We start from the raw sequence: 457,430 nt of genomic DNA on the forward strand, positions 1-457,430 counted from the left end.
CCCGGGGAGCGAAGACGGCTGACCGGACGACGGCCAAGGCCCGAACGGGGTATTCGTGCCGGGTGAATCTAACGCATCGTGTCCAGTGGCCGTCCAGTGCCACCGGTCAAGAATGCTCCTTGCGCAGCCGCTCCAGCGCCGCTTCGGCCTCGTGCATCTCCTGTGCCGCGCGCACGAGGTCCGCCACGAGCGGCCGACGCCGCGGGGCGGCCGGTCGGGGCCTGCGCCTGCGCAGCGCGATGAAACCGGCCACGACGCCCGCACCGGCGGGGAGGGCGAGCAGCGCCGCGGGGCCGAGGTAGGCCGTGGCGAGCAGCCAGATGGCGAGGAGCCCGGTGAGGATGCCTCCGCCGATGACGAGCAGCAGCATCTGCTGCCAGCTCGGCATCGGGCGCCACGATCCGTCGGCGGCGGCCGGAGCCGCGGCGGCTTCCTTCAGGGCGCGGTAGCGGGCGGCGGCGGCCTCGGCGGTCTGCTCGGCCGCGCGCAGCATCCGCGCGGCACGTTCATCCGAACGCGTCCGGGCCCGCTGCCACGTCATACCGACGGCCCGGCCGGACTCGCGTCGGTCGGACATGGTGCGGCTCGACACTCCCATGGCCACCCTCGTTCACCTCCACCCCTCGTCAACGACCAGTACCCGGCGGCCCTGAAGCCCAGCTCGCTCGATCCGGTGTAGATCCCGATCCCGTTGGGCACCGAACGCGGCGACGGGTCGGACGGATCGTTGACGATCACTGCGGCGGTCGCGCCTGGATCGCGGAAGACGAGCGTCGACGAGCCGCCGCCGTCGAGGTTGACCGCGGCCTCGACCCCCAGCTCGCGCACCAGCTTCCCGAGCTCGTTCAGGGTGGCGCCGACGCTGTCGGACTGGCGGCCGTCGAGGGTCAGGAGCCACAGGTGGCGACCGTTGCCGCTGATCCCGGCCACGCTGCGGGGCGCGCGCTCCCGGTCGTCGAGGCCCGGCACCGGCGTGCCCCCGCGCATGATCGGGCTGCCGCCGACGGCGAGCTCGGGCGCGTGCCCGCTCTCCGGGACGAGCGCGTACTCGACGTCGACCCGGTCCCCCACCTGCAGCGACCGCACCGCGGCCGCCCCTTCGTCCCGCCCCGTGAGCGCCAGCTCGCCGTCGGGGATCCGGCCGGCGCCCGGCGGCCCGGCGCGCACGACGGTGCCGTCGCGCACCAGCACCTCGGCCTGTTCCGCCGCGCACGGCGCGTCGCGGTCGACATCGGTGCCGCAGAGCGTGCGGGCCCGGTCCACGTCGCCCCATTCGGGTGTGAAGATGCCGATGCCTCCGACCGGCACGGCGTACTGGTTGAGCGCGACGACCGGGTGCGTTCCGGACGGTCCGCTCGCGCTCGCCTCCAGGCGCAGGCGGTCGATGCGGGCCACCCCGTCGGTCCCGACGCTGAACACGGAGTCGATCTCGGCGCTGGGCACGACCGGCCCCATCCGGCGCCCCGGCGGCACCGCGGCCTTCAGCGGCCGACCGTCGGCCACGGCAGGGCCGGCGGGAGCGTTGGTGCGGCCGATGTCGAAGAAGTCGCCGTTGATCGCCGCCACGGCGCCGGAGCGGTTCGCCATGTCCGCCACGGGGCTGCGGGCGGCGACCGCCCCTGGCGTGATCAGGTCGGCGTGCACCGCGGGATCGGCGAGGTCGACCTCGACGACGTCACCGAGCACCTGGCCGGCGGCCGCGGTCGTGCTGAGCGCGCGGTGCGTGACACCGGGGGCGAGCTGGGTCCGCGGCCCGAGCTCGGCGAGGGCCCGCTCGGCGCCGCGCTCGGGCGGCGGCTCACCGACACCGGTGCTGAACGTCAGCACCGCGGCGAGAACCGCAGCCATCACCGCAGGTCACCCCCCAAACGACGCCCGTCGAGACCGTTCGGATGGGATCACGGAGCGCGGGCGGGAGCCACCGCCTCGCGGCAGGGTTCACCCTCAGGGGTCCCGCACGGCATCCGATCCGGTGAGCAGCCGGTTTCACTCCCGGTTCCGGCGGGTAGCACCGATCATGAACGTAATCCGGGCGTTCATCCTGGGTGCCACGGTCGCGATGCTCGCGGGGTGTGCCGCGACGGAGCGCCCCGACGTCGAGCGGGTGGCCGAGGACTTCGCCTCGGGAGATCCCCCCGCCCGCTGCGCCCTGCTCGCGCCGGCGGCCCTCGCCGCGGTGGAACGCGAAGGCCCCTGCCTCGCGGAGGTTGCGGCGGCAGCACCCCCGGGCGGAGAGGTGCTGCAGAGCTCGGTGTGGGGCGACGAGGCCCAGGTCCGGCTGTCGGACGACACGCTGTTCCTCACCCGCACCAGTGCCGGCTGGAAGGTCGTCGCCGCGGGCTGCACCGCCAACGGCGAACTGCCCTACGTGTGCCGCTTGGAGGGGCCATGAATTCCGTGCGCGCGCTGTTCGTCGCCTACCTGGCCGTGATCGGGGTCGGGCTGGCCTACTTCACGTTGCTCGGGCTGCTGGGGAGGTGAGCGGCATGCGGCGAGTCCTGCGCGACAACGGCATCGGCCTGGTGTTCGGCGGCCTGTTCCTGCTCATGCTCCTCGGGCAGGCGGTGTCCGGGCAGGCGCAGTACAACGACCAGCAGGTCGCATACGGCGCCGAGCCCGTGTCGTTCCTCCAGTACGTGACGTCCTCGACGTTCGCGGTGGACGTCGTGGAGAACTGGCAGTCGGAGTACCTGCAGTTCTTCCTCTACATCTTCCTCACCGTCTGGCTGGTGCAGCGCGGTTCCCCCGAGTCGAAGGACATCGAGAAGGTGGGGACCGAGAGCGACGAGGACCAGAAGGTGGGCGAGCACGCCAGGGACGACTCCCCGGCGTGGGCGCGGTTGACGGACTGGCGCGGCGGGCTCTTCTCCCGATCCCTCGGGATCGTGATGGGCACGATCTTCGTGTTGTCCTGGCTGGCGCAGTCGGTCGCCGGCTGGGCGGCCTACAACTCCGAGCAGCTCGGCAACCGGGAGGACCCGGTCACGTGGCTCGGTTATCTCGGCGAGCCCGACTTCTGGAACCGCACCCTCCAGAACTGGCAGTCGGAGATGCTGGCGGTGGGCTCCATGGCCGTGCTCGGCGTGTACCTGCGCCAGCGCGGCTCGCCCGAGTCGAAGCCGGTCGGCGCCGCACACGCGGACACGGGCGAAACGGGCTGATCAGGCGACGGGCGGGAGCGCCGCGGTCAGCTCGAGCTCCACGAGCTGGTCCGGGAACCCGAGCGCGGCCACCCCGAGCAGCGTGCTGGCGCTGGTGAACGCAGCGCCGATCGACGACTCCGCGAAGCGGTGCCACGCCCGGGCGGCCGCCGCCTGGTCACCCACCACGTAGACGACCGACCGCACCACGTCCTCCGGGCGCGCCCCGGCGATCGCGAGCGCCTTCTGCGTGTGCTCGACGGTGACGTCGACCTGTCGGTCGAGGTCGTCGACACCCACGACCTGCGTCCCGGTCTCGTCCATCGGCATCTGACCGGCGAGGAAGGCGAGCCGGCCGGGGTTCGCGATCGTCACGTGGTGGTAGCCCGAGGTGGGGTGCAGGTTGCCGCTGCGTCGCTCGATCACGCCGTCCACGATTCCAGCGTGGTCAACGGGATTGACGGGCGACGGGTCAGCCGGCCTGGTTGACGTCGATCACCCTGGGCGGCTCCGGCGCGGAGCTCGGCGGGTCGACGGGGCGGACCACGGCCTCGACGCCCGAGGTGAGCGGCGGCATCTGCCCAGCGGCCCCCGCCGCCTGGATGACGCCGACGCCCGCCGTGAAGAGGACGACGACCGCGAACCACAGCGCTCCCCACGCCAGGGTGTGCGGTCGCAGGAGTCCGGACACCCCGGATCCCGGTGGACCGGCTGCGGTCATGTCGTCGTCCTTCCCCCGACCCTGCCGGGCGCCTCGTCGGCGGCCGGCACGGGGACGGGCGCGAGCCCCACTCGTGATCCGTCCCCCTTGATCTGCCATCGCCCGATCAGGGGGCGCCATTACGAACGGCATCGTCCTGGCGGGCGGATTCACTCGGTCGGCCGCAGAGCCGTCACCCGACCCAGGGATGCGGGCCGTCGGGGGCCGGCCCGCTACGGCGTCCGAACCGGTTGCCGCCCGCCTCCGACGACGGCCACCGCGAGCAACCCGACGATCACGAACAGCGGGACGGTGCTGATCAACCAGCTCAGTCCGAGCGGCGGGCCGGGCTGCTCCAGCACCGGGACCGTCATCGTGGCGGTCGCGGGCCCCTGATCGCCGTCCAGCCCCAACGTGAAGGTCCAGTCGCCGGGCTCCTCCAGTGCGAACACGTCGAGGCCCCACACGTCGGGCTGCCTCGGGTGGCGGGGCAGCCCCTGGAGGCCGGGCGGTCGGCGCGCGTTGATCTCCTCGCCGCTGGGCGATGCGACGACGAGCGTTCCGGTGAAGCGGTCGATGCCCCCGGTCGGCTCGAACGTGAAGTCCAGCGACTGCTGCGCGCGCACCGGCCACGTGCTGAACCCGACCGTCAGCTCGTAGGGCCCGACGGCGAGAACTTCCTGGTGCACGATCTCCACCGGCGTGTAGTCCTGTGCCGTGGCGGTCTGGGCGGTGGCGGCCTGCGCCGGAGCGGCGAACCCGAGCAACAGGCCGAGGGTGACGAGGCCGGCTGCAAGGCGCCGCACTCAGACCACCTCCCGCGTCCGCGCCGGCACGAGCAGCCGGAGCGCTCCCCCGAGCCGGTCCCCGACCGACGCGCCCACCGCGCCGAGCAGCGCCCCGGCCGCGATCGTTGCCGCGGCCTGCAGCGGCGGCTGGAGCGCGACGCCGAGCAGGGCTGCCTGCAACGGGAACGTGGCGGCGAGCGCCGCACCGCCCAGCGCACCGCCGAGCACGGACGTGCGTGCCCGCCGGGCGAGCGCCAGACCCGCCACGCCGAGCAGGAGCGTCGCGGGCATGAGCAGCGACATGCGCGGCAACCCGTTGGCGTAGTCCCGCAGCGGCAGGCCCTCGGACGCCGCGTACACGCGGGTGGCCCACGGGCTGAACAGGGCGAGCACCACCTGCGCCGCGAGCAGCGTCGTGGCCGTTGCGACCACGGCGCGCAGGCCGCGCGTGAACGAGGCCACGCAGGCCAGCGCCGCCATCGACAGCAGCGACACCGTCACCGTGCGCTCGTCGACGACGCTCCCGTCCGGGAGGGCGACCAGCACCACCATCGAGAAGCCCAGCAGGACCGCCACGCTCGCGACCAGCGCCGGACCGGCCCAGCGCTGCCCAGCAGCCGCGGCGCACGTGATCACGGATCCGAGCATCGCGAGCATCACCGAGGTCAGCAGGCCGACGTGCGGGGGCGATGCGATCACGGCGTCGAACCCGTACAGGCCGTGCCACCACTCGTCCCACAGCCCGTAGAGCAGGAAGAGCGCCGACCCGACCCCGGACACGAGGTAGCCGACCGGAGCCTGGAACACGCCGAACACCGCCACCCGGCGGCCGCCGACGGCGGTGTCGACCGTGCGGCCGGAGCGCGTCGCGCCCGTGGCGGCGAGCACGACGGCGAGGCTCACCAGCCCGGAGACCGCCGAACCCGCGTAGATGAACAGGTGCGGCAGCGTGTAGAAGGTGTCCGGCCCGACGTCGTTGTGCCATTGCAGGTCCCACGAGAGGCCGACCAGCGTCGATGCCGATCCGATCAGCAGGATCCACGCAGGGACCCACGGTTTGTCGATCATGACTCTCTTCCTCTCGGAGCGATGAGAACGGGGAGGACGACGTCCTCGGTGCCGCCGGGGCCGTGGACGGTGACCGCCACGTCCCAGCGGCCGGCCATGAAGAACTCGACGCCTGCGGCCCGGTACCGGCCGGGCGCTGCGGGCGCGGCGGTCACGGGCGCGACCGCGTGCCCCATCTCGGCCATCGTCGGGGCGACGACCACCCGCTCGACGGCGCCGGTCACGTCCACGGTGACGTCCCGCGCGCCGACGCTCGGCGACCCGACCACCAGGCGGACCTGGTGCGCCCCGGCCTGCCCGGCCACGTCGACCGGCTCGAGCGGGCGGGGCCAGAACAGCAGCGCGAGCGCGGCGACGGCCGCGAGCGCCGAGATCGCCACGGCCCACCGGCCGCGGACGGTCACGAGCCGTCCTCCGCTGCGGTCACGTCGACCTCGACCGGCACGGTGACCACCTGGTAGTCGCGCTCGACCTGGAACCAGACGCGGTGCCGCCCTGCGGTCGGGAACGTGTAGACGAACTCGACGCGGGGCCCACCCGTGGCCACCGTCTCGTCCGGCACCGCGGCCGTCGGGTCCGGCATGGCGTGCACGTGCCCGAGCGTGCCGTCGGGGCCGGTCGTGATCAGGTGCCCCGCCATGCCCAGCCACGGCTGCAGGTCCCGCACGGGCTGCCCGGCCGCGCCGAACTCGGCGGTGAGCACCGACGGCTCCCCCGCGACGAGGGTCGACGCCGTGATCCGGGCGGTCATGCCGCCGGCGTCGTGGTCGCCCGGACCACCGGGAAGGGGTTCGGCGACCGGTGGGCCGGTGGCCCGGACCGTGGCGTCCGGCAGCTGCACTCCCCCACCCCGGCGCTCCAGCTCCGCGTGGACCCGGTGCTCGCCGCCGGAGGCCGGCCGGAACCAGACCCGGAACTCGCCGGGCGCGACCCGCACCGGGTGCAGGTGCGCGAACTGCCCACCGGGCCCGATCACCACGAGGTGGACGAGCGCGTCGTGGTGCAGCACGAGGTCGTCGACGGGGCGTCCGGTGGCACCGTCGACCAACCGCAGGTCGAGCGGGGACCGCTCCCCTGCGGCGAGCGTCGCGTCGACCAGCAGGTTGACGTGCGGCCGGCCCGCATCGGGTGCGTCGATGCTGAGCGGGCGCCCGGTCACGGGGTCGATCTCCTGCTGCGGGGGAAGGCTGGAGGAGAGCAGGGCGGCGGTCGTCGCCACCACGACGGCCGCCGCAGCCCCGCCACCGAGCACGAGCGGTGGCCATGCCCGCCGCCCGAACGCCGCCCCGGCCAATGCCGCGAGCAGCAGCCCACCGGCGGTGGTGAAGCCTGCGGTCGTCGTCCACTCGGCCGCAGGCGGCACGTCGTCGGGCACCACGAAGGGGAACCGGGCCGTCTCCCGGCCGTCGTCGACCAGGAGCTCCCACGCGCCGACGCGGTCGACCTGCAGGTCGAGGCCCGCGGAGCCCCCACCGTCGGTCAGCCGCAGCTCGCGGGCGGTGGCGGGCCCGCCGTTCTGCGGCACGGCGCCGACCCGCAGCGTCCCGCCGCGGCTGCCGGCGTGGTTGACGACGTCGACGCGCAGGGGGCCCGGCACCGCGGCGACCCGGCGGATGATCACCGTCAGCTCCCGGTCGCCGAGGGACGCCGCGATCCGCAGGTCGGCGCCGACCACACCGCCGTGCGCGAGCGCCGGGGTGGCGCTGGTCAACATCACCGCCGCCACCACGAGCAGACCGCCGATCCATCTCACGGGGTACAGCCTGTGGCCGGTCCCCAAGCATCGACAGCGAGCCGGCACGCAGCCCCGGGACGGTCAGCCGCGCCTGCCGGGTGCGGCTACCCGCACCCGGATCGGGTCAGGCGTTCAGGTAGCGCAGGACGGCGAGGACCCGGCGGTGGTCGTCCGGGCTCGCCGTCAGGCCGAGCTTGGTGAAGATGCTCGTGCAGTGCTTCTCTACGGTCCGCTCGGCGATGTCGAGCCGGTCGGCGATGGCCTGGTTGGTCCGGCCCTCCGCCATCAGCGCGAGCACCGCCCGCTCGCGCTCGCTGAGCGCGTGCAGCGGGTCGTCGTCACCCGCCCGCCGCTGGACCAGCTGGTTGATCACGATGGGGTCGAAGGCGGATCCGCCCGTGCCCACGCGCCGCACGGCCTCGGTGAACCCGGCGATGTCGGTGACGCGGTCCTTGAGCAGGTAGCCGACCCCATTGGCGCCGCCGTCGAGCAGTTCGACGGTGTAGCTCACCCGCACGTACTGCGAGAGCACGAGAACCCCGGTGCCGGGGTAGCGCCTGCGGATCTCCCTGGCCGCGCGCAACCCCTCGTCGGTGCGGGTGGGCGGCAGCCGGATGTCCACGATCGCCACGTCCGGCCGGTGGCGACCGACGTCAGCGAGCAGCGCCGTGGCGTCCTCGACGCCCGAGAGCACCTCCAGGCCTGCCTCGGCGAGCAGCCGGACGAGCCCCTCGCGCAGCAGGACGTTGTCCTCGGCGAGCACTACGCGCACGGCAGCTCCGCCCGCACCCGGGTGCCGCCGCCGACGGGGCTGGTGACGCGCAGGGTGCCGCCGTTGTCCTCGGCCCGCGTCGCGAGTCCGCGCAACCCGGACCCCTCCGGGTCGGCACCGCCGCGCCCGTCGTCGGCGATCTCGACGACCAACCGGCCGCCCGCCTGCTCGATCCGGACGTCGGCCCGGCTCGCGTCGGCGTGCTTGGTGACGTTGGCGAGTGCCTCGGCCACGACGTAGTACGCGGTCGTCTCGATCTCGGCCGAGAGCCGGGCCGGCAGGTCCACGGCGAGCGCCACCGGCACGGGTGCCACGAGCGTCAGCTCGCGGACCGCGCCGTCGAGGCCGCGTTCGGTGAGGATGGTCGGGTGGATGCCCTGTGACAGCGCGCGCAGCTCGTCCAGCACCGCGAGCGACATCTCCTTCGCCTCGGAGATGAGGGCGCGAGCCCGCTCGGTGTCATCCGGGAGGGACGACTCGGCGACGCTCAGCGCCATCGGGATGGACAGCAGCCGCTGCTGCACGCCGTCGTGCAGGTCGCGTTCCAGGCGCCGCCGTTCGGACTCCGCCGCCTGCACGACGTGTCGCCTGGACTCCGCGAGCTGGATCAGGCGGGCCCGCAGGTCGGCCGTCAGGCGCTCGTTCTGGAGGGCGAGGGCGGCGGCCGTGCACGCGGCCTCGATCAACGTGGGCTGTTCGAGCAGCGCCGGGTCGTGCATCAGCAGCGCGACCGGCTCGCCCGCCCGGTCGACCCGGGTGGCCACCCGGCCGGGAGGCGGGGTCACCGCGTGCCCGTCCGCATCGACGTACTGCCCCGACTCCGCCACCCAGTAGCCCACCGTCAGCGTCGGGTCGTGCAGCGCCTTCGCGAGCGCCGCCTGCAGGCCCGCCGGTTCCGGTGCGCCGCCCAGCTGGACCACCAGGTCGGCCACGCCGCCACGCTCGATCCGGGTGCGCAGCTCGGTGGCGAGGTAGGCCAGCGGGACGGCCACGAGCCCGAGCTTGAGCACGCCCATGTCGAGCAGCGACTCCTCGGGCGTCCACAGGGGGCTGCCCGCGAGCAGCAGCACCACCACGACGGCCACCGCGGCGAGCACCGGAGTAAGCGACCGGCGACCCGGCACGCTGGCACGTCGCCACCGCACCCACTGCATCCCCGTCACCGCTGCGCCGACGACCACGGCGACCGAGGTGGCGGCGTCCTTGACCAGGTCGTCCGGCAACCCGCCGACCAGGAGGGCCGAGAGCATGAAGAACTTGTTCAGGTAGGCGAGCCCGACCACGACCCGCATCGCGGGCGTGCCCAGCCGGCCCGTCGGCAGCGATGCCACCAGGTGGATCAGCACCGCGGCCCAGGCGACCGAGCACACGCTGTGCAGCGCGGGATGCAGTGGCAGCTGCGCCAGCAGCACGAGCACCCCGACGGCCACCGCGAGCGCACCGACCGGGCTGCGCGGGTGCTTGCGCCAGGCCACCGCGCCCATCGCGAGGAAGCTCGCGGCGAGCACGACATCGGCGGCGAGATGCATGCTGACGAAATCTCCCTCTCGGCCGATCCCGCCCGCAGCGTAGTCGCCCCGAGGCCTTCCCTTTCCGACGAACGGCGCGTTCGTCGGATAGGTTCCGACGAACGCGCCGTTCGTCGGACCCTCGGTTGCGGCGTCAAGCGCCGGCCCGCACCGCGCGTGGTGATCCGCCCAGCTCCCGGCGGCAGGCCTTGTTGAACGCCTGCAGGTCGTGGATGCCGACGGAGGCGGCCACCGCGGGGATCGACATCGTCGTGGCCGTGAGCAGGTGGCGGGCGCGGGCCATCCGCCGCTGCCGGATCCACCCGACCACCGGGAGGCCGGTCTCGGCGCGGAAGAGCCGGGTGAGGTGGTTGTGCGACACCCCGGCCGCGCGGGCCACGTCCGGGACGGAGAGCGGGCGGGCCAGGTTGGCCTCGATGTAGGCGGTGGCCGTCGCGACGGCGGTGTTCCGCGTGCCGCCCGTGGTCGGCTCCGGGAGCTGGGCGATCCGCCACAGCGCCGTCCACACCTCGGCGGCGGTGCGGGCCGATCCGCCGGGTGAGGCGGATATCGCCGCGCGCATCAGCTCGGAGAGCCCGGCCGCGGCCGGGCCCGCATCCCGCACGACCGGCACCGTCGACGGCTCGCCGGTCTCCTCCGGCCGGAAGTGGGCGAAGAGGTGCTCGGAGCGGCCGGTGTAGTCGAACCGGACCTCCACGCCCGCCGGCACGAAGCTCACCCAGCCCGGCGCCACCGAATGGGTGCGCCCGCCGATCGTGACGTCGGCCGAGTAGCCGTACAGGTGCACCTGCCAGAGGTCCGGCAGCCGGAACACGTCGTGCAGGCTGCGCACGCCGTGCACCCCGACGCCGGCGTTCGCCACGAACGGGGGCCGCTCGAGGTGCAGGGGGACGCGGTCCACACCCATGGTGAGAAATTACCACCAGTGGCGAGTCAGGCCCACGCGCTTCGGCCGACCTGCGTCCTAGCCTCGGTGCGCGAGAACCACTCGGATCCCGAGGAGGAACGTGCACCGCAAACACCTGCTGACGTCCGTGCAGATGGCCCGGTTCGTCGCCCACGGCTCACACCGCATCGACGGCGTCGTGCCGGCGGAGATGAACGCGGAGGCGATCGACGTGCTCCGCGCCGGCATCCCGGCGGTGCCCTACGGCACCCCGCTCGCGGAGACCTTCGCCGATGGCTCGTTCGCGCAGCGGCTCGTCCGGCTGCCCGAGGTCGCCGGGGCGATCCACAGCCTCGTGGGCCCGGACCCGCTCGTGGACCACCACGCCGTGCACATCAGGAAGGCGCACGAGGGCGAGGCCCAGAACCTGCACGGCGACGCGATCATCGACGTCCGGCCGGACGCGTTCGACGTGCAGCTCATGTACTACCCGCAGGAGGTCACCCTGGAGATGGGCGGCACGCTGTCGGTTCCGGGGAGCCACCTGCGGCGCACCAACGAGTCCGACACCGGCCGCTACCAGAACCTCCTCGGGCAGACCCGCCTCGTCTGCCCCGCCGGCACCGTGGTCTTCCTCCACCACGGGATCTGGCACGGCGGGCGGCGCAACGACAGCGACGTCGACCGCTACATGTTCAAGATCCGGTTCAACCCGACGGTCCGGCAGCTCCGGCTGTGGAACACCGACGACCTGTACGACCCGGCCGTCGCCGCCGAGCTGGGCGCCCGGTTCCCCTGGTACGAGAACGCCACCGGGCGGCTGGAGATCTACAACCGGGTCCTGCTGTGGCGCGCGCTCATCGGCGACGACAGCTACGACCCGGACTACTGGGTCACCCGCGTGAGCAACCGCCCCAGGCGCATGGTCGCCGGACGCAGCCTCAACCCGCACGCGCCCGCCCCCGTCGAGGAGATGGCATGACGACAACGCCACAGCGGGCTACCCGCCAGCAGGTGCTGGTGCTCTACCTGGCCTCGTCCGCCCTCGACGCGAAGGTCGTGGGCTGGTCGCGCTACGACGGAACCGGGGAGACCACCCCGACCACCGGCGACAGCGACCTCCCCCCGTACGAGACGGGGCTCGACGCGCTCAAGGACGGCTGGCGTCTCTTCCAGGCGTCGCAGCTCCTCCCGCCGCAGCCGGGACACGAGTACGACGTCTCGTTCCTCAAGCACGAGTTCTTCTTCGAAAAACTCGCTTGACATCTGATCTTTAGTCGGCGTGGGCCCTTGACGCGCGGCAAACTTGGCGCCAAAGTGGCCCGAACATCGGATGTCTCACTCAATGCCGAGGAGCACCATGACGGTCAAGACGATTCGGAAGCGCGCGCTCGCGGTGGCAGCTGCCGCCGCCCTCGCCCTGGCCGTGGCCGCCTGCGGCTCCGACGGCGGCGGGGGCAGCACCACCAGCGAGGGCAAGACCACCATGGTCTGGAACATGTGGAGCGGCTCCACCGCCGAGGTGGACGCGTGGAACCACCTCTCCCAGATGGTCACGGCGAAGCACCCCGACCTCGCCCTCGACTTCCAGACCAGCAGCTTCAACGACTACTGGACCAAGCTCGCCGCGCAGGCGAGCGGCGGCGACGCGGGCTGCATCCTCGGCGTGCAGTCCTACCGGGCACCGAGCATCAGCCAGCTGCTCGTGCCGCTCGACGACATGCTGGCCGGGGCCGGGATCAACGCCGCCGACTACGACCCGTCGATCTGGAAGGCGCTGCAGGTCGACGGCCAGCAGCTCGCCGTGCCGTACGACTTCGGGCCGCTGCTCATGTTCTACAACGCCGACCGCTTCCGTGAGGCAGGCGTCCCGATCCCGACCACCAGCTGGACGGTGCAGGACTTCATCTCAGCGGCCCAGAGCCTGACCAGCGGCGGGAAGCACGGGTTCGCGGTCTACCCCACGATCGACAGCGTCACCCCGTGGTCGCTCTCGCTGGAGGGCACCGGGCCGCTCAACGCCCAGGGCGAGCTCGACCTGACGCAGGAGGGCTTCGTCAAGGCCGTCCAGTGGTACGCCGACCTCGTCACCCAGCTCAAGGTCGCACCCCAGGTGGTGGCCACCAACGACGCCACACCGGCGCTGAACTCGTTCATCGCGGGCGACGCCGCGATGGTCGTCGACGGGCCGTGGCAGCTGGTCAACGTGATGGACCAGGCGCAGTTCGAGGTCGGCGTGGCGCCGATCCCGGCTGGCGACTCCGGCTCGCACAGCCAGGTGGCCGGGTCCGGGTTCGGGATCTCGCAGACCTGCCCCGACCCGGACAAGGCGCTGCAGGCCATCGCCGTGCTCACCGGCCCCGAGGCGCTGCAGTACCTCGCCGAGCAGGGCCGGGCGTTCCCGGCGCGTACCGCCCAGCAGGACGCGTGGTTCAGCCCGGAGCTCGCCGGGGCGAAGGACGGCCTGTTGGCAGCGATCAAGAACGGCGTGCCGGCGCCGGCCACCGAGAACTACCAGCAGGTCAACCAGCTGTTCATGCAGTACGGCGTCGAGGCGGTGAACGGCCAGCAGAGCGTGCCGGACTTCCTGAACTCGGTGCAGCAGCAGGCGGGGTGACGGCGAGGTGACCCTGTCAGTACCCGCGCCGCCCGCCGCGCCACCCACTGCCCCACCGAGCAACGTCGTGCGCCGCGGCGACGGCCGCGCCGCACTGGGGTTCCTCGCACCGAGCACGAGCGGGTTCCTGCTGTTCACGCTGATCCCGCTCGTCGGGTCGCTGGCCATCAGCTTCTTCGCGTGGCCCGTGCTCGGGCGCAGGCGGTTCGTCGGGCTCGACAACTTCGTCGAGCTGCTGACCGACCCGATCTTCCACCGGGTCATGCTCAACACGCTGGTGTTCGTGGTGGTCTACGTGCCGCTCAACATCGTGGTGTCGCTCGGGCTGGCCCTGTGGATCTCGCCCCGCATCCGCGGGCGCGGGATCTACCGCCTGCTGTTCTTCATCCCGACCGTCACGCCCATGATCGCGAACGCGCTCGTGTGGCGGCTGCTGTACCAGCCGGGCGGCGCGATCGACCAGGCGTTCCAGACCGTGCTCGGCATGCCCGCGCCCAACTTCCTCGGTGACAACCGGTGGGCGATGGCGGCGGTGATCCTCATGTCGGTCTGGCAGGGGTTCGGCTACAACATGCTGGTCTTCTCCGCCGGGCTCGACGCGATCCCGCAGAGCCTGCACGAGGCGGCCTCGATCGACGGGGCCGGGCCACTGCGCCGGTTCTGGAGCGTCACGCTGCCGATGCTCTCGCCGTCCATGTTCTTCGCGATGATCATGACGCTGATCACCTCGTTCCAGGTGTTCGTCCAGCCCTACGCCCTCACCGCGGGCGGGCCGGGCGTCGCCACCGAGACGATGGTGCTCCACCTCTACAAGGAGGGTTTCCAGCAGTTCGACCTCGGCACCGCGTCGACGATCGGCTGGTTCCTCTTCATGATCATCATGCTGGTCACCGCGCTGCAGTTCCTCGGCCAGAAGCGGTGGGTCCACTATGACGACTAGAACAGCGACCCCCCGCGCCGTCGTGTCGCAGGTGCTGCTCACCGCCGTGCTCCTGCTGTTCCTCATGCCGTTCGTCTGGATGGTCGCGACGGCGCTCAAGCCGCCCGCCGAGGTTTTCGGCGTCGGCAGCGGACTCGTCGGGTCGGAGATCCGCTGGTCCAACTTCGCCGAGGCGTGGAGCTACCTGCCGTTCGGCCGGTTCATGTTCAACGGCCTCTTCGTCGCGGTGGCGGGCACCGTCGTGGTGTGCGTGACGTCGGTGCTGTCGGCGTACGCGTTCGCACGGCTGCGCTTCCGGTTCCGGGACCGGATCTTCCTGCTCTACCTGGGCACGCTGATGGTGCCGCAGGAGGTCACGGTGGTCCCGATGTTCATCCTCATGCAGCAGTTCCGCTGGGTGGACAGCTACGCCGCACTGATCCTGCCGTGGGCGTTCACGGCGTTCGGCACGTTCCTGCTGCGCCAGTTCTTCCTCACGATCCCGCGCGAGCTGGAGGAAGCGGCCACGATCGACGGCGCGAGCCGGATCCGCATCCTGCTGCAGGTGGTGATGCCGATCGCGCGGCCCGCCATCGCCGTGCTCGCCGCGTTCACGTTCATCAACTACTGGAACAGCTTCCTGTGGCCGCTGATCGTCGTGAACAGCCGCGACATGTCGACGGTGCCGCTCGGGCTCAACCTGTTCCTGTCCCAGAACGGCAACCAGTGGCACCTGCTCATGGCCGCGGCGGCGATCTCGATGCTGCCGACCGTCGTCATGGTCGTGCTGCTGCAACGCCACCTCGTCCGCGGCATCGCCATGTCCGGCCTCGGTGGCCGGTGACCTCCCGGGAGGACCTCTTGACCGTCGACTGGAGCCGGTTCCAGCGCCCGCTCCCCGGCTGGTACGCCGACGCCAAGTTCGGCATCTTCATCCACTGGGGCGCCTACTCCGTGCCCGCGTGGGCGGAGCCGAGCGGCGAGCTGGGCACCGTCGACGAGCACACGTGGTTCCGGCACAACGCCTACGCGGAGTGGTACTGGAACACGATCCGGTTCGACGACAGCCCGGCCCGCAAGCACCACCAGGACACCTACGGCGACGCCCCCTACGACGACTTCCTCGACGCATGGCGCGCCGAGGAGTTCGACCCGCAGGACTGGTGCGCCCTCTTCGCGCGGGCCGGGGCGCGCTACGTCGTTCCGACCACCAAGCACCACGACGGCATCGCGCTGTGGGACGCACCGGGGACGGCGGCGCGCAACACCGTTCACCGCGGCCCCCGCCGCGATCTGATCGGCGATCTCGCGGCCGCCGTGCGGGAAGCCGGGATGCGGTTCGGCGTCTACTACTCGGGCGGGCTCGACTGGAACGTCACCCCGCACCTGCCGGTGATCGACACCTCGGCGAACGTACGCGCGCTGCGGCCGAACGACGCGGCCTACGCCGCCTACGCGTACGTCCACGTGCGCGACCTGGTCGACCGCTACCGCCCCGACGTGCTCTGGAACGACATCGAGTGGCCCGACGGCGGCAAGCACGACGGCCGGCTCGGGCTCGCCGAGCTGTTCCGGCACTTCTACGCGACGGTGCCGGACGGCGTCGTCAACGACCGCTGGGGCGACACGCACTGGGACTTCCGCACCAGCGAGTACCAGCACCACCTCGACGCCGAGGGCGCGCCTGCGTGGGAGAACTGCCGCGGGATCGGGCTGTCGTTCGGCTACAACCAGGTGGAGGACTCCCGGCACCTGATGAGCGGGCCCCGGCTGGTGCGCCACCTCGTCGACGTCGTGTCCCGCGGCGGGAACCTGCTGCTCAACGTCGGCCCGACCGCGAGCGGCCTGATCCCGGATGGGCAGCGCCGGACCCTGGAGGGGCTGGCCGGCTGGATGGCGGTGCACGATGGTGTCGTGCACGGTTCCCACCCGCTCGACGCAGGCATCGCGGAGGCGTCCGACGATCCGTGGGTGCGGTGGACCCGCACCGGCGACCGCGCGTGGGCCGTCGTCGACGCGCCCGGTCGCGTCGTACTACCGGCCCGCGCCGACCGGCTGGAGCTCTCCTCCGCCGCCCTCGCCGACGGCACCCCCGTCGCTGCGCAGGCCGACCCGGCCGGGGTCGCCGTGGAGCTGCCGTCCCGAGACGCGCCGGTGGCGGTCGGGTTCGACGTCCGCTGATGGCGGTCACCGACGAGGCCATCCTCAAGATCAAGGAGATGATCCGAGCAGGCGAGCTGGGGCCGGGCGACCGGCTGCCCCCGGAGAAGGAGCTGTCCGAGGCGCTGGGCCTGTCCCGCAGCTCGTTGCGCGAGGCCGTCAAGGCGCTGGAGATCATCCGGGTGCTCGACGTCCGCCGGGGCGACGGCACCTACGTCACCAGCCTCACGCCGGACACCCTCCTCGACGCGATGTCGTTCGTGGTCGACATCCACCAGGACTCGTCGCTGCTGGAGCTGTTCGAGGTGCGCCGCATCCTGGAACCTGCGGCCGCCGCGATGGCCGCCGCACGCATCGCACCCCCGGACGTCGAGGAGCTGCGCGGCCTGCTGACCGCGCTGGGCGACTCCCCCTCCGTGGACGAGCTCGTGGCGCACGACCAGGTGTTCCACCGCCGCATCTCCGAGCTGGCCGGCAACGCCTACCTGACGAGCCTGCTCGAGACGCTCTCCAGCAGCACGCTGCGGGCGCGGATCTGGCGCGGCCTCTCCGAGGACGGGTCGACGGAGCGCAGCCTCACCGAGCACCGGCTGATCGTCGAAGCGCTGGCGCGGGGCGACGCGGCGCTGGTGGCCGCCCGCGCGACCGTGCACATCGACGGGGTCGCGGAGTGGCTGCGGCGGGCGATCGTGTGACCATGGCCGCGCGGCCGATGATCGGCAGGTCGCTCAACCCCTGATCACGGGCGCGTTCCGCGGAACGTGGTCGGTGCCGTTCTGGTGGTGAACCGTCAGTTGCCTTCGGCTGCGCCGCGAGTCCTGACCAGTGCCTCCGCCAGGCGATCCACCGAGGCGAGCATCTGGGCACCGTCGATCACCGGGAGGTGGTCGAGCATCTCGACGTGGGAGAACCGGGACCAGCCGTAGATCTGGCTCACGACGGTGCGACCGGCGTCTGCCGGAGCCATCCGCCACGTCCACGTGTGGCCCGCCGGAGGGTGGCCCGGCTCGGCGGGTGCCCACCCGATCGCGCGGCCGGGCTCGTAGACCACGACGTGGTTCTCCACCTGGTGGTCGCCCTTGAACGCGTTGTGCATGTTCATGACGAACACGTCGCCCGCGCCGGCGATCATGGCACCGGTCGCGGCTCCGCGCACCGTCCCGCTCGTGTCCAACGCGACGTGGTTGGCCGGTTCCGCCAGGAACGCGAACACCCGCTCCACGGGAGCGTCGACCATGCGGGACACCTCGATCGACCGCTCGTCGCAGTTCTCATCCATGCAGTACGGACTCGCCGGGACTCGGGAAATCACCGCGCGCGGGTCCCACCCACCCGGGTGGCAGGCGCTCGCGTTCCCGCTCTCCGGGTGATCAGGTCGGTAGCCTCGGGTCGGCCGGCCACCACCCGCTCGTGACGGGAGACAGCAACCCATGCCGCGTTCCCGGGCTCGCCTGATCGCGGCCGTCTCGGCCCTGTTCGTCACACTCGCCGCCTGCACCACTCCCGCACCCGAGCCGCCTCCGGCTCCCCCGGGTCCCCCTGCGGTCCCCGGCGACGTGCTGAACCTCGCGAACTGGAAACTGACGCTGCCCGTCGGCTCCGGCGACGAGCCCGACGAGATCCTCCCGCCGCAGCTGCACTCGTTCACGGGCGACTTCTTCCGCCTCGACTCCGCCGGCAGTGGGGTGGTGTTCACCGCCAACGCGGGCGGCGTCACGACCGAGGGCAGCGGCTACCCCCGCTGCGAGCTGCGGGAAATGGACGGCGGCGAGCTGGCGAGCTGGTCGAACCTCAGCGGCACCCACACCATGACCGTCCGCGAGGCGATCACCCAGGTGCCGCAGGTCAAGCCGCACGTCGTCGCGGCCCAGATCCACGACGCCGAGGACGACGTCGTGATGGTGCGCCTGGAGGGCACGCACCTGTTCGTCGAGTACGCCGACGGGGAGAGCGAGTTCACCCTCGACGAGCACTACCGGCTGGGCACGCCGTACGACCTGCGGATCACGGCCGCGGGCGGCCGCGTCCAGGTCGACTACAACGGGGTGCGGAAGGGCGACGTCCCGCTCGCCGGCAGCGGTTGGTACTTCAAGGCCGGCACCTACACGCAGTCCAACCCCTCGCGCGGCGATGCCCCCGACGCGGCGGGGCAGGTCGTCATCTACTCGCTGGACGTGCAGCACGCGCCCTGAACCCGAGCACCAAGGAACACCGCGCATCGCGATCGACTCGATCGCAATCCATCGCTTTTCGTGATGAGCTGCTCGGCCTAGCGTGACGTCATGACCCGACTGCGTTCGGCGCTCTGGCTGCCGATCTTCGACGAGCTCGCCGAACCGGCGTTGGTGGCACGGCTGGCCGCCGAGGCGGAGGAGGCCGGCTGGCACAGGATGTTCGTGTGGGACCACGTGCGCTGGCGGGCGCCGGTCCGGCAGGTGGCCGACCCGTGGATCACGCTGGCCGCGATCGCCAGCGCCACCGAACGCCTTCGCCTCGGCCCGATGGTCACACCGCTCGCCCGCCGCCGGCCGGCCAAGGTCGCCAGGGAGACCGCGACGTTGGACCGGCTCAGCTCCGGGCGCCTCACCCTCGGCGTCGGTCTCGGCAGCGACCGCTTCGCCGGCGAGCTGCGCGCGACCGGCGAGGAGCTCGACGACCGGCGACGGGGGCAGATGCTCGACGCGTCACTGGAGATCCTCGCCGCCGCGTGGTCCGGCGAGCCGGTGCACCACCACGGCCCGCACTACACCGTCGACGGCATCTCCTTCCTCCCCCGACCGGTCCAGCGGCCCGGCGTGCCGGTGTGGGCCGCTGCACTCCCCGGCAGCGTCAAGCCGCTGCGCCGCGCCGCCCGCCACGACGGCTTCTTCCCTGTCAATCTCGAACACCCCGACCAGCTCGCCGAGGTGGTCACCACCGTCACCGAACTCCGCGAGGGGAAGACGACGCCGTACGACGTCGCCGTCGCCCTCCCGGCCGGAGCCGATCCGGCGCCCTACGCCGAGGCGGGCGCCACCTGGTGGCTCGCGGAGTTCGAGCCGGACACGGTGTCGCTGGACCAGGTGCGAGGCGTACTCCGCGACGGCCCGGTAGGCGTGTGACCGTCAGCGGTAGCAGTACGAGTCCGAGGACGCGTCGCCACCCTGCAGGCGGATCTGGTGGGGCCGCAGGCCCCGGAAGTCGTCCCCGTGTGGGAAGAACCGCTCGTCCACCGAGAGGCCACCGGCGGGGTCGACGTCGAGCTTCGCCATCCACGCGCCCACGCCGTCGGGGAAGAACTGGTCGTCCCATGCGCCGTAGAGCGAGTTGGTGAAGTAGACCCGGCGCCCGTCGCGGCTGACCTCGACCATCTGGGGTCCACCGGCGAGCGGCAGGTCGGGCCGGGCGGGGTGCGCGGCCCGGTCGACGATCCCGCCGAGCCGTACCGAACCCGTCTGGCGGGGGTGCGCCGGGTCGCTGACGTCGAACTGCTTCATCTCCCCGGTGCCCCAGCAGGAGACGTAGAGGAACCGGTCGTCCACGGACAGGTCGATGTCGGTGATGAGCGGCGGCACGGCGCCGAAGGGCTTCAGCGCGGGAGGCAGCCGGTCCGGGTCGGCGGGCTCGGCGGGAACGCTGATGACCTTCTCGACCTTCCACTCGTCGCCGTCGCGGAACCACCGCCAGATCGAGCCGGACAGATCCTCCGTGGAGATCACGACCCCGACGAAGCCCCAGGTGGCGTCCGGGTCGTGGGACGGGCGGACCTCAAGGACCATCTGATGCTGGGCACCCAGGTCGACGCTCTGGACGTGCCTGCCGTCGGCCAGGTCCCAGAAGTGGAGGGCGTGGCCGTACTTCCCGCCGAGCAGCAACTCGGGGACGACGCCGTCCTCGATCATCGACGGGCTGCCCCACTCGCTGGAGATCAGCGTGTTCTGGTTGAGGTGCCACCAGGCGTCGTATGCGAAGTGCTGCGGGCCGCGGTCGGTCTCCCACGCCCGCAGGACGTCGAACGTCGTGTGGTCGAGCAACGCGATCCCGCCGGGTCCGTCGTCGTCGCCCTCCGGACCCCCGATGCAGGTCAGGAACACCCCGTCCGGCCCGCAGTGCATCGTGTGCGGGCGCGAGTAGCCGGCCTTGTCGGACAGCTCCTTGCCGCTGATCGTCCGGACCAGGCGCGGAGCGCGCGGGTCCGGCTGGGTGTCGAGCACGTGGATGTCCGACGAGCGCAGGCCCGGCACCAGCAGGTACCGCCGGGCGAGCTCGCCGCCGTGGCCCTCGTGCCGCAGTGCGCTCGAGCACGCGTTCCAGCCGAAGTGGTGCAGCTCGTGGCCGAGGCCCGGGACCTCCGTCCAGCCGACCACCTGGCCGTAGGCGTCCGACGCCGGGTTCACGTCGACGACGGTCATGGCGTCGTGCTTCTGCGCTGCCCGGTCGAACGCGACGACGTAGGCCAGCTCCTCCGGCGGGGCGGCCGCCGCCTCGGCGGGCGAGCGGTAGAACGTCGGGTCCACGGTCGACTGGCTCATGCTGGGCCTCCTGCCCGGAGTTACCGACGATCGGACGGGCCCTCGGCCGCTGGACGCGGCGCCGGGCGACCTGAGCCGGCGCAGCCGTGTCTAGCAGCGCGGCGGCGACGGCACAATCGCCCGCCTGCCTCACCGAGGTCGCGTTGCTCGATGCGTGATCACGGCGTAGATCGGTCGCTGGACGCCCTGACCCGCAGCTGTGGAGGCAGCCGGATCGAGCCGGGCCGCTCGCCGTCCAGGATCTCGACGAGGAGCTCCACTCCCCTGCGCCCCATCTCGAGGTTCGGGGTGGCGACGCTGCTCAGCGGGATCGGCAGCTCCGCGGCGAGGGACACGTCGTTGTAGCCGACGATCGCGACGTCCCGCCCGACGCGCAGCCCGGCGTCGCGCAACGCGCCCATCGCCCCGATCGCCGCGAAGTCGTTCACCGCGAACACCGCGGTCGGCGGCGGGCCGGGCGTGTCCAGGACCCGCTGCATCGCCTGCCGCCCGCCTGCGGCGTCGAAGGGCCCGTGGACGACCCGATCCGCGGGTACCGTCCGCCCCGCGGCCGACCACCGCTCCAGGAACGCCCGGGTCCGGTCGCTGCCGGTGCTGGCGTAGGGCTCACCCGCGAGGACGGCGACCCGGACGTGGCCCCGGTCGAGGAGGTGCTCCGCGACGAGACGACCGCCCGTGACGTCGTCCCCCGTCACCGCCGGGTGGGCGCCGGTCCGCCTGCTGACGAGCACGAACGGGACACCCCTGCGCTCGAGGTCGTCGAGCAGGTCGCCGCGCTCGGAGGCGTCGCCGATGATCAGGCCCTCCACGCGGTGGTCGAGCATGACCTCGGCGCGGGCCCGCTGCTCGTCCGGGTCGTCGTAGGTGTTGGCGACGACGGTGCGGTACCCGGCCTGCCGCGCGGCCTCCTCGACGCCCTCGTAGATCGTGGCGAGGACGTAGTCGGACAGGCGCGGGACGAGCATCCCGAGCAGGCGGCTGCGCCGGGTCCGCAGGCCGCTGGCCAGCTGGTCGCGGGAGTACCCGAGCCGGGCCGCGGCCGCGCGGACCCGCTCCGCCGTGTTCGCCGAGGGAGCCCGGGCCCCACCGGTCGCACCGTGGAGGGCGCGGGACGCGGTGGTCACGGAGACGCCCGCGTCCTGCGCGATGTCCTTCAACGTGACCCGGCGGTGTCGAGCTGCCGGCACCGTCACCCCTTGACGCGCGCGTGCACACTGCGGTTCAGTGGCTGTACAAACGATAGTACAAGATCGGGGCGGTCGGACGTGTACATCTGCAGCACCTGCGCGGTGGAGCACGAAGAAGCGGTCGAGGTCTGCGCGATCTGCGCCGACGAGCGGCAATGGGTGCCCGCCGACGGGCAGCGGTGGACCACGCTCGACGAGCTCGCCGCCGCGGGGCACGAGGTCCGGGTGCGGGAGCTCGAGCCGGACCTGTTCGGCATCACCGTCGAGCCGAAGCTCGGCATCGGTCAGCAGGCCCACCTCGTGCGCACCCCTGCCGGCAACGTCATCTGGGACATGGTGGGCTACGTCGACGAGGACGCTGCCCGCCAGGTCAGGGAGCTGGGCGAGGTGGCCGCGATCGTGGCCAGCCACCCGCACATGTACGGCGTGCAGGTCGAGTGGAGCCGCGCGCTCGGCGGCGCGCCGGTACTCGTCTCCGAAGCGGACCAGAAGTGGGTGGCCCGCTCCGACCCGGCGATCCGCACGTGGTCGGGCACCCTGGAGGTCGTACCCGGGGTCACGCTGTGGCAGTTGGGCGGCCACTTCCCCGGCAGCGCGGTGGCCCACTGGACGGCCGGGGCGGGCGGCGGGGGCGTACTACTGGGCGGCGACACGATCCAGGCCAACCCCGACCGGGCGACGATGACCTTCATGCGCAGCTACCCGAACCGCATCCCGCTGTCGGCTGTCGTGGTGGAACGGATCACGCGCGCGGTCGAGGTGCTCGAGTTCGACCGGCTGTACGACAACTTCGGCAAGACCGTCGACTCCGACGCCCGCGCCGCCCTGCGCCGGTCCGCCGACCGCTACATCGGCTGGGTGCGGGGCGACTTCGACCACCTCACCTGAGCCGGCGGGATCAGGCCGCCGGCCGCGTCGCCAGCTCGGCGGCCTGGCGCAGCGCCTCGACCATGCTGCCGGGCTCGGCGACGCCCTTCCCGGCGATGTCGAACGCCGTGCCGTGGTCGACGGAGGTGCGGATGACCGGCAGGCCCACGGTGATGTTGACACCCGACTCGATGCCCAGCACCTTGACCGGGGCGTGCCCCTGGTCGTGGTACATCGCGACGATCAGGTCGTAGTCCCCGCGCCCTGCGAGGAAGAACGCGGTGTCGGCCGGCAGCGGGCCGCGGGCGTCGATGCCGTCGGCCTGCAGCACCTCGAGCGCCGGTACGATCTTCTCCTCCTCCTCGCCGTAGCCGAAGAGGCCGTTCTCACCCGCGTGCGGGTTGATGCCGCAGACACCGATCTTCGGTTCGGCCACCCCGGACCGCACCAGCGCGTCGTGCCCGCGCCGCACCGTGCGCTCGACGAGCCCCGGCTCGATCCGCGCGACCGCGTCGATCAGGCCGATGTGCGTGGTGACGTGCACGACCTTCACCTTGGGCGTGGACAGCATCATCGACACCTCCTCGGTGCCGGTGAGGTGGGCGAGCAGCTCGGTGTGGCCCGGGAAGCGGTGCCCCGCTGCGTGCAGCGCCTCCTTGTTCAGCGGCGCGGTGCAGATGCTCTGCACGGCCCCGGAGACGGCGAGCTCCGCCGCGACCCGGATGTACTGGAAGGCCGCCTCGCCCGCGACGGCCGACACGGCACCCCAGGGCAGGTCGTCCGGCAGCAGCCCGAGGTCGATCACGTTGATCCGGTTGCCGCCGAACTCGGCCTGCGCCGGCTCGTCGATCGTGACGATCTCCACGTCCTGACCGAGGATCCCGGCGGCCAGCCGGAGCCGCGCCGCGTCACCGATCACCACGGGCCGGCAACGGGCGATGGTGTCGGGGTGCACGACGGCCGGGACGATCACCTCCGGCCCGACGCCCGCGCCGTCGCCCATCGTGACGGCGACGAGGGGGCGGGTGTCGGTGGATGCTGCGGTGGCGGTCATGGTGCCTTCCTGGTCTGCTGGCGGAACGGACTGCAGCTCGGTGACGATGTCGCGCAAGGAGTCGACCCCGCCGAAGCTGCCCGGCCGGGTGACGACGTGGCGCCCGTCCACCGTGCGGCTACGGACGGCGCCGTGCCCGATCTGGACGAGCGGTTCGAGCTCGACGATCCCCAGCTCGTCGAGTACCCGGCGGGCGGTCTCGCCACCGGTGAGGACGAGGTCCGCGCCTTCCGGACCGGGATCGAGGTCGGCCACGGCACGGGCGAGCGCGGCCACGACGGCCCGCGGGTCGGCGTCGCCGGGGCCGGGACGCAACACCGTGACCCCCGGTTCGAGGGCGTGCCCGGTGACGGGCAGCCGGATCTCCCGCGCCCCTTCGGCGAGCAGCCGCTCCACCTGCTGGGCGGCGACGTCCGCCGCCGACCCGACCACGACGAGCACCGTCGGGGGTCGTGAGCGGGCACGCGAGCCCTGGCGCGCACGTCCGCTCCCGACACTCCTGCCGATGGCAGCGGCGAACCCGCCCGAGCCCGCGAGCACGACGTCGGGCCGGGCGAGGGCGGCGGCGGCCAGCACGTCCAGGTCGGCGTCGGTCGTGGCGTCGCAGATCACGACCGGCGCCCGCTCCAGGGCGGCGGTCAGCTCCGCGGCGACGTCCCCGCGCACGGCGTCGAGGCCGAGCACGGTGGTGCGCAGCGGCGCGAGCGCCGCCGCCACGCTCGACGGGGCGGGTGCCGGCTCGACCCGCCACGCGTCGGTCTCGTGCAGCGGGATCCCGGAGAGGTGCACGACACCGTCCTCCACGGTGCGACCGGCCACCGGCAGGGCGGGGACGAGCACGACGGGCCGGGTCTCGGTCAACGCCCCGACCTCGGCCGCGAGGTTGCCGCGGAGCAGCGAGTCGATCTTCTTGAACACCCGCGCCGTCGGCGGCGCACCCACCACCGCTTCCCGCACGGCGCGGGCCGCCTCGGCGGGCGGCGCCGTGCGGCTGTCGAGGTCGACGACGGTGAGGCCGGACGCCGCCGGCAGCGGCCGTCCCCGGCCGGCGAGCACGACGCGGGCGGCACCGGGCAGCACCGCCGCGGTTTCCGCGGCCCCGGACAGGTCGTCGGCGATGACGAACAGCTCGGGCAGCTCCGGCACCGTTCCTCCCCTCCCCGTACCGGGCCCATCATGCGTCACGTCCCGCCGGAGTGAGACGCCGATGGTCCGTCCCGAGGGAGGAGGAGCGACCGCTCAGGCGCCCTCGACGGAGCCCGGCGGCAGGAAGTCGACGTCGTGCTCCGCCGAGAGGCGCACGACCTCCTCCGGGTCGGTGAGGTTGTGCAGGTGGTCGAACAGCGCCGGGAGCTTCCCGGTCGGGCTCACCCAGAACAGGCCACGGGTGGGGGCCTCGCTGCGGTTGTAGTAGGCGTGCGGGAGGTTGCGCGGCATGAGCACGGTGTCGCCCGGACCCGCCGTCGTCCACTCGCCGTCGAGGTAGAGCGTGAACACCCCCTCCAGGACGTAGATGTGCTCCTCCTGAAGCGGGTGCACGTGCGGCGGGACGCCGGTGCCGGGCGGGTCGAAGGTCTCGAAGGCGAAGCTGGACTCGCTGGCCGCCTTCATCCAGTACGTGTGGCCGAGGACGCTCCACACCTTCTTGCGCATCCCCTCCTTGGCGAGGGTGATGCCCTTGGGCAGCGGGCCGAGCACGATCTCGTCGCCGGTCATCATCGTCCGAATCATCCTCGCGGTCCGTGGCCCGTCAATCCGCGATCAGGTGTCGGCGCTGTAGCCGTCACGCAACTCGATCAGCGTCTCGCGTGCGTCCGCGCCGAAGTCGGCCACCTCGGTGAGGGACTCGAGCATGTCGATGTGCAGGCGGACGTCGGCCGGCTCCGTGATGATCGCGGTGGTGGCGACGGTGCCGACGATGACCGCGCGCTCGTCGTAGACGTCGAATCCGTGGAGCGGGAGGACGCTGACCGGCCGGCGGGCGGGGATCACGCCGATGCGGACACCGTCGAGCCGGCTGACCGCGATGATCCGGTCGATCTGCTCGATCATCGTGGCGGCCGAGCCGGCACACCAGAGCAGCGCGCCGGTCGTGAGGATCTGCGTCCACCGATGTCCTGGCCGCCCGAGCAGTTGCTGTCGTTCGAGGCGGGCCGCGATGACCCCGTCAGCGATCTTGGGATCGGCTCCGCTGGTGAGCACCCGCATGTAGGCCTCGGTCTGCAGGATCCCAGGGACCACAGCCGGCTGGAACGTGGTGACGTGCTTCGAGGACGCCTCGATGTCGCGGATGCGCCGCTGGAACGCGGGAGCGTTCTTCCGGTGCACGACGACTCGGCGGTTCTCCGCGCGCAGGTCGCGGACCATCGCTCGCAGTCGACCCCCGACGGCGGGCGAGGCCTGGTACGTGTCCAGGAGAGCCTCCAGCCGCGCGGGTGTGGGCACGAACTTCCCCGTCTCGTAACGGGAGAGCGCGGCCTGCCCGATGCCGGCAGCCGCCGCCGCGGCCGCGCTGGTCAGGCCGGCTGCCCTGCGGAGCTCGCGGAGGGTGCTGGACAGCTCGTCTCCGGTCTCACTGGTGCTCACTGCCCCAGTGTCGCGGCTACCGAACAGCGGCCGACCGGTGGTGCTCGGGATGTCGTGACCACCATCGGTCGAACGGCTCGGCGTTCGACCACGCTGCTCGAACGGCGGCGCGATAGACCTCGGCATACGGGTCACCCACAGGTTCGGCCCCGGTGAACACACCAGCCTGGTCGTAGCGCATGGCCACAACGCGGGTGTCGTCGAGCAGGTAGAAGTCCCCGACCCCGACAAGGGCACGTGCGCCGACCGGAGCACCTGACAGGTCGAGCACGCGGACCTGCTCACCGGCGGCGGTGTTGTCCGTGTAGCCCCACTCGCAGGCGTACCGCACGTAGTCGGTCAAGGGGGGATCGACGACCCGGAGCCTGCGCCAGACACGACCGGCATCCGTGTCTACGCGTATTCGGTTCAACCAGCTGGCCTTGGCCGCACGGTCCGGCGCGGGCTCGCCCCTGAGGAATCGCTCCAGTTCGGAGCCGTCGCTCGCCGAGACATACCGATCCAGTGTCTCCACCCGGATCAAGTCCCGGCTGTGGTGCTCGGCGATGAAGGCAGCAAGCCCAGCGAGGTCGAGCACGGTCAGCCCGCCTCGCGTGCACAGAGCAACTCCGGCACCAGCCGACGCTCGATGAGCACGTAGGCCTCACCCGGCGGAGGCACCGGCAGACCGAGCGCGGCCCGAACGGCTGGGTCGGTCACGATGCGGCCCTGCACCACGATGTCCGGCCCGCTGGTGTCGAAGATCCGGTCGCAGTCGATTCCCGACGGGCAGCTGTCACGGAGCACTCGGGTGATCTTCATCAGGCATCCATCCGTCGCAGGGCTGCGGGAAGCGCCAGTGTGGCCCAACAGCTCATCTCAGTCAATCTCAGAGTGGATGGACCGGACCAGCACTGCTACGGTCATCCATTCTGGGAATGGATGAGCGAGGAGGGCGCCGTGCCGATGAGGCGAGCCACCGGCTTGAGAAAAGCGATCGTCGACGCCCTACGGCGGATTTGCCGTCGCCGCCGACACCGGCGGCTGGCGGCACGGATCGACCGCGTGACCCTCGGCGAGCACCTCGCGTACTGGCGTGCCCGACTCGGCAACCACCGGTGAACCGCCCAGATCATGCTGCGCAGGACTGCATCGAAGCCGCGGCGGAGTACCTGGCACACGAACCGGCCGCCGTTGCCCGAGCCCTCAGCACGCACCGCGCGAGGACAGACGGACGGTGCCGCGCTTGCGGGTACCGCGGGGTCAAATGGCCATGCCCAGTAGCGGTCAGCGCGCAGCGAGCACGGCCACTGTCCGCTCCACCAGGCCGGCGATGACCTGGCGTGCAGCGTGTTCTGGGCTTTGCCTCTGCTCGCGCACCGGCAGCAGCGTCGGCCCAGACAAGTCCTGCCGGGGGAGCTCGACCAGCCGCAACCCTTCGACGTCCAGCTCGGCAGGCGCTTCGCCGATTGGTCGCGCCCAGCCTGTGACCTCCGGTAGCCTCCGCCCGTGGCCGACGCGCTCGACCGCGAGCAACAGCTCCTCTCCGCGCTCACGACCGAGCACTTCACCCTCCAGGGCGCCCGCGCGCAGACGCTGACCGAGAGCGCCTCGCGGGCCACCGTCTACGTCGGGGCGGTGTCGAGCTCGCTCATCGCGCTCGGCTTCATCGGACAGATCTCCGAGGTCGGAGCCCCGTTCCAGGTCTTCGCCCTCATCGTGCTGCCGACGCTCTACCTGCTGGGCATCGTCACCCACATCCGGCTGGTCGAGTGCGGCGTCGAGGACGTCCGGTACGGGATGGCGATCAACCGCATCCGCGGTTACTACCGTGAGCTGGCCGGCGACCACGCCCGCCTGTTCCTCCTCACGGCCCACGACGACCCGCGCGGCGTGTTCGAGAACGCGGGCGTCCCGAGCGGCCGCCGCCCGCAGGTCTTCAGCTTCGCGAGCGTCGTCGCCACGATCAACGCGGTCGTCGGCGGCAGCACGGTGGGGATCGCGGTCGCGGCGGCCGCCGACCCACCCCTCGCCGTGACGGCGGCCGCAGGCGCTGTCGCGGGCCTGGCGTCGATCGTGGTGTGGTTGCGCGTCGCCGCACGGATCCTCGCGCGCCGGGTGCCGCGCGATGCTCCGCTGTTCCCGACGCCGCCGACCGGGAACGGCTAGCGGTACTCGGCCACCACGCCGGCCGCGCCCCTACGCACGCACAGGGGCGAGCCGAACGGCGTCGTGGATGCCGGCTGCGTATCGGGCTGGTTGTTCCCACGCGGCGAAGTGACCGCCGTGGGATTCCTCGCGCCACATGCGTACGTCGAAGAATCGCTCGGCGAACTCGCGCGGCGCGTTCACCAGGTCGCGGGGGAAGATCGTGAAGACCGCTGGCGGCGTGACAGCGGCCGGCTTGGGGCCGGCCGCGGCGTACGGGGTGAAAGACGTCCCGATGGAGCCGGTCACCCAGTACGCCGTCACCCAGGTCAGCAGTTCGTCGCGGGTGAACACGGTCTCCACGTCGCCGTTGCAGTCGGTCCAGCCGCGCAGCTTCTCCACCAGCCAGGCCGCCAGCCCCGCGGGGGAATCGCCGAGAGCGGCGGCCAGCGTGTGCGGCTTGGTGGACTGCTCGTGCATGTACCCGCCCTCGCGCGCCTGCCAGTCGCGGCCGTGCTCGACGTAGGCGCGCTCGGTCGGCGACAGGTCGGTGGGCAGGCCGGTCAGGAAGTGGAGCTGCGATACGTCGGTGAGGTGCAGCGCGGCGACCCGCTCGGGATGGCGGGCGGCCAGCGCCTCGGCGACGTCGCAGCCGATGTCGCCGGCCGAGACCACGTACCGGTCGTACCCGAGTGCGGCCATCGTCTCCGCGACCGGGCCGACCATGTCGTCGACCGACATCCCCTGCCCGGCGACCGGCGTGGCGAACGGGAAGCCGGGCAGGCAGGGCGCGACCACGTGGTAGTCCGCGAGCAGAGGCAGGACGCGCTCGAAGCGGAGTACCGAGTCGGGCCAGCCGTGCAGCAGGAGCACCGCGGTGGCATCGGCGCGCTCGGACCGCTGGTGGATCGCTCGGGTGGCGGGCGTCAGCGCCCACGGCAGCCGCCGGATGCGGTCCTCGTGGATGCACCAGTCGTACGAGTGCGCCCAGTAGGTCACGAGGTCGGTGAGGTACTCCGGGTCGACGCCGCGCCGCCATCCCCAACCGCCGGGAAGGGGCACCGGCCGGTACGCACGCAGCCGGGTCCTGAGGTCGTCGACGACGTCCTGGGTGACCGCCGCGGGTGCCGCGCTGTTCTCGTTCACCGCTCACCCCCGGCCAGCGGGCGGAAGAAGGCGGTCAGGTCGTCGGCCAGCAGCTCCGGCTCCTCGTGCGGGGCGAAGTGGCCGCCGCGCGGCATGACGGTGTACCGGGTGAGCCGGTAGGCGCGCTCGACCCAGCTGCGGGGTGGCGGGGCGCCGATCTCGGCGGGGAACAGCGCAACCGCGGTCGGGACCTCGACGGGGCCGCCGTCCGGCACGAGTCCGCGGTCGCCGTCGTAGTACGGGCGGAACGAGGTGGAGATCGAGTTGGTGAACCAGTACAGCGAGGCCTGGGTGAGCAGGAAGTCGTCGCTGAACCGGGTGGAGACGTCGCCGTGGCAGTCGCTCCACGCCCGGTACTTCTCGAGGATCCAGGCGAGCAACCCCGACGGCGAGTCGGACAGGCCCTGGGCGAGGGTCAGCGGACGCGTGCGCTGCTCGTGGGAGTAGCCACCCTCGGTGGCGTGCCACGCCGCCTTCGCGTCCAGGTAGGCGCGTTCCTCATCGGTCAGGTCGGCCGGGTCGTACTCGGGCGGGTCCGCGGCGGTCAGGACGTGGATGCCGACCACCGCCTCCGGGTGGGTCTGCCCGAGCCGGGCCGTGATGCCCGCGCCGAGGTCCTCGCCGTGTGCGCCGTACCGCTGGAAGCCCAACTCGTCGTGCATGAGCCGGTGCCAGATCTCGTGCGTGGGCGAGGTGTCGTCGGGGAAGGTGGGCCGTTGCGGGGACAGCCCGAAACCGGGCAGGGACGGGACGATGACGGTGAACGCGTCGTCCGGGCTGCCGCCGTGGCGTGACGGTGTGGACAGCCGCTCGGCCAGTGCGGTCAGCTCCAGGAAGGAGCTGGGCCACCCGTTGGTCAGGACGAGCGGCAGCGCTCCCTCGCGCTCGGCGTCGTAGCGCAGGTAGTGGACCGGGGTCCCGTCGATGTCGGCGAACCGGGACGGCAGCGCGTTGATGGCGGCCTCGTGCTTGCGCCAGTCGTACGCCGAAGCCCAGTAGCCGACCAGCCGGCGCAGCTCGTCACCGTCGGTGCCGGCCTCCCACCCGCCGACCGGCCAGGGAGTGGCCCACCGCGTCCGGCGCAGGCGCTCGCGCAGATCCTCGAGTTCGGCATCGGAGACGTTCATCGGTTCCTCCCTTGCATCGAGGTGCAACACCGTTGAACGCTAACAGTGGTGTCGCAGGCGTGCAACACCAGTTATGCCGTATGGTGGTGTCGTGGCTCCGCTGGACCTCATCGAGGACTTCCTCAACACCGTCGACGAGCGGACGTTCAGCCGGCACGGTGAGAGCCACGTCGCCGGCGAGCACCTGACCTCCCCGCAGGCGCTGTCGGACTGGCTTGCGGCCCACGACCTGCCGGGCGCGGGGGTCGAGCTGCAGCCGGCCGACCTGACCGCCACCGTCGCCCTGCGCACGGCGCTGCGGCAGGTGCTCCTCGGCGAGACCGATGCCACGGCCGCCTTGACCGACCACCAGCTGCGACTTATCCCGGATCAGTCGGGCGGTCTGCGGATCGCCGCCCGCTCCGGGAAGCCGTGGCTGGACGCCATCGTGGAGACGGTGGCGCAGAGCGCGGCCCGGGGTGAATGGCAGCGGATCAAGCTCTGCGCGGCGCCGGACTGCCACTGGGCCTTCCACGACACCTCACGCAGCGGCCGGGGCCGCTGGTGCTCCATGGAGATCTGCGGCAACCGCCACAAGACCCGCACCTACCGCGAGCGCCACCGACGAGCCGGGTGAGGCATCTTCGGCACGTGCCGAGAACGGGTCAGTCCCCGAAGGCTGCCTGGTGGGCCGCGGCGCAGGTGTGCGGGAGGTCGACCGGTACCACGACGCTGCCGGTGATCGTGGTCTGCGGGGTGATCGGGATCGCCCGCACCCGGGTGGAGCGGATCTCCGCAACCTGATCGGCCGGCAGCACGGTCCAGCTGCGCTGGTTGGAACCAACCTCGACGATCGTGTCCTGGACCGTCCCACCCGCGCAGCCCAACCGGTCCTCCACCCCGGCCTTCCGCATCGCGGCGGTCAACGCTTCCGGCAGGAACAGGCCGTGGTCTCGCGACGGGATCCGCAGGTCGCCGACGGCGAGATCGGCGAGGTCGACCACCGGGCGACCGGCGGCGGGGTGCTGCGCGGACACGACCGCGAACAGCTCCTCCGTCCACGCCGGCAGCACCTCCAGCCCCGGCGCCGAACGCACCCCCCGGGCCAGTGCCAGATCGATCTCCCCTCGTCGCACCGTATCCAGGCGGGCCGCCAGTGGGAGGTCGACCAGCACGACGTCGACGCCGAACGCCGAAGGGTGCTCGCGCAGCGCGTCGATCCCGCGCTCCAGGCGGGCGGTGAACCCGGCGGCGGTACCGATGCGCATCGTGCGCGCCGACACGCCGGCGGCGGCCTGGACGCGGTCCGCGGCCGCGAGCGCGTCACGCGCCGCGGCGAGCACCCGGTGGCCCGCAGCGGTGAGCCGCACCCGGCGCGGTGAACGGTCCAGCAGGCGGACTCCCAGCTCGCGTTCCAGCTGGGCGATCTGCCTGCTGACCGCGGGCTGGGCGATGTGCAGCCGCTCGGCGGCCCGCCCGAAGTGCAGTTCGTCGGCGACCGCGACGAAGTAGCGCAGTGCGCGCAGTTCCACCGAGCCGCCCCCCGTCTGCGACGATGCCTCCAGGTTATCGAGCGCGTCGGAACTGGTCCTGGTTCCCGACGGGGCGCGGTGCTGGGGTCGGATCATGGACATCGACCTGGGTCTGCTCGGCGCCCACCTGCGCGAGCACGAGGTGAGCCCGGAGAGCGCGGTGGAGGTGGAGCGGGCCGGCTACGGCACGCTGTGGCTGGACGCGTCGCCACCGGCCGACCTCGCCTTCGCGGAGGAGCTGCTCGACGCCACCACCCGGTTGGTGGTCGGCACGAGCGTGGTCAACGTGTGGACCGCCGACGCCGATACCGTCGCCGCCTCGTACCACCGGATCGCCGCCAGGCACCCCGGCCGGTTGGTGCTCGGCGTCGGGATCGGGCACCGCGAGGTCCACACCGAGTGGGCCTCGCCGTACGACACCCTGGTGGCCTACCTGCGCCGGCTGGCGCTGGCCGGCGTGCCGGCCGAGCGGGTGGTGCTGGCCGCCCTCGGTCCGAGAATGCTGCGGTTGGCCCGCGACCGCACCGCGGGCACCATCCCCTGCCTGGTCACGCCCGAGCACACTCGCCGGGCGAGGGAGGTCCTCGGTGCGGGCAAGCTGGTACTGCCCGGCCACTTCGCGCTGCCGGAGCCCGACGTCGACCGCGCGCGCGCCGTCGCCAGGGCCGCACCGCCGGGGAACGCCTTGCAGGTCGTCAACTACGCGAACAACCTCCGGCGGCTCGGCTTCACCGACGAGGACCTCGCCGGCACCGGTAGCGACCGCCTCATCGACGCGCTGGTCGCCCACGGCGACCCGGCCGACCTCGCGCGAAGCCTGACCGCGCACCTCGACGCCGGCGCGGATCAGATCGGCGTCTACCCCCTCGGCGACGACCCCGTCGCCACCCTCCGGGCGGTCGCCGATGCCGTGTGGCTCGCACGGTCCGCCTGAGGTGACCGGTACTGCCAGTGCCTCCCGCCAGTTCGAGTGCACACCTACCGTGGACTCATGGGCTCCATCGACCCCCGCAAGGAGATCCGGGAGTTCCTGAGCACGCGACGTGCCCGGATCACCCCCGAAGAGGCAGGTCTGCCCGCCTACGGTGTCAACCGCCGCGTGAAGGGCCTGCGTCGCGAGGAGGTCGCCATGCTCGCCGGTGTCTCGGTCGACTACTACGTCCGCATGGAGCGCAGCAGCCTGGCCGGCGCCTCGGACAGCGTCCTCGAGGCCCTCACCGACGCACTGCGGCTCGACGAGGACGAGCGCGCCCACCTGTTCACCCTGGCCCGCGAGAGCCGAACACGCAGCAGGCGCGCCGCCCCCTCCACCATCCGCCCCGCGATCCAGCGGGTGCTGGACGGGATGACCGACGTACCCGCGTGGGTGAGCAACGGCCGACACGACGTCGTCGCGATGAACCAACTCGCCCGGGCGCTCTACTCCCCCGTGCTCGCCGATCCCCGACGGCCGGCCAACACCACCCGGTTCGTCTACCTGAACCCGGAGGCAGCCCAGGAGTTCTTCGTCGACTACGACCGGATCGCCGACGACGCCGCCGCCATGCTCCGCCTGGAGGCCGGCCGCAACCCCCACGACAAGGCACTCATCGAGCTGGTCGGTGAGCTGTCCACCCGCTCCGAGCGGTTCCGCCGCCGCTGGGCATCCCAGGACGTGAAGTTCCAGCGCAGCGGCCGCAAGCGGCTGCGCCACCCCGTCGTCGGACAGCTCGACCTCGACTTCGAGTCGATGGAGCTCGCCTCCGCGCCAGGGCTCCAGCTCTACGTCTACACCGCGGCCGCCGGCACACCGACCGCCGACGCGCTCAAACTGCTCGCCTCCTGGGCCGCCTCGAACGACAGCCTCCCGACCGAGGCCGTGCAGGCCGGCACCAGCTGAGGGAGCGGGACCCGTGCGACCGGCCGCATCGCGACCGGCCGCACGGGAGTGGGTCACGGCGTGACGAGGACCTTCAGGGCGGCCCGCTCGTCCATGACGCGGTAGCCGTCGGGCACCTCGTCGAGGCCGATGGTGCGGTCGAACACCTTGCCCGGGTCGAGTCTGCCCTCGAGGACGTCGGGCAGCAGTTCGTCGATGTAAGCCCGCACCGGCGCCGGGCCACCGGTGAGGGTGACGTTCGGGCGGAACAGGCTGCCCATCCCGACCGGGGCTTCCGCGTACTGCGGCACACCGACCCGACTGATCACACCGCCCGCGCGGACCACGCCGACCGCCTGGTCGTACGCCGGGCGGTGGCCGACGGCCTCGAGCACGGCGTGCGTGCCGTGGCCACCGGTCAGCTCGCGCACCTTCTCGACGCCCTCGTCACCGCGCTCGGGCACGACGTCGGTCGCTCCGAACTCGCGGCCCAGATCGGTGCGGTCCTCGTGGCGGCCCATCAGGATGATCCGTTCGGCGCCGAGCCGCTTCGCCGACAGCACAGCCATCAGGCCCACCGCACCGTCACCGATCACGGTCACGGTCGTCCGCTCGTTCACGCCGGCCTTCACCGCCGCGTGGTGGCCGGTGCCGAACACGTCGGCGAGGGTCAGCAGCGACGGCAGCAGCGGCGAGTCCTCACCGACCGGGATCGGCACGAGGGTGCCCTGCGCCTGCGGCACCCGAACCGCCTCGGCCTGGGCGCCGGCGAAGAACCCGCCGTTCGGGCACGAGGTGTGCAGCCCCTCCCGGCAGAACTCGCAGGTGCCGTCCGCGTAGGCGAACGGGCTGACGACCATGTCCCCCTTCTTCAGCCCCGACACCTCCGAGCCGATCTCCTCGACGACACCGAGGAACTCGTGGCCCATCGGCGAACCCTCCGCGCTCGCCGGCATCGAGTGGTAGGAGTGCAGGTCGGTGCCGCACACGCACGCCCGCACCACGCGCACGACCGCGTCGGTCGGCTCCTGCAGCACCGGGTCGGGCAGGGTCTCCAGCCGGACGTCGCCGGCGCCGTACATGACAGTTGCTCGCATCAGGTCCTCGGAACTGGTCGGTCGGTTCTCGACGTCCAGAAGACCTCCGTACTTCGCGCCGAGGGAGTGCCTGATGTGCCAGGTACTGCGAGGGCCCCCAGCTGATGAGCTGCTTGTCAGCGCGGTGTCCGCCCCGTGTCAGCGACTCACCTCAGTCTTCGCACGTCGAACGACAGGAGGCGACCATGAACGACATCGGGCGGCGCCGTGCAGCGGGGGCAGCGCTCGTCGCCAGCGGAGGCATCTTCTTCACCGCCGAGTTGATCGCCGCGGCGGCGTGGACCGATCCGCCCTACAGCTACACGCACCACTTCATCAGCAACCTCGGCGTGCACGGACCCGCCACCGCGTTCGGGCAGTTCATGTACTCGCCGCTCGCATGGGTCATGAACACCGGCTTCTTCCTGTTCGGGCTCGCAGCGCTGGCCGGCGTCGCCATGTTGCGCGGGCTGCCGAGCAGGCGGCGCTGGGTGATGACCGTGACAGCTGCGCTACTGGCGGCAGGCGGCGTCCTCGTGGCGCTGTTCCCGGGATCCGGCGACAACGGCACCGCCGACTACCACGGCCTGGGCACCGCCCTCGCCTTCATCTCCGGCAACGTGCTGTCGATCCTGATCGGCCGCGCGCACGGGCCTCTCGGCGTCTCCCCCGGGCTCGGCGGGGCGCTGGTGATGTTCGGGATACTCGGCCTGGTCTCGCTGGTCGCCTTCGGGACCGTCCTCGCATCGGACGCCGGCGTGCTCATCGGCCTCTTCGAGCGCGGCATCCTGTATCCGTTCCTGATCGGATTCATCGTCGCGGGCTGCGCGGTGTGGAAGCGCCGTGCGCACGAAGTCAGCAGCGGCTGATCGAGTCAGCACCAGAACCGGGGCGCAGGAGACGCCTCCCCGCGCCGCTTGCAGTTCCCGCAGACGCCCCAAACCGCAAGGGATTCGAATCAGCACGCGGGACGGGCTGCGCAGGTGGTCGATCTTGGGTCGCATCCCCATCAGGCCTCTGACCTGGGGTTCTGCTCCTCCGGTTGGACTCGAACCAACAACCCTGCGATTAACAGTCGCATGCTCTGCCAATTGAGCTACGGAGGACCGTACGGGTGCGGGGCGGAGCCCCGCTGGCAGGAAGAACCTTAGCGCACGGCCCCTGCCCGCCCGCGGGCCCCCTCCCCGTGCGTGTCGTGCTTGTGGCCGTTCACGGTCTCCTCGACGCGGGCGCGGACGACGCCCGCGGCGCCCTGGACGGCCGGGTGGTCGGCGATCCGCTGGTAGGCGCGGTGGAGCTGTTCGTAGTGTTCACGGCCGGCGCGGGAGCCCAGCACGTACCCGACGGCGGCGCCCAGCAGGAACTTCCACATCTCGTCTCCCCGGTTGATGCGTCCCCCGTGCATCCATGGTGCCCGGGATGGGAGCGCGGTAGACGTTCGATCGCCGATGGGTACTTTCGGCGCTGCAGCCGGAGGGTGCGCCGTCCGGCTTGACACATGCCGGACGTCACACCAGGGTCGCTTGGGTTTCTGTTCGGATGTGTTGTCTTGTGTGCGAGTCACCCGACGAGAGGACGATGTGCTCCCCTTCCCCGGCATCGCGATGGGCTGCGACTACAACCCCGAGCAGTGGGACCCCTCGGTGTGGCGCGAGGACGTTGCGCTGATGCAGGAGGCCGGCGTCGGGTTCGTGACTCTCGGGGTGTTCTCGTGGGCGTGGCTCGAGCCCACGCCCGACGAGTACGACTTCGCCTGGTTCGACGAGGTGCTGGGGCTGCTGCACGACGCCGGGATCGCCGTGGACCTGGCAACGGCCACCGCGTCGCCGCCGCCGTGGCTCACGACGAGCCACCCGGAGGTGCTGCCGGTCGACGTCGAGGGGCGCACGCTGTGGCAGGGCAGCCGGCAGTCGTGGTGCCCCAGCTCCCCGGTGTTCCGCGACCACGCTCTGCAGCTCGTCGGCGAGCTGGCCCGGCGGTACGGCAACCACCCGGCGGTGAAGCTGTGGCACGTCAGCAACGAGCTGGGCTGCCACGTCGTCAGGTGCTACTGCGACGTGAGCGCCGCGGCGTTCCGGCGCTGGCTGGTGGGCCGGTACGGCTCGGTCGACAAGCTGAACGACGCCTGGGGCACAGCGTTCTGGTCGCAGCGCTACTCCTCGTTCGACGAGGTGCTGCCACCGCGGCTCACGCCGACCATCAGCAACCCGAGCCACGAGCTGGACTTCTCCCGCTTCTCCTCCGACGCGCTGCTGGACCACTACCGCGCCGAGCGGGACGTGCTGCGCCAGCTCTCGCCGGACGTGCCCGTCACGACGAACCTGATGGTCAACCCGCGGCAGCACGGCACCGACTACTTCCGCTGGGCGCCTCAGATGGACCTGGTCTCCCAGGATCACTACATCGACACCCGGCTGCCCCGGCCGCGGGCCGAGCAGGCGTTCAGCGACGACCTCACCCGCGGGGTGGCGGGCGGCGCGCCGTGGATGCTCATGGAGTCGGCCACGAGCGCGGTGAACTGGCAGCCGGTCAACCCGGCGAAGAAGCCCGGGGAGCTGCTGCTCGACTCGCTGCGCCACGTCGCCCGCGGCGCCGACACGGTCGGGTTCTTCCAGTGGCGGGCCTCCAGGGCGGGCGCCGAGAAGTACCACTCGGCGCTGGTGCCGCACGCCGGGCCGGACTCGGCGCGCTTCCGCGAGGTGGTGGAGCTCGGCGGGCAGCTGCAGAAGCTCGGCGAGGTGGCGGGGAGCCGGGTCGAGGCCGACGTGGCGCTCCTCGTCGACTGGGAGGCGTGGTGGGCCTGCGACCTCGGCTCGCACCCCAGCTGCCAGGTCCGATACATGGACGCCGCGCTGCGCTGGCACCGCGCCGTCACCGAGGTGGGCGCAACGGCCGACGTCGTGCATCCCTCCGCCGACCTGTCCGGCTACAAGCTCGTGATCGTCCCGACGCTGTACCTGTGCACCGACGAGACGGCCGCCGCGCTGCAGGCGTACGTCGAGGGCGGCGGGCACGTCCTCGTCACCTACTTCTCGGGGATCGTCGACGAGCACGACCACGTCCGGCTCGGCGGCTACCCCGGTGCGTTCCGCGACCTGCTCGGCGTGCGCACCGAGGAGTTCGCCCCGCTCATGCCCGGGGTCACCGTGGCGCTCGACGACGGCAGCACCGCCGACGTCTGGACGGAGCTGCTCGAGGCGCGGGACGCGGAGGTCGTCGCGAGGTACACCGACGGGCCGCTGCCCGGCACGCCCGCGCTCACGCGCCGCGCCGTCGGCGACGGTGCGGCCTGGTACCTCGCCACCTGGCTCGACGACGAGGCAACGGCCGCGCTGGCCGACCGGCTCACCCGGGAGGCCGGGGTCACCCGGCTCGACGCGCCGCAGCCGGGCCTCGAGGTCGTGCGGCGCGGCCGGTACCTGTTCGTGCTCAACCGGGGCGACCTGCCGGCGAGCGTCCCGGCCACCGGTGTCGACCTGCTCACCGGTGACCGTGCCGACGGCGAGTTGCGGGTCGCGGCGGGCGCGGCCGCCGTGATCAAGTCGGACGAGGGCTGATGCTCGCCCGCCAGCGCCAGGAGCTGATCCTGGACTCCGTCCGTGCCACGGGCGGTGTGCGGGTGTCGGAGCTGGTCGACCGGCTGGGCGTCTCGGACATGACGGTGCGCCGCGACATCGACGAGCTCGCCCGGCGCGGGCTCGTCACGCGCGTGCACGGCGGCGCGACCGCGGCGGGCAGCAGCGTGGAGGAGCCCGGGTTCGCGGTGAAGTCGGCGCTGCACACGGCGGCGAAGCAGGCCATCGCCGAGGCGGCGGCCGCGCTGGTCGAGCCGGGGGCGTCCGTGGCGCTGTCGGCGGGTACGACGACGCATGCCGTCGCGTCGGTGCTGCTGGGGATCCCGGGGCTCACGGTCGTCACGAACTCGCTGCGGGTGGCCGAGGTGCTGCACGCGGCGCCGCGCCCCGACCTCACGGTCGTGCTCACCGGCGGTGAGCGCACCCCGTCGGACGCGCTGGTCGGGCCGGTGGCGGTGGCGGCCCTGCGCGGCCTGCACGTCGACTGGTTGCTGATGGGGGTGCACGGGATGGACGTCGATGCCGGCTTCACCAGCCCCAACCTGGCGGAGGCCGAGACGAACCGGGCGCTGCTCACCAGCGCCCGTCAGGTGGCCGTGGTGGCCGACAACTCGAAATGGGGAGTAGTGGGGTTGAGCACGATCGCGACCCTCGACGAGGCCGACGTCGTCGTGAGCGACGACGGCCTCGATCCGGAGGCACGTCAGGCCATCGAGCAGAGCTGCGGACGGCTGGTGTTGGCGGCATGACCACGATCCGTCGCACGACCGCTCGCATGGCCGACGGCCGCGAGCTGATCTACTTCGACGACGTCACGCCCGACCGCGTGCCGGCGCCCGACACCCGCGACCTGCCGACCGTGCAGACCGGGTCGATCATGCGCTACGACGTGCTCACCGGTGAGTGGGTGGCGATCGCGGCCCACCGGCAGGACCGTACGTTCCTCCCGCCCGCCGACGCGTGCCCGCTGTGCCCGACGCGGCCCGGGCGCGCGCCGTCGGAGATCCCGGCGTCGGACTACGACGTCGTGGTGTTCGAGAACCGCTTCCCGTCGTTCGCCCAGGACGTCGCCACCGACGTGCCTGCGGAGGTGGACGGCGACCCGCTGTGGCCGCAGCGCCCGGCGGTCGGGCGGTGCGAGGTGGTCTGCTTCACGAGCGACCACAACTCCTCGTTCGGTGCCCTGCCCGTCGAGCGGGTCCGCACGGTGATCGAGGCGTGGGCCGACCGCACGGCTGCGTTGTCGGCGATGTCGAGCGTGGAGCAGGTGTTCCCGTTCGAGAACCGCGGCACCGAGATCGGCGTGACGCTCGAACACCCGCACGGCCAGATCTACGCCTACCCGTTCGTCACGCCGCGCACCGCGCAGCTGCTGAACCGGGCGGCCGAGCACCGCCAGCGCACCGGCCGAGACCTGTTCGACGACGTGCTCGCCGCCGAGCGCAAGGCCGGCACCCGCGTCGTCCGCGAGGGCACCCACTTCACCGTTTTCGTCCCGGCCGCGGCACGGTGGCCGGTGGAGGCGCACCTCGTGCCGCACCGGCCGGTCCGCGACTTCGCCGACCTCACCGAGGAGGAGCGCACCGAGCTGGCGGAGCTGTACCGCGACCTGCTGCACCGGTTCGAGGTGTACTTCGACGAGGCGCCGCACCCGCCGTACATCGCGGGCTGGCACCAGGCACCCGTGCACACCGGGCGCGACCTCACCCGGCTGCACCTGCGGTTGTTCTCGCTGCGCCGGGCGCCCGGGAAGCTCAAGTACCTCGCCGGCTCGGAGTCGGGGGCGGGCGCCTGGATCAACGACGCGCTGCCGGAGCGGATTGCCCAGCGGCTTCGGGAGGTCGGATCGTGAGTACGTTCTCGGAGTTCTTCGGCCGCGAGCCGGACGGCCGCTGGGCGGGCCCCGGCCGCGTCAACCTGATCGGCGAGCACGTCGACTACGCCGACGGCCTGTGCCTGCCGTTCGCGATCGCGCAGCGCACGATCGTGGAGGTCGCGAAGCGCTCGGACGATCGGCTGCGGCTGTGCAGCCTCTCGGAGGAGGGCGGCTTCGACGGCGAGCTGGGCGACGTCGGCCCGGGACGCCCGGAGGGCTGGTCCGGCTACGTCGCGGGCGTGTTGTGGGCACTGCGGGAGGCGGGCCACGCGGTCGGCGGGATCGACCTGCTGGTCACGGACACGGTGCCGCTCGGGTCCGGCCTCTCCTCGTCCGCTGCCCTCGAATGCGGGGTGGCGCTGGCCGTCGACGACCTGTACGGGCTCGGCCTCGGTGGCTCGGCCGATGGCCGCAAGGTGCTCGTCGACGCGTGCCGCCGCGCGGAGAACGACGTGGTGGGCGCACAGACCGGCGGGATGGACCAGGCGGCCTCGCTGCTCGGCACCGCCGGCCACGCGCTGCTGCTCGACACCCACGACGAGTCGACCCGGCAGGTCCCGTTCGCCCCCGTCGAGGTGGGCCTCACCCTGCTCGTCATCGACACCAAGGTGCGGCACAGCCACTCCGACAACGAGTACGGCGCCCGCCGCGCGTCCGTCGAGAAGGCCGCTGACGCGCTCGGCCGGCCCAGCCTGCGTGACGCCACGCTCGACGACCTCGCCGGGCTCGACGCCGACCTGCTCCCCCGCGCCCGGCACATCGTCACCGAGATCGACCGGGTGCGGCGCACCGTCGCGTTGCTGGACGCGGGACGGATCGCCGAGATCGGTCCGCTGCTCGACGCCTCGCACGCGTCGCTGGCCGGGGACTACGAGGTGTCCTGCCCCGAGCTCGACCTGGCCTGCGCCACGGCCCGCGCGGCCGGGGCGCTGGGCGCCCGGCTGACCGGCGGCGGGTTCGGCGGCTCCGCCATCGCCCTGGTGCCGACCGACGACGTCGACACGATGTCGGGCGCCGTGCGGGCGGCGTTCGCGGCAGCGGGCTACCGCGAACCGGACATCCGCGCCACGGAGCCGTCCGCGGGCGCGGAGCGCATCGCGTAGGCCAGCTCCTCGTAGGTCGGGGCGAGCCGGGTGAGCAGCTCGATCACGCCCTCCCGGTCGCCCCGCACCAGCGGGTACTGCAGCCCGCCGACGAGCCGCGCCTGCCGGTCTGCCACGGCGGCCGCGCCGTCGAGACCGAGGCGGCCGAGCCACAGCGCGGCGTCGGCGAGGCGGTGGGCGCCGACCCGGACCGCGAAGTGGACGAGGTGCCCCTCCTGGTGTGGGGTCAGGCCGTCCCTGACGAGGCCGGCGAACCGCTCCACCGCCGCACCCGGGCTCTCGCCGTCGGGGTCGAGCAGGCGCAGGGCTTCGGGAAGGGATGCGCGCAGCGCGTCGACGACCGCCACCTCGCGGACGCGGCGGAAGCCGGAGCGCATCGTGAACGGCTCCGCGGAATATTCGAACGTGACCGATTCCCAGGCCGCCACGAATTCGTCGACGGGCAACGTGGCGTGGGGAAATCCGTGCGGGTCGTGAAAATGTACGACGCCGTCGGTGACGTCAGTGACGACCATGAAGTGGTCGGACTCGATCACGGTCCCCGATCCGGGGTGGTGCAGCAGCAGGCCGAACTCGACCGGTCCGACGAACACCGGGCCGCCGGCCGCGCGGAGGCGCTCCACGGCGTCGGCCGCCGAGCCACCGGAGACCTGCTCACAAGTCCATCCCAGCAGGTCGATGGCCGTGCCGAAGCCCTGGTTCGGGTCCCAGCCGAGCGGGTCGAACCACGGCAGGCCGCCGCCGAGGTGGAACCCGAACGGCGATCCGGTGAGCACCTCGATCGCCGACGGCGGCGGGGCGCCCTCCCCGAGGACCATCGCGAGAGAATTCGCGTAGCAATAGGGACCGGAACCGACGTAATTTACATCCACGCCGGCAGCATGCCCAATTTCGACGAATTACGCCAGCGGCTCCCCGGCGTGCTCGATCTGCGTGCGGATCGAGAACGCGGGCTTGAGCATCATCGTCACCTCGGTGCGCTCGAGCGCCGCGGCGAGGCGGTGCGCCTCGTCCCGGTCGAGGCGGAACGCGAGCAGCACCCGCCGGTAGAGCAGGGTGGGCGGGCCCGCGTCGAGGGTGACGACCACCTCGATGTCGCCCGGGTCGCCGTCGCGCTCCAGGTGGGTGCGCGCCGACATCGCGCTGCACGCCGCGAGCGCACCCGTCATCAGCTCGAGCGGGCTGGGTCCGGCGCCGGCACCGCTCGCGGCGTGGTCGGCGGTGACGGTGTGCGGCCCCAGCTTCAGGTCGACGGCCCGGCCGGCGTCGGACGCCAGCCGGGCGCCGGCCGAGGCGAGCGGGATCTGCATGGTCACGAGCCGGGCTCCTCGGTGATCGGCAGGCGCACCCGGAAGCGGGTGTCGCCCGGCTGCGAGGTGACGGTGATGTCGCCGCGATGGCGGTTGACCACCACCCGGTAGGAGACGTCCAGCCCGAGGCCGGTGCCGCGCCCCACCGGCTTCGTGGTGAAGAACGGGTCGAAGATCTTCTGCCGCACGTCGGGCGGAATGCCCGGTCCGGTGTCACCGATCTCGACGAACACGCACTCGTCGACCCGGCCGGTGCGGACCGTCAGCGTGCCCTTGCCGCCCATGGCGTCGACCGCGTTGTCGATGATGTTGGTCCACACCTGGTTGAGCTCGGCCGGGTACGCCGGGATCAGCGGCAGCGTCCGGTCGTACTCCTTGACGATGCCGATCCCGGCCTCGGCCCCGAGCTTGCGGCCGAACATCACGAGCGTGGCGTCGAGGCCCTCGTGCACGTCGATGAACCGGTGCGGCGCGCGGTCCATCTGCGAGTACTGCTTCGCGGCGAGCACCAGGTCGGAGATGCGGGTGGTGGCGTCGAGGATCTCGCGCAGCAGGCTCTCGGTCTCCACGGTGTAGGCGAGCCAGCGGATCGCGCCCTCGAGCGTGGTCTCGCTGGCGGCCGCGTACACCGCGTCCAGGTCCTCGACGCCGAGCCCGCCGGCCACGAACACCGGGGCGAGGTCCCAGCTGCCCTCGATGCCGTGGTCGTCGAGCCACTCGCCGAGCTCGTCCTCGCGGTCGGTGGCCTCCAACGGCGAGAGGGAGGGCGCGTGGCGGACCTTCTTGACGAACTCGTCCTGCGCCATCACCAGCTTCTTCAGCTGGTCGCCCGCGATCTTGCCGTCGGCGATCATCGCGAGCTTGGCCCGCATGCCGGCCACCTTGTCCCGCAGCGCGTCGGCCGCGCGCCCGGCGGCGGCCGCCGGGTTGTTCAGCTCGTGGGTGAGCCCCGCGGACAGCCTGCCGAGCGCGAGCAGCCGCTCCCGCTCGGCGAGCACGTGGTTGCCCCGCTTCATGCCCAGCCGCAGGCCCTCGAGCAGGTGCACCGCCATCGGGTACCAGCGGGAGAACTCGGCCGCGAACTCGCGGGCCGGCAGCGCCAGCGCGGTGCAGTCGGTGATGGCCCGCACCGACGCGGGGTACTCCTCGGTGGTCTCGTCCACCACGTAGAACTGGACGGCGCCGAAGTACACGCCGCGCTGGTCGGTGCGCGTGGTCTCGACGTTGTCCCCGCCGACCAGCCTGCTCATCGCGAGCGTGCCCGACAACAGCACGTGGAAGCAGTCGGCCGGCTCGCCCTCGGCCACGATGTTCTCGCCGGCAGGCACCGAGATCACGTCGCCGTGCTCGGCCACCCAGGCCAGCTGCTCATCGGTGAGCTCGGCGAACAGGAACAGGGTGCGCAGCTCCTCCGGCGTGAGCCGGGCGGGAGCCGTCTCCTCGATCGCGGTCATCGCTGCTCCTGCCCGGTCACTGCTCGGCGAGGTAACGGTGCACGAGCGTCACGGCCATGGCGCCCTCTCCCACCGCGGACGCGACCCGCTTCACCGAGTCGGCCCGCACGTCTCCTGCCACGAACACCCCTGGCACGCTCGCCTCCAGGTGGTAGGGATCCCGGTCCAGTGTCCACCCCGGTGGGCGCTTGCCCTCGACGACGAGGTCGGGGCCGGTGGGGATGAAGCCGCGCTCGTCGCGCTGGACGAAGCCGTCCAGCCACTCCGTGCGCGGCGCGGCACCGATGAACACGAACATCGAGCCCGCCTTGACCGACTCCGTCGTCTCGCCCTGGCGGAGGGTGACCGACTGCAGGTGGTCGTCGCCGTGGGCCTCCACGACCTGGCAGCCGGTGCGCACGGTGATGTTGTCGATCGTCTCGATCTGCTTGATCAGGTACGACGACATCGACGCCTCGAGGCTGGGCCCGCGCACCACCAGCGTGACGGTGGCGGCGTGCTTGGCGAAGAACACCGCCGCCTGGCCCGCCGAGTTGGCGCCGCCGACGATGTAGACGTCCTCGCCGCGGCAGGCGGGCGCCTCGGTGGCGGCCGAGCCGTAGAACACGCCGCGGCCGGTGAGGTCGGCGACGCCGGGCGCCTCCAGGCTGCGGTAGGAGACGCCGGTGGCGAGCACGACGGAGTGCGCGGCGATCTCGCTGCCGTCGCCGAACCGCACGACCCGCGCCGAGCCGCGCGCCTCCAGCCCGACGACGTCGCGGGCGGTGAGCACCTCGGCGCCGAACTTCGCGGCCTGCCGCCGCGCCCGGTCGGTGAGCTGCGCTCCGGACACCCCGTCGGGGAAGCCCAGGTAGTTCTCGATCCGGGAGCTCTGACCGGCCTGACCGCCGGTGGCGTGGCGTTCGACGAGGACGGTGCGCAGCCCCTCCGACGCGCCGTACACGGCCGAGCCCAGCCCTGCCGGGCCGCCGCCGATGACGATCAGGTCGTAGAAGTCGGACACCGGGTCGGTGGTGAGACCGCACGCCGCGGCGATCTGGGCGTCGGTGGGCGAGCGCAGCGCCGTGCCGTCGGTGGTGATCAGCACCGGGACGTCGTCCGGCCCGGCACCGGCCGCCTCGAGGAGCCGCGCGCCCTCCGGCTCGTCGATCGAGTAGTAGCGGTACGGCACGGAGTTGCGGGCGAGGAAGTCGCGCGCCGAGAAGCACTCCGCGGACCAGCGGTGCCCGACGACGCGGATCTCGTCGATCGGGCGCTGGCCCACCGCCCGCCACGTCTCGACCAGCGCGTCGACGACGGGGTAGAGCTTCTCCTCCGGCGGGTCCCACGGCTTGAGCAGGTAGTGGTCGACGTCGACCAGGTTGATCGCCTGGATCGCCGCGTCGGTGTCGGCGTAGGCGGTGAGCAGGGCCCGGCGCGCGTGCGGGGCGATGTCCATGGCCTGCTCGAGGAACTCGATGCCGTTCATCTCGGGCATCCGGTAGTCGGCGAGGATCGCCGCCACCGGCTCGCCGCGCAGCGTGAGCTCGCGCAGCGCGTCGAGCGCGTCGCGGCCGGACTCGGCGCGGACGATGCGGTGGTCCTGCCCGTAGCGGCGGCGCAGGTCGCGAGCCACGGCACGGCTCACGCCCGGGTCGTCATCCACGGTCATCAGGACGGGCTTTGTCGAGCGGGGCTCGATCGCGGTCATGCAGGCTCCAGCGGACGTGCTTCCGTTCCCCGGTGGGGGACGAGATCGCTGCCGAACCTACGCGCTCGACGCCCGGTACGGCGAGGTCACGAATGCGACGAACGGCGCGTTGGTCGGATAGGTTCCGACCAACGCGCCGTTCGTCGAACGGGATCAGGCTCCCGTGAGGACGCCGTCCACCCGCCTGGGCAGGCCCAGCGGGTTCCCGTCCTGCAGCGCCTCGGGGAGCAGGGCCTGGGGCGTGTTCTGGTAGCACACCGGGCGCAGGAACCTGCGGATCGCCGTGGTGCCCACGCTCGTGTGGATCGACGCCGTCGTCGACGGGAACGGGCCGCCGTGGTGCATCGCGTGCGCGACGGCCACGCCGGTGGGCCAGCCGTTGTAGACCAGCCGGCCCGCGCGGTCGCGCAGCGCGTCGACCAGGGGCTGCAGGGTCGCGGCGTCGGCGTCCTCGGCGTGGACGGTGGCGGTGAGGTTGCCGCCGAAGGCCTCGGCCGCGGCGAGCATCTCGTCGCCGTCGGCGTACTCGACGACGATCGACGTGGGCCCGAAGCACTCCTGCAGGATCGGGTCCGGGTCGGCGAGCAGCTCCTTGGCCGTGGTGGCGAGCAGCGTGGGTGCCACGCCTGCGTCGCCGTCGCTGCCGTGCACGAGGGTGCGCACCGGGCCGAGGCCCTCCAGCCGGTCGCGCTCGTGGGCGTGCCCCTCGCGGATGCGGTCGTTGAGCATTCCGGCGGGGGCCGTGCCCCGCACCGCCTCGACCAGCCGCTCCTCCAGGCCGTGGCCCTCGGGCAGGAACAGCAGGCCGGGCTTGGTGCAGAACTGCCCGGTGCCCAGCGTGAACGAGCCCACGTAGCCGTCGGCGATGTCGTCACCGCGGGCCGCGATCGCCGAGGGCGTGACGAACACCGGGTTGAGGCTGCCCAGCTCGCCGTAGAACGGGATGGGCTCCTCGCGCCGGGTGGCGATCTCCAGCAGGGCGAGCCCACCCTTCACCGAGCCGGTGAACGCGCCTGCCTTGATCCGCGGGTCGGTGAGCGCGGACGTGCCGGCGTCCATGCCGTGGATCACCGCGAAGGTGCCCTCTGGGGCGCCTGCGGCACGCAGCGCCTCGCCCAGCACCTCACCGGTGCGCTGCGAGAGCCGCGGGTGCCCGGGGTGCGCCTTCACGACGACCGGGCTGCCGGCCGCCAGCGCGGACGCGGTGTCGCCGCCGGGCACGCTGAACGCGAACGGGAAGTTGCTAGCGGCGAACACCAGCACCGGACCGAGCGGCACGAGCATGCGGCGCAGGTCGGGCCGGGGCACCGGCTTGGCGTCCGGGTCGGCCGAGTCGAGGATCACCTCGAGGTAGGAGCCCTCCTCGAGCGCGTCGGCGAACAGGCGCAGCTGGCCGCTGGAGCGGGCCACCTCGCCGGTGAGCCGGCCCTCCGGGAGTGCCGACTCCTCGATCGCGATCGGGACGAGCTCGCCCGCCGCCGCGTCCAGCGCGTCGGCGGCCGCGCGCAGCAGCCGGGCGCGTTCGGCGGGGCGCAGCGCGGCGAGCGGCCCGGCGGCCTGCGCCGCCGCGGCGAGCACGCGCTCGAGCTCCTCTGGGGTGGTATCGGTGACGGTCACAGCTGGCCCTTCCTCCTGGCCGCGGGACGCTCGATGGCGTCGACGAGCCAGGACAACGGTTCGCGGCCCCGTACGACGGGGTTGGACAAGGTGCCGACCTGCGCGATCTCGATGTCCACGCGGTCGCCCTCCGTGAGGGAGAAGCTCAGCTCGGGGACGATCCCCGTGCCGGTGGTCAGGATCGCGCCGTCGGGGAAGTCGCTGGGGGCGTAGAGCACCTCGACCAACTCCTCCAGCGTGCGGTGCAGGCGGGCGGTGCTCGTCTCGCCCTCGAACACGACGGCGTCGTCGCGCACGATCTTCATCGTGATCGCGAGGTCGGCGGTGTCGACCTCCCACGCCGGCCGGATACCCGTCGCCAGCGAGCAGGAACCGTTGAAGATCTTCGCCTGCGGGATGTAGAGCGGGTTCACGCCCTCGATGGAGCGCGAGCTCATGTCGTTGCAGACCGTGTAGCCGACGATCTCGCCGCGGCTGTTGGCGACGACCGCGAGCTCCGGCTCGGGGACGTCGACCTCGGAGTCGGCGCGCACGCCCACCGGCTCCCCGTCGGTGACCACCCGCCAGGCCACCGCCTTGAGGAAGAGCTCCGGGCGCGGGGCGTCGTAGACGAGCTCGTAGACCGAGGCCTGCACGCTCTCCTCGACCCGGCCCTCGCGCGAGCGCTCGTAGGTGACCCCGGACGCCCACACCTCCGTGCGGCCGTCGACGGGCGGGAGGTAGGTGACCGAGTCGGCGTCCACCTCGGAGCCGGCGGGCTCCAGGCCGGCGCGCAGGGCGTCGAGCGGTTCACGCAGGAGCTCGGCGACCGAGCCGAAGCGGACGGGGGCGATCTTGCCGTCCCGCCGCACCCCCACGCGCGGCTCGGCGGCTCCCTGCTCGACGTAGCGGACGATTTCCATGCTCTTCACCGGCTCCTGTCCGTCGCGTCAACGCTGCCTCGGAAATCCTATAGGATCTGGGCGATGTTGCCAGGGCGACTGGTCGACGACGTCCACGAGACGATCAAGGCGCGGATCATGGACCACGCGATCGCGCCGGGTGCCCGCCTGTCCATCGACGGGCTCGCCCGCGAGCTCGGCGTCTCCCCCACCCCGGTCCGCGAGGCGCTCGCCCGGCTGGAGTCGGCGCAGCTGGTCGTGAAGGAACCGCTGCGCGGCTACCGCACCACGCCGCTGCTCACCGCCGACCAGCTGGCCGACCTCTACCGGTTCCGGCTGCTCATCGAGCCGTGGGCGGCCGCCACCGCAGCCGAGCGGGCCACCCCGGCCGGCCGCGCCCTGCTGAAGGCAGAGCTCGCCACCGCCGACGCGCCCGAGTCGGACACCTACGCCGCCTACCGCGCGTTCTCCGCCCACGACGCGCGGTTCCACCTGCTGCTGGCCGAGCTCGCGGGCAGCGACCAGGTGCGGGAGGCCTTCCAGCGCACCAACTGGCACCTGCACATCTACCGCCAGTACTACCACCGCGGCATCGGCCCGCAGGCGCTCGCCGAGCACCGGCGGATCGCCGACGCCGTACTCGCCTGCGATCCCCGTGCAGCAGCTGACGCGATGCGGGAACACCTGGAGCAGTCGCACGCCCGGCTCAGGCAGCCGGACGAGGATGGAGAGCCGTAAGTAGAGCGAGCAGGGCGGCGCCTCAAAAGGCCCGCGAGCCCGCCGGAGCGGAGCGGAGGCAGATGAACACGGTCCTGGATGAGCTCGCCGCAGGCCTTCCGGCCGACGCGCTGATCACCGATCCCGCCAGCACCGACGCCTACCGCTTCGACGAGGCGAGCTTCTGCGCGGCGGGCGCCCCGCTCGCTGTCGTCCGGCCGACGGAGACCGAGCAGGTGCAGCACGTGCTGCGGGTGGCGTCGGCGCACCGGGTGCCGGTGGTGCCGCAGGGCGCGCGGTCGGGACTGTCGGGTGCCGCAAACGCCGTGGACGGCGGCATCGTGCTCTCGCTGACCCGGATGGACCGCATCCTGGAGATCGACCCGGTCGACCAGGTGGCCGTGGTCGAGCCGGGGGTGCTCAACGCGGTGCTGTCCCGCGCGGTGCTGGAGCAGGGCATGTACTACCCGCCGGACCCGTCGTCGTGGGAGCTCTCGACCATGGGCGGCAACCTCGCCACCAACGCGGGCGGCCTGTGCTGCGTCAAGTACGGGGTCACGGCCGACTTCGTGCGCGGGCTCGAGGTCGTCACCGCGTCCGGCGAGCTGCTGCGCACCGGCCGGCGCACCGCGAAGGGCGTGGCGGGCTACGACCTCACCAAGCTGGTCGTCGGCTCCGAAGGCACCCTCGGGGTGATCACGAAGGCCACGCTGGCGCTTCGCCCCGCCCCCGAGGCCGCCCTGACCATGGCGGCCGCGTTCGCGTCCGCCGCCGACGCGCTGTCGGCCGTCACGCGGATCATGGCGGCGGGCCTGCAGCCCTCGCTGTGCGAGTTCCTGGACGGGGTCACGGTGCGCGCCATCCAGGACTACCGCGACATGGGCCTGCCCACCGGCGTCGGCGCGCTGCTGCTCACCCAGTCCGACCGGGGGCCGCGCGCCGCCGCGGACGTCGAGGCGATGGGCGAGATCTGCACCGAGCTGGGCGCGCTCGACGTCGCCGTCGCCTCCGACGCCACGGAGTCGGAGATGCTCATGCAGGCCCGCCGGATCGTCCACTTCGCGGTGGAGAAGCTCGGCTCCACGCTCATCGACGACGTGGCCGTGCCGCGCGCGAAGCTCGTGGAGCTGCTCGACGGCATCACCGCGATCGCCGAGGAGCACGACGTCGTCGTGTCCTGCCCCGGCCACGTCGGCGACGGCAACATGCACCCCACCGTGATCTTCGACCGCGGCGACCCGGCCGCCGTCGAGCGGGCCCAGAAGGCGTTCGACGCGATCATGCAGCTCGGCCTCGCGCTGGGCGGCACGATCACCGGCGAGCACGGCGTCGGGGTCCTGAAGCGCGGGTGGCTGGAGACGGAGCTGGGCGAGCTGAGCCTGGGCCTGCACCGCAAGATCAAGGAGGCCTTCGACCCGCTCGGCATCCTGAACCCGGGCAAGGTCCTGGCTGCCGACTGATGTCAGCAAAGCCACTTTCCTGACGCCCGACGTCCTGAAAGTGGCTTTGCTGACACTCGGTCAGCCCAGGGCCGCCACCAGCGCCTGCGTGGCCTCGGCCGTGGTTGCCGTTCCGCCCAGGTCCCTCGTGCGGGTCTCGGGCTTCGACAGGGTCGTCTCCATCGCCCGCAGGACGTCGGCGGCCGCCGCCCCGTGGCCCAGGTGCTCCAGCATCATCGCCGCCGACCACACCGCTCCGACGGGGTTGGCGATGCCCTGGCCCGCGATGTCCGGTGCCGAGCCGTGCACGGGCTCGAACATGGACGGGAACTCCTTGGTGGGGTCCAGGTTCGCCGACGGTGCGATGCCGATCGAGCCGGCGACGGCCGCGGCGAGGTCGGACAGGATGTCGCCGAACAGGTTCGAGCCGACCACCACGTCGAACCGCTGCGGCTGCAGCACGAACTTCGCGGCGAGGGCGTCGATGTGTTCGCTGTCGACGCGGACGTCCGGGTGCAGGGCCGCGCGTTCGGCCACGACCTCGTCCCAGAACGGGAGGGTGTGGACGATCCCGTTCGACTTCGTGGCCGAGGTGACGTAGCCGCGGCGGGTGGCGGCCAGCTCGAACGCGAAGTCGGCGATCCGGCTCACCCCGACCCGCGTGAAGATCGACTCCTGGATCGCCATCTCGTCCGGGAACCCGCGGTTCATCCGGCCGCCGACCTCGGAGTACTCGCCCTCGACGTTCTCCCGGACCACCACGAAGTCGACGTCGTCGGCCACCCGCAGCGGGCTCTGCACGCCGTCGAACACGCGGATCGGGCGCAGGTTGACGTACTGGCGGAACGCCCGGCGGATCGGGATGAGCAGGCCCCACAACGACACGTGGTCCGGCACGCCCGGCCACCCGACGGCGCCGAGCAGGATCGCGTCGAACCCGCGCAGCGTCTCGATGCCGTCGGCGGGCATCATCGCGCCCTCGCGCTCGTACCGCTGGCAGGACCAGTCGAACTCGGTGTACTCCAGCGAGACGCCGTGCCGCGCGCAGGCGGCGTCGAGCACGGTGCGGGCGGCCTCGATGACCTCGGTTCCGATCCCGTCGCCGGGGATCACGGCTATTCGACTCACATCCCGAATCCCATCACAGCGACCATCAGCGGCAGGAGCACGATGATGAGGATCGCTCCCAGGACGTCGAACGAGAACCCGGACCGGATCATCGTGGTGATCGGGACCGCACCCGAGCCGTAGACCACGGCGTTCTGCGGCGTCGACACCGGCAGCATGAAGCCGAACGACGCCGCGAACGTGGCCGCCAGCGCGGGGACGAACGGGTTGACACCCGCTGCCATCGCCACCGGGATGACGATCGGCACCACCACGGCCGCCGACGCCGTGTTGCTCGTCGTCTCGGAGACGATGATCGCCAGCACCACGGCGAAGATCGTGATCGGGATGATGCTGGTGAGCCCCAGCGCGTTCGACACCCCGGTCCCGATCGTCTCGGCGAGCCCGGTGGACGACAGCAGACCGCCGAAGATGATGCCCGTGCCGAAGAGCACGATCGTGCCCCAGTCGATCTCGGCGGCGTCCCGCCAGCGCAGCGTGAACTCCCGGTTCTTCCAGTCGGTCGGCAGCAGGTACAACAGCGACGCGCCGAGCACCGCGACCATGCCCTCGTCGAGCCGGTCGGTGACGGCCGTGTAGAAGTCGGAGTCGGTGCCGGCGAACACCGCCACGACACCGGGGAAGATCCACAACGCCACGGTGATGCCGAACGCGATCAGCGTGTTCTTCTCCGCGCGTGACAGCGGCCCCATCTCGGCGCGCTGCTGGGCGACGAACTCCTCGACGCCCTCGATCCGGCGGATCTCCGGCTTGTTGAGCAGCAGCAGCATCAGCGCCAGCGCCACGAACATCAGCAGGCAGATCGGGACCGCCATGCCCACCCAGGCCGCGAAGCTGATGCGCTGCCCGGTGGCCTCCTCGATCAGCCCGCGACCGATCAGGTTGGGCGGGCTGCCCACCGGCGTGAGCAGGCCGCCGACGCTCGCACCGTAGGCCAGCATGAGCATGATCGCGGCGCCGACGCGCAGCCGCAGCGGGTCGAAGTCCTCGGCCACCAGCCCGCGCTCCTGCAGCAGCTTCGCGACCACCGCGAGGATGCCCAGCGCAGTGGGCAGCAGCATCGCGACGGTGGCGGTGTTCGACACGAACGCCGAGAGCAGCGCCGTGATCGCCCCGAACGCGATGATCACGCCGAACGTCGACTGCCCCACCCGCGGCAGCGCGAGGATCCGGAATGCGAACCGCCGCGCCAGGCCGTGCTTGAGCATCGCCTGGGCGAGGATGAACGCCCCGATGAACGTGAACACCGTGGACGAGCCGAACCGGGCGAGCACGTCATCAGCCGGTTCGACCTGCAGGAACACGATCACCGCGACCCCGAGGAGGCCGCCGATCGGGATCGGCACCGCCTCGGTGACCCACAGGATGACGACGCCGAGCAGCACGGCCGCGAGCGTCTTCTGCGCCGGTTCGAGGGGCAGCGGCAGCAGCAGGAAGACGATCGTGACGATCGGCGCGAGGAAGAGCCCGATGGTGCGTCGGCCCTTCTCGAACCGTTCCTCGGCAGGCGATAGCCGCTGCTCACCGAGGCTGCGGTAGGTGGCGTGGCCGAGCAGGGCCTTGTCGACGTCGGTCCGAACGCGCTCGCTCTCCGCGGTCATACCCGGAAGGGTGACACCAATCACTCGCGGAGTCACTGGTCTCGGCGCCGGCCGGCCCCGGCAGCGGGGCCGGCCAGCACCACCGGATCACGACGTGACGCAGACCTGCCCGCGGTCGGTGTGGCGCGGGCCCTCGGCGTTCGGCCGGATGTCCGTGTCGAAGATCTCCGTGGGCAGGAACACCGAGCAGCAGGCGTTCGGGATGTCCACGACCCCGCCGATGCGGCCCTCGACGGGTGCTGTGCCGAGGATCAGGTAGGCCTGCTCGCCGGTGTAGCCCCACTTCTTCAGGTAGTCGATGGCGTTGAGGCAGGCGTTGCGATAGGCCTGGGTGGCGTCCATGTACAGGTTGGTGTCGTCCCGGTGGTCCACCGAGATCCCGATGAACGTGAGCCACTCCGAGTAGAGCGGCGCCACCCGCCCGGGCATGAACACCGGGTTGTTCTGGATCGCGTACTTCTCCATGCCGCCCTTGATGAGATCGACGTGCATGTCGATGAAGCCACCCATCTCGATGGCTCCACAGAAGTTGATCTCGCCGTCGCCCTGGCTGAAGTGCAGGTCACCGCCCGACAGCAGGGCGTTCGGGACGTGCACCGGGTAGAAGATGCGGCTACCGCGGGTGAAGTTCTTGATGTCGTGGTTGCCGCCGTTCTCGCGGGCCGGCACCGTGCGGGCGCCGTCACGGGCGATCCCCTCGGCGGCGGCGCCGGTCGCGGTGCCGGGCAGCACGCCGTCGGGCAGCGGGGGCAGCGCGAGTGGCGGCACGCGGTCCGGGTCGGTGCCGATCAGGGCGCGCTCGCGGTTGTTCCACCGCGAGAGCAGCTCCGGCGACGGTGCCGTGCCGAACAGGCCGGGGTGGGTGATGCCGGTCATCCGCACGCCGGGGACGTGGCGGGACGTGCACTGCTGGCCCTGGAAGTCCCAGACCGCCTTGTAGGCGTCGGGGAAGTAGTCGGTTAGGAAACCACCGCCGTTGACCTTCGAGAAGATGCCCGAGTAGCCCCAGCCCTGGCCGCAGTGGTCGCCGACCTCCTGGGGCACCGGCCCGAGGTCGAGGATGTCGACGATCAGCAGGTCGCCGGGCTCGGCGCCCTCCACCCCGATCGGGCCGCTCAGCATGTGGGCGACGTCGAGGTTGACGTCCCGGACATCGTTGGCGGAGTTGTTGTTGCCGATCTGCCCGTCGGTCCACTCCTTGCACTCGATGCGGAACGTGTCGCCGGGCTTGACCATCGCGGCGGGTGGGATGTCGGGGTGCCACCGGTTGTGCCCGGGCACCCGCTGGTCGCGCATCGACTTCGCCTGCTCGACGCTGAACACGACCTCCGGCATGACGATCTCCTTCTTCTCAGGCGTGGTGGGGGACGGACGCGGACGCCGCTGGGCGGCGAGCGAGGGCGAACCAGAGCCCGCCGAACAGCAGGACTCCGACGACGAGGTAGGTGACGGCGAGTCCGGCCGAGTCCGACCAGTGCCCGGTGACGAGCAGGAACGCCGGCACGGCCGCGGTGCCGAACGCCTCGACGAGCGTGACCCAGCCGGTGAAGCGGGTGAGCCGCTCGATCCCGAGGCCGAGCACGAGGAAGAACAACAGCCACAGGAAAGACCAGAAGAGCCAGATGACGCCGAACGTCCGGTCGCCGAGGTCGGCGAACGAGTGCACCGCGAACCCGACCGCGCACAGCGCCACGAACAGCGAGAACCAGCCGAGGCCTGCCTGCGGCCAGCCGGCGATGGCGTTGACGCCCACCCAGAGGTAGGTGAAACCGAACAGGTACAGGCCGGCGGCCAGCGAGATCGCGCGGGCGTCCCCGGCCGCTGCGATGATCAGGTAGGTCGGCGTGACGACCTGCAGCGCGCCGACGAACAGGTTGATCGGTGCCGCGGCCCGTCCGTCGACGACGCCGAGGAGCAGCAGCCCGTTGACGAACAGCACGGCCCCGACGTAGAGCAGCCCGACGTTCCCCATCTCACGGCCTCGGCAGCCGGGCGTGCAGGGGGTGGGCGTGCCGCGGCGCCTGCGGGGCGGGTTCCCGGGTGACGACCCGGGGGTTTTCCGCGCTGGTTCCCGCGGCGTCGAGCGCGGCGACCAGTCCGCGGGGGACGAGGCGCGTGCGCGGGCTCGTGTAGACGCGGCGGGCGTCGTCCCCGCAGCGTGGGCACGCCAGCCGGGACGTGGCTGCACCCATCGGGCGGCGGACGTCGACGTCGCCACAGCCCGCGCACCGGTACTGGTAGGTGACCATGTGACCTCCGTTATTTCCATTTGAAACTTATCCAGATGGAAGGGAAAGTCAAGCCGCCAGGTGCGCGGGACGAGCGCGGCGCTCGGCGATCAGCCGGTGGCCGGGGTGCCCGTCAGGCGGCTGAGCAGCGCGGACAGGGTGCTGCGCTGGTCATCGGTGAGAGCGGAGAGCGCGGCCGCCTCGGCCTCGGCCACCGCGGGCTGCAGCGACCGGCGCAGCCGCTGCCCGCGCGGCGTGAGGTGCACGAGCACGCGGCGGCGGTCGTGGGCGTCGACCTCGCGGTGCACGAGCGCCTTCGTGGCGAGGTCGTCGACGATTCGGGTGAGGGTCGGGCCGGTGACGACGACGGCGCTCGCGATCTCGCTCATCGTCATGCCCTCTCGGTCGGCGAGCAGGTCGAGGATCCGCCACCGGTCGAGCGTGAGGCCGCTGCCGCGCAGCACCTTCTGGACGGCGGAGGAGACCTGCACCGCGGCGCGGTCCAGCAACAGGGACGGCGCCACGGCAACGTCTTCCTCGTCGGTGGCTGCCACGGCTCTCCCTCGATCCACTCGCCGGACCCTCTACCCAACCTAGTGCTTCCATGTGAAAGTAGCCGGGCGAGCCCGTCGCCGTGCCGCACGTCACCTCGAGAGGGGGGACATGCCCGTCACCGATCTGCCGGACGTCCCCGCCGTCCGACCGCACCGTGCAGAGCGTCCCTACCGGGTGGCGCTCGTCATCCCGCTGCAAGGCCCTGCCGGCCTGTTCGGGGCGTCGTGCGAGGCCGTCGCCGAGCTCGCCGCGGCCGAGCTGAACGCGGGGACCGGCCTGCTCGGCCGCCCCGTGGAGCTGGTGGTGGTGGACGGTGGCGCGGCGCCCGCGGTGATCGCCCGGCAGGTCGCCCGCCTCGTCGACAGCGACCTCGTCGACGCCGTCACCGGCTGGCACATCTCCGCGGTCCGCGAGGCGGTGGTGCCCACGATCGCGGGACGGGTGCCCTACGTCTACACATCGCTTTACGAGGGCGGCGAGCACCGGCCCGGGGTGTTCTGCTCGGGGGAGACCCCGATCGACCAGCTCGCGCCCGCCCTGCGCTGGCTGCGCGACCAGCTCGGGTTGCGGCGGTGGGCGATCGTCGGCAACGACTACGTGTGGCCGCGGCGCTCGAGCGTCGCGGTCCGCTCCTACGCGGCAGCGCTGGACCTCACCCTGCTCGACGAGCAGTACCTCCCGCTCGGCACGGGCGACTTCGGCGCGGCCGCGGAGCGGGTGGGACGCAGCGGGGCGCAGGCGGTGCTCATGCTCCTGGTCGGGCAGGACGCCGTCGCGTTCAACCGCGGCTTCGCGCAGCGCGGCCTGCAGGACCGGATCGTGCGGTTCAGCCCGCTGATGGAGGAGAACATGCTGCTGGCCAGCGGGCCGGACGCCACGACGGGCCTGTACGTCGCCGCGTCGTACTTCCGCTCGCTGACCACCGCGGGCTCGCTGGACCTGGTGGGCCGCTACGTCGACCGGTTCGGGCCGCACGCCCCGCCGCTGAACAACGCGGCCGAGTCGTGCTACGAGGGCATCCGCACGCTGTTCGCGCTGGCCCATCGGGCCGGCTCGACGCGGGTGAACCGCATGCTCGCGGTCGCCGACTCCGTGGGCTACGACGGCCCTCGCGGCGTCATGCACCTGCGCGACGGGCACGTGCGCCAGCGGGTGCACCTCGCAGTGGCCGACGACGTCGACTTCTCGGTGCTCACCAGCATCTGAGCCGTCGGTGGCGTCAGGACGGCGCGCCGCCCTCCTCCACCGGGGGCATGAGGGCGCGCAGCCACCGCTCCGTCTGGGCGACGTGCGCCTCGGCCGCACCTGCGGCGGCGCCCGGGTCGCGGTCGGCGATCGCCGTGGCAAGAACCCGGTGGTCCTCGTCGCTCTTGTGCCGCAGGTCCGGGCCCTCGGGGAGGGTGAACACCTGGTACTTGCGGGAGCGGGAGCGGAAGACCGCGAGCAGGGAGGCGAGGGCCGGGTTCCCGCCCGTCCGGGCGATCTCGGCGTGGAAGCGGTGGTCGAGGTCCGATGCCTCCGCGGGATCGTCGGTGGCCTCCATCGCCTCGATGAGCGCGAACAGGGTCTCCACGGTCTCCGGGGTCCGGCGCGCGGCGGCCTTGGCCGCGACGTGGGCCTCCAGCACCCGTCGGATCTCGTACATCTCCAGCAGCCCGGACAGCGGCAGGAGCTCCAACGTGAGCGAGAGGCTGCCGATGACGTCCTCCGGCTGCAGCGGCGAGACGTAGGTGCCGGAGCCGTGCCGCGGCTCCAGCACGCCGAGGGCCGCGAGCATCCGCACGGCCTCGCGCAGGGACCCGCGCGAGACGCCCAGTTCCGCGCAGAGGTCGGCCTCGGGCGGGATGCGCTCGCCCGCGCCGAGGCGGCCCGTCCCGATCATGTGCCGTAGCCCGTGGAACGCCTTGTCGACTGCGGACATCGGTCTCCTCCCGGCCCTCGAGCGACCGTCCTGCATTCGGGGTGCGACTGTACCGAGTCATCGGACCTGTCGGGTGCAGCAACCAGAAGTCATCTAATGACTACTCGCGCCACTGCCCTTGCGCGTGCTGTTTCGACCTGTCAAAGTCCCCGGTCATCCGATGTGTTGTCGCGACTGTCGAACGTCTCCGGCAGCCAGCCCGTCAGATGTGGAGTTCCGTGAGCGAGACCGAGGTCCTCACCGCCCCGCGGCCGCTGCGGCTCGCCGGCGGCAGGCCGGCCACCGAGGCGTGGTCCCTCGACCCCGGCATGAGGCACCTGAACCACGGTTCGTTCGGCGCGGTCCCGCTGGTGGCGCAGGAGCTGCAGAACCAGCTGCGCGCGGAGATGGAACGCGCCCCGGTCGTGTGGTTCCCGGCGCTGCCGCAGCGGATCGCGGCCGCCCGGCGCGAGATCGCCGCTTTCCTGAGTGTCGCCCCCGGCGACCTCGCGCTGGTGCCGAACGCCAGCGCGGGCGTCAGCGCGGTGTACGCCGCGCTCCCCCGCCGCCGTGGCGGCGAGATCGTCGTCACCGACCACGGATACGGCGCCGTGACGATGGGGGCCGAGCGGCTGGCCCGCCGCTGGGGCGGGACCGTCCGCACCGCCCGCGTGCCGCTGGACGCGGACGACGAGCAGGCGTACGAGGCGGTGCTCGCCGAGGTCGGCGACGCCACCGACCTGATCGTCGTGGACCAGATCACCTCGGCGACCGCGCGCCGCATGCCCGTCGCGCGGATCGGCGCGGAGGCCCGGCAGCGGGGTATCCCGCTGCTGGTCGACGGCGCGCACGCCCCCGGCCTCATCGAGGCCCCGCTGGCCGGCCTGGACTGCGACTTCTGGGTCGGCAACCTGCACAAGTGGGCCTGTGCGCCGCGCGGCACGGCCGCCCTCATCGCCCGCGGCCCACTGCGCGACGCGCTCCACCCGCTGATCGACTCGTGGGGTGCCGCCGAGCCGTACCCCGAGCGGTTCGACCACCAGGGCACGGTCGACGCCACCAGCTACCTGGCGGCGCCGGAGGCGCTCGGCTTCGTCGAGCGGACCTGGGGTTGGGGAACCGTCCGCCGCTACATGGACGATCTGGCCGGCTACGCCGAGCGCGTCGTCGGAGCCGCGTTCACCGAGCTGACCGGCGCCGGCAGCGCCGTCGACGTCGGCGAGCCGGTGCCCGGCATGCGTCTCGTACGGCTACCCGACGGCCTGGCCGACGGCCGCGTCGCCGCCGACGAGCTGCGCGACCGTGCGGCCCGGGAGCTCGGCGTCGAAGCCGCCTTCACCAGCTTCGGCGGAGCCGGCTACCTGCGCCTGTCCGCCGCCGTCTACAACACCGCCGCCGACTACGAGCACTTCGCCGACGCCTGCGTCCCCGTACTCGGCGAGTGGGCCCGCGCTGCTCGCCGGCAGCACCCCGCGCCCTAGCCCGTCCCCGAGCCGCCGCAGCGTGGCGGCACGACCCGGAAGGAAGGTCAGCCCATGAGGAGAAGGACGGCAGTGCTCGCGCTCGGCGTGGCCGCCGCGGTTGCCCTGTCCGGCTGTTCCGCCCTGACCGGCGGCGACAGCGGGAAGGTCACCCTCAACATGGTGGAGAGCCTCACGAACCCCACCCGCACCGACCTGCTGAAGCAGCTCATCGGGGACTTCGAGCAGCGACACCCGAACATCGACGTGAACCTGGTCTCGCCCCCCACCCAGCAGGCGGACCAGAAGCTGCAGCAGATGCTCGTGTCGGGCAGCGGCGTCGACGTGCTCGAGGTGCGCGACATCACCGTCGGCCCCTGGTCGACCAACGGCTGGCTGCACGACATGACCGCCGACCTCGAGGGCTGGGCCGGCTGGCAGGCGATGACCGACAACGCCGTCAGCGCCGCCAAGGACGCCCAGGGCAAGACCTACCTCGTGCCGTACGGCTTCTACGGGCTGAGCCTCTTCTACCGCAAGGACCTGGTCACGCAGGCCGGTTTCGCCGCACCACCTGCCAGCTGGGCGGAGCTGCTCCAGCAGGCGTCGGCCATCCACGACCCCGCCCAGCGCCGGTACGGCTACGCCTTCCGTGGCGGCGCCAACGCCAACAGCAACGTCACCGCGGCCATCTCGGCGTACGTCGCCGACGAGATCGACCCCGAGAACGCGTTCCGGGTGAAGAGCGGCGCCACCATCTTCTCGACCCCGGCGGCCCGCGACGCCGTCGAGACCTACTTCGAGCTGTTCCGCAAGGCCTCCCCCGAGTCGTCCGTCGCCTGGGGATACCCGGAGATGGTCGAGGCCTTCTCCAACGGGTCCACCGCCTTCCTGCTGCAGGACCCCGAGGTGATCGCCACCGTCGGCGAGTCCAAGGCGATCTCGCCGGACCAGTGGACCACGGCCCCGCTGCCGACCGGCCCGAGCGGCAAGACCGTCCAGCCGCTCGCCACGGCGGGCTGGGGCATCGCCGCCACCAGCGCGCACAAGGCCGAGGCGCTCGAGCTGGTGCGGTTCCTCTCCGAGGGTGACGCGGCCACGAGGTTCGCCAAGGGGAACAGCCTCGTGCCGATCCTGGCCTCGGCAGGCCAGGACGAGTTCTACCGGACCGGTCCGTGGGCGAGCTACGTGACGATGACCCAGCACCCCGAGACGTACATCAACGTCACCCAGCCGCGCGGCGTCGCGTGGTGGACCGAGTGGGAGCAGAAGGCCGACGCCGACGTGCAGAAGGTGCTGCTCGGCAAGATGGCGCCCGCCGAGCTGCTCACCGAGTGGGACGCCTTCTGGACCAAGAAGTGGCAGCAGGGGAAGTAGGCGTGGCGGCGACGTCCCCGACGACCGGGCCCGCGCAGACGCGCCGCCCCCGCCCCGCGACCACGTCGCCGGGCCGGGGCGGCCGCAGGCGCGAGTTCACCACCCGCCGCGGCCTGGTCATCGCCGCGTACCTGGCCCCGGCCGCGATCTTCGTCGCGATCTTCACGTACTACCCGGTGCTCGCGGGCGGCCAGATGGCCTTCCGCAACTGGAAGCTGACGGACCTGACCGACACCTCGTGGGTGGGTCTGGACAACTTCCGCGCCATCGTCGCCGACCCGGCCTGGGGCACGGTGCTCGGCAACACCGTCGTGTGGGTGGTCGGCTCGATCGTGCCCCAGCTGGTGATCGGCTTCGCGCTCGCGCTGTGGCTGCGCCGGAGGTTCCGCTTCCGCGGCCTCTACCAGGCGTTGATCTTCTTCCCGTGGGCGGTCTCCGGGTTCCTCATCGGCATCCTCTTCCGCTGGCTGTTCAACAGCGAGTTCGGCGCGGTCAACGACCTGCTGCAGAAGGCGGGCCTCATCGACGAGCCGATCCCCTGGCTGGCCTCGCCGGGCACGGCGATGACCGCGGTGGTGATCGCCAACATCTGGTACGGCGTCACCTTCTTCGCGATCATGATCCTGGCCGCGCTGCAGTCCATCCCCGACGAGCTGTACGAGGCGGCCGCGCTCGACGGAGCCGGCCGGACGCGCACGCTGTTCCAGATCGTCATCCCCTACATCCGCACCACGCTGGTCCTGACCGTGCTGCTGCGGGTCATCTGGACCTTCAACTTCCCCGACCTGATCTTCGGCATGACCGGCGGGGGCCCGAACGACGAGACGCACATCGTGACCACGTGGATGATCAAGACGACGCAGCAGGGCGACTACGGCAGGGCCTCCGCGCTCGGCCTGATCGTCGTCGCCGGGCTGCTGGTGTTCGCGGTCTTCTTCCTGCTGGCCACCCGCGAGCGGCGAGAGGTGAGGTCGTGATCGGCAAGGAGACCACGGCCGGCCGGGCCACGAGGTTCGCCTTCCTCGGGCTGTGGCTGCTCTTCACCGCCTTCCCGCTCTACTGGATCGCGGTGACCTCGCTGAAGGCGCCCGGCGACATCTTCTCCTACCCGATCGCCTACTGGCCCGAGCCGTTCTCCCTCGAGAACTACCGCGGCCTGTTCGACAAGGCCGACTTCGGCGTCTACCTCACCAACAGCCTGCTCGTCTCGACCGTGGCCGCCACGCTGGCCACGGCGATATCGATGCTGTCGGGGTACGTGCTCGCCCGCTTCGAGTTCCGCACGAAGTCCGCGCTGCTGATGGCCGCGCTGGTCACGCAGATGATCCCGTCCTTCATCGCGCTCGGGCCGCTCTACCTGCTGATGACCGACCTGGGCCTGGTCGACAACCGGATCGGGCTCGTCGTCGTCTACGTCGCGGTGTGCATCCCGTTCTGCACCGTGATGCTGCGCGGGTTCTTCGCCAACATCCCCGAGGCCCTCGAAGAAGCGGCGATGATCGACGGGCTGTCCCGGTTCAGCGCCCTGTTCCGGGTGCTGCTGCCCGTCATGCGGCCCGGGATCGCGGCCGCGTTCATCTTCAACTTCGTGAACTGCTGGAACGAGCTGTTCCTGTCGGTGACGCTCATGAACAGCGACGCCAACAAGACCGTCCCCACCGCGCTCAACGGCTTCATCTCCAGCTTCAACATCGACTGGGGCTCGATGTCGGCAGCGGCTGTGCTCACGATCGCCCCCACGATGCTGCTGTTCGCCTTCGCCAGCCGGCACATCGTCCAGGGCCTCACCTCCGGCGCGGTCAAGGGCTGAACGTGTCCGTGATCGACGTACCCCTCCCCGACTCCGTGCACGTGGTCACCGGGGCGGACGAGGTGCCGCGCGCCGCGGCAGCAGCGCGACCCGGCCGCTGGACGGCGCCCGGCGTCGAGGTGACCGCCCGCCACGAACCGGCCGGCGCCCTGCGGGTGGTGCTGCGCGCGCCCGGCACGGACGGGCTGTCCACGGTCGCGCTGCGCTGGCGGCACCACCCCGGCGGCCGCCGCCCGGCCCTCGTGCTCGGCGACGCATGGGAGCGGTCGTACGGCGAGCTGCAGTGGCGCGGCATCCAGCCGGAGCGGCCGCTGCCCTGGTACTGGCTGGGTACCGACCCGTCCACCGGCACCACCGCCGGTTTCGGCGTACGGACCCGCGCCGGCGCGTTGTGCTGCTGGACCGTGGACGAGGACGGCACGACCCTGTGGCTCGACGTGCGCTCCGGCGGCCTGCCCGTGCTGCCCGGGAACCGGGAGCTCGCCGCCGCCACGGTCGTCGGCGTCGCGGCCGGCGCCGACACCACCCCGTACGCGGCACTGCAGGACCTGTGCGCCGCCATGTCCCCCGATCCGCTGCTGCCCGAGCACCCGGTCGTCGGCTGCAACAACTGGTACTACGCCTACGGGAGGGACTTCGGTCCCGACGCCGTGCTGCGCGACGCCACCACCATCGCCGAGTACGCGGGCGACCACCCGGTGCGCCCCTTCTGCGTGGTCGACGACGGCTGGACGGAGGGGGGCGGCACCGCTCCCGGCGGCCCCTGGGACAGCGGACTGCCCGGGGTGTTCGACGACATGGCTGGCCTGGCCGCCGACATCGCCGCGCGGGGCGCACGGCCGGGCCTGTGGTTCCGGCCGCTGCTGTCGCGCGTCGCGACCGCGGGGACGCGCGCGGACGCCGCCGGGCCGGGCCCGTTCCCCCTCGACCCGTCTCAGGAGGCCACCCTGGCCGCCGTCGCGGCCGACGTCGCCCGATTCCGCGACTGGGGCTTCGAACTGGTCAAGCACGACTTCAGCACCTACGACGTCTTCGGGCGCTTCCACCCGGGAACACCGGCGCGGATGGCCGAACCCGGCCGGGGGTTGGCCGACCGCGGCCGCACCAGCGCCGAAGTGCTCGTCGCCCTCTACCGCACCATCGCCGAGGCAGCAGGCGACGCGCTGGTGATCGGCTGCAACACCGTCGGGCACCTGGCCGCGGGCCTCGTGCAGATCCAGCGCACCGGCGACGACACGTCGGGGCGGCACTGGGAACGCACCCGCCGCATGGGCGTCAACACGCTCGCGTTCCGGCTGGCCCAGCACGGCCGCTTCTACGCCGTGGACGCCGACTGCGTGCCGTGCACCCCGGCCACCGAGTGGGCGCTGAACCGGAGGTTCCTCGACCTGGTGGCCCGCTCCGGCACCGCGCTGTTCGTCTCCGTCGACCCCGCGGCCCGCACCCCCGAGGTCGACGCCGACCTCACCGCAGGGATCCGGCTCGCCCTCGACGGCGGGCAGCCGGGCGGGATCGAGCCGCTGGACTGGCTCGAGACCACGGCCCCGCGCCGGTGGCGCGCCGGCGGCCAGGACCTCGCCCACGACTGGTCGCAGCCCTGGGGCGCGTGGCCGCTGCTCCCGCCGTAGGAACGCACGTCCGGCTCACCCGAAAGGTCGGGATGCCCGCGCTCGCGGCGCCTCGCCACGTGCCCGCGCCGTTCCCGACAAGGCAACATGATCGCCGTGCAGTCGTCGATCGCTCACCTGTTCCCGGTCCCCCGCTCGCTCGAGGTGCTCGGCGAGCCCGGACCTGCTCCGGATGCGCCCGTGGAGGTGCACGTCGACCCGGACCTGCCCGAACAGGGATACACCCTCGTGCGCGACGCCGACGGCACGCGGATCGGCCATCGCGACGACGCCGGGCTGCGCTACGCCCGCCAGACCCTCGACCAGGTGCGCGCCGACCCCGAGCTCGCCGGCCGCGCGGTGCGCGTGCGCGACTGGCCGGACTTCCCCGTGCGCGGCTTCATGCTCGACATCAGCCGCGACCGGGTGCCCACCCGCCGCACGCTGCGCCGCTACGTCGAGATCCTCGCCGCCGCGCGGATGAACCAGCTCGAGCTCTACACGGAGCACACCTTCGCCTACGCCGACCACGCCGAGGTGTGGGCGCGGGCCAGTCCGCTCACCGCCGACGACATGCGCTGGCTGGACGCCCTGTGCGCCGCGCACGGGATCACGCTCGTGGCCAACCAGAACACGCTCGGGCACATGGAGCGCTGGCTGGCCCACGACCGCTACCGGGACCGAGCGGAGTCGCCGGACGGGTTCACGCTCGGCGGCCACCACCGCTCGCCCAGCACGCTCCAGCCCACCCCCGACAACGCCGAGTTCGCGCTCGCGCTGGTCCGCGAGCTCGCGGACACGGTCCGCGCACGCCGGGTCAACATCGGCGCCGACGAACCGTGGGAGCTGGGGAAGGGACGCAGCGCCGCCGACGCCGCCGAGCGCGGCCTCGGCCAGGTGTACCTCGACCACCTGCTGCGCGTGGCCACCCCGCTGCTCGAGGACGGCTACGAGGTCCAGTTCTGGGCCGACGTACTCGCCGACCACCCCGAGGTCGCCGAGGCCCTGCCGGCGGCCGGCCTCATCCCCGTCGTCTGGCAGTACGACGGCCCGGCGCACGCCCGCGCGGCGCTCGACCGGGCCACCCCGGAGCAGCGCGAGCAGTGGGCGGCCGACGGGTTCGACATGGAGCCGCTCGCCGGGGGCTTCCGGGAGCGGGCCAAGTCGCTCACCTCGGCCGGGCGGCCGTTCTGGGTGGCGCCGGGCACCGGGGCGTGGAACTCGATCGTGGGGCGGCTGGGCAACGCGGTGGAGAACCTCGTCGACGCCGCCGAGATCGGCCGCGAGCACGGCGCCGGTGGGTACGTGGTCACCACCTGGGGCGACCACGGCCACGTGGAGCCGCCGCCGGTGACGTACCCGGGGCTGCTGTACGGGGCGGCCGTGAGCTGGTGTCTGGACAGCAACCGGGACGTGGACCCGGCAGCGGCGCTGGACCGCGTGGTCTTCGACGGCCCGGGCCTGGGTGCCGCGCTCGCCGCGGCTGGATCGGTCGCCGACCTGGTCGACGCACCGCTCCTCAACGGCTCCGTGCTCGCCTCGGCCCTGTTCGGGAGCGAGGACGCGCCCGCCGTGGCGCCCGAGGCGTTGGCCGAGGCCGAGCGCGTGCTGGCCGGCGCGGCCGACGCCCTCGCCAACGCGCGGCCGGCCGCCGCCGACGGGGACGTCGCGGTGCGGGAGACCGCGCAGGCGGTCGCGCTCGCCCGCTTCGCGGTGGCGCTGCTCGCCGCGGGTGGGATCACCGCGTTGACGCCCGCGGCCGCCGGCGAGCTGCTGCACCGCCTGGACGCGCTGGTCGTCGAGCAGCGCGCCTGCTGGTTGCTCAGCGCCCGCCCCGGCGGGCTGGACGACAGCATCGCGAAGTTCGCCCCGCTGCGGTCCGCCCTGGCACGACGAGCCGCTCAGTAGGGAGAGGCGGCCGCTGCGTACTGGGCCGCCGGGGAGGCCTTGCCCGTCGGGTAGGAGATCACCGCCGGGTTGCCGTCGGAGGTGTAGCGGGTGCCGGGGCTCGCCGCCATCTTGTCGAGCCACACGCTGGACCCGAACTCGGCCTCGCTCCCGTTCGGACCCTGCGAGCGGATTCGCGGGATGGCGAGCGGCGTGAACTCCTCGGCGAACGGGGACGGCGCCGGGTTCGCGCCCACCAGCAGCACGCCGGAGTAGTCGTAGCCGTTCCCGCGCGCCGCCAGCTGCGGGTCGCGCGGCCGCGCGCCGAACGGGAGCGCGAGCGTGACGGGCTGGTAGCCGGGGACCGCCTGCCGGATGGCCTGGTCGCCGCGGGCGATGTCCTGCCGCGCCTTCTCCGGCGACGCCGTGCGCAGGTTCAGGTGGCCGAACGTGTGGTTGCCGATCTCGAAGCCGTTGTCGTGCAGCCAGCGCAGGGCAGCCGCGCCGGCAGGACCCCCACCGAACGGCTCGGCGTTGACGTACATGCTCGCCACCGGCCGGAACCCGGGATGGGCGGCGGCGACGTCGAGGAGGATGCGCACCGCCGAGTTCGGCGCGGGCTTGCCGTCCGGGCCGAGGGTGATCTGGGTCGGGTCGCCGTCGTCGAACGTCAGCACCACCGGGTGGGCGCCGGCCGGGATGTCGATGCGCCCGGCCGCCATCTCGGCCGTGGTGACGGGCACGTAGTTCTCGCGCGCGAGGCGTTCCAGCTCGGCGCGGAAATCGTCGGGAGTGCGGTCGTAGACCGATACGGGTGTGGTGATGATCCGGTGGTACATGAGCACCGGGATGCGGCCGAGCTCGTTGGCCTGAACCTGCGCGGGATCGACGGGCGCAGGAGCCGGGGCCGGGGCTGCAGAATTGGATTCGGCGGGGTCGGAATCCGTTCCACAACCGGCGGCGAGAAACACGGCGACCGCCGCCGCGACGATACGCAACCGAGGCATGAGGCGACGCTACCCGGGCCACCACCCGGATTATCCCTCGATCACACCATTGTGTTGTTCCAGCACACGGACCGTCCGGGAACTGGGACAGTGATCACCTTCAACCGTGTCGAAGGAGTTCCGATGGACCGCCCGGTGTCCGCCCCCCACCGGTTCCTGGTGCCGGGTGCGATCGCGCTGATCGTTGCCGGCATGCTGGTTCTGGTCGTGGCATGGCTGCAGCCGGACGTCACCGTGACCGGAGTGGCCGACGGCGGGTCCTACACCCCCGCAGCCCTGCGTGACGTCCAGATCACCGCGCTCGCCGATCCGGCGGAGGTCGAGGTCCTGCTCGACGGCGCCCCGGCACCGGTGCGTCGCGACGGGCCCCGTTTCGTGCTCGACGCGTCCGCGCTCCCCGAGGGGGAGCACACCCTCGCCGTCAACTCCCCCGACGCGGCCATGCCGCTGCCCGGCCCCGGCACGACCATCGACTTCACGGTGGACGCCACCCCGCCCGCCCTCAACGTCGATCCGGTGCCGCCGACGGCGCTCGACGCGTCTGCCGAGGTGAAGGGCCGGGCCGAGGGCGCCACGGAGCTCCTCGTCAACGGCGCGCCCTTCGAGCTGGACGACGACGGGGCCTTCTCGGTCACGGAAGCGGCCGGCGCCGCCGACGTCGACCTGCTCGCCCGCGACGCGGCCGGCAACACGACCGCGCGGAAGGTGCCGATCCCCGTGCAGCACCCGGGCATGCGGGCGGTGCACATGACGGCACAAGCGTGGAGCGCTCCGTCGCTGCGCGAGCCCGTGCTGCAGCTGGCGAAGGAACGCGCCATCGACACGATCCAGCTCGACATCAAGGACGAGAGCGGCGAGGTGGGGTACGCGTCAGAGGTGCCGCTGGCCGTCGAGGTCGGCGCGGCCAAGGGCTACTACGACGCGCGCGCCGTGCTCGACCAGCTGCACGCCATGGGCGTGCGGGTCGTCGGGCGGATCGTGGCGTTCCGCGACCCGGTGCTCGGGGCGGCCTCCTGGCGCGACGGCCACCGCAACCGGCTGGTGCAGAACGCAGGCGGTGGCCCCTATTCGGGTGGTTACGGTCAGCATTCTTTCCTGAACTTCGCCAATCCCGAGGTGCGGGCCTACAATATCGCGCTCGCCGCGGAGGCGGCCGCCCTCGGGTTCGACGAGATCCTCTACGACTACGTCCGACGGCCCGACGGCGCGATCAGCGGAATGCATTTCGAGGGCCTCACGGTCTCACCCGAACAGTCGATCGCCGACTTCCTCGCGGAGACGCGTCCGGAGGTGCGCAAGCACGGCGCCCTGCTCGGCGCGTCGGTTTTCGGGATCGCGGCGACACGCCCCACCCAGATCGCGCAGGACATCACGATGATGGCGCCGTACACCGACTACGTGGCGCCGATGGTGTACCCGTCGCACTGGGGTCGCGGGGAGTACGGGGTGGCGAGCCCGGAGTCGTCGCCCTACGACATCACCGCCCGCTCCCTCGGCGACTTCGTGAAGCTCACCCAGGGCACCCCCACCTCGGTGATCCCGTGGCTGCAGGCCTTCAGCCTCCGGGTGCCGTACGGGGCGGCCGAGGTGCGGGCGCAGATCGATGCCGCCGAGTCCACCGGCATCCGCTCGTTCATCCTCTGGGACCCCAACTGCCGATACACCCAGGCCGCCGCGCTGCGGCCCGCAACCCAGTAGTAAGTGCCCCCGACCGGACGTCCTGCACGAATCTCGACGGCCCAGCTCCCCGCTGGCCGCAGCGGCGAACCGGCCGAGTACGCCCGGTACGAGGCCGGTCCGCCGCCGCACCCAACGGAAACCTGGATCCGCCGATATCCACACAGCACGTCCGGTCGGGGGCACTGATCAGGGCGCGACGAGCGGTTCCGCCTCGTAGGCCCGGTGCAGGAGCTCGAGGAACTCGGGCGCCTCCGGCACCGGCACCGGGCCGATCCGGCGCACCGCGACCCCGGGCGTCCACGAGTTCATGACGACGGCGCCGCGGAGCGCCGGCAGGTCGGCGAGGGTGATCTCCTTCTCCCGCTGCGGCACGCCGAGGCGGTCCAGCTGCCTGCGCAGGATGCCCATCGTGATGCCGCGCAGCACCTCGGCCTCGGGCCACACCACCGCGTCGCCGTCCCAGAACGCGAGGTTCCAGATCGTCGCCTCGCTGAGCCGCCCCCCGCGGTCGACGAAGGCGGCGTCGTCGAACCCCTGCGCGACGGCCTGGCGCAGCAGGTAGGTCTTGGCGACCTCGCCGACGTGCTTCACGGCCGGGACGTCGCGCTCGTGTTCGACGGCTGTCAGCGCCAGCGGGCCCTCCGGGCCGGACGCGGGCGGCCCGGTGCGGACCAGCACGTCGAGCCCAGCGCCCTCGCCGGCGAACTCACCGGCCGGCTGGTACGCGAACGCCTGCAGCGACGCGTCCGCCGGGCCCGCCTCGACGGCCGCGCGCAGGTAGGAGCGCACCTGTTCGTCGGGCAACGCGTTGCCGAACAACAGCACCGACGCCGTGCGCAGCCGCTCCAGGTGCAGGTCGAGCGCCCGGACCCGGCCCCCGCGCACCTGGGCGGCGGTGAAGTGCGCGTAGCCCGCGAACGCGAGCGGGGCCAGGTCCTCTGTGGTGGCCGGGCGGCCGTTGCGGTGGACGACGAAACTGCTCATGGCCCGAACGTAAGGGCTGACATCCGTGTCAAGGTCAAGCCGTCAGTCGCCCTTCACGTTCAGCACCTGGCGCAGCGTGTGGTCCACGGTCACCAGATCCTTCGCGTCCTCCATGATCTGGTCGATGTCCTTGTACGCCGAAGGGATCTCGTCGAGGAACGCCTCCGCGTTCGTCGCCCGCCACTCGATGCCCCGCATGGCCTCGGCGAGCTGCTCCACCGTGAACCTCTCCCGCGCGGCCCGCCGGGAGAAGTTGCGGCCCGCGCCGTGCGGCGCCGAGTTGAACGACGCCGGGTTGCCCAGGCCGGTCACCACGTACGAGCGGGTGCCCATCGAGCCCGGGATGAGCCCGCGCCGACCGGCGGACGCATCGATCGCCCCCTTGCGGGTGAGCCAGACGTCGGTGCCGAAGTGCCGCTCCTGCTCGGTGTAGTTGTGGTGGCACTGGACGTCCTCGGCCCGCTCGATGTCCCGGCCCGCCCACTCGGCGATGCAGCCGACGATCCGGTCGAGCATCTCGGCGCGGTTCTCGAGCGCGAAGCGCTGGGCCCAGCGCAGCTCCCGGATGTAGTGCCAGAACTCGTCGATCCCCTCGGGCAGGTAGGCGAGGTCGCGGTGCGGCAGCTCGATCCACCACCGCTCGCACAGCTGCTGCGCGATGCGGACGTGCCGCTGCGCGATCTTGTTGCCGACCCCACGCGAGCCCGAGTGCAGGAACACCCAGAGCCGGTCGGCCTCGTCGAGGCACAGCTCGATGAAGTGGTTGCCCGAGCCGAGGGTGCCGAGCTGCAGCCGCCAGTTGCCCGCGTAGGAGGCCGGGTCGAACTCCGCCCGCTCCGCGAGCGCCTCCAGCTCGGCGACGCGGGCGGCGGCGGTGTCCGTCAGCTTCCGGTTGTAGCCGCCCTTGGAGACGGGAACGGCCGCCTCGATGGCCTTCCGCAGCGCCGGCAGCTCACCACGCTCGGCGATGTCGTCCTTCGTCAGCCGGGTGCGCACCGCCGCCATGCCGCAACCGATGTCGACGCCGACGCTCGCCGGCATCACCGCCTTCACGGTGGGGATCACGCTGCCCACGGTCGATCCCATGCCGAGGTGCGCGTCGGGCATCAGCGCCACGTGCGGTCGCACGAACGGCATCCGGGCGGTCTGCAGCGCCTGCTCACGCGTGGCGGACTCGAGGATCGACGCCCAGTTCAGCAGGCCCTTGGTGATCTGCTCCACTGCAGTGGTGTACCAGCCGCTCGTCAGCAGTACGCGCGAGTTGCCTCCCGGGGTCGAGTAGCGGCGCGTATCGAGACCGGGTCTCACGGGTCAGGGCCTCCTGGCGGCGCCGCGCATTGTGCGGGGCCCGCTTCGCGGGCAAGCCCGTGCCTGCCCCTTCTGGCGCGCGACGCCGCCAGGAGGCCGGTCTTCGGCGATCTCCTTGCCACCGCGCACCCGGTCCCCGCTCAGGCACCCCGAGCAGCACACCACGGTGCCGCCCGCGACCGGAAGTACTGCTCGCGCCGGCCAGACCACCTCATGATCGGCGACTGGGCGCGTTTCCCGACGCAGGGCGTCGGTATTCGCACCGAAACGCTGATCATGCCCGCGAGACCAGCCTTCGGTGGCGCCGCGCGCAAAAAGGGCAGGCCCGATGGCCTGCCCGCGAGGCGGGCCCTCAGGGGTCGACCACCTGGTCAACTCGTCTGCGCCACCGCGAAGATGCGGCGGAACGGGAACCAGGTGCTCCCGTCCGGACGCATCGGGTACGCGGCGCGGAGGCGGGGCGCCAGCGCGCCGCGGAAGGCCTCGTAGTCGCCCGGGTCGAGGGCGTCGCGCACCGGGCGCAGCGCCGTGCCGCTGATCCACTTCAGCACCGGGTCGGGGCCCGTGAGCCGGTGCAGGTAGGTGGTCTCCCAGACGTCCACGTCCGCCGCCTGCGAGGCGAGGAGCTCGGCGTAGTGCGCCGGTTCCGGCACCGTCGAATCCCCGCGCACCTCCGCGCGCCCCCGCCACCGCGGCTCGGCCAACAGCTCGCGGACCAGCGCGTGCGACGGGGCGCCGAAGTTGCCCGGCACCTGCATCGCGAACCACGCCCCGGACGGCAGCGCCTCCAGCCAGCGCGGCAGCAGCTGCGGGTGCGACGGCACCCACTGCAGCACCGCGTTGGTGACCACGACGTCGGTGTCCGGGGCGGGCACCCAGTCGACGACGTCGGCCAGCTCCGCGTCGATCCCGCGCTCCCGGGCGGCGGCAACCATGTCCGAGGAGGAGTCGAGGGCGCGCACGTGGGCGTCGGGCCAGCGGGCGGAGAGCACCGAGGTGAGGTGGCCCGGCCCGCAGCCGAGGTCGACGACCCGGCGCGGCGACGTGGCCCCCACCCGCGCGAGCAGGTCGCGGAACGGGCGCGAGCGGTGGTCGTCGAAGTCGAGGTAGAGCGCGGGGTCCCAGGTGGGGGCGGTCATGCGCGACCCAGGGTGCGCTCGACGTCGGCCACGACCTGGCGCACGACGGCCGGATCGGTGCCCTTGTCGGGCCGTACCTGCAGCACGACGCCGTCGCGGCCGGCCACCTTGCGCTGCACGAACCAGGCACCACCGCCGGGCAGGTCGCGGTGGTGGCGGCTGCGGATCGACCCCTCCACCCGGGCGTGCACCGTCTCCGGCACGCGGCCGGGGTCGACCAGCCGCAACCGGCGGGGCGGCAGGTCGGCCAGTAGGACGGCGCCTCCGATGCTCTCGGTCTCCTCCGCCTCGACGACGGTGAGCGCACCGTTCCCCCAGCTGGCCTTGCTGACCAGGTGCCACCCCACGAGCCGCGACCCGTCGGCACCCGGCAGCCACAGCCCGTGGGAGGTGACGACGAGGTGCGAGTCGTCGGCGAGCGCGGCGACCGCGAGCACCCGCTCGTCGGCGGAGAGCCGCCCTGCGACCTCGGCGGGTATCTCCTCGCGCCCCAGCAGCTTCCGGAAGAGCTTCATCGCGCCGCCTGCTCGCGCAGCGCGATCCGGTACTGCTCCAGCGGCACCAGGTCGCCGAAGAGCTGGTGGTAGGCGTCGGACTCCTCCACCGGGTTGGTGCGCTGCAACCGGGCCTTGAGCTCCGCCACCTGCGCCTCCACCAGCGCCAGCCGAACCCCGGCGATGACACTGCCGACGTAACGGGCCTCGTCGGTGTTCCGCCTGGGCAGCTCGAGGGGCTCCACGGCCAGCTCGGTGACCAGCGGGCGCGCCTCCTGCGAGCACTCCGCGAGCACCGCCTCCAGCCACACGTGGCCCTCGCGGCCGCTGCACACGCCACCCGCGGCCTGCACGGCGCGGTGCACCGCGGCGAACACCGGGTGGACGAAGACCTGCTCGGGCAGCTCGTCGTAGCTCGGACCGGCCACGGCCGGGATCTGCAGGGCCGCCTTGAGCGCCTCGCGCTGCAGGTGCAGCCGCGGGTCGTCCTTGGGTGGCGGGGTGGGGGCCTCGCGGCGCCCATTGCGGGCACCGCGCACCGGCTCGGGCGGGGCACCTGCCGCCTCCCGGACCCGCCGGACCACCATCGCGATGTCGTCCCAGCTGGTCCAGCCCGCGAGGCGGCGGGCGTACTCGTCGCGCAGGTCCTCCCGCTTGATCCGCGCCACCAGCGGCACCGTGCGCTGCAGCGCGGCGACCCGGCCCTCCGCGGTGTCCAGGTTGTGGTCCCGCAGCATGCTGCGGATCGCGAACTCGAACAGCGGCTCGCGGCGCGCCACCAGGTCGCGCACGGCCGTGTCGCCGTGGGCCTGGCGCAGCTCGCACGGGTCCTGCCCGTCGGGTGCGACCGCGACGAACGTCTGCGCCGCGAAGCTCTGGTCGCCCTCGAACGCCTTGAGCGCGGCCGCCTGCCCCGCCGCGTCGCCGTCGAAGGTGTAGATCACCTCGCCGAGGTCGAACGAGTCGTCGCCGATGAGGCGGCGGATCACGGAGATGTGCTCGGCGCCGAAGGCCGTGCCACAGGAGGCGACGGCGGTGGGCACGCCGGCCAGGTGCATCGCCATGACGTCGGTGTACCCCTCGACGACCACCACCTGACGGCGCTTGGCGATCTCCCGCTTGGCGAGGTCGAGCCCGAAGAGCACGTGCGTCTTGCGGTAGACCGGCGTGTCGCTGGTGTTGAGGTACTTGGCCTCGATGCCGTCGTCGTCGAACAGCCTCCGCGCGCCGAACCCGACGACGTCACCGCCGAGGTCCTTGATCGACCACAGCAGCCGCCGGTGGAACCGGTCGATCGGCCCGCGCCTGCCCTCCTTGGACAGACCGGCCTTCATCAGCTCGTCGAGCGTGAACCCGGCGGCGAGCAGGTGGCGCGTGAGGTTGTCCCAGCCGGCGGGCGCGTATCCGCAGCCGAAGTGCTGGGCCGCCGCGACGTCGAAGCCGCGACTGGTGAGGAACTGGACGGCCGGTGCCGCTTCCGGCGTGTGCAGCTGCGCGGCGTAGAACTCGGCGGCCTTCTTGTTGGCCTCGAGCAACCGGGAGCGCGTGCCGCGGTCGCGCTGCACCGAGCTGCCGCCGCCCTCGTAGGTGAGCCGGTAGCCGACCCGCTCGGCGAGCCGCTCCACGGCCTCGACGAACGAGATGTGGTCCATCTTCATGAGGAACGCGATGGCGTCGCCGCTCTCGCCGCAGCCGAAGCAGTGGAACGTGCCGTGGCTGGGCCGCACGTTGAACGACGGGGTCTTCTCGTCGTGGAACGGGCAGAGGCCCTTCACCGAGCCGGCCCCGGCGCGGCGCAGGGTGACGTACTCACCGATGACCTCGTCGACGCGGACGCGGTCGCGGACCTCCGCGATGTCACTGTCCCGGATCCGGCCCGCCACATGCAGGAGTCTAGGCAGACCCACCGACGAGCCGGCGCGCTACCGGCGGTGCCGCTCCGGCGCGCGGTCCCGGTCGAGCATCAACGGCACCGCGGCCATCACCAGGAGTACGGCGAGCCCACCACCCGCAGCGAGGACGGTGAGCAGTTCCCCGAAGTTCGTCATGCCTCCACGATCCGCCCGGCATGCGAAGAGCGGCCTCAGCCAGAGGTATGGATTCCGCAAGAACAGTCGGCCGTTCGGCCGATGAATCGGGCCACGGCGCCCTCGACCCCGTACGGGTGACGCACCACGTGCATCATATGACGGTGCGTAACCGGGGGTGCACTGGCTTCATCCTGATGATCCTGACCACCGCACTGCTGACGGGCTGCGCCGAGTTCCAAGTGCGGATCGAGCCCAGGCAGGCCCCGACCGGCGACGCCGCAACGGCACTAGCCGCGCTTCCGGTCAAGGGCAGGGCACCGCTCACCGGGTACGACCGCGACCAGTTCGGCCAGAGCTGGCGCGACATCGACCGCAACGGCTGCGACCAGCGCAACGACGTGCTCGCCCGCGACCTCACCGACGTCGAGTACAAGTCCGGCACCCGCGACTGCGTGGTGCAGTCCGGGACGCTCGCCGACCCGTACACCGGCCGCACGATCCCGTTCCGGCGCGGCCAGGACACCAGCGACGACGTGCAGATCGACCACGTCGTCGCGCTCTCCAACGCGTGGCAGACCGGGGCCCAGCAGCTCGACATCGGGGCCCGCGAGCTGTTCGCGAACGACCCGCTCAACCTGATGGCCACCGAGGGAGCGGTCAACCAGTCGAAGGGCGACGGCGACGCGGCGACGTGGCTCCCACCCGCCCGGGACTACCGCTGCACCTACGTGGCCCGGCAGGTGGCGGCGAAGGCCAAGTACCACCTGTGGGTCACCGCCGCGGAACGGGACGCGATCGCCGGCGTGCTGAGCGACTGCCCCGGCCAGGAGCTGCCGCCGGACTCGGGTGTCCCGGGGCCATAGACGAGTGAACGCCCGCCCGATGGGCGTGCACATCGTGTGGTGTCGGTGCACATGGCCGGCGGTGTGTGTCGTGGCGGGAAGGTGTGCACGGTGCCTCTTGTGCGTTCCGCGGAACGCGCGCGGTGCCGTTGTGGTGGGGAGACCGTTCCGGTGGGCGCGCCGTACCCGGCTCGGGCCTCCCAGCCTCACCTGTCCGCCCCCGGCTGCTGGTGTGGCGATCCGGTTCACCTCTCCCCCCCTTATGGAGATGGCTGGGTTGGGTTCACTACCGAATTCCGTGGTTGCGCTGGCGGCCGTCCCCGACGCGGGGGCACGGCGGTCCCTGACGAACACGAAACCTGGGAGCGACGCAACCGGCTGTGGTCCCGTTCCCACCCCGACCACCCCGGCTGATCATGGACGTTTTGTGCGAGAAGCCTCATCCCTGGATTGGTCTGACCTGACCGTGCGGGATGGGCTTGGGTGTGAAGGTCGGGACCACAGCAGGTCGCGTGGCACGCAACCGCGGCGGTCTCGTCCTCGAGGCCACGTCCGCGGAGGTGGTGTACAAGATCGCCCCCGCGTGATCTTGGTGAAGGTTATGCGGTGAGCGCCTCGGTTGTCACCGGTGGCTCGCTGGTGGCCGGGTTGGGTTCGGTGGTGATGATGCGGATGCGGGACTTGGCCAGCAGTTCCAGGCCCATGTAGCGGCGGCCTTCGGTCCATTCGTCGCTCTGCTCGGCCAGGACGGCGCCGACCAGGCGGATCAGGGCGTCGCGGCCGGGGAAGATCCCGACCACGTCGGTGCGGCGGCGGATCTCCTTGTTCAGCCGCTCTTGCGGGTTGTTGGACCAGATCTGGCGCCAGATCTCGCGTGGATAGCTGGTGAAGGCCAGTAGCTCGGCGCGGGCCGCTTCGAGGTGTTGGGCCGCGTCGCGGAAGCGGGGCTCGAGGGCGTCGATGACGCGGTCGTACTGGGCGTGCACGGCGTCGGTGTCGGCCTGGTCGAAGATGGTGCGCACCTGGGTGGCCACGTGCGGCTGCGCGCTCTTCGGGACGCGGGTGAGCAGGTTGCGCAGGTAGTGGGTGCGACACCGCTGCCAGGCCGCGCCGGGCAACGCGGAGCCGATCGCCGCGACCAGGCCGGGGTGGGCGTCGGAGATGACCAGCTGCACCCCGGACAGGCCGCGGGCGACCAGTCCGCGCAGGAACGCCAGCCAGCCGGCGCCGTCTTCGGCGCTGGCGACGTCCAGGCCGAGGATCTCCCGATGGCCATCGGCGTTCACCCCGGTCGCCACGAGCGCGTGCACGTTGACCACGCGGCCGTCCTCGCGGACCTTCACCACGAGAGCGTCGACCCAGACGAACGTGTAGGGCCCGTGATCGAGGGGGCGCTGCCGGAACGCGGTGACCTGGGCGTCGAGGTGGGTGGCCATCTCCGACACCTGCGATCGGGACAGCGACTTGACGCCGAGCTGCTCGGCGAGGCGCTCGACTCGGCGGGTGGAGACGCCGAGTAGGTAGGCGGTGGCCACGACGGTGACCAGGGCCTGCTCGGCGCGGCGGCGGTGGGTCAGCAGCCAGTCGGGGAAGTAGGAGCCCTCGCGCAGCTTCGGCACGGCGAGCTCGACGGTGCCGGCGCGGGTGTCCCATTCCCGGGCCCGATACCCGTTGCGCCGGTTGACCCGCTCCTGGCTGCGTTCGCCGTAGTCGGCGCCGCAGGCCTGGTCGGCCTGGGCGGACATCATCGCGTTCGCCAGCGAGGCGATCATCTGCCGGAGTAGATCCGGCGACGCGCCCTGCAGCTGCTGCTCCAACAGTTCGGTGACCTCGATATGGTGCGGTGCGGCCATCGTGGTGATCCTCTCGGTGAGTTCCTTGGTCGGTACTCATCAAGATCACGCGGTGGCCGTCTCACATCACGACGCCACGCCGCTCACCAGCGAGGGACTCGTACACCACCTCTGAGGACGCAGCCGTCCTCGACCGCCGTGCCCCCAAGTCGGGGACGGCCGGCGACGCAACCACAGAATTCGGTAGTTGACCCAACCCAGCCACCCTCACAACTGAAGGGGCCGACCGGAACCTGGGGAACACCCGAGAGGCCGAGGAACGGGGCCGGGCGCCGAGAGGCCCGAGCCGGGAACGGCGCGCCCACCGGCGACTCACCGACCAGGTCGACCCGATGAGAACCGATCAGGACGCAGGGACCGCGCCGCCGGGCGACCATGATCCGAACTGGCGGTTGCCCATGGCTGTACCGACAACCATGACCGCCCGATACACCGGATCATGCCCACCAAGATCGCGTGTATCGGTTGCCCATGGCTGCCGCCACAGCAATAGCGAACCGATACACCGGATCATGCCGCGACCACCCAGCACGAGCACCGACGCACTGGCTAGTCCGCACCCAGCGCCAGCATGAACGCGTCGGCGAGGTCCGAACCGGACGGGGTGGCGTCCGGGTCGAGCAGCCACTGCACGAGCAGGCCGTCGCAGACCACGATCTGGAAGGTGGCGAGCGCCCTCGCCGGACCCGCGGGCACCCCGATGATCTCGGTGATCATCGCCGCGACGGACGCGCGGCTCTGCTCGTAGATCGCCGCGAGCTGGGCACGCAGCTCGGGTTGGCGTTCGGCCTGGGCGAGCGCCTCGGTGAACGCCACGGCGAGCCCGCGGTACTCGGCGAAAGAGGTGATCATCGCGTCCCAGGACGCCGCGAGCAGCGTCTTCGTGTCGGCGGTCGGCTCGACGGCGAGCGCGAGCGACCGGACTCGCTCGGCCCACTCCTGGAACGACTCCCCCAGCGCCGCGTTGAGCAGTGCCTCCTTGGAGCCGAAGTGGTAGCCGATCGAGGCGAGGTTCGTGCCCGAGTCGGCCACCAGGTCCCGTGCGGTCGTGCGCGCGTACCCGCGTTTCTCCAGGCAGCGGCGCGCCGCGGCGAGCAGGTCCTCCCGGTGTCCCACGCGGCGATCCTAGTCACCGGATCTATACGTACGTATGATCGGCCGACATGGACACCGTCCCGGGCCCCCGCCTCCCACTGGCCGTCCAGACCCCGCTGCTCTGGGGACTCCCCCGCTGGTGGCTCGCCCGCTGCCACCGCCGCTACGGCGACACCTTCGCCGTGCGCGTGGCGCCCATCGGCACGGTCGTGTTCCTCGCCGATCCCGACGACATCAAGACGGTCTTCGCAGGCGACCCCGCGACCTACCGCGCCGGCGAGGGGAACACCGTGGTGGGCGGTGTCCTCGGCGAGAGCTCCCTGCTCCTGTTGGACGGGCAGGAGCACCGCGAACGACGTCGGCAGATGCTGCCCCCGTTCCACCGGGACGCGGTGCGCCGCCAGACCGAGCAGATGGCTGCGATCGCCGCCGCGGACGTCGCGACGTGGCCCGTCGGTCGCGAGTTCCGGGTGGCACCGCGGATGTCCGCGATCACGCTCGAGGTCATCCTGCGCATCGTGATCGGCACGCGGGACGAGCGCCGCCTCGACGCGCTGCGCCGGGCGCTGCCGCCCGTCGTCGACACGGGGTTCATGGCGGCCGCCGCCATGATCCGTCCGAGCGTGCTCGGCCTCAGGCCGTGGGCCGGTGTGCGCCGCGCGCGTGCCGAGGCCGGCCGGCTGCTCCGCGCCGAGATCGCGAACTGCCGCACCGACCCCGAACTGGACGAGCGGACCGACGTCCTCGCGATGCTGGTCCGCTCGGCGGACATGACCGACGACGAGCTGCGCGACCAGCTCATGACGCTGCTGCTGGCCGGTCACGAGACCACCGCCACCGCGCTGTCCTGGACCCTCGAACGGCTCGTGCGCCACCCCGCCGCGCTCGCCCGTGCGGTGCGCGCCGCGGACGAGGGCGACGACGACTACCTGGACGCGATCGTCCGGGAGAGCCTGCGGGTGCGTCCCGTGCTCTTCGACGTGGTCCGCAAGCTGACCGCACCCGTCGAGCTGGCCGGACGCAGGCTGCCCGCGGGGGTGACCGTCTCGCCGGCCATCGGGCTCGTGCACAACTCGGCGAGGCACTACCCCGACCCGCTGCGCTTCGACCCCGACCGGATGGTCGGCGCCACGCTCACCCCGACCACGTGGCTGCCGTTCGGCGGCGGTGCGCGGCGCTGCCTCGGTGCGACGTTCGCGCAGGTGGAGATGCGGGTGGTGCTGCGCGAGATCCTGCGCCGCGTCGAGCTGGCCCCCACCACCGCCCGGTCCGAGCGCCAGCGGGCCAAGCACATCACGCTCGTCCCGCACCGCGGGGCCCGGATCCGGGTCCTCGCCCGCCGCCCGGCGCCGGTGGCCGCGGGCGCCGGCGGCGTAGCGTCGGGATCATGCTGACCGACGAGCGGGTGTTCGAGGAGCATCGGGCACATCTCGTCCGGGTCGGCTACCGCATCACCGGCAGCGTCGCCGACGCGGAGGACGCGGTGCAGGAGGCGTGGCTGCGGCTCGCCGGGCTCGACGAGGAGACGCGGGCGAAGATCCGCGACGAGCGCGCCTGGCTCACCACCGTCGTCGGCCGGCTGTGCCTCGACCGGCTCCGCTCCGCCGCCGCCCGCCGCGAACGGTACGTCGGCCCGTGGCTGCCCGAGCCGCTGCTCACCACCGGCGAGGCCGACGAACCGCTCGCCGCGGTGGTGCGCGACGAGGGTGTGCGGATGGCCGCGATGGTGGTGCTGGAGCGGCTGACCCCGCCGCAGCGGGTGGCGTTCGTGCTGCACGAGGCCCTGGCGCTGCCGTACGCGCACATCGCGGACGTGCTCGGCTGCTCGGAGCCCGCAGCCCGCCAGCACGCGGCACGGGCCCGCCGGATCGTCGCCGACGCCGACCCGCCGCCACGCGCATCCACGGCGGAGCAGGAGGCCCTGCTGACCCGGTTCGCCGAGGCGATGTCACGGGCCGACGGAGCCGCGCTCGTCGAGCTCCTGCACCCGGACGTCGTCTGGCTGAACGACTCGGACGGCAAGACGCGGGCGGCCCGCCACCCGGTCGTCGGCGCGGAGAAGGTCACCCGGCTGCTGCTCGGGCTCCTCGACAGGTACGGCGAGAACATGCTGCGCGGCACGCCCGTGCAGGTGAACGGCGAGCCCGGCATGCGGCTCCCGGCGGGCGTGTCACCGGCCGGCGCGGTCGGGGTCTTCGCCGTCCGCGACGGCCGGATCGCCGCCATCTACTACCAGGTCAACCCCGAGAAGCTGGCGCACCTGCCGGCTTGAGGCGCACCTTGCAGGCCGCGTCGAAGCCCTGGTCGGTGATACCGAGGGCGTGGTTGAACCGGCCGCGCATGTTCTCCAGCGCGATGGAATGGGTGAGCTCCACGACCCCGGCCCGCCCGAACTCGGCCTCCAGCTCGGCCACCTGCACGTCGGTCACCGTCATCGGCTGGGCGGTCATCGCGTCGGCGTAGGCGATCGCGAGCCGCTCGGCCCGGTCGTAGAGCGGGCTGGTCCGGTACTCGTCGATGTGCTGCAGCCGCTGGACGTCGAGCCCGTCGAGGCGCTGCAGCATGGTGCCGAAGTCGACGCACCACGAGCAGCCCACCACCGTGGCCGTCCGGTACACGGCCAGCTCGCGCACCCGCTTCGGCAGCACGCGGGGCGCCCACTCCTGCACGCCGTCGGCCACCAGCGACGCCCAGAACAGCCGAGGGTTGTGCCGGACCACCGCGAACGGCTCCGGGACGTCGCCGAACATCCGGCGCGCCAAGCGGTACACGAGCCGGCCGAAGAACCCGGCCTCGGACTCGGGAACCGCGGGAATGCGTGGCATGTCGCCCTCCTCGATGTCGATGTCATCAGGAGGACGAGACGGTCCGGGAGTTCGTGACGGCTCGGGGCGCCGATCCGTTCGTGAACGTGTCGGTTAACGAGCGTTGCCCACTTCACCGTTGATCGCCACCGCCCTCGGGCCCGATCGTGGGCAGACCGCCACGTGGGGAGACCGACATGACCGAGACCAGCAACGACCGACCGGCGCTCGGGCCATGAGGCTGCGATCCTGGCAGGCCGCCAACCTCTTGCCGGCCACCATCGCCATGGGGCTGGTGGCCGGCGTGTTCGGCGACTGGGCCGTCACGATCATGCCGGGCCTGCGAGCCACCGACGACCGCACGTTCGTCGGCGCGTTCCAGGCCCTCGACCGGGCGATCTACAGCCCCCTGTTCATGCTCACCTTCACGGGCGCGCTGGTGTTCACCGCCGTCGCCGCAGTCCTCTACGTGCGCGGCGACGACCGCTCGCCGCTGCCGTGGGTCGCGGTGGCGTTCGGCCTCTACCTGGCGACCTTCGTCATCACCATGGCGGTCAACGTCCCGCTCGGCAACGGCCTCGTCGCGGCAGGCGCTCCCGACCGCATCGCCGACCTGGCGGCCGTGCGCGACGCCTTCGACGAGACCCGCTGGGCCCGCTGGCACGTGGTCCGCACACTCGCCACCGCTGCCGCTTTCGGGTGCCTCGTCCGGGCCCTGGTCCTCCATGCACGAGCTAGCGTCCCCGGTGGACCGCGATGGCTCGATGACGGGCGACGGCCTGCTGGTCGGTGAGGATCGCGACCTGGTCGAGCACCACCCGCAACCGGGCGGCGTCGTCGGCGGCGCTCTTCCACTCGGCGGCGAACACCGGATCGAGGGACTCCGGGGCGCCGTCGCGGAGGGCCGTGGCCAGCTCGACGAGCAGCTCGCGCTGGCGGGCCTGCATCGCGAGCCGCCCGGGGTCGCTCATCACGTACCGCAGGGCCACCGCCTTGAGCAGGGCGACCTCGGCCGCGGCCCGGGCCGGGACGACTAGGTCGGCGGCGTAGCGCAGCAGCGCGCGGTCGCCGTGAGCGGCGATCGTGGCATCGACGGCCGCGTGTACGAACCGGCCCACCAGCTCGCTGGTGAGCCGCTTGAGCGCCACGTGGTCGACGGCGGACGCGGACGCCGCCGAGAACCCGCGCACGGCGGCGACGACCGGCAGCGCCATCAGCGCGTCGGCCGCGTCGGCCAGCGCGCCCGGCTCGCCCCCGAAGTGCCGCACCGCGAGGTCGACGAGCGCGGCCCGCTCCCCCGGGACGCCGAGCGCGGCGAGGTCGATGCGTCCGGCGAGGATGCCGTCCTCGACGTCGTGCACGGAGTACGCGACGTCGTCGGACCAGTCCATGATCTGGGCCTCGAGGCATCGCCGTTCCGGCGGAGCGCCCTCGCGGACCCAGGCGAACACGTCCGCGTCCTCGGGGTAGGCGCTGTACTTGCGGTCGCCGGGCCGCCGCACCCACGGGTACTTGCAGGACGCGTCCAGCGTGGCCCGCGTGAGGTTGAGGCCCATCCCGTCGATCTTCGGCTCCAGCCGGGTGAGGATGCGCAGCGTCTGCGCGTTGCCCTCGAAACCGCCGTGCAGCCCGCAGCCGGCGGCGAACTCGTCGAGCGCGCGCTCCCCGTTGTGCCCGAACGGCGGGTGCCCGATGTCGTGGGCGAGCCCCGCGGTGTCGACGACGTCCGGGTCGCAGCCCAGCTCCTCGGCGATCCCCCGCCCGATCTGCGCGACCTCGAGGGAGTGGGTGAGCCGGGTGCGCGGCACCCCGCTGATCTCGGCGCCCTCCCCCGGCCCGACGACCTGGGTCTTGCCGGCCAGGCGGCGCAGCGCGGCGGAGTGCAGCACCCGGGCGCGGTCGCGGGCGAACGGGCTGCGCCGCTCCGTGCCCGCACCCTTCGCCGGCTCGGGCGCGGGGCGGGCGCGGTCGTGCGCGGAGTACTCGAGCACTAGCCGAGCCCCGTGGACTCGGTGTCCACGGACGCGTGGGTGAGCTGGTAGTACAGCAACGCGGCGGTCTCGCGGACGATGTAGCGCAGCTGCGTCTCCCGGGTCTGCACGACCGGGCCGCTGCGGGTGGGTGAGGTCCATGCGTCGAGGCCGCTTTCGCGGGCCATCGTGCGGGCGCGCAGCGAGTGCCACGGGTCGCTCACGACCAGCGCGCTCGACCAGCCGTCCTGCTCCGCCCGCGCCGCCACGGCCTGCATGCTGCCGAGGGTGTCCGATCCCTCCGCGACGGCGATCACGGCATCGGCGGGCACCCCGCGCTCGATCAGGTAGCGGCGCCCGGCCTCGGCCTCGGTGTAGACGTCGCCCGCGCGGTTGCCACCGGTGGTGACGATCCGCGGGGCGAGGCCCTCCTCGTACAGCGCCTCCGCGTGCCGCAGCCGGTAGGCGAAGATCGAGCTGGGTTCGCCGTCGTACTGCGCGGCCCCGAGCACGATCACGGCGTCGACCGGCTGCCGGTCGTCGACCCGCGCCACCTGCCACACGCGGAAAGCGGTGCCCCCCACCACCAGCGCGGCCATCAGCACGGCGCCGACGACCAGCCGGAAGACCCAGCCCCGCCGCCGTGGCGGAGGGGGGAGGTCGCGGAGCGGGAGGGTGGGCGCCTCGGCCGCCACCAGGTCCGCGGCGCGGCGGGGTGACCCGGCCGCGACGGCCCTGCTGAAGTCGTGGCGCGCCGTCATCAGCCGATCCGGCCCTCACCGGCGACGAGCGCGGTGCCCGCCCGCCCGGACCGGGCCGCCACGACCTGCGCGACGATCGACACCGCCGTCTCCGCCGGGGTGCGGGCGCCGAGGTCGAGCCCGACCGGGCCGTGCAGCCGGGCCAGCTCGGCCTCGGTGAGGCCGGCCGCCAGCAGCCGCTCCCGGCGCGCGGCCTGGGTGCGGCGCGAACCCAGCGCGCCGATGAAGCCCCGCCCTCGCCGCAACGCGTCGACCAGCACGACGTCGAACGCGGGCGCGTGGTCGAGCAGCACGAGGACGTCGGCGTCGGTGAACTCGGCGACGGCGGTGTGGACGGCATCGAGGTCGGTCTCGGCGCGCGCCGCCCAACCGAGCAGCCCGGCCTGCGCGAGCAGCGCCTCCCCGATCGCGCCCGCCCCGGCGACCAGCACCGACGGCACCGGCACCCAGATGTCGACCAGCAGCTCGACCTCGCCCGCCGGCACCCGCTCGGTGGCCGTGGCACCGCGGCGGAGCAGCCCGCGAGCGGCCCCGGTGGCCTCCGCGTCGAGCTCCGCCGTGCCCAACGACCCGTGGACGGACTCCAGCTCGGGCCCCGTGAGCACGACCGCCCCGGTGCCCTGCACGGTGGAGACCAGCGCGGCCGGCACACCCCGTTCGAGGGCCTCTCCCAGCGCCGCGGCCTGTTCGGCCGGCAACGGGTGGCCCAGCAGCGTGGCGCCGCCCGCGCACGCGAGCCCGGCGTCGAGCGCCGCGGCCTCCGCCACGTGCGCCTCCCGGGTGTGCGGTCCGGACACCGCGGCCGCGGCCAGCGGCACGACCGCGTCGTCGAGCGTGCCGCGGTACAGCGCGCCGGCCACCGAGCCACCCGTCGTGCCTGCGACGAGCTGCCCGCTCTCGACGGTGCCGAAGCCGTGCCGTGCGAGCACCCGCACCACCCCGACGCCGTCCGGCGCCCACTTCCGCAACGCCGCACCGAGCTCCCGGAGCCCCGACAAGGAGGCAGCCCCCGCTTCCGTCACGAGGCCAAGGGTAGCGATCGGCGGCGACGGGGATCGGGCGCGAACACGCCGATCGTGTGACGTGATCCTCCACCGGGCGGGGAACGCCCTGGTGATCTCCAGCGTTGCGCGAGAGGAATCTCCATACCCACCGGCACAGGAATCATGGATCCCGCAGAAAGTACCGGCGCCGTCCTCGCAGGACGGCGTTCTCGACGGGCGGCTCGCCCGTGACCATCCTCTCCATCCTCCTCGGCGTGCTGACCGTCGGCGCCCTCACCGTGCTCACCGGCTACTTCGTGGCCCAGGAGTTCGGCTACATGGCCGTCGACCGCTCCCGCCTCCAGGCCCGCGCCTCCGCCGGCGACGCCGGTGCACGCCGCGCACTCGGCATCACCCGCCGCACCTCGTTCATGCTCTCCGGCGCGCAGCTGGGCATCACCGTCACCGGCCTGCTGGCCGGCTACGTGGCCGAACCGATGATCGGCGACGGGGTGGCGGAGCTGCTGGGCGACACCGGCCTCGGGGTCGCCGTCGGCGCCCTGGTGGCGCTGGTCGTCGTCACGGTCGTGCAGATGGTGTTCGGCGAGCTGTTCCCCAAGAACCTCGCGATCGCCCGGCCCGAACCGGTGGCCCGCGCACTCGCGCTCTCCACCTCGATCTACCTGGCCGCGTTCGGCTGGCTGATCCGGCTGTTCGACGCCGCCTCGAACGTGCTGCTCAAGGCGCTGCGGATCGAGCCGGTGCACGACGTCGAGCACGCGGCCACCCCGCGCGACCTGGAAGCGATCATCGACGAGTCCCGCGACAGCGGCGACCTCGACGACGACCTGTCCACCCTGCTGGACCGCGTCCTCGACTTCACCGACCGCACCGCGCGCGCCGCGATGATCCCGCGGCCCCGGGTCACCTCGATCCGAGCCGACGCCCCGATCTCCGAGCTGGTCGAGGTGATGGCATCCGGCCACTCGCGCCTCCCGGTGATCGGCGAGAGCCCCGACGACGTGGTGGGCGTGATCTGCCTGCGCGACCTCCTCGCCTGCGAGGGCCGGGCCGACCTGGCCACCCTGCGCGTCTCCGACGTGGCCCGCACGCCCGTGCTCGTGCCGGCATCGCTGCCGCTGCCCACCGTGCTCGACCGGCTGCGCGCGGCCGACGACGAGTTCGCCGTGGTCGTCGACGAGTACGGCGGCCTCGCGGGCGTCGTCACGGTCGAGGACATCGCGGAGGAGCTCGTCGGCGAGATCACCGACGAGCACGACCCGGCGGGCGCCGACGGCCTCGCCGCGGGCGACGGCGAGTGGACCGTGCCCGGCACGCTCTCCGTCGAGGAGGTGGAGCGCTTGCTCGACGCCGATCTGCCCGAAGGCGGCTACCAGACCATCGGCGGCCTCGTGATCGACGAGCTGCAGCGGCTCCCCGAACCCGGCGACGGCGTGCGGCTCACCCTGCAGAACCCGTCTCTGTCCGAGGAGGGCGAGCCGCCCCGCACGCTCGCCATCACGGTGCTCGCCGTCGAGCGGCACGTGCCGTCCTCGGTGCGGCTGGCCTGGGCCGAAGCGGAGGTGCCGGCATGAGCATCGGTGTCTCGCTCGGGGTCTCCGTGCTGCTGGTCGCGCTCTCGGCCTTCTTCGTGGCGATCGAGTTCGCGCTCGTCGCGGCCCGCCGCTACCGCTTGGAGGAGGCCGCCGTCACCAGTGCGTCGGCCAGGGCGGCGCTGCGCTCGGCGCGGGACCTCTCGATGCTGCTCGCCGGCTCGCAGCTGGGCATCACGCTCTGCACCGTCGGGCTCGGCGCCATCGGCAAGCCGGCAGTCGAGGAGCTGCTGCACCCGCTGTTCGGCGGGCTCGGCGACCCGTGGGCCACGGTCGTCTCGTTCCTGCTGTCGCTGATCGTCGTCACGTTCGTGCACCTGGTGGTCGGCGAGATGGCGCCCAAGTCATGGGCGATCGCCCACCCCGAACGCTCCGCCACCATGCTGGCGCTGCCGATGCGCGCGTTCATGCTGCTCACGCGCCCGGTGCTGGTCGCGCTGAACGGCATGGCGAACTGGTGCCTGCACCGGGTCGGCGTCGAACCGGTCGACGAGCTGGCGAACGGGCGCAACCCGGACGACCTGCGCGAGCTGGTGGAGCACTCCGCCACGGCGGGTTCCCTCGACCCGGGACGGCGCGATCAGATCGTCACCGCGCTCGAGCTGGACCGGGCACCGCTGCGCGAGGTCGCACGGCCGCGGTCGGAGGTGGCAGGCGTGTCCACCAGCGCCGACGCCGCCGCGATCCGCGCCGCCGCCCGGGAGAGCGGCCACCTGCGGCTCGTCGTCGGCGACGGCGAAGGGCACGCGGTCGGGGTGGTGCACGTCCGCGACGCGCTGGCCGTGCCGCCGGGCACCACGGCGGGCGAGCTCATGCGCCCGATCCGCACGCTCCCGGCCGACCTGCCGATCCACGACGCCCTGTCCGCCATGCAGGCCGGGCGCAACCAGATCGCGCTGGTGGAGTCCGACGGCGCGGTCGTCGGGCTGGTGACTCTGCACGACCTGCTGGACCGCCTGCTGCCGGCCCCCGCCTGAACCGACGAGCGGCGCGTTCGTCGGATAGGTTCCGACGAACGCGCCGCTCGTTGGAACGTCAGCAGCCGATGAGGCGAGCAGCCAGGTAGGACTCCACCTGGTCGAGCGCCACGCGCTCCTGCGCCATCGAGTCGCGCTCCCGGATCGTGACGGCCTGGTCGTTCAGGGTGTCGAAGTCGACCGTGACGCAGAACGGGGTGCCGATCTCGTCCTGGCGGCGGTAGCGGCGGCCGATCGCGCCCGCGTCGTCGAACTCGACGTTCCAGTGCTTGCGCAGCTGGGCGGCGAGGTCACGGGCCTTCGGCGAGAGGTCGGCGTTGCGCGAGAGCGGCAGCACCGCGGCCTTGACGGGCGCGAGCCGCCGGTCCAACCGCAGCACCACGCGGGTGTCGACGCCGCCCTTGGCGTTGGGCGCCTCGTCCTCGGTGTAGGCCTCGACGAGGAACGCCATCATCGAGCGCCCGACGCCCGCCGCGGGCTCGATCACGTACGGCCGGTACCGCGCGCCGGAGGCCTGGTCGTAGAACGACAGGTCCACACCGGAGTGGTTGGAGTGCGTGCTGAGGTCGAAGTCGGTGCGGTTGGCGATGCCCTCCAGCTCGCCCCACTCCTGGCCCTGGAAGCCGAACCGGTACTCGATGTCGACGGTGCGCTTCGAGTAGTGGGAGAGCTTCTCCTTCGGGTGCTCGTAGTGGCGCAGGTTGTCGCGCGCGATGCCGAGGTCGACGTACCAGCTGGTGCGCTCGTCGATCCAGTACTGGTGCAGCTCCTCGTCGGAGCCGGGCTCGACGAAGTACTCCATCTCCATCTGCTCGAACTCGCGCGTGCGGAAGATGAAGTTGCCGGGCGTGATCTCGTTGCGGAAGCTCTTGCCCATCTGGCCGATGCCGAACGGCGGCTTCTTGCGCGACGTGGTCTGCACGTTGAGGAAGTTCACGAAGATGCCCTGCGCCGTCTCGGGGCGCAGGTAGTGCAGGCCCTCCTCGGACTCCACCGGGCCGAGGTAGGTCTTGAGCATCATGTTGAAGTCGCGCGGCTCGGTGTACTGGCCGCGGGTGCCGCAGTTCGGACACGGCACATCGGACAGGTCGTCCTCCGACACCTGCTTGCCCGTCCGCTCGGCGTACTCCTCGGCCAGCTGGTCGGCCCGGAACCGGCGGTGGCAGGACAGGCACTCCACCAACGGGTCGGTGAACACCCCGACGTGGCCGGACGCCACCCACACCTGGCGCGGCAGGATCACCGAGGAGTCGAGGCCCACGACGTCCTCGCGGCCGGTGACCGTGGCCTTCCACCACTGCCGCTTGATGTTCTCCTTGAGCTCGACGCCCAGCGGCCCGTAGTCCCACGCCGACCGGGTACCGCCGTAGATCTCCCCCGACGCGAAGACGAAGCCGCGACGCTTGGCGAGCGCGACGATGGTGTCGATCTTTGCGGACGAGGGCTTGCTGGCCACGGGTGACTCCAGGTGGACGGACGGTGAGATCTCAGGGTATCCGGCGCACTCCACCGCATTGCCCGCCCCCGCCCGCCACCCGAGCAGTCGCCGGCCTGCAGGCGCGTTCCGCGGAACGCTGCTGATCTCAGCGCGGACGTGGGCGGCCCCGCGTTCCGCGGAACGCGGTGAACGCCCTGCTCGTGGGGAGCCTTCCATGGCGCCGCACATTTCCGAGGCCCACCCCACCGGGCCTTCGGTGGCGCCGCGCATCCTGCGGGGCCGCCCCTTCCTGCGCGCGGCGCCACCGAAGGCCGGTCTCACCACCATGATCAAGGCTTCGGCGCAAAGCCGGCGAAAACAAGCCGGGAACGCGCCGAAACACCGATCATGGGGCGCGAGCCGGGTCGCGGGTCAGGCTGATCGGCGCGAGGAGCACGCCAGGGTCGCGGGCGAGGCCGTCGTGTACTGCTCGCGGTGATCCGCAAGGTTCACGCACCCGTTCTCGTCCCACGCTGCCCGTCGACCGGCTGCCTGGACCGACAAGGGGTGCGCGAACACAAACCCGGTGCGCGACGGCAAAGAGATCGCCGACACCGGCCTCCTGGCGGCGCCGCGCGCCCAAGGGGCAGGCCCCCGGCCTGCCCCCACCGCATGCCCCAGGGGCCGCAGAGGCTCACAGGTCAAGGGGCGCGCAGCGCTCGCGAAGCGACGCCGCAGGCGCCCTTGAGCTGTGAGGGGCGGCCCCGCACAATGCGCGGCGCCGCCAGGAGCCCCGGAAAGGGCAGACCTTGCGACGGAAGGCCTTGACCGAGCACGGCACGGGCACCGAGGGAAAGACTGGACTTATATAAGTGCCAGCTGTAGCTTGAGCCCCGTGCACGCGTTCGACGTCCTCGGCGACCCGGTCCGCCGCCGGATCCTCGAGCTCCTCGCCGACGGCGAGCAGACCTCGGGTGCGGTCACCGCAGTCGTCCGCGCGGAGTTCGGCATCTCCCAGCCCGCTGTGTCGCAGCACCTCAAGGTGCTGCGGGACAGCGGCTTCGCGTCCGTGCGGGCCGAGGGCACCCGCAGGCTCTACGCCGTGCGGCCCGAGCCGCTGCAGGACGTCGACGCGTGGCTGGGGCGCTTCCGCCGGATCTGGACCCCTCGCCTGGCCGCACTGGCCACCGAGATCGAGCGCGGCAAGCGCGAGCGCAGGTTGCGCCACGACGACCCCGAGGAGTGACATGTTCGACATCGACCCGCAGATCAGCGCGGTGAGCCGCATGGTCGGCAGCAGGGAGCGCGACGGCCGCGAGGCCAAGGTCGTGACGATCAGCCAGGCCTACGACACCGACGTCGAGGACCTCTGGGTGGCCTGCACGACCTCCGAGCGCCTCGCGCGCTGGTTCGCCCCGGTCTCCGGGGAGCTGCGGCTCGGCGGGCGCTACCAGATCGAGGGCAATGCGAGCGGCACCGTCGAACGCTGCGACCCGCCCAAGAGCTTCTCGCTCACGTGGGAGTTCGGCGGCGGGGTCAGCTGGGTCGAGGTGCGCCTCTCCCCCGAGCCCGGCGGCGGTTCGCGCTTCGAGCTGGACCACATCGCCCACCCCGAGGAGCACTGGAACCTGTACGGGCCGGGCGCGGTCGGGCTCGGGTACGACATGGCTCTCGCGGCGCTGGCCCTGCACCTGGCCACGGGCGCGGTCACCAACGACCAGGACCACGCCGGTTGGTGGGCGTCGGACGAGGCGAAGCGGTTCCTCGCCGCGGCCGGGGATCGCTGGTACGAGGCCGATGTGGCGGGCGGCGCCGACCCCGAGGCCGCCCGGGCGGCGGCCGACCGCACCGTCGGGGCGTACACCGCCTGAACCGCGCGCTCGGGCGTGCCACGCTGACCGGCGTGCATGTTCGACACATCGACGTCGCCGAGCGGCGGAACCGGCTTGCCGCGCGCCACCTCCTCACAGCCGGGACCCGCACCGACGACGTCGTCGCCATCGCCGACGCGCTCTCCGGGCTGCACTCCACCGACCCCGTCACCGTGCACCTCTCGGTGGCGGCGCGGATGCGCCACCCGGTCCTGCCAGCGGCCGACGATGCGCTGTACGCGGAGCGGTCGCTGGTGCGCCACCACGCCATGCGGCGCACGCTCTGGGTGTTCGGGCACGACCTCGCGAGGGCGGCGCACCACTCGTCCACCGTCACGCTGCTGGCCCGGCAACGGAAGCTGCTGCTCGACGCCGTGACGGGGGCCGGGGTCGGGCCCGACCCGGAGCGGTGGGTCGACGCGGCGTCCACCGAGATCCTCGACGTCCTCGCCGACAAGGGGCCGTTGAGCGCCCGCGACCTGGGGAAGCTGGTGCCACACCTCGCCGTGCCGATCAGGATCGGCACCGGGCGGCAGGTCGCGGAGATGGCGGCACACTCGCGGCTGCTGCTGGTGCTCGGGTTCGAGGGCCGGGTGCTGCGGGCCAGGCCAACCGGCACGTGGATCAACGGGCAGTACCGGTGGGCCGCGACGGCGGCATGGGCGCCGGTGTTCTCCGAGCCGCTCGACCCGCGCACGGCCGCGGCGGCGCTCGCCCGCTCCTGGCTGCGGGCGTACGGACCCGGCACCCGGGCCGACCTGCAGTGGTGGGCCGGCTGGACGGTCGCCACCACCAAGCGGGCGCTCGACGACGTGGGCGCCGTCGAGGTCGAGCTGGCCGAGGGGCCCGGCTACGTGCTGCCCGACGACGTCGAGCCGGCCGCGACCGCCGAGCCCTCCGTGGCGCTGCTGCCCGGGCTCGACCCGTCGACGATGGGCTGGAAGCAGCGCGACTTCCACCTCGACCCGGTGCACGGGCCGCTCCTTTTCGACCGCAACGGCAACGGCGGCCCGACGATCTGGGTGGACGGCCGGATCGTCGGCGGGTGGGTGCAGCGCACCGACGGCACCATCGCCCTGCGGGTGCTCGAGGACATCGGCGCCGAGCGGCACGCCGAGGTCGAACGCAAGGCCCACGAGCTGGAGCGGCTGCTGGGAGAGGTCCGCTTCACACCGCGGTTCCCGGCGCCGCTCCAGGCCGAGCTGCGCGCCTAGGCCAGCAGGCTGCGGTGCGTCCGCGCCGTGCCCGCCTCGGCCGTCACGAGCGTCTCGAACGTCGCAGGCTCGTCCGCGATGGCCTCCGACAGCAGCGGCACCACGTGCTCGCGCACCGGGAACGGGGAGAGGGCGCGCCGGTAGGCGTCCACAGAGGAGAACCGGACGGTCAGCACCCAGCGGTCGGACTCGTCGACGGAACGCCCCAGCTCACCGCCGAGACACCCGTCCGCGGCGGTGAGCAGTTCCAGCGCCCTCCGGGCGCGGGAGAGGAGGTCGGGGCTGGTGGTGAACCGGCAGACGAGCAGCACGGCCCCACCCTTCCACCACGCGCCTACGATGGAGGTGCGGCCCGCACGCACGACCGACCGGGGAGCGCGGCCGCCGCTCCCGGGGATGGGGACGCTGATGTCGATCGTCGCAGGTGCGGGGCCCGCCGGCCGAGCCGCCGACGCCGGGCCGCCCACCGACGATCACGCCGAGCACGCGGCCGGCCGGCCCCGCAGCACGCCAGCGCCGGTGCGCACCCCGCGCACGCTCGCGGCCGCGGGCGACCTGCTGCGCGCGCTGGCCGCCCCGGTGCGCATCGCGATCGTGCTGCAGCTCCTGGAGTCCGACCGCTGCGTCCACGACCTCGTCGATGCGCTCGCGGTCGCCCAGCCGCTCATCAGCCAGCACCTTCGGGTACTCAAGTCGGCCGGGGTGGTGCACGGCGAGCGCCGCGGACGCGAGGTGGTCTACTCCCTGGTCGACGACCACCTCGCACACATCGTGGTCGACGCGGTCGCGCACGTGGAGGAGGGGTGATGGACACCGGGACCAACGGGGTCACGACGAGAGCGCTGCGCGCCACCCGACAGCGGGCGGCGGTGTCGGCGCTGCTGGACCGGCTCGAGGACTTCCGCTCCGCCCAGGAGATCCACGAGGAGCTGCGCCGCGCCGGTGAGGGAATCGGCCTCACCACCGTCTACCGCACGCTGCAGACCCTCGCCGACGGCGGTGAGGTCGACGTGCTGCGCACCGGCTCGGGCGAGGCCGTCTACCGCCGCTGCGCCTCCGCGGAGCACCACCACCACCTCGTCTGCCGCCGCTGCGGGCACACCGTCGAGATCGAGGGCCCTGCCGTCGAGACCTGGGCGCAGCGGGTGGCCGAGGACCACGGGTTCGTGGAGCTGAGCCACACGGCCGAGGTCTTCGGGCTCTGCAAGGACTGCGGCGCCGCGCGCTGAGGCCGAGAGCCCACGCAGCAGCCCTCCGACCCTGACGGCCCCTGGACCCCGGCCCCCCGCTGCGGGAGCATCGGGGCTCAGCCCGAGTCGAGAGGGGATGACCTGCCGATGGAGGCCAAAGCGGGCGACCACATCGTCGTCGAGGGCACGATCGTCGACCAGGGGCGGCGCGAGGGCGAGGTCCTCGAAGTGATCGGCTCCGGCGACCGGAAGTGCTACCGGGTGCGCTGGGAGGACGGCCACGAGTCGGTCTTCCAGCCCGGCGCGGGCGCGCACGTCACGTCGCAGGGCTGAGCGGCACCACTACCCGGGCAGCAGCGCAGCACGCAGGCTGGAGGCCCCGCTCACCACGAGCATCAGCAGCGTGCCCATCGCCTTCTCGTCGAGCCCGGAAGCCGGGAACGCGTAGCGCCACGTCACGTCCCAACCCGCGCTGCCGGGGATCACACGCGCGCTGCCGAACAGGCCCTCGCCCACACCGAGCGCCACCTGCGTGGGCACGTCGGACTCGGCGGGCAGGTCCCACGCCACCACGCAGGTGAGGTTGAGGACGGGCAGGCCCTCCTCGATGTCCAGGCCCTGCAGCGCGCATACGACGCCGCCGTGGGCGAACGTGAGGGCGCCGTCGTCGTCGACGGTGACGTCGTGGAAGCGTTCCAGCGCAGCTTTCGCGACGCCCAGCTGGTCGGCGATGGCACCGGTCACGAAGCGGCCTCCGGGGTGTCGAGCGCCCCGCCGAAACGACGGTCGCGCCGGGCGTAGATCTCGATCGCCTGCCACAGGTGGCGGCGGTCGAAGTCGGGGAAGAGCGTGTCGAGGAAGACCAGCTCCGCGTACGCGGACTGCCAGAGCAGGAAGTTCGACGTGCGCTGCTCCCCCGAGGAGCGCACGAACAGGTCGACGTCGGGCATGTCCGGCTCGTCGAGGTACCGGGCGATCATCCGCTCGTCGACCTTGTCGGGTCTGATCCGGCCATCCGCGGCCAGCCGGGCGATCTGCTTCACCGCGTCGGCGATCTCCGCCCGCCCGCCGTAGTTGACGCACATGGTGAGCGTCAGCACGTCGTTGTTCTTCGTCTTCTCCTCGGCGATCTCCAGCTCCTTGATCACCGAGCGCCAGAGCCGGGGACGTCGGCCCGCCCAGCGCACGCGCACGCCCATCGCGTCCATCTCGTCGACGCGGCGGCGGATCACGTCCCGGTTGAAGCCCATGAGGAAGCGCACCTCGTCGGGGCTGCGCTTCCAGTTCTCCGTGGAGAACGCGTACGCCGACAGCCACCGGACCCCGATGTCGATCGCGCCGCGGGCCACGTCCATGAGGGCGGCCTCGCCGCGGCGGTGGCCCTCGATCCGGGGCAGGCCGCGGGCGTTGGCCCACCGCCCGTTGCCGTCCATGACCAGGGCGACGTGGTGCGGAACCAGCTCCGGCGGGATCGCCGGGGGACGCGCACCGGACGGGTGCGGCGGCGGGGGCTGGAACCGGCTCACGAACCAACCCTAGGGGGCGGGGTGCGGGAAACCTCAGGGTCCCTCCGGCGAGCACCCCAGTCCGGGCATACCGCCCATCCCTCTACCGTGTGAATCATGACCGCCCCCGCCCCGCAGCTCGACGGCATCGTCGGTTGGGTCGTCGATCTGATGGAGACGCTCGGCGCGCCCGGCGTCGGTCTCGCGATCGCGCTCGAGAACGTGTTCCCGCCGCTGCCCAGCGAGGTGTTCCTGCCGCTCGCCGGCTTCGCCGCGTCCCGGGGCGAGCTGAGCCTCGTCGCCGCGATCATCTGGACGACCATCGGCTCCGTCGTCGGCGCACTCGTGCTGTACGGGATCGGCGCTGCGCTCGGCCGCGACCGGCTGTGCGCCATCGCCGCGAAGATGCCGCTCGTCGACGTCGGCGACATCCACAAGGCCGAGGCCTGGTTCGCGAGGCACGGCGCGAAAGCGGTGTTCTTCGGACGGATGGTGCCGCTGGTCCGCAGCATGATCTCGGTGCCGGCCGGGGTCGAGCGGATGAACATCGGCCTCTTCCTCGCCCTCACCGCGGCCGGCAGCCTCATCTGGAACTCGGTGTTCGTCGTCGCCGGGTACCAGCTCGGCGAGAACTGGCACATCGTCGAGAGCTACGCAGGCATCCTCTCGAAGGTCGTGGTCGTGGCGATCGCGCTCGCCGTGGTGGTCTTCGTGATCATGCGGATCAGACGCCGCCGCCAGGTGGTCCCCGCCGAGCCGGACGAGGCCGCAACCGAGCGCATCCCGGTCGTGCGGGCCCGGCCGCAGCAGCCGGTGCGGCACTGGTCGGCCCAGCCGTCGTCCACGGAGTGGTCGGCGCAGCCGACCCAGCGGCTCCCGGTCGTGCAGCCCGACCAGCCACAGCGGTAACCCCGGTGCGGACGTGGGCGCGCACCGGCGCAGGCGTCGCGCTCGGGGCCGGCACGGCCGCGGTGCACCTGCTGCTCGTGCTCCCGGTTGCCGCGGCCATGGCGGCACCCGCGTTCCGGCCGGTGGCGGAGACGGTGGCCCGGCGGCTCGCCGTGCTGGAGCGCCGCCGGGTCGTGGCCCTGCTCGGCGGGACGGGCGGGAACGCGGAGCCGCCGCCCGCGCGGGCACTGCGCTACCTCGGCGCGCGGATCCCCGTCGGGCTGCTGGGCGGGGCGGTGCTCACGCTGCTCGGCATCGGCCTGACCTTCGCCGCCACCCTCCTCGTCTCGTGGGTCACGCAGACGCCCTGGATCATGGAGCGCGAGGCGGCCGTCGTCGTGAGCGGCCTGCTCGTCGCCTACTACGCGATCCCCGGCGCGGTGCTGCTCTACCTGGCGCTCGCCGGCGCCGGCGGCGTGGCCCGCTGGGAACGCACGCTGCTCGGCCGGCTGCTCGCGCCTTCGCGCGAGGAGCAGCTCACCCGTCGCGTCGAGGAGCTCTCGCGCACCCGGGACGCGATCGTCGCGGCCGTCGACGACGAGCGCCGCCGCATCGAGCGCGACCTCCACGACGGTGTGCAGCAGCGCCTCGTCGCGCTCGGCATGCTCCTGGGCAGGGCGCGCCGCCATCCCGACCGCGCCGACGAGCTCGTCGCGCAGGCCCACGACGAGGCCCAGCGCGCGCTCGTGGAGCTGCGCGACGTGTCGTGGCGCGTCTACCCGGCCGCGCTGGACACCGGTGGCCTCGCGGCCGCGCTGGAGTCGGTGGCCGAGCGGGCACCCCTGCCGGTCCGCATCCACTGCGACCTGCCCGTCGAGCCGCCCGCTACCGTGCGCGCCGCGGCCTGGTTCGTGATCAGCGAGGCGGTGACGAACGCCGCCAAGCACTCGGGAGCGCTGCGCGTGGACGTGGAGGTGGCGATGGTGGATGGCCGCCTGCACGCCGCCGTCCGCGACGACGGCCGCGGCGGCGCCGACCCGGCAGGCGGCGGCCTCGCGGGGTTGGCCCGCCGCGTCGCCGCAGCCGACGGCGAGTTCAGCGTGGCCAGCCCGCCGGGTGGGCCGACCGCAGTCACCGCGGAGCTGCCGTGCGCGTGATGATCGCCGAGGACTCCGCACTGCTGCGCGATGGCCTCGTCCGCCTGCTCGTCGACGAGGGCCACGAGGTGCTGGCCGCGGTCGCCGACGCCCGCGCTCTGCTCGGCGCGCTCGAGCGCGAGCAGCCCGACGTGGTCGTCGCCGACGTGCGGATGCCGCCCACCCACAGCGACGAGGGTGTCGTCGCGGCGCTGGAGATCCGCCGCCGGTGGCCGCAGGTGGGGGTGCTCGTACTGTCGCAGTACGTCGAGCGCCGGCACACCGCACAGCTGATCGGCGACGACGGCGGCCGCGTCGGCTACCTGCTGAAGGACCGGGTGGCGCAGGTCGGGGAGTTCCTGGACGCCCTGGAGCGGGTCGGCGCGGGCGGCGCGGCGTTCGACCCGGAGGTGGTGCGCCAGCTGCTCGCGGCCGGCCGGCGGGCCGACCCGCTCGCCCGCCTCACCCCGCGCGAGCGCGACGTGCTCGACGCGATGGCCGAGGGGCTCACCAACGCCGGCACCGCGGAGCGGCTGCGGATGTCGGTCAGCGCCGTGGAGAAGCACGTCGCCTCGATCTTCGGGAAGCTGGGCATCCCGGAGACGGCGGGGTACAGCAGGCGGGTGCTCGCGGTGCTGCGGTACCTGGGTTCGTGACCTGGTAGTACGACGCACAGGCAGCTGCTGTGATCACGGATGTTCGGCGCTCTTGCCGGGTGGTCGCGGCATGATCCGGTGTAGCGGTTCGCTACTGCTGTGGCGGCAGCCATGGGCAACCGATGCACGCGATCTTGGTGGGCATGATCCGCTGTATCGGGCGTCCATGGTCGTGCCGGCAGCCATGGACAACCGCCAGTTCGGATCATGGTCCCTGCGGCTCTGGTTGATTCCCGTCGGGTCGGCCTTGCCACAGAACCCGCCGGTGGGCGCGCCGTTCCCGGCTCGGGCCTCTCGGCGCCCGGCCCCGTTGTCGGCCTCTCGGGTGTTCCCCCCGGTTCCCGTCGATCCCTTCGGCTGGTGGGGGTGGCTGGGTTGGGTCAACTACCGAATTCTGTGGTTGCGTGGGCGGCCGTCCCCGGCTTGGGGGCACGGCAGTCGGGGACGAGACCGCCGCGGTTGGGTGCCACGCGACCTGCTGTGGTCCCGACCCTCACACCCCAGCCCATCCGCGCACGGTCAGGCCGGACCAGTCCAGGGACGGGGCGTCTGCACCTGATCACGCCCGGATGGCAGGGGTTGTTGGGTGGGAACGGGACCACAGCCGGTTGCGTGGCACCCGAGTCGCGCGCTCGTCGGGAACCGCCGTGCCCCCGCGTCGGGGACGGCCGCCAGCGCAACCACGGAATTCGGTAGTGGACCCAAGCCAGCCGCCGCGGTAGGTGCGGGGCGAGGCGAACCGGATCGACCACACCAGCAGCCGGGGGCGGATAGGTGAGGCCGGGAGGTCCGAGCCGGGAACGGCGCGCCCACCGGAACGGTTTCCCACCAGGACGGCACCGCGCTGTGCGTTCCGCGGAACGTAGCCGGCCACCGTGCACACCTTCCCGCCACGACACACACCGCCGGCCACGTGCACCGACACCGCGCGATGTGCACGCTCAACGAGCGTCTAGGTCATCGCCCGCCGCTCCACCAGCGGCAAGGACCGCAGCTGCCGCTCCATGTGCCACTGCAGGTGGGCGGCCACGAGGCCGCTGGTGTCGCGGCGGGTGACGCTGGTGGCGGTGTCGGCGGTGTCCCAGTCGCCGTGCAGCAGCGCGTCGAGCAGCGCGAACGTCTCCCGCGACGGGCGCACAGAGCCGGGAGGGCGGCAGCGGGGGCACACCGCTCCCCCGGCGGCGATGTTGAACGCGGCGTGCGGGCCGGGCTCGGCGCAGCGGGCGCACTCGGAGATCGCGGGCGCCCATCCGGCGTGGGTCATCGCGCGCAGCAGGAACGCGTCGAGCACGAGCGACGGGTCGCGCTCGTGGCCGGCGAGCGCCCGCACCGCGCCCACGAGCAGCAGGTACACGCGCAGCGCCGGCTCGCCCTCCTCTGCGACGAGCCGGTCGGCCGTCTCCAGCATCGCGCAGCCGGTGGTGTAGCGGGAGTAGTCGGAGATGATGCCGGCGCCGAACGCGTCGACGGTCTCGGCCTGCGTGACGATGTCCAGCGAGCGGCCCGTGTAGCACTGCACGTCGACGTGGTTGAACGGCTCCAGCCGCGCCCCCCAGCGGGACCGGGTGCGCCGCACGCCCTTCGCGACCGCGCGCACCTTGCCGCGGCGGCGGGTGAGCAGCGTGACGATGCGGTCTGCCTCGCCGAGCTTCTGCACCCGCAGCACCACGCCGGTGTCACGCCACAGGGTCACCGGGCAAGCCTACGGCCGTTCCGGCTTGACACCGCCTCCCCACACCGGGTGAGGTCACCCTAACCCGACCGAGGAGGTCAGTTGACCCACGTCGTGCCCGAGCACCAGCGCGCCGAGGCCCAGCGCACTCTCGCCGCGACCCCGGGGGTGCGCGGAGAGCCCAGCGACGCCGAACGCTCCCGCACGCTGATCGGCGCCGTCCGCACCGGCTCGCTCGCCACGATCGGTGAGGGCGGGTTCCCGTTCGGCTCGCTCGTCTCGCACGCGGTCGACGGGCAGGGACGGCCGTTGCTGCTGCTCAGCGACCTGGCCGAGCACACCCGCAACCTCGCAGCCGACCCGAGGGCGTCGCTGATGGCCACCGAGGCGGGTGCCGGCGACCCGCTGGCGCTGGCCAGGGTCACGGTGATCGGCCGCGTCGGGGAGCTCGCGGGCGACGAGCGCGCCGCTGCCCTCGAGATCTACCAGGCGACCCAGCCCGGCGCGTTCTACGCCGGGTTCGCCGACTTCCGGCTCTACCGGCTGGAGGTCGAGTCGGTCCGGTACGTGGGCGGCTTCGGCCGCATGAGCTGGGTGGACGCCGCGAGCTACGCGGCGGCGGAGCCCGACCCGCTGCGCCCGCACGCCGAGCGGATCATCGCGCACATGAACGACGACCACGCCGACGCGTTGGTCCTGTTCTGCCGCAAGTTCGCCGACCGGCCCGGCACGGCACAGGCGCGGATGGTGGGCGTCGACCGCTACGGCTTCGCCGTGCTCGCCGCCGACGAGCCGGACGGCCAGGAGACGGCCGTGCGGCTGCCGTTCGACGAACCCACCGACACGCCGGATTCCGTCCGGAAGGCGATGATCGAGCTACTGCGGCGGGCGCGCGCCGCCTAGTTCCGGTTCAGGTGGGACGCCGCGTCGTGCTGCTCGCCGCGGTGGCGAGCTCCTCGGCGTGCGCGCGGAGGATCCGGAGGTGCTCGGGGCACTCGTCGAGACGGTCGTGCGGGGCGCCGAGCATGTTGCGCAGCGCTGTTCGGGCCCGCTCGATCTCGCGGACGCGGTCGTCGAGCTGCCGCAGCTTCGCCATCGCGATCGCTCGCCAGCCGGGTGCGGTTCCGCCGGTCGGGGGGACGATCGCCGCGATCTCGGACAGGGTGAACCCGGCCAGCTTGAGCAGGTCGATGAACGCGACCCGCTCGACGGCGCCCTCGTCGTAGAACCGTTTGCCTCCCACGCGCCCGCTGGCACGCAGGAGGCCTTTGCGCTCGTAGAAGCGCAGCGCAGAGGCGGCCAGCCCGGTGCGGGCCCGCAGCTCGGAGATCGACAGTCCGGCCATTGACGTGAACCGTAGTTCAACCTGCAGGCTCGCTGTGGAAAGAGATCGTGTGCGAGCGGCTGGAGGATCTGGTGACGAGGAACGGGACGCGCGTGGCAGTGGTCACCGGGGCGGGGAGGGGGATCGGGCTCGCGATCGCGCGGGCGCTCGTCGAGGACGGGTTCACCGTGGTCGCCGGCAGCCGCACCGTGACCGACGTGTTGCGCGCCGTCGCACCGGACGCGCTCGAGGTGGACCTCTCGACCCCGGAGGGGCCCGCGCTGCTCGTGCGGCACGCGATCGACCGGCACGGCGGGGTCGACCTGCTCGTCAACAACGTCGCGGGCACCTCGACACCAGCCGGTGGCTTCCTGGAGCTCGACGACGACGGGTGGCGGCACACGTTCGACCTGGCGTTCCTGTCGACCGTCCGCGCGACGCGGGAGGCGCTCCCGAGCCTCCTGGAGCGCCGGGGAGCGGTGATCAACATCGGTTCGATCAACGCCCGCCTGGCGCAGCCGCGCCTGGTCGCCCTGTCGGCCGCCAAGGCGGCGTTGTCGAACCTGGGCAAGGCGCTCGCCGAGGAGTTCGCCGGCCGTGGCCTGCGGGTGAACACCATCTCCCCCGGCCCGGTGTGGACCGACGTGTGGCGGTCCGAGGGCGGCCCAGGGGACGCGCTCGCGCGGCGGGCGGGCATCGCCCCGGAGGACGTCCCCGACCGGCTCCCGGCGATGCTCGGGGTGACGACCGGCCGGTTCACCGAGCCGGATGAGATCGCGGCGCTCGTGACGTTCCTCGCCTCCGGGCGGGTGCCCAACATGAGCGGGTCGGAGCTGGTGATCGACGGCGGGATGGTGAAGACGACGTGACCGACGTCAGGCCGACGCGGCGGCGTGGCAGGCGCCCCGCCCCTCGGCCTGAGCCACGATCCGGCCGCCCGCGATCCGGACGGCCGCCTCGGTGGCGTCGCTGACCACCCGCTCACCCGCCGCCGCCGCGACGGCGCCCGTCTCGTCGTGCACCACCTGCAGCCGGGGCCACGCCGACTCGGGGAACGCCGGCCGGATGCAGCGGCAGACGTCAGCGACCACGAGCCGCGCGAGCGAGGCCAGCTCGCCGGGCTCGCCGGAGACCAGCACCGCGGTGACGACCGACCCGGGCGGCGCCGCCCGCACCGCCTCCTCTACGGCAACGAGCCGGTGCAGCCCGAGCACCGCGACGACGCCGTCGTCGGCCAGGCGGGCCGGCGCCTCCCGCACGGCGTCCACGGCGGCGGGCGGCTCCCACGCCCGGCCGGCCGGGCGGGCATGGGGCACGTACGGCAGGTGGGGCGGGGCCCACTCGTCACCCCGTCCGCTGCCGAGCTCGAGGTCGGCGAGCCCTTCGCAGGCGGTGACGACGTCGAACGGGTCGGCGAAGCCGGGCGCGGCGGCGGCCAGCTGGCCCGCCCCGTGCAGCGTGGTGAGCGCGACCTCGGCCGCGCGTACCCGGCGGCCCGCGCCCGACGGTCCGTCCACCTGCTCGAGCGCGAGCCCGAGCAGGATCGCGTCGAGCGCCATGAGCTGGGCGAACGGGGTGCGCATGCGCTCGTCGGCCAGCACCTCCGGCACGAGGTCGGCTCCCAGCGGCGTCGTGCCGTCGGGGTCGTCCGTGGCGAGGGGGAGCCGCCCGACCCACGCCCTGGCGAAGGCGCCGAGTGCCGTGCGCGCCGTGGTGCCGGGAACCACCTGCGGGATCGGGGCCCGCTCCGCCTCGGCGGCGAGCACGGCGAGGTAGAGGGCCCGCTTGCCCGGGAAGTTCGAGTAGACGGCGCCGCGGGTCAGCTCGGCGCGCTCGGCGATGATGTCGATCTTGGCGTCGCGGAACCCGCGTTCGAGGAACTCGGTGCGCGCCGCCGCCAGCACCCGCTCGCGCGTGCGCTCCTGCGCCTGGGCCCTCGTGAGCCGAGCCATCGCCCTCCCGTCGGTCGTCCGATGGGAATGCTACGGTCACCATTCAGATGATGTGAACATCTGGTCCGAACATCTGGAGGAGCCGTGCTCGCCCTGCCCGAGATCGACCTCACCGACCCGGCGGTGCTGAACGACCCGTTCACCGCCTACGCCCCGGCCCGGGAGCGCTCGCCGCTGGCCCGGCTGCGGGCGCCGGGCATGCCGCCGATGTGGGGGGTGCTGCGCCACGTCGAGGCTCGGGCGATGCTCGCCGATCCGGCGCGCTTCGCACTCAGCCCCGCGAGCTACGCCTTCCGCCTCGAGGTCTCCGACGAGCTACGGCCCTACCTGCACACCGTGCAGGAGATGGAGGGCGCGAAGCACGTCCGGCTGCGCAAGCTGGTGGCCCCTGCGTTCACCGCACGGCGGGCCGCCGAGTTCCGGCCCCGGATCGAGCGGATCGTCGACGAGCTCCTCGACGACCTGGCCGAGCACGCCGCGGATGGCCCCGCCGACCTGCTCACCCGCGTCGCGCACCCCCTGCCGATGGCGGTGATGTGCGAGCTCGTAGGCATCCCGGCCGAGGACCGGCCGCGGTGGCGCGGGTACGGGGCCGCGATCTCGGCCGGTGCCGGTGCGGTGTTCGCCGCGGCGTTCCCCGAGATCATCCGCGACGCCGAGGCGGCGGTGGAGGCCCGCAGGCGCGAGCCGCTCGACGACATCGTCTCCGACCTCGTCCGCATCCACGACGAGGACGGCGACCGGCTCACCGACGTCGAGCTCGTCGCGCTCGTCTGGCTGCTCGTCCTCGCCGGGCAGACCCCGAGCAACCTCATCGCCAACTCCGTGGAGGCGCTGCTCGCGCACCCCGACCAGCTCGCCGCGCTCCGCGCCGATCCCGGGCTGGCGCCCCGGGCCGTCGAGGAGCTGATCCGCTGGTGCAGCCCCCAGCTGCTGACGATCCCCCGCCTCGCGGCGCAGGACGGCGAGCTGGCCGGCGTGCCGATCGCGAAGGGCGACCTGGTCACCGCCGTGCTCCCGGCCGTCAACCGGGATCCTCGGGTGTTCGCCGACCCCGACACGCTCGACATCACCCGCACCGGTGCGGCGAGCCACCTCGGGTTCGCCCACGGGCCGCACTTCTGCCTCGGCGCCGCCTTCGCCCGGATCCAGACCCAGGTCGCGCTGACGGCGCTCCTGCGCCGCGCCCCCGGCCTCGCGCTGGCGGTGCCGCAGGAGGAGGTGCGGCGGGCTCCCGACGGTGGCACCTGGCGGCCGGCCGCGCTGCCCGTCACGCTCTGACGGGCGCGCCCGCCCTCAGAAGCCCAGCTTGCGCAGCTGCTTCGGGTCCCGCTGCCAGTCCTTCGCGATCTTCACGTGCAGGTCGAGGTAGATCCTCGTGCCGAGCAGCGCCTCGATCTGGCGGCGCGCGTCTGCGCCGACCTGACGCAGCCGGGCGCCGCCCTTGCCGATCACGATGCCCTTCTGGCTGGACCGCTCGACGTAGATGTAGGCGTGCACGTCCAGGAGGTCGTCGCGGCCCTCGCGGGGCATCATCTCCTCGATCACGACGGCGATCGAGTGGGGCAGCTCGTCGCGCACGCCCTCGAGGGCGGCCTCGCGGATCAGCTCCGCGACGAGCGTCTCCTCCGGCTCGTCGGTGAGCTCACCGTCGGGGTACAGCGGCGGCCCCTCGGGGAGTCGGGCGACGAGCAGGTCGGCGAGCAGGCCGACCTGGAACCCGTCGACGGCCGAGCACGGCACGACCTCGGCGAAACTCATCAGGCCCGACAGCTGCGTGAGCCGCTCGGCGATCTGGTCGGGCTGCGCCTTGTCGGTCTTCGTGACGATGCCCAGCACCGGGGTGCGGCCGGCCACCGAGCGCAGCTCGTTCACGATGAACTCGTCGCCGCGGCCCACCGGCTGGTCGGCCGGCACGCAGAAGCCGATCACGTCGACCTCGGCCCACGTCTCGCGCACGACGTCGTTGAGGCGGCTGCCCAGCAGCGTGCGCGGCTTGTGCAGGCCGGGCGTGTCGACGACGACGAGCTGCGCGTCCTCGCGGTGCAGGATGCCGCGGATGGCGTGCCGCGTGGTCTGCGGACGGCTGGACGTGATCGCGATCTTCTGCCCGATCAGCGAGTTCGTCAGCGTGGACTTGCCCGCGTTCGGCCGGCCCACGAAGCACGCGAAGCCGGATCGGAAACCCTCGGGGACCTGCGCGAACTCCATCACAGCGGCGCGACCGTCTCGCCGGTGAGCTTCTCGAGGATCTCCCGGCCGATCGGCAGCGCAGCGGTGGCCGCGGGCGATGGCGCGTTGAGCACGTGCAGCACGGAGCCGGCTCCCTTCCCCTGTTCGACGAACAGGAAGTCGTCGACCAGCGTGCCGTCGGGCTTCACGGCCTGGGCGCGCACCCCTGCGCCCGCGCGGTGCAGGTCCTCCGCACGGACGTCGGGCAGCAGCCGCTGGATCTGCTTGACCATCGCCGCGCGCGACAGCGACCGGTGCATCTCGCCGAACCCGTACTTCCAGTGGCGCTTCGCAACCTTGACCATGCCCGGGTAGGTGATGGTCTGCAGGAGCTCCTTCGGCTTGACCACGCCCCACGAGTAGCCCTCGCGGGCGAGCGCGAGCACCGCGTTCGGGCCGGCGTGCACGTGCCCGTCGATGCCGCGGGTGGCGTGGACGCCCAGGAACGGGAACGCCGGGTCGGGCACCGGGTAGATCAGCCCTTTGACCAGCCCCGCGGCGCGGTCGCTGAAGCCGGAGTACTCGCCGCGGAACGGGATGATCCGCACGCCGGGGTCGGCGCCTGCCGCCTTGGCGACCTCGTCGCAGCGCAGCCCGGCGCACACGACGACCTGCTTGCCCAGCAGGTCGCCGGTGGCGGTGCGCACGACGACGTCGTCGGCCCGCCGGGCGATCTGGTGCACCGGCCGGCCGAGGTGGATCTCGCCGCCCTCCTTGGCGACGAGCTCGCCGAGCTTCTCCGCGATCGCCCGGTAGTCGGTGATGCCGGTGGACGGGACGTACAGGGCGGCGATGCCGCGGACGTGCGGCTCGTGCTCGCGCATCCCGGCCTGGTCCAGCTCGTGGTTCTCCACGCCGTTGGCATCGCCGCGCCGCTTGAGCTCCGCCATCCGCGGCAGCTCCTCCGGCTCGGTGGCGACCACCAGCTTGCCGGTGACCTCGTGCGGCAGGTCGTGGGCGCGGCAGAACGCCACGGTCTCGGCGCACCCGGCCACCGCCAGCCGAGCCTTGTAGCCGCCCGGGGCGTAGTAGAGCCCGGAGTGGATGACGTTGGAGTTGTTGCCCGTCTGGTGGCGGGCGAGCTGCGGCTCGCGCTCGACGACGGCGACGGACCGCCCGGTGCGGACCACTGCGTGCGCGGTGGCGAGGCCGACGATGCCGCCGCCGACCACGACGACGTCGAACGAGGGGGTGGTCATGAGGCGGTCTCCGCTGTGAGGGTCTCGACGACGGCGCCCGACGGGTCGGCGCGCAGGACGTGCGCGGTGGGCGCGAGGTCGCGGACGGCGGCGAGCGAGTCGGCGTCGACGGAGTCCGACCCGGTGACGACGGCGGCCGCCTCCAGCCCCGGTGCCCCGCTGGACACCGCGGCCGCCACCGCGGCCTGCAGCGCGGTGAGCGTGAGCGACGGCAGCGCGACGGTGGCGGCGGCGTAGGTGCGCCCGTCCGTGTCGCGGACGGCGGCCCCCTCCGCTGCGCCGGTGCGCGCGCGGGCGGACCGCGCCAGCGTCACGATCTTCGCGTCCTCCGGGTCACCCAGGTCGGGCATCGCTCTCCTCCAGCCGTGCGCCGTCGTCGGATTCCGGTTCCTCGACGGGCTCCACGAGGACCGTGTTGATGCGTACCCGCCCGCGGGCGTCCTTGCCCCCCTCGGCCAGCAACCGCAGCCCGGCCACCTCGGTCTCGGCGCCGGGCAGCGGCACGCGGCCGAGCTGCTGGGCGAGCAGACCGCCGACGGTGTCGACGTCGGCGGCGGCGAGGACCTCGCTCAGGTCGTCCTCCTGCCCGGCCGGGCCGTCGGGGCCACCGAACAGTTCGAGGAGGTCCTCCACCGGGAGGCGCGCCGACACCCGGAGCCGGCCCTCGTCCAGCTCCTGGACGTCGGGCACCTCCTCGGTGTCGTACTCGTCGGTGATCTCCCCGACGATCTCCTCGAGGATGTCCTCGATGGTGACGACGCCCGCGGTGCCGCCGTACTCGTCCACCACGATCGCCATGTGGTTGCGCGCGGCCTGCATCTCCTTCAGCAGCTCGTCCACCCGCTTCGTGTCGGGCACGAGCACCGCGGGCCGCATCACGTCGGCCAGTGGGGCGTCCGGCGTCTCGACCTGGGCGCGCACGAGGTCCTTGAGGTAGGCGACGCCGATGATGTCGTCGATGTTCTCGCCGAGCACCGGGATGCGGGAGTAACCGCTCTTCAGGGCGAGCCGCAGCACCTTCTCCACGGGGGTGTCGCGGTCGGTCCACACGACGTCCGGGCGCGGCACCATCACCTCGCGCACGAGCGTGTCGCCCAGCTCGAACACCGAGTGGATCATCTGGCGCTCGTCCTCGTCGACGACGCCGCTGGTGCTGGCCATGTCGACGAGCTCGCGCAGCTCGACCTCGGACGAGAACGGCCCCTGCCGGAAGCCCTGCCCGGGGGTGATCGCATTGCCGACGAGGATCAGCAGCTTGGTCAGCGGGCCGAGGAGCGTGGCGAGCGCCCGGACGGGCGCCGCGACGAGCATGCCGATGCGGTAGGGGTGCTGGCGCCCGAGGGTGCGCGGACCGACGCCGATGAGCACGTAGCTGACCACCACCATGATCGCGGCGGCGGTGAGCCCACCCGCCCAGTCGCGGTCGAAGAGCTGGATCAGCGCGATCGCCAGCAGCACGGTGGCGGCCGTCTCGGCGGCGAGCCGCAGCAGCAGGAGCAGGTTGACGTGGCGCGGGCGGTCGGCGGCGACGGCGGCGAGCGCGCGCGAGCCGGGGCGGCCTGCGCGCACGAGCGCATCGACGCGGGCGCGGGACACCGTGTTGAGGGCGGCGTCGGCGGCTGCGAACAGCCCGGCGAGCGGGACCAGCAGGATCGCGGTGACGATCAGCGGGAGGGTGCCGTCCATGGTCGGAGCGATCAGGAGTCCTCTAGGCCCGCTGTGCCGAGCACCGCGGAGTCGCTGCGGTGCCGGGCGGCCTGGGCCGCGGCCTGCCGGCGGGCGGCCTGCCAGTCGCCCAGCAGCTTGCCCTGCAGGCCGAACATCTCCCGCTCCTGCTCCGGCTCGGCGTGGTCGTAGCCGAGCAGGTGCAGCACCCCGTGCACGGTGAGCAGGTGCATCTCGTCGGCGAGGGAGTGCCCGGCCTTGCGGGCTTGCGCCTTGGCGAAGTCGGGGCAGAGCACGATGTCGCCGAGCAGTGCGGGGCCGGTGTCGGGCGCGTCGGGCCGCCGCGACTCCTCCACCAGCTCGTCCATCGGGAACGACAGGACGTCGGTGGGCCCCGGCTCGTCCATCCAGCGCTCGTGCAGCTCGCTCATGACCTCCTCGGTCACGACGAGGATCGACAGCTCGGCCGCGGGGTTGACGTGCATCGCATCGAGGGAGAAGCGCGCCACCGAGGCCAAGAGCGACTCGTCGACGGGCACGCCCGACTCGTTGCACACCTCGATCGACACGATTTCCCCTGCTCATCTACGCCGGCAATACATCAAGCGTAGACCGTGGTCCGGAACGACCGGAGCGCGGTCAGACGCGCGTCGGTGCCCGCTGGGCGCCGCTGCGGACCGACCAGCGACCGGAGGAACGCTGCACCGTGAGCGGGTGGTCGAAGCAATGGCTGACCGCCGCCGACGTGACCACGTCGTCGATGGGACCCGCAGCGCAACAGTCCCCCTGCCGCAGCAGCAGCGCGTGGGTGGCCACGCCGGGGATCTCCTCGAGGTGGTGGGTCACCAGGACGGTCGCGAGGTCGGGGTGGTGCTGCGCGAGCACCTCCACCGTGCCCCGCGTGGGGTGCCACTGCGCACCGAGGAGGCGCAGCAGCGTGCTCTTCCCCGCGCCGTTCGGCCCCAGCACCGCCCAGTGCTCCCCGCGCTGCACCGTCACCGAGATGCGCCTCAGGAGGGCGCGGCCCTCGCGGACCACGTCGACCTCGTCGACGCGCAGCACCGGACCCGTCTCCGACGGACGGCTGTTGTTCATCTCGACCGATCCAAGATCTACGACTCGGCCCGAAGTCTCTCGAGCGTGGTGTGCACGTTCCGCTCCGTGGCTGCGGCAGCGGCGTCGACGTCGCCATCGGCGATCGCATCGGCGAGCGCCCTGTGGGCGCCGTCGGAGTCCTCCAGCTCGGCCCGGGTGCGCAGGCCCGCGTCCGCGACGAGATCGTTCGCGGCGCTGCGCAGTGCCCCGAGGAACGATCCGAAGACCTCGGAGAGCACGTCGTTGTGGGCGGCCGCGACGACCGCGGTGTGGAACTCCAGATCGGCTTCGACCAGCGCGACCGGCGACGCAGCCGCGTCCCGCTTCGCGAGGGCGGCTCGTATCCGCTCCACGTCCTCCGCGGTCCTGCGCCGGGCCGCGAGCTTGGCCGCCTCGACCTCGAGCCCGGCCCGCACCTCGTACACCTCGGCGATCGCGGCCCGTCGAAGGCTCTGTTCCAGCGCGGGCAGCGGGGTTGCCGAGACGACGACCGTCCCGACGCCGTGCCGGGTCTCGAGCTGACCGATCGCGACCAGTGCGCGCATCGCCTCGCGCGCCGTCGGCCTGCTCACCCCCAGCTGCTTGCTCAGCGCCAGTTCGCCGGGCACCCGACTGCCGACCGGCCACTCGCCGGACGCGAGCAGGCGCTGCAGCTCGCTGGTCGCCTGCTCGACCAGCGAGCGGCGCTGTACCGCGCGTACCGCCAACACCGTCTCCGTCCCGGGTCCCAGCAGGCTCCGCGGCGAACCTACAGTCCACTTCCGGGCTTCTCGGGCGCGGCGCGGTTCACGGCCGAGATCACGGCGTGCACGGACGCCGTCAGCACCGAGGTGTCGAGGCCGACCCCCCACACGTCCGAGCCGTCGACCCGGCACAGGGCGTACGCGGCTGCGCGGCTGTCCCGGGTGGGGGACGTCGCCTGCTGGTGGAAGTCGAGGATGTCGACGTCGATGCCGACGGCGCCCAGCGCGACCGCCAGGCCGGCCAGCGGTCCGGCCGCGGTTCCCTCCACTGCACGCACCGGCCCGCCCGTGCTCACCTGAGCCGCGAACAGGTGCCGGCCGTCGCGCAACGGCCACGTGCCCCAGTCACACAGCTGGACGGCGCCCTGCCGCGATGTCGTTCCGGGTTCCACGTACTCCCGCTGGAACGCCTTCCAGAGCTCGGCCGGGCTGATCTCGAGGCCGGTGCGGTCGGCGATCCGCTGGACGACCGCGGCGAAGTCGATCTGCAGGCGGCGCGGGAGGACGAGCCCGGCGTGGGACTGGAGCAGGTAGGCGATGCCGCCCTTGCCGGACTGGCTGTTCACCCTGATCACGGCCTCGTAGTCGCGTCCGAGGTCCGCGGGGTCGATCGGCAGGTACGGGATCTCCCACGGCAGGTCGGCTTCGGAGGTGCCGCGTGCTGCCGCGAGCGCCGCCTGCCGGGCGAACCCCTTCTTGATCGCGTCCTGGTGGGTGCCGGAGAAGGCGGTGTGGACGAGGTCGCCCGCGTAGGGGTGCCGCTCGTGCACCGAGATGCGGTTGCAGTGCTCGACGGTCCGCCTGATCCCGTCGATGTCGGAGAGGTCGATCCGCGGGTCGACGCCTTGCGTGTGCAGGTTGAGGGCGAGCGTCACCAGGTCGACGTTGCCGGTCCGCTCACCGTTGCCGAACAGGCACCCCTCGACGCGCTGCGCCCCGGCCATCACCGCCAGCTCGGCGCAGGCGACCCCCGTCCCGCGGTCGTTGTGCGGGTGCACGGAGAGGATGACCGAGTCACGGCGCTCCAGGTTCCGGTGCATGTACTCGATCTGGTCGGCGTAGACGTTGGGGGTGGAGACCTCGACGGTCGCGGGCAGGTTGTGGATCACCGGCCGGCCCGGGTCGGCGTCCCACAGCTCGGTCAGGCTGTTGCAGACCTCCAGGACGAAATCCGGCTCGGTGAGGTTGAAGACCTCCGGGGAGAACTCGAACCGCACGTCCCCGCCGTGCCCGTCGACCCCGCGTGCGATCCGCTCGGCGGCGTCCCGGATGCGGGCGTGCAGGGCGTCGCGGTCGAGACCGAGCACGGCGTCCCGCCACAACGGCGCCGTCGCGGCGTACAGGTGCACCACGACCCGCGGTAGCCCGGCGATCGACGCGATCGTCCGGTCGATCAGCTCGGCCCGTGCCGGGGTGAAGACCACGACGGTGACGTCGTCGGGGATGTCGCCGGCGGTGGCCAGCTCGCGCACGAAGTCGTACTCGATCTGGCTGGCCGAGGGGTAGGCGACCTCGATCTCGGTGTAGCCGATGCTCACCAGCCGGTCGAAGAACTGCCGTTTGCGGCTCAGATCCATGGGCTCCACGAGCGCCTGGTTGCCGTCGCGGAGGTCGACGGGGACCCAGAGCGGCGCCGCGGTGATCCGCGCGTCGGGCCAGGTCCGCTCCGTCAGCGGGACGTCGACCCGCTCGTGCGCCGGGCGGTATCTGTGCGACGGCATCGCACTCGGCCGTTGCCGGTTCCAGGAGGAATCACTCACGGCGCCAGAATGGCAGACCTCTGGTTGTAAGACAACAAGACATCTACTCGATCACAGGTGGCAGCGGAGCTGGGTCAACCAGCGGGGAGTCGAATAGGTTCGTTCCATGGTGACCGCGAACTGGGCCGGCAACGTCGTCTTCTCCTCGCGGGAGGTCCACCGGCCCGACTCGGTGGAGAAGCTGCAGGACCTGGTGGCGAGGAGCGACCGGGTCAGGGCCCTCGGCTCGGGGCACTCCTTCAGCCGGATCGCCGATACCGACGGCGAGCACGTCACGCTCGCCGGGCTCCCGCCGGTCGTCGAGATCGACGAGAGCGCGGCCACCGCGCGCGTGTCGGCGGGCCTGCGGTACGGCGAGTTCACCGGCCACCTGCACGAGGCCGGGTTCGCCCTGCCCAACCTGGGTTCGCTCCCGCACATCGCCGTGGCGGGCGCCTGCGCCACCGGGACCCACGGGTCCGGGCAGGGCAACGGGGCACTCGCCACGGCGGTCTCCGCCGTCGAGCTGGTGGGGGCGGACGGCGAGCTGCGCACGGTCCGCAGGGGCGACGCCGAGTTCCCCGGCTCGGTGGTGGCGCTCGGCGCGCTCGGCATTGTCACCACGCTCACGCTGGACCTGCGTCCGACGTTCGGCATCCGCCAGTGGATCTACGAGGGCCTCGCGCTGGAGGACGCCGAGGAGGCGCTGGCGGCCGGCTACAGCGTCAGCCTGTTCACCCACTGGGCGGGCGCCGGCTTCGAGCAGGTGTGGCTCAAGCAGCTCGACACCGACCCCGAGCCGCCCGTCGGCTGGCTCGGCGCGACGCGGGCCCCGGCGCCGGTGCACATGGTGCCCGGCGTGGACCCGCAGCACTGCACGCCGCAGCTCGGCGAGCCGGGGCCGTGGCACGAACGCCTGCCGCACTTCCGGCTCGCGTTCACCCCGAGCAGCGGCGACGAGCTGCAGTCGGAGTACTTCGTGCCGCGCGCCGCCCTCGCCGACGCCCTGCGCGCCGTCGACGCAGTCCGGCACCACCTGGCACCGGTGCTGCAGGTCTCGGAGATCCGCCTGGTGGCCGCCGACGACCTGTGGCTATCCCCCGCCCAGGGCCGGGACACCGCGGCGCTGCACTTCACCTGGGTGCCCGACACCGCCGCCGTGCTGCCCGCGGTGGCCGCGCTGGAGTCGGCGCTCGCCGAGTTCGGCACCCGGCCGCACTGGGGCAAGGTGTTCGGCGTCGCCCCCGCCACCGTCGCCTCGCTGTGGCCCCACCTGAACGACTTCGCGGCCCTGACGCTGAAGCACGACCCGGAAGGCAAGTTCCGCAACGCGATGCTGGAGACCTATCTGCCCCGCTGACCACCGTCGAGGATCCGCGTGGCCTCCGCGAGCGCCGCCTCCTGGTCGAACCTCTCGGCCTGCCACGTCGTCGAGCGGACCGAACCGCTGGTGCGGTAGCGGCGCATCGTCGCGACGTGGAGGGGCAGCCCGACCCAGCGGCGCATCGCCCGGACGTCGGTCCACACCGACAGGGAACCGACCTTGCGCCTGAGCGGGTCGGTCCACAGGTGGACGCCGACCGCTCCCGGCACCGCGTACCAACCGAGGCCGAGGCGCCATCCCGTCCGGGCGATACCCGGCAGCGACCGCAGCGAGTGCATGGTGAAGTCGGTCAGGCTCACGACCACCGCCCCGTCCGTGGCAGCCTCGGGGCCCGGCTGCCACGGGAACCAGACGCGGCTGGACAGCGAGGCAGCCGCACGGGCGGGATTCGTATGCACCCGCCGATCGTCTACACCTGCATATCATCTGTCAAGGACGGCTGCGCCGAATCCGCCTCGACCACCGGCGGCGTCAGGTTCCTGGTCGCCCAGGCGACCGCCACCGCGATCACCGCGATGACCAGGCCGGGGAGCACCACGGACGACGCGGTGGAGCGTTCGATCGCCACACCGCCTGCGAACGACCCGAACGCGATCCCGACGTTGACGGCGGACGCCGGCAGCGACTGCGCCAGCGCGCCACCGGGTCCGGCCAGGCTCACGACGCGGTACTGCAGGGAGGGCGCCATGCCCATGCCGAACAGGCCCATGGCGAGCACCGCCACCGCCGCCAGCAGCGCGACCGCGCCCATGAGGTGCAGCACCGCCAGTGCGGCCGTCACCCCGATGGACCCGACGATCAGCGTCCGGGCGGCGCTCCGGTCGGCGAACCGGCCGCCGCTCATCGAGCCGACCGCCGTCGCCACGCCGTAGGCCAGCAGGAACACGCTGATCCACGGGCCGGAGACCCCGGTGACCGTCTCCAGGAACGGCACGATGTAGGTCAGTGCCGTGTAGATCGCGGCGAACACCAGGACGTGCAGCACCAGCACGGCGAGCACCCGAGGGGCGAACGCGTACTTGGCCTGGGAACCCGCTCCGCCGCCGCTGCTGGGCACGGACGGGACCACCGCCAGTGTGGCGATCAGCGCGACGACGCTGACCACGACGATCGCGACGAACGATCCGCGCCATCCCAGCAGCTGGCCGGCCAGCGTGCCCAGCGGCACCCCCAGCGCGGCCGACACGGTGACACCGGAGACGACCACCGAGATCGCCCGGCCCATCCGCTCCGGCGGCACGACGGAGATGCCGACCCCGAACGCGGCGGCGATGAACAGGCCCTGGAAGGCGCCGGTGCCGACCCGGGCCGTGAGGAACAGCCCGTAGCTCGCGGTCAGCACCGTGACCAGGTTGGCCAGGATGAACAGCAGGAGCGCGCCCGCGAGGACAAGCCGTTTGTCCAACCTGATCGTGAGCGCCGCCAGGAGCGGCCCGCCGATGGCCAGGCCGAGCGCGTAGCCGGTCACCGAGGCGCCTGCGGCGGGGATGGATACCTGCAGATCGGCGGCGATCACGTTCAGCACGCCGACCACGAGCAGCTCGGCCGTGCCGAGTACGAACATCCCGAGGAACAGCGTGGCGAGGACGAGGTTCGCCCTGCCTCCGCTCATCACAGCTTGCTGGTTGCTCATGTGCACCTTCCGGGTTGGTCCACATCGAGACCAGCCGCCGGAGCGGAACCCGTCACCGCCGCCCGAGATCAGGCGGTGGCGTGTGTCACATGGCGGTCGGCTACCCCTGGACCACCGGGTTGGTCAGCACGCCGACGCCCGGGATGCGGCACTCGGCCACCGTGCCGGGGCGGATGTGCACCGCCCCCGGGGTGCCCGTGGAGATGATGTCGCCCGGGTACAGCGGCATCACCGCGCTGTGGAAGCTCACCAGGAACTGCGGCGAGTAGCGCATCCGCGAGACGGTGTTGCTGCGGTGCACCTTCCCGTCCAGCACGGTGCTGACCTCGACGGCGGCCAGGTCGCCCACCTCGGCGACCGGCACGATCTGCGGCCCGAACGAGAAGAAGCCGGGGAAGTTCTTGGAGCGGGTGAGGAAGCGCGGGTTGCGCTCCAGGATGTCCTCGGCCGTCTGGTCGAGCACGGTGGTGACGCCGAAGACGAAGTCGAGCGCATCTTCCTCGCGCACGTCGCGGCAGTAGCGCCCGATCACGAGCCCCAGCTCGGCCTCGGCGGTGGTGCGGGAGCTCTGCGGCGGGATGGGGATCTCCTCGCCCGGGCCGATCACGGTGTGGTCGCCCTTGATGAACGACGCAGGCTCGTCGGGGACCTGCTCGGAGAGGTCGGCGGCGTGGTCGACGTAGTTCAGCCCGATGCCCCAGATCAGCCGCGGGTGCCGGTAGGGCGCGCCGAACGCCACCGACGCCTCCGGCACGAACAGCGCGTCGGCGGCGGACTCGACCGCCTTCGCCAGCTCGCCCACGCGGTCCTCGACGAGGACGGCGCGGACGTCGCCTGCGTACCCGGGCAGCAGGTCGGGGACGCGGGCGACGCCGCGGGCGGGGTCGACGACGGCTGCGACCTCGGTCCCGTCGAGGCGGATGCTGGCCAGACGCATGCTCATGCTCCAGTTGTCTCACGGATGGGGCGCGGGCAGGTCGTCGGGTTCCGGTACCCCCTCAGCCCCGGGGTGCGCCCGTCGCTCCCGCGGGGAACTCCTCGACCCCGAGTACCCGCAACAGCTCCAGCCGCTCGCGGGTGTCGGCGTCCGCAGGGGTGAGCACGAGCAGCTGCTGGCGCTGATCGGGGGTCACGAGGGTCTCGCAGTCCATCAGCAGGGGGCCGACTCGCGGATGCAGGAAGGTCTTGCGGTCGGCGCGCCGGACCGCGACCTCGTGTTCGGCCCAGAGCCGGCGGAAGTCGGCGCTCGCGGCCTGCAGCCGCTCGACGAGACCGGTGACCTCCGCGTCGCCGGACCGGCGGCCTGCCGCAGCGCGGAGGTCGGCCACGACCGCGCGGGCCTGGTGCTGGTGCTCCTCGGGCGGGCGGGCCGCGCGGACCGCGGGTTCGGTGAACCAGCGGTACGCGGTGTAGCGGCGGTCGCCGGAGAAGCCGGTGTGGTCGCCTGCCAGTAGGACGGATGCCCGGTTCTGCGCGAGCACCTCGCCCAGGTCCGACACCACCAGCGCCGGGGTGTCGCCGAGCAGGTCGAGCATCCGCAGGAGGCCGGCGCGAGCAAGGCGGGCCACCCCGTCGGCGGGCGGGGGCCGGTGGCCCGCCAGGTGGAACAGGTGGTCGCGCTCGTCGTCCGACAGGCGCAGCGCCCTGGCCAGCGCACCGAGCAGCTGCGTCGACGGCTGGCTGCTGCGGCCCTGCTCGAGGCGCACGACGTAGTCGACGGACATGCCGGCGAGCATGGCCACCTCCTCCCGGCGCAGACCGGCGGTGCGGCGGCGGGGGCCGTCGGCGATGCCGACCTCGGCCGGGCGGATCGCCTCGCGGCGGCGGCGCAGGAAGTCGGCGAGCTGGTCACGCTGCACGACCCCATGCTCCTCGCGGCCTGCGACCCGATCCAGGGAGCGGCTCTCCCACGATCGACGCTCCGCTCCCGCGACGCCTCCCACCGGCACAGAGTGGGGACATGACCCCGACACGAACCCTGGGCCGCACCGGCCCGACCGTCTCCGCACTGGGCCTCGGCGCGATGGGCATGTCCGGCGGGTACGGCGCGGCCGACCGTACGGAGAGCATCGCCACCGTGCATGCGGCCTTGGAGGCGGGCGTCACGCTGATCGACACGGGCGACTTCTACGGCATGGGCCACAACGAGCTGCTGCTCGCCGAGGCGCTGCGCGGGCGGGATCGCGACAGCTACGTGCTGAGCGTCAAGTTCGGCCAGATGCGCGGCCCGGGCCCGGCGTTCGGCGGGCAGGACGGACGTCCCGAGGCCGTTCGGAACTTCCTGGCCTACTCGCTGACGCGGCTGGGTGTCGACCACGTCGACGTCTACCGCCCGGCTCGCCTGGACCCGGCGGTGCCGATCGAGGAGACGGTGGGCGCGATCAAGGAGATGATCGACGCCGGGTACGTGCGACACCTCGGCCTCTCCGAGGTCGACGCCGCCACGATCCGCCGCGCGCACGCCGTGCACCCGGTCGCCGACCTGCAGATCGAGTACTCGCTCCTGTCCCGCGCGGTGGAGGCGGACGTGCTGCCCGCGCTGCGGGAGCTGGGCATCGGCATGACCGCGTACGGCGTTCTCGGCCGCGGCCTCCTCTCGGGGCACTGGAGCGCAGGCCACGTCGCAGGCCCCGGCGACATGCGCGCCATCAGCCCGCGGTTCTCGAGCGAGAACGTGGAGCACAACCTCCGCCTGGTGGAGGGGCTGCGCGGGGTCGCAGCGGCGAGGGGCTGCACGGTCGCCCAGCTGGCCATCGCATGGGTGGCCGCACAGGGCTCCGACATCGTGCCGCTGGTCGGCGCGCGCACCCGCGAGCGGCTGGCCGAGGCGCTGCCCGCGGCGGAGCTGGACCTCACCGCGGACGACCTCGCCGAGCTGGCGAAGGCGGTGCCCGCCGGGGCGGCGCGCGGCGACCGCTACCCGTCCGCGTTCATGTCCGGGCTCGGCGTGGGCAACTGACTCCGCGGTCCTGGCCCCGCCGTGCCGGCGTTCAGCGGCGGTTGCGGCGGCGCTGGTCCTGGGGCGGGCCGTTGCGCGGGGCAGCGGCCCGCAGGTTGGGGCGCTCGTTGCCCGCGTCCCACCGCGCGTAGGCGTCGACGATGTCGGCCACCAGGCGGTGGCGCACCACGTCCTTGCTGGACAGCTGGGAGAAGTGCACGTCGTCGACGTCGCCGAGGATGTCGCGCACGACGGTGAGCCCGGAACGGGTGCCGCCGGGCAGGTCGACCTGCGTGACGTCACCGGTGACCACGATCTTCGAGCCGAAACCGAGCCGGGTGAGGAACATCTTCATCTGCTCGGGCGTGGTGTTCTGCGCCTCGTCGAGGATGATGAAGGCATCGTTCAACGTCCGGCCACGCATGTACGCCAGCGGCGCCACCTCGATGGTGCCGGCGGCCGTGAGCTTCGGGATCGACTCGGGGTCGATCATGTCGTGCAGCGCGTCGTACAGCGGCCGCAGGTACGGGTCGATCTTCTCGTAGAGCGTGCCCGGCAGGTAGCCCAGCCGCTCCCCCGCCTCGACCGCCGGCCGGGTGAGGATGATCCGGTTGACCATCTTGGCCTGCAGCGCCTGCACGGCCTTGGCCATCGCGAGGTAGGTCTTGCCGGTGCCAGCGGGGCCGATGCCGAAGACGACCGTGTGGGCGTCGATGGCGTCGACGTAGCGCTTCTGGTTGAGCGTCTTCGGGCGGATGGTCTTGCCGCGCCGCGACAGGATGTCGAGCGAGAGCACCTCGGCCGGCGACTCCCCGATGCGGGCGCGCTCGTCGGCCTCGCCGTCGCCGAGCATCTCGACGGTGCGCCGCACGGCGTCGGCGGACACGTGCTGACCCCGCTCGGCGAGGGTGATCAGCTCGGTGAAGACGCGTTCGGCGAATGCCACATCGGCCGGGGTGCCGGTGAGGGTGACCTCGTTGCCGCGGACGTGGACGTCGGCCTCGAGCATCGCCTCGGCGACGCGCAGGCTCTCGTCGCGCGAACCCAGCAGCGCGAGCAGAGCGGCGTCCGGAACGGCCATGCGGGACTGGACGGGATCCGGATGGGTCAAGGGGTGTGCCGCCTGCTTTCGGACTCTGCTGGTTGGACTCGATCGATGGTACCGCGGTCCCCCGACAGAACGCCCGCCGTTTCACCGTCGCGCCCTTGACAGCTCATTTACTCCACAGGTGGGATAAATCCCGTGCACGATGACTCGAACCTGGTAATCCCGCGGATCGCGCGGTTCGTCCGCGAGCGGCTCGTTCCCGCGATGTACCGCGAGCGCGTGCCGCTCCAGGTCACCGCGTGGACGGCGCCGGGCGAGCCGGTGCCGTTCGCCGAGGCGGTCCGGCAGGAGTTCACGCCGTTCGAGGTGGGCTCGCCGTGGGGCCGGCCGTGGGGCACGGTCTGGTTCCACGTCACGGGCACCGTGCCGGCCGGCTGGACCGACCCCGGAACGCGACCCGAGCTCGCCATCGACCTCGGGTTCGCCGGTGTGCAGCCGGGCTTCCAGTCCGAGGGGCTCGCCTACACCCCCGACGGCGTCGTGGTGGCGGCCGTCGAGCCGCGCAACGCCCACGTCCCCCTCACCGGCGGCCCGGGTTCGGCCGTCGACGTGTACGTGGAAGCGGCCTCCAACCCGGGCGTCGCGGCCGACTGGACCTACGCCCCGACCCGGATGGGCGACCCGGCCACCGCGGGCGACGACCCGCTCTACCGGCTCGTCGCCGCCGACATCGGGCTGCTCGACGTGCCGGTCTGGGAGCTGGCGCAGGACATCTGGACGCTGTCCGGGCTGGTCACCGAGCTGTCCCCCGACCTGCCGCGGCGCGCCGAGGTGCTGCGGGCCCTCGAACGGGCCGTCGACGCCGTCGACCCCGAGGACGTGGCGGGCACCGCCGAGCTGGGCCGGGCCGAGCTCGCGGACGTGCTGGCCGCCCCGGCGTGGCCGAGCGCCCACCGCGTGCACGCCGTCGGGCACGCCCACATCGACTCGGCATGGCTCTGGCCGGTCCGCGAGACGGTCCGCAAGGTGGCGAGGACGTTCGCGAACGTCCTCGACCTCATGGACGCGGAGATCGACGGGGCCGACGAGTTCGTGTTCGCCGCGTCGTCCGCCCAGCAGTACGCCTGGCTGCAGGAGCACCAGCCGGAGCTGTTCGAGCGGGTCAAGCGGCGCGTGGCGGAGGGCCGGTTCGTGCCGGTCGGCGGCATGTGGGTCGAGTCGGACACCAACATGCCCGGCGGGGAGGCACTCGCCCGCCAGTTCGTGGCCGGCAAGCGGTTCTTCATGGAACAGCTGGGCGTCGAACCGCTCGAGGTGTGGCTGCCCGACTCCTTCGGCTACAGCGCGGCGCTGCCGCAGCTGATCAAGGCGGCGGGCTCCCGCTGGTTCCTCACCCAGAAGATCTCCTGGAACGAGACGAACGTGATGCCCCACCACACGTTCCGCTGGGAGGGCATCGACGGAACCCAGGTCTTCACGCACTTCCCGCCGGTCGACACCTACAACTCGGAGCTGTCCCAGCACGAGCTGCACCGCGCGCAGCGGCAGTACTCCGAGAAGGGACGCGCCAACACCTCGCTCGTTCCGTTCGGCTGGGGCGACGGCGGCGGCGGGCCCACTCGCGAGATGCTCGCCGCGGCGGCGCGCACGAGGTCCCTGGAGGGCTCACCGGCCGTCCGGATGACCACGCCCGCCGAGTTCTTCTCCACGGCGGAGGCGGAGTACCCGCGCCCACCCGTGTGGTCGGGCGAGCTGTACCTGGAGTTCCACCGCGGCACCTACACCTCGCAGGCGCGCACCAAGCGCGGCAACCGCCGCAGCGAGCACCTGCTGCGCGAGGCTGAGCTGTGGGCCGCGACCGCGGCCGTGCGGGCCGGCCTGCCCTACCCCGCCGACGTGCTGGAACGCTGCTGGCACACCGTGCTCCTGCAGCAGTTCCACGACATCCTGCCGGGCACCTCGATCGCCTGGGTGCACCAGGAGGCCGAGCGCAACTACGCCCGCGTCGCCGAGGAGCTGGAGACCGTCATCTCCAGCTCGCTCGCCGCGCTCACCGGCGACGGGGACGGCACGGTCGCGGTCAACGCGGGGCCCTACCCCGTCGACGGCGTGCCCGCGCTGGGCGGCGGCCCGGTCGCGACGGCCCCCGACGCGGTGCGCGTCGAGGAGAACGGCGACGGCACCGTGCTGGACAACGGGGTCGTCCGCGCCGTGATCGACGACCGCGGCCTGCTCACGTCCGTGTACGACCTCGCCGCCGACCGCGAGCTGGTTCCGCCGGGCGCGGCGGCCAACCTGCTGCAGCTGCACCGCGACACTCCCACCCAGTGGGACGCGTGGGACATCGACGAGCACTACCGCCGGCACGGCCGCGACCTCGTCGAGGTCGCCGAGCTGTCGGTCGTCGGCCGCGAGCCGCAGCGGGCGTCCGTGCGGATCGTGCGCAAGACCGGCGCGTCCACGATCACCCAGGTCGTGTCCCTCGCAGCCGGGTCGGCGTCGATCGAGGTCGACACGCACGTCGACTGGCACGAGCGCCAGAAGCTGCTCAAGCTCGCGTTCCCGGTCGACGTGCACGCAGAGCGGGCCACGTCGGAGATCCAGTTCGGGCACCTGCACCGGCCGATCCACACCAACACCTCGTGGGACGCCGCCCGGTTCGAGACGGTCGCCCACCGCTGGGTGCACGTCGGCGAGCCCGGCTACGGCACGGCCGTCGCCAACGACTCCACCTACGGCCACGACGTCACCCGCTCCACCCGCCCGGACGGCGGCACGACCACGGTGGTGCGGCTGTCGCTGCTGCGCGCCCCGCTCTTCCCCGACCCCACAGCCGACCAGGGCGAGCACCGGATGCGGGTCTCGCTGCGCGCAGGCGCCACCATCGCCGACGCGGTGGCCGAGGGCTACCGGCTGAACCTGCCGCTGCGCACGGTCCGGGGCAGCTCGCCGATCGCCCCGCTGGTGACCGTCGACTCCCCCGCGGTGGTCGTCGAGGCGGTCAAGCTGGCCGAGGACGGCAGCGGCGACGTGGTCGTCCGGCTGTACGAGGCGCACGGCAGCCGGGCGAACGCGCGGGTCACCGCGGACTTCGAGCACTCGGGAGTGGTCGAGACGGACCTCCTGGAACGCCCGCTCCCGGAGCCGGTCGCCCTGGCCGCTGACGGCACGCTGCGGCTGCGCCCGTTCCGGATCGTCACGCTCCGGTATCGGCGAGCATGACGCATTGACACCCGTCCGAGGCCGGTCATAACGTCCGATCTTCGGGCAAAGGCTTTCCGCCCGCCCCACCCCGCCCCGTCAGCGACGACGAGAGGTCATCCATGCCTGCGGAGATGTCCCACCTGCCGGTGTCCACCCGGCGCACGTTCCTGTCGCTCGTCGGCGCGCTCGGCCTCGGCGGCGCGCTCGCGGCGTGCGGTGGGGACAGCGGTGGCGTCGACACCGGCGGCGGGTCCGGCGGCGGCAAGCCGACGCTCAAGCAGTGGTACCACCTGTACGGCGAGTCGGGCACCGAGCAGGCGGTGCAGCGGTACGCCCAGGGCTACGACCGGGCCACCGTCGAGGTGCAGTGGACGCCCGGTGACTACGAGTCGAAGCTGTCGTCCGGGCTGCTGTCCGACAGCGGGCCGGACGTCTTCGAGTACCAGCTCAACGTGGACATGGTGCGCAGCGGACAGATCGTCCCGCTCGACGACATCGTCGGCCCGGTGCGGAGCGACTACACCGACACCGACATCACGGCCACCTCGCTGGACGGGTCGATCTACGGCGTGAAGATCGTGGACGACACCGGCTTCCTCTACTACCGCAAGAGCCTGCTGGCCGCAGCGGGCGTGCAGCCGCCCACCACCATGGACGAGCTGATCAACGCGACCCGCGCCCTCGACCGGGGCGGCGTCAAGGGCCTGTTCATCGGCAACGACGCCGGCGTCACGCCCGCGTTCGGCGGCGGCGCCCTGCTCGACCTCGTGCTGTGGACGGCCGGAACGGCGAGCCTCACCCCCGACAACAAGGTCGGTTTCACCACGCCGGAGGCGAAGGACTCGTTGAGCAAGCTGCGCGAGCTCGCCCAGAGCGGCTCGCTCCTGCTCGGCGCGCCAACCGACTGGTGGGACCCGTCGGCGTTCACCCAGGAGCTCGCCGCCATGCAGTGGTGCGGGCTGTGGGCGATGCCGAAGATCAAGGAGGCCTTCGGCGACGACTTCGGCATCGTGCCGTGGCCCGCGCTGAGCGCCACCGTCGGCAAGCCGGCCACCTTCCTCGGTGGCTGGACCTCCATGGTCAGTGCGAAGGCCCGCGACGTCGACCTCGCGAAGGACTTCGTGAAGTGGCTGTGGATCGACAACGCCGAGGCCCAGGAGGACTTCAACCTCTCCTACGGCTTCCACATCCCGCCGCGCAAGAGCCTCGCCTCCCGGGCCCAGAAGCTGCAGGAGGGGGTGGCGGCCGACGCGCTGCGCATCTTCAACGAGTCCGCGGTGGCGCCGAACCCCATGTGGACGCCGAAGATGAAGTCGGCGTTCGCCGACGCCGCCACCGCGATCGTGCGCGGCGGCGGTGACATCGACGCGGAGCTGGCGAAGGCGCAGCAGGCGGTCGAGGCCGAGCTGGCCCGCCTCGCGGCGTGAGCGGAGCTCACCATCAGACACAGCAGCGCGGTTCAGGCCCCGCCCGCGACGCAGGTGGCCCCCGTCCGCTCCCGGCGCCGCGGGAGCATGGGGGCCACGCCGGCGTTCTGGCTCTTCATGGGGCCGTTCCTCGCGGGGCTGGTCCTGTTCGTGTACCTGCCGATCGCCTGGAGCTTCGTCCTCAGCTTCAACCGGGCGCAGAACACGGTGCAGCCCCGCGAGTTCGTCGGCCTCCAGAACTACATCGACCTGCTGCAGCCAGGGCCGTTCCTGGACAGCCTGTGGACGTTCACGATCTTCGCCGCGATCATCGTGCCGCTCACGTTCGTGCTGTCGCTGCTGCTCGCGGTGCTGCTCAACCAGATCACGGTGGCGCGGGCCTTCTTCCGGTCGGCCTTCTTCCTGCCCACCGCGTGCTCGTACGTCGTGGCGTCGCTGATATGGAAGCTGTCGATCTTCAACGGCGTCCGGTTCGGGCTGGCCAACCAGGTGCTCTCGCTGTTCGGGGTGGAGAACATCGCGTGGCTGTCGTCCGTGAACCCGCCCTGGTACTGGCTGGTGCTGGCCACCGTGCGGCTGTGGCTGCAGCTCGGCTTCTACATCATCCTGTTCCTCGCGGGGCTGCAGCGGATCTCCCCCGAGCTCTACGAGGCGGCGTACGTCGACGGCGCCAAGGCCGGGTGGCAGACGTTCCGGTACATCACCCTGCCGCAGCTGCGGACGACGTCGGTGGCCGTGCTGCTGCTCAACCTGATCGCGGCGTACCAGGCGTTCGACGAGTTCTTCAACCTGCTGAGCAACAGCTCGCTGGCGCGGCCGCCGCTGGTCTACCTCTACTACACGGCGCAGAGCAACCAGGACTACGGCCACGGCAGCGCGGGCGCCATGATCCTCGCCGCCCTCATCGTGCTGGTGACGCTCGGGCAGAACCGCATCTACGGGTTCGGGAGGCCGGAGACGTGAGGCATTCCCCGGCGTACCTCGTGGTGGCGCGCTACGCCGCGCTGGTCGTGGCGACCGTGCTGTTCCTGCTGCCGTTCTACCTGATGCTGCGCAACGCGCTCTCCACCGACCGGGAGATCACCGGCGTCAACTGGACGATCTTCCCGAGCTCGCTGCAGTGGGGGAACGTCGCCGAGGTCTTCGAGGACTCGTCGGCGAACTTCGCCCGCGCACTGCTCAACTCGGCGTTCATCGCGGTGGCCCAGACGGTCGGCACGGTGCTGCTCTCGTCCATGGCCGGGTACGCGCTGGCCCGCATCCCGTTCCGGTACGCGACGCCGATCTTCTACGCGGTGCTGCTGACGCTGATGGTGCCGCCCGCGGTGACGTTCGTGCCGAGCTTCATCATCGTCTCCCGGCTGGGCTGGGTGAACTCCTACCAGGGGATCATCGTCCCGGTGCTGTTCAGCGGGTTCACCGCGTTCCTGTTCCGCCAGTACTTCCTCAACTTCCCGCGGGAGCTGGAGGAGGCGGGGCGCATCGACGGTCTCGGCTACCTCGGCGTCTTCTGGCGGATCGTGGTGCCGAACTCGCTCGGCTTCTTCGCCGCCATCTCGGTCATCACGGTCATCTCCGCGTGGAACCAGTTCCTGTGGCCGCTCGTCGTCGGGCAGAACTCGTCGATGTGGACGGTGCAGGTGTCGCTCTCCACGTTGATGACGGCGCAGACGATCAACCTGCACCAGGTGTTCATGGCCGCGCTGATCTCGATCGTGCCGCTGGTGCTGGTGTTCGTCTTCCTGCAGCGCTACCTCGTGCAGGGCGTGGCGGAGACCGGGATCAAGGGCTGACCCCGGTCACGCGACCTACGGTGTGGGGCCTTCACTCATCTCCTGCAGCTTGCGGCTGAAGGAGCGGGCCGACACCAGCGCCCAGTACGCCACGATCAGCATCTGAGGGCCGAACGTCAACAACCGGACCCATTCGTAGCCGGTGGGAAGAATCCCGTCCGGCACGATGAGATCACGCGTGAAGGAGGCGAAAGGGGCCCCGGCGGACAGCGCGGCGACGAAGGCCACGACGCCCGCACTGCGGGATGCGCGCGTGTACTTCCCAGCAGACGCCGCCTCCACCCTGCCCAGGGCCGAATGCAGCACGTAGCCGAGGGCCAGACCGGCCGCCACGGAGGGCAGTGCCCATGGCAGCACCTGGCTGGCGTGCCGGAGCGGCTTGTCCAAGAGTGCCGCGACGACCCAGAACGCTGCGACCACGGCGGTGTTGAGCCCGACGACACGGCGGTAGATCCGCAGCGCCCGGCGGGCTTCCGCCTGCAGATCCATCCCCTCGGCCGCCTGTGCCCGTCGCTCCTGGGCGCGGCGCTCAGCGGCCTCGTCACGGGGAGGGAGCACCTGCCCGTAGATGTTCGTCGCGATGCCGTACTCCGCGAGCACGGCCCGGTGCCGGCCGATCGTCTTCCACAGCGGGACCATCGCCACCGCGGCCACCGCCAGCGCGACGACGCCCCCGCCGAGGATCAGCAGGGCCGTGCCCGAGTGCCACGCCAGCGGAACGAACAGCGCCAGGAAGCCGGGCACACCCACCAGGTAGCCCCAGCCGAGGTAGCGGGTGAACGCTCGGCCGGCGGCCTGCTGGTGCGCTTCCCGCGCCTGGGCCGCCGACGAGTAGGGGTACGGCGCGCCTGCACGGGCCACTCGCTCCGCGCGCTCCAGATCGATCGTCGTCATGACCGGTATGACCTGGGGAGCCCCCGATCGGTTGGGGCGGCTGCGGGATCGAGGGCTGATCCCCGCCAGCACCGGCGGGTCCCGGCGGCGAGACTCGGCCGCATGACCGGCGACGCACTGACGGTGCTGAAGGGCATGTACTCGGCCGAACAGGTCTACCTGGACGCGGGCGGGCCCGGACGCGCGAGCTTCGAGACCCTGGCGCCGTTCTTCGCGCCGGACGTGGTGCTGCACCAGGCCGACGCGCTGCCCTACGGCGGCACCTGGCGCGGACACGCGGGGCTGGAGCGGTTCTTCGTGGCGATGAGCACGGCCTGGGAGTCCTTCGAGATGCTGGAGCAGGAGTTCCACCCGGCAGGCGATGTGGTCGTCGTGCGCACCGAGGTGCGCGCCACCGCCCGTGCGACCGGCCGGAAGCTGGAGTTCCCGATCCTGCAGACGGTGCGCGTCGCCGAGGGGCGCATCACGGAGGTCTGGCCGTTCTACTGGGACACCGCGGCGATCGCCGACGCCTGCGCGTGATCGTGGGACCCCACGGCCGTTCATACCGCGCGGTCAGGCGCCCGGGGCCGGTGGTTCGACGAGGCGGTACCGGTAGGCCATGGCGACCAGCTGCGCGCGATCGCGGGCGCCGAGCTTGGCCATCGCGCGGCTGACGTGGGTCTTCGCTGTGGCGTGGCTGATCGTGAGCGCCCCGGCGATGTCGGTGTTGCTCAGGCCGTGGGCGACGAGCCCGACGATCTCCTTCTCCCGGGCCGTGAGCTGGTCCAGCGCGTCCGCGTTCAGCCGCGGGGTCGCGCTCCGCTCGATGAGCCGGGCGATCAACCGGCGGGTCAGCCCCGGCGACAGCAGCGCCTCGCCACCGGCGACGACGCGGATGCCGCGCAACAGCTGGACGGGTTCCGTGTTCTTGATCAGGAAGCCGGCGGCACCGGCGCCGAGCGCGTCGACGACGTACTCGTCGTGGTCGAACGTGGTCAGGATGAGCACGTGGACGCCTGCGAGGTCGGGGTCGGCGGCGATCTCGTGGGTGGCGCGCAGCCCGTCGACACCGGGCATCCGGATGTCCATCAGCACGACGTCGGGCCGGGTCCGCCGGGCCAGCTCCACCGCGGTGGCGCCGTCGGCGGCCTCCCCGACCACGACCATCCCCGGCTCGGACTCGACGAGCACCCGGAAGCCGCCGCGGACGAGGGCCTCGTCGTCGGCGATGAGCACGCGGATCGGCTCGCTCACGTCGGCCATCATCGCGGGTTCGGGATCGGCAGCTCGGCGTACACCTCGAAGCCACCCGCGGGGTGCGGCGCCGCGGTGAGCCGCCCGGACAGCGCGCGGGCCCGCTCCCGCATCCCGTCGATCCCGTGCCCGTCCGGGGAGTCCGCGGCGGCAGCGAGGCCGTCGTCACGCATCCGGACCGAGAGCCGTGACGGCTCGTGCGTCAGCGTCAGTCGCACGGTCCGCGCCTCCGCGTGGCGCAGCACGTTGGTCAGCGCCTCCTGGATGATCCGGTAGGCGGCCATGTCGACGGGGGCGGGCAGCGGACGCGGATCGCCGTCGACCTGCAGCTCGACCCGCAGGCCGGCCGCCTCGGCCGTGTCGACCAGCTCGGGAAGCCGGTCCAGGCCACCCCTGGGTGCGCGCGGTTCCTCGTCGGAGGGGTCGGAGCGCAGGATGCCGAGGATGGTCTTGACGTCGGTGAGGCCGTCGTCGCAGACCTTCTTGATCGCGGCGAGGGCCTCGCGGGCCTGCCCCGGCCGCTGCTCGACGAGGTGCAGGCCCACCCCGGCCTGCACGCTGATGGCGGCCATGGCGTGGCCGAACACGTCGTGCAGCTCCCGCGCGATGCGCAGCCGCTCCTCGGCGGCGAGGCGGCGCGCCCGCTCCTCGCGGGTCCGGGTCTCCCGCGCCAGCTCGGCGCGGGTGGCCGCGAGCAGCGCCCGGTAGTAGCCCACGGCCGTCCCGGCGCTGGCCGCGGTCGCGGACAGCAGCAGCTCGATCGGGACGACGCCCACGGTCTCGGTGTCGCCGAGCACCACCCGGATCGCGAGGATCTGGATCAACGCCGTGGGCACGGCGCCTGCGAGGCCCCACCGCCAGCCCCGGTCCGCCGCGAGGGTGTAGCAGCCGATCAGCGGCACCAGCGTGATCAGCAGGCCGGGCCCCTCCGCGAGGAACCAGAGGACGGGGACCGCGTCGAGCACGCCGAGCACCGCGACCGGGTAGCGGCGGCGCAGGGCGATCGCGGCGGCGACCGTCGCGAGCAGGGCGACCACGCCGGCGTCCACCCGGCCGCCTTCGACGACGGCGGCGGCGAGGAGCCCGACCGCCACGCAGGCACCGAGGATCGCGTCGACCACGACCACTCGCATGATGTCGACCGTCCTCCCGCCGTCCGCCCGGCCCACCATGGTCCGCGGCCGACCGCGGGTGTGCATCCACCCCGTGTGGTGTCCCGGAACTACCACCAGCGGCTGACCGTACGTCGCGCGCACCAGCCGGGAAACACCACCGGCGTCCGACGCGCACCGCCCGCCCGGCGATCAGCATCGGGGACCGAACTTCCCCCGACCGAAGGGATCTCCGATGTCCACCCCTCTCCTGCTCGCCGCACCCCAGGCCGCCGGTTACGTCCTCGGCATCGGGCGAACCGTGCCCACCGCCGCCGCGCTGATCGCGCTGGTCGGGGTGGTCGTCGGCGGGCTGGCCATGGCCCGCCGCCGCAGGCGGCAGGCCGTCATCGCCGTGGTGCTCGGGCTGATCGGCGTGATCGTCGGCGGCCTGCACGGGGCCAACGCCGCCGGCGGTCTCGGAACCGGCAACGGCCTCGCCGGGGCCCTCATTGCCGTGGCGCTCGGGCTGATCGGCGTGGTGCTCGGCTGGCTGGCGCTGGCCGCAGCGCGCCGGACGGCCGGCCGTCCGTCGTCAGGCCGCCGTTGACGCCGACGGACGCCATGGAACCGCATCGGCTGGTTGACTCGGCGCGGTGAGCTTCGACGACTACCAGCAGCTGACGTTCTCCCGCCGCCCCAACGGCGTCCTGCTCATCACGCTCGACCGGCCGGAGAAGTACAACGCCGCCGACGAGCAGATGCACAACGAGCTCGCCCGGGTCTGGATCGACGTCGCCGCCGACCCCGGCACCCGCGTCGCGGTCATCACCGGCGCCGGCAAGGCGTTCTCCGCCGGCGGCGACCTGGCGATGGTCGAACGGATGGCCGGCGACTACGACCGGGTCTCGCACATGCTCAAGGAGATGAGCGACCTCGTCTACAACATCATCAACTGTGAGAAGCCCATCGTGTCGGCCATCAACGGCGTCGCCGTCGGCGCCGGCACCGTCGCCGCACTGCTGGCCGACATCGCCATCGCAGCCGAGGACGCCCGGATCGGCGACGGGCACGTCAAGCTCGGCGTCGCGGCAGGCGACCACGCCGCCATCATCTGGCCCCTGCTCGCCGGGATGGCCAAGGCCCGCTACTACCTGCTCACCGGCGAGATGATCACCGGCGCCGAGGCCGAACGACTCGGCATGGTCGCCAAGGCCCTGCCCCGCGAACAGGTCCTCGACGAGGCACTGCGCGTGGCCGACGCGCTGGCCACCGGCTCCCAGCCCGCGATCCGGCTCACCAAGAAGGCGCTCAACAACTGGCTGCGCGCCGCCGGACCCACCTTCGACCAGTCCGCCGCCTACGAGATGCTGACCTTCCTCGGCCCGGACGTCGTCGAGGGCTACACGGCGCTGCGCGAGAAGCGCGAACCGCGCTTCCCCTCCGCCCAGCCCTGACCGACCCCGCTAGCCGCCGTCGCTCTCGGGGAGCCGGTCGAGCACCCGTTCGAGCGCCGGGCCGATGACGTCGAGCTCGGCGTCGGTGAGCGCGTCGAAGAAGTACTGGCGGACCGCCGCGACGTGAGCGGGTGCGGCCGCGACGATGGCCGCCCGGCCGGCATCGCTGAGGCGGACCATCGAACCGCGCGCGTCCTCGCTGCACTCCTCGCGGGCGACCAGGCCGCGCTTCTCCATCCGCGCGACCTGGTGGGAGATCCGGCTGCGCTCCCAGCCGACCATCCGGCCGAGGTCACGCGCCCGCAGCAGCCCGTCAGGGGCCTCGGACAGCGGCACGAGAAGCGTGTACTCCGCCCCCGACAGCCCGCCGTCCCGGGTCAACCGGCGCTCCAGCACCGCGCTCAGCCGCTGCTGCACCCCGATGATCCCGCGCCACACGCGCGCCTCCCGCTCGTCGAGCCAGCGCGCCTCGTCCACGCTCCGACCGTACCAAGAAAGTTGACGCGTCACCAAACTCGGAGTAGATGTAGATGCGTCAACAAGAGAGGAGCTTCCGATGACCGAACTCGTGCTCGGGCTCGACACCTTCGGTGACGTGCCGGAGGACGACACCGGCGCCCTCGTGTCCCACGCCGAGGCGATCCGGCAGGTCGTCACCGAGGCCACCCTCGCCGACGAGCTCGGCGTCGACGCCATCGCGCTCGGTGAGCACCACCGGCCGGAGTACGCGATCTCGACCCCCGAGACCGTGCTCGCCGGCATCGCGGCCCGCACCTCACGCATCCGCCTCGGCTCCGGCGTCACCGTGCTCAGCTCCGACGACCCGGTGCGGGTGTTCCAGCGCTTCTCGACGGTGGACGCGATCTCCGGTGGGCGCGCCGAGGTGATCCTGGGGCGCGGCTCGTTCACCGAGTCGTTCCCCCTGTTCGGCTACGATCTGGCCGACTACGAGGTGCTCTTCGAGGAGAAGCTCGACCTGTTCGTCCGGCTCCTCGACGAGAAGCCGGTCACGTGGAGCGGCACCGTGCGGGCCCCGCTCGAGGACGCCGACGTGTACCCCAAGACCGACTCCGGGCGCCTGACCACCTGGGTCGGGGTCGGCGGCTCGCCCCAGTCGATCGTGCGCACCGCCCGCTACGGCCTGCCGCTCATGCTCGCGATCATCGGTGGCCCTCCCGGGCGGTTCGCCCCGCTCGTCGAGCTCTACCGCCGCGCCACCGAACAGCTGGGCACCACCGCGTGGCCGATCGGCATGCACTCACCGGGCTTCATCGCCGACACCGACGAGGAGGCCAAGGAGGTCCACTACCCCCGCTACAAGGTCATCCGCGACCGCATCGGCGCCCAGCGCGGCTGGCCACCGCTGCGCCGCGAGGAGTACGACGCGGAGATCGAGCACGGCTCGATGTACGTCGGCTCACCCGACACCGTGGCCCGCAAGATCGCCGGCGCCGTACGGGCACTCGGTGTCGGCCGGTTCGACCTGCTCTACACCTCCGGCTCCCTGCCGACCAGCGCGCGGTTGCGGGCCGTCGAGCTCTACGGCACCAAGGTCATCCCCGTGGTCCGCGACATCCTCGGAGAGACGTCGTGATCCGCACGATCGGCATCCTCGGGGCCGGCAAGGTCGGCACCGTGCTCGCCCGCCTCGCCATCGCCGCCGGATACCGCGTGCTCGTCGCCGGCTCCGGGGACCCGGCGAAGATCGCCCTCATCGTCGAGGTGGTCACGCCGGGCGCGATCGCCACCACCGCCGCCGAGGCGGCCGCGCAGGCCGACGTCGTCGTACTCGCCCTGCCCCTCGGCAGGTACCGGACCATCCCCGCCGGCGCGCTGCGCGGCAAGCTCGTGATCGACGCGATGAACCACTGGTGGGAGACCGACGGCGTCCGCGACGACCTCACCGACCCCCGCACCTCCTCCAGCGAGATCGTGCAGGCCTTCCTGCCCGCATCCCGGGTGGTGAAGGCGTTCAACCACATGGGGTACCACGACCTCGAGGCCGAGGCCCGCCCCGCGGGGACGCCCGGGCGGAAGGCCATCGCGGTCGCGGGCGACGATCCCGCCGACGTCTCCGCGGTCACCCGGCTCGTCGACGCGCTCGGCTTCGACCCGGTCGTCGCCGGCCCGCTCGCCGAGGGCGTCCGCTTCGAACCCGGGACCGAGCTCTTCGGCGCCGACGTCCCCGCCGACGAGGTGCGCGCCGTGCTCGACCGTTTCCCCGACTCCCCGCGCGGCCGTATCGTCGCGCGAGCCCGCTCGACCGAAGCCGCCTGAGGGACTGGCCCATGAGCAACACCGAAGCGCTCCCGGCCGAGCTCACCTGCCCCGGCGGCGAGCCCGGCACCGGCACGGTCGAGGTCCTGACCGCCCGTGAGGTGCCGCTCGGCGGCCCCCGCGCGATGACGGTCCGGCGGACGCTGCCCCAGCGCGAGCGGTCGCTCATCGGCGCGTGGTGCTTCGCCGACCACTACGGCCCCGACGACGTCGCAGGCGCGGGGATGGATGTGCCCCCGCACCCGCACACCGGCCTGCAGACGGTGACCTGGCTGTTCACCGGCGAGGTCGAGCACCGCGACAGCCTCGGCACGCACGCGATCGTGCGGCCCGGCGAGCTGAACCTGATGACCGGCGGGCACGGGATCTGCCACTCCGAGGTCTCGACCCCCGGCGTCATGACCCTGCACGGCGTGCAGCTGTGGGTCGCCCTGCCCGACGCGCACCGCCGCGCCGCACGCGCCTTCCACCACCACATCCCGTCACCCATCGACCTCGGCGGTGCGACCGCACGCGTGTTCCTCGGCACCCTCGCCGGCGAGACCTCGCCCGTGCCGACCTTCACCTCGCTGCTCGGCGCCGAGATCGTCCTCGACGGCCACGCCCGCATCGCGCTCGCGGTCGACCCGACCCACGAGCACGGCGTCCTCGTCGACACCGGCACGGTCACGCTCGCCGGCACCGAACTGGCCCGCGCCGAGCTCGGCTACCTGCCCTGCGGCGCAGCGAGCCTGGAGCTGACCAACCCCGGCCCGGAGCCGGCTCGCGTGCTGCTCCTCGGCGGCGCCCCGTTCGCCGAGGACATCGTGATGTGGTGGAACTTCGTGGCCCGCAGCCACGACGAGATCGTGGCGTTCCGGGAGGCGTGGGAACGCGAGTCCGACCAGTTCGGCCGCATCGACGGCTACGCCGGAACGCCTGGCCGGCTCCCTGCACCCGTTCTGCCCAACGCCCGGATCACCCCACGGCGCCGACGATGATCCGATAATCGGGATCGATCACACCGCGAGCGACGAAGGGGGCGACGATGGCGCGCTGGCGCAACCGGCCGGAGGGTTCGACCTGGGGCGACTTCGGCCAGGACGACCGCATGGGACGCCTCAACCTGGTCGGACCGGATCAGGTCCGCAAGGGTGTGGCCGAGGTGCGCGACGGCGTCACGTTCTGCCTCTCGTTGCCGCTGAACCTGCCCGGCGGCGCGGTGCTCAACCCGAACCGGCTCCCGCCCGTCCTGCGGCCCACCTTGCGGTCCGGCGCCATCGGCTTCAACTGCGACATGATGATCGCCTTCCCCGGCGCCAGCGACGTCATGTGCGACGACCTCGTCGTGCTGCACACCCAGTACTCCACGCAGTGGGACGCCTTCGGCCACGCCGGCTCCCACTTCGACGCCGACGGCGACGGAACCGCAGAACGCGTCTTCTACAACGGGTGGCGCGCCGGGACCGACGTCGTGGGCCCGGACGACCTCGAGCTGGCCGGCATCCGCAGTCTCGGCCGCGTCGACGGCGCCACCGAGGGCACCGCCTCGACCTCGAACGCCGGCCCCGTCGACATCAGCCACATGGCACGCCACGGCGTCCAGGGCCGGGCCGTGCTCGTCGACCTCGAGGCCCACTTCGGCACGGAGCGCACGCTCGTCGGCTACGAGGCGCTCTCTCGGGTGCTCGACGCCGACGACGTCGTCGTCGAGCCCGGCGACCTACTGGTGCTGCACACCGGGTTCACCCGCCTCCTGGCCGCCCAGCACGGCAAGCCCGACCCCGACTCGCTCGATGTGTGCGCCGTCCTCGACGGCGCGGACCCCGACCTGCAGAACTGGATCCGCGACAGCGGCGTCGCCGCGATCGCCGCGGACAACTACGCCGTCGAGGCCTTCCCTCCCGACCACGAGCTGCAGGACGAGCCGGCACTGCCGCTCCACGAGCTGTGCCTGTTCCGGCTCGGCGTGCACCTCGGCGAGCTGTGGTGGATCTCCGACCTCGCGGCCCACCTGCGTGCGGCCGGCCGCTCCCGCTTCCTGCTCACCGCTCCCCCGCTCCGCCTGCCTGGCGCCGTCGGCTCACCGGTGACCCCGATCGCGACGGTGTGACGCCGCCGGATCAGATGCCGCGGCGCGCCCGCAGCACCAGCACCGTGGTCACCGCGAGCACGACGGCGCCGATGGACTCGACGACGAGCGTGGTCGGCGCGAGGTCGTAGCTCAGGCTGGACTGGATGCCGAACAGCCCGACGGTCAGCGCGAGCACGAGCGCGAGCAACGTGCCCACCAGGAACAGCAGGCTCAGCACGCTCGCCACCGGCAGGAGCCACCCCCGGACGACGAGCATGGCGATCGCGAGCACGAGCCCGCCGACGAAGTTGAGCGTGAAGAGGATCCCGAGGATGCCGCCGGTGCCGTTGAAGACGAGGTAGAGGTGGAGCCCGCCCATCGCGAGCAGGAAGAGCGCGCTGAGCGCCCGCCAGACCATGAGTGAACGCTGCCGGACTCCGGCCGATCGGGGCCTCGATGCCATGGTCATGTCTACCCGTGCGGACGGTCCGGGCGCCACACCCATATGACCGACGCCGGAACAGAGGCCGGCCCACACCCGTTGCTGGAAGGGGCAGGACGCGAGATACGCGAAGAACCTGCATCGAGGAGGCGATCACGATGGCGACCGAGCGCGCGATCCTGGCGGGCGGCTGCTTCTGGGGAGCGCAGGAGCTGCTGCGGGCCCGACCCGGCATCGTCTCCACCCGCGTCGGGTACTCGGGCGGCGACACGCCGAACGCGACCTACCGCAACCACGGCGACCACGCCGAGGCCGTCGAGATCGTCTTCGACCCCGACGTCATCAGCTACCGCGACATCCTGGAGTTCTTCTTCCAGATCCACGACCCGACCACCAAGGACCGCCAGGGCAACGACGTCGGGCGCAGCTACCGGTCGGCGATCTACTACACCAGCGACGAGCAGGAGAGCGTCGCCCGCGACACGATCGCCGACGTCGACGCCTCCGGTCTGTGGCCCGGGAAGGTCGTCACGGAGGTGGAGCCTGCCGGCGACTTCTGGGAGGCCGAGGAGGAGCACCAGGACTACCTCCAGAAGCACCCCTACGGCTACACCTGCCACTGGGTGCGGCCCGGCTGGGTCCTCCCGCGGCGAGCGGCGACCTCCGGGCAGAGCTGAGGTCACAACACTCGTCCCGGGCTGCCGGCGAGTGGCTCTTGATCACCGGGGCGCTGAGCGGGAAGCCGCTCACGCCAGCTTCTCCAGCGTCGCCCGGGCGCCGTGCTCGTAGAGCGAGTCGAGGTGCCGGCGGTAGACGCTGGTGAAGCGCTCGTCGTCGATCAGGTCGCCGAAGACCTCGCGGTCGGCGAGGAAGGCCAGCCGGTCGTCGCGCTGCCGGCGCGCGGCGGCCGTGAGCCGGTCCGCGAGCCGGTCGACCACCTCGATGGGCTGTCCCTCCTCGTCGACGCCCTCGGCGTAGCGGGCCCAGCTCGCGACGACGGCCGCGGACCTGGTGATCTCGCCGCCGTGCGCGAGGTTGTGCCGGATCACCGGTAGCAGCCACTTCGGGATGCGGTCGGAGCTCTCGGCGCACAGCCGCGCGACGGTGTCGCGGACGTGCGGGTTGGAGAACCGGGCGATCAGGTTGGGCTTGTACTCCCCGAGGTCGACGCCGGGCACCGGCTCGAGCGTCGGCGTGGCCTCGCGTTCCATGTAGGCGAGCAGGAAGTTCGCGAACAGCGGGTCCTGGCACACGTCGTGCACGAGCCGGTGGCCCGCGAGGTAGCCGAAGTAGCAGAGCGCCTGGTGGCTGGCGTTGAGCAGCCGCAGCTTCATCAGCTCGTACGGCTCGACGTCGGTGACGACCTGCACGCCCACGTCCTCGAACGGGGGCCTTCCGAGCGGGAACGAGTCCTCCAGCACCCACTGCGTGAAGGGCTCGCAGACCACCGGCCAGCGGTCCTCCACGCCGAACCGCCTGGCGATCTCGGCCCGGTCGTCGTCGGTGGTGACCGGGGTGATGCGGTCGACCATGCAGTTGGGGAACGCGACGTCGTCCTGCACCCACCTGCCGAGCTCGGGGTCGCGCAGGGCGGCGAACGCGCTGAAGCTCTTGCGCGCCGCGTCGCCGTTGCCCTGGATGTTGTCGCAGGACAGCACCGTGAACGGCGCGAGGCCGCGCTCCCGCCGCCTGACCAGCCCCTCCGTGATCAGGCCGAACGTCGTGCGCGGCGCAACGCCCGGCTGCAGGTCGTGCACCACGTCGGGGTTGGTCGCGTCGAACTCGCCGGTGACGGCGTTGAAGTTGTAACCGCCCTCGGTGACGGTCAGCGAGACGATGCGGGTGGCCTCGTCGGCCAGCTTCTCGATCACCGCCTCCGGGTCGTCCGGGGCGAAGAGGTAGTCCACGAGCGACCCGATGACGCGCGGCTCGAACGTCCCGTCCGGGTGCTTGGTCACCAGGGTGTAGAGGTGGTCCTGCGCCTGCAGAGCGTCCCGCATCCGCCGGTCGCCGGGCAGTACGCCGACGCCGCAGATGCCCCAGTCGAGCGCCTTGCCATCGTTCATCAGGCGGTCGAGGTACATCGCCTGGTGGGCGCGGTGGAACGCGCCCACGCCGAAGTGCACGATCCCCGCCCGGACGGCCCCGCGGTCGTACGAGGGAACCGCGACGGCCGGGTCGAGTGAGGCCAGCGCCCTCGCGCCGAGCGCGGTCACTTGACCGCTCCCAGCGACAGGCCGCGCACGAGCTTGTCCTGCGCGACGAACCCGGCGATGAGGACGGGCAGCGACACCAGCGTGGCCGCGGCGCACAGCTGGGCGAGGAAGAGCCCCTCGCTGGTGATGAACCCGACCAGGAAGACCGGGGCCGTGGAGGCAACGGTTGCCGTGAGGTTGACCGCGAACATGAACTCGTTCCAGCTGAAGATGAAGCAGATCAGGCTCGTGGCAGCCATGCCGGGCAGGACGATGGGTGTGACCACCCGCCACAGGGTGGTGATCAGGCCGGCCCCGTCGACCTCGGCGGCCTCCAGGATCTCCGTCGGCACCTCGGCCAGGAACGACCGCATCATCCAGACCGCGATGGGCAGGTTCATGGAGGTGTAGAGGATGACCAGGGTGTAGACGTTGTCGAGCATCCCGACCTGCTTGACGATCAGGTAGATCGGCAGCAGCGCCGCGATCGGCGGCAGGAACTTCGTGGACAGGAAGAAGAACATCACGTCGGTCCACTTCTGGACCGGCTTGATCGACAGGGCGTACGCCGCCGGCACCGCGAGCAGCAGGACGAGCAAGGTCGAGACGACGCTCGCGGTGGCCGAGTTGATGAGGAACGGTGCGATGTTGCGGCCGAACAACTCGCCGTAGTGCTCGAACGTGAGCGGCGCGAGCACCTTCGGCGGGTTGCTCGCCGCGTCGGCCTCCCGGTGGAACGAGGTCAGCACCATCCACGCGACCGGGGCGAAGAAGAACAGCGTGAGGATCCACGCCACCAACGTCCAGACCGGGCCCGCCTTCGCCCCGGTGCTGGTGTCCTCGACCCGCCGCCTGCGCTGCCGCGCCGGCTGGGGCTGCGCGACGTCCGTCCGCTCCGCGGTGCCGGCGCCGACATCGACGGTCATCGTCCAACCTCTTCCCGGAACAGCGAGGAGATGAGCCGCAGTGCGAACGTCGCCACGACGATCGTGCCGACCACCACGACGACGCCGGCGGCCGCAGCCTCGCCGTACTCGTACTTGCGGAACATCGTCAGGTAGATCTCGTAGGGCAGGTTGGTGGTGGCCGAGCCCGGCCCGCCCTGCGTGATCGTGAAGATGTGGTCGAAGGTCTGCACCACGTAGACCGATCCGAGCAGGATCCCCAGCTCCATGTACTGCCGCAGGTGCGGCAGCGTCATGTAGCGGAAGGTCTGCACGCCGGAGGCGCCGTCGACCTTGGCGGCCTCCAGCACCTCGCCGGGCTGGGACTGCAGCCCCGCGAGCAGGATCAGCATCATGAACGGCGTCCACTGCCAGACCAGGGCGATCACCACGGCCGCCATCGGGAACGTCGACACCCAGTCGATCGTGGGCCCCCGATCGCCGAACAGCTGGGCGATCCCGTTGAGCGTGCCGTTGAGCAACCCGTAGGTGGGGTTGTAGATCGCGTGCTTCCACAGCAGCGCGGCGGCGACCGGCATCACCAGGAACGGGGCGATCAGCAGGGTGCGCGCGAGGCCCCGTCCGATGAACTTGCGGTCGAGCAGCACCGCCAGCACGAGCCCGACGACCAGGCTGAGCAGCACCACCGACACCGTCAGGACGACGCTGTTCACCACGGCGGCCCGCAGGCGGGCGTCGGTGAACACGACCCCGTAGTTGGCGAGCCCCGCGAAGCTCTCCTCGCCCGGACGCAGGATGTTCCAGTGCAAGGTCGAGAGCACGAGCGTCGCCACGAACGGCAGCTGCGTGACGATGATCGCGAAGACGAGGGCCGGCAGCAGCGGCGCCCGCCGCCGCCACCTGCTCTCGCCTGCGCCCCGGTGCGGCCCGGGAGTGCGGACCGCACCGGCGGGTGGTGCCAGCGTCGTCATCTCGGCACCGCCACCGTCACTTCGGGGACTTGTACTTGTCGCCCGCGGTCTGGGCGAGCTGCTGACCGCTCTGCAGGGCGGGCCCGACGTCCCCGTCGCCCGCGATCGCGGCGCTGACGTCCTGCGAGACCTTCGTCGCGACGTCGGCGAACTCCGGGATCGCGACGAACTGGATGCCGACGGTCGGCCGCGGCTGCACGCCCGGGTTGGTAGGGTCCGCCTCCTGGATCGCCTTCAGGGTGATGTCCCCGAACGCCGCGGCGGCCTGCTTGTACTCCGGGATTTGGTAGGTCGAGGTGCGCTTGCCGGCCGGCACCCTGGCCCACCCGAGCTGCTGGCCGACCAGCGTCTCGTAGTCCTTGCTCGACGCCCACAGCATGAACTTCGCGGCGTTGTCGGCGTTCTTGGAGTCCTGCGGCATCGCCCATGCCCACGCCCACAGCCAGCCGGAGGTCTTCGTCTCCTTGACGGGCGCGTAGACGTAACCGATCTTGCCGGCGACGTTCGAGACGCTCGGGTCCTCCAGGGAACCCGCCGCGGACGTCGCGTCGTACCACATCGCGACCTGGTTCTGGCTCATCGCGTTCAGGCACTCGGTGAAGCCGGCCTGCGCCGCACCGGGCTCGCCGTGCGCGCGCACGAGGTCGACGTAGAACTTCGTGGCCGCCTGGAACTCGGGCGCGTTGACCTGCGCCTGCCAGTCCTTCGTGTACCAGGTGCCGCCGAAGGTGTTGACGACCGTGGTGAGCGGGGCGAACAGCTCACCCCAGCCGGGAAGACCGCGCAGGCAGATACCGCGCATGCCCGGCTGGGCGCCGTCGACCTGCGCCGCGAACTGCGCCACCTGGTCCCAGGTCGGGCGCTCCGGCATCGTGAGGCCCTTGGCCTCGAACACGTCCTTGCGGTACATGAGGAACGACGACTCGCCGTAGAACGGCACGGCGTAGAGCTTCCCGTCCTCCCCCGACAGCGACTCGACCATCGCAGGCAGCAGGTCGGCGTTGTCGAAGTTCGCGTCGCCCTCGGTGTAGCTCGTGACCTCGTGCAGCCAGCCGTTCTTCGCCCAGATCGGCACCTCGTAGGCCCCGATCGTCACCACGTCGTACTGGCCGGCGCCGGTCGCGATGTCCTGGGTGACTTTGTCGCGGAGCTCGTTCTCCGGGAGGATCGTGAAGTTGACCTTGATCCCGGTCTGCTTCGTGAAGTTGTCGGCGGTCAGCTTCTGGATGTCCTCCATCTGCGGGTTCCCGACCATGAGGACGCTGATGGCTTCTCCGCCGCCACCACCGCCTCCACCGCCCGCCCCGGCACAGCCGGCGAGCACCAGTGCTGCAACCGCGAAACCAGCGGTGAGGCGGCCACGACGCCACCCACGATGTCCGGACAAGGTTCCTCCTGAGGACCAGGACCACACGCAGGGCTCGGATTGTTGGCTGCCGCCATCGGGCGGTCAAGGAAAGTCGTCGAACTGTGCGCTGCTGCGCTCATATGAGCGACTTCCCGCCCTGGATCGCCGTGCGAGGATCACCCGCGTGACGAATCCCATCGGCGTGCACGCACTCGTGTGGGTGGGCGAGACCACCCCGTCCGCCCTGAGCGAGGCGGTGAGCCGCACGCAGGCGGCCGGCTACGACCTGCTGGAGCTCTCGCTCCACGACGCGAAGCAGCTCGACACCGCGGCCGCGAGGGCCGAGCTCGAGCGGGCGGGCATCGGAGTGGCGTGCTCGCGCGGGCTCGCGTTCGACGCCGACGTCTCCAGCACCGACCCCGCCGTCGTCGACCGCGGCGCGCAGCTGCTCGCCGACTCCCTGACGACCACCCGGGAGCTCGGCGGAACGATCCTCACCGGGGCGCTGTACAGCGCACTCGGCAAGTACTCCACTCCCCTGACCGACGGCGGGCGGGCCAACGTGGTGCGGGTGCTGCGCGAGCTGGCTGCCGAGGCCGCGGGTCACGGCATGACGCTCGGCCTGGAGATCTGCAACCGCTACGAGACCCACGTGATCAACACCGCGCACGACGCGCTGCGGCTGGCCGACGACATCGGCGCCGACAACGTCATGATCCACCTGGACACCTATCACATGAACATCGAGGAGGACGACCTCGTCCGCCCGGTTCACGAGGTGGGCGACCGGCTCGGCTACGTGCACATCGGCGAGAACCACCGCGGCTACCTCGGCTCCGGGCACCTCGACTTCGGCGCCTTCTTCCACGCGCTCGCCGACGTCGGCTACACCGGCCCGATCACGTTCGAGTCGTTCTCCTCGGCGGTCGTCTCACCGGGGCTGTCGAGCGACCTCGCGGTGTGGCGCAACCTGTGGTCCGACGGCGCCGACCTCGCCGCCCACGCCCGGTCGTTCATCGCCGGGCAACTGGCCGCCGCCCGCCCACGGTGACGCTCGACGACCTGGTCGCCCGTGCCGCCGCGCTCGCCGCAGGGCCGGGCCGGGCGATCCTCGGCATCACCGGCAGCCCCGGCGCCGGCAAGTCGACGCTCGTCGAGGCGCTCCTGCGCGAGCTTCCCCCAGAGCAGGTGGCACACGTGCCGATGGACGGGTTCCACCTCGCCGACGTCGCCCTGCGCGCGATCGGGCGCCTCGGCGCGAAGGGGGCGCCCGACACGTTCGACGTGGGCGGTTACGTCGCCCTGCTCCGCCGCATCCGGGCCGACGCCGAGGACGTGATCTACGCGCCGGCCTTCGAGCGGGACCTCGAGCAGCCGCTCGCGGGCGCCATCCCCGTGCCACGCGCCGCCCGGCTCGTGCTCACCGAGGGCAACTACCTGCTGGTCGAGTCCGGCCGTTGGCCCGAGGTGGCGGCACAGCTCGACGAGATCTGGTTCTGCGACCCCCGCCCGGACGTACGCCTCGAGCAGCTCATCGCCCGGCACGTCACGTTCGGCAAGCCACCGGACCGGGCCCGGGCCTGGGTGACCACCGTGGACGAGCCGAACGCTCGGCTGGTCGAGGGCACGCGTCAGCGGGCCGACCTGGTCGTCCCCGCACCGGTCCTGGAGGCGCTCCTCGTCGAGTAGTGGCTCGCGGCGATCGCGTACGTGGACCCGGGCAACTTCGCCACCAGCTTCGCCCCGAGCCGGCCTGATCACATCGGCGGCCGGATGCCCTTGGTCTCGAGTCGCGGCAGGACCTCCTGGGCGAAGTACTCGAGCTCGCCGACGTAGTCGACGAAGGACAGCGTCATCCCGCCGAAGCCCGCACGGTGGAACCGCTCGATCTCGTCCGCGACGTCGTCGGGGGTGCCGATGAGCGGGCAGCTGCCGTGACCGGCCGCGAAGCGGGCCCGGAACGTCGCGAGCATCTCCGGGGTGAACGACTGGGCGTGCAGGCCCTGCAGCCGCATGAGGTTGTCGACGGCCGCCCAGTCGGCGTTCTCGTCGGCGTAGTGGTGCAGGTAGTCCTGCGCCTCCCGGCGGGTGGGGCGGCACACGACGTGGCCCAGCGTGAACACGCCCACCGAACGGCCGTACTCCCGCTCGGCGCGCTCACGGACCGTCCGCACGACCTCCGCGCCGTCCTCCGGCCCTCCGACGATCGTGAACGCGAAGTCGGCGTTGCGGGCGGCGAACCCGCGGCCCTGCGTCGACGAGCCCGCGTTGAGCACCGGCAGCACCCCGTCGTACGGCTTCGGCATGCCCTCGACGCCGTGGAGGGCGAAGAACCGCCCCTCGTGGTCGAAGGAGCCCGGTTCGGTCCAGATCGACCGGACGACCTCCCACCACTCCTGCGCCAGCGCGTAGCGGTCGTCGTGGTCGGACGGCAGCTCGACGCCGAAGGCGCGGTACTCCGGCTCGTTCCAACCGGCCACGATGTTGACGCCGGCCCGCCCCTCCCCGATCTGGTCGACCGTGGCGAGCTGCTTCGCCGCCACGACGGGGTGGTTGAACGCGGTGTGGATCGTCGAGAACACGGTGATGCGCCGCGTGTGCGCGAGGAGGGCCGCCGCGGACGCCACCGGGTCGAGGACGCCCTCGTGGAAGTTGGTCTCCCCGCCGTAGCCGATCCACCGCGCGATGGGCAGCAGGAAGTCGATCCCCACGTCGTCGGCCAGGCGCGCGAGCCGCAGGTTGTCCTCCCAGCTGCCGGACCAGCGCTCGGGGATCCGGGTCACCGCGAGCCCCGACGAGCAGTTCGCGGAGAACAGCCCCAGCTTGAAGGCCTTCCCGTCGGTGATTGTTCTCGGCATCGTCGGATGGTCGCAGGTTTCCGGCGCGCGTGTCCCCTATCCCGCGTGCGTGCGCTGCTCGGGCACCGGACCCTCGTCGCGCACCTCGTCCTCGGCCTGCCGGACCGCCCCGGCGAGGACGGAGGCGCGCCGCTCGGCCGACTCGCGCGAGTCCTCGTACGCGACGTGGTCCGCCACACCCGGCACGAAGGTCCTCGCGCCAAGGGTGAGGACCGGCGCGAGGAGCCCTGCAGGTTCGTCCTCGACCCGTTCCCACCCGACGACCCGTCCGACGTACGGCTCGAGACGCCCTGCGACGACGACGATCGCGAACAACGGGTACGGCTGGGCCACGAAGCTGCGGATCACAATATGAAGGCGCCGGACGACCGGATGGTGTTACGCCGTCGGGCCGACGGACCCGCGGTGGACGATCGCGGGCGAGCTGATCACCGACGAGATCGTCACGAGCGCCCGGCACCCGCTGCTCGACCGGGTTCCGGCCGGGCCGGTTCGCCTGAGCGGACAAGCCGACTCGTACTGTTGCCCCCGTGTCCCTGCAGATCGCCGTCGTGCTCGCCGTGGCCTCGGCGGTCTGCTACGCGCTGTCGGCCGTGCTGCAGGAACGGGAAGCGTCCCTGCAGCAGGCGGGCGGGGTGGCCCTGGTCGCCCGGCTGGTCCGCCGTCGCGGCTGGTGGGCCGCGATCAGCGCCACGATCGTCGGCGCCCTGCTGCACCTGGGCGCTGTCGCCGCCGGACCGCTGGTCGTGGTCCAACCGATCGGGGTGTCCACCCTGGTCATCGCCCTGCTCATCGGCTCGCGGCTGGGCCGAAGCCCGGTGCCGACCCGCTCGTGGGCGGGCGCCGCCTGCGTGGTCATGGGGCTGCCCGCGGTGCTCGCCGCCGTCCCCCACGAGGCCCTGCACACCGCCAACAAGATCCACGCCACCACCGGCTACTGGCCCACCGCCGCCGTGCTGGCCGCGGTCGTCGCGGCCGCCGTGGGCGCCGCACTGGCCCTCGGCGCCGGCCACCACCGCCGCGGCTCGGCCATCGCGTACGCCGCCGCAGCCGCGGTGTGCTTCGGGTTCACCTCCGCCACCGCCAAGACCATCATCCTCGGGCACCTCGAACCCCAGCGGATCGCCGTCGGCGTCGTCGTGGTCTGCCTCGGCACCGTGCTGGCCCAGCACGCCTACCGCGACGGCGGGCTCGGCGCACCACTGGCGGTACTCACCCTGCTCGACCCGTTCACGGCCGGCGCGCTGGGCATGCTCGTGCTCGGCGAACCCTTCGGCACCACCCCGATCCGCCTCGCCCTCGGAATCACCGGCGGGCTGATCACCTGCGTCGGGGTCGGGTTGCTCTCCACCCGACCCACCGCGACACCCGCCCCGAGGCAGCCCGCCCCGATCGGCTGATTTCCCGGTTCGGCACCGGCCCCGGGCCTGCCCCGGACGTAGCGTCCCCGGCAGGTGGGAGGACCGGGATGACCACGTTCAGCAGGCGGCAGGTGCTCGGGGCGGCCGCGCTCGGCGCGTCGCTCGCGGCCTGCGCCAGGCCCGTGACCAGCCCGTTGGCCTCCCGCTCCGCGCCGGACGCCCCGGAGGAGACGAGGTCTCTCGACCAGCTGTACGCCGACGCCGTGGCGGAGGGCGGCCACCTGGTCGTGTACGCCGGTGGGGCCACCGCGACCGAGCACGACGCCACCGGGCAGGCGTTCCTGGCCCGCTTCCCCCGCATGTCGCTGACCACGGTGGTCGACTACAGCAAGTTCCACGACGTCCGCGTCGACAACCAGATCGCGACCGGCTCCCTCGTCCCCGACGTGGTGCAGCTGCACACGCTGCACGACTTCCCCTCCTGGAAGGAGGAGGGCCTGCTGCTGCCGTACAAGCCGGCGGGCTTCTCCGACCTGCACGACGCGTTCAAGGACCCCGACGGCGCGTGGCTCGCGATCGCCGTGAACGCCCTGAGCTTCGTGTACGACAACGCGAGTGTCGGCGCCGCCGCCCCCGCAGCGCCGCCCGACCTGGTCGACCCGCGGTGGAAGGGGCGGATCGCGTCGTCGTACCCGCAGGACGACGACGCCGTCCTGTTCCTCTACCGCCAGTACGTGCACGAGTACGGCTGGGACTGGGTGGCGAGGCTCTCCACCCAGGACGTTCAGTTCGCCCGCGGCACCCACGCGCCGGTCGCCGCGGTCGCCGAGGGGCAGAAGGCCATCGGCATCGGCGGTGCGGGAACGCTGAACGCGGCGCCGGGCTCCCCGACCCGCTGGGTCGCCACCGACGACGTCCCGTTCCTGGCCTGGGGGCAGCGCGCAGCGATCCTCGCGGGCGCCGCCCACCCCGCCGCCGCGAAGCTCTACCTGAACTGGCACCTCTCCCGTGATGTGCAGGAGGCCGCGTACACCGGCTGGTCGGTGCGCACCGACGTCACCCCCGCCGGCGGGCTGAAGCCGATCTGGGACCACCCGAACGCCCACGTCGACCACTTCGACCAGTTCATGGCCGACCGCGCCGAGGTCGAGCGCTGGCGGAAGAGCTTCACGCTGTACCTCGGCGAGGTCCAGGGCCCGCCGAGCTCCGGCTGGCTCGGGCTGCACCCGGGCCCATCGGTCACGTAGTCCGGGGGGCGACGCGCCGCGGTCTGCCGCTGATCCGCTGTATCGGTTGTCCATGGCTGTGGCGACAGCCGTGGACGACCGATACTCGCGATCTTGGTGTTCATGATCCGGTGTATCGGGTGTCCATGGTCGTGGCGACAGACATGGGCAACCGGCAGTTCGGATCATGGTGCGCGATGGTTCCTGCCTTTGTTGGTCGGTTCTCGTCGGCTTGGTCTGTCCAGCAAGCCGCCGGTGGGCGCGCCGAGCTGCATGAGGTGCGGCTCATGTCCCGATTCCGCTGATCATGCCCGTCTCACCGGGGTTAGTGGTGTGGGAACGGGACCACAGCCGGTTGCGTGGCACCCAGGCGACGCGTTTGTCGGGTCCGCCGTGCCGCCGCGTCGGTAACGACCGCCGGCGCAACCACAGAATTCGGTGGTGATGCCAACCAGGCCATCTCCATGAGGTGCGGGGAGAGGAGAGACCAACCAGATCGCCACATCAGCAGCCGTGGGCGGCTTGGTGAGGCGGGGAGGCCCGAGCCGGGGACGGCGCGCCTACCAACGATTCCTCACCACAACGGCACCACGACGGCACCCGCGCGCGTTCCGCGGAACTCCCATAGAGGGCACGTGACGTGTGGTGTCGTGCCGGGCGAGGCGCTCTCACCTGGGACAATCAGTGTCAAACGTGACCATGGGAGTGACAGCAGAGTGCAGCTCTGCGCCGCCCAGGTCCCACGCGTTCCCACGGCCAGATCATCGAGTTGATCACCGGCCGCGGCGGAGCTCACGTGGGAGATACCTCTCACGCGAGGAGATCCGGACCTGCCGCGTGTGCAGAGCCGAACCGGTGACGTAATCCATCACGAAGCAGCTCCCACGTGTGCGCGCTCACGGGCTCGTCCAGCCACACGCGGCGCTGCCCGTCCGGGGTGACGGTGAGCCCGAACGGTCATGAACAGGCCGGTCGTGCGCAACCCACTCCCGATGAACAGCCTCGATCTCAGCCCGACGCGAGGCGGGTGCTCGCGGCGCTCGTCGACGGGCTACGAGCAGGCGATGCGCGATGCGAGGGCTCACTGTCGGTAACGACCCCGCCACCGGCCCCGAGTGCCAGTGGCGATGAACGTCCGCTGGCTCCCCCAACCACACCCGCACCCGGCAGGAGTGCCATGAACCACCCGCAGCACGGTCACCTTCCCTACCCGCCTCCGGCCCCGCCCCCCGCTCGGCCTCGCCGGTGGCCGTGGGTGCTCCTCGGGATGCCCCTCGGCATGCTTGTGACGCTCGTCCTGGTCGTCGCGATCGGCATCGCCACGAACCCCACACTGCCTACGAACCTCTCCGCCGCGTCCGGCAGCGTCGCTGCCCCCGCCGCCACCGTGCTGCCTGCCCCGGCGCCGCCCGCACCCTCGGGGCCGTTGACAACATTTGGGGACGGCACGTGGGAGGTCGGGGTCGACATCGTCCCCGGCAAGTACAAGACGTCCGGCCCCGCCCCCAGCGGTTTCGGCAACTGCTATCACGCCCGCCTCAAGACTGGCGACGGATCCGTGGGCGACATTCTCGACAACAACAACAGCAAGGGTCCCGTCACCGTCACCATCAAAGAATCCGACGGATATTTCGAGTCCCAGGGGTGTGCGGACTGGGTAAAGGCCGACTGATGAGCCGCCACCACGACACAGCGCCGCTCATCCTCGCGGTTCTCCTCCTCGCGGCATTGGTGGGATGCGGAACAACGACGACCGCCGGTCGACCGGCACCGGCCGAACCGGTCGCCACGTCCACCCCGTCATCGGCGGCTACCGCGTCGTCGCCGACGACGACCGCCGCGCCGTCCAAGTACACACCGGCCGAATCGGCGTTCCTCGCCGCGTATCCGTCCATGAACCCGGATGCCGCACTACAGGGGGATACGCAATCTGCGCGTCCCTCAAGGCCGGGATTTCCCGACCGCAGATGATCGAGTCCGTGCAGGGCATGGCGGGCATCAGCCTTGAGTCGGCCAAAAAGATCGTATTTGCGGCAACCACCTACTTGTGTCCGCGCTGAACTAGGCGAGATCTAGCGGCGCCCCGGGCACTCCGGTCTCATCCCGGGCACCGCCCGCTCACCATGCGCAGAAGGAACCAACCCCTGCCGCTGAACCTGCATATCCCACTCCCCCAGCCCGTTCTCCTGCAACACGCGGATCGGCGGCAGCCGCAAGTCGAGCCGTCCCGGCGTCATGTTTTGGCTGATCATCGGCTGGAGGTTGATGCCGTGCTGGCGGCTGCTGCTGCTCATGTGGTGGTGCTGCAAGGTCACGTGGCGCGCCGCTGACCGGCTGCTCACCCTCGTCTGGGCGAGCAGGCCGCCGACTACCCGCTAGAGACTCGCGTTTGGCCTCGCCTGGACATCGGCGCTACTTGCGAAAACAGGCGCCGGGCTCGAAAGCTGCTCCGCGATTGCTCGGCGCTGCCCCCTAGACCAGGTGTCCCGGCCCGGGAACGCGTCGCTGTCATCCCGCCGCACGAAACGCCTCAGCGGACGGGGTCCCGTCGAACCCGTGGCGCGTGGGCGAGGTCGTGCGGGCCGCAAAGGCGCTCGGGTCCCGCGAGGCTCGTCGGCTCGGCCGGGCCGGTAACGAGCGGCTCGGGTTCGCCGACCTCCTGTTCACGGTGTCGGGAGGCGAGCGTGGTGATCACCCGGAACTACGGCCTCGCCCTGCTCGCGCTCGTCGTCGCCGCCGTCGTGGGCGGCTGCGCTGGTCCGGCCGTGGCGGGGCAGGCCGCGCCCGCCTTCTCGCCCACCGAACGGGCCTTTCTCACGGAGGTGGCGGACGGGCCGGGCATCCAGTGGTCTTCGACCAACGGGGAGAAGCTGCGAATGGGCCTAGCCATCTGCGGGGAGGCGCCGAGGACGACTCGGGGGCAGATGATTGCCAAGATGATGGCTCCGCCGAAGCCGTGGCCGCTGCGGCCGTCCGAGATCGTGGTGGACCAGGCCAAAGCGCACCTCTGCCCCACCACACCGTGGGCGGCGAGCGCCGTCACGCCGCTGCCGCCCGCTCCACCTCTCGAATCGTGGGTCGTGAAGGGCAGCGACTTCCAGCAGACGGTGGATCTGCATATGCAGACCGCGATGATGGAGCGGCTTGACATCTCCGTCGCGGAAGCGACTGTGGACGCCGCCCGCAGTCTGGCGTACTACATGTGCACGGGGATGCGGGCGGGCCAGAGGGCCGGGGATCTGCTGGTGGCGATCTACCCCGCGGCGGATGCGCCTGCGCAGCTCGGGGTGTCGCTCGCCGCAAGTGAATTCTGCCTCGACGCGGTCCCAGGCTGATTCGCCACCCGCGCCCGGCGTCACGGCGCTGGGGCGACCCCTGGGCCTCTCACCTGCGGTTTCGTATCCCGTAGTGCGTTCCGCGGAACGCACCCGAAGCCCTCATCAGCGGTTCGGCGCACCGACCGGAGCGCTTCCCCATTACAACAGCACCGACTGCGTTCCGCGGAACGCACAGGCGGCAGCCCCGCCGGCTACGCCGGCTCGGCGTGGACCCTGCTGCGGGCCTCCGCTGCCTTGACGATGATCTCGGTGCAGTCCTCCAGCGGGATCCGCGTGCTGTCCAGCACCAGGTGGTAGTGCTCCGGGCGCGCGGGGTCGGTGCGGTAGAAGTGCCGCACGTAAGCGGTGCGGGCGTTGTCGTTGCGGTCCATGGCGTCCCGCGCCTCCCGCTCGCCCACCCCGAGCAGGGTCATCGCCTGGTGGACCCTGCGGTCCGGGTCGCCGTCGAGCCGCACGTGGAGCGCGTTGGCGTGGTCGCGGAGCACGATCGCGGCCGCCCGGCCGAGGATCACCCCGCCGTGCTCGCGGATGCCCGCCCGGATGACGCGTTCGGTGCAGGCGTTGACGTGGGCGTCGGGCAGCAGCGCTCCCGGCGGTGGGGTGACGCCGATCATCCAGTCCGCCGACGCGGGGGCTGCGGCCGACAGCACGCGCGTCAGCCAGCCCTGCACCTGCTCGTCCCGGCTCAGGGCGTCCTCGAGCGGGATGCGGAGGTCGTTCGCGACCGCGACCGGGATCGCCCGGTCCAGGAAGGGCACGCCGAGCCGCTCGGCGACCGCCGGGCCGACGAACGCGCCCCCGGCACCGTAGCTGGCGGAGATCGTGACGACCTGTCGCATGACTGGCCTCCATCCGTGAAGACCCGGGGCGACAAGGTTAGATCAAACGGGGCTCCTCGGCAGCCGGAGACGTACGCCCGTCCGGGCGAACGGCATCCGGGGCACCGGCCCACCGGGACGCCTCGATGTCGCCGGAGAGGTCGCGCTGGTGCGTCGGGTTGATCAGCAGCTCCTCCACCACAGCACGCTGCGGCAGCGACGCGGCGAGCAGCACGGCGGCCGCGACGTCCTCGGCGCGGAGCATCGTGGCACGCTCCTGCTCCGAGGGCGGCTTCGGGCGGTTGTCGAGGATCGGGGTGTCGACCTCCCCGGGCAGGATCGAGGTGGCCCGGATGCCCTCGTTGCGGTACGAGGCGTTGAGGTAGTTCATGAAGTTCACGACACCCGCCTTCGCGGCGCCGTAGGCCGGGCCGCTGAGCAGGCCGGGCCGCACCGCCGCGATCGACGACACGGTGATCACGGTGCCTGTGCCGCGGGCGAGCATGTCCGGCAGGACGGCCCGGGTCAGGGCGAACACCCCGCTCAGGTTGACCCGCAGCACGTGGTCCCAGTCGTCGTCGGAGAGCCATTGGGCGTTGCGCGCCTTCGACGACACCCCGGCCACGTTGACCAGCACGTCCACCGGTCCGACCCGCTCGCGGACCCCGTCGACCAGCGAGCTGACCTGTGCGGGGTCGTCGACCGCTGCGGGGGCGACGTGCGCGGTGCCACCGGCCGCGGCGATGGTGGCCGCGACCTCGTCGAGCAGGCCCCTGCGCCGGCCGACGAGCACGGTCACCGCACCCTCAGCGGCCAGCGTGACGGCGGTGGCCGTGCCGATGCCGCTCCCCGCGCCGGTGACCAGGCAGACCTTGTCCTTCAGAGCGCTCATGGTCATCGAGTATCGCCGCTCCACCGTGCGAACTCAGCGGGCGTTCAAGAACCCGTCCGTACGATCGCCCGCATGGCTCTCCCAACAGACAACCGCACGGCCAACCGCCGGACGCTGGCCATCGTCGTGGGAGCCCTCGTCGTCGGCGGCGGGCTGTTGTGGCTGGCCCTTGGCGTGTTCAGACCGGAACCGCCTGCCGGAGGCGGCGGTGGTGGTGGAGGAGGCGGCAGCACCTCGATCGACCTCGAGGGTTGGAAGCTGACACTCCCCACGGAGGGCAAGAGCGGCAACGCCGCGAGCGTGGAGCCCGCAGAGCTCACGGAGCCGTGGCTGACCGCGGGCCCCGACGGCAGCCTCACGTTCTGGGCCCCTGCCGAAGGCGCAACCACCAAGAACTCCGACCACCCGCGCACCGAGCTGAACAGCCTCACCAACTTCAAGGCCGGCACCGACGGCGAGCACACCCTCGAGGCGTCGCTCGCGGTGAACCAGGTGCCGGGGGACTCGAAGGACATCATCGTCGGCCAGATCCACGGTGCCGACGACATCAGCTCGGTGCCGTACGTGATGCTGCACTACCGGGACGGGGAGATCCGGGTCGTGGTCAAGCAGCAGCACAAGGGGGACGAGAAGCAGGCCTTCTCCCTCCTCACCGGGGTGCCGCTGAACGACCGCTTCGACATCACGATCACCGACGACGGCAACGGCTCGATGACGATCGGCGCGAGCCACGCCGGCAACACCCAGCAGATCACCGCGCAGGTGCCGGCCGCGTTCCAGGGTCAGACGGTCCGCTTCCAGGTCGGCGACTACCAGCAGGCCGACTCGGCGCAGGGCGCCGACGACGGCGGGCGGGTCACCTTCTACAAGATCGCCGAGTCCAGCGGCTCCTGAGCTGCCGTCAGGGCACCCGAGAGCATCGGCACCGCATCACCGCAGGACCGGCTCCAGCGGGAACTCCACCCCGTCCACCGGCGGTTCCGGCATCGTCCCGGAACCGTCGGGCAGGGGCACGGCGGCCAGCAGGGCTCGGGTGTACGGGTGCTGCGGGTCGTCCCAGATCGTGCCGGCGGGCCCGGACTCGACGATCCGGCCCCGGTACATCACGGCGAGCCGGTCGGCGATCAGGCGCACCACCGTGAGGTCGTGGGAGATGAAGAGCAGGCCCGCGCCGCTCTCGACGGCGAGGTCGCGCATCAGCGCCGCGACGATCGCCTGCGTCGACGCGTCGAGCGCCGAGATCGGCTCGTCGCCGATCAGCAGGTCGGGGCGGGCGGCGAGGGCCCGCGCGATCGCGATCCGCTGGCGCTGGCCACCGGAGAACTCGTGCGGGTAGCGGCGGGCGGCGGCGCGGTCCAGCCCGACCCGCTCCAGCCACCACCCCGGCTCGGACCCCTCGGCGCCGCGGGCCACGGCGGCTCGGACGCCGTCGCCGATCTGGGCGCCGACCGGCCGCCGCGGGTGCAGCGAGCCGTACGGGTCCTGGAACACCATCTGGGCCCTGGTCAGCTCGACCGGGCGGCGCCGCAGCCCGAGCGGCGCGACCGGGCTGCCGTCGAACGTCACGGTGCCCGCGGCCGGCGTGACGAGCCCGCAGATCGCGCGCGCCACCGTCGACTTGCCGCACCCGGACTCCCCGACCAGCCCCAGCACCTCGCCCGCGCCGACGGAGAGATCGATGCCGTCGACCGCGCGCACGGGCGGCCGGCCGCGGTAGACCACCTCGAGGCCCTCGACCTCCAGCAGCGTCACGACTCCTCCAGGGCGCGCACGTCGTCGAGGGTCCGGACGCCGCCCGCCGCCCCGGGCAGGCTCGCCAGCAGCGACGCGGTGTAGGGGTGCGTCGGCGCGGTGAACACCTGGTGGCGCTCCCCGTTCTCGACGAGCGCGCCGTCGCGCATCACCGCAACCCGGTCGGCGACGGCGCTCATCACGCCGAGGTCGTGGGTCACCAGCAGCACGGCGAGGCCCATCTCGCGGGCCAGGTCGCGCAGCAGGTGCAGCAGCCCGGCCTGGACCGTGACGTCGAGGGCGGTTGTCGGCTCGTCCGCGATGAGGACGGACGGCGAGCAGGCCAGCGCGATCGCGATGGCGATGCGCTGGCGCTGCCCGCCGGAGAACTGGTGCGGGAAGCGGCGCATGGCCCCGGCGGGATCCGGGATCCGCACGCGTTCGAGCAGCTCCACTGCGCGGGCGCGCGCAGCGGCCTTGTCGAGCCGGAGGTGGTGGCGCAGGTGGTCGGTGAGCTGCGTGGCCACCGACAGCATGGGGTGCAGGCTCGTCGACGGGTCCTGGAAGACCATCGCGATCTCGGTGCCGCGCAGGTCGTTGCGTTCTCGCGGCGTGAGCGCGAGCAGGTCGCGCCCGCCGAACGTGATGCTGCCCCCGACCCGCGCGCGGTCCGGGAGGAGGCCCATGACCGCCAGCCCGGTCATCGTCTTGCCCGAGCCGGACTCGCCCGCGAGGCCCTGGATCCGGCCCTCGTCGAGGTCGAGGTCGACGCCTCGCAGGATCTCGGTCTCCCCGATCCGCAGCGTGAGACCGCTGATCCGGAGCGCGGTCACCGGGTCTCCGCCTTCCCGAGTACACCGGCCGTGCGCGGGTCCAGGGCGTCGCGCAGCGCGTCGCCGAGGAAGTTGAAGGCCATCACCACGGTCAGGATCGCGAGGCCCGGGAACACGCCGAGCCACCACGAGTCGAAGTTCTGGATCGCCGCCGCGACCATCGAGCCCCACTCCGCGGTGGGGGGCTTCGCGCCCAGCCCGAGGAACGACAGCCCGGACAGCAGGAGCGTCGCCGTGCCGATGTCCAGGCTGGCGAGGATCAGCACCGGACCGGTGACCATCGGGACGATGTCGGTGCCGAGCGACCGCAGCGGCGAGAAGCCGAGCAGGCGGTCGGCCAGCACGAAGTCGGCCTGCCGGATGCCCACCACCAGCCCGCGTGTGACGCGCGCGTATGCGGGCCATGAGACGACGAGCGCCGCCAGCACCGCGTTCAGCAGGCTCGCACCGAGCGACGCCGCCACCACCATCGCGAGGATGACGGTCGGGAACGCCATCACGAGGTCGGTCAGGCGCATCACGGTCTCGTCGACCCACCGGCCGAAGAAGCCCGCGGCGAGCCCGAGGACGCCGCCGATCAGCACCGAGAGCGCGACGAGCAGGACGGCCAGCGGCATCGTCACCCGCGCGCCGGCCAGCACGCGGCTGAAGACGTCGCGGCCGAGCTCGTCGGTGCCGAAGAAGTGGGCACCGCTCGGCGCCTCCAGGCGCGGGAAGTCCTGGACGAGCGGGTCGTGCGGCCACAGCGCCGGACCCAGCACGGCGATGAGGATCCACACCAGCGCGACCGCGGCGCCGGTGATGCCCAGCGGGGTTCGCCACGCCTGCGGGATCCGCGCCCGGAACCGGGCGCGCAGCGGCCCGTCGGCGACGGTGCTCATGAGATCCGCACCCGCGGGTCGATGACCCCGTAGAGCAGGTCGACGACCAGGTTGATCACCAGGTAGATGATGCCGACGAACAGCCCGACGCCCATCACGGCGGGCAGGTCGAGGTGGGACGCGGCCTGGTAGGCGTATGACCCGAGACCGGGCCAGGCGAAGATCTCCTCCACCAGCACGGTTCCCGAGAGCAGCGCGCCGAAGGCGAGGCCGACCACCGTCAGGATCGGCACCATCGCCGCGCGCAGCACGTACCGGAAGAGCACGGTCCGGCCGGGCAGGCCCTTGGCGCGCGCCGACCGGACGTAGTCCTGCTCCAGGACCTCCAGAACCGCGGAGCGGGTGAAGCGGGTGAGCAGGCCGACGGTGTAGAGCGTCAGCACCAGCGTGGGCAGCGTCAGGTGCGCCAGGGCGTCGCCGAACGTCTCCCACTCCCCCGCCAGGAGCGCATCGAGGGTGTAGAGGCCGGTGACGTGCGGCGGTGCTGTGGTCGCGGGCGCGAGGCGCCCCGAACCCGGCGCGAGGTCCAGCTGGAAGGAGAAGACGTAGAACGCGACCAGCGCGAGCCAGAACGTCGGCACCGAGATGCCGACCAGCGACACCACCCGCAGCGCGCTGTCGGTGAGCTGCCCGCGCCGGACGGCCGCGATGACGCCGAAGCCGACGCCGATCAGCACCGACAGCACGATCGCGCCGATCGCGATCTCCAGCGTGGCGGGCACCGCCGACTGCAGGTCGGTGAGCACCGGCCGGTGCGTCTGCTGCGACTCACCGAGGTCGCCTCGCACGAGGTTGCCCAGGTAGGTCGCGTACTGGACGGGCAGCGGCCGGTCGAGCCCGTAGTGCGCCCGGTACGCCGCCACCGTGGCCGGGTTCTCCGCAGCGCGCTGCCCGAGGTTGGCCGCGACCGGGTCGCCCGGCACCAGGTTCGTGAGCACGAACGTCACCAGCGTGACGCCGACGATCAGCAGGGCCGAGACCCCGAGCCGGCGCAGCAGGTACCGGGCGAGCGGGTTACTGACCACCGGCGGCCGCACCGACGGCGCCGAGGTCCAGCGTCCAGATCGGGTTGTAGGCGGCGCCGGTCACCGATTTCGCCGTGACGATGTTGGTGGCCGGCTGGACCAGCGGGATGAACGGCCCGCCTGCGTTCAGACTGCGCTGGAACTCCTGGTACAGGTTCGCGCGCTCCGCCGGGTCGACGACAGATGCGGCGGCCTTGGCGGCGCGGTCGATGTCGGGCGCGGCGCTCGCCGGCCAGTTCGCGCGCTTGCCGATCAGTCCGTCCGGGGCGAAGGCCAGGTAGTTGGACGGGTCCGGGAAGTCCGGGCCCCAGTACCAGAGCCCCATCTCCTCCTTGCCGTTGCGGTAGTTGTCGAGCTCGGTCGCGACCGGCGCCGGTGCCAGTTCGACCGTGATGCCGGCGGCGGCCAGCTGCGACTGCAGCCGCTCGGCGATGGTCTGGAAGCTCAGCCCGAGGAGTGTGAAGTCGCTCGGGTAGGCGAGCTTCGGCGTCTGGCCGTTGACGCCGCTCGCGGCCAGCGCGGCAGCGGCACCCGCCAGGTCCTGCTTCGGCGCCTCGCCGGCAGGCAGCGAGCCCGTGATCATCGTCGGGATCATGCTCGCCGGCTGCACCGACCCGGCGCCGGCGACCTGCAGCAGGCCCGCGTAGTCGATGGCCTTCTTCACGGCCGAGACGTACTGCTGGTTGCTGGTGGCGGTGGAGATGTCCGCGCCCTGGTTGAGGAACAGGAAGATCGTGTACGCGGACGGGCCGCTGGTGACGGTCAACTTGCCCTGGTCGAGCCCGCTGACCTGGTCGCCGGACAGGTCGAGCGCCACCTGCGAATCGCCCTTCTGGACGTTCAGCACCTGGGTGGCGGCCTGCACGTTGCGGATCACGATGGTGTCGTACGCGGGCTCGGCCGGCCCGTTGTACGCGGGGTTGCGCGCGAGCACCGCCTGGCTGGCGACGTCCAGCGACTTGAGCATGTACGGCCCGGACCCCGCCGACGTCCCGTTGAGGAACTTCTCCGCGCCGTCCTTGTCGTCCGTGGTGCCGCCGTTGGCGGTGACGACCTTCGAGTTGACGATCGACAGTGCCGGGTTGGGCAGGATGTACGGCAGGGCGGCGTTCGGCTCGGCGCTGGTGAGCACCACCGTCGAGTCGTCCTTCTTGGCGACCGTCACGCCGTCGAGCAGGAACGACGGGTTGCCCTTCACGCCGATCACCCGCTGCAGCGAGAAGACGACGTCGTCGGCGGTGACGGGGCTGCCGTCGGAGAACACCCGCCCCGTGGCGAGCGTCAGGGTGAGCGTCCTGGCGTCGGGCGACAGCTCGTAGGCGGACGCGAGGCCCGGCGCGGGCGTGCCGAGGTCGTCGCCTTCGAACGTCAGCAGCGTCTCGTACATCCCGTGCGTGAGCATCTGCCCGGTGAGCTCGTACTCGCGGGCCGGGTCGACGGTTTTGAGGTCGAACGTCGAGTCGATCACCAGGGTCGGGCCGGACCGGCCCGCGGACCCTCCCGAGCCGCAGGCCGCCACGGCGAGCACGACCGCCACCGCGGCGGCGAGCGCTCCGGAACGCCTCGCACCGAACATGTGCACCTCCACGCAGAACTGTCTCGCCACCAGCTCGCGGTCGGCGCTGCGAACTCGCGTCCACTGGACGATTCGGCGGGTATCATGCGACATTGGCTGCAGTTCGTCCAGTAGCGACCCGAATGGCCAGACGAAATCACAGCCAACGAATGAGGGGGTCCCGGAGTGTCCAGAGGCCCGGAGTCGGACGACCCTCCTGCTGGACGAATCGCCGACCTGGACGAGACCGACCAGCGGATCCTGGCCGGACTTCGCGACAACGGCCGCGTCTCCATGTCCGCCCTCGCCGAGCAGGTCGGCGTCTCCCGGGCAACCGTCTACACCCGCGTCGAGAACATGGTGGCGCGCGGCGTGATCACCGGGTTCAGCGCACGGGTCGACCCGCGCAAGGTCGGTTTCGGGATCTGCACGCTCGTGTTCGTCACGGTCCGGCCGCAGTCGTGGAAGAGCTTCCGGGGCCGGGTCGTGGAGATGCCGCAGGTCGAGTACTGCGCGGTCACCACCGGCCAGCACGACGCGATGCTGCTCGTCCGCGGGCGGGACGTCGCGGAGGTGCACGAGTTCGTCACCGAGGCGCTGTCGGTACTGCCCGAGATCAAGGCCGTGGAGTCGGTGCTCGTGATGGACGAGGTGGTGAGCCGGGCGTTCCTGCTGCCGGACGACATCCCCGCACCGGCCGCTACCACCCAGCAGGTGGGGATGACCCGCTTCATCCGGGCAGGCGACGGGCACGCGGGGCTCGAGTCGCTCTGAGGAGCCGCTCATCTGGATACGCTCATTGATGAGTGTTCCAACTATGAGTGCTTCACGGAGGATGGTTGGCCGCTCGTCGGCACATCATCCTGGACGAGCTGGCGTGGGCGGGCGATCGAGCCGGTGATCAGGGAGTCGTTGCGCCGCCTCCCCGACGTGCTACCTCACAGCACTGCGGTCATCGGCGGCTTCTGGACCCGCACCAACGATCCGGAGATCGACATCGTGGGCGCCGACCGCGAGCCGGTGGCCGAGCGGATCACGTGCGTCGGATCGGTCAAGTGGCTCGAGAACCGCGCGTTCGACGCCCGCGACCTCGCCCGGCTCATCGTGCACCGCAGCCGGCTGCCCGGCGCCGACGACTCGACGCCGCTGGTCGCCGTGAGCCGGGGTGGAGCCGCCGTCGACGGTGTGGTCCCGCTCGGCCCGGAGGACCTCCTCGGGGCCTGGCAGGCGTAGCGCCTCAGGCGAGCACCGCGACGATGCCGAAGAGCACGGGCACGCTGATCACGGTGGTGCTCAGCGCCGCGTCCCGCCCCAGCACGACGCCCTGGTCGAACCGCACCGCGTAGCCGAACACGTTCTGCGCCGTCGGCAGGGCCGCGCAGACCACCACCGCGAGCAACGCGTGCCCCTCGAGCCCGAGCACGAGGCCCACGAGCAGCGCCAGCAACGGGTGCACGACGCACTTGAGCAGCAGCACCGACGCCAGGAGCGGCGCCGTCTCCCCCGCTCCCGGGCGCTTCGCCCCGCACAGGGAGATCCCGAACGCGAGCAGCATCCCGGGCACCGCCAGGTCCGAGATCAGCTCGATCGGGGCGATCACCGTCTCCGGCGGACGCAGCCCGGTGGCCGACGCCGTGATCCCCGCGGCCGTCGCGAGCGCGATCGGGTTTCGCAGCGGCGCGGTCACCATCCGCCACAACGGCGGCCGGGCGCCGTCCGCCCGCTCGGACAGCACCCCGAGGAGTGTCGTGAAGAACGGGGTGAGCACCGCGAGCTGGAACACCAGCACCGGGACGGCCTCGGCCACGTTGCCCAGCGCGTAGGTCGCGATCGGCAGCCCGAGGTTCCCCGCGTTGACGTAGCCGCTCGCCATCGCACCCACTGCGGTCTCCCCCGCCGGCCTGCGGCGCAGCAACCCGACCGGGACGTAGAGCAGGCACGCCAGCACGCTCGTCACGGCGGTGACGACGAGGCCCTCGGAGAACACGACCGTCACGTCCGTGCGGGCGAGGGTGCTGAACAGCAGCGCGGGCGACGCGACGAAGAACGCCGCCCGGGAGAGCACCTGGGTGGCGGAGGGCCCGAGCACGCCTGCGCGACCGACCACGTAGCCGACCGCGACGACGACCCCGATCACGACGAAGGCGTCGAGCACCCCGTTCACGCAGCAGTCACGTCTGACCAGGGTAGAGCTGTGACGGGGGTCAAACCGGGTCGCGCTGGTCGAGCGGATCCCGGAGGCCGCCGCCGTCCCGGCGCGGTGGGCCTCAGCTGCCCCAGATGTCCTCCAGGAACCGGTCGCGGGCACTCATATCGGCGAGCCGGAACGGCGCGAGTCCGGTGCCCGCGCCGACCATGATCATCGGGACGGCCGGGTCGGCCTCATCCGTTCGGGCGCGGTGGGCCGACCCGCGCGAAGCAGTAGGACGACGCTCACGATCACCACCCAGGCCGGGAACACCAGGAGGACCACTGGGTGGTACGTCGTGCTGACCAGCAGGAACGCCGCGGCCAGGTAGCCGATGACGGCCAACCAGCGCGGCAGGAGGCCGGCCGCACCCGCCATGCCGATGGTCGTGATCATGTACATGCCGGCCATGCGGCCGCCGAAGACGAACATCAGGCCGTAGCCGACGGCTGCCAGTGCCCTCGCCACGTCCGGTGCCGGCAGTGGGGTCACCTGGAAGACGACGAGCAGGGACACCGCTCCGACAGCGGCCGAGCCGACGAGCATCATGCAGAGGAACAGCAGGCCCGCGGCCATCTGCAGCCACGCCTGCACGGGTGAGAACGGCCGCGGCACCGCCTGGAACATCGCCCTCGTGGCCGAGAGGTGCCACAGCAGCGCGATTCCGGCGAACGGCACGACGGTGAGCCCGAGGGTGGCCAGTGCGTCACCGCCACCGCGGTAGAACGCCTCGTAGACCGGGTCGGGGTCCCGCAATGTGGGCGCGCGTTGCACCAGCACCATGGCCAACACGAACAGTGCGGCGAAGACGATGCCGGCCAGTGCGCTCATCCGCCCGAGGGCTCGCGCCTGGCGCCACCGCGCGTCGATCGCTGCCTCGGCGCCGGGTTCTGGGCGCTGCGGGGTCTCGCCCATGTCGCCTCCCGGGCAGGTCGCCCGTCGGGTGTAGCGCCGGTCCGACGGCCGGTCAAGGCAATCCGGCCGCGCGGCGGGCGGTGAGTAGGCCGGTCAGCCGCACGCGGGCCGCCGGGCGCACGGTTTTGTCCCCCATGGGGAACGGGCACTCGCTGGGCGTGGCGACGACCAGGACGACCCGGTGGGCGACGGCACGTGCAGGCGCTCGGGGGCTGGTCGGTGCGATGGCGATGACCGGCCTCCGCACGGTCACCGCGGCGGTCGGACGGCGCGAGCAGAGCCCTCCGGAGGCCATCGTGGAGGAGAAGGCTCCCGCGCTGGTGCGGCGGCTGCCGGAGCGGACGCGGGGAGCGGTGATCGAGGCGGCGCACTGGACGTACGGCACCGGTGGTGGGCTGGTGTTCGGGCTGCTCCCGCCCGAGGTGCGCAGGCACCCGGCCGCAGGCCCGGCGTACGGCCTCGCGATCTGGCTGGCCTTCGAGCTCGGGATCGCGCCCGTCCTGGGCGTCCGCCACGTCCGGGACCGGCGCGTGCTGTGGCGCGCGCTGCTGGCGCTAGACCACGTCCTCTACGGGGTCGTCGTGGCCGGGCAGCTGGCGCCGGAGCGGCCGAGGTGATCAAGCGCTGAACCGCCTCGTCGACCGAGCCGTGTAACGGTCCGGCGGCGCCCGGCGCTGCCGGTCCGGACGGCTCCGGGCGGCGCTCCCCCACGCACCTGCCCTACCGTCCCGGAAAGGACGTGGAGGACGTGTGCGCGCAGCCGCGGGCGAAGTGATCCCACCGCGAGTCGAGACGGACCTGGAAGGAGCGCTCCGGGCGGCCTCCCGCGGCGAGGAGGCCGGGTTCGTGGCCCTGTACCGCGACCTGCAGCCCCGTCTGCTGCGGTACGCCACGGCGCTGATCGGGGCCGAGGCGGAGGACGTCACGGCGGAGACGTGGTTGCAGGTGGCCCGGGACCTGCGCGGCTTCGAGGGCGACCTCGACGGCTTCCGCGGGTGGGTCAGCACGATCTGTCGCAACCGGGCGATGGACTGGGCCCGTACCCGCAGTCGGCGGCCCGCCGACCCGACCGAGATGGGCACCCTCGCCGAGCACCCGGACTCCACGGACGCGCACGGGTCGGCCGTGGAGGGGATGTCGACCCGGTGGGCGATGGCCCAGATCCTCGCGCTGCCGCAGACCGAGGCCGAGGCCGTCCTGCTGCGCGCTGTCGTCGGGCTCGACGCGCCCACCGCGGCCAAGGTGCTCGGCAAGCGCCCCGGGGCGGTCCGGGTGGCCGCCCACCGCGGCCTGAAGAAGCTCGCCGAGGCGATCCGCAACGACGACTGGACGGGTGAGGGCGATGCGTAACGGTTTGCCGGGGTGCGGCGCTGGACGGCCCGAGATGCGCACCTCGAACCCGGACCGCCTGACCGCGGCCACCGCAGAGCAACTGCTCGACGGTGGCCCCGGCCCAGCTGGTCTCCAGCAGCTCCTCGCCGCCGCCGCGGGCCCCGGCGCGGCGAGCGAGCTCACCGGCGAGTCGGCGGCCGTAGCCGCCTTCGTCGGTGCTCCCCGCGAGACCTCGCTCCCCAGCGCACCCACCCGGAGACCCTCGATGCTCAGCACCGCCCTTTCGAAGATCCTCGCGGCGAAGGCCCTCGCCGCCGTCGTCCTGTTGGCCGGCGCCACCGGCGGCGTGGCACTCGCCGCGAACGCCTCCAGCGCCCCGTCCTCCACGGACGAGGCCGCGGCGACCTCGACGGCCACCGCCGCCCCCGAGCCCGCCGACGAGGACCGGGACGCCGACTCCGGCAGCACCGCCGCCCCCGACGCGAACTCCCCCGAACCGTCGATCATCGGCCTCTGCCGGGCCTGGGCGGCCGGCGCCACCGAGAACCCGGGCAAGGCCGCGGAGAACCCGGCCTTCCGCTCGCTCGTCGAGGCCGCGGGCTCCGAGGCGGACGTCCCCGGCTTCTGCTCCGTCCGGGAGAAGGTCGATGAGCCCGGCAAGTCCGGCACCGCGCCGGGTCACGCCGCCGACCGCCCAGGTGCCGCCGGCTCCTCCGCGGGTCAGGGCGGGCCGCCCACGGCAGCCCCCGGGAATCCCGACCACCCCGCCGGCCCCCCGGCCGGGCGAGCGGACAAGGGCGGCGACGAGGAGAGCAAGGACAACAACGGCAAGAACGACGAGGACGACAAGGGCGGCGCCGAGAAGAACGGCGACGAGAAGGGCGGCGACGCGCGTGACGCCGACTCCCAGGGCGGGCGCGACGAGTCGAAGCAGGGCGGCGGCGCCTCGGCCGACCACCGCCCCACCAGCTGACCTGCTCCGCTGAGCCTGCCGTTCGCCTCCCACCGGCCCGGAGGGGCGGACGGCAACCGGAACGGGCCCCGGCCTCTACTCCCCCCGAGAGGCCGGGGCCCGTTCACGTATGCCCTGCCACCGGTCGACGAGCACGGCCGGGATCGTGACGAGCGCCAGGCCGGCCCCGATCAGCGGGATGGTGCCGACGCCGGCGCCGCCGGCCAGCGCGGCGCCCGCGAACAGCGGGACGACGCTGATGCCGAGCTGGAACGCCGACACCGCGGTTGCGCCGGCGAGGGTCGGGGCGCCCGCCGCGATCGTGAACACCCGTCCGTAGATCGCCGGGTTCAGCACGAACCCCGCGATCCCGAGCAACACGACCAGCAGGACGACGGGCACGACGTGCGCCCCGAGCACGGCGAGCAGGAACGAGCTCGCGGCGATCCCGACGGCGCCGGCCAGTAGGGCGTGGAACGGGCGCCCGTCGGCGGTCCGGCCCCCGACCGAGAGACCGAGGAGCGCGCCGACGCCGAACACCGTGAGGATCGGGGGCACCCAGACCTCGGCGATGCCGGTGACGCCGGTCAGGAACGCCGCGAGGTAGTTGTACGAGATCATGTAGGCGGCCGTGCTCAGGAGTGTGGCGGCGTACACGAGCCACAGCCGCGGCCGCGCCATCGTGCGCAGCTCGCGCCGCACGTCGGGTCGCCCGTCCGCGCGGGTCTCGGGCACGGCGACGAGGGTCGCGATCGCCCCGAGCACGGTGAGCGCGACCACGGCCCAGAACCCGCCCCTCCATCCCGTGAAATGGCTGAGCAACGCGCTCGCCGGTCCGCCGGCGATCATGGCGAGGCTGAGGCCGCTCACGACCACCCCGGACGCCCGGGCCGTGCGATCGGGGGTGACGAGCCCGACCGCCGTGACGGCGGCTGCTGCCCAGAACCCGGCATAGGCCACACCGGAGACGAAGCGGGTGGCCAACAACGTGCCGTAGTGGTCGGTGAGCAGACCGGCCACGACGGAGGCGGCGAAGACGCCCTGCGCGGTCACGAGCGTGATCCGCCTCGGCCAGCGCAGGGTGGCGACGGCCAGCAGCGGCCCACCGACGACGACCCCGACCGCGAAGGCCGAGATCATCGCGCCTGCGGCGGGCAACGTGATCCGCAGGTCGTCCGCGATCGCCGGGAGGACCCCGGCGACGAGGAACTCCGCGCTCCCCATCGCGAACAGGCTGAATGCGAGCACGTAGACCGCCAGTGGGAGCCGCCCGCGGGCGGCTCCCACCGTTGAGTCGGTTCGGACGTCCATGCACCACAGGCTCGATCGGCCCGCTGTGCGTCGCCAACATTCGTTGCCGTTACCGGGACCGGGTAACGGCGGCGGCGCCGCTCCGAATCCTGGGGGGAGCCCATCGGAAGGGGTGCCGATGCAACACCACCGAGGGCCGTTGCTGACCCTGCTCGCCGTGGCCGCCCTCGCGGCCGCCCTGGTGGGCGTGAACATGGCCGGGCAACCCTCACCGGCGGCACAACCGGTCGCCGCACCCGCGGCCCCGGCACCTGCCCCGACACCGGCACCACCGACCACTCCGCCGTCGCCGGCCGAGGCCGCCTACGCGGGCCGCACCGCGGGGAACGAGGCCACGATCGCGATCGCCCTGAAGGACGGGCGGGCCGTGGCCTACCTGTGCGACGGCAAGAAGGTCGAGGCGTGGCTCGAGGGCACGGTCGAGGGCTCCGCGCTGTCCCTGACCGGTCCCGACGGCGCCACGATCACCGGTGAGCTGTCCGACGGCGCCGTGTTCGGCGAGGCGGCCGCGAAGGGCAAGCAGTGGCCGTACTCCGCGGCGCTCGCCACCCCACCGGCAGGCGCGTACCGGGGCCGGGTCTCGGTCGCGGGTGTGCAGAAGCGGATCGGCTGGAACGTGCTGCCCGATGGCAGCGTCACCGGCATCGTCAGCGACGCGAACGGGGCGGCTCCGGCCCCTCCGCTCGACCCGGCGGCCCGTACCGCCTCACTCGACGGCGTGCCGGTCGACGTCGAGCTCGTGACCGGGAGGATCGGATGACGCACAGCTCACCTCCCACCACCCGGACCGCTGTCGTCGCCGTCCCGGTGGCGATCGGCGTCCTGGTCGCGGTGGCACTGGGCGTGTACGGCCGCCTCCACGAGCCCGCACTGGTCTCCGTCAACGTGGCCGGTTTCTCCAGCCCGGGGGCGGTGAAGTCGTGGCTGGCCACGGCCGCGTTCGCACTGGCCCTCGTCCAGCTCGGCTCCGCGCTGGTCATGTGGGGCAAGGTGCCCCGGGTCGCGGCGCCGTCGTGGATCGGCGGGCTGCACCGCTGGTCGGGCCGGCTGGCGGTGCTCGTCACCGTGCCGGTCGCCGTGCACTGCCTCTACGCGCTGGGCTTCGACTTCTCATCGCCCCGCGCACTCGTGCACTCGCTTTTCGGCTGCTTCTTCTACGGGGTCTTCGTCACGAAGATGCTCTCGCTCACCCGGCCCAACCTGCCCGGCTGGGCGCTACCCGTGATCGGCGGCCTCACCTTCAGCGGGCTGACCGGGCTCTGGCTCACCGCGGCGGTGTGGTTCTTCACCACCAAGGGCCTGACACTCTAGGTAGGAGCGCAGACGCGTACGTTCCGGACAAACGTCGTTACCGGTAGTCAGCCGGACGATCGAGGGGGGCGTTCGCTCATCGTGCGAGTTCATTCGCGGGCACCGCGAGATCAGTGGCGAGCCGTACTGGCGGAAGACCCGCTCGCACTGCCCGAGCACACGCCGGAATGGGTCGACGCGGTCTGTGCGGGGGGCTCTTTCGCCGACGCGACCCGGCTCTACGAGCTCGCCGACGGGCGCCGGTTCGTGCTCCCGCTCGTGCGCGTGACCGGCCTCGGCGGCGTGGTCGGGCAGCTGTGGTCGCTGCCGCGGTCGTGGGGACTCGGCGGCCTCGTCGGGCCGGATCTGGATCCCGGGGCGATCCGGGCGGTCGTCGACGACCTCGCGGCGCTGCCGGCCGTCCGGGTGGTCGTCCGCCCCGACCCCCTCCGGGACGGGTGGCAGGTGGTGGCCGAGCATCCGAAGGTCTACGCGTCGCCCCGGCGGGCGCACGTCCTCGACCTCAGCGACGGGCTGGACGGTGCCCGCGCCGGCCTCACGTCGCTCACGCGCCGCAACCTGCGAACGGCCGAGCGGCACGGCGTGCGCGTCGAGGTCGACCGCGACGGCAGCCTGCTGCCGATCTACCACCGGTTCTACGACATGTCGCTCGACCGGTGGGCGGCCAAGCAGAACGAGCCCCTGCCGCTGGCGCGGTGGCGTGGCCGACGGCGCGACCCGGTCGGGAAGTTCGACCGCATCGCCGAGCACATGGGGGACGCGTTCCGGCACTACGTCGCGTACGTCGGCGACACGCCGGCAGCGTCGATCATCGTCCTGTTCGGGCGGACCGCCAGCTACTCCCGCGGTGCGATGGACCGGGACGTCGCCGGCCCGGTGCGCGCGAACGACCTGCTGCAGTGGACGGCGATCGAGGACGCATGCGCTGCGGGTTGCACGCACTACCACATGCACGAGACCGGCGACTCGGAGTCGCTCGCGCGCTTCAAGGAGCGCTTCGGGGCGGCATCGGTCGCGTACTCCGACTACCGCATCGAGCGCCTCCCGGTGACCAAGGCCGACAAGGCGCTGCGGACCGCGGTGAAGAAGGTGATCGGGTTCCGCGACACCGACAACGAGAACGCCGTCACCCGGCGTTGACGCTCGAAGCAGCGTGATCCATCTGAGACAAGGTGGAACGCCCTACCGAGGGCGCAAAGCGTGATCTCGCGGCGATCAACCCCGCATAATCGGTCCGAGATTTCGCTTCCGGCCTTGCGCCCAGCCCCTCGTTCGCCTCGACCCCACGCCTGTCGACTTGGCTGCGTTGGGTGAACTACCGATTTCCGTGGTTGCTCGGACGGCCGTCCCCGACTGGAGGGCACGCCCGTTCACGACGAGACCGTCACCGCCGCGTGCCTACGCGACTATCCGGTGGTCCCGACCCTCGATCCCACGGGGTGACCACCGGATAGTCGCCTTGCATCGCCCGGCACGTGCTCATCGCCCGGCAGGGAGACCGCGAGGGCGGGCGGGGCCAGGGATGGTGCAGCTCCGACCGACCGACGCAAGGCACGGTCGAGAATTGCGCCAACCCCACCAACCGCTCTGATCGGGCTCAGCCGCGCACCGCGACGATCAGCTCGATCTCCACGGGCTGGTTGTCCGGCAGGTTGCTCGTGCCGATGGCCGAGCGGGCGTGGCGGCCGCGCTCGCCGAAGATCTCCACCATCAGGTCCGAGAAGCCGTGGACGACCGCGGGCTGCTCGTGGAAGTCGTCGGCGCTGTTGACGAAGGCCAGCGCCTTGACGATGCGCTCGACCCGGTCGAGGTCGCCGAGGTGGTCGCGGATGCTGCGCAGCAGCTGCACCCCGGTGGCTCGGGCGGCGTCGTAGGCCTCCTCGAGGCTGACCTCGGAGCCGACCCTGCCCTTGTAGAGCAGGTTCCCGTCGTTGTCGGCCGGGCCGTGGCCGGAGACGAACAGCAGGTCGCCGTGCTGCACGCACGGCACGAGGCCTGCGCCGCGCGCCACCTTGGTCGGCAGCTCGATACCGGCGGCCTTCAGCCTGTCGTCGATGTCGCCCACTACAGGTCCTCCTTGGTTCGCATTCTCATGAGTCGTTGCAGTTCGGCGAGGACGAGGTCGTCCTCGCCGGGCTGCAGGGTCTGCGGGTTGAGCGCGATGGCGCGCGTGCCGTCCGGGGCCACCGCGATGGCGGGGTCGTTGCGCCACAGCGCCCCGATGAGCTCGTCGCGGCTCCACCCGGAGTCCGGGCCGATCTCGACGATCGCGCGGCCGTGCGGCTGGCCTGCCTCGCTCGGGTAGCCGCGGCTGACCGAGATGCCGCGCAGCCCGGACAGGCCGACGATCCACTTCTCGACCGACGCCTCGTACGCCGCGATCAGCTCCGGCTCGTCCTGCTGGAGGGTCCACTCCACGGCCGCCAGCAGCCCGAGCAGCTCCTCCTTGCCGACCTTCATCCCGCGACCCAGCGAGTGGTTGGGCGCGCCGTTCGCGCGCGCCGCCGCGATCAGCCACTCCTTGCCGACCATGAGGCCGGTCGACTGGGGGCCGCGCAGCCCCTTGCCGCCGCTGAAGATCGCCGCGTCGGCGCCGACCTCCGCGGTGAAGTGCCACAGCGACGACACCGGTGGGACCTGGGCCGCGGCGTCGACGAGCACCGGCACGCCCGCCTTGTGGGCTATCTCCACCACCTGCTCGATCGGCAGCGCTCCGGCGGCGAAGTGCGCGCCCGCGAACCAGAGCACGCACGCCGTGCGGCCGTCGATCGCCGCCTCCAGCTCGGCCGGCTCCGGCCCCACCTCGACGATCCGGACGCCGACCTGGCGCACCGCGTAGTCGTACGGGTTGCGCTGGTCGCGGTACATGATGACCGTCTTCTCGCCGGTCCGGTCCAGGTAGGGCAGGTCCTCGACCAGTCCGCCGCCCTTGGACCGGGCGATGCACGCGGTCACGCCGAGCGTGAGCAGCGCAGCCGCGCCGCTGGAGACGTACGCCGCCTCGTTGCGGGTCTTGTCCGCCAGCCGCCGCCCGACGGCGCGCCCGAGGTCGACGACGTCGACGAAGTTCCGGGCGGCCGCGGCCATCGCGGGCAGCACCGGCGGCGCGACCAGCGATCCGCCGAGTCTCGTGAGGGTTGCCGCGGCGTTCACCACCGGCCGCACGCCCAGCTCGGCGTACACCTCGTTCGCGTACCGGTTCTCGATGGTGGTCATCCGGCCGCCCTGCTGAACCGGGACATCGCCGGTGCGCCGAGCCGGCCGGCCAGCCAGGCGTCGGCCGCGTCGCTGTCGGCCTGCCCGTGGTGGGTCAGGACGTACCGCTCCGCACCGAGCCGCTCCGCGAGCGCCGACAACGGGCTCGCCGCGCCGGGGACCTCGACGCGGGCGGCCGCCGTCACCGCGGGGGCGTGCCGTTCGGCGTCGAAGAACGCCAAGGTCCGGCGCACCGCGTCGGCGTCGCCGGGACACGCCCGGAGGTGGTCGCCGAACTCGGCCGCGGGGTAGTCCGCGTCGGCCTGCTCGCCGCCCCGGTGGAGCAGGACACCCGTGAGCTGGAGCGCGGAGAACACCGGGCGCCGGGCCGCCGTGAGCAGCGCCAGGTCGTCTCCGACGACCGCCACCCGGGACGGGTCGACATCCGGCAGGCCGGACAGGTACTCCGCCGCCCGCAGGCAGTCGGCGACGATGCCGCGGTAGACGTAGCGGGCCGCGTCGGCGATCCCGTCGGTCAGCAGACCCGGGTACGCGGCGGCGTACGGCTCGTCGGCGGTGCGCTGGCCGCGATGCGCGATCGTCAGCGTGACGTAGCGGAGCCGGTCGTTGTAGTGCGGCGGGTTGTTGACGCTGCCGTACCGCGGGGTGGTGAGCAGCGCCGGGAACGGTCCCTCCCCCGTGGGCACGCTGAGGTAGCCGAAGATCCGGTACGGGCCGATGCTCGTGAGCCGGACCTCGTATCCGGTGAAGTCGGCGGTGGACCGGCGGGGGACGCGTTCCAGCACCGGTCGCGCCGGGAGCGCGGCCAGCTCGGCGTCGACCGCGTCCCAGTACTCGTCGAACGAGTACTCGTCGAGCTCCGTCACCGCGCCACCCCCAGGTGCCCGGCGAGGAACGCCTCGACCTTCTCCATCGCCCAGTGGTGCCCGGCGTCGTGGCCGCAGCGCTCGTAGGTGAGCAGCTCCTTCTCGCACTTCATCGCCTCGTGCACCGCGAAGCCGGTTTCCGGTGGGCAGACGTCGTCCTCGAGACCGATGTAGACCAGCATGGGGGCCTGGATGTTCGGGGCGAAGTTGATGCCGTCGAAGTAGCCGACGGACTCGGCGACCAGCTGCTCATGGTCGGGATGATCCCGCAGGTACTCGTTGATCTCCTCGTACGGGTAGGAGTGGGTGAGACGTGCTGACTCCATGAAACCGCACAGGTACGGAGCGCCAGCGGCGCCGCACGCCACCACGTCGGGCATCAGGGCCGCGGTGGTGATGGTGAGCGCGCCGCCCTGGCTGGAGCCGTGCACGCCGACCCGGTCGGCGTCGACCTCCGGCCGGGTCAGCACCGCCTCCACCGCCCGCACCGCGTCGACGTAGAACCCGCGGTAGGCGTAGGTGTTCGGGTCGACGATGTCGTGCACGAGCAGGCCCGGGTAGCCGGGGTTGAACCGCTGGTTGGACCGGAGCTTGCCGCGCGGCGCCACGGCGAACGCCGCGTAGCCCTTCCTCGCCCAGCTCCGCGGGATCACCGGCTCGGAGATGTAGCCGGGCACCAGCATCAGCGCCGGGTGCGGCCCCGCCTCGCGCGGGACCGCGTACCAGCCGGAGATCCGCACGCCCTCCCAGCTGTCGTAGTGCACGTCGTAGACCGCGACGTCGTCGGTGGAGCGCTCCTCCACGTACTCGAACGACGGCCGCAGCGGCACCTGCGCGACCTGCTTCAGGGTCGCGTCCCAGAAGTCGTCGAAGTCGTCGGGTCGAAGGACGTTCACAGGCTCTCCTGCCGGGTCAGGACGCTGGACCGCGCGGCCAGCACCGCGCGCCCGTCGGACGGATCGAAGAGGTGCACCTTGTCCGGTGCGATCACGACCGAGACGCCTGCGTTGACGCGGCCGTCGTACGGGGCCGGCACGCGGGCCTTCACCAGCTCCTCCCCCAGCCGGACCGTGACGAGCACGTCGGCGCCGAGCAGCTCGGCCACGAAGATCTGCCCAGCGGCGCCGCCGTCGTCCGAGAGCTGGACGTCCTCGGGGCGGATGCCGAGCACCGCGGCCCGGCCGGACAGCTCGTCGACCGCCGCGCCCGCGTGCTGGGGCAGCTCGACGGTAACGGCGCCGTGGCGGAACAGCAGCCGGCCGCCCTCGCGCTGGACCTCGCCGGTCAGGAAGTTCATCGCCGGGCTCCCCATGAACGACGCGACGAACAGGTTGGCCGGCCGGGCGTAGATCTCCTCCGGCGACGCGCACTGCTGCACGAGCCCGTCCTTCATCACGGCGATCCGGTCCGACATGGTCATCGCCTCGACCTGGTCGTGCGTGACGTAGATGAACGTCCGGCGCAGGTCGGCGTGCAGCCGCTTCAGCTCCGCGCGCATGGTCCCGCGCAGCTGGGCGTCGAGGTTGGACAGCGGCTCGTCCAGCAGGTACGCACCGGCGTCGCGGATCACGGCCCGTCCGAGCGCGACCCGCTGCCGCTGCCCGCCCGACAGCTCCTTCGGCTTGCGCTCCAGGAGGCTCTCGATGCCGAGCGACGCGGCCACCTCGTCCACCCGGGCGGCGATCTCCGCCTTCGGCACTCGCAGGTTGCGCAGAGCGAAGCCGAGGTTCTGCGCCACGGTCTTGTGCGGGTAGAGCGCGTAGCTCTGGAACACCATCGCCACGTCGCGTTTGTTGGCCGGCAGGTGGGCCACCGGCACGTCGTCGAAGAACACCTGGCCACCCGACATGCGTTCCAGCCCGCAGATCATCCGCAGCGTCGTGGACTTCCCGCAGCCGGACGGGCCCACCAGCGTCAGGAACTCGCGGTCGGCGACCGTCAACGAGACGTCCTCGACGGCGACGACGCCCCCGAACTCCTTGCGCACGTTCTCCAGCCTGACCTCGGCCATCGTCTACCCCTTCACCGAACCGGCCGCCATGCCCTGCACGATCAACCGCTGGCAGATCAGCACCAGCACCAGCGGCGGCAGTACCGCCAGCACGCCGGCCGCTGCCATCAACGTGACCTGCGTGTTCAGGTCGGTTGCGAAGTTGGCGGCGATCACCGGGATGGTCTGCGAGCTGATGCTGCTGGTCATGAACAGCGCGAACATGAACTCGTTCCACGCCGTCATGAACGAGAAGATCGCCGCCGCCACGAGCCCTGGCGCGGAGATCGGGAGGAACACCGACCACATCATGCGGAACCAGCCGCAGCGGTCGACGCGCGCGGCGTCCTCCAGCTCGCGGGGCACCGTGCGGAAGTAGTCCTTGAGGATCCAGATCGTGATCGGCAGCGCGAACGTCGTGTAGGACAGGATCAGCGCGCCGTAGGTGTCGAGCAGGTCCAGCGTCCGCATCACCAGGTAGAACGGGATGATGATCGCGATGCCCGGCACCATGCGGGTCAGCAGGTAGACGATCAGCAGCACCTGGCTGCCGCGGAACTGGATCCGCGAGAACGAGTAGGCGGCGAACGTGCCGAGCACGAGGTTCACCAGGGCCGTCGAGAGCGCCACCACGAGGCTGTTGAGCAGCGCGTACGGGGTGTCGCCCACGGCGTTCGACCCGACGAGGGCCTGGTCGGTGCTCGGGTTCACGAACCCGAGGTAGTTGGCCATCGTCGGATCCGCCGGCAGGAACTGCGGCGGCACGGATGCGGCGTCCACCTCGTGCATGAAGCTGATGTTGACGATCCAGTAGAACGGCACCACGAGGTACAGCGCGAAACCGATCGCGAGGGCGTAGAGAACGACTTTCCGCGTCATACCTCGATCCGCCCCCTCTGGTACAGCGTCGAGATGTAGCCGATCGAGATCACCAGCGTGACGATCGTGATCACCCAGGAGTACGCGCTGCCCAGGCCGAAGTCGGTGTAGGTCAGCACGGTGCGCACGTTCAGCACGGCGATGACGTTGGTGGCGTCGCCCGGCCCGCCGCCGGTGAGCACGTAGATCGTGTCGAACGCCCGGAACGCGTTCATGGTCTCCAGGATCAGCACGATCAGCAGCGGGTGCAGCAGCCACGGCAACGTGACCTGCGTGAACCGCTGCACGACTCCGGCCCGGTCCACCTTCGCGGCGTCGTACTGCTCGCTCGGGATCGTCGACAGCCCGGCGAGCAGGATGATCACGGTGAACGGCAGCGTGTTCCAGACCTGCGCGAACGCGGTGATGAAGAACGCGCCTGAGGGCGAGGTCAGCCAGGCCTGGTAGGAGTCGATCAGGCCCAACTGCAGCAAGAGGCCGTTGAGCGCACCGGTCTTCGCGTCGAAGATCGTGCGCCACATCAGGCCGTTGACCACGCCTGGCATCGCCCACGGCAGCAGCACGAGGCTCCGCAGCACGCCGCGGCCGAGGAACGTCTCGTTCAGCACGAGTGCGAGCGCCGTCCCGAGGACCACCGTCAGGCCGAGCACGACCACCACGAACGCGACGGTGACCCGCAGCGAGCTCAGGAAGATCGGATCGCCGACCAGCGCGATGTAGTTCTGGAACCATACGAACCGTTCCAGGGCCGGCAGCTTCAGGTTGTACCGGTGCAGGGAGAGCCAGAACGAGTAGCCGATCGGGTACGCGACCAACAGCCCGATGACGATCATCGCGGGCGCGTTGAGCAGGTACGCGCGGGCGGTGTCGCCGATCCCCTGCCGTGGCGGGCGCGCGCTCCCGGCGCGCGGCTTCTCCGTGTCGACCGCTGTGAGGGTCACGAGTACTTCTGCTTGAGCGACGTCACGGTCGTGGAGAGCGCCTTGACGGCGTCGTCCGGGGAGGTCTGGTTGGACAGGAGCTGCTGCACGACCTTCTGCTGCTCGTTCTCGTACTCGCTGTACCAGGGCTGCTTGATCGCCGTGCGCGGCCGGGCCAGTGAGGCGAGGCCCGAGTAGATCGTGGGGTCGGCGAAGGTGGCGAGGCCTGCCTGCACCTCGGGGTCCTGCTCCAGCTTGCGGAAGGGGAAGCCGAGGCCCTTCTTCTGGAACCAGTACTTCGCCGTGTACGGCACGCCGTCGCCGTCGAAGCCGCCGAGGTAGGTGAGCAGCCGGAACGCCTGGTCCTTGACCTCGGTGTCCTTGCTCAGCGCGTACATGCGGGTGTTGCTGACGGTGCCGACCACGTTGCCGTCGAGGCTGGGGATGTAGGCGATCTTGAGGTTGCCCGCGGTCTTCGACCGGGCCGGGTCGTTGTAGTCCCGCAGCGCGTACCGGGCGCCGATCGTGAACGCGTACCGCTCGTTCTTCATCGCGTCGTCGAGCGGCACCGGCAGCAGCTGGAGCACGGCCGGGTCGATCACCTTCGTGACGGTGGCGGCGCGCTGCAGCCAGGCGAAGACGTCGCGAACCGTGGGGTCGGGGCCGTCCATGACCGGGTTCCCCGCGGCGTCGAACACGTCGCCGCCGCTGGCGAAGACGAGGCCCCACGCCCACCCCCACCAGGTGTCCTGCAGCTGGGCCGTGAGGCCGATCGGGAACTCGAGGATGCCGGCGTCCTTGATCCGCTGCGACTGCTGCTCAAGCTCGTCGAGGCTCTTGGGAGGCGCCGAGATCCCGGCCTTCGCGAGGATGGCCTCGTTGTAGATCAGGCACTGCGAGTCGGTGTAGTACGGCAGCCCGTACCGCTTGCCGTCGACCGTCATCGCCTCGGCGTTGGACGGGTAGATCCCGGCGTAGACGTCGTCGACGCCGGGCAGCCCGTCCAGGGGCTGCAGGTACTCGGCGGCCACCCAGCCGGCAAGTGAGTCGTCGTACACGTAGAGGGCGTCCGGCCCGTCGCCCGCGGTGAACTCCGCGACGGTCTTCTGCACGTACTGGGCGCTGGTGATCGGCGTGTACTCGACCGGGACGTCCGGGTTGAGCTGTTTGAAGCGGTCGACGTTCTGCTGGACGAGGGCGGACTCGTAGTCCCAGCCGGAGAACTTCACGGCACCGGAACCGCTGCCGCCACCGCCCCCGCAGGCGGCCAGTACCGAGCTCAGCGCGGGCAGGCTCGCGGTGAGGGCGCCGAGCTGCAGCACCCGGCGACGGCTGAGGGAGGTCTCCGGCGTCATTGCACGTCCTCTCCGATCGCCGCGGCGATCGTCAGCTGGTAGAGACTGGTCGGCCTTCCCCTGCGGTTGGCCTGGGCACTGCCTTGCGGCACGGCCAGGCCGCTCGCGGTCAACTTGCGGATCAGCCGGCGCCCGCTGGGATCGGTGATGTGGAGCGCGTCGGCGAGATCGCCGGGCGACAGCGGCCGCCCGGCCAGCGTGCGGTCGAGCGCCGCGAGCCGCGAGATCGTGGCGGCGGACAGCCCGGCGCGGCGGGCGAGCCGTTCGAGATCGGGCCCGTGCTCGCGGTAGGTGAAGCGGAGCGGCGTGGCGCCGGGCCGCAACGGCCCGACCATCACGCCGTCCTCGTCCATCAGGAAGCCGCACGGCGCGCCGGTCTGCTCGGCCTGCGCCACGGCCTTCTCGGCGAGCACCACGCACTTGCGGGCCGACGACCCGAAGCCGAAGCCGGCAGCCACGCGGATCCCGAGGCTCTCGTGCGCCGTGCCGACCACGGGCAGTGCCGACCAGTTGCCGGTGACCTCGTTGAAAAGCGCCCGGTGGGCCAGCACGGCAACACCGCGACTCCCCCGCGTGTCGACCCATGCGTCCGCGAACTCCGGGGTGTTGAGCAGCATGTTCAGCAGCCCGACACGGGCGCGGTCGAGGTTGGAGTCCCCCTCGAAGTCGACCACCGAGAAGATGCCGGCCGCGAACGACATCTCCTTGGCCCGCTGCGACTGGATCCGCAGCACCAGCTCGTGCAGCTCCGCGCGCACGGTGGACTCCAGCGGCACGACGTTGAGCACGCGGTCCCGGTTGCCCAGCGCCCGCGTCACCTCGCTGCGGACCGTGATGACGAAGCCGTCCGAGTGCTCGGCCAGGAACTTCTCGTGGAACTCGATGATCTGCGGGTACGAGATGTCCGCCGCATAGGGCAGGCACGTGACCTGGTCGGGCTCCATGCCGAGCGCCGTGGTCACGTCGTCCACGACCGACCGGTCGAAGGTGTCGATGCTGACGGGCGCGGGCGCCCACCCCTGCCGCAGGGCGCGGCCGAGCGTGAGCGTGAGCTCGAGTGCCGCGTACCGGTTGATGGTCAGCGGCAGGTCCGGCGGCAGCAGGTCGCGGCACGCGTCGTAGGGCACGCGGCCCAGCAGCATCCCGTCCAGCCGGACGCGGTTCAGCAGCGCCTGGACCTTGGGCCGGATCTCGCGCTCCTGCTCGTAGACCACCAGCTCCAGCTGGACGCCGGTGAGCATCTCGCTCGCCATCGCCAGCCGAGCGCGGTGGGACGTGTGCAGGACTAGCCCGAGAACCATTCGCATGCGGCCGCCAATACGATCCACGTTCGTAAATAGTTCGTTTGAGCGATTTCCGGTACCGTGCCACGACTGGTGAAGGCGGTCAAGAGTGCGTTTTCCCGATGCGGCGTAACGCGCGGCGACCATCAGAACGAGGGCAGTAACGATCAGCCGCTGATCACCCCACCTGCCGGCCCTCGGAGGCGCGAGCATGAACGCAACCGGCGGTATCGACGCTCTCACCGCGCCGTCGATCGAGTCCGCCAAGATTGCTTTCGCGGCCATCGCGGAGACCGTCGACGTCGTCGGCGGCGACTGCCGGGCGGTGTGCGAGACGCTGAGCTCCCTGAGCGACGCGCTGAACGTGCTCACCGAGAACGAGACCCCCGACGGCGGACTGAGCGGGGCCGGCCTCACCGCCCTGCCGATGCTGGCCGCCGTCCGGGCCGCGAAGGCGATCGCGAGCAGGTACGTCGGACAGCAGACGGGCACCTCGCTCGACACGTGGGTCGACCTCGTCACCGACGCTTCGGCGCAGTTCGAGGCCTACCTCGCGCAGCTGGACACCGTCAACGGGATCGCCGAGCGGTACCGCTCGGCCGACCACGACCCGGAACAGGTGCAGGAGGACCTCGACGTCCTCGAACAGACCCGGTGGCAGACCCGGGCGTGGAAACAGATCCTGGGCCGCGTGGCGAGGCTCGGCCAGCTCGTCGACGCGATCCTGCAGGCGCAGATCCACGACGACGCCGCACCGCCGGAAGCCGCCCCCCGGACCGGCGGCTTCTCGGGGTCGCTGCAGAGGCGGCTCCAGGACGTCCAGACCCGGACCGCCGACAAGACCAGCGACCTGCGCGAATGGGTGCTGCAGCCGTTCGTCGAGATCCGGGACCGGGTGAGGGAGCTGCCCGCCCAGACCCAGCGGCTCTCCGGCCAGATCGAGACCCTCGAGATCCTGCTCGACCTCGAGGTCGCCACCATCCGCGCCTGCGCCGGGGAGATCTCCCCCGCGGCGGCGCGCGTCGTCGGCATCAGGGTGGCGGCGGCCATCGTCCTCCCGGACCTCGTCCGCAGGCGCCGCGACGCCGAGGAGACCACGGCGAGGTTCGAGAACTACCTGGCCCGCCTCGACGCCGCCCATCGCAGCGGCAACATCGGCGACCAGGTCCACGCCGTGCTGCGCGACGAGTACCGCGCCGGCCTGCACGCCGGTCGCGCCGAGCTCGCAGCGCTCGAAGCACGGGCCCAGGCGTGGCGGGCCGACGGGCCGGCCGTCCTCGCCGCGTGCGCCCACTGGATGGCCGTCGAGCTGGACGTACTCACCGCCCGGTCGCTGATCGAGCAGCAGGAACCGCCCGGTGACCGGCGGCGCCTGCTGGAACGGGAGCGGCGGCGCCTCGACGAGGCGCGTGGTCTACTCGCCTCGCTGTGACCGTCAGCCGACCAGCGCACCCCCCGCGGCTTTGTCGCTCACGATCCGGCCGTCCTGCAGCACGACGACCCGCCTGGCGAGCATGGCCACGCTGCGCTCGTGGGTGATGAGCACGATGGTGTGCCCTTCGTGGTTGAGCTCGCAGAACAGGTCCATGATCTCGGTGGTCGCGTGGGAGTCGAGGTTCCCGGTCGGCTCGTCGGCGAGGATCATCCGCGGGTCGGTGACGAGGGCTCGCGCGATGGCCACGCGTTGCTGCTCGCCGCCCGACAGCTGGTTGGGCATGTGGTGCGACCGCTCGCCGAGCCACACCCGCTCCAGCGCGGCACGCGCGCGGCGCTTGCGATCGTGGGTTCCCGCGTAGATGAGCGGGAGCTCCACGTTGGCCTGCGCGCTCGTGCGCGCGACGAGGTTGAAGGACTGGAACACGAACCCGATCCGCAGGTTGCGGATCCTGGCGAGCTGGTTCTCCGAGAGCGAGCCGACGTCGGTGCCGCCGAGCCGGTAGACGCCGGATGTGGGCGAGTCCATGCAGCCGAGGACGTTCATGAGCGTGGTCTTGCCCGACCCGGAAGATCCCATGATCGCGACGAACTCCCCCTCCGCGATCGACAGGTCGATGCGATCGAGCGCGCGCACTTCGATGGAGCCGGAGCGATAGATCTTCGAAACGGAATCGAGCTCGATCATTAACTTTCTCCTCGTCGAGAAAGTGCGAGAACTGCATCGTCCTTCCGATCACGCGGGACGTCAACGCCCCTATCCGCCCGAAGATCACGCGGACGGCGGCGTCGTACCACCCCGGAAGGCCCTAACCTCGCCGCATGCCCGACAGCCCGGTCGCACCGCCCCCGGAGTACCTGAAGATCCCGAGTGCGGCGCGGGTGTGGAACTACTGGCTGGGCGGCAAGGACCACTACGAGGTGGACCGCGCCGCCGGACGTGCGGTCGAGGCGGCCTACCCGCAGATCGTCACGCTGGCCCGCCGGTCGAGGCAGTTCCTCATCCGCGCCGTGCGCCTGCTCGCCGGGGAGCTCGGGGTGCGCCAGTTCCTCGATATCGGCACCGGGTTGCCCACGATGCTGAACACGCACGAGGTCGCGCAGTCGATCGCGCCCGACTGCCGGGTGGTCTACGTCGACAACGATCCGATCGTGCTCGCCCATGCGCGGGCTCTGCTCACCAACACGACTCCGGAAGGCGTCACCACGTACGTCGATGCGGATGTGCGCGACATCGAGACGATCGTTTCGGATGCCCGCAACGTTCTGAACTTCAACGAACCGATAGCGGTGATGTTCCTCGGCATCCTCGGCTACGTACCGGACCACGACGAGGCAAGGTCCATCGTGACGCGGGTGATGGACGCGGTCGCACCCGGCAGCTACCTCCTCGTGCGCCACAACACCGACAGCGGCGCGGCGGTGCGCGAGGCGGCCGACAGGTACGCGGAGAGCGGCGCCGACCCGTACCACCTGCGCACCGTCGCACAGCTCCACGAGCTCTTCAGCGGCCTCGAGCTGGTCGAGCCCGGCCTGGTGCCCGTGGAGCTGTGGCGCCCGGACGAGCCGGGGCCGGGCAACGCTGCCGAGCACACCGGCGACCACGGCGGTCTCGCCCGCAAGCCGATCAGCCCCGGCGCGTGACCACCTCGTACAGGCTGGTCCAGTTGTCGCTGCCGTGCCCGGCGGCGATGGCGCGGTCGTAGAGGGACTTCACCGCCTCGGGCAGGACGGTGTCGAGACCCGCCGCCGTGCCGGCGGCGACGATGTGGTCGGCGGTGGCGCCCATCATCACGACCGTGCTGAGGTCGCCCGGGTACGAGCGGGCGTCGACGTGCGCGGCGGTCTCGTCCACGAACATGGCGGCCAGCTCGAGGGTCTCCCGCATGTACGGCGCGAGCTCCTTGGCAGCGACGCCCGCAGATCCGATCAGCGCCGCCGCCTGCAGCTCCCCGGCCAGCGCGGTGAGGAACACCGTCAGCAACGCCTGGTAGAACAGCTGGGCGAGCGCGGGGTCGGACCCCCGGTAGTCCGGCCGCCCGATCACCCGCAGCGTCGCCTCGTGGGCGTCGAAGAGGGCGCGGGGGCCGCTGTAGAAGACGTACGCGCCTTCCTCCCCCACCATCGGCGCGGGCACCATGATCCCGCCCGCGAGCAGCTGCGCCCCGCGCTCCGCCAGCCACTCGGCGGCCTCGCGGGTTTTCTGCGGGCTGTCGGAGCTGATGTTGGCGATCACGCGGCCCGCCAGCGCGTCCTCTGCCTGGCCGAGGATGTCGTACATCGCCTGGTAGTCGGTGAGGGAGAGGACGACCAGCTCGCTCGCGGCAACGGCGTCGGCCGGTGACGCCGCGCGCACCGCCCCTTCCTCGACGAGCGCGTCGGCGCGGCTCGCGGTGCGGTTCCAGACGGTCGTGGGGTGCCCGGCGGCGAGGAACTTGCGCACCATCGCCTGGCCCATCGGGCCGAGACCGATCACGGTCACCGGCTTCTCGTTCGCTGTCATGGCACCAGCCTCGGCGTCGCCGCGCACGGTTCTCCGACGGTCGGCGCACGATCCTCGTGCGCCTCGGGGTCAGCGAGCGGTGGCTCCGACGTTCTCGACGTCCTCGAACACCAGCGAGGTGCGGGTGGCGATCACCTCCGGAATGGCCTGCAGCTCGTTCAGCACCACCTCCCGCAGGGCGGCGTTGTCGGCCGCGCGCACCAGCAGGATCACGTCGAACTCGCCGCCCACGAGGGCCATGTGGTGCACCTCCGGAATGGCCTGCAGCCGCGCCTTGAGCTCGCGCCACGAGTTCTGCCGGACCGTGAGCGTGATGTAGGCGGAGGTGCCGAGGCCGATCGCGGCCGGGTCGACGGTGGCGGTGAAGCCGGTGATCGCGCCGGAGGAGGTCAGCCGTTCGAGGCGGGTGTAGGCGTTGGCGCGGGAGATGCGGACCTCCTCCGCGAGCGCGCGCACAGAGAGCCTGCCGTCGCGGCGGAGCGCGTCGATGATGCGGCGGTCGATGTCGTCGAGCTGCACGGCCACCTGTCTCGCCACCCCCGGTACCGAAGGGCCGATCCCGGTCGATCGGCTCGCGCTGTCGGAGCATAGCGACAGTTCGTCTCGATCTTCGTCTCACAACTGGTGATCTGTAGCCACGGAACCGGACACTTTGGTCCGAATGTCTTCCGGGGAGGTGGCCCAGATGATGCGGCTGATCGACGAGACGGGTGCGGTCGTCGGCGACGGGGCCACGCTGCCTGCACCGGAGGCGCTGCTGGACGGCTACCGGCGGCTCGTGCTCGCCCGACGGCTCAACGAGCAGGCGGAGGCGCTCGTGCGGCAGGGCCGGCTCGCGGTGTACCCGTCCTCCCACGGGCAGGAGGCGTGCCAGGTGGCCGCGGCCGCCGTGCTCGCGGAGACCGACTGGCTCTTCCCCACCTACCGGGACGTCGCCGCGATCGCCGCGCGCGGTGTGGACCCGGTCGACGTGCTCGTGATGCTGCGGGGCGACTGGCACTGCGGCTACGACCCGCTCGCCACCCGGGTGGCACCGCAGGCCACGCCGCTGGCCACCCAGCTGCCGCACGCCGTCGGCGTCGGGCACGCGGCGCGGCTCAAGGGCGAGGACACGGTCGTGATGGCGCTCTGCGGGGACGGCGCGACCAGCGAGGGCGACTTCCACGAGGCCCTCAACTTCGCCGCGGTGTTCGCCTCGCCGGTGGTGTTCCTGGTGCAGAACAACAAGTACGCGATCTCCGTGCCGCTCTCCCGGCAGTCGGCTGCGGAGTCGCTCGCCGCGAAGGGCGTCGGCTACGGCGTGCCGGGCGTCCGGGTGGACGGCAACGACCTCGCGGCGCTCACCGTCGTGCTCTCCGAGGCCGTCGCCAGGGCCCGTCGCGGCGAGGGGCCCACGCTGGTGGAGGCCGACACCTACCGGATCCACGCGCACACCAACGCCGACGACCCCAGCCGCTACCGCGCCGACGACGAGGTCGAGAAGTGGCGTCCGCGCGATCCGCTGCTGAGGCTCAGAGCGCACCTCACCACCACCGGGGCGCTCACGTCCCGGCTGGAGGCCGAGTTCGCGGCGGCAGCCGAGGAGATGGCCGCCCACGTCCGGGCGGGGATGGGCGGGGAGAGCGTTCTCGACCCGGCGGAGCTGTTCGCCCACGTCTACTCCACGCCGACGCCGCAGCTGCGCGAGCAGGCGGCGCTGCTCGCTGCCGAGCTGAACGAGGTGCGGTCGTGACCGAGAAGCCGACGATGATCCAGGCGCTCAACCGGGCGCTGCACGACGCGATGGCCGCCGACGGGTCGGTGGTGGTGTTCGGCGAGGACGTCGGCCCGCTGGGCGGCGTCTTCCGGGTCACCGACGGGCTCACCGCCACCTTCGGCGAGAACCGCTGCTTCGACACCCCGCTCGCGGAGTCGGGCATCGTCGGGATGGCGGTCGGGATGGCGATGAACGGGCTGCGTCCCGTCGTCGAGATGCAGTTCGACGCCTTCGCCTTCCCGGCCTTCGAGCAGATCGTCAGCCACGTCGCCAAGCTCGCCAACCGGACGCGCGGGCGGGTGCGGCTGCCGATGGTCATCCGCGTGCCGTACGGCGGCGGGATCGGTGGGGTCGAGCACCACAGCGACAGCTCCGAGGCCTACTACGCGCACACACCGGGCCTGCTCGTCGTCACGCCCGCCACGAACACCGACGCGTACGGGCTGCTGCGCGCGGCGATCGAGCACCCCGACCCGGTGGTGTTCCTGGAGCCGAAACGCCAGTACTTCACGCGGGAGGAGCTCGACCCGGAGCCGGCGGTGCCGCCGATCGGCCGGGCGGTCGTACGCCGGGACGGGCGCGACGCCACCCTGATCGCCTACGGTCCGTCGGTCCCGGTGGCGCTCGCCGCCGCCGAGCAGGCCGCGACCGAGGGCCGCGACCTCGGCGTGGTCGACCTCCGCTCGATCGTCCCCTTCGACGACGAGACCGTCACCGCCGCCGTCCGCCGCACGGGGCGCGCGGTGGTCGTCGCCGAGGCGCCGGGGTTCGCCTCGGTCGCCTCCGAGATCGCGGCGCGGGTGTCGGAGCGCTGCTTCCACCACCTGGAGGCCCCGGTCCGCCGGGTCACCGGGTTCGACGTGCCCTATCCTCCGCCGCGGTTGGAGCAGCACCACCTGCCCGGGGTGGACCGGATCCTCGACGCTGTGGACGACCTGCAGTGGGAGATCGCGTGACGGAGACCGTCTTCACGCTCCCGGACCTCGGTGAGGGGCTGACCGAGGCCGAGCTGGTCCAGTGGCTGGTGAAGCCGGGCGACACCGTCGCCGTCGACGCGCCCGTCGCCGAGGTGGAGACCGCCAAGGCGACGGTCGAGGTGCCCTCCCCGTTCGCCGGGATCGTCGCCGAGCTGCACGGGGCGGAGGGCTCGACCATCCCGGTCGGGGCGCCGCTGGTCACCTTCCGGTCGCCGCAGGGGTCGGGCAACGTGCTCGTCGGCTACGGAACCACCGAGGCACCCAGCAGGCGGCGCAGGTATGCGGACGCGCCCGACCGCCCCAAGATCGTCTCGCCGGTCGTGCGGCAGCTGGCGCGCCGGGCCGGTCTCGACCCGGCGACGCTGGTCGGCACCGGGCCGGACGGCGTGATCACCCGGGCCGACGTCGAGCGGGCGATCGACGCCCGCAGGACACCGGAGGCGGAGGACGTCGACCGGCGGACCGGGCTGCCGGTGCTCACCCGCGTGCCGCTCACCGGGGTGCGCGGCCACATCGCCCGGACCATGGCCCGCAGCCGCGCCGAGATCCCCGAGGCCACCACCTGGGTCGACGTCGACGCCACCGCGCTCCTCGCGCTGCGGGAGGACATGCGCGCAGGCGACTGGAAGCCCGGGCTCCTCGCCCTGCTGGCCCGCTTCGTCGTGGCCGGGCTGCGCGAGTACCCCGCGCTGAACTCGCGGGTGGACGCCGAGCGGGACGAGGTGGTCCACCTCGACGGGGTCAACCTCGGGGTGGCCACGCAGACCGAGCGCGGGCTCGTCGTGCCGGCGGTCCGCGGCGCCGACCGCCTGAGCATCCGGCGGCTGGACAGCGAGATCCGCCGCCTCACCGGAGCCGCCCGCGAGGGCACGGCCACCGCGACGGAGCTCGGGTCCGGCTCGTTCACCCTCAACAACTACGGCGTGTTCGGCGTGGACGGCAGCGCGGCGATCATCAACCACCCCGAGGCCGCGATCCTCGGGATCGGGCGGATCCACCCGCGGCCGTGGGTCGTCGGCGGCGAAGTCGTGCCGCGGCGGATCGCGCAGCTGTCGCTTGTGTTCGACCACCGGGTCTGCGACGGCGGGGTCGCCGGCGGCTTCCTGCGGTTCGTCGCCGACGCCGTGGAGTCCCCGCTGCAGGCGGTCGCCGACCTCTAGACGCCGACGAGCTTGGCGAGGAACCGGTCGACCTGCTCGACGGCGGGCGGCCAGGGCAGGTCGGGCTCGTTGATGCGCTGCGCCAGCATGCCGTTGACGGCGGTGCGGAGGTCGATCGCCACCGTGGTGGCGTCGTCGACCGGGGCCAGCCCGGCGTCCATGCACCGTTGCACGCCCGCGATGGTGCGCTCGACCAGCACCTTCTTGAACGGCATGCCCAGTCGGCGGTGGACCTTGCTCTCGTGGAGCACCTTGTAGAGGCCGGGGTGCTGCTGGGCCCATCCCACCTGGGCCAGGATGCGCGCGCGTAGCGCGCCGACCGGGTCGCCGGAGGCCGCCTCGGCGTCGTCGCCCAGCTGGACCAGCTGCTCGTGGCAGCGCTGGAGGACGGCCAGCACGAGCGCGTCGCGGTCGGGGAAGTGCAGGTACACCGAGGTGGCCGCGATCGAGACCGCTCGTGCCACGGCGCGCAGGGACAGGGCTTCGTCGTCCGCGAGCTCGTCGAGCATCTCCGCGGCCGCCCCGATGATCTCCTCGCGCAGGAGCTCGCCCTGCCCGCGGGCATTGGGCCGGCGACGTGGTGCTGAGGCTGCGTCCATGGCGCCAGGAGTGTAACTGGACACCCATTGCGCTACAGCTGTACGGTCAGTTGGGCTACAGCCGTAGCGCTACGAAAGAACACCTAGAGGGGCACCACGTGAGCACGACAACCGGAGCGAGCAGGGCGACCAACCTGGAGCGGGTGGCGGCACTGGACCCGGTGTTCGCCCAGATGCTCGGCGCGACCGCCGGGTACGTCCGGGCGATCCCCGAGCTGACCGAGCGCGAGAAGACGTTCCTGTGCGTCGTGGCGGACGTCTGCCAGCCGAGCCTCGGGCTCGCCTTCGAAGCGCACGTCCGCACCGGCCTGGAGTCCGGCGTCACCACCGCCGACATCCGCGCCCTGCTCCGCTTCATCTCCTACGACTGCGGGTACCACGCGGCGGTCGCAGGCCTCGAACGGCTCGTCGAGTTCGAGACGGCCGCCGGCCTTCCCCGCGTCGAGGTCGAGCCGCTGGCCGACGACCTGCTGCTGACCGGCCCCGGTGCGCCACCGAGCCCGTTGCCCGAGGCGGTGCGCGGCCAGCTCGAGGAACTGGACCCGCACTTCGCCGAGTACTTCCACCTGCAGTCCCGGATGCGTTCCGGCTCCGGCCCCGGCACGCTGACCGAGCGCGAGCGCGGCTTCGCGAGCATGAGCATCGACGTGCACTACCAGACCCTGGAAGAGACGTTCGAGGCTCACATCGGCCGGGCCGTGCGCGGCGGCGCCACCGTCGAGGACCTCCGCGCCGTCCTGCGCTTCAACGCCCAGTTCGGGGTCACGCGGGCGTGGCGCGGCTGGAAGGCCCTCAACGCCCACCTGGCTCGCCAACGCCTCTGAGCGGGTCGGATCGGACCGGTATCCCAGAGTTCCGGACCGTCTCTTGGCCGCGGCGGGCCGGCAGAAGACCGTGACGCCATGACGTCTCCCGCGATCTCCGCAGGCTCGGTGCGCCGCCGCTGGCCGGCACTGGCCGGAATCGTCTTCGCCGCGCTGGTCGCCATCGGCATGGCCAACGGCGTCGAGCAGGCCCCGGTCCTCGCCGCGGCCGCGACCGTCTACATCGGTTGCGCGGCGCTGCAGAAGCCCGGTGCGGCGTGGCCGATCTTCCTGGGGACCGTCGCCGTCATCACCGTGGCCAAGCTCCTCGACGTCGACGCGACGCTGATCGTGCTGGGCTGCGGCCTGGCACTCGGGGTCTACGGCCTGCTGCGCGGCGTCCTCCGCCCCGGCTACGGGCTCCCGCTGCAGACCCTCGCGCTGCTCGGCTTCGGCGCGGTGGCCGCGATCGCCCTGTTCGTCGACACCGACCTGGGCGCGTACCTCGTGGCGGCCGGCCTGCTCGGCCACTCGGCCTGGGACCTCCACCACTACCGCACCGACCGGGTGGTGGTCCGCTCGCTCGCCGAGTTCTGCCTCCTGCTCGACGCCACGCTGGCCGTGTTGATCGTGGTCGTGACGATCGTCGGCTGACGAGTGGCTCAGCGCCGCGGCGCGGATGCAGGGATCATCACGGGATGCGTGTGATCCCCCTCGGCGACCGCGTGCCCCACGTCGATCCGTCGGCCTGGGTCGCGGACACCGCCACCGTCGTCGGCGACGTCACCATCGGACCCGGCACCGGCGTCTTCTACAGCGCGGTGCTGCGCGCCGACCTGGAGTCGGTGACCATCGGCGCCGGCAGCAACGTCCAGGACGCCGCCGTGCTCCACGCCGACCCGGGCTTCCCGGCCCGGATCGGCGACGGGGTCAGCATCGGGCACGGGGCGGTGCTGCACGGCTGCACGGTGGAGGCCGACTGCCTGATCGGCATGAACGCCACCGTCCTCAACGGGGCGGTCGTCGGCGCGGGTTCGCTGGTCGCGGCGAACGCGCTGGTCCCGGAGGGCACCGTGATCCCGCCGCGGTCGCTGGTGGCCGGTGTGCCCGGCAAGGTGCGCCGCGAGCTCACCGACGCCGAGGTCGAGCGCTGCCGCGCCAACGCGGCCGTCTACCGGGAGGTCACCGAGATGCACCGCGCCGCCACGTGACCTCCTACGGGGGCCCGGGGGCGCTCGAACCGAGCTGATCCCGGACCGTGGTGGTGAACACCCGGAGCAGGGGCCGGGCGTTCCCCGTCAGGTGGACCATCGCGATCTCGGCGTGCGCCGGTTCGCCCCGCAGCTCGCGGTAGGCGACGCCGGGGAGCGCGAGGTGACGGATGCCGCCGGGCACCAGCGCGACGCCGAGACCGGCGGCCACCAGCCCGACCACCGTCGGCATGGCGAGCGCCTCCTGGACGATGCGGGGGGCGAAGCCCGCGTCCTGGCACACCCCCACGAGGTGGTCGTAGAACTCTGGCGCCGACCAGCGCGGGAACGTCACGAAGTCCTCGCCGTGCAGGTCGGCGAGGTGAACGTCCGGTTCGGCGCAGAGCGGGTGCTCAGCAGGCAGGGCGGCGACCACGGGCTCGCGCCACACCACCTCGGTTGCGAGTCCGGCGGCCGGTGCCGGCGGCCGGGTGAACGCGACGTCGAGCTCGCCGCGGTGCAGGGCCTGCAGCAGGTCCTGGCTGCCCGCCTCGGTCAGCCGGAGGGTGGCCCCGGGCGCGGCCTCCCGGAACCGCGGCAGCACGGCGGGCAGCAGGGCGAGGGCCGCGGTGGCCAGGAACCCCAGGTCGAGGCGGCCGGCCCGCCCGGTTCCCGCCGCCCGCGCGGCGTTCGCGGCCCGTTCGGCGTCGTCGATCGCACGGCGGGCGTGGTCGAGCATGGCCAGCCCGGCGTCGGTGAGCTCGACCTTGCGCCGGTTGCGCCGGAACAGCGGGACGCCCAGCTCGCGCTCGAGCCGCTGGATCTGCTGGGAGAGCGGTGACTGGGCCATGTGCAGTCGGCGGGCCGCCCGGCTGAAGTGCAGCTCCTCGGCGACGGCGAGGAACGACCGCAGGTGCCTCAGCTCCATGAGACGCTGACCGTATCACCAGCACTCCGGTCAGTCTTTTCTGCTGCAGATCGCCCGGGTAGCCGATGACCATGACCACTGATGTCGTCGTGATCGGAGCCGGGTCCGCAGGCGGTGTGGTCGCGGCCCGGCTGTCCGAGAACCCCGAGCGGCGCGTCGTCCTCGTCGAGGCGGGGCCCGACTTCGGGTCGGAGACCGCCGACCAACCGGCCGAGATCCTCGATGCCGCCGACCCCACGGGCACCGGATTCGACTGGGGCTACACGAGCACGGCGGGCGACCCGCTGTTGGCCGGGCGGATCGTCGGCGGCAGCTCTGCCACCAACAACGTCATGGCGCTGCGCGGCGACCCCGCGGTCTACGAGTCGTGGGGATGGTCGTTCTCCGAGGTCCTGCCCGCCTTCGTCCGGCTCGAGCGCGACCTCGACTTCCCGGCCGCGCCGTGGCACGGCGACCGGGGGCCGATCACGGTGCGCCGGCCGTCCGGAACCGACCAGGAGCGGTTCCTGCAGGCCTGCGAGGAACTGGGGTGCGAGCGCATCGCCGACCACAACGCACCCGGGGCGGTCGGGGCGGGCCCGCTCCCGCTGAACGAGGTCGACGGGGTGCGCCAGTCCACGGCGCTGACCTACCTGCGGGGGGCCCGGCGGCGTCCGAACCTGACCGTCCGGGCGGATCGGCCGGTCGAGCGCGTCCTCGTCGAGAACGGCCGGGCGACGGGCGTCCAGGTGCGCGGCGGCGACCGGATCCACGCCGGCGAGGTCGTCCTGTGCGCGGGAGCGTTCGGCAGCCCCGCGATCCTGCTGCGCTCGGGCATCGGGCCCGCGCACGAGCTCGCCGCACTGGGCGTGCCCGTCCGGCACGACCTGCCCGGGGTGGGCCGCAACCTGCAGGACCACCCCCTGCTGCGGCTCCCGTACGACGCCGGAAGCCTCCCGCCTGCGAACCCACCCCGCCAGACCCTGCTCACCACCCGCGACGGCATCCAGGTCTTGCCCAGCGGCCCGACAATCGACGAGCCACAGATCCTGACCCTGCTGGTCGCGCTCATGACGCCGCGGTCCCGAGGCGTGCTGCGACTGGCGTCGGCCGACCCGGCGGTGCCGCCCCGGATCGATCCGGGTCATCTGCGGGACCCCGACGACGTCGCGCGCCTCACCGCGGGCGCCCGGCTCGCCCACCGGCTGGCGCGACACCTCGGAGTTCAGGGACCCGAACCGGTCGTGGAGGACGCCGGCAGCTACCAGCACCCGGTCGGCACGTGCCGGATGGGGCCTGCCGACGAACCGCACGCGGTGGTCGACGGCAGTGGGCGGGTCCACGGGGTCGAGGGCCTGTCGGTCATCGACGCCTCGATCATGCCGTCGATCCCCTCGGCCAACACCAACCTGCCCACGCTCATGCTGGCCGAGCGGCTCGCATGAACCCGCTCACGCGCGGCGGGATCTACGCCGGGGCGTTCCTCGGACCGTTCGGCGGTGGGCTCACGATCGCGATCCTGCCCGAGCTGGGGGCCGCCTTCGGGGTGCCGGCGGGAGCCGCTGCGCTCGGGGTCACCGCGTACATGCTGCCGTTCGCGGCCGTCATGGTCGTCTCGGGCACGCTCGGCGAGCGCTGGGGCAGGCGGCGCACCGTCGTGGTCGCGTACGGGGTGTACGCGCTCGCCGCGCTGGCCTGCGTCCTCGCCCCGACGCTCGCGCTGTTCCTGGGGGCCACGGCGCTGCTGGGCGCGGCGAACGCGTTCACCACCCCGCTGCTGATGACCGCCCTCGCCGCCGCGGTGCCGGGCGACCGGTTGGGCCGCGCACTGGGGTGGTTCGGGTCGCTGCAGGCGGCGGGCTCGACGACGGCGCCCCTGCTCGGCGGGCTCGTCGCGGAGGCCGACTGGCGGCTCGCGTTCGCGGGCGTCGCGGCGGTGGCGGCGGCCCTCACGGTGATCAGGATCCCGCCCGAGACCACATCCCGCTCCAGCCCGCCGGAGCTGGGTAGGGCGCTGCGGCCCGGTGTGCTGCGCGCCGGCCTCGTGGCCGCGCTCGGCTGGGGCTGCCTGGCGGGCCTCGGCTTCCTCGTGGCGCTGCGCCTGGACGAGCAGCTCGGGGCCGGGGCCGGGCCACGCGGGCTGGTGCTCACGGCCGCGGGGGTGGCCGGGATGCTCACGGCCCGCCTCGTGGGCGGCGCCGTCGACCGCATCGGGACGCGCGGCAGCGTGCTCGCCGGAGCCGGGCTGGGCGCCATCGCCGTCGCCTGCGTCGGGTTCCTCCCCGCGCTCTGGATGGTCGCGCTCGCCTGGGGCGCGGGCGGGGTGGCGACCCAGCTCGTGCTCGTCGGCGTCAACACGCTCGTCCTCAGCGCGGAGGAGAACCGCGGCGGCGCGGTGTCGGTGGTGCAGGCGCTGCGGTTCGGGGGCGGCGCGCTGAGCCCGGTGGTGTTCACGCCCGTCTACCAGGCCGATCCCCTCGCCGGCTTCCTGCTCCCGGCCGCGCTCCTCGCCGCGGGCGTCCCGGCGCTCAGCGTCCGCTCAGCGGGGTTGGGCAAGATCGGGTCGTGACGCACGAACCGCCGCATCGCCGGCTGGGGTCCCGCTGGCTGGCGCTGCCGTTCGTGGCCGCAGTGGCCCTCGTGACGCTTCCCGACCTGGCCCGGCTCGACCGGTTCACGCCGTTCGCGCAGCTCGTGGCGCTCCGCCCGTACCTGCTCGTCGGTCTGGTGATCGTCGTCCCGGTCCTGCTGGTGCTCGCGCGCTGGGTGCACGGGGCCGTGCTCGCGGCGGTAGGCGTGGTCGCCGTGCTGCTGGTCGCGGGCGGGATCGTCGCCCCACGTACGGTCGCGACGCCCGCGCCGGTCGGCGGCCGAACGCTCACGGTGGCCGCGTTCAACACCTACAGCGGCGACGCTGACGTCGGCGAGGTCGCCACCCTGATCCGGGACGAGCGACCGGACCTGGTGTCCCTCGTCGAGGCCGGTACGGCGTTCGGATCGAAGCTGGCGCCCCTGGTCGAGCCGCTCGGCTACCACCTGGTCACCGCCGTCGGGGAGCCCGAAGGGGATCTCGGCGGTGTCACGGCCGTCGTCGCCGACCACCTCGGTGACGTGCGCAGCAGCACCTACACCGCCACCCCGTTCCCGCGCGTCGAGCTGGTGGGTGGCGGACTCGGCGAGCTGCGGTTCGTCGCGTTCCACACGCTCGCCCCGCGCCGGGGGGACGTGCCGCAGTGGCAGTCCGACGTGGGCCTGGTGTCGCAGTGGTGCGCCGGTCCGCAGCCGGCGATCATCGCGGGCGACTTCAACGCGACGCTGGACCACTCGGTGTTCCGCTCGGCGATGGCCGGGTGCGGGGACGCGGCGGCCCAGCGCGGCGATGGCTTGACGCCGACCTGGCCCACCTGGCTTCCGGACTGGCTGGGACCCCAGATCGACCACGTCCTCGCCACCGACCCGATCGTCGCCGAGACGTTCGAGGTGCGGGAGATCGCCGGGAGCGACCACCGTGCGGTGCTCGCGCGGCTCCGGATCCCGGACGACGTCATGCCCGGAACCGGTAGCCCATCCCCGCCTCAGTGATCAGGTGTTCCGGGTGGGCCGGGTCGCGTTCCAGCTTGCGCCGCAGCTGAGCCATGTACACGCGCAGGTAGCTGGTCTCCTTCCGCTCCACCGGACCCCAGATCTCCCGTAGCAGCTGCTTGCGGCCCACGAGCCGGCCCCGGTTGCGGACGAGCAGGTCGAGCACGCTCCACTCGGTGGGCGTGAGGTGCACCTCCACACCGGATCGGCGGACGATCTTCGCGGCCAGGTCGATGGTGAGCTCGCCCGCGTCGATCGGGCCGTTCTCGGGGGCGGTGGCCGCGCGGCGGACGGCGGCGCGCAGCCGCGCCATGAGCTCGTCGACGCCGAACGGCTTGGTCACGTAGTCGTCCGCGCCGCGGTCGAGTGCGCGCACCTTGTCGCCGGAGTCGGCCCGCGCGGACAGCACGATGATCGGCACGGTCGTGAACGCCCGCAGCGCGGTGATCACCTCGGTGCCGTCGAGATCGGGGAGCCCGAGGTCGAGCACGACGACGTCGAGCTCGCGCCCCTCGGCGGCCCGCAGGCCGGCCGTCCCCGTGACGGCGGTGTGCACCTCGTAGCCCCGGGCGGTGAGGTGGATCCGCAGCGCGCGCAGCAGCTGGGTGTCGTCGTCGACGACCAGCACGGCCGTCACGACGCCGCCGCCGGCAGGCTGATCACGACGGTGAGCCCGCCTCCGGGGGTGTCCTCCGCCCTCAGCGTGCCCCCCATCGCCTCGGTGAAGCCCCGCGCGACGGACAGCCCGAGGCCGAGCCCGTCGTGGCCGCGGTCGCCGAGCCGTTGGAACGGGGCGAAGAGCCGGTCGGCGTCGCCGCCGGACACGCCCGGCCCGGAGTCGACGACGCGCAGCTCGACGACGGCGGCGTGCGCACTGGCCCGCAGGGCGACGGGTGCGCCGTTCCCGTGGCGCAGCGCGTTGTCGACGACGTTCGCGACGACGCGCTCCAGCAGTCCCGGATCGGCGAGCACCTCCGGCACCCGCTCGTCGATCTCGATCTCGGCGCGCTCGGCCCCGTCGAGCCCGCGCATGGCGAGCAGGGCGACCTCGTCGTAGCCGACGGGCCGCAGCTCGGGGGTGACGGCACCGGTGGCCAGGCGCGACGAGTCGAGCAGGTTGTTCACCAGCCCGGTGAGGCGGTCCGCTGACTCCTCGATGGTGGCGGCCAGCTCGCCGCGATCCTCCGGCGAGAGCCGGATGTCGCCGGCCCGCAGGCTGCCGGCCGCGGCCTTGATCGACGTCAGCGGCGTGCGCAGGTCGTGCCCGACCGCCGACAGCAGGGCGCTGCGCAGCTCGACCGCGTCCGCCCGCCGCCCGGCCTCGGCGGCCTGGTCGGCGATCTGCCGGTTGCGCAGGGCGATCAGCGCCTGACCCGCCACCGCCTCGAGCAGCCGGCGGTCCGCGGCCGGCAGCGTGCGGCCCCGCGCGACGAGGTGCACGTCCGGCTCCACCGCGACGTCGACGTCCGCCTGCTCGGGCTTCCCGCAGTCCGGCGGCCCGGAACAGGCGGAGATCACCCACTGGTCGTCGAGGCGTTCCAGTATCGCCACGGTGGTCATCCCGAACGCCTCGCGCACGCGCTCGAGCAGCCGCGGGAGCGGCTCGGGCCGGGTGAGCACGGTCCGTGAGAACGACGCCAGCAGCGCCGCCTCCGCACCAGCCGCCGCGGCCTGCTGCGCCCGCCGGGCGGCGCGGTCGACGACGAGGGCGACGAGCACCGCGGTGAGCACCATCGCCACGAGCATGATCACGTTCTCGCGCTCGCCGATCGTCAGCGTGTAGAGCGGCGGCGTCAGGAAGAAGTTGAGCAGCGTCGCGCCGGCGAGAGCCGCGAGCAGGGCGGGACCGAGCCCGCCGACCAGCGCGACGACGACCGTGGCGAGGAAGAACAGCACGACGTCGGTGGAGAGGTCGAAGAGGTCGCGGCCGAGCACCCCGAGCACCGTGGCGAGCACCGGCAGTGCGACGCCGAGCGCCCAGCCGACCGTCCGGCGGGTGACCGGCACCGCGCTGAACCGGCGCGGCAGCCGCAGCCCGCGACCGGCCTCGGCGTGGGTGACCATGTGCACGTCGATGGGGCCGGAGTCCTGCACCACCCGGGAACCGATGCCCTCGTCGACGGCACGGGCGAACCGGGACCGCCGCGAGGTGCCGATCACGAGCTGGGTGGCGTTCACGCCGCGGGCGAAGTCGAGCAGGGCGGCCGGGACGTCGTCGCCGACGACCGTGTGGAACGAGGCGCCGACGTCCTCGGCGAGCTGCCGCAGCCTGGCCAGCGCCGCGGCCGTCGCCCCGGCGAGCCCGTCGCCGCGCAGGACGTGCAGCGCGAACAGCTCGGCCGATCCGGACCGCTTCGCGATCCGCGCCGCGCGGCGCAGCACGGTCTCGCTCTCCCGGCCACCGGTCAGGGCCACGACGACCCGCTCGCGGGTCTCCCACACCCCGTCGGGGTCCTGGTCGGCGCGGTAGCGCTCCAGCGCCACCTCGACCTGGTCGGCCACCCACAGCAGCGCCAGCTCCCGCAGGGCGGTGAGGTTGCGCGGCTGGAAGTAGTTCGCCATGGCCGCGTCGACCTTCTCCGGCGCGTACACGTTGCCGTGGGCGAGGCGCCGCCGCAGCGCTTCCGGGGTGATGTCGACGAGCTCGACCTGACCGGCCTTGCGCACCACCTCGTCGGGCACCGTCTCCTGCTGCCTGCTGCCGGTGATCTTCTCGATGACGTCGTTCAGCGACTCGAGGTGCTGCACGTTCAGCGTGGTCAGCACGGTGATCCCGGCGTCGAGCAGCTCCTCGACGTCCTGCCAGCGCTTGGCGTTGCGCGAGCCGGGGGCGTTGGTGTGGGCGAGCTCGTCGATCAGCACGACCTGCGGCTCGCGGGCGAGCACGGCATCGACGTCGAGCTCGGTGAGGGTCACCCCCCGGTGGGCGACCTCGCGCCGGGGGACGACCTCCAGCCCGTCGAGCAGGGCGGTGGTCTTGCTGCGGCCGTGCGTCTCGACGAGGCCCACGACGACGTCGGTGCCGCGATCCCTGCGCCGCCGGGCCTCGCCGAGCATGGCGTAGGTCTTGCCCACGCCGGGCGCCGCGCCGAGGTAGATCCTCAGCTCGCCCCGCTTGCCCATGCCGCAATCTTCCGCTCTACCGCGCGACCGCGAGGTTCAGCTCCGTGACGTTCACGCCGTCGGCGCCGAAGATCCCCAGGACGGCGTGGTCGGTGCTCGCCGCGACCAGCTCCCGCACCCGCTCCTCCCCCAGGCCGGTCACCCGTGCGACGCGGGGCACCTGCAGCTCCGCGTACGCGAGGGAGATGTGCGGGTCGACCCCCGAGGCGGAGGCGGTGACGGCGTCGGCCGGGACCCGGTCGGGGCTCACGCCCTCGCGCTGCGCGATCGCGCTGCGGCGCTGCTCGACGGCCGCGAGCAGGTCCGCGTCGAAGCCGCCCTTGTTCGACCCGCCGGACGTGGCCGGGTCGCCCGACGCCGAGGGCCGGCTGTGGAAGTACGGGTCGTTCGCCGGGTCGGCCGCTACCGGGTCGATCCCGATCAGCGTCGACCCGACGGGCGTGCCGTCGGTTCCGAGGACGATCGAGCCCTCCGCCTGCGATGCCAGGCCGGGCACGTGCGCCACGCCCCAGACCGCGAGCGGGTAGACCAGGCCGAGGGCGATGGTCGCCACGACGAGCATCCGCAGGGCGGCGCCCGCCTGGCGCGTGAGCAGGGTCAGCATCTTCAGATCCCGGGGATGAGTCGCACGAGCAGGTCGATGAGGAAGATCCCGACGAACGGCGTGACCACGCCGCCGACGCCGTAGATCAGCAGGTTGCGCCGCAGCAGCTGGGCCGCGGTCGACGGGCGGTAGCGAACGCCGCGCAGCGCGAGCGGTATGAGCGCCACGATGATCAGCGCGTTGAACACGACCGCGGAGAGGATCGCCGACTGCGGCGTGGCGAGCTGCATGATGTTGAGCGCTTCGAGCTGCGGGTGGAGGGCCACGAACATCGCCGGCAGGATCGCGAAGTACTTCGCCAGGTCGTTGGCGATGCTGAACGTGGTCAGCGCGCCGCGGGTGATCAGCAGCTGCTTGCCGATCTCGACGATGTCGATCAGCTTCGTCGGGTCCGAGTCGAGGTCGACCATGTTCCCGGCTTCCTTGGCCGCCGCCGTGCCGGTGTTCATCGCGACGCCGACGTCGGCCTGGGCGAGCGCGGGCGCGTCGTTGGTGCCGTCGCCGGTCATCGCGACCAGGCGCCCGCCCTCCTGCTCCTTGCGGATCAGGGCCATCTTGTCCTCGGGCGTGGCCTCGGCGAGGTGGTCGTCGACGCCCGCCTCCTCCGCGATCGCACGTGCCGTCAGCGGGTTGTCCCCGGTGATCATCACGGTGCGGATGCCCATCGCGCGCAGCTCGGCGAACCGCTCCCGCATGCCGGGCTTGACCACGTCGGACAGCTGGACCACGCCGAGCACCCGCGCCGCACCGTTCGCACGCTCGGCGACGACGAGCGGTGTACCGCCCTCGGCGCTGATCCGGTCGACGGTGGCGCCGACCTCGGCCGGCAAGGCCGCGTCGGTCCACTTCGCGACGGCGGAGCTCGCGCCCTTGCGAACGCTGCGGCCGTCCAGGTCCAGCCCGGACATGCGGGTGTGCGCGGTGAACGGGACGAACTCGCCGCCGGCCTCCCCGTCGTCCGCCTCGGCGCACAACGCGACGATGCTGCGCCCCTCGGGCGTCTCGTCGGCCAGGCTGGAGAGCCGGGCGGCCGCGGCGAGCTCCGCCGTGGCGATGCCCGGGGCGGGGTGCAGCGCCGTCGCCCGGCGGTTGCCGAAGGTGATCGTGCCGGTCTTGTCCAGCAGAAGGGTGTCGACGTCCCCTGCCGCCTCGACGGCGCGTCCCGAGGTGGCGAGCACGTTGCGCTGGACGAGCCGGTCCATGCCTGCGATACCGATCGCGGACAGCAGCGCGCCGATCGTGGTCGGGATCAGGCACACCAGCAGCGCGGTCAGCACGATCAGCGACTGCTCCGCGCCGGAGTAGCCGGCCATCGGCTGCAGCGCCACCACGGCGAGCAGGAAGATGATCGTCAGCGTCGACAGCAGGATCGTCAGGGCGATCTCGTTGGGCGTCTTCTGCCGCTCCGCGCCCTCGACGAGCGCGATCATGCGGTCCACGAACGACTCCCCCGGCGCTGTCGTGATCTCCACGACGATCCGGTCGGACAGCACGGTGGTGCCTCCGGTCACCGAGGACCGGTCCCCGCCCGACTCGCGGACCACCGGGGCCGACTCTCCCGTGATCGCCGACTCGTCGACGGTGGCGATGCCCTCCACCACGTCGCCGTCGCCCGGGATGACCTCGCCCGCCTCCACGACCACCCGGTCGCCGACGCGCAGGGTGGGCGCGGGTACGAGCTCCTCGGTGCCGTCGGGCAGCAGGCGACGGGCGACCGTCTCGGTGCGCGTGCGGCGCAGGCTCTCCGCCTGCGCCTTGCCGCGCCCCTCCGCGACGGCCTCGGCCAGGTTCGCGAACACGACGGTGAGCCACAGCCAGACCGCGATCAGCCAGGCGAACACGCTCGGCTGCGCGATCGCGAGGCCCGTGACGAGCACGGACCCGACCCAGACGACGAACATGACCGGGTTGCGCAGCTGCGCCCGCGGGTCGAGCTTCCGCAAGGCGTCCGGCACCGCCTGCCAGAGCTGGCGCGGGGAGAACGCGCCCGCGGTCACCGTGCGGCCGGTGCGCTGCGCATGCAGCTCCCGGCGCTCGACGATGGAGCGTTCCTCTACGACGGTCATGCCAAGGCCTCCGCGATGGGCCCGAGGGCCAGAGCAGGGAAGAAGGTGAGTGCGGCGACGAGGACGACCGTGCCGCCGACGAGCACGCCGAAGAGCGGCCCGTTCGTGGGGAGCGTTCCGGCGCCGGGCGTCACGCGCTTCTGCGCGGCGAGCGAGCCGGCCAGCGCGAGCACGGCCAGGATCGGGACGAACCGGCCGAACAGCATCGCCAGGGCAAGCGTGGACTGGAAGAACGGGCTCGTCACCGTCAGGCCGGCGAAGGCGCTGCCGTTGTTGTTGCCCGTCGAGGCGTAGGCGTAGAGCACCTCGGAGAGGCCGTGCTCGCCGGTGTTGGCCAGCGCGGACGAGAGTTCCCATGGCTGGGCGAGCGCGGCCCCCGTGCCGAGCAGCACGACCGTGGGCATCGCGAGGATCGCGATCGCCGCGGCCGTCACCTGCGGGCGGCCGAGCTTCTTGCCCAGGTACTCCGGCGTGCGGCCGACCATGAGCCCGGCGAGGAACACGGCGATCACCGCGAGCACGAGGATCCCGTACAGGCCTGCGCCGACCCCTCCCGGCGCGACCTCACCGAGCAGCATGTTCAGCAGCACCACGCCGCCACCAAGACCGGTGTAGCTGTCGTGCAGCGAGTTCACCGCCCCCGTCGAAGTCCCGGTCGTGGAGACGGCGAAGAGCACCGACGAGGGGATGTCGAAGCGGACCTCCTTGCCTTCCAGCGCTCCCCCGGCGAGGAGGGCCGCGGGCCCGTTCGGGTGCGTCTCCGCCCACCAGGCGGCGGTGAGCAGGCCGCCCCACAGCACGCCCATCACCACGAGCAGCACGTGGCCCTGGCGGGTGTCGCGCACCATCACGCCGAACGCGCGGGTGAGGCAGACCGGGATCACCAGCAGCAGGAAGATCTCCAGAACGTTCGAGATCCCGTTCGGGTTCTCGAAGGGGTGCGCGGAGTTGGCGTTGAAGATCCCGCCACCGTTCGTGCCCAGCTCCTTGATCGCCTCCTGCGAGGCAGCCGGTGCCAGGGCGATCGTGTGCTGCTGGCCATCCACCCCGGTCACGTCGACCCCGGCCCGAAGGCTCATCGTCACGCCGAGCGCGACCAGGACGATCGCGGCGACGAACGAGATGGGGAGCAGCACGCGGACGGTGCCGCGGACGAGGTCGACCCAGAAGTTGCCGATCCGGTCGCTCGACGCGCGGACGAACCCGCGCACCAGCGCCACCGCGACCCCCATGCCGACGGCGGCCGACACGAAGTTCTGCACGGTCAGGCCGGCCATCTGCACCAGGTGGCCCATCACGGTCTCGGGCACGTAGGACTGCCAGTTCGTGTTCGTCACGAACGACACCGCGGTGTTGAACGCGATGCCCGGCTCGACGGGGCCGCGGCCGAGGCTCAGCGGCAGCAGGCCCTGCAGTCGTTGCAGCAGGTAGAGCAGCACGATCGACAGGAACGAGAACGCCAGCAGCGCTGCGGCGTACCCGGTCCAGCGCTGCTCGGCGTCGGGATCGACGCCGACCACGCGGTAGACGGCCTTCTCGACCCGCCAGTGCTTGCCGCTGGTGTAGACGGCGGCGAGGTAGTTGCCCAACGGGACGTACACCACGGCCAGGAGCACGAGGAGAACGCCGAGCTGCAGCAGCCCGGCCGTCGTGACGGACATCAGAAGCGCTCCGGTCGAACGAGGGCGATGACCAGGTAGACGATCAGCGCGGCCGCCAGCAGCCCGCCGATCACGTTCTCGAGGATCACAGGCGCTGCAACCCCCGCATCATCAGCAGCAGCGCGGCGAAGCCGCCGACGAGCAGCAGCGCGTAGGCCAGGTCGGCCATTGAAGGTCCTCCTCCGCCACGGCCCCGTTGGTCGTGGCGGCCGCAAGGATGCGACCCCGGAACGGCGGTTCGCCGCCACCTTGACGGCTTCCTAACGGCGGTGTGCTGCGGCTCATCCTCGACTCACCCGACCAGGTTCGAGCAGCACCACGACGGGCGAGGAGCGCTGGTCACGCCGCCAGTGGCAATAGGTCGGCAAGCGCACGATCGGCGGGCCAGTGGAGCACACGGCGCGTTCCGGAGCGCGCCGTGTGATCTAGGGATTGGGGTGAGCGTGGCCCGTTGCAGGGCCCGGGGGAACCGGGAAACCGATCAGAGGAAGCTCTGGACGGACTCGAGCAGGGCGTCGGTGGCAGTGGCCAAGCCACTCACGGACGCCACTGCGGCGGCGATGCCGGTCAGCACTCCCGTGATGGTCGTCTTGTTGGGCCGATCCTTGCCCAGCTCGTTAGCTACGACCTGCGTCGCGTCACGCACTTCTTCGGGGTTCTCGAGCCGTCCGGCATCGGCGTCGAGCCGGCGGAGCAGCTCCTCGAGACGGCTGTTGATCTCCGCGCGTGCAGGGTCGGCATGGGGATCGCGTCCTTGGACCGCCCGCGCCCCGCGACCGACGGCCAGCGCGCCTGCGTCAATCCTCCCGCCGCTCATCTGGATACCTTCGTTGGTGGCGTCACGCACGATTCCTCCTGATGCCGTGAATCGGACTCGTCACTTGCCCCTCGATGTCGACGAGGGTTGTGCGGCCCCGCTCGCGCCCCCGGATCGAGCCGCGGAGACCGCGTGACGAACGCCGGCTACAGCTCCCGTGCCGACGGCGAGGCTCTCCGCGTTGATCTGACCACCTGAGACGATCACGCCTGTATTGAGCACTGTGGTCTGACGCTTCCGAAGCTCGCTCGTGTCGATGTCGCTCTTCTCGAGGAACGTGATGATCGCATCGAAGATCTGCTGCTCCACGAGCTTCACGTACATGATCCGGTCGAGCAGTTGGAAGTAGTGTCGAGGGTTCGGCGACATCGAACGCTGCCGGACGGTGGTAACTGCTCCGTAGTCGAAGGTCGGAGACTGCCTGGCGCGGCGGCGCGTCACTACACGCTCTCGCCATCTGGTCCACCGCTCGACAATGCGGTAGAGCACGGCGAACGGGGCAATGACCAGCAAGAACGGAGTCAGGACGATGCTACGCAAAAATATCGCGCCCACCGTGCGCAGGTCGACCTCCCCGTTCATGTCGTCGACCTGGTGGTAGCGCTCCACAACCGGCGGCAAGAGGAAGTAGCTCGCTTCGCAGAATAGGTTCTCACCGGTCACCGAGAACCGGAGGAAGATCGACAGCACGAGCTCGCCACCCCACTCGACGACCTGAACCGTCAGATAGTGCCGGACCTGCTCGGACGGGAAGCGACGGAAGTGATCCACCAGGGCGTCGTCAACCCATGTCGACGGGCGCGACGCCGGGTCGTGAAGGAGCCACCGCTGTGCGCGCGCGTCACGTCCGTTGACGTACAAGCGGCTCTCGGTCCGCAGGCGGTCGAGCCGGAGATCGTGTACCCGCTGTGTCGTGCACGAGTACAGCTCGTCGAGGTTGAACGTTTTCGGTTCGAGGGTGCCCCGGATCGGGTCCTCGCGGCCCCGCCGCGTGTCGACGACGAAGGACCAGCCGCCGATGTCCAGTCCGCACCCGACGAACGGGGAGAAGCCGCTGTAGACGGTGACGTTCGTCCTGAGCCGTTGAACGAGGTCGTAGAGGAGCCGCTCGCGCCGCCCGGACATCCGCGGCCCTCGGTCCGGGTCGAACCGGTCGCGCAGCAGGCGAGGGACAACAACTTCGTAGCGGATGAGGCAGGCCATGAAGAAGACGACGGCCCAGGACAGCAGTACTAGGCGGAGCATGATCTCGAGCAGCGGGCGGGCCGTGTTGACGACCATCAGCGCAGTTGCGATCAGCATCGCCGACAGCACTAGGTCGCGGACAAGTCGTTGGCGCTGCGCGCGAACGCAGTGCCGGATGATCGGAACGATGTCGACGCCGTACGAGGGCGCAGTAGCTCGGTTATGGCCTTCGAGGAGGTCCGAGATGACCCAGCGGGCGAACCGATGATCCGAGTATGCCGCTGCGCACAGGTAGCGGGTCGCCTGCGTCGTCGGGCTCGACGAGCGCTGGGCGGAGGCCGGGTCCAACACCGCTACCCCTGCCATCCGTAGAACTCCACTTCTGGAACAGCGGTGTACGGCGACGACCCGGGTGTCGAGGACAGGATCGTCATCTGCAGCGCGGTCGTGTCGCCAGTGAGTTCGAACGTCTGCAGCTGGGGCGAGTCCAGGAAAGTGACGTCCGTGGCACGACCGTCGTCGAGTGTGAAGCGCGCGGACGCGACACGGCCGTTCTGCCCGAAGCGGTCCACCCAGCTGGCGTTGTCCGTGCTCGCATATCCGGCGATCACACCGATTCCCGCGAGACGCACCGGTCGGCCGAACGCGACCGTGATCGTCTCACCGACCCCGTCGCCGACCGTCCGCCACGCCGTGGACGCATCACCGTCCAGGGCCTTCATGGCTTCGAACGACACGACGCCGCCGCCGTCCGAGACCGGGGGCGCGGTCGTAGACGCGGCGGCCGACTGCGGCACCAGGCGAACGACCTCGCCCACTGCCGAAGGCCCCAGGGTGGGGATCGGGCCGACGGCAGTGCCGGAATCCGCCTCCCCCGCACCAGAGGTGATCGACATCGTGAGGAACGCGGTCATTGACAGCACCAGCGCGGTGAGAACACCCACCGCGGAGAAGATGATGGCAATGACGCCGTGACCTGCACCGCGCCCCTGCCGTGAATGTGCGGCGATGAGCACGACTGCCCCCACGGCGATGCCGACGATTCCCATCAGGACGGCGACGATCACGGGGACCATGCCGACGATCGCGAGGAGCACGACGCCGATCGTCGTCGCGGCCCAGCCGAGGACGTCCTCGAGCTCGCGGGAGAGCAGCCCGTCCACGCGGGCATCCCACCGACCGGTCACCGAGTCGTCCATCTCCAACCCCTGGTTTGTCGGACCAGGAGAGGGCCGGGGTTCTGCGGCTGATACGCCTCCTGCACGTCCGGCCCATCGGTATCTCAGTCGACGCCTCGTCCCTCCTGTCCTCATGGCCCGGCGTGCCGCCGCCGGCGCCGGTTCGCGCGCCGACACAGAACAACGGAGCGCCAGGAGAGCGCGGCCCGAGTACCTTGCCGATCTGAGGCCGCGATGACGACGGAGTTCTTCGGTCCTTACCAACTCGGTGCACTCATCGGTCGAGGCAGCACCGGCGAGGTGCATCGGGCGTACGACATCCGCCGGCAGCGGACGGTCGCGATCAAGCGACTGCGCGCGGACCTCAGCGCCAACCACTCGGTCCGAAGCCGATTCCTCCACGACTCCGAGCGAGCGGCCCGGGTGACCGAGCCACACGTCCTACCGATCCACGAGTGGGGCGAGATCGACGGCCGCCTTTACGTCGACATGCGCTACGTTCCGGCTCCCAACCTCGCCGACGTCCTCACGACATCGGACCCGCTGCCACCCGCACGCGCTGTGGAAATGGTGACACAGGTGGCCAGCGCGCTCGACGCAGTCAACGCGGCGGGACTCGTGCACGGCCGGGTCACACCGGCGAACATCCTGCTGGCGACGGACGTGAGCGGGACACACTGCTACCTGACCGACTTCGGTGCCTCCGCCACCACGCCCGACAGCTACACAGCGCCGGAAGTACTGCGGGGACAGGCGCCTGATCGTCGCTCGGACGTCTACTCGCTCGCCTGCGTGCTGCACACGTCTCTGACCGCAGCGCGCACGGACGACCCGAATGTCGCACCCGAGCTCGCAGGGGTTGAAGCGCGGGGAATGGCCGATGATCCCCGAGCTCGCTATGCCAGTGCGGGCGCTCTCGCCGCGGCCGCGGAGGCCGCCCTGCGCGGCCACGCCTTGCCGACGGGGATCGCACTGGCCGACAGCGCCGTCCTAGGTTCGACAACACAGGCCTTCGACCGTGGAGGGCGCCGCCCAGCCTTCGCGGCGCCCGTCCTCCTCGCCAGCATCGTCCTGCTGATCACTTTGGCGACCGCGATCGGCCTGACGTCGTTCGGAGGCCGAGAGACCGTCCAGCTCGAACCGACCGACGCGATCGGTTTTCGTGCGCCCTTCATCCCGAGGAACGGCACGCCCGGCGTTGCACAGGAGCCGGTGCCGGTCGCCTCGACCGTGTTGCTCGGAGACGCTCCGGGCCTCTACGGGGGCTCTCACGCCGAGATCTGCGATGCCCGGGGGATCGCGATCCATCTCGATGCCCACCCGGAGAAGGCAGACGCGTGGGCCCACGCCCTGGGTATCGGACCCGAGTCGATCGAAAGCCTCCTCGAGAGCCTGACCGCGGTCACCCTGCGTACCGACACCGCTGTCACGAACCACGGGTTCGAGAACGGCGCGCCTGTCCCCTTCCAATCCGTCCTCCAGGCCGGGACTCCGGTTCTCCTCGACGCCACCGGTATGCCCGTGGTCCGCTGCTACTGCGGAAACCCGCTCCTCCCACCGGCGCGTCCGGCGGGCGCCCGCTACGAGGGCCCCCGGTGGCCGGGCTTCACTTCCGAGAAGGTGGCAGTGGTCAGGGAGGCACCCGCACCGGTGACGGAGTTCGTCGTGGTGAACGCCAGCAACGAGGTGCTGGCTCGCCCGCGGGGGTCCGGCGGTCAGCGGGACCGCACCGCCGACCCGGTCATGGTCGATCGCACACTGCGGGGGCCGATCGGTGGCGGTCAGGGCACGCAGACTCCGAGGCCCGCCCCGGCGAGCGGATCGGATCCCCAACCGACTGGAACCGCACCACCGAGCGGATCAACCACGGAACCGACGATCGGGTCGACGACGGCGCCTGCGACCACAGCGCCCGAGGCCGGCCCGACGTCCGACCCGGCACCGGGGGTCACGCCAGGTCCAGGGACGCTGCCGGAGGTCACACCGGAAGCCACATCCCCGCCGCCCGCTCCTGAGCCGGAACCACCGCAACAGACCACGAGGGAACCTGCACCACCGCCCGAACCAGCACCCGAGCCCGAACCCGAACCCGAACCCGAGGACGAACCCGAACCCGAGCCCGAGGACGAACCCGAGGACGAACCCGAACCCGAGCCCGAGGACGAACCCGAGGACGAACCAGATGAGTGACCGCACGGGCGCCGGCCGTCGGAGCAGCTCAACCCCACACAGCGTTCCGCGCGGAACGCCCGGCCGGCAGAGATCGATCGAGCCTCTCATCGAGTTGCCCCGCGAGACGCCGTGCCTCTGGACTCAGAAACGCCGAGCCACAGGAAACGACGATCAGCCGGATCGGGGCCATGTCGGCGACGACCGCCCGACCGACCACGCGACGAGGAGCGCCACGCCGAGCCAGACGGCCGCCCCGGCCCCGGCCAGGACGTGCACGCCGCGGACGAACGCGTTCGGCGCCGCGGTCCCGCCGGCGACGGCGCCGAACACGGCGATTCCGAGCGCGGTGCCGGTCTGGCGGGCGGTGTTGTTGATGCCGCTGGCCAGCCCGGACCGCTCGGGCACTGCGGCCATCGCGGCCGCGACCACGGGGGCGGTGAACAGTCCGGCGCCGATCCCGATCCCGAGGAAGGCCGGTAGCAACGCCAGGTAGCCGCTGTCCGGTTCGAACAACGCGAACCCGGCGGCTCCCAGTGCGGCGACCAGCGCCCCGCCGAGCAGCGGCGGGCGCGGGCCGAACCGGGCGGTCAGCCGTCCGGCGAGCGGCGCGAGGAACGCCAGCGGCAGGAACATCGGCAGCAGCGCGACGCCTGCCGCGACCGGCCCGCGGTGCTGGACGCCCTGCAGGAACAGCGTCGTGACGAACAGCATCCCGTTGAGGACGAGGTTCATCGCGCCCGCCGCGACGTTCGGGCCGACGAATGCCGGCCTGCGCAGCAGGTCGAGCGGGAGCATCGGAGCGCTCGCGCGGCGCTCGCGCACGACGAACCCGGCCACGCAGCCGGCCGCCACGAGCAGGCCGACGACGGTCACCGCACGGAACCCGTGCTCACCCGCGTCGATGACGGTGAACACGGCGGCCGCCAGGCCGGCCGCGGCCAGCACGGTGCCGGGGGCGTCGCCCTCGCGGTCGGGTCGGCCGCACCCGGCGGTGACCAGCCGGGGGACGGCGACCAGCGCCGCGAGCACCACGGGGACGTTCACCAGGAAGACCAGCCGCCACCCACCGGAGGCCACGAGGAACCCGCCCAGCAGCGGCCCGGCGGGTAACGCCAGCGACGACACCCCAGCCCAGATCCCGAGCGCCCTGGTCCGGGCAGCGCGGTCCGGGAAGGCATCGGTGATCACCGCCAGGCTGCCGGGCAGCAGCAGGGCCGCGCCGACGCCCTGCGCGGCCCGCGCCGCGATCAGGGTGCCCGGCCCGGCCGCGAGCCCGCAGGCCGCCGACGCCGCCCCGAAGATCCCGAGTCCGGCGAGCACGACCCTGCGGTGCCCGATCCGGTCACCGATGGTGCCGCCGGCCAGCAGCAGGCCTGCGATGGCCACGGCGTAGGCGTCGACGATCCACTGCGTGGCGGCCGGGTCGGCACCCAGCCCGCTCGCGATCGACGGGAGCGCGACGTTGACGACCGTGACGTCGAGCAGCACCAGGAACATCCCGACGCACATCACTGCGAGCACAGCCATGCGACCAGGGTGACCCGCCGACACTTCAGCCGCGGCCGAAGTGTCGGCGCGCGAGACTGGTGCCATGACCCAGGCGCCCACGCCGCAGACGCGCGGCGAGTGCGACGTCGCGGCGATCGCGCGGCTCTTCGGCGATCCCGCACGGGCGCGCATCCTCATGGCACTGGCCGACGGCCGGTCGCTCCCCGCGTCCGTCCTCGCCGCCGAGGCGGGCGTCTCACCGTCGGCGACCAGCGGCCACCTCGCCCAGCTGCGCGAGGCGGAGCTCGTGGTCGTCGAACGGTCGGGCCGGCACCGCTACCACCGGCTCGCCCGCAGCGAGGTGGGCGAGGCCCTCGAGGCGCTCGCCGCCCTCGCCCCCGCTCAGCCGATCCGCTCGCTCCGGGAGCACACCCGCGCCGCCGCGCTGCGCAACGCCCGCACCTGCTACGACCACCTGGCCGGGCGGGCCGGTGTCGAGGTCACGGCGGCGCTCGTCGCCCGCCGCGCTCTGGAGACCGTCGACGGCGTCCCCGACACCCGCCGCCGCGACGGGGACGCCCTCTCCGCCCAGCTGCCCGCCCACCCCTACCGCCTCGGACCGGAGGCAGAGCCCGTGCTGGGCGCGCTGGGCGTCGACCTCGACCGGCTCCGCGCCCAGAAGTCCCGCCGCCCGCTGCTGCGCTTCTGCCTGGACTGGAGCGAGCAACGCCACCACCTCGGCGGACGCCTCGGGGCGGCGATGCTCACGGCCTTCGTCGACCGCGGCTGGGTCACCCGCACCCGCAGGCGCCGGGTCCTCGACCTCACCGACCGAGGCGCCCGCGCCCTCCACGACGAGCTGGGGATCGGCTCAGCCGGCGCGTAGCGCGAGCTCCCGGCGGTGCCGGCCGACGGTCGGGACCGGGCGGCGGGCTGCCACGACGGTCACCACCGCCAGCAGCGCGGTCATGGCCGCCGTCGCACCGAACGCGGTCCACGTGGCGGCGTCGGGGTGCACGAGGGACTGGCCACGCAGGGCCTGCCACGCCGTGATGACGAAGATCCCGGTGTAGCCGAGGATCACGACGCCGGTCAGCCGGGCGCGCACGCGTTCGCTCCGCAGCCATGTGACCCGGGCGGCGAGGACGCCGAGCACCAGCACCGCGAGCACGAAGACCTGGATGGCGTGCAGACCGAGGAAGTGCGGGACGCGCAGGTCGCCGCCCTGGGTGCTCCAGTTCGTGATCGGCATGCCGCCACCGTCGGGCACGCCCACGCCGTGCGCACCCGACAGCGTGACCGGGCGACCGTAGGCGTCCTCGACGGTCCTCCGTCCCTCGCTGCTCGCCCCGACGATGAAGAACGCCACGGCCATCCCGAGCGTGGCCAGTCCGATCCCCGCACGCAGCGCCCACGTCAGCGGCCGCTCGCCGACCTTCTGGAAGAGCAGCATGACGGCGATCAGGAGGCTCGCCCCGAACAGCCCGATCACGCCGGACGAGAAGACCTTCTGGCCGATCTGGTTGAACGGATCGGTGTTGACGTTGAAGTGGCTGTACGTGCCGCGTGCGGCCTGGATCGCGATGAACCCGACGTCGACGAGCCCGGTGGCGGCGAAGACGGTGCCGAGCGTCCACATGGTGCGCCGGGCCCTGCGCAGCTTCGGCAGCATCCACGCGAGCGTCGCGCCGTAGAGGACGAACGACACCGCGAACTTGAACGGCTTCGCCCAGATCGACTCGTGCAGGAGCTCCCGCCCGTCGACGACGAGACCGACGCCCGCGACGACGACGAGGCAGGCCATCGCGGCCACCATGACCATGAGCGGCCGGTGCCACGACCGGACCTCCGAGACGGTGATGGACAAGGGGTCCCCCAGCTGCAGCGGCCTGTTTTCCACACCGCAAATGCTGGTCGCGACCAGGGGAAAGAGCACTGGAGCGCGCAGGCGTCCCGGGGTGGGGAGAACCCCCGTTCAGCGCGCGACGGCTCCCGGTTCCAGCGCGCTCGGGTGGTGGGCGAGGACCGCGTGGTGGTCGCCGCCGTGCGGTCCGACGTGGACCGTGGCCGCCACGAGCCTGGGCACGTCGTGCAGCAGCCGGTGCTGGACGGCGGTTGCGATGTCGTGGGCCGCGACGACGTCGAGGCGGGCGTCGACGGCGACGCCGACCTCCGCACGCACCCGGTGCCCCGACCAGCGCAGTCGCAGCTCTTCGACGGCCAGAACGCCGGGTACGGCGCGGACAGCCGCTTCGGCCGTGTCGACGAGCCGGGGGTCGACGGCGTCCATGAGCCGCCGGTAGACGTCCACGGCCGCGCCGCGCAGCACCACGAGGATCGCCACCGTGATCAGCAGCCCGACGATCGGGTCTGCCAGCGGGAACCCGGCGAGCACGCCGAGCGCGGCCGCGACGACGGCGAGCGAGGTGAAGCCGTCGGTGCGGGCGTGCAGCCCGTCGGCCACCAGCGCCGCCGACCCGATGCGCCGCCCCACCCGGATGCGGTGGACCGCGACGAGCTCGTTGCCCACGAACCCGATCACGCCGGCGGCGAGCACCGCCCCGACGTGATCGACGGGTTGCGGCTCGAACAGCCGGTGGACCGACTCGTAGCCCGCGACGACGGCGGACAGCGCGATCATCGCCACGATGAAAACCCCGGCGAGGTCCTCGGCCCGCCCGTAGCCGTAGGTGTAGCGCCGCGTCGCGGCGCGGCGGCCGAGCACGAACGCGATCCACAGCGGTACCGCCGTCAACGCGTCGGAGAAGTTGTGGATCGTGTCGGCCAGCAGCGCCGCGGAACCGGACAGCACCACGACCACCAGCTGCGCCAGTGCAGTGGCACCGAGCACGAGCAGGCTGGTCCTCAGCGCACGGATGCCCTCGGCGCTGGCAGCGAGCGCGGCATCGACCGAGTCGGCGGAGTCGTGGCTGTGCGGCCGGAACACCGCACGCATCCGATCTCGGAACGAGTGCCCGTGCCCATGCCCGTGCGATTCCACGAGCCGAATGTGCAGGAATCGAGAGGAAATCGCAAGGAAACCGTCGCGATGCCAGATTCTTGCATTCAGCTCTTTCCAGCAGGTGCATCCCCATTGTTGCCGGCACGGCTGATCAGCAACGCCAGCTGCTCGGCGTAGCGCTCGACCAGCTCGGGCGAGCGGGCGTCGGCCCCGAACAGGCCGCGGGCGAGCTGCGGGTAGACGGCCAGGGCGTTGGCCGCGCTCGTGGCGATGAGGTGCAGCACCGCCGGGTCCAAACGGTCGTCGATCTCGCCGGCCCGCTGGCGCTCGCGGATCACCTCCACCTCGTGTTGGAGCCGCGCGTCGCGCTCCCGCGCCTCCTCGCCGTCGTCGTCGCCGGTGTCGGCGAGGCCGTCCCAGGCCAGCAGCCGCCCGCCGAGGTTCTCGACGCTCGCCCGCACGTACCGCTTGACCATCTCACCCATGGGCGTGTCGTCCGGGATCTCCTGCGCCTCGTAGGCCCGCCACCGCCGGTTCATCTCGCGGTAGAGGCCTTCCTTGCCGTCGAAGTAGTACGCGATGAGCTGCTGGTTCACGCCGGCGCGGGCGGCGATCTCGGAAACGCGGGCCCCGGCGAAACCCTTGGCCGCGAACTCCGCGGTGGCGGCCTCGAGGATGCGCGCCTTGGTGCGCTCCGGATCGCGCTGCCGCTCGTGCGCAGCAGGCGCCCGTCGGCCCCTCGGTGCCCTGTTCTCCGTGCTCACCCGGGGCATTCTGCCGAAGAACCGGACGATCCCGGCCAGGGCGCTCAACGTCGGAGCCGATGGCCCGAATCCGACCGTCCGGCACCGGCGTGCACATGGCGTGGAGGCCGTGCACATGGCCGGCGGTGTGTGTCGTGCCGGGAAGGTGTGCACGGTGGGAGCCTGGAGGTCCGGCGGCCTCTGCGGGACGCCTCGTCCCTGGGTTGGTCCGGCCTGACCGTGCGCGGATGAGCTGGGGTGTGAGGGTCGGGACCACAGCAGGTCCCGCCAAGAACCCGGCAGAGCACCCGAGAGGCCGGGAATGGTGGCGAGCGCCGAGAGACCCGAGCCGGGAACGGCGCGCCCACCGGCGGCTCACTGACCAGGCCGACCCGACGAGAACCGACCAGAACGCAGGGACCGCGCCGCCGGGCGACCATGATCCGAACTGGCGGTTGCCCATGGCTGTACCGACAACCATGAACGCCCGATACACCGGATCACGCCCATCAAGATCGCGTGTATCGGTTGTCCACGGTTGTCACCGCAGCCATAGCGAACCGCTACAGCGGATCATGAAGGCGAAGCGGCGGCGCGTGACCCGTCGGAGACGCGCCGCTTCGAGCGCACTGGGCCACCACGGGCCGACGACTCGTCGCCGGAACGTGGTCGCCGGTGCCGGCCATCCGCAGGCATGAGCACATTCGACCTGCCACCCACCCCGCCCCTGCCCGCCGAGGTGCGGGAGCGCGTGCTGCGGACCGTCGACGCCGGCACCGGCGGTCTCGGAGCAGGCCCCATCGCCGTGGCCGTGGTCGTGCTGCTCGCGGTGCTCGCCGTGATGAGCTCGGTGGCGCTCACCGTCGACGTGGCCGGTATCGACCCGCTCGCTCGGCCGGCCCCCACGTCCCTTCCGACGTCGCCTCCTCCGACGACCGTGACATTGAACTTGCCTTGACAGGCATATACCCGGAGAGGCATGCTCGCCACATGAAGGAGGCGGCCTGGTCGGCACTCGTCGACCCGAACCGCCGGGCGATCCTCGAGATGCTCCGGCAACGGCCGTGCGCCGTGGGCGAGCTGGCCGACGAGCTCGGCTTCAGCCAGCCGATGACGTCGAAGCACCTGCGGGTGCTGCGCGAGTCGGGCCTGGTGTCGGTGCGAGTGGATGCGCAGCGGCGCATCTACGCGATCGACCCCGGCGGCATGGCCGAGCTGGACGCGTGGCTCGCGCCGTACCGGCGGCTGTGGAACGACCGGCTCGACGCCCTGGGTCGCCACCTGGACCACAAGGAGGAGACATGACGGACCGCGGAACCTTCGTCGACTTCGACGGCCGGCCCGGGGTGAGGTTCGAGCGCACCTACCCGCACCCGCCCGAGCGCGTCTGGGCGGCGATCACCGAACCGGGCGAGCTCGTCCACTGGTTCCCCTCGGCGGTGTCGCTGGAGCCCCGCGTCGGCGGAGCCGTGACGTTCACGGCGGACCCGAACGTCGACGACGGGTCGGGGTCGGTGCTCGCCTTCGACCCGCCCCACCTGCTCGCCTACACGTGGGGCGGCGACGAGCTGCACTTCCGGCTGGAACCGACCGGTGCCGGCGGGTGCACGCTGACGCTCGTCAACGTGCTGGAGACGCGCGACGCGGCCGCGCGCAACGCCGCCGGCTGGACGGTCTGCCTCGCCGAGCTCGGCAAGCAGGTCTCGGGAGCGGTCGCCGACGGGCCGCACAGCGCCGCCGCCGAGCCGTGGGAGCCGCTCTACGACGAGTACGTGGCAGCGGGCATGCCCGCAGGTGCCCCGATCCCCGGCCGCTGATGTCCCGCGACCAGGCCGTGCGGCCCGCACCGGTCACCCGCGGCGCCTGGCTGGTGCTGGCCGCCACCGCGCTCGCCGGGATGATGGACGGGATCGACGCCACGGCGCTCGCCGTGGCCAACCCCGTCCTCGCCCGCGACCTGCACGCCGGCCTACCGGAGCTGGAAGCGCTGACCGTCGGCTACATGCTCGCCATGGCGATGGCACTGGTCCCGGCGGGCGCGCTCGCCGACCGCATCGGCCACCGCCGCGTCTTCCTCGCCGGGCTCACCGGGTTCGTGATCAGCTCGCTGCTGATCGGCCTGACCGGGGCGGTCCCGGCGATGATCGCGCTGCGCGTGCTGCAAGGTGCTGCGGGAGCCATGCTCGCGGCCAGCTCGCTCGCCCTGCTGCGCCATGCCTTCACCCCCGAGCGGCTCAAGGTCGCCATCGGGCTGTGGAGCTGCGGCCTCGCCGTCGCCCTGCTGGCCGGGCCGTTCATCGGCGGCGCGCTGGTCCAGTTCGTGCACTGGCGGGCGATCTTCTTCGTCAACGTGCCCATCGGGGCCGTCGCGTTCGCCCTCGCGCTCGTCCCGGCCGCGGCGGACGGCCACCGGCCGCAGCCGTCCCGGTTCGACACAGCGGGCGCGGTGCTGCTCACCTGTGCCGTGTTCACGCTGGTCGCCGGCATCACCCGCGCGCAGGTCGACGGCTGGACGGCGCCGGTCCCGCTCGCCGCGCTGGTCGGCGCGGCGGTGCTCACCGTCGCGTTCGCGCTTCGCGAGCGGCGCGCCGCCGACCCGCTGCTGCCACCCGCCGTCGTCCGCTCCCGGCGCCTCCTCGTCGCCCTGGCCGTGATCATGTCGGCGGGGCTGGTGCACTTCGGCACGGCCTTCTACTACGCCCTCTACCTCCAGCAGGTCCGCGGCTTCTCACCGGTCGCGGCCGGAGCCGGGCTGCTGCCGCTCATCGGGCTCGTCGCCGTGGGCGCACCGGCCAGCGGCCTGCTCAACCGCCGCTACGGCCCCGGCCTGCCCATCGTCAGCGGGCTCGGCCTGCTCTGCGCCGGCGCGGCCGGGCTGTCGGCCTTCGGTGCCGACGCCGCGCTCCCCGTCGTGCTCGCCTGCGTGCTGCCCATGGGGCTGGGGATCGGCCTCGCCAACCCCACGGCGGTGGAGGTCGCCATCAGCGCCGCTCCTCCGGAGCACGCCGGTCGGGTCGCCGGCCTGCAGCAGACCGCGCTCATGGTCTCCGGCAGCCTCGGGGCCGCGGTCTTCGGCTCGATCATCGCCGCGGACGCGCCCGAGTTCGCCGGCCGGGCCGTCGCCGTCGACGCCGGCCGTTTCATCGCCGGCTTCGGGAACGCGACGCTGTTCGGCGCGGCCCTCACACTGCTGGCCACCGCAGTCGCGGCAGCCACGTTCCGGGCGAGGACGTAGGTCAGAGCCAGAGCACGATCTGGCGGAGGACGACTGCGGCGAAGAAGACGACGATGAACGCCAGGTCGATCCCCACGGAGCCGAACCGGACCGGCGGCAGGATCCGCCGCACGGGGGCCAGTACCGGCTCCGTGACGGCGTGGGTGACGCGCTGGGCGGTGCGGCGCCACTCGGGCTCCGGACCGGACGACGCCACCGCGACCCAGTCGACCACCGCCCGCGCGACCAGCACGATCTGGAAGAGCAGCAGCACCGTTCCGAGCAACGCACCGATCGCGGACATCCCGATCTCCTCCCGGTTCCTGACCGGTGAACGTCGAACGGGGCGCCAAAGTGTCCGGATCGTCCCTCCGGGTGACGTCACCCAGCTGGGATCGTCGCGGCGCCGACGGGCGAACGGCCGGCACGGGCCAGGACCTTCTCGTAGAGCCGCAGGTAGCGATCGGCCATCCGCGCCGGGGTGAAGCGACGCGCGGCCTCCCGGCGGCACTCCCCCGGGTCCAGCCGACCGGCCTCGTCGAGAGCGGCCGCGAGCGCGTCCTCGTCGCCCGGGTCGACCAGGAACCCGGTCCGGCCGTGCTCCACCAGCTCGGGGAGGCAGCCGCGCCGGTATCCGACCACCGGGGTGCCCAGCGCGAGTGCCTCGACCACCGCGGTGCCGCCCGGCTCGTCCCAGTCGATCGGGAAGAGCGCGGCGACGGCGGATGCGACGAGCTCGTCCCGCTCCGCGCCGGCGACCGTGCCGACCCAGCGCACGCGGTTGCCGTCCACCAGCGGCTGCACGTCCTCCCGCCAGTACTGGACGTCCGGGTTGTCGCGGTCGGTACCGTCCACCTCGCTCGTGCGGTGGCACGGCCCGACCGGACCGGCGAGCACCAGGTTCCGGCCCGTGCGGTGGGCGATGCGGGCGGCCACGTGCTGCCCCTTGTAGCGGGTGACCCGGCCGAGCACGACGACGTGGTCGCCCTTCCGCGCGGCGGGGCGGTGCTCGGCGCCCACCGCGAGCGGGGTGGCCAGGTGCACGTGGCCGACGCTGAGCGCCCGCAGCGCTCGAGGAGCCCGCGCCAGCTGGGCGAACGACACGCCGTTGACCCAGAGCCCACCGCCGCCCTCGATGCCCCCGTACAGCGCGGGGTGCTTCCCCAGGTCCCAGTGCAGCGTGTGCAGCACCGGGGGCGCCTCCCGCCCGAGCGCACCGAGCACGGTCGGCCCGAGCGCCTCCTGGTGGTCGTGCACGAGCGTGATGTCGTCGCGGCGGCGCAGCTCGGTCACGACCCGGTGCAGGTGCGCCGCCGCCACCCCCATCACCCGGTTGAAGGGGCGCTGCAGCTGGGCGAACTGCCCGTCGTCGAACACGGAGATGCGTTCGTCGACGGGCAGCGTGCTCGTCCCGACCGTCGCCAGCACGACCCGGACGCCGCGCTCGCGCAGCTCGGGGACCAGCGCAGCCACGACGTTCTCGATCCCGCCGTATCCCGGCGGCGGGACGGCGAGCCACGGACCCGCGTTGACCAGGACGGTGATGCCCATGAGCGCAGAATCCCCGCTTCGATCCATGTGGATGCGCGTCCGCACCACGATGAGACGGACGGACGCAGCGCGTCAGGCAGACGCCACACCCGGCTCGTCCTGGTGCGCCATGAGCCGGGCGTAGCCGCCCCCTGCTGCCACGAGCTCGTCGTGCGTGCCGGTCTCGACGATGCGCCCACCGTCCAGCACGACGATCCGGTCCGCGTCGCGGACGGTGGACAGCCGGTGGGCGATCACGAGCGTGGTGCGGCCGAGCCGCGCCGTCTCGAGGGCCTGCTGGACGAGGCGTTCGTTCTCCGTGTCGAGGTTCGACGCCGCTTCGTCGAGCACCAGCACGGGGGCGTCGGCGAGTAGGGCGCGGGCGATCGTGAGCCGCTGGCGCTGCCCGCCGGAGAGCGTGGCGCCGTTCTCCCCGACGGGGGTGTCGTAGCCCTGCGGCAGCGCCTCGACGAAGTCGTGCGCCATCGCGGCGCGCGCGGCCGCACGGACCTGGGCGTCGGTGGCGTCGGGCCGACCGAGGCGCAGGTTCTCCGCGACCGTGCCGGCGAAGAGGTGCACGTCCTGCGCCACGACGGTGACGAGGCGGTGCAGCTCGGACAGGCGGAACTCCCGCAGGTCGACGCCGTTGACCGTGACGCGCCCGCGGTCCGGGTCCCAGAAGCGGACGAGCAGGTTCGCGCACGTCGACTTACCCGCGCCCGAGGCCCCGACCAGGGCGACGGTGGCCCCGTCCGGAATCTCCAGATCGACGTCCGACAGCGCGGGCCCGCGCCCGGGGTAGGCGAACGACACCCCCTCGAACCGGACGTCGGCCCGGTCGATGCCGGCCGCGCTCAGGCGTCCGGTGTCGGGCACGGCGGGCGGCTGGTCGAGGATCTCCAGCACCCGCCGGGCGCTGGCCCGCAACGGCGCGAGCTCGCCCGCGAGCCCCACCGCACCGCTCACCGGGCCGAACGCCGCCACGACGAGCGTGATCGCGGCGGTCCCGAGCGGCAGGCCCACCTCCCCGGCGGAGACGAGCGCCACCACCGCGACGAGGACGGCCACCGTGGTGAGCGCGGCCAGCGCGTCGGTGACGGCGTCCTGTGCGCCGGCGGCGCGGGCCTGGGCCACCCGGTGGCGGCGCAGGAGGCGGGTGCGGGTGGTGATGCGGTCGACCCAGGCGGCGAGGCGGCCGAACACGAGCAGCTCGCGCAGGCCCTGCACCCCGTCCACGACGTCGGCGTTGACCACACCGAGCTCCGCACGCAGCGCGGCGCCGCGGGCCTTGCCGCGCCGCGCGGCCCACATGGGCAGGACGACGGCCGCGAGCATCCCGGCCACCCCGATCAGGCCGAGCACCGGGTGGATCGCCACGAGCGCGGCCGCACTCACGCCCCCGGTGATCACGGCGACCGCCGCGCCGATCCCCAGGTGGGCGAAGAAGGCCTCGAGCGCGTCGACGTCGCCCATCGCGACGGACGCCAGGTCTCCCGTGCGCCGTCCGGCGATCTCCCTCGGAGCGCTGCGCGCGAGCCCGTCGAACATCTGCAGCCGCAGGTCCGCCTGCGCCTCGAACGCGAACACGTGACCGAACTGGGCGTGCAACCAGTTCCCGAGCGTCGAGACCAGTACCGCGCCGACGACGATCGCGACGGCGGTTCCCAGCCCCTCTCCACCGGATGCGGCCGTCCCGACCAGCCAGCCGGCGGCGGCGCCCGCGACGATCGCGCCTGCGTGCTCGGCGAGCGCCCCGATCAGCGCGACGGCCAGTGCGGGCCGCCCGCTGCGGGTGCGGCGCAGCACCGCCAGCAGGGGTGCGTCGTTCATCGCTGGTCCTCCAGTGCGAAGTCGAGTTCGGTGCGGGTCTGCGCGGCCACGAGCCGGGCGTACGTGCCGCCTGCCGCGAGCAGCTCGTCGTGACTGCCGATCTCGGCCACGCGGCCGCCGTCGAGCACGACGATCCGGTCGGCGTGGCGGATCGTGGACAGCCGGTGCGCGATCACGAGCGTGGTGCGCCCCGCGGTGACCTGGTCGAGCGCCGCCTGGATGGCCGCCTCGGTGGAGGCGTCGACGCTCGCGGTGGCCTCGTCCAGGACGAGGATCGGGGCATCGGCGAGCACCGCCCGCGCGATCGCGAGCCGCTGGCGCTGCCCGCCGGACAGGCCCGAGCCCCGCTCGCCCAGCACGGTGTCGTAACCGTCGGGGAGCGCGAGCACGGCGTCGTGCAGCCCGGCGACGCGGGCGGCCGCCTCGAGCTCCTCCTGCGCCGCGCCCGCGCGGGCGACGAGCAGGTTCTCGCGGACGGTGCCGCTGAACAGGTAGGTGTCCTGGGCGACGAGCGCGATCATCGCGCGCACCTGCTGGACCGGGAGCTCGCGCAGGTCCCGCCCGCCGATGCGGACCGCACCGCGGTCGGGGTCGACGAACCGCATCAGCAGCGAGACGAGCGTGGTCTTGCCCGACCCGGACGGCCCGACCACGGCGACCGTGGCACCCGCCGGGACCTCGAAGGCGACGTCGTCGAGCACCGGGCGGTCCGGGGCGTAGCCGAACCGGACCCGGTCGAACGAGACGGCGGGTACGAGATCGCGGACCGCTGGCACCGCCGCCGACGGTGGCACCGGGGGCGGCGTGTCGAGGAGGCGCTGGATGCGGGCCGCGGCGTCGTTCGCCGCGTACGTCTGGTGGAAAGCGCCGGCCAGCACCCCGATCGGGCGCAGCGCCTCCCGGGCGAGGAAGAGGGCGAGGAACATCGTGCCGACGGCGAGGCCGCCATCGGCCACCCGGAGCGCGGCCACGAAGGCGGTGGCCGCCAGCCCCCCGGTGATGGCGAGCGCGAAGATGCCCCCGGTGACCAGCGCGACCGCCATCTCCCGGTTCCACCGGCGGATCAGGCGGTCCGAGGTATCGGCCAGCTCGTCGCGCTGCCGGCCGGTGGCGCCGAAGAGCTTCAGGGTCGCCATGCCCTGCAGCACGTCGAGGAAGCGCGCACCGAGCCCGAAGTAGGCCGTCATGCGCTCGGTCGAGCGGGCTTTGAGAGGTCGTTGCCACAGCTTCGGCAACAGCAGCGCGGCCACCGCGAACGCCGCGACCAGCACCGCGAGGCCGACGTCCTGCACGGCGAGCAGCACGACGACCGACACCGGCGCCATCAGCCCGGCGACCAGCGAAGGCAGGTAGGAGCCGTAGTAGCGCTCCAGGGACTCGACGCCGTCGACGAGGGCCTCCCGAAGCTCCCCGGTCCGCGCTCCGGTGAGGTGCACCGGCCCCAGCTCGGCCAGCTTCCGGAACGCGCGGGCGCGCAGCAGCTCGGTGGTGCGCGCGCCGGTCAGCTGCGCCGTGACGCTGCCTGCCCACAGCAGCGCGGCGCGCACGACCACCAGCACCACCAGCCAGACCAGCGCCCCCACCTGCTCCCCGATCCCCCGCCCGGCCAGCAGGCCGCCGAGCACGGCGGCGAGCAGGTAGCCCTGCGCGAGGTAGCAGGCGAGCACCAGGAGGCGCAGGACGGTGCCCACCGCGATCCACGGCCGGACCCCGTGCGCGAGCGCGAGGACGGCCGATCGTGTGATCTTCATGGCGAGCACGATATGACTGGGAGTCAGTCGAAGCAAGGGACGCCTAACTTCGACCCGCTCGAGAAGCACGGCCCGGTTGGGGCAGCCGCGTCGGCGGACTTCTCGGACGGATCACCGGTGACTGATCGATGCGAGCAGCACCTGGGAGTTGCGGACGGCGCGCCGGCGCGCTTCTCGGCGCCCGTGGACAGCCAGGACCGCCGACGCGAGCTACCGCGCCTCGTCCTCGCCGGGCGACAGATAACGGCGAGCCCAGTCATGCGCCGTCATCGCGGGAACGCCAGTCCTCCGGCCGATCTCCGGCCAAGACAGACGATCACGGCGGTACAGGACCGCGATGGCTCGCCCCAGGTTCTCGGGCGCCGACCGGCGCAGATCTCCCCAAGTGCTGATCAGACGGACCAGCTCGTCGTCCGACAGCGACTCCGGATCACGGGCGATCAGGCGCGCGAGGTCCGCCACGCGCTCGGACTCGTCGCCATCGGCCATCACCGCAGTCTGGGCTTGACCTGCCTTACGAATCCCGTAAGGCCATCCGCGTGAGGGACGACGTCTACTCGGTTCACGCGACACGCCCCGACGAGACAGGGGGAGTCGAGGTCGTGTTCCGGACCGAGCGCGAAGCGATCGCCTATGCGAGAGACCGGTCGAAGGACTGGCGGGTGCTCGCAGCGTCCGTCACGCGGTTCACGATCGGGGAGCTCGGGACGCGGCACCCCGTGGCGTGGTTCGTGGACGGCGAACCACAGGGACCGCGCGCCGGCCGGCCCGGCGGCCGGTTCTACCCAGCTGGATGAGCACTGATCAAACGCCGGCGTTCGCCACCAGAAGCACGAGACGGCTGTGATCGCAGCACGGGTGGCCATCTCGTCGCGATCATGGGGTCGCTCGCCGACCGATACGATCGCATCGTGCCCCGAGCCGACCTGCCTGCTCAGCCGCGGCAGCGCTCCGGCAGCCCGCGCACCAAGCCCGCGGCGCAGCGCCGCCGCGACCTGCTGGACGCCGGGCTGGCGGTGTTCGTCGAGAAGGGCGTCGCCGCGGCCACGCTCGACCACGTCACGCAGCGCGCCGGCGTCGCGAAGGGCACGTTCTACCTGCACTTCGACTCGAAGGAGCACCTCCTCGCCGCGCTGCAGACCGACTTCGAGCAGCGGCTGGTCGAGCGCATCGACGCGCGGGTGGCGGACGCGGGCGAGAGCTGGGCGGCGCGGCTCGACACCTGGGTCGACGCCGCGCTGGCCGACTACCCGGCCGACCGCGCCCTGCACGACGTGCTCTTCCACCACCCGGTCCTGCCCGGCGACACGAAGGGCGTGCACGCCGAGCGCGACCTAGCCAGCAGCCTCACCGAGCTGATCGACGGCGGCATCGAGGCCGGGGCCTTCAGCACAGCCGACCCGCCGCTCACGGCGATGCTGCTCTGCAGCGCCATGCACCGGGCGTTCGACCGGATCTGGCACCAGGACGTGCCCTACGAGACCGAGCGCCTGTCGGCCGCGGTGCGCGAGCTGTTCCGGCGGGCGCTCGTGGTGGAGCCCGCCGTTCGCTCGGCTCAGCGCCGCACGCCGTAGCGCACCATCAGCGTGTCGCTCTCCGCGACGACGGACAGCAGCTCCAGCCGCGCCGGCTCGATCTCGACGCCGGTGGCGATCCGGCCGGCCACGCCGGACACCAGCGTTGGCGACACGGTGAGGCGCAGCTCGTCGACGACGCCGGCCGCGAGCAGCGCCCCGAACAGCTGCGCGCCGCCCTCCGAGTCCACGCGCCGCAGGCCGTGCCCGGCGAGGGTGTCGACCGCGAGCCGCAGGTCGACCTCCCGCTCCCCCGCGACCACGACGGTGGCGCCCGCCGCCGCCCACGCGGCGCGCTTGCGCTCCGGCGCCGCCTCGGTGGTGATCACGAACGTGGGCACGACCGCCTCGGTGACGACCGGTGCGTCCTCCGGCAGCGAGCGGCCGGTGGTGACCACGGCCGTCGGCGGGATCGGGGCGAGGCCGTGGCGCGCCCGGCGAGCCGCGGTCTCGTCGTCCGGGTGGACGCCGCGGAACTCCTCGACCATCGCTGTCGTAGCCCCCACCAGCAGGACGTCGGCCAGGTCGCTGCCCAGCCGCAGCACCCGCTGGTCGGGCTCGTTGGACAGCTCCCTCGCCCGCCCGTGCAGCGAGACCGCGCCGTCCGCGCTCGCCACGAAGTTGACGCAGAGCCATCGGCTCGCCGGGTAGCCGTAGAGCTGTTCGAGCTGCTCGTCGTCGAGCTCACCCGCGTCCTGCGGCGGCCAGATCCGCCGCATCAGGCGATCCACTCCGACGGCCTGGCGGGCGGCCGCCCGTGGAAGACGCTCGCGACGATCTCCAGGGCGTGGCGGGTGGGCTCCACCTCGTGGGCCCGGAAGACGCGCGCGCCCGCCTGGGCCGCGATCGTGGTGGCCGCGAGCGTGCCGGCCAGCCGCTCGCCCAGCCCGACGCCGAGCGTCTCGCCGACGAACGTCTTGTTGGACAGCGCCATCAGCACGGGCCACCCCGTGTCGACGAACCGGGGCACCGCGCGCAGCAGCTTGAGGTGGTCGGTGGTGTTCTTCCCGAACCCGGTGGCGTCGATGAGGATGCCCTCCCGCGGCACGCCCCTCGACTCGGCCAGCTCGGCGAGGTCGACGACGTAGTCGAGGACCGCGGAGACGACGTCGTCGTAGTCGGGGCGCACCGGCACCGCACGCGGCTCGCGCCCGCCGGTGTGGGTGCACACGTACCCGGCGCCGTACTCGGCGGCGACGTCGATCAGCTTCGGGTCGAAGCCCGCCCACGCGTCGTTCATCAGGTCGGCACCGGCGCGGCAGGCCGCGGCGCCCACCTCGTGGCGCCAGGTGTCGATGCTGATGACGATGTCCGGGTACCGCTCGCGGATGTACTCGACGGTCGGGACGACCCGGCGGATCTCCTCCTCGACGTCCACGTCGTCGCCGGGGCTCGCGGCCACACCCCCGATGTCGATTATGTCGGCACCCTCGGCGACGGCCCGGTCGATCGCGGCCTTCGCGGGCTCGTCGGAGAACGTGGCGCCCTGGTCGTAGAACGAGTCGGGAGTCCGGTTGACGATCGCCATGACCAGCGCGCGGTCGCGCACCGGCCGGCGCCCGCGGATCACCAGGTCGCTCGTCGCCTCAGGCATGCACACCTCTTCGCTCTCCGCGCCGCTCCCGGCGCACGTGGCCGGACTCTATCGCCCGGGCCGCCCGATGAGCCCACGTGCGAATTCGTGCATGCGAAGAAGGCCCCCTGATCGGGTGTTTCCACCATCGGTGAGACGCCGTAGCGTTTGCCCGCGTCCAGTTCATTCGAGCTCGGGAGGTTCGGTGTCACTGACGGTTCCGGCAGCCTTGCTGGAGAAGGCTCAACAAGGGACGGTCGCGGACGAGGAATTCGTGGCGTGCATCCGCGAATCACTTCCGTACGCCTGGTCGATGGTGGAGCGCTTGGCGAAGGAGCTGGAGGCGAGCGGCGCACCGTCAGCGCAGAACGTGGAGGTACCGCCGGACGAACGCTCGTGGGGTGAGGTCTTCCGACTGGTCGGCAGCGACTCCATGCGCGGGGCGGTGCAGCGGCATTTCGGCGTACGACTTGCATTTCAGAACTGTTGCCGCGTCGGATTGTTCCGCCCGGACGCGACCGCGGAGTACGAGGAATTCGTCTCGCCTCGCGCCCAGTTGCTGAACCAGAAGCCAGAACTGCTCAACTGCTGAGAGAACGCGCGCCGCGGGTGGTCGTCGCAGGGTCCGCGGGCCCTGCGACGACCGCACGCGGCACGAGCACGCCCGCTACGTGAGCGGCGTCTTCGCCCGACGCCGCCGCACCACGGCCACGACGCCGTACGCGACGGTGAGCGCGATGCTCACGGCCATCGCCCAGAGGGCGGCGTCGCGCACCTGCGGCACCGCGGCCGCGGCGTGGCCGAGCAGGACCATCCCCACCGCCCACAGCAGGGCCCCGGTCGCGTTCGCGAGGGCGAACGCGAGCGGGTGCATCCGGCCGATGCCCGCCAGCGTCGGCACGACCGCGCGGACGCCGGGGAACCACCGGCAGATCACCACCGCGAACCAGCCGTGGCGGGCGTACATCCGCTCGGCCGCCTCGACGAACCGGCGGCTCCAGCCGCGGTTGCCCCACGGCCGGCCGAACCCGCGACCGATCGCGTAGCCGAGGCCGTCGCCGAGCACCGCGCCGAGCCACGCGGACGCCGCCAGCACCGTGATCGGCACGTCGATCCGGCCCGCGCCGACGAGCAGGCCCGCGCCGAAGAGCAGCGAGTCGCCGGGCAGGAACACCCCGACGAGCAGGCCGGACTCGACCACGAGCAGCGCGAGCACCACGAGGCAGGCCACGGGCCCGGGGAACGCGAGGAGATCAGGCATCGGCTCGGGGCGTGAATCGCACGGGCAGGGCGCGCAGCGTCGGGGAGAGCCCCGGATCCCACACGAGCTCGTCCGGCGCGCAGCCGAGCCGGAGGCCGTCGAACGCGAGCACGGCCCGGAACGCGGCCTGCGCCTCGCGCCGGGCGAGCACCGCGCCGAGGCAGTGGTGGGCGCCGTGCCCGAACGACAGGTGCCCCGCGGCGCCGTCCGGGTCCCAGCCGGCCCCCGCGGTGAACCGGTCCGGGTCGCGGTTGGCCGCCGCGACGTCGACCACCACCGCGTCGCCCCGCCCGAACACCGCTCCCCCGACCTCCACCTCATCGGCCGCGTACCGCGCCTCCAGCAGCGGGAACGGCGCCACCTGGCGCAGGCACTCCTCGACGACCGCGTCGACCAGCCCCGGATCGCGGCGCAGCCGCTCGTGGCGGGCCGGTTCGGCGAGCAGCAGGGCCAGCCCGCCGGAGATCAGGTTCGCGGTGCTCTCGTACCCGCCGACCAGCAGGTCACGGCCGAACGCGAGCAGCTCGTCGGCGGTGAGCCGGTCCGCGCCGGCGAGCTCCCCGAGTACGCCGGTGGCACCCGCGGCCATCCGCTCCCGCAGGTACCGGTCGAGGGCGTCGATCGCCTCGAGGGTGCGCCTGCCGGCCTCGGCACCGCCGTCGATGCGGTGGACCTGCCGGACGAAGGGGCCGAACCGGGCGTGGTCCCCCGGCGGCAGCCCGACGACCTCGCAGAGCACGCCCACCGCGAGCGGCACCGCGAGATCGCACACCAGGTCCGCGCGTCCCGATCCCTGGCAGCGCTCCACCAGCGTCGCGGCCAGCTCGTCGATCAGCGACCCGTGCCGCTCCGCCCGCCGGGCGGTGAACGCCGGGTTGACCGCCCTGCGCACCCAGGTGTGCTCGGGGGCGTCGAGGTGCAGGAGCGTCCTGGCCCGGCCGTCGTGGGGCACCGGGTGCCCCCTCAGCCGGGCCACCCGGGCGGGGTCGCGGACGAAGCGGGGGTCCGCCAGCACGGCGCGCGCATCGGCGTGCCGGGTGACGAGCCAGCCCTCGGCTCCGCCGGGCAGGGACACCCGGTGCGGCGGGCCGCACGGGGACGGGGCGGGAAGCATGCTACAAAACGTAGCACTACAAGAGGTAGAAGCAAGTCTCGTGGAGGGGGTGCGAGGATGATCCGGTGCGCAGGGCGCGGGGCGAGCTCGAACAGGACGTGATGACCGCGCTGTGGGCACATCGGGAACCGGTCACCGCGCGGGCGGTGCTGCGCACGATCGACGACCCCGACCTCGCCTACACCACCGTGAAGACCGTGCTGGAACGGCTCACCCGCAAGCAGGTCGTGACGCGCGTGAACATCGACCGCACCTGGCACTACTCGCCCGCGGCATCCCGTGACGACTACGTCGCGGAGCTGATGCTGCGCGCGCTCGACCGCACCGGCGACCGCGACGGTGCACTGGTGCGCTTCGCCCAGACCGTGACCCCGGCGGAAGCCGAGGTGCTGCGGGCCGCGCTCGAAACCCCCGACCGATGATCTACGTCGTCCACCACGCCGTCACCCTCGTCCTCGCCGCGGCCGCGGCGTGGGCGCTCCTGAGGGGCCGTTGGCCGCTCCGCGCGCCGCGGCTGGCCCTGATGCTGTGGCACGCGACGGCTGTGAGCGTCGTAACCGGCGCGATCGGGCTGCTGCTCAGCATCGGCCTCGCGCCGTACGGCCGGGGGATCGCCCCCGCCCTCGGCGCGCTGCTCGCCGGGGGCGCCGCACCCCTCACCGGTGCGCACGTCGCCGCCGTGGCGGCCGGGCTGATCCTCGTCGCCGTGGCCGTCGGCGTGCAGGCGCACAGCTCCTGGCAGCTGTGGCGGCACCGGTCCCGCCATCGCCTGCTGTTGCGGCTCGTCGGGCGGCCCGATCCGCACCGGCGCGCCCTCCTGCTCGACCACCCCGCCGCCGCGGCCTACTACGTGCCCGGACCGGCCGGGTGCGTGGTGGTGAGCACGGGCGCCGTCGATGCCCTGACCGAGCGCGAGCTGGCCGCCGTGCTCGCCCACGAGCACGCCCACGCCCACGGGCACCACCACCTCGCGCTGGCGCCGTTCCAGGCCGCACGCCGGGCGCTGCCGATCGGGCCGGTCGTGCGGGCGGCCGCCGCTGTGGAGCTGCTCGTCGAGATGTGCGCCGACGACCGCGCCGCCCGCCACCACGGCCCCGCGCCCCTCACGACCGCCCTCCGGCGCTTCCACCAGCTGGGCGCCCGTCCCGCGCCCACGGGCACGATCGCGGCCGCGGACACCCCGATCGCCCTCCGCATCGCGCGCCTCGGCAGTGCGCCACGGCCGATCCGCCGCTCGGTGCGGTGGGCGGTCACGCTGGGCGCGCTGGCCGTCGCCACCACCCCGGCGAGCCTGTACGTGCTGCCCACGTGGTGAATCCGTTCGGCCCAGCCCCGATTGCTCGTTGCGGACCGGAACTCGCCTCACATGCAGGTGCACGTGCGAGTAATATGAGCATCACTCTGAGTTAGGGAGTGGGGGCATGGCGGAGCGAGCGTCGGATCGTCTCGCCACCCGCGTCCTGGAACGGATGGGCCGGCAGCTGTGGGGGTTCCCGCCCCGGCTGATGGGCCCGATCGTCGCTCAGCTCGGCCCGGTGTCCGCGCTCGCCTGGTTCATCGGCAACATGCCGCGCTACGAACGCACGCTCCGCACCCTCGGCCCGCTGCGCACCCACCTGGCCTGCACGCTCATCTCGCTGTACAACGGCTGCCGCTACTGCTCCTTCGGGCACCTCTACGCCGTCGAGCTGGTCTACCTGGAGAAGCGCGACCGGCTCTTCCCCCTCGACGCACGTTCGGTGCCCGAGTGGATCGGGCTGCACCCCACCGAGCTGCGCAGGCGGATGGTCGAGGTACTGCAGCAGGCCGACCTGCACGGCGAGGTGCGGTGCGTCGACACGACGCTCGCGCTGGCCACCGGGGCGCAGCACGCCGTCGACGCGCAGGAGGCCCGCATCGCCCACCTCGTCTCGATGTTCCGGGTGCTCAACGACGCCGGGATCGCGGGTGACGTCGAGCCCGACGAGGCGCACGACCCGCTCAACAAGGACGTCCGGCTGAAGGCCCGCCACGACGAGCTGCGAGGCGTGTCCCGGTAGCGTCGCCCCGTGCCCACCCTCACCGTGCACCCCGACGTCCGGGCCCGGTTCCCGGAGCTGCGCGTGGAGCTGGTCGTCGCCACCGGCCTCGACAACACCGGACACTGGCCGGAGGCCGAGTCGGCGCTCGCGGCCGCCGAGGCGGACGCCGGGACCGGAGCGATCACCTGGTCCGAGGAGGATCCCGCGATCGCCTCCTGGCACGCGGCCTACCGCGCGTTCGGCACCAACCCCCGCCGCATCCGTCCCAGCGTGGACGCGCTGCTGCGCCGCCTGGTGCGCCAGGGCCGGCTTCCCCGGGTCAACAGCGCGGTGGACGCCTACAACGCGACGTCCGTGCGGTTCGCGGTGCCGGCGGGCGCCTTCGACCTCGACCGGCTGGACGCGCACGTCGAGATCCGGCCCGCGACGGCCGACGACCGGTTCACACCCCTCGGCGAGCCCGACGAGCGGGAGGTCCCGGGCGCCGGTGAGGTCCTCTACGCACAGGGCACCGAGGTGCTCACCCGGCACTGGAACCACCGCGACGCCCACCGCACGCGGGTCCGGGAGGACACGGTGTCCGCGGTCTTCATGCTGGAACGGGTGAGCGCCGACGTCCCGGCCGAGCGACCGGCCGAGGCCGCGGCCCACCTGGCGGCACTGCTGGCCCCGCACGCCGCTTCCGTCACGAGGGCGACCCTGACGGCCGCCGCCCCCGAGGTGCGCCTCGGGGCCACCGCAGCGATCACCAGGAACGCCGTGCGGTAGCTCGGACCCGGATGGGGCACCCTGTCATCCGTGCCACGCCGGTCCGCCCCACCTCAGAGCCTCTCCCGCTACTGGAACAAGTACGTCGGCCACTGCGCGGGTTCGGTTGGGCGGTTCCGCCGGATCACCTACGCGCTGCCGGCGGGGCCCGCCCGCACGTGGCTCGGCGAGATCGCCCAGCGCCTCGACGTCGAGCTCGACGCCGTGCGCCGGCTGGCGATCGTCGGCGACTCGATCGAGCCGGCCTGGTTCCGGGTGAGCGAGGCACCGGCCAAACGCATCGCGAAGCGCCTCGAGGCCGCGCGCACGGCATTCGAGGACGCGGTGTCGCAAGCTGCGGAGGTGGCGGAACAGGTGGCTCTGGACCCCGCCCACAGCGACGTGCGCGCGCACCTGGAGGTGCTCAGCCGCCAGGCCTCGCAGCTGGCGCTGGCCCCGGCCCCACCGGACCCGGAACCGGAGCCGACCCGGCGGCGGAGGATCCGCAGGCGCGAGGGTTGAGCGGCAGCGCGTTCCGCGGAACGCGCCTGACGCGGCCACTTGCCCGGGCCAGGCCTTCGGAGGCGCCACACATATCCAGTCCCACCCCCACCGAAGGCCGGTCTCACCACCATGATCACGGCTTCGGCGCGAAAACGGCCAGATTCGGCCGGGAACGCCGAACCGCCGATCTTGGAGCGGGAGAGGCTGCAGCGGCGGTCGCGGCCAGGCTGATCGGCGCGAGGAGCACACCAGGGTCGCCCGCGAGGCCGTCGTGTACTGCTCGCGGCTGATCCGCAAGGTTCACGCACCCGTTCTCGTCCCACGCTGCCCGTCGACCGGCTGCCTGGACCGACAAGGGGTGCGCGAACACAAACCCGGTGCGCGACGGCAAGGAGATCGCCGACACCGGCCTCCTGGCGGCGCCGTGCACCAAGGAGGGCAGGCCCTTGGGCCTGCCCGCACTGCTTGCCCTCAGGGGCCGCAGAGGCTCACAGGTCAAGGGGCGCGAAGCGCTCGCGGAGCGACGCCGCAGGCGCCCTTGAGCTGTGAGGGGCGGCCCCGCACAATGCGCGGCGCCGTCAGGAGGCCGTCGAAAAGGCAGACCTTGCGACAGGAGGCCTTGCGACAGAAGGCCTCGAGACAGGAGGCCTCGATGCCTCACCCCGTCTGCCGCAGCTCCTCGTCCATCCCCGCGACCACCGCCGCCTGCGGCATCGCGATCTCCGGGAACGTGCGCCGGGTGGCGTTCCCGGGGAGGCGGGGCCGGGGCGCACGGCCGTAGGGCTGCTCCACCGGCTCGGGCGGGTCGAACGCCGGGATCGGGACGACCTGCGGTTCGCCGTCGAGGGCGATGGCCTCGCCGTGGTGGCCCAGCCGCATGGGCGGGCCCGAGACGAGGCGGTACTCCGCCTCGTCCGGCCGGATCTCCACCCGCAGCTGCCGGCCCTGCCAGTTGAGCCCGAACGAGATCCGGGACAGGGCAGGGGGCAGCCGGGGCGCGAAGTGGATCCCCGCCTCGTCCATGCGCATCCCACCGAACCCGACGACGACGGCCGTCCAGGTGCCGGCCATCGAGGCGATGTGGACGCCGTGGTCGGAGTTGCCGGCCAGGTCGTCCAGGTCCACCAGCGCGGCCTCGGCCAGGTAGTCGTAGGCCAGGTCCAGGTGGCCCGTCCACGCCGCCACCACCGCCTGCGTGCACGCCGACAGCGACGAGTCCCGCACCGTCAGGCCCTCGTAGTAGGCGAAGTTGCGCCGCATCTGCTCCGGGGGGAACGCATCCGGCCTCAGCTGCATCGCCAGCACCAGGTCCGCCTGCTTGATGACCTGCTTGCGGTACAGGTCGAAGTACGGCACGTGCAGCAGGAGCGGGTACTTGTGGGCGGGCGTGTTCTCGAAGTCCCACACCGCGTGCGAGGTGAAGCCCTCCGACTGCGGGTGGACGCCCAGCACCTCGTCGTACGGGATCCGCATGGACTTGGCCGCGTCGCGCCAGCTGGCCATCTCCTCGGCGTTGACGCCGAAGCGGGCGGCGACGCGGGTGTGGCGGGCGGCGACGTCCGCGGCGTAGCGCAGGTTCTGCTGCGCCATCAGGTTGGTGTAGACGTTGTTGTCGACGATCGCGGTGTACTCGTCGGGCCCGGTCACCCCGTCGATCCGGAACTCGCCCGCCGAGTCGTGGTGGCCCAGCGAGCGCCACAGCCGCGCCGTGGCCACCAGCAGCTCGAGGCCCACCTCCCGCTCGAACACCGTGTCGCCCGTCGCCAGGACGTAGCGGCGGACGGCGTCGGCGATGTCGGCGTTGATGTGGAACGCCGCCGTGCCGGCCGGCCAGTACCCGGAGCACTCCTGCCCGCGGATCGTGCGCCACGGGAACGCCGCACCTCGCAGGCCGAGCTGCTCGGCCCGCTCGTAGGCCTGCGGGAGGATCGACTGCCGCCAGCGCAGCAGGTCGGCGGCCGCGTGCGGGGCGAGGTGCGCGAGCACCGGCAGGCAGAACGTCTCGGTGTCCCAGAACGTGTGCCCGTCGTAGCCCTCGCCGGTGAGGCCCTTGGCCCCGATCCCGCGACGCTCGGCCCGCGCCCCGGCCTGCAGGATGTGGAAGGTCGCCAGCCGCACGGCCTGCTGCAGCTCGGCGTCACCCTCGATCTCGACGTCCGCGGTCTCCCAGAACTCGTCCAGGTGCGCCCGCTGCTCGGCGGCCAGGCCGTCCCATCCGGTGTAGCGGGCCGCCGCGAGAGCCGCCCGCACCTGGTCGTGCAGGGCCGGCAGCGACCGGCGCGACGACCAGCCGTAGGCCAGGTACTTGACCAGCCGCATCGGCTTGCCGGGCTCGAGGCGGGCGATCACCGTGGTGCGGGCGATGTCCTCGGCCGCCTCCGAGGTCACCTCGGCGGTCTCCGGCCCGTGCACCTCGTGGTCCATCGCCGCGGCCACCCGCAGCCCGGAGCGCCGGGTGCTGTGGATCAGGTACGCCCCCGCTCCCGCGCTGGCGTGCTGCTCGGCGACCAGCGGGTCGGTGAGGGCCGCCTCGACGCGCGGGTCGGCCTCGTTGCGGCTGGGCAGCTGCTCGTTGGCCACCAGCTCGGACTGCAGCACGACGAGGGCGGGGGCGTCGAGCACCTCCACCTCGTACTCGATAGCGGCGATCGCGCGCTGGGTGAGCGACACCAGCCGCGTGGACCGCACGCGCACCACCCGCCCGGCAGGGGACTCCCACTCCACGTCCCGCGAGAGCGTGCCGGCCCGCAGATCGAGCACCCGTTCGTGGCGCCGAAGGCGCCCGTATCGCAGGTCGAACGGTTCGTCCTCCACCAGCAACCGGATCAGCTTGCCGTTGGTGACGTTGATGATCGTCTGCCCGGACTCGGGATAGCCGTACCCGCCCTCCGCGTACGGCAGCGGCCGCCGCTCGTAGAACGAGTTCAGGTACGTGCCCGGCATCGCGTGCGGCTCGCCCTCGTCGAGGTTGCCCCGCAGCCCGATGTGCCCGTTCGACAGCGCGAACACCGACTCGACCTGGCCCATTCGGTCCAGATCCAGCCGCGGCTCGCGCACGACCCACGGCTCCACAGCGAAGACGCGACCGGTCGACATCAGCGGGACCTCCATGCTTCGGGGAGCGAGCTCGGATCATCGTGCAGGAGGCGTTCCGGGCTCATTTCGTCGACCCCGCAAGTACGCCCTGCACGAACGCGCGCTGGAAGGCGAAGAACACGACGAGCGGCACGATCATCGAGACGAACGCACCGCTCGCCAGCACGTCGACGTTGTTGCCGAACTGCCGCAGCTGGCTCCGCAACGCCACCGTGATGGGGGCGGAGCCCTCGTCGGCGAACACGAGCGCGACGAGCAGGTCGTTCCACACCCAGAGGAACTGGAACGTCGCGAGCGCCGCGACGGCGGGCCGCGAGATCGGCAGCACCAGCCGCCAGAAGATCCGCAGCTCCCGCCCGCCGTCCAGCCGCGCGGCCTCGAGCAGGTCGCGCGGCATCCCGACGAACGAGTTGCGCAGCAGGAACACGGCGAACGGCATCCCGAACGCGACGTGGAACGCCACCACACCGGGGATCGAGCCGTACAGGCCGATCCCACCGAGCAGCTTGGCCACCGGGACGAGCGCCACCTGGACCGGCACGACCAGCAGCGCGACCACACCGAGCGTCACGAGGTCCCGCCCGGGGAACTCGATCCAGGCCAGCGCGTACGCCGCGAACGCGCCGATGACCACCACCAGAACGGTGGACGGCACGGCGATCAGCACGGTGTTCCACAGCGAGCCGAGCACGGCGCGGTCGGCCATGAGATCGGCGTAGTTGGCGAGCGTGAGCTGCGCGGGCGCGGTGAGGACGGTCCACCAGCCGCTGCGCGCGTTGCTCGCCTCCGGCCGCAGCGACGCGACGAGCAGGCCGACCACCGGGAACATCCAGACGAGCGCGACGGCGACCAGCGCGACCCGGACCACCGGACCACCCAGGCGGGCGACCACGCGCCGGATCACGACCGGTCCCCCCGGAACCGCCTGATGTTGAACACCATCGCCGGCAGCACGAGCAGGAACAGCAGCACGGCGAGCGCGCTGCCCAGCCCCTGGTCACCGCCGCCGGCCCCGAACGACACCTGCCACACCTGCAGGGCGAGCACGTTCGCCTCCTCCTGCACCGAGCCCGGCGCGATGACGAACACCAGGTCGAACACCTTCAGCACGTTGATCACCAGCGTGACGAACACGACGAGCAGCACCGGCGAGAGCAGCGGGACCGTCACCCGCCGGAACACCTGCCACTCGGTGGCGCCGTCCACCCGCGCCGCTTCGAGGGCGTCGCGCGGGATGCTCGCGAGCCCGGCCACGATCAGCGTCATCGCGAACCCTGACATGATCCACAGCCATGCGGTGATCACGACGGGGGTGACCAGGACGGGGCCGAGCCAGGTCAGCCCCCGGAACGGCTCGGCGAAGTTGGCCGCGGCCAGGCGGACCGCGTAGGGCCCGCCCACGAGGTCGGGCACGGTGAACCGGCCGTCGTCACCGGTGGTCGTGGTGGCGACGACCCGATCCCCCTCCAGCACCTCGACCGCGATTCCGGGCACCCCGCGTTCCCCCGCGTCCACCTCGGCGGTGCGGTCCGGGATGCCGCCGACGTCCAGCCAGACCAGGCCACGCAGCCCGGCGCCCGGTTCGGGCAGCACCGCGGGGGCGGCCCGCCCGGGCAGGTCCACGGGGTCGAAGCCGGTGACCGGCAGGCCGACCGCGCCCCGCGCATCGACCGGATCGGCCGTGACGAGCGCGCCGTCCGGCCCGGCGACGAGCCCTCCGCCCTCCCGCGGGCGCACCCCGGGGTAGGGCGAGGCCGGGCTGAACACGTCGTGCACGGACACCATCGCCGCGTTGACGACCCCGCGGTCCGGGTCCTCCTCGTAGACCAGCCGGAAGATGATCCCGGAGGCGACCAGCGAGATCGCGAGCGGCATGAACATCACGAGCCGGAACGCCGTGGCCCACCGGATCCGCTCGGTGAGCACGGCGAGCACCAGCCCGATCGTGGTCACCAGGGTCGGGGCGACGAGCACCCAGATCACGCTGTTGCGCAGGGCGACGAGCGTGCGGTCGTCGGTGAACGCGGTGACGTAGTTCTCGGCGCCGACGAACTCGGTGCCGCGCGCGTCGAACAGGCTCCGCACCAGCGAGTACGCCGTCGGGTACACGAGGAAGACGACCACGAGCAACAGCGCTGGGGTCAGGAAGAGCGCGGCGATCCGCGGGCTGCCGCCCGAGAGCGGGCCCGTCGGCTCGGCGGTCACGAGTCGCCGCGCTGGTAGGCGGCGGTGGCCTCGACCTCGAGCTCGGCGAGGATCCGGTCGATCTGCGCCGGGTCGGCCAGGTAGTCCTGCATCGCCCGCCAGAAGCCGTCGCCGCGGGTGGCGCCCAACGCGCTCGGCATCAGGTCGGACATGTCGAAGCGGAGGTTCTCCGCGCCGACCAGCTCCTCGGCGATCTCCCGGGTGCTGTCGTCGGGGTACTCCCCCAGCTCGACGTCCCGGTTGGGCGACACGAACCCGCCCTCCGCCGCCCAGATCGACGCCGCCTCCGACCCGGCGAGGAACTGCATGAGCGCCCGCGTGCCCGGCTCGTCGGTGAGGGCCACGAGCGTGTCGCCGCCGCTCACCACGGACGCCGCGGGCCCGATGCGCGGGAACGGGAACACGCGCGCGTCCACGCCGACCGTCGCCGACGTGCTCTGCGCGATCACCCCGGCCACGAAGTCGGCCTCGAACACGATCGACGCCTTCGGCACCTCGCCGAACACGTTCACGACCGACTCGCTGAACTCGGTCTGCAGCGCACCGGAGGTGCCGCCGGGCAGGTTCTCCGGGCGGAGCACGCGCCCCAGCGTCTCGAGGGCGGTGCGGACCGAGGGGTCGGTCCAGGGGATGTCGTGGCGGGCGAGGCGGTCGTACATCGGGCCGCCCGCGGTCTGCAGGTAGACGTTCTCGAACCAGTCGGTGAGCGTCCACCCGTCGGCGCCGCCGACCGAGAGCGGTGTGTCCCCGGTGTCGGACAGCTTCCGCAGCGTCTCGACGAACTCCTCCCACGTGTGCGGCGGCACGAAGGCGGGGCCGAGCTGCCTCGCGTCGTACCAGAGCGTGGACTTGTTCGCGGCCTTGAACACGAATCCGTAGAGCCGGCCGTCGACGGTGCCCAGGTCCTTCCAGACCGGCGCGAACTGCGCGTCGATCACGGACTCGGTGCCGGGGTCGACCGGCACGAGCGACCCGGCGCGGGCGAGCGTGCGCACCAGTGCGGGCTGTGCGATGCCCGCGACGTCCGGGGGCGAACCGCCGGCCAGCCGGGTCGCGAGCACCGTGGGCACCTCGTCACCGCCCGAGACGTAGGTGACGGTGGCACCGGTGCGCTGCTCGAAGACGTCGAGCACCCGCTCGAACGCCGTCTGCTCCTCGTCCGACCACACGGCGAGGACCTCGATGGTCTGCCCCGACAGCGGGCCGGGTCGCGCCGGCGCGGGGCGGGGAGCACCGCATGCGGCCACGACGAGAACGGCCGTCACCAACCCGCCGAGGCACCTCTTCCCGCGCACGCGTCACCGCCGGATCGAGTGGCCGGTGTCGAGGTCGAAGAAGTGCAGGCGCTCCGTGTCGACGCGGACCGTGATCGGCTGCCCCTCGAAGATCCGGGTGCGTGGTCTGAACCGGCCGACGAGCAGGGCGCCGCCGCCCGGCGCGCGCACCCGGCCCGACTCCCGGTCGAGCGTCTCGTGCTCCTCCGTGCGGGCCTGCTCCGCTCTCACCGGGAAGTGCACCATCACGTCCGCGCCCATCGCCTCCACCAGGTCCGCGACGGACCGGAGCGTGGTGCCCTCCGGCCCGTCGGCGATCGCGGCGTCGTCCATGTCCTCCGAGCGGATGCCGAGCACGAGCTGCCTGCCGGAGTAGGCCGCGAGCGCGGGCCGCTTGCGCAGCACGATCTGCGGCACGGCGAGGCGGTGTCCGCCGAACGAGACCGAGGCCCCGCCGTCGTCGTCGACGTCGAACCCGGCCACGACCATGTTCATCGGGGGCGACCCGATGAACGCGGCCACGGACGTGTCTACCGGCTCGTCGTAGAGCTCCTGCGGCGACGCGATCTGCTGCAGCACGCCCGCGCGCATCACGGCCACCCGGTCGCCGAGCGTCATCGCCTCGGTCTGGTCGTGCGTGACGTAGACGGTGGTGGCTCTCAGGTCGCGTTGGATCCGGGCGATCTGGGCGCGCATCTGCACGCGGAGCTTCGCGTCGAGGTTCGACAGCGGCTCGTCCATCAGGAACGCACGCGGCTCGCGCACGATCGCCCGTCCCATCGCCACCCGCTGGCGCTGGCCACCGGACAGGTGGCGGGGCTTGCGTCGCAGGTGCTCACCGAGCTCCAGCAGCTCCGCCACCTCGCGGACGCGACGTTCGACGACGTCGCGCGGTGTCTTGCGGAGGGTGAGGCCGAACGCGATGTTGTCGAACACGGTGAGGTGCGGGTAGAGCGCGTAGGACTGGAACACCATCGCCACGTCGCGGTCGCGGGCCGGCATCGTGTTCACGACCTCGCCGCCGATGCGGACCTCGCCGTCGCTGATCTTCTCCAGTCCCGCGATCATCCGCAGCGCCGTGGTCTTCCCGCAGCCGGACGGGCCGACCACCACGAGGAGCTCCCCGTCCATCACGTCGATCGACAGATCGGTGATCGCGCGCGTGCCGTCGGGATAGACCTTGCTGACGCGATCCAGCTCGATCCCCGCCACGATGCCCCCGTCGACTCGCCAGGGGCGAATCGTATGAGGCGCGCCCCCAAGCCGACCTTAAGGAGCCGCGAAGATCCCCGTGAAGCCGGTAGCAGGTGGTCTACGGTGCGTGCATGGCGCTGGTGCTGGTGGTCGAGGACGACCACGCCGTCCGGAGGGCGATGACGGAGGCGCTGCGCGACGCGGGGCACGTCGTGCAGCCGGTCGGCACCGCCTCGGCCGCCCTGGGTGCCCTCGCCAAGAGCAAGGTCGACCTCATCGTGCTGGATCTGGGTCTGCCCGATTTCGACGGGGACATGGCGTTGCGGTACCTGCGCGGGGCCAGCGAAGTGCCCGTGATCATCGCCACGGCCCGCACCGACGAGCGGACGATCGTGCGGCTGCTCGAGGAGGGCGCGGACGACTACATCACCAAGCCGTTCTCGAGCCAGGTCCTGACCGCCCGCGTCGGCGCGGTCCTGCGCCGGTCCAAGGTCGCAGAACCCGACGAGCCCGTCAGGATCTGCGATCTGGTCATCGACGAGGTCCGCCGGGAGGTGACCCTGCGCGCGGAACCCGTCGATCTCCCCCGCCGCGAGTTCGACCTGCTGGCCTACCTCGGGGCTCGGTGCGGGAAGGTCGTGTCGAAGGAGGAGCTGGCCCACAACGTGTGGCACGCGTCCGCCGATCGCAACATCCACCAGACCATCGACGTGCACGTGTCGTGGGTACGGCGCAAGCTCGGTGAGTCCGCGGCCGAACCGCGGTACATCCACACCGTCCGTGGGGTGGGCTACAAGCTGATCGACCCGTGCAACGCCTCGTCCTCCGCCTGATCCTCGCCACGGCAGCGGCCGCCGTCGCGGCGGTCACCGCCACCGCGCTGGTCGTGCACCTGGTCGACGAGCGCGACCGGTTGCGCGCCGGCTCGGAGGCCGACCTCGCGGCGCTCGTCAGTCTCGCCGAGGTCACCTCCGACCGCGAGGCGTTGCTGCGCGGCATCGCGCGCACGCCTGCCGGTCGCGAGGGCAGGCTCGCCGTGCACCTCGACGGCTCGACGGTCGGCTCGTCGAGGCTCGACCCCGGCGCCGTGGTCCCGCCGGCCGAGGTCGCGGTCGGAGGAGGGATCGTGCTGGTCCGGGCCGCGGGCGCGGCCACCGTCGAGGTGTTCGTGCCCGGCGTCGCCCCCGGGTCGGCCGAGCTGGGGCTCGCCGCGCTGTTGCTCGGCGCGGGCGCGCTGGCCGCGGCCGCGGGTGCCGTCGTGGCGGCCCGCCGGGTGCGCCCCGTGTCGACCGACCTGGCCGAGCTCACCGAAGGCGCGGCCGCGATCGGGCACGACGACCCCCCACCGGTGCCCGGTCCGATGGCCGTGCCCGAGACGGCGGCACTCGGCGCCGCGCTCGCCTCGCTGTCCGCGCGGTTCGCCGAGGCCCGAAGCCGCGAGCGCAAGCTGGCAGCGGACCTGTCGCACCGCCTGCGCACCCCGCTCACCGCGCTCGCCCTCGACGCGGGAGGGATCGGCGACGGCCCGGCCGCCGAGCGCGTGAAGCAGACCATCGCCTCCCTGGAGAGCGACGTCAACGCGCTCATCCGCGCCGCCCCGACCGCCGACGGGCCCGCCCGCTGCGACGTGGCGGAGGTGGTGCGCCTGCGGATGGGCTTCTGGGCGGCGCTGGCCCAGCACAGCGGCCGCCCGTGCACGGTGACCGCCGAGCCGCCCGCCGTGATCGCGCTCGCCGAGGACGACCTCGCCGCCGTCGTCGACGCGCTGCTCGGCAACGTCTTCCGCCACACCCCCGACGGCACCGCGTTCGCCGTCACGGTGGTCCGCCACGCGGGGTGGGTCAGCCTCGTGGTGGACGACGCGGGCCTCGGCGTCGCCGACCCGGCCGCCGCCCTGAGCCGCGGAGTGAGCACGGGCGACGGCACCGGCCTCGGACTCGCCATCGCCCGCGACGCGGTGGAGGCCACCGGCGGCACGATCCACGTCGAGCGGGCGGCGCTCGGCGGCGCCCGGGTCCGGCTGCGGTTCGCCGAGGCCGGATCAAGCGCATAGGGCGCGCTCGACCAGCAGAATCCTCGCCGTGCTCGCGTACCAGCGCTACAAGGCGCGGTCGACCGTCACCATCTCCGCCCCCACCCCTACCGGGGTGGCGTCGAACCGGTCGGCCAGGTGTGCCGCGATCGAGCGGAACGCGTCCTGCGTGGCGGCCCGGACGCGGTCGATCTCGATCTGCGCTCCGGTGGCGAGGTGCGGGTCGAACGGCACCTCGACCACCGCGCGGCAGCGCGCCTCGAAGTGGCGCCGCACCCGCACGGTGTCGATGTGCTTGGTGGCCCGGTCGCAGGTGAGCACGAGCACCGCATCGGACACCCGCTGGGCGGGCCCGCGCGCGAGGAGCCAGTCGAGGGTCTTGTTCACCCGGCTCGCTCCGTCGGCCGTGGGAGACCCGACGATCACGAGGCTGTGCGCAAGCGCGAGCGTGCCGCCCACCGCGGAGTGCACGAGGCCGCTGCCGGAGTCGGTGATCACGACGTTGTAGAAGCGGCGCAGCACCTCGCAGACGCGCTCGTACTCGGCGCGGGTCAGCCCCTCGCTCATCGCGGGGTCCTGCTCGGAGGCGATCACCTGCAGCCGGCCCGCGAGGCTCGTGAAGCGGGAGACGTCGGCGAGGGAGCCCAGGGAGTCGATCTCACCCAGCATGTCGCGCACGGTTCTCGACGTGTCGCCGGTGAGCCGGTCGGCGAGGGTGCCGGCGTTCTGGCTGGCGTCGAGCGCAACCACCCGGTCGCCCCGGTGCTCGGCCAGCACCAGCCCGACGCACGCCGCCACCGTGGTCTTCCCGACGCCACCGTTGATCGAGGTGATGGCGATCTGGTGGGCGCTGCCGAGTGGGCGGCGGATGCGGCGCACCTGGTCCCGGTACGCGTGCTCCTCGGGGCCAACGCCGGGGTTCAGCAGCCCCCGGCTGGCTGTGAAGACCGCCCCGCGCCAGCCACCCTGCGGGCGGTCGACCCGGCGACGGACGATCGTGTCGGCGGTGAGCTCCTCGACATCGGAGAGCTCACCGGCCTCGCGCGCCGGCCCGCGATCCGGGTCTGCGTCCTCCGAGCTCACCAGTCCACCCCCGGGCCCCGGCCGTACACCGATGATCTCGGCACGGGGTGCAGGCTACCGCGCGCGTCGTCGACCGGCGATCAGGCGGGCTCGACCGTGAACTCGGCGCCCGAGGCGTCCGCCGAGCTCACCGAGATCCGGTACGCAGCGACCGTCTCGGTCGCTCCCGGCGCCACGGTGACCGGCTTCCCGTCCGCGGAGAACGTCACCCCCGACGAGTCGATCGAGTCGATGGCGATCAACGGTCCGCGGGCGCACGAGAACGACGTGCGGCCGTTGGTCGTGATCGTCCGTCCACCCGCGCCGCGGCTCACGATCGAGCCGTTGGTCGACACCCTGATCTCGCAGGTCCCGGCGGCGGGCCGGTCCGACGAACGCGACGGCGACGGCGCCGTGCTCGCGCTCGACCCGTCGCCGGATGCCGGGGAGGCCTCACCCGTGACGTTGGAGGAACACCCCGCCGTCAGCAGCGCGACCGACGCCGCGGCGACGAGCAACCGTGCCATCGCGGTCCGGGACTGCGTAGAGATCTTCACACCGGGCATGGTGCCGTTGCCCCCTCGACGCTGCCACACGGGTCCGGATCCGCACGGCGGGACGCCAGTGTCCCGCTAACCGCGGCGGACGGGTGGCGGGTTGCCGAAGTCGTCGGCGACGAGGGCGGCCAGCTCGAGGAAAGCGTCCGAGGTGGCAGGCCGCAGCTTGTCGAGCTCGATCCGGCTGCCCGTCGCCAGGTGGGGGTCGTGGGGCACCAGCACGACGGCCCGGCTGCGCGCCTCGAAGTGGGCGACGAGCCGCTCACCGTCGATCTCCGGGCTGGTGCGGTCCTGGGACAGCACGACGACCGCCCGCTCCACCAGCTCGTCGTGCCCGTGCGCCACCAGCCAGTCCAGCGTCCTGCTGGCCCGGCTCGCGCCGTCGACCGTGTGCGACCCGACGATCACGAGGCTGTTCGCGAGCGCGAGCGTGCCGTCCATCGACGAGTGCACCATGCCGGTGCCGGAGTCGGTGACCACCACGTTGTAGAAGCGGGACAGCACGGCGCACACCCGCTCGTACTCGGCCCGGTCGAAGGCCTCACCACGCGCCGGGTCCTGCTCCGATGCGAGCACCTGGAGGCGACCGGAGAGGCTGGTGAACCGGGCGATGTCGCTCAACGACCCGACGTTGCCCAGGGAGTCGAGCAGGTCCCGGACGGTCGAGTCGGTGCGGCCGGTGAGCCGCTCGGCGAGCGTGCCGGCGTCCGGGTTGGCGTCGAGCGCCACGATCCGGTCGCCGCGGTGCTCGGAGAGCATCAGCCCCAGCATCGCCGTCACCGTGGTCTTGCCGACCCCGCCCTTCATCGACGCCACCGCGATCTGCCGCGGCCCCGGCAGCGGGCAGCGGATGCGCAGCGCCAGCTCCTGCCGGCGCTGCTCGGCCGGACCGACCCCCGGGTTGACCAGACCTGCGCTCGCGACGTGCACGGCGCGGCGCCACCCCGAGCCCGGCTTGTCCGACCGCCTCCGGACGATCGTGTACTCGGTGAGCTCGGACGCGGTGTGTGCCCGCGGGTCCACGGCCGGCCGCTCCGGCGGCTGGGTCTTCCGCCGGGGAGCCCACGGTGCCTCAGGCTCCGGCTCCTCCGGCGCGCTCGAGGCCACCTCCTCGACCGGAGCCTCGACCGGGACCTCGGCGGGCGGGGGTGGTTCGGGTACCGGCGGACTCGGCGGCGTCGTCTCCGGCCGAGCGGTGCCCGAGTCCGGCGGTGCAAACGAACGCTTCGGCATGCGCTACCCGTTCCCCCTGGTCCGACCGCGAACGTTGCCTATCTTGCCTCGGCGTTCTCCCGGCGGTTCGGGGGCCACTAGGCGCTCTGGTCGATCTCCAGTTCGGCGAAGGCCTGCACGAGTTGGTTCTCGGCGTCGCGCAGGTAGACGTCCAACGCCTCGGCGGCGCCGGGGCCGTCGCCGAGCTGCAGCTGCTCCATGATCTGCCGGTTGCGGGCGAGGTAGGGCTCGTGGAACCGCTGGGGATCGGCCATCACGTGGAACACCAGCCGCAGCTCGGCCAGGATGCCGCTCATCAGCTCGTCGGAGCGCCGGCTGCCCGCGAGCGCCACGAGCGCCTGGTGGAACTTGATGTTCGCCGTGCCGAGCGCCTGCCACTCGCGGCTGTCGAGCGCCTGCTTCCCGTCCTCGACCGCTGCGGCCACGGCAGCGAGCCCGGGATGCGGGCCGGTGACGGTGCGGACCACGCCGCACTCGACGAACCGGCGCACCCGGTAGAGGTCGACCACGTCCTCGACGGTGAGCGTCCGCACGAACATCCCGCGGTTGAGCTCGTGGGTGAGCAGCCGTTCGTGCGACAGGAGGCGGAACGCCTCCCTCAGCGTGTTGCGGGAGACTCCGAGCGCGCTGCCGATGGCGTCCTCCGCGAGCCTCGTGCCCGGCGGGAAGTAGCCCTCGATGATCCGCGTGCGCAGGATGGCTGCGACCCGCTCGGCCGTGCTCGTCCGCGAGAGCAGAGCGCGGTCGGCGGCCAAGGCTTCGGTGGTCAACGCGCCTCCAGCGGTTGGGACACACAGGGGGTTGTGCGTCTTGAAGGATCGTACAACAATCGAACGACGGAAGGGGCTTGACGTGACTGACCGAAGTTGAATCGATCACGGAGAGCAACTTCACCGGTTCAAGGTCGACTCGACATCGTGTGGCCACCCGGTTGGCAGTACGCTGCCCCTCGATCGGGTGAAGGCTCGCCGTGACACACGGCAGCGCTGAGCTGTCCTTGGGGGGACGACATGACCGACGGGCCACAGCAGTGTGCCCTGCCCGGGTGCAACGAGATGGTCGAGCAGCCAGAGGACGGTGGCCCGCGGCGCCTGTACTGCTCGCCCGCCCACCGCGCGGCCGCGCGCAAGGCGCGCCATGCCGCCCGGATGGACGCGGCCCCGGCGGTGCCGGCGGCTGCCGCCGTCACGCAGCCGGTCGCGCAGGCACCGAAGGACGAGGCGTCCGAGCAGCCGACCACCGAGCTGCCCGCGCCGCTCGGCGTCGACCCCCGTCAGGAGGAGCCCGAGCCGGCTGCGGTGCCCGACCGCGAGTGGAGCCCGGCCGCGGCGTGGACGGTGGCTCCCCCCACGCTGCCGTCCCCGCGCACCGTCCGCACCATCACCTCGAAGCGCGTCAAGAAGCGGAAGCCGGTCCGCATGGCCGGCGACCGCCAGAGCTCCGGCACCCACATCGGCAAGCGCGCCATCGCGAGCGTCGCCATCGCGAGCCTCGTGGCGGGTGGCGCCAGCTACTTCGTCAGCCAGAACGTCATCCCGACCACGCCCACCCCGCTGCCGCCGCAGGCCGCGAACCAGCCGTCGATGGACGCCGACGTGTGGGCCGACAAGGCACAGGTCGTGCTCGCGTCGCTCAGCAGCCAGCTGGACGCCGTCGCCCAGGCCGAGGCCAGCTGGCTCGCCCTTCCGGCCCAGCGCCGCGCCCAGGAGCCGGCGGCCGTGCAGGCCCTCAAGGACCGCAAGGCACTGCTGGAGCAGCAGCGCGCGATCCTGATGTCCCAGCTCGAGGCGTTCAAGGCACTGCCCGAGCGCACCTCGGAGCTCACCTCGGCGCAGGCCCAGCTCGACGCCGTCGAGCGCACGCTCACCGAGTCCACCACCACCGCCGCCTCCCCGGACTACAAGGAGGCGCTGCGGCAGCTCGAGTCCCAGCGCGAGATCGTCCGCCAGCAGCGCGACCACGCGGCCCAGGCGCTCACCGACCTGCGCAACGGCGTCGACCAGGCCCTCAGCTCGCCGCTCCCGGCCGAGAAGGACGAGACCAGCCCGATCGTCGAGCGGGTCAAGGCGGTCGTCGCAGGCCGTCCCGATCCCGGTGAGAAGGACGACGACAAGGAGCACGAGGCCACCGACGGCCAGGACCCCGCCACCACGCCGCGCCGCGAGGACGGCGACAAGGAGCGCGGCGACGTCGGCACCACCGCACCGCCCGACCCGGAGCGCCCGAACACCCCGGACATCCTCGCCGACGGTGGCCGCTCGCAGGACTCGAAGGGCGACGACAAGCCCGAGAACGCCGGGCAGTCCGACAACGCCGGGCAGTCCGAGAACGCCGGGCGGTCCGAGAACCCCGTGCAGTCGGTCGCAGGCTCGCTGAACCGCGCCCTCGGCCAGGGCGACACCAGCAACCGGGACGAGCGGGCCAACAAGCGCGAGACCCGCGGCGCCCAGGGCGACGAGGACCGCAGCGACGACGAGCGCAGCAACAGCTCCCGCGGCAACTCCGGGGGCGGGCTCGGTGACGTCGTGCGCGGCGTGAGCGGCGGGCTGCTCGGCGGCTCCGACCGGGACGACGACAGCGACGACGACAGCAGCAGCGCCCGTCGCGGCAGCAGCGACGAGGACCGCAGCGAGCGCGAGGACCGCGACGACGACCGCGGCAGCAAGAGCGACCGCTCCGGCTGGGGATCCGACCGCGACGACGACAGTGACGACGACCGCGGCAGCCGGCGCGATCGCGACGACGACGACGATGACCGCGGCCTCGTCCGCGGTATCACCGACGGGCTGCTCGGCGGCGATCGCGACGACGACGAGGACAGCGACCGCAAGCGACCCAGCGGCAAGGCCGAGCGCCAGCGCGACAAGGACCGCGGGGAGTCGAAGCACGACAGCGACAAGTCCGACTCGGACGAGAAGGACTCCGACTCCGACGAGCGCGCCGACGAGGACAACGACCGCAAGCGACCCAGCGGCAAGGCCGAGCGCCAGCGCGACAAGGACCGCGGAGAGTCGAAGCACGACAGCGACAGGTCCGACTCCGACGAGAAGGACTCCGACGACGACGAGGACTCCGGCAAGCACAAGGACCGGGGTTCCGACGACGACGACTCCGACAAGGGCGACTCGGACAAGGGCGACTCGGACAAGGACTCCGACAAGGGCGACTCCGACAAGGGCAAGGACGACGGCGACTCCGACGACGACGGGGGCGACGACGGGGACGACGGCGGCAAGTCCGACAAGAAGGACAAGGGCGACGGCGACTCCGACTCCGGCGACTCGGATTCCGGCGACTCGGGCTCCGGCGACTCGGACTCCGGCGGGGACGACGACTGACCTTCCCGGCGACGAGCGAGCCCCGCTGCACTTCGGTGCGGCGGGGCTCGTGTCGTTGGTGCGAGGAGCAGGTCAGCGCTGCGGGGAGTCACTCCCGTGCGACTCGCAGGTATCAGGCGGTGTGCGGTGGCACGGGGCGGCCGCTGAAGCCGTCGGCGAGCAGGGCGGCCAGTGCGAGGAACGCGTCGTGCGTGGCCGGGCGCAGCCGGTCGAGCTCGATCCGCCCGCCGGAGGCGAGGTGCGGGTCGTGCGGGATGTCCACCACGCCACGGCAGCGGGACTCGAAGTGCCCCCGCACGCGCTTCGGGTCCACCTCGGCGCTCTGCCGGTCGCAGGACAGCACGACCACGGCCTGGGCCACCTGGGCTTCGAAACCGTGTGCCACGAGCCAGTCGAGGGTCTTGCTGGCCCTGCTGGCGCCGTCGACGGTGGGGGCTCCGACCACCACGAGGCTGTCGGCCAGCGCGAGCGTGCCCTCCATCGCCGAGTGCACGAGTCCGGTGCCCGAGTCGGTGATGATCACGTTGTAGAAGCGGGTGAGCACGGAGCAGACCCGCTCGTAGCCCGCGCGGTCGAACGCCTCGCTCATGGCCGGGTCCTGCTCGGACGCGAGCACCTGCAGCCGCCCGGCGAGGCTCGTGTAGCGGGCCACGTCGGAGAGCGAGTAGGCCGACTCCAGGTTCTCCAGCATGTGCCGCACGGTGACCGACGTGTCGCCGGTGAGCCGGTCGGCGAGCGTGCCGGCGTCCGGGTTGGCGTCCAGTGCGATCACCCGGTCGCCGCGGTGCTCCGCGAGCACGAGCCCGAGGCACGCCGACACCGTGGTCTTGCCGACCCCACCCTTGATCGAGCTCACGGCGATCTGGTGGGTGCCCGGCACGGGACGGCGGATGCGCCGCAGCCGGTCGCGGCGAGCCCGCTCGGCCGCGCCGAGGCCCGGGTTGACCAGGCCGCCGGTGAGGCGGTACAGAACGCCGCGCCAGCCGTGTTCGGGTCGCTCACCGCGGAAGCGGACGATCGCGTCCTCGGTGAGCTCGCCCGATCTGCCCTCGAGGATCTCGCCGGTGTCACTCACGTGGTGAAACGATCGGCCATCAGGGCGGCCAGCTCGTAGGCCGCGTCCCGGGTGGCCGGGCGCAGGTGGGCGAGCTCGACGCGGCCACCGGTGGCCAGGTGCGGGTCGTGCGGGATCTCGACCACCGCCCGGCTGCGGGCGGCGAAGTGCTTGCGGATCCGCTCCTGGTCGACCTCGGCGCTGGTGCGGTCGCACGACAGCACGACGACCGCCTCCGTGGCGAGCGCCGAGTGACCGTGGGCCAGCAGCCAGTCGAGCGTCTTGCTGGCTCGCCCCGCGCCGTCGACGGTGGGCGCGCCCACCACGATGAGGCTGTCGGCGAGCTTCAGCGTGCCCTCCATCGCCGAGTGCACGAGCCCGGTGCCCGAGTCGGTGATGATGATGTTGAAGAAGCGGTCCAGCAGCGCGCAGATCTGCTGGTACTCCTCGCGGCTGAACGCATCGCTGGACGCCGGGTCCTGCTCGGAAGCGAGCACCTGCAGCCTGCCGGCGAGGCTCGTGTAGCGCGAGACCTCGGTCCACGAGTGGATCCGGTCGAGGTCGCGCAGCAGCTCCCGCACCGTGACCGAGGACTCCCCCGTCAGCCGGTCGGCGAGCGTGCCGGCGTCGGGGTTGGCGTCGAGCACGATCACCCGGTCGCCTCGGTTCTCGGCCATGACCAGCCCCAGCAGGGTGGCCACCGTGGTCTTGCCGACCCCGCCCTTGATCGAGCTCACCGCGATGCGGTGGGACTGGATCAGCGGCCGCCGGATGCGGTGCAGCAGGTCACGCCACCGCACCTCGGCCGCGCTCGGTCCCGGGTTGATCACGCCGCCGGTGGCACGCAGCACCGCGCGGCGCCACCCCATCGACGGCTCGTCGGGCCGCGCACGGAGGATCGCGTCGGCGTCGAGCGCCGTCGCGCTGCCGCCCGGATCCTCCTGCGGAGGACCGAGCGGAGACGCGGACCCCGTGGAACTCACTGCACCCCCTGGCTGTTCGGGTCCCCACTCGGTGTGCCGCAGCGCTTGCGGTTCCAGCCGATGACCGTACCGCTCCCACCAGATCGAGGGGTCTGGTTCGACCCGACGGCGCACCACGGGGTGAGCCTAACGCGCGACGTCGCCGGAGTCCCCCGATGGTGATCGATCAGCAACTCAGTCGATGAGATCCATGCCGGTACCGGATCGACCGTTCAGGTGAGGACCGGCTGCGCCGTTCTGCGGAGCACCGCGCCAGAGGTTGCTGCGGCCGCGGCTGATCGTGCGCAACGCCTTGCCGAGGGCGTCCTCGAACTCGGCGAGCTTGGCATCGACGTAGCCGTCGCACTCCTGGCGCAGCCGGTCGGCCTCGCCCTCGGCTGCGTCGACGACCCGGGCCGCCTCGGCGTGGGCCGCGCGCACGACCTCGCTCTGCGACACCAGCCGCGCCTGCTCGGCCTGGCCGTCCGCGATGTACCGGTCGTGCGCGGCCCGCCCGGCGTGCGCGATCCGCTCCGCCTCCGCCTTCGCCCGGTCGGTCAGCTCCGTGTACTGGCGACGCCCCTCGGACACCGCGCGCTCGGCCTCGTGACGGGCGCGGGCCACCGTCTGCTCGGCCTCGGCCCGCGCCTCGGCGAGCAGCCGCTCCGACTCGGCCTGCGCGTCCGCGACCAGCCGCTCGGCCTCCTCCTGCGCCGCGCTGCGGGTCTGCTCGGCCTCCTGGGTGGCGTCGTCGACGATCTCGTCGCGGCGGTCCAGGACGTCCTGCGCGTCGTCGAGCTCGCCCGGCAGCGCCTCGCGGACGTCGTCGAGCAGGTCGAGCACGTCACCGCGTGGCACGACGCAGTTGGAGGTCATCGGGACACCCCGAGCCTCCTCGACGACCGTGACCAGCGCGTCGAGCGATTCGAAGACCCGGTACACGCCGCGCATCCTCTCACCGAGGTTCGCCCGAACCGCGTATTCGGCGTGGTCCGCGCGTGTCAAGTTCCGAACGAGTGATGTGGCTGGCGATCGATCTCGGCCTTCGGTGGCGCCGCGCATCGTGCGGGGCCGCCCCTCACGCCTCAAGCGCGCTCCGCGCCGCTGCCGCGATCGCTGGCGCGACCCTTGACCCGCGAGCCTCTACGGCCCCTCCGGGCCCGCTTCGCGGGCAGGCCACAGGCCAGCCCCTTCGGCGCGCGGCGCCACCGAAGGCGGTCTCACCACCATGATCACGGATTCGGCGCAGAACCGGCGGAAATGAGCCGGGAACGCGCCGAAACACCGATCATGGGCGGGACCGAGGTCGCGGCCAGGCTGATCGGCGCGAGGAGCACACGAGCGTCGCGGGCGAGGCCGTCACGTACTGCTCGGGCCTGATCCGCAAGGTTCACGACCCGTTCTCGGCCCGCGCTGCCCGTCGAACGGTTGTGCGGCCCAACAAAGGGTGCGCGCGGGCACAAACCCGGCGCGCGACGGCGACCAGATGCCCGACACCGGCCTCCTGGCGGCGCCGCGCACCAAGAGGGCAGGCCCCTGGCCTGCCCGCAAAGCTTGCCCTCAGGGGCCGCAGAGGCTCACAGGTCAAGGGGCGCGAAGCGCTCGCGAAGCGACGCCGCAGGCGCCCTTGAGCTGTGAGGGGCGGCCCCACGCAATGCGCGGCGCCGCCAGGAGGCCCTGGAAAGCAGACCTGGAGCCAGGAGGCCTTGAGACAGGAGGCCCGCACCGAGACCGCTAGCCGCGCTCCGCGATCCGATCCAGCAGCTGCCGGTAGACGCTCTCGGGGAGCAGGTGGCCGACGTCGCCGCCGAACGTGGCGACCTCCTTGACCAGCGAGCTCGACACGAACCCGTACTCGGGGCTCGTCGACATGAACAGGGTGTCGATCCCGGAGAGGCGCTGGTTCATCTGGGCCATCTGCAGCTCGTAGTCGAAGTCGGTGACCACCCGCAGGCCCTTGACGATCGCGCGGATCTCGTGGGTCCGGCAGTAGTCGACCAGCAGCCCGTGGAACGAGTCCACGCGAACGTTCGGGTACGGCGTGACGATCTCCCTGAGCATCGCCATGCGCTCGTCCACGGAGAACATGCCCTTCTTGGACTTGTTCACGAGCACCGCGACGACGACCTCGTCGAACAAGGCCGCGGTGCGGCCGATCACGTCGAGGTGCCCGTTGGTGGGCGGGTCGAACGATCCGGGACAGACGGCACGCCTCACGGGCGGGACGCTACCTCCTCCGGCGCCAGAACGGCCGTGTGCAGCGTCGTGTCGCCGTAGCGGCGCTCGCGGGCGGCCCGCAGCACCGGCGGCCACGGGAACGGCCCGTCGCGCCCCGCCCGCTCGACCACGACGGTCGCCCCGTCGGCGAGCCAGCCGTGCGCCGCGGCGGCGGCGAGCCACCCGGCCACCTCGGCGGCCGGTACGTCGTAGGGCGGGTCGACGAGCACGAGGTCGTACGCCCGCTCGGCGGGCGCCCCGAGCACGGTGGCTGCGGGTGCCACGCGCACCTCGGCTCCCGGGAAGCCGAGTGCGGCCGTGTTGCGCCGCAGCACGGCCGCCGCCCGCCGGTCGGACTCCACGAAGAGCGCGTGCACCGCGCCCCGCGACAGCGCCTCCAACCCGAGCGCGCCGGAACCGGCGCACAGGTCGAGCACGGCGGCCCCGTCCAGGCCGGGGCCGGCCTGGAGCGCGGAGAACAGCGCCTCCCGCACCCGGTCCGACGTCGGCCGGGTGCCCTTGGGGGGCACGAGGATCCGGCGGCCGCCCGCCGCCCCCGCGATGATCCGGGTCATTCCAGGACCAGCAGCAGGTCACCGCCCTCTACCTGCTGCACCTTGCCGATGGCGAGGCGGCCGACCGTGCCCGCCTGGTGGGTGGTGATCGAGGCCTCCATCTTCATCGCCTCGATGGTGGCGACGGTCTGGCCCGCCTCGACCTGGTCACCCTCGCCGACCTGCAGCGTGACGACACCGGCGAACGGCGCGGCGACGTGCTTCGGGTCGCCGCGGTCGGCCTTCTCGGCGGCCTTGACGTCGGTGGCGATGGAGCGGTCCCGCACCGACACCGGCCGGAGCTGGCCGTTCAGCGTGGTGACCACGTTGCGGAAGCCGCGCTCGTCGGGCTCGGAGATCGCCTCCAGCTCGATGAGCAGCGTGACGCCGGGCTCCAGCTCCGCCTTGTGCTCGATGTCGGGCTCGAGGCCGTACAGGAAGTCCCGCGTGGAGAGCACCGACGTGTCGCTGTAGGCCTCGCGGTGGGCGAGGAACTCCTTGGTCGGCCCGGGGAACAGCAGCCGGTTCAGGGTGCCCCTGCGGTCGTCCTCCAGCGCGGCGCGGTCCTCGTCGGACAGCTCGACGCGCTCGCGGTCGGTGGAACGCCCTTCGAGGGCGCGGCTGCGGAACGGCTCGGGCCAGCCCCCGGGCGGGTCGCCGAGCTCGCCGCGCAGGAACCCGATCACGGAGTCGGGCACGTCGAACTGGCCCGGGTCGGCCTCGAAGTCCTTGGGCTCCACGCCCGCGCCGACGAGGTGCAGGGCGAGGTCGCCCACCACCTTCGACGACGGCGTGACCTTCACGAGCCGCCCGAGCATCCGGTCGGCCGCCGCGTAGCAGTCCTCGATGAGCTCGAACCGGTTGCCGAGCCCGAGCGCGATCGCCTGCTGCCGCAGGTTGGACAGCTGCCCGCCGGGGATCTCGTGGTGGTAGACGCGCCCCGTTGGCGAGGGCAGCGCCGCCTCGAACGGCGCGTACACCTTGCGCACGGCCTCCCAGTACGGCTCGAGGTCGCCCACGGCCTGCAGGGAGAGCCCGGTGGGCCGGTCGGTGTGGTCGGAGGCGGCCACCAGCGCCGACAGCGACGGCTGGCTCGTTGTGCCGGCCATGGACGCCACGGCGGCGTCGACGGCGTCCACGCCCGCGTCGATCGCGGTGACCAGCGTGGCGAGCTGGCCGCCCGCCGTGTCGTGCGTGTGCAGGTGAACCGGCAGGTCGAAGCGTTCGCGCAGGGCGGTGACCAGCGTGCGGGCCGCGGGCGGGCGCAGCAGCCCGGCCATGTCCTTGATCGCCAGGATGTGCGCCCCTGCGTCGACGATCTGCTCCGCGAGCCGCAGGTAGTAGTCCAGCGTGTAGAGCTGCTCGGCCGGGTCGGAGAGGTCGGCGGTGTAGCACAGCGCCACCTCGGCGACGGCGGTGCCGGTGGCGCGCACGGCGTCGATGGCCGGCCGCATCTGCTCGACGTCGTTGAGCGCGTCGAAGATCCGGAAGATGTCCATCCCGGTGCGCGCCGCCTCCTCGACGAAGGCGTCGGTCACCTCCGTCGGGTACGGGGTGTAGCCCACCGTGTTGCGCCCGCGCAGCAGCATCTGCGTGCAGATGTTCGGCACGGCCTCGCTGAGCGCGGCGAGCCGCTCCCACGGGTCCTCGGCGAGGAACCGCAGTGCCACGTCGTAGGTAGCGCCGCCCCAGCACTCGAGCGACAGCAGCTGCGGCGCCATCCGCGCGACGTGCGGTGCGACCGCGAGCAGGTCCCGGGTGCGCACGCGCGTGGCGAGCAGCGACTGGTGGGCGTCGCGGAAGGTCGTGTCCGTGACGGGCACGTGGGTCTGCTCCCGCAGCCACCGCGCGAAGCCCTCGGGTCCCAGCTGTCGCAGCAGCTGCCGCGACCCGTCCGGGGCGGGGGCGTCGAGGTCGCAGCGGGGCAGCTTGTCCGCCGGCTCGACGACCTGCGGCCGGGACCCGTTCGGCTTGTTGACCGTGATGTCGGCGAGGTAGTTCAGCACCCGCGTGCCGCGGTCGGCGGGCTTGCGCGCCTCGAGCAGCTGCGGGCGCTGGTCGATGAAGCTCGTGGTGACGCGGCCGGCCGCGAAGTCGGGGTCGTCGAGCACGGCCGCGAGGAACGGCAGGTTCGTCGAGACGCCGCGGATCCGGAACTCCGCGATCGCGCGCCGCGCCCGCCGCACCGCGTTCGGGAAGTCGTGGCCGTAGCAGGTGAGCTTGACCAGCATCGAGTCGAAGTGGGCGCTCACATCGGCGCCGGTGTGGGTGGTGCCACCGTCGAGCCGCACGCCCGGGCCGCCCGGCGAGCGGTAGGCGCTGATCGTGCCGGTGTCGGGCCGGAAGCCGTTCTGCGGGTCCTCCGTGGTGACGCGGCACTGCAGCGCGGCGCCGTTCAGCGTGACGTCCTCCTGGTTCAGCCGCAGCTCGGGCAGCGTCCTGCCGGACGCGATCCGCAGCTGGGCGATCACCAGGTCCCGGTCGGTGACCTGCTCGGTGACCGTGTGCTCCACCTGGATGCGCGGGTTCATCTCGATGAACACGTGGTTTCCGCGCTCGTCCAGCAGGAACTCGACGGTGCCCGCGTTGACGTAGCCGATGTGGCGGGCGAACGCCACGGCGTCGTTGCAGATCCGCTCGCGCAGCTCCGGGTCCAGGTTCGGGGCCGGGGCGATCTCGATCACCTTCTGGTGGCGCCGCTGCACCGAGCAGTCGCGCTCGTAGAGGTGCACGACGTTGCCCGCACCGTCGGCGAGGATCTGCACCTCGATGTGGCGCGGGTTCACGACCGCCTGCTCGAGGAAGACCGTGGCGTCGCCGAACGCCGACTCCGCCTCCCGCATCGCTGCCTCGATCGCCTCGCGCAGCGCGTGCGGCTGTTCGACCCGCCGCATCCCGCGCCCGCCACCGCCGGCCACGGCCTTGACGAAGATCGGGAAGCCGACCTCGTCGGCGGCGGCGAGCAGCGTCTCGACGTCGTCGGAGGGCTGCGACGACGCCAGCACGGCCACGCCGGCTTCCCGCGCGGCCGCGACCGCGCGGGCCTTGTTGCCGGTGAGGTGCAGCACGTCGGTGGGCGGGCCGACGAACGTGATGCCTTCCCGCTCGCACGCCTCGGCGAGGTCCGGGTTCTCCGACAGGAAGCCGTACCCGGGGTAGATCGCGTCGGCCCCGGCGCGCTTCGCGGCCTTGATGATCTCCTCGACCGACAGGTACGCGCGCACCGGATGGCCCGGTTCGCCGATCTGGTAGGACTCGTCGGCCTTGGCCCGGTGCAGCGAGTTGCGGTCCTCGTACGGGAACACCGCCACCGTGGACACGCCGAGCTCGTAGGCGGCGCGGAAGGCACGGATGGCGATCTCGCCGCGGTTTGCGACCAGCACCTTGCGGAACATCCCGTTCGTCACCAGGGAACCGTACCGTCGGGCACTCGATCGGACCCGTGCGAAGAACGCCACTCCTGCGGTACCAAGGGAGGAGAACCCGACCGAGCCGAGGGGTGCCGCCATGCGTCCTGACCCGGCGGCCCTGCACGGCGCCGCGTTCGCCGAAGGCCGACGCCTGCGTGAGCGGGCCGAGCGCCACCACGCCCGGCACGTAGCCCGCATGGAGGCCCACATGGCCCGCATCGACATCCACCGGGCGCGGCACATGCGCCGGATGGCGCGGCGCCGGGCACACGCGCGGCCGCCGCTGGCCGTCGCGCTGGTGATCCTGCTGATCACCACGGCGGTCGCGGGCAGCGCCGCCGCCGCCATCGGTGCGATGATCGCCCTGCTCATCGCGGCCGCCGCCATCACCGGCCCGGCGCTGATCGTCGGCGGCACGGCGATTGCCCTCGCCCGCCGCAGCAGGCGCAGGCGGGCCATCGCCGCCGGCACCGCACCGCTACCGGCTCGCCCGGCCGCCCCGCCCCGTCCCCAGGTCGTGTGGACGAAGGCCCGCGAACGGTTCACGGCGCTGCGCGCCGAGTACGCCGCATTCGAGTGCGACCCGATGCAGGTGCTGCACCGGCCCGCGCTCGCCGACGTGTCCGTGGCCAGCACGGCCCGCTTCGTCGACGCGTTCGCCGAGGCCCAGGCGCTCGAGACCGACTCGTTCCCGCCCGCTGCGCACGCGGCGTCGTTCGTGGCCGCGGTCGACAAGGCCGAGCGGGCGTGGCGCGCCGCCGTCGACGCGGCCGACCGGATCCGCCTGTCCGGCCTGTCCCCCGCCGAACGCGGCACCGTCGAGCGCGTGATCAAGCTCCTCACCACGGCCCGCGACTCCGACAGCGACCCCGAGCGCCTCGCCGCCTACGCGCGCGCCCGCTCGGAGCTGGCCAAGCTCGACCGCGCCGGCGTGATCCACCTGCCGCGCACCGCCCGGGCCTCCCTCGACGAGGCCGCCCGGGGCGAGCTGCCGGCCTAGAGCTTCATGTAGATCCGGATCGTGGTGCCCCGAGCCGACCGGTGGATCCGCACGAGGTCGGCGAGGTGGTTCACCAGCAGCAACCCGCGCCCGCGCGACTGCTCGGGCGGAGCCGGCCGCCGCCCGGCCAGCAGGTCGTCCAGCCGGCCCGTGTCGGACGCCTCGCCCACGAGGTGCCCGTCCTCGACCCACACCCGAAGCACCGACCGGCTGCGGGCGTGCTCGATGCTGTTGGTGACCAGCTCGTTGACGGCGAGCTCGAAGTCGTCGGCCCGGTCCGGCTCCAGGCCGGCGCGCCGCGCCTCGGCCAGCGCGAACGCCCTCGCGCTCGCCAGCGTCGGGGCGTCGACCAGCAGGGTGGGCGCCTCCGGCGGCGCGGACAGGGCCCGGTTGTAGTCGGCGAGCACGTCGTCGGGCGCGTACCGGCTGCTGTACCGGGGTCCCGCCGGGTCGATCAGGGTGGGGTGGGTGCGCTCCGCGTCCTCCAGGACGTCGGCGGGCAGCGCTGCGACGTCGTAGGGGCAGAGGATCTCGACGCTCCGCCCGGTGAAGGCGTGGTTGATCAGGGCCTCGTGCTGCACGCAGGCCGGGTACTCCACCTCCGAGCGACCGGCCCAGATCGGCTCACCGATGATCCGCACGAACTCGGCGTCGCGGTGCTCGTCGGCGAAGGCGAAGAGCACGCCCGGCAGGATCCGGCCCGGGTTGCGCCCCGCCCGGGTCATGTCGAGGAGCCGCACCCGCGGCGCGGCAGCGCCGAGGCCTGCCCGCAGGGCCTCCAGCTGGGCGCCGGGCACCGCGACGGCCACCGGCTCCCCCGCAGCGAGGCCCTCCTCGATGAACGGCAACGTGCCCGCGAGGTACTCGTCCATCCCGCGGTAGAAGAGCGCGGGGTGCCGGAACGGCTCGAGCCCAGCCGGCGACGGTGATGAGGCCAGCACGCTCACCGCTGATTCCTCTCGACGACCGGTAGGCCGGATACCCCGCTCCACCGGCACGAATCGCGCCCATGCATCACCACCACCATAAGCCTGGATGCGTCCGGGGGAACACCGGGCTTCTGTCGACGCTCGTCAGGTGGGCGGAACGCGCCGGCGCTCAGACCTTGTCGAGGTAGGCGGCGCGCTCCTCGTCGCCGACGGTCTCGCCGACGAGGGCGGCGAGACCGGGGTGGCGGCGCAGGCCCGGATCGTCGGCCACGATGTGCGAGGCGTAGACCTGCGCCTTCGAGATGATCTCCTCGTGGCGCAGCAGCGACAGCAGCCGTAGCCCGGACCGGCGGCCGGACTGCAGGGCGCCCAGCACGTCTCCCTCGCGCCGCAGCTCCAGGTCGAGGCGGGCGAGCTCGAAGCCGTCGGTGGTGCCGGCGACGGCGTCGAGGCGCTCGCGGGCGCTGGTGGCGGCCGGCATCTCGGTGACGAGCAGGCACACGCCGGCCGCCTGGCCGCGGCCGACGCGCCCACGCAGCTGGTGCAGCTGCGAGAGCCCGAAGCGGTCGGCGTCCAGGATGATCATGCCGGTGGCGTTGGGCACGTCGACGCCGACCTCGATCACCGTGGTGGCGACGAGGACGTCGAGCTCGGCCCGCTCGAAGGCCCGCATCACGGCGTCCTTCTCGTCGGGCGGGAGCTTGCCGTGCAGCACGCCGATCCGGAGCCCGTGCAGGGCGCCGTCGGCGAGCTTGGGCGCCACGTCCAGCACGGCGAGCGGTGGGCGCTTCGCCTGGCCGTCGTCGGAGTCGGCGCCGATGTCGGGATCGTCGGTGTCGACGAGGTCGGCGTCGGCACCGGCGTCGTTCTCGGTGCCGCCGACCCGCGGGCACACGACGTACACCTGGTGCCCGGCGGCGACCTCCTCGTGGGCGCGCCGCCACACGCGGTCGAACCAGCTCGGCTTCTCCGCGAGCGGGACGACCGTGGTGGAGATCGGGGAGCGACCGCGGGGCAGCTCGCGCAGCGCCGAGACCTCCAGGTCGCCGTACACGGTCATCGCGACCGTGCGCGGGATCGGGGTGGCCGTCATGACGAGCATGTGCGGGGCCAGCTCGCCGCGGCTGCGCAGCGCGTCGCGCTGCTCCACCCCGAACCGGTGCTGCTCGTCGACCACGACGAGCCCCAGGTCGGCGAACCCGACGTGCTCCTGGATCAGGGCATGGGTGCCGACCACGATGCCGGCCGCCCCGGACTGCGCGTCGAGCAGCGCCTGCCGGCGTGCCTTCGCCCCCAACGAGCCGGTGAGCAACGTGATGCTCGTGGCCTGCTCCGATGCCCCCAGCTCGCCGCCCTTGCCCAGCGGGCCGAGCAGCGCGCGCAGCGAGCGGGCGTGCTGGGCGGCCAGCACCTCGGTGGGCGCGAGCAGCGCCGCCTGCCGGCCTCCGTCGACGACCTGCAGCATCGCCCGCAGCGCGACGACCGTCTTGCCCGCGCCGACGTCGCCCTGCACGAGCCGGTTCATCGGGTGCTCGCGGGCGAGGTCGGCGGAGATCTCCGCGCCGACGGCGTGCTGGCCGGCGGTGAGCGCGAACGGCAGCTGGGCGTCGAACGCGTCGAGCAGGCCGCCCGCCTTGGGCGGGCAGGCCGCGGCCGGTCGCTGCGCGGTGGCCTGCCGGCGCAGCGCGAGGGCGAGCTGCACGCCCATCGCCTCGTCCCACACGAGGCGGTGGCGGGCGGCGTGGATGTCGGCCTCGGACTCCGGGACGTGGATCCGCCGCAGCGCCCGCGCGAGGTCGGCGAGCATCTCCCGGCCCCGCACCAGCTCCGGCAACGGGTCGGTGGGGTCGTCGAGCAGGTCGAGGACCTGCCGGACGCAGCGCGCCACCTGCTGCGAGGTGATCTTGCCGGTGGCCGGGTAGACGGACAGGAACGGCCGGATCTCGTCGGCCTCGTCGAGCGGCTCGAACTGCGGGTGGGTGAGCTGCAGCTTGTTGTTGAAGACGCCGACCTTGCCGGAGAACACCGCCCGGACCCCGGGCTTGATGATGTGCTGCACCTTGTGGCCGTTGAAGAAGGTGCAGTCGATCGTGGCGCCCTTCTCGTCGCGGATGACGACGTTGAGCAGCTTGCCCCGCCGCGAGCGCATGTCGCGCAGCACCGACTTCTCCACCTGCGCCACGAGCGTGGCCTGCTCGCCGATCTCCAGCCCCGCGATGTCGGTGAGCTTGCCGCGGTCGACGTAGCGGCGCGGGTAGTGGCGCACCAGCGCGCCGACGGTGGTGATGTCGAGCGACTCGAGCGCCTGGGCCGTGCGCTTGCCGACCAGCGGCTCGATCGCGTTCGACATGTCGATCCCGGTCATTCCACCCCCAGCACGAGCGGGTAGTCGCTCTGCCCGCCGCGGTGCACGACGACGTCGACCTCGGGGTGGGTGCGGCGCAGGTCGGCCGCGAGCCCCTCGGCCAGCGACGGGTCGGCACCCTCCCCCAGCAACACGGTGACGATCTCACCACCCGCGGTGAGCATGCGGTGAGCCAACCACAGGGCACCGACAGCCAGGTCCGGGGCGATCAGCACGACCTCGCCGTCGGTGATCCCGAGGACCTCGCCAGGCTCGCACCGCCCCACCCAGGTGAGGGCCTCGGACTCCGCCACGACGAGCCCCCCGGTGCGGGTGCCGGCCGCGGCCTCGGCCATGGCGATGACGTCGTCGCCCGCACGCCGGTCCGGGTCGTGGACGGCGAGCGCCGACAGACCCTGCAGCACCGACGCCGTCGGCAGCACCAGCACCTCCTGCCCGTCCGAGCGCGCCGACGCCGCCGCCCGCTCGGCCACCGCGGCGAGCTCGGCGTCGTCGGGCAGCAGCACGACGTGCCGGGCGCGGGTGCCGGCCAGCGCGGCCACGATCTCGCCCTCGTCGACGCCGCGGCCGGGCTCGTGCTCCAGAACGGCTGCGCCCGCCGACCGGGCCAGCTCCGCCACCTCCGACCCGCTGACGAGCATCAGCACCGCCCGCTCGCGCGCGAACCGGCTCGACGGAACGGCGGGGGCGTGCTGGTCGGCGAAGCGCACGACGGTGATCCGGTGCGGCCGGCCCGCGACGATGCCCGCCTCGATCGCCGCACCGATGTCGGTGCAGTGCACGTGGACGTTCCACAGGCCGTCGGCGTCGCCCGCCACCGCCACGCAGTCGCCGATCGCGGCCAGCTGGGTGCGCAGCTCGTCGACGCGCGGGCCGTCGGTGCCGTCCAGCAGGTACATGACCTCGTAGTCGTGCTCGTCCGACCCGCTCTCGCGCTCCGCCACCAGGACCTCCCGACCGCGCGCCACCGCCACGGGCGTGCGGGGCATCTCACCCCCGCTCCGGCCGGTGACCAGACCGGCCAGTGCGTCCAGCACGAGGTAGAGGCCGAGCCCCCCGGCGTCCACCACCCCGGCCCGCGCGAGCTCGGGCAGCTGCCCCGTGGTGGCCTGCACGGCCGCGCGGGCCGCGTCGGCCGCCGCGACCGCCACGTCGTCGAGCCGGTCGGAGCCCACGTCGGCGGCCGCCCGCGCGGCCGCGCCGAGCACCGACAGCACGGTGCCCTCCTTGGGGCGGCTGACGGCGGCGGTGGCCAGCCGGTGGGCCCGCTGCAGGGCGTCGGCGAGCACCGCGCCAGCCGGGCGCTGGGCGCGCGTCACCGCCTCGGCGAGCCCGCGCAGCACCTGCGAGAGGATCACCCCGGAGTTGCCGCGGGCACCGATGAGCGCACCCCGGGCCAGTGCGGCCGCCACCGCCGCCGCCCCGCGCCCGGCCCCGTTCTCGCGCACCACCCGGCGCACGGCCTCGGCCGCCGCGCGCATGGTGAGCAGCAGGTTGGTGCCCGTGTCGCCGTCGGGCACCGGGAACACGTTGATCCGGTCGATCTCCGCGCAATGCCGCTCGAGCGCCGTGGTGGCCGCCCGCGTCCAGCCCGTGAGCAGCGCGGTGTCGAGGGTCGGGGGCACCTGCGCGAGCCTAGGCCGTCTCCGGCGACAGGGGCCGTGCACGACCCCGCGAAGGCGCGGGTATTCTGGGTCTTCGCGACCGGGGCAACCCCGGCTTACCCTCACCGTCTACCCGAGGAGTGTCCGACGTGGCTGCCGTCTGTGACGTCTGTGGAAAGGGTCCGGGCTTCGGCATGTCCGTCTCGCACTCACACCGCCGCACCCACCGCCGCTGGAACCCGAACATCCAGACCGTGCGGACCAGCGACAACGGCGGCAACCGCCGCCGCCTGAACGTGTGCACCTCCTGCCTCAAGGCCGGCAAGGTCGCGCGCGCCTGACGCACCACACCAACGGCACTTTCGTCCGATGCGTTCGGACGGAAGTGCCGTTCGCGTTGTGCCTCAGGGAAGCTTCCAGTCCACCGGTTCCCCACCCAGCTCCTCGAGCAGGGCGTTGGCCCGGCTGAAGGGGCGGGAGCCGAAGAAGCCGCGGTCGGCCGACATCGGGCTCGGGTGCGCCGACTCGATGCACGGCACGTCGCCGAGCAGCGGGGCGAGGTTGCGGGCGTCGCGGCCCCACAGGATCGCGACGAGCGGCTCGCCGTCGCGAGCCACCAGGGCGTGGATGGCCTGTTCGGTGACCTTCTCCCAGCCCTTGTCCCGGTGCGAGCCGGGGTTGCCGGGCTCGACGGTGAGCACCCTGTTGAGCAGCAGCACGCCCTGATCGGCCCAGGGCGTCAGGTCGCCGGTGGACGGGGTGGGGTGGCCCAGGTCCTCGCTGTACTCGCGGAAGATGTTCGCGAGCGAGCGGGGCACCGGCCGCGTCTCGGGTGACACCGAGAACGACAGCCCGATCGCGTGGCCGGGCGTCGGATACGGGTCCTGGCCGACGATGAGCACGCGCACCTGGTCGAACGGCTGCTGGAACGCGCGCAGCACGTTCGCGCCGGCGGGCAGGTAGCGGCGGCCCGCGGCGAGCTCTGCGCGCAGGAACGCACCCATGTCGGCGATCACCGGGGCCACCGGGGCAAGCGCCCTGGCCCATCCGGTCTCGACGACCTCCTCGAGCGGTCGTGCCGACATCAGGCGATCCTCCTCAGCTCGGCGCGGAACCGCTTGGCCCGCCGGACGTAGCTCTGCACCGCGTGGTCGAAGTAGCCCTCGGGCACCTCGTGGCCCTCGCGGACCCGCGCCGGCACGCCCATCGCCATCCGCCGGTCCGGGATCTCCGCCTTCGGCGACACGACCGCACCTGCGGCGACGACGGCTCCGGCGCCGACGCGGGCGCCGTTGAGCACCACGGACCCCGACGAGATGAGGGCGCGGTCGCCGATCACCGCGCCCTCGATGTGCACGTTGTGCCCGACGGTGACCTCGTTCCCGATGATCGTCGGCTCGTGCGCGGTGCAGTGGATGATCGACCCGTCCTGCACGCTGGTGCGGGCGCCCACCTCGATGCGGCCGTCGTCACCGCGCAGCACGGCGGTCGGCCAGACCGAGGACTCGGCGCCGATCACGACGTTGCCGATCACAACGGCGTCCGGGTGGACGTAGGCGTCGGGATGGATGTCCGGTTCGACGTCGCCGAGTGCGTAGAGGGGCACCCGGGGGAGCTTAGGACTCGTCCTCCTCGGGCATCTTCCCGGCCAGCTCGTCGGCGACCAGCAGGTCCCGGCGCACCGCGCCTGCGCGGTAGGCGGAGCGCCCGAGCAGCTGCGAGATCACCGGGGCCGTGATCACCTGGAACAGCCCGACCAGCAGCAGGGTCACCGCGCTCTCCAGCTCGACCCGCAGCGCGGTGCCGGCGAGGATCAGCAGCAGGCCGAGCGTCTGGGGCTTGGTGGCGGCCTGCAGGCGGCCCGGCAGGTCCGGCAGGCGCAGCAGCCCGAACGCACCGAGCAGGCAGGACAGCGCGCCGCCGAGCAGCAGCACCGCGGAGACGACGTCGGTCATCGGTGCCCCTTCCGGCGCTCGGCCAGCCGGGTCGCCGTGGCGGACCCGACGAACCCCAGCAGGGCGACCGCGGCGAGCAGCGGGATGTTGGAGCCGTCGCGGTAGATCGCGATGTACACCGCAGCGGCGGCCACGACGAGGATCACGAGCACGTCGAGCGCGGCGATCCGATCCAGGGTGTCCGGCCCGCGCAGCAGCCGGACGAGCGTGAGCGCACCGGCGGCGCACAGCAGCGCCAGCACGACGACGAAGACGACCGTCACGACATCCTCCCCAGCAGGCGTTCCGCTTCGGCCTGTTCGTCGGGGGAACCGAGGGCGGAGAGCACGCGGCGCTGCATGTCCACGACGCGCCGCCGGGCCCGGTCGACATCCGCGTCGTCGCGGGGCCCGAGCGCGTAGACGTACCAGACGTCGTGGTCGTGGTCGATCTGCAGCGCCATCGTGCCCGGCGAGAGCGAGAGCGCGCTGGCCATGATCGTGACCACCTGGTCGGAGGACGCGATCAGCGGCACCGCCATGATCGCCCCGCGGGCGCGCGGGCCGTGGCGCAGCACCTCCCAGCTCACCTCGACACCGGACACGGCGATGTCCCACAGCAGGAACAGCACGAGCCCGCAGATGCGCAGTGGGCGCACCGGCAGCCGGTCGGTGGCGGGCGGCAGCCGGAACAACGCGGTGACGAGCACGGCGACGACCAGGCCGCCCACGATCGACGCCGGGGTGAACGTGCCCCACAGCAGCACCCACACGCACGTCAGCCACAGGACGGCCGGCAGCCTCCCCCTCACCGGCCCTCCCCCAGCACGGCGACGCGGTACGGCCCGCGGTCGAGCAGGTCCACGCCCGCCCGCTCGGTCATACCGGCGAGCGGGCCCGCGAAGACCGCGATCGCGAGGCTGACCGTGATGAGCCCGGCGGTGGCCGCGTACATCGGCACGGACGTGCGCGCCGTGCCGACGAGGACCTCGTCGTCGGGGTCGGTGTCGGGCTCCGGCGGGACGGGCTCGCCCCAGAACACCCGCACCCACACGCGCACCAGCGCGTAGAGGGTGAGCAGGCTCGCGACGACCACGACGCCGGCCACGGCCTGCTCGGCGGGCCCGCTCGCGGCCCCGGCCTGCAGGAGCGCGAGCTTGGCCACGAACCCGGCCGTCGGCGGCACCCCGGCGAGCGTCAGCGCGGGGATGGCGAACAGGATCGCCAGGCCCGGGGAGGTGCGCAGCAACCCGCCCATCCGGTCCAGCGCCACGGTGCCGGTGCGCCGCGTGATGAGGCCGCTCACCAGGAAGAGCGTGGCGAGCACCGTGATGTGGTGCGCGGCGTACAGGGTTGCCCCGGACACGCCCGCCGCGTCGAACACGGCGAGCCCGTAGAGCAGGAACCCGATGTGGCTCACCAGCAGGAACGACAGCAGCCGGTTGAGGTCGTTCTGCGCGAGCGCGCCGAGCACGCCCACGAGCATCGTGGCGGCCGACAGCACGAGCACCAGCGTCCACGGCTCCTCGCGCGGGAAGACCAGCGTCTGCGTGCGCAGCAGCGCGTAGAAGCTGACCTTCGTGAGGAGCCCGGCGAACAGCGCCGCCACGGGGCCGGGGGCGTTCGGGTAGCTGTCGGGGAGCCAGAAGTGCAGCGGCACGATCGCCGCCTTGATCCCGAAGACGACGAGCAGCATCAGCGCCAGCACGGTCTGCAGCCCTGCCGGCAGCTGCCCCACCCGCCCGGCGAGGTCGGCGAGGTTCACGGTGCCGGTGGCTGCGTAGACCATCGCGACGGCCGTGAGGAAGAGCAGCGACGACAGCAGGCTCACCGTCACGTACGTCATGCCTGCGCGGATCCGGTCGGCGCCGGTGCGCCGGGTGATCAGCACGTAGGACGCGGTGAGCATCAGCTCGAACGCCACGAACAGCGTGAACAGGTCGGCGGTGAGGTACGCGAGCGAAACGCCCGCGCACAGCATGAGGTACATCGGGTGGAAGGTGGTGCTGGCCGTGGCGCGTCCGTAGTCGACGATGCGCTGGTCGATGGCGTAGCCGAGCACGGCCAGCGTGACCAGCGTGGACACGAGCAGCAGCAGCGCCGAGAGCCGGTCGGCCACCAGCGCGATCCCGACGGGCGCGGGCCACCCGCCGAGCTCCGCGACGATCGGGCCCTGCCCGTCGGCGGCCACGAGCAGTACGGCCGCGGTCACCGCGACCGCCGTGAGCACGACGATCCCCACGACGCGCTGCAGGGTGGCCCACCGGCTGGCGACGATCGACAGCGCCGCTCCGAGCATCGGCAGCAGCACGGGGAGCGGGAGGAGAGAGCTCATGACGGCTCCTCCCCGTTGCCGTCCTCCAGGGGCGCGGACGGCGCCTTCTGCCGCGCGATCCGGCGGTCCTCGACGTCGTCCTGCACCTCGTCGTGGCCGACCAGGACGTAGGAGCGGTATCCGAGCGCGAGCAGGAACGTCGTGAGCGCGAACGTGATCACGATCGCGGTGAGGGCGAGTGCCTGCGGGAGGGGGTCGGTGAACTCCTCCGGCGGCACGACGCCGAGGATCGGCGGCCGGCCCGGCGGGCCACCTGCCAGCTGCAGGAGCAGGTTGGTGCCGTGCCCCAGCACGACCACGCCGATCAGCACCCGCATGAGCGAGCGCGACAGCAGGAGCGTGAACCCGGTGCCGTAGAGCACGCCTACGGTGGCGGCCATCACGAGGTTGACGGTCGTCATCGGGGCTCCCCCGCATCGCGCATGTCGCGCTCGATCCCCGCGCCGAGCGAGCGCAGCAGGTCCAGCACGACGCCGACGATCAGCAGGTACACGCCGACGTCGAGGAACACGCTGGTCTGGGTCTCGAAGTGCCCGAGGAGCGGGACGTCGAGCGCGAGCTTCGTGGTGGTGAGCACCGGTGCGCCGACGACGGTCGGCGCGAGCGCGGTGAGCAGGGCGACGGTCAGCCCGAGCCCGATGAGCACCGGCGGGCGGACGCGCACGGCGGCCTCGCTGCCGCCCGCGATGTAGCGCAGGACGAACGCGAGACCGGCCACCAGCCCGGCCGCGAAGCCGCCGCCGGGTCCGTAGTGCCCGACGAGCAGCAGGTACACCGAGAACACGAGCACCGTCGGGAACAGCGCGCGTGTGGTCATCTCCAGCAGCAGCGTGCGCTGGCGGTGGCCGCGGCAGTCGCCGGAGAGCATCCACGCCTGCCGGGGCCGGTCCCACTCCTCGAAGGGCTTGTAGTCGTCGTTGTCGGGGCTCATCCGAGCACGTCCTCCTCGTGTCGGGGCGTGCTCTGGCCGCTCTCCACCCGTCCTCCGCCGCGCCGCCGGTCGTAGCGGGTGGCGAGCACGAGGCTCGCGACGCCTGCCGCGGCGACGAACAGCACGCCGATCTCGCCGACGGTGTCCAGTGCGCGGAAGTCGACGAGGATCGCGCTGATCACGTTGGTCGCCCCGGCCTCGGGGGCGAGCCGGGCGAACTCACCGCTGGTGGCTGCGGGCCCGGTGCGCGCCGCGGACAGCACGAGCGCGAAGACCGCCACCGCGAACCCGGCGGCGGCCCCGAGCAGCGCCTTCGGCACGCGGACCCGCCGGGACGGGCGGCTCTCGGTGAAGTGCGGGGGCAGCCTGCGCAGCACGAACACGAACGCGACCAGCGAGAGCGTCTCGACGAGGAACTGGGCGAGGGCGAGGTCCGGCGCACCTTCGACGATGAACAGGCCACCGACGCCGTAACCGATCACGCCGACCAGCAGGACCGCGGTGAATCGGCGCCGGGCCCGCGTGACGGCGAGCGCCGCGACCACCACCATGATCGCGAGCGGGATCTGGATCACCTCGTGGTACAGCGGCAGGGACGTGGGCCACGCGCCCGCCAGCACCGTGGCCACGCCGGGGAGCAGCACGAACGCCACGAGGATCGTGGCCAGGTAGGCCGGCAACGAGCCGACCTGCAGCCGCCCGGTGACGCCGACGGCCACCCGGCCGATCCCCGCGACCGTCTTCTCGTACGCCCGTTGGGCGTCGAGCGGGCTGTGGCCGGCGAGCGGGGTCACCCGGGCCCGCGCGGCGTGCAGGGCGAGCCCGCCGGCCAGCGCGATCGCGGAGAACAGCAGCGGGAGCCCGAAGCCGTGCCAGAGCGCGAGGTGGTAGCCCGGGTCACCCGGGAGCGCGCCCGCGTAGCTCGCCGCCTCGGTGTCGACGATCGGCGTGGCGATCCCGAGCACGGGGCCCGCGGCCGCGCACAGCCAGATCGGGACGGTCAGCGCGGCGCCGGGGCGGTGCACGTCGCCGGCGTCCCGGCCGGGCTTGCTGGCGAAGGCGCCCCACAGGAACCGCGCGCTGTAGGCCACCGTGAGCACCGAGCCGAGCAGCAGCCCGCCCGCGACGGCCCAGTTCTCGACGCTCCCGTGGAGGAACGCCTCGAACGCCGCCTCCTTGCCGACGAACCCGATCAGCGGCGGCAGCCCCGCCATCGAGGCGGCCGCGAGCGCCGCGGCGATCGCCAGGCCGGGCAGTGCGCGGCCGACGCCGGACAACTCCCGCACGTCGCGCGTGCCCGTGGCGTGGTCGACCGCGCCGACGGTGAGGAACAGGGTGGCCTTGAACATCCCGTGCGCGAGCAGCATCGCGATGCCGGCCATCGCGGCCACCCGCCCGCCCGCGCCGAACAGCACCATGAGGAACCCGAGCTGGCTCACCGTGCCGAACGCGAGCAGCCGCTTGAGGTCGGTGGCCGAGAGCGCGCGCCAGCCGCCGACGAGCATGGTGGCCACCCCGGCGACCAGCACCGGCACCGTCCAGACGGCGAGGTCGGAGAACGCGGGCGAGAGCCGCGCCACGAGGTAGACGCCCGCCTTCACCATCGACGCCGCGTGCAGGTACGCGCTCACCGGCGTGGGCGCCACCATCGCGGCCGGCAGCCACGGGTGGAACGGCAGCTGCGCCGACTTCGTGAACGCGCCCAGCAGGATCAGCAGCAACGCGGCGGTGACCGCGCCGCCGCGGGGCGGGTCGGCCAGGATCTCCGAGATCCGGTACGTGCCCGCGGTCTCGCCGAGCAGCACGAAGCCGAGCAGCATCGCCAGGCCGCCGAACACCGTGACGAGCAGCGCCTGCACGGCCGCCCTGCGCTCCTCGCGCCGCTCGCCGCCCTGCCCTACCAGCAGGAACGACGCGATCGACGTCAGCTCCCAGAACACGTAGAGCGTGAGCAGGTCGTCGGCGAGCACGAGGCCGAGCATCGAGCCCGCGAACGCGAGCAGCAGCGCAGCCGACCGCGTGGCGTACGGCGAGCCGGCCCCGAAGTACCCGGTGCAGTAGGCCAGGATCACCGCGCCGATGCCGGACACCAGCACGATCATCGCGAGCCCCAGCGCGTCGAGCCGGAAGGACAGCTCCAGGCCGAGCGCGGGCGACCAGGCCGTGGTCTCGTCGACGCCGCCCGCGAGTGCGGGGCCCGCGTTCGCCAGCGCCCACAGCAGCGTGGCCGCGGGCAGCACAGCCGCCACGGCGAACGCCGCCCGCCTGCTGCGCGCCGACACGATCGGCAGCAGGCCGGCGAGCACGAGGTGCGCGGCCACGAGTGCGAGCACGCGGTCTCCTCCCGGTCAGCGATGCCGAAACACGCTCGGCAGCGGTCTGTTCGCTGCGCGAGCTCCGCTCAGCGATACGGGCGAGGCGCGCCCTCGCGCGTGAGGTACCCGGAACGGCCCGTTCCTCGTCCCAGCCCCGTGAAATTAGCCCGTGCGAACCGCAGAAGCGGACAAAACGGGCCGAGGCTCTCGGGGACCACCCTACGATCGGCGCGTCAGACCCGCAGCAGGAAGCGGTCGAGGACACGCGCGCCGAACTCCAGGCCGCTGATCGGCACCCGCTCGTCCACGGCGTGCGCCATCGCCCGGTGGTCGTAGCCGTCGCCGTCCGGGGCCGGCCCCAGCGGGGCGAAGGCGTAGCACGGGATGCCCAGCGCGGAGAACGCCTTCGCGTCGGTGCCGCCACCGAGGCAGTACGGCACGACCACCGCGTCCGGGTCACCCGCGCGCAGCGCGTCGGCCATCGCCGCGAACCACGGCGAGTCGATCGGCGCCTGCACCGGATCGGACTGCGCGACGACCTCGTACCGCACCCGCTGACCGAGCAGCTCGTCCAGTGCCGCGGTCACCTCGGCCATCCCGCCGGGCAGGACCCGCGTGTCCACCATCGCCTCGGCCACGGGCGGGATCACGTTCACCGCACCGCCCGCGGCCAGCGCGGTGGGCGTCATCGTGTGGCGCACCGTGCCCGCTGCCAACCGGCCCGCGTGGCCGAGGCGCTCGATCGTCGCGTCCACGCCTGTGTCGGAGCCCAGGTCGGCGGGCACGCCGAGCGCCTCGGCGCTGCGCAGCAGGTACTCGCGGACGGTGGGGGTGAGCCGCACCGGGAACCGGTGCCGGGCCAGCCGGGCCAGCGCCTCGACCAGCGCGACGACGGCGTTGTCCTGGTTCGGGCGCGAGCCGTGCCCACCCCGCCCGGTGGCGGTCAGCCGCAGGTGCAGCGTGCCCCGTTCGGCCGTGCCGACGGGGTAGAACCGCACCCCGCCCGCCGGGTGCGGGAACCCGCCGCCCTCGCCGATGGCCGCCGCGCACCCGTCGAACAGGTCCCGGTGCTCGGCCACCAGCCACTCGGCGCCGTAGGCGCCCCCGGTCTCCTCGTCCGCGACGAACGCGACCACCACGTCCCTGCGGGGACGCACCCCGCGAGCCGACCAGGAGCGCAGCACCGCGAGCACGGTGGCGCAGGCGTCCTTCATGTCCACCGCGCCGCGACCCCACACGTAGCCGTCCCGGACGGCCCCCGAGAAGGGGGGCACCGCCCAGCCGGCCGGGTCGGCGGGCACGACGTCGAGGTGCCCGTGCACCAGCAGCGCGCCGAGCCCGGGATCGCTGCCGGGCACGCGGGCAACCACGCTCGTGCGCCGCGGGGCCGGCTCCAGCAGCACCGGCTCGACGCCGGCCTCGTCGGCGAGCACCCGGGCGACGAGCTCGGCCGCCTCCCGCTCGCCGACGGCGTCGCCGCGGGCCCGGTTCGTGGTGTCGATGGCCACGAGCGCCGAGCACAGGTCCGCCACGCCGCGGGCCGGGTCGATCACCTGCATGATCACCCAGGCTAGCCGCGTGTGACCCATTGACGCCATGGCGTGACGATGATTCATTCCCCCCACTGCGATGGCGCATTCTTCGGGGGGAAGCCATGCGAGGGGTCTCGTTCCACGCCGCGGCCGCGCTGCTCGCGGCCGCGCTCGCAGCCGGCTGGCCCGGCGCGGCGCACGCCCAGCCACCTCCGGGCGGCACCACCCTGCGGGTCGCGATCACCCAGGACATCGACTCGCTCAACCCGTTCGTCGCGGTGTTCCTGTCCTCCACGCAGGTCATGCGCCTCACCTACGAGAACCTGACGATGGTGGGGCCGGACAACGCGGTGCAGCCGGGGTTCGCGGAGAGCTGGCAGTCCTCGCCGGACGGCCTGACCTGGACGTTCAAGATCCGCGACGCGCAGTGGTCGGACGGCACCCCGATCACCGCGCGGGACGTGGCGTTCACCTACACCCAGATCATGACCAACCCCGCGGCGCAGGACGCGAACGGCTCGGCCGTCGCGAACTTCGCGGCGGTCACCGCCGTCGACGACCGGACCGTGGAGATCACGACGAAGGAGCCGCAGGCCTCGATCCTCGCCAGCGACGTCCCGATCGTCCCCGAGCACGTCTGGTCCTCCCGGGTCGGGCAGATCGGCACCGCCACCAACGCCGAGCAGCTCCCGGCCGTGGGCAGCGGGCCGTACGTCATCAGCGGGTACCAGGAGGGCCAGTCGGTCACGCTGAGCGCCAACGACCGCTTCTGGCGCGGCCGGGCGCACGTCGACACGCTCCAGTTCGTCCGCTACGAGAATGCCGACGCCGCGGTACAGGGCCTGCTCAAGGGCGACGTCGACCTCGTGCGCGACCTCACCCCCGCCCAGTTCGACTCGCTGGAGGGCAACGCGGCGGTCGGCCGCAACGAAGGTCGCAACCGGCGGTACACGGAGCTGCTGCTCAACTGGTCGAACCCGAGCGGCGTGGACGGGCAGCCCTTCGGCGACGGCCACCCGGCGCTGCGCGACGTGCGGGTGCGCAAGGCGCTGCACCACGCCGTGGACGCCGGCGCGATCGTGGACCGGGTCAAGCAGGGCCACTCGGAACCCGGACACGGGATCATCCCGCCGGTCTACCCGAAGTGGACGTTCACGCCGTCCGACTCCCAGCGCCGCGACCACGACCCGGAGCGGGCGAAGGCGCTGCTCGACCAGGCGGGCTACCGGCCCGGCCCGGACGGCGTGCGCGTCGGCCCGGACGGCAGGCCGCTCACCCTCCGGCTCATCGCCGGGAACCAGGTGCCCACGAACCCCCAGCTGCTCGACTTCCTCGCCGGGTGGTTCGAGGCGGTCGGGGTCGGTGTGACGCCGCAGATCATGGCCTCCAACCAGATCGACGACGCGACCGTCGCGGGCAACTTCGACATCGCGGTGAGCGGATGGAGCGTCAACCCGGACCCGGACTCCACGCTCGACCAGCAGACGTGCGCGGTCAACGGGACGTCGCGCAGCGACTCCGGCTACTGCAACCCCGCCTACGACCAGCTCTACGCCGAGCAGCAGGCCGCGCTCGACGAGGGGAAGCGGCGCGAGATCGTGCAGCGGATGCAGTCGTTGCTCTACGACGACGTGCACGCGATCGTGCTGACCCACGACGCGCTGCTGGAGGCCTACCGCGCCGACCGGTTCACCGGCTTCGTCACCCAGCCGGAGGACGGCGGGGTCATCACGGGCCAGACCGGCTACTGGGGCTACTACGGTGCCACCCCCGTGGCGGCGCCCCGGGCAGCCGCGGACGCGGGCGGTGGCACCGGCCTCCTCGTCGGCGTGCTCGCGGCCGTCGTGGTGCTCGGCGCAGGGGCCTTCCTCGTGGCCCGCAACCGGCGGCGCAGCCGCGACGAGCGCGAGTAGTACATGAGCGACCTGCCCATGACGGCGGTGGCCACCGACCTCGCCGAGCCACCCCGGCGGGGCCGCGGCAGCGCGGCGTTCGTGCTGCGCACGCTCGGCGGCGGGCTGGTGAGCGTCGGGCTGATCGTCGTCCTCGGGTTCTTCCTGTTCCGCGTCCTACCCGGCGACCCGGTGCGCTGGATGACCCGGGACCGCCCCGGCAACGCGGAGCAGCTCGCCCGGCTGCGCGCCGAGTTCGGGCTGGACCGGCCGCTGCCGGCGCAGTTCGTCGACTACCTCGCCGACGTGGCGCGCGGCGACCTCGGCACGTCGTACGTCTACAACAGGCCGGTCACCGAGATCATCCTCGGCCGGCTCGGCCCGACGGTGCTGCTCACCGGCTCCGCCCTGGTGGTCGCGGTGGCGCTCGGGCTGTGGCTGGGCAGCCGGGCCGCGTGGCGCCACGGCAGCGTGTTCGACCGGATCGCAACGGGCACGGCGCTCGTGCTGTGGTCGGTGCCGACGTTCTGGCTCGGGCTGATCGCGCTGATGGTGTTCGCGGTGGGCCTCGACCTGTTCCCCACCGGCGGCATGACCTCCCCCGGCGGGGTCGACGGGTTCCTGCCCGCCGTCCTGGACGTCGCCCACCACCTGGTGCTGCCCTGCCTGACGATGGTCGCCGTCGTCTACGCCCAGTACCTCATGGTGATGCGCTCCTCGCTCCTGGAGGAGATGGCCGCCGACTACCTCACCACGGCCAGGGCGAAGGGCCTGCGCGAGGACCTCGTCCGCCGCCGGCACGCGGTGCCCAACGCGCTGCTGCCCACGATCACGATCATCTTCCTGCACGTCGGGCTCGTGGTGGCGGGCGCGGTCACCGTCGAGACGGTGTTCTCGTGGCCGGGGCTGGGCCTGCTGACCTACCAGGCGCTCGCGGTGCCGGACATCCCGCTGCTGCAGGGCACGCTGATCACGCTGTCGGTGGCCGTGGTGCTCATGAACGTGCTCGCCGACCTCGGCTACCGGCTGCTCGACCCGCGGGTGCGGGCGTCGTGACGGGCCGGGACACGAAGGGCGGCGACATGACGGCGGGCATCGCCTGGCGGCGCCGTCGCCTCGCCGCCGCCCGGTCCGCGCGCGCCTACCTGGCCCAGCCGCCCGGGGTGGCGGGCGCCGCGGTGCTGCTGCTGGTGCTGCTCGTGGCGCTCGCCGCGCCGCTGGTGGTGCCACCCGAGCAGCTGTCGGTCGTCGAAGCGACCGGCGGCGTGCTGGAACCCCCGAGCACCGCCTTCCCGCTGGGCACCGACGAGAACGGGCTGTCGGTACTGGCGCTCACGGTCACCGGTACGCGGATCTCGCTGCTGGTCGGGGTGGCCGCCGCCGTCCTGTCGGTGGTGATCGGCACGGTGGTCGGGATGACCGCGGCGCACTTCGGCGGCTGGCTGTCCGCGGTGCTGCTGCGGCTCACCGACTTCTTCCTGGTGCTGCCGTCGCTGGTGCTCGCGATCGTGCTGTCCACCGTGCTGGAACGCGGCGTCCTGACGATCATCGTGGCGATCGGCGTGACGGCGTGGCCGTCCACGGCACGGCTGGTCCGCGCCCAGACGCTCACGATCGAGGCGCGACCGTTCATCGAGCGGGCGCAGGTGCTCGGCGGTGGGCACATGCACGTGCTCGGCAGGCACGTGCTCCCCGCGGTGCTGCCGCTGGTGCTGGCCAGCACCACCCTCGCGGTCGGCAGCGCGATCGTCGCCGAGTCGACGCTGTCGTTCCTCGGCCTCGGCGACCCCACCACGGTCTCCTGGGGCGGGATGCTCAAGTCGGCCCTCGACTCCGGGGCGATCACCGCGGGCGCGTGGTGGTACCTGCTGCCGCCCGGGCTCGCGATCGTGGTCGTGGTGCTGGGCTTCACGCTCGTCGGCCGGGCGCTGGAGATCGTCGTGAACCCGGCGCTGGCGGGCCGTCGATGAAGCCGCTGCTGGAGTACCGGGACCTCACCGTCTCCTACCGCACCGCCCGCGGCGTCGAACCCGCCGTCCGCGGGGTGTCGCTCACCCTCGGGTCCGGCGAGACGCTGGGACTGGCCGGCGAGTCCGGGTGCGGCAAGTCCACGCTCGCGCTCGCCGCGTTGCGGCTGCTGCCCCGCACGGCGCAGGTCGGCGGGCAGGTGCTGGTGCGCGGCACCGACGTCGGGGCGCTGTCCTGGGGGCGGTTGCGCGCGCTGCGGTGGGCCGACGCCGCCATCGTGTTCCAGGGCGCGATGCACTCGCTCAACCCGGTGCAGCGGATCTCTGCGCAGATCGCCGAGCCGATCCGGCTGCACGAACCCGGCGCCACCGGTGTGGAGAAGCGGGTGGCGGACCTGCTGGAGCAGGTGGACCTGCCGGCCGCGCGAGCGTCGGCGTACCCGCACGAGCTGTCCGGCGGGCAGCGGCAGCGGGTCATGATCGCGATGGCGCTGGCGTGCGCGCCCGACCTGGTGATCGCCGACGAACCGACGACCGCGCTGGACGTCGTCGTGCAGAAGCAGGTGCTCGACTTGCTGGCCGCGCTCGTCGCCGAGCGGGGCATCGGGCTGATGCTGATCAGCCACGACCTCTCGGTGCTGGCCGCGACGTGCCGGCGGGTCGCGGTGATGCAGGACGGCGTGGTGGTCGAGTCCGGGCCGTCCGAGCAGCTGCTCCGCCGACCGACCCACCCGCACGCCCGGGCGCTCGCCGCGGCCTTCCCCGCCGTCGGCGACCCCGCGTCGCGCAAGGTCGAACCGGGCGCGCCGGACGATGGCCCCGTGCTGGCCGCGGAGCGGCTCACCGTCGACTTCCCGCTGCGCGGTGGCGGCACGCTGCGCGCGGTGGACGACGTGTCGCTCGAGCTGCGGCCCCGGGAGGTCGTCGCGCTCGTCGGCCAGTCCGGATCGGGCAAGACCACCCTCGCCCGCTGCCTGCTCGGCCTGCAGCGGCCCACCGCGGGCGAGGTGCGCTACGACGGGAGGCCGCTCCCCCGTTCCGGGCGGGACCTGCGCGAGTACCGCCGGCACGTGCAGCTCGTGCTGCAGGACCCGACGGGCGCGCTGAACCCGCGCCACAGCGTCCACGAGGCGGTGGCCGAGGGCGTGCGGGTGCACCGGCTGCCCGGCGACGAGCGCGAGCTCGTCGACGCCGCGCTGGAGCAGGCGGAGCTGCGCCCTCCCGACCGGTACCGCCACGCCCTGCCGGGCGAGCTGTCCGGAGGCCAGCGGCAGCGGGTGGTGATCGCCGGAGCGCTGGCGCTGACACCGCGCTTCCTCGTGGCCGACGAGCCGGTGGCCTCGCTGGACGCGTCGGTGCGCGGAGAGATCCTCGCGCTCCTGCTGCGGCTGCGCTCGGACCCGGGCCTGGGCGCCCTGGTGATCACCCACGACCTGGGGCTGGCGTGGACGATCGCCGACCGGGTGGTGGTGCTGCACCAGGGCCGGGTCGTGGAGGCGGGCCCGACGGAGCAGGTGCTGCTCGAACCACGGCACGACTACACGAAACTGCTGCTCTCCGCCCTCCCAGCGAGCCCGGGTCCTCGCTGGGTGAGTCCGAACTCGATCAGTGGGTCATAGGCGATCAGATCTGATTGACGTCGGGTTTCCGGCGCGTTCCGCGGAACGCTCGAGGCGATCCGGGAAACAGAGTTTGCGTGCGCTGCCAGGTCTTTGAATCCTGTCGGGTGCGTTCCGCGGAACGCCCTGCCTTCAGGCTGCGGTCTTGACCCGCTGCGGTAGGAGGGCGTCCAGGATGGGTTCGGGGTCGAGCCGCTCGCCGTACCAGTCGGGGGTCAGGGTGGTGCGGTCGATGCGTAGCCGGGCTCGGGTGTTCATCTCGATCAGGTCCTCGGTGTTGCCGGTCAACGGGGCCGCGGCGGCCGGGATCGTCGTGCCGTCGGGCTGCAGGAACTCCCACCGCCCGGTCGAGCGCCGGATCCGGTAGCCGTGGTCGTGGATCACGGTGTGGTGGAAGGAGCAGATCAGGATCAGGTTGTCGACATCGGTGGGGCCGCCGTGCAGCCAGTGCTGGATGTGGTGGGCGTGCAGGTGGCGGGTGTGGGTGCAGCCCGGAAACTGACAGCCCTCGCCGTCCCGGACGGTGAGCGCGGCGATCTGGGCCGGGGTGGCCAGGCGCCGGGACCGGCCCAGATACATCCGGTTGCCGGTGCGGTCGTTCAGCAGGACCTGCACGCGGGCGTCACACGCCAGGCGCTCCGCTGTCGACCTCGGCACCTCCGGGCCGCCCTGCAGGCGTGCTGCGCCGGTGCTGGCGTCGAGGTGCACGATCACTCGCGCCTGGCCGCGCTCGACCACTGGCCCGGACTCCTGCTGTGGGGAGGCGTTGACCAGGGTGAGTAGGGCGTCGGCGCGGCGGGCGGCGACCCGATTGGCGGTCGGGCCTGGCTCGTGTTCCCGGGCCTGCTGTTCCAGGTCCTCGGGTGGGGACGGGGCCGGGTGGGTGATGGGAGGGCGGGCCGGTATCTGGGCGTCGATCGCCGCGATCAGGGCGGCGCCGGCGTCGGACGTGAGGCGGGCGCGCAGGATCAGTGAGCCGTCCTCGTCCCATTGCCAGGTCAGGGATCGGCGGGCGCCGAGGTCCTCAGGTGGGGTGTGGCGGCGCCGGACCGCCCGGACGATGGTTTCGACGTGGCTGGCGGTGCCGTGCAGCGCCACGTTGAGCAGGACTTGTTCGGCGGTGGCCGGGTCGGCCACCGCGGTGTGGCGCCACTCGGAGGTGTCAGCGGCGATCTCGGCGGCGATCCGGGTCAGGGTCGCGGTGTCCGAGCCGGTGATCCGGGTGATCGCCCGCACCTTCGAGTAGGACAACCGGCCGGCGGCGAACGCCGCGCTGATCTGCGGCAGGTTCCGCAGGGCGTGCGCGACCCGCAGGTGCTCGGTGGCGGTGCGCAGGCTCATCCCGGCCCGCCAGGACAGCCAATGCGCACACGAGCGGATGCCGTCGCCGGCCCATCCGTTGCGGTGGTCGAACTCGGCCAACAGCTGCAGGAAGCGGCATTCCGCGGCGGCGATGTGCCCGGCCAATCCGAGCAGTTCCGACTCCAGATCCTGCAGGCGGATGTCCTGCAGCGGGGTGGGGAGCGAGATGACCGGCACGGAAACCTCCTGGACCCGAACGCGTGTTCGAGTCTCAGGGTGGCATGCGAGTCCGACAATTCCTGGTCGCGTTCCGCGGAACGCGACCAGGTCCGGTCATTGGAGCTGGACCGTGAGCGTCGCCGCGTCGGCGTCCAGCTCCACCTCGGCACCCAGCGGCACCGTCAGTTGGCCGCGGCAGTGCCCGAACCCGAACTCCGCAACCATCGGCACACCGAGCGGGACCAGCCGGTCCACCAGCACGTCCAGCACCGCCTGCTGCGGGCCGCAGTCCTGCCACGAACCGAGCACGATCCCCGCCGCCCCGTCGAACCAGCCTGCCCGCAGCAGGTGCGTGAGGAAGTGGTCGATGCGGTACGGCGCCTCGGTGACGTCCTCCAGCAGCACGATCGCGCCGTCCGGCGGGGGTGGCACCGCGTCGACGCCGAGCGTCGAGACCACCAGGCTGAGCGTGCCGCCCGCGGTCGTGCCGGTCGCACGCCCGCCGACCAGCGTCGACGCCTGCGGCCCACCGCGCAGCACCGCCGGGGGGTCGAACAGTGCCCGGCGCAGGTGCTCCACGGCCTGCGGGTCGTGCACCGCGTCGGTGGCGACCATGGCGCCGAACAGCGTCACCACGCCGCACCGGGGGCCGAGCACGGAGTGCAGGGCGGTGATGTCGCTCGCCCCGACGAACAGGCGGGGCGGCGCGGTTGACAGCTCGTCCCAGTCCAGCAGATCGAGGACGCGCAGCGCGCCGTAGCCGCCGCGCCCGCAGAGCACGGCCGCCACCTCCGGGTCGCACCAGGCGGCTCGCAGCTGCTCCGCCCGCGCGGCGTCGTCCGCTGCGAGGTAGGGCAGCCGGGGATGCCGGGTCGCCTCCACGGGGTCGACGCGCAGGCCCCAGGAGCGCAGCAGGTCGAGGCCCGCGGTGAGCAGGTGCTGCGGGGGCGGGCCGGCCGGGAGCACGACCGCCACCCGGTCGCCGGGGCGCAGCGGCCGCGGCCAGGCACGGATCATCGCCGCGGCCCGTGCGCGGCCTCACAGCCGGTTCCTGGAACGATCCAGAAGCTCCAGGCGATGTACCTACTGGAAACACCGAACAACACCTCGAAGGAGGACGGCATGACCCCCACGCGCTTCACCAGCGCCGTCCGCCGGGCCCTGCGCGCACTCGACGCCTGGACCCTGGACGTGTTCAACCCGCGCTACCCGACGCCGCGCGACTGAGACCGACTCGCCGGGGCCATGCGCTACGCGCGCTGCCCCGGCGGCACCAGCGGCCGTAGGCGCACCCACAGCACGAAGAACGCCGCGGCCACGAGCATCCCGAGGCCCGACCACAGGTTGATGGCGATGCCGCCCGCCTTCGCGAGCTCCGCATCGGTCGTGAAGAACAGGCCCATCACCGTCAGGATGGCCCCGTACACGCCGAACAGCACGGCGATGACCGTGCGCAGGTCGAACAGCTGCGACGCGGCACTCTCCGAAATGGCGTGGTGCTCGTGCTCGCTCACGATGCTCCCCTCTCCGGTCAGGCGAAGATCAGGTACAGGACGACCGTGAGCGCGAGCACGATAGCGCCCATCACCACCGGCGACTGCCACCATGCGCCCTCTTCCTCGTCCATCGCGGCGGGCACCTCCTCGATCGCCGCATGGCGGTGGGGCGCCTCGCGGTGCGCCGCCGTCGCCCCGGCCGCGGCCTCGCCCGCAGCGGACGGCGCGACCCGGACCTTCCCGCGGCCCACTCGTGGGGTGAGCGCCCACACCAGGCCGACGAGCTCCGAGTCCGGCTTGGGCGTGGTGAACTGCGAGACGATCACGGCGACCGCGATGCCGACCACGAACGCCGCACTCGCCCCCATGAACGATCCCGCCTGCGAGGACACCGCAATCACGCCAGTGCGCACCAGCGTGTCGACGATCACCGCGGCGATCGTGCCGGAGATCAGCCCGGTCCAGCCCGCGGTCCCGGTCATCCGCTTCCAGAACAAGCCCAGGATGAAGATCGCGAACAGCGGCGCGTTGAAGAAGCTGAACAGCGCCTGGATGTAGTCCATCAGGTTCTCGAAGCTGCCCGCGATGTACGCGGTGCCGATCGCCAGCACGCAGCCGACCACCGTGACCGTGCGGCCGACCCGGAGGTAGTACTCGTCCGGCCGGCCGGGGCGGATCCAGTCCTGCCACAGGTCGTAGGTGAACACGGTGTTGAGCGAGCTGACGTTGGCTGCCATCCCGGCCATGAACGAGGCCAGCAGCCCGGCCAACGCGACCCCGAGGATCCCGTTCGGGAGCACCTCGTTCATGAGCAGCGACAGCGCGTTGTTGTAGGTGACGTCGGTGGGGCCGCCCTGCTTGAGCGTGGTCAGCTGCGGCACCAGCACCCCCGCGATCATCCCGGGGATCACGATGACGAGCGGGATCAACGCCTTCGGGTACGCCGCGATGATCGGTGTGCGGCGGGCGGCCGACATGTTGCGGGCCGAGAGCGCGCGCTGCACCTCGGCGAAGTTGGTGGTCCAGTAGCCGAACGAGAGCACGAACCCGAGCCCGAAGACGATGCCGATCACCGAAAGGGCCGGGCTGGCGATCTCGGTGAGCGAGGTCCCCGGCCAAGACGACACCTGCTCCGGTCCCGGCGGCAGGCCCACCACCCGTGCCTGCAGCCCGTCCCATCCGCCGACCCGCGCCAACCCGGCGACGGTGAGCGGGATCAGCAGGGCCAGGATGACGAAGAACTGCAGCACCTCGTTGTAGATCGCCGCGTTCAACCCGCCCAGGAAGGTGTAGCTGAGCACCACCAGCGCGGCCACCGGGATCGCGAGCGCGAGCGACCAGCCCAACAGCGCCTCGAGGATCAGGCCGAGCGCGTACAGGTTCACGCCTGCGATGAGCACCGCCGCGAGCGCGAACGTGATGCCGTTGACCCGCTGCGTGGTCGCGTTGAACCGCATGAGCAGGAACTCGGGGACGCTGCGGGCCTTGCTGCCGTAGTAGAACGGCATCATCACGATGCCGAGGAAGACCATCGCCGGGATCGCGCCGATCCAGTAGTAGTGGAACGTGGCCACGCCGTACTGGGCGCCGTTGGCCATCATGCCGATCAGCTCGATCGCGCCCAGGTTCGCGGCGATGAACGCAAGGCCGGTGACCCACGCAGGCAATGCCCGCCCGGACAGCAGGAAGTCCAGGCTGGACGCGATCGACCGCCGGGCCAGCACACCGATGCCCAGCACCAGCACGAAGTAGAAGACGACGAAGACGTAGTCGATGAACGTCGTGTCCAGCCGCAGGTCTGTCTGCTGCGCGAGCACCAAAGTTCCAGGTCCCACCACGGCCCCCTCTCTCGCTCCCGCCAGCACGCTCTGCGGATGATTCGCCGCTCTGCGCGATCGCGCCACCCGAAGCGCCGCCACGTCCGTGGCATCGCATCCCGCGGATGAACACTTGCCTCCATACGCGCGCCGTGCCAACGTCTCGACGGCGTCCGACGAGCGGGGGGAGTTCGATGACGCGCGCGGTCGAACGTGTCACCGGGGCGCCCCCCGACCGGCCGCCACCGCCCACCCGCCGCAGGCGCGCCGACGCGTGGCCGCTCGTGCTCCCCGCTCTGCTGCCCGTGGCGCTGTTCAGCGTCTATCCGCTGGTGCAGGGCATGTACCTGGGCTTCACCGACGCCCGCGCGGGCCGGGGCGTCGTCACCCGGTTCACCGGCTTCGACAACTTCGCGCGGCTGCTGTCCGACGAGCTGTTCTGGTCCTCGTTCCGGATCGGGATCGTCTGGGCCGTCTCGGTCACCGTGCTGCAGTTCGTGGCGGGCCTCGGGCTCGCGCTGCTGCTGGATGCGCCCCTGCGCCTGCGGTGGCTGGCCCGCACGCTCGCGCTCGTGCCGTGGGCGATGCCGCCGGTGATCATCGCGATCATGTGGCGGCTGCTGCTCAACCCCAACCACGGCGCGCTGCCGGGAGGGGTCAACTGGCTGGGCGAGTTCTCCACCGCGCTGCCCGCCGTGATCGTGATCGGGGTGTGGGCGGGCATGCCGCAGACCACGATCACGCTGCTCGCCGGGCTCCAGACGATCGACCGCTCCCTGCACGAGGCCGCGGCGGTGGACGGTGCCGGCGCGTGGCTGCGGTTCCGGCACGTCACGCTGCCCGGGCTGCGGCCGGTGATCATCGCCATCACCACGCTCGACCTCATCTGGAACCTCAACTCGTTCGCGCTGGTCTACGTGCTCACCGCGGGCGGGCCCGGCGGGCAGACGATGCTGCCGATGCTCTTCGCCTACAACGCGGCGTTCCGCTACGGCGAGTTCGGCTACGCATCGGCCATGGGCGACGTGCTGGTCGTGCTCGTCGTCGGGTTCCTGCTGTTCTACCTGCGCGGGCAGCTGCGGAGTGCGTCGTGAGGCGGGCGCTCCAGTACCTCGCACTGGCCTGCTACGTGGCCTTCCTCGGGTTCCCGCTGCTCTGGCTGCTCGGCACGGCACTCAAGGACCGTGGCGAGCTGGCCACCGGCGGGCTCGTGCCGCTCTCCCCCACGTTCGAGAACTTCGGCGACGCGGTGCGCCGCGCGGACCTGGTCACGGCCGCCGGCAACAGCCTCGTCGTCGCGCTCGGCACCACCGCGCTCGTGCTCGTGCTCGCTCTGCCCGCGGCGTACGCGCTCGCCCGCTTCCGCACCCGCCTGAAGGTCGCGGCCAACGCGTGGGTGCTGGTGAGCCAGGTGTTCCCGGTGATCCTCGTCGTGCTGCCGCTGTTCCTCATCCTGCGGCAGTTCCGCCTGGTCGACAGCCTCGTCGGGCTGACGCTCGTGCACGCGGTCTACGCGCTGCCGTTCGCGCTGTGGATGCTGCAGGGCTACATCTCCGCGATCCCCCGTGACGTCGAGGAGGCGGGCGTGGTGGACGGCGCGGGGCGGGTGCGGGTGCTGGTGAGCATCGTGGCGCCGCTGCTCGCCCCCGGACTGGTCGCCACCGCGATGTTCACGATGATCTCCTCGTGGAACGAGTTCTTCTTCGCGCTCGTCCTGATCCAGGACCCGGCCAAGGTGACGCTGCCGCTCACGCTCGCCCGGTTCGTCGGCGCGGAGGGGCAGGTGCAGCTCGGGGCGCTCGCCGCCGGCGCGCTGCTGGCCACCGTGCCGAGCCTGCTGTTCTTCGCCGCGATACAGCGCAGGTTGGTCTCCGGCCTGCTCTCCGGCGCCGTCAAGGGATAGGAGCATCGATGCTGCGCAGGTTGGGACTCACGGCGGCGGCGGTCCTGCTCGCCGGCTGCGCCACCGCGCCCGTCGGGCCCGATGTCGACGACGGCGCCGGCCCGATCACGCTGCGGTTCCAGAGCCTCGCGTTCCAGGAGCCGAGCGTCGCCGCGACCGAGCGGATCGTCACCGCGTGGAACGCCGAGCACCCCGACGTTCAGGTGCAGCTCACCCAGGGCACGTGGGACGCCGTGCACGACCAGCTCGTCACGCAGTTCCAGGGCGGCACGGCCCCGGACGTCATCCACGACGAGTCGGCCGACATCGCGGGCTTCGCCCGCCAGGGCTACCTCGCCGACCTCGGCCCGCACCTGTCCGGCGAGACCAGGTCCGGCGTGCCGCAGGGGGTCTGGGACGCGGTCACGGTGGACGGGAAGGTGGTCGCGGCGCCCACGCTGCTGCAGTCCTACGTCGTGTTCGCGAACACCACCGTCCTCGAACAGGCAGGCGTGACCATCCCGACGAGCCCCACCTGGACGTGGGACGAGCTCGCCGACGCCGCCCGCCGCACCACCAGCCCGGAGCGTGCGGGGCTGGGCTGGGGCCTGCGGCAGCCGACCGCCACCGTCATGAGCCTGGGGCTGGGCTTCGGGGGCCGCTTCTTCACCGGCAGCGGGGACACGGCTGCCGTGCAGGTCGGCGACGCCGAGCTGGAGGTGCCGCGCCGGATCCACGAGATGGCCTACACCGACCGGTCCCTCGACCCGACCTCGCTCACCCAGAGCGGATCGGACGTGATCACCGGGTTCCTCGCGGGCCGCTACGCCATGGTCGTCGCCGGCAGCTACGTGGCGCAGCAGCTCGCCGAGGCCGCCCCGCCCGGCTTCGCGTGGCGCGTCCTGCCCGCGCTCGCCGGCACGTCACCGAACCAGGCCGCGAACCCGCAGACCCTCTCCGTGCCCGCCGACAGCCCGCACGTGGAGCAGGCCGCCGAGTTCATCGAGTTCGTCATGCGACCGGACAACGTCGCGGCGCTGGCGCAGGGCGAGTGGCTGATCCCCGCCTCCCAACCCGCCCGGGACGCGGTCGAAGCCGCCACCGGCGGGCAGAACGGCTGGGAGCCCACCCTCGACGGTGCGCAGTACCTCACCACCGCCCCCTTCCAGGCCGTTGCCGACTACCCGCAGTGGAAGGACCAGATCGCCACCCCCGCCCTGCAGCGCTACCTGGGCAACCAGAGCGACCTGCCCACGCTGCAGCGCGAGCTGACGGAAGGCTGGGCCCAGGTCGCCGGAGGCTGACTTCACACACCCAGCACCGGCTTCGCACAGGGCCGGCCCTGTGTGAAGTTCGGGCTGGGTGTGTGAAGTCGCCATGTTGAGGGGTGCTGCTCGGGCCTCAGCGGGCCTTCGGGGTGCGCGAGCCCAACCCGTGCGCGACGGGCAACCAGATGCCCGAGACCGGCCTCCTGGCGGCGCCGCGCGCCCAAGGGGCAGGCCCCCGGCCTGCCCCCACCGCATGCCCCAGGGGCCGCAGAGGCTCACAGGTCAAGGGTCGCGAAGCGATCGCGAAGCGACGCCGCAGGCGCCCTTGAGCTGTGAGGAGCGGCCCCGCACAATGCGCGGCGCCGCCAGGAGGCCTGAAGGGGGACGCTGTGACGATCACCGAGCCCTAAGGCAAGGGGCCGCGCAAGCCTGTGATCAGCGGAAGTGGTGTGAGAGCGTCATATCTGTCGCTCTGACACCACTTCCGGCGATCTTGCCCCGGCCGGCCGATCGGCGACCGCCCCCAGCGGCTTCGCGAAGTAGCGGCTCGTGGGCGACGCGGCGTAGATGCCGAAGGGCGGCATCGGCTCGTAGCCCGCACTGCTGTAGAGGGCGATGGCCTCGGGCTGCATCGTTCCGGTCTCCAGGACCATGCGTCGCCGCCCGGCGGCCGCCGCTGCCCGCTCCAGCTCGGCGAGTACGGCCCTGCCGTACCCGCGGCCGCGGTGCGCCGCCGCGACGTACATCCGCTTGACCTCGGCGTCGCCGTTCCGCAGCGCCGACGACTCCGCCGCGTGCCGCGCCCGCCAGCCGCCGCACGCCACCGGCTCGCCGTCGACGTACCCGACGAGGAAGAACCCGTCGGGGGCGTCGAACTCGCTCGGGTCGACCACGGTGGCGTCCTCGCTGCCGTAGCGCTCGCGGTAGACCTGCTGGACCTCGGCGGTGAGCCGGAGGGAGTCGGGGTGGTCGAAGGCGGTGGGGCGGAGCTCGATCACGCCCCGAGCCTACGGATCACCTTCCGCCGGCCTTGGCCTTCCGCCGCCACGTCGTGAGGACCCGCTCCGTGTAGCCGTTGGGCTCCGTGCGGCCGGTGAAGACGAGCTCCAGCGCCGCCTGGAAGGACGGGCTCGCGTCGAGGTCCTTCGCCATCGGCTCGTAGCCGGGCTCGCGGGCGTTCTGCTCGTCGACGAGCGCGGCCATCCGCGCGAACGTCTCGCGCACGGTGGTCTCGTCGACCAGGCCGTGGTGCAGCCAGTTGGCGATGAGCTGGCTGGAGATCCGCAGGGTGGCGCGGTCCTCCATCAGGCCGACGCCCTCGAGGTCGGGCACCGTCGAGCAGCCGATCCCGAGGCCGACCCAGCGCACGACGTAGCCGAGGATCGACTGGGCGTTGGTCTCCAGCTCGTGTCGCTTGTCGTCGTCGCTCAGCTCACCGGTGAGCAGCGGCACCTCCAGCAGCTGGCGGCGCGGGGTGTCCCGGCCGGCGAGGGCGCGCTGGCGGGCGGCGACGTCGATCCGCAGGTAGTGCAGCGCGTGCAGGGTGGCCGCGGTGGGCGAGGGCACCCACGCGGTGTTGGCCCCTGCCTCCGGGTGGGTGCCCTTCGTGGCGAGCAGCTCGGCCATCGCGGCGGGCTTGGCGAACATGCCCTTGCCGACCTGCGCCTGCCCGACGAACCCGGCGCGCAGGGCCACGTCGACGTTGCGGTCCTCGTAGCCGAGCAGCCACGGCGTCGACTTCATGTCGTTCTTGCGGACGACCGGGCCGGCCAGGAAGTCGGAGTGGATCTCGTCGCCGGTGCGGTCGAGGAAGCCGGTGTTCACGAACATCACCCGGTCCTGGGCGACCGCGATGCACGCGTCGAGGGTCAGCGAGGTGCGCTTCTCCTCGTCCATGATGCCGATCTTGAGGGTCGCGGGCTCGAGCCCCAGCGCCTCCTCAACAGCGGCGAACAGCTCGACGGTGAGCGCCACCTCGTCCGGCCCGTGCTGCTTGGGCTTGACGATGTAGACGCTGCCCGCCCGGGAGTTCGAGTACCGGCCGAGCCCGCGCAGGTCGTGCAGGGCGGCGGTCGCGGAGACGAGCGCGTCGAGCAGCCCCTCGGCGATCGGCTGCCCGTCGACGAGCACGGCGTCGGTGAACATGTGGTGGCCGCAGTTGCGCACGAGCAGCAGCGAGCGGCCGGGGAGGACGAGCGGTGAGCCGTCGGGCGCGGTGTAGTGGCGGTCGCCGTTGACGCGCCGCTCGATCGTCTCGCCGCCCTTCTCGAAGGAGGAGACGAGCTCGCCGGTCATCAGGCCGAGCCACGTGCGGTAGGCGAGCGCCTTGTCCTCGCCGTCGACGGTGGCGACCGAGTCCTCGAGGTCGACGATCGTGGTGACCGCCGCCTCCACCGCAACGTCCGCGATGTCCGCGTGGTGCTGGCGCCCGACCTGGTGCTCGGGGTCGATCGTCAGCTCGACGTGCAGGTTGTGGTGGCGCAGCAGGATCGCCGCGACGGCGCCCGCGGACCCGCCGCCGCCGTCGGAACCGCTGCGGTGGCCGGCGAACTGGGCCGCGTGGACGAGACCCGTCTCGCCCGTACCGGTGGCGACGACGAGCCGCCCGTTCTCCACGCGGTACGCGGTGGCGTCGGCGTGGCTGCCCTGCGTCAGCGGGAAGAACTCGTCGAGCAGCCGGTCGGCCTCCGCGATCACCTGGGCGCCGCGCTTCTCGTCGTAGCCGGGGGCGAGCTGGTGGTCGAGCGGGAGGGCGTCGGTGCCGTAGAGCGCGTCGTAGAGCGAGCCCCAGCGCGCGTTGGCGGCGTTCAGGGCGTAGCGGGGCACGGTGGCCGGCACCACGAGCTGCGGGCCCGCGATCTCGGCGATCTCCGGGTCGACGCGCTCGACCTGCACCTCCGGTGAGGCCGGCGGGACCAGGTAGCCGATCTCGGTGAGGAACGCCTCGTAGGCCGCTGGGTCTCCCGCGCCGTTCTCGGCGTGCCAGGCGTCGAGGTGGGCCTGCAGCTCGTCACGCCGCTGCAGCAGCAGCTTGATCCGCCCGTCGAACCGGTCGTGCAGCGCGGCGAGGGTGGACCAGAACCACTCCGGTTCGAGGTCGAGGCCCGTCAGCAGTTCGTCGGCCACGAACGTCTGCAGCGCGGGGTCGATCTGCAGTGACGCGCTCATGTCTCACCCTCCGGTCGGCAGCCTGCGCACGGCGGGTACCCGCCTGGTGGCTTTTTTACCAGACGGACTTGAACTTCCGCATCGCGGAAGTAAGACTCAGCGTGTGACGACCGCCGTGGGCACGGGCTCGACCGAGGCGGGGCCGACGGCGCCGGTCATCGCCAGCCCCACGACTACGGCGGCCACGAGCACGAGGGCCATCTGCAGCTTCCGGCGGGGACCCACCGCTTCGACCTCCCGAACGATCTGTCGTTGGTTGGCGCCGGTCCGCGCAGCGGCGAGGACCGCGCGATCCCTGGATCGCGGACGTAGTCTCCATGGCAGGCGTGGACCCGCGGCGAAGGGGGCCCTTCGGTGAGTCTCGACAGCAGGGTGAGGCGGGCATTCGAGGTGGCGCTCGCCCCGGAGGACGTGATCAGCGACCCGGTCCGGTGCCGCGCCTACGAGTGCGACGGGCTCACCGGGTACCGGGTGGTGCCGCAGCTGGTGCTGCTCCCCCGGGACGCGGACCAGGTGGCGGCCGCCGTGCGCGTCTGCGACGAGCACGGCGTGCCGTTCGTCGCGCGCGGGGCGGGCACCGGGCTCTCCGGCGGCGCGCTGCCCGTGGCCGACGGCGTGGTGATCAGCCTGGCCCGGCTCAAGCGGGTGCTGGAGGTCGACCCGGTCGATCGGCGCGCGGTGGTCGAACCGGGCGTCACCAACCTGGAGATCACCGCCGCCGCGGCCCCGCACGGGCTGTACTACGCGCCCGACCCGTCCAGCCAGCAGGTCTGCACGATCGGCGGCAACGTCGCGGAGAACTCCGGCGGCGCCCACTGCCTCAAGTACGGCTTCACCACCAACCACGTGCTGTCCTGCGAGGTCGTGCTCCCGGACGGGTCGCTCGTCACGCTCGGCTCCGACACCGGTGAGCAGGCCGGCCCGGATTTGCGCGGGGTGTTCCTCGGTTCAGAGGGCACGCTCGGCATCACCACGAAGATCACCGTGCGGCTGCTGCGCACGCCGGAGACGGTGCGCACGCTGCTCGCCGACTTCCCGTCGATCGCGGCGGCGGGTGACGTGGTGTCCGACATCGTCGCGGCCGGCATCGTCCCGGCGGCGGTCGAGATGATGGACACGCTCGCCATCGAGGCGGCCGAGGAGGCCGTGCACGCCGGCTACACCGTCGGGGTGCCGGCCGCGCTCGTCGTGGAGCTGGACGGGCCCGCCGAGGAGTGCGACGTGCAGTTCGAGCAGGTCAAGCAGATCTGCGACCGCCACGGCTGCACGCGCCTGCACATCGCGGGCTCGCCGGAGGAGCGGGCCGCGATCTGGCGGGGGCGCAAGGCCGCGTTCGCGGCGGTCGGCCGCATCTCCCCCGACTACTTCGTGCAGGACGGGGTCGTGCCGCGCACCCGGCTCGCCGAGGTGCTCGACCGCATCGCCGGCATGGGCGCCGATGCCGGGCTGCGCGTGGCCAACGTCTTCCACGCGGGCGACGGGAACCTGCACCCGCTGGTCCTCTACAGCGCCGCGGCGGGCGAGACCGAGCGCGCCGAGAAGCTCTCCGGCGAGATCGCGGAGCTGTGCGTGGAGCTGGGCGGGTCGCTGTCGGGTGAGCACGGCATCGGCACCGACAAGGCCTGCTCGATGCCGAAGATGTTCGGGGAGGACGACCTCGCCGTCATGGCCAGGGTGCGGGATGCGTTCGACCCCGACGGGTTGTGCAACCCCGGCAAGGTGCTGCCCACGCCCCGGCTGTGCGGGGAACGCCCTGGCAAGTACCGGCCGCACCCCCTCGAGGAAGCGGGAGTGATCGAGCGCCTGTGACCACCACGACCAGACTCCGCCCCACCGACCTGCGGTCCCTGCGCGACGCGGTGCTCGACACCGCGGGCACGATCGGGATCGCGGGCGCAGGCACCGCCGCAGGCTGGGCGGGGACCCTCCGCCCGGTCGACGCGGTGCTCGACACCACCGGCCTCACCGGGGTGATCACGCACAACCCCGGGGACATGACCGTGTCGGTCCGCGCGGGTACACCGCTGCGGCAGCTCCAGGAGGAACTCGCCCCGCACGGCCAGCACGTCTCGTTCGACGCCGCGCGCATCGCCGACGGCGCCACCGTCGGCGGGCTGTTCGCCACGGCCGACGCCGGTCCCGCCGCGCTGGTGTTCGGCTCGCTGCGCGACCTCGTCATCGGGGTGACGATCGTGCTCGCCGACGGCACCGTCGCCCGCAGCGGCGGGCACGTCATCAAGAACGTCGCGGGCTACGACCTGGCCAAGATCGTGCACGGCTCGTACGGCACGCTCGGTGTGCTCGCCGAGGTGGTGCTGCGGCTGCACCCGATGCCGGCCCGCGCCGCCACCCTCGCCGTCCACTGCTCGCTCGACGAGGCCGCCGGACACGCGGCCACGGTGCTGGGCGGCCCGTACGAACCCGCGGCCATGGAGTGGACCTCCGACGGCGTGCTCCTCATCCGCCTGGAGGGCACGGCCGACGCGCTGGACGCGAGGCTGCTCCGCCTCCGCGAGGCGCTGGGCACGGGAGAACTCCTGGAGCTCCCCTCCCTTTCCGACGAACGGCGCGTTCGTCGGATAGGTACCGACGAGAGCGCCGTTCGTCGGGAAGGAACAGAGCGGGGACTGCCCGAGAACCTGGGAACGGGACCAGAGCCCGGCGACGTGCCCCCCGCGGAACCTGCAGCCCCTCCCTTCGACGAACGGCGCGCTCGTCGGATAGGTACCGACGAACGCGCCGTTCGTCGGAACGCGGCCTGGGAGCGGCACGCCTCGCTGGTGCGGGGGGTGCCGCGGTTGGCCTCGCTGCGCATCGGCGTGCGGCCGTCGCGGCTGCCCGCCGTGCTCGCGGACCTGCCCGCCGAGGCGATCACGGCCGGCCTGGGTACCGGCGTCGCCACCGTCGCGCTCCCGACGGAGGCCGTCGGGGCCGCCCATGCACGGGTGCACGCCGCGGGCGGCACGTCCGTGCTGCGCTCCCGCCCCGCCGAGGCGGACGCCCCCGCGTGGGGGCCGCCTCCGTCCGCGATCGCCGTGCTGCGGGCCGTGAAGGCCCAGCTCGACCCGCAGGGCCGCTTCGGCCCGGGCCGTTTCGACACCTGGATGTGAGATGACCACGCCCGCCGGCTCCGCCCACACCAACCTCCCGCAGACCGGTCCGAGCAGCTTCGACGACCGGCGTCCCCCGCAGCGCGAGCTGCTCGACGACTGCGTGCACTGCGGCTTCTGCCTGCCGACGTGTCCCACCTACCAGCTGTGGGGCGAGGAGATGGACTCCCCGCGCGGCCGCATCTACCTGATGGACCTCGCCGAGAAGGGCGAGATCGACCTGCAGGGCCCGTTCACCGAGCACATCGACCGCTGCCTGGGGTGCATGGCGTGCGTGACCGCGTGCCCGTCGGGTGTGCAGTACGACCGGCTGCTGGAGTCGGTGCGGCCGCAGATCGAGCGCAACGTGCCCCGCGAGCGCAACGACGCCTGGTTCCGCAACGCGATCTTCGCGCTGTTCCCCTACAAGCGGCGGCTGCGGGCCGCCGCCGTTCCGGGGGCGCTCTACCAGCGGCTGCGGCGCATCCCCGCCGTCGCGAAGGTCGCGTCGAAGCTGCCCGGGCGGCTGGGGGCGGTGGAGTCGCTGCTGCCACCGGTGTCGGTGCGCGAGGCGTTCGCCCGGCTGCCGGTCCACACCCCCGCGGTCGGCGAGCGCCGCGCGCGGGTGGCGCTGCTGTCGGGCTGCGTGCAGGACGTGTTCTTCCACCGCGTGAACGTGGCGACGGTCCGGGTGCTGGCCGCCGAGGGCTGCGACGTGCTGGTGCCGCGCGAGCAGCAGTGCTGCGGCGCCCTCGAGCTCCACTCGGGCCGCGAGGACAGCGCGCTGGCCAGGGCGAAGCGCGAGATCGCCGTCTTCGAGACCCTCGACGTCGACCACGTCGTCACCAACGTGGCCGGCTGCGGCTCGTCGATGAAGGAGTACGGCCACCTCCTCGCCGACGACCCCGAGTGGGCCGAGCGCGCGGCCGCGTTCAGCAAGCGCGTGCGTGACGTGCACGAGGTGCTCGCCGAGCTCGGTCCGCGGGCCGAGCGGCACCCGTTCCGCGGCCGGGTGGCCTACCACGACGCCTGCCACCTCGGGCACGCCCAGCAGGTGCGCAGCCAGCCCCGCGAGGTGCTGCGCTCCATCCCGGAGCTGGAGCTGGTCGACCTGCCCGAGGCCGCGCTGTGCTGCGGCTCGGCCGGCATCTACAACCTGGTCATGCCGGAGGCGGCGGCCGAGCTCGGCGAGCGCAAGGCCGCGAACGTCCGGTCGGTGGAGCCGGACCTGGTGGTCACCGCCAACCCGGGCTGCCTGCTGCAGATCGGCAAGTACCTGCGCGAGGACCTGCCGCTGCTGCACCCGGTGCAGCTGCTCGACGCCTCGATCCGCGGCGTGCCCGTCCCGCGCAGCTGACCCCGGCCCGTGCGAGCGGTCAGCGGCCGATCGCGTCCAGCTCCGCGACGTCCTCGTCGGACAGCGGGAGGCCCGCGCCCGCGACGTTCTCGCGCAGGTGCGCCGCCGACGACGTGCCGGGGATCAGCAGGATGTTCGGCGACCGACGCAGCAGCCAGGCCAGTGCGACGGACATCGGCGTGGCGCCGAGCCGGGTGGCCACGGCCGAGAGCGCCGAGGACTGCAGCGGGCTGAAGCCGCCGAGCGGGAAGTACGGCACGTACGCGACGCCCTGCTCGGCGAGCTGGTCGATCAGCTCGTCGTCCTCGCGGTGGGCGAGGTTGTAGTGGTTCTGCACGCACACGATCGGCGCGATCTCCTGTGCCTCGGCGACCTGCTCGGCCGTCGCGTTGCTCACCCCGAGGTGCCGGATGAGGCCCTGCTGCCGGAGCTCGACGAGCGCCTCGAACGGCTCGGCGATCGAGCCCGCCTCGCGGCCCACGGCGCTGCCCAGCCGGAGGTTGACGACGTCGAGCGCGTCGAGGCCGAGGCGCTCGAGGTTGGCGTGCACGGCGCGGCGCAGGTCCTCCGGCTTCCGGGCGACGGGCCAGCCGCCCTGCTCGTCGCGCACCGCGCCGACCTTGGTCGCGATGTGCAGCGAGTCCGGGTAGGGGTGCAGCGCCTCCCGGATCAGCTGGTTGGTGACGGCCGGGCCGTAGGCGTCGGCGGTGTCGATGTGGGTGATGCCGAGGTCGGCGACCTCGCGCAGGACGGCCAGTGCGCCGTCGTGGTCGGCAGGCGGCCCCATGACGCCGGGGCCGGCGAGCTGCATGGCGCCGTACCCGAACCGGGTGACCGTCAGGTCGCCCATCGTCCAGGTGCCGCCGGGGAGGGTGGTGGTGCGAGTGCTCATGCCGCCACCGTGCGCGGGGCGGGTCCGCCCACCCAGATCCCTGCGGTTACTGGTAGTGGCAGGGACAGGAACGTCGTGCTGCCCGCGGCTAGCGTGGCGGTGTGCGCGAGGAGAACCGGCTCGGTACCTACCTGCGGGCCCGCCGGGAGCTGGTGGCACCCGAGAGCGTCGGCCTGCCGGTCCACGGGATGCGGCGGGTGCCTGGGCTGCGCCGCGAGGAGGTGGCACTGCTCGCCGGCATCAGCTCGGAGTACTACCTGCGGCTCGAGCAGGGCCGCGACCGCAACCCGTCGCCGCAGGTCCTGGAGGCGCTCGCCCGGGTGCTCGGGCTCGACGCCACCGCCACGGCGTACCTCCACGAGCTGGCCGCGCCGCGGCCCCGCTCCCGTCCACGCCGGTCCCGGCGGCGGGCCGTGCCGAGGGAGACCGCGCAGCTGCTCGAGGTGATCGGGCTGCCGGCGGTCGCGGTGGACGAGTGCTTCGACGTGCTCGCGGCCAATGCGCTCGCGACCGCGCTGGCCCCGAGCCTGCGGGTCGGTGAGAACCGGCTGCGGTCGCTCTTCCTCGACCCGGCCGAGCAGCTGCTGCACCCGGACTGGGCGCAGTGCGCGCCCCAGCTGGTCGCCACCTTCCGCAACCGGCTCGGGACCGACGTCGACGACCCGCGCGTCGTGCAGCTGGTCGGCGAGCTGTCCCTGGCGAGCCAGGAGTTCCGCAGGGCGTGGGCCCGCCACGACGTGAAGCCGCCGCGCGGCAAGGCGGTCCGGATCGACCACCCGCAGGTCGGCGAGATGCGCCTGTGGACGTCCAAGCTGGACGCCGATGGCGCCGATGGCGCCGACGGCGCCGACGGCGTGATGGTGATCGTCCACCACGCCGAGCCGGGCACGGCGGACGCCGAGCGGCTCGCCCTGCTCACCTCGCTGGTCGCGGAGCCGGCGGTGCAGCCGCAGACACCGCTGGAGGCCGGCTCGCGCTGACCGCCGCGATCACGGGGTGAGCAGACCGCCGCGGCGCGCGGCCTCCAGCCAGCCCGGGTACTCGGTCATGAGCAGGTCGTACAGCTGGTCGTCGGACAGGTTCGCCGGGTCGGTCACCCCGAAGAAGTCGGCGTTGTCGACGTGGCGGCCGGACAGGTCGTCGAGCTGCTCGAGGAAGGTGAACTGGCTGTCGGCGAGCCGGGCCAGCAGACCCCGCTTCTTCTTCTCGCCCGCGTCCACCGCCTTGTTCGACTTCCCGATGGCCATGAACTGCCAGAACACCGGCTCGAACGAGGAGAACCGCAGCTGCTCCTCGGCCTCCTTGCGATCCATCGGTGCGCCGTCCGTGACGAACATGACGTACACCGGCTGGGTGTCCGCGTACGGCTGGGAGCGCGGGCCCGCGGCGCCGAAGTAGCGCTCGCGGATCAGTCGCATGGCCGCGCCGTAGCTGGTGCCGCCCTCGAGGCGGCGACGGCGGGTCATGTCCGGGACGTACGAGGCGTGGTTCGCCACCGAGACCGCGGGTTCCTCGTAGCCGCCCGTGCCGAACAGGAAGACGTCGACCTGGCCGTTGTCGTCGAAGCGCAGGCCAAGCGCGAGGACCCGCTCGACGAGGGCCTGGATCTTGCCGGAGCTGTACAAGGTCGTCATCGAGCCCGAGATGTCCAGGCACAGCGCCACCCGCGCGGTGTGCTCGGCGAGCCCGCGCTTCTCCAGGCTGACCGCCGCCCGCTTGGTGAGGTCCAGCAGCTGCGGAGCCTCGGTGTCGAGCCGCTTCTCCATGTCGATCAGCTTCTGCTTCTTCAGGCTGACCGCGGGCTGCTCAGGGGCCGGCGTCTCGGCCGCCGCGCCGTCCTCGACCTCGACCCCGAAGTCGGTGGCGAAACCGGCCAGCCCGGAGTCGTAGCCCTGCCCGATCGCCCGGAACCGCCACGCCCCCGACCGGCGGTACAGCTCACCGAGCAGGAACGCCGTCTCCGAGCTCGCGTCCTGCACCGCAAAGCGCGCGAGGACCTGCGAGCCCGACCCCACCTCGACGACGAGGCCGGTGACCTCGCCGAAGGGCCTGCCCTCCGCCGACGCGCCGATCACGATCCGCTCGACGCCGGACTCCACGGCCGGCAGCCGGACCTGCAGCGCGTCCACCCCCGCCTCGCCGCCTGCGTGCTGCACGGACCCGCTCGGGTGCTCCGGCTGGCCGTAGAACACGAAGTCGGCGTCGGAGCGGACCTTGCCGTCCCCGCCCAGCAGCAGAGCCGAAGCGTCGACGGTCGGCCCGGCCGACCAGCTCACGCGCACCACCGTGTCGCCGGCCTCGCCCAGCACCACGTTCTGTCCCTTGGCCAGCTCCATGCCGCCGACCCTATTTGCCGGACTCGATCACCCGGTAACGCCCACCCGCTGCTCGTCGAGACCAGTCGTGCTCGCCAGGGGCGCGGCGCGTACTCGCGGGAGATGATCGATGACCACCAGGCCGGACGGTGGGCCCGTGCCGCCCGCCACCGGCCCGCGGCGGCGGGCTCGGCCGGTGGTCGCCGCCGTGGTCGCCATGGTGGCCGCGCTCGCCACCGCCCTCGCCGTCGCCCGGCCGTGGGAGGCCGGGGGCGTGGCGGTCGACGTCCCGGTCGTGGCGCTGCCGGAGGCCGCCCCGCCGCAGGCCGCACCGGCTCCGCCGAGCCCGCCCACGGCCACCGGGCCCCTGCTCTACGAGGCCGCGATGGACGGCACCGGCGCCGGTTTCCTCGACGCCCCCGCCACCGAGCTGAACCCGGACGAGGAGACGCTCGAGCACGTACCGGGCGCGATGCGGCTGACGGCGGTCGCGGAGGGCGCGTACGGCTGGGCCCGGCTCGCCGTCGCCGAGGGTTTCACCACCTACCTGGCCGAGATGGACGTCGCGGTGCGCCCCGGGAGCGACGTGACGCTGTGCTGGAGCCTGCGCTGGGCCGAACCCCGGCAGCTCGCCTGGTACTGGTGCCTCGCCACAGCGTCGCAGACCGCGGAGTTCCGGGTGTTCCACGACGGGCGGTTCACGACGATCGGCAGTCCGGTGCCCGTGCCCGGCCTGCAGACCGGCCGCACGGTGCGCGTACACGTCACGGTGGACGAGCGCAGGCTCTCGATGCACCTCGACGGCGCGCTCGCGGCGCAGATCGACGACGACCAGGTGCCGGTGGACCGCACCATCCCCGGCATCGAGCTGTCGAGCAGGCGCGGCACCGGAGAGGTCGAGGTGCGGGCGCTGCGCGTGTGGGCGCTGCCGGGAGGCGGATAGAGGGGCGGGATCCGTAGCCCGCTGTCCGTTCCGTTCACGACCGGGCGGCACTGCGCGGCCCACCATCGAGCACATCCCGACTGGAGGTGTCTCATGAAGATCGGAATGGGCCTGCCGGCCGCCGTCCCCGGGGCCGACGCCACCGCACTGGGCGAGTGGGCCGCCACCGCGGAGCGGCTCGGGTTCTGCTCGCTGAGCGTGCTCGACCGGCTCGTCTACGACAACCTGGACCCGCTCGTCGCACTCGCGGCCGCCGCGGCCCGCACCGAGCGCGTCGAGCTGCTCACCACCGTGCTGAACGTGCCCTACCGGCAGAACGCGGTCGTGCTCGCCAAGCAGCTCGCCTCCATCGACCGGCTGTCCGGCGGACGGCTGACCGCCGGTCTCGCCCTCGGCGGCTGGCCGGAGGACTTCCGGGCGAGCGACGTGTCCCAGCGCGGGCTCGGCGCGGCGATGGACGCCATGGTCGCCACCATGTCGGAGGCGTGGGACGGCAAGCTGGCCGGTGCGAGCGGGCCCATGCCTGCGCTGCCGCCGGATCGTCCCGGCCTGCTACTCGGCGGTCTGGCACCTGCGGCCTTCACCCGGGCCGCCACCGTCGGACAGGGCTGGATCGCACCCTCGTTCGGGATCCAGCAGCTCGTCGACGGCGTCGCCGCGATCCGGAGCGCGTGGGACCGCGTCGGGCGCACCGGGAGTCCGCGCGTCGTGACCATGCGCTACTTCTGCATCGGCCCCGACGCCGACGAGGACGCCGATCACTACCTGCGGCACTACTACCTCGACTACGCGGACCTGGTGAAGGCCGACACCCCCACCACGCCCGAGCACCTCGAGGCGGAGCTGCGCAGGCTGCGCGACGCGGGTGCGGAGGACGTGGTGCTCATGCCGTGCACCGGCGACGTCGCCCAGGTCGCCATTGCCGCGGATGTGCTCGACCGCATCGGGATCACCGCGGATCCGGTGCGGACCCTCCGCTGACGCGCAGCGTCACGATGCCCGGGACAGCGGCGAACGCCTCCCGCGAGGCCGCGACCAACCCGTCGCGGCTCGCGGGGCCCGGCCGGAACGTCCACGCCTCCAGCGCACAGTGGAACGCCGCCACCAGCAGGTCGACGGCCAGCCGCACGCGCAGGTCGTCGTCGGCGAAGCCGAAACGCTCACGCAGGAGCGTGATCACGGCACGGGTCGTGCGGTCGCAGAACTGCAACCCGTGCGCCCGCATCGACGGGGTGGCGGCCGTCAGCCGGCAGCTGGTCTCCACCCGCTGCGCCCAGCCCTCGTCCGGCATGGCGGCGAGCGCCGCGAGCAGCGTGTCGTGGAGCAGCTCGAGGAGCGTGCCGCTCTTAGGCGTGGCGGTCTCCAGCTCGGTGAGGAAGACCCCCCACAGGTCCTGGGTGGGCGCCATCGCGACGTCTTCCTTGCTGGTGAAGTAGCGGAAGAACGTGCGCTTGGACACCTCGACCTCGCCGCACAGGTCGTCGAGCGTGGTGGCGTCGAAGCCCGGGTCGGTGAACCGGCGCAGTGCGGTGTCCACGAGCGCCTGCCGCGTGCGGAGCTTCTTGCGCTCCCGCAGTGACATGTCGGGCGGCGAGAGGGTGTCCATCGCCACTCACTGTATCTCGTGCGCAAAGGCCACTTGTAGTCTTACGCCACTCAGTGGCAGATGCTCCTCAGTGAAGGTGAGTGACCCGTGCGTGCTCTTCTCGTCGACCGCTCCGTTGCCGGTGGCCTGCGCCTGGGCGACGCGCCCGACCCCGCGCCCGCACCGAACCAGGCGCTGGTGCGGGTGACAGCGACGTCCCTCAACTTCGGCGAGGTGCGGTACGGCCCAGAGAACGCCGCGGAGGGCACCGTGCTCGGCTGGGACGCCGCCGGGGTCGTCGAGCGGGCCGCCGCCGACGGGTCCGGGCCGGCGGCCGGCACAGCGGTGGTCACGCTCGGCGCCGCCGGGGCGTGGGCCGAGCTGCGCGCCGTCGACACGGACCTGATCGGCGTGGTGCCCGACGGCTCCGACCTCGGTGCGATCAGCACCGTCCCGGTGGCGGGCGCGAGCGCGCTGCGCGCCCTGCACCGCAGCGGTCCGATCCTGGGCCGCCGGGTGCTCGTCACCGGCGCGACCGGCGGCGTCGGCCGGTACGCCGTGCAGCTCGCGCACCTCGGCGGCGCGTACGTCGTCGCGAGCACGGGTGATCCGCAGCGACACGGCGACGGCCTGCGCGCCCTGGGAGCGGACGAGGTGGTGGCTGCTCCCGGCGACCTCGCCGGTCGGGTGGACGGCGTCGTCGACAACGTGGGCGGACCGCAGCTGGTGGCGGCCTACGAGCGGCTCGCGGCCGGCGGCACGTTGGTCGCCCTCGGCCACTCCACCGGGGAGGGCGAGCTCTTCCCGTTCGGCGCGCTCTTCGGCAACGAGGGCCGCCACGACCGCTCGATCGTCACGTTCTACCTGCTGGAGTGCCGGAACGTCGGACCCGACCTCACGTGGCTGGCCGGCGCCGTCGCCGCAGGCGGGCTGGACCCGCAGATCTCGTGGCGCGGCAGCTGGAAGGACGTCGCGGACGCCACCGCCGCCCTGTTGGGGCGGCGCCTGCACGGCAAGGCGGTCCTCGAGATCGACTGAGCCGCCTACGTCTGCGGGCGTTCGCCCCCGCCTGCCCCGGCCCGGACGGCCACGGCCGCGAGCAGGAACAGCGCCGCGGCCAGCCACAGGACGCCGACCAGCGCCGTGTGGTCGACGACGAGGCCGCCGACCAGGGCCCCGAGCCCGATCGCGAGGTTGAACACCGACACCCACAGCGCCGTCGCCGCTTCCACCGCGCGCGGCGCCGCCGAGATCATCCAGCTCTGCAGGCTCACCGACACGCCGCCGTAGGCGAGCCCCCACAGCAGCAGGAGCGCTATCCCGCCGACCGTCCCCGTACCGACCAGTGCGTTGAGCGCCAGCACGAGGGCGAGCGCGACGACGATCCCCAGCACCGTGCGGCGCAGCCGGCGGGACACCGCGACGCCCGCGACGAAGTTACCGACGATGCCGGCGGCGCCGAAGCCGAGCAGCAGCGGCCCGACGAGCGCGACCGGCACGCCCGCCCGCTCCTGGAGCACGGGGCTCACGAACGTGTAGGCGGCGAAGTGGCCGGTGACCACCAGCAGCGTCACCAGGATGCCAGTCGCCACGCCGCGGTCGCGCAGCTGGGCGAGCAGCCCTCCCGGCCGTACCGGCTCGTCGGCCACCAGCCGCGGCAGCAGCGCGAACAACGCGACCAGCACGACGGCGGCGAGCGCCGACAGCGCACCGAACGCCACGCGCCATCCCGCCACGCCGCCGAGCAACGTGCCGATCGGGACGCCGAGCACGTTCGCCGCCGCGACGCCGCCGAAGATCAGCGCGGTCGCGCGGGGCACGTCCGGCCCGGGCACCAGCCGGGTGGCGAGCCCGCCCGCGACGGCCCAGAACCCGCCGATCGCGACGCCGACCAGCACCCGCGAGCCGATCAGCACCGGATAGGTCGGCGCGAGCGCCGACAGCGAGTTCGCCAGCGTCATGAGCGCCATCAGCGCGCCGAGCAGCACCCTGCGGTCGAGCCGCCCCACCAGCACCGGCACCAGGGGCGCCGCTACCGCCGCGACGATCCCCGGGACCGTCACCATCAGGCCGGCCACGCCGTCGGTCACCCGGAGGTCCGCCCCGACCGGCGTCAGCAGGCCGACCGGCAACTGCTCCGCCGTGACCAGCAGGAACGTCCCCACGGCGACCGCGGCGACCGCGACCCATCTGCGCACTCCGGCCCGCTCCGCAGTTCGTACCACGTGCTCCACCCCCATTTGGGATCGATCGTTCCCATACTCGGCGGCACGCTAGTACGGGAACGAACGCTCCACAACTGGTACCCTCTGGCCATGCCGCGACCGCGGGAGTTCGACGAGGACGACGTCGTCGCGCGCGCCACCGACCTGTTCTGGCGACGCGGCTACCACGCCACGTCGGTGCGCGACCTCGGCGACGCGCTCAGCCTCTCGGCCAGCAGCCTGTACCGCACCTTCGGCGACAAGCACGCGCTGTTCCTGCGCGCGCTCGACCACTACCGGGCCACCGACTCCGCCGAGGCCCGCGACCACCTGCTACGCCCCGGCCCGGCCCCGGAGGTGCTGCGCGAGTGGCTGACCAGGATGGTCGACCTGCCCGAGGAGGGCGCGGCTGCCCGCGGGTGCTTCGTGGTCAACACCGCCACCGAGCTCGGCGCCGACGACCCCGCCGTCGACGAGCGCACCCAGGCGGCGTTCGGCGTCACGCGCGACTCACTGCGGGAGGTGCTGGAACGCGGCCGCCGTGACGGGGAGCTGCGCACCGACCTCGACGTGGCCGCCACCGCCGAGTCGCTGTTCACGCTCGTGCTCGGGCTGCGGGTGCGGGCGCGGGCCGGCCACGGGCCGGCCGAACTGACGAGCGTGATCGACACGACGATCAGGTCATTGCGATGAGTCCCGCTCCGACCTCGCGCTGAGCTCCGCGAAGTCGCTCAGTCCGACCACGGCGTGACGGGGCGCTGCCGCGACACCCCGTCCACGGTCACGTCCACCCGCTCGTCGAAGAAACAGATCAGGCCGGTGAGCTCATGCGCGTCCGGTAGCGGCGCCTCGTAGGTCCACGCCAGGTCCCTGCCGTCACGCGCCAGGTAGGACGCCACGCCCTTGTACGCGCACGCGGTCCGGGTCGGGCTCGGCTCCAGAAGGTCGAGCCGCGCGTCCTCACGAGGCAGATAGGTGCGCATCGGCAGGGACGTCTCGAACACCAGGACGGGGCGGGTGGACTCGGCGAGCACCTGCCCGTCCCGCTCCACGCGCACCTGACGGGAGCTGTGCCGGATGTCGACCCGATGGAACGGGTCGCGCGGATGGGCGACGATCTCGTCTTCCTCCTCGAGCCAGTCGAACGCGGCGAAGTCGAGCAGGACGAACCCGGCGAGGTCCGGATCGGCCGGGCGAAAGGCTCCGCCGACCCGGTCGACACCGGCCGCGCGCAGGGTCAGCGGCTCACCGGCTGTCGTGTGTGCGCCGAACGCCGTCGACGGGGTGAGCACCGTCGGCAGCCCCTCCCGCAGCCGCTCGGGTCTCCGCGGCACGTCCTCGGCGGGAGCCGGCACGAGCTCACCGCGGATGTCCGCCAGCGGCACGGCGTAGGTCGGAACGACCCGGTGCGGCTCCCAGACGACGAGCGCGCCCGTCGTGTCGACCGCCGTGCTGCCGTCGACCAGCGCCCGGATCCGCTTCCCCGTCGGCTCGTAGCGCAGCTCGTCGAACAAGCGCACGAACTGCGGGAACATCTGCACGGCCATACCCCACCGTGTCGTGGAAGGCCTGGCAGGTCAACGTACGAAGTGATCCCACCCGCCGGGCCCGCCGTCGTACCGGCGGCCGTCCACCAGCACCTCCGGCTCGCCATCGACCACCGTGCCGATCGCCCTCCAGTCCTCGGGAACGTCCCCGGGGAAGGTGGCGGCGAGCGCGTGGTCCTCACCGCCGGTGAGCAGCCAGTGCATCGGGTCGATGCCGAGCGCCGCGCCGACGTCGACCAGCCGGTCCGGCACGACCAGTGCCGCCGTGCGCACGTCGATCCGCACCCCGGACGCCCGCGCGACGTGTCCGAGGTCGGCGAGCAGCCCGTCCGAGACGTCGATCATGGCGGTGGCGCCCGCGTCGGCGGCCTGCGGCCCGGCGGCGTAGGGCGGCTCCGGCACCCGGTGCGCCGACACCACCGCCACCGGGGAGCGGAAGCCGCGCGCCAGTACCGCCCACCCGGCCGCCGCCCAGCCGACGCGCCCGGCCAGCGCGACGGTGTCACCTGCGCGAGCACCGGACCGCGTCACCGGGTCCCGCCCTTCGAGGGAACCCAGCGCCGTGACCGAGACGACGAGCGCCGGGGAGGAGGTCACGTCCCCGCCGACCACGCCAACACCCACCGACCGGGCCTCCGCCCACAGGCCGTCGGTGAGACCGGCGAGCGTCTCGACCGGCATGTCGGCGGGGCAGGCGAGGCCCACCAGCAGCCCGGTCGGCACCGCGCCCATCGCCGCGACGTCCGCGAGGTTGGCCGCCGCCGCCTTGCGCCCGATCTGTTCCGGGCTGGACCAGTCGAGCCGGAAGTGCACGCCGGCCACGAGCACGTCCGTGCACGCGACGACCCGTCCGTCGGGCGCGGCGAGGACGGCCGCGTCGTCGCCTGGCCCGAGCAACGTGGCAGGCGTGGACGGGCGGCCGTCGGTCAGCCGCGCGATCAGACCGAACTCGCCGATCCCGGCGAGTGTGTTCTGCGCCTCCGCTTCGCCCGTCGGGGACGGTTGCGATGTGGTCACAGGCGTCACCTCCGGTACGTTCGGCTTCCGACTCTCCTACGTCCGATGATCGAAGTGGAAGGGGCTCGCCGTGGTGCAGGCTTACATCCTGGTACAGACGGAGGTCGGCAAGGCCGCCGCCGTGGCCGCGGAGATCTCCGAGATCACCGGCGTGGTGTCGGCCGAGGACGTCACCGGACCCTACGACGTGATCGTGCGCGCCGAGGCCGAGGACGTCGACCAGCTGGGTCAGCTCGTCGTCGCGCAGGTGCAGGGCGTGGGCGGGATCACGCGCACGCTGACCTGCCCGGTGGTCCACCTCTCCTGACGCCGGCGCTCGTGGGCACCCGGCTCTCCCCTCCCGTCGCGATCGCGATCGCGCTGCCGCTGCTGCTCGCCATCACGGTGGCCGCCATCGCGATCACCGCACGCGTACGCGGGGTCGGGGACCCGCCCCCGCCCGACACCGGCCCGCTCGCCGTGGCGCCGGTCGACTCGCCGGGCGCCACGGGCCCGGAGTGCACCGCGGTGCTTGCCGCGCTCCCCGCCGAGCTGGACGGCGCCGACGGGCCGATGCCGCCCCGACCGATCGTCGATGCCGCGAGCCTGCCGGGCGTACGCGCCTGGGCCGCCGCGCCCCGGCCCGTCGTGTTCCGCTGCGGGCTCCCCCGGCCGGCCGAGCTGACGCCGACCTCGGCCCTCCTGGAGGTGAACGGGGTGCGCTGGCTGCAGCTCGCCGACGGTCTCCCCCAACCCGTCCAGGTGAGCTACATCGCCGTGGACCGGCCGGTCTACCTCGCCATCACCACTCCGGTCGACGCAGGCAGCGCACCCCTGCAGCAGCTGTCGGACGTGGTTCGCGAGACGCTGCCCGCCACAGCGGTGGCGGTGCGCTGAAGGTCGAGCACATACGATTCCGCGCATGGTGACGATGTCCCGGGCGACCGAGGACTACCTCAAGGCGATCTACCACCTCGCCCACCGGGGCGAGCCCGTCACCACGGGACAGCTCGCCAACGAGCTCGGCGTTTCGGCGCCGTCGGTCTCGGCCATGGTGAAGCGGTTGGAGGACGGCAGCCTGCTCACCCGCCCGGACAGCCGCACCCTGCAGCTCACCGCATCGGGCGAACGGGCGGCGCTGCGCGTCGTCCGCCGCCACCGCCTGCTGGAGACGTTCCTCGCCCGCGTGCTCGACGTGCCGTGGGACGAGGTGCACGCCGAGGCCGAGCTCCTGGAGCACGCGCTCTCCGAGCGGCTCGAGGAACGCATCGACGCCGCACTGGGCCATCCCACGCACGACCCGCACGGCGACCCGATCCCACCCCGCGACGGCCCGCACGAGGAGGGCTGGGGCGAGCCCCTCGACGCCGCACCCGCCGGCAGTCGGTTCCACGTAGACCGCGTGTCCGACCGCGACAGCGCCGCCCTGCGCTACCTCGGTGAGCTGGGCATCTACCCGGGCGTCGTGCTCACGGTTGAGGAGCAGGCCCCGTTCGGCGGACCCCGCTGGGTGCGCGTCGCGGAGAACCGGCACGCGCTCGGCCCCGCGCTGACGCGGCTGGTGCACGGTCATGCGGAGCCCGGGGAGTGATCCGCCTCCGCTCCGATCGCGAGGAATGCCATTTTTAGCGCGGGCGAGCGTCTTCCGGCGCCAGTTGGTCGGGTTGGCGCGATCCTCGACCGCGCCTCGCCTTTGGCGCTCGGAGACGCACGACCCAGGTCGCCCGCCCCTCGCCGGTTCCACCACCGGGACTCCCGTGGGCATGCCGCGCCTTGCGCGCTGCGGTAGCGCGGTGGCCGGGTAGGAGAAGATCGATCCGGTGGGAGCGCTGCGAGATGCTCGTCGTGCCTCCCAGACCTGCGTACGAGCACGTCCCGGGGGATGCACGGCGACTATCCGGTGCTCACCGTGGTGATCATCGAGGGTCGGGACCACCGGATAGTCGCGTAGGCATCCGGCAGTGACGGTCTCCGCGGAACCGCCGTGCCCTCCAGCCGGGGACGGCCGCCCGCGCAACCACGGAATTCGGTAGTTCTGCCAACCCGACCCGCACGCCACGCGAGGGATCGGGCGAACCGGTGGGACTACTCGGCAGGTCGGGAGCGGGGCGCCGACGCATCGGGGCGCGGGGTGCCGGGAACGGCGCGCCAAGCCGAAGTCTCGTGATCAGATCGATCCGACAGGTCCGCGACCAAGACCCAAGGCGTCAGATCATTCCGAGGTGCGGCTTTCCGCCCCGACCAGGGCGACGGATCTGTCGCGTCCGCACCACTCTGGGCGATCTTGCTCGGGATGATCACCAGAAGTGGTGCGAGGACGACAGATCTGTCGCCCGGGCACCACTTCCGGCGATCAGCGACGGGCTAGCGCAGGCCGGTTCCCCGCGCCAGCGCCGTCTCCACCAGAGTCGTCAGGAGCGTCTCGAAGTCGATGCCCGTGACCGCCCACGCCCGGGGGTACATCGAGATCGGGGTGAAGCCGGGCATCGTGTTGACCTCGTTGAGGGTCAGCTCGCCGTCGGGTCCGACGAAGAAGTCGATGCGCGCCAGGCCCTGCCCGTCGACGGCGCGGAACGCGGCGACGGCCATCTCGCGCAGCCGCTCGGCCACCGCGTCGTCGAGCTTCGCGGGGATGTCGAACTCGCAGACGTCGTCGAGGTACTTGGCCTCGAAGTCGTAGAACTCCGGCTTGTGCCCGTCCGGGCCCGTGCCGACGATCCGGATCTCCGCCGGGACGCTCGCGCGCACGGTGCCGTCGGGGAACTCCAGCACGGCGCACTCGACCTCGCGCCCGACGATCGCGGCCTCCACCAGCACCTTCGGGTCGTGCTCGCGGGCGGTGGCGATTGCGGCGTCGAGGTCGGCCCAGTCCGTGACGCGGGTGATGCCGACCGACGAGCCCGCCCGCGCGGGCTTGACGAACACCGGGAGCCCGAGCCGCTCGCGCTCATCGGCGGTGAGCGTGTCGGTGCCGCGGCGCAGCACGACGAGGTCACCCACCGGGATCCCCTCGGCCGCGAGGAGCTTCTTCGCGTACTCCTTGTCCATCGACGCCGCGCTGGCCAGCACGCCCGCCCCGACGTAGGGCACGCCCGCCATCTCCAGCAGACCCTGGATCGTGCCGTCCTCGCCGAAGGGCCCGTGCAGCACGGGGAACACGACGTCGACGCCGGAGAACACCTCGCCCGCGCGATCCGGGTCGAGGACGACGAGCCCGCCGCGGGTGGGGTCGCCGGGCAGCGCGAGCGCGGTGCCGCCCGCCTCGACCGACGGCAGGGCGCGGTCCGAGATCACCAGCTCCCGGGGGTCCGAGGTGCCGAGCACCCACGCGCCCTCCCGGGTGATGCCGACCGGGACGACCTCGAAGCGCTCGGGGTCGAGGTGCGACATCACGGCACCGGCGGAGACGCAGGAGATCGCGTGCTCGCTGCTCCGACCACCGAAGACCACCGCGACCCGCACCTTCTGCGTCATGGCGCCCGAGGGTAGGCGTAGCGGACCGGGGCGATCGATCCGGGCACGGCGTGTCGGGCGTCAGGACCCGAAGCGCTCCTCCAGGTCGCGGATCTCGGGGAGACCGATGAGGTCGGTGAACTCGTCGAACGACGGCACGCCCGGCAGCGCGGCGGCGGGCGTGCCGTCGGCCGCGAGGGTGGCGAGCAGCGCCCGGATACCAGCAGTCGCGGCGAGCAGCGTGCCGATCGGGAACAGCACCAGCGCGAACCCGAGCTCCGCGATCCGGTCCAGCGGCAGCGGCGGCGTCCGGCCGCCCTCCGCCCAGTTGAACACCAGCGGGGCCACACCGGCTAGCTCCCGCGCGACGCGGGCGGTGTCGTCCTCGCTGGTGGGGGCCTCGACGAAGAGGAGGTCGGCGCCGGCGTCGGCGTAGGCGCGCGCACGGTCGAGCGCGGCGTCGAGCCCCTCGACGGCGGCGGCGTCGGTGCGGGCGATCACCAGGAAGTCGGGGTCGTGCCGGGCGGCGACGGCGGCGCGGATCTTGCCGGTCATCTCGTCGGCGCCGATCACGGCCTTGCCGCTCATGTGTCCGCACTTCTTGGGCATGACCTGGTCCTCCAGGTGCACCCCGGCCACGCCGGCCTGCTCGTAGGACCGGACGGTGCGCACGACGTTGATCGCGTTGCCGTAGCCGGTGTCGGCGTCGGCGATCACCGGGACGTCGACGGCGGCGACGATCCGCCGCGCGTTGTCGACCATCTCGGCGCCGCCGAGCAACCCGACGTCGGGCCGGCCGATCAGCGACGCCGTGGTGCCGAACCCGGTCATGTAGACGACGTCGAACCCGGCCTGTTCCACGAGGCGTGCCGACAGCGCGTCGTAGGCGCCCGGAGCGACCACGGGCCGGGGTCCGGCGAGCAGCTCCCGCAGCCGGGCGCGCGGCGCCGGACCGGAGCGCAGCAGATCAGCCACGTGATCCCCCTTTGCATACATTCATCGCGAAGTTACGGCAGAACCATTGCCCGGCGAAACCTCCAGCCCTAGATTGCACACAATCTGCGGGACGGAGTGACGTGTGACACGAACGGTGACCTCCACCGAACGAGCGCTGGCCGCGTTGCGGGAGCTGATCCTGCACGGCCAGTTCGCGGCGGGTGCCCGGCTCGGCGAGGTCGAGCTCGCCGAACGGCTCGGGGTGAGCCGCACGCCCGTTCGCGAGGCACTCACCCGGCTCGCCGCCGAGGGACTGGTCGAGCTCGTGCCCAACCGCGGGGCCCGCGTCGCGAGCTGGAGCGTCGCCGAGCTCGAGGGCGTGTTCGACCTGCGGTCCGCGCTCGAGCCACGGCTCACCGGGCTCGCCGTCCCGCGCGCCGCGCCCGACGACGTCGCCGTCCTCGACGAGCTCGCGGAGCGGATGCTCGCCGTCGGCCTCCCGGGCGCCCACCAGGACCTCGACGCGCTCGTCCCGCTCAACCGCCAGTTCCACGGGCGCCTGGTCGTGATCGCCGACCAACCGGCCCTCGCCACGGCGCTGGCCGGCGCCATCCACGCCCCGATCCAGCTGCGCAACTTCCACGCCTACGACGAGGCATCACTCCGCCGCAGCCTCGCCCACCACGTCGAGATCGTCGCCGCGATCAGGGCGGGCGACCCGGCGTGGGCGCAGGCCGTCATGACCGCCCACATCCACAACGCCCGCGCCGTGATGCTGCGGGCCGCCCGCGAGCAGGAGGCGCCATGAGCGAGCGTGCGAGCGAGTCACCAGCGCTGGGTTACCGGCTCGGTGTCGACGTCGGAGGCACGTTCACGGACGTGCTGCTGGTCGAGGAGGCCACCGGCGCCACCTGGCGGGCGAAGACCGCCTCGACGCCCTCGGACCAGTCGGTCGGTGTCCTCAACGGCATCGGCAGGGTGTGCGCCGAGGCCGGCATCGCGCTCTCCGACGTGGCCCAGGTGCTGCACGGCACCACCGTCGCCACCAACGCGATCCTCGAGGGCAAGGGCGCCACCGTCGGGCTCGTCACCACGAAGGGCTTCCGGCAGGTCCTGCAGATCGCGCGCTCGTTCGTCCCGGGCGGGCTCGCCGGCTGGATCATCTGGCCGAAGCCGGAACCGCTCGCGGCGCTGGAGAACACCGTGGAGGTCGACCAGCGCATCGCATCGGACGGCCGCGTGATCCGCCCGCTCGACGAGGCCGACGTCCGCACCCAGCTCGCGAAGCTCGTGGGTGTCGACGCGCTCGCCGTCTCGCTGATCAACTCCTTCGCCGATCCCGCGCACGAGCGGCGGATCGGCGAGATCGCGGCGGAGGTGCTGCCCGGCGTGCCGGTGTCGCTCTCCTCGGACGTGCTCCCCGAGATGCGCGAGTACGAGCGCACGGTCACCACGGTCGCGAACGGCTACGTCCAGCCGCAGGTGAAGCGCTACGTCGAGACGCTCGCCGGGAAGCTCGCCGACGGCGGCGTGGCGGGCGAGCTCGCGATCCTGCGCAGCGACGGCGGGCTCTCGTCGGCGGGCGCCGCGGTCGGCGCGCCCGTGACGATGCTGCTCTCCGGTCCGGCGGGCGGCGTCACGGGCGCGGTGTGGGTCGCCGAGCAGTGCGGGGTCCCCGACCTGATCACGTTCGACATGGGCGGCACCTCCACCGACGTGGCGCTCGTGCAGGGGCTCACGCCGCGGATCGGCCGCGAGACGAAGGTCGGCGACCTGACCGTGCGCGCCTCCAGCGTCGACGTGCGCACCGTCGGCGCGGGTGGCGGTTCGATCGCGCACGTGCCGCAGCTGACGAAGGCGCTGCGGGTCGGCCCGCAGTCCGCGGGCGCCGACCCGGGCCCCGCCGCGTACGGCAGGGGCGGCACCGAGCCGACGGTCACGGACGCGAACGTCGTGCTCGGCTACCTCCCCCCGACGCTCGCGGGCGGCGAGATCACCCTCGACGTCGACGCAGCTCGGGCCGCGGTGGGCAAGGTCGCCGAGGCGATGGGGTTGTCCAGCCCGGAGGCGGCCGCGGCGGGGATCGTCGACATCGTCAACGAGAACATGCTGGGCGGCCTGCGGCTGGTGTCGGTGCAGCAGGGCTTCGACCCGCGCGACTTCGCCCTCGTCGCGTTCGGCGGGGCCGGCCCGCTGCACGCCAACGCCCTCGGGAAGCTGACCGGGGCCTGGCCGGTGATCGTCCCGCCATCGCCCGGCGTGCTGTGCGCGCTCGGCGACGCGACGACGTCGGCGCGCAGCGAGTCGGCCCGCACCGTGCTGCGCCGGTTCGCCGACCTCACCCCGGAGGACCTCGCGGCGATCCTGCGCGAGCTGGCCGCGGAGGCCGGAGCGCGGCTCGCCGCCCAGGGCGTCCCCGAGGCCGAGCAGACCACCGCCTTCCAGGTGGACGTGCGCTACCACGGCCAGGGTTTCGAGATCCCGGTCGACTTCGCCGAGCTGGGCGGGGACGCACTGGGCACGCTCGCCGCCGCGTTCGACGCCGAGCACGAGCGCCTCTTCTCCTTCCTGCTCACCGCCGACCACGAGCTGGTGAACGCCCGCGCCACCGTGTCCGGGCCGCGCCCGCAGGTGGCCGCCACCCACCTGCCGGACGGCGACGGCGACCCGGCCGCCGCGCTGGTCGACACGCACCCGGTGCACGTGGCCGGGAAGTGGGTGGACGCCCGGGTGTACGACCGTTCGAAGCTGCGGGCGGGCGACGTCGTCGCCGGGCCGGCGATCGTCACCGAGATGGACTCGACCACCCTCGTGCTGCCCGCCCACGCGGCCACCGTGCACCCGTCCGGCAGCCTGCTGATCCGCCCGCAAGCGAGCAGGACGGCGTCTTCCCGGCCCCGCGAGCTCGCCGAAGCGCAGCGAAGGCAATCGGACAGGGAGGCCCGCTGATGGCCCGCATCATCGAGACCGCGAGCGGCGCGATCGAGAGGACGGAGGTCGACCCGGTCACCCTCGACCTCATCGAGAACGGGCTGCGCAATGCCCGCTACGAGATGGACGAGGTGCTGTTCCGCACCGCGCTCTCCCCCGGCATCCGCGAGCAGCACGACGAGTTCCCGCTGATCGGCGACCCGAGCGGGAAGATGGTGGTCGGCCAGTTCGGCCTTTCCGTACCCGACTTCCTCGACGGGTTCGACGGCAGCGTCGAGGAGGGCGACGTCCTGCTGACGTCCGACCCGTACGCGTGCGGTGCCGCGATCAGCCACGCCAACGACTGGCTGCTCGTCATGCCGATCTACCACGAGGGCCGGGTGGTGGGCTGGGCGTCGATGTTCGGGCACATGTCCGACGTCGGCGGCAAGACGCCGTGCTCGATGCCCACCGACGCCCGCACCATCTACGAGGAGGGCGTGGTGATCCCGCCCTTCAAGCTGTACGCGAAGGGCGTGCTCAACGAGGACGCGCTGCGGATCATCCTCAACCAGGTGCGGATGCCCGACTGGAACCGCGCCGACCTCAACGGTCTCGTCGCGGCCTGCCGCACGGCGGGCAGGCGGGTGGTGGAGATGTGCGAGCGGTTCGGCACCGCCACCTACCTGTCGGCGCTCGACGCGCTGCTGCAGCGCAACCACGACGCGATGAAGGTGCTGCTGCACGCGGTCTTCGAGGAGGGCCGCACGCTGAGCTTCACCGACTACATCTGCGACGACGGCGTCGGCAACGGCCCCTACGAGCTGAAGATGTCGCTCACCCGCACCGGCGACAAGGTCCACATCGACTTCACCGGTTCCAGCCCGCAGGCCGCGGGCCCGATCAACTACTACATCAACGAGAACCTCACCCGGATGTTCTTCGGCATCTACATGATCACGGTCGCCGACCCGCAGATCCTGTGGAACGACGGGTTCTACCCGCTCGTCGACGTCACGATCCCCGAGGGCTCGTACTGGCGGCCACAGCACCCGGCATCGCTCAACGGGCGGAACCACGGCGTCGGCCGGGTGTTCGACCTGTTCGGCGGCCTGCTCGGGCAGACCAACCCGGCCCTGCTCAACGCGGCGGGCTTCTCGTCGTCGCCGCACTTCATGTACTCCGGGCACTACTCGTCGGGCGAGCGGAGGGGTGAGTGGTTCCAGCTGTACTCGATCGGCTTCGGCGGGATCCCCGGCCGTCCCCTCGGCAACGGGCCGGACGGCCACTCGCTGTGGCCGAGCTTCGTCAACATCCCGTGCGAGTACCTGGAGTCGTACTACCCGCTGCGGATCGAGAAGTGGGAGACGGTCGCCGACACCGGCGGGCCCGGGCTGCACCGCGGCGGCAACGGCGTCGACGTCGCCTACGTCTTCGAGGAGCCGGGCACGATCGCGATCCACGACGACCGCTGGCTGACCTACCCGTGGGGCGTCAACGGCGGCCACCCCGGTGCCCGCGGCCGGAAGTGGGTCGAGCGGGCGGACGGCACCCGCCAGGTCCTGCCCAGCAAGTGCCACGACGTGCCGGTCTCCCCCGGTGACGTGCTGCACTTCGTCACCTGGGGCGGCGGTGGGTGGGGCGATCCCCTCGAACGCGACCCCGCCCTCGTCGAGCTGGAGGTCCGGCGCGGGCTCGTCACCGCCGAGGGCGCGCGGCGGTACGGCGTGGTCGTCGGCGACCCCACGGCGACGGAGGCGCTGCGCGCCGAGATGCGGGCGGCTCGGCCCGCGGAGCTGCCCGTGTTCGACATGGGCCCACCGATCGAGGAGCTGCTCGCCCGCTGCGAGGAGGAGACGGGCCTCCCCGCGCCGAGGCGCCCGGTCTGGTCGGACGCATGACGAACGGGAGGTGGCGGGGGTGACGGGACCGCACGGGAGCGCGTTCTCCGGGCGCGTCGGGTGGGGCGAGCGGCCCGCGGTCGTCGTGGTCGACCTCGTGCGGGCCTACACCGAGGCGAACGGGCCCTTCGCTCTGCCGGGGCCCGGGCCAGCCGTCGCCGCGACGGAGCAGCTGGTCGACGCGGCGCGGGCTGCGGGGCACCCGGTCGTCTGGACCGTGGTGCGCTACTCCCCCGGCCTCGCCGACGGCGGCCTGTTCGTGCACAAGGTGCCCGCGCTGGCCGCGTTCGCCGAGGACGCAGAAGGCGGCTGGGGCGAGCTCACGCTGAAGCCCACCCCTGGCGAGCCGGTGGTGGTCAAGCAGTACGCCTCGGCGTTCTTCGGCACGTCCCTGGCGGCCACGCTGCACGCGGGCGGCGTCGACACGGTGGTCGTCACCGGCGTCTCGACCTCGGGATGCGTACGGGCCACCGCCACGGACGCGCTCAACCACGGCTTCCGCCCGCAGGTGGTGCGGCAGGCGTGCGCCGACCGGTCCGCCGAGCTGCACGACAACAACCTCGCCGACCTCGACGCGAAGTACGCCGACGTGGTGGACCTGCCCGAAGCGCTCTCCCGGCTCCGGCCGTGAGTGGACACGAGTGCCGTATCCACTCACGACTCGGATCGGGCCAGCGCGCAGAGGACGTCGGGGTGGTCGGTCGTGACGCCGTCCACGGCGAGCTCGATCGCCGTCGCGAGGACCTGCCCGTCGGGCACTGGCCAGCCCGTGACCTCGAAGCCGCGCTCGTGCAGGTCGGCGACGCCCTCGACGGTGAGCCCTGCGATGCCGCAGAGCGCCGTGCCGGCGTCTGCGGCCGTGGTCCGGGCGACGATCTCGGCGTACGCCGGTGTGCGGCCGAGGATCAGCCCCGTCTCGACGTACGGCAGCTCCCGCCGGACCGCCAGCAGGACCTCCTCGTGCGACGACGTGACGAGGGTGCGGAGCGCCAGTTCGGGGTCGGCGCGCAACGACTCGGCCAGCAGCGGCACGGCGTCGGCTGCCTTGATCTCGGCCTGGAACCGGACGTCCACGGCCGCGACGGTCTCGGCCCACGTCGGCACCTGCTCGCCGAAGCCTGCGTCGAGCGCGCGGACCTCGTCGAGGGTCATCTCCGCGATCGCGCCGGAACCGTCGGTCGTGCGGTCGACGGTGGCGTCGTGCAGCACGACCAGCCGCCCGTCGGCCGTGACCCGGAGGTCGAGCTCGATCTCGTCGCAGCCCTCCCGCACCGCTCGGCGGAACGACCGCAGGGTGTTCTCGGGCTCGCTGCCCATCGCGCCGCGGTGGCCGGTGACGATCACGGGTGCACCTTCTCCTCGTACTGGCGCCGCACCTCGTCGGCGATGGACTCGAGCCGCCGGGCCACCGACCGGAACACGTCCCGCGGGGCGGCGTTGTCGGCGTAGATCTGCTGCAGGCCGGTGTAGATGGCCACGTTCGCGTTGCGGCCGTACAGCCGGATCGCGTCCTGCTGACGCGCCCGCGGCAGCTGCCGGATGGCCACGCCGTAGTTGGGTTCCTTCGCGATCAGGTCGACGAGCACCTGCTCCCGCTGGGCAGCGGTGACGACGGGGAGGTAGCCCGTCTCGGTCGTCCAGTGGGCCGCGATCTCGGGCCGGGCGAGGTGGGCGAGGAACACCGCGGCGGCCTGCTTGCGCTCGGCGGTGGCGTTGCGCATCATCCCGATCCCGCCGCCGCCGGTCGCGATGCCGGCCGCCACCTCCGACGGCACGAAGCCCGCTCCCACCGGGAAGGACGCCTTCTCCATGATCGTGCGCAGGCCACCGGTGCTGTCCTGCAGCATCGCGGTGAGGCCGCTCGAGAAGTCGGTGGAGGCGCTGCTCGCCATGTAGCCGTAGCCGTCCTCGTGCACCAGCCGCCGCTGCCACTCGCCGGCCGCGATCGCGCCGTCCTCGTCGATCGTGACGTCGAGACCGTTCGAGTAGGCGCCGCCGAACTGCCAGACGTTGCCCTGGAACTGCCAGTCACCGTCGATCTTGGCGAACGGGAGTGCGCGCAGCGACCGTCCGGCGGACTGCACCCCGGCGAGCGCGGGCGCCCACTCCCGCAGCTCGCTCCACGTCTCCGGGGCGCGGTCCGGGAGCCCGGCCCGGGCGAACGCATCGCGGTTGTAGTAGAGCATCGGTGTGCTGCGGGCGAACGGGATCCACCAGCTACGGCCCTGCAGCACACCTTCGGCGAACAGCTTCGGCTCGTACACGCCCGGTTCGAACCCCGGCCTGAAGTACCCGTCCAGCGGCTCCAGCGCGTCGCCCAGGTAGAACCGCTCCCACGTGACGTCGGAGAAGATCGCGATGTCCGGCACCTGCCCGGCGATCAGCGACGCGGCCACCTTCTGCGCGGTGTCGTCGTAGCTGCCCTGGTACTGCGCCTCGACGTAGACGTCGTCCTGCGAGTCGTTGAACCCCGTGACCAGCTCGGCGAGCACCTTGCCGTTGCGGCCGCTGTAGGAGTGCCAGAACACGACGCGCACCCGCCCGGCGTACTGCGCGGGCACGGTGCCGGCGGGCTGGCCATACTCGGCGTCTGGCGAGCGGAACCCGCAGCCCGCGGCGAGCCCGGCGGTGCCGAGCAGGGCGAGGAACGAACGCCGGGTCCGTGCTGCCGTGGTCATCCCTTCACCGCCCCCGCCGTGATGCCCCCGACGATCCAGCGCTGCGCCACGAAGAAGATCACCAGCATCGGCGCGAGGACGATCAGCGTGCCCGCCATGATCGTGCCCCAGTTGGAGAGGCCTTCCTGGTCCTTGAGGATCAGCAGGCCGACGGGCAGCGTGCGCATCTCGGCGGTGTTGGTGACGATCAGCGGCCACACGAAGTTGTTCCACTCCTCCACGGCGGTGATCACGACGACCGTCACGAGCATCGGGCGCGACATCGGCAGCACGACCTGCCACAGCGTGCGCAGGTGTCCCGCGCCGTCCACGGACGCCGCGTCCGTCACCTCGCGCGGCAGCGTGCGGAAGTGCTGGCGCATCAGGAACGTGGCGAACGCCGAGCCGATGCCCGGGATGATCAGCCCGGCGTAGGTGTTGATCCAGCCGAGCGTGGCGACGGTGAGGTAGTTGGGCAGCAGCGTGACGTGGCCGGGCACCATCATCGCGCCGAGGATCACGAGGAAGAGCGCGTTCTTGAACGGGAACCGCAGGTGGACGAAGGCGTACGCGGTGAGCACGGCGTTGGCCACCTTGAGCGCCGTGCCGGCCACCGTCGCGATCGTGGAGTTGAGGAAGAACCGGTCGAACGGAGCCGCGTCCCACGCCAGCCCGAAGTTCTCCCACGTCAGCCGGCTCGGCCACCACGCGGGCGGGAACTGGTAGATCTCGTCCGGCGCCTTCAGCGCGGTGGTGACGAGCCAGTACAGCGGCCCGAGGAACACCGCCGCGACACCGAGCAGCAGCACGTACTGCACGGCTCGGGTCATCCCACCCGTCCTCACAGGTGCATCCGCCTCTCCATGATCCGGGCCTGCACGGCCGTCACGATCAGCAGGAGCACGAACATGATCATCGACAGCGTGGCGGCCCGTCCGGCGTCGAACGCCTCGAAGCCCTCGCTGTAGATGGCCCAGCTGAGCGTGGTGGTGGCGTCGCCGGGTCCGCCGCCGGTCATCACCGCGATCACGTCGAACGCCTGGAAGGTGCCGATCACGGTGGTGATCAGCAGGAAGAAGGTGATCGGCCGCAGCTGCGGGAGCGTGACCCGGCGGAACCGCGTCCAGCTGCCCGCCCCGTCGAGGACCGCGGCCTCGTCGAGCTCGCGGGGCAGGCCCTGCATGCCGGTCAGGTAGATCAGCGCGGCGAAGCCGGCGTTCTTCCACAGGTAGACGATCACCAGGCCGAACAGCGCCCCGTCGGAGGAGTTCACCAGGTCGGGTGCGGTGATCCCGAGCGGGTCGAGCAGGGCGCGCACCAGCCCGTAGCCGGGGTCGAAGACGAACAGCCACAGCGTGGCGACCGCGGCACCGGAGAGCACGTGCGGCGCGAACGAGAGCGTGCGCACGATCCGGCTCCCCATCAGGGGCTGGTCGAGCAGCACCGCGAGCGCCAGCCCGATCAGCAAGCTGCCGGCCACGATCAGGCCGGTGAAGGCCACGGTGACCCACAGCGTCTGGTGGAACGCCGGGTCGGTGAGCGTGCGGGCGTAGTTGGCGAGCCCGACGAACGTCGGCCTGACCGCGATCATGTTCCAGTCGGTGAGGCTGAGGTAGGCGTTGTAGACGATCGGCCAGTACGCGAAGACCGCGATCACGATCAGGTTCGGCGCCACCATCAGCGCGAACAACCCGTACTCCCGGAGCGGGCGGGGACGCGCGCTCGCGGCCGGCCGGACGGGAGCGTCCGGATGGGCCCGGACGGTCTCGCCGAGAGCGGTCATGCCCGCCTCCTCGTCGTGGTGGGCGTCACGGGCGGCAAGTTATCATCGGATCGTGGGTTCGAACAGCCCACGTATGTGATGTTCTGCGTTAGTTCACAGATTCCGGAAGTGGGCAACCGGCGGGACGCTCCGCGCGTCATCCCACGGGCCGCAACGGACGTTGCGATCGACGTGGGGACGGGGAGCGCATGAACGTCAGGGGAACCGCCGCGTGAGAAGGCTTGACCGACACCGGGCGGACCCGACCCGATGACCCGGCCCGGAACCCAGTCCCGGGAGCCGGACGCCTACCGCACGATCCCGATGTTCGCGCCCGCCCGACCGCGGGTGCCATCGGCACAGCCCGCGGCGGCCCCGGACCGGGCCCGGTGGAACAACTTCACGCGCACCGACCTGCAGACCCAGCCGATGCTGATCGTGCCCCCGACGGCGGCGAGTACGGGGAGGAAGGCGGGGGCGGGCGAAGGCCTCGCCCTGTCGATCAGCTCCGCGCTCGGCGCGCTCGCCGGGCTGGTCAGCTGGCTCCTCGCCGCCCACCTGCTGCCCCAGGCCGAGGTCGGCCACGCCGCGGGCGTCGTGTCCGCGTTCATCCTGATCGCGGGGATCGCCCAGCTCAACCTGGGCCTCGGCCTTATCCGCTGGCTACCGGTGGCCGGCCGGCACGCCCCACCCCTCGTGTGGCGGAGCCTCCTGCTGATCATGCCCCTGTCCGCCGTCGCCGGGCTGGGCTACGTCCTCTTCGTGCCCGACCTGGCCCGGACAGTGGCCGGTCCGCACGGCCCACCGGCGCTCGGCATGTGCCTGTTCGCCCTCGCCGCCGCCGGGTGGGGCGTGTTCGTCGTGCACGACTACATCCTCGTCGCGATCGGCAGGCCTTGGTGGGCGGTCTGGCGCAACGGCCTGTTCGCCGTCGTCCGGATCACCCTGCTCGTCGTGCTCGGCACCACACTCGGCGCCCAGGGGGTCGTCCTGTCCTGGGTCGGCCCGATCGTCGTGTGGATCGCCGCGGGCTCGCTCGTCCTCCTGGTCGTCGTCCGCCGCTTCGCCCGCGCCCACGCCGGCACCGGCGTGATGCCCACCCGGTCCGAGGTCGTCGGCTTCCTCGCGCCGACCGCCACCGCCCAGGTCGGCTACACGCTGCTGCTCAACCAGGTCCCCCTCGTGGTGATCCTGCGCTTCGGACCCGAGTCCGGTGCGGCGTTCTTCATCGCCTGGCAGGCCACGGTCGTCCTGGAGACCGCGGCGAACTACTACATGCACTCCCTGTCGGCCGGCTGGGCCAGAGAGCCCGAACGAGCCGCCGAGCTGACGTCGTCCTCCCGCAGACGGCTCCTGGTGATCTTCCTGCCGCTGCTGGCACTGGGCGCGCTGCTCGCAGGCCCGGGGCTGTCCATCTTCGGCGCGGGCTACGCCTCGGCCGCCGACATGCTCAGGCTGTTGCTGCTGGGGCTCGCGTTCCGGCTGGTCGTCGTGCACGAGCTCGGCGTGCGCACCGCCGCGGGCCACGGCATGGCCTACGCCCGCCTCCACACGGCCAGCACCCTGCTCGTGCTGGTCGTCGCGCTCGTCGTCCCGGCGTCGACGGTGCCGGATCCGGGCGGCGTCAGCTCGGCGCTCCTGCCCGTCACCCTCGGCTACGTCGCCGTCCAGGTCGTGTGCGCGGCACACGTCGTGCTGGTCCGGATGCTGGGACGGGCCCCTGGCAGCAGGGCGGCCTGACGCTCACACCTCGACGACCTCCACCCGAGCCCCCTGGTCCCGGAGGGCGGCGACCTGCTCGGCGGGCGCCTGGTCGTCCACCAGCACGAGGTCGAAGTCGGTGAGCGGGGCGAGCCGGTGCAGCGCGGTGCGGCGCAGCTTCGCGTTGTCGACCAGGAGCACCCGCGTGCGGGCCGAGCGCAGCATCGCGCGCTTGACCAGCACGATCTCCTGCTCCTGGTGGTAAGCGTGGGTCGGGGACACCGCGGAGACGCTGCAGAACAGCAGGTCGGTCTGCAGCGCCTCGACGGCCTCTGCACAGGGCACCCCGCCGAACGAGTCGTGGGTGGGTGAGTAGATGCCGCCGAGCACGATCAGCCGGACGTCGGGCATCGCGGTGAGCAGCGAGACGGCCGGCAGGAAGTTGGTCGCGACCGTGAGCGGTGCGACGTCCTCCAGCTGGCGGACCACCGCGAGCGCGCTGGTGGAGTCGTCCAGCATCACCGACATGCCCGGTTCGACCATGGCGCGCGCACGGCGGGCGAGAGCCTGCTTCTGCGCCTGCGCCGTGTTGAGGCGGTAGGCGACGTTGCTCTCGAACACGCTGGTCGGCTGCGCCGTGACCCCGCCCCGGTACTTGCGCACGACCCCCTGGCGCTCAAGGGCGTCGAGGTCCCGGTGCACCGTCATGAGGCTGACGCCGAACGCCTCCACCAGCTCGTGGGCCGTGGCGGTGCCGTGCTGGACGACGTACGCCGCGATCTCGGCCTGCCGCCGAGCCGGGCGCCGGGCCGTCGCGTCGATCCCTTCGGTACTGCCTGCCGTCACCCCACCATCTCACCAGACCCGCAGGAGGCGTTCCGCTCCCTCGGCCAGCTCCCGCACCACGTCCGCTGCCGGACGCACGGCGGTGACGTGCTCGACGCCGCTGCCGGCGTAGAGCGCCATGGCGTGGATCTGCCCGTGCACGGCCTTGTGCGGCGGCATCCCGGCGCGCGCCGGGAGCTGCTGGTCACCGGCGCTGCCGACCGTCTCCCCCTCGACGGCCTCCACCGCCGCGATCGCCGAGCGCAGCGCCCGCGCCCGCGGCAACGTCGCGCACATCGGGCACTCCGCGAACGCGTCGGTGATCTCCGTGCTCTCGGGGCCGGCGGCCAGCAGCGCGAGTACGTACTCGGGATGCGCCCCCGACTCCGGCGTCGCGAGGAACCGGGTGCCGATCCGGACCCCGTCCGCCCCGCCCGCGAGCACCGCGGCCAGCGCGCGTGGCTCCGCGATGCCGCCCGCGGCCAGCACCGGCACGTCCACCGCGCGGAGCACGGCGGTGAGCAGCGGCAGCAGCGGCGCGTCGCCGCGCACGTGGCCGCCGGCCTCCCGGCCCTGCACGGTGACGATGTCCGCGCCGGCCTCGACCGCGAGCACGGCGTCGGACAGCGACCCCACCTGCCAGTTCACCAGCGCACCGCCCTCGTGCGCGGCGTCGACGAGCTTCGCGTGCGGGGTGTTCCAGTAGAAGTCGACGATCCGCGCCCGTTCACCCGCCACTGCGACGGCGGCCGGATCGACCTGCTCGGTGATGAAGTTGACCGCGAGCGCGCCCGCCCCGCGGTCCATCCAGCTGTCGAGCTGGGCGGCGAGCGCCTGCGGCTCCGCACCGATCGGCGCGCTGACCGTCCCGACGCCGCCCGCCCGCGCCACCGCGAGCGCAAGGCGGGGCGGCGCGACCAGGCCCATCGGTGCCTGCTGGATCGGGATCTCGCAGCCGACGAGCTCGGTGAACCGGGTGCTCAGCATCGTCCAAGGATGGCCCGCTGCGGCGCCCAGGTCGAGTTGTCCACAACTTCGCCGGAACGCCCACGGGATCATGGTTCGCGGCGACACGCTCCCCGCATGACGATCCCGAACCCCGCCGAAGCTCCCCTCCTGCTCACCGACTCCGAGGTACACCGACGCGTGGAACAGCTGGTCGGCCGGGCCACGGCCACCCGACAACTGTGGATCATGTTCGTCGACGGCGACGGTCGACAGGCGCCGGTGATCCTGCCGATCTCCGACATCCCGCCGCGTCCCGAGGCGCCCGTGATCGACAACCTCGCCGCCGTGATGGCGGGCATGTGCGCCGACCTCACCACCGACGTGGGCGGTGGCAGCGTCATCCTCACCCTGGAACGCATCGGACGCGACGCCGTGCTGGCGGGCGACCGGCAGTGGGCGGACGCGCTGCGGGAGGCGTGCGTCCGCACCGGCGCGGATGTGCGCGGCATCTACCTCAGCACGAGCGGCGGCATCCACCGCATCCTGTCGGGGTAGCGGTGCAGACTGGCCTTCGTGACCACTCCTGATCTCGCCCCGGTTCGCGCCATCGTCGCCCGCGACCACGGCCTGGCCGGCGTCAGCGTCGTGCGTGCCGACGGCACCCCGCACGCCTCGCTGGTCAACGCGGGCGTGCTCGACCACCCGATCACCGGGCGCCCGGTCGTCGGGTACGTCACCTACGGCCCGGTGAAGCTGCGCACCCTGCGCGAGCGCCCGGCCACCTCCATCATGTGGCGGGCCGGCTGGGAGTGGGTCGGCGTCGACGGCACGAGCGAGCTGATCGGCCCCGACGACCCGGCCGACGGCGTCGACGCCGATGGCCTGCGGCTGCTGCTGCGGGCGGTGTTCACCGGCGCGGGTGGCACCCACGACGACTGGGACACCTACGACCGCGTCATGCGCGAGGAACGCCGCGTGGCCGTGCTCGTCGAGCCTTCGCGGGTGTACGGCACCTACTCCTCCTGAACCTGCGCGCCCAGCGAGCGCACGAGGTCGCGCAGCTCCGCCTCGTACAGCTTCGCCGGGTCGGTGGTCTGCCCGCGCAGGTGGCCGTACACCTCGAGCGCGACGAGCCCATGCATCCGCCCCCAGACCCGCAGGGCGAGTCCGACCGCGGCGGGCGGGAGGTCGGGGAACTCGCGGCGCACCTCGGCCACCAGCCCGGGCGCGAAGTCGGACCACTCGGCGGCGGGCTGGTGCGGCGCCGCCTGCGGCCACACCGCGGCGACGAGCTGGGTCAGCCCCATGCAGGCACGGTGCGCCGGCTCGGCCGCCACCCCGCCTTCGCGTGGCCGGTAGCCGGGCACGGCGTCGCCGTAGACGAGGCGGAAGCCCGCCGGGTTGGCCACCGACCACTCCCGTAGGGCCTGGCCCCATGCGACGATCCGCCCACCCGCGTCGTCCGGGGGCCGGGCGTCGCGCGCCGCCTCCACCGCGTCCACGAGCGACGTGTACACGTCGGTGATCAGCCGGTTGATCAGGTCGTCCCGGGTGGGGAAGTAGCCGTAGATCGCCCCGGCCGTCATGCCCATCTCGCGGGCGATCGCACGGAGCGTCACCGCGTCCGGGCCGCCCTCGGCGAGCAGCGCGAGCGCGGTTGCGGTGATCTCCTCGGTCGTCTCCGCCCGCAGGCGCTCCCGCCTGCTCCGGGTTACTGCCGCCACCCTTGACACTCTACGGCGTACGTCTACTCTTCCTCGTGTAGTTACTACACGCCGTTCAGAAGATGCACGGGGGACGACCAATGGATATCGGCGTACTGGGCGCGACTGGCGTGATCGGCGGCCGCGTGGTCACGGAGGCGCTCGACCGCGGGCACCGCGTCACCGCGTTCACCCGCTCCGCCACCCGCATCCCGACCGCGCGGGGGGCGGTGCGGTGGGCCGTGACCGACCCGCGCGACCCCGCCCGCCTCGCCACCGACGTCGCAGGGCTCGACGTGCTCGTCAACGCGACCAACGCGGGGAACGACGTCCCCGAGACCATCGCGAACGCCGACGCGCTCCCGGCCACCGCCCGCGCATTGCTCGCGGCGATGGAGACAATCCCCCGGCTGCGCCTGGTCGTCATCGGCGGAGCAGGGAGCCTGGAGGTGGAGCCGGGCAGGCGGGTCGTCGACCTCGATGGGTTCGCGGAGAACCTGCCGGAGTCGCTCGGGGTACCCGCCGACTACGTGCGCGTCGTGCGGGCGCACGTCGAGGCACTGGACCTCTACCGCCTGTCGGACCGCAACTGGACCTACGTCAGCCCGTCGGCCGCGCTCGTGCAGCCGGGCGAGCGCACCCGACGGTTCCGGCTCGGCGGCGACCAACTCCTGGTGCGCGAGGACGGCACCAGCGACATCTCCGCGGACGACCTCGCCGTCGCCGTGCTGGACGAGATCGAGCTACCCCGGTTCGTCCAGCGGCGGTTCACGGTCGGCTACTAGCGCCCGGATCCGCGCCGCCTGCGCGAGCTGCACGGCCCGGCCGCGCTCCAGGAAGTCGGCGATCAGCTCCAGCTCGGCCGCGCTCCACCGCTGCATCTCCGCCACCCCCGCCTCCCCGACCGGCCCGTAGATCCGCTCGGCCAGCTCGCGGGCGGACGGGGTGAGAGCGACGACCGCGCGCCTCCGGTCCTCGGGGTCCGGCTCGCGGGTCAGGTGTCCCCGCGCGACGAGCCGCTGGATCGCGGTCGTCGCGGCCGCGGGGCTCAGGTGCACGGCGGCGGCGACCTGCCCCGCGGTCAGGGGGCCGTCCAGCACCGCGCCGAGGATCCGCAGGTCGGTGGGATTGACGCCGAAGACATCCGCCGCCGCCGCGTCGACGACGCCTGCGGCGTCACCGAACTCGGCCGCCGCCCGCGCCGCCCGTTCCACCGCCAATTGCTTCGACACTCGAAGGAGTCTAGCCTGGAGCCGAATCATTTCGACGATCGAAAGGACTGTCGTGGCGACACGCACCCTCCCGAGTTGGCTCCCCGCCGTGAACCGCGTGGTCAGGCTGTTGCAGCGGCTGGGACTGCAGCTCGGCACGATCCACGTGCTGACCGTGCCGGGCCGCGTGTCCGGTGCGCCGCGACCCACCCCCGTCTCCCCGCTCACCGTCGACGGCCGCCGGTACGTGATCGCGGCACTGTCGCAGGCGGACTGGGCCCGCAACGTCCGGGCCGCGGGCGCGGGCGAGCTGGCCCACGGGCGGCACCGGCGACAGGTCGCGCTCACCGAGGTCACCGACCCCGATCTCCGGCGCACGGTAGTGCGCGCCTTCCCCACCGAGGTGCCGCACGGCGTCCAGTTCTTCGTGCGCCTCGGGCTCGTGAAGAGGGGCGATCCCGACGAGTTCGCCGGGATCGCCGACCGGGTCGCGGTGTTCGAGCTGCGCGAGGTGTGACGTCAGCGTTGCGCGAGCCGGGAGCGGTGCCGGCTGTAGAAGACGTAGATCACCAGTCCGAGCGCGAACCAGGCGAGGAACCGCAGCCAGGTGATCGGTTCGAGCAGGGCGATCAGCCAGATCGAGAACACGATGCCGACCGCCGGCACGACCGGCATCCACGGGAGGCGGAACGAGCGCGGGAGGTCGGGGCGGCGGTAGCGGAGCACGATCACCGCGACGCACACCACGATGAACGCGAGCAGGATCCCGATGTTGGTCAGGTCGGCGACCTCTTCGATCGGCAGGAAACCGGCGAACAGGGCGGCGACGATCCCGAGCACCCACGTGATCCGCGCGGGCTGGTGGTGGACGTCATCGGTCCGGGCGAACCACTGGGGCAGGAGCCCGTCGCGGCTCATCGCGTAGCCGACCCGCGCGGCACCCATGAGGAACGTGAAGAGCACGGTGAGGATGCCGAGGATCGCACCCGCCGCGATGATCGCGCCCAGCAGTGGCAGGCCGACGGAGTTGAACGCCCCGGTGAAGGGCGCGTCGGTGTTGATGTCCCGGTAGTTGACCATTCCGGTGAGCACCAGGCAGGCGAGCACGTAGAGCACCATCGAGATCGCGAGCGAGTAGAGGATCGCCCTCGGCATGTGCCGCTGCGAGTCCTTGGACTCCTCGGCCGCGGTGCTCATGGCGTCGTAGCCGAACACCGCGAAGAACACCGTGGCCGCACCGGCGAGCGCACCACCGATCCCGAACGGCAGGAACGGGTTGTAGTTCTCCGTGTTGATGTGGAAGACGCCGACCCCGATCACGAGGAGGACGACGGCCACCTTCAGGTAGACGAGGGACGTCTCGAACCGGGCCGCGCTGCGCATCCCGCGGGTGAGCACGAACGCGATCAACAGGCAGAGCAGCACCGCGAACAGGTCGACGACGTAGCTGCCCGGCGCCACGCCGTCCGGCTCGGTGCCGGGCGCGCCCAGCATCCACGTCGGCAACGACACGCCCAGGTAGCTCAGCAGCTCACCGAGGTAGCCGGAGATGCCGATCGCGACGACGCCGACGATCGCGGTGTACTCCAGGAGCAGGTCCCACCCGATGAACCACGCGGCGAACTCCCCGAGCACCACGTAGCCGTACGTGTAGGCCGATCCCGCCTTCGGGATCAGCCCCGCGAACTCCGCGTAGGAGAACGCGGCCGCCGCACTCGCGACGCCCGCGACGAGGAACGAGATCACGACGCCCGGCCCGGCCTCCCCGTTCGCGACGACGCCTGCGAGCGAGAAGATCCCGGCGCCGATGATGCCGCCGATGCCGATCGCCGTGAGCTGCCACAGCCCGAGCGTCTTGGTCAGACCGCCACCGCGGTCCTCCTCCACGTCGTCGATCGGCTTGCGCCGCAACAGCGCACTGGTGGGTCCGGTCACATCTCCTCCTCGAAACAGAACCGATCAACCACGGGACATCAGCGACCGCGCGAAGAACGCGAGGTTGGCAGGCCGCTCCGCCAGCCGGCGCATGAAGTACCCGAACCACTCCGTGCCGTACGGCAGGTAGACCCGCACCTGCAGCCCGCGTGCGGCGAGGTCGGTCTGCGCGTTGGGGCGCACGCCGTAGAGCATCTGCAGCTCGTAGTCGCGAACGGAGCGGCCGTACCGCTGCGCGAGGTGGCGGGCGATCGCGACCAGCCGCGGGTCGTGCGTCGCCACCATCGGGAGGCCCCGTCCGCTCATGAGGATCTTGAGGCACCGGACGTAGGACAGGTCGACCTCGGCGGCGCTGCGGTATGCCACCGACTCGGGTTCGTCGTATGCGCCCTTGCACAGCCGGACGCGGGAGCCGGGGCCGGCCAGGTCCCGGCAGTCGCCCTCGGTGCGGCGCAGCTGCGACTGCAGCACCGCCCCCACCCAGGGGAAGTCCAGGCGCAGGTCGCGCACGGTGGTCAGGGTGGCGTCGGTGGTGGTGTGGTCCTCCATGTCGACGGTGACCGTGGTGCCCACCGCGGCCGCCGCCTCGCACACCTGCCGCGCCGAGTCGAGCGCGATCTTCTCGCCGTCCCGCGGCAGCCGCTGCCCGAACGCCGACAGCTTCACCGACACCTCGACCCGGTCGGCCAGCCCCTCGTCCCCGAGCCGCCGCAGGAGCGACCGGTACGCGGCGACGAGCGCGTCGGCCTGTGCGCGATCGGTGGTGTCCTCGCCGAGGTGGTCCACCGTGACGAGCCGGTCGGTCGTGATCGTGCGCGCCGCGGCGATCGCCGCGTCGACCGTCGTACCGGCGACGAAACGCTGGACGAGCGGCTCGAACGGCCCGGCCTCCACGGCGGCGCGCACGACGCCCGACCGGGCCGCCGCCAGCAGGGTGCTGCGAAGCATGCGAGGGACCGTAGATCGTGAGGGACCGCGCATGCTTGTCCGAGCGGACAACGTTTCCACAGCACCCTGGTCTGACTGGACAGTTAGTGACCTGGCCAGCCCCACCGCGGCCGCGCCACTACGACGATCGCGCGATCTTGCCTCGGCCCATCAGGAGACACGATCACTCCCGTCGCGCCGCAACTGCCGGCGAGCACCGGCCCGGCCGCAGCGAGATCCTCGACGAGGAGCCCGGACGGCAGGCGGACCCAGCACCGAGCCTGGTCGACCCGGCACCGCGAGCGGACGATCGCGGGAAGCCGGCCGTCCCTCGTGATGACGCCGCCGCGAACGAAGCCCAGCCGCAGCCGATGCGGCACGATCGCCCGCTGGAGCACCCCGAACAGCGCATCCCGCACCGGTTCGACCAGCGCCGCAACGGCCGCAGCCGTCACGCCCAGGACGATCCCGAGCGCGACGGCTCCCGGACCGCCGAGCAGACCGACCGCCGACCACGACGCCGCACCGAGCAACGCCACGATCGCCAGCTCGTACCACCACCGAACAACGACAACCGCCGGGTGCGGACGTCGCCTCAGCGGCGGGAAGAAGCGACGGACGTCGGCCGTGGTGACCGGTTTGTCGATCGCCTGTCGTTCGTCGGGCCGGGTACACTTGCAATTGCATGGATCACTAGTACTCTCCATGTCGTTCCACCTCTTGCCTGTGCATCTGGACGGCGAGCCGCGGAACAGACGTCGCAGGTGTTCGCGCACCGGCGACATCAACAGTGGCGACCGGGGCGGGCTCGCTTGCCTCGTCGCCCACGGAGGAAGCGCTGCACCGGTCTCATCCACCGGATGCGGCGCTTCTCTCGTTTCAGGCCTCGTCGCGCCCTGCAGAACGGGCACGCGGCTTCGCGGAGACGGCGTCCTGACGACCACCCCCCACCCTCACCGGGGTCGCAGCGACCGCGCGGTACGACACCCACGATCGCCGTGGCGACACACTGATAGTGCGGGGCAATGTGCCTCACCGCAAGTGGTGAAGCTGCTACCGTCACGAGCCGTGCACCAGATCCGTCCGAACGGCCGAAGCGGTTCATGACGTGGAGCCAACGCCTCCGACCGCTCGCCGCGAGCTGGGCAACCTGCTGCGAGAACTCCGGCTGGGCCGTGAGCTTGGCCTCGAGGCCGTGGCCCGGCGGGTTGACCTCACTCCCGGGTTCCTCTCACGCGTAGAACGCGGGCTCCGCGGCATCGGCGACGACAAGGCGGAGCGACTGAGCGAGTTCTACGGGCTCCCCCCACGCGTACGCGAGAGAGTGAGGCAACTTGCCCCCATCACGAGGGCGAAGACCTGGTGGGAGACCGCCCCGATGGCTCGTCCGACGCGGGAGTACATAGGCTTCGAGCAGGCCGCGACAGCGATCATGAGCTATGGCTCGATCGTTCACGGACTCCTGCAGACGCAGGCCTACTGCGAAGCGATGGTGGGCGGAACATCGATCACGACCCCCGCCGAACACACAGCCGCCACGGTCGAGCGACGCCTTCGCAGGCAGGAGGTGCTTGGACGACCGGAGCCGCCGTGGGTTTGGATCATTCTGGACGAGTCAGCACTGCATCGCACGATCGGAGATCCCCCGACGATGCGAGATCAGCTCCTTGCTCTGCTCGCCGCGACGGACCGCGCCCGAGTTTCTGTCCGAATCATCCCCTTCTCGGCGGGCGCGCATGCCGGCTTGGACAGCCGCTTCACAATGGTCAGCACCAGGAACGACCACGCACCGGAACTGGTATACGTAGAAGGCCTGTCCGGGGCGCGAACCTTGTTCGAAGCCCATGACCTCGCAAGATACGCAGAGGCCTGGCAGGCACTCGCGGCGCTTGCGCTGCCCGACAAGGACAGCAGGAACCTCATCGGGCGAACCGCCCACGACACGACGACCCCGATGTAAGCGTCGTCTATTGAGAACGATAGCGTCGCGCGCGCCCGACGCTCCCCACGACCCAATGCGCGCGAACTGACCGGCCTTCGGGAGGAACAAGCGCGCCCTCCGGAGGCACTGGACACATGGTCGACCAGGATCCCTTGCGCTGGATCAAGGCATCTCGTAGCTACGCGCACGGTGAATGTGTGGAGCTCGCCCGCGACCGCGAGATAATCCGACTCCGGGACAGCAAGAATCCCGACGTGCATCTGCACTTCCCCCGCGCCGAGGTTGCAGCCTTCATCGACAGAGCCCAGCGCGGCGAGCTCGACGACCTGCTCGGCTAGCGTCCCTCTCGCGAAGACTCAAGCCCAGTCGTACGCCAGGCACGGCCCGACAAACACTCAAGTACTGCCGAAGCGGTCAGGATGTCCTGACCGCGCCGAGCAGCACGTAAGGGACGTCGAGGCGACCCTGGTGTGCTGATCGGACGATCATCGGCTCTGTCTTGCCGCGCGGCAGGTCTCGTCCAACCGGCTAAGGTTCGCCCACTCCCCTCGTCCGATCCGACGAGCCGCGAGGAGGCGGACCATGGACACCACGCTCCGCAGGCTCCTCGCCGCCATCGGCGAGCCGCTGGTGGAGGTGGCTGCGGCCCCGGCCGGGCTGGACGTCCCGCTCACCGGGCTCGCGATCGTCGACCCCGACGACGAGCCGGATCGTTATCCCGGTCAGCTCGTACTGGTGATCGGGGTGCGGGGCCGCGCCGCCACGGCGGCGTTGCGGGCCGCCGCCCGGCGGGGCGCCGCGGCGGTGGCGGTGAAGGCGGGCGGCCCCGACCACCTGCTGCGGGCCGCCGCGACGGACGCCGGGGCCGCGCTGCTGCTCGTGCGGCCGGACGTGCGCTGGGAGCGGCTCGAGTCGCTCGCGCGCGACGTCCTGCACGAGGGCGGGGCGGCGGGTGACGACGGCTCGGGCGACCTGTACTCGCTAGCGCAAACGGTCGCGCTGCTGACCCGCGGCGTCGTCAGCATCGAGGACACGGCGAGCCGGGTGCTCGCCTACTCCCGCTCCGACGCCGACGCGGCGCAGATCGACGAGATGCGCAGGCTCTCGATCCTCGGCCGCCAGGGCCCCGCGGACTACCTGCGGATGCTGCGCGAGTGGGGCGTGTTCGACCGGTTGCGTGACAGCGAGGACGTCGTCCAGCTCGACGAGCACGCCGAGCTGGGCATCCGGCGCCGGCTGGCGATCGGCATCCACGCGGGCCGCCGCCAGCTCGGCACGATCTGGGTGCAGGAGGGCGCCGAGCCGTTCGCCGAGCGCGCGGCGGAGGTGCTGGTCGGCGCGGCCCGGGTCGCGGCCGGCCACCTCGTGCGGCGTCGCAGCCAGCAGGCACCCGGGGGGCGGTGGGAGCGGGACCTGATGGTCGGGCTGCTCGACGGGCGGGCGAGCCCCGACCTGGTGGCCGGCACGTTCGGGCTGAACGAGGACGCGGGCGCGCTCGTCGTCGCGTTCGCCGTACGAGATGGTGACGCCGCCGCCCAGGAGCTGGTCGTCGCCGAGCTCGTCGAGGTGGTCTCGGTGCACGCGGCGGCGCACCGGCGGGCCGCGCTCTGCGCCGCGGTCGGGGGCCGGGTGTACGCGGTCCTGCCGGAGGTCCACGGGACCGACGGGGCGCTCACCCTGTGCACCGAGGTCGTGGCCGCCGCCCGGCGGCGCAGCGGGATCCGGGTCCAGGCGGGGATCGGTTCGCCGGCGGCGGAGCTGGCCGGCGTGCCGGGCTCCCGGCGCGAGGCCGACCGGGTGCTCGACGCGATGGGCGAGTCCCAGGACGTCGCGGTGTTCGGGGAGATCCGCGCCGAGGTGCTGCTCACCCAGACCCTCGGGCTGCTGGCGGCCAACCCCGACCTGCGCGACCCCGGCGTGGCCCGGCTCGTGGCCTACGACCGGGAGCACCGCACCGACCTCGTCGGCTCGGTGGTGGCGTGGCTCGACGCGATGGGCGACGTCCGGACCGCGGCGGAACGGCTCACCGTGCACCCCAACACCCTCCGCTACCGCGTACGGCGCGCGACGGCGATCGCCGGCCTGCGCCTGGACGACCCGCGGGCCCGGCTGGTGCACCACCTGCAGCTGCTGGCCGCGGGTCGCGACCGCTCCTGACGCTGGAGACCGCACTTGACAGGACCGCCTCTCGGCGCAACACTGAACTATATGGTTCAGTGTTCGGACGGGCTCGACGACTCCTTCCGGGCGCTGTCCGACCGGACCCGCCGCGGGATCCTCGAGCGCCTCGGCGCGCGCGAGGCGTCCGTCAGCGAGCTCGCCGAGCACTTCGGCATGACGCTCACGGGGATGAAGAAGCACATCGCCGTGCTCGAGGAGGCGGGCCTGGTCAGCACGGAGAAGGTCGGCCGGGTCCGGATCTGCCGGATCGGCCCGCGCCGGCTGGAGGACGAGACCGCGTGGATCGCGCGGTACCGGGAGATGCTCGAGGCACGCCTCGATCGGCTGGGCGAGTTCCTCGAACGGACGAAGGGAGAGCAGTGATGACCGAGGCGGCGATCACGACGCCCGCGGAGCGGGAGATCCACATCGAGCGCGTCTTCGACGCCCCGCTCGCCAGGGTGTGGCAGGCCTACACCGACCCCGACCTGATCGCGCAGTGGTGGGGCGGAGGCGGCGAGAAGGTCGTCGTCGAGCGCATGGAGGTCGAGCGCGGCGGCCACTGGAGGTTCGTCGCGCACGGCCCGGAGGGCAGCGACGGGTTCGAGGGCCGCTACCGCGAGGTCACCCCGCAGGAGCGGATCGTGCAGACGTTCGAGTGGGACGGCATGCCCGGCCACGTCGCGGTCGAGACGGCGACCTTCACCGACCTCGGCGACGGCCGCACGAAGGTCACGACCACGTCGCTGTTCCACACCACCGAGGAGCGCGACGGCATGCTGAGCTCCGGCATGGAGCACGGGCTCAACGCGAGCTACGCCGCGCTCGACGCCCTGCTCGCCAAGGAGTCCTGACGAGCGCGGGCTCGTCCGTCCGGACAACGGTCGACGGAAATCGTTGTTGCGGTGGACAAGCCCGCGGGCGTTGCGGCTTCCTAGGGTTCAAGGCACCTCCGACCCTGGGGAGTCCCCTGCCATGGACGCGATCACCACCACTCCGGTCCCGCGGAACGAGCCGGTGCGCGACTACGCGCCGGGTTCGCCGGAACGCGCGGGCCTCCAGGCCGCGCTCGCCGAGCTGGGCGGGGTGCGGCACGAGCTGACCGTCACCATCGACGGCCGACGGCAGATGGCGAGCGGCACGCCCTTCGACGTGGTCGCCCCGCACGACCACGCGCACGTGCTGGGCACCTCCGCGAACGCCGGGCACAGCGAGGCGAAGGCCGCCGTCGAGGCCGCGCTGCGGGCCGCGCCCGCCTGGCGGGCGCTCCCGTTCGAGGAGCGGGCCGCGGTGCTGCTGCGTGCCGCGGACCTGCTGTCCGGCCCGTGGCGGGACCGGTTGAACGCCGCCACCATGCTCGGCCAGAGCAAGACCTGCTACCAGGCCGAGATCGACTCCGCGTGCGAGCTCGCCGACTTCTGGCGCTTCAACGTGGCGTTCGCCCGGCAGATCCTGGAGAACCAGCCGAACAGCGGCGCCGGTGCGTGGAACCGGATGGACTACCGGCCGCTGGAGGGGTTCGTCTACGCGATCACCCCGTTCAACTTCACCGCGATCGCCGGGAACCTGCCCACCGCGCCCGCGCTGATGGGCAACACGGTCATCTGGAAGCCGTCGCCGACGCAGACGCTCGCGGCGTTCTACACGATGCGGCTGCTGGAGGAGGCGGGCCTGCCCCCTGGCGTGATCAACATGCTGACCGGAGACGGCCGCGACATCTCCGAGGTGCTGCTCTCCGACCGGGCGCTCGCCGGTATCCACTTCACCGGGTCGTCGGCCACGTTCCAGTACCTGTGGCAGCAGGTCGGGGCCAACATCGGCACCTACGCCGGCTACCCGCGGCTGGTCGGCGAGACCGGTGGCAAGGACTTCGTCGTGGCGCACGCGTCCGCCGACGTCGACGTGCTGCGCACCGCACTCGTCCGCGGCGCGTTCGAGTACCAGGGCCAGAAGTGCTCGGCGGCGTCGCGCGCGTTCATCCCGCGCTCGGTGTGGACCCGGCTGCGTGACGACCTCGTCGAGGAGGTCGAGAGCCTGCCGATGGGCGACGTCGAGGACTTCGGCAACTTCCTCGGCGCCGTCATCGACCGCAGGTCCTACGACAAGGTCACGACGGCGATCGAGCGCGCGCACTCCGACCCGGGGCTCGAGGTGATCGCGGGCGGCTCGGCCGACGACAGCACCGGCTTCTTCGTGCGGCCCACGATCGTCGTCGGCGGTGACCCCGGGCACGAGATGTTCTCCACCGAGTACTTCGGCCCGTTGCTCGCCGTCAACGTGTACGAGGACGCGCAGTTCGAGCAGGTCCTCGAACACGTCGACCGGGGTGCGCCGTACGGGCTCACGGGTGCGGTGATCGCGCAGGACCGGGCGGCGATCGCCACGGCGGCGGAGGCGCTGCGCTTCGCAGCGGGCAACTTCTACGTCAACGACAAGCCGACCGGCGCCGTCGTCGGCCAGCAGCCCTTCGGCGGCGGCCGGGCGTCGGGCACCAACGACAAGGCCGGCTCGATCTACAACCTGCTGCGCTGGGTGAGCCCCCGCACGATCAAGGAGACCTTCGTGCCCGCGACGACGAGCCGCTACCCGCACCAGGGCTGAGGCTCACGTCCCCGCGAGGACGCGCACGACGTCGAGCAGGGACCGGTCGTCACCGACGTTGCCGGGGAACACGACGTAGGGGATGCCTGCGGCCGGCCCGCCGACCGGCTCCCAGAGCGAGACGATGCCGGGCAGCATCGGCCCGCGGACGATCGCGTGGCGGATCTGCAGGCCCTCGCTCGCGACGTCGGACGAGGTGATCCCGCCCTTGGCGATCACGAATCGGGGCGGGTGCTCGGCGAGGGTCCGCCGCACGACCTCGACGAGGGCGGCCGAGACGGTGCGCGCGATGCGCAGGCTCTCCTCCGGCGTGTCGGCCCGCACCAGCACGCGGCTGGTGTGGAGCACGACCTCGCCGTCGGCGAGACCGGCGACGACGTCGGCGACCACCGCGTCGACCTCCTCGGCCGCGCCGTCGAGCAGCTTCCCGACCTCCAGCTCGACGACACGGGCGCACGGGTGCTCGGCCCGCAGCACGTCGAACTGCCGGGTGGTGAGACCGACGTGGGAGCCGATGACCACGAGCCCGCCACCGGCGGCGGATGGCCGGCCCGCGAACGCGTCGTCGGCCGTGAGCGGCGCCCGGACCTCCTGCCCGATCCGGCCCCGGACGAACGGCGGCCCCACCCGGTACAGCAGCGTCTTGCCCCGCCGCTCCGCCTCGGCGAGCCCGAGGGCGAGCGCTCGCAGGTCGTTCTCCGTGACGATGTCGGCGACGGCGGGCACGCCGCCGGTGGCGCCGTCCAGTGCGTCCGCGATCGCATCGGCCCCGCCGCGGATCACGTTCAGGTCGAGGACGAGCACGTCCCGCGCCGGGTACCGGCCACCGGACTTCTCCTCCACGTACTCGGCCAGCCGGGACCGGGTGAACCCGAACGTCGCGTCCTGCGCGAACTCGGTCTCGGCCACCGGGACGAGCCCGCCCGCCCCGTCGCGCATGTAGTGGGTGCCGCCGATCGTCACGCGCCCCGCGTCCGGGAACGCGGGCACGATCACCACGGCGTCCGTGCGCGTGCCGGACGCCTGCGCCAGCTCGTCGGCGATCACCTCGGGTTCCAGCGGGAAGTGCCCGCGCAGCGTGGAGTCGCTGCGGCTGACGAACGCGAGCGGCATCTCGCGCGCCGCCGCGAGTGCGTTGCGCACGACCTCGCGGTTGCGCTTCGCGGCCTCGTCCGGGTCGAGGCTCCTGGTGTTGGTGAGCACGTACACCGCGGGGGCGTGCTGCGCGAAGGCCCATTCGAAGTCCGCGCTCGCCCACCGCGTGAGCACCGGCAGGTCGGCGACGGACTGGGTGCCGGTCGGATCGTCGTCGAGCACCACGAGCGTGCGTCCCGAGGCAGCGACGGAGGCCGCCACCTCACTCGCCGGGATCTCGACCTCGGGCGGGTAGCTCGCGAGCAGCTCCGACTCGATCACGCTCATGAGATCTGGAGCCCGCCGTTGATGTCGTAGGTCGCCGCCGTGATCCACCCGGCGTCGTCGCCGAGCAGGAACGCGATGAGCGCCGCGACCTCCTCGCGGGTGCCGACGCGGCCGAGCAGGGTGTCGGCGGACATCGCCGCCTTGCGCTCGTCGGTGAGCGTGCCGCCCATGATGTCGGTGTCGATCGGCCCCGGCGTCACCACGTTGACCGTGATCCCGTGCTCCCCCACCTCGCGGGCCAGCGCGCGGGTGAAGCCGATGATCGCGGCCTTCGACGCGCTGTAGGCGACCTTCGAGTAGGTACCGCCGCCGCGCTGCGCCGAGACCGACGAGACGCTGACGACCCGGCCCTGCTTCCGTTCGATCATGCCCCGCATCACCCGCTGGGTGACGATGAACGTGCCGCGCATGTTGATCGCGAACACGCGGTCCCAGCCCTCCACCGTCTCGTTCATGAAAGGGACGGGCGAGGCGATCCCGGCGACGTTGGCCAGCCCGACGATCGGCGGCAGGTCGGCCTCCACCTGCGCGATCGCCGCGTCGACTGCACCGGAGTCGGAGACGTCCGCGCCGATGCCGAGCGCCGGCACGCCATGGGCCTCCCCGATCTCGGCGGCCGCGGCCCGCGCCTCGTCGGCGTCGATGTCCAGCACCGCGATCGCCCAGCCCTCGCGGGCCAGCCGGTCGGCGGTGGCGCGGCCGATGCCGCGCGGGGAGGCCGCGCCGGTCAGCACGGCGGTGCGTCCGTTCTCGGTCATGCCGTCCCTCCTAGTAGGTCTCGATCACGCGCGAGTCGTCCCGCGCGGCCAGGCCGGCATCTGCGGCCTGCAGGTAGCGGCCCCGCGCCACGTCGAGCAACGGGGTACCGGCGCCCACCGCACCCGCGGCGTCGGCCACGAGGCCGCTGTCCTTGACGAAGATCGAGATCGCACTGGCCACGTCGACCTCGGTGCCCTGCAGCATGCGCGGGCCGCGGTCGGACAGCATGAACGAGCCGGCGGCACCCTGCTCGACCAGCGCGAGGACCTGGGCCTGGTCCAGGCCGAGCTTGCCCGCCAGCGCGAGCGCCTCGGCGGCCGCCACGATGTGGATCGCGCACAGGTGCTGGTTCACGACCTTGATCGCCTGCCCCGCCCCGACCTCGTCGCCCACCTCGCGGACGACGCCGAGCGCGTCGAGCACCGGACGGGCCGCGGCGACGTCCGCGGCCGGGCCCGACGCGAACAGCGTGAGCTCACCGGTGGCGGCGCGCGCGACACCACCGGTCACGGGCACGTCGAGCACCGAGGCGCCGGCAGCCGTCAGCCGCGCGGCCTGCGCGCGCACCGACTCCGGCCCCACGGTGCTCATCACGATCCAGCACTGGCCCGCGACGTCCCCGGCGAGCGCCTCGGTGACGAGGGCGTCGAGCTGGTCGGGCGTTGCCACCATGGCGACCACGAACTCCGCGCGCGGCGCATCGCCGAAGCCGCCCACCGCGGTCACGCCCGCGGCGGCAGCGCGTTCGCGCGCGGCGGGGAGCGTGTCGACGCCGGTCGTGTCGTGGCCGGCGTCGACCAGCCTGCGGGCCATCGGGAGCCCGATGGCCCCGACCCCGACGAACGTGACGGCTGACATGGAAGGTCCTCCCTAGGAGTGGCTGATCGCGCTGCACCCGACGACACCGCGCCCGACGACAGCGCTCTCGACAACAGCGCGCCAGACGACGAAGTGGCGGCGCATCGCGGCGCCCGCCGCGGCACCGTCGCGGGCGGCGAGCGCCTCGACGACCTCGTAGTGCACGGCGTCGGACGGCCGCGGCGAGCCGTCGGCCTGCGGTTCACGTTCCGCGGCCAGCCGCCTGCGGTCGACGATCGCGCCGCGCAGGACGTGCGCGAGGCCGTCCCGCATCAAGGTGAAGATCGGGTTGTCGACCACGGTGAACAGGCGGCGGTGGAACGCCAGGTCGGCCTCGAGGGCGCGTTCGTGGTCTCCGGCGCCGGCCGCCAGCACCATCGCGTCGACGAGCGCGCGCAGCTCGGCCACGTCGTCCTCGGCGACGCGCTCGGCCGCCGCCTCGGCCACGGAGACCTCCAGCATCTCCCGCGCGGCGCTGAACTGGTCGTGCGTCAGCTGGCCGAGCTGGCGGGAGAGGTCGAAGTAGAGCCGCAGGAACCCGGCGTCGGGGACCTGGAGGTAGGACCCCCGGCCCTGCGTCCGGTCGAGGAAGCCCAGCATCTCCAGCATGGACAGCTGCTCCCGCAGCGAGCCGCGGCTGACCTGCAGGCTCGCCCCGAGCTCGCGCTCGGTCGGCAGCCGCAGCCGTCCGGTGCCGGGTTCGGGTACGGCCTGCTCCGCGAGGCTGCGGACCAGGGACGACAGATCCATCTCCGAACCTCCCCGGCGATTGGTTCGACCAATCTAGCGCAATTGGTTCAACCTTTCCAGTCGAGCTGGTGCTCCGGTACGCCCACGCTCCTCCCGTACGCGGCGACGTGCGCCCGCGCGGGCTCGTCCCCGCGCCGGTACCGGAACGAGCGACCGGCGAAGACCACGACATGGTCAGCCCCCACCTGGAAGTCCGCGTACCAGCCACCCTCCTCCAAGAGGGCCCCGGCCAGCGCATCGGCGAGCTCGCCCGCCCGCTCGTCGGGCGCCTCGACATCGAGGAGCGTCCACACCGGCGGCTGACCCGGCCCCGCGCCCGCCGAGACGTCCTCCCGCCACATCCGGACCACGCGCAGGTCGGGCACTTCCACCACGACACCGGGCCGGAGGCTCTCGGCGAGGATGCGTCCACGGAGCATCACCCGATCATGGCCTGCCGAGCACGTCCGCCACCACCGGCAACGCGCGCTCCAGCTCGTCGCCGGTCGGGCCCGCGTAGCCGAGGACGATCCCCGCACCGGCCGGCGTTCCGGAGTAGTGCCGGGCGAGCCCGTCGAGCCGCACGCCCCGCGCCGCCGCGTCGCGCACGACCGCCAGCTCGGTGGCGGCGTCGGGCAGCGGCACCACGACGTGCGCGCCCGCCGCGTCGCCCTCCACCGCGAGCCCGGCGGCCTGCACGGCAGTGACGACGGCCGCCCTCCGTCCGGCCAGCTCCCGCCGCAGCCGCCGCAGGTGCCGCGCCAGGTCGCCGTGGACGCCGAACGCGGCGAAGACCCGCTGCCCGGCCCGCGCGGGCCGGCCGCCGGAACGCCGGCGGGCGGCCAGCACCGCGTCGCGGACCTCGGGCGGCGCGACCAGCCACCCCACGCCGAGGGTGGGCGTGAGCAGCTTGCTCGCGGTGCCCAGGTGGACCACCACGTCGGGTCCGAGCGCCGCGAGCAGCGGCAGCGGCGCGACGTCGAACCGGAGCTCACCGTCGTAGTCGTCCTCCAGCACGAGGAACCCCTCGGCGCGCGCCCGTTCCACCAGTGCCACCCGCCGCGCGGCCGAGAGCCGCGAACCCGTCGGGTACTGGTGCGCAGGCGTGCAGTAGACGGCCGCGAGGCCGGTGGGGAGCGCGTCCACGACGAGGCCTGCGGCGTCCACCGGCACGCTCGTGACGTCGAGCCCGGCGTCGCGGAGAGCGGCGACGGCCCGCTGGTAGCCCGGCTCCTCGACGGCCACCCGGGCGCCCGCGGGCAAGGTGCGGGCCAGCTCCCCGATCGCGGACGTGCTGCCGCCGGTCGCGAGCACGTCGGCGGGATCGGCCGGCAGGCCCCGGTGGCGCAGCAGGTGCTCGACCACGACGATCCGGAACGCGTCCAGGCCCACGTCGTCCGGCTCGACGTCGGGCGCCGCGTCGCCTGCCGCCCGCCAGGCCCGCCGCCACGCGGCCCGGTCGAGCGAGGCGACGCAGGGCGCCCCGGCGCTCAGGTCGACGTGGGCGGGCTCGGCACGCCGGGCGGGCGCGACGGCGGCCCGCACCCGCGGCGGCCCGGCCGGCGCTCCCACCACGTACGTGCCCGACCCGCGCCGCCCCTGCGCCCAACCCTCGGCGAGCAGCTGGTCGTACGCCGCGGCCGTCACGGTGCGGCTGACACCCAGCGTCGCGGCGAGCGCCCGTGTCGAAGGGAGGCGGTCACCCGCGCGCAGGGTGCCGTCGGCGGTGGCGGCGCGCAGCGCGTCGGCGAGCTGGACGGCGAGCGGGCGCGGTGCGGTCCGGTCCAGCGGAAGCGGTGGCAGGTCCACGAGTGGCCTTCCGAAGTCGAGCGGAAGTGGCCCTGCCACGATGCCACCTGGGGACCGACGATGGGGGTGTGAGCCTCTCGACGACCGCCCGCACCACCCTGACCCGTCTCCGCGAGCGCGCCCGCACCGACCGCGCCGACCTGCACGCGGTGCTCGACGCGGGGCTCGTCTGCCACATCGGCCTCGTCCGCGACGGCGCCCCCGTCGTGCTGCCCACCGGCTACGGCCGCATCGACGACACGGTCTACGTGCACGGCTCCACCGGCGCGGGGTGGCTCCGGATCGCCGACGGCGCCCCGGTCTGCCTGACCGTCACCCACGTCGACGGGATCGTGTACGCCCGCTCGGTGTTCCACCACTCGATGAACTACCGCAGTGCCGTGGTGCACGGACCGGCCCGGCTCGTCACCGACCCCGCGGAGAAGCTCGCGGGCCTGCGCGCCATCGTGGAACAGCTCTCGCCGGGGTCGTGGGAGCACGCCCGCGAGCCGGACCGGCGTGAGCTCGCCTCCACCGCGGTCTTCGCGATCGACCTCGGCGAGGCGAGCGTGAAGGTGCGCACCGGCCCGCCGAGCGACGACGAACCCGACATCGCCGCAGGCGGGCGCTGGGCCGGTGTGCTGCCGGTCCGCACGGTCTTCGGCGTGCCCGAGCCCGACCCGACACTGCCGTCGGAGGCCGCGGTACCCGCCCACGTGGCCGACCGCTGGCCGGGTTAACCGTTTGCTCCCGGCCCGTTCGCGGACGGATCGTGGCGGCATGTCCAGGACCGAGGTACGTCGCGATGACGGGGAGCTGATCGGGTTCGTCGAGCCCGGCCCTGACGGCGGCTGGCGGGCGCTGACGGTGTTCGGCGCCGAGCTGGCCACCGCACCCGACGAGGACGCCGCGACCGCCGAGGTCCGGGCGGTCGGGCTGGGCGTGCTCGCCGAGCGCTGGTGGTACCTCGACGGCGAGGAGTGGCTGCCCGCCGCGATCCAGGAGGCCGGGCCGGGGCGCGTCACCGCCGTGGTGGGCGACGGCGCCCATCTCGTCAACGCGGTCGGCAACCCCGACGCGGCCGTCCCGATCACGCTGACCGGCCCGGATGCTGCGCGGTTGCGGAGGCGACCTGCCTGACGAAGACCACCGGACCGGGTGACGTAACCTCGGCCCGCGTGGACGCCCCCTACCCGGCCGCCGAGCGCCTCGACCTGATCGAGGATCTGCACGGCCACCTCGTGGCCGACCCGTACCGGTGGCTCGAGGACCCGGACGACCCGCGTACGCGGGCGTGGGCGGCCGCGCAGGACGTGCTGACCCGCGAACACCTCGACCGGCTCCCCGGCCGCCAGGAGCTCACCACGAGGCTCACCGAGCTCCTGTCGGCCGGGTCGGTGTCGGCCCCGCTGTGGCGCGCCGGTCGTCGGTTCGCCACCCGCCGCGCGCCGGGGCAGGAGCACGCCGTGCTGCACGTCCGGGAGCCCGACGGGGACGAGCGGGTGCTGCTCGACCCCGTCGAGATCGACCCGACCGGGCGCACCACCCTCGACGGCTGGGTGCCCGACCTGGAGGGCAGGCTGCTGGCCTACCAGCTCTCCAGCGGCGGCGACGAGCACTCGGTGCTGCACGTCCTCGACGTCGCCACCGGGGAGGACGTCGAGGCGCCCATCGACCGGTGCCGCTACTCGGACGTCGCCTGGCTGCCGGGGGGCGAGGAGCTCGTCTTCGTGCGGATGGTGGCCGAGGACGAGGTGCCGGCCGGGGAGCAGGCGTTCCACCGCCGGATCTGGCGGCACCGGGTGGGCACGCCCGCCACGGCCGACGAGCTGGTCGACGGCCCCGGGCTCTACGAGGAGCACACCTACTACGGCGTGCACGTGTCGCGCGACGGCGGCTGGCTCGTGGTCACCGGCAACGTCGGCACGGCCCGGCGCGACAGCGTGTGGATCGCGGAGCTGAGCGACGGGGAGAAGATCCCTCCGCTCACACCGTTGCTGACCCAGGCCGACGACGTGCAGTGCCACGCGTGGGTCGACCGCGACGGCCTGCTGTACCTGCACACCACCGACGGCGCCCCGCGCTGGCGGCTCGCCGTCACCGACCCGCGCACGCCGGGGAGGGAGCACTGGCGCGACCTCGTCCCGGAGGACCCCGGTTCGGTGCTGCAGGCCGTGCGCCGCCTCGAACGGCCGGACGGGGCACCCCTGCTCGCGCTCGCGCGCGCCCGGCACGCGGTGGCGGAGGTCGCGCTGCACGACGCCGCCGACGGCACCCTGCACGCCACCGTCCCGCTGCCGGGCACCGGCTCCCTCACCGGCTTCTCGGTGGCCGACCGGGACACACCCGACGAGGCCGGTCGGCTGTGGCTCGGCTGGACCGACCTGGTCACGCCCCCTGAGGTGCACCGCTACGACCTCGCCACCGAGCTGACGGTCCGGGAGGAGGCGGCGCCGGGTGCGATCGACGTGCCCGCCGTGCGCACCGAGCACCGCGAGTTCACCTCGGCCGACGGCACGACCGTGCGGATGTTCGTCATCAGCCCGCCCGACGCGCCAGGCCCCCGGCCGGCGCTCGTCACCGGCTACGGCGGTTTCGGCATCAGCCGCGAGCCGGCCTACACCGCCTCGGCGCTTGCGTGGGTCGAGGCGGGCGGCACGTTCGCGCTGGTGTCCCTGCGCGGCGGCGGCGAGGAGGGCGAGGAGTGGCACCTCGCCGGGAACCGCGCCGACAAGCAGAACGTCTTCGACGACCTGCACGCCGCGGCCACCGCCCTCATCGACGCGGGCGACACCGCAGTCGACCGTCTCGCGATCATGGGCGGGTCCAACGGCGGCCTGCTCGTCGGCGCGGCGCTCACCCAGCGCCCCGAGCTCTACCGGGCGGTCGTCTGCTCGGCACCACTGCTGGACATGGTGCGATACGAGGAGTTCTCGCTCGGCCGCACCTGGAACGACGAGTACGGCACCGCCGCCGATCCCGAAGAGCTCGGCTGGCTGCTGGGCTACTCGCCCTACCACCACGTCGCCGACGACGTGGCCTACCCGGCCGTGCTCTTCACCGTGTTCGACTCCGACACGCGGGTCGACCCGCTGCACGCCCGCAAGATGTGCGCGGCGCTGCAGCACGCCACCACCGGCGACCCGCAAACCCGTCCGATCCTCATCCGCCGCGAGACCGACGTGGGCCATGGCGCCCGCGCGGTCTCCCGCAGCGTCGCGTTGGCGGTCGACCAGCTGTCCTTCCTCGCCGCACACACCGGTCTGGAGCTGTCGTGACCCCCGCTCCCCTGCCCCCCACTCCCCCTGCAGCCCTGCCCGCTGCCGCCGTACCCGACCAACCCACCTGCGCTGCCGACGCAGGCAGCTGGTGCTCGGAGTTCTACAAGTTGACCAACAGCGACTTCCTCGCCCGCTCCGCCGACACGATCGTCTCCACCTCGTTCAACGTGGCGCTGATCGTCGTGCTCTGCGTGGTGGCCAGGTTCCTGATCCACCGCACGATCAACCGCGTAGTCGACGGAGCCACCAGCTCGCGGCTCTCCCGCATCGTCGGCCGCGCGCCCGGGTTGCGCAACGGGAACGGGAACGGCCCCACGACCCCGCGCCGCGCCCAACGGGCCCGCACCATCGGCTCCGTGCTGCGCTCGATCAGCTCGACCGTCATCCTCACGGTCGGCTCGATCATGGTGCTCGCCGAGTTCGGCGTCGCGCTCGCCCCGATCCTCGCCTCGGCCGGGATCGTCGGTGTCGCGGTCGGGTTCGGAGCCCAGAACCTCGTCCGCGACTTCCTCTCGGGCATGTTCATGCTGCTGGAGGACCAGTACGGCGTCGGCGACATCATCGACGCCGGCGAGGCCAGCGGCGTCGTCGAGGCCGTCGGTCTCCGGATCACGACGCTGCGGGACCACCAGGGCACCGTCTGGTACGTCCGCAACGGCGAGATCCTGCGCGTCGGCAACAAGAGCCAGGGCTACGCCGTCGCGGTGATCGACCTGCCGCTCTCCCACGCCGCCGATATCCCCACGGCGAGCGCCATCGCCGAGCGCGCCGCCACCGAGCGGATCGCCGACAAGGACGTCGCCGACTCCGTGCTGGAACCGCCCGAGATGCTCGGGGTCGAGCGGGTCGGACCGGAGGGCGTCACGCTGCGCCTGACCGTCAAGGTCAAGCCCGGCGAGCAGTTCGCCGTCCAGCGCGCGCTCAACGCCGTCATCGCGGACGCCTTCGAGGACGCCAACGTCCCGCGCCCCACGGTCTTCCCGGCGTCGGACTCCCGGCCCTCGATGCCGTGAGGGGATGATGGAGCCGTGACCGATCCCCAGAACTTCTACGCCGAGGTCGGCGGAGCCCCGGTCTTCGAGAAGCTCGTCCGGCGGTTCTACGAACAGGTGGCCGAGGACGAGGTGCTGCGCCCCCTCTACCCCGAGGAGGACCTCGGCCCGGCCGAGGAGCGGTTGCGGCTGTTCCTCGAGCAGTACTGGGGCGGCCCGCGCACCTACTCGGACCAGCGCGGGCACCCCCGGCTGCGGATGCGGCACGCGCCGTTCAAGGTGGGGCCCATCGAGCGCGACGCCTGGCTGCGGTGCATGCGGGTGGCCGTCGACGACGCGGGACTGAGCCCCGCCCACCGCGACCAGCTGTGGCAATACCTCACCTACGCGGCCGCGAGTATGGTGAACAGCCCCTTCTGAGTCCACCAACTGCGCGAACTACTACCCGGTGTGACGGACAGCCCTCGCTCCGTCCCCGATAGCTTGGCAAGATTCTGCTCGTGCAGCGTCTACCCACCCCGCCGGCCCCGCCGGCTCCCGTCCCCCAGTGGTGGCGCGACGCTGTGGTGTACCAGATCTACGTCCGGTCCTTCTCCGACTCCGACGGCGACGGCATCGGTGACCTCGACGGCATCCGGGCCCGGCTCGGGTACCTCGAGCTGCTCGGCGTGGACGCCATCTGGCTCACCCCGTTCTACACCTCGCCGATGGCCGACCACGGCTACGACGTGGCCGACCCGCGCGACGTCGACCCGGTGTTCGGCGACCTCGCCGCGTTCGACCGCCTCATCGCCGACGCCCACGAGCACGGCCTGCGGGTCACGATCGACCTCGTCCCCAACCACACGTCCAGCGAGCACGAGTGGTTCCGCGCGGCGCTGGACAGCGCGCCGGGCAGCCCCGAGCGGGCCCGCTACCACTTCCGCCGCGGCCGCGGCCCGAACGGCGACGAGCCCCCGAACAACTGGCAGAGCGTCTTCGGCGGGCCTGCGTGGACCCGGGTGCAGGACCCGGACGGCAGCCCCGGCGAGTGGTACCTGCACCTCTTCGCACCCGAGCAGCCGGATCTGAACTGGACGAACCCGGAGGTGTGGGCCGACCTGGAGAAGACGCTGCGGTTCTGGCTGGACCGCGGCGTCGACGGGTTCCGGATCGACGTCGCCCACGGCATGAGCAAGCCGCCGGACCTCCCGGACGCCCGCGAGGACCGCGAGCCGTCCCACGACGGCGAGCGGTGGGCCGCGTCGGTCGTCGAGCCGGACCCGCGGTTCGACCACGACGACGTCCACGGCGTGCACCGGATGATCCGCGCGGTGCTCGACCACTACCCCGGCCGGCTCGTCGTCGGTGAGGTGTGGGTGGGCGACAGCGCCCGGTTCTCCCGCTACATGCGTTCAGACGAGCTGCACCTGGGCTTCAACTTCCGGCTGGTACGGGCGCCGTTCGAGGCGGCCGCGATCCGCACGGCGATCGAGCAGTCGCTCGCCGCCGTGGCCGGAGTGGGCGCGCCCGCGGCCTGGACCCTGTCCAACCACGACGTCTCCCGGCCCGTCACCCGCTACGGCGGTGGCGTCACCGGGCTGGCCCGAGCCAGGGCGATGGCCCTCGTGGAGCTGGCGCTGCCGGGGGTCGTCTACCTCTACAACGGCGAGGAGCTCGGCCTCCCCGACGTCGAGCTGCCCGACGAGACGCTGCAGGATCCGGTGTGGGAGCTCTCCGGCCACACCCGCCGGGGCCGCGACCGCTGCCGCGTGCCGATGCCCTGGGAAGGCAGCGCCCCGGGCTTCGGGTTCACCTCCGGGGACCCGTGGCTGCCGATGCCGCCCGACTACGGCAAGCTCGTCGCCGCCGAGCAGCTGGAGGACACCGCCTCCATGCTGTCGCTGGTGCGGCGGGCGATCGAGCTGCGCAACACCCACCCCGGCTTCGACGGGGAGGAGCTGGAGTGGTTCGGCGCTCCCGAGGGCTGCTTCGCGTTCCGCCGAGCGGGCACCACCCTCGTCTGCGCGCTGAACACCTCCACGGACGTGGTCCCGCTCCCGCCCGGCGAAGCCATCCTGGCCAGCGGACCCCTCACCGACGGCATGCTCCCCCCGGACACCGCCGCCTGGCTCGCCTGACACGGCGAGTCGGGCGTCCCGCTTCAGCCGACGAGCAGCGGGAGCGCGGTGATCCGCCGCCGGACGACGGCGCCGTAGCGGGCGTCCAGCCGCAGCCACGTGCCGGTGGCCGACACCCGGACCACGCCGGCGTCGGGACCGGTGTCGCCCAGGAACCCCATGCCGGACAGGGCGAACAAGCAGCGCAGCGGCACCTTCACCGCCGGCCGGGACTCCGCCGACACCGTGAGCACCGTCTGGTCCAGCAACGAAGCGGGCGGACCCATCGGTCCCGCGTTCTCGCGGGCGACGGAGAGCCCGCGCTCGGTGAGCCGTTCCAGCTCCGCGGCCGGCACGTCGTCGACCGGCTGCCAGCCCGTGGACGGCGGCAGCTCGCCCTGCCACAACCCACCCGTCCCCGGGTCCACGGTCTCGGCCCGCTCCACCGTGAGCGCGGTGAGCAGGCCCGCGGCGGGCATCGTGACGTCGGCCGGCTCCAGCGCGCCGTGCACGGTGCGGGTGGCGAGCACGTCGAACGGGGTGGCCGCCCACGCCGTCACCATGCCGTCGCCGGCCTGCAGCCGCACGAGCGCGGCCTGGTCGAGGCGCACCACCCGCGCGACGAAGGCGCCGAGATCGCCACGCTCGTCCGGGTCCGGCACCGTCAGCCGGGTCATGCCGCCCACCTCCCCAGGAACTCCCGCTCCTCCGGGGTGAGCCGCCGCGGCCGCTGGGAGGCCAGGTCGAACGTGGCGAGCCGCGTCTGGGCCGTGACGGCGACGGCGTCGCCCTCCTCCGGTCCGTCGTGCATCGCATAGCGGATGCGGAACGCCGCCGCCCGCATGTCGTCCACCGTCATCGCCACCCGCAGCCGCCGGGACCGGTAGGAGATCTGGCGTTTGTAGTCCACCGGCAGCTCCGTGACGAGCAGGCCGGTGGCGAACTTCGACACGCCCGCCGCCGCTGCCTCGTCGAAGACGAGCTGGATGCGCGCCTCCTCGAGAAGCGTCACGGCGACCGCGTGGTTGACGTGCTGGAAGACGTCCTGGTCGGTCCAGCGCACGGCGACATGAGCGACGAAGGGAGCCACGTCGTCCACTTTCTCAACCAGGGTCGGGAACGCTCTCAGCGGGCCAGGCCGCGCAGCTGCCGGGACACGACCGAGAGCGTGGCCAGGTCCAGCTGTCCCGCCTTGCCCACCTCCTGCAGGGCCGCACGGGCGCGGACCAGCCGGGAGGCGTTCGCCCTCTCCCACAGCGCGATCGCCTTGTCCACGGACGTGCCGGGGCCGGCCTCGCGCAGCGCGTCGAGGGTGATCGCCCGCAGCGACGCGTACAGGTCGTCGCGCAGGGCGAGCCGGGCGAGCGCGTGCCAGCGGTCGCCACGCTCCAGCGCGGTGACCGATGTGAGCGCCGTGTCGATGCCCAGGTGCTCGGACAGGCCGTAGTACAGGCCCGCGACCTCCTGCGGCTCTCGTGCCTCCCGGTCGCGCTCCGACAGCTCCGTGAGCTCGACGACGTCGAGCAGCCCGTAGCGGTACACGAGCGCGGCACTGTGCATCGCCGTCTCCGGCTCGATGCCGGTCGACCGCAGCTCGGCCGCCTTCATCTCGACGCCCGCCAGCTCGCGACCATGCAGGAACTGCGGCAGCGCCTCGCTCAGCTCCCGCACGGTGGACGCGAACCGGCTCACCTCTGCCCCGACCGCGAGCGGCTGCGGGCGGTTGGTGAGGAACCAGCGCGAGGCGCGGTCGAGCAACCGGCGCGACTCGAGCACGAGCTGGTCCGAGACGGCCGTGGGGATCCCCGGCGACCGCAGCTCCTCCCACAGCGCGCGCAGGTCGAACACGGCGGTGGTGACGGCGTAGGCCCGCAGCGCGTCGGCGGGGCCGGCCGAGAGCTCCTCGCCCAGCCGGAACGCATAAGTCATCCCGGCGCCGTCGACCATCTCGTTGACCAGCAGCGTCGTGACGATCTCGCGCCGCAGCGGGTGCTCGCGGACGGCGGCGGCGAACCGCTCGCGCACCGCGTGCGGGAAGTACTCCGGCAGCCGCGCCGCGAACGCGGCCACGTCGGGCAGGTCGGTGGCCAGCACCTGCGCCGTCAGGTCGAGCTTGGTGTGGGCCAGCAACGTGGCCAGCTCGGGGCTGGTGAGGCCGGTGCCGGCGGCCTCCAGCGCGGCGAAGCCGTCGACGCTGGGGAGCACCTCGATCTCGCGGTCGAGCCCGCGCCGCGTCTCGAGATCGGCCGCGAGGCGCGCGTGGACGCTGACCATCCCGGCGGCGTGCGCCCGCGCGATGCCCAGCACGGCGTTCTGGTCGCGGTTGTCGGCGAGGACGAGGTCGGCCACCTCGTCGGTCATCTCCAGCAGGACCGCGTTGCGGGCCTCCCGGTCGAGCTGACCGGCGGCGACCAGGCGGTCCAGCAGGACCTTGATGTTGACCTCGTGGTCGGAGCAGTCGACGCCCGCCGAGTTGTCGATCGCATCGGTGTTGATCTTCCCGCCGCGCCGGGCGAACTCGATGCGCCCGCGCTGGGTGAGGCCGAGGTTTCCGCCCTCACCGACGACCTTCACGCGTAACTCCGACGCGTCGGCGCGCACGGGGTCGTTGGCCTTGTCCCCCGCGTCGGCGTGCGTCTCGTCCGACGCCTTCACGTAGGTGCCGATGCCGCCGTTCCACAGCAGGTCGGCCGGGGCGCGCAGGATCGCCGCGATCAGCTCGGGCGGGCTCAGCCGGTCGACGCCATCGGCGATGCCCAGCGCCGCACGGATCTCCGGCCCGGTCGGCACCGACTTCGCCGTACGCGGCCACACCCCGCCGCCTCTGCTGATGACCGACCGGTCGTAGTCGTCCCAAGAGGACCGCGGCAGCGCGAACAGCCGCTCGCGCTCGGCGAAGCTCGCCGCGGCGTCCGGGTCCGGGTCGACGAAGACGTGCCGGTGGTCGAAGGCGGCGAGCAGCCGGATGTGCCGCGAGAGCAGCATCCCGTTGCCGAAGACGTCGCCGGACATGTCGCCGACGCCGACCACCGTGAACTCCTGGGTCTGGGTGTCGATACCCAGCTCCAGGAAGTGCCGCTTGACGCTCTCCCACGCGCCCTTGGCGGTGATGCCCATGGCCTTGTGGTCGTAGCCGACCGAACCGCCGGAGGCGAACGCGTCACCCAGCCAGAACCCGTACGACGCGGCGACGTCGTTGGCCACGTCCGAGAACTTGGCCGTGCCCTTGTCGGCCGCGACGACGAGGTAGGAGTCGTCACCGTCGTGGCGCACCACGTCCGGCGGCGGCACGGTCTCGGTGGCCCCGCCCTCTCCCACGACGAGGTTGTCGGTGACGTCCAGCAGGCCCGAGATGAAGGTCCGGTAGCAGAACTCGACCTCGTCGGGCCCGGCGTCGTCGCGCCGGACGATGAAGCCGCCCTTCGCCCCCACCGGGACGATCACCGCGTTCTTCACCGCCTGGGCCTTGACCAGGCCGAGGATCTCGGTGCGGTAGTCCTGCGGCCGGTCCGAGTACCGCAGACCGCCACGGGCGACCGGCCCGAACCGCAGGTGCACACCCTCCACCCGCGGCGAGTACACGAAGATCTCGAACTTCGGCCGGGGCGCGGGCATCCCGGGCACCTCGGCCGGGTTCAGCTTGAACGAGAAGAAGGCGCGCTCGCGGAACCAGTTGGTGCGAAGGGTCGCGGTCATCATCGCGAGGTAGCTGCGCAGGATCCGGTCGGCGTCCAACCCCGTGACGGCGTCGATCAGCCCACGCACCTCGGCGAGCGCGGCGAGCACCTCCCGCTCGCGCTCGGCGAGCCCGGGCTCGAACCGCGCGCGGAAGAGCGCCATCAGGGCCTTTGCGACGCCCGGGTGCGCGAGCAGCGTGTTGGCCATGTAGTTCGGCCCGTACGGGCTGCCCAGCTGGCGGGCGTAGCGGGCGTACGCACGCAGCACGGCGGCCTCGCGCCACGGCAGCCCGGCGCGGAGCACCAGCGCCGAGAACCGGTCGGACTCCGCGTCGCCGCGCCACGCCGCCCGGAAGGCCGTGCAGAACGCCTGCACGACCTGGGGATCGTCGAACGCCGCCCGGACGGACTCGTCGACCTTGATCCCGAAGTCGTAGAGGAAGCACCGCAGCCCGTCGGGCCGCGCGAACTCCGAAGGGCGCTCGTCCAGCACGTCGACGCCGAGCTGCTGCAGCAGCGGGAGCACCGCGGTGAGCGAGGCGGGCGCGCCCGCGAGGTAGAGGGTGAACCGCGGCTCGCTGTTCTCGACGTCGGCCATGTACATGCGGGTGTCGAACGCGCCCGTCTCGGACAGGGCCGCGATCCGGCGCAGGTCCTCGACAGCGTGCTGCGGGGCGACGGCGGCCTTGTACGGCTCGGGCACGCCGGGCAGGAGCGCGGCCACCCCGGCCGTGTCGGGCTGCGAGAGCAGCCGGTCGTCCCAGGTGCGGACGGCCTCGGTGAGCTCGTCCTGCAGCGCCGCCACGTCGACGTCACCGAACCCGGCGGCGTCCGGCTCGGCCAGGACCGTGAAGTGCACCATCGCGAGGCTCGACTCCGACAGCCGAACCGTGAACTCGACCTGCCTGCCACCCAGCCGACGCTGCAGCACGTCGGCCATCCGGATGCGGGCGTCGGTGGTGTAGCGGTCACGCGGCACGTAGACGAGGCACGAGACGAACCGGCGGTACGGGTCGGAGCGCAGGAACAGCCGCACGGCCCGGCGGCCGGCCACCGCGAGCACGCCGACCGCGGTGTCGTGCAGCCGCTGCTCGCCGACCGCGAACAGCTCCTCGCGCGGCAGCCCGGAGATCACCTCCAGCATGCGCTGCCCGGAGTACGACTCCAGCGGGAAGCCCGCCCGGTGGATCGCGTCGCGCACGCGCCGCTCGACAACCGGGATGTCCAGCACGCTCTCGTACAGCGCAGGCACGGTGAGCAGCCCGAGGAACCGGTGCTCCCCGACGAGCCGCCCGCTCGCGTCGAACGTGCGAATCGCGAGGTAGTACGGGTGCACGGGCCGCAGCGGGCTCGGCGCGCTGGCGCGCGTCATCACCAGCAGCTCGTCCTGGCCTTCGGCCTTGTCGACCTTCGGCGCGAACTTGCCGGCGATCGTCGAATGCTTCCGGAGCACGCCGAGACCCGACTCCGGTTCGGCGTGCATGTCGTCACCGCTGACCCGGTAGTGCTGGTACCCGAGGAACGTGAAGTGGCCGTCGGCGAGCCAGCGCAGCAGCTCCGCGACGTCGGCCGGGTTGGTGCCGTCGGACGCCGGGGAGCGGCTGGGCAGGTCGTCGGCAACCTGCCGCGCCCGCTGCACCATGGGTTCGGCGTCCTCGACGACCTCGCGGACGTCGCGCAGCACGCGCGCCAGCGCCTGCTCCAGCTCGGCCCGGTCGACGTCGCCGGGGGCGAGGTCGAGGTGGATCCACGACTCGACGAGTGCATCCGGGGGCGGTGCCGCCGGGTCCGCGTCGGTGAGCACGTCGGCGAGCTCGCCCGTGGGGCCGCGGCGCACCACGACGATCGGGTGGATCACCCGCTGCGTCTCGGAACCCGCCCGGGCCACGGCGGCCAGCAGCGACTCGACGAGGAACGGCATGTCGTCGGTGACGATCTCGACGACCGATCCCGCCTCGGTGCTCTCCTGCGGGTCCCGCACCCGGATCAGCGGCTCCCCGGCGGCCCGCACCCGCGCGAGCTGCAGGTGGCCGCGGGCCGCGCCGAGAAGCAGCGGCAGGTGGTCGCCGCGCTGGAGGTCCGGCGCGTGCCGCGCGTACAGCGCCCCCAGGTCGGCAAGGGCGGGGTCGGTCGGCTCGGGATCGGTAGCGGGCGACTCCGCCCACTCCCGGGTCCGGCTCGTCACAATTCAGCTCCGGGTCTCGCCGACGGCGTACTCACTCCGCCGCCGTGGGTCGCCCGCGGCCGGCGGGCTCACCGCCACCCTAGCCCTGCTCCACTCGCCCGAATCCCGCTCGTCGGCTCCGGCGCTCGGGCTCGCAACCCTGCGACTGCGAGCCTCCGCACCCCTGCGGTTGCGCCGATCTGGTGCGTGGCACTAGATCCCGCGGTAGGCCGCCAACGCCCCGGCCAGCAGGTCGGCGATCCCGAGCCCCTCCGTGGACTCCGCCCGGTCCGGCTCGCGACCGGCCCCCTCCCGGCCCTTCGCCGACACGGCGACCTGCTCCGGGGCGCGCTCTGCAGGGGCGGTGTCGCCGGCCTCGGCGCGCTTCGCGCGTCGCCCGGAACCGGCGCCGTTGCCGTTCGCCGCCCCGTTCCCGTTCGCGGCCGCGCCGTTCGCCGCCGTCCCGTTGGACGCCGTGCCGTTCGACGCCGTCCCGTTGGACGCCGTGCCCTTCGACACCGTCCCGTTCGAGCCGGTGCCGTTCACGCCCGTGCCCGACGGCGTGTCAGCGCTGCGGCGGCGAGCTGCGCGGCCGGATCCACCGGCTTTCACCGGTTCCTGCGCACTGCGCGCCCGCTCCGGCGTGTCGGAGCGGTGCCGCCGGCCCCGTTCACCGGCTTCATCGCTGCGCGGCGCGTCGTCCGCGGTGAGCGGCGCGGGATCGGGCTCCGGGTCGTCCCCCGAGAACGGCCAGCCCGCCGACGCGGCGGGGGCCGTCACTCCAGCCGGGTCCGAGTGGCGCTCCCCGAGGGGGCCGGCCCCTCGTTCCGGCCGACCCGCCCGCGCGGCCCGGAACTTCTGCCCGCGAGCCTCCGACACGGTGGCCGGGACCTCGGCCGACGGATCCGCCGTGCCGCGCTCCCGCCCTGCCGGGGCGAGCGGCTGCAGCAGCTGCGCTCCCACCGGGCCGTCGGCGTCGTGCACCGCCACGCGCAGCTGCGCTCCGGGAAGGTCCTCGGGGGCGAGGAACCCGTCCAGCAGCCCGGGCAGCGTGCGATGCATCCAGTCGGTGGCATCGGGCCGGCTCCAGCCCGCACGTGTGACGACGAGCGCGTCGGCGTCGGCGAACTGGGACCGAGCTCCGGCGGGGAGCCGGTCGGCGAGCAGATCGGCGACCGAGCGCACAACCGCCGCCGCGCGTCGGCCCGCGAAGCGCCTGCCGTCGCGCGCGATGTCGACGACCACGGAGCACCCGTCGTCGGAGGCCGCCGGCTCGTCGACCCGGGCGGGCCCGCTGACCCCGATGCCGCTGAGTGCGCGATCGAGCTCCGCGAGCGCCGACTGCAACCAGCCGTCGGAGTCGTCCGAGGTGCCGGACGACGTCGGGGCCGCGATCGGTTCCGCATCCCCGCGCCGGTCGGCGCCGCGCAGATCCGGGCCCTTCACGTCCGACTCCGGCGTCCACGAATCGACAGCCGCCGGTTCCTGCCGTCGCCGCGCACCGCCGCCCCGCGTGCTCCGGGACCGGTCGCCCTCGCCGTCCTCGGAAGCGTCGAGGCTCCCGGCGCGACCGTGCCGTCCGCGAGCGGTGCGGGCATCAGCGCGGTCGGCGGGCTCGTCGTCGCCGTGGCGGGAACGCCGCTGGGTGGGCTCGGACTGCCGTGTCGGGTCCGACGGGGTGTCGTCCCTCTCCGCACCGGCGCGGCGGGAGCGTCTGCGGTCGGTGTCGCCCGACCGCCCTCGGCGGCGCGTGGGCGACTCCTCGTCGCCCGCACGGTCTGCGTCGAGCTTCGGCATCCAGCCGGACGAGGTGCCAGGCTCCTCCGAGCGCCGTGCCGACCCACCGACGGACTTGCCGTTGCGCCGCGCCGAGCCGTTCTCTGCCGGCTCGGTCGGATCGGTGCGGAAGCTCCGGATCAACAGGTCGCCGATCGGCGAGTCGCCCGAGGAACCGTTCCACGGCACGGCGTCCCACGCGGTCGACGGCTCGTCGGGGGCGGCCGGCTCGGCCTCGGCGGGCGCGGGCTCCTCGAGCAGCCGCTCGAACCGCGACTTCCCCCGCTCCCGGTCCTCGCCCCGGTTCGCCCTGAGCTTCCGGTCGCCACGCGTGATCGCAGGCAACACCGTGGTTGCCTCGGAGCTCGCCCGTGCAGTGTCCGCCGGTGCAGTGTCTGCCGGTGCCGCGCTTGCGGGCGCAGTGCTGTTCGCTCCGGCCCGCGAGGTGGAAGACCCCTGCCGTTCCCGGTGCCGCTTCGGCTGCTCGGGCTCGACCGGTCGCTCGGTGGGCGGCGCTGTGGGCAATGCAGTGGGCAGCTCGGCGGGCAGCTCGGCCAGCGCGGCCAGGAAGCGACGGGACCGGCCACGGTCGCGGCGTTCGGCGCCGACGGCGAGCTGCAGCGCCGCGAGAGCGGTGTCGAGCCGCCCCGCCTGCTCGTGCAATGCGCCGAGGGCCGTGCGGCAGACCGCCTCGAGGTCTGGCACATCGCTTCCCGCGGCGGCCTCGGCGGCCTGCTCGAGCAGCTCCGCAGTGTCTGCGCGGGCGTCCTCGGCGGCGAGCACCCTCGTGACAGTGAGCCTCAACAGCGCCAGCTGCCGGGTGGGACGCGCCTGCTCCGAGAGGCGGGGCAGCAACGCACCGCAGCCCTCGCGTGCCTCGGTGAGCCGCCCGGCGTCCAGCAGCGCGGAGATCCACTCCGCCGCGAGCGCGGCAGCGAGGTGGCCCGAGGCGTTGCCTGCGCCTGCGCGGGCACGCTCCAGCCGGGCGAGCCCGTCGGCCGCGTGGTCGACGGCGGCCGCCGACCGCCCCGCACGGCGCTCCACGACGGCCCGCACGAGGGCCACCGATGCACCGCCGAGCTCGCCCGCCGTGCCGCCGACCGCGGCCCACGCGGCGTCGGCTGAGTCGAGCGCCGCCGCCACCTCGTCGGGCGCGTCCTCGACGGCGCACCGGGCGTGGGCGCAGAGGAGGTCGGCGGTGAGCTCGGGGTCACCGTCGTCGGCCTGCACCCCGGCGAGGAGCCTGCGGGCGAACTCGACCTCGCCGGCGCCCGCCGCCACCATCGCCAGCTCGATCCGGAGGCGACGGGCCGCGGCGCCGGTGAGCGCCTCGCTGCCCCACTGCGGCAAGGCTGCGAGCACCCCGCACGCGGTCTCACGTCCGTCGCCGGTGGCGGTCCGTGCGTGCACGGCCCACCCCGCGGCGTCCAACCACCGGTCCTGCTGGCCGGCGGCGGACGCCTCCTCGAGCACGTGGTCGGCCAGCTCGGCCGTGAGGTCGGGGCGAGCCCACCGGAGAGCCGCAGCAGCCTCAACGAGGTCTGCGTTCACCCGTGGTACTGCCCCGATCACTCGGCCTTCGGCACGCGTCGACCCCACGTGACCTCCTGAAGTGCCGGGATCCGCCTCCCGAGCCGGTAGAGATCACCAGCCGGGGGATGCATAGCTCTCAGTCGCGAGTCAGCTTACGGTGCGTCACTCGGTGCGGTCGCGCCGCCTCCGCACCCATGCGTTCGATCTTGTTGCGTTCGTACGCCTCGAAGTTGCCCTCGAACCAGAACCACGAGGCCGGGTTCTCGTCGCTACCTTCCCACGCCAGGATGTGGGTGACGACGCGGTCCAGGAACCAGCGGTCGTGCGAGATCACCACGGCGCAGCCCGGGAACTGCTCCAGCGCGTTCTCCAACGAACCGAGCGTCTCGACGTCGAGGTCGTTGGTGGGCTCGTCGAGCAGGATCAGGTTTCCGCCCTGCTTGAGCGTGAGCGCCAGGTTCAGGCGGTTGCGCTCGCCGCCGGACAGGACGCCCGCCGGCTTCTGCTGGTCCGGCCCCTTGAACCCGAACGCCGCCACGTACGCCCGCGAGGGCATCTCGACGTTGCCGACCTTGATGTGGTCGAGCCCGTCGGAGACGACCTCCCAGACCGTCTTCTTCGGGTCGATCCCGGACCGGTTCTGGTCGACGTACGACAGCAGGACCGTCTCGCCGACGCGGACCGTGCCGGAGTCCGGCTCCTCGAGCCCGACGATCGTTTTGAACAGCGTGGTCTTGCCCACGCCGTTCGGACCGATCACGCCGACGATGCCGTTGCGGGGCAGCGAGAACGACAGGTCCTTGATGAGGACCCGGCCGTCGAAGCCCTTGTCGAGGTGGTCGACCTCGACCACGACGTTGCCCAGCCGCGGCCCCGGCGGGATCTGGATCTCCTCGAAGTCGAGCTTGCGGTACTGCGCGGCCTCGGCGGCCATCTCCTCGTAGCGCTGCAGCCGGGCGCGGCTCTTCGCCTGCCGGGCCTTCGCCCCCGACCGGACCCACGCGAGCTCGGAGACGAGTCGCTTCTGCAGCTTGGCGTCCTTGCGCCCCGTGACGGCGAGGCGCTCGGCCTTCTTCTCCAGGTAGGTGGAGTAGTTGCCCTCGTAGCCGATGGCCCGGCCCCGGTCGAGCTCCATGATCCACTCGGCGACGTTGTCGAGGAAGTACCGGTCGTGGGTGACCGCGAGGATGGCGCCGGGGTAGCTCGCGAGGTGCTGCTCCAGCCACAACACGCTCTCCGCGTCGAGGTGGTTGGTGGGCTCGTCGAGCAGCAGGAGGTCGGGCTTGCTCAGCAGCAGCTTGCACAGCGCGACCCGGCGCCGCTCCCCGCCGGACAGCTGGCTGACCGGAGCATCCGGCGGCGGGCACCGCAGAGCGTCCATCGCCTGATCGAGCTGGGAGTCGAGCTCCCACGCGTCGTTGTGGTCGAGGATCTCCTGGAGCCGGCCCATCTCCTCCATCAGCTCGTCGGAGTAGCCCGTGGCCATCTCCTCGGCGATCTGGTTGTAGCGATCGAGCTGCTGCTTGATCTCGCCGAGGCCCTCCTCCACGTTGCCGAGGACCGTCTTCTCCTCGTTCAGCGGCGGCTCCTGCTGGAGGATGCCGACCGTGGCGCCAGGGGCCAGGATCGCGTCGCCGTTGTTCGGGTGCTCGAGGCCGGCCATGATCTTGAGCACGGTCGACTTGCCGGCGCCGTTCGGCCCGACAACGCCGATCTTCGCTCCGGGCAGGAAGTTCAGAGTGACGTTGTCGAGGATGACCTTGTCGCCATGGGCCTTGCGGACCCTTTGCATGCTGTAGATGAACTCCGCCACGTGACGATGGTAGTTCCGCCCCGTCGCGCACCGACGGCCGCCTCACCGGCCAGCACACGTGGCCGAGGATCGCCCTCTGCGCCGCCGGATACACCGCTGCCGGGCCGCTGCGGCTCGCCCGACGGCCCGGTGGGTGCGCCGGACGGGCCGCCCGTGCCCGGCGGAGCATCGGCTGCGGCCGCCCTCGAGCGCGTGACAACGGCGGTGGACCACCGGAGATCCGGCCCGACCGCCCCCGCACTGATCTCCAGCCGGCGCTCTACGCGGCCGTCACGCTCGAAGCTCGGGTTGACCAGCTTCCCGTGCACGATGACCGGATCGCCCACGCGCAGCGACAGGAGCACGTTCTCCGCGAGCTGCCGCCAGCAGGTGACCGTGAGGTAGACCGGGTCCGCCTCGCTCCACTCCGCTGCCGCACGGTTGAAGAACCGCTCCGTGCTCGCGATCCGGAACCGCGCACCCACCCCGTTCTTCGACGAAAGCCGCTCGGGCTTGGTGGCGATTCGGCCCGGCACCGTGACCTGGATTGCGTTCATCGTTGCGCTCCTCGCCCTCGTGTCCGGTGACCCGTCGGGCCACCCACGTCGAGCGTGCGTGATCCGCGGGGAGGACACGAGGCCCGCGTCGGAACTGTGGATGGCCGAGGTGCGAGGTGGACAACTCCGGTCGGCGCGACAGGTCTTGTCGGTATCCCGTGCAAGACTCGAGAAAAACAAAAGTGGGCCCCCGCCTGCTGGCGGGGGCCCACTGAACGTTGAATGTCGGCGGCGACCTACTCTCCCACACCCTAACGAGTGCAGTACCATCGGCGCTGGAGGGCTTAGCTTCCGGGTTCGGGATGGGACCGGGCGTTCCCCCTCCGCCAAAACCACCGACAACACTATCAAATTATATGAAACCATAGTGGATGCGCCAAAATGAACGTAGCTGTGCGCTCAGGGTCGCATAGTGGATGCAAACAACTTGCTGTGAACAAGCCCTCGGCCTATTAGTACCAGTCAACTCCACCCATTGCTGGGCTTCCATCTCTGGCCTATCAACCCAGTGGTCTGCTGGGGGCCTTAACCACGCAAGGTGGTGGGAGACCTCATCTTGGAACGAGCTTCCCGCTTAGATGCCTTCAGCGGTTATCCCTTCCGAACATAGCCAACCAGCCATGCCCCTGGCGGGACAACTGGCACACCAGAGGTTCGTCCGTCCCGGTCCTCTCGTACTAGGGACAGCCTTCCTCAAGTCTCCTGCGCGCGCGGCGGATAGGGACCGAACTGTCTCACGACGTTCTAAACCCAGCTCGCGTACCGCTTTAATGGGCGAACAGCCCAACCCTTGGGACCTACTCCAGCCCCAGGATGCGACGAGCCGACATCGAGGTGCCAAACCATGCCGTCGATATGGACTCTTGGGCAAGATCAGCCTGTTATCCCCGGGGTACCTTTTATCCGTTGAGCGACACCCCTTCCACCAGGAGGTGCCGGATCACTAGTCCCGACTTTCGTCCCTGCTCGACCTGTCAGTCTCACAGTCAAGCTCCCTTGTGCACTTACACTCGACACCTGATTGCCAACCAGGCTGAGGGAACCTTTGGGCGCCTCCGTTACACTTTGGGAGGCAACCGCCCCAGTTAAACTACCCACCAGGCACTGTCCCTGAACCAGATCATGGCCCGAGGTTGAGACACCCAATTCGACCAGAGTGGTATTTCAACAACGACTCCACCATCACTGGCGTGACAGCTTCACAGTCTCCCACCTATCCTACACAAGCCGAACCGAGCACCAATACCAAGCTGTAGTAAAGGTCCCGGGGTCTTTCCGTCCTGCCGCGCGTAACGAGCATCTTTACTCGTAGTGCAATTTCGCCGAGTCTGTGGTCGAGACAGCGCCCAAGTCGTTACGCCATTCGTGCAGGTCGGAACTTACCCGACAAGGAATTTCGCTACCTTAGGATGGTTATAGTTACCACCGCCGTTTACTGGCGCTTAAATTCTCCGCTTCGCCCCGAAGAGCTAACAGGTCCTCTTAACGTTCCAGCACCGGGCAGGCGTCAGTCCGTATACATCGTCTTGCGACTTCGCACGGACCTGTGTTTTTAGTAAACAGTCGCTTGGGCCTGGTCTCTGCGGCCGGCTGCCCCTAGCCCGCAAAGGGCTTCAGAGCCTCCGGCCCCCCTTCTCCCGAAGTTACGGGGGCATTTTGCCGAGTTCCTTAACCACAGTTCACTCGATCGCCTCGGTATTCTCTACCTGACCACCTGTGTCGGTTTAGGGTACGGGCCGCAACAGCACTCGCTAGAGGCTTTTCTCGGCAGCATGGGATCATCCTACTTCGCCTCAATCGGCTACGCATCACCTCTCACCCTTGATGACATGCGGATTTACCTACATGTCGGGCTACAGGCTTACACCAGGACTACCACCGCCTGGCGGGACTACCCTCCTGCGTCACCCCATCGCTTGCCTACTACCGGATCGGGCCCCACGCTCCCCCAACAAGCCAGCCCGAAGGCCAGCAAGCGGGTTCGGATGGTTAGCATCACCGGCCTCGGCACGGGCGCACTGTCACAGGCACGGGAATATCAACCCGTTGTCCATCGACTACGCCTGTCGGCCTCGCCTTAGGTCCCGGCTCACCCTGGGCGGATTAACCTGGCCCAGGAACCCTTGGTCATTCGGCGGCAGAGGTTCTCACTCTGCATTCGCTACTCATGCCTGCATTCTCACTCCCACACCCTCCACGACTCCCTCACAGGGCCGCTTCACCGGATGCAGGACGCTCCCCTACCCAACACCACGACTACACAACTCCCCCGAAGAGGAGAAGCGGATCTAATGTGGCATTGCCACGGCTTCGGCGGTGCGCTTGAGCCCCGCTACATTGTCGGCGCAGGACCACTTGACCAGTGAGCTATTACGCACTCTTTAAAGGGTGGCTGCTTCTAAGCCAACCTCCTGGTTGTCTGGGCGATCCCACATCCTTTCCCACTTAGCGCACGCTTAGGGGCCTTAGCCGGTGATCTGGGCTGTTTCCCTCTCGACTACGAAGCTTATCCCCCGCAGTCTCACTGCCGCGCTAGAAATACCGGCATTCGGAGTTTGGCTGAGTTCAGTAAGCTTGTCGGCCCCCTAGCCCATCCAGTGCTCTACCTCCGGCATCCACCACGCGACGCTGCACCTAAATGCATTTCGGGGAGAACCAGCTATCACGGAGTTTGATTGGCCTTTCACCCCTACCCACAGCTCATCCCCCAGGTTTTCAACCCTGGTGGGTTCGGGCCTCCACGACGTCTTACCGTCGCTTCACCCTGGCCATGGGTAGATCACTCCGCTTCGGGTCTACACCCCGCGACTACACGCCCTATTCAGACTCGCTTTCGCTACGGCTACCCCACACGGGTTAACCTCGCCACGAAGCATAACTCGCAGGCTCATTCTTCAAAAGGCACGCCATCACTTCGAAAAGCTCTGACGGCTTGTAGGCACACGGTTTCAGGTACTATTTCACTCCCCTCCCGGGGTACTTTTCATCTTTCCCTCACGGTACTAGTCCGCTATCGGTCATCAGGGAGTATTTAGGCTTACCGGGTGGTCCCGGCAGATTCACAGCAAATTCCACGAGCTCGCTGCTACTCGGGAACAACGTCCATGACACGTGCGGCGTTTTCGCGTACGGGGCTCTCACCCACTACGGCGACCCTTTCCAGAAGTCTTCCACTAACACCACACAACACCATCTGGAGCTCGGCAGAACCCCAACGACGAAATCCCACAACACCCCAGCCGCAACGCCTGCCGGCTTGACACGACCGAGGTTTAGCCTCATCCGCTTTCGCTCGCCACTACTCACGGAATCACGGTTGTTTTCTCTTCCTGTGGGTACTGAGATGTTTCACTTCCCCACGTTCCCCCTCATACCCTATGTATTCAGGCATGAGTGACACCCCATGACGGGTGCCGGGTTTCCCCATTCGGAAATCCTCGGATCACAGCTCGGTTGACAGCTCCCCGAGGCCTATCGCGGCCTCCCACGTCCTTCATCGGCTCCTGATGCCTAGACATCCACCATGTGCCCTTAAACACTTATTCACAACAAGATGCTCGCATCCACTATGCAACACTCAACGCACAACCACACCCCGGTCGGGTTCGACCATCACCACCCCAACCAATGTGAGGCGTTAGACGATCAGACCGGGAGCTGAGCAAACACCAGCAAGGTGTCTCCTCAGGACCCAACAGTGTGTCGACATCCATGAACTGACTCTTTGTGTTCCACCCAGCGCCACACCCCCAGACGTGCAAGGTGTGACTGTTCAAAGACAAGGAGAACCACGCTCAGAACTTCGAGCAGTGGTCAACCCCACCAACACGGTGGACTCCTTAGAAAGGAGGTGATCCAGCCGCACCTTCCGGTACGGCTACCTTGTTACGACTTCGTCCCAATCGCCGGTCCCACCTTCGACGACTCCCTCCCACAAGGGGTTAGGCCATCGGCTTCGGGTGTTACCAACTTTCATGACGTGACGGGCGGTGTGTACAAGGCCCGGGAACGTATTCACCGCAGCGTTGCTGATCTGCGATTACTAGCGACTCCAACTTCACGGGGTCGAGTTGCAGACCCCGATCCGAACTGAGACTAGCTTTAAGGGATTCGCTCCACCTCGCGGTCTCGCAGCCCTCTGTACTAGCCATTGTAGCATGTGTGAAGCCCTGGACATAAGGGGCATGATGACTTGACGTCATCCCCACCTTCCTCCGAGTTGACCCCGGCAGTCTCCCATGAGTCCCCGGCATAACCCGCTGGCAACATGGAACGAGGGTTGCGCTCGTTGCGGGACTTAACCCAACATCTCACGACACGAGCTGACGACAGCCATGCACCACCTGCACACCAGCCACAAGGGAACGCCTATCTCTAGACGCGTCTAGTGCATGTCAAACCCAGGTAAGGTTCTTCGCGTTGCATCGAATTAATCCACATGCTCCGCCGCTTGTGCGGGCCCCCGTCAATTCCTTTGAGTTTTAGCCTTGCGGCCGTACTCCCCAGGCGGGGCACTTAATGCGTTAGCTGCGGCACAGAGACCGTGGAATGGCCCCCACACCTAGTGCCCACCGTTTACGGCGTGGACTACCAGGGTATCTAATCCTGTTCGCTCCCCACGCTTTCGCTCCTCAGCGTCAGTGTCGGCCCAGAGACCCGCCTTCGCCACCGGTGTTCCTCCTGATATCTGCGCATTTCACCGCTACACCAGGAATTCCAGTCTCCCCTGCCGAACTCAAGTGATGCCCGTATCGACCGCACGCTCAGGGTTAAGCCCCAAGTTTTCACGACCGACGTGACACACCGCCTACGAGCTCTTTACGCCCAATAATTCCGGACAACGCTCGCACCCTACGTATTACCGCGGCTGCTGGCACGTAGTTGGCCGGTGCTTCTTCTACCGGTACCGTCAGTTTCCCTTCGTCCCGGTCGAAAGAGGTTTACAACCCGAAGGCCGTCATCCCCCACGCGGCGTCGCTGCGTCAGGCTTTCGCCCATTGCGCAATATTCCCCACTGCTGCCTCCCGTAGGAGTCTGGGCCGTATCTCAGTCCCAGTGTGGCCGGTCGCCCTCTCAGGCCGGCTACCCGTCGTCGCCTTGGTAGGCCATCACCCCACCAACAAGCTGATAGGCCGCGGGCCCATCCTCAGCCGAAAAACTTTCCACCCGCTGTCATGCAGCAGCAGGTCATATCCGGTATTAGACCCAGTTTCCCGGGCTTATCCCAGAGCTGAGGGCAGGTCACCCACGTGTTACTCACCCGTTCGCCGCTCGTGTACCCCCGAAGGGGCCTTACCGCTCGACTTGCATGTGTTAAGCACGCCGCCAGCGTTCGTCCTGAGCCAGGATCAAACTCTCCAACAAAAACTGGCCCTACAATGTTGCCGAGGACGGGGCCTCGGCATAATGTTCAAACTGGCACAAAGCCAATTCATGAACAAGCTCGACACACTGTTGAGTTCTCAAGAGACACCCGCACACCATCGTCCGCCGTTAGGCGTCCTTCCGGGGCTGTTCCCCCACTGTACACCTCCCGATCCGAGTGGATCCGGGGGGTCCCTGTGAGGGGGGCGGCCAGCGGGCCCTGTTGACCGAGGCTCTCAGGCCTTCGTTCTGTCCGGTGTCTCGCTGACGAAGAGAAAGTTACGCGACGGCTTCCGGGACAGTCAAATCGCCCCCCTCGTAACGCGCTGACCAGCGGAAACGGGCCGTCAGGCGTCACTCACCGTGCCTGTCCGGGGCACCGCGCGCGACGAACGGTCAGTCGTCGCCGGGCCCTCCGGACGGCCTCTGCGGGCGGTCCGGATCGCGTTGACCTGCGGCGACGGCCTCTGAGGAGGTGCCGCCGCGGGTTGCACCGGCCTCCTGCCGTCCAGGCACAGTCTCTTTCGTGTGACCTGGCTCATGGGCATTTTCGTCGCTCTGCGCGACGAGCGGCGCCCCTCCCGTCGCCAGGCGGCGGAGCATCGCGTTGTACGCGTCGAGGTCCGCGTCGCCGTGTACGTCCGCCTGTCGATCAGCGCGTCTCGCCGACCGTTCGTCCTGGCGCGACCATTGGACGAGCAATGCGATCACGACGATGAGCAGCGGGATCTCGCCGGCGGCCCAGGCCAGGCCACCGCCGAGCCGCTGGTCGGCCAGCACGTCGGGCACCCAGGGCAGGGCGAGGCTGCGGTAGTAGTCCCCGCCGAGCGGGGTGTTGCCACTCATGACGGCCACGCCGAAGAACGCGTGGAACGGCACGGAGGCGAACACCAACCCCATCCGGGCCGCGGCCAGGAGCCGGCGCGGTGCCGGGTCGATGCCGACGATCGGCCAGAAGAACAACGCCCCCACCAGCACGAAGTGCAGGTTCATGACCTTGTGCGCCCAGTGCTCGGGCAGCGCGGCCGGGAAGAGCGCTGAGAAGTACAGCGCGTAGTAGCTGCCGACGAAGAGCGCGAGCGCGACCAGCGGGTGCGTGAGCAGGCGCGCGACGGGTGAGTGCACGGCAGCCAGCAGCCACTCCCGTGGTCCGGGTGGCCCCGTGCGCCCGGCCGGTGGCAACGCCCGTAGCGCGAGCGTGACCGGCGCCCCGAGCACCAGCAGGATCGGGACCAGCATCCCGAGGATCATGTGCTGGCCCATGTGGACGCTGAACATGGCCGGCCCGTACCGCCCGATGCCCGAACTGGTGGCGACCAGCAGCGCTGCGCATCCGGCGAGCCACGCGGCCGTGCGACCGGTGACCCACCGGTCGCCGCGGCGGTGCAGCCTCCGCACACCCAGCAGGTAGACGGCTGCGAGCACGAGCGCTGCCGTCCCGAGGACCAGGTCGAAGCGCCAGTCGAGGGCCAGCCTGGTGAACGTCGGTGGCCCCGCGAGGTCGTAACCGATCACGACCTCGACGCGCGAGGGCGGGCCGACACCGGTGTCCGGGGGCGCGGTGCGACCGAGCGCCACGGCGATACCGATCGTCGCGAGCATCAGCAGCACCTCGACCCCGCCGAAGCGCAACAGTGCGCCCGCGTCGCCACGCGCCGCCGGGATCACCGTCGATCGCCGGTGCAGGGCACCCAACAGGCCGAGCCCGAGGAGAGCAGCGGCCTTGGCCAGCACGAGCGTGCCGTACGTCGAACCGATGAGCGCGCCGAGCGGGAGCCGGACGAGGGCGTTGACCACCCCGGTGACGGCGACGACGAGCCAGCAGACCAACGCCAGCCGCGAGTACCGCGGCACCGCGGTGGCCAGCGCCTCGAGCCGGTCCGGGCCGCGCGCCGCTGCGAGCAGCAGCACGGCGACGAGCCCGCCCACCCACAGGGACGCGGCGAGCACGTGCAGCACGAGGCTGTCGGAGGCCATGTCGTGGGAGCCGCCGGTGGAGGAGTGCCCGGTGAACGTCACGGGTAGCGGTCCGAGCAGCGTGATGCCGAAGAGGACGGCGGTCCACCCCCAGGTCAGCACCGCGCGGCAGCCGACGAGGACGACCACCGCGACGAGCGTGGTGAGCGCCCAGGTGGTGGCCGGTTCGATTCGCGGCAGGAGGTCGAGCACCGTGGCCGGGTCGAGCAGCTGGTCGACCGGGCGTCCGAGCGCGTCGGCCATGCTCAGCGGCACCATGAGCAGGGCGGCGACGGTCCAGCCCGCCGCCGTCCAGGACGCCGCCCGCAACGCCCGGTACCCGGCGACGTCCAGGTAGCCCGACCGCTGCGGCGGCACGAGGAACGCCGCGAGCAGCACCGCCCCGATCGTCAGCACCATGCAGATCTCGGAGACCGTCCGCATCGCCGGTAGCCCGACCTGTGTGAGCGTCCCCGGGTCCGGCAGGCCGAGCGCCGCGGCGGGCCGGGCCCCGGACAGCGCGGTGACACCGGCCGCGACGAGCACGGCGATCATCCCGCCGACGCCGACGAGGCCCGCGACCTCGCCGGCCGGCCGGGTGGACGGCTGTGGTTCGGCGGGCTCGACGTGCGCCATGAGCCCAGGCTATGCCGTACCGGATACTCCGCCCCGTGAAGACACCCCCCGACGACGTCGCGGGACGGCTGCTGCGCGCCGCCACCGACCGGAACGGGGCCGGCGCCATCCCGTGGGCGGCGAGCCCGCTCGCGAACGCCACCCGGGTGGTGGACGTCTGCTGCGGATCCGGGCCGCTGGCGGGCGAGTTCGCCGGCCGGTGGGTCGGGGTCGACCCGGCGCCCCGGCCGGGCGGGCCGCCGGTGGTCGCCGGTCACGCCAACGCGCTGCCGCTGGGCGACAACGCGGTGGACGGCGCCGTCCTGCTGCTCGCACTGCCCCGCCTGCGCGACCTCGACGGTGTCTTCGCCGAGCTCCGGCGCGTGCTCCGGCCGTCCGGGACGCTGGTCGTCGTGGTGCCGTCGGCGAGCCCGCGCTCGCTCGCGGAGCTGCGGACGGCAGCGGTGCACCGCACCGGCTGGACCAACCGGTCCGCGCTCGACCAGGCCGGCTGGTTGCTCGCCGCCGCCGACTTCGCCGTACTCGGCGACGACCGGTGCGCGTTCACCCTCCCGCTGCCCGACGCGGCCGCGGCGCACGCGCTCGTGACCGACCTACCGCGGGCCGGGTGGTGGCCGCCGGACCTGCCGACGGACGTCCGCGAGCGCGTGGCAGCCCACCTCGCCGGGCGAGCCGGTCCGGGCCGGGTGCTCCCCGTGCCGCTGCGGCGGCTCGTGGCCCGCCGCTGACGGGAGCGAACGTCCGACTCGCACAGCGACGGGGGCCGGGTCTCAGGACAGTGTGGCGGCTGCGCCGACGACGACCGGGTTGTCGTCGTCCGGTTCGGCGCCTTCCACGAGGTCGGCCACGATGCAGGTGATGTTGTCCGGGCCGCCGCCCGCGTTGGCGCGGGCGATCAGCTCCGCGACGGCCGCTTCTGGCTCGGCGACTCCGGCGAGGACCTCCTGCAGCTGCGCGTCCTCCAGGACGGCGGTGACGCCGTCGGAGCAGATGAGGTAGCGGTCGCCGGGCACACCGTCGACGTGGAACAGGTCCGGCTCGGGGGTGCTGCTGTCCTGCAGCGTCTTGACCAGCCACGACCGGCGCGGGTGCGTCGCCGCCTCCTCCTCGGAGATGCGGCCTTCGTCGACGAGGGACTGGACGAGCGTGTGGTCGCGCGTGAGCCGGTGCAGCTCGCCCTCGCGCAGCAGGTAGGCGCGGGAGTCGCCGAGGTGCAGGACCCCGATCCGGGTGCCGTCGACCAGGAACGCGACGACGGTGGTGCCCGTGCCGCGCAGGTCCGGGTCCTGCTTGGCGAGCGCGGTGAGCCGGGCCGCGGCCTCGTCGACGGCGTCGCGCAGTGCGGCGAGCAGGTCGACCCCGGCGAGGTCGACGCCGCGCAGCTGGGCGTCCAGGTCGCGCATGGCCGAGATCGCGACCGTGCTCGCGACCTCCCCGTGGGCGTGCCCGCCCATCCCGTCCGCCACGGCCAGTATCCGCGGGCTCGTGACGGCCGAGTCCTGGTTGTTCTCCCTGCGACGGCCCACGTCGGAGCCGACCGCGGAGCGCAGCGTCGGTCGCATGGGGTCACCCTCTCATGCTGTGAACCGGCTTCACAACTGCGGGGGGCGTGAACTACCTTCAGCGACATGGCCGCCGACCCGACCGTCAGCACGGGCGACATCGCCCGGCTCGGCCGTGTCGGCCGGGCGGCCGTCAGCAACTGGCGCCGCCGGCACGACGACTTCCCGGCCCCCGTGTCCGGCACCGCGTCCAACCCGCGGTTCGCGCTGTCGGAGGTCGAGGAGTGGCTTCGGCGCAACGGCAAGCGCTACCGGCTCTCGGCCATCGACCGGGCGTGGCAGCGGCTCCTCTCCGACGGCGCCGACTTCCTCCTGCCGGAGCGCCTCGCCGCGGCCGGTGCGCACCTGCTCGGCCGCCACCACCCCGAACTGGCCCACCTGCTGCCCGGCGACCCTCCCCCGCTCGACGATCCGGAGCTGGCCGCCCTCCTCGACGACGTGGCCGCCCGCCGGGGTCCCGCTGCCGCCTACGAGGATCTCTGCGCCCGGTTCCGCCGGCCGGCAGGCGAGCCACCGGACGCGCTCGCGACGGCCATGGCGCGCATCGCGCTGCCCGACGGCGGGAGCGTCCTCGACCCGGCCTGCGCCACCGGCGCGCTGCTGCTCGTCACCGGCACCGGCGCGGCGCGCGGGCAGGAGGCCGACCCCGCAACCGCCCGCATCGCCGCCACGCGGCTGCTGCTCGCCGGGGCGCGCGGTGCGACAGTCGCGGTGGCCGACGCCCTGCGCCACGACGCGTTCGCGGGCGAGGAGTTCGACGCGGTCGTGTCCGCCCCGCCCGTCGTCGATCGCACGTGGCCGCACGACGCGCTGGCGGGCGACGTCCGGTTCGCCCACGGCCTTCCGCCGCGCACCGAGCCCGAGCTGGCCTGGATGCAGCACGGCCTGGCGCACGTCCGGCCGGGAGGCCGCGTCGTGCTGCGGCTCCCCGGCGCGGTCGCGGCGCGCCGGCCGGGACGGCGCATCCGCGCCAACCTCCTGCGCGCCGGCGCGATCCGGGCGGTGCTGACGATCGAGGACGAGGCCCGCCCATCGGACGTCTGGGTGCTGCGCCGACCGGTGGCCGGCGAGCAGGTCCCGTCCCGCGTCCTGCTCGGCCGCGGGCCTGCCGAGGAAGCGGCCGAGATGTGGGAGGCGTTCGCGGGCGGGGACGCCGTCGGAGAGGGAGCGCGGGCCGTTCCGGTCGTCGAGCTGCTCGACGACGACGTCGACCTCAGCCCCGAGCACCACCTGCAGCGGCGCGCCTCTGCGGAGGCCGGGCGCCAGGTGGCCGAGCTGCTCGCGACCGCGCCCGCGGACCTGCCCGCGCTCCGGCTGGTCGACGACGTGCGCAACCGGCCGTCGGCCACCGTCGCCGAGCTGGCCCGCCGGGGCGTGCTGACCGTCCGGCACGCACCGCGCGACGCAGCGACACCGGAGGCCGGCGACGGGGGTGCCGCCGTGCTCACCGTCTCCGACCTCGCCACCGGCACCGTCCCGACCGGTCGTGCCGCGGGGGCGGCGCCCGGCCGGATCCGTGTGCGGCCGGGGGACGTGGTCGCCGCGCCGATGGGGCGGGCCCGCGTCGCCGACCGGCCTGCGGTGCTCGGTCCGGCGCTCACCGTCTACCGGACCGACCCCGACCAGCTCGATCCCGAGTTCCTGGCCGGCGTCCTGCGCTCGACGCCCGCGCCCGGCGGCGCGTCGAGCCGGTACGGCCACCGCGTGCGCGTCCCGCTGCTCCCGATCGCGGAGCAGCGGGCGCTGGGGGCGGCGTTCCGCGCCCTGCTCGACGCCGCCGACACCGCGCGAACCGCTGCCGAGCGCGCCGACACCCTCCTGCGACTGGGCGGCGAAGGGCTGGCCGAGGGCTGGCTGCGTCCCGGTTAGGGACCGAACTCGCCTGGGTCGGTCATGACCTCGACGAGCGTCGGGTGGTCGGCCCTCCGGCTCGCCTCCAGGCTCTCCCGCAGGTCGGTGAGCGTGTCCACGCGCCTGCCGGGCACGCCGAAGGCGCTGCTGACCTCTGCGATGTGCGGGCCTGCGATGTCGACTCCCGGGTAGTGCTGCCGCTCGACCGCCTCGCCTCCGAAGCGGCGCAGCGCCGCGCCGACCGCGGCGTAGGACCGGTTGTTCATGACGACGTAGGTGACGGGCAGGCCGGTGCGCGCGGCCGACCACAGCGCAGGCATCCCGAACTGGAACACGCCGTCGCCGAGTACCGCAGCGACCCGCCGGTCGGGCAGGCCCATCGCGATGCCGAGCGCCGCGCCCATGCCCCAGCCGAGCGACCCCGACGACGAGACGAAGTAGTCGTCGCCGCTGTGCTGGTGGGCCCGCTGCTGCAGGATGCCCCCTGCCGTCGTGGCGTCACCGACGAGCGCGACGCCACGCAGCGACTCGGTGATCACGTCGACGACGTCGGCGGCACGCAGCGGAGCACCGGCGACCGACAGCCGGCGCGGAGGCGGTGGCGCCGCGGGGGGAACCGCACGCAGCGGCGCGGCCGGCAGGGCGGCGGACAGGGCCTCGATCACCAGCCCCTGGTCGCCGACCAGCGCGGCGTCGACGCCGTACGTCATCCCGACGTACTTCGGGTCGGGGTGGCTGTGGACGATCGGCACGCCAACCGGGAGGGGCGCGACGCGGGCCGGCTCGAACTCGTGGAACAGGCGGGCCCCGAGGAACACGAGCAGGTCGGCCTTCCGCACGAGCGGGTGTCCCGCCTCGTACTGCCCGCGGAAGTGGGGGTGGTCGGTGGGGAACCCCGGCCGCTCGAACCCGCGCCGGTCCTCGTGCAGTACGGGCGCTCCGAGCTGCTCGCTCAGTCGCACGAGCCGGTCGAGCGCGCCCACCCGCGCGACGTCGCTGCCGGCCACGAGCACCGGCCGTTCGGCGGCGGAGATCAGGTCGGCCGCGGCCCGGACGGCGCCCGCGGACGGCGCGGTGCGCGAGTCGAAGCGGAAGGGGGCGACGTCCGGGACCGGCACCTCGGCCGTGCTCTCCAGCAGGTCCTGGGCGAGCCCGACCCACACCGGGCCGGCGGGCTCGGTCGTCGCGGTCCGGAAAGCGCGGTTGACGTCCTCGGGGATGGCCTCGGTGGTGAGCGACTGCCAGTCCGACTTCACGTACTGGTGCACGAGGTCACGCATCCGCGGAGCGGTGGTGAAACCCTGCCTGGCCTGGATCGAGGACGCCTTGATCCCGTTCAGCACGACGACCGGCGAGTACGCGAGCTGCGCCGCGTACAGGTTGCTCAGCCCGTTCGTCAGGCCGACGTTCGCGTGCAGGTAGGCCACGCTCGGCCGGCGGGTCGCGCGGGCCAGCCCGTCCGCCATCGACACGGCGACGCCTTCGTGGGTGGTGAGCACCAGCTCGACGTCCTTGCGAATCACGAGCGCGTCGAGGACGGCCGCCTCGGTGCTGCCGGGGCAGGTGAAGAGGCGGTCGGCGCCCCAGTCGCGGATCACGTCGAGCAGTGCCTCGACGGCTGGTCGGGACATAGGGCAGCTCCTGGGGCCGTGTTGATAAAGCGGCGGAGCCGCTTTCTAGTGGGCCGTCCACCGGCACCGCCGCGGGTTCTCAGGCGCTTCCTCGCGAGGACAGCGCCGACGTGGTGAATTGGCATTCATGAGGAGGCGATCCCGGAGCGAGGGAGCGCCTGAGGTTCCGCTACCCGCACCGCTGAGCAAAGTAGATCCTCGAAGTTCTCAGGCTCTGGTGACGAGCTCCATCAGGTGTCCGCGGAGTCGGCCGAACGTGTCGCTGGAGCGGGTGCCGACCTGGGTGCGCGGGTGTTCGAGCGGCACCTCGAGGATCTCGGTGACGCGGCTGGGGGCGCGGCCGAGTACGACGACCCGGTCGGACAGGTAGACCGCCTCGTCGATGTCGTGGGTGACGAGCACGACCGTGATCCCCAGCTCGCGGCGGACCTGCAGGATCAGGTCCTCCAGGTCGAACCGCGTCTGGGCGTCGACCGATGCGAACGGCTCGTCCATGAGCAGGAGGTCCGGCCGGTGCGCGAGTGCGCGCGCGATCGCCACCCGCTGCTGCATGCCGCCGGAGAGCTGCCACGGGTAGCTGCGCCCCACGTCGCCCAGCCCCACGGCGTCGAGCACCTCGCGGATCCGGGCCTCGCGCTGCTGCTTGGCGACGCCTGCGACCTTGAGCGGCACGGCGACGTTGCGGTGCACCGAGAGCCACGGGAACAAGGAGCGGCTGTAGTCCTGGAAGACCACGCTCAACCGTTCCGGGACCGTGGTCAGAGGCGTTCCCTCGAACCGGACCTCGCCGGAGGTCGGGGTGAGCAGCCCGCTGAGGCAGCGCAGGAGGGTGGTCTTGCCGCAGCCGCTCGGCCCCACCACGCACACGAACTCGCCCTTGGCGACGTCGAAGGTCACGTCGGCGATGGCGGACCGTTCGGTGCGCTGCCCGGCGTTGTAGGTCTTGGCGAGCGCGCGGACCGACAGCACCGGTTCGGCGGCCGGACCCGACGGCTGGCTGTGGATCACCTCGGACTGCGACACGGGCTCACCCCTTCCGCTCGACGGCGCGGGCGCTAGCGCCCCGGACCGGAAGTCCGGTGCATGAATCGGCGGATCCAGGTTTCCGCTGGGTGTGCCGGCGTGCCGGCCTCGTACTGGGCGTACTCGGCCGGTTCGCCGGTGCGCTCAGCGGGAAGCTGGGCCGTCGAGTCATGTGCCGGACTTTCCGGTCCGGGGCGCTAGGTACCACGCGAGGACGACGCGCTCGACGGCGATGAACAGGAGAGTCAGGGCGCTGCCGACGAGGGCGAGGACGATGATCCCGGTCCACATCTCGGTCATGGCGAAGCGCTGCTGGGCCTCGAGGATGAAGAACCCGATGCCCGAGCGGGAGGCGACGAGCTCGCTGACCACCATCATGATCACCGCGATCTGCAGGCTGTGCCGGAGGCCCGCCATGATCTGCGGCATCGCCCCCGGCAGCACGACGGTGCGAACCGTCCGCGCCGACGACATGTGCATGACCTTGGCCGTGTCGAGCATGACCGGGTCGATGCCCCGCATCCCGTCGAGGGTGTTCAGCAGCGTCGGCCAGATCGCGGCCAGGACGATGACGGCGATCTTCATCGGCGACCCGATGCCCATCACCGCCACGATCGCCGGCAGCAGCGCCGCCGTCGGGATCACGTAGACGAAGTACAGCACCGGGGAGACGGCGTGCCCGACGCGGTGGAACTTCCACAGCAGGGCGCCGATCCCGATCCCCAGCAGCCCGGCGGCCGGGTAGCCGATCGCGAAGTGCCCGAGGCTCGACCACAGCTCGCGGCGGGCGTCGCCGACGACCCAGAGGTCGTAGAGCTGGGTCAGGATCTTCTGCAGCGGCGGGAAGAACGTCGACCTGCTGTCCGCGGACAGCACCCACCACATCACCAGGATGGTGGCGAAGAACCACAGCCGCCAGATCCTGGCCACCCTCACGCCCCCCTCGCCACGAGGTTGCGCCGGCTCTCGTGCCAGTGCAGCAGGCGCTGCTCCAGGTAGGCGAAGGCGCTCGTGACGGCGACCCCGGCCGCGCCGGTGACGAGGATGTAGGCGTAGGTGGCGGGCAGCCGGTCCGGTCCTGCGTTGACCGACGTCAGGATGGACAGACCGAGGCCCTCGGCGCCGCCGATGAGCTCCGCGATGATCGTCAGGATCAGGCCGACGGCGGCGGCGACGCGCACCCCGGTCGCGACGAACGGGGCCGCGCTGGGCAGCGTCACCGTCCAGAACTTGCGGAGGCCGCGCAGCCGCAGCACCACCGCCGTGTCGCGCACCACGGGGTCGACGGCGCGGACGCCGTAGATGGTCTGGATGGTCAGCGGCCAGAACACCCCGAAGGCGACGAGGAAGACCTTCATCTCCAGGGTGGCGCCCCACACGACGATGGCCAGCGGCAGGATCGCGATGACCGGGACCGTCTTGAGGAACTCGACCACCGGGATGACGCTGAGGTAGGCGAACCGGTTGAGGCCCAGCAAGGTGCCCACCGTGATCGCCAGCGAGCCACCGATGAGCAGGCCGAGCGACCAGCCGCGCATCGTCTCCCCCACCGCGCTCCAGAGGTCCGCGTCCTGCAGCTGACGGACCAGTTCGGTCACCGTGGCGGTCATGCTCGGGAACGTGCTCGCGTCGAGCGCGCCGGAGGCGCTGACGTACTCCCAGCCGCCGAGCACCGCGAGGACGACGACGACCCTGGCCGTGACCTTGAACCAGCGGGTGTCGCCGACCGTCACGAGGAACCCCCGCCGGGCTGCCAGACCAGGTCGGCGGGGTTCACGGTGCTGGGTATCGAGCCCTGCTGGGCCATCAGGTCCTGGATGGCTGCGATCGAGTCGAGGTTGATCTCGGGCACGTAGTTGGTCGGGATGACCTGCGCCTTCGCCTGTTCTGGCGTGAGGTCGAGGTGCTCGACGAGAGTGGCGAGGGCCTCGTCCTCGTGGTCCTTCGCGTAGAGGATCGCCTCCTCCATGGCGTCGTGGAAGCCCTGGGCCACCGCTGCGTTCTCGGCCAGGTACTGGGCCGTGGCCGCGTAGCAGTAGACGGTGCCGTTCGGGAACAGGTCCGAGCTCGGGTGGGCCAGCGCGACGGCGCCGTCCGCGAGGGCCGTCTCGAGGTACGGCGAGGTGATCACCGCGGCGTCCACCCGCCCGTCGGCGAGCGCCTGCGGCATCTGCGGGAACGGCATCGCGATGTACTCGGTGCCTCGCGAGCCGGCGTCCTCGATCATCTTCTTCGCGCCGATCAGGTTGATGCTGGCCAGCTGCACGACGGCGACGGACTTGCCGGAGAGGTCGTCGAGGGAGTCGATGCCGCTGCCTGCGGCCGCGACGAGGGCGCTGGCGTCGCGGTCCGCGCTGATCTGGCCGTCGATCGGCGCGACGCACTTGATCGCGGTGCCCTCGCGGTTGGCGTTGATGAGCACGGGCGTGGTGACGAACCCGAAGTCGGCCTGCCCGGCGACCAGCGAGGCGACGACGGGGACGGGCGATGCCGCGTTCTGCAGCTCCAGGGTGATCCCGCGCTCGTCGAACATGCCCTTCTCCATCCCGAGGAAGAGCACGGCGTTCGGGGTGAAGGGGACGATGTTGACGGTGATCTCGGTCCGTCCCGGTTCCGAGCCGCCACCGCCGCCGCCACACGCAGCGGTGACGACCATGACGGCCGCCAGCGCAACCGCCGTCACACCCTTGCGCATTCGGGCCTCCAGGAAGCGTCGTTGCAGGACCCCGGGCAGCCAGGACACTAGGGCGGCCTCCCGCTGATGTCCACGTATGCGGACTTGTTCGGGAGGCAATTCCGCTGGGTCGAATCCTTACTGTGGCGAGCGCAGCCGCTCCCGCACGAGCTCGGCGCCCCGCTGCACGAACGGCGCGAAGGCGCGGATCCCGTCCGGGCTGCCGATCCGGCTGCTCGGCGCGGCCACCCCCAGCCCGGCGAGCGGCTGGCCGACGGTGTCGCGCAGCGCGACGGCGACCGCGCACACGCCGTCGCTGCTCTCCTCCCAGTTCAGCGCGTAGCCGCGGGTGCGGATCTCGGCCAGCTCGGCGCGCAGCACCGCGGTCTCGGTGACGGCGGCGGAGGTGGTGGCGGGCGGTAGCTCCGGGCCCGGGTAGCGGCGGTCGAGCTCGGCGTCGGGCAGCCCGGCGAGGATCGCCTTGCCCACGGCGGATGCGTGCGCGGGGCGCACCACGCCGGTGCGGTTGCCCACCCGGACCGAGCGGGGGCTCTCCGCGCAGTCGACGAACCGGATCATGGCTCCTTCGAGGACGGCGAGGCTCGCCGTCTCCTGCGTCTCCTCCCGGAGCTGCTCGAGCACCGGGCGGGCCACCCGGACGATGTCGATGCGGCTCACCGCCCCCAGCCCGATCTCGTACAGCGCGGGCCCCGGCCGGTACGCGCCGTTCGGCCGGTCCTGCATCACGAAGCCGCGGCGCCTCAGCGCGGTGAGCAGCCGGTGCGCGGTGGACCGGGCGACTCCGAGCAGGTCGGCGGCCTCCGCCACCCGCAGCGCCTGGCGCTCACCGACCAGCTGCAGCAACCACAGGGCGTTGTCCACCGAGGTGGTGGTCGCACCCTCGGGTCGGGAGTCGTTCGACATGGCGGAACTCTAGCTCATCTCCTTCGCAGAGAACGGAATCCCTGGCTAGGGTCGTTGCATGTCCCCGGTGAGCGCGGCGCGGCCCGTGGCCGTCGTCGGCGGCGGGCCGGTCGGCATGACCGCCGCCGCGACGCTCGCGCACGCCGGTCTGCCCGTCGTGCTCGTCGAGCAGAGCGACGAGCCGCGGCCGGACTGGCGGGCCAGCACGTTCCACGCGGCCACGCTCGAGGCACTCGAGACGATCGACATCACCGCGCAGATGCACGCGGAGGGCCTCGTGGTCCCGACCTACCAGTTCCGGGACCGCCGCGACGGGCTGATCGCCGAGTTCGACTTCCGCCTGCTCGCCGACGCCACCCGGTTCCCCTACCGGTTGCAGCTCAACCAGCAGCACCTCGTGCGGATGCTCCACGAGCGGCTGCAGGGCGACCCGAACGTGCAGCTGCGCCTGGGCACCCGGCTGACGGGCCTGCGGATCGCGCCGTCCGGTCCGGTGCTCGCCCTCCAAGGCCCGGACGGGCCGACCGAGCTGGCCGCCTCGTACGTCATCGGGGCCGACGGACCGCGCAGCACCGTGCGCGCAGCCCTCGGGATCGCCTTCGACGGCTACACCTACCCGGAGCGGTTCGCGATCACCAGCACCTCGGTGGACCTGCAGGGGCTCCTCCCCGATCTCGGGCACGTCAACTACGTCGCCGACCCCGAGCAGTGGCTGTTCATCCTGCGCACCCCGGAGTCGTGGCGCGTGGTGTGGCCGGTCCCGGAGGGCGTGAGCGACGAGGACGCCACCAACCCGGAGCGGCTGCAGCGCCTGCTGCAGGGGATCGCGCCGTACGCGCCCGGCTACCCGGTCATCGACCACCAAGTCTATGGCGTGCACCAGCGTGTCGCCGCCACGTTCCGGGTCGGCCCGGTGCTGCTCGCGGGCGACGCCGCGCACATCAACTCGCCGATCGGCGGCGTAGGGCTCAACTCGGGGATCCACGACGCGATGGACGCGGCCCGCCGGCTCGCCCGGATCGTCCGCCACGGCGCCGACCCGGAGCCCGAGCTCGACGCCTACGACCGGATCCGCCGCACCGTTGCCGTCGAGTACGTGCAGGCCGACACCCAGCGCAACACGGACCGGCTGCGGGAGCGCGACGAGGCGGTCCGCCGCCGGCACCAGGACGACATGCGCGCGATCGCGGCCGACCCGGACAAGGCGCGCGACTACATCCGGCGGGTCTCCCTGCTGGAGAGCGTGGAGCGGTTCGGCATCGGCCGCCCGCCCGCCGAACTGGAGCTGGAGGACGTGGGATGACAGCGACGACCGACACCGAGCTGGAGGCCCTCTACCGCGACCTGGCCGCGGTCGACCTCCGTCCGCTGTGGACGATCACCGACCGGCTGCTGCCGCCGACGCCGCAGCCGCAGGCGATCCCGTGGCTGTGGTCCGCGGCCACGATGAAGCCACTGGCCCGGCGCGCCATCGAGCTGGTGCCGGTCGAGCGCGGCGGCGAGCGCAGGGTGCTCAGCCTGCAGAACCCGGGCCTCGGCGGGCTGCCCTACGCGGCCGGGACGCTCTGGGGCGCGCTGCAGTGCCTCGGCCCGCGCGAGGCCGCGCCCGCGCACCGGCACACCCCCGGCGCCATCCGGTTCGTCCTGGAGGGCGACGGCGTCTGGACGACCGTCGACGGCGACGCCTGCGACATGCACCCCGGCGACCTGGTGCTGACGCCGTCCTGGAACTGGCACGACCACGTCAACGGCGGCGACGGCGAGATGTACTGGTTCGACGGCCTCGACCTGCCGATGGTGGCGGCGCTCGACGCCGTCTTCTTCGAGGAGTACCCCGGCCCCGGCGAGCAGCAGCCCGAGCCCGCCGAGCACAACCGGTCCGAGCACACCCACCACGACGGCACCCGCTACCGCGCAGGTGCCGTCGACGGGCCGCTCGACCCGGCCCCGTCGCCGCTGCTGATCTACCGCTGGGCTGACACCGACGCACAGCTCGAACAGCAGGCCGCCGCGTCCGACGAGCCGCTCCTCACCGTCGAGTACGTCAACCCGAACACCGGCGCCAGCGTGCTGCCGACGCTGGGGTGCGGAGCGCACCGCATCCGCGCCGGCCGGCGCAGCACCCCGGTCCGCCGGGTGGGCAATGCGGTCTACGTGGCGTTCCGGGGCAGGGGGTCCACCGTGATCGACGGCAGGCGGTTCGACTGGGGCCCGGGTGACATGTTCGTCGCGCCGTCCTGGTCGGCGGTTGAGCACGCCGCCGACGAGCAGGCCGACCTGTTCGTGCTCACCGACGCCCCCGTCCAGCGGGCGCTCGGCCTCTACCGGGAGCAGGTGCTGCCCGAGCCGCAGGCCGTCACCGAGGTGTTCACCCCGCGGGAGCTCCGGTGAGGCTCGCCCTGTTCGACGCCGCCCGGCTCGGCGTGGTCGCACCGGACGGCGGCGCGCTCGTCGACGTCACCGACGCGCTCCCGTGGCCGCACGACCCCGACCCGCTGACGGCGAGCTGGTGGCGGTCGCTCTGCCGCGACTTCCCCTCGGTCGCCCCGGCGCTGGAGCAGGCCGCGGCGGCCGGACCGGCGCGACCCATCGGGGAGGTCACGCTGCGGGCGCCCGCGCTCGGGCCGTCGAAGGTGCTCGCCGCGGCCTGCAACTACGGCGAGCACGTCACCGAGATGCACGGCGTCCAGGAGCGCACGCTCGGCCGGGTCGAGTCGTGGATGATGGACTTCGACGTCTTCCTCAAGGCGCCGTCGTCGATCGTCGGACCGGGCGCGGGCATCGTGCTGCCGCCCGACGTGGTCGCCGCGGGCCACGAGGTGCACCACGAGTCCGAGCTGGTCGTGGTGATCGGCCGGGGCGGCAAGGACATACCCGCGGAGTCGGCCATGGACGCCGTACTCGGCTTCACCGCGGGGCTCGACATCACCGTGCGCAGCGCCGCCGATCGCTCCCGGCGCAAGAGCTACGACACCTTCAGCCCGCTCGGCCCGTGGATCGTCACGCGCGACGAGGTCGGCGACGGCTCCGGCCTCGACATCCTGCTCACGAGCGGCGGGGAGATCCGCCAGTCGGTGAACACCCGCGACATGCTCGTCCCCGTGCCGGAGATCGTGGCCTACGCGTCGTCGGTCATGACGCTGCTGCCCGGCGACCTGCTGTTCACCGGCGCACCGGCCGGGGTCGGCCCGATCGCGTCCGGGGAGGAGCTGGAGATGTCCATCGGCCGGATCGGGTCGATGGGCGTCCACGTGGTGTGATCCCGCCGCCCGCGCCGCCCGACCGGGGCCGGGCCGGCGCTACGCCTGCGTGTGGGGCAGGACGGCCTAGCCGCCGCTGACACCGTCACGACCGGGCGGTGCCGGGCAGGCGCGCGCGGGCCGCCAGTGGCGCACCAGGTGTTCGTGCACGAGCCCGTTGGAAAGGATGCAGCCGTCCACCGGACGGTCGTAACGCTGGTCGGCGCCGGAGCGGTCGGTCACCGTTCCGCCCGCCTCACGCACGAGCACGCACACGGCGGCCACGTCGTGCGCGGTGGTGTGGCCGAAGAGGTCGGCGTCCCAGCTGCCCTCGGCCACCTTGCACCCCGAGAAGACCGTCGGCCACGGGTAGCGCTGGGCCGTGCTGCTGACGGCAGGTGCGGTGTGCACGCGCAGCAGCGCGTCGGCGTCCAGGCCGTTCGGCGACACGGGCTGCGCGCCGCCCCCGCTGACGATCACGGGCACCGTGGTCCCGTCGCGGCGCGACACCCGCAGCCGAGCGCCGTCCAGGTACGCCCCGGCGCCTGCCTCCGCCCAGTAGGTCTCGCCGGTGGACGGGTTGGCGGCGACGCCGATGACCGGGCGGCCGTCCACGACGAGGGCGACGGACACCATGAAGACCGGGATGCCGAGCACGAACTGCTGGGTGCCGTCGATCGGGTCGATCACCCAGGTGCGGGGTCCGCCGGTGAGGCGGCTGGCCTCCTCGCCCAGCACGCCGTCGCCCGGGAAGCGCGCCACGACCTGCTCGATGAACTGCCGGTTGACCTCGTGGTCGGCGGTGGTGACGAGGGTGTGGTCGGCCTTCGTCGCGACGTCGAACCCGTCGGCGCGGATCCGCCGGACCACGGCGACGGCCTCGGCCGCGAACGCGCGGGCGAACCGCAGCTCCGGGGCGTAGGGCGTCATGAACGGGCCTCGGTGCTGGCGGCGAGGGCAATCGGGTCCTCGAGGAGCCGGTCGAAGAGCGACTCGGCGGCGCCGACGAGGCCGCCGTCCTCGCCGAACGCGGTCGGGACGATCGGCGGCAGGGCGCCGCGGTGGACGCGCAGGGCGGCGTGCCCGGCTGCGTCGTGGACGACGTCGGGAGCGGCCGCGTGCACCGCGGCGGCGTGCCCGGCCAGCACGACGAGATCCGGGTCGTGGGCGTTGACCAGCGCCCCGATGCCCCGGCCGAGACCGCGGGCCACGTCGTGCACGGCGCGCCGCGCCTGCGGGTCGGTTGCGGCGCCGGCCAGGAGAGCAGTGGCCGTCGCGGCCGCCGCATGCGGGGGCGTCTCCCGTCCGGCGGCCCTGGCGAGCGCCAGCTGGTCCACCTCGGTCTCCCAGCAGCCCCGCGCCCCGCACCGGCACGGGAGGCCGTGCTCGCCGAGCGGCAGGTGCCCGTACTCCCCGGCGAAGCCCCTCCGCCCGCGCAGGGGGCTGCCGTCGAGCACGAGCGCCCCGCCGAGGCCGACGGCGGCGTGCAGGTAGAGCACGCAGCCGAGACCTCGCCCGCGGCCCCGGCGGGCATCGGCGAGCGCCGACAGGTGGGCGACGTTGTCGACGAGCACCGGCAGGCCGGCCGGCACGCCGAGGTGCGGCAGGACGTCGACGTCGTCCCATCCGAGGTTCGGGGCCGAGGCCACGACGCCGGTCGGCTGCTCCACGATCCCGTACATCGAGATCGCGACGCCGGCGCACCGGCGTCCCGCGGCGCGGAGGCGCTCATGCAGTGCGGCGCGCGCCAGGCCCAGGACCCGGTCGGGCTCATGGGATGCCAGCGGGGCCGCCCGGATCTCGCCCAGACGACCGCCGAGCCCCACCGCCGCGTCGCGCACCGCGTCGACGGCGATCTCGAGGACGACCACGACCGGCCCGCCGGGAGCGGGCGTGAGCGCAGTGGTGGGGCGCCCGCGCCGCCCGGACGGCGCCGCCGCGCCCTCCGCGACCAGCCCGAGCTCCGCGAGGTCGGCGACGAGCGCGGCTGCGGTGGCACGCGTGCAGCTCAGCTCGCGGGCCAGCCGGGCCCGGGTGTGCTGCCCGCCTGCCGCGTGGACGGCGCGCAACGCGCGGACCAGGCCGGCGCGGCGCAGCTCCGCGGCGGTTGACGGGATCATGGAGCTGATTATGCTCACGCCGTGAACGAAAAGCGAGTGGCCGTGCTCACCAGGGAGTTCCCACCGCACGTGTACGGCGGTGGCGGCGTCCACGTGGAGTTCCTGGTCGGCGCACTGCGCGAGCTCGGCGTAGGCGTGGACGTGCACTGCCTCGGCGCGGCGCGGCCGGGCGCCACCGCGCACCCCGAGGACGACCCCCGGCTGCGCGCGGCCAACCCGGTGCTGCGGATCCTGTCGGCGGACCTGTCCGTCGCCGCCGCACTCGCAGGCGCGGACCTCGCCCACTCCCACACCTGGTACACCGCGATGGCGGGACACTGGGCGGCGCAGCTGCACGGCGTCCCGCACGTCGTCACCGCACACTCCCTGGAGCCGCGCCGCCCGTGGAAGGCCGAGCAGCTCGGCAGCGGCTACCGGGTGTCGAGCTGGGCGGAGCGCACCGCGTACGAGGCGGCGGACGCCGTGATCGCGGTCAGCGCGGCCATGCGCGTCGACGTGCTGGACTGCTACCCGCAGCTCGATCCCGACCGCGTGCACGTGGTGCACAACGGCGTCGACGCCGACCTCTACCGCCCCGATCCCGCCGTCGACCTGCTCGAACCGCTCGGCGTCGACCTCGACCGGCCCTACGTCGCGTTCGTGGGCCGGGTCGCCCGGCAGAAGGGGCTGACGCACCTGCTGCGCGCCGCGCGCCTCCTGGACCCCGCCGTGCAGCTCGTGCTGCTGGCCGGGCCGCCCGACACGGCGGCGCTCGCGGCCGAGACCAGGGCCGCGGTCGCCGAGCTGGCCGCGGAGCGGGGCGGCGTCGTCCTCGTCGAGGGCATGCGCCCGCGTGCGCAGGTGCGCCAGGTGCTCACCCACGCCGCCGTGTTCTGCTGCCCTTCGGTGTACGAGCCGCTCGGCATCGTCAACCTGGAGGCGATGGCGTGCGGGACCGCCGTCGTCGCCGCGGCCGTCGGCGGCATCCCCGAGGTGGTGGCCGACGGGGTCACCGGCGTCCTCGTGCCCCACGACGCCCGGGACACCGAGGCGTTCGAACGCGATCTGGCCGCGGCGATCGACCGGCTGGTCGCCGACCCCGGGCTGGCCGGCGCCATGGGACGCGCGGGACGGCGCCGCGTCCTCGCGGAGTTCGCATGGGACCGCGCGGCCGAACGGACGGCCACGATCTACTCCGCGCTCACCGCGGCCTGAACACGCCCTAGGAGCCGCTCGACGAGCCCGCGGCGACGCTCGACGCCACCACCGCGGCCATGACGCTCGTCTGAACCGCCTGTACCGCCTTGCGCACGGCCTGCCCGGCCCACTCGCCGTCGGCGACCTCGGCCGCGCGGGCGCGCAGTTGCCGCCGCGGCCCGTCGACGACCTTGTGCTCGGCCTTCACCGCGTGGACCAGGGAGATCAGCATGGCCAGGTGCTGGTCGGGCTGCGCCCCGTCCAGCAGCACGGCGGCCACGCGTGCCCGCAGCTCCTTCGCCGCGTCGCCGGGCGTCCAGGTCGTGACCGGGAGGAGACCGAGGAGCCGGGAGCTACCGCGACGCACGTGTCCCTGCTCGGCGAGGCGCTCGAGCACCGGCTTGCGCGTGCCGCGGGCGAGCCGCTCGACGGCGCGCTGCGCCCGCAACGGTTTGTCGAGCCGGGCGAGTGCGGCGTCGAGCAGCGGGTCACCGGTGGACGCCGCGACTGCGACGGAGAGGCGCGCCCTGGCCCCGTTGCCGTCGGCCGTGATCCGCTCGCGCGTGGCCAGGTCCAGCAGCAACGCCCCGCCGATCGCACGGTCGAGAGAGGTGCTGTCGACGACCGCCCGGCCGCTGCCGGGGTCGAGCAGCAGGAGGACGAGGTCCTCGGTGAGCGTCATGAGCCGGTGTAGAGGATCGCGTCGACCTCGATGTCGAACCCGTCGAGGGCGACCGGGATCGTGGTGCGCACCGGCGCGTTCTCCGCGCCGAAGAACTCGGCGAAGAGGCTGTTCATCGCCGCGAAGTCGCCGAAGTCGCGGAGGTAGACCCCCACGCGCACGGCGTCCGTCAGCGACGCGCCCGCAGCCTCCGCGGTCTTCTGCAGGTTGGTGAACACCTGGCGGGCCTGCTCCTCGAACGTGCCGCGGACCGGCGTGCCGTCGGGCTTCGTCGGGACGGCACCCGCGAGGTAGACGTGGTCGCCCGCGACGACGGCCTGGGAGTACGGCCCGCCGGGCGGGGCGGCCTCGGGGGTGCTGACGGCGCGCTTGGCCATGGATCCTCCGATGTCAGAAGTAGGTGCGCACCGCGCCGACCACGGCGTCGGCGTCGTCGAGAACCGGCACGAGCGGCCACTTCTCGAGGACGGTGCACGGATGGGACAGGCCGAAGGCGACGACGTCACCCACGGCGAGCTCACCCTCGTGCCCGACGAAGGCGTGCTGGTCGTTCAGCTTCACGACGCTCGAACCGCGCAGCGGGCCGCGCGGGCCGCGGAGCGGGATCGGCAGGTCGACGTCGTAGGAGGCGTCGCGCTTGCCGAACCCGCAGATCGCCAGGCCGGGCTCGGGGGTGGAGAGCACGTAGGCCCACAGCTCCATCGCAGGCCGGAGCGCGAACGGGGAGGAGCGGGCGAGGAGGCCGTGGTCGTGGGTGAGGTAGCCGCCGGAGCGGACCACCTTGCGCACCGGGCGCGACAGCGGCGGGAGATCCTGCCACGCGGCGACCACGCGGTCGGGGTAGGCCGATCCGCCCGCTGTGAGCACGAGCTCGGCGCGCGTCCCGGCCAGCCCGTCGACGTCGGCGAGCAGGGCGGCGAGGTCGGCGGCGAACCGGTCGACCTGCGCGACGGACCCCTCCGCGCGGTCCTGCGGGTAGACGCCCTCGAAGCACTCGACCCCGGCCAGGTCCAGGCCCGGTGCCGAGACGACGCGGTGCGCGACGGCGAGCGCCTCGTCGCGGGTGCGGGCGCCGGCCCGCCCGCCCGGCACGCCGAGCTCGACGAGCACGGGCAGCGACCGCGGTGCGCCGGCGAGTGCCGCGGACATCCGGTCCACGCCCGCGACGCTGTCCGCGAGGACGTACACGTCGAACCCCGGGTCCGAGGCGGCGAGCCAGCGCAGCCCCACCGGATCGACCACCTCGTTGGCGAGCACCACGCGGGGCACGCCCCACGCGTGCATGAGCCGGGTCTGCGCCACCGTGGCCGCGGTGATTGCCCACGCCCCGGCCGCGAGCTGCTCGCCGATGAGCTGGGGGCTCATCGTCGTCTTGCCGTGGGGCGCGTGGTCGACACCGGCGTCCGCGCACCAGCGCGCGAACAGCGCGGTGTTGTGGTCGAGCGCCGACCGTCGCAGCGTCAGCGTCGGGAGCAGGAGGTCGGTGACGCGCCAGCCGAGGTCCCCGATCTCACCGACCGTACCGACGCGATCGGGGAGGTTGCGGAAGTGCGGACCGAGCGGCTCGGCCGCGCTGTGGGCGAGCACGGGGAGGGTCGCGGTCTTGGCCATCTCCAGCAGTCTGTGAGAACGATCTACGACAAGTCAATGAGCGCTGCTCTCATGACGCTGCCGGGGGCTCGCCTTCCGGACCGCCTCCGCCACGGCCGGCGCCACGTGCGAGTCGAAGACCGACGGCACGATGAAGTCGGGCGCGAGCTGGTCGGGGTGCACGCAGTCGGCGATCGCGGTGGCCGCCGCGAGCATCGCCCCGTCGGTGACCTCGTGCGAGCCGGAGTCGAGCATCCCGCGGAAGAAGCCGGGGAACGCGAGCACGTTGTTGATCTGGTTCGGGAAGTCCGAGCGTCCCGTGGCGACGATCGCCGCGTGCTGCGCCGCCGCGAACGGGTCCACCTCCGGCACCGGGTTGGCCAGTGCGAACACGATCGCGTCGGACGCCATCGTGGCGACGTGCTCCCCCGTCAGCAGGTCGGGAGCCGACACGCCGATGAACACGTCGGCGCCGCGCAGCGCCTCGTGGAGGCTCCCCTGCACGCCCCGCGGGTTGGTGTGCTCGACGATCCAGCGCCGGAACTCGTCGGCGCCCGCGTCCTCGGGGCGCAGCACCCCGCGACGCCCGCAGGCCACGATGTCCCCGAACCCCTGGGTGCGCAGGAGCCGGATGATCGCGTGCCCGGCCGCGCCGACGCCGCTCAGCACCACCCGCACCTGCTGGGGCGCCTTCCCCACGATCCGCAGCGCGTTGGTGAGCGCGGCGAGCACGACGATGGCGGTGCCGTGCTGGTCGTCGTGGAACACCGGGATGTCGAGGAGCTCGCGCAGCCGGCGTTCGATCTCGAAGCACCGCGGCGCCGCGATGTCCTCCAGGTTGATCCCGCCGTACACCGACGCCAGGTTCCGCACGATCTCGACGATCGTGTCGACGTCCTGGCTCTCGATGCACACCGGCCACGCGTCGACCCCCGCGAACTGCTTGAACAACGCCGCCTTGCCCTCCATCACCGGCAGGGCAGCGGCCGGCCCGATGTTGCCCAGCCCCAGCACCGCGGAACCGTCGGTGACCACGGCGACGGTGTTGCGCTTGATGGTCAGCCTGCGCACGTCGTCGGGGTTGTCGGCGATGGCCTGGCACACCCTGGCAACGCCGGGGGTGTAGGCGCGGGAGAGGTCGTCGCGGTGCTTCAACGGCACCTTCGGCGTGACCTCGATCTTGCCGCCGAGGTGGAGCAGGAACGTCCGGTCGCTCACCTTGTGGATCGCGACACCGGGCAGCGCCGAGATCGCCTCGCAGATCCGGTCGGCGTGCGCGCCGTCGATCGCGTCGCAGCTCACGTCCACCTCGAGCTCGGTCGACGTGGAGCCACCGACGTCCATCGCGGTCAACGACCCACCCGCCGCCGAGACCGCCGACGCGATGTCGGCCGCACCCCCCGACCCCTTCTTCATGCGCGCGCGGACGGTGATCGAGTAGCCGGGGCTCGTCGCAGCCATGGCCCAACTCTTCTCCGGCTCCCGCCGCCCGGCCACCCCGGACTTCCACGGTGCGGACGTCCGGCGCAGGAAGTGATCGCCCGGCACTAGCCCCTGGCCCGGGAGCCGCTACGCTCGGGATGCGGTTTCCGGCCGAACCGCACCACGCCCTCGTAGCTCAGCTGGATAGAGCAAGAGCCTTCTAATCTCTAGGTCGCAGGTTCGAGTCCTGCCGGGGGCACAGACTTCCTGATCACGGCGGCGAGCCTCTCGTCACCGAAGATCGACCTACCGAATACCTACCGTTCGCGGCCTGGCGCGAACCGGTTCAGAGCGGCCGATGCGGCGGCGCCGGACACCCGGCGTGCCATGTAGACGTCCTGCGTCATCGAGATGCGCTATGCCCCAAGTAGTCGGCGATCTCCCGGGCGACGTCATCGAGGTAGCCGCGCTCGGCGACAGCACCGCGCTGCTCGGTCTCCGTGCGGCCACCTCGAGCGCATTACCGACAACCGCATCGTCCGGATAGCGCCACACCTCCGCGTGCAGTACGGGAGCCGCCTCCGGGCTGGCCATGGCTTCGACTCCGCCCACCGGACCTTGCTGCGGGAGATCCAGCAAGCCGAGCGCGCAGCACCCAACCGCCCAGGCGGCTACTAGATCACCGAAGCGGACCCGGCAGCCGCCGACCACACCCTCGTCCAGCGCTACCCGGCCGAGCAGGTCGAGCGGTGCGTACTAGCTACCGACGGCGCTCAACGTCCCTTCGATCACCGACACAGTGACTTGTCGACCCTTCCCGCGAACTCAGGCCACGTACACCGTTGTCTCGAACAGCTCCACGAGTGGGACGAGAAGAGCGACCCGGACGTTGGTTCCTCCCGCAGTCGAAGCGCCACGACGACAAGACGCTCGTAGTCTGGCGGCCATGAGGACCTCGCGCGGCGGGCATTGCCGCAACGCACTTCGTCACCGCGCTGGCGTTGTCGTCCGCGGCGACGGCCGTGTCCTCGTAGTCCAGCGGCGCGAGAACGGCCGGTGAAAAGCGCCCAGAGGAGTGCTCGAACTCGGCGATACCTTCGAGGAAGGTGTCCGCCGCGAGGTAGTCGAAGAGACCGGCGTCGAGGTCACCGTCGATCACCTGTCCGGCGTCTACAAGAACATGACCCGCGGTGTGGTCGCACTCGTCTTCCGTGAGCAAGGAAGGAAAGTCTGAACACAGGCGCCAAACGCCAGGACGCGGGAACGCGGGAAGTCAGGCGTCGATCAGGTCCACCTCATGCGCTGGCTAGCAACGTGGTCGCTGAGGGCATCGAGGATGCGGACGGCGAATGCAGGCGCATCCGTTGCCGAACCTCATTAGGGGTGAGCCAGCAGACCTGTTGGGCTTCGTCGGTCTCGGTCGGAGTTCCACCGATCGCACGGCACCCAGCGGCGCCTACGGCGCCGCAAAGATCAGCGCGCCGAGTTGCGGCGAGCAAGAGCAAGGACAGGTCCTCGCCTGACGGGCAGGTCGACGGGATGCCGCACCGGGGTCCCTCATTGCGGAGTCCGCGGCTTGTGGGGTCCCGTTTGCCACAATGTCCACCAGCCCGCGCCGAACGGTAAGAATCTCGGGTGGGCATCCACACAGGTCAGGACCCGTACACGCACATCAATGCTGCCAGGTAGACCCGATTCGTTCAGCTTCATCGCCGAGAGAGTCGGGCGACAGACCAAGATCTCAGCTTCATGCCATCGCCCCATCGGACGGATTCGACGAACATCGTCTGCGGTCTGCGCCTTGCGCAGCCTCGTTGCTGCTGGCAAGGTCTCCAAGATGGCGACGTGGCGCGGATGGCTCCAACAACGAAGGCGTATCGCGCCCAGATACTACCTCTACTTATCGAGAACGAAAATCGAAATGCTATACCCGCAGGTCCCACGCAGCTTTATCCGCTCACTGGATGCGGAGGTGAAGGCGAGCGTCGGAGTCGTGGAGGCGACCGTCAAGCGTGGAGCAGAGGAGGAGCGTGCTGGCCTTGAGCTCCGTGCGGCAATAATCTCGGACTACTTAGAGCGTCATGCCGAGGTCGGGACCGTCGCCGAACCTAAGCAGTACCTTAAGGGCACTGCGACAATGAAGTACGGTATCGTATCAGGATATGCTGCTGACGTCGCCTTCTTCGGTGGGACGATCGAGGGCATTAGGATTGGCCTAATTGGATCAACAACGAGCGTTGTGGGCGAGCTAGAGAGGAACGAATCCCGGCACAGTTTATTCTACTATACGTTGAAGTTCTTGAATCGAATCGCTCGCGATCCAACCGGGCAGCATGTATCGTCGTCACCGCCGTACTTCACGCACGCTCAGGCCTTCGAGATTGCGGCCGCAGCTACGTCTCAAGAGGCAGACGTGGAATTCGTGGCCAGGGTGCTACACAAAGAGCCCGACTTGATTATCGCGACTCCGATCTACGTAGCCTTAGCGTCTGCTCCGGTCGTCGGTCAGCAGCCCCTCCCGCCTGCGACCGCTGCGCCTCCTTCACAGCCACAGGTTCCGGCGGGCTGGTACCTCGACCCGAGCGGTCAGCCGTACTACCGGTGGTGGGATGGCTTCCAATGGACGAGCAGCACAATGCTGCGGGTGTAGGACTCCCCACCGGCTCCGTCTCGTGCGAGGTCTGCACCTTTGACTTCGCGCCGAGGTACGGGCGAGCGAGGATCTTGTTGTCTCCGGCTGTCGCGGGTGTAGAGGTGTTCCCGAGCGTATGCAGGCTGCGAACACCAGTGACGGGGGAACCTCGCCCCGCGCCCTTCCTGTCGCGCTGACCACCCGCGGGCAGCGGCTCGGCGCCGTCACAACCGCCAGATTCGCACCGTCGGACACACAGGTCGTGCTCAGGGGAACCGACCGCACGGTGCGGCTGCTCGACCTCACCCGCACTGACACGGTGCGACGCGATCCACGCCCGGCCCCGGGAACGGGCCGGTGGCCCCGCTCGACCCGCAGGCGTGGGCGGCGATCGCGCCGGGCACGCAGCACACCGACACCTGAGCCGGGCGTTGACCCGGTACGGCACCACGGCCTCCAGCAGCTCGCGGCGCCTGCGCCTCTGGCCGAGCGGTTGTTTCAACCGGCTCGAAGCAGCGGCGGAGTACGGGCGGGTCAGTTGATCGCGGCGAAGTAGTCCGTCGCTGCCCGGACGTCGCCGACGTCGGAGATCAGCCCGATGTAGCCGTCGGGGCGGATCAGCACGAGGGTGCGGTCGGACGCGTCGTACACCGCCGCGAGATGGCCTGCGGTGTCGGCGATCTCGTCGGGCCCGGTCGGTCGTTCGACGACGTGGAAGGTCCTCAGCACGGCCTGGGGGAAATCGGCCGGGGTCTCGGGGCCGAAGGTCAGCAGCGTGAACCGTCCACCGCGGGTCAGGTCGAACAGGCGGCGTTCGCCGTCGATCGTCGCCAGCTTCGTCGCGTCGGGGGCGCGGTCGCCTGCGCGGAGCGGCGTCTCGTCGTCGCGGTCGTCGCGCGCCAGGGCGGAGCCCCGGTATCCCACGTCGAGCTGGATCGTGCTCGCGTCGCGGCGGGTGGGGACGACGTTGTCCCCGAGCGCCTGCTCGAGGCGCGCGTTCGAGAGTTCGAGCACGTGGGCGGCGACCGGCCGCCGCTCTGCTTCGTAGGTGTCGAGCAGTTCGAGCGACGCGGTGCCGTTCGCGACCGCAGCGAGCTTCCAGCCCAGGTTGTACGCGTCCTGGATGCCGGTGTTCATGCCCTGCCCGCCTGCGGGCGGGTGGATGTGTGCCGCGTCGCCTGCGAGGAAGACGTTCCCCTCGCGGTAGCGGTCGACGAGGCGGATGTTGGCGCGCCAGAGCGACGCCCACTCCGGTTCGTGCAGGCGGATGTCGGTGCGACCGGTCCGCCGCTCCAGGATCGTCTGCATACGCGCGAGGCCGAGCCCGGGGTCCGCACCGGGCGCGATGGTTGCCGAGAACTGGTACAGGTCGGTCGAGGGCAGCGGACAGAGGCTGACGATCCCGTCCGGATGCTGCCACGAGTGCCAGGCGTCGCGATCGAGGCCGTCGACCGCGAGATCCGCGATGAGCATGCGCACCTCCTCGCGCGTCTCACCGACGAACGGGATGCCGGCCTGCTTGCGGACGGCGCTGTGGCCACCGTCGCAGCCGACCAGCCACCGCACCTCGACGGTCTCGGGCACGCCGCCTGCGACGACCTCCGCGATCACGCCGTCATCCCGCTGTTCGAACCCGACCAGAGCCGTGCCGAACTCGACCGCACCGCCGAGCTCCGACAGCCGCAACCGAAGCGCTTCCTCGACCCGCCATTGGGGCGTGATCAGGCTCGCCGCCCACGGGATGTCGGGACGGTTCGTCAGCGACTCGGGCACGACACCGCCGCGCGTCACCCGACCGTCGGGCGCGGTCGAGTGCATGGGCATCGCCAACCAGCCGTTGGCGAGCACGTGGTCGACGACCCCGAGATCCTCGAACACTTCGAGGGAGCGCGGCTGCACACCCTTGCCACGCGAACCCGGCCGCGGGCCGGGAGCCGCCTCGATCAGCCGGAACGAGACGCCACGACGAGCGAGCTCGCAGCCCAGCGTCAGGCCGGTCGGGCCGGCGCCCACGATCACGACCGTCGGCCCCTGCTGCTGCGGTCGTGTCGTCGCCATCTCGGACGTCCACCTCTCCACGTAAGGAAGGAATCACTGTCTTCGACCGTACGACGGGTTGCTTAGAAAGGCAAACCTTTCTACCGTGCTCTCGTGACCACCGGAGTGTCCGGGCGCCGTCGGCACGGCGAGCAGCTCGAGGCCGCGATCCTCGCTGCCGGGTGGGACGAGCTGGTCGAGGTCGGGTACGCCCGTCTGACGATGGGGTCCGTCGCCGCCCGTGCCAGCACGAGCGAGCCCGTCCTGTACCGCCGTTGGGCGAACAAGAACCAGCTCGTGCTCGCCGCGCTCGACCACTATCGGGACACCCATCCGGTCCCCGCGACCGACACCGGCACCCTGCGGAGCGACCTGCTCGCACAACTGACGGCCGTGAGCGAAGCCCTCGCCGGGTTCTTCGCCATCGCCGCGGGTGCCGCGTTCTCGGGACTGCTGGCCGACACCGGGATGTCTCCCGCGCAGATCCGTGAGCAGGTCATGGGCGACCAGCTCCACCCGCGCAGGCGCACCGTCTACGAGCGCGCACACGCTCGGGGCGAGATCGACCTCGAACGCATCCCTTCGAGCGTGCTCGCCATGCCGTTCGACCTGGTGCGCCACGACATGCTCATGGACCTCAAGCCGCTGGACCCTGAACGCATCCGGTCGATCGTCGACGATCTCTTCCTGCCCCTCGTACGGGCACACCACGCAGCTTGACGCCCCCGATTCAGCGGTCGCGGTCGACCGCACCAGCGGCTATCGAGCGGCCGACTGTTCGATCGACAGCACGTCCGAGAGCTGAGCCAGTGCTCGCGGCTCGACACGGTAGTAGACCCACGTCCCGCGCCGCTCGCCGCTGATGAGGCCGGCTTCGCGCAGCACCTTCAGGTGGTGGGAGATCGTCGGGCCGGCGAGCTCGAAGCCGTCGGTCAGCTCGCACACGCAGGCCTCGCCCCCTACGTGCGACGCGATGAGTGACAGCAGCCGCAGCCGCACCGGGTCGCCGAGGGCCTTGAACATCTGCGCGAGCTCGACCGCCCGCTCGGCGGGCAGCGGCTCGCGCACCAGTGGCGATCCGCCAACCAGGGTGGACAGCTCGGTCAGCGCCTGTACCGGTTCCGCCACCTCGCTATCTTGACAGTCATCTATCCAAGCGAGCAACCTCTGCTTCGACATCCATCGATCCAAGAGGTGCACAGTGCCCGAGCAGACCGATCGCGACATCAGGACCGGCACGACGATCCGCGAGACGGTTCGGGCCCGCTACGCCGCGGCCGCGACGCGGTCCGCTGCCGGTGAACACGATCAGGCCAGAGCCCTGGAGGTCGAGCAGACCGGCGGATGCTGCGGGCCCACCGGCTGCGCTCCGGCGTCGGCTCAGATCGCTTTCGGCGGACAGCTCTACGACGCGGCGGAGGCCGCGGGAGCGCCGGAATCCGCGGTGTCGGCGTCGCTCGGATGCGGCGTGCCGACCGCGGTGGCCGACCTGCTGCCCGGCGAGGTCGTCCTCGACCTCGGCTCGGGCGCGGGCGCCGACGTGCTGATCTCCGCCCGACGAGTGGCACCGGGCGGCAGGGCGATCGGGCTCGACATGACACCCGAGATGCTCGAGCTGGCGCGCCGCAACGCCGCAGCCGCCGGCGTGGACAACGTCGATTTCCTGCAGGGCTATCTGGAGGACGTCCCGCTACCCGACGGCAGCGTCGACGTCGTCATCTCCAACTGCGTCATCAACCTGGCCGCCGACAAGGCGGTGGTGCTGCGCGAGGCAGCGCGAGTGCTGCGCCCCGGCGGCCGGTTCGCCGTCTCCGACGTGATCGCCGACCCGGACATGGACGCGCAGACACGCGCCGATACCGAGCAGTGGACCGGCTGCATCGCAGGCGCCCTCACCCGGGCCGAGTTCGAGCAGGCGCTTCGCGATGCCGGGCTCGCCGACGTGGAGATCACCGAGACCCACCGGGTACACGAGCACGCATCCTCGGCGATCGTCCGCGCTCGCAAACCCTGACCGCAGGCACGCGGTCACTGGGACTTCCCGCCGTGCGGACGCAGACGCACAGCACCGACGGAGACGTCATCGGCTCGAAGTGTCCGTCGGCGCGACGCCCAGCTCCGTCAGCAGGTCCTGCACCCGGGCGTCGATCTCGTCGCGGATCGGGCGGATCTCCTCGGCGGGCCTGCCTGCCGGGTCGGGAAGCTCCCAGTCCAGGTAGCGCTTGCCGGGGAACACCGGGCAGGCGTCGCCGCAGCCCATGGTGATCACGACGTCGGAGGCCTCCACCGCGTCGGTGGTGAGCCGCTTCGGCTGCTCCGCCGACAGGTCGATGCCGATCTCCGCCATCACCTGGCGGACTGCGGGGTTGACCCGGTCGGCCGGCTCGGAGCCGGCCGAGCGCACCTCGACGGCGCCGCGTGCGTGGTGGGCGAGCAGGGCTGCGGCCATCTGCGAGCGTCCGGCGTTGTGCACGCAGACGAACAGCACCTGGGGCCGGGTGGCGGTCACGAGCGACTCCTGTCCGAGGGGCGGTGCGGGGTGGCTTCGGCCGGTACGACCACCGAGCCGGCCGCGGCGGGAGCGTCCGGGTAGAGGGCGGTGACCAGCACGGCGCCGACGACGGCTCCCAGGATCTGCGCGAGCACGAACGCGGGCACGGAGCTGGGCTGGATGCCGGCGAACGTGTCGCTGAACATCCGGGAGAGGGTGACGGCCGGGTTGGCGAAGCTGGTGGACGAGGTGAACCAGTAGGCGGCACCGATCCAGGACGCCACCGCCGCCGCCGACAGCGACGCGCGACCAGTGCGGGCCAGCGCGACGATCACCGCGATCAACCCGGCGGTGGCCACGACCTCCCCGACCCACAGTCCGAGCCCGGTCCGGCCGGTGTCGGAGATCTGCAGGGCCGGCAGGTCGAACATGAGGTTGGCCAGCACGGCGCCTGCGATGCCGCCGATGATCTGCGCCGCCGCGTAGCCGAGAACGTCGGATCCGCTCAGGCCGGTGCCGTGGCGGCGCCCCAGCACCCAGTCGACGGCCGAGACGACGGGGTTGAAGTGGGCCCCGGAGACCGGCCCGAACACGAGGATGAGCACGCCGAGCCCGAACACGGTGGTGATCGAGTTCTGGAGCAGTTGCAGGCCGGTGTCCTGCGGGGACAGCTCCTGGGCGGCGATGCCGGAGCCGATCACGACGGCGACGAGCAGCCCGGTGCCGACGAGCTCGGCGAGCAGCCGCCGGGCGAGCGCGGGTGCGGGGTCAGGCACGTGCCGGCACCTCGAGCTCGCGCAGCAGTCCACGGACCCGACGCTCGATGTCGTCGCGGATCGGGCGGATGTCGTCGACCGCCAGCCCGGCCGGGTCGTCGAGGACCCAGTCCTCGTAGCGGCGACCGGGGAACACCGGGCACGCGTCACCGCACCCCATCGTGACGACGACGTCCGCGGCGCGGACCACCTCGTCGGTCCAGGGCTTGGGGTACTCGCCCGAGATGTCGATACCGCGTTCCCGCATGGCCTCGATCGCCGCTGGGTTGACCCGCGAGGCGGGCTCGGAGCCGCCCGACCAGGCGATGGCATCGTCCCCGGCCAGGTGCTGGAAGAACCCGAGCGCCATCTGGGAGCGGCCGGCGTTGTGGGTGCACAGGAACAGCACCACGGGCACGCCCGCGTCGTGGCGGCCTTCCACCTTGGCCAGAGCCTGCAGCCGCTGGCGGGCGAACCGCTCCGCCAGCAGCGGCAGGTAGTTCAGCACGGCGGCCCGGCCGGCGAACTCGTCGTAGGAGCTGTGCAGGAAACGCTCGATGGTCTCGGTGCCGAACGTGCCGTCGAACTGGCGGGCCAGGTTCGACGCCGCGGTCTTCAGCGCCAACTGCTGGTCGATGGACAGGTCGGGGTATCGGTGGTCGGTGCGCACGGTCTCCTCCGGTGGGCTGCTCAGCTGGGCCGCAGCGCAGGCGCGACACGGGTGATGCGGTCGGCGAGCGTGTCGATCGCGTGGTCGAACGCGCCGTCGTCGCCGGTGCGGGCGGGATCCGGAACCGACCAGTGCAAGCGGCGCTCGTCCGGGGCGGCGGCGAGCTCCTCGTGGGCGGCGTCGCAGACGGTGATCACCACGTCGGCCGGGTCGACCACGTCGTCGAGGTGGCGTGGGGTGGCAGCCCGCAGCGCCAGGCCGTGCCGCTCCGCGGCCGCCAGCGCGCCCGGGTGGATCGCGGGAGCCGGGCGGGTGCCCGCCGAGGTGGCGGGGACGGCGCTCGTGTCGGCCCACAGCGCCGCCGCGAGCTGTGAGCGGGCCGAGTTCTCGGTGCAGACGAACACCACCCGCACCGCGTCCCGGGTGACCGTCGGCCGCAGCGCGCTCAACGCCGTCGGGGCGAGCGCCAGGTAGGTGCGGCGCCGGTCGGCCTCGGACCGGTGCCGGCGCACCACACCTGCCTTCTCCAGGACACGCACGTGGTGCGCCATCAGGTTGGACGGCACGTCGAGCAGCCGCTGCAGCTCCGACGGCGAGGCCTCGCCCAGTACGAGAGCGTCCACGATCGCCAGCCGCACCGGGTCGCCCAGAGCTGCGTGCACGGCAGCCCGAGCGACCAGTTCACTTGCCTCAATGGACATTGAGTCAATTTTCGCTGAGCGATGTTCCGCTGTCAATGGCGGCCTCAGCGCGGTCCGGGTCGACCGTTCACCACCTGGAACCCGAGCAAGCCGACGACCGGGTGGGCGGTTCAGACCTGGGTGAGGCCGCCGTCGACCGGCAGTTCGGCACCGGTGATGTAGCCGGAGTCCGCCGACGCGAGGAACAGTGCCACCGTGGCGACGTCGGCTTCGGCGCCGAGGCGGCCGGCGGGGATCGCCGAGAGGGCCTGGGATCTGAACTCCGGTGGCAGGGTCTCGAACGAGGGCGTGTGGATCGCGCCGGGGCTGAGGACGTTGACGCGGATGCGCCGCTCCTTCAGATCGGTGGTCCACGTGCGGGCGAATGACCGCAGGGCGGCTTTGCTCGCGGCGTAGACGGTGCTACCGGGGCTGCCCTGGACCGCAGCGGCCGAGCCGTTGAGGATGATCGAAGCGCCGTCGGGCATCAGCGGCAGCAGCTTCTGCACGGTGAAGAAGGTGCCCCGGACGTTGACGTCGAAGACTTCGTCGAAGGACCGCTCGGTCACCGCGCCGAGTGGTTCATCGAAGGTGTGGTTCCCGGCGCTGGCGAACAGCACGTCGACCCGGCCGGTGTGCGCGATGACGGCCTCGACCAGGCGGTCGAGGTCGTCGAGGTTGCTGACGTCGCCCTGCACGCCGGTGACGTTGTGGCCGATTTCGGCGACTGCGTCGTCCAGCTTGTCCTTGCGCCGTCCGGTGACGACGACGTGCGCGCCTTCCTCGACGAACAGCTTCGCGGTGGTCAAGGCCATTCCGATCGTGCCACCGGTGATGCCCGCCGTCTTGCCATGGAGCTTGGACATCGTGGAGGCGGGCCTCATGGCTGTTCTGATCTGCTGTGTGCGAGGTCGACCGTGACGGCCACGCGCCCGCGTCGGTCGCGCTCGGCCACCGCGTGGCCGGTCCGGTTGGTGCCGTCGAGCTCGATCGTGATCGGACCACCGGCGCCGAGGAAGTTGCGCCACCAGCTCTTGGCGTCCGGGAACCGCACGCCGATGGTGACGACGTCGCCGTCGCGCTTGTAGCCGACGGGAATGGTGAAGGTGCGCCCGGAACGTCGGCCCGTGTACGTCACGACGGTGATGTGCCTGCGGACGAACCTCCCCCAACGAGGAGAGGTGCGTAGCCCACTGACCCACGCGTTGAGCCGCGTGAGATGCGATCGCTTGAAGAACACGACACCAACGTAACCTCGGAAGTGGAGCACCTCGTCCGGTTGCCGGGAAGTGGGAGAAATGAGCACCGAATCTTCTCGCATGCGTTCCGACGCGCGGGAGAACCGCGCACGGATCGTGGCCGTCGCGCGTGAGCTCTTCGCCGACCGCGGCCTGGAAGTGCCGATGGCCACGGTCGCCCGGCGCGCGGGCGTCGGGGTCGCCACCCTCTACCGGCGGTTCCCCACGAAGGGGTCGCTGGTCACCGAGGCGTTCATCGAGCAGTTCGCCGTCTGCGTGTCCGTCGTCGACGATGCTCTGTCCGATCCGGATCCCTGGCGCGGCTTCTGCACCGTGATATCGCAGGTGTGCGAGATGCAGGCGCAGGACAGGGGTTTCGCCGCCGCCTTCACCGCGGAGCTCCCGGACGGGCACATCGACGAGCGCACGCGGGCCCTGCGTGGTTTCGCCGAGCTCGTGCAGCGCGCCAAGGACTCCGGCCGGTTGCGTGCCGACTTCGCGATGGACGACCTCACCTTGGTGCTGATGGCCAACCGTGGGCTCTCGGCTGCCCCCGCCGAGCTCGCGCCCGCGGCGTCCCGGCGGCTGGTGGCCTACCTGCTCGAGGCGTTCCGGGCAGGATCGAACACGTCCTTGCCACCGCCGGTGCCGCTCAGCCTCGACCAGGTGCTCCTCCGGCGGTGACCCGCTGCAACCGCCTGGCGGGCACGTCACGACGCGTCGACGTCGGATTTCGACGGCCTCGATGCGGTCCAACCCGAATTGGCGGGCAGAATTGCTCGAGACAGCGATCGGGAGTTTCGGCGGATCGACCGCGCGCAACTCGCGGTGGATAGCATCGGGACGTGCCGTATTCCTTTGTCGTCACCGCTCATTCCGATGCGGAGCCCGCAGCCGTCTTCGATGCTCTCGCACGCGGTGCCACATGGCCGTCCTGGTCACCGATCCAGGCCGTCGAGATCGCGGACGGCGGTGATCCGCAGAGCCGTCAGCAGGTCGGTGACACGAGGCTCCTCCGGGTCGGGCGGACCGTGAACCGGGAGCGGATCGTGGAGATGGTCGACGACCGCCGGTTCGGCTACGAGAACCCCAACCCGCCGTTCCGCACCTACCGGGGCCTCGTCGAGCTCATCACCGCGGCGCAGGGCGGCACCGACATCACGTGGTCCGCGACGTTCGAACCGAAGCTCCGGTGGACCGGCCCGTTCTGGACGTGGTTCCTCACCCGCTTCATGCGGAGGATGGCCAACGGCCTCGCCGAGTACGCCGCGCGCCAGGGGTCGTGAGCGCGCTGACGGGCCTGGTCACCGCGCTGGGTTTCGCGATCGGCGTCAGGGGTGGCGCCTCCGGGACGCGAGCAGGGCCGCGGTGTAGATGCTGCACGGCCAGGTCTGGAACCCGCGCTGGGCGCCGAGGGTGCAGGCGCGGCAGTACCCGTTCCCGTCGTCGCCGTGCCTGGCGAGCAGCTGCAGCACCGCGGCGGGCCGGTCGGCGATGAGCTGGGCGATCAGCTCGGAAACCTCGCCCGACCAGTTGCGAACCATGCACGATCTCCCCTCGGCCCCCAGAACGTGACGGCAGCGCCGCAGGGCGCCGGGCCGTTACACGGGCGGGCCGGCGTCCACGACCAGGTCAGGCCGCGGGCCGCGCCGGGCATCAGGTCCTCGGGCCGATCACCCGCACGTTCGAACCCCGGTTGACCGTCTGCCCATCGGGTACTTGCAGCGCGATGGACGGAAAACGTCGGGCACGGATGCATGCAGCGGTCACGATCCTGCTGGCGGCCGCGCTGGCCGGCTGCGCCGGTGGCGGCCGCAGCGGGTCGGACCAGCCGGGTGTGCCGGGCCAGGTGACCTCCGTCGCGCAGCCCGCTCAGAAGGAGTCGGTCAACAGGGCGTCGGAGGCCGACGTGGCGGGGGCGCTGCGCCGCGCCGACGTCGACGACCCCGAGGGCTGGGCGAAGCTCCTGATCAGCAACCGCCCGTACCCCGCGGGCCAGCCCGGCGAGGACCGGATCCGCGAGGTGCTGGCGGGGCAGAACGCCGAGCCGGACGAGGTGGACAAGATCCTCGCCACGGTCGGGCCCTGACCCGGCGGACCCAACGCTCCCCACCCTCTGACGCGCGCGGACTACATCCTCCGGGCGCCTCGACCGCTGCGCCCCGGGCTCCGTTAGGACCTGTCCCCACCCCGCGACGCGGGTCTACGTTCGGCCTCCTCGATCGGGGGCGGTGGGACGCAATGGTGCGTTACGAGTACCGGTGCCCGGCCTGCGGGCCCTGGACGGTCGCGCTGCCGATGGGGGCAGCCGATGCCCGGCGCACCTGTCCCACCTGCGAAGAACCGTCCCCACGGCGCTGGTCGGCGCCCCTGCTGAACCGCATGGACCCGGCCTCCGCCCGGGAGCGGCTGCGCGAGGAGGCGAGCCGGGACGTCCCGGAGGTCGTCACATCGGTGCCGCCGGCAGCACGCAGGCGGGTCCCGTCCGATCACCGCCAGGCACGCCTGCCCCGCCCCTGACCCACACCGCCGGTGCCACCGAGGAGGGTCGCCATGGGTCTGGTCGGTCTCTTGTACGTCGGAGCCGTCTTGTTCATCAACGGGCTGCTGCTCCTGGGGGTCGTCGACGGCAGAGCGGCCGCGCCCATCAACCTGTTCGTCGGGGCGCTGCAGGTCGTCACGCCCACGTTCCTGATCTTCACCGCGAACGACGACCCGCGCGTGATCCTCGCGGCGTCGGGGCTCTACCTGTTCGGCTTCACCTACCTCTACGTGGGCATCAACCTGCTCGCCGGGCTCGACACCACCGGCGTCGGCTGGTTCTCGCTGTTCGTCGCGGTGGTGGCGCTCGGCTACTCGTGGGCGAACTTCGCGATCCTCGGCGACAGCCCGTTCGGCGTCATCTGGCTGTACTGGTCGTTCCTGTGGGCGTTGTTCTTCCTGCTGCTCGGCCTCAAGCACGACTGGCTCGCCCGCTACACCGGCTGGGTCACGATCATCCAGGCGTGGGTGACGGCGGCGATCCCGGCGTTCCTCCTGCTCACCGACCTGTGGCGGTACGAGGGCGCCATCGCCGTCGGGCTCGCCGTCGGCGGGGTCGTCGTGTTCGGGGCCCTCTACGCCTTCATCCACCCGCGTGCGCCGGGAGCGCCCGCGGCGACTCCCTCCCGGACGGCCCATCCGGCGCCGGGTTGATCACCAAGTATCGGCAAGGAGGATCTGCGATGCCCGATGTGGTGTTCAGCGTTGATCAGGCGAAGTCGATGCGGGACCAGGCGGTGCCGGGCCACAACCGGTGGCACCCGGACGTACCCGCCGCGGTGACGGTCAGTCCCGGGCAGCAGATCCGGGTGGAGTGCCGCGAGTGGACCGACGCCCAGATCGGCAACAACGACTCCGCGAACGACGTGCGCGACGTCGACCTCACCCGCGCGCACATGCTCAGCGGCCCGATCGCCGTGGAGGGCGCCGAGCCGGGTGACCTGCTCGTCGTCGACATCCTCGACCTCGGTCCGGTGCAGGCGCCGCAGGAGTACGGCGACGCCCCCGGCCAGGGCTGGGGGTACACCGGCATCTTCGCGAAGGCCAACGGCGGTGGCTTCCTGACCGACTACTTCCCCGACGCCTACAAGGCGATCTGGGACTTCGCCGGCCAGGTGGCCACGTCACGGCACCTGCCGGGGGTGCGCTACACCGGAATCACGCACCCCGGCCTGTTCGGGACGGCCCCGTCGGCCGAGCTGCTCGAGCGGTGGAACCGCCGGGAGCGCGCGTTGATCGACACGGATCCCGACCGCGTGCCACCGCTCGCGCTGCCGCCGCAGGAGCAGAACGCCCTCGGCGGCACGGCGAGCGGGGACCAGGCGCAGGCGATCGCACGGGACGGCGCCCGCACGGTCCCGGCCCGGGAGAACGGCGGCAACCACGACATCAAGAACCTCACGCGCGGTTCGCGCGTCTTCTACCCGGTGCACACCGAGGGCGCGAAGCTGTCCGGGGGCGACCTGCACTTCAGCCAGGGCGACGGGGAGATCACGTTCTGCGGCGCCATCGAGATGGGCGGCTTCATCGACTTCCACATCGACCTGATCAAGGGCGGGATGGAGACGTACGGCGTCACGACGAACCCGGTGTTCATGCCGGGCAACGTCGAGCCGCGGTACTCGGAGTTCATGACCTTCATCGGGGTGTCGGTGGACCGCGAGACCGACGAGAACTTCTACCTCGACGCCACCGTGGCGTACCGGCGCGCCTGCCTGAACGCGGTGGAGTACCTGAAGAAGTTCGGCTACTCCGGTGAGCAGGCGTACCTGCTGATCGGTTCCGCGCCGATCGAGGGCCGGATCAGCGGGATCGTGGACATCCCGAACGCCTGCTGCTCGCTCTACCTCCCGACCGCGATCTTCGACTTCGACGTGAAGCCGTCGGCGGCCGGGCCGGCCCGCGAGGACCGGGGGCAGTGCGCCGTGACGTCGTGAGCTGTCCGGTGCCGCCCGACCCGTGGGTCAGGCGGCACCGTCGGCGGCGCGGTGATCCATCGGCACCGTGGGCCGCGCGGTGACGGTGACGTCGCCGCCGCAGTTCCAGCACGTGGGCTCGGCGGCGAAGTCCCGGCCTTCCACGTCGCAGTCGCCGCAGAACCAGTGGGCCATGACCACGTTCTTCACGGGTGCTCCCGTCACGCTCCGGGCGCCACCCGTGCCACTCACGTGGTGTCGCCGCTCGCCTCTGCCTGGTGCATTGCAGACACGGATCGAAGGTTACGGACGGTTCGCCGAGCGCACACTTCGTGACCGGCGAGCGGCCAGGCGGCCGAGCACGACGTCCACCACCAGGAAGGCGAGGAGGCTGATTCCGAGCAGCGGTGCGAACCAGCCGAGCCCGACCGCAAGCAGGACCGCGACGACCGCGGCCGGACGTGCGGCACTGCGGAGCCGGCCGCGCGGGACGAGCCGCCAGCCCCGGCCGCGCGTCGGCCTGCGCAGCCACCACATGCGGTAGCCCAGGACGATCAGCGTGATCATCCCGAGCCCGAACGCGACCAGCACCACCTGGTTGGCCACGCCGAACAGCACGCCCATGTGCGCGTCGATGCCCCAGCGGGCGAGCTTGGCCACGAGCGGGTAGTCCGCGAAACGCACCTGGTCCACCACGGCCCCGGTGCCGGCGTCGATCGCGACGGCGTCGACCTCGGTCGGCCAGCTCCGCTTGATCTCGGTGACCGTCCACGCGGCGCCGGGCTCGGCCGGCATCGCGATCTCGATCTGGGTGGCGTCGATGCCGGCGGCCCGTGCCGCCGCGAGCACCGTGTCGAACTGCGCGGGGTCGAACCGAGCGGAGTCGAGCTGCGCGGGGGCGACGTCGTGCTCACCGGCCGCCCCGCCACCGTGGCCGGCGTGCCCATCCGCCTCCAGGGACGGGGTGCTCCAGCCGAGGGAGGCACGCAGCGCGGAGACGTTCTCGCCCGCGTAGGCCGACCAGGTCAGCCCGGTCGCGGAGAGGAACAGGGCGCCGAGCAGGAGCCAGGTGCCGAGCGAGCCGTGCACGCCCACGATGCGGCGGCGACCGGTCGCTCCCGGCTCCGCCCGCACCAGATCGCGGACGGAGGCGCGGCGCGTCCGCCACCGCGCGATCCACAGCGCCAGCCCGCCGAGCGCGACCACCCACAGCCAGGACGCGGCGAGCTCGCTGTAGAGCCGACCCGGCTCGCCGAGCAGGAGGTTGCGGTGCAGCTGGTCGATCGTCGTACGGAACGGCAGCACGCCGCTGGTCCCGTAGCTGACCAGCGAGCCCTTCACCGCGCCGGTGCCGGGGTCGACGAACACCGCACGGTGCTCGGACTCGCCGAGGCCGTCGTCGAAGAGCACGCGCGTCGTCGCGCCGGGCTCGGGCGCGGGCCGCACGGCGACGAGGTCACCGCTGGGGTCGGTGGCCAGCGCGGCGCGCACCTGGTCGGCCAGCGGTAGCTCGCGGCCCGCGGGCGGCACGCGGAGCTGCTCGGCGTAGAGGAACGACTCGAGCTGCGGGGTGAGCACGTAGAGCACGCCGGTGACGGTCGCCACCAGGATGAACGGCCCGACGAGCAGGCCGGCGTAGAAGTGCAGGCGCAGCACGAGGCCGCGCCAGCCGGATCGGTTGGGGGAGACAGGAGGTCTGGTCGTCAGGGCCATGAGGGCTCCCGGGTTCGAGGGCAACGGGGGACGGCGCGTCCGGCGGGCACAGCGGCGCAGAGGTGCGCGGATCGGTGCCCGGCCGGATCGGCCGGTGAGAAGGGCGCGCGGTCAGCAGACCGCGGGCGGCCCCCGGTGCACGATCGAATGCCGCAGCCGCGGCGTCAGGGCTACGCCCGCGAGTGCGTCCAGCGCACGCGGCCGGGCCTGGGTGACGGTGGTACGCCACTCCCCCAGCAGCCGGGAGATCAGCCGGTGCAGCGCCGCGACCGCGCGGCGGGCGGTCTCGACGGCCCGGCGCTCACCGCAGCGCAGCCACCCTCCCGCGACGGCGGCGCCCAGCACGTGGACGAGCAGGACCAGCTCGGGTCCGAGCTCGCCGCGGCCGGTGTGGGCGGCCATGTCGGTCGCGGTGCCGACGAACAGGGCATGGCCGCCCAGCTGCGCGACGAGCTGAGCCGCGGCCAGCCGCTCCCAGCCGCGCTCGTGGCGGGTCAGCCACCACGAGCCGGCCGCCGTCAGGGCGAGCGCCAGCAGCAGCCCCACCATCGGTGGCGGGGCGCCGGTGCCGAGGAGGTGGCCGCCTGCCGTGGTGACGCCTGCGGCGACGGTGGCGGCGACGGTGCGGCCGGCGCGGCTACGCGGGAGCGGTCGGCTCCCGCCCTCGCGCGCTCGCCGTCCCGACATGGGCCCGAACCGTACTCGGACGGGTGACGGCCGGCGTGCGGTCAGGAAACGTCTGCGTTGTCGACACCTGTCGGCGCGCCGAGCGGGGCTGTGAGCCAGGACCGCCACGCCTGCGCGCTGCGCAGCGCGGCCTCCGGGATGCCCGCACCGGCCCACGCACCCGGGTACAGCAGCTCGTAGCGCTGGTTGTACGCGGTGGCGCGGTCGGCGGGCAGCAGCAGCCACGGAGCCAGCGCGTACTCGATCCGGAACTCGACCACCCAGTCCGAGTACCGCGTGATCAGCTCCCCGCGGACGAGCCCGCGGGCGAGGAGACCCCGCCAGAGGGTGGCCGTCTCGCGGGCCCCCTCCGGACCGTGCTCGCTCGGGGTGACGGCGGTGGTCTCGATCCGCCGCGGCAGCGACATCATCGTCGTCACCGAGAACATCCACGGCAGCCCGAGGATGCGGCACAGGTGGGCGCGGTGCGAGCCGGCGCCGACCGCGTACAGCGGCCCGGCCGGGCCGGGGATCCGCAGCAGCTGCACCGCGCCCGCCTCGCTGTGGGCGCCGAAGTGGCGGGTGAGGTAGGCCGGCACGTCCGCGTACCCGACGGCGAGCAGCTCGGCCGTGCGGTCCGGGACCCATCCCTCGGGGTCATCACCGGAACGGTCGCGGTCGAACTGCCCCCACACCTCGTCGGGGGTACGGACGACGGCCCGGGTGCGCACCCACTCCACCGCCCTCGTGCACGCCCAGGAGTCGCCGGGCGCGAACAGGTCGGGGAGCTGCGGCTCCTCTGCCTGCAGTCGGGCGGCGCGCTCGGTGACCTCCTCGGCGATCCGGTCGCGCTGGACGCTGCGGCGCAGGCCGTCGATCTCGGCGACGATCTCGGCGACCAGGTCCGGTCGTGCCATGAACGCCGCGGCGGCCTGCTCCTCCGTCACCCGCGGCATCGCGGCCGACGTGAACGTGCACAGCCGGGAGCCCGCCGACGGCGGCGCGCCCCGCCACGTCACCTCGGCCGCCCTCGGCCGCGTGCTCCACCTCCCCAGCTCGTCGGCCACGATCGAGGGGTGGGCGACCCAGCCGCGCACGGCAGGCCGGTCCGCGTCCTCGCCGCCGGCGAGCGGATCCGCGTCGAACCGGCCGGACGGGTCCCAGCGCACGGCCCACCGGGCGGCGTCGGTCCCGCTCACCGCCGCCACGGCCGCGGCGCGGCGGGCCATGTCGGCCCTCATGACGTGCACCTGCCCCAGGTCGCGCGCGACCCGCAGCTCGGCGAGCGTGAACCGCCGCTCACCCTCGCGGTCGGGCAGCAACATCGTGTCGACCTCGGTCCGCCGGGGGTCGTCCTGCAGATGCTGCTGGCGCAGCAGGTTCCCGGCTTCCTTCATCGCCGCGGCGAGGTGCAGTCCCGGGCGGCGCAGCTCCGATACGTCGACGAACGCGGCGGCGTCGTCGACGACGCGGCGGACGAGCGCCTTCTGCAGCTGGTCGGCCTGCCACAGCAGGGCGGTGACGTCGTTCCACGCGCCGGGCGGGGTCTCCTCCGTGCCCTCGACGGCGCGGGTGGCGAGCGCCAACCGGTCCCACACCGGCAGCCGCGGCAGCCACCTCGTGGCGAGCGTGAACACGACCGCGGTGGACCAGCGGGCGAGGTGCGCCACCCTCCGGCCGCGCCCGGACCGCGATGTTCGGCACGGTTGCCGCGCGTCGGCGTGGCATCGGTCGCACGGCCAGTCGTGAACGGCGATCCCGCTGAGCGGACGGGCGCCGCTCGCCTGAGTCTGCAAGGTGTCCTTCCATCCTCCGATCGGGTGGATCAGATCCTCGCGCAAGGGCGGGGGGCGGCGTATTGGGGGCTCCGACCGGGGCCCGGGGCGCGGGCCCACTGCTACCGCAGCTCGGCCTCGTCCCCGTCCGGACCCTCGACCATCTCGCTGAGGAGCCGCGCCGCCTGCCCCCCGAGGTCCGCCCGGACCTCGTGGACGTGGCGCCGGTCCAGCGCCAGCGCGTCGCGCACCGGTCCGGGCAGCAGTTCGGCGAACGCGGCGGCGACGGCGCGGCGTACCTCGTCGCCGACGTCGGCAGGGGGGATGTGGCGGTCCTCGGTGTGCCAGCCGTTCTCGTAGGGCTGTGTGGCCGTCGCCCAGTACACCAGCCTCGTGGCCAGCTCGATCAGCTCGGGAACGGGGACCGACGCGCCGACCAGGTGGGCCGCGACCGCGAGGCGCTCGGCCTCCCCCGGCACGTGCCGGTGCACGTCCTTGTGGCTCGGGTCCCTGCCCCAGTGGATCTGGATGGTTCGCTTCAGCTCTTTGCGCGCCGTCCGGCGGTCCCTGCCCGGCAACCGCCCGAGGATCGCCTCCAGCTCGGCCTTCGCGCGCTCGAACGCGGGCTTGACGGCGTCCGCGTCGATGCGGGGCGGCGGCCCCAGCGCCAGCGCGGCCAGGTATCCCTGGTGGAGGTAGCGGCCCGCCAGCCGCGCCCACCCCGGGCGGTTCGCGAACAGCGCGACGACCCGGTCCCGTTCCGCCGGGTGGTCGCCGACGAGCCGCCACGCATCGGCCCAGTCGCGTTCGCGCAGCTCGGCGACCGCGCGGTCGCTCAGCCAGCCGCGTTCCCGGTACCGCTTCGGGAAGGCGACCTTCTGCGGGCCGGCCGCGCGTTCGGCCAGCTCGGCCACGACCCAGCGCTGCTCGCCCGCGAAGCCGTCCTGCACGGCGAACAACGCCTCGGTGAGCGCGTGCAACGCCCCGAGCGGGTCGGCCGCGTACACCACCAGCGTCCCGCCCTCGGTGCGGGCGATGGCGTCCACCTCGCGGCCGAGCTGGTCGGCGATCGGGGCGGCCAGCAGGTGGAACCGCACCGGCGGCAGTGGCCGGTCGGTCCCGAGCGGCCGGTTCCGCAGCAGGCCGGCCGTGTGGTCCCGGTAGCCGCGGAGCGTCGCGAACTCCTGCTCGAACCCGTCCGGCGCGCGCACCGGTGCCTCCAGGCGGGCGGCCCACTCGTCCCGGGTGGCCTGGTCCAGCTCGACGGCACCGGCGAGGGACGCGTTCTCGTCGGTCGCGAACGGGGACCGCAGGGCGAGCCGATCCGCGGCGAACACGTGCGGGTGCAGGGCCCGCATGCCCACCCAACCCACGCCTTCTGCCGGCGGCACCGGAGCCGGCGTCGCCCGCTCGGCCGGCTTCGTGGGCGCGGCCAGCGCGAGCGGCCCGCGGTCGGCGGGCGCCTCGACGCGGACCAGGCGGTGCTCGCCGCCGTACTGCGTGTCCGGGTGCAGCAGCGGGGCGAGGTCCGCCGACGCCGTGCCGATCAGGGCGTCGGTGCCCAGCTCGCGGAGCCGCGCGAGCTCCGGTGCCGCCGTGTGCCGGGCCCAGGTGACGTTGCGGACCGCCAGGTAGACCAGCTCGACGTCGGTCGGCCACACCGCGGCCCGTTCGGTGGCCGACCGCAGGTAGCGCAGCTCGACCTCGATCTCCCAGCGGCGCGGGCCGCCGGCGGCGCGTTCCGCCGCGCGCAGGGCGCGGAGCCACCGCTTCTGCCCCGCGGCGAGCTGGTGCAGCCCGGCGAGCGCCGAGTCGTACTCGGCGCGCAGCTCGGTCTCGCCCAGGTCTGGCAACCGCGCTTCCTCGATCGCCGCGTGGTGGAACTCCTCGGCGTAGCGCAGGGCGAGGGCCCGCCACTCGGGCGCGTCCGCGAACCGCGCCGCGATCTCGGCCCTGACCCGCTGGACGTCCCACACGAGCAGGACCCGGGCCGCCGGGTTGCGCACCGCCAGCTCGCGCAGCTCGCGCTGGGCGCGCGCGGACAGCCATCCGGGGCGCGGCTTCCACGGCTCACGCGGGTGGTCCGGTCCGTCCACGAGGCGCTCGACCAGCACGGCGAGCACGTGGGCCTGCGCCGCGTCGAACCCGGCGACCGGTGCCAGCGCCGCCTTGACGACCTCGTGCAGCAGGCCCACCTCGTCACGGGCGTAGACATCGACCACGCCGTCGTGCTCCGCGTGCCCCGCATCGGCGGCCAGCCCGAGGACCGGGTCGATCAGCACCCCGGGTGACACGTCGGCGAGCCGGTTCAGCCGCACGGACACCGTCGCGCGCCGGCGCTCCCCCATCGGCTCGCCGCGCAGCAGGCGGATCGTGGCCAGCACCATCTCGCGCAGCACCTGCGCCTGCTCGGTGGCGGACGCGGGCGGGGTGGTCCGCTCCAGCCGCCGCTCCAACCGGTCCGCGAGCTCCGCCCGCGCGGCGGGTGCCATCTCATCGCCGGTGAGCAGACTGCCGTGCCACCACGCCTCCAGCTCGCTGCCGTGCGGCTTGCGCAACCCGCCCGACCGGGTGGGTGCGCTCCCGCCGAACCAGGCGGCGGCGATGGGGCCCGCGTCCGCGTCGTGCCGGATCCCGGTGTGTTCCGGGTGCTCACCGAGGTGGAACTCCAGCTCGTGGGAGAGCAGGCGGTCCCACCACTCCTGGACGGCGTCGGGGTCGAGCGCGTAGCGCGCGGCGATCTGCTCGGCGACCGTCCTGGTGATCACCACGATGCCGGGGCCGGCCCAGCCGAACGCGAGCACGCCCCGCACCGGGAAGTCGCCGTCCCAGATCCGCACCAGGCCCGGCGGGGCCCGCGGCATCGCGAGCGACAGCTCCTCGAGGGGCGTCATCCGGTCCTCGCCTGCGCGCAGCGCCGCCACGACGTCCGACCGCTGCGCGTCGGTGAGCGGGTGCTCGGACACGCCGCCACCGAGTCCGAGCTCCGCGGCCTTCGCGGTGGCCAGCTCGATCGCCTCGGCGAGCACGGCGGGCGGGCCGAACAGGTGGCCGACGAGCGGGCGGCTCGCCTGGGCGAGGCCGACGAGCCGCCCGTCGACGAACCCGGGCCCGCCGGAGTTGCCACCCACAACGATCGCGTTGACCGCGCGCCCCTCGTCCCAGGCGGTTCCGGCGGTGACCCACCACTCCCCCGCCGGGTAGCCGGCGATGACGATCTCGGCCCCGTCCACGGGCGCCTCGGTGGCGAGCGGGGCGATCGAGGGCCCGGCACCGGGTCCGTGGAGGTCGTCGAGACCGTCGACGATCAGCAGCGCGAAGTCGACGGTGCCGTCGTGGCGGGTGGCCGCACGCGCGAGGCGGGGATGGCGGGCGAAGTCGTCGAGGGTGAGCCGCATCGTCGCCGTCACCTCGCGGGTGCCCCGCTCGGGATCGCCGACGACCAGCGGGCTCACGCCGGCGTCGGCGACGTGCAGGACGGTGGCCACGGAGCGCTCGCCGACGCGCACGCCGCTGCCGACGATCGTGCCGTCGGGCCCGCGCACCGCGACCGTCGCGGACACCGGCGGCGCGGCTGGCCGGCCCGGGCCGGCCGGCTGGAGGTTGTCCAGCCAGTGCTGCCCATCCTCGTCGAGCCACGTGGTGAGGCTCAGGCCGTGGGGGAAGGCCGCCGACCACTGCTCGGGGAGCCGCACGTGCCAGCGCCGCAGCCGGTCGGCGACCCGCTCGGGTTCGCCTGCTGCGTGCTGCCACGCGGTGGCGAGCAGCTCGAAGAAGGGTTCGGCGGGGGCGAGATGCTCTCGCGGGGCGGGTGCCGCCCACCAGCGGGCGGCACCGCGGAACCGGGTGAGCGCGTCCGGCAGGGACTCCCGCAGCTCCGCGAGGCCCCGGCTGCGGATGCCCAGCCGGCCCCGTGGACCGGCCACGCCGAGCGCGGGCCCGCCTTCCGGGTGGACGAACCCGGTGAAGCCGGCACGACGGATCGCCGGGTCCAGCGCCCACACCCGCCCGTCGGTGACGCGGAGCCATGGATGCGCGTCGACGATCGCGGCCAGCGCGTCGGGCCGGAACCCCCATCCGCCGCGGTCGCCCTCCCGGACCCCGACCATCCCGATGACCATCCACAGCGCGTCCAGCTCCGGCGGGTTGCCCATCCGGCGCACGGCGGCGAGCAGCTTCCGGTCCCGCTGCCGCTCCGGGGTGAACGGCCCGGCGCCGTCCAGGGCCGACAGCGCGTGAGCGGGCAGCCGCCCGCCCCCGAGCACCGCCTCGACCACCGCTCGGCGCACCGCGACGCCGGCGGCGTCGAGCAGGGCGAACACCTCCGTGTCGAGCACCAGCCGGCCACCGAGCGCCACCACCACGAGGTCGGACACGGTCGGCCCCTCGCGCAGCCCGTTCTCCCACGCGAGGTGGTCGAGGTAACCGTCGAGGGCGGTCAGGCCGTCCGGGACGGCGCTGCCCGGGTCCAGCCCGGCCCATGAGCGCAGCTCGGCCGCGTCGAGCTCGCGGGTGACCGGGGCGTTGATGGCGGCGTAGCGCGCCCCGATCCCCGCCGCGATGCCGAGCGGCTCGCCGCCCGTCCGGACCGCAGGCAGCGGCGCAGGCATGCGGCGGGCGTGCATCCAGCCGTCGGCGTCCGCGATCTCGCGGTCGAACGCGGCCGGCCAGCGCCACGGCCGCGGCCAGGTCCGCGCCGTGGCGGCCGGCCCGCTGCGCGCGTGGGCGTACGGGGCGCCGAGCGCCGCGGCGACGGCGGCATGGGTGCGCTGCCCGATCAGCACCGCGACGGCCGAGCGCATCGGCGGGGGGAACCGCGAGAGGACCACCGGGTAGGCGTCCGCGGCGATCTGTGCGGCCCGGGCGGTGCCGCCGAGCGCGAGGTGGTTGACCACCGCCGTTGCCACGGCCATCTCGATGGCCGCCCGCAGCGGCTCCGGCAGCGACTGCCCGGCGTCCCGCGCCTCCCACTCCAGCTCCCGGGCGAACGCCTCGGTCCCGTCGAACAGCGTGAGCTCCAGCCGCCCGCCGCGGCCCGTGACCGCGGCCAGCGGGAGCGTGGGTATGTCCGCCCCGCCCAGCGCCGAGTTCACGAGCGTCCACGCCGACCACCACGCGCGCCGGTGCAGTCCGCGCACCCCGTCGACGTCTCGCAGTGCCTCCGCTGCGGCACGGACCGCCGTTGCCGTGGTCCCGAAGGGACGCACTCGCTTCGTGCGGTGCAGGGGCTCGTCGGCCGTCGGCGCCCTCGTGGTCCGCGCACCGGACAGCGCCCTGATCACCCACCGGCCCGCGAGCACCGCGATCACAACGGTGGCCACCAGCACGACCGGCCAGAACGCGCCACCGTCCAGCATCGGCACCGGCAGCATGGCCGCCGCAGCCGGCCGCGGCATCGTCCACGGCTCGTTCCACAGTGCGTCGAACATCGCGACCGTGACGCCACCCGCGCCGCGCACCGCGTGGATGCGGGCCACGGTGAGCCGGACCTCCCGCCGCGGGAGCCCGGCGGCGCGCAGCCGCTTCGCCAGACGGGCCAGGTCGACGGCGTGGACGTCTGCGAGCAGCTCCGCGGTCAGCGGCTCCCCACCGTGCGCCAGGGCCGCTGTGAACGGCGTCGACATCGGGTACGGGCGCCGGTGGCCCCGCGCGGGGAACGCGGCACCGTTGTCGATGAGCCGCAGCGACCGGCCGAAGACCAGGTAGTTGGGGTGGCCGTGCGGTCCGCCGCGGTCGAGGTTCGCGATCACGTAGTCGAAGACGCCCGCGCGCAGGCGGTCCCGCTCGTCCAGGTCGTCGGCTGCTCGCCGCCGGACGGGATCGGCGCCGTGCAGCCACCGCTGCAGCGAGCCGCGACCTGCCGGGCCGCGCCACTCCACGGAGGCCGCCACCAGGTCCGCCCAGCCCAGCTCCTCGGCCACGATGTAGGCGGCGATCTCCCGCACCGGCTCCTCGTGGCCCCACCACCGCCACCGCCGCGCCGGCTTGTGGTAGCCGACCAGCTCGTCGCCCACGTACACGCGGTGGCGCGCCCCACCGAGGTGGTCCTCGGCGCGGTCGAGCTCCAGCCGGACCGGACCGACGAGGTCGTCCCGGAGCACCGCGCGCGACAGCTCAGCGGCCAGTCGGGCGGCGTGGCGGTCGTGGCGGTGACCGGTGTGCTCGGCGCCGTCGATGTGGAAGTCGAGCTCGTGGCGCAGCAGCCGCGCCCACCAGCGGGCGAACGACGCATCGGCCGCGACGAGGCCCTCGACGAGCCGCGCCACCCGCTCCGGCACCACGATCACGCCGTCCGGGGCGTGCCGGGGGTCGCGCCAGCCGAACGCGACCAGCGAGCCGCCGTCCCCGAGGTCGGCGCCGGTGACCCGCACGAGCCGCACGGCATCCGGTGGGCCCCGCGCGAGGTTCGGGAACTCCGCGCCGGACAGCGGGCGGGCGTCCGGCAGGGCGCCGGGCAGTCGCCCGATGATCCGGTCCCGCGCGCCGCCGTCCAGGCCGCCCATCGCGACCGCGCCGCCGTGCGGGCCGGCGCCGATGCCGTGGCTCGCGAACGCGCGGTGCGCGGCCGCGACGATCTCCCGGTTCTGCTCGTCGGTGTTGCCGGCGTTGTAGTGCCCGCTGTGCGCCGTGATGCGCTCGACGACGACGCGGCCCTCGTGGAGCGCCAGCCACGCGGTGAAGGCCAGCTGCACGTCGTTCCCCGACGCCGCGACGGCGTGGCTGAACTCCGGGTCCGGGCCGCCGCGCCCGGGCAGCGTCTGCGGGACGACCCGGATCGCGCCTCCGAGCGTGAGCACGCCCTTGACCTGCGGCTGCACCTGCACGAGCGCGGCCAGCTCCGCGCTGTCGGCGCGCACCGGCGTCACGCCGTACTCGGCCGCCAGCCGCGCCTCCACCGGGTAGTTCTCCGGTCGCAGGTTCGGCCGCGGCGCCGCGACCCCCGTCGGCCCCGCGTCCGGGCCCGACAGCGGAACGGCGGCGAGCCGCGCCGCGGCGGCGACGGCGGGGTCGTCCGCCCACTCCAGTGCCAGCGCACGCCAGTCGGACCGGTCGGCGAACAGCTCCGCCAGCCTGCGCCGGGTCCGCTCGTCGGCCGCTACCGCCTGCCGGGCGCCGGGCAGCGCGCGCCGGACCAGCGCGGCGAGCACCCCGGCCTGGGCCGGGCTGAACCCCCACCATCCGGCGAAGACCGTCTCCACCAGCGCCGGGACCACGTCGAGCTGGTCCCTCGCGACGATGTGCAGGGTGCCGTCCACCGAGGCGTGGGCGGTGCCCCTCCCCTGGTGGACCACGATCGGCGGCGGACGCGGCCACGCCGGGTCCCACTCGCCGCGCAGCAGGTTCGCCGCCTCGATGAGCCAGATGTCCATCAGCAGCGACTGCCGGTCGAAGCCGTCGGGAAGCTCGGCGACCACCGCCTCCAGGCGGTCGGCCCACCGACCGCGCTCCGCCTGCGACAGCCCCCTGGCCGGCGTCGACGGCGGCGCACCGGGCAAGGGGCCCGTGGTGGAACCGGCGCCTCCGGGCCCCGCCACCACCGCGACGGTGAGGTCGTCGATACCGCCCGCAGCGCGTGCGGCGTCGGCGAGCCGCATCGCGGCCGCGACCGGCCGGGCGTAGGCGCCGGCGTCGAGCGCACCCGCGAGGTCGCCCGCAGCGGGCAGGTACCGCCACAGGCCGTCCGTGACCAGCACCAGCAGGCCGGGCACGTCCGGGGTGAACCGGGTGACGGTCGGGTCGGGCCGGAAGTCGCTCGCCGCCCAGCGGGTCATGATCCCGCCATCGGTGATCGACCCGCCCCGGGAGTCGTCGGCGGTCAGCACCGCGCCGCTCAGGCTCGGGTCGAGCGGCAGGTAGTAGGCGCGGGACGTGCCGGTGTGCGACAGCGTGATCGTGCCGTCGGCGCCGTGGTACCCGGCGGCGTACGCCACCGCTCCGTGGCCGGTCTCCGGGCGGTAGTGCGCGGCCAGCGCCGCGAGGCCCGCGTCGTGGGCGTCGTACAGGGCCTGCTGCGGGGTGCGGCCGGCCCGGTCGGCGCGGGCGATCTCGCCGTGGAACGCCATGGCGAACAGGTGGGCGGCGAGCCGGGAGGCGGGGTAGCTGAACACGCCGTCGACGACCAGCGCGACCCGATCCCCGTTCGGGAGGCTCACGAGGGTGGCGGCGTCCTGGTTGGTGCGGTTGCCCTGGCCGCGGCGGGTGGCGGCCGCCATGCCGTCGCCGGAGCGGGCGTCGTCGCCGTACGGCTGCTCGATCCGGTCGTGGTGCGGGATCACCGGCTCGTCGCCCGGGGCGGGCGTGGCGGCCTTCCGGAAGAGGTCCGGGTGCGCGGCGCGCAGGTTCTTCGCCGCGATGCGGGCGGTCTCCATCACCGACCAGCCGCCGCCGGTGCGGAAGAGCGCGGTCTCCCACGCGTAGTCGCGGTCGATCGTGTAGCGCTCCAGGGACAGCCGGGCCTCGGCCAGCGCTTCGTCCCGCTCGGGGCCGGGGTGCAGGCCGTCGAGGCGCTTGCGGGCGGCGTCGAGCTCCTTGGCGACCTCGCGCAGCCAGAACTCCGCGGTGGGCGGGTGCGGGTCGGAGCCGGGTGCGTACGGGCGGGCCGCCTCGGCCGCGGAGAGCGTCCGGTCGATCTGGTGCGGGTAGGACCCGACGGCACCGAGCGCGGCGGCGGCCTCCTCGTGGGCCTCGATGAGCGCGCCGTACGCCTCGACCTGCGCGGCGCGGGCCGCGTGCAGCAGCGCGATCGCGTCGGGAGGCAGAGCCCGGTCGGAGCGCTGGTCGGTGCGGAACTCGGCCGCGCGCAGAGCCCTGTGGTACAGCCGGGCGGCCCGGTCGGCGGCCCGCACGAGGACCAGCAGCCTGCGTCGCTCCCGGCCGGGGGTCACGGCGTGCCGCCAGCGGGCCGTCACGCCGTCACGGACGCGTCCGGCGAACCGGACCGGCGCGGCGGGGTGGTCGGCGGACAACGGCCAGTTCAGGCTTCCGGCCGAGTGCCGAAGGCGGTAGCCGAGAGCGGTGAGGCGGCGCCACTGGATGCCGGCGTCGTCGACCCATCCGTCGCGCCAGTGGCGGAACGCGAGGTCACCGGCGCGCAGCAGGTCGCGCAGGGCGGCGTAGGCGTCCTTCTCGGAGCGGGTACGGCCGCCTGCCGCGGGCTGCCGCACCGTGAGCGGGGTGAGCTCGCCGCCGCCGGGCAGCGCCAGCGGGTCGGCGCGCATCGCGTGGCGCAGCCGCGGACCGGCGGCCCGCCACTGGGCGGCGAGCTTCGCGTCGGCCCGGTAGCCGCTCTCCCGGTCACCGCGCAGCGCACCCAGCTCGGCGAGAGCGGCGAGCGCCTCGTCCCAGCCGGTACCGCCGTACTGCGCGGCCAGCTGGGCGGCCGTGACGGGCTCGCGGCGCCCGGCGATCACCAGCAGTCGCTCCAGCAGGCTCGCCGGCACGGCGTTCGGGGTGGTCCGGACGGCGCGGGCCATCGCGTCGGTCCAGCGCCGCCGGTTCCACTCGCGGTGCGTCCTGCTGAGCTCGACCTCGATGCCGAGCAGCGCCGCCGAACGCAGGACCCGCATGCCGGCGGCGAGCTCCCGCTGCTCGTCCCGCCGCCGCCCCGACGCGCCGGGGTGCCGGTCCGCCAGCGCCTGCTGCTCGTCGCGGACGGCACCGGTCACGCTGCGATGGCGCTGCTCGGCCAGCTGGGCGGCCGCCTCGAACGGCTGGCTGCGCGGCTTGGACATGCCTCTCAGCTCGAACTCCAGCGCCCGCAGCGCGGCCCGCGCCCGCTTGACATTGGGGTGGCGAGGCTGGTTCCGGTCCAGGTAGTACTGCTTGATCTCCTCCAGGAGCGCCCTCCGCGGCCCGGCCAGGTACTCGGCCCGCAGCCGGTTGCGCTCCTTCAGCTCCTCGGCCAACCGCTCCGCCCAGACCCGGCTCCAGGCCCCCTCCGGCCCCATGCCGGAGCGGGTCCAGAGCGCCTGGCCCAGCATCAGCTGGAACTCGACGACCTCGGCGTCGCCCGCCCGCCCGGCAGCGCGCAGCGCGTGCGCGACCCGGCCGAGCGCTGCCGGGTCGGAGGCCAGGATCGGCACCAGCAGCGCCGTCGTGTCGACGTGGTGGCGCCTGCGACCCGCTGCGGCCCCCCGCTCGCGGGCCAGCGCGTGGCGGATCTCCGGGGTGTCCGGGAGCGCGTCCCACTCGTCGAGCGGCTCCGGGAGGTCGGCGGAGATCCGCTGCCACATGCGCTCGGCGAGCCGCTCCGCGAGGTCGCGGTCCAGCGCGCCGGTCAGCCCGTTCAGGCCGAGCAGCGCGTCGAGCTCCTCGCGGTGCGCGACGGCCCGCCGATGCAGCCGGTCGCCCCGCCACCACAGCCATCGCGTCGGCCGGTCCGGGGACCGCACATCACGGGAGCCCCGGTAGCCGTAGTAGCCGGCCCGCTGCTCGTCGGGGTCGCGGAGCAGCTTCCCGACCAGCCAGACCGACGCCGCCGCCACGACGAAACGGGTGAGCACCGCGGGGAGCGAGTCGTTGGCGTCCACCCACGCCTTGCTCACCCACGACAGGTTGATCGTCACGGCCGCCAGGCCCGCGAGCACCGGGTCCATCGCCTTGCGCCACAGCAGCCGCGTGTCCACCGGGGAGAAGTTCTTGTAGTCCAGCCAGGCGATGAGCGCCTTGCGCTGCCGGTCCGCGATCTTCTGCGACGCGTTCGGGGCGGCGGCCCTGCGCTCCAGCTTCTTCGCCGTGCGCTTCTTGATCGGCGCCATGATCTTGCCGACCCACACGTTGACGTACTCGGCGATGATCGTCGGCGACGCGTAGACCAGAGCGGCCACCGCGATCGCGCTGAACAGCTCCCGCAGCGCGCCCGGGTTCAGGCCCGCCGCCAGTGCGCTGATCACGAAGTACACGCCTGCCGACAGCGTTCCGGTGATCAGCGACTTGATCACGCGGGTGCGACCGAGGTCCTTCTTCTGCACGATCGCCGCCGCGACGCCCGCCCCGACCGCCACCACGACCGGGACCACCCACCACGGCAGCGTGACCGGGGCGAAGACGCGGGTCAGGCCCAACGCCGCGGTGAACACGTAGGCGAACACCGCCGACCGGATCGCGTCGCGCCGCGGGCGGGTCTGCATCCCGGAGGCCTGGTTGGCGTACTGGCGCCGCAGCACGTAGCGGTGGACCAGCCCGGCCGAGACCAGCGGCACGAGCAGCGCCTTGACCCCGCGCAGCCCTGGCTGCAGGGCGAACAGCGGCCACAGCACCGTCCACGCGTGCTCGACCAGCCCCCACACGGCCGGGCTCAGCCCGGCGGCGAGGCCGCCGCCCAGCCACAGCCCGATCCGCGCCCCGTTGGTGCGCAGCCCGCGGGCGAACGCCTCCCACGGCGGGCCGCGGGTCTGCCGCGGCGTCCAGACCGCGCGGACCGCCGCCACCACCCCGGCCGCCGCCATCACCAGGCCGACCGGTCCGATGATCACGCCCGCTCCGACGAGGCCCAGCTGCGTCCCGCCCCACGCGCCGGCGCCGACCCCGACCACGAACCCGGCCACGCGGGCCACGCGCCGCCGGTTCCGTTCGGCCACCGGCACGTCCATGCCGAGCGCCGCGACGAACCGGGTGCGCAGGCCGGCCCATCCCCGGCCCCGGGCGGCCCGCTCCACCCTCCGGTTCGCGCGGGCGGCCGCCGACCCGGCGGCGACCGCCGCATCGATCGCGTCCAGGCGCCCGGCGTTCAGGGCGCGCCCCGCGGCCGTCCGCGCCGCGCGGGCGCCCGCGAGCGCCGGGAACGCCTCCGCGAACCGGACGGCGACCGCCGGGACGGCCCGCTCGAACTCCGTGCCCGCGGGCACGCCACGCGGCGGCGCGACCTTCGCGGCGTCCAGCCGGGCCGCCCGGGCCACCAGCCCGCGCGCCGTGCGCTCGGTGAGCCCCAGCGCCCGCGCGATGCGCTGGGCCAGCTGGTCCCCGGTCAGCCTCGCGGCCTCCGGCCTGGCGGCGTTCACCGTCGCCAGCCAGCCGATCCAGCCCAGCTGCTCGGTGGTGAGCGCCCGCCGCGCCGCACGCTGCTCCCGGTGCAGCAGGCGCACGGCCCGGCCCTCGGTCGCCCGCAGCCGGGCCACCCCGCGGACCTGCCCGCGCAGCACGCCCGCGGCCCGCCAGCCTGTCGCGACGCGCTGCCGGCCGCGCTCCACCGCACCCACGAGCCGCGCCCCGCCACGCTGCACCGCGGCCCCCGCGGCGTGCCAGCCGCTCACCGCCCGCTGCCGCCCGGCGGCGATCCGCGTGCCGACGGCGCGAGCGGCGTCGCCCAGGGTCGGCGGGTCCGCGGGTAGCGTCCGCACCTGGTCGCGGGCCAGGCCCGTCACCCGGCGCACGGTGCCGGCCCGGACCCCGGCGTTGCGCGCGGCGATCGCGGCGCGCTGCACCCGGTCGTCGAACAACCTGCGGGCGGCGGCCAGGTCGAGGCTCGCCTCGGCGAGCGGCTCGATCGCGCGGTCCAGCGCCGCGGCGCGCGTCGTCACCTCGGCGCGGGCAGCGTCGAGCAGCTCGGCGGCCGAGCGGCCGGCGGCGACCAGCCCCGTCGGAAGGGTCGCCTCCCCGGCCAGCGCCGGATCGGCGATGCGCGCGCGGACCCGAAGCGGGGGCACGCCGAGGGCGCCTGCCAGGTCGTCGACGATCTCGTCCTCGGTACGGCCCAGCTCGCGCAGCCGCCCGGCCAGTGCAGGCACCCAGCCCAGCCGCTCGCCGAGGCTGCGCTCGTGGCGGCCGATCGCCGCCAGCACGCGGGCCTCGGCCAGCTCGGCCTCAACCAGCTGGCGGCGCGCCTCGGCCACGGTCTCGCGCAGGCTGCGCGCGGCCGTGCGGCGGCCCGGCCACCACACCACGCCGGCCGCCATGAGGCCGGAGCCGCTCACCCCGTGGCGGACCGCGACCACCTCGGCCAGCAACGCGCCGGCCATGAGTACGAACGTCCAGGTCGAGCGGGACCCGAACCGCTGCCACCACGGCGGACCGCGCGACCTCGGCTCCGGCGTCGCCGCGTTCGGCGCGGCGCCCCGCGTCCCGGTACCGGCGTTCGACCCGCTCGGCGGCGCAGGCGACCGCTCGGGCCCCGTGGCGTCCGGGGCCGATCCGCCGCCGGACCCCGGCCCGCCGCCCGACGCGGTCGGTCCGTTCCCCACGATCCTGCGGACCTGGTCCGGGGTGAGCCCGGTGATGCGGGCGATGCGCGCGACCGGCAGCCCGCCCTCGGCCGCCGTCCGCACCGGGGCTTCCAGCGTCGCAGCCCGCTGCGCCTCCCGTTCGGCGACCGCGCGGTTCGCCGCCTCGACCTGCCCGACCGCTGCGCGCAGCCGGGCCTCCACGTCGGCGAGGGCCGCGGTGAGCCGCTCCAGCCGCCGCGGGAACGACCCGTTCGGCCGGCCCAGCACGAGCGCGCCGACCGGCACGGCCGGGTCGGCCGCGATCGCACGCACTTCCGCCGGTGTCATTCCCAGCGCTCGCGCCACGGCGTCGGCCTGCCCCGCCGCAGGCGCCGAGTCGCCGAAGAGCCACCGCACGCCGCGCCGCTGCAGGTCGGCCAGCTGGGCGTCGGCCGTGGCCGCCCGGCCACGTGCCTGGACCTGCTCCGACCGGGCTGCCGCGATCGCGGCGTCCGCAGCCGAGACCGCCGAGCGGAGCGCGCGAGCCGCAGCGAGCACCCGCAGTGCTCGGCCCCACGGCCGCGGTTGCAGCGGGGAGAAGCCGGCGGGCGGGGCCACCACCGCGACCGTGGCGACGACGCCGTCCACCGTCGCCGCGGGCCGGCCCGCCTCGCCGCTCGCGAGCCCGAGCTCACCGCCCTGCCGCAGCACGTCCACCGTGGCCGGGTCCGCGAAGAGCAGCCCGGAGCGCCCGTCGGTGTACACGCCGTGCTCGCGGCGGCCGGTGACGGCCTCGACCCGGTCGCCGAGGCCGGGCACGACGCACATCCCGGTGCACCCGGCGGCCACCACCTGCTCCACCGGCCGGCCGAGCAACCGCGCGACCTGCCACGGCGGCAGGACGGCCCACGCGGCAGCCGGGTCGAGCAGGGGCGCGATCGGAGCGGTCCGCTCGGCTACGGCCGGCGTCCCGGCCGGGGCCTCGGCGGGGAGCGTCCGCAGCGCCGCCCGGAGCCTGCGCTTGGTGCTCCGGCTCCAGTCGAGGTCGTGCCGTGCCGCGAACTCACCGATGGCCTGCGCAGGCCGCGCGTGGCCGCGCCACCGCCCGACCCGCACGAGGTCCCGCAGCTCCGCGCCGTCGATCAGCCCCGCGGTCGCCAGCCGGTGCAGGTCGGCGATCACCTCGGCGGGCGCGTTCGCCTGCTCGAGCCGGTCGAGCTGCACGCGCGCCTCGTTGCCCATCACACGCGTGAAGACCTCGGCGGCAGAGCCCGCGGGCCTGCTCTGCAGCAGGCCCTCCAGCCGGGCCAGCGCGTCGGTGTGGCCGCGGCGCTCGACCTCGTCGCCCAGCACCGGGCCACCATCGGCGTCGGCGAGCCGTGCGAGAGCGGCCGCGGCCTGTTCCGCGGCGACCTCGGCGTGCTCGGCGGCGCCCCACGCCTGCGTCTGCGCGCCGATGACCTGCACCCCGCCCGCGATCTCCTGGAGGCTCGCGACCGCGCCCGCGTAGTCGCGTGCGGCGACCTGCTCGTGGACGCGCGCGACCGCGCCGTCGGGCACCCCGAGCAGCTCGGCGGCGGTGCGGTCCGCGGCCGCGCTCGCGGGCGCGACCGGCGTCGCGACGCCGGTCGGCGCGTCCGGCTCGACGAGCGCGCGGTGGTCGCGCAGCGCCTGCGCGATCGCGGTCTCGGCACCGCACACCGCGGAGCAGGCCAGGGTCACGCGCGCGGGGTCACCGCCCCGCGCGAAGCGTTCGCCCGCGGCGGCGAGGTCTCGGCGCGCGGCGGCCACGTCGCGCTCCAGCTCGCGGATCGTCGCGACGGAGCGCTCGATCGCGATGTCGCGGGCGCTGCCGACGCCCGCCGTGTCGAGCTGCCTGGTCACGCCGGGGAGCTCGCGGCCGCCGCGACCCCGCACCGCGTCGGCGAGCTGCCGCTCCTGGGCCTTCGTCGCCCGCTCGACGGCCTTCTCGACCAGGCGTGCCACGGCCGCGTCCGGGAGGCGTCCCGTCCGACCGGCGAACTCCTCCTTCAGCCGCGCCAGCGCGGCCGCGTCGGCGTGGTGAGCGAGGATCGGGTCGTCGAGGGAGATCGCCTCGCCCGCCGATCCGGGCTCGTCCTGGCGCGCGGCCCGCCCGAACGCCTGGTCGGTGGCCCGCCGCGACTCGAACAGGTTCGCCACGGTCACCCGCAGGCCGCCCGCCTCGATCACGGCCCGGCGCGCCAGCGGGTACGCCCTCCCGCCGCCGAGCAGGACGTCGGTGCCGCGTCCCATGATGTTGGTGGCGACGGTGACGGCGTGCGGCCGGCCGGCCGCGGCGATCACGGCGTCCTCGAAGCCGATGCGGCCGTCCAGCGCGTTGAGCACCTGCACCGCCACCCCGCGCCGGCCCAGCAGCGCGGCGAACGCCTCCGACTCGGCGGGCGTCCGGAAGATCAGCAGTTCGGGGGCGGCGCTGCTCCGCCGCGCCACCACGCCGTCGGCGAGGGCCTCCAGCCACGCCTCGGACGAGGCGTACACCTCGCGCGGCCGCACCTCGAGCCGCTTGGACGCGTGCGTCGGGATCTCGACGACGTCCATCCGGTAGAGCCTGCGGAACAGGCCCGCCGCCGGCTTCGCGGTCCCGCTCATCCCGGCGACGTCGCGGTAGCCCCGCAGGTAGTCCCGCACGGTGATCTGGGCGATGGTCTGCTGCGGCCGCCCGATCGGCAGCCGGTGCTTGGCCTCGATCGCCTCGTGCAGGCCCTCGCTCCAGCGCTGCCCGTCAAGGGCGCGGCCGTTCGGGTTGTCGAGGATCTCCACGCGCGCGCGGTCGGCGATCTTGTAGTGGACGCCGGCGTACAGCCGCTCGGCCCGCTTGGCGTTCACCAGGTCGCGCACCTGCTGCTCGGCCAGCGGGTGGCCGAGGCGCCTGCCGATCAGGCGCGCCTGCGCGGCGCTGATCGTCACGGGCTCGCCTGCCCTCGCCCGGAACTCGCCGGAGCGCAGACCGGCCGCGATGTCCCGCGCCCATGCCAGCTCGGCGTACCGGACGTGCCCGGCCACCGCCTCCGCGAGCCGGTGCGGGCTGCCGCCCCAGTCGAGGAGGATCATGTCCGCCTCGTCGACGAGGGCGTACTCGTGCCCGCGCTGCACCCGGGCACCAGAGGGCCGCTGCCCGTCGTCGAGCAGGTCGAACAGGAAGTCGCTCGCCGAACCGATCGTGACGTCGGCCTCGTAGGCCGCCTTGCGCAGGTGAACCGGCTCGCCGTGCCCGCGGAGCCGCCCGACCGTGAGTCCGAGCGATTCCGCCACCGGCGCGTAGGCACCCGCGGTCTCCTTCGCCAGCTGGACGCTGCTGGTCAGGACGTGCACCCCGCCGCCGCGCGTCCGGTAGGCGCGTCTCAGCGCCGGGAGCATGCCGGTCAGGGTCTTGCCCTCGCCGGTCAGCATCTGGACGACGCTGCCCCGCAGCTTCCCTCGGAGGGTCAGGTACCGCAGCGCACCCGACGCGCCGCGGTCCAGCGCGATCGCGCCGGCCAGCTGCACGTCGTGCAGTCGCTTGCCGTGGGTGAGTCGGATCTCCTCGGCGATCAAGGCGAAGTGCTCGGCCTGCGAGAGCCGCTCCCCTTCGAGGGCGCGCGCACGCAGCGCCGTGTACCCGTCGTGATCGAGCCCGGACCACACCTCCTTGATCTGGTTGATCTTCTTGCGCACGCCACGCAGCGCGCGCTCGTTCGCCAGCTCGTGCTGGGCCTCCCGGACCCGCTCGCGCGCGGCCGTGACCGCGGGGTCGCGGTCCAGCAGCCGGTCGCGGGCGTCCAGCAGCTCACGCCGGTAGCCGCGGTCGACCGTGTCCCGTACGGCCGCGTCGAGCCTCGCGAGGCGCTCGCCGCGGACCTGCTCGGCCTCGGCCAGCTCACGCTGGGCCGCGGCCAGTTCCCTCCTCAGCTGCCTGCGGTTGGGTGCCTCCGCGCCAGTGGGCCGCTCCGGCACCTCGCCGGCCGTCCGTGCCGACTTGCCGAGGGGTGTGGTGTTCTCGCCCGCCGAGCGCGGCGGGTCGCCGCTGCGCCGCTTGCCGTCGTGCTTGCGCGTCCCGCCGGCCGGGGACGGCTCGGCGGTGCCGCCGTCGGCGTCGACGTGGGTGCGGGCGCCCGGTCCGGGTTGCGTGGCCTGTGGCGCGCCGCCGTCGCCGGTCGACCCGGCCTGGGTCCGCGCACCGCCGGCCGAGGAGCCCGGAGGCACCCCCTCGGGCCGGCCGCCGCTGCCACCGGGAGGTGCGCCCGGCTCGGGCTCGCCTGCCGGCCCGTCCCGGTCGGGGCGCTGCACCCGTGCCGTCCCGGCTGCGTCGCGCACGACCTCGGTGCGCGGGCCGGCACCGGCGCCGGCCCGGTCCCGCGCGTCCGCGCGCAGCGCATCGTGGATCTGGCTCTTCTTGACGCCGAGGTCGCGGGCCAGCGAGGCGACCGTCACGGGGCCGTCGCCCCGCGCGACGAGCGCCGCGTCGACCTGCTCGGCGAGGGCGCGCTGGGCCGGTGTGGCCCGCGGCGGGGCGGGCCGTACGGGACCCGCGACGGCGCCGTCGGGCGCCAGGCCCGGCTCCGGCCGCTGCGCCCACACGGTGCCGTTGCGGTCGCGCACCAGCTGGACCCGCGGCCCGGCTCCGAGCTCGCCGCGGACGGCGGCGTCCCGGTTCAGCGCCGCGCGGACCGCGGACTTCTTGACACCCAGCTCGCGGGCCAGCGCCGCGACCGTGACGGCGGCGTGGCCGCCGTCCGCGATCCGCGCGTCGATCTCGTCGGCGAGGAAGCGCTGGTAGCGCGCCAGCGCGGTCTCCCCGCCCGCCGGCCGGACCGCGACGGCAGTCCGGCCGTTGCGGGCGAGCCCGACCCGCGGACCGTTGCCGAGCCCGGCCCCCTCCGCCATCTCCCTGGCCAGGGCGGCCCGCACCGCGCCCTTGCCGACCCCCAGCTCGCGGGCCAGCGACGCGACCGTCAGCGGGGTGTTGCCGCGCATCTCGAGCAGGACGTCGATCTGGTCGGCGAGCATCCGGTCGCGCCCGGCGTTGCGCAGCACGGCCGCGGCCCGGCGCTGCTGGACGACGTGCAGCGAACGCTCGATGCGCTCCAACCGTGCCGCGCGCACGGGGTCGCCCGCCTGCCCGCCGCGCTCGACCCGGGCCACCCGGGCGTTGTAGGCCGTCTCGATCGCCTCGTCGGTCGCGAGCCTGCGAGCCCCGATGTCCCGGTGGGCGGCGCGCTCGCCGTTCTTGCCGAAGATCCCGTACCGGGCGGTGAGCCGGCCCCACTCGGCGGTCCGGCCGAGCCGGGTGGCCGCGCCGTCGAGCGCGCTGGAGGTCCTCCCCCACATCCCGGCGGTCGGCCGGCCGAGCACCGTGCCGACCAGCTGCCGCATGCCCGCCGCCCTGCTCGCCGCCGCCACCCCGCGCGCAGCCGGCGCCGCCACCGCCCGGATGCCCGCCGCCGCCGCACGCACCGGAAGGCCGGCCACCTTGAACGGCGCCGCCGTCACCTGCAGCGGGACGTTCGCCACCCGGCTGATCACGTCGTAGCGCATCGCCTGGCGGTCCAACCGGGCGATGTCCGCCTGCAGGGAGCGGGCCAGCGACAGGTTGGCGGGGGTCTCGCGCAGCGCGGTGACCCGGGCCAGGCCCGCCCGCGCCGCCGAGGCGCGGGCCGCCGACGCCACGGAGGCACCGCGGAAGCCCGCGGCGACCGGGCCCGCGACGAGGAGGATCGGGGTCGCGTCCTCCAGCAGGGAGACGAGCGGGCGGTCGTGGTAGTCCTTCGCCGCCGAGCCGTCGCCGAACCACCTGTTCGTCGCGTTCGCGATCGGGGTGCGGAGCATGCTCCCGGTGAGCGGCGCGACCCGGTTGTAGTACTCAGCGTCGGTCTCGCCCTGCTTACGGGGCTGCTCGAAGTAGTCGCCCGGGTTGACCATCGAGTCGACGAGGCGGGGGATGCCGGTCACCGGCGACAGGTACAGCGCCGCGCCCCAGCCCTCGCTGTCGACGCGGCTCTTCGCCTCGACGACCCCGCCGCCGATCACCGTGCCCGGCAGGGAGAGCAGGCCGGCACCGATGGTGACGGCGTCGCGGCCCAGGTTGCGCCCGAAGTCGTCGGTGCCGGCGCCGAACTTCTTGTCGTACAGCCGGACCGACTCCGCGGTCGTCCAGTGCGCGCCGTCGAGCATGAACTCGAAGAAGCCCATGACGCTCTTCGGGTCGTGCTCGTTGACCATGTCGCCGAGCCGCTCGCGTTCGTCGTCGGACAGGACCGACCCGACGTCCTTGCGCAGCCAGCTCTGGTTGATCTGCCGGAGGATCGCGTCCTTGCGCTCCCCGTAGCCCGGGTCGCCCGACCACCCGAGCAGCAGCCCGGCGACCTGGTCGGCGGTGGCCGGGGTGCTGCGCAGGCCCGCGACCTCGAAGTCCTTCATCGTGCGCGGGTCGCGGTCGCCGTAGGTCCAGGATGCGGCGATGTTGGACAGCTGGTCGGGGTTCAGGTTCGCGAACGGGCTGTTCGCGTCGTCTGCGACCTTCTTGATGTACTCGTACGCGGCGGCCGACCGCAGCGCGAGGGGGACGTCCGCCGAGCCCGTCGAGGGCAGGCGCATGTCGCCGAGCCGGTTCGTGGGCGGCCGCGGCGCCTCGATGGCGGCCTCGTACCCCATCCGGACCGCGTCGCTGAACGTCGCGATCGTGGTCGCGGTGGCCAGCTGTTCCTTCGTCGTGGGCGCGGGCAGCGCCTCGACGACCCCGGCGACCGCGTCGAGGTTCTGCCGGGCGAGCGCGATGTTGCCCGCGTAGGCCGGGTCGTTCGCCACGCCCGCTGCGTACGTGTCGTACTTGCGCAGCACGGACTGCGAGTCGTCGAGCGCGCTCAGGTACGGCGCCCGGTCCTTCGCGAGCGCGGAGGCCTCGGCGTTGATCGCCTGGCGCTCCTTCTCGAGGTCCTCGTAGCTGCCGCCGCGGCCGGCGTAGTAGTCGGCGAGGGCCTGGTCGTAGGCCTGCTGCCGCCGGTCGAGCGCGTCCTGGCGGGACGTGAAGGTGCCGAGGCTCTCGGTGGCCTCGCGAGAGCGCTCCTGCTGGTCGAGCACGATGTTGCGGGCGCGGTCCAGGTCGTCCCGGGACGGCTTCCACCCCGAGTCCTTCGCCAGCCCCGGGTTGCCGAGGAGGTTGGCGACGAGCTGGGGGTTCTCGGCGAGCTGGCGCTCGACGTCCTGCACGGACCTCTGCTGGGTGCCCTTGACCCTGAGCACCGTGTCGAGGGCGTCCGTGGTCCGCCCGAGGCGCTCGCGGGTCTTGGGGTCGAGCGCGTTGATCTGCCGGGCGAGCTCGTTCGCCTCGTCCTGGGTGATGCCGCCCTTCTTCGCATCGGCGAACGCCTGGCTGACCGACTGCGCCTTCTCGTTGCCGTCCTCGGCGATCCAGCGCAGGTGTCCCTGGTCCCGGGTGAACGCGAACGCCGCCTTCCCGCGGTCGAGCAGGGTCTTCGACCCGTCGAGGGCGATCGGACCGATGAAGCCCGGCGGGCGCTTCCCCTCCTCGGTGCCGAGCATCCCCAGCGCCTTGGTGACGTCCTCGCTCGGCTCGACCCACTCCAGCCTGCGCTCGACGGGCTCGGAGCCACTGCAGCTGCCGCCCTCGCCCGCCACGCACGACTGCCCCTTGTTGTAGCCGTCCTCCTCGGCGTACAGCAGCCCGGTGCGGCCGCCCTTGCCGCTCGTCTGCACCCAGTTGCCGAACGCGTCCCGGCCCCTGGCCTCGCCGTCGCCGTTGACGAAGGCGACCGCACCGCCGCCGCTGCCGTCGGCACCACGCAGGAACTGGACGAACTCGGCGTCTCCCTTCCCGCCGGGACGGACCGAGATGGTCTGGAAGTCCTGGCCGCCCTTCCACATGGCGCCGACGCCGTTGCAGCTGCCACCAGGGCCGACCTTGCAGGTGGTGATCCCACCCCCGCCCTTCTCGGTGGGCATGTAGTGCGCGCCCTCGCAGCCGTAGCACTCCAGCTGCGCGCCCTCGGCGGAGGTCACCGTGCCCCAGCCGTTGAGGAGGATGGAGCCGCCGAGCCCGTCGCCGTTGCGGGTGGCGATGTCGACCTTGCCCTTCGCCATGCCGGTCGGGCTGGAGAGGATGTCGCCCTCGGCCGAGGAGAAGCGGCCCGTGCCGTCGAAGCGGAAGTGGGCCGGGTTCAGGTTCCCGTCCCGGCCGGTGATCTCGACCCATGCGCTGCGGACGTCCAGGCTGTCGGTGCCGAGCTCGCCCTTCGGCTGACCGGGGATCTGCACCGGCTTGCCGGTGTAGGAGATGTGGCCCTGCCCGTCGGGCAGCCCCGTCGTCAGCCGGGTCGTCTTGCCGGCGGCGTCGGCCGACGTGAAGGGCGAGCCCTTGCGGTCGGTGAGCCGCATGGTGTTGGTGACGTCCGGCGCGACGTTGTGGAAGTCGGTCCGCTCCTGCGTGCGGCCGTTGACGATGTAGCCCCGGCCGCGCACCCAGGCCTGGCCGTTGCCCTCGGCGTCACGGCTGATCCGCGCGTGCGACTCGCTGCCGGCCTCGTCACGCTTCCCCGAGCCGGGCTCGACGGGGTTCTGGACGACGAACCGGCTGCTCGCAGCGGCGTTCGGGTCGTAGCTCGCCCGCGGGCCCTTGTCCGAGCCGACGCTGCACCCGTTCGGGCACGGCTGGATCTTCGAGTCCGCCGCGTTCTGGCCCGCCTCCTTGATCCGCACCCCGGGCACCGCACCGTCCGGGATCGGCTCGCCCTCGGGGACGAACTTGCCGTCCTTGCCGATGTAGCCGGCCTCGGCCCCGCTGTCCTCGACCCCCATCTTGTCGATCGGGATCGGCTTGCCGTCGCCCCCGGTGCCGCTGGCCTGGCAGGCGCTCGGGTTGGTCGTGCAGGTGGCGAGCTTCGTGACCTTGTAGGACACGTCGTGGACCCACTCGCGGTACCCCGAGCAGTCGCCCGTGCACTGCAGGCCGCCACCCGACCTGAGCACGCCGCACCCGCTGCCCGACGTGCCCGAGCAGACCCCGGACTTCGTGCCGAACGCGGTGATCTCGTCCTGCCGGAGGCCGTGCTGCTGGGCGATCCAGCTGACGGCGACCGATGCGCCAGCGGAGTAGCTCTTCTGGCAGTGCGACATGTTCGAGCAGCTGACCGACGCGTACGCGCCCCACGGCCCGGCCTCGGCCTTCGCCATCACCCAGCCGCCGCTGCTGCCCATGCCACCGCCGCCGGAGTCGTGCGCGTAGGCCTTCGCCCACGTGCCCGACGGATCGGACGCGTAGTCCGACGCCGTCACCTCCCAGTGGTGGCTGCACGACGTGCCGGCGCTTCCCGTGCACGACGCGGACGCCTGGGCGAACCCGTCACCGCTCTGCGCCGTCGCGCTCGTCATGACCCAGCCGCCGCCGAACGTGCCACTCCCGAAGCCGACCGCGTCCGCGGACGCGCCGGGCGCGGACGCGTGGCTCTCCGCGCGGTAGGAGTACGAGCAGTTCGTCCCGGCGCTGCCGGCGCAGGACGCCGACGCCTGCGCGGTCGTCGCCGTGCTCGCGGCCATCGCGCTGGTCATCGCGTAGCCGCCGCCGAAGGTCCCGCTCCCGAACCCGACCGCGTCCGCGGACGCGCCGCGCGCGGACGCGTGGCTCTCCGCCCGGTAGGAGTACGAGCAGTTCGTCCCGGCGCTGCCGGCGCAGGACGCCGACGCCTGCGCGGTCGTCGCCGTGCTCGCGGCCGACGCGCTCGTCATCGCGTTGCCGCTGCCCTCGGCACCGCTGCCGTACCCGACCGCGTCACCCCGGGCGCCCGCTGCCTTCGCGTGGCTCTCGGCGCGGTAGGAGTAGGAGCAGGTCGAACCCGCGCTACCGGAGCACGCGGCCGACGCCTGCGCCACCGTCTCGTTCGTGGCGACCTGGCTCGACCCCGCGCACCGGCCGTTCGTCCCCGCGGTGCAGTCCGACGCCGACCGGGCCGTGTGCACCACGCCCTCGCCCGCGGCCCGGGCGGTGCCCTCGGTGTGGGTGCGGCAGCCGGTACCGGCGCAGCTCGCCATCACCTCGGCGATGTCCTCGGCGGCGGTGCCGCTCGTTCCGGCCTGGCAGGCGCCCGCGGTCGCGCACGTCGCCGTCGCCAGGGCGCGCACGCCGTCCGCCCCGATCGTCTCGGTGGAGGAGGACGTGCGGGTGGCGCAACCCGCCTTGCTGCCGTTGTCGCAGGCGGCGGACACGTAGGCGCTGGTGTTGACCGACCCGCCGTCGTCGGCGACCGAGATCGTCGTGGTCGAGCCTGCGGAGATCTGCGCCTGGCAGGGGGCCTTGCCGTCGCACCCCGCGGAGCCGGTGGCCGTGCTGCGGGTGCGGCGCCCGTCCTGCGCGGCGCTCGCCTCGGCGGACCCGTGCACGGTGCCGGTGCAGCCGGCATCGGGGCAGACGACCTGCGAACCGGACCGGCCGGTGCCGGTGGAGCCGGGGATCGTCTTCGGCTTCTTGCCTTCCGTCTGCCCGGCATTGCGCTCGACCGTGGTGGCGGCGTCGCTGGCCACCGCGCACCCGCCCGCGGCGGCGGTGCAGCTCGCGTCCGTGCGCGACTTGCCGGCCAGGCCGGAGGTGGCCCCGGTGGTGGTGGCGGTGCAGCCCGGTCCGGTGCACTGCGCCATCGCCGAGGACTGGGAGATCGCGGCGGGCGCGTCGGTGACCGGCTTCGCGGCCAGCTCCGCGGCCTCAGTGGCGGTCTTGCGTGCCTCGGCCGCAGTCTTGGCGGCGTCGGCGGCGGTCTTCTTCTGTGCGGCGGTCGCGCCCGGGCGGGCGGCGACCTTCGCAGCCTGCGCGGCGAGCCGCTCGGCCTCGGTGGCCTGCGTCTCAGCCTGCTTCGCTGCCTCGTTCTGCTGCTCCGCGACGATGTCGGCCACGACCTGGCCGGAGCCCGCGGTCGAGCTGGTCTGCGCCCGGCAACCGGACTGGCCGCTGGTGCAGGTAGCGCTGCTGGTGGAGACACCCTCCGGTGGGCCGCGCGCCCCGTTTCCGTCGTTCACCGCCGACGGTCCATCACCGCCGGTCACCGAAGTGCGCGCCGTACCCGTGCACACCGTGCCGGAGGCACAGTCCATCGTCGCTGAGGCCATCGTCCAGCTCGAGGCGCCCGGGACCGTCGGCCCACCCGAGTTCGCGGACGAACCCGGCGCGGTCGGTGCGGGCGGGGTCACCGGCTGGTCCTGACCCGTGCCCTGCTCCTCGGCCGGCACCTGATCCCCGGTCGTCTCCGAGGACACGGTCGCGTTCGCGGTCGAGCGGGCCTGCACCAGCGGGGCGATCACGTTCGCGTCCGGACCGGACGAGGCACCGGAGTTGGTGACCGCCTGGCACACCCCGCCCGAGACACCCTCACAGGAGCCCTCGGAACGGGAACCGCGCGGCTCGGGGGACACACTCGGGTCGGTCGCCGAGGCCGAGCTGGTCACCTTCCCGGTGCAGGCCGCCTGACCCTCGCAGAGCAGGGAGGCACCCGCGGCCGACGCGGCCGACGGACCCGCCGGCATCCGGGCGGTGTTCACGGGTTGCGCCTTGCCGTCCTGCGGGGCGGCCGACAGCGCCAGCGCCGCACCCGGCCCGGTCGAGGCCGTGGACACCGACTGCACCTGGCAACCACCCGTGCCACCGGTGCAGGAGGCCTTGCCCTCCGACCTGCGCGGCGTCCCGTTCGCCACCGCACCATCCCACGCTGTGGTGGTGGTGCGCACCGAACCCGAACAGGCCGTGCCCGCCTCGCAGGCCAGGCTCGCCGACGAGGTCGAGGTCGACGACGGACCCGACAGGGACTGCCCCGGCAGCGGCTTGCCTGTGTTCGGGTCCACCGCCACGAAGTCCGGGGCGCTGGAGGCGGCCGAGGACGTCTCCCCGGCACAGCCACCGGCGGTCACCGTGCACTCGGTGGTGGCGGAGGTGCCGCGGGCGTGCGGGCTCACCGCGGTGTCGCGGGCGCTGGTCGAGCTCGACGCGGAGCCGCCGCACTCGGTGGCCGCACCGGAGCAGTGCACCGAGCCGGTCGCGTGCGACACGCTCACCGGACCCGACACCACCGCCGCCCCGGACGCCGGGTCGGCCTCGGCCGGGTCCCGATCGGCCACCGTGGTGTCCGCCGCGGTCGAGCAGCTCCCACCCGCGCCGTGCGCGGTGCAGGACGAGGTACCGGCGGAGTCGCGCACACCCTTGACGTCACCCGAGGCGCCACCGGAGGTGCTGCTCTTACCCGACGCCACACAGCTGGCGGCCGCGCACACCGTCTCGGCCCCGGCCGTGCTGGAAGCGGTCAACTCCCGGGTGGCCGGCTTCACGGCGCCGGTCAGCTCGTTCCAAGACGGCTCCGTAGCGCGGTCGGACACCTGCGAGTTCGACTCGACCCCACAGCCGCCGGCCTTCGCCTCACACGAGGAGGAAGCCTTGGTGGTGCGCACCGGCGCACCCGCACCCGCGGTCGCCGGGGTGCCGGTCACGGTGCCGGTGGTGGCGCTGGACGCCTTCCCGCTGCAGCCCGCGGTGTCGCAGTCCAGGTTCGCGCCGGCCGAGCTGGACGCGGTGGCATCGCCATCGGTCAGCGACGCGGGCCGCACCGCGCCGGACAGACTCGCCCGCCAGTCGTCCTGCTCGCCGGCCTGGCTGTCCACCTCGGTGCTGCTGAAAGCCTCACAGCCGCTGCCCGCCGACTCACACGACGCGCTACCCGAGCTCTTGCGCTCCGCCCCCGCAGCCACCCCACGCCCGCTGCCCGCGGTGCTGGTGGTGCCGGTGCCGCTGCAGCCCGCCTCGCAGTCGACCTCGACCACCGCGTCACTGCGACCCGCGCTACCGGCCGAGTCCTCGTCGTCGGCGCCGGACTGGCTACGGGTCGAGCAGCCGCCACCAGAGACCGCGCACTCCGCCTTGCCGTTGGTGGCCGACTCCGGCCCACCCCGCTTCGCAGCAGCCGCCTTGCCCGCGGCCGTGGTGTCGGTACCGGTCTTGTGGCCGGCGTCGGTGGTGCTGCTCGCCGACCCGGTGCACTTGCCGCTGCAGTCCACCCCGGCATCGGCGACGACCTCGTCGGTGGAGTCCTCGTCACCAAGGTCCACGCTGCTGCGCGTGCCGCACCCACCCGCGCCTTCGCAGTGCGCGGTGCTGCTGCCCTGCCGGCGCGCCTGGTCGTTGTCCTCCGCGGCGGCGGAGGCCGCCTGGGCCGCCGGGCGCTCGCTGCCCGACCCGGTGCTGCTGCTGTCACAGCTGCCACCCGCGGTGTCACAACCGGCCTCGGCGCCCTCGCGGTCGGCGTAGGAGTCGGTGCCACACGCCCCGGTGCACGCCGCCCGCGCGGCCGTCCGCCGCTGCACAGACTCCGCCGCCGCGTCCGCTCGCCTCGGGTCCGCCGGCGCCGCCCCGTCCCGGGCCGGCCCGGAACTCTCGCTGCGACACGACCCGCCACCGGACTCGCACTCCGCCGACGCGCCATCCCGATCCGCGCGACTCGACTGCCCGCACCCGCTCGCCGCGCCCTCGCACCGCGCGGACGCCTTCGTGATCTCACCGTCGACGCCACGGCTGGACGCACTACTCCCACAACCCGTGGTGTCACAGGACGCCTCGGCCTTCGACCCACCCGACTCCGAGGACGCGCCGCACCCCGAGGACACCCCCGACAGGCACACCTTCCGCTCCGAGTCCCGCTTCCCGTCCGCGGACTCCGACGCCGACCCGCACGCGGTGAACGCCCCATCCGAACCACAACCCGCAGCGGCGCCCTCACCGTCCAGGTCGTCCTCCGACACCGTCTCCACGTGCCGGTCGGTGGCATCCATCAACTCGTCGGTGGACTCGTAAACCTCATCACGCTGCTTCTCGAACGCCTTCACGTTCTTCTTGTGCGCAGCCGCGCTCACCTCACCCGAGGCAACCTTCTTCTCCTCGGCCTTCAGCTTCTTCTCACCGTCATCGAGCTTCTTGTGCCCATCGACGACCTCGTCGACCAACTCCGCCCGGTCCTGCGACAGCTCCGCGCGCTCCGACTCGTACTGCTGCTGCAACTTCTGGTGCGCGGCGACCTGCTTGTCGTAGTCAGCCTTGCTGGCCTTGCCCGACGCGACATCCTTCTTCGTCTGCTCGAGCTTCTTCTCACTGCTGTCGACCTTGATCCGGTCCTCGAGCACCCGCTCGGTCCGCTCCGACGAATCCTCGGACTCCCACCCGTCCTCGTCGTCCTCATCGCGTGGGGGCGCGCGGGAACGGGTGTCGGACAACTCCCGCGACGACAACTTCGACACCTCACGCGACGAGCAACCATCCTCACCGCACAACTGCTCACGCTCGTCGGCGTCCATCCCGGCCAGGGCCTTCTTCACCTGACCCTCATCACCCGACGCCAACAGCTTCGCCGCGGCCTTCCCATCCTCGGCCTCGGCCTCGTCGACCCGCTTCACATCCTCATCGGAGACGCGGCCGTGCTCGCCGGCCACCCGGGCGGCGTCGCGCACCAGGCTCTTGACCGTCTTGCCGACATCCCCGTCGACCTTGCCAATCGCCACGTCGCGGGCCAGCTCACCGGCCCGCTCGACCAGGCGCCGCACATCCCCACGCCGGCCCTTCTCGCCCTTGCCCTTGCCCTTGCCCTTGTCGTCGCCGGCCAGCGCGGACTCGATCCGCTCCGACACCGCACGCCGCAACTCCGACGAAGCCCGGTCAGCCTTCTTGCCCACCGCCTCATCCGAGCCGTCGCCACGACGCGAGCCGACCTTCTCGGCGATCTCACCGGCCAGCTCCGCCCACTCCTCGGCGCGCTCCCCCGAACCGGACTTCTTCTCCTCCGACCGCGCCTTCTCCACCAGATCCTGCACCCGACGACCGGCCCGCTCGCCACGGTCGCCGTCGTCCTCGCCCGAACGAGCGGCGCGCTCCACCAGCTCCGCCAGCGCCTTGCCCGAGCCGCGTTCGCCCGCCGAACCGGCGACGCGCTCGGCCACCCGACGGCCGGACTCCGCCTCGTCGTCCCCACGCTCGGCGCGCGCCTTCCGCGCCCGCTCGGACAGCTCCTTGACTACGCCCCGTAGCCGCTCCCCGGTGTCGCCCTTCTTCGCCGAGCGGTTGCCCTCGCCGGCCTCGTCGCCGTCACGGTCCCGCTCCGACCGCGCGTCCTCGGCCTTCCCGGCAAGATCCTTCGCCAGGCGCCGTACCGCGCCCTCGATGTCGTCGCCGGCCTTCGACGCCCGCCCGCGGAGCTCCTTGGCCGACCGTCGCGCCTCGTCCTCGGCGCCGGCGTTCTCGTCGCCGTCGGGCCCGGCGCGGCCGTCCTTCTTCTTGCGCGCGTCCTTCCCGCCGTCGCCGTCCGCGCGATCCGCGGTCCGGGCGGCGTCGCCGAGGGCGTCCTCGGCCGCCTTCCGAGCCTTCTCCCCGGCCTTCTCGGACTTGTCCCGCGCCTCACCCAGCGCCTCGCGCACCCGCTCCCGGACGGCCTCGCGCACACCCTTGCCGTCGCCGCGCTCGGCCGCGTCGTCGTCCTTCGAGCCGGCCCCGCCGCGCGCGTGCTCGCCATCCTCGCCGTCGGAGTCGGCGCGTTCGCGGCGGTCCCGATTCGCGCCCTCGCCGACCGAGTCGTCCCGCGCGGAGTCACTCCCCAGGGACTCCCGCTGCCCGGACTTCCGGTCCTCCGAATCGCGCCGCTCCGAATCGCGGCTGTCGCTTCGCACCTGATCCTGATCGGCCGAGTCGTCCTGCTTGCGGCTCGCCTCGCGCTCGCGCTCGCCGCGTTCCGAACCCGAACGCTCCTCGGCCTCGTCCTTCTCGCCGGCGTCGCGCTCCCCCGACTCCGCACGCTCACGCGGCCGGTCGGACTCCTCGCGGTCCTTCTTCTTCTCGGACTTCCCGGGCTTCTCCGACTTCTCAGCCTTCTCGCCCTTGCCCGACTTCTCATCGGACTTCTTGTCCGACTTCTCCTCGTCCTTGCCGGACTTCTTCTCGGACTTGTCCGACATCTTCTCGGACTTCTCGTCCTTCTTCTCGGACTTCTTGCCATCCTCGCCGGACTTCTTCTCCGACTTCTCGGACTTCTTGTCGTCCTTCTTGTCGGACTTCTCTTCCTTCTTGTCCGACTTCTTCTCGGACTTGTCGTCCGACTTCTTCTCACTCTTATCGGACTTCTCGGACTTCTTCTCGCTCTTGCCGGACTTCTTGTCCGACCCGCCGCCCGAGTCGCCATCGCCATCGCCACCCTGCCTGCTGCTCGCACCTCCCTTCATCAGGCTCTGCTGGACGGCCATCGCCGGCACCACCGCCGCCGCGGACGCGGGCGTCGCGAGGAACGCCGCACCGATCCACAGCACCGCGACCGCACCGGCGAGGGTGCACAGCCACCGCACCGCCCGCCACGCCCTGTCGGCCATCGAGAGCCGCAGCCGGACGGCGTCGACGTCAGCGCACAGGGCGAGGCCGGCGGCCCCACCCTCGTGCACTGACACCTGACCCATGACGGAAGCTCCAGACGTTGGCCGCTGTACGCGGAGGAGGAGGAGGAAGGCAGATCCAGGAGGACTCGCGGCCGGGAACCGGCACGCGAACGTCCGGGCAGCGGCCATCGGTACACGTCGCGCCTGAGGCGAGCGACCTGCCGTGGCTCGATGCCACGCCCCTGCCTGGCCGCCGGTCGCGAGTCGTCAGCAACCGGCCGGGCCCGGTGAGGGCAGCCACCAGGTTGGCTGCTTTCCCCGTACGCCGGGCGCCCACGGAATGACTGCTGCCTGGCTTCTACATGACATTTAGGTGAAGCGATGCGAGTGGTCCCCGTCACAATTCTCAGGGCATGGTGGAGAGGGGCTGGGTCGCCATCAGTGGCAGGACGACCCCTCCCAGCACCCCGAGGAGCACCGCGAGGCCCGCGCACGCGTAGGCGGTGACGGCCGACCACGTGCCGGCCGGCTGCAACGCGGCCGGATCTGAGTCGGCGCTGCGGAAGGTGGGCACGATCCAGCGCAGGTAGTAGAAGACGCTCGCGACCGTGTTGACGATCGCGAGAATCGCGAGCCACGCGAACCCACCGTCGACGGCGGCGGTGAACACGACGAGCTTCCCGACGAAAACCGCGGTGGGCGGCGTCCCGATCAACCCGAAGAGGCAGACGGCGAGCGCGCCGGCCAGCGCCGGATTCCGCCGCGCCATCCCGCGGTAGTCCTCGATCGTGCGGGCGTGCGGGAGCTCGGCCACCACGGCGAACGCACCGAGGTTCGTGACGGCGTATCCGGCGACGTAGTAGAGCAGCGCCGGCTGCGCGAGATCGGAACGGCCCGCGACCGCGATGGCGATCAGCAGGTAGCCGACCTGGCTGATCGTCGAATACGCGAGGAGCCGCTGGACCGTGGTCTGGAAGAACGCTGCGAGATTGCCGAGCGTCATCGACCCGGCGGCGAGCACGGCGACCAGCAACGGCCAATCGAGGGCGTCCGCCGGAACTGCGACCGACAGCAGCCGGTACATCGCCACGAGGCCACCGATCTTGGGAATCGTGGTGACGATCGCGGCCACGGCGGGCGGGGTGCCGTCGGTGACGTCCGGAACCCAGAAATGGCCCGGTACTCCACCGATCTTGAACAACAGCCCGGCGAGCACGGCGACCAGACCCACTCCGGCCGCCGCGACGGGCGCGGCGGCGAGCCCTTCTCGCAGTGCGCCGTATCCGGTGGCTCGCCCGACGCCATAGAGGATGGCCGTGCCGGTGAGCATCGCGACGCCGAGGAACGCCCCCGACAGGTAGTACTTCAGCGCGGCCTCGGTGCCGAGCGCGCTCCCGTCCCAGCCAGCGAGGGCGTAGAACGGCACGCTGGCGAGCAGGAAGGCGGCGAGCAGCAGCAGGAGGTCGTTCGCGCCGGCGAGCAGGACCGTGCCCAGCGCGCCGAGCTGGAGCAGCACCACGAACTCGGTCTCGCGCCGGTGCCCGGTCGTCGCGTCGACGGAGAGCGCCAGCGCCACGAGGACGGCGACCAGCACGATCGCACGCGTCACGTTGGTGGGCGTGTCGACGGCGTATGCGGCGCCGAACACGAGCTCGTCGGGCCGGGTGGCGGCGACGGCGGTGGCGACGAGCCCGGCAACGGCCGCGGCCGCGGCGAGGAGCCGCACGAGCCACTGCCTGGTGCGGGGCAGCCAGGCACCCAGCAACAGCCCGATGACGGCCGCGCCGAGCAGGAGGAGCTCCGGCAGCAGCGCCGCCGGGTTCTCGTTCATGCCGTTCACCGGGTGACCAGCTCCACGAGCGCGCGCGACGCCGGCTCGATCACGTCGAGCAGGAACCGGGGCAGCACGCCGATCACGGTGGCGAGCACCAGCAGCGGGACGATCGCGGCGGTCTCGCTGGCGTGCAGGTCGGCGAACGGCCGCGGCGTGCCCGGCGCGTCCGGGAGGCGTTCCGGGCCGAGGAACACGCGCTGCAGCGCGCGGAGGAACAGCGCTGCGGTGACGAGGATGCCGACGACGGCCAGCGCGGTGGCGACCGGCGCCGACGCCAACGCGCCGGTGAAGATCTGGAACTCGGCGATGAACCCGGCGAACCCGGGGAGCCCGAGCGAGGCGAACGCGGCCACGGCGAACACGCCCGCGAAGCGCGGCATCCGAGCCGCGAGCCCGGAGTACGCGGCCATGTCGTAGGTGTGGCCACGGTCGTGGAGCACGCCGGTGAGCAGGAACAGCGCACCGGTGATGAGGCCGTGCGCGACCATCTGCGTCACCGCGCCGGTGGTGGCCAGCTGCCGGGCCTGCTCGTCACTGCCGGTGACGATCCCGGCCGCGCCGACTCCGAGGAGCACGTAGCCCATGTGGTTCACGGAGGTGTAGGCGATCATCCGCTTGATGTCGGTCTGGGCCAGCGCGACCAGTGCCCCGTAGAGCACCGACACGACGCCGACGACGACCGCGATCACCGCGTACTGGCGCCACGTGCCGGGCAGGATCGGCATCGCGATCCGCACGAAGCCGTACGTGCCCATCTTCAGCAGGATCCCGGCGAGGATCGCCGAGCCCGTGGCAGGCGCCTCGGTGTGGGCGGGCGGGAGCCAGGTGTGGAACGGCACGGTCGGCGTCTTCACCGCGAGCCCGATCCCGATCGCGAGCAGCGCGAACGCGGCCACCGGCCCGCCGCCGGCGAGCGGGTCGGCGGCGACGAGCTCGACGACGTCGAACGTGTGCGGCTCCGCGGCGAGGTACAGCACGATGAAGCCGAGCAGCAGGGCGAGCGACCCGAGGAACGTGTAGAGGAAGAACTTCAGGGCCGCCGCGCGCGCCCGCTCGCCGTGCCCCCAGCCTGCGATCAGGAAGTACATGAACACGATCGACAGGTCGAAGAAGAGGAAGAAGAGGATGAGGTCCAGGGCGACGAACAGCCCCAGCGACACCGTCTGCAGTGCGAGGAACAGCGCGACGTAGCTCTTCACCCCGCGGTTCTCACGCAGGGCGAACACCGCGCACGCCAGGAAGAGCACCGCGGTCAGCGCGACGAGCGGGAGCGACAGCCCGTCGACGCCGACGTGGTAGGAGATGCCGACCGTCGGCATCCAGGCCACCCGTTCCTCGAACCGGAAACCGCTGCCGGGCGCGAGCCACACCGCGACGACCAGCGCGAGGTCCACGGCACTCACCAGCACCCACGCGCCGGTGAACAGCCGCCGCGGCGCGGTGGCCGGCACCAGCAGCAGGGCAGCGGCCACCACCGCGGGCAGGAACACGATCACCGATAGCACTGGCTCACCTCACGACGATCACGACGAGGGCCAGGACCGCGAGCGCAGCGGCCGCCTGGGCGTAGTACTGGTGGACCTGCCCGGTCTGGGGACGCCGGGCGAGCCTGCCGAGCGCCCGCGCGCCGTCGGCGATGCCGCGCACCGCGCCGTCGACGGCCCCTTCGCCACGCCGGTCGAGCCCGCGCGCCAGCGCCACGGTCCCCCTCGCCAGCGCGTTCACGGCCCCGTCGAGCACGTCGTCGAAGCGGGCGAGGGCCCTGGCCAGGACGAGCACCGGCCGCACGACAACGGCATGCGCGAGCCGCTCCACCCCGAGCCAGGACGCGAGCAGCGGCGGGGCGCCGATCCGGCGGCCCGCCAAGCGCCAGGTGACGGCGGCAGCGGCGACTGCGAGGCCTCCGGACAGAAGTTCAGGAAAGTGGCTTTCCTGAACTTCGAGCTCCCACAGGCCCGGCGCCCGGGCGAGCACCGGGATCCCGAGCAGGGCCGCGAGCGCAGCGAGCCCGCTCAGCGGCAACACCCCGTTCCGACGAACGGCGCGTTCGTCGGTACCTATCCGACGAACGCGCCGCTCGTCGGAAGGGGGCGGGGCCTCGGGCTGCCAGATCCACCACACCGCCTTCGCGCTGTAGACCGCCGAGATCACCGCCGCAACCAGGCCGACGACGTAGAGGGCGGTGCTCTGCTCCAGTGCCGCGGCCAGGACGAGGTCCTTCGTCACCCACAGGGAGAGCGGGGGGAGGCCGGCCAGGGAGGCCGCGCCCACCGTGAACGTCACGCCGACGAGGGGGTAGCGCCGCGCTGCCCCGCGCAGCTCGCCGAGCTGCTTCGTCGCGAGCAGGACGAGCCAGGCACCCGCGCCGAGGAAGAGCAGGCTCTTGGTGGCGGCGTGTGCCACCAGCTGCAGCGCCCCGCCTGCCACGCCGCCGACGCCCGCGGCGAGCACCATGAACCCGATCTGCGCGCAGGTCGACGCCGCCAGCAGCTGCTTGAGGTCGGTCTGCGCCACCGCGACCAGCCCCATCAGCAGGGCCGTCGCCGCGCCGACCCATGCCACGGTCGGGGCGGCCCACCCGGATGCCGCGAGCAGCGGCGCCAGCCGCAGCAGCAGGTACGCCCCGGCCGCGACCATCGTGGCCGAGTGCAGGAGCGCCGAGACCGGGCTCGGTCCGCGCATCGCCTGCGACAGCCAGAAGCTGAACGGCAGCTGCGCCGACTTCCCGAGCGCCGCGACGACCAGCCCGGCGGCGACGACGTGCAGCCAGGGCCCCCGCGCGGCAGGCAGGTCGGCGAGTGCCAGGGAGCCGATGCCGCCCGCGAGCGCGGCCCCGGCCGCGACGTAGAGGCCGACGTCGGCCAGCCGCGTGGTGAGGAAGGCCGTGTGCGCGGCGAGCACCGACTCCGGCTCCCGCCACCGGTACGCGACGAGCGCCCAGCTCATCGCGCCCATGACCTCCCAGGCCATGAGCAGGACGGCCAGCGTGGTGGCGGTGACCGTCACCAGCATCGCCCCGGCGAACAGCAGCATGAACCCGACGAACCGCGCGGTCCGCAGCTCCGCCTCGCCGGCCGCGAAGGCAAGCACGGCGAGCGTCGCTCCGGCGACGGTGACGACCATCAGCGCGGAGAGCCCGTCGACCGCCAGCCCGGCGCGGATCCCGGCCACGAGCGGCGCGTCGACGGCCGGGCGGGTGCTCGCCGCGATGATCGCGAGGGCCAGCGCGGCGGCCGCGACCAGCAGGCCGGCGGCCGGCGCGACGCGATCGGCCCGGCGACCCGCCAGGGAGAGCCCGGCGCCCCCGAGCAGCGGCACCGCGACCAGCCACCAGAGCATCGGGTCAGCCCTTCAGGTCGGCGGCGTCGTCGGTCATGTCGACCTGACGGGCGCGGTAGATGGCGGTGACGACGGCGAACCCGACCGCCATCTCGACCGCCATCGCGGTGATCACGACGACGATGAGCACCTGGCCGTCGGTGCTGCCCGGCGAGACGTAGAACCAGAACGCGGCCGCGGCGACGATGACGCCGTTCAGCATCAGCTCGAGACCCATCATCAGCATCACGATCGACTGCTGGGACAGCGCCCCGTAGAGCCCGATCGCGAACAGGCCGGCGGCGAGCAGCAGGAACAGCTGCAGGGTCATCGTTCGTCCCCGTACCGGCCGCGGCCGGTGGACAGCAACACGGTGGCGACGATCGTGGCGAACAGGCCCACGCCGAGCGTCATCATCGTGAGCATCTGCCCGCCCATCAGCGCCTCGCCGAGCGCGAACGTCAGGTCCGGCGCGGGGCCGCCCTCGCGGACCGGCCAGTCGACGAGCAGGATCCCGGCCGCCAGCACGACGAACGTGCCGATCGCGATGGCCGCGGACCCGACCTTGTTGTGCACCATCGTCATCGGCATCAACCCGGCCGGGTTCATCATGTACATGATCATGAAGACGGCCATGATCACCATCTCGATGACCATCATCAGCGCGATGACGACGCCGAGGTAGCCGAGCCCGAGCAGGAGCACGAGCCCGGCCACGGCGAGGAACGACGCGAGCAGCGCGAACGTCACCTGCGCCATCGAGTCCAGCCGGAACACCAGGTACCCGAACACCAGCGCGGCCGCGGCGAGCACCCAGAACAGGACGATCTCGAGCATCAGGCCCCTCCGAGCACGACCAGCGCCACGGCCAGGGCCTGCGCGATCGTCAGCGGGATCAGCACCACCCAGGCGAGCTCGACGTAGCGGTCCATCCGCACCGTCGGGAACCGGTGGCGCAGCCACAGCAGCAGCGCCAGCACCGCCGCGGTCTTGACGGCCACCCAGGCCCACGCCGGCAACAGCGGCCCCGCTCCCCCGCCGAGGAAGAGCGGCACGGCCATGGCCGCGGCGACGACGAGCAGCAACCAGCGGCCGCCCGCGAACACCAGCCGGTCGACACCCGACAGCTCGACGGCCGCGCCCCCGGCGACGTCCCGAGCCACCGGAGCGTCGAACGGGCCCCAGAAGGCCATCGCCGCCGCCGACACCAGGTACACGGCGAACGCCACCGGCATGATCACGACGAACCAGAGGTCGCGCTGGGCGTCGACGATCGTGGTGAGGCGCAGGCTCTCCGCTCCCAGCGCGGCGGTGATGATCGCGAACATGTGCGGCAGCTCGTAGGCGAGGCCCTGCGCGACGAACCGGTAGCCGCCGACGAGGCCCAGCGCGGAGTTGGAGCCCCAGCCGACCATCCACACCGCGGCCCACGCCAGCACCTCCATGGCGTTGAACCAGACGACGCCGACCGAGAGGTCGGCCACCGGGCGCTCCCCCAACGGCAGGACCGCCGCCGCCAGCAGCGCGGCCACCGGCAGGGTGCCGCCGCCGATGCGGCCCAGCACCGTGTCGGCCGCGACCGTGCGGCGCCGCTGCCCGACGACCAGCCGGACGGCCTCACGACCCGGAGCGGCGAAGGCGGCGCGCCCGCCGGACAGCGCCGCGTCCCCCACCAGGACCAACCACGTGACGAACCCGAGCAGCACCGGCAGGAGCAGCGCCCACCACCACGGGAGCGCCGCCGGCTCCGGCACGACCGGCATCTCACCCATGCCCGGCCCCCACGTGCCGCGCGTCCGGGTCCACGGCCGCAACGATCAGCCGGGCCGCCGCGAGCTCGGCTCCGACCAGCAGCTCGCCCAGCCGTTCCGCGGCGTGGTGCCCGTGCTGCGGTTCCCGCAACGGCGCCTCGATCGCGGCCAGCCGCTCCTCCAGCAGCGCCGCCACATCCGTGGGACCGGCCGGGATGCCCCTGATCAGCCAGCGCAGGGTGCGGGACCGCCGGATGCGACGGAGCAGCACGGCCGCCCCGGTCTCGATCCGATCGCCGGAGAGCGCCGCGTCGCGCAGCCGGCGCGCCTGCCCGGCCGCGCTCGGCCAGCCGGCGACCCCCAGGAACCGGGCCAGCCCGTCGAGCTCGCGCGCCGCCGAGCTCGGCCATTCGAACGGCACCGCGTGGCCGGCGTCCAGAACGTCGGCGGAGGCCTCCTGGATCACGTCGCCCTGCAACGTCACCCGCACGACCAGCCCCGCCGGCCAGTCCGGCAGCACCGGACCGAGCGGGACGTGCAGGCGGTCCAGCGTCAATCCGTCCCGGTCGGGCCCCAGCTCGGCCATCGGCAACCCGGCGACCGTCCCGCCGTGGCCGTGGTGGTGGTCGTGGTGCCCACCGTGGTCGACGTGGCCGGCGTGTTCGGGGGGTGCCCCGTGCTCGGCCTCGCCCCCGTGGCCGGCGTGAGCGCCCGCGTCACGGCGCGCCTCCGGCACGACGTCGGTGCGCTGGTGCCCGGCATCGGCCAGGAGCGCGGCCGCCGCGTCCAGGCGCTGGTCGACCTCCGGGGGTTCCCGCACCTCGATCCGCGCCCGCGGTGCCGGGACCTGCTCCCACACCGCCGAGACCACCGCCGCGAGCTCGGGTCCCGGCGAGCCGGCGACGGCCAGCACATCGGCGTCGGCCGGCCCGGTCGCGACCGGCCAGCCGCGGCGGGCGAGCGCGGCCTCGAGCGCGAGCCGCACGCCCGTGGCGCCGGGTACCGCGACGACGAGGACGTGCGGCCGCCGGGCCGCGATCCGCAGCAGGAGCGCGGTCAGGTCCACCGCAGCGCCCCCTCGCGCCAGGCGTAGAGCACTCCGGCGAGCAGGATCGCGAGGAACAGGAACATCTCGATCACCGCGGCGGCTCCCACCCGCGACACGACGAGCGTCCACGGGTACATGAAGAGCATCTCCATGTCGAAGGCCAGGAAGACCATCGTCACCGGGTACCAGCGCACGTGGAACCGGGAGACGGCGTGCTCCCCCGGCGGCAGCCCGCCGGAGAAGGCCCCGACGACGAGCGGCGGCCGCACCGCCACCAGCGCCGCGAGCGCATACCCCGCCAGCACGAGACCGCCGGCCACGAGCAGCACCACGAGCAGCGGGCCGAACTCACCCACGGCCGTCCCTCCTCGATACGGGTATGGGGTGTCGGATACTTGCCGATCCGAGGCCTCGTGTCCAGCCCGATCCGCAGTGGATCACCCGCCCCGATAGGGGGGCATAGTATTCGCGCAGGGCCCGAGGAGGACGGATGCACGGCTACACCGAGGACAAGGACGCATACCTCAAGCGCCTGCGGCGCATCGAAGGTCAGGTTCGCGGCATCGCGAAGATGATCGAGGGTGACAAGTACTGCATCGACGTGCTCACCCAGGTCTCAGCCGCCACGAAGGCGCTGGAAGCGGTGGCGCTCGGCCTGCTCGACGAGCACCTGCGCCACTGCGTCGCGCAAGCCGCGGCCACCGGTGGCGAGGTCGCCGAGCAGAAGGTGGCGGAGGCGAGCGCCGCGATCGCCCGCCTCGTGAAGTCCTGACGGGACCGTCGCGTACCGGTAGCCCCGAGGGGTATGTCGGCCGGCGCCGTCGACGTGGCCGCCGTCACAGCGGACGCTTCTTGCAACGGTACCCCCCTAGGGTATTGTCATCCTCGTTCGAGAGGAGCACGGCATGAACGGATACGCCGAGGACAAGGACGCCTACCTCAAGCGGATGCGTCGCATCGAGGGTCAGGTCCGCGGGATCGCCAAGATGATCGAGGGCGACCAGTACTGCATCGACGTCCTCACCCAGGTCTCCGCCGCCACCAAGGCCCTCGAAGCCGTGGCGCTCGGACTGCTCGACGAGCACCTGCGGCACTGCGTCACCCAGGCCGTCGCCGAGGGCGGCCCCGTGGCGGACCAGAAGGTCGCCGAGGCGAGCGCCGCCATCGCGCGGCTGGTCAAGTCCTGAAACACGAGGAGGAACACCACATGAGCGAGAGCACCTACACCGTCACCGGCATGACCTGCGGCCACTGCGTCGCCTCGGTCACCGAGGAGATCAGCGAGCTCGACGGTGTCACGGACGTCGCGGTGGACCTGCCCACCGGCGCCGTCACGGTCACCAGCACCAAGCCGCTCGACAACGCGGACGTCCGCGCCGCAGTCGAGGAAGCCGGGTACCAGCTCGCCGGCTAGAGCCGGCCAGGAGACCAGGGACTCCAGATGAACCCAATCGCGAAGCTCTCCGCCTACGGTGCGGCGCTCGTCCTGCTCGTCGCAGGTTCGTACGCCGTCGGCACCGCTGTCGGCCCCCTTCGCCACGTCGCCCCGAGCGGCGACGTGGCCACGTCCGGCGTTGAGGCCGCCGGGCACGGGGGCGCACACAGCGGCACCGTCGCGGAGGCCGCATCAGACCAGCCTGCCGGGCTGGCGTCGAGCAGGGGCGGTTACACCCTCACGCCCACCGACCCGACGCCCGAGGCGGGATCCTTCTCCTTCCAGATCATCGGCCCGGACGGGGCGCCGGTCACCGCGTTCGACGTCGAGCACGACAAGCGGATGCACCTGATCGTCGTGCGCCGCGACACCACCGGGTTCCAGCACGTGCACCCCGAGATGGCGCCCGACGGCACCTGGACGGTCCCGTTGACGCTCCCCGCGGGCGGCTCGTACCGCGCGTTCGCGGACTTCGCTCCCACCGGCGGTGCGGGCACCACCCTCGGCGTCGACGTCGCCGTGCCCGGCACGTTCGAGCCGGTGCAGCACACCCCGAGCCGCACGGCCCAGGTGGACGGGTACACGGTGGAGCTCACCGGCGAGCTTGTGCCCGGCAAGGCATCCCCCGTCACCCTGACGGTCGGGAAGGACGGGCGACCGGTCACCGACCTGCAGCCGTACCTCGCCGCATACGGCCACCTGGTCGCACTGCGGGAAGGCGACCTCGCCTACCTTCACGTGCACCCCGACGGGGAGCCGGGCGACGGGGTCACCCCCGCCGGTCCGCAGATCGAGTTCGTCGCCGAGGTGCCCACCGCGGGCACGTACCGGCTCTTCCTCGATTTCCAGCACGACGGCGTGGTGCGCACGGCAGAGTTCACCGTGCCGACGGGACCGGCGGTCCCGGACGCGGTGGCCGAGGCCCCGGCCCACGCCGATGACGGCCACGGCCACTGATCGCCAGGGAGGAGTTGGACGATGAGTACGACATCCACCACTGTCGAGCTGGCGATCGGCGGCATGACCTGCGCGTCGTGCGCCAACCGGATCGAGCGCAAGCTCAACAAGCTCGACGGCGTCACCGCCACCGTCAACTACGCCACCGAGAAGGCGCGGGTCGAGGCCCCGGGCGGCATCGACCCCGCCGTCCTCGTGGCCCAGGTCGAGGCGGCCGGCTACCGCGCCGAGCTGCCCCGGCCGGCCGCGGGTCCCGATGAGGACGAGGGCTCGAAGGACGACCCGACCCGCCCGCTCCGGAACCGGCTGATCACCAGCGCGGTCCTCGCGGTGCCGGTCATCGCCCTCGCGATGGTCCCCGCCCTGCAGTTCACCTACTGGCAGTGGATCTCGCTCGCGCTCGCCGGGCCGGTCGTCACGTGGGCGGCGTGGCCGTTCCACCGGGCGACGTGGGCGAACCTGCGCCACGGCACCGCCACGATGGACACGCTGATCTCGATGGGCGTGCTCGCGGCGTTCGCCTGGTCGCTGTACGCCCTGCTGTTCGGCACTGCGGGGATGCCCGGCATGACGCACCCCTTCGAGCTGACGATCAGGCCGAGCGACGGGGCCGCGAACATCTACCTGGAGGTGGCGGCCGGCGTCACCACGTTCATCCTGGCCGGCCGCTACTTCGAGGCCCGCTCGAAGAAGCGGGCCGGGGCCGCGCTGCGCGCGCTGCTCGAGCTGGGCGCCAAGGACGTCGCCGTGTTGCGACACGGCACCGAGGTGCGCATCCCGATCGAGCAGCTGGCCGTGGGCGACCGGTTCGTCGTGCGGCCGGGTGAGAAGGTCGCCACCGACGGCGTGGTCGACGAGGGCACCTCCGCCGTCGACGCCTCGATGCTCACCGGCGAGTCCGTGCCGGTCGAGGTCGGGCCGGGCGACGGGGTCGTCGGAGCCACCGTCAACGCGGGCGGCCGGCTGGTCGTGCGGGCCACCCGGGTCGGCTCGGACACCCAGCTCGCGCAGATGGCGAGGCTGGTCGAGGACGCCCAGAACGGCAAGGCCGCCGTGCAGCGCCTCGCCGACCGCATCTCCGGGGTGTTCGTGCCGATCGTGATCGCGCTCGCCGTGGGCACGCTCGGGTTCTGGCTCGGCACAGGAGCCGGTGCTGCGGCGGCGTTCACGGCCGCGGTCGCCGTGCTGATCATCGCCTGCCCGTGCGCGCTGGGGCTCGCCACGCCCACCGCGCTCCTGGTGGGCACCGGCCGGGGTGCCCAGCTGGGCATCCTGATCAAGGGCCCCGAGGTGCTGGAGTCCACCCGCCGGGTCGACACCGTCGTGCTGGACAAGACGGGCACGGTCACCACCGGCCGGATGGAGCTGGTCGCCGTCCACACCGGGGCCGGCGTGGACGAGGACGAGGTCCTGCGGCTCGCGGGCGCGCTGGAGGACGCCTCCGAGCACCCGATCGCCGCGGCCATCGCCCGGGGAGCCCGGGACCGCATCGGGTCGCTCCCGGCCGTCGAGGGCTTCACCAACGTCGAAGGCCTCGGGGTGCAGGGAGTCGTCGACGGGCACGCCGTGCTCGTCGGCCGGCCGGCACTGCTGGAGCAGTGGAGCCAGCCGCTCGACGCCGACCTCGCCGCGCACCTGGCGGCGGCGCAGGCGGACGGCCGCACCGCCATCGCCGTGGCGTGGGACGGCTCGGCCCGCGCGGTCCTGGTGGTGTCCGACACCGTGAAGCCCACGTCGGCGGAGGCCATCTCGCAGCTGCGGGCGCTCGGGCTCACCCCGGTGCTGCTCACCGGCGACAACGAGGCCGCGGCCCGTGCCGTGGCCGCCGAGGTCGGTATCGAGGAAGTGGTCGCGGACGTCCTGCCGGCCGACAAGGTCGACGTGGTCAAGCGGTTGCAGGACGAGGGCTGGGTCGTCGCCATGGTCGGCGACGGCGTGAACGACGCCGCCGCGCTCGCCCAGGCCGACCTGGGGCTGGCCATGGGCACCGGCACCGACGTGGCGATCGAGGCCAGCGACATCACGCTGGTCCGCGGCGACCTGCGCGCCGCGGCCGACGCGATCCGGCTCTCCCGCCGGACGCTGGCAACCATCAAGGGCAACCTGTTCTGGGCGTTCGCCTACAACGTGGCCGCCCTGCCGCTGGCCGCTGCCGGCCTGCTCAACCCGATGCTCGCCGGGGGCGCGATGGCGTTCAGCTCGGTGTTCGTCGTGGTGAACAGCCTGCGGCTGCGCCGCTTCCGCTGACCGTGACGGGGTCGGCCCGGGTGCGCCCGGGCCGACCCCGGCACGGCATCATGGGGTGCGGTGAACACCGGGACGGGAGCATTCGCGGCGGGCGTCGTCCGCCTCGTCCTGCTGGCCATGGCCGCCACCGGCTTCCTGGCCATGCACGGTGTGGCGGCCACGGACCCCGTGGCGGGGCACATCAGCCCGCTCGACTCGCACTCGCTGATGGCGCCGGCCGAGCCCGCGATGGTGATGCCCGCCGCCGGCGTGGAGACGGTCGCCCGGCCCGGCGACGCGGGCCATCAGCACCACGACGACGTGGCCGCCTGCGCGTTCATCCTGCTCACGGTGCTCGCCGGCGTCGTGCTGCACTCGATCGGCGCCGCACCGGGCGGCACGCCTCCCGGCCTCTCGGCCCTGTTCGGATCGAGGTGGGCGCCACCGCGCGCCCCACCCCTCCCCCTGTTCCTCTCCCTCTGCGTGTTCCGGCTGTGAAGAGCGCGCGTCCCGCGTTCCTTACCGACCTTCTTCCCGCAGAGGAAACACGCATGTCCACCATTCGCAGGTCCAACCGTGCCGCCATGGCCGGCACGGCGCTCGTCCTGTCCGTCGCGCTGTCCGCCTGTGGTGGGGGCAGCACCGCTCCCGCCGCCGCTCCTGCCACCATCCAGCCACCGGCCACCGCCCCGTCCGATGGCGGGGCGCAGCACAACGACACCGACATCCGCTTCGCCCAGATGATGATCCCCCATCACCAGCAGGCGCTGGCGATGGCGGAGATGGCGCTGCAGCGGGCGGAGAGCCCGGAGGTGAAGGCGCTCGCCGAGCAGATCCGGGCGGCACAGGACCCGGAGATCGCCACCCTGAACGGCTTCCTCTCGGCCTGGGGCACCCCGCCCCTGGAAGGCGAGATGGACCACTCGGGGATGGACCACTCCAACGGGATGATGAGCCAGGGCGACATGGACTCGCTCGGGGCCACCACCGGCGCGACGTTCGACAGGACGTTCCTCGAGATGATGATCGCGCACCACGAGGGCGCCGTCGCCGAGTCGGAGCGCGAGGTGGCAGGCGGCGCGAACGCGCAGGCCAAGCAGCTCGCCACCGAGATCATCAGCGGCCAGACCGCCGAGATCGAACGGATGCGGCAGCTCCTCGGCTAGCCCACCTCCAGGATCGACCGCAGGGTGGCGCCCAGGACGTCGGGCGCCACCCCTGCGTCGAGCCGGCCGCCGCTGACCTCGTCGGCCGCGGCGTGCACCGTGGCGTAGAAGGCCGCCACCAACCACGGCTCGGGCAGGTCGGCGCGGAACACCCCATCGTCCTTCCCCCGCGCGATCAGGCGCTCGACGTGGCGGGCGACCCGGTCGTGCTGCTCGCGCAGGGCCTCGGCGCCCAGCTCGGCGAGCGCAACGGAACGCACTGTCCGGTGCCGGTCCAGGATCTGCCAGGACGTGCTGACCAGGCGGTCCAGCGCGACCTGTGGCGGGTCGTCGTCGAGGCGGAGGCCGGTCAGCGCCTGATCGGTCTCCGCCATCACCTGGCGGACGACGGCGTCGAGCAGGACCTCGCGCGAGGCGAAGTGCGCGTAGAGCGTGACCCGACCGACGCCGGCGGCCACCGCGACCTCGCCCATCGACGGCAGCGTTCCGCGGGACAGCAGGTCACGGGCCGCCGCCACGATCGCCGCCACGTTGCGCTCCGCGTCCGCCCGGCGCCGCCGCGGCTTCTCGCTGATCGGGTCCCCAGCCACCAGCTCAGTGTCCCCTCTCAGTGTCCCTGAGCCACCCCGTGCCCGTGCCCGTGCCCGTGCCCCGCCACGGCGTGCGGCTTCCCGCCGGGCACGAGGCCCAGCGCGACCACGGCCGCCACGGCGGCGACCACGGCGCAGGCCAGGTAGCCGCTGGTGAACCCGCTCGTGCCGGTGCCCGAGATGCTCGCCGCGGCCACCGTCGAGACGAGCGCGACGCCGATGCTCCCGCCGAGCTCGTGGAACGTGTTGACCACTCCGGATGCGACGCCCGCCTCGTCGGACGGCACGTTCGCGAGCGTCGTGGTGGTGGCCGCGACGAACACCGGCCCGATGCCGAAGGCGGCCAGCACGAACCCGGGGAGCACGGCGACGAGCACCCCGTCGACCGCGGGAGCCTGGATCAGCACGGCAGCTCCCAGCGCGGTGAGCAGCAGCCCGCCCACCGCGACCGGGCGGCCGCCGACCCGCCCGATCAGGTGTGCCCCGAGCTGCGCTCCCCCGGTGATCGCGAGCGCGACGGGGAGGAACAGCAGGCCGGTGGCCAGCGCGTCCAGCCCTCGAACGTGCTGCAGGTAGAGCGAGGTGAGGAAGAACAGCCCGAGCATCAGGCCGGTGGCCACCAGCATCAGCAGCGTTCCGGACACGACCGGCCGCCGCGCGAGCGTCGCCGGGCGCATCAGCGGCGTGGCGACCCGGGACTCGATCCCCACGAACACGGCGTATCCGACGACCGCTGCCAGCAGCGCACCGAGGGTGAGCGGCGCTCCCCACCCGGCGTCGCCGGCGTGCACGACGCCGTAGATCAGCAGCGCCGTGGCCGCGGTGACCGCGAGGGCCCCCGGCACGTCGACCCGCTGCCGCGCTCGGGCCGTGGCGTCCGGCCGGACGAGGCCGGGGACCAGGGCCAGCACCACGACGCCCACCGGGACGTTCACCCAGAACACCCACTGCCACCCCGGTCCGGCCGTCAGCAGGCCGCTGAGCAGCACACCCGCTGCGGCCCCCGCGCCGCCGATCGCCGCCCACACACCGAGCGCGCGGCTGCGGTCGTTCCCGTGGAACGCGGTGGTGATGACCGCGAGCGCCGCGGGCGACAGCAGCGCCGCTCCGACCCCCTGCGCGGCCCGCGCTCCGATGAGGACGCCGCCCGAGGCGGCCAGGCCGCACACGAGCGACGCCACCGTGAACACGGCCAGCCCGGTCAGCAGGGTGCGCCGCGCGCCGACGACGTCGGCCAGGCGGCCGCCCAGGATCATCAGACCGCCGAACACGAGCGTGTAGGTGGTCACCACCCAGGTCAGCGCCTCGCGCCCGAGCGCGAGATCGGCGCCGATGCTCGGCAGCGCGACCTGCACGACGGTGATGTCGACGATCAGCGTGAACTGGGCGAACGCCAGCAGCGTGAGCATGAGCCAGCGGCGGTCCATCGCCGCACCTCCAATAAGTCGAACAATGCTGTACGACTTAGAGCATGCCGGCTCGGGCCGGATTGGCAAGGGCCTTCAGGCGCGGCCGGTACCGGAGGTGGTGGATGTGGCGGAGCAGGCAACGCTGGGACACGCCAGCGATGCGCTGGCCCGCGTTCCGATGCTCCTATGGAGCTCCATTGGCTGGTCCAAGGTCTTTCGGGCCTGAGTGGGGGCGGCGTGGACCACGCGAGCGACGTGGCGGCGCCATCCACCAGGGCCACGCCTCACCAGGCCTTCGGCTGCCCCACGCTCGTCCAGGTCAACCTCCACCAGGCCTTCGGTGGCGCCGCGCATCATGCGGGGCCGCCCCTCACGCCTCAAGGGCGCTCCGCGTCGCTGCCGCGATCGCTACGCGACCCTTGATCCGCGAGCCTCTGCAGCCCCTGAGGGCCCGCTTCGCGGGCAGGCCGACAGGCCAGCCCCTTCGGCGCGCGGCGCCACCGAAGGCGGTCTCGGCCACGTCCGCGGAGGTGGTGTACAAGATCGCCCCCGCGTGATCTTGGTGAAGGTTATGCGGTGAGCGCCTCGGTTGTCACCGGTGGCTCGCTGGTGGCCGGGTTGGGTTCGGTGGTGATGATGCGGATGCGGGACTTGGCCAGCAGTTCCAGGCCCATGTAGCGGCGGCCTTCGGTCCATTCGTCGCTCTGCTCGGCCAGGACGGCGCCGACCAGGCGGATCAGGGCGTCGCGGCCGGGGAAGATCCCGACCACGTCGGTGCGGCGGCGGATCTCCTTGTTCAGCCGCTCTTGCGGGTTGTTGGACCAGATCTGGCGCCAGATCTCGCGTGGATAGCTGGTGAAGGCCAGTAGCTCGGCGCGGGCCGCTTCGAGGTGTTGGGCCGCGTCGCGGAAGCGGGGCTCGAGGGCGTCGATGACGCGGTCGTACTGGGCGTGCACGGCGTCGGTGTCGGCCTGGTCGAAGATGGTGCGCACCTGGGTGGCCACGTGCGGCTGCGCGCTCTTCGGGACGCGGGTGAGCAGGTTGCGCAGGTAGTGGGTGCGACACCGCTGCCAGGCCGCGCCGGGCAACGCGGAGCCGATCGCCGCGACCAGGCCGGGGTGGGCGTCGGAGATGACCAGCTGCACCCCGGACAGGCCGCGGGCGACCAGTCCGCGCAGGAACGCCAGCCAGCCGGCGCCGTCTTCGGCGCTGGCGACGTCCAGGCCGAGGATCTCCCGATGGCCATCGGCGTTCACCCCGGTCGCCACGAGCGCGTGCACGTTGACCACGCGGCCGTCCTCGCGGACCTTCACCACGAGAGCGTCGACCCAGACGAACGTGTAGGGCCCGTGATCGAGGGGGCGCTGCCGGAACGCGGTGACCTGGGCGTCGAGGTGGGTGGCCATCTCCGACACCTGCGATCGGGACAGCGACTTGACGCCGAGCTGCTCGGCGAGGCGCTCGACTCGGCGGGTGGAGACGCCGAGTAGGTAGGCGGTGGCCACGACGGTGACCAGGGCCTGCTCGGCGCGGCGGCGGTGGGTCAGCAGCCAGTCGGGGAAGTAGGAGCCCTCGCGCAGCTTCGGCACGGCGAGCTCGACGGTGCCGGCGCGGGTGTCCCATTCCCGGGCCCGATACCCGTTGCGCCGGTTGACCCGCTCCTGGCTGCGTTCGCCGTAGTCGGCGCCGCAGGCCTGGTCGGCCTGGGCGGACATCATCGCGTTCGCCAGCGAGGCGATCATCTGCCGGAGTAGATCCGGCGACGCGCCCTGCAGCTGCTGCTCCAACAGTTCGGTGACCTCGATATGGTGCGGTGCGGCCATCGTGGTGATCCTCTCGGTGAGTTCCTTGGTCGGTACTCATCAAGATCACGCGGTGGCCGTCTCACATCACGACGCCACGCCGCTCACCAGCGAGGGACTCGTACACCACCTCTGAGGACGCAGCCGCGGTCTCACCTCCATGATCGAGGCTTCCCTCCCACACAGAAACGGGCAAAACGGCCGAGGAAGTCGGCCACACACCGACTTCGGTGCTCACACACCGACTGCAATCGGTGTGTCAGCGCAGAAGTCGGTGTGCGAGCGCAGGAAGATGCCCGACACCGGCCTCCTGGCGGCGCCGCGCGCCCAAAGGGCAGGCCCTTGGGCCTGCCCGCAAAGCTTGCCCTCAAGGGGCCGCAGAGGCTCACAGATCAAGGGGCGCGCAGCGCTCGCGAAGCGACGCCGCAGGCGCCCTTGAGCTGTGAGGGGCGGCCCCGCACAATGCGCGGCGCCGCCAGGAGGCCCTGAGAAGGCAACCTTGCGACAGGAGACCTTGACGCCATGACCCGGCGGTGCCGGGGGCACATAGTCACCGCGGAACGCGGAGCGGGCGCAACCTTCACCGTGAAGGTCGCGCCCGCCGCCGTCAGGCGCTCACCGCCGGGCGGGACAGGTGCCGGGCGTGCCACTCGACGGTGCGCTCGATGCCCGCACGCAGGCTCGTCCGAGCGCTCCACCCGAGGTACCGCAGCGCAGGCTCGGCGTCGGCGACGAGGTCGCGGTCGCCCGGGCGGTCGGGCAGCTGCCCGAACTCGGGCACGACCTGCGTGCCGGTGACGGCGGCGATCAGCGACACGGCATCGCGGATGGACGCGAGGTCACCGGTGCCGATGTCGAGGACCCGGCCGAGCGCCGCGGGTTCGACGGCCGCGGCGAGCAGGGCGTCGACGACGTCGTCCACGTACACCCAGTCGATGCGGCGGGCGCCGCTGGAGAGCGCGGGCGCGGCGCCGTGGAGGAAGCTGTCGACGACGTAGGGCACCAACCGCGTGGTGTGCGGGTCGTCAGGGCCGTAGACCATCGCGAGCCGCAGGACGACGACCGGCAGCTGCGCGATGTCGCGGAACAGGGTCGCGTACGTCGTCGCCGCGATCTTCGACGCCGAGTAGGGCGACCGGGCGCCGGAGCCCGGCTCGAGGTCGGAGTGCTCCTCGAGCGAGCCTGCCAGCACGACGCGGCAGCCCGGGACGTCGGCCGCGGCGGCCATCACGTTCACGGCGGTCACGACGTTGTCGTTGAGCATCGGCACCACGAGCGAGAGGCTGCGCGCCCCTTCGGCCCTGCTGGCGAGGTGGATGACGACGTCGGGGCGCACGGCCTGCATGACCGTGTGGGTGGCCTTGGCGTCGGCCAGGTCCACACACCACCACCGGACATCGGCCTGTTCGCGGGGCTGGGTGCGGCTGGTGGCGTGGACGTCGGCGCCGCGGGCGATCAGGCGGCGGACCACGTGGCGGCCGATGAAGCCACGGCCGCCGGTGACGAGGTATCGGATCGGTTCAGAGCGCATGTCGAGGACCTTCGGGAAGAGGCTGCTGGGAACGGGGGTCACCACGCAGCCGACGGCGGTCCTCGTCTCGCCGCCCGGATCGTCCAGCCGCACCAGCGCAGCATCGAGCCGCGCCGCCTGCTCCGCGCCGCGACCGCGCCGACCGACGGCGCGACCGGCGGGCCCACGGTGAGCAGCCGGACGGGCCGGGACAGCACGTGGACGAGCAGCTCGGTGAACCGGGCGCTCGCCGCGACCGCCAGGACGATCACCGCCGACACCGCGATCTGGACCGACGTGCCCGGCCCGTCCGCCGTGACGACGTGCATCAGCCCGTCGCCGCCCGTCGCGTCGTGGCTGCCCCCGATCTTGGTGGTGGCGTGCAGCGCCGGCTGCGCGACGAGCGCGCCCGCGACCGGGGCGAGGACGTTCTCGTGGCGTCCGGCCAGGTGCAGCCGCAGCACCGCCACCACCGCGGCGACGATCCCCAGGCTCGCCGTGTGGGTCGGGTGCTCGTCGGCGAGCACGTCGAGCGCTACGGCCGCGGCGACCGCGAGGCCCGCGCCCACGGCGAGCGGCAACCGACCTGCTCCCATCCGCCCTCACCGCCTCACCGTCGCACCCGCCGTCTCCGGTCCGAGTCTGCGCAGCCCAGCTGTGACCACGCTGAAGTTCCCCCGCGGGGGCCGGGCTGGTAGTCAGGAACGATGGCGGGCCCGGAGGACGTGGAGCGGCTGCGCCGCTACTGGGACGACCACTCCAGCACCTACGACAGGCAGATGGCGTTCCTCGATCGGAAGCTGTTCGGCGACAGCCGGCAGTGGGTGTGCCGGCAGGCGGTCGGGGACGTGCTCGAGGTCGGCATCGGCACCGGCCTGAACCTCGACAGCTACCCCGTGGACGTGTCGCTGACCGGTGTCGACCTCAGCCCCGGGATGCTCGACCACGCCCGGCGTCGTGCCGCGGCGAGCGGGCGCACCGTGACCCTGCGCGTCGGCGACGCGCACCGGCTGGAGTTCGCGGACGCCTCGTTCGACACGGTGGTGTGCACCTTCGCACTGTGCGCCATCCCCGACGAGCGCCGCGCCGTGGCCGAGATGTGGCGCGTGCTGCGGCCCGGCGGGCAGCTGCGCCTGGCCGATCACGTCGTCAGCACGTCGGTCCCGGTGCGGGTGCTGCAGCGGATGCTCGAGGTGGTGTCGATCCCGGTCGGCGGCGAGCATTTCCGGCGCCGCCCGGTCCTCCACGTCCGCGAGCTGGGCTTCGTGGTCGAGCAGCAGGAACGCTTCAAGCTCGGGGTCGTGGAGCGGGTCGTGGCCCGCAAGCCGGGAGGATGACGATGGGACCACTCTCGATCCGCGATGCCGTACCCGCGGACGGCCCGGTGCTGACCCGGATGGTGCGCACCTCCGGCGCCTACGACGGCGAGTACCGCGTGGGGGTCGCCCCGCTGCTGATCGACGACGCCTACCTGGCCGCGAACCGGACCCGCGTGTGCGTCGACGACCGGGGCACGATCCTCGGCTTCGCCGGCCTGCTGATGCCGGGCCGCGGCGTCGACGGCGAGGCGGAGCTGGACTACCTGTTCGTGGCCGACGACCAGCAAGGTCGCGGCATCGGGCGCGCCCTGGTGGACGACGTGATCGCGATCAGCAGGCAGCTGGGCGTCGGGCTGGTCCACATCGTGTCGCACCCACCGTCGGAGGGGTTCTACCGATCGGTCGGGGCGGTGCGGGTGGGCGAGATCCCGCCTGCCGGCCGGGTCACCTGGTCCCGCCCGCTGCTGCGCCTCGAGATCCCGACGGACGGAACCCTTGCATCCGGTACCCAGGTACGGATTTAGCGTGGTGGCAGGGCTCGATCGACGGGCCCGGACGGAGGCGAGTGCGATGAGTGGCGATGGATGGGCAGCGGTCGATGCCTGCACACTGCCGACCGAGGAGCAGCCGCTGCGCGAGGCGGAGTTCGACACCCTGTTCGCGACCGCCCTGCGCGGGGTGGAACGGCCGGAGCGGGGGCGCCTCCGCCTGACCTTCGACGAAGGCACCGAGATCGAGGACCTGATCGCTCGCGAGTCCTCGTGCTGCTCGTTCTTCGACTTCGAGCTCACCGCGACGGAGGACGGCGTCGTGCTTGACGTGCGGGTGCCGGCGGCGCGGGTCGCGGTGCTGGACGGCATCGCCCGCCGCGCGGTGGTGTGAGCAGGACGCTGCGGTCGGGGCAGCTGGCCGAGGCCGCCGGGGTGAACGTGCAGACGCTGCGCTACTACGAGCGCCGCGGCCTGCTCCCCGAGCCACGGCGGAGCCTCGGCGGGCACCGCGAGTACGGCCAGGACGCGGTCACGGTGCTGCGGGCCATCCGCGGGCTGGCCCGGCTCGGGTTCACGCTCACCGAGATCGCCGAGCTGATCGAGGTCGGCTCGCACCGCGGCCCACGACCGGGGCTGCGAGCCGCCGCGACCGCGAAGCTGGCGGAGGTCGAGGCGAAGATCGACCACTTGACGCGGGTCCGCGCCACCCTCACCGCGGTCGTCGAGGCGGAGTGCAGCGACCTCGCCGAGTGCTCGTGCGACCCGGCCTGCCCGATCCCCTTCACGGAGCTCGACCGCTAGGCCGCCGGTGCGACTCGCCCCGACCACGTGTCGAATCAGCCGCACTCCCGAACGTCGAGATGAACGAGGAGGGAATGACATGAAGTACGTGCTGATGTTCGCCGAGACCGCCCAGTACGCCGAGGACTTCGCCGCGATGACCGATGCGGAGCGCCAGGCGGCCTACGACGAGGTTGGGCGCTGGTTCACCGACCACGCGGCGCGGATCACCCACCACGTCCACCTGAAGCCCGCGCACACCGCGACGACGATGCGCAAGGTGGACGGCCACGCGGAGGTGACCGACGGGCCGTTCGTCGAGGGCAAGGAGATCGTCAGCGGGTTCGTCGAGATCGAGGTGGCGAACCTCGACGAGGCGCTGGTCGTGGCGCGCACCTGGCCGGCGTGCCCGATCATCGAGATCCGGCCCGCCGACGCGTGACGTGAGCGGCCCCCGCGACGAGCTGTCCCGTGTGGTGCGCGACCAGGCGGGCCGCCTCGCCGCGTCGCTGACGCACCTGCTCGGGGACTTCTCCGCGGCGGAGGACCTGGTTCAGGACGCGATCGAGGCCGCCCTGCGGCGCTGGCCGGTGGAGGGCGTTCCGGACCGGCCGGACGCGTGGTTGTTCACGGTCGCCCGCAACCGCGGGCTCGACGTGCTGCGCCGCCAGGCCCGCTACCGGGAGAAGCTCACCCAGCTCCAGTGGCCGACCCGGGAGGAGCCGGACGACCGGCTGCGGCTGCTGTTCACCTGCTGCCACCCCGCACTACCGCGGCAGGCCCAGGTCGCGCTCACCCTGCGCACGATCTGCGGGCTGACGACGGGCCAGATCGCCGCGGCGTTCCTGGTGCCCGAGAGCACGGTGGCGCAGCGGATCACCCGGGCGAAGCGCAAGATCACCGACGCCGGGATCCCGTACCGGATCCCGTCCGACTCCGAGCTGCCGGAGCGGTTGCAGGAGGTCCTCACCGTCGTCTACCTGCTCTTCAACGAGGGCTACCTGTCCTCGACCGGCGATGGGGTGTGGTCGCGGCGCCTCGCCGAGGACGCCGAGTGGCTGGCGTCCTCGCTCGCCTGGACCCTGCCGCGCGAGCCGGAGGTCATCGGGCTGCTCGCGTTGATCCGGCTCCACCAGGCCAGGGCCGCCGGCCGGTTCGACGCCGACGGGCGGATCGTGCTGCTGCCCGACCAGGACCGTGAGCGGTGGGACCACGCCGCTATCGCCGAGGCGGGCCAGCTCATCGCCCGCGCCGCCGCGTCGGGTCGCCCCGGCCCGTACCAGCTGCAGGCCGCGATCGTCGCCTGCCATGCCGAGGCCCCGCGCTGGGAGGACACCGACTGGGCGCAGATCGTCGTCCTCTACGACATGCTGCTCGCCATCGCCCCGTCTCCGGTGACGCGGCTGCACCGGGCGATCGCCCTGCGCTACCGCGCCGGTCCCGAGGCGGCGATGCACGAGCTGGACGGCCTCGCGGGGCACCTCGACCGGTACCCGCTCTTCCACGCCACCCGCGCGGAGCTGCTCAGGGCGCTCGGTGCGCCCGAGGAGGCGCGGGAGGCCGACCGCCGGGCGCTCGACCTCACCGCGAACCCCGCTCAGCGCGCCATCCTCGAGGACCGGATCAGCTGGACATGACGGGCTGCCAGGCGGCCCGTCCCATGAAGGCCAGCATCCTGGTCTGCTCGTCGCTGTCCGCGGGCGGTGTGAGCTCCGGCCCGAAGAACCCGGGGCGACGCACCATGTTCGAGCGCCCCCACTCGAACGCCACCCCGACGAGCGCCGGGTCGAGCCGCACGTCCATGCCGAGCGCATGCCCGATGTCCCAGGTGTGCACCACCGTGTCGGTGGTCAGCAGCGTGACGATCGCGGCGAGCGGGACCTCCCCCAGGCCGGTGATCGACGTCGTGCGCCGCAGCGCTTCCGGGGTCAGCGCCGGCGCGGACTCGGCACGGGCCGCCCGCCAGCCGGCGACCGGATCGGAGCCCGCCATCTCTCCCGGCCGCGGCGCACCCGGAGCACCGCGCCCGTCCGCGTAGTCCGTTCCCGTGGCCCAGGCCCGCATCTGGCGCTGGCCCCAGATCACGTGTCCCGCGAGGTCCCGCACCGTCCAGTCCGTGCACGGCGACGGTGCGTCCCACTGGTCGGGGCGCACCGCGGCCAGCACCGCGTCCAGGTCGTCCTGCGCCTGCCGGTACCGCTGCATCGTGTCCATCTCCGTCCTTCCGCTCGTGGAGGTCACACCCCGGAGACGAACCGGCGGGGGTCGATTTCGACAGCGACGCGTGACTCCTCTTGAGTGCGCTAAACTTCCCTTGAAAACAACGTTCTAGGGAAGTTCAGATGACGCAGCTGTACTCCGTCGAGGAGGTCGCGGCGCTGCTCGGGCTCCACGTGAAGACCGTGCGGGGCTACGTGCGCGACGGCCGGCTCGATGCCGTCCGCATCGGCCGGCAGTACCGGATCGGCGCCGATGCTCTCGACGCCTTCGCGGGGCGCGCCGTGACAGCGCCCCGGCGGAGGAAGGCGGCGGTCGAGGTGTCGAGCATCGTCCAGATCGACGACGTCGACCGCGCGCTGGTCGACCGCGTCAGCACGCTCGTCATGAGCAGCGCGGGGAGCGGCGGGCAGGACGACGGGCGGCTGCGCGTCGAGATGGCCTACGACGAGGCGAAGTCGCGAATGAAGATCATCGTTCTCGGCGGGCCGGAGAGCACTGCCGAGCTGCTCCGGCTCGTCGGCGCACTGATGGAGGACCGGTCGTGACCGACATCTACAACTCTCCCGAGGGCGCCCGCACCGTCGCGGAGCGGTACCGGGAGCTGCTCGACGCCTGGCCGGTGCCGGCCGAGCACCTGCACGTGCCCACCCGCGAGGGCGACACGTTCGTCGTCGCGTCGGGCCCGCCGGACGGCCCACCGCTGGTGCTGCTGCACGGCTCGGGGTCCAACGCCCTGATGTGGGTCCCGGACGTGGCGTCCTGGTCCGAGCACTTCCGGGTGTACGCGGTCGACATCATCGGCGAGCCCGGCCTCAGCGCGCCCGCACGCCCTCCGCTGCCGTCCGGGGCCTACCCGCTCTGGTTCGGCGACGTCCTCGACGCCCTCGGCGTGGCGCGCGCGTCCGTCGTGGCGGTGTCGCTCGGCGGCTGGCTCGCGCTCGACTTCGCCACCCGGCACCCGGAGCGGGTCGAGCGCCTGACGCTCCTGACCCCGACGGGCGTGGCCAAGGCGAAGGTCGCAGGGCTGCTCGGGGCCGTGTTGCTGAAGCCGTTCGGCGGGTGGGGCAAGCGGAAGTCGATGGAGGTGCTGCTGGGGCCGGAGGTGCGCAAGCAGCAGGGGTCCGTCGAGTTCGTCGAGCTGCTGGCCCGGCACTACCGCTACCGGCGCGAGCCCGTCCCGGTGATCGACGACGCCGCCCTGCGCGGCGCGACCATGCCGATCCTGGCGGTCCTCGGCGGGCGCGACGCGTTCATCGACACGCCGCGCACCGCCGAGCGGCTCTCCCGGCTCGTGCCGTCGGCCACGGTCCGGGTCCTCCCCGGCATCGGGCACCTCCTGCCGGCCCAGACCGCGCCGATCCTGGAGTTCCTCCGGGCGGGGCGCTAGCCGAGTAGTTCCGAGCTCGACCGGATCCGGCGGCGCCGGAGCGACCGTCCGCACCCCGACGTTCCGCGGAACGCAGGTCAGCGGTGCTGTCACCCGGCCCGTTCGGTGCGGACGCGTGCATGATCCGGAGTATCGGTTGACCATGGCTGTGGCGACAGCGATGGGCAACCGCTACACGCGATCTTGGTGTTCATGATCCGGGGTTCGGGTGTTGTGGATGTGGTCCGGCCCCGATTCCGCTGATCATTTCCGGACAGCAGGCGCACGGCAGCAGCACGGCAACCGCATCACACCCGAGCGTTCCGCGGAACGCACAACCGCCCTCAGACGCGCAACGCAGCGTCGCGGGCCAGCCGGTCGGCGCGGCGCGTGGTCTCCGGCAGGCGGTGGCGAGCGAGCCGCAGCACGTGGTCGCACGCCGCTTCGAGCCCGATGCGGTGACCGACGGACACGAACACCGGCTGGACGCCGTGCTGCGTGCGCAGCGCCCTCCCGACCTCCTCGTCGCCGTCGACCTGCGGCGTCCACGACCCGCGCGCCGGCTTCGGCATGTCGAACGGCACCGGAGGGGTCTTCGCCACCCCGATCGTCGGCAGGTCGGTGAGCAGCCCGACGTGGCACGCGAGGCCGAAGCGGCGCGGGTGTGCGACGCCTGCGCCGTCGCACACGATCAGGTCCGGGACCGTGTCCAGCGCCTCGAGCGCGGCCGTCACCGCGGGCAGCTCGCGCAGCGCGAGGAACCCGGGTTCGTACGGGTGGTCCGCGCGGCCGGTCGCGGTGCGGGTCTCGACCGGTCGCAGCGTCCTGCCGTCGAGCACGACGACCGCGGCCACCACGTCGTCGGTGCCTTCGCGTTGCGCCACGTCGATGCCGGCGACGGTGCGCAGATCCGATGGACCGGACCCGCTGGCGACGACGAGCGAGCTCAGCTTCTCCTGCTGCGCGGCGGCCTCGTCGAGCGTGGTGGGCGGGGGCCCGAGGGGTTGCAGGTGCACGTGCGCGGACGCTATCGGCTTCCGGGCGCGAAAGGGGGGCTTTCCTTACCGCGGGGATCTGCGGTATGGGGCTACGGTCGCGCCGTGAGCCTGCGCATCGGGTACGCGCTCCTGCAGGCGTGGGCGACCGCCGCGGTGGGGTTGCTGCTCGCGATCGACCTCGTCGCGCTGGCCGGGTCGCTCGCCCTGGCCGTGGTGCCGCAGGCCGCCTCGTTCGAGACCGTCTGGTTCGGGCCCCGTCCGCCGCTCGCACAGCTCGGGCTCGCCGCCACCGCCCTGCTGCTCCTGCCGGTGCTCGCCCGGCTGGTCACCGTGCTCACCCGGCCTCCCACGGCAGGCGGAGCGCTCGACGCGCAGCGGAGGCGGATCGAACGCGACCTGCACGACGGCGCGCAGCTGCGGCTCACCGCCGTCGCCATGGCGCTGGGGCTCGCCCGCGTCGAGGACGACGCGCTCGCGGTCCGTGCGCAGGTCGACCGCGCCTACGACCAGGCCCGGCTCGCGCTCGCCGAGCTGCGTGACCTCGTCAACGGCCTGCACCCGCGGGAGGGCCTGCCAGCGGCGCTGGCAGCGCTGGCCGAGCGGTCGGCGGTTCCGCTCGACGTCGAGGTCGACCTGCGGGCCCGCCCGCCCGCGGCGGTCGAGGCGGCGGCGTGGTTCGTCGCGACCGAGGCGGTCGCGAACGTCGTCAAGCACAGCGGGGCCCGCCGGGCCTGGGTGCGGTGCACGGAGCGGGCGGGCGTGCTGCACCTCGAGGTGGGCGACGACGGGCGCGGCGGCGCCGACCCGCACGGGGGCACGGGCCTCTCCGGGTTGGAGGATCGGGTAGCAGCGCTCGGCGGCCGGCTGCGGGTGAGCAGCCCGGAGGGCGGGCCCACCGTGCTCACGGCGGAGCTGCCGTGCGCGCGGTGATCGCCGAGGACTCGGTGCTGCTGCGCGACGGCCTCGCCCACGTCCTGCGGCGCTCCGGTTGCCAGGTGGTCGCCGAGGTCGGCGACGCGGACGCCCTGATCGCCGCGGTCGAGCGCGAAGACCCGGACGTAGTGGTCACCGACGTGCGGATGCCGCCCCGGTTCGCCGACGAGGGGCTCGTCGCCGCGCTGGAGCTGCGCAGGCGCAGGCCCGGCTTCCCGGTGCTCGTGCTCTCCCACCACGTCGAGCACGACTGCGCCGTGGCCCTGGTGGGCAGTGGCGACGGCGTCGGCTACCTGCTCAAGGACCGGGTCGGCGACGTGGCCGAGTTCGTGTCGGCCGTGCGGGAAGTGGCGCAAGGGCGCACGGTGCTCGACCCGGAGGTCGTGCGCCGGCTGCTCATCCGCTCCCCCGTCGCTGCACTGACCCCGCGGGAACGCGAGGTGCTCGCGCTCGTCGCCGAGGGCCGCTCGAACGGCGGCATCGCGCGCAGGCTCGTCGTGTCCGAGGCCGCGGTCGCCAAGCACGTCAACTCGATCCTGATGAAGCTGGACCTGCCTCCCGCCTCCGACGACCACCGCCGGGTGCTCGCCGTGCTCACCTTCCTGGGCGTTCAGCGGAACGCGGCCAGTTCGAGGTGAACCGCCGACGCGGGGACACCGAGCCCGCGCAGCCCGGCGGCCAGACCGGTGGTCATCGGCTCCGGGCCGCACAGGTAGAAGTCGACGTCCCCCAGGCACCCCGCCGTGGCCGCGATCCGCTCCGCGGTCAGCCGGCCGGACTCGGAGGTCACGACCAGGTGGACGCGCAGCCCGGCGCGACCCTCGATCTCGCTCCGGAACAGGGCGTCCTCCGCACGGCGCACCACGTAGAAGAGGTCGACGGAGCGGGTGGGCCCCCCGGCGCGCAGCCGGCCGAGGAACGGCGTGATCCCGATCCCGGCCGCCACCCAGACCTGCCGGGGGCGGCTGCCGGTGAGGTCCAGCATCCCGTAGCCGCCCTCCACGGTGGCCCGCGTGCCGGGTTCGAGATCCCGGTGCACCCGGGTGGTGAAGCGCCCGGCCGAGCGGATGGTGAGCCGCAACACCTCGTCCGACGGCCCGCTGCTGACGGTGAACGGGTGCGGTTCGCGCAGACCGCGCCGGTGGAACGTCACGAAGACGAACTGGCCGGGCCGGATCAGGAGGCCGGCTCCACGGCGGGGGGAGAGCGCGACCTCGACCGTCACCGGGTCGAGCCGGTGCACCGCCCGCACGACGTACGAGCGCCGCGGGCGGACGAACCGGGCGAGCAGCAGCACGTAGGCGTACGCGACGACGCCTGCGACGTACGCGGCCGCCAGCAGCAGGAACGGGCCGGTCGCGGTGTCGACCACCTGCTCGACGAGGAGCGCGTGCGCCAGGCTGACCAGGAAGAAGACCCCGATGAGCCGGTGCGATCGCCGCCAGGCGGCGTACCGCAGCCGGCGCACCGCGCAGAGCAGCACGAACACCAAGAACCCAGCGGCCGCGACGAACCCCGACGGGGTGCCTCCCGGTGAGGCGAGGGCCCACGGGACGACGGCGACGTGAACGGCCAGGCACCCGGATCCCCACCGGCCGGCCCGCCGGTGGGCCCGGTACACCCGGTCCAGCCCTCCGAAGGAGCGTTCGATCCACCGCGCTCGGGTGGCCAGCACGAGGGCCGTGGCGAAGAGCAGGACGGCGGTGGAGCCCACGGCCTCCCCCAGCGCCTGCCGCGGGTCGCCCGCCGGCGGGGACGCCGCCCAGAGCACGCCGTTCAGCACGGGGAGCGCGACGACAGCTCCCGGCCCGATCCTCATCGCCGGGCGAGCGCGGCGAGCCCGACCGACACGGCGCCGGTCACGATGTGCACGACGGAGTCGGTGTGGTCGAGCACCCCGAACCGCGCGACCACACCGAGCACCACCCACAGCACGCCCAGCACCGCGACGACCCGGGGCACAGCTCGGCGCGCGCCCCACTGCAGGAACGCCGCCCCGGAGACCAGGTGCAGCGCGCCGTGGACGTACTCGGGGTGCGCGAAGGGTTCGAGCTGCGGGATCGGGATCGTGCGCAGCACGCCGACCACCAGGAACCCGACTCCGAGCACGAACGACCAGATCCGCAGCGCCTGCACCATAGATCGACCTCACCGCGTCGGCGCCGCGGTTTCACCAGTGCAGGCATCCGGGTCTGGGGTGGTGCCGGTACTACGGCCGATCGGCCGCCGCGGCGAGGCGCGCCGCCAGCTCCCGGACGTGTGCGACGAGCTCCGGGGGCTCGTGCACCTCGAACGGGAAGCCGAAGAGCCCGACGTAGAGGGCGAGCTCGTCGAGGGAGTCGGAACCGGCGTGCAGCACGCAGGACCGCTCGTCGATCGCCTCCAGGGTGCCGACGGTCGGCGCGATGCGATCCGCCGCGACCTCGATCGGGACGTGCAGCGTGAAACGGGCCCGGTAGCGGTAGCCACGGGTGGTGATCCCCCGTCCGACGTGCCCCGGGAGGTCCGCGGGCAGCTCGCGCGGGACGAACCGCGGGCCGGTGGGGATCCGCGGGTGCAACCGGTCGACCCGGAAGGTGCGCCAGTCGGCGCGGTCGAGGTCCCAGGCGAGCAGGTACCAGCGCCGTCCGGAGTGCACCAGCCGGTGGGGTTCGGTGCGCCGCGCGGTCTCCGCACCGTCCCCGCCGCGGTAGTCGAACCGCAGCACCTCGTGCGTCCGGGCCGCGGCCGCCACCGCCAACAGCACGTCGGGGTCGACGCTCGCACCCGCGTGCGGGAGCGTCACCGTCACCGCTCCCAGCCCGTCGACGCGATGCCGCAGCCTCGACGGGAGCACGGTCTCCAGCTTGGTCAGCGCCCGCAGCGAGGCCTCCTCGATGCCGGTCACGCCGCCGCTCGCCGCGGTGCGCATCCCGACCGCGACGGCCACGGCCTCCTCGTCGTCGAGCAGCAGCGGGGGCAGCGTGGTGCCCGCCCCGAGCCGGTAGCCGGCCACCCCGCGCGCGGCGTGCACCGGGTAGCCGAGCGCGCGCAGCTTGTCGACGTCGCGGCGGACGGTGCGCACGTCGACGTCGAGCCTTTCCGCGAGCTCGGCCCCCGTCCAGTCGCGTGGCGTCTGCAGGATCGACAGGAGGCGGAGCAGGCGGGCGGAGGTGTCCAGCATTCCTCGACAATCCCTCCTAGTTAGGACCGGTTCTGTCCTAACCCGACCCTAGTATCGTTCTCGTGACGATCAACGAGGAGATCCGCCCCTTCCGCATCGACGTCCCGCAGACCGCGCTCGACGAGCTCGCCGCGAAGCTCGACTCCGCACGGTGGCCGGCCCCGCTGCCCGGCGACGACTGGGCCACCGGCGTGCCCACCACGTGGCTGCGGAAGCTGGCCGAGTACTGGCGCTCCGGCTACGACTGGCGCGCGGCCGAGCGGGAGCTCAACGCGTTCCCGCAGTTCACCACCACCATCGACGGGCAGAACATCCACTTCCTGCACGTGCGGTCGCCCGAGCCGGACGCGATGCCCCTGATCCTCACGCACGGCTGGCCCGGGTCGATCGTGGAGTTCCTGGACGTGATCGGCCCGCTCACCGACCCGGCGGCGCACGGCGGCGACCCGGCCGACGCGTTCCACGTCGTGATCCCGGCGCTGCCCGGCTTCGGCTTCTCCGGTCCGGTGACGGATGCCGGCTGGACCCTGAACCGGATCGCACGCGCCTGGGTCGAGCTGATGGGGCGGCTGGGCTACGAGCGGTTCGCGGCACAGGGCGGGGACATCGGCGCGGGCGTCTCCCCCGAGCTGGGCCGGGTCGCACCGGACCGGCTGATCGGCGTGCACGTCAACGGCGCAACGGCCCTGCCCCCGCTTCCCATGCCCGACGAGGAGCGCGCCTCGCTCACCGGCGTCGAGCGCGACCGCGTCGCGCGGGTCGAGGCGTTCATGCAGGAGGAGTTCGGCTACATCGCGATCCAGTCGACCCGGCCCCAGACCGTCGGCTACGGGCTCGTCGACTCCCCGGTCGCGCTGCTGGCGTGGATGACGGACAAGTTCCGGGAGTGGACCCACCCGCGGCACGTCCTGCCCGACGAGATCGTCGACCGGGACCGGCTGCTCACCAACGTGATGCTCTACTGGCTCACCGGCACCGCAGCCTCGGCCGCCTACGTGGGCTACGCGCAGGAGGAGGGCTGGGGGCAGAAGACGAACTCCGGGGTGCCGACGGGGGTGATCGTCTTCGCCCACGACGTCGCCATCCGCAGGTACGTCGAGCGCGAGGCCACGATCGTGCACTGGACCGACGTCGACCGCGGCGGGCACTTCGCGGCCCTCGAGGAGCCGGAGCTGCTGGTCGCGGACGTCCGGGAGTTCTTCGCGACACTCCGTTGACCCGCCCGGAACCGGTCATCCGTGAACGATCGGGACCGATCGGGTACCCCGCCACCGTGAGCGATCAGGACGAGAAAGTACTGGTACCGGCGCTGGTCGGGCTGCAGGTGGGCGACGCGCACGAGCTCGCCTTCGAGGCGCGGGTCGTCGTGGTCGCCGCCGATCCCGACGAACCGCTCCCGGCCACGGGCACCGTGATCGCACAGGCCCCCGGCGCAGGCACCCGGGTGGCTCCGGCCCATCCGGTCGCCATCGCCGTCGAGTCGGGAGGCGGCGGGGGCGGGGGTGGGCGCCGGCTGACCACGCCCGAACCGGGCCCCCGCGACCCGTCCGGGTCGAAGACGCCTGCCTGACGGTCAGCCCCCCAGGTCCACCGGCACTCCGGCGTGGTCGCTGAGAGCGCGCGCACGGGTCTCCCCATGCTGTCGAGAACCGGCCGCCCCCGTTCGTAGTACGCGGTGGGAGGGCGCCGCAGGGGCGCCCGGGATCGAGGAGCGGGTCGTGACTCCACGGATCGTGCCGCGCGCCGAGTGGCTGATCGCGCGCGAAGAGCTGCTGGCGAAGGAGAAGGCGGCCACCCGGGCCGGGGACGAGCTGGCGGCGCTGCGGCGGGCCCTTCCGGCCGTACCGGTGGAGCGGGAGTACGTCTTCGAGGGCCCCGACGGGACAGCGGGCCTGCTCGACCTGTTCGCGGGGCGCCGACAGCTCGTCGTCTAC

At 72.7% G+C, this 457,430-nt stretch carries 423 protein-coding genes, 2 tRNA genes, 3 rRNA genes and 2 pseudogenes (1 of these 430 running past the window's edge); 187 read left to right on the plus strand and 243 right to left on the minus strand.

The genetic code is table 11. The features are described from left to right. Window positions 1–106 precede the first annotated feature (106 nt). Together FB388_RS23855 and FB388_RS23860 are read right to left on the minus strand one after the other, a co-directional pair. Complete coding sequence (locus FB388_RS23855) at window positions 107–577, minus strand: hypothetical protein (protein ID WP_142104414.1); 471 nt, start codon at window positions 575–577, stop codon at window positions 107–109. Continuing rightward, window positions 538–1,848 carry a phosphodiester glycosidase family protein gene (locus tag FB388_RS23860; RefSeq protein ID WP_142104415.1) on the minus strand — a complete coding sequence of 437 codons (1,311 nt, stop codon included), beginning with the start codon at window positions 1,846–1,848 and terminating at the stop codon, window positions 538–540. Before FB388_RS23860 ends, FB388_RS23855 begins: the two co-directional genes overlap by 40 nt. 169 nt (window positions 1,849–2,017) lie before the next feature. On the opposite strand from FB388_RS23860, the gene FB388_RS23865 reads away from it, so the two are divergent. Then, window positions 2,018–2,392, plus strand: a complete 375-nt coding sequence (locus tag FB388_RS23865) for a hypothetical protein (protein WP_142104416.1) — start codon at window positions 2,018–2,020, stop codon at window positions 2,390–2,392. Between the two features lie 94 nt (window positions 2,393–2,486). Continuing rightward, window positions 2,487–3,161, plus strand: a complete 675-nt coding sequence (locus FB388_RS23870; RefSeq protein ID WP_142104417.1) for a DUF6766 family protein — start codon at window positions 2,487–2,489, stop codon at window positions 3,159–3,161. Here FB388_RS23870 and FB388_RS23875 read toward each other — a convergent pair whose 3' ends face one another. The 9 genes from FB388_RS23875 to FB388_RS23915 form a co-directional block, all read right to left on the minus strand. Continuing rightward, window positions 3,162–3,575 (minus strand): RidA family protein, encoded by a 414-nt coding sequence (locus FB388_RS23875; protein ID WP_142104418.1) that lies wholly within the window; start codon window positions 3,573–3,575, stop codon window positions 3,162–3,164. Window positions 3,576–3,612: 37 nt separating this feature from the next. Further along, the gene (locus FB388_RS23880) at window positions 3,613–3,861 is read right to left on the minus strand and encodes a hypothetical protein (RefSeq protein WP_142104419.1); all 249 of its coding nucleotides are present in this window, start codon (window positions 3,859–3,861) and stop codon (window positions 3,613–3,615) included. Window positions 3,862–4,073: 212 nt separating this feature from the next. After that, window positions 4,074–4,646: a hypothetical protein gene (locus tag FB388_RS23885; RefSeq protein ID WP_246122338.1), complete on the minus strand. Its 573-nt coding sequence runs from the start codon at window positions 4,644–4,646 to the stop codon at window positions 4,074–4,076. Next, on the minus strand, window positions 4,647–5,696 hold the full coding sequence (locus FB388_RS23890) for a hypothetical protein (protein WP_142104420.1): 1,050 nt from the start codon (window positions 5,694–5,696) through the stop codon (window positions 4,647–4,649). Further along, window positions 5,693–6,100 carry a FixH family protein gene (locus FB388_RS23895; RefSeq protein WP_142104421.1) on the minus strand — a complete coding sequence of 136 codons (408 nt, stop codon included), beginning with the start codon at window positions 6,098–6,100 and terminating at the stop codon, window positions 5,693–5,695. The genes FB388_RS23890 and FB388_RS23895 overlap by 4 nt, the downstream gene beginning before the upstream one ends. After that, on the minus strand, window positions 6,097–7,449 hold the full coding sequence (locus FB388_RS23900) for a hypothetical protein (protein ID WP_246122340.1): 1,353 nt from the start codon (window positions 7,447–7,449) through the stop codon (window positions 6,097–6,099). The genes FB388_RS23895 and FB388_RS23900 overlap by 4 nt, the downstream gene beginning before the upstream one ends. Window positions 7,450–7,555: 106 nt before the next feature. After that, window positions 7,556–8,203: a LuxR C-terminal-related transcriptional regulator gene (locus tag FB388_RS23905; RefSeq protein ID WP_142104422.1), complete on the minus strand. Its 648-nt coding sequence runs from the start codon at window positions 8,201–8,203 to the stop codon at window positions 7,556–7,558. Continuing rightward, window positions 8,194–9,732 carry a sensor histidine kinase gene (locus FB388_RS23910; RefSeq protein ID WP_142104423.1) on the minus strand — a complete coding sequence of 513 codons (1,539 nt, stop codon included), beginning with the start codon at window positions 9,730–9,732 and terminating at the stop codon, window positions 8,194–8,196. Before FB388_RS23910 ends, FB388_RS23905 begins: the two co-directional genes overlap by 10 nt. A 133-nt stretch (window positions 9,733–9,865) precedes the next feature. Further along, the gene (locus FB388_RS23915) at window positions 9,866–10,639 is read right to left on the minus strand and encodes an AraC family transcriptional regulator (RefSeq protein ID WP_142104424.1); all 774 of its coding nucleotides are present in this window, start codon (window positions 10,637–10,639) and stop codon (window positions 9,866–9,868) included. A 100-nt stretch (window positions 10,640–10,739) separates the two neighbouring features. Between FB388_RS23915 and FB388_RS23920 the strand changes: the two genes are divergently transcribed. The 7 genes from FB388_RS23920 (at window position 10,740) to FB388_RS23950 (ending at window position 17,009) form a co-directional block, all read left to right on the plus strand. Next, window positions 10,740–11,600 (plus strand): phytanoyl-CoA dioxygenase family protein, encoded by an 861-nt coding sequence (locus tag FB388_RS23920; protein ID WP_211362195.1) that lies wholly within the window; start codon window positions 10,740–10,742, stop codon window positions 11,598–11,600. Further along, window positions 11,597–11,881, plus strand: a complete 285-nt coding sequence (locus FB388_RS23925; RefSeq protein ID WP_142104425.1) for a hypothetical protein — start codon at window positions 11,597–11,599, stop codon at window positions 11,879–11,881. The genes FB388_RS23920 and FB388_RS23925 overlap by 4 nt, the downstream gene beginning before the upstream one ends. A gap of 97 nt (window positions 11,882–11,978) precedes the next feature. After that, window positions 11,979–13,235 carry an ABC transporter substrate-binding protein gene (locus FB388_RS23930; protein ID WP_170225808.1) on the plus strand — a complete coding sequence of 419 codons (1,257 nt, stop codon included), beginning with the start codon at window positions 11,979–11,981 and terminating at the stop codon, window positions 13,233–13,235. A 7-nt stretch (window positions 13,236–13,242) separates the two neighbouring features. Continuing rightward, entirely contained in the window at window positions 13,243–14,175 is a 933-nt protein-coding gene (locus tag FB388_RS23935) for a carbohydrate ABC transporter permease (RefSeq protein WP_211362196.1), read from the plus strand. Continuing rightward, window positions 14,165–14,998 (plus strand): carbohydrate ABC transporter permease, encoded by an 834-nt coding sequence (locus FB388_RS23940; RefSeq protein WP_142104427.1) that lies wholly within the window; start codon window positions 14,165–14,167, stop codon window positions 14,996–14,998. Before FB388_RS23935 ends, FB388_RS23940 begins: the two co-directional genes overlap by 11 nt. Before the next feature lie 17 nt (window positions 14,999–15,015). Continuing rightward, window positions 15,016–16,335, plus strand: a complete 1,320-nt coding sequence (locus tag FB388_RS23945; RefSeq protein ID WP_211362197.1) for an alpha-L-fucosidase — start codon at window positions 15,016–15,018, stop codon at window positions 16,333–16,335. Next, window positions 16,335–17,009 (plus strand): FadR/GntR family transcriptional regulator, encoded by a 675-nt coding sequence (locus FB388_RS23950; protein ID WP_142104429.1) that lies wholly within the window; start codon window positions 16,335–16,337, stop codon window positions 17,007–17,009. Before FB388_RS23945 ends, FB388_RS23950 begins: the two co-directional genes overlap by 1 nt. 95 nt (window positions 17,010–17,104) lie before the next feature. On the opposite strand, the gene FB388_RS23955 is transcribed toward FB388_RS23950, so the two are convergent. Further along, window positions 17,105–17,593 (minus strand): SRPBCC family protein, encoded by a 489-nt coding sequence (locus FB388_RS23955; RefSeq protein ID WP_142104430.1) that lies wholly within the window; start codon window positions 17,591–17,593, stop codon window positions 17,105–17,107. 151 nt (window positions 17,594–17,744) lie between these two features. Between FB388_RS23955 and FB388_RS23960 the strand changes: the two genes are divergently transcribed. Then, window positions 17,745–18,506, plus strand: a complete 762-nt coding sequence (locus FB388_RS23960; protein ID WP_142104431.1) for a polysaccharide lyase family 7 protein — start codon at window positions 17,745–17,747, stop codon at window positions 18,504–18,506. 90 nt (window positions 18,507–18,596) lie between these two features. Further along, entirely contained in the window at window positions 18,597–19,415 is an 819-nt protein-coding gene (locus FB388_RS23965; protein ID WP_142104432.1) for an LLM class flavin-dependent oxidoreductase, read from the plus strand. Window positions 19,416–19,418: 3 nt separating this feature from the next. Here FB388_RS23965 and FB388_RS23970 read toward each other — a convergent pair whose 3' ends face one another. Both FB388_RS23970 and FB388_RS23975 read right to left on the minus strand, forming a co-directional pair. Beyond that, window positions 19,419–20,825 (minus strand): selenium-binding protein SBP56-related protein, encoded by a 1,407-nt coding sequence (locus tag FB388_RS23970; protein WP_142104433.1) that lies wholly within the window; start codon window positions 20,823–20,825, stop codon window positions 19,419–19,421. A 158-nt stretch (window positions 20,826–20,983) separates the two neighbouring features. Continuing rightward, the gene (locus FB388_RS23975) at window positions 20,984–22,012 is read right to left on the minus strand and encodes a LacI family DNA-binding transcriptional regulator (RefSeq protein WP_142104434.1); all 1,029 of its coding nucleotides are present in this window, start codon (window positions 22,010–22,012) and stop codon (window positions 20,984–20,986) included. A 102-nt stretch (window positions 22,013–22,114) separates the two neighbouring features. On the opposite strand from FB388_RS23975, the gene FB388_RS23980 reads away from it, so the two are divergent. Next, window positions 22,115–22,900, plus strand: coding sequence for an MBL fold metallo-hydrolase (locus FB388_RS23980; protein WP_246122342.1), 786 nt, complete (start codon window positions 22,115–22,117; stop codon window positions 22,898–22,900). A gap of 10 nt (window positions 22,901–22,910) precedes the next feature. Here the strand turns inward: FB388_RS23980 and pdxA are convergent, their stop codons facing one another. The 5 genes from pdxA to FB388_RS24005 all read right to left on the minus strand — a co-directional run bounded on the left by pdxA (window position 22,911) and on the right by FB388_RS24005 (window position 27,320). Beyond that, window positions 22,911–25,079: a 4-hydroxythreonine-4-phosphate dehydrogenase PdxA gene (gene pdxA, locus FB388_RS23985; RefSeq protein WP_211362198.1), complete on the minus strand. Its 2,169-nt coding sequence runs from the start codon at window positions 25,077–25,079 to the stop codon at window positions 22,911–22,913. 93 nt (window positions 25,080–25,172) lie between these two features. Then, window positions 25,173–25,652, minus strand: a complete 480-nt coding sequence (locus FB388_RS23990) for a cupin domain-containing protein (protein ID WP_246122344.1) — start codon at window positions 25,650–25,652, stop codon at window positions 25,173–25,175. Window positions 25,653–25,694: 42 nt separating this feature from the next. Beyond that, window positions 25,695–26,519 (minus strand): DUF5753 domain-containing protein, encoded by an 825-nt coding sequence (locus FB388_RS23995; RefSeq protein ID WP_170225809.1) that lies wholly within the window; start codon window positions 26,517–26,519, stop codon window positions 25,695–25,697. A 16-nt stretch (window positions 26,520–26,535) separates the two neighbouring features. Further along, window positions 26,536–27,096, minus strand: a complete 561-nt coding sequence (locus FB388_RS24000) for a DUF6879 family protein (RefSeq protein ID WP_142104437.1) — start codon at window positions 27,094–27,096, stop codon at window positions 26,536–26,538. A gap of 2 nt (window positions 27,097–27,098) precedes the next feature. Next, window positions 27,099–27,320 (minus strand): hypothetical protein, encoded by a 222-nt coding sequence (locus FB388_RS24005; protein WP_142104438.1) that lies wholly within the window; start codon window positions 27,318–27,320, stop codon window positions 27,099–27,101. 687 nt (window positions 27,321–28,007) lie between these two features. On the opposite strand from FB388_RS24005, the gene FB388_RS24010 reads away from it, so the two are divergent. Next, entirely contained in the window at window positions 28,008–28,667 is a 660-nt protein-coding gene (locus FB388_RS24010) for a hypothetical protein (protein ID WP_142104439.1), read from the plus strand. 30 nt (window positions 28,668–28,697) lie between these two features. Here the strand turns inward: FB388_RS24010 and FB388_RS24015 are convergent, their stop codons facing one another. Both FB388_RS24015 and FB388_RS24020 read right to left on the minus strand, forming a co-directional pair. Beyond that, on the minus strand, window positions 28,698–29,792 hold the full coding sequence (locus tag FB388_RS24015) for an epoxide hydrolase family protein (protein ID WP_142104440.1): 1,095 nt from the start codon (window positions 29,790–29,792) through the stop codon (window positions 28,698–28,700). Next, window positions 29,789–30,919 (minus strand): epoxide hydrolase family protein, encoded by a 1,131-nt coding sequence (locus FB388_RS24020; protein WP_142104441.1) that lies wholly within the window; start codon window positions 30,917–30,919, stop codon window positions 29,789–29,791. Before FB388_RS24020 ends, FB388_RS24015 begins: the two co-directional genes overlap by 4 nt. Before the next feature lie 91 nt (window positions 30,920–31,010). Between FB388_RS24020 and FB388_RS24025 the strand changes: the two genes are divergently transcribed. Further along, window positions 31,011–31,535, plus strand: a complete 525-nt coding sequence (locus FB388_RS24025; RefSeq protein ID WP_211362199.1) for a CGNR zinc finger domain-containing protein — start codon at window positions 31,011–31,013, stop codon at window positions 31,533–31,535. Window positions 31,536–31,563: 28 nt separating this feature from the next. Here FB388_RS24025 and FB388_RS24030 read toward each other — a convergent pair whose 3' ends face one another. Further along, window positions 31,564–32,430, minus strand: a complete 867-nt coding sequence (locus tag FB388_RS24030; RefSeq protein WP_142104443.1) for a LysR family transcriptional regulator — start codon at window positions 32,428–32,430, stop codon at window positions 31,564–31,566. 94 nt (window positions 32,431–32,524) lie between these two features. Here FB388_RS24030 and FB388_RS24035 point away from each other — a divergent pair, with 94 nt between their 5' ends. Both FB388_RS24035 and FB388_RS24040 read left to right on the plus strand, forming a co-directional pair. Continuing rightward, window positions 32,525–33,364 (plus strand): TIGR03620 family F420-dependent LLM class oxidoreductase, encoded by an 840-nt coding sequence (locus FB388_RS24035; protein WP_142104444.1) that lies wholly within the window; start codon window positions 32,525–32,527, stop codon window positions 33,362–33,364. Between the two features lie 57 nt (window positions 33,365–33,421). Next, entirely contained in the window at window positions 33,422–34,309 is an 888-nt protein-coding gene (locus FB388_RS24040; protein ID WP_142104445.1) for a helix-turn-helix transcriptional regulator, read from the plus strand. 53 nt (window positions 34,310–34,362) lie between these two features. Here FB388_RS24040 and FB388_RS24045 read toward each other — a convergent pair whose 3' ends face one another. Next, window positions 34,363–35,385 carry a zinc-binding dehydrogenase gene (locus FB388_RS24045; protein ID WP_142104446.1) on the minus strand — a complete coding sequence of 341 codons (1,023 nt, stop codon included), beginning with the start codon at window positions 35,383–35,385 and terminating at the stop codon, window positions 34,363–34,365. A gap of 185 nt (window positions 35,386–35,570) precedes the next feature. Here FB388_RS24045 and FB388_RS24050 point away from each other — a divergent pair, with 185 nt between their 5' ends. Then, window positions 35,571–36,233, plus strand: coding sequence for a DUF998 domain-containing protein (locus FB388_RS24050; RefSeq protein ID WP_142104447.1), 663 nt, complete (start codon window positions 35,571–35,573; stop codon window positions 36,231–36,233). A gap of 164 nt (window positions 36,234–36,397) precedes the next feature. Here FB388_RS24050 and FB388_RS24055 read toward each other — a convergent pair. Next, window positions 36,398–36,470 (minus strand) — tRNA-Asn (locus FB388_RS24055). Window positions 36,471–36,511: 41 nt separating this feature from the next. Beyond that, on the minus strand, window positions 36,512–36,736 hold the full coding sequence (locus FB388_RS24060) for a hypothetical protein (protein WP_142104448.1): 225 nt from the start codon (window positions 36,734–36,736) through the stop codon (window positions 36,512–36,514). A 208-nt stretch (window positions 36,737–36,944) separates the two neighbouring features. On the opposite strand from FB388_RS24060, the gene FB388_RS24065 reads away from it, so the two are divergent. From FB388_RS24065 to galK, 4 genes are read left to right on the plus strand one after another with little or no spacing between them, the layout of a single operon-like run. Continuing rightward, complete coding sequence (locus tag FB388_RS24065) at window positions 36,945–38,921, plus strand: beta-galactosidase (RefSeq protein WP_246122345.1); 1,977 nt, start codon at window positions 36,945–36,947, stop codon at window positions 38,919–38,921. Continuing rightward, the gene (locus tag FB388_RS24070; RefSeq protein WP_142104449.1) at window positions 38,921–39,688 is read left to right on the plus strand and encodes a DeoR/GlpR family DNA-binding transcription regulator; all 768 of its coding nucleotides are present in this window, start codon (window positions 38,921–38,923) and stop codon (window positions 39,686–39,688) included. Before FB388_RS24065 ends, FB388_RS24070 begins: the two co-directional genes overlap by 1 nt. Window positions 39,689–39,693: 5 nt before the next feature. Next, the gene (galT, locus tag FB388_RS24075; protein WP_142106249.1) at window positions 39,694–40,791 is read left to right on the plus strand and encodes a galactose-1-phosphate uridylyltransferase; all 1,098 of its coding nucleotides are present in this window, start codon (window positions 39,694–39,696) and stop codon (window positions 40,789–40,791) included. Further along, window positions 40,788–41,918 (plus strand): galactokinase, encoded by a 1,131-nt coding sequence (galK, locus tag FB388_RS24080; RefSeq protein WP_246122347.1) that lies wholly within the window; start codon window positions 40,788–40,790, stop codon window positions 41,916–41,918. The genes galT and galK overlap by 4 nt, the downstream gene beginning before the upstream one ends. Here the strand turns inward: galK and FB388_RS24085 are convergent. The 6 genes from FB388_RS24085 to FB388_RS24110 form a co-directional block, all read right to left on the minus strand. Further along, entirely contained in the window at window positions 41,858–42,736 is an 879-nt protein-coding gene (locus FB388_RS24085) for a hypothetical protein (RefSeq protein ID WP_142104450.1), read from the minus strand. The genes galK and FB388_RS24085 overlap by 61 nt on opposite strands. Window positions 42,737–42,817: 81 nt before the next feature. Next, entirely contained in the window at window positions 42,818–43,228 is a 411-nt protein-coding gene (locus tag FB388_RS24090) for an OsmC family protein (RefSeq protein ID WP_246122593.1), read from the minus strand. A 2-nt stretch (window positions 43,229–43,230) separates the two neighbouring features. Further along, complete coding sequence (locus FB388_RS24095; RefSeq protein ID WP_142104452.1) at window positions 43,231–44,682, minus strand: ATP-binding protein; 1,452 nt, start codon at window positions 44,680–44,682, stop codon at window positions 43,231–43,233. A gap of 16 nt (window positions 44,683–44,698) precedes the next feature. After that, complete coding sequence (locus FB388_RS24100; protein ID WP_142104453.1) at window positions 44,699–46,372, minus strand: FAD-dependent oxidoreductase; 1,674 nt, start codon at window positions 46,370–46,372, stop codon at window positions 44,699–44,701. A 153-nt stretch (window positions 46,373–46,525) separates the two neighbouring features. Beyond that, entirely contained in the window at window positions 46,526–47,989 is a 1,464-nt protein-coding gene (locus FB388_RS24105) for an aldehyde dehydrogenase (NADP(+)) (protein ID WP_142104454.1), read from the minus strand. Beyond that, a complete protein-coding gene (locus tag FB388_RS24110; RefSeq protein ID WP_142106251.1) occupies window positions 47,986–48,891 on the minus strand; it encodes a fumarylacetoacetate hydrolase family protein in 906 nt (301 codons plus the stop codon). Before FB388_RS24110 ends, FB388_RS24105 begins: the two co-directional genes overlap by 4 nt. A gap of 63 nt (window positions 48,892–48,954) precedes the next feature. Between FB388_RS24110 and FB388_RS24115 the strand changes: the two genes are divergently transcribed. Together FB388_RS24115 and FB388_RS24120 are read left to right on the plus strand one after the other, a co-directional pair. Beyond that, complete coding sequence (locus tag FB388_RS24115; protein WP_142104455.1) at window positions 48,955–49,608, plus strand: GntR family transcriptional regulator; 654 nt, start codon at window positions 48,955–48,957, stop codon at window positions 49,606–49,608. 62 nt (window positions 49,609–49,670) lie between these two features. Next, window positions 49,671–51,047: an FAD-binding oxidoreductase gene (locus tag FB388_RS24120; protein WP_142104456.1), complete on the plus strand. Its 1,377-nt coding sequence runs from the start codon at window positions 49,671–49,673 to the stop codon at window positions 51,045–51,047. Between the two features lie 60 nt (window positions 51,048–51,107). Here the strand turns inward: FB388_RS24120 and FB388_RS24125 are convergent, their stop codons facing one another. The 6 genes from FB388_RS24125 to FB388_RS24150 all read right to left on the minus strand — a co-directional run bounded on the left by FB388_RS24125 (window position 51,108) and on the right by FB388_RS24150 (window position 56,537). Then, window positions 51,108–52,154: a tartrate dehydrogenase gene (locus FB388_RS24125; protein ID WP_142104457.1), complete on the minus strand. Its 1,047-nt coding sequence runs from the start codon at window positions 52,152–52,154 to the stop codon at window positions 51,108–51,110. Beyond that, window positions 52,151–53,755, minus strand: coding sequence for an SLC13 family permease (locus FB388_RS24130; protein ID WP_142104458.1), 1,605 nt, complete (start codon window positions 53,753–53,755; stop codon window positions 52,151–52,153). Before FB388_RS24130 ends, FB388_RS24125 begins: the two co-directional genes overlap by 4 nt. Before the next feature lie 87 nt (window positions 53,756–53,842). After that, complete coding sequence (gene fmdA, locus FB388_RS24135; RefSeq protein WP_142104459.1) at window positions 53,843–55,090, minus strand: formamidase; 1,248 nt, start codon at window positions 55,088–55,090, stop codon at window positions 53,843–53,845. Window positions 55,091–55,106: 16 nt separating this feature from the next. Next, window positions 55,107–55,727, minus strand: coding sequence for an AmiS/UreI family transporter (locus FB388_RS24140; RefSeq protein WP_142104460.1), 621 nt, complete (start codon window positions 55,725–55,727; stop codon window positions 55,107–55,109). A gap of 1 nt (window position 55,728) precedes the next feature. After that, a complete protein-coding gene (locus FB388_RS24145; RefSeq protein WP_142104461.1) occupies window positions 55,729–56,004 on the minus strand; it encodes an FmdB family zinc ribbon protein in 276 nt (91 codons plus the stop codon). 89 nt (window positions 56,005–56,093) lie between these two features. Beyond that, window positions 56,094–56,537: a MarR family winged helix-turn-helix transcriptional regulator gene (locus FB388_RS24150; protein ID WP_170225810.1), complete on the minus strand. Its 444-nt coding sequence runs from the start codon at window positions 56,535–56,537 to the stop codon at window positions 56,094–56,096. A 109-nt stretch (window positions 56,538–56,646) separates the two neighbouring features. Here FB388_RS24150 and FB388_RS24155 point away from each other — a divergent pair, with 109 nt between their 5' ends. After that, window positions 56,647–57,744, plus strand: coding sequence for a substrate-binding domain-containing protein (locus FB388_RS24155; protein WP_142104463.1), 1,098 nt, complete (start codon window positions 56,647–56,649; stop codon window positions 57,742–57,744). 13 nt (window positions 57,745–57,757) lie between these two features. On the opposite strand, the gene FB388_RS24160 is transcribed toward FB388_RS24155, so the two are convergent. Continuing rightward, a complete protein-coding gene (locus tag FB388_RS24160) occupies window positions 57,758–58,459 on the minus strand; it encodes a FadR/GntR family transcriptional regulator (RefSeq protein ID WP_142104464.1) in 702 nt (233 codons plus the stop codon). 218 nt (window positions 58,460–58,677) lie between these two features. On the opposite strand from FB388_RS24160, the gene FB388_RS24165 reads away from it, so the two are divergent. The 6 genes from FB388_RS24165 to FB388_RS24190 all read left to right on the plus strand — a co-directional run bounded on the left by FB388_RS24165 (window position 58,678) and on the right by FB388_RS24190 (window position 66,600). After that, window positions 58,678–59,919 (plus strand): aminotransferase class V-fold PLP-dependent enzyme, encoded by a 1,242-nt coding sequence (locus tag FB388_RS24165; protein WP_142104465.1) that lies wholly within the window; start codon window positions 58,678–58,680, stop codon window positions 59,917–59,919. Between the two features lie 54 nt (window positions 59,920–59,973). Next, entirely contained in the window at window positions 59,974–61,275 is a 1,302-nt protein-coding gene (locus tag FB388_RS24170) for an ABC transporter substrate-binding protein (protein WP_142104466.1), read from the plus strand. Between the two features lie 2 nt (window positions 61,276–61,277). Then, window positions 61,278–62,252, plus strand: a complete 975-nt coding sequence (locus FB388_RS24175; RefSeq protein WP_142104467.1) for a carbohydrate ABC transporter permease — start codon at window positions 61,278–61,280, stop codon at window positions 62,250–62,252. Continuing rightward, window positions 62,249–63,085, plus strand: coding sequence for a carbohydrate ABC transporter permease (locus FB388_RS24180; protein ID WP_142104468.1), 837 nt, complete (start codon window positions 62,249–62,251; stop codon window positions 63,083–63,085). Before FB388_RS24175 ends, FB388_RS24180 begins: the two co-directional genes overlap by 4 nt. 2 nt (window positions 63,086–63,087) lie before the next feature. Next, window positions 63,088–64,713 (plus strand): alpha-amylase family protein, encoded by a 1,626-nt coding sequence (locus FB388_RS24185; RefSeq protein WP_142104469.1) that lies wholly within the window; start codon window positions 63,088–63,090, stop codon window positions 64,711–64,713. Window positions 64,714–64,809: 96 nt separating this feature from the next. Then, complete coding sequence (locus FB388_RS24190; protein ID WP_211362200.1) at window positions 64,810–66,600, plus strand: family 20 glycosylhydrolase; 1,791 nt, start codon at window positions 64,810–64,812, stop codon at window positions 66,598–66,600. On the opposite strand, the gene FB388_RS24195 is transcribed toward FB388_RS24190, so the two are convergent. Next, the gene (locus tag FB388_RS24195) at window positions 66,594–67,586 is read right to left on the minus strand and encodes a polysaccharide deacetylase family protein (RefSeq protein ID WP_142104471.1); all 993 of its coding nucleotides are present in this window, start codon (window positions 67,584–67,586) and stop codon (window positions 66,594–66,596) included. The genes FB388_RS24190 and FB388_RS24195 overlap by 7 nt on opposite strands. Before the next feature lie 123 nt (window positions 67,587–67,709). Between FB388_RS24195 and FB388_RS24200 the strand changes: the two genes are divergently transcribed. Next, window positions 67,710–69,284, plus strand: a complete 1,575-nt coding sequence (locus FB388_RS24200; RefSeq protein ID WP_246122348.1) for a putative glycoside hydrolase — start codon at window positions 67,710–67,712, stop codon at window positions 69,282–69,284. A gap of 168 nt (window positions 69,285–69,452) precedes the next feature. On the opposite strand, the gene FB388_RS24205 is transcribed toward FB388_RS24200, so the two are convergent. The 6 genes from FB388_RS24205 to FB388_RS40940 all read right to left on the minus strand — a co-directional run bounded on the left by FB388_RS24205 (window position 69,453) and on the right by FB388_RS40940 (window position 75,239). Continuing rightward, entirely contained in the window at window positions 69,453–70,250 is a 798-nt protein-coding gene (locus tag FB388_RS24205) for an aminotransferase class IV family protein (RefSeq protein ID WP_142104472.1), read from the minus strand. Window positions 70,251–70,292: 42 nt separating this feature from the next. Beyond that, complete coding sequence (locus tag FB388_RS24210; protein ID WP_211362201.1) at window positions 70,293–71,558, minus strand: RtcB family protein; 1,266 nt, start codon at window positions 71,556–71,558, stop codon at window positions 70,293–70,295. 371 nt (window positions 71,559–71,929) lie between these two features. Then, complete coding sequence (locus FB388_RS24215) at window positions 71,930–72,697, minus strand: trans-aconitate 2-methyltransferase (RefSeq protein ID WP_142104474.1); 768 nt, start codon at window positions 72,695–72,697, stop codon at window positions 71,930–71,932. Further along, a complete protein-coding gene (locus FB388_RS24220) occupies window positions 72,694–73,212 on the minus strand; it encodes a hypothetical protein (protein ID WP_142104475.1) in 519 nt (172 codons plus the stop codon). The genes FB388_RS24215 and FB388_RS24220 overlap by 4 nt, the downstream gene beginning before the upstream one ends. Further along, window positions 73,209–75,074 (minus strand): DNA primase, encoded by a 1,866-nt coding sequence (gene dnaG, locus FB388_RS24225; protein ID WP_142104476.1) that lies wholly within the window; start codon window positions 75,072–75,074, stop codon window positions 73,209–73,211. The genes FB388_RS24220 and dnaG overlap by 4 nt, the downstream gene beginning before the upstream one ends. Before the next feature lie 39 nt (window positions 75,075–75,113). Continuing rightward, window positions 75,114–75,239 carry a hypothetical protein gene (locus tag FB388_RS40940; RefSeq protein WP_281290463.1) on the minus strand — a complete coding sequence of 42 codons (126 nt, stop codon included), beginning with the start codon at window positions 75,237–75,239 and terminating at the stop codon, window positions 75,114–75,116. Between the two features lie 176 nt (window positions 75,240–75,415). On the opposite strand from FB388_RS40940, the gene FB388_RS24230 reads away from it, so the two are divergent. Then, a complete protein-coding gene (locus FB388_RS24230) occupies window positions 75,416–76,084 on the plus strand; it encodes an HNH endonuclease family protein (protein ID WP_142104477.1) in 669 nt (222 codons plus the stop codon). Window positions 76,085–76,662: 578 nt separating this feature from the next. Here the strand turns inward: FB388_RS24230 and FB388_RS24235 are convergent. Further along, a complete protein-coding gene (locus tag FB388_RS24235; RefSeq protein WP_142098121.1) occupies window positions 76,663–77,916 on the minus strand; it encodes an IS256 family transposase in 1,254 nt (417 codons plus the stop codon). Between the two features lie 549 nt (window positions 77,917–78,465). Beyond that, the gene (locus FB388_RS24240) at window positions 78,466–79,032 is read right to left on the minus strand and encodes a TetR/AcrR family transcriptional regulator (RefSeq protein ID WP_142104478.1); all 567 of its coding nucleotides are present in this window, start codon (window positions 79,030–79,032) and stop codon (window positions 78,466–78,468) included. A 47-nt stretch (window positions 79,033–79,079) separates the two neighbouring features. Here FB388_RS24240 and FB388_RS24245 point away from each other — a divergent pair, with 47 nt between their 5' ends. Then, window positions 79,080–80,405, plus strand: a complete 1,326-nt coding sequence (locus FB388_RS24245; RefSeq protein ID WP_142104479.1) for a cytochrome P450 — start codon at window positions 79,080–79,082, stop codon at window positions 80,403–80,405. Then, window positions 80,399–81,283, plus strand: coding sequence for an RNA polymerase sigma factor SigJ (sigJ, locus tag FB388_RS24250; RefSeq protein ID WP_142104480.1), 885 nt, complete (start codon window positions 80,399–80,401; stop codon window positions 81,281–81,283). The genes FB388_RS24245 and sigJ overlap by 7 nt, the downstream gene beginning before the upstream one ends. Here sigJ and FB388_RS24255 read toward each other — a convergent pair. After that, entirely contained in the window at window positions 81,249–81,836 is a 588-nt protein-coding gene (locus FB388_RS24255) for a carboxymuconolactone decarboxylase family protein (protein WP_142104481.1), read from the minus strand. The genes sigJ and FB388_RS24255 overlap by 35 nt on opposite strands. A 214-nt stretch (window positions 81,837–82,050) precedes the next feature. Here FB388_RS24255 and FB388_RS24260 point away from each other — a divergent pair, with 214 nt between their 5' ends. Continuing rightward, entirely contained in the window at window positions 82,051–82,608 is a 558-nt protein-coding gene (locus FB388_RS24260) for an anthrone oxygenase family protein (protein WP_142104482.1), read from the plus strand. Here FB388_RS24260 and FB388_RS24265 read toward each other — a convergent pair. The 3 genes from FB388_RS24265 to FB388_RS24275 form a co-directional block, all read right to left on the minus strand. Beyond that, the gene (locus tag FB388_RS24265) at window positions 82,550–83,806 is read right to left on the minus strand and encodes a deoxyguanosinetriphosphate triphosphohydrolase (RefSeq protein WP_142104483.1); all 1,257 of its coding nucleotides are present in this window, start codon (window positions 83,804–83,806) and stop codon (window positions 82,550–82,552) included. The genes FB388_RS24260 and FB388_RS24265 overlap by 59 nt on opposite strands. Further along, window positions 83,806–84,384: a YdcF family protein gene (locus FB388_RS24270; protein ID WP_246122596.1), complete on the minus strand. Its 579-nt coding sequence runs from the start codon at window positions 84,382–84,384 to the stop codon at window positions 83,806–83,808. Before FB388_RS24270 ends, FB388_RS24265 begins: the two co-directional genes overlap by 1 nt. 161 nt (window positions 84,385–84,545) lie before the next feature. Next, entirely contained in the window at window positions 84,546–85,568 is a 1,023-nt protein-coding gene (locus FB388_RS24275) for an XdhC family protein (protein ID WP_246122351.1), read from the minus strand. Window positions 85,569–85,777: 209 nt separating this feature from the next. On the opposite strand from FB388_RS24275, the gene FB388_RS24280 reads away from it, so the two are divergent. Both FB388_RS24280 and FB388_RS24285 read left to right on the plus strand, forming a co-directional pair. Continuing rightward, window positions 85,778–87,124 carry a hemolysin family protein gene (locus FB388_RS24280; RefSeq protein ID WP_142104485.1) on the plus strand — a complete coding sequence of 449 codons (1,347 nt, stop codon included), beginning with the start codon at window positions 85,778–85,780 and terminating at the stop codon, window positions 87,122–87,124. Beyond that, entirely contained in the window at window positions 87,121–88,119 is a 999-nt protein-coding gene (locus tag FB388_RS24285) for a hemolysin family protein (RefSeq protein ID WP_142104486.1), read from the plus strand. Before FB388_RS24280 ends, FB388_RS24285 begins: the two co-directional genes overlap by 4 nt. A 58-nt stretch (window positions 88,120–88,177) precedes the next feature. Here FB388_RS24285 and FB388_RS24290 read toward each other — a convergent pair whose 3' ends face one another. Then, entirely contained in the window at window positions 88,178–89,575 is a 1,398-nt protein-coding gene (locus tag FB388_RS24290) for a glycine--tRNA ligase (RefSeq protein ID WP_142104487.1), read from the minus strand. 196 nt (window positions 89,576–89,771) lie between these two features. Here FB388_RS24290 and FB388_RS24295 point away from each other — a divergent pair, with 196 nt between their 5' ends. The 4 genes from FB388_RS24295 (at window position 89,772) to FB388_RS24310 (ending at window position 92,621) form a co-directional block, all read left to right on the plus strand. Next, complete coding sequence (locus FB388_RS24295) at window positions 89,772–90,035, plus strand: hypothetical protein (protein WP_142104488.1); 264 nt, start codon at window positions 89,772–89,774, stop codon at window positions 90,033–90,035. Window positions 90,036–90,431: 396 nt separating this feature from the next. After that, window positions 90,432–90,782, plus strand: coding sequence for an ArsR/SmtB family transcription factor (locus FB388_RS24300; RefSeq protein ID WP_142104489.1), 351 nt, complete (start codon window positions 90,432–90,434; stop codon window positions 90,780–90,782). Window position 90,783: 1 nt separating this feature from the next. Next, window positions 90,784–91,407, plus strand: coding sequence for an SRPBCC family protein (locus tag FB388_RS24305; protein WP_142104490.1), 624 nt, complete (start codon window positions 90,784–90,786; stop codon window positions 91,405–91,407). 32 nt (window positions 91,408–91,439) lie between these two features. Further along, window positions 91,440–92,621, plus strand: a complete 1,182-nt coding sequence (locus FB388_RS24310; RefSeq protein ID WP_170225812.1) for a winged helix DNA-binding domain-containing protein — start codon at window positions 91,440–91,442, stop codon at window positions 92,619–92,621. Here FB388_RS24310 and FB388_RS24315 read toward each other — a convergent pair. Further along, window positions 92,618–92,932, minus strand: coding sequence for an antibiotic biosynthesis monooxygenase family protein (locus tag FB388_RS24315; protein ID WP_142104492.1), 315 nt, complete (start codon window positions 92,930–92,932; stop codon window positions 92,618–92,620). The two genes, FB388_RS24310 and FB388_RS24315, sit on opposite strands and share 4 nt — an antisense overlap. A 97-nt stretch (window positions 92,933–93,029) precedes the next feature. On the opposite strand from FB388_RS24315, the gene FB388_RS24320 reads away from it, so the two are divergent. The 3 genes from FB388_RS24320 (at window position 93,030) to FB388_RS24330 (ending at window position 94,144) form a co-directional block, all read left to right on the plus strand. After that, window positions 93,030–93,428 (plus strand): ArsR/SmtB family transcription factor, encoded by a 399-nt coding sequence (locus FB388_RS24320; RefSeq protein WP_142104493.1) that lies wholly within the window; start codon window positions 93,030–93,032, stop codon window positions 93,426–93,428. Then, window positions 93,428–93,850, plus strand: a complete 423-nt coding sequence (locus tag FB388_RS24325; protein WP_142104494.1) for a Fur family transcriptional regulator — start codon at window positions 93,428–93,430, stop codon at window positions 93,848–93,850. Before FB388_RS24320 ends, FB388_RS24325 begins: the two co-directional genes overlap by 1 nt. A 108-nt stretch (window positions 93,851–93,958) precedes the next feature. Continuing rightward, window positions 93,959–94,144, plus strand: a complete 186-nt coding sequence (locus FB388_RS24330) for a DUF1918 domain-containing protein (RefSeq protein WP_142104495.1) — start codon at window positions 93,959–93,961, stop codon at window positions 94,142–94,144. A 9-nt stretch (window positions 94,145–94,153) separates the two neighbouring features. Here FB388_RS24330 and FB388_RS24335 read toward each other — a convergent pair whose 3' ends face one another. Beyond that, a complete protein-coding gene (locus FB388_RS24335) occupies window positions 94,154–94,555 on the minus strand; it encodes a hypothetical protein (protein WP_170225813.1) in 402 nt (133 codons plus the stop codon). Beyond that, window positions 94,552–95,337: an isoprenyl transferase gene (locus tag FB388_RS24340; RefSeq protein ID WP_142104496.1), complete on the minus strand. Its 786-nt coding sequence runs from the start codon at window positions 95,335–95,337 to the stop codon at window positions 94,552–94,554. The genes FB388_RS24335 and FB388_RS24340 overlap by 4 nt, the downstream gene beginning before the upstream one ends. 96 nt (window positions 95,338–95,433) lie before the next feature. Here FB388_RS24340 and FB388_RS24345 point away from each other — a divergent pair, with 96 nt between their 5' ends. Genes FB388_RS24345 through FB388_RS24355 form a run of 3 tightly spaced genes read left to right on the plus strand, consistent with a single transcriptional unit; the run spans window position 95,434 to window position 97,996 of the window. Continuing rightward, complete coding sequence (locus tag FB388_RS24345) at window positions 95,434–96,225, plus strand: DedA family protein (protein WP_142104497.1); 792 nt, start codon at window positions 95,434–95,436, stop codon at window positions 96,223–96,225. 5 nt (window positions 96,226–96,230) lie between these two features. Then, window positions 96,231–97,361, plus strand: a complete 1,131-nt coding sequence (locus FB388_RS24350) for a sensor histidine kinase (protein WP_246122353.1) — start codon at window positions 96,231–96,233, stop codon at window positions 97,359–97,361. Further along, window positions 97,352–97,996, plus strand: a complete 645-nt coding sequence (locus FB388_RS24355) for a response regulator (protein WP_142104498.1) — start codon at window positions 97,352–97,354, stop codon at window positions 97,994–97,996. The genes FB388_RS24350 and FB388_RS24355 overlap by 10 nt, the downstream gene beginning before the upstream one ends. Before the next feature lie 952 nt (window positions 97,997–98,948). On the opposite strand, the gene recO is transcribed toward FB388_RS24355, so the two are convergent. Continuing rightward, window positions 98,949–99,689, minus strand: a complete 741-nt coding sequence (gene recO / locus FB388_RS24360; protein ID WP_142104499.1) for a DNA repair protein RecO — start codon at window positions 99,687–99,689, stop codon at window positions 98,949–98,951. Between the two features lie 81 nt (window positions 99,690–99,770). Here recO and FB388_RS24365 point away from each other — a divergent pair, with 81 nt between their 5' ends. Beyond that, the gene (locus FB388_RS24365) at window positions 99,771–100,571 is read left to right on the plus strand and encodes a HugZ family pyridoxamine 5'-phosphate oxidase (RefSeq protein WP_211362202.1); all 801 of its coding nucleotides are present in this window, start codon (window positions 99,771–99,773) and stop codon (window positions 100,569–100,571) included. A gap of 7 nt (window positions 100,572–100,578) precedes the next feature. Here FB388_RS24365 and FB388_RS24370 read toward each other — a convergent pair whose 3' ends face one another. Continuing rightward, the gene (locus FB388_RS24370) at window positions 100,579–101,013 is read right to left on the minus strand and encodes a MerR family transcriptional regulator (RefSeq protein ID WP_142104500.1); all 435 of its coding nucleotides are present in this window, start codon (window positions 101,011–101,013) and stop codon (window positions 100,579–100,581) included. A gap of 71 nt (window positions 101,014–101,084) precedes the next feature. Between FB388_RS24370 and FB388_RS24375 the strand changes: the two genes are divergently transcribed. Next, complete coding sequence (locus tag FB388_RS24375) at window positions 101,085–101,861, plus strand: SDR family NAD(P)-dependent oxidoreductase (RefSeq protein WP_142104501.1); 777 nt, start codon at window positions 101,085–101,087, stop codon at window positions 101,859–101,861. A 6-nt stretch (window positions 101,862–101,867) separates the two neighbouring features. Here FB388_RS24375 and FB388_RS24380 read toward each other — a convergent pair whose 3' ends face one another. Beyond that, window positions 101,868–102,944 carry a TetR/AcrR family transcriptional regulator gene (locus FB388_RS24380; protein WP_142104502.1) on the minus strand — a complete coding sequence of 359 codons (1,077 nt, stop codon included), beginning with the start codon at window positions 102,942–102,944 and terminating at the stop codon, window positions 101,868–101,870. 84 nt (window positions 102,945–103,028) lie between these two features. Here FB388_RS24380 and FB388_RS24385 point away from each other — a divergent pair, with 84 nt between their 5' ends. Further along, window positions 103,029–104,225, plus strand: a complete 1,197-nt coding sequence (locus tag FB388_RS24385; RefSeq protein WP_142104503.1) for a cytochrome P450 — start codon at window positions 103,029–103,031, stop codon at window positions 104,223–104,225. 15 nt (window positions 104,226–104,240) lie between these two features. Here the strand turns inward: FB388_RS24385 and era are convergent, their stop codons facing one another. The 8 genes from era to FB388_RS24425 all read right to left on the minus strand — a co-directional run bounded on the left by era (window position 104,241) and on the right by FB388_RS24425 (window position 111,599). Continuing rightward, on the minus strand, window positions 104,241–105,155 hold the full coding sequence (era, locus tag FB388_RS24390) for a GTPase Era (protein ID WP_142104504.1): 915 nt from the start codon (window positions 105,153–105,155) through the stop codon (window positions 104,241–104,243). Beyond that, entirely contained in the window at window positions 105,155–106,375 is a 1,221-nt protein-coding gene (gene lhgO / locus FB388_RS24395) for an L-2-hydroxyglutarate oxidase (protein WP_142104505.1), read from the minus strand. Before lhgO ends, era begins: the two co-directional genes overlap by 1 nt. Then, on the minus strand, window positions 106,372–106,725 hold the full coding sequence (locus FB388_RS24400) for a cytidine deaminase (RefSeq protein ID WP_142104506.1): 354 nt from the start codon (window positions 106,723–106,725) through the stop codon (window positions 106,372–106,374). The genes lhgO and FB388_RS24400 overlap by 4 nt, the downstream gene beginning before the upstream one ends. Continuing rightward, complete coding sequence (locus tag FB388_RS24405) at window positions 106,709–108,061, minus strand: hemolysin family protein (protein ID WP_142104507.1); 1,353 nt, start codon at window positions 108,059–108,061, stop codon at window positions 106,709–106,711. Before FB388_RS24405 ends, FB388_RS24400 begins: the two co-directional genes overlap by 17 nt. 11 nt (window positions 108,062–108,072) lie before the next feature. After that, window positions 108,073–108,609, minus strand: coding sequence for an rRNA maturation RNase YbeY (ybeY, locus tag FB388_RS24410; protein ID WP_142104508.1), 537 nt, complete (start codon window positions 108,607–108,609; stop codon window positions 108,073–108,075). Between the two features lie 70 nt (window positions 108,610–108,679). Then, complete coding sequence (locus FB388_RS24415; RefSeq protein ID WP_142104509.1) at window positions 108,680–109,135, minus strand: ATP-binding cassette domain-containing protein; 456 nt, start codon at window positions 109,133–109,135, stop codon at window positions 108,680–108,682. 17 nt (window positions 109,136–109,152) lie between these two features. Next, complete coding sequence (locus tag FB388_RS24420) at window positions 109,153–109,842, minus strand: FadR/GntR family transcriptional regulator (protein WP_142104510.1); 690 nt, start codon at window positions 109,840–109,842, stop codon at window positions 109,153–109,155. Between the two features lie 41 nt (window positions 109,843–109,883). Continuing rightward, on the minus strand, window positions 109,884–111,599 hold the full coding sequence (locus FB388_RS24425; RefSeq protein WP_142104511.1) for a 2-isopropylmalate synthase: 1,716 nt from the start codon (window positions 111,597–111,599) through the stop codon (window positions 109,884–109,886). Between the two features lie 145 nt (window positions 111,600–111,744). On the opposite strand from FB388_RS24425, the gene FB388_RS24430 reads away from it, so the two are divergent. After that, on the plus strand, window positions 111,745–112,977 hold the full coding sequence (locus tag FB388_RS24430) for a D-arabinono-1,4-lactone oxidase (protein ID WP_142104512.1): 1,233 nt from the start codon (window positions 111,745–111,747) through the stop codon (window positions 112,975–112,977). Here the strand turns inward: FB388_RS24430 and FB388_RS24435 are convergent. The 4 genes from FB388_RS24435 to FB388_RS24450 form a co-directional block, all read right to left on the minus strand. Further along, window positions 112,962–113,399 (minus strand): hypothetical protein, encoded by a 438-nt coding sequence (locus FB388_RS24435; RefSeq protein WP_142104513.1) that lies wholly within the window; start codon window positions 113,397–113,399, stop codon window positions 112,962–112,964. The genes FB388_RS24430 and FB388_RS24435 overlap by 16 nt on opposite strands. 11 nt (window positions 113,400–113,410) lie before the next feature. Next, window positions 113,411–114,634, minus strand: a complete 1,224-nt coding sequence (locus tag FB388_RS24440; RefSeq protein ID WP_142104514.1) for an MFS transporter — start codon at window positions 114,632–114,634, stop codon at window positions 113,411–113,413. Between the two features lie 100 nt (window positions 114,635–114,734). Further along, window positions 114,735–115,571 carry a fumarylacetoacetate hydrolase family protein gene (locus FB388_RS24445; RefSeq protein WP_142106257.1) on the minus strand — a complete coding sequence of 279 codons (837 nt, stop codon included), beginning with the start codon at window positions 115,569–115,571 and terminating at the stop codon, window positions 114,735–114,737. Window positions 115,572–115,632: 61 nt separating this feature from the next. Then, window positions 115,633–116,493, minus strand: a complete 861-nt coding sequence (locus FB388_RS24450) for a helix-turn-helix transcriptional regulator (protein WP_142104515.1) — start codon at window positions 116,491–116,493, stop codon at window positions 115,633–115,635. A gap of 101 nt (window positions 116,494–116,594) precedes the next feature. Here FB388_RS24450 and FB388_RS24455 point away from each other — a divergent pair, with 101 nt between their 5' ends. Beyond that, the gene (locus FB388_RS24455; protein WP_142104516.1) at window positions 116,595–117,593 is read left to right on the plus strand and encodes an aldo/keto reductase; all 999 of its coding nucleotides are present in this window, start codon (window positions 116,595–116,597) and stop codon (window positions 117,591–117,593) included. A 31-nt stretch (window positions 117,594–117,624) separates the two neighbouring features. On the opposite strand, the gene FB388_RS24460 is transcribed toward FB388_RS24455, so the two are convergent. After that, a complete protein-coding gene (locus FB388_RS24460; protein ID WP_246122355.1) occupies window positions 117,625–118,683 on the minus strand; it encodes a PhoH family protein in 1,059 nt (352 codons plus the stop codon). Between the two features lie 132 nt (window positions 118,684–118,815). Here FB388_RS24460 and FB388_RS24465 point away from each other — a divergent pair, with 132 nt between their 5' ends. The 4 genes from FB388_RS24465 to FB388_RS24480 all read left to right on the plus strand — a co-directional run bounded on the left by FB388_RS24465 (window position 118,816) and on the right by FB388_RS24480 (window position 125,044). Beyond that, the gene (locus tag FB388_RS24465) at window positions 118,816–121,842 is read left to right on the plus strand and encodes an alpha-mannosidase (RefSeq protein ID WP_142104518.1); all 3,027 of its coding nucleotides are present in this window, start codon (window positions 118,816–118,818) and stop codon (window positions 121,840–121,842) included. Window positions 121,843–121,943: 101 nt separating this feature from the next. Further along, the gene (locus FB388_RS24470) at window positions 121,944–123,251 is read left to right on the plus strand and encodes an ABC transporter substrate-binding protein (RefSeq protein ID WP_211362204.1); all 1,308 of its coding nucleotides are present in this window, start codon (window positions 121,944–121,946) and stop codon (window positions 123,249–123,251) included. A gap of 87 nt (window positions 123,252–123,338) precedes the next feature. Further along, window positions 123,339–124,214, plus strand: coding sequence for a carbohydrate ABC transporter permease (locus FB388_RS24475; protein ID WP_142104519.1), 876 nt, complete (start codon window positions 123,339–123,341; stop codon window positions 124,212–124,214). Then, window positions 124,211–125,044 carry a carbohydrate ABC transporter permease gene (locus tag FB388_RS24480; RefSeq protein WP_425468570.1) on the plus strand — a complete coding sequence of 278 codons (834 nt, stop codon included), beginning with the start codon at window positions 124,211–124,213 and terminating at the stop codon, window positions 125,042–125,044. The genes FB388_RS24475 and FB388_RS24480 overlap by 4 nt, the downstream gene beginning before the upstream one ends. 15 nt (window positions 125,045–125,059) lie before the next feature. Here FB388_RS24480 and FB388_RS24485 read toward each other — a convergent pair whose 3' ends face one another. Continuing rightward, a complete protein-coding gene (locus FB388_RS24485; protein ID WP_142104520.1) occupies window positions 125,060–125,938 on the minus strand; it encodes a hypothetical protein in 879 nt (292 codons plus the stop codon). A gap of 102 nt (window positions 125,939–126,040) precedes the next feature. On the opposite strand from FB388_RS24485, the gene FB388_RS24490 reads away from it, so the two are divergent. Then, window positions 126,041–126,460 carry a nuclear transport factor 2 family protein gene (locus FB388_RS24490; protein WP_246122357.1) on the plus strand — a complete coding sequence of 140 codons (420 nt, stop codon included), beginning with the start codon at window positions 126,041–126,043 and terminating at the stop codon, window positions 126,458–126,460. Between the two features lie 33 nt (window positions 126,461–126,493). On the opposite strand, the gene FB388_RS24495 is transcribed toward FB388_RS24490, so the two are convergent. Together FB388_RS24495 and FB388_RS24500 are read right to left on the minus strand one after the other, a co-directional pair. After that, window positions 126,494–127,174 (minus strand): response regulator, encoded by a 681-nt coding sequence (locus tag FB388_RS24495; RefSeq protein ID WP_246122359.1) that lies wholly within the window; start codon window positions 127,172–127,174, stop codon window positions 126,494–126,496. Between the two features lie 8 nt (window positions 127,175–127,182). Continuing rightward, a complete protein-coding gene (locus FB388_RS24500; RefSeq protein WP_142104521.1) occupies window positions 127,183–128,307 on the minus strand; it encodes a sensor histidine kinase in 1,125 nt (374 codons plus the stop codon). A 214-nt stretch (window positions 128,308–128,521) separates the two neighbouring features. Here FB388_RS24500 and FB388_RS24505 point away from each other — a divergent pair, with 214 nt between their 5' ends. Together FB388_RS24505 and FB388_RS24510 are read left to right on the plus strand one after the other, a co-directional pair. Next, window positions 128,522–128,875 carry a DUF6223 family protein gene (locus FB388_RS24505; RefSeq protein WP_142104522.1) on the plus strand — a complete coding sequence of 118 codons (354 nt, stop codon included), beginning with the start codon at window positions 128,522–128,524 and terminating at the stop codon, window positions 128,873–128,875. Window positions 128,876–128,921: 46 nt separating this feature from the next. After that, the gene (locus FB388_RS24510; protein ID WP_142104523.1) at window positions 128,922–129,722 is read left to right on the plus strand and encodes an enoyl-CoA hydratase/isomerase family protein; all 801 of its coding nucleotides are present in this window, start codon (window positions 128,922–128,924) and stop codon (window positions 129,720–129,722) included. A gap of 9 nt (window positions 129,723–129,731) precedes the next feature. Here FB388_RS24510 and FB388_RS24515 read toward each other — a convergent pair whose 3' ends face one another. Further along, the gene (locus tag FB388_RS24515) at window positions 129,732–130,199 is read right to left on the minus strand and encodes a MarR family winged helix-turn-helix transcriptional regulator (RefSeq protein WP_142104524.1); all 468 of its coding nucleotides are present in this window, start codon (window positions 130,197–130,199) and stop codon (window positions 129,732–129,734) included. A 79-nt stretch (window positions 130,200–130,278) separates the two neighbouring features. Between FB388_RS24515 and FB388_RS24520 the strand changes: the two genes are divergently transcribed. From FB388_RS24520 to FB388_RS24535, 4 genes and pseudogenes are all read left to right on the plus strand, one after another. Further along, a complete protein-coding gene (locus FB388_RS24520; protein WP_142104525.1) occupies window positions 130,279–131,316 on the plus strand; it encodes an LLM class flavin-dependent oxidoreductase in 1,038 nt (345 codons plus the stop codon). Beyond that, a pseudogene (locus FB388_RS24525) lies at window positions 131,310–131,999 on the plus strand (NADPH-dependent F420 reductase); the annotation flags it as partial. The gene FB388_RS24520 and the pseudogene FB388_RS24525, both read left to right, overlap by 7 nt. 11 nt (window positions 132,000–132,010) lie before the next feature. Then, window positions 132,011–132,979 (plus strand): pirin family protein, encoded by a 969-nt coding sequence (locus FB388_RS24530; RefSeq protein WP_142104526.1) that lies wholly within the window; start codon window positions 132,011–132,013, stop codon window positions 132,977–132,979. Between the two features lie 47 nt (window positions 132,980–133,026). Then, the gene (locus tag FB388_RS24535; protein ID WP_142104527.1) at window positions 133,027–134,091 is read left to right on the plus strand and encodes a cyclase family protein; all 1,065 of its coding nucleotides are present in this window, start codon (window positions 133,027–133,029) and stop codon (window positions 134,089–134,091) included. Window positions 134,092–134,101: 10 nt separating this feature from the next. Here FB388_RS24535 and FB388_RS24540 read toward each other — a convergent pair whose 3' ends face one another. Further along, window positions 134,102–134,470, minus strand: a complete 369-nt coding sequence (locus tag FB388_RS24540; protein ID WP_211362205.1) for a hypothetical protein — start codon at window positions 134,468–134,470, stop codon at window positions 134,102–134,104. Window positions 134,471–134,652: 182 nt separating this feature from the next. Here FB388_RS24540 and msrA point away from each other — a divergent pair, with 182 nt between their 5' ends. After that, complete coding sequence (gene msrA / locus FB388_RS24545) at window positions 134,653–135,171, plus strand: peptide-methionine (S)-S-oxide reductase MsrA (protein ID WP_142104528.1); 519 nt, start codon at window positions 134,653–134,655, stop codon at window positions 135,169–135,171. Between the two features lie 69 nt (window positions 135,172–135,240). On the opposite strand, the gene FB388_RS24550 is transcribed toward msrA, so the two are convergent. From FB388_RS24550 to FB388_RS24565, 4 genes are read right to left on the minus strand one after another with little or no spacing between them, the layout of a single operon-like run. Beyond that, window positions 135,241–136,710: a mannitol dehydrogenase family protein gene (locus FB388_RS24550; protein WP_142104529.1), complete on the minus strand. Its 1,470-nt coding sequence runs from the start codon at window positions 136,708–136,710 to the stop codon at window positions 135,241–135,243. Then, entirely contained in the window at window positions 136,707–137,615 is a 909-nt protein-coding gene (locus FB388_RS24555) for a carbohydrate ABC transporter permease (RefSeq protein ID WP_142104530.1), read from the minus strand. Before FB388_RS24555 ends, FB388_RS24550 begins: the two co-directional genes overlap by 4 nt. Further along, window positions 137,612–138,565, minus strand: a complete 954-nt coding sequence (locus FB388_RS24560) for a carbohydrate ABC transporter permease (protein WP_142104531.1) — start codon at window positions 138,563–138,565, stop codon at window positions 137,612–137,614. Before FB388_RS24560 ends, FB388_RS24555 begins: the two co-directional genes overlap by 4 nt. A 16-nt stretch (window positions 138,566–138,581) precedes the next feature. Further along, entirely contained in the window at window positions 138,582–139,952 is a 1,371-nt protein-coding gene (locus tag FB388_RS24565; protein ID WP_246122361.1) for an ABC transporter substrate-binding protein, read from the minus strand. Window positions 139,953–140,097: 145 nt separating this feature from the next. On the opposite strand from FB388_RS24565, the gene FB388_RS24570 reads away from it, so the two are divergent. Beyond that, window positions 140,098–140,964, plus strand: coding sequence for a sugar phosphate isomerase/epimerase family protein (locus tag FB388_RS24570; RefSeq protein ID WP_246122363.1), 867 nt, complete (start codon window positions 140,098–140,100; stop codon window positions 140,962–140,964). Further along, entirely contained in the window at window positions 140,961–141,602 is a 642-nt protein-coding gene (locus FB388_RS24575; protein WP_142104533.1) for a nucleoside/nucleotide kinase family protein, read from the plus strand. The genes FB388_RS24570 and FB388_RS24575 overlap by 4 nt, the downstream gene beginning before the upstream one ends. A gap of 68 nt (window positions 141,603–141,670) precedes the next feature. On the opposite strand, the gene FB388_RS24580 is transcribed toward FB388_RS24575, so the two are convergent. Next, window positions 141,671–142,771, minus strand: a complete 1,101-nt coding sequence (locus FB388_RS24580; RefSeq protein ID WP_142104534.1) for an LLM class flavin-dependent oxidoreductase — start codon at window positions 142,769–142,771, stop codon at window positions 141,671–141,673. A gap of 36 nt (window positions 142,772–142,807) precedes the next feature. Further along, on the minus strand, window positions 142,808–143,119 hold the full coding sequence (locus tag FB388_RS24585) for a hypothetical protein (protein ID WP_142104535.1): 312 nt from the start codon (window positions 143,117–143,119) through the stop codon (window positions 142,808–142,810). Window positions 143,120–143,301: 182 nt separating this feature from the next. On the opposite strand from FB388_RS24585, the gene FB388_RS24590 reads away from it, so the two are divergent. From FB388_RS24590 to FB388_RS24605, 4 genes are all read left to right on the plus strand, one after another. Continuing rightward, a complete protein-coding gene (locus FB388_RS24590; RefSeq protein WP_142104536.1) occupies window positions 143,302–144,171 on the plus strand; it encodes a DMT family transporter in 870 nt (289 codons plus the stop codon). A gap of 68 nt (window positions 144,172–144,239) precedes the next feature. Next, window positions 144,240–145,379 carry an ABC transporter substrate-binding protein gene (locus FB388_RS24595; RefSeq protein ID WP_142104537.1) on the plus strand — a complete coding sequence of 380 codons (1,140 nt, stop codon included), beginning with the start codon at window positions 144,240–144,242 and terminating at the stop codon, window positions 145,377–145,379. 1,234 nt (window positions 145,380–146,613) lie between these two features. Next, window positions 146,614–147,030, plus strand: a complete 417-nt coding sequence (locus FB388_RS24600; protein ID WP_142104538.1) for an Rv1352/Rv1906c domain-containing protein — start codon at window positions 146,614–146,616, stop codon at window positions 147,028–147,030. Between the two features lie 64 nt (window positions 147,031–147,094). Continuing rightward, window positions 147,095–147,418 (plus strand): DUF732 domain-containing protein, encoded by a 324-nt coding sequence (locus tag FB388_RS24605; RefSeq protein ID WP_142104539.1) that lies wholly within the window; start codon window positions 147,095–147,097, stop codon window positions 147,416–147,418. 12 nt (window positions 147,419–147,430) lie between these two features. Here FB388_RS24605 and FB388_RS24610 read toward each other — a convergent pair whose 3' ends face one another. Next, entirely contained in the window at window positions 147,431–147,652 is a 222-nt protein-coding gene (locus tag FB388_RS24610; protein WP_170225814.1) for a hypothetical protein, read from the minus strand. A 390-nt stretch (window positions 147,653–148,042) separates the two neighbouring features. On the opposite strand from FB388_RS24610, the gene FB388_RS24615 reads away from it, so the two are divergent. Next, window positions 148,043–148,693 (plus strand): hypothetical protein, encoded by a 651-nt coding sequence (locus FB388_RS24615; protein WP_142104541.1) that lies wholly within the window; start codon window positions 148,043–148,045, stop codon window positions 148,691–148,693. A gap of 194 nt (window positions 148,694–148,887) precedes the next feature. Here the strand turns inward: FB388_RS24615 and FB388_RS24620 are convergent, their stop codons facing one another. Both FB388_RS24620 and FB388_RS24625 read right to left on the minus strand, forming a co-directional pair. Further along, a complete protein-coding gene (locus FB388_RS24620; RefSeq protein WP_142104542.1) occupies window positions 148,888–149,535 on the minus strand; it encodes a cytidylate kinase-like family protein in 648 nt (215 codons plus the stop codon). Between the two features lie 37 nt (window positions 149,536–149,572). After that, window positions 149,573–150,406: an SDR family oxidoreductase gene (locus FB388_RS24625; protein ID WP_142104543.1), complete on the minus strand. Its 834-nt coding sequence runs from the start codon at window positions 150,404–150,406 to the stop codon at window positions 149,573–149,575. 72 nt (window positions 150,407–150,478) lie between these two features. Between FB388_RS24625 and FB388_RS24630 the strand changes: the two genes are divergently transcribed. Further along, on the plus strand, window positions 150,479–151,300 hold the full coding sequence (locus tag FB388_RS24630) for a polysaccharide lyase family 7 protein (protein ID WP_142104544.1): 822 nt from the start codon (window positions 150,479–150,481) through the stop codon (window positions 151,298–151,300). Between the two features lie 36 nt (window positions 151,301–151,336). Here FB388_RS24630 and FB388_RS24635 read toward each other — a convergent pair whose 3' ends face one another. Genes FB388_RS24635 through FB388_RS24655 form a run of 5 tightly spaced genes read right to left on the minus strand, consistent with a single transcriptional unit; the run spans window position 151,337 to window position 156,452 of the window. Further along, the gene (locus FB388_RS24635; RefSeq protein ID WP_142104545.1) at window positions 151,337–152,158 is read right to left on the minus strand and encodes an ABC transporter ATP-binding protein; all 822 of its coding nucleotides are present in this window, start codon (window positions 152,156–152,158) and stop codon (window positions 151,337–151,339) included. Next, window positions 152,155–152,970 (minus strand): ABC transporter ATP-binding protein, encoded by an 816-nt coding sequence (locus FB388_RS24640; protein ID WP_142104546.1) that lies wholly within the window; start codon window positions 152,968–152,970, stop codon window positions 152,155–152,157. Before FB388_RS24640 ends, FB388_RS24635 begins: the two co-directional genes overlap by 4 nt. Then, the gene (locus FB388_RS24645; protein ID WP_142104547.1) at window positions 152,967–153,851 is read right to left on the minus strand and encodes an ABC transporter permease; all 885 of its coding nucleotides are present in this window, start codon (window positions 153,849–153,851) and stop codon (window positions 152,967–152,969) included. Before FB388_RS24645 ends, FB388_RS24640 begins: the two co-directional genes overlap by 4 nt. Further along, window positions 153,848–154,876, minus strand: a complete 1,029-nt coding sequence (locus FB388_RS24650) for an ABC transporter permease (protein ID WP_211362206.1) — start codon at window positions 154,874–154,876, stop codon at window positions 153,848–153,850. The genes FB388_RS24645 and FB388_RS24650 overlap by 4 nt, the downstream gene beginning before the upstream one ends. Then, a complete protein-coding gene (locus FB388_RS24655; protein WP_142104549.1) occupies window positions 154,866–156,452 on the minus strand; it encodes an ABC transporter substrate-binding protein in 1,587 nt (528 codons plus the stop codon). Before FB388_RS24655 ends, FB388_RS24650 begins: the two co-directional genes overlap by 11 nt. Before the next feature lie 165 nt (window positions 156,453–156,617). On the opposite strand from FB388_RS24655, the gene FB388_RS24660 reads away from it, so the two are divergent. Together FB388_RS24660 and FB388_RS24665 are read left to right on the plus strand one after the other, a co-directional pair. Further along, window positions 156,618–157,205 carry an Lrp/AsnC family transcriptional regulator gene (locus FB388_RS24660; protein ID WP_211362207.1) on the plus strand — a complete coding sequence of 196 codons (588 nt, stop codon included), beginning with the start codon at window positions 156,618–156,620 and terminating at the stop codon, window positions 157,203–157,205. A 123-nt stretch (window positions 157,206–157,328) separates the two neighbouring features. Beyond that, window positions 157,329–157,664, plus strand: coding sequence for a hypothetical protein (locus FB388_RS24665; protein ID WP_246122365.1), 336 nt, complete (start codon window positions 157,329–157,331; stop codon window positions 157,662–157,664). A gap of 4 nt (window positions 157,665–157,668) precedes the next feature. Here the strand turns inward: FB388_RS24665 and FB388_RS24670 are convergent, their stop codons facing one another. Beyond that, on the minus strand, window positions 157,669–158,595 hold the full coding sequence (locus FB388_RS24670; RefSeq protein WP_142104550.1) for an AEC family transporter: 927 nt from the start codon (window positions 158,593–158,595) through the stop codon (window positions 157,669–157,671). A gap of 195 nt (window positions 158,596–158,790) precedes the next feature. Beyond that, window positions 158,791–159,534 carry a hypothetical protein gene (locus FB388_RS24675; protein WP_142104551.1) on the minus strand — a complete coding sequence of 248 codons (744 nt, stop codon included), beginning with the start codon at window positions 159,532–159,534 and terminating at the stop codon, window positions 158,791–158,793. A gap of 134 nt (window positions 159,535–159,668) precedes the next feature. On the opposite strand from FB388_RS24675, the gene FB388_RS24680 reads away from it, so the two are divergent. From FB388_RS24680 to FB388_RS39590, 3 genes are all read left to right on the plus strand, one after another. Beyond that, window positions 159,669–160,151: a hypothetical protein gene (locus FB388_RS24680; RefSeq protein WP_142104552.1), complete on the plus strand. Its 483-nt coding sequence runs from the start codon at window positions 159,669–159,671 to the stop codon at window positions 160,149–160,151. A gap of 133 nt (window positions 160,152–160,284) precedes the next feature. Next, window positions 160,285–160,884 (plus strand): RNA polymerase sigma factor, encoded by a 600-nt coding sequence (locus FB388_RS24685; protein WP_142104553.1) that lies wholly within the window; start codon window positions 160,285–160,287, stop codon window positions 160,882–160,884. A 34-nt stretch (window positions 160,885–160,918) separates the two neighbouring features. After that, complete coding sequence (locus FB388_RS39590) at window positions 160,919–161,839, plus strand: hypothetical protein (protein ID WP_170225815.1); 921 nt, start codon at window positions 160,919–160,921, stop codon at window positions 161,837–161,839. Window positions 161,840–161,914: 75 nt separating this feature from the next. Here the strand turns inward: FB388_RS39590 and FB388_RS24695 are convergent, their stop codons facing one another. Further along, the gene (locus FB388_RS24695) at window positions 161,915–163,129 is read right to left on the minus strand and encodes an MFS transporter (protein WP_142104554.1); all 1,215 of its coding nucleotides are present in this window, start codon (window positions 163,127–163,129) and stop codon (window positions 161,915–161,917) included. A gap of 118 nt (window positions 163,130–163,247) precedes the next feature. On the opposite strand from FB388_RS24695, the gene FB388_RS24700 reads away from it, so the two are divergent. The 3 genes from FB388_RS24700 (at window position 163,248) to FB388_RS24710 (ending at window position 165,580) form a co-directional block, all read left to right on the plus strand. After that, entirely contained in the window at window positions 163,248–163,889 is a 642-nt protein-coding gene (locus FB388_RS24700) for a hypothetical protein (RefSeq protein ID WP_142104555.1), read from the plus strand. Continuing rightward, window positions 163,886–164,440: a DUF6529 family protein gene (locus FB388_RS24705; RefSeq protein ID WP_142104556.1), complete on the plus strand. Its 555-nt coding sequence runs from the start codon at window positions 163,886–163,888 to the stop codon at window positions 164,438–164,440. The genes FB388_RS24700 and FB388_RS24705 overlap by 4 nt, the downstream gene beginning before the upstream one ends. An 81-nt stretch (window positions 164,441–164,521) precedes the next feature. Further along, window positions 164,522–165,580, plus strand: a complete 1,059-nt coding sequence (locus tag FB388_RS24710; RefSeq protein WP_170225816.1) for a GNAT family N-acetyltransferase — start codon at window positions 164,522–164,524, stop codon at window positions 165,578–165,580. A 457-nt stretch (window positions 165,581–166,037) separates the two neighbouring features. Here the strand turns inward: FB388_RS24710 and FB388_RS24715 are convergent, their stop codons facing one another. From FB388_RS24715 to FB388_RS24755, 9 genes are read right to left on the minus strand one after another with little or no spacing between them, the layout of a single operon-like run. Further along, the gene (locus tag FB388_RS24715) at window positions 166,038–166,505 is read right to left on the minus strand and encodes a RidA family protein (protein ID WP_142104558.1); all 468 of its coding nucleotides are present in this window, start codon (window positions 166,503–166,505) and stop codon (window positions 166,038–166,040) included. Further along, window positions 166,505–167,656 (minus strand): aminotransferase class V-fold PLP-dependent enzyme, encoded by a 1,152-nt coding sequence (locus FB388_RS24720; RefSeq protein ID WP_142104559.1) that lies wholly within the window; start codon window positions 167,654–167,656, stop codon window positions 166,505–166,507. Before FB388_RS24720 ends, FB388_RS24715 begins: the two co-directional genes overlap by 1 nt. Beyond that, complete coding sequence (locus FB388_RS24725) at window positions 167,653–168,522, minus strand: acetylxylan esterase (RefSeq protein WP_170225817.1); 870 nt, start codon at window positions 168,520–168,522, stop codon at window positions 167,653–167,655. Before FB388_RS24725 ends, FB388_RS24720 begins: the two co-directional genes overlap by 4 nt. Further along, the gene (locus FB388_RS24730) at window positions 168,519–169,418 is read right to left on the minus strand and encodes an acetylxylan esterase (RefSeq protein WP_142104561.1); all 900 of its coding nucleotides are present in this window, start codon (window positions 169,416–169,418) and stop codon (window positions 168,519–168,521) included. The genes FB388_RS24725 and FB388_RS24730 overlap by 4 nt, the downstream gene beginning before the upstream one ends. Beyond that, entirely contained in the window at window positions 169,415–170,533 is a 1,119-nt protein-coding gene (locus FB388_RS24735) for an ABC transporter ATP-binding protein (protein WP_142104562.1), read from the minus strand. Before FB388_RS24735 ends, FB388_RS24730 begins: the two co-directional genes overlap by 4 nt. 3 nt (window positions 170,534–170,536) lie before the next feature. Continuing rightward, the gene (locus FB388_RS24740; protein WP_142104563.1) at window positions 170,537–171,391 is read right to left on the minus strand and encodes a carbohydrate ABC transporter permease; all 855 of its coding nucleotides are present in this window, start codon (window positions 171,389–171,391) and stop codon (window positions 170,537–170,539) included. Next, window positions 171,388–172,332 (minus strand): carbohydrate ABC transporter permease, encoded by a 945-nt coding sequence (locus FB388_RS24745; protein ID WP_142104564.1) that lies wholly within the window; start codon window positions 172,330–172,332, stop codon window positions 171,388–171,390. The genes FB388_RS24740 and FB388_RS24745 overlap by 4 nt, the downstream gene beginning before the upstream one ends. Beyond that, window positions 172,329–173,666 carry an ABC transporter substrate-binding protein gene (locus FB388_RS24750; protein WP_142104565.1) on the minus strand — a complete coding sequence of 446 codons (1,338 nt, stop codon included), beginning with the start codon at window positions 173,664–173,666 and terminating at the stop codon, window positions 172,329–172,331. The genes FB388_RS24745 and FB388_RS24750 overlap by 4 nt, the downstream gene beginning before the upstream one ends. Continuing rightward, window positions 173,663–174,973: a helix-turn-helix domain-containing protein gene (locus FB388_RS24755; protein WP_211362208.1), complete on the minus strand. Its 1,311-nt coding sequence runs from the start codon at window positions 174,971–174,973 to the stop codon at window positions 173,663–173,665. The genes FB388_RS24750 and FB388_RS24755 overlap by 4 nt, the downstream gene beginning before the upstream one ends. A gap of 187 nt (window positions 174,974–175,160) precedes the next feature. Between FB388_RS24755 and FB388_RS24760 the strand changes: the two genes are divergently transcribed. Continuing rightward, entirely contained in the window at window positions 175,161–176,381 is a 1,221-nt protein-coding gene (locus FB388_RS24760) for a hypothetical protein (protein WP_142104566.1), read from the plus strand. Between the two features lie 3 nt (window positions 176,382–176,384). On the opposite strand, the gene FB388_RS24765 is transcribed toward FB388_RS24760, so the two are convergent. Continuing rightward, on the minus strand, window positions 176,385–177,071 hold the full coding sequence (locus tag FB388_RS24765) for an ABC transporter ATP-binding protein (RefSeq protein ID WP_142104567.1): 687 nt from the start codon (window positions 177,069–177,071) through the stop codon (window positions 176,385–176,387). Between the two features lie 134 nt (window positions 177,072–177,205). Between FB388_RS24765 and FB388_RS24770 the strand changes: the two genes are divergently transcribed. After that, complete coding sequence (locus tag FB388_RS24770) at window positions 177,206–178,027, plus strand: SAM-dependent methyltransferase (protein WP_142104568.1); 822 nt, start codon at window positions 177,206–177,208, stop codon at window positions 178,025–178,027. Here FB388_RS24770 and FB388_RS24775 read toward each other — a convergent pair. Both FB388_RS24775 and FB388_RS24780 read right to left on the minus strand, forming a co-directional pair. Then, on the minus strand, window positions 178,011–178,886 hold the full coding sequence (locus tag FB388_RS24775) for an NAD(P)-dependent oxidoreductase (RefSeq protein ID WP_142104569.1): 876 nt from the start codon (window positions 178,884–178,886) through the stop codon (window positions 178,011–178,013). The two genes, FB388_RS24770 and FB388_RS24775, sit on opposite strands and share 17 nt — an antisense overlap. Before the next feature lie 69 nt (window positions 178,887–178,955). After that, window positions 178,956–179,423, minus strand: a complete 468-nt coding sequence (locus tag FB388_RS24780) for an Lrp/AsnC family transcriptional regulator (RefSeq protein ID WP_246122367.1) — start codon at window positions 179,421–179,423, stop codon at window positions 178,956–178,958. Window positions 179,424–179,547: 124 nt separating this feature from the next. On the opposite strand from FB388_RS24780, the gene pdhA reads away from it, so the two are divergent. The 3 genes from pdhA to FB388_RS24795 are packed head-to-tail and all read left to right on the plus strand — an operon-like array spanning window position 179,548 to window position 182,779. Continuing rightward, on the plus strand, window positions 179,548–180,618 hold the full coding sequence (gene pdhA / locus FB388_RS24785) for a pyruvate dehydrogenase (acetyl-transferring) E1 component subunit alpha (RefSeq protein ID WP_142104570.1): 1,071 nt from the start codon (window positions 179,548–179,550) through the stop codon (window positions 180,616–180,618). A gap of 14 nt (window positions 180,619–180,632) precedes the next feature. Next, the gene (locus FB388_RS24790; protein WP_142106267.1) at window positions 180,633–181,598 is read left to right on the plus strand and encodes an alpha-ketoacid dehydrogenase subunit beta; all 966 of its coding nucleotides are present in this window, start codon (window positions 180,633–180,635) and stop codon (window positions 181,596–181,598) included. Next, entirely contained in the window at window positions 181,595–182,779 is a 1,185-nt protein-coding gene (locus FB388_RS24795; protein WP_142104571.1) for a dihydrolipoamide acetyltransferase family protein, read from the plus strand. The genes FB388_RS24790 and FB388_RS24795 overlap by 4 nt, the downstream gene beginning before the upstream one ends. On the opposite strand, the gene FB388_RS24800 is transcribed toward FB388_RS24795, so the two are convergent. Further along, window positions 182,776–183,378, minus strand: coding sequence for a TetR/AcrR family transcriptional regulator (locus tag FB388_RS24800; protein ID WP_142104572.1), 603 nt, complete (start codon window positions 183,376–183,378; stop codon window positions 182,776–182,778). The genes FB388_RS24795 and FB388_RS24800 overlap by 4 nt on opposite strands. A gap of 98 nt (window positions 183,379–183,476) precedes the next feature. On the opposite strand from FB388_RS24800, the gene FB388_RS24805 reads away from it, so the two are divergent. The 3 genes from FB388_RS24805 to FB388_RS24815 all read left to right on the plus strand — a co-directional run bounded on the left by FB388_RS24805 (window position 183,477) and on the right by FB388_RS24815 (window position 185,392). Beyond that, complete coding sequence (locus tag FB388_RS24805) at window positions 183,477–184,202, plus strand: carboxymuconolactone decarboxylase family protein (RefSeq protein ID WP_142104573.1); 726 nt, start codon at window positions 183,477–183,479, stop codon at window positions 184,200–184,202. A gap of 78 nt (window positions 184,203–184,280) precedes the next feature. Continuing rightward, the gene (locus FB388_RS24810) at window positions 184,281–184,835 is read left to right on the plus strand and encodes a hypothetical protein (RefSeq protein WP_142104574.1); all 555 of its coding nucleotides are present in this window, start codon (window positions 184,281–184,283) and stop codon (window positions 184,833–184,835) included. A gap of 44 nt (window positions 184,836–184,879) precedes the next feature. Then, window positions 184,880–185,392 carry a gamma carbonic anhydrase family protein gene (locus FB388_RS24815; RefSeq protein WP_142104575.1) on the plus strand — a complete coding sequence of 171 codons (513 nt, stop codon included), beginning with the start codon at window positions 184,880–184,882 and terminating at the stop codon, window positions 185,390–185,392. A gap of 4 nt (window positions 185,393–185,396) precedes the next feature. Here the strand turns inward: FB388_RS24815 and FB388_RS24820 are convergent, their stop codons facing one another. Further along, the gene (locus FB388_RS24820; RefSeq protein WP_142104576.1) at window positions 185,397–186,299 is read right to left on the minus strand and encodes a LysR family transcriptional regulator; all 903 of its coding nucleotides are present in this window, start codon (window positions 186,297–186,299) and stop codon (window positions 185,397–185,399) included. A gap of 71 nt (window positions 186,300–186,370) precedes the next feature. Here FB388_RS24820 and FB388_RS24825 point away from each other — a divergent pair, with 71 nt between their 5' ends. The 3 genes from FB388_RS24825 to FB388_RS24835 are packed head-to-tail and all read left to right on the plus strand — an operon-like array spanning window position 186,371 to window position 189,860. Further along, the gene (locus tag FB388_RS24825) at window positions 186,371–187,723 is read left to right on the plus strand and encodes a GMC family oxidoreductase (protein ID WP_170225818.1); all 1,353 of its coding nucleotides are present in this window, start codon (window positions 186,371–186,373) and stop codon (window positions 187,721–187,723) included. After that, a complete protein-coding gene (locus FB388_RS24830; RefSeq protein WP_142104578.1) occupies window positions 187,720–188,847 on the plus strand; it encodes an MFS transporter in 1,128 nt (375 codons plus the stop codon). The genes FB388_RS24825 and FB388_RS24830 overlap by 4 nt, the downstream gene beginning before the upstream one ends. Further along, window positions 188,844–189,860 carry an endonuclease/exonuclease/phosphatase family protein gene (locus FB388_RS24835; RefSeq protein ID WP_142104579.1) on the plus strand — a complete coding sequence of 339 codons (1,017 nt, stop codon included), beginning with the start codon at window positions 188,844–188,846 and terminating at the stop codon, window positions 189,858–189,860. The genes FB388_RS24830 and FB388_RS24835 overlap by 4 nt, the downstream gene beginning before the upstream one ends. Here the strand turns inward: FB388_RS24835 and FB388_RS24840 are convergent. From FB388_RS24840 to FB388_RS24880, 9 genes are all read right to left on the minus strand, one after another. Next, window positions 189,823–190,497, minus strand: coding sequence for a response regulator (locus FB388_RS24840; RefSeq protein ID WP_142104580.1), 675 nt, complete (start codon window positions 190,495–190,497; stop codon window positions 189,823–189,825). The genes FB388_RS24835 and FB388_RS24840 overlap by 38 nt on opposite strands. Continuing rightward, a complete protein-coding gene (locus tag FB388_RS24845) occupies window positions 190,494–192,983 on the minus strand; it encodes a sensor histidine kinase (RefSeq protein ID WP_142104581.1) in 2,490 nt (829 codons plus the stop codon). Before FB388_RS24845 ends, FB388_RS24840 begins: the two co-directional genes overlap by 4 nt. 16 nt (window positions 192,984–192,999) lie before the next feature. Next, window positions 193,000–193,587, minus strand: a complete 588-nt coding sequence (locus FB388_RS24850) for a potassium-transporting ATPase subunit C (RefSeq protein WP_142104582.1) — start codon at window positions 193,585–193,587, stop codon at window positions 193,000–193,002. 2 nt (window positions 193,588–193,589) lie between these two features. Continuing rightward, on the minus strand, window positions 193,590–195,653 hold the full coding sequence (gene kdpB, locus FB388_RS24855; protein WP_142104583.1) for a potassium-transporting ATPase subunit KdpB: 2,064 nt from the start codon (window positions 195,651–195,653) through the stop codon (window positions 193,590–193,592). Beyond that, the gene (gene kdpA / locus FB388_RS24860; RefSeq protein WP_142104584.1) at window positions 195,650–197,314 is read right to left on the minus strand and encodes a potassium-transporting ATPase subunit KdpA; all 1,665 of its coding nucleotides are present in this window, start codon (window positions 197,312–197,314) and stop codon (window positions 195,650–195,652) included. Before kdpA ends, kdpB begins: the two co-directional genes overlap by 4 nt. After that, on the minus strand, window positions 197,314–197,403 hold the full coding sequence (gene kdpF / locus FB388_RS24865) for a K(+)-transporting ATPase subunit F (RefSeq protein WP_142104585.1): 90 nt from the start codon (window positions 197,401–197,403) through the stop codon (window positions 197,314–197,316). The genes kdpA and kdpF overlap by 1 nt, the downstream gene beginning before the upstream one ends. A 392-nt stretch (window positions 197,404–197,795) precedes the next feature. After that, window positions 197,796–198,161: a DUF5955 family protein gene (locus tag FB388_RS24870; RefSeq protein ID WP_142104586.1), complete on the minus strand. Its 366-nt coding sequence runs from the start codon at window positions 198,159–198,161 to the stop codon at window positions 197,796–197,798. Between the two features lie 30 nt (window positions 198,162–198,191). Further along, complete coding sequence (locus tag FB388_RS24875; protein WP_142104587.1) at window positions 198,192–199,682, minus strand: hypothetical protein; 1,491 nt, start codon at window positions 199,680–199,682, stop codon at window positions 198,192–198,194. Next, window positions 199,670–200,479 carry a discoidin domain-containing protein gene (locus FB388_RS24880; protein ID WP_142104588.1) on the minus strand — a complete coding sequence of 270 codons (810 nt, stop codon included), beginning with the start codon at window positions 200,477–200,479 and terminating at the stop codon, window positions 199,670–199,672. Before FB388_RS24880 ends, FB388_RS24875 begins: the two co-directional genes overlap by 13 nt. Window positions 200,480–200,728: 249 nt before the next feature. On the opposite strand from FB388_RS24880, the gene FB388_RS24885 reads away from it, so the two are divergent. Continuing rightward, on the plus strand, window positions 200,729–202,684 hold the full coding sequence (locus FB388_RS24885; protein WP_142104589.1) for a serine/threonine-protein kinase: 1,956 nt from the start codon (window positions 200,729–200,731) through the stop codon (window positions 202,682–202,684). 153 nt (window positions 202,685–202,837) lie between these two features. Here the strand turns inward: FB388_RS24885 and FB388_RS24890 are convergent, their stop codons facing one another. Then, window positions 202,838–204,193: an MFS transporter gene (locus FB388_RS24890; RefSeq protein WP_142104590.1), complete on the minus strand. Its 1,356-nt coding sequence runs from the start codon at window positions 204,191–204,193 to the stop codon at window positions 202,838–202,840. 64 nt (window positions 204,194–204,257) lie between these two features. On the opposite strand from FB388_RS24890, the gene FB388_RS24895 reads away from it, so the two are divergent. Beyond that, window positions 204,258–205,040, plus strand: coding sequence for an ArsR/SmtB family transcription factor (locus FB388_RS24895; protein WP_142104591.1), 783 nt, complete (start codon window positions 204,258–204,260; stop codon window positions 205,038–205,040). Here FB388_RS24895 and FB388_RS24900 read toward each other — a convergent pair. The 3 genes from FB388_RS24900 to FB388_RS24910 form a co-directional block, all read right to left on the minus strand. After that, complete coding sequence (locus FB388_RS24900; RefSeq protein WP_211362209.1) at window positions 205,026–206,054, minus strand: hypothetical protein; 1,029 nt, start codon at window positions 206,052–206,054, stop codon at window positions 205,026–205,028. The genes FB388_RS24895 and FB388_RS24900 overlap by 15 nt on opposite strands. Window positions 206,055–206,129: 75 nt before the next feature. After that, entirely contained in the window at window positions 206,130–207,110 is a 981-nt protein-coding gene (locus FB388_RS24905) for a cation diffusion facilitator family transporter (protein ID WP_142104592.1), read from the minus strand. A 110-nt stretch (window positions 207,111–207,220) separates the two neighbouring features. Further along, complete coding sequence (locus FB388_RS24910) at window positions 207,221–207,880, minus strand: TetR/AcrR family transcriptional regulator (protein WP_170225819.1); 660 nt, start codon at window positions 207,878–207,880, stop codon at window positions 207,221–207,223. 673 nt (window positions 207,881–208,553) lie between these two features. Here FB388_RS24910 and FB388_RS24915 point away from each other — a divergent pair. Genes FB388_RS24915 through FB388_RS24930 form a run of 4 tightly spaced genes read left to right on the plus strand, consistent with a single transcriptional unit; the run spans window position 208,554 to window position 211,094 of the window. Then, on the plus strand, window positions 208,554–208,817 hold the full coding sequence (locus FB388_RS24915; protein ID WP_142104594.1) for a hypothetical protein: 264 nt from the start codon (window positions 208,554–208,556) through the stop codon (window positions 208,815–208,817). Window positions 208,818–208,849: 32 nt separating this feature from the next. Then, window positions 208,850–209,164 carry an ArsR/SmtB family transcription factor gene (locus tag FB388_RS24920; protein WP_142104595.1) on the plus strand — a complete coding sequence of 105 codons (315 nt, stop codon included), beginning with the start codon at window positions 208,850–208,852 and terminating at the stop codon, window positions 209,162–209,164. Further along, entirely contained in the window at window positions 209,161–209,676 is a 516-nt protein-coding gene (locus FB388_RS24925; protein ID WP_142104596.1) for an SRPBCC family protein, read from the plus strand. The genes FB388_RS24920 and FB388_RS24925 overlap by 4 nt, the downstream gene beginning before the upstream one ends. Then, on the plus strand, window positions 209,676–211,094 hold the full coding sequence (locus FB388_RS24930; RefSeq protein WP_142104597.1) for an MFS transporter: 1,419 nt from the start codon (window positions 209,676–209,678) through the stop codon (window positions 211,092–211,094). The genes FB388_RS24925 and FB388_RS24930 overlap by 1 nt, the downstream gene beginning before the upstream one ends. Window position 211,095: 1 nt before the next feature. On the opposite strand, the gene FB388_RS24935 is transcribed toward FB388_RS24930, so the two are convergent. From FB388_RS24935 to FB388_RS24955, 5 genes are all read right to left on the minus strand, one after another. Continuing rightward, the gene (locus FB388_RS24935; RefSeq protein ID WP_142104598.1) at window positions 211,096–211,377 is read right to left on the minus strand and encodes a YggT family protein; all 282 of its coding nucleotides are present in this window, start codon (window positions 211,375–211,377) and stop codon (window positions 211,096–211,098) included. Window positions 211,378–211,454: 77 nt separating this feature from the next. Continuing rightward, entirely contained in the window at window positions 211,455–212,624 is a 1,170-nt protein-coding gene (locus tag FB388_RS24940; protein ID WP_142104599.1) for a glycosyltransferase, read from the minus strand. A 72-nt stretch (window positions 212,625–212,696) separates the two neighbouring features. Further along, window positions 212,697–214,433 carry an ABC transporter ATP-binding protein gene (locus FB388_RS24945; RefSeq protein WP_142104600.1) on the minus strand — a complete coding sequence of 579 codons (1,737 nt, stop codon included), beginning with the start codon at window positions 214,431–214,433 and terminating at the stop codon, window positions 212,697–212,699. Further along, the gene (locus FB388_RS24950) at window positions 214,430–216,184 is read right to left on the minus strand and encodes an ABC transporter ATP-binding protein (RefSeq protein ID WP_142104601.1); all 1,755 of its coding nucleotides are present in this window, start codon (window positions 216,182–216,184) and stop codon (window positions 214,430–214,432) included. Before FB388_RS24950 ends, FB388_RS24945 begins: the two co-directional genes overlap by 4 nt. Before the next feature lie 210 nt (window positions 216,185–216,394). Next, entirely contained in the window at window positions 216,395–216,673 is a 279-nt protein-coding gene (locus tag FB388_RS24955) for a helix-turn-helix domain-containing protein (protein WP_142104602.1), read from the minus strand. 422 nt (window positions 216,674–217,095) lie between these two features. Here FB388_RS24955 and FB388_RS24960 point away from each other — a divergent pair, with 422 nt between their 5' ends. Further along, window positions 217,096–217,758, plus strand: a complete 663-nt coding sequence (locus FB388_RS24960) for a TetR/AcrR family transcriptional regulator (protein ID WP_170225820.1) — start codon at window positions 217,096–217,098, stop codon at window positions 217,756–217,758. On the opposite strand, the gene FB388_RS24965 is transcribed toward FB388_RS24960, so the two are convergent. Continuing rightward, entirely contained in the window at window positions 217,740–218,477 is a 738-nt protein-coding gene (locus tag FB388_RS24965) for a dihydrofolate reductase family protein (protein WP_142104604.1), read from the minus strand. The genes FB388_RS24960 and FB388_RS24965 overlap by 19 nt on opposite strands. Then, complete coding sequence (folP, locus tag FB388_RS24970) at window positions 218,477–219,352, minus strand: dihydropteroate synthase (protein ID WP_142104605.1); 876 nt, start codon at window positions 219,350–219,352, stop codon at window positions 218,477–218,479. The genes FB388_RS24965 and folP overlap by 1 nt, the downstream gene beginning before the upstream one ends. Before the next feature lie 184 nt (window positions 219,353–219,536). Here folP and FB388_RS24975 point away from each other — a divergent pair, with 184 nt between their 5' ends. Further along, the gene (locus FB388_RS24975; RefSeq protein ID WP_142104606.1) at window positions 219,537–219,923 is read left to right on the plus strand and encodes an SCO5389 family protein; all 387 of its coding nucleotides are present in this window, start codon (window positions 219,537–219,539) and stop codon (window positions 219,921–219,923) included. 75 nt (window positions 219,924–219,998) lie between these two features. Here the strand turns inward: FB388_RS24975 and FB388_RS24980 are convergent, their stop codons facing one another. Beyond that, a complete protein-coding gene (locus FB388_RS24980) occupies window positions 219,999–220,592 on the minus strand; it encodes a DedA family protein (protein ID WP_142104607.1) in 594 nt (197 codons plus the stop codon). Next, window positions 220,585–221,706, minus strand: a complete 1,122-nt coding sequence (locus FB388_RS24985; RefSeq protein ID WP_142104608.1) for a cytochrome P450 — start codon at window positions 221,704–221,706, stop codon at window positions 220,585–220,587. Before FB388_RS24985 ends, FB388_RS24980 begins: the two co-directional genes overlap by 8 nt. Window positions 221,707–221,771: 65 nt before the next feature. On the opposite strand from FB388_RS24985, the gene FB388_RS24990 reads away from it, so the two are divergent. The 5 genes from FB388_RS24990 (at window position 221,772) to FB388_RS25010 (ending at window position 224,996) form a co-directional block, all read left to right on the plus strand. Beyond that, window positions 221,772–222,128 carry a BlaI/MecI/CopY family transcriptional regulator gene (locus tag FB388_RS24990; RefSeq protein ID WP_142104609.1) on the plus strand — a complete coding sequence of 119 codons (357 nt, stop codon included), beginning with the start codon at window positions 221,772–221,774 and terminating at the stop codon, window positions 222,126–222,128. Further along, the gene (locus tag FB388_RS24995) at window positions 222,125–223,021 is read left to right on the plus strand and encodes a M48 family metalloprotease (protein ID WP_142104610.1); all 897 of its coding nucleotides are present in this window, start codon (window positions 222,125–222,127) and stop codon (window positions 223,019–223,021) included. The genes FB388_RS24990 and FB388_RS24995 overlap by 4 nt, the downstream gene beginning before the upstream one ends. A gap of 106 nt (window positions 223,022–223,127) precedes the next feature. Further along, entirely contained in the window at window positions 223,128–223,745 is a 618-nt protein-coding gene (locus tag FB388_RS25000; protein ID WP_142104611.1) for a hypothetical protein, read from the plus strand. 9 nt (window positions 223,746–223,754) lie between these two features. Next, a complete protein-coding gene (locus tag FB388_RS25005) occupies window positions 223,755–224,495 on the plus strand; it encodes a B3/B4 domain-containing protein (RefSeq protein ID WP_142104612.1) in 741 nt (246 codons plus the stop codon). A 30-nt stretch (window positions 224,496–224,525) separates the two neighbouring features. Then, complete coding sequence (locus FB388_RS25010) at window positions 224,526–224,996, plus strand: hypothetical protein (RefSeq protein WP_142104613.1); 471 nt, start codon at window positions 224,526–224,528, stop codon at window positions 224,994–224,996. Window positions 224,997–225,635: 639 nt separating this feature from the next. Here the strand turns inward: FB388_RS25010 and FB388_RS25015 are convergent. The 5 genes from FB388_RS25015 to FB388_RS25035 form a co-directional block, all read right to left on the minus strand. Continuing rightward, window positions 225,636–228,074, minus strand: a complete 2,439-nt coding sequence (locus FB388_RS25015) for a glycoside hydrolase family 65 protein (RefSeq protein ID WP_142104614.1) — start codon at window positions 228,072–228,074, stop codon at window positions 225,636–225,638. 61 nt (window positions 228,075–228,135) lie between these two features. Further along, complete coding sequence (locus FB388_RS25020; RefSeq protein ID WP_246122370.1) at window positions 228,136–228,978, minus strand: carbohydrate ABC transporter permease; 843 nt, start codon at window positions 228,976–228,978, stop codon at window positions 228,136–228,138. Beyond that, on the minus strand, window positions 228,975–230,279 hold the full coding sequence (locus FB388_RS25025) for an ABC transporter permease (protein WP_142104615.1): 1,305 nt from the start codon (window positions 230,277–230,279) through the stop codon (window positions 228,975–228,977). Before FB388_RS25025 ends, FB388_RS25020 begins: the two co-directional genes overlap by 4 nt. Further along, complete coding sequence (locus FB388_RS25030; protein ID WP_142104616.1) at window positions 230,276–231,574, minus strand: ABC transporter substrate-binding protein; 1,299 nt, start codon at window positions 231,572–231,574, stop codon at window positions 230,276–230,278. Before FB388_RS25030 ends, FB388_RS25025 begins: the two co-directional genes overlap by 4 nt. Before the next feature lie 3 nt (window positions 231,575–231,577). Continuing rightward, window positions 231,578–232,765, minus strand: coding sequence for an ABC transporter ATP-binding protein (locus FB388_RS25035; protein WP_142104617.1), 1,188 nt, complete (start codon window positions 232,763–232,765; stop codon window positions 231,578–231,580). A 113-nt stretch (window positions 232,766–232,878) separates the two neighbouring features. Between FB388_RS25035 and FB388_RS25040 the strand changes: the two genes are divergently transcribed. Together FB388_RS25040 and FB388_RS25045 are read left to right on the plus strand one after the other, a co-directional pair. Further along, the gene (locus FB388_RS25040) at window positions 232,879–233,580 is read left to right on the plus strand and encodes a response regulator transcription factor (protein ID WP_211362210.1); all 702 of its coding nucleotides are present in this window, start codon (window positions 232,879–232,881) and stop codon (window positions 233,578–233,580) included. Continuing rightward, the gene (locus FB388_RS25045) at window positions 233,556–234,800 is read left to right on the plus strand and encodes a sensor histidine kinase (RefSeq protein WP_142104619.1); all 1,245 of its coding nucleotides are present in this window, start codon (window positions 233,556–233,558) and stop codon (window positions 234,798–234,800) included. Before FB388_RS25040 ends, FB388_RS25045 begins: the two co-directional genes overlap by 25 nt. Before the next feature lie 45 nt (window positions 234,801–234,845). Here the strand turns inward: FB388_RS25045 and FB388_RS25050 are convergent, their stop codons facing one another. Then, on the minus strand, window positions 234,846–235,862 hold the full coding sequence (locus FB388_RS25050) for a MinD/ParA family ATP-binding protein (protein WP_170225821.1): 1,017 nt from the start codon (window positions 235,860–235,862) through the stop codon (window positions 234,846–234,848). A gap of 96 nt (window positions 235,863–235,958) precedes the next feature. Between FB388_RS25050 and FB388_RS25055 the strand changes: the two genes are divergently transcribed. Then, on the plus strand, window positions 235,959–236,477 hold the full coding sequence (locus tag FB388_RS25055) for a hypothetical protein (RefSeq protein ID WP_142104621.1): 519 nt from the start codon (window positions 235,959–235,961) through the stop codon (window positions 236,475–236,477). Here the strand turns inward: FB388_RS25055 and FB388_RS25060 are convergent. Together FB388_RS25060 and FB388_RS25065 are read right to left on the minus strand one after the other, a co-directional pair. Beyond that, a complete protein-coding gene (locus FB388_RS25060; RefSeq protein ID WP_142104622.1) occupies window positions 236,474–237,421 on the minus strand; it encodes a MinD/ParA family ATP-binding protein in 948 nt (315 codons plus the stop codon). The two genes, FB388_RS25055 and FB388_RS25060, sit on opposite strands and share 4 nt — an antisense overlap. Before the next feature lie 287 nt (window positions 237,422–237,708). Continuing rightward, entirely contained in the window at window positions 237,709–238,401 is a 693-nt protein-coding gene (locus tag FB388_RS25065; protein ID WP_246122372.1) for a GntR family transcriptional regulator, read from the minus strand. Between the two features lie 240 nt (window positions 238,402–238,641). Here FB388_RS25065 and FB388_RS25070 point away from each other — a divergent pair, with 240 nt between their 5' ends. Continuing rightward, entirely contained in the window at window positions 238,642–240,969 is a 2,328-nt protein-coding gene (locus tag FB388_RS25070; RefSeq protein WP_142104623.1) for a hypothetical protein, read from the plus strand. 112 nt (window positions 240,970–241,081) lie between these two features. Here FB388_RS25070 and FB388_RS25075 read toward each other — a convergent pair whose 3' ends face one another. The 6 genes from FB388_RS25075 to FB388_RS25100 all read right to left on the minus strand — a co-directional run bounded on the left by FB388_RS25075 (window position 241,082) and on the right by FB388_RS25100 (window position 249,151). After that, window positions 241,082–242,044 carry a MinD/ParA family ATP-binding protein gene (locus FB388_RS25075; RefSeq protein ID WP_142104624.1) on the minus strand — a complete coding sequence of 321 codons (963 nt, stop codon included), beginning with the start codon at window positions 242,042–242,044 and terminating at the stop codon, window positions 241,082–241,084. Then, complete coding sequence (locus tag FB388_RS25080) at window positions 242,041–243,006, minus strand: MinD/ParA family ATP-binding protein (protein WP_246122374.1); 966 nt, start codon at window positions 243,004–243,006, stop codon at window positions 242,041–242,043. The genes FB388_RS25075 and FB388_RS25080 overlap by 4 nt, the downstream gene beginning before the upstream one ends. Before the next feature lie 174 nt (window positions 243,007–243,180). Then, window positions 243,181–243,927 carry a flotillin family protein gene (locus tag FB388_RS25085; protein WP_211362212.1) on the minus strand — a complete coding sequence of 249 codons (747 nt, stop codon included), beginning with the start codon at window positions 243,925–243,927 and terminating at the stop codon, window positions 243,181–243,183. 792 nt (window positions 243,928–244,719) lie between these two features. Beyond that, the gene (gene coaD / locus FB388_RS25090; RefSeq protein WP_142104626.1) at window positions 244,720–245,202 is read right to left on the minus strand and encodes a pantetheine-phosphate adenylyltransferase; all 483 of its coding nucleotides are present in this window, start codon (window positions 245,200–245,202) and stop codon (window positions 244,720–244,722) included. Then, entirely contained in the window at window positions 245,199–245,777 is a 579-nt protein-coding gene (rsmD, locus tag FB388_RS25095) for a 16S rRNA (guanine(966)-N(2))-methyltransferase RsmD (protein WP_142104627.1), read from the minus strand. Before rsmD ends, coaD begins: the two co-directional genes overlap by 4 nt. Next, complete coding sequence (locus tag FB388_RS25100) at window positions 245,774–249,151, minus strand: pyruvate carboxylase (RefSeq protein WP_142106272.1); 3,378 nt, start codon at window positions 249,149–249,151, stop codon at window positions 245,774–245,776. Before FB388_RS25100 ends, rsmD begins: the two co-directional genes overlap by 4 nt. A 112-nt stretch (window positions 249,152–249,263) precedes the next feature. Here FB388_RS25100 and FB388_RS39595 point away from each other — a divergent pair, with 112 nt between their 5' ends. After that, the gene (locus tag FB388_RS39595; RefSeq protein WP_170225822.1) at window positions 249,264–250,166 is read left to right on the plus strand and encodes a hypothetical protein; all 903 of its coding nucleotides are present in this window, start codon (window positions 249,264–249,266) and stop codon (window positions 250,164–250,166) included. On the opposite strand, the gene FB388_RS25110 is transcribed toward FB388_RS39595, so the two are convergent. From FB388_RS25110 to FB388_RS25120, 3 genes are all read right to left on the minus strand, one after another. Next, complete coding sequence (locus tag FB388_RS25110) at window positions 250,163–251,104, minus strand: anti-sigma factor RsbA family regulatory protein (protein WP_425468589.1); 942 nt, start codon at window positions 251,102–251,104, stop codon at window positions 250,163–250,165. The genes FB388_RS39595 and FB388_RS25110 overlap by 4 nt on opposite strands. A gap of 160 nt (window positions 251,105–251,264) precedes the next feature. Then, complete coding sequence (recG, locus tag FB388_RS25115) at window positions 251,265–253,460, minus strand: ATP-dependent DNA helicase RecG (RefSeq protein ID WP_142104628.1); 2,196 nt, start codon at window positions 253,458–253,460, stop codon at window positions 251,265–251,267. Continuing rightward, complete coding sequence (locus tag FB388_RS25120; RefSeq protein WP_142104629.1) at window positions 253,457–255,085, minus strand: DAK2 domain-containing protein; 1,629 nt, start codon at window positions 255,083–255,085, stop codon at window positions 253,457–253,459. The genes recG and FB388_RS25120 overlap by 4 nt, the downstream gene beginning before the upstream one ends. A 128-nt stretch (window positions 255,086–255,213) precedes the next feature. Between FB388_RS25120 and rpmB the strand changes: the two genes are divergently transcribed. Further along, window positions 255,214–255,405, plus strand: coding sequence for a 50S ribosomal protein L28 (gene rpmB / locus FB388_RS25125; RefSeq protein ID WP_142104630.1), 192 nt, complete (start codon window positions 255,214–255,216; stop codon window positions 255,403–255,405). 63 nt (window positions 255,406–255,468) lie between these two features. Here rpmB and FB388_RS25130 read toward each other — a convergent pair whose 3' ends face one another. From FB388_RS25130 to FB388_RS25175, 10 genes are all read right to left on the minus strand, one after another. Beyond that, complete coding sequence (locus FB388_RS25130) at window positions 255,469–256,149, minus strand: uracil-DNA glycosylase (RefSeq protein WP_142104631.1); 681 nt, start codon at window positions 256,147–256,149, stop codon at window positions 255,469–255,471. After that, window positions 256,149–256,670, minus strand: coding sequence for a gamma carbonic anhydrase family protein (locus FB388_RS25135; RefSeq protein ID WP_142104632.1), 522 nt, complete (start codon window positions 256,668–256,670; stop codon window positions 256,149–256,151). The genes FB388_RS25130 and FB388_RS25135 overlap by 1 nt, the downstream gene beginning before the upstream one ends. Before the next feature lie 10 nt (window positions 256,671–256,680). Then, on the minus strand, window positions 256,681–257,019 hold the full coding sequence (gene mnhG / locus FB388_RS25140) for a monovalent cation/H(+) antiporter subunit G (RefSeq protein WP_142104633.1): 339 nt from the start codon (window positions 257,017–257,019) through the stop codon (window positions 256,681–256,683). Beyond that, window positions 257,016–257,282: an MrpF/PhaF family protein gene (locus FB388_RS25145; RefSeq protein ID WP_142104634.1), complete on the minus strand. Its 267-nt coding sequence runs from the start codon at window positions 257,280–257,282 to the stop codon at window positions 257,016–257,018. The genes mnhG and FB388_RS25145 overlap by 4 nt, the downstream gene beginning before the upstream one ends. After that, window positions 257,279–257,809 carry a Na+/H+ antiporter subunit E gene (locus tag FB388_RS25150; protein WP_142104635.1) on the minus strand — a complete coding sequence of 177 codons (531 nt, stop codon included), beginning with the start codon at window positions 257,807–257,809 and terminating at the stop codon, window positions 257,279–257,281. Before FB388_RS25150 ends, FB388_RS25145 begins: the two co-directional genes overlap by 4 nt. Further along, window positions 257,806–259,332, minus strand: a complete 1,527-nt coding sequence (locus tag FB388_RS25155) for a Na+/H+ antiporter subunit D (protein WP_142104636.1) — start codon at window positions 259,330–259,332, stop codon at window positions 257,806–257,808. Before FB388_RS25155 ends, FB388_RS25150 begins: the two co-directional genes overlap by 4 nt. After that, window positions 259,329–259,733, minus strand: coding sequence for a Na(+)/H(+) antiporter subunit C (locus tag FB388_RS25160; RefSeq protein ID WP_142104637.1), 405 nt, complete (start codon window positions 259,731–259,733; stop codon window positions 259,329–259,331). Before FB388_RS25160 ends, FB388_RS25155 begins: the two co-directional genes overlap by 4 nt. Then, window positions 259,730–260,263 (minus strand): MnhB domain-containing protein, encoded by a 534-nt coding sequence (locus FB388_RS25165; protein ID WP_142104638.1) that lies wholly within the window; start codon window positions 260,261–260,263, stop codon window positions 259,730–259,732. Before FB388_RS25165 ends, FB388_RS25160 begins: the two co-directional genes overlap by 4 nt. Next, window positions 260,260–262,596 carry a hydrogen gas-evolving membrane-bound hydrogenase subunit E gene (mbhE, locus tag FB388_RS25170; RefSeq protein ID WP_142104639.1) on the minus strand — a complete coding sequence of 779 codons (2,337 nt, stop codon included), beginning with the start codon at window positions 262,594–262,596 and terminating at the stop codon, window positions 260,260–260,262. Before mbhE ends, FB388_RS25165 begins: the two co-directional genes overlap by 4 nt. Before the next feature lie 215 nt (window positions 262,597–262,811). After that, on the minus strand, window positions 262,812–264,137 hold the full coding sequence (locus tag FB388_RS25175) for a M20/M25/M40 family metallo-hydrolase (RefSeq protein ID WP_142104640.1): 1,326 nt from the start codon (window positions 264,135–264,137) through the stop codon (window positions 262,812–262,814). Window positions 264,138–264,232: 95 nt separating this feature from the next. Here FB388_RS25175 and FB388_RS25180 point away from each other — a divergent pair, with 95 nt between their 5' ends. Genes FB388_RS25180 through nikE form a run of 4 tightly spaced genes read left to right on the plus strand, consistent with a single transcriptional unit; the run spans window position 264,233 to window position 269,588 of the window. Continuing rightward, window positions 264,233–266,023 (plus strand): ABC transporter substrate-binding protein, encoded by a 1,791-nt coding sequence (locus FB388_RS25180; RefSeq protein WP_142104641.1) that lies wholly within the window; start codon window positions 264,233–264,235, stop codon window positions 266,021–266,023. A gap of 3 nt (window positions 266,024–266,026) precedes the next feature. Beyond that, window positions 266,027–267,058, plus strand: a complete 1,032-nt coding sequence (locus FB388_RS25185; protein WP_170225823.1) for an ABC transporter permease — start codon at window positions 266,027–266,029, stop codon at window positions 267,056–267,058. A 26-nt stretch (window positions 267,059–267,084) separates the two neighbouring features. Further along, window positions 267,085–267,972: an ABC transporter permease gene (locus FB388_RS25190; RefSeq protein ID WP_142106274.1), complete on the plus strand. Its 888-nt coding sequence runs from the start codon at window positions 267,085–267,087 to the stop codon at window positions 267,970–267,972. Continuing rightward, window positions 267,969–269,588, plus strand: coding sequence for a nickel ABC transporter ATP-binding protein NikE (gene nikE, locus FB388_RS25195; RefSeq protein ID WP_142104642.1), 1,620 nt, complete (start codon window positions 267,969–267,971; stop codon window positions 269,586–269,588). The genes FB388_RS25190 and nikE overlap by 4 nt, the downstream gene beginning before the upstream one ends. A 132-nt stretch (window positions 269,589–269,720) precedes the next feature. On the opposite strand, the gene FB388_RS25200 is transcribed toward nikE, so the two are convergent. The 4 genes from FB388_RS25200 to FB388_RS25215 all read right to left on the minus strand — a co-directional run bounded on the left by FB388_RS25200 (window position 269,721) and on the right by FB388_RS25215 (window position 274,425). Continuing rightward, window positions 269,721–271,127 carry an HNH endonuclease signature motif containing protein gene (locus tag FB388_RS25200; protein ID WP_142104643.1) on the minus strand — a complete coding sequence of 469 codons (1,407 nt, stop codon included), beginning with the start codon at window positions 271,125–271,127 and terminating at the stop codon, window positions 269,721–269,723. A 96-nt stretch (window positions 271,128–271,223) separates the two neighbouring features. Next, window positions 271,224–272,126 (minus strand): S66 peptidase family protein, encoded by a 903-nt coding sequence (locus FB388_RS25205; RefSeq protein ID WP_142104644.1) that lies wholly within the window; start codon window positions 272,124–272,126, stop codon window positions 271,224–271,226. 233 nt (window positions 272,127–272,359) lie between these two features. Further along, on the minus strand, window positions 272,360–272,623 hold the full coding sequence (locus FB388_RS25210; RefSeq protein ID WP_246122377.1) for a hypothetical protein: 264 nt from the start codon (window positions 272,621–272,623) through the stop codon (window positions 272,360–272,362). A 17-nt stretch (window positions 272,624–272,640) separates the two neighbouring features. Then, window positions 272,641–274,425 carry a sodium:solute symporter family protein gene (locus tag FB388_RS25215; RefSeq protein ID WP_142106277.1) on the minus strand — a complete coding sequence of 595 codons (1,785 nt, stop codon included), beginning with the start codon at window positions 274,423–274,425 and terminating at the stop codon, window positions 272,641–272,643. Between the two features lie 191 nt (window positions 274,426–274,616). Between FB388_RS25215 and FB388_RS25220 the strand changes: the two genes are divergently transcribed. From FB388_RS25220 to FB388_RS25230, 3 genes are read left to right on the plus strand one after another with little or no spacing between them, the layout of a single operon-like run. After that, window positions 274,617–275,516, plus strand: a complete 900-nt coding sequence (locus FB388_RS25220; RefSeq protein ID WP_142104645.1) for a carbohydrate ABC transporter permease — start codon at window positions 274,617–274,619, stop codon at window positions 275,514–275,516. Further along, window positions 275,513–276,325, plus strand: a complete 813-nt coding sequence (locus FB388_RS25225) for a carbohydrate ABC transporter permease (RefSeq protein WP_142104646.1) — start codon at window positions 275,513–275,515, stop codon at window positions 276,323–276,325. The genes FB388_RS25220 and FB388_RS25225 overlap by 4 nt, the downstream gene beginning before the upstream one ends. An 8-nt stretch (window positions 276,326–276,333) precedes the next feature. Further along, window positions 276,334–277,608, plus strand: coding sequence for an ABC transporter substrate-binding protein (locus tag FB388_RS25230; RefSeq protein WP_142104647.1), 1,275 nt, complete (start codon window positions 276,334–276,336; stop codon window positions 277,606–277,608). Window positions 277,609–278,030: 422 nt separating this feature from the next. Here FB388_RS25230 and FB388_RS25235 read toward each other — a convergent pair whose 3' ends face one another. From FB388_RS25235 to FB388_RS40945, 3 genes are all read right to left on the minus strand, one after another. After that, on the minus strand, window positions 278,031–278,567 hold the full coding sequence (locus FB388_RS25235) for a GNAT family N-acetyltransferase (RefSeq protein WP_142106278.1): 537 nt from the start codon (window positions 278,565–278,567) through the stop codon (window positions 278,031–278,033). A gap of 19 nt (window positions 278,568–278,586) precedes the next feature. After that, window positions 278,587–280,740 (minus strand): malate synthase G, encoded by a 2,154-nt coding sequence (locus tag FB388_RS25240; protein ID WP_142104648.1) that lies wholly within the window; start codon window positions 280,738–280,740, stop codon window positions 278,587–278,589. 96 nt (window positions 280,741–280,836) lie between these two features. Continuing rightward, the gene (locus FB388_RS40945; RefSeq protein WP_281290467.1) at window positions 280,837–280,965 is read right to left on the minus strand and encodes a hypothetical protein; all 129 of its coding nucleotides are present in this window, start codon (window positions 280,963–280,965) and stop codon (window positions 280,837–280,839) included. Between the two features lie 129 nt (window positions 280,966–281,094). On the opposite strand from FB388_RS40945, the gene FB388_RS25245 reads away from it, so the two are divergent. From FB388_RS25245 to FB388_RS25255, 3 genes are read left to right on the plus strand one after another with little or no spacing between them, the layout of a single operon-like run. Continuing rightward, window positions 281,095–282,549 (plus strand): FAD-linked oxidase C-terminal domain-containing protein, encoded by a 1,455-nt coding sequence (locus FB388_RS25245; protein ID WP_142104649.1) that lies wholly within the window; start codon window positions 281,095–281,097, stop codon window positions 282,547–282,549. Then, the gene (locus tag FB388_RS40540) at window positions 282,546–283,850 is read left to right on the plus strand and encodes an FAD-binding oxidoreductase (RefSeq protein ID WP_246122379.1); all 1,305 of its coding nucleotides are present in this window, start codon (window positions 282,546–282,548) and stop codon (window positions 283,848–283,850) included. The genes FB388_RS25245 and FB388_RS40540 overlap by 4 nt, the downstream gene beginning before the upstream one ends. A 1-nt stretch (window position 283,851) precedes the next feature. After that, window positions 283,852–285,186, plus strand: a complete 1,335-nt coding sequence (locus FB388_RS25255; protein ID WP_142104650.1) for a (Fe-S)-binding protein — start codon at window positions 283,852–283,854, stop codon at window positions 285,184–285,186. Between the two features lie 19 nt (window positions 285,187–285,205). Here the strand turns inward: FB388_RS25255 and FB388_RS25260 are convergent, their stop codons facing one another. Then, the gene (locus tag FB388_RS25260; RefSeq protein ID WP_142104651.1) at window positions 285,206–286,078 is read right to left on the minus strand and encodes an aldo/keto reductase family oxidoreductase; all 873 of its coding nucleotides are present in this window, start codon (window positions 286,076–286,078) and stop codon (window positions 285,206–285,208) included. Window positions 286,079–286,179: 101 nt separating this feature from the next. On the opposite strand from FB388_RS25260, the gene FB388_RS25265 reads away from it, so the two are divergent. Continuing rightward, window positions 286,180–287,058 carry a helix-turn-helix domain-containing protein gene (locus FB388_RS25265; protein ID WP_142104652.1) on the plus strand — a complete coding sequence of 293 codons (879 nt, stop codon included), beginning with the start codon at window positions 286,180–286,182 and terminating at the stop codon, window positions 287,056–287,058. 9 nt (window positions 287,059–287,067) lie between these two features. Here FB388_RS25265 and FB388_RS25270 read toward each other — a convergent pair whose 3' ends face one another. After that, complete coding sequence (locus tag FB388_RS25270; RefSeq protein ID WP_142104653.1) at window positions 287,068–288,414, minus strand: VWA domain-containing protein; 1,347 nt, start codon at window positions 288,412–288,414, stop codon at window positions 287,068–287,070. A gap of 109 nt (window positions 288,415–288,523) precedes the next feature. On the opposite strand from FB388_RS25270, the gene FB388_RS25275 reads away from it, so the two are divergent. Together FB388_RS25275 and FB388_RS25280 are read left to right on the plus strand one after the other, a co-directional pair. Beyond that, window positions 288,524–289,336, plus strand: a complete 813-nt coding sequence (locus tag FB388_RS25275) for a hypothetical protein (RefSeq protein WP_142104654.1) — start codon at window positions 288,524–288,526, stop codon at window positions 289,334–289,336. A gap of 93 nt (window positions 289,337–289,429) precedes the next feature. After that, window positions 289,430–290,317: an LLM class flavin-dependent oxidoreductase gene (locus tag FB388_RS25280; RefSeq protein WP_142104655.1), complete on the plus strand. Its 888-nt coding sequence runs from the start codon at window positions 289,430–289,432 to the stop codon at window positions 290,315–290,317. Here the strand turns inward: FB388_RS25280 and FB388_RS25285 are convergent. Next, window positions 290,286–290,942: a TetR/AcrR family transcriptional regulator gene (locus tag FB388_RS25285; protein ID WP_142104656.1), complete on the minus strand. Its 657-nt coding sequence runs from the start codon at window positions 290,940–290,942 to the stop codon at window positions 290,286–290,288. The two genes, FB388_RS25280 and FB388_RS25285, sit on opposite strands and share 32 nt — an antisense overlap. An 87-nt stretch (window positions 290,943–291,029) precedes the next feature. On the opposite strand from FB388_RS25285, the gene FB388_RS25290 reads away from it, so the two are divergent. Then, entirely contained in the window at window positions 291,030–291,959 is a 930-nt protein-coding gene (locus FB388_RS25290; RefSeq protein ID WP_142104657.1) for a zinc-binding dehydrogenase, read from the plus strand. Between the two features lie 5 nt (window positions 291,960–291,964). Here the strand turns inward: FB388_RS25290 and FB388_RS25295 are convergent, their stop codons facing one another. Next, window positions 291,965–293,119, minus strand: coding sequence for an MFS transporter (locus FB388_RS25295; protein WP_246122381.1), 1,155 nt, complete (start codon window positions 293,117–293,119; stop codon window positions 291,965–291,967). Window positions 293,120–293,236: 117 nt separating this feature from the next. Between FB388_RS25295 and FB388_RS25300 the strand changes: the two genes are divergently transcribed. Further along, complete coding sequence (locus FB388_RS25300) at window positions 293,237–293,818, plus strand: TetR/AcrR family transcriptional regulator (protein ID WP_142104659.1); 582 nt, start codon at window positions 293,237–293,239, stop codon at window positions 293,816–293,818. A 38-nt stretch (window positions 293,819–293,856) separates the two neighbouring features. Here FB388_RS25300 and FB388_RS25305 read toward each other — a convergent pair whose 3' ends face one another. Together FB388_RS25305 and FB388_RS25310 are read right to left on the minus strand one after the other, a co-directional pair. Then, a complete protein-coding gene (locus FB388_RS25305) occupies window positions 293,857–294,672 on the minus strand; it encodes a DUF427 domain-containing protein (RefSeq protein ID WP_142104660.1) in 816 nt (271 codons plus the stop codon). A 30-nt stretch (window positions 294,673–294,702) separates the two neighbouring features. Then, on the minus strand, window positions 294,703–295,689 hold the full coding sequence (locus tag FB388_RS25310) for a thiamine-phosphate kinase (RefSeq protein ID WP_142104661.1): 987 nt from the start codon (window positions 295,687–295,689) through the stop codon (window positions 294,703–294,705). Window positions 295,690–295,759: 70 nt separating this feature from the next. On the opposite strand from FB388_RS25310, the gene FB388_RS25315 reads away from it, so the two are divergent. The 3 genes from FB388_RS25315 to FB388_RS25325 are packed head-to-tail and all read left to right on the plus strand — an operon-like array spanning window position 295,760 to window position 297,259. Next, window positions 295,760–295,996 carry an Lrp/AsnC family transcriptional regulator gene (locus FB388_RS25315; RefSeq protein WP_142104662.1) on the plus strand — a complete coding sequence of 79 codons (237 nt, stop codon included), beginning with the start codon at window positions 295,760–295,762 and terminating at the stop codon, window positions 295,994–295,996. 11 nt (window positions 295,997–296,007) lie between these two features. Next, window positions 296,008–296,565, plus strand: a complete 558-nt coding sequence (locus FB388_RS25320) for a DUF3515 domain-containing protein (protein WP_170225824.1) — start codon at window positions 296,008–296,010, stop codon at window positions 296,563–296,565. Between the two features lie 25 nt (window positions 296,566–296,590). Continuing rightward, window positions 296,591–297,259: a metal-dependent transcriptional regulator gene (locus FB388_RS25325; RefSeq protein WP_211362213.1), complete on the plus strand. Its 669-nt coding sequence runs from the start codon at window positions 296,591–296,593 to the stop codon at window positions 297,257–297,259. Window positions 297,260–298,032: 773 nt separating this feature from the next. On the opposite strand, the gene FB388_RS25330 is transcribed toward FB388_RS25325, so the two are convergent. Both FB388_RS25330 and FB388_RS25335 read right to left on the minus strand, forming a co-directional pair. Next, window positions 298,033–299,142, minus strand: a complete 1,110-nt coding sequence (locus tag FB388_RS25330) for a D-alanine--D-alanine ligase family protein (RefSeq protein WP_142104663.1) — start codon at window positions 299,140–299,142, stop codon at window positions 298,033–298,035. Window positions 299,143–299,202: 60 nt separating this feature from the next. Beyond that, window positions 299,203–300,096 carry an isocitrate lyase/PEP mutase family protein gene (locus FB388_RS25335; RefSeq protein ID WP_246122383.1) on the minus strand — a complete coding sequence of 298 codons (894 nt, stop codon included), beginning with the start codon at window positions 300,094–300,096 and terminating at the stop codon, window positions 299,203–299,205. Between the two features lie 103 nt (window positions 300,097–300,199). Here FB388_RS25335 and FB388_RS25340 point away from each other — a divergent pair, with 103 nt between their 5' ends. The 4 genes from FB388_RS25340 to FB388_RS25355 are packed head-to-tail and all read left to right on the plus strand — an operon-like array spanning window position 300,200 to window position 305,499. Next, entirely contained in the window at window positions 300,200–300,865 is a 666-nt protein-coding gene (locus FB388_RS25340; RefSeq protein WP_142104665.1) for a GntR family transcriptional regulator, read from the plus strand. Beyond that, window positions 300,862–303,006 (plus strand): hydantoinase/oxoprolinase family protein, encoded by a 2,145-nt coding sequence (locus FB388_RS25345; RefSeq protein WP_246122385.1) that lies wholly within the window; start codon window positions 300,862–300,864, stop codon window positions 303,004–303,006. Before FB388_RS25340 ends, FB388_RS25345 begins: the two co-directional genes overlap by 4 nt. Beyond that, window positions 303,006–304,868, plus strand: coding sequence for a hydantoinase B/oxoprolinase family protein (locus tag FB388_RS25350; RefSeq protein ID WP_142104666.1), 1,863 nt, complete (start codon window positions 303,006–303,008; stop codon window positions 304,866–304,868). The genes FB388_RS25345 and FB388_RS25350 overlap by 1 nt, the downstream gene beginning before the upstream one ends. 19 nt (window positions 304,869–304,887) lie before the next feature. Beyond that, window positions 304,888–305,499 carry an isochorismatase family protein gene (locus FB388_RS25355; RefSeq protein WP_142104667.1) on the plus strand — a complete coding sequence of 204 codons (612 nt, stop codon included), beginning with the start codon at window positions 304,888–304,890 and terminating at the stop codon, window positions 305,497–305,499. A gap of 23 nt (window positions 305,500–305,522) precedes the next feature. Here FB388_RS25355 and FB388_RS25360 read toward each other — a convergent pair whose 3' ends face one another. The 4 genes from FB388_RS25360 to FB388_RS25375 are packed head-to-tail and all read right to left on the minus strand — an operon-like array spanning window position 305,523 to window position 309,308. Continuing rightward, on the minus strand, window positions 305,523–306,212 hold the full coding sequence (locus FB388_RS25360; RefSeq protein ID WP_211362214.1) for a glycerophosphodiester phosphodiesterase: 690 nt from the start codon (window positions 306,210–306,212) through the stop codon (window positions 305,523–305,525). Further along, entirely contained in the window at window positions 306,209–307,546 is a 1,338-nt protein-coding gene (locus FB388_RS25365) for an ABC transporter substrate-binding protein (protein WP_142104668.1), read from the minus strand. The genes FB388_RS25360 and FB388_RS25365 overlap by 4 nt, the downstream gene beginning before the upstream one ends. Further along, window positions 307,543–308,355, minus strand: a complete 813-nt coding sequence (locus FB388_RS25370; RefSeq protein ID WP_142104669.1) for a carbohydrate ABC transporter permease — start codon at window positions 308,353–308,355, stop codon at window positions 307,543–307,545. The genes FB388_RS25365 and FB388_RS25370 overlap by 4 nt, the downstream gene beginning before the upstream one ends. Window positions 308,356–308,366: 11 nt before the next feature. Continuing rightward, window positions 308,367–309,308, minus strand: coding sequence for a carbohydrate ABC transporter permease (locus FB388_RS25375; protein WP_142104670.1), 942 nt, complete (start codon window positions 309,306–309,308; stop codon window positions 308,367–308,369). A gap of 249 nt (window positions 309,309–309,557) precedes the next feature. Between FB388_RS25375 and FB388_RS25380 the strand changes: the two genes are divergently transcribed. Continuing rightward, a complete protein-coding gene (locus FB388_RS25380; RefSeq protein ID WP_142104671.1) occupies window positions 309,558–311,027 on the plus strand; it encodes a lipopolysaccharide biosynthesis protein in 1,470 nt (489 codons plus the stop codon). Between the two features lie 3 nt (window positions 311,028–311,030). On the opposite strand, the gene FB388_RS25385 is transcribed toward FB388_RS25380, so the two are convergent. Both FB388_RS25385 and FB388_RS25390 read right to left on the minus strand, forming a co-directional pair. Next, a complete protein-coding gene (locus tag FB388_RS25385; protein WP_246122387.1) occupies window positions 311,031–311,834 on the minus strand; it encodes a DeoR/GlpR family DNA-binding transcription regulator in 804 nt (267 codons plus the stop codon). Window positions 311,835–311,843: 9 nt separating this feature from the next. Further along, window positions 311,844–312,800 carry an NAD(P)H-dependent flavin oxidoreductase gene (locus FB388_RS25390; protein WP_142104672.1) on the minus strand — a complete coding sequence of 319 codons (957 nt, stop codon included), beginning with the start codon at window positions 312,798–312,800 and terminating at the stop codon, window positions 311,844–311,846. Between the two features lie 96 nt (window positions 312,801–312,896). On the opposite strand from FB388_RS25390, the gene FB388_RS25395 reads away from it, so the two are divergent. Continuing rightward, window positions 312,897–313,316 carry a hypothetical protein gene (locus FB388_RS25395; protein WP_142104673.1) on the plus strand — a complete coding sequence of 140 codons (420 nt, stop codon included), beginning with the start codon at window positions 312,897–312,899 and terminating at the stop codon, window positions 313,314–313,316. An 18-nt stretch (window positions 313,317–313,334) separates the two neighbouring features. Continuing rightward, on the plus strand, window positions 313,335–313,787 hold the full coding sequence (locus FB388_RS25400; protein ID WP_142104674.1) for a pyridoxamine 5'-phosphate oxidase family protein: 453 nt from the start codon (window positions 313,335–313,337) through the stop codon (window positions 313,785–313,787). Here the strand turns inward: FB388_RS25400 and FB388_RS25405 are convergent. Beyond that, window positions 313,775–314,485 (minus strand): TetR/AcrR family transcriptional regulator, encoded by a 711-nt coding sequence (locus FB388_RS25405; RefSeq protein ID WP_142104675.1) that lies wholly within the window; start codon window positions 314,483–314,485, stop codon window positions 313,775–313,777. The two genes, FB388_RS25400 and FB388_RS25405, sit on opposite strands and share 13 nt — an antisense overlap. A gap of 80 nt (window positions 314,486–314,565) precedes the next feature. On the opposite strand from FB388_RS25405, the gene FB388_RS25410 reads away from it, so the two are divergent. Then, window positions 314,566–315,249 (plus strand): NAD(P)-dependent oxidoreductase, encoded by a 684-nt coding sequence (locus FB388_RS25410; protein ID WP_142104676.1) that lies wholly within the window; start codon window positions 314,566–314,568, stop codon window positions 315,247–315,249. Here the strand turns inward: FB388_RS25410 and FB388_RS25415 are convergent. Beyond that, window positions 315,208–315,696: a MarR family winged helix-turn-helix transcriptional regulator gene (locus FB388_RS25415; protein WP_170225825.1), complete on the minus strand. Its 489-nt coding sequence runs from the start codon at window positions 315,694–315,696 to the stop codon at window positions 315,208–315,210. The genes FB388_RS25410 and FB388_RS25415 overlap by 42 nt on opposite strands. 88 nt (window positions 315,697–315,784) lie before the next feature. On the opposite strand from FB388_RS25415, the gene FB388_RS25420 reads away from it, so the two are divergent. Next, a complete protein-coding gene (locus FB388_RS25420) occupies window positions 315,785–316,192 on the plus strand; it encodes a nitroreductase/quinone reductase family protein (RefSeq protein WP_246122389.1) in 408 nt (135 codons plus the stop codon). 2 nt (window positions 316,193–316,194) lie between these two features. Here the strand turns inward: FB388_RS25420 and FB388_RS25425 are convergent, their stop codons facing one another. The 3 genes from FB388_RS25425 to FB388_RS25435 all read right to left on the minus strand — a co-directional run bounded on the left by FB388_RS25425 (window position 316,195) and on the right by FB388_RS25435 (window position 319,313). Then, the gene (locus FB388_RS25425; protein ID WP_246122391.1) at window positions 316,195–317,610 is read right to left on the minus strand and encodes an amino acid permease; all 1,416 of its coding nucleotides are present in this window, start codon (window positions 317,608–317,610) and stop codon (window positions 316,195–316,197) included. A 24-nt stretch (window positions 317,611–317,634) separates the two neighbouring features. Then, window positions 317,635–318,558 (minus strand): proline dehydrogenase family protein, encoded by a 924-nt coding sequence (locus tag FB388_RS25430; protein WP_142104679.1) that lies wholly within the window; start codon window positions 318,556–318,558, stop codon window positions 317,635–317,637. Window positions 318,559–318,641: 83 nt separating this feature from the next. Then, window positions 318,642–319,313, minus strand: coding sequence for a hypothetical protein (locus FB388_RS25435; protein ID WP_142104680.1), 672 nt, complete (start codon window positions 319,311–319,313; stop codon window positions 318,642–318,644). A 332-nt stretch (window positions 319,314–319,645) separates the two neighbouring features. Between FB388_RS25435 and FB388_RS25440 the strand changes: the two genes are divergently transcribed. The 6 genes from FB388_RS25440 (at window position 319,646) to pruA (ending at window position 325,240) form a co-directional block, all read left to right on the plus strand. Next, on the plus strand, window positions 319,646–320,497 hold the full coding sequence (locus FB388_RS25440) for a helix-turn-helix domain-containing protein (RefSeq protein WP_142104681.1): 852 nt from the start codon (window positions 319,646–319,648) through the stop codon (window positions 320,495–320,497). A 116-nt stretch (window positions 320,498–320,613) separates the two neighbouring features. Further along, window positions 320,614–320,817 carry a DUF397 domain-containing protein gene (locus FB388_RS25445; RefSeq protein WP_142104682.1) on the plus strand — a complete coding sequence of 68 codons (204 nt, stop codon included), beginning with the start codon at window positions 320,614–320,616 and terminating at the stop codon, window positions 320,815–320,817. A gap of 244 nt (window positions 320,818–321,061) precedes the next feature. After that, the gene (locus tag FB388_RS25450) at window positions 321,062–322,636 is read left to right on the plus strand and encodes a PucR family transcriptional regulator (RefSeq protein ID WP_142104683.1); all 1,575 of its coding nucleotides are present in this window, start codon (window positions 321,062–321,064) and stop codon (window positions 322,634–322,636) included. A gap of 51 nt (window positions 322,637–322,687) precedes the next feature. Further along, a complete protein-coding gene (locus FB388_RS25455; protein WP_142104684.1) occupies window positions 322,688–323,023 on the plus strand; it encodes an ArsR/SmtB family transcription factor in 336 nt (111 codons plus the stop codon). After that, window positions 323,023–323,493: an SRPBCC family protein gene (locus FB388_RS25460; protein WP_142104685.1), complete on the plus strand. Its 471-nt coding sequence runs from the start codon at window positions 323,023–323,025 to the stop codon at window positions 323,491–323,493. Before FB388_RS25455 ends, FB388_RS25460 begins: the two co-directional genes overlap by 1 nt. 121 nt (window positions 323,494–323,614) lie before the next feature. After that, window positions 323,615–325,240, plus strand: a complete 1,626-nt coding sequence (gene pruA / locus FB388_RS25465) for an L-glutamate gamma-semialdehyde dehydrogenase (protein WP_142104686.1) — start codon at window positions 323,615–323,617, stop codon at window positions 325,238–325,240. A gap of 3 nt (window positions 325,241–325,243) precedes the next feature. Here the strand turns inward: pruA and FB388_RS25470 are convergent, their stop codons facing one another. From FB388_RS25470 to pdxR, 6 genes are read right to left on the minus strand one after another with little or no spacing between them, the layout of a single operon-like run. Continuing rightward, a complete protein-coding gene (locus FB388_RS25470) occupies window positions 325,244–326,662 on the minus strand; it encodes a four-carbon acid sugar kinase family protein (protein WP_142104687.1) in 1,419 nt (472 codons plus the stop codon). Further along, the gene (locus FB388_RS25475) at window positions 326,659–327,420 is read right to left on the minus strand and encodes an SDR family NAD(P)-dependent oxidoreductase (protein WP_142104688.1); all 762 of its coding nucleotides are present in this window, start codon (window positions 327,418–327,420) and stop codon (window positions 326,659–326,661) included. Before FB388_RS25475 ends, FB388_RS25470 begins: the two co-directional genes overlap by 4 nt. A 10-nt stretch (window positions 327,421–327,430) precedes the next feature. Continuing rightward, window positions 327,431–328,279 carry an NAD(P)-dependent oxidoreductase gene (locus FB388_RS25480; RefSeq protein WP_142104689.1) on the minus strand — a complete coding sequence of 283 codons (849 nt, stop codon included), beginning with the start codon at window positions 328,277–328,279 and terminating at the stop codon, window positions 327,431–327,433. Between the two features lie 12 nt (window positions 328,280–328,291). Then, window positions 328,292–329,029, minus strand: coding sequence for a FadR/GntR family transcriptional regulator (locus FB388_RS25485; RefSeq protein ID WP_142104690.1), 738 nt, complete (start codon window positions 329,027–329,029; stop codon window positions 328,292–328,294). A gap of 47 nt (window positions 329,030–329,076) precedes the next feature. Further along, on the minus strand, window positions 329,077–329,448 hold the full coding sequence (locus FB388_RS25490) for a hypothetical protein (RefSeq protein WP_142104691.1): 372 nt from the start codon (window positions 329,446–329,448) through the stop codon (window positions 329,077–329,079). A 7-nt stretch (window positions 329,449–329,455) separates the two neighbouring features. Next, window positions 329,456–330,856, minus strand: coding sequence for a MocR-like pyridoxine biosynthesis transcription factor PdxR (gene pdxR, locus FB388_RS25495; RefSeq protein ID WP_246122393.1), 1,401 nt, complete (start codon window positions 330,854–330,856; stop codon window positions 329,456–329,458). 29 nt (window positions 330,857–330,885) lie between these two features. On the opposite strand from pdxR, the gene FB388_RS25500 reads away from it, so the two are divergent. The 6 genes from FB388_RS25500 to FB388_RS25525 all read left to right on the plus strand — a co-directional run bounded on the left by FB388_RS25500 (window position 330,886) and on the right by FB388_RS25525 (window position 337,189). Continuing rightward, window positions 330,886–331,536, plus strand: coding sequence for a pyridoxamine 5'-phosphate oxidase family protein (locus FB388_RS25500; RefSeq protein ID WP_142104692.1), 651 nt, complete (start codon window positions 330,886–330,888; stop codon window positions 331,534–331,536). Between the two features lie 40 nt (window positions 331,537–331,576). Continuing rightward, a complete protein-coding gene (locus FB388_RS25505) occupies window positions 331,577–331,936 on the plus strand; it encodes a hypothetical protein (protein ID WP_142104693.1) in 360 nt (119 codons plus the stop codon). Window positions 331,937–331,974: 38 nt separating this feature from the next. After that, complete coding sequence (locus tag FB388_RS25510; protein ID WP_142104694.1) at window positions 331,975–334,074, plus strand: prolyl oligopeptidase family serine peptidase; 2,100 nt, start codon at window positions 331,975–331,977, stop codon at window positions 334,072–334,074. Continuing rightward, window positions 334,071–335,090 carry a mechanosensitive ion channel family protein gene (locus FB388_RS25515; protein WP_246122395.1) on the plus strand — a complete coding sequence of 340 codons (1,020 nt, stop codon included), beginning with the start codon at window positions 334,071–334,073 and terminating at the stop codon, window positions 335,088–335,090. Before FB388_RS25510 ends, FB388_RS25515 begins: the two co-directional genes overlap by 4 nt. A 15-nt stretch (window positions 335,091–335,105) precedes the next feature. Further along, entirely contained in the window at window positions 335,106–335,489 is a 384-nt protein-coding gene (locus FB388_RS25520) for a globin (RefSeq protein ID WP_142104695.1), read from the plus strand. 80 nt (window positions 335,490–335,569) lie between these two features. Then, on the plus strand, window positions 335,570–337,189 hold the full coding sequence (locus FB388_RS25525; RefSeq protein ID WP_142104696.1) for a glycoside hydrolase family 13 protein: 1,620 nt from the start codon (window positions 335,570–335,572) through the stop codon (window positions 337,187–337,189). A gap of 23 nt (window positions 337,190–337,212) precedes the next feature. Here the strand turns inward: FB388_RS25525 and FB388_RS25530 are convergent, their stop codons facing one another. From FB388_RS25530 to FB388_RS25575, 10 genes are all read right to left on the minus strand, one after another. Then, a complete protein-coding gene (locus FB388_RS25530) occupies window positions 337,213–337,845 on the minus strand; it encodes a DUF8185 domain-containing protein (protein WP_142104697.1) in 633 nt (210 codons plus the stop codon). Next, window positions 337,842–338,258: an acyl-CoA thioesterase gene (locus FB388_RS25535; RefSeq protein WP_142104698.1), complete on the minus strand. Its 417-nt coding sequence runs from the start codon at window positions 338,256–338,258 to the stop codon at window positions 337,842–337,844. Before FB388_RS25535 ends, FB388_RS25530 begins: the two co-directional genes overlap by 4 nt. 35 nt (window positions 338,259–338,293) lie before the next feature. Further along, on the minus strand, window positions 338,294–343,030 hold the full coding sequence (locus FB388_RS25540; protein WP_246122398.1) for an NAD-glutamate dehydrogenase: 4,737 nt from the start codon (window positions 343,028–343,030) through the stop codon (window positions 338,294–338,296). Window positions 343,031–343,222: 192 nt separating this feature from the next. Further along, window positions 343,223–346,336 carry a hypothetical protein gene (locus FB388_RS39600; protein ID WP_170225826.1) on the minus strand — a complete coding sequence of 1,038 codons (3,114 nt, stop codon included), beginning with the start codon at window positions 346,334–346,336 and terminating at the stop codon, window positions 343,223–343,225. Between the two features lie 118 nt (window positions 346,337–346,454). Continuing rightward, a complete protein-coding gene (gene ettA / locus FB388_RS25550) occupies window positions 346,455–348,131 on the minus strand; it encodes an energy-dependent translational throttle protein EttA (RefSeq protein WP_142104700.1) in 1,677 nt (558 codons plus the stop codon). Further along, entirely contained in the window at window positions 348,053–348,667 is a 615-nt protein-coding gene (locus tag FB388_RS25555) for a single-stranded DNA-binding protein (protein WP_142104701.1), read from the minus strand. The genes ettA and FB388_RS25555 overlap by 79 nt, the downstream gene beginning before the upstream one ends. Before the next feature lie 223 nt (window positions 348,668–348,890). Further along, window positions 348,891–349,007 (minus strand): 5S ribosomal RNA (rrf, locus tag FB388_RS25560). A gap of 92 nt (window positions 349,008–349,099) precedes the next feature. Next, window positions 349,100–352,212: ribosomal RNA gene (locus FB388_RS25565) — 23S ribosomal RNA — on the minus strand. A 298-nt stretch (window positions 352,213–352,510) separates the two neighbouring features. Beyond that, window positions 352,511–354,031: ribosomal RNA gene (locus FB388_RS25570) — 16S ribosomal RNA — on the minus strand. The 16S, 23S and 5S rRNA genes sit together here, the layout of an rRNA operon. A gap of 396 nt (window positions 354,032–354,427) precedes the next feature. Further along, window positions 354,428–356,623: a bifunctional copper resistance protein CopD/cytochrome c oxidase assembly protein gene (locus FB388_RS25575; protein ID WP_142104702.1), complete on the minus strand. Its 2,196-nt coding sequence runs from the start codon at window positions 356,621–356,623 to the stop codon at window positions 354,428–354,430. Window positions 356,624–356,658: 35 nt separating this feature from the next. Here FB388_RS25575 and FB388_RS25580 point away from each other — a divergent pair, with 35 nt between their 5' ends. Next, on the plus strand, window positions 356,659–357,351 hold the full coding sequence (locus FB388_RS25580; protein ID WP_170225827.1) for a class I SAM-dependent methyltransferase: 693 nt from the start codon (window positions 356,659–356,661) through the stop codon (window positions 357,349–357,351). Window positions 357,352–357,393: 42 nt separating this feature from the next. Here FB388_RS25580 and FB388_RS25585 read toward each other — a convergent pair whose 3' ends face one another. Next, entirely contained in the window at window positions 357,394–358,185 is a 792-nt protein-coding gene (locus FB388_RS25585; RefSeq protein ID WP_142104704.1) for a PP2C family protein-serine/threonine phosphatase, read from the minus strand. Window positions 358,186–358,251: 66 nt separating this feature from the next. Here FB388_RS25585 and FB388_RS25590 point away from each other — a divergent pair, with 66 nt between their 5' ends. Continuing rightward, window positions 358,252–360,054, plus strand: a complete 1,803-nt coding sequence (locus FB388_RS25590) for an N-6 DNA methylase (RefSeq protein ID WP_142104705.1) — start codon at window positions 358,252–358,254, stop codon at window positions 360,052–360,054. Here the strand turns inward: FB388_RS25590 and FB388_RS25595 are convergent. From FB388_RS25595 to FB388_RS25620, 6 genes are all read right to left on the minus strand, one after another. Next, window positions 360,051–361,667 (minus strand): thiamine pyrophosphate-binding protein, encoded by a 1,617-nt coding sequence (locus FB388_RS25595; protein ID WP_142104706.1) that lies wholly within the window; start codon window positions 361,665–361,667, stop codon window positions 360,051–360,053. The two genes, FB388_RS25590 and FB388_RS25595, sit on opposite strands and share 4 nt — an antisense overlap. 207 nt (window positions 361,668–361,874) lie before the next feature. Next, complete coding sequence (locus FB388_RS25600) at window positions 361,875–362,690, minus strand: ABC transporter ATP-binding protein (protein WP_425468571.1); 816 nt, start codon at window positions 362,688–362,690, stop codon at window positions 361,875–361,877. 168 nt (window positions 362,691–362,858) lie between these two features. Beyond that, the gene (locus FB388_RS25605; protein ID WP_170225828.1) at window positions 362,859–363,626 is read right to left on the minus strand and encodes an ABC transporter permease; all 768 of its coding nucleotides are present in this window, start codon (window positions 363,624–363,626) and stop codon (window positions 362,859–362,861) included. Then, the gene (locus FB388_RS25610; RefSeq protein ID WP_142104708.1) at window positions 363,623–364,423 is read right to left on the minus strand and encodes an ABC transporter permease; all 801 of its coding nucleotides are present in this window, start codon (window positions 364,421–364,423) and stop codon (window positions 363,623–363,625) included. Before FB388_RS25610 ends, FB388_RS25605 begins: the two co-directional genes overlap by 4 nt. Then, window positions 364,420–365,385, minus strand: coding sequence for an ABC transporter substrate-binding protein (locus tag FB388_RS25615; protein WP_142104709.1), 966 nt, complete (start codon window positions 365,383–365,385; stop codon window positions 364,420–364,422). Before FB388_RS25615 ends, FB388_RS25610 begins: the two co-directional genes overlap by 4 nt. 117 nt (window positions 365,386–365,502) lie before the next feature. Further along, on the minus strand, window positions 365,503–366,288 hold the full coding sequence (locus tag FB388_RS25620; RefSeq protein WP_142104710.1) for an IclR family transcriptional regulator: 786 nt from the start codon (window positions 366,286–366,288) through the stop codon (window positions 365,503–365,505). A 58-nt stretch (window positions 366,289–366,346) separates the two neighbouring features. Here FB388_RS25620 and FB388_RS25625 point away from each other — a divergent pair, with 58 nt between their 5' ends. From FB388_RS25625 to FB388_RS25635, 3 genes are read left to right on the plus strand one after another with little or no spacing between them, the layout of a single operon-like run. Beyond that, complete coding sequence (locus FB388_RS25625; protein ID WP_142104711.1) at window positions 366,347–367,591, plus strand: FAD-dependent oxidoreductase; 1,245 nt, start codon at window positions 366,347–366,349, stop codon at window positions 367,589–367,591. Further along, window positions 367,588–368,679, plus strand: a complete 1,092-nt coding sequence (locus FB388_RS25630) for a cupin domain-containing protein (protein WP_142104712.1) — start codon at window positions 367,588–367,590, stop codon at window positions 368,677–368,679. Before FB388_RS25625 ends, FB388_RS25630 begins: the two co-directional genes overlap by 4 nt. Beyond that, window positions 368,676–369,548: a fumarylacetoacetate hydrolase family protein gene (locus tag FB388_RS25635; protein ID WP_142104713.1), complete on the plus strand. Its 873-nt coding sequence runs from the start codon at window positions 368,676–368,678 to the stop codon at window positions 369,546–369,548. The genes FB388_RS25630 and FB388_RS25635 overlap by 4 nt, the downstream gene beginning before the upstream one ends. A gap of 66 nt (window positions 369,549–369,614) precedes the next feature. Here FB388_RS25635 and FB388_RS39605 read toward each other — a convergent pair whose 3' ends face one another. Further along, window positions 369,615–370,457: an inositol monophosphatase family protein gene (locus FB388_RS39605; protein WP_170225829.1), complete on the minus strand. Its 843-nt coding sequence runs from the start codon at window positions 370,455–370,457 to the stop codon at window positions 369,615–369,617. Then, on the minus strand, window positions 370,454–371,647 hold the full coding sequence (locus FB388_RS39610; protein WP_170225830.1) for an ROK family protein: 1,194 nt from the start codon (window positions 371,645–371,647) through the stop codon (window positions 370,454–370,456). The genes FB388_RS39605 and FB388_RS39610 overlap by 4 nt, the downstream gene beginning before the upstream one ends. A 21-nt stretch (window positions 371,648–371,668) precedes the next feature. Here FB388_RS39610 and glgA point away from each other — a divergent pair, with 21 nt between their 5' ends. Beyond that, window positions 371,669–372,841, plus strand: a complete 1,173-nt coding sequence (gene glgA / locus FB388_RS25645; RefSeq protein WP_211362215.1) for a glycogen synthase — start codon at window positions 371,669–371,671, stop codon at window positions 372,839–372,841. A 7-nt stretch (window positions 372,842–372,848) separates the two neighbouring features. On the opposite strand, the gene FB388_RS25650 is transcribed toward glgA, so the two are convergent. From FB388_RS25650 to FB388_RS25665, 4 genes are read right to left on the minus strand one after another with little or no spacing between them, the layout of a single operon-like run. Next, window positions 372,849–373,505 carry a GOLPH3/VPS74 family protein gene (locus FB388_RS25650; protein ID WP_142104714.1) on the minus strand — a complete coding sequence of 219 codons (657 nt, stop codon included), beginning with the start codon at window positions 373,503–373,505 and terminating at the stop codon, window positions 372,849–372,851. Further along, on the minus strand, window positions 373,502–373,882 hold the full coding sequence (locus FB388_RS25655; protein WP_142104715.1) for a RidA family protein: 381 nt from the start codon (window positions 373,880–373,882) through the stop codon (window positions 373,502–373,504). The genes FB388_RS25650 and FB388_RS25655 overlap by 4 nt, the downstream gene beginning before the upstream one ends. A gap of 13 nt (window positions 373,883–373,895) precedes the next feature. Continuing rightward, window positions 373,896–375,116 carry an alanine racemase gene (locus tag FB388_RS25660; RefSeq protein ID WP_142104716.1) on the minus strand — a complete coding sequence of 407 codons (1,221 nt, stop codon included), beginning with the start codon at window positions 375,114–375,116 and terminating at the stop codon, window positions 373,896–373,898. Window positions 375,117–375,149: 33 nt separating this feature from the next. Further along, on the minus strand, window positions 375,150–376,556 hold the full coding sequence (locus FB388_RS25665) for an NAD-dependent malic enzyme (protein WP_142104717.1): 1,407 nt from the start codon (window positions 376,554–376,556) through the stop codon (window positions 375,150–375,152). Between the two features lie 146 nt (window positions 376,557–376,702). Between FB388_RS25665 and FB388_RS25670 the strand changes: the two genes are divergently transcribed. The 3 genes from FB388_RS25670 to FB388_RS25675 all read left to right on the plus strand — a co-directional run bounded on the left by FB388_RS25670 (window position 376,703) and on the right by FB388_RS25675 (window position 379,167). Then, window positions 376,703–376,776: transfer RNA gene (locus tag FB388_RS25670), tRNA-Arg, on the plus strand. An 816-nt stretch (window positions 376,777–377,592) separates the two neighbouring features. Further along, the gene (locus tag FB388_RS40545) at window positions 377,593–377,751 is read left to right on the plus strand and encodes an NUDIX domain-containing protein (RefSeq protein ID WP_246122399.1); all 159 of its coding nucleotides are present in this window, start codon (window positions 377,593–377,595) and stop codon (window positions 377,749–377,751) included. 603 nt (window positions 377,752–378,354) lie between these two features. Next, the gene (locus FB388_RS25675; protein ID WP_211362216.1) at window positions 378,355–379,167 is read left to right on the plus strand and encodes a DUF2510 domain-containing protein; all 813 of its coding nucleotides are present in this window, start codon (window positions 378,355–378,357) and stop codon (window positions 379,165–379,167) included. 516 nt (window positions 379,168–379,683) lie between these two features. Here the strand turns inward: FB388_RS25675 and FB388_RS25680 are convergent. Further along, entirely contained in the window at window positions 379,684–381,207 is a 1,524-nt protein-coding gene (locus FB388_RS25680; protein ID WP_142104719.1) for an FAD-dependent oxidoreductase, read from the minus strand. A gap of 93 nt (window positions 381,208–381,300) precedes the next feature. On the opposite strand from FB388_RS25680, the gene FB388_RS25685 reads away from it, so the two are divergent. After that, a complete protein-coding gene (locus FB388_RS25685; protein WP_142104720.1) occupies window positions 381,301–381,906 on the plus strand; it encodes a TetR/AcrR family transcriptional regulator in 606 nt (201 codons plus the stop codon). A 39-nt stretch (window positions 381,907–381,945) separates the two neighbouring features. Here the strand turns inward: FB388_RS25685 and FB388_RS25690 are convergent, their stop codons facing one another. Beyond that, window positions 381,946–382,365 (minus strand): ArsR/SmtB family transcription factor, encoded by a 420-nt coding sequence (locus tag FB388_RS25690; protein WP_142104721.1) that lies wholly within the window; start codon window positions 382,363–382,365, stop codon window positions 381,946–381,948. 22 nt (window positions 382,366–382,387) lie between these two features. Here FB388_RS25690 and arsM point away from each other — a divergent pair, with 22 nt between their 5' ends. Beyond that, entirely contained in the window at window positions 382,388–383,200 is an 813-nt protein-coding gene (arsM, locus tag FB388_RS25695; protein ID WP_246122401.1) for an arsenite methyltransferase, read from the plus strand. 66 nt (window positions 383,201–383,266) lie between these two features. Here the strand turns inward: arsM and FB388_RS25700 are convergent, their stop codons facing one another. The 6 genes from FB388_RS25700 to FB388_RS25725 all read right to left on the minus strand — a co-directional run bounded on the left by FB388_RS25700 (window position 383,267) and on the right by FB388_RS25725 (window position 387,022). Beyond that, a complete protein-coding gene (locus FB388_RS25700; RefSeq protein WP_211362217.1) occupies window positions 383,267–383,695 on the minus strand; it encodes an arsenate reductase ArsC in 429 nt (142 codons plus the stop codon). Continuing rightward, window positions 383,692–384,453 (minus strand): aquaporin, encoded by a 762-nt coding sequence (locus tag FB388_RS25705; RefSeq protein ID WP_211362218.1) that lies wholly within the window; start codon window positions 384,451–384,453, stop codon window positions 383,692–383,694. The genes FB388_RS25700 and FB388_RS25705 overlap by 4 nt, the downstream gene beginning before the upstream one ends. After that, window positions 384,446–385,102 carry an arsenate reductase ArsC gene (locus FB388_RS25710; RefSeq protein ID WP_142104723.1) on the minus strand — a complete coding sequence of 219 codons (657 nt, stop codon included), beginning with the start codon at window positions 385,100–385,102 and terminating at the stop codon, window positions 384,446–384,448. Before FB388_RS25710 ends, FB388_RS25705 begins: the two co-directional genes overlap by 8 nt. Before the next feature lie 20 nt (window positions 385,103–385,122). Then, window positions 385,123–385,803, minus strand: a complete 681-nt coding sequence (locus tag FB388_RS25715) for an arsenate reductase/protein-tyrosine-phosphatase family protein (RefSeq protein ID WP_142104724.1) — start codon at window positions 385,801–385,803, stop codon at window positions 385,123–385,125. A 110-nt stretch (window positions 385,804–385,913) separates the two neighbouring features. Continuing rightward, window positions 385,914–386,648: an SDR family NAD(P)-dependent oxidoreductase gene (locus tag FB388_RS25720; RefSeq protein WP_142104725.1), complete on the minus strand. Its 735-nt coding sequence runs from the start codon at window positions 386,646–386,648 to the stop codon at window positions 385,914–385,916. A gap of 14 nt (window positions 386,649–386,662) precedes the next feature. Next, the gene (locus tag FB388_RS25725) at window positions 386,663–387,022 is read right to left on the minus strand and encodes a hypothetical protein (RefSeq protein ID WP_142106292.1); all 360 of its coding nucleotides are present in this window, start codon (window positions 387,020–387,022) and stop codon (window positions 386,663–386,665) included. 79 nt (window positions 387,023–387,101) lie between these two features. Here FB388_RS25725 and FB388_RS25730 point away from each other — a divergent pair, with 79 nt between their 5' ends. Then, window positions 387,102–387,704: a TetR/AcrR family transcriptional regulator gene (locus FB388_RS25730; RefSeq protein WP_246122403.1), complete on the plus strand. Its 603-nt coding sequence runs from the start codon at window positions 387,102–387,104 to the stop codon at window positions 387,702–387,704. Between the two features lie 161 nt (window positions 387,705–387,865). Then, window positions 387,866–388,306 carry an SRPBCC family protein gene (locus FB388_RS25735; RefSeq protein ID WP_142104727.1) on the plus strand — a complete coding sequence of 147 codons (441 nt, stop codon included), beginning with the start codon at window positions 387,866–387,868 and terminating at the stop codon, window positions 388,304–388,306. Between the two features lie 45 nt (window positions 388,307–388,351). Here FB388_RS25735 and FB388_RS25740 read toward each other — a convergent pair whose 3' ends face one another. Further along, window positions 388,352–388,564, minus strand: a complete 213-nt coding sequence (locus FB388_RS25740; protein WP_142104728.1) for a hypothetical protein — start codon at window positions 388,562–388,564, stop codon at window positions 388,352–388,354. A 209-nt stretch (window positions 388,565–388,773) separates the two neighbouring features. Between FB388_RS25740 and FB388_RS25745 the strand changes: the two genes are divergently transcribed. The 5 genes and pseudogenes from FB388_RS25745 to fmdA (FB388_RS25760) all read left to right on the plus strand — a co-directional run bounded on the left by FB388_RS25745 (window position 388,774) and on the right by fmdA (FB388_RS25760) (window position 391,498). Beyond that, a complete protein-coding gene (locus tag FB388_RS25745; protein ID WP_142104729.1) occupies window positions 388,774–389,109 on the plus strand; it encodes a hypothetical protein in 336 nt (111 codons plus the stop codon). 152 nt (window positions 389,110–389,261) lie between these two features. Beyond that, window positions 389,262–389,366 (plus strand): annotated as a pseudogene (locus FB388_RS41255) (FmdB family zinc ribbon protein); the annotation flags it as partial. A gap of 36 nt (window positions 389,367–389,402) precedes the next feature. Next, window positions 389,403–389,540 carry a hypothetical protein gene (locus tag FB388_RS40550; RefSeq protein WP_246122405.1) on the plus strand — a complete coding sequence of 46 codons (138 nt, stop codon included), beginning with the start codon at window positions 389,403–389,405 and terminating at the stop codon, window positions 389,538–389,540. A gap of 33 nt (window positions 389,541–389,573) precedes the next feature. Further along, a complete protein-coding gene (locus FB388_RS25755; protein ID WP_142104731.1) occupies window positions 389,574–390,215 on the plus strand; it encodes an AmiS/UreI family transporter in 642 nt (213 codons plus the stop codon). Window positions 390,216–390,244: 29 nt separating this feature from the next. Then, window positions 390,245–391,498 carry a formamidase gene (gene fmdA, locus FB388_RS25760; RefSeq protein WP_142104732.1) on the plus strand — a complete coding sequence of 418 codons (1,254 nt, stop codon included), beginning with the start codon at window positions 390,245–390,247 and terminating at the stop codon, window positions 391,496–391,498. Between the two features lie 27 nt (window positions 391,499–391,525). On the opposite strand, the gene FB388_RS39620 is transcribed toward fmdA (FB388_RS25760), so the two are convergent. The 13 genes from FB388_RS39620 to FB388_RS25820 all read right to left on the minus strand — a co-directional run bounded on the left by FB388_RS39620 (window position 391,526) and on the right by FB388_RS25820 (window position 433,487). Continuing rightward, window positions 391,526–391,687, minus strand: coding sequence for a hypothetical protein (locus tag FB388_RS39620; RefSeq protein ID WP_170225831.1), 162 nt, complete (start codon window positions 391,685–391,687; stop codon window positions 391,526–391,528). Between the two features lie 93 nt (window positions 391,688–391,780). Further along, window positions 391,781–393,190 (minus strand): PepSY-associated TM helix domain-containing protein, encoded by a 1,410-nt coding sequence (locus FB388_RS25765; protein ID WP_142104733.1) that lies wholly within the window; start codon window positions 393,188–393,190, stop codon window positions 391,781–391,783. A gap of 111 nt (window positions 393,191–393,301) precedes the next feature. Then, window positions 393,302–393,877 carry a hypothetical protein gene (locus FB388_RS25770; protein ID WP_142104734.1) on the minus strand — a complete coding sequence of 192 codons (576 nt, stop codon included), beginning with the start codon at window positions 393,875–393,877 and terminating at the stop codon, window positions 393,302–393,304. A 41-nt stretch (window positions 393,878–393,918) separates the two neighbouring features. After that, complete coding sequence (locus FB388_RS25775) at window positions 393,919–395,526, minus strand: hypothetical protein (RefSeq protein WP_142104735.1); 1,608 nt, start codon at window positions 395,524–395,526, stop codon at window positions 393,919–393,921. Between the two features lie 227 nt (window positions 395,527–395,753). Then, window positions 395,754–425,261 carry a preprotein translocase subunit SecA gene (locus FB388_RS25780; RefSeq protein ID WP_142104736.1) on the minus strand — a complete coding sequence of 9,836 codons (29,508 nt, stop codon included), beginning with the start codon at window positions 425,259–425,261 and terminating at the stop codon, window positions 395,754–395,756. Between the two features lie 325 nt (window positions 425,262–425,586). Further along, complete coding sequence (locus tag FB388_RS25785; RefSeq protein ID WP_142104737.1) at window positions 425,587–427,011, minus strand: NADH-quinone oxidoreductase subunit N; 1,425 nt, start codon at window positions 427,009–427,011, stop codon at window positions 425,587–425,589. Between the two features lie 5 nt (window positions 427,012–427,016). After that, window positions 427,017–428,519, minus strand: a complete 1,503-nt coding sequence (locus tag FB388_RS25790; protein WP_142104738.1) for a complex I subunit 4 family protein — start codon at window positions 428,517–428,519, stop codon at window positions 427,017–427,019. Window positions 428,520–428,523: 4 nt separating this feature from the next. Next, the gene (locus FB388_RS25795) at window positions 428,524–430,353 is read right to left on the minus strand and encodes an NADH-quinone oxidoreductase subunit 5 family protein (RefSeq protein ID WP_142104739.1); all 1,830 of its coding nucleotides are present in this window, start codon (window positions 430,351–430,353) and stop codon (window positions 428,524–428,526) included. A gap of 4 nt (window positions 430,354–430,357) precedes the next feature. After that, window positions 430,358–430,663 (minus strand): NADH-quinone oxidoreductase subunit NuoK, encoded by a 306-nt coding sequence (nuoK, locus tag FB388_RS25800; RefSeq protein ID WP_142104740.1) that lies wholly within the window; start codon window positions 430,661–430,663, stop codon window positions 430,358–430,360. Next, the gene (locus FB388_RS25805; RefSeq protein WP_142104741.1) at window positions 430,660–431,169 is read right to left on the minus strand and encodes an NADH-quinone oxidoreductase subunit J; all 510 of its coding nucleotides are present in this window, start codon (window positions 431,167–431,169) and stop codon (window positions 430,660–430,662) included. Before FB388_RS25805 ends, nuoK begins: the two co-directional genes overlap by 4 nt. Further along, the gene (locus tag FB388_RS25810; RefSeq protein WP_246122408.1) at window positions 431,169–432,104 is read right to left on the minus strand and encodes a complex I subunit 1 family protein; all 936 of its coding nucleotides are present in this window, start codon (window positions 432,102–432,104) and stop codon (window positions 431,169–431,171) included. Before FB388_RS25810 ends, FB388_RS25805 begins: the two co-directional genes overlap by 1 nt. Continuing rightward, window positions 432,097–433,149, minus strand: coding sequence for a hypothetical protein (locus FB388_RS25815; RefSeq protein WP_142104742.1), 1,053 nt, complete (start codon window positions 433,147–433,149; stop codon window positions 432,097–432,099). Before FB388_RS25815 ends, FB388_RS25810 begins: the two co-directional genes overlap by 8 nt. Beyond that, window positions 433,140–433,487 (minus strand): NADH-quinone oxidoreductase subunit A, encoded by a 348-nt coding sequence (locus FB388_RS25820; protein WP_142104743.1) that lies wholly within the window; start codon window positions 433,485–433,487, stop codon window positions 433,140–433,142. The genes FB388_RS25815 and FB388_RS25820 overlap by 10 nt, the downstream gene beginning before the upstream one ends. A gap of 134 nt (window positions 433,488–433,621) precedes the next feature. Between FB388_RS25820 and FB388_RS25825 the strand changes: the two genes are divergently transcribed. The 7 genes from FB388_RS25825 (at window position 433,622) to FB388_RS25855 (ending at window position 438,915) form a co-directional block, all read left to right on the plus strand. Continuing rightward, a complete protein-coding gene (locus FB388_RS25825) occupies window positions 433,622–433,903 on the plus strand; it encodes a metal-sensitive transcriptional regulator (RefSeq protein ID WP_142104744.1) in 282 nt (93 codons plus the stop codon). Window positions 433,904–434,036: 133 nt separating this feature from the next. Further along, complete coding sequence (locus FB388_RS25830) at window positions 434,037–434,318, plus strand: metal-sensitive transcriptional regulator (RefSeq protein WP_142104745.1); 282 nt, start codon at window positions 434,037–434,039, stop codon at window positions 434,316–434,318. Between the two features lie 20 nt (window positions 434,319–434,338). Continuing rightward, the gene (locus tag FB388_RS25835) at window positions 434,339–434,545 is read left to right on the plus strand and encodes a heavy-metal-associated domain-containing protein (RefSeq protein ID WP_142104746.1); all 207 of its coding nucleotides are present in this window, start codon (window positions 434,339–434,341) and stop codon (window positions 434,543–434,545) included. Between the two features lie 27 nt (window positions 434,546–434,572). Further along, window positions 434,573–435,523 carry a hypothetical protein gene (locus FB388_RS25840; protein WP_142104747.1) on the plus strand — a complete coding sequence of 317 codons (951 nt, stop codon included), beginning with the start codon at window positions 434,573–434,575 and terminating at the stop codon, window positions 435,521–435,523. Window positions 435,524–435,544: 21 nt separating this feature from the next. Further along, window positions 435,545–437,770 carry a heavy metal translocating P-type ATPase gene (locus tag FB388_RS25845; protein ID WP_142104748.1) on the plus strand — a complete coding sequence of 742 codons (2,226 nt, stop codon included), beginning with the start codon at window positions 435,545–435,547 and terminating at the stop codon, window positions 437,768–437,770. 60 nt (window positions 437,771–437,830) lie between these two features. Continuing rightward, window positions 437,831–438,247, plus strand: coding sequence for a hypothetical protein (locus tag FB388_RS25850; RefSeq protein ID WP_142104749.1), 417 nt, complete (start codon window positions 437,831–437,833; stop codon window positions 438,245–438,247). A 53-nt stretch (window positions 438,248–438,300) separates the two neighbouring features. Further along, window positions 438,301–438,915, plus strand: a complete 615-nt coding sequence (locus FB388_RS25855; RefSeq protein ID WP_142104750.1) for a DUF305 domain-containing protein — start codon at window positions 438,301–438,303, stop codon at window positions 438,913–438,915. Here the strand turns inward: FB388_RS25855 and FB388_RS25860 are convergent. The 5 genes from FB388_RS25860 to FB388_RS25880 form a co-directional block, all read right to left on the minus strand. Beyond that, window positions 438,912–439,505 carry a TetR/AcrR family transcriptional regulator gene (locus tag FB388_RS25860; protein ID WP_170225832.1) on the minus strand — a complete coding sequence of 198 codons (594 nt, stop codon included), beginning with the start codon at window positions 439,503–439,505 and terminating at the stop codon, window positions 438,912–438,914. The genes FB388_RS25855 and FB388_RS25860 overlap by 4 nt on opposite strands. Before the next feature lie 17 nt (window positions 439,506–439,522). Beyond that, window positions 439,523–440,932 (minus strand): MFS transporter, encoded by a 1,410-nt coding sequence (locus FB388_RS25865; protein ID WP_142104751.1) that lies wholly within the window; start codon window positions 440,930–440,932, stop codon window positions 439,523–439,525. A gap of 551 nt (window positions 440,933–441,483) precedes the next feature. Then, a complete protein-coding gene (locus FB388_RS25870) occupies window positions 441,484–442,737 on the minus strand; it encodes an IS256 family transposase (RefSeq protein ID WP_142098121.1) in 1,254 nt (417 codons plus the stop codon). 586 nt (window positions 442,738–443,323) lie between these two features. Next, window positions 443,324–444,340, minus strand: coding sequence for an NAD-dependent epimerase/dehydratase family protein (locus FB388_RS25875; RefSeq protein ID WP_170225833.1), 1,017 nt, complete (start codon window positions 444,338–444,340; stop codon window positions 443,324–443,326). Beyond that, entirely contained in the window at window positions 444,286–444,822 is a 537-nt protein-coding gene (locus FB388_RS25880; protein ID WP_142104753.1) for a hypothetical protein, read from the minus strand. The genes FB388_RS25875 and FB388_RS25880 overlap by 55 nt, the downstream gene beginning before the upstream one ends. Window positions 444,823–444,933: 111 nt before the next feature. On the opposite strand from FB388_RS25880, the gene FB388_RS25885 reads away from it, so the two are divergent. The 6 genes from FB388_RS25885 to FB388_RS25910 all read left to right on the plus strand — a co-directional run bounded on the left by FB388_RS25885 (window position 444,934) and on the right by FB388_RS25910 (window position 448,453). Continuing rightward, window positions 444,934–445,563 (plus strand): class I SAM-dependent methyltransferase, encoded by a 630-nt coding sequence (locus FB388_RS25885; RefSeq protein WP_142104754.1) that lies wholly within the window; start codon window positions 444,934–444,936, stop codon window positions 445,561–445,563. Between the two features lie 2 nt (window positions 445,564–445,565). Further along, window positions 445,566–446,069: a GNAT family N-acetyltransferase gene (locus FB388_RS25890; protein ID WP_142104755.1), complete on the plus strand. Its 504-nt coding sequence runs from the start codon at window positions 445,566–445,568 to the stop codon at window positions 446,067–446,069. A 46-nt stretch (window positions 446,070–446,115) separates the two neighbouring features. Further along, window positions 446,116–446,427, plus strand: a complete 312-nt coding sequence (locus tag FB388_RS25895; protein WP_142104756.1) for a hypothetical protein — start codon at window positions 446,116–446,118, stop codon at window positions 446,425–446,427. Continuing rightward, entirely contained in the window at window positions 446,424–446,837 is a 414-nt protein-coding gene (locus FB388_RS25900; RefSeq protein ID WP_142104757.1) for a MerR family transcriptional regulator, read from the plus strand. Before FB388_RS25895 ends, FB388_RS25900 begins: the two co-directional genes overlap by 4 nt. A 79-nt stretch (window positions 446,838–446,916) precedes the next feature. Beyond that, the gene (locus FB388_RS25905; protein WP_142104758.1) at window positions 446,917–447,258 is read left to right on the plus strand and encodes a YciI family protein; all 342 of its coding nucleotides are present in this window, start codon (window positions 446,917–446,919) and stop codon (window positions 447,256–447,258) included. Between the two features lies 1 nt (window position 447,259). Continuing rightward, window positions 447,260–448,453 carry an RNA polymerase sigma factor gene (locus FB388_RS25910; protein WP_142104759.1) on the plus strand — a complete coding sequence of 398 codons (1,194 nt, stop codon included), beginning with the start codon at window positions 447,260–447,262 and terminating at the stop codon, window positions 448,451–448,453. On the opposite strand, the gene FB388_RS25915 is transcribed toward FB388_RS25910, so the two are convergent. Next, window positions 448,440–449,030 carry a TIGR03086 family metal-binding protein gene (locus FB388_RS25915; RefSeq protein ID WP_142104760.1) on the minus strand — a complete coding sequence of 197 codons (591 nt, stop codon included), beginning with the start codon at window positions 449,028–449,030 and terminating at the stop codon, window positions 448,440–448,442. The genes FB388_RS25910 and FB388_RS25915 overlap by 14 nt on opposite strands. Window positions 449,031–449,158: 128 nt before the next feature. On the opposite strand from FB388_RS25915, the gene FB388_RS25920 reads away from it, so the two are divergent. Both FB388_RS25920 and FB388_RS25925 read left to right on the plus strand, forming a co-directional pair. After that, window positions 449,159–449,581, plus strand: coding sequence for a helix-turn-helix domain-containing protein (locus tag FB388_RS25920; RefSeq protein ID WP_142104761.1), 423 nt, complete (start codon window positions 449,159–449,161; stop codon window positions 449,579–449,581). Beyond that, a complete protein-coding gene (locus FB388_RS25925) occupies window positions 449,578–450,423 on the plus strand; it encodes an alpha/beta fold hydrolase (RefSeq protein ID WP_142104762.1) in 846 nt (281 codons plus the stop codon). Before FB388_RS25920 ends, FB388_RS25925 begins: the two co-directional genes overlap by 4 nt. Before the next feature lie 323 nt (window positions 450,424–450,746). Here the strand turns inward: FB388_RS25925 and FB388_RS25930 are convergent, their stop codons facing one another. Continuing rightward, window positions 450,747–451,418, minus strand: a complete 672-nt coding sequence (locus FB388_RS25930; protein WP_142104763.1) for an endonuclease V — start codon at window positions 451,416–451,418, stop codon at window positions 450,747–450,749. Window positions 451,419–451,502: 84 nt separating this feature from the next. Here FB388_RS25930 and FB388_RS25935 point away from each other — a divergent pair, with 84 nt between their 5' ends. Both FB388_RS25935 and FB388_RS25940 read left to right on the plus strand, forming a co-directional pair. Next, window positions 451,503–452,330: a sensor histidine kinase gene (locus FB388_RS25935; protein WP_170225712.1), complete on the plus strand. Its 828-nt coding sequence runs from the start codon at window positions 451,503–451,505 to the stop codon at window positions 452,328–452,330. Continuing rightward, the gene (locus tag FB388_RS25940) at window positions 452,318–452,971 is read left to right on the plus strand and encodes a response regulator (protein WP_211362219.1); all 654 of its coding nucleotides are present in this window, start codon (window positions 452,318–452,320) and stop codon (window positions 452,969–452,971) included. The genes FB388_RS25935 and FB388_RS25940 overlap by 13 nt, the downstream gene beginning before the upstream one ends. On the opposite strand, the gene FB388_RS25945 is transcribed toward FB388_RS25940, so the two are convergent. The 3 genes from FB388_RS25945 to FB388_RS25955 form a co-directional block, all read right to left on the minus strand. Continuing rightward, window positions 452,944–454,152 (minus strand): ferredoxin reductase family protein, encoded by a 1,209-nt coding sequence (locus tag FB388_RS25945; RefSeq protein ID WP_142104765.1) that lies wholly within the window; start codon window positions 454,150–454,152, stop codon window positions 452,944–452,946. The genes FB388_RS25940 and FB388_RS25945 overlap by 28 nt on opposite strands. Beyond that, the gene (locus FB388_RS25950) at window positions 454,149–454,472 is read right to left on the minus strand and encodes a hypothetical protein (protein WP_142104766.1); all 324 of its coding nucleotides are present in this window, start codon (window positions 454,470–454,472) and stop codon (window positions 454,149–454,151) included. The genes FB388_RS25945 and FB388_RS25950 overlap by 4 nt, the downstream gene beginning before the upstream one ends. A 70-nt stretch (window positions 454,473–454,542) precedes the next feature. Further along, on the minus strand, window positions 454,543–455,496 hold the full coding sequence (locus tag FB388_RS25955) for a helix-turn-helix transcriptional regulator (RefSeq protein ID WP_142104767.1): 954 nt from the start codon (window positions 455,494–455,496) through the stop codon (window positions 454,543–454,545). A gap of 62 nt (window positions 455,497–455,558) precedes the next feature. Here FB388_RS25955 and FB388_RS25960 point away from each other — a divergent pair, with 62 nt between their 5' ends. The 3 genes from FB388_RS25960 to FB388_RS25970 form a co-directional block, all read left to right on the plus strand. Further along, window positions 455,559–456,713 (plus strand): epoxide hydrolase family protein, encoded by a 1,155-nt coding sequence (locus tag FB388_RS25960; RefSeq protein WP_211362220.1) that lies wholly within the window; start codon window positions 455,559–455,561, stop codon window positions 456,711–456,713. Window positions 456,714–456,820: 107 nt separating this feature from the next. Then, window positions 456,821–457,066, plus strand: coding sequence for a hypothetical protein (locus tag FB388_RS25965; protein ID WP_142104768.1), 246 nt, complete (start codon window positions 456,821–456,823; stop codon window positions 457,064–457,066). Window positions 457,067–457,214: 148 nt separating this feature from the next. After that, on the plus strand, window positions 457,215–457,430 hold the 5' end (the start) of the coding sequence (locus tag FB388_RS25970; protein WP_246122410.1) for a DUF899 domain-containing protein. It continues 435 nt past the right edge of the window; the window shows 216 of its 651 coding nt (coding positions 1–216); its start codon is at window positions 457,215–457,217; the stop codon falls past the right edge of the window.

It is taken from the genome of Pseudonocardia cypriaca (assembly GCF_006717045.1).
Classification (GTDB): domain Bacteria; phylum Actinomycetota; class Actinomycetes; order Mycobacteriales; family Pseudonocardiaceae; genus Pseudonocardia; species Pseudonocardia cypriaca.

Excerpts from the sequence above, each read along its gene's own strand:
- FB388_RS40550 (WP_246122405.1), top strand. The coding sequence starts at position 389,403 with ATGGACCCGGCCTCCGCCCGGGAGCGGCTGCGCGAGGAGGCGAGCCGG.
- FB388_RS24120 (WP_142104456.1), top strand. The coding sequence starts at position 49,671 with ATGAACACGGTCCTGGATGAGCTCGCCGCAGGCCTTCCGGCCGACGCG.
- FB388_RS24330 (WP_142104495.1), top strand. The coding sequence starts at position 93,959 with ATGGAGGCCAAAGCGGGCGACCACATCGTCGTCGAGGGCACGATCGTC.
- lhgO (WP_142104505.1), bottom strand. The coding sequence starts at position 106,375 with ATGACCACCCCCTCGTTCGACGTCGTCGTGGTCGGCGGCGGCATCGTC.
- FB388_RS25305 (WP_142104660.1), bottom strand. The coding sequence starts at position 294,672 with ATGGCCGTGCAGATGTTCCCGCAGTTCGTGCGCTTGTTCGACGAGCTG.
- FB388_RS25740 (WP_142104728.1), bottom strand. The coding sequence starts at position 388,564 with ATGGTTCGCAACTGGTCGGGCGAGGTTTCCGAGCTGATCGCCCAGCTC.
- FB388_RS25665 (WP_142104717.1), bottom strand. The coding sequence starts at position 376,556 with ATGGCTGCGACGAGCCCCGGCTACTCGATCACCGTCCGCGCGCGCATG.
- FB388_RS25855 (WP_142104750.1), top strand. The coding sequence starts at position 438,301 with ATGTCCACCATTCGCAGGTCCAACCGTGCCGCCATGGCCGGCACGGCG.
- FB388_RS24765 (WP_142104567.1), bottom strand. The coding sequence starts at position 177,071 with ATGATCGAGCTCGATTCCGTTTCGAAGATCTATCGCTCCGGCTCCATC.
- FB388_RS25100 (WP_142106272.1), bottom strand. The coding sequence starts at position 249,151 with ATGTTCCGCAAGGTGCTGGTCGCAAACCGCGGCGAGATCGCCATCCGT.
- FB388_RS25220 (WP_142104645.1), top strand. The coding sequence starts at position 274,617 with ATGACGCGCGCGGTCGAACGTGTCACCGGGGCGCCCCCCGACCGGCCG.
- FB388_RS23990 (WP_246122344.1), bottom strand. The coding sequence starts at position 25,652 with ATGATGACCGGCGACGAGATCGTGCTCGGCCCGCTGCCCAAGGGCATC.
- folP (WP_142104605.1), bottom strand. The coding sequence starts at position 219,352 with ATGCCTGAGGCGACGAGCGACCTGGTGATCCGCGGGCGCCGGCCGGTG.
- FB388_RS25865 (WP_142104751.1), bottom strand. The coding sequence starts at position 440,932 with ATGGACCGCCGCTGGCTCATGCTCACGCTGCTGGCGTTCGCCCAGTTC.
- FB388_RS24825 (WP_170225818.1), top strand. The coding sequence starts at position 186,371 with ATGACCACTGATGTCGTCGTGATCGGAGCCGGGTCCGCAGGCGGTGTG.
- FB388_RS24040 (WP_142104445.1), top strand. The coding sequence starts at position 33,422 with ATGGGCTCCATCGACCCCCGCAAGGAGATCCGGGAGTTCCTGAGCACG.
- FB388_RS24445 (WP_142106257.1), bottom strand. The coding sequence starts at position 115,571 with ATGCGTCTGGCCAGCATCCGCCTCGACGGGACCGAGGTCGCAGCCGTC.
- FB388_RS25785 (WP_142104737.1), bottom strand. The coding sequence starts at position 427,011 with ATGAACGAGAACCCGGCGGCGCTGCTGCCGGAGCTCCTCCTGCTCGGC.
- FB388_RS24475 (WP_142104519.1), top strand. The coding sequence starts at position 123,339 with ATGGGGGCCACGCCGGCGTTCTGGCTCTTCATGGGGCCGTTCCTCGCG.
- FB388_RS25690 (WP_142104721.1), bottom strand. The coding sequence starts at position 382,365 with ATGTCGAAGCAGAGGTTGCTCGCTTGGATAGATGACTGTCAAGATAGC.
- FB388_RS24985 (WP_142104608.1), bottom strand. The coding sequence starts at position 221,706 with ATGCTTCCCGCCCCGTCCCCGTGCGGCCCGCCGCACCGGGTGTCCCTG.
- FB388_RS24875 (WP_142104587.1), bottom strand. The coding sequence starts at position 199,682 with ATGGCAGGGGTAGCGGTGTTGGACCCGGCCTCCGCCCAGCGCTCGTCG.
- FB388_RS25655 (WP_142104715.1), bottom strand. The coding sequence starts at position 373,882 with ATGGCCAAGCGCGCCGTCAGCACCCCCGAGGCCGCCCCGCCCGGCGGG.
- FB388_RS25945 (WP_142104765.1), bottom strand. The coding sequence starts at position 454,152 with ATGAGGATCGGGCCGGGAGCTGTCGTCGCGCTCCCCGTGCTGAACGGC.
- FB388_RS25350 (WP_142104666.1), top strand. The coding sequence starts at position 303,006 with ATGGCCCGCATCATCGAGACCGCGAGCGGCGCGATCGAGAGGACGGAG.
- FB388_RS25490 (WP_142104691.1), bottom strand. The coding sequence starts at position 329,448 with ATGCTCCGTGGACGCATCCTCGCCGAGAGCCTCCGGCCCGGTGTCGTG.
- FB388_RS23870 (WP_142104417.1), top strand. The coding sequence starts at position 2,487 with ATGCGGCGAGTCCTGCGCGACAACGGCATCGGCCTGGTGTTCGGCGGC.
- FB388_RS24020 (WP_142104441.1), bottom strand. The coding sequence starts at position 30,919 with ATGAACGTCTCCGATGCCGAACTCGAGGATCTGCGCGAGCGCCTGCGC.
- rsmD (WP_142104627.1), bottom strand. The coding sequence starts at position 245,777 with ATGACCCGGATCATCGCGGGGGCGGCGGGCGGCCGCCGGATCCTCGTG.
- FB388_RS25330 (WP_142104663.1), bottom strand. The coding sequence starts at position 299,142 with ATGACGCAGAAGGTGCGGGTCGCGGTGGTCTTCGGTGGTCGGAGCAGC.
- FB388_RS24675 (WP_142104551.1), bottom strand. The coding sequence starts at position 159,534 with ATGGGCGAGACCCCGCAGCGCCCAGAACCCGGCGCCGAGGCAGCGATC.
- FB388_RS24950 (WP_142104601.1), bottom strand. The coding sequence starts at position 216,184 with ATGAAGATCACACGATCGGCCGTCCTCGCGCTCGCGCACGGGGTCCGG.
- FB388_RS24145 (WP_142104461.1), bottom strand. The coding sequence starts at position 56,004 with ATGGTCACCTACCAGTACCGGTGCGCGGGCTGTGGCGACGTCGACGTC.
- FB388_RS24260 (WP_142104482.1), top strand. The coding sequence starts at position 82,051 with ATGAGGCTGCGATCCTGGCAGGCCGCCAACCTCTTGCCGGCCACCATC.
- FB388_RS24535 (WP_142104527.1), top strand. The coding sequence starts at position 133,027 with ATGGCGCGCTGGCGCAACCGGCCGGAGGGTTCGACCTGGGGCGACTTC.
- FB388_RS25275 (WP_142104654.1), top strand. The coding sequence starts at position 288,524 with ATGACCACCAGGCCGGACGGTGGGCCCGTGCCGCCCGCCACCGGCCCG.
- FB388_RS24060 (WP_142104448.1), bottom strand. The coding sequence starts at position 36,736 with ATGTGGAAGTTCCTGCTGGGCGCCGCCGTCGGGTACGTGCTGGGCTCC.
- FB388_RS40940 (WP_281290463.1), bottom strand. The coding sequence starts at position 75,239 with ATGACGAACTTCGGGGAACTGCTCACCGTCCTCGCTGCGGGTGGTGGG.
- FB388_RS24560 (WP_142104531.1), bottom strand. The coding sequence starts at position 138,565 with ATGACGACGCTGGCACCACCCGCCGGTGCGGTCCGCACTCCCGGGCCG.
- FB388_RS25595 (WP_142104706.1), bottom strand. The coding sequence starts at position 361,667 with ATGTCCCGACCAGCCGTCGAGGCACTGCTCGACGTGATCCGCGACTGG.
- FB388_RS24630 (WP_142104544.1), top strand. The coding sequence starts at position 150,479 with ATGGCTCTCCCAACAGACAACCGCACGGCCAACCGCCGGACGCTGGCC.
- FB388_RS25680 (WP_142104719.1), bottom strand. The coding sequence starts at position 381,207 with ATGGCGACGACACGACCGCAGCAGCAGGGGCCGACGGTCGTGATCGTG.
- FB388_RS24155 (WP_142104463.1), top strand. The coding sequence starts at position 56,647 with ATGCCCGTCACCGATCTGCCGGACGTCCCCGCCGTCCGACCGCACCGT.
- FB388_RS25430 (WP_142104679.1), bottom strand. The coding sequence starts at position 318,558 with ATGCTTCGCAGCACCCTGCTGGCGGCGGCCCGGTCGGGCGTCGTGCGC.
- FB388_RS25675 (WP_211362216.1), top strand. The coding sequence starts at position 378,355 with ATGGCGACGTGGCGCGGATGGCTCCAACAACGAAGGCGTATCGCGCCC.
- era (WP_142104504.1), bottom strand. The coding sequence starts at position 105,155 with ATGGAGTTCGCGCAGGTCCCCGAGGGTTTCCGATCCGGCTTCGCGTGC.
- sigJ (WP_142104480.1), top strand. The coding sequence starts at position 80,399 with ATGCTGACCGACGAGCGGGTGTTCGAGGAGCATCGGGCACATCTCGTC.
- FB388_RS25730 (WP_246122403.1), top strand. The coding sequence starts at position 387,102 with ATGCGTTCCGACGCGCGGGAGAACCGCGCACGGATCGTGGCCGTCGCG.
- FB388_RS24540 (WP_211362205.1), bottom strand. The coding sequence starts at position 134,470 with ATGGTCTGGCGGGCGCTCAGCGCGCTCTTCCTGCTCGCGATGGGCGGG.
- FB388_RS25015 (WP_142104614.1), bottom strand. The coding sequence starts at position 228,074 with ATGTCGACCGGTCGCGTCTTCGCTGTGGAGCCGTGGGTCGTGCGCGAG.
- FB388_RS23865 (WP_142104416.1), top strand. The coding sequence starts at position 2,018 with ATGAACGTAATCCGGGCGTTCATCCTGGGTGCCACGGTCGCGATGCTC.
- FB388_RS24625 (WP_142104543.1), bottom strand. The coding sequence starts at position 150,406 with ATGAGCGCTCTGAAGGACAAGGTCTGCCTGGTCACCGGCGCGGGGAGC.
- FB388_RS25070 (WP_142104623.1), top strand. The coding sequence starts at position 238,642 with ATGACCGACGGGCCACAGCAGTGTGCCCTGCCCGGGTGCAACGAGATG.
- FB388_RS25040 (WP_211362210.1), top strand. The coding sequence starts at position 232,879 with ATGGCGCTGGTGCTGGTGGTCGAGGACGACCACGCCGTCCGGAGGGCG.
- FB388_RS24160 (WP_142104464.1), bottom strand. The coding sequence starts at position 58,459 with ATGTCCGCAGTCGACAAGGCGTTCCACGGGCTACGGCACATGATCGGG.
- FB388_RS24680 (WP_142104552.1), top strand. The coding sequence starts at position 159,669 with ATGGGGAACGGGCACTCGCTGGGCGTGGCGACGACCAGGACGACCCGG.
- kdpA (WP_142104584.1), bottom strand. The coding sequence starts at position 197,314 with ATGTCCGTCACGACGGCCGGGCTGCTGCAGCTCGGCGTTCTCCTCGTG.
- FB388_RS25795 (WP_142104739.1), bottom strand. The coding sequence starts at position 430,353 with ATGCTCTGGTGGCTGGTCGCGGTGCCGCTGCTCGGGGGCGCCGGGCTC.
- FB388_RS24655 (WP_142104549.1), bottom strand. The coding sequence starts at position 156,452 with ATGTTCGGTGCGAGGCGTTCCGGAGCGCTCGCCGCCGCGGTGGCGGTC.
- fmdA (WP_142104459.1), bottom strand. The coding sequence starts at position 55,090 with ATGCCGGAGGTCGTGTTCAGCGTCGAGCAGGCGAAGTCGATGCGCGAC.
- FB388_RS25825 (WP_142104744.1), top strand. The coding sequence starts at position 433,622 with ATGCACGGCTACACCGAGGACAAGGACGCATACCTCAAGCGCCTGCGG.
- FB388_RS24415 (WP_142104509.1), bottom strand. The coding sequence starts at position 109,135 with ATGAACAACAGCCGTCCGTCGGAGACGGGTCCGGTGCTGCGCGTCGAC.
- FB388_RS25720 (WP_142104725.1), bottom strand. The coding sequence starts at position 386,648 with ATGTCCAAGCTCCATGGCAAGACGGCGGGCATCACCGGTGGCACGATC.
- FB388_RS25270 (WP_142104653.1), bottom strand. The coding sequence starts at position 288,414 with ATGGAGCTGGCCAAGGGACAGAACGTGGTGCTGGGCGAGGCCGGCGAC.
- FB388_RS24605 (WP_142104539.1), top strand. The coding sequence starts at position 147,095 with ATGCGGAACAACGACGACCGCCGGTCGACCGGCACCGGCCGAACCGGT.
- FB388_RS24920 (WP_142104595.1), top strand. The coding sequence starts at position 208,850 with ATGAAGGAGGCGGCCTGGTCGGCACTCGTCGACCCGAACCGCCGGGCG.
- FB388_RS24935 (WP_142104598.1), bottom strand. The coding sequence starts at position 211,377 with ATGTCCGCGATCGGTGCGTTGCTCGGAACGGTGCTGCTGCTCTTCCAG.
- nuoK (WP_142104740.1), bottom strand. The coding sequence starts at position 430,663 with ATGACCCTGCAGCTGTTCCTGCTGCTCGCCGCCGGCCTGTTCGCGATC.
- FB388_RS25280 (WP_142104655.1), top strand. The coding sequence starts at position 289,430 with ATGAAGATCGGAATGGGCCTGCCGGCCGCCGTCCCCGGGGCCGACGCC.
- FB388_RS25575 (WP_142104702.1), bottom strand. The coding sequence starts at position 356,623 with ATGGCGCACGTCGAGCCCGCCGAACCACAGCCGTCCACCCGGCCGGCC.
- FB388_RS25255 (WP_142104650.1), top strand. The coding sequence starts at position 283,852 with ATGACCACGCCCGCCGGCTCCGCCCACACCAACCTCCCGCAGACCGGT.
- FB388_RS25810 (WP_246122408.1), bottom strand. The coding sequence starts at position 432,104 with ATGGGTGAGATGCCGGTCGTGCCGGAGCCGGCGGCGCTCCCGTGGTGG.
- FB388_RS24035 (WP_142104444.1), top strand. The coding sequence starts at position 32,525 with ATGGACATCGACCTGGGTCTGCTCGGCGCCCACCTGCGCGAGCACGAG.
- FB388_RS24195 (WP_142104471.1), bottom strand. The coding sequence starts at position 67,586 with ATGCCTCGGTTGCGTATCGTCGCGGCGGCGGTCGCCGTGTTTCTCGCC.
- FB388_RS24255 (WP_142104481.1), bottom strand. The coding sequence starts at position 81,836 with ATGCCACGCATTCCCGCGGTTCCCGAGTCCGAGGCCGGGTTCTTCGGC.
- FB388_RS24915 (WP_142104594.1), top strand. The coding sequence starts at position 208,554 with ATGAGCACATTCGACCTGCCACCCACCCCGCCCCTGCCCGCCGAGGTG.
- FB388_RS39595 (WP_170225822.1), top strand. The coding sequence starts at position 249,264 with ATGCGTCCTGACCCGGCGGCCCTGCACGGCGCCGCGTTCGCCGAAGGC.
- FB388_RS24945 (WP_142104600.1), bottom strand. The coding sequence starts at position 214,433 with ATGAACGACGCACCCCTGCTGGCGGTGCTGCGCCGCACCCGCAGCGGG.
- FB388_RS24980 (WP_142104607.1), bottom strand. The coding sequence starts at position 220,592 with ATGCCTGATCTCCTCGCGTTCCCCGGGCCCGTGGCCTGCCTCGTGGTG.
- FB388_RS24740 (WP_142104563.1), bottom strand. The coding sequence starts at position 171,391 with ATGACGCGGAAAGTCGTTCTCTACGCCCTCGCGATCGGTTTCGCGCTG.
- FB388_RS25745 (WP_142104729.1), top strand. The coding sequence starts at position 388,774 with ATGCATGCAGCGGTCACGATCCTGCTGGCGGCCGCGCTGGCCGGCTGC.
- FB388_RS24100 (WP_142104453.1), bottom strand. The coding sequence starts at position 46,372 with ATGACCGCGATCGAGCCCCGCTCGACAAAGCCCGTCCTGATGACCGTG.
- FB388_RS24755 (WP_211362208.1), bottom strand. The coding sequence starts at position 174,973 with ATGCGAATGGTTCTCGGGCTAGTCCTGCACACGTCCCACCGCGCTCGG.
- FB388_RS24440 (WP_142104514.1), bottom strand. The coding sequence starts at position 114,634 with ATGAGCAACCAGCAAGCTGTGATGAGCGGAGGCAGGGCGAACCTCGTC.
- FB388_RS24965 (WP_142104604.1), bottom strand. The coding sequence starts at position 218,477 with ATGCGGCGGATCTGGCCGCCGCAGGACGCGGGTGAGCTCGACGACGAG.
- FB388_RS25615 (WP_142104709.1), bottom strand. The coding sequence starts at position 365,385 with ATGCGCAAGGGTGTGACGGCGGTTGCGCTGGCGGCCGTCATGGTCGTC.
- FB388_RS24220 (WP_142104475.1), bottom strand. The coding sequence starts at position 73,212 with ATGAAGCTCTTCCGGAAGCTGCTGGGGCGCGAGGAGATACCCGCCGAG.
- FB388_RS25770 (WP_142104734.1), bottom strand. The coding sequence starts at position 393,877 with ATGTCGGGACGGCGAGCGCGCGAGGGCGGGAGCCGACCGCTCCCGCGT.
- nikE (WP_142104642.1), top strand. The coding sequence starts at position 267,969 with ATGAAGCCGCTGCTGGAGTACCGGGACCTCACCGTCTCCTACCGCACC.
- FB388_RS25660 (WP_142104716.1), bottom strand. The coding sequence starts at position 375,116 with ATGGCCAAGACCGCGACCCTCCCCGTGCTCGCCCACAGCGCGGCCGAG.
- FB388_RS24045 (WP_142104446.1), bottom strand. The coding sequence starts at position 35,385 with ATGCGAGCAACTGTCATGTACGGCGCCGGCGACGTCCGGCTGGAGACC.
- FB388_RS25175 (WP_142104640.1), bottom strand. The coding sequence starts at position 264,137 with ATGCAGGTGATCGACCCGGCCCGCGGCGTGGCGGACCTGTGCTCGGCG.
- FB388_RS25620 (WP_142104710.1), bottom strand. The coding sequence starts at position 366,288 with ATGTCGAACGACTCCCGACCCGAGGGTGCGACCACCACCTCGGTGGAC.
- FB388_RS25840 (WP_142104747.1), top strand. The coding sequence starts at position 434,573 with ATGAACCCAATCGCGAAGCTCTCCGCCTACGGTGCGGCGCTCGTCCTG.
- FB388_RS24305 (WP_142104490.1), top strand. The coding sequence starts at position 90,784 with ATGTTCGACATCGACCCGCAGATCAGCGCGGTGAGCCGCATGGTCGGC.
- FB388_RS24930 (WP_142104597.1), top strand. The coding sequence starts at position 209,676 with ATGTCCCGCGACCAGGCCGTGCGGCCCGCACCGGTCACCCGCGGCGCC.
- FB388_RS24380 (WP_142104502.1), bottom strand. The coding sequence starts at position 102,944 with ATGGCTCGGCTCACGAGGGCCCAGGCGCAGGAGCGCACGCGCGAGCGG.
- FB388_RS24940 (WP_142104599.1), bottom strand. The coding sequence starts at position 212,624 with ATGGGCATCACCGTCCTGGTCAACGCGGGTCCGTGGCTCGCCGTCCCG.
- FB388_RS25230 (WP_142104647.1), top strand. The coding sequence starts at position 276,334 with ATGCTGCGCAGGTTGGGACTCACGGCGGCGGCGGTCCTGCTCGCCGGC.
- FB388_RS25325 (WP_211362213.1), top strand. The coding sequence starts at position 296,591 with ATGGTGACGATGTCCCGGGCGACCGAGGACTACCTCAAGGCGATCTAC.
- FB388_RS24820 (WP_142104576.1), bottom strand. The coding sequence starts at position 186,299 with ATGGAGCTGAGGCACCTGCGGTCGTTCCTCGCCGTCGCCGAGGAGCTG.
- FB388_RS25890 (WP_142104755.1), top strand. The coding sequence starts at position 445,566 with ATGGGACCACTCTCGATCCGCGATGCCGTACCCGCGGACGGCCCGGTG.
- FB388_RS24325 (WP_142104494.1), top strand. The coding sequence starts at position 93,428 with ATGGACACCGGGACCAACGGGGTCACGACGAGAGCGCTGCGCGCCACC.
- FB388_RS23915 (WP_142104424.1), bottom strand. The coding sequence starts at position 10,639 with ATGGGTGTGGACCGCGTCCCCCTGCACCTCGAGCGGCCCCCGTTCGTG.
- FB388_RS25805 (WP_142104741.1), bottom strand. The coding sequence starts at position 431,169 with ATGCTCGAGATCGTCCTGTTCTGGGTGCTCGCCGCGGCCGCGCTGGTG.
- FB388_RS23910 (WP_142104423.1), bottom strand. The coding sequence starts at position 9,732 with ATGCATCTCGCCGCCGATGTCGTGCTCGCCGCGAGCTTCCTCGCGATG.
- FB388_RS24110 (WP_142106251.1), bottom strand. The coding sequence starts at position 48,891 with ATGGAAATCGTCCGCTACGTCGAGCAGGGAGCCGCCGAGCCGCGCGTG.
- FB388_RS24955 (WP_142104602.1), bottom strand. The coding sequence starts at position 216,673 with ATGGCCGATGGCGACGAGTCCGAGCGCGTGGCGGACCTCGCGCGCCTG.
- FB388_RS24530 (WP_142104526.1), top strand. The coding sequence starts at position 132,011 with ATGAGCAACACCGAAGCGCTCCCGGCCGAGCTCACCTGCCCCGGCGGC.
- FB388_RS25555 (WP_142104701.1), bottom strand. The coding sequence starts at position 348,667 with ATGAACGCAATCCAGGTCACGGTGCCGGGCCGAATCGCCACCAAGCCC.
- FB388_RS25395 (WP_142104673.1), top strand. The coding sequence starts at position 312,897 with ATGACGATCCCGAACCCCGCCGAAGCTCCCCTCCTGCTCACCGACTCC.
- FB388_RS25585 (WP_142104704.1), bottom strand. The coding sequence starts at position 358,185 with ATGCGACCGACGCTGCGCTCCGCGGTCGGCTCCGACGTGGGCCGTCGC.
- FB388_RS24700 (WP_142104555.1), top strand. The coding sequence starts at position 163,248 with ATGCAACACCACCGAGGGCCGTTGCTGACCCTGCTCGCCGTGGCCGCC.
- FB388_RS24140 (WP_142104460.1), bottom strand. The coding sequence starts at position 55,727 with ATGGGGAACGTCGGGCTGCTCTACGTCGGGGCCGTGCTGTTCGTCAAC.
- FB388_RS24850 (WP_142104582.1), bottom strand. The coding sequence starts at position 193,587 with ATGCTGACCCTGCTCACGCGCCAGGCGGGCGCCGCCCTGCGGATGCTC.
- FB388_RS25190 (WP_142106274.1), top strand. The coding sequence starts at position 267,085 with ATGACGGCGGGCATCGCCTGGCGGCGCCGTCGCCTCGCCGCCGCCCGG.
- FB388_RS24230 (WP_142104477.1), top strand. The coding sequence starts at position 75,416 with ATGATCCTGACCACCGCACTGCTGACGGGCTGCGCCGAGTTCCAAGTG.
- FB388_RS23925 (WP_142104425.1), top strand. The coding sequence starts at position 11,597 with ATGACGACAACGCCACAGCGGGCTACCCGCCAGCAGGTGCTGGTGCTC.
- FB388_RS25885 (WP_142104754.1), top strand. The coding sequence starts at position 444,934 with ATGGCGGGCCCGGAGGACGTGGAGCGGCTGCGCCGCTACTGGGACGAC.
- fmdA (WP_142104732.1), top strand. The coding sequence starts at position 390,245 with ATGCCCGATGTGGTGTTCAGCGTTGATCAGGCGAAGTCGATGCGGGAC.
- FB388_RS24620 (WP_142104542.1), bottom strand. The coding sequence starts at position 149,535 with ATGCGACAGGTCGTCACGATCTCCGCCAGCTACGGTGCCGGGGGCGCG.
- FB388_RS25155 (WP_142104636.1), bottom strand. The coding sequence starts at position 259,332 with ATGAGCTCTCTCCTCCCGCTCCCCGTGCTGCTGCCGATGCTCGGAGCG.
- FB388_RS24895 (WP_142104591.1), top strand. The coding sequence starts at position 204,258 with ATGACCCAGGCGCCCACGCCGCAGACGCGCGGCGAGTGCGACGTCGCG.
- FB388_RS23950 (WP_142104429.1), top strand. The coding sequence starts at position 16,335 with ATGGCGGTCACCGACGAGGCCATCCTCAAGATCAAGGAGATGATCCGA.
- FB388_RS25300 (WP_142104659.1), top strand. The coding sequence starts at position 293,237 with ATGCCGCGACCGCGGGAGTTCGACGAGGACGACGTCGTCGCGCGCGCC.
- FB388_RS25460 (WP_142104685.1), top strand. The coding sequence starts at position 323,023 with ATGACCGAGGCGGCGATCACGACGCCCGCGGAGCGGGAGATCCACATC.
- FB388_RS25285 (WP_142104656.1), bottom strand. The coding sequence starts at position 290,942 with ATGGACACCCTCTCGCCGCCCGACATGTCACTGCGGGAGCGCAAGAAG.
- FB388_RS25530 (WP_142104697.1), bottom strand. The coding sequence starts at position 337,845 with ATGACCCGGCTGACGGTGCCGGACCCGGACGAGCGTGGCGATCTCGGC.
- FB388_RS24200 (WP_246122348.1), top strand. The coding sequence starts at position 67,710 with ATGGACCGCCCGGTGTCCGCCCCCCACCGGTTCCTGGTGCCGGGTGCG.
- FB388_RS25375 (WP_142104670.1), bottom strand. The coding sequence starts at position 309,308 with ATGACCGCTCTCGGCGAGACCGTCCGGGCCCATCCGGACGCTCCCGTC.
- FB388_RS24070 (WP_142104449.1), top strand. The coding sequence starts at position 38,921 with ATGCTCGCCCGCCAGCGCCAGGAGCTGATCCTGGACTCCGTCCGTGCC.
- FB388_RS25755 (WP_142104731.1), top strand. The coding sequence starts at position 389,574 with ATGGGTCTGGTCGGTCTCTTGTACGTCGGAGCCGTCTTGTTCATCAAC.
- FB388_RS23880 (WP_142104419.1), bottom strand. The coding sequence starts at position 3,861 with ATGACCGCAGCCGGTCCACCGGGATCCGGGGTGTCCGGACTCCTGCGA.
- FB388_RS25830 (WP_142104745.1), top strand. The coding sequence starts at position 434,037 with ATGAACGGATACGCCGAGGACAAGGACGCCTACCTCAAGCGGATGCGT.
- FB388_RS23860 (WP_142104415.1), bottom strand. The coding sequence starts at position 1,848 with ATGGCTGCGGTTCTCGCCGCGGTGCTGACGTTCAGCACCGGTGTCGGT.
- FB388_RS25780 (WP_142104736.1), bottom strand. The coding sequence starts at position 425,261 with ATGGGTCAGGTGTCAGTGCACGAGGGTGGGGCCGCCGGCCTCGCCCTG.
- FB388_RS24925 (WP_142104596.1), top strand. The coding sequence starts at position 209,161 with ATGACGGACCGCGGAACCTTCGTCGACTTCGACGGCCGGCCCGGGGTG.
- FB388_RS24595 (WP_142104537.1), top strand. The coding sequence starts at position 144,240 with ATGACCACGTTCAGCAGGCGGCAGGTGCTCGGGGCGGCCGCGCTCGGC.
- FB388_RS24405 (WP_142104507.1), bottom strand. The coding sequence starts at position 108,061 with ATGGACGGCACCCTCCCGCTGATCGTCACCGCGATCCTGCTGGTCCCG.
- kdpB (WP_142104583.1), bottom strand. The coding sequence starts at position 195,653 with ATGACCGTCGTAGAGGAACGCTCCATCGTCGAGCGCCGGGAGCTGCAT.
- FB388_RS25625 (WP_142104711.1), top strand. The coding sequence starts at position 366,347 with ATGTCCCCGGTGAGCGCGGCGCGGCCCGTGGCCGTCGTCGGCGGCGGG.
- FB388_RS25880 (WP_142104753.1), bottom strand. The coding sequence starts at position 444,822 with ATGGGAGCAGGTCGGTTGCCGCTCGCCGTGGGCGCGGGCCTCGCGGTC.
- msrA (WP_142104528.1), top strand. The coding sequence starts at position 134,653 with ATGGCGACCGAGCGCGCGATCCTGGCGGGCGGCTGCTTCTGGGGAGCG.
- FB388_RS24580 (WP_142104534.1), bottom strand. The coding sequence starts at position 142,771 with ATGCCGAGAACAATCACCGACGGGAAGGCCTTCAAGCTGGGGCTGTTC.
- FB388_RS24425 (WP_142104511.1), bottom strand. The coding sequence starts at position 111,599 with ATGCCGTCGCACAGATACCGCCCGGCGCACGAGCGGGTCGACGTCCCG.
- FB388_RS39605 (WP_170225829.1), bottom strand. The coding sequence starts at position 370,457 with ATGACGCCCTACGCCCCGGAGCTGCGGTTCGCCCGCGCGTTCGCGGCC.
- FB388_RS25590 (WP_142104705.1), top strand. The coding sequence starts at position 358,252 with ATGGCCGCCGACCCGACCGTCAGCACGGGCGACATCGCCCGGCTCGGC.
- FB388_RS39590 (WP_170225815.1), top strand. The coding sequence starts at position 160,919 with ATGCGCACCTCGAACCCGGACCGCCTGACCGCGGCCACCGCAGAGCAA.
- FB388_RS24885 (WP_142104589.1), top strand. The coding sequence starts at position 200,729 with ATGACGACGGAGTTCTTCGGTCCTTACCAACTCGGTGCACTCATCGGT.
- FB388_RS25455 (WP_142104684.1), top strand. The coding sequence starts at position 322,688 with ATGGTTCAGTGTTCGGACGGGCTCGACGACTCCTTCCGGGCGCTGTCC.
- FB388_RS25870 (WP_142098121.1), bottom strand. The coding sequence starts at position 442,737 with ATGGCCGCACCGCACCATATCGAGGTCACCGAACTGTTGGAGCAGCAG.
- FB388_RS24130 (WP_142104458.1), bottom strand. The coding sequence starts at position 53,755 with ATGACCGCGGAGAGCGAGCGCGTTCGGACCGACGTCGACAAGGCCCTG.
- FB388_RS25370 (WP_142104669.1), bottom strand. The coding sequence starts at position 308,355 with ATGACCCGAGCCGTGCAGTACGTGCTGCTGCTCGGTGTCGCGGCGGTG.
- FB388_RS25240 (WP_142104648.1), bottom strand. The coding sequence starts at position 280,740 with ATGAGCGCGTCACTGCAGATCGACCCCGCGCTGCAGACGTTCGTGGCC.
- FB388_RS24735 (WP_142104562.1), bottom strand. The coding sequence starts at position 170,533 with ATGGCCGAGGTCAGGCTGGAGAACGTGCGCAAGGAGTTCGGGGGCGTC.
- FB388_RS24320 (WP_142104493.1), top strand. The coding sequence starts at position 93,030 with ATGTCGATCGTCGCAGGTGCGGGGCCCGCCGGCCGAGCCGCCGACGCC.
- FB388_RS23955 (WP_142104430.1), bottom strand. The coding sequence starts at position 17,593 with ATGGATGAGAACTGCGACGAGCGGTCGATCGAGGTGTCCCGCATGGTC.
- pruA (WP_142104686.1), top strand. The coding sequence starts at position 323,615 with ATGGACGCGATCACCACCACTCCGGTCCCGCGGAACGAGCCGGTGCGC.
- FB388_RS25485 (WP_142104690.1), bottom strand. The coding sequence starts at position 329,029 with ATGGATCTGTCGTCCCTGGTCCGCAGCCTCGCGGAGCAGGCCGTACCC.
- FB388_RS25915 (WP_142104760.1), bottom strand. The coding sequence starts at position 449,030 with ATGGACACGATGCAGCGGTACCGGCAGGCGCAGGACGACCTGGACGCG.
- FB388_RS24095 (WP_142104452.1), bottom strand. The coding sequence starts at position 44,682 with ATGACCGCGATCGAGGAGACGGCTCCCGCCCGGCTCACGCCGGAGGAG.
- FB388_RS24760 (WP_142104566.1), top strand. The coding sequence starts at position 175,161 with ATGAACGCAACCGGCGGTATCGACGCTCTCACCGCGCCGTCGATCGAG.
- FB388_RS25470 (WP_142104687.1), bottom strand. The coding sequence starts at position 326,662 with ATGAGCGTGATCGAGTCGGAGCTGCTCGCGAGCTACCCGCCCGAGGTC.
- FB388_RS24470 (WP_211362204.1), top strand. The coding sequence starts at position 121,944 with ATGCCTGCGGAGATGTCCCACCTGCCGGTGTCCACCCGGCGCACGTTC.
- FB388_RS24270 (WP_246122596.1), bottom strand. The coding sequence starts at position 84,384 with ATGGCCGCGCTGGTGGTGGGGGGCACCGCTTTCCGCGTGTGGCAGGTG.
- FB388_RS24205 (WP_142104472.1), bottom strand. The coding sequence starts at position 70,250 with ATGAGCAGTTTCGTCGTCCACCGCAACGGCCGCCCGGCCACCACAGAG.
- FB388_RS24890 (WP_142104590.1), bottom strand. The coding sequence starts at position 204,193 with ATGGCTGTGCTCGCAGTGATGTGCGTCGGGATGTTCCTGGTGCTGCTC.
- FB388_RS25345 (WP_246122385.1), top strand. The coding sequence starts at position 300,862 with ATGAGCGAGCGTGCGAGCGAGTCACCAGCGCTGGGTTACCGGCTCGGT.
- FB388_RS24455 (WP_142104516.1), top strand. The coding sequence starts at position 116,595 with ATGACCCCGACACGAACCCTGGGCCGCACCGGCCCGACCGTCTCCGCA.
- FB388_RS25180 (WP_142104641.1), top strand. The coding sequence starts at position 264,233 with ATGCGAGGGGTCTCGTTCCACGCCGCGGCCGCGCTGCTCGCGGCCGCG.
- FB388_RS24800 (WP_142104572.1), bottom strand. The coding sequence starts at position 183,378 with ATGGACGCAGCCTCAGCACCACGTCGCCGGCCCAATGCCCGCGGGCAG.
- FB388_RS39610 (WP_170225830.1), bottom strand. The coding sequence starts at position 371,647 with ATGATCCCGTCAACCGCCGCGGAGCTGCGCCGCGCCGGCCTGGTCCGC.
- FB388_RS25260 (WP_142104651.1), bottom strand. The coding sequence starts at position 286,078 with ATGAGCACTCGCACCACCACCCTCCCCGGCGGCACCTGGACGATGGGC.
- pdhA (WP_142104570.1), top strand. The coding sequence starts at position 179,548 with ATGTCTTCCGGGGAGGTGGCCCAGATGATGCGGCTGATCGACGAGACG.
- FB388_RS25835 (WP_142104746.1), top strand. The coding sequence starts at position 434,339 with ATGAGCGAGAGCACCTACACCGTCACCGGCATGACCTGCGGCCACTGC.
- FB388_RS23960 (WP_142104431.1), top strand. The coding sequence starts at position 17,745 with ATGCCGCGTTCCCGGGCTCGCCTGATCGCGGCCGTCTCGGCCCTGTTC.
- FB388_RS25480 (WP_142104689.1), bottom strand. The coding sequence starts at position 328,279 with ATGTCAGCCGTCACGTTCGTCGGGGTCGGGGCCATCGGGCTCCCGATG.
- mnhG (WP_142104633.1), bottom strand. The coding sequence starts at position 257,019 with ATGACCGACGTCGTCTCCGCGGTGCTGCTGCTCGGCGGCGCGCTGTCC.
- FB388_RS24085 (WP_142104450.1), bottom strand. The coding sequence starts at position 42,736 with ATGGTCCTCGGGGAGGGCGCCCCGCCGCCGTCGGCGATCGAGGTGCTC.
- FB388_RS23890 (WP_142104420.1), bottom strand. The coding sequence starts at position 5,696 with ATGATCGACAAACCGTGGGTCCCTGCGTGGATCCTGCTGATCGGATCG.
- FB388_RS24645 (WP_142104547.1), bottom strand. The coding sequence starts at position 153,851 with ATGAGCACCGTCGCCGACGGGCCGCTGCGCGCCCGGTTCCGGGCGCGG.
- FB388_RS25185 (WP_170225823.1), top strand. The coding sequence starts at position 266,027 with ATGAGCGACCTGCCCATGACGGCGGTGGCCACCGACCTCGCCGAGCCA.
- FB388_RS25390 (WP_142104672.1), bottom strand. The coding sequence starts at position 312,800 with ATGCTGAGCACCCGGTTCACCGAGCTCGTCGGCTGCGAGATCCCGATC.
- FB388_RS25950 (WP_142104766.1), bottom strand. The coding sequence starts at position 454,472 with ATGGTGCAGGCGCTGCGGATCTGGTCGTTCGTGCTCGGAGTCGGGTTC.
- FB388_RS24295 (WP_142104488.1), top strand. The coding sequence starts at position 89,772 with ATGGCGCCGCACATTTCCGAGGCCCACCCCACCGGGCCTTCGGTGGCG.
- FB388_RS24610 (WP_170225814.1), bottom strand. The coding sequence starts at position 147,652 with ATGAGCAGCAGCAGCCGCCAGCACGGCATCAACCTCCAGCCGATGATC.
- FB388_RS25905 (WP_142104758.1), top strand. The coding sequence starts at position 446,917 with ATGAAGTACGTGCTGATGTTCGCCGAGACCGCCCAGTACGCCGAGGAC.
- FB388_RS25475 (WP_142104688.1), bottom strand. The coding sequence starts at position 327,420 with ATGACCGAGAACGGACGCACCGCCGTGCTGACCGGCGCGGCCTCCCCG.
- FB388_RS25630 (WP_142104712.1), top strand. The coding sequence starts at position 367,588 with ATGACAGCGACGACCGACACCGAGCTGGAGGCCCTCTACCGCGACCTG.
- FB388_RS24520 (WP_142104525.1), top strand. The coding sequence starts at position 130,279 with ATGACCGAACTCGTGCTCGGGCTCGACACCTTCGGTGACGTGCCGGAG.
- FB388_RS25650 (WP_142104714.1), bottom strand. The coding sequence starts at position 373,505 with ATGACGCTCACCGAGGACCTCGTCCTCCTGCTGCTCGACCCCGGCAGC.
- FB388_RS24770 (WP_142104568.1), top strand. The coding sequence starts at position 177,206 with ATGCCCGACAGCCCGGTCGCACCGCCCCCGGAGTACCTGAAGATCCCG.
- FB388_RS25845 (WP_142104748.1), top strand. The coding sequence starts at position 435,545 with ATGAGTACGACATCCACCACTGTCGAGCTGGCGATCGGCGGCATGACC.
- FB388_RS24050 (WP_142104447.1), top strand. The coding sequence starts at position 35,571 with ATGAACGACATCGGGCGGCGCCGTGCAGCGGGGGCAGCGCTCGTCGCC.
- FB388_RS24695 (WP_142104554.1), bottom strand. The coding sequence starts at position 163,129 with ATGGACGTCCGAACCGACTCAACGGTGGGAGCCGCCCGCGGGCGGCTC.
- FB388_RS24400 (WP_142104506.1), bottom strand. The coding sequence starts at position 106,725 with ATGCCCGACCTGGGTGACCCGGAGGACGCGAAGATCGTGACGCTGGCG.
- FB388_RS24830 (WP_142104578.1), top strand. The coding sequence starts at position 187,720 with ATGAACCCGCTCACGCGCGGCGGGATCTACGCCGGGGCGTTCCTCGGA.
- FB388_RS24790 (WP_142106267.1), top strand. The coding sequence starts at position 180,633 with ATGATCCAGGCGCTCAACCGGGCGCTGCACGACGCGATGGCCGCCGAC.
- FB388_RS25450 (WP_142104683.1), top strand. The coding sequence starts at position 321,062 with ATGGACACCACGCTCCGCAGGCTCCTCGCCGCCATCGGCGAGCCGCTG.
- FB388_RS25165 (WP_142104638.1), bottom strand. The coding sequence starts at position 260,263 with ATGAGCCCCGACAACGACGACTACAAGCCCTTCGAGGAGTGGGACCGG.
- FB388_RS23940 (WP_142104427.1), top strand. The coding sequence starts at position 14,165 with ATGACGACTAGAACAGCGACCCCCCGCGCCGTCGTGTCGCAGGTGCTG.
- FB388_RS24995 (WP_142104610.1), top strand. The coding sequence starts at position 222,125 with ATGATCTACGTCGTCCACCACGCCGTCACCCTCGTCCTCGCCGCGGCC.
- FB388_RS24345 (WP_142104497.1), top strand. The coding sequence starts at position 95,434 with ATGACCGCCCCCGCCCCGCAGCTCGACGGCATCGTCGGTTGGGTCGTC.
- FB388_RS25205 (WP_142104644.1), bottom strand. The coding sequence starts at position 272,126 with ATGATCCGTGCCTGGCCGCGGCCGCTGCGCCCCGGCGACCGGGTGGCG.
- FB388_RS24215 (WP_142104474.1), bottom strand. The coding sequence starts at position 72,697 with ATGACCGCCCCCACCTGGGACCCCGCGCTCTACCTCGACTTCGACGAC.
- FB388_RS24490 (WP_246122357.1), top strand. The coding sequence starts at position 126,041 with ATGACCGGCGACGCACTGACGGTGCTGAAGGGCATGTACTCGGCCGAA.
- FB388_RS23965 (WP_142104432.1), top strand. The coding sequence starts at position 18,597 with ATGACCCGACTGCGTTCGGCGCTCTGGCTGCCGATCTTCGACGAGCTC.
- FB388_RS25505 (WP_142104693.1), top strand. The coding sequence starts at position 331,577 with ATGTCCAGGACCGAGGTACGTCGCGATGACGGGGAGCTGATCGGGTTC.
- FB388_RS25765 (WP_142104733.1), bottom strand. The coding sequence starts at position 393,190 with ATGGCCCTGACGACCAGACCTCCTGTCTCCCCCAACCGATCCGGCTGG.
- FB388_RS24170 (WP_142104466.1), top strand. The coding sequence starts at position 59,974 with ATGAGGAGAAGGACGGCAGTGCTCGCGCTCGGCGTGGCCGCCGCGGTT.
- FB388_RS25380 (WP_142104671.1), top strand. The coding sequence starts at position 309,558 with ATGACCCGGCCCGGAACCCAGTCCCGGGAGCCGGACGCCTACCGCACG.
- FB388_RS24245 (WP_142104479.1), top strand. The coding sequence starts at position 79,080 with ATGGACACCGTCCCGGGCCCCCGCCTCCCACTGGCCGTCCAGACCCCG.
- FB388_RS24115 (WP_142104455.1), top strand. The coding sequence starts at position 48,955 with ATGTTGCCAGGGCGACTGGTCGACGACGTCCACGAGACGATCAAGGCG.
- FB388_RS25445 (WP_142104682.1), top strand. The coding sequence starts at position 320,614 with ATGGTCGACCAGGATCCCTTGCGCTGGATCAAGGCATCTCGTAGCTAC.
- FB388_RS24485 (WP_142104520.1), bottom strand. The coding sequence starts at position 125,938 with ATGACGACGATCGATCTGGAGCGCGCGGAGCGAGTGGCCCGTGCAGGC.
- FB388_RS24505 (WP_142104522.1), top strand. The coding sequence starts at position 128,522 with ATGTCCACCCCTCTCCTGCTCGCCGCACCCCAGGCCGCCGGTTACGTC.
- FB388_RS24775 (WP_142104569.1), bottom strand. The coding sequence starts at position 178,886 with ATGACAGCGAACGAGAAGCCGGTGACCGTGATCGGTCTCGGCCCGATG.
- FB388_RS24810 (WP_142104574.1), top strand. The coding sequence starts at position 184,281 with ATGACGTCTCCCGCGATCTCCGCAGGCTCGGTGCGCCGCCGCTGGCCG.
- FB388_RS25920 (WP_142104761.1), top strand. The coding sequence starts at position 449,159 with ATGACGCAGCTGTACTCCGTCGAGGAGGTCGCGGCGCTGCTCGGGCTC.
- FB388_RS24815 (WP_142104575.1), top strand. The coding sequence starts at position 184,880 with ATGCGTGTGATCCCCCTCGGCGACCGCGTGCCCCACGTCGATCCGTCG.
- FB388_RS24370 (WP_142104500.1), bottom strand. The coding sequence starts at position 101,013 with ATGGCCGGACTGTCGATCTCCGAGCTGCGGGCCCGCACCGGGCTGGCC.
- FB388_RS24090 (WP_246122593.1), bottom strand. The coding sequence starts at position 43,228 with ATGCAGATCCCGCTCGCCTCGGCCGGCGCCCGGCTGGCGTCCGACGCC.
- FB388_RS23970 (WP_142104433.1), bottom strand. The coding sequence starts at position 20,825 with ATGAGCCAGTCGACCGTGGACCCGACGTTCTACCGCTCGCCCGCCGAG.
- FB388_RS25160 (WP_142104637.1), bottom strand. The coding sequence starts at position 259,733 with ATGACGACCGTCAACCTCGTGATGGCCGCCACCGTAGGCGTGCTCTAC.
- FB388_RS24555 (WP_142104530.1), bottom strand. The coding sequence starts at position 137,615 with ATGACCGTCGATGTCGGCGCCGGCACCGCGGAGCGGACGGACGTCGCG.
- FB388_RS24845 (WP_142104581.1), bottom strand. The coding sequence starts at position 192,983 with ATGGGCAAGCGGGGCGAGCTGAGGATCTACCTCGGCGCGGCGCCCGGC.
- FB388_RS24235 (WP_142098121.1), bottom strand. The coding sequence starts at position 77,916 with ATGGCCGCACCGCACCATATCGAGGTCACCGAACTGTTGGAGCAGCAG.
- FB388_RS24905 (WP_142104592.1), bottom strand. The coding sequence starts at position 207,110 with ATGCGTGCGGTGTTCCGGCCGCACAGCCACGACTCCGCCGACTCGGTC.
- FB388_RS25895 (WP_142104756.1), top strand. The coding sequence starts at position 446,116 with ATGAGTGGCGATGGATGGGCAGCGGTCGATGCCTGCACACTGCCGACC.
- FB388_RS25130 (WP_142104631.1), bottom strand. The coding sequence starts at position 256,149 with ATGTCGGCACGACCGCTCGAGGAGGTCGTCGAGACCGGATGGGCCAGG.
- FB388_RS24430 (WP_142104512.1), top strand. The coding sequence starts at position 111,745 with ATGGTGACCGCGAACTGGGCCGGCAACGTCGTCTTCTCCTCGCGGGAG.
- FB388_RS25955 (WP_142104767.1), bottom strand. The coding sequence starts at position 455,496 with ATGCTGGACACCTCCGCCCGCCTGCTCCGCCTCCTGTCGATCCTGCAG.
- FB388_RS25365 (WP_142104668.1), bottom strand. The coding sequence starts at position 307,546 with ATGACCACGGCAGCACGGACCCGGCGTTCGTTCCTCGCCCTGCTCGGC.
- recG (WP_142104628.1), bottom strand. The coding sequence starts at position 253,460 with ATGACCGGGATCGACATGTCGAACGCGATCGAGCCGCTGGTCGGCAAG.
- FB388_RS24750 (WP_142104565.1), bottom strand. The coding sequence starts at position 173,666 with ATGACGCCGGAGACCTCCCTCAGCCGTCGCCGGGTGCTGCAGCTCGGC.
- FB388_RS24005 (WP_142104438.1), bottom strand. The coding sequence starts at position 27,320 with ATGAAGATCACCCGAGTGCTCCGTGACAGCTGCCCGTCGGGAATCGAC.
- FB388_RS25410 (WP_142104676.1), top strand. The coding sequence starts at position 314,566 with ATGGATATCGGCGTACTGGGCGCGACTGGCGTGATCGGCGGCCGCGTG.
- FB388_RS23930 (WP_170225808.1), top strand. The coding sequence starts at position 11,979 with ATGACGGTCAAGACGATTCGGAAGCGCGCGCTCGCGGTGGCAGCTGCC.
- FB388_RS25000 (WP_142104611.1), top strand. The coding sequence starts at position 223,128 with ATGGCGGAGCGAGCGTCGGATCGTCTCGCCACCCGCGTCCTGGAACGG.
- FB388_RS24285 (WP_142104486.1), top strand. The coding sequence starts at position 87,121 with ATGAGCATCGGTGTCTCGCTCGGGGTCTCCGTGCTGCTGGTCGCGCTC.
- FB388_RS23855 (WP_142104414.1), bottom strand. The coding sequence starts at position 577 with ATGTCCGACCGACGCGAGTCCGGCCGGGCCGTCGGTATGACGTGGCAG.
- FB388_RS24705 (WP_142104556.1), top strand. The coding sequence starts at position 163,886 with ATGACGCACAGCTCACCTCCCACCACCCGGACCGCTGTCGTCGCCGTC.
- FB388_RS25715 (WP_142104724.1), bottom strand. The coding sequence starts at position 385,803 with ATGTCCATTGAGGCAAGTGAACTGGTCGCTCGGGCTGCCGTGCACGCA.
- FB388_RS24500 (WP_142104521.1), bottom strand. The coding sequence starts at position 128,307 with ATGCGAGTGGTCGTGGTCGACGCGATCCTCGGTGCCTGCGTGGCGGTC.
- FB388_RS24720 (WP_142104559.1), bottom strand. The coding sequence starts at position 167,656 with ATGACCACCATCGAGAACCGGTACGCGAACGAGGTGTACGCCGAGCTG.